The organism is Lysinibacillus sp. BS3 (assembly GCF_039614735.1).
GTDB classification, from domain to species: Bacteria; Bacillota; Bacilli; order Bacillales_A; family Planococcaceae; genus Lysinibacillus; species Lysinibacillus capsici.
Genome location: NZ_CP154860.1, coordinates 1,440,996 through 1,902,368, shown reverse-complemented (window position 1 = coordinate 1,902,368; position 461,373 = coordinate 1,440,996). Strand labels below are relative to the sequence as shown.

Sequence of the window (461,373 nt, the reverse complement as noted above, 5' to 3'; positions counted from 1 at the left end):
TTAAAAATGAAAAACAATAATTTTTATGTACAACGCAGTAAATCACGTTTTTATAGGCATTACAAGGCGTCAATTGTATGGGTACTAAAGCATCGAATGCTTATACTGCTTTTTACAGTGGTTTGCTTTAGTCTTTCTTTGTTTGGACTGACTAGAATAGGTACTGAATTTTTACCGCCTACAGATGAGGGGTTTACCTCTATAAGTGTCAATCTTGAAAAAGGTGTCGCTGTATCAGAAACAGAAAAGATTGTTAAGCAAATTGAGGAACGTTTAAAGCAGGAAAAGGATGTAGATGTGTATGTTAGTTTAATTGGCGGTACACAACAATCCCAAGCACGTGGACAAACTAGCGCCAACCAAGCTGAGATATATGTAAAGCTTGTTCCATTAGCAGAAAGGCAACGTTCCATTTTTAAATTTGTAGAAGAGCTAGAACAAGATATACAGGGAGAGCTTGAAGAGCAAGCTGAAATTACATTTAATGTATCGACAGCTACAGGATCGTCACCACACACCTTAACATTCCGTTTAACAGATTCCGATGAACAGAGGCTACAGCAAACTGTTAAGAAAGTGCAGCAGGAACTACTAGCGATTCAGCAAGTGACAAATGTCTCTACGGATTTAGATAATACTGTTCAAGAGATTCAAATTGAGGTTAATCGTGAAAAAGCAAAAGACTATGGTTTTGCTCCAGCACAAATCGCTCAAACTGTAAATCAAATGACAAAAGGTCAATTAACGTCCCAATTGATTACTGATGACGGCGCAGTATTACCCGTTTATACAGGTTTTGGGCAGTCATTTAATACGAGTATAGATGCTTTAAAAGTCATGCAGCTGCGTTCGCCAGCAGGATTATTCGTAAAGTTAGAGGAAGTGGCTACCGTTTCTATACAAGAGGGGCCGGTATCCATTCGTCGTTCTGATCAAGCAGCAGCAGTGGCCTTTTTTGTAGATTATGAAACAAAGGAATCTTTGGGAGGAATCTCTGCAAAAGTAGATAAAGCATTAGAACAAGTTAATTTACCATCTACTACTCAAGTTGTGTTCAGTGGGGACAGAGAGCTCTATGATAGTGCAATTGATGATATGTTACTAGCTGTGATGCTAGCCATCGTGCTTGTATATATTGTGATGGCAGCTCAATTTGAGTCATTTAAATATCCGTTTGTTATCATGTTTACTGTTCCATTAATGATCATTGGTGTGGCGATAGCTATGTTCCTAACAAATACTTTAATTGGTGTAACCTCAGTTATCGGTATCCTAGTACTAGTAGGAATAGTCGTAAATAACGGTATTGTGCTGGTAGATTATATTAATCAGCAAAAGGCAATGGGCATGCCAGCTTATGAGGCAATTTTACTTGCTACCCAAGATCGGCTTCGTCCAATTTTAATGACAGCCTTAACAACTATTTTAGGGCTTTTACCACTCGCACTGGGCATTGGAGAAGGGACCGAGATGAATCAGCCAATGGGGATTGCTGTTATCGGAGGGCTTGTGACCTCAACTTTACTGACGCTGTATATTGTACCGATCATTTACAGTTTAATGGATAAAGATACAAGAAAGATGCACTAGGTTCAAGGGGGAATGGGAGATGAAGGTTCATTTTTTTACAGGTTTTCCTGGTTTCATTTCGAGTCAACTAATTCGAGCATTATTTCAAAAGAAACAAGCACAACAAGTAATTACCATTGTATTGGCTGGTGAAACCATAAAGGCACATAAAGAAAAAAACAAAATATTAGAGGATTTTCCTGACTGTTCGATTCGAATTGTGGAAGGCGATATTACACTACCAAACCTTGGATTAGAAAATCAAATCATCAAAGAAATTGTACCGCAAATTGAAGTGCTTTGGCATTTAGCTGCTATCTATGATTTAGCTGTACCACGTGATATTGCCTGGAAGGTAAATGTTCATGGTACAACAATGGTTAATGATTTTGTTAGCACCTTACCAAATTTACAGCGCTATATGTATTTCAGCACTGCCTATGTGGCTGGTACACGTGAGGGCGTACTGCGTGAAAATGAATTAATTCGACCAACAGCATTTAAAAACCACTATGAGGAAACAAAATATGAGGCTGAGCACAGAGTAGAAGATTTAAAATCGGAAATACCATTGACAATAATTAGACCTGGAATTGTTCGTGGTCATTCCCAAACTGGTGAAACCATTAAATTTGATGGTCCTTATTTCTTCTTAAACTTAGTTGAACGTTTAAAAGGTTTACCTTTTATTCCGTACATTGGTCAAACTTCATCGACAATTAATGTAGTGCCAGTTGATTATATTATAAATGCTTCTACTTTTCTGGTTAGTGAACAGAGTGCAGAAGGGAAGACACTTCATTTAACTGATCCTAATCCTCACCCTGTACAGGAGGTATACCGTACAATGGTGAAACTAGTTACAAATTCTTATCCAAAAGGACGTTTACCATTTACATTGGCTAAGCTTTCATTGCAGATTCCATTTATTCGAAAAAAATTAGGTGTCGAACAAGAAACATTAGATTATTTAACATGGAATGCTTCATTTGATACGACTGAAGCATATCATATCTTACAAAAAGGTGGTATTACATGTCCTGATTTTATACAGACGATGCCAAAAATGATTGAGTTTTATTTAGCACATAAGGAAGAGAAGAGCTATCAAATTCAGATTAAGTAACGAAAAAAACATATAGATATTTTTGTCAGTTGTAAATGATAGTGCTATAATATTTGAAAGAAGATACCTTCGACAATTTGTCAAAGGGGAGTAGCTAACAGGTAATTAACTTTCCCTGGTTTCACATTCGTCAAGACATGGTACAACCATCGGGTGTGATAGTGAATGGCTCTATACGTATGACGTGTAGATTGAAGTACCATAAATAGAAAGGGTACGAATTTACTTAGCGAGACCTTTGCCTGAATTAGGGCAGGGGTTTTTTTCTTTTATACTTGAATGACAGGGTCATTGAGGGTATAGAGAGCTTAGAGGAGGCACTAGAATGGAAGCGATTTTACTACAATATGGCTGGGTGTTAATTGTCCTTGTTGTATTAGAGGGATTACTAGCAGCTGATAACGCGGTAGTAATGGCTGTTATGGTGAAGCATTTACCACAAGAGCAGCAAAAAAAGGCGTTATTTTATGGACTATTTGGAGCATTGATATTCCGATTCTCCGCATTATTTGTTATTACAGTTTTAGTAAATTATTGGCAAATACAAGCGGTCGGTGCAGCTTATCTATTATTTATGTCTGCGAAAAATATATATGATTTACGAAAACATAAAGATGAAGAAGAAGCAGCAACCGAAAATGGTGGAAAAAAGGGTTCTGGTTTCTGGTTAACAGTACTAAAAGTAGAGGCTGCCGATATAGCATTTGCTATTGATTCGATGCTAGCAGCCGTTGCAATTGCTGTAACTTTGCCACACTTAGGTGAATTTGATATTGGTGGCATCAATGGCGGTCAGTTCATTGTGATGCTCCTTGGCGGATTTATTGGTGTCATTATGATGCGGTTTGCTGCCCAATGGTTTGTAAAAATATTAAATGATTACCCTTCACTTGAAACAGCGGCATTTCTAATCGTTGGCTGGGTAGGTGTGAAGTTAGTTGTCTTAACATTGGCACATGAGAAGGTGGGAATATTGCCTAAAGAATTTCCACATTCCACGGCATGGGAGTTAACATTCTGGATTGTCCTAGTAGGTATTGCTTTTGTCGGCTATTTAGTCGGTGTAAGAAAGAAAAAATAAGTAGATGAACGTTGGAGGAATAGTTATCACTATTCCTCTTTCTTTTTTTATGTATTTTTTCTATACTATAATCTATCTAGTTGGGCATCATATGTGGGAGGAGTTGTTAAAGTGCCTTGGAAAAAATCATCAAATAAACTAGTCACACCATTTCAGGTACTTGTTTCTTATTATTTTATAGCAATAGCGATTTCCTTCCTGTTATTACGGCTTCCAGGCGTTCATCAAGAAGGTGTAAAAGTCTCTTTTTTAGATAGCTTGTTTACAGCAGTAAGTGCAGTAAGTGTTACTGGGTTAACAACCATTAATATTTCGGAAACCTATACTACCTTTGGGCTTGTAATGATTCTTGTTATTTTACAGTTAGGCGCCATTGGTATTATGTCACTTGGTACCTTTGTGTGGCTGCTTGTTGGGAAAAAAATAGGCATGCGTGAGCGTCAGTTAATAATGATTGATCATAACCAGTACAGTGTCTCTGGTGTTGTTAAATTAATCCGCGAAATTTTAAAAATTTTATTTGGCATTGAATTAACGGGTACCATTATTTTAACGCTACATTTTACCAATTATTTTGATACGTTAGAAGAAGCCTTTTTACATGGAATTTTTGCCTCTATTTCTGCTACGACAAATGGAGGATTCGATATAACGGGAATGAGCTTACTCCCATTCCATGATGATTATTTTGTACAGATGGTTACCATGGTACTGATTGTATTAGGTGCTATCGGATTTCCGGTATTAATTGAATTGAAGACTTTTTTGCTTAATCGACGCGAGAATTTCCGTTTTAGTTTATTTACTAAAATCACTACTTCAACATACGCTATTTTATTTATAGTTGGTGCACTTGTCATTTTACTCCTTGAATCATTCCATTCTTTTAAGGAAATGTCTTGGCATGAGGCATTATTTTCAGCAATGTTCCATTCTGTATCAACGAGATCAGCTGGACTGACTACTTACGATGTCACGACTTTTAGTGAAGCTACAGATATATTCATGAGCTTCCTGATGTTCATTGGCTCTTCCCCAAGCTCAGTTGGTGGAGGTATTCGCACCACAACTTTTGCCTTGGCCATTTTATTCTTAATTACCTTTGCTAGAGGAAGAGAGGATATCCAAGTATTTGGACGAGAAATTCATTTGATTGATGTCTTCCGATCATTTGTCGTAATTTTATTAGCCTTTTTCATGGTATTAGTTGCAACCCTTATCTTGCTTATAACAGAGCCACACGCATCTCTTATTCAAATTATTTTTGAAATTACTTCAGCGTTCGGTACATGTGGTATGTCGTTAGGCATAACATCTGATTTATCAGTGGTTGGTAAAATCATTATCATTATTTTAATGTTTATTGGTCGAGTTGGATTAATATCATTCCTTTATACTCTTGGGGGTGGCGGAAGAGGAAAGAAATCAGGCTTCCACTATCCGAAGGAACGAGTAATTATTGGTTAAATTTTTAAAGTATGTGAGGCATTAAGTAAGGAGTAATTCCATCGTAAACCTCATATAAAAGTAAAAAATATTATCTTGTCATAAAATATTCAAAAAATTTAAAATTTTATTTCCTGATTAGATAGATTGTTTTTTGGGCATTTTTTACAAAGTTTTATCAATCTTTATTTAAGGAATTTGACCTATATTGGTAAGGCTGGCTATGAGTACTTAACTAACCGAACAATGAAGCGCAGAAGGAATAAATTTAGCAGTCTTTATTGTTACTATGAGGATTTAAGAATCGTTTAAGTAATAAAAAAAGCTAGTCCTGATAGTTATGACAGGACTAGCGTTTCTTATTAGTTAGAGTAGATTGTTGCAAAGTAAGGTGCTTGACCATGTCGGAAATAGGTTAACAGATAGCCATTTTTTTGTACAATTTTGCCATTTGCAAACTCTTGGTAATCAAGAGCATGAGGGATAATCAAGGTATGCTTAAACAACTCTTTTTCAGTTAACTTAAAGTTAGCAAATTCCTCGCCTGCGATAGCTGGATCTTCTCGTAAAGCGTGATAAAGGGCTTTTTGTTGCTCTTCTGTAGGACGCTCATTCCACCATAGCTTCCGTGGTTGGAACTGCTGAGCCATTAAGTAATCAAGCTGCATTAAACTCTGGACAATGTTTAAATTCACATCATCAATCGTTTCTAAAAACATTAATAAACGACGGAATAAATCCTCTAGCTGATGACCAATACGAGACCAACCTTTTGTTTCCCAATATGTTCCGAAGTTTTGGAAGAAATCAAATGGTGTATCAAAGACCTCTGTAACCAAGTATTCAATCGTATGATCCATACGGTGATCATTCCAATACTTTTCAAGAACATCCTCTGCATGCTTAATACGGACGATATCATCAAATGTTAGAACATTATTTGAAAAGATTTCGTAAGGAGATAGATCCACATAGGTATAGCCAAACTTCTCGGCTTCTAATCGAAGTCCTGTGCCGCGTAAAAGTTTCAAAAATCCAAGCTGTAATTCCTCTGGCCGCATTGCAAAGACATCATTAAATGTTTGACGAAAACTAGCGTAATCTTCCTCTGGTAAACCTGCAATTAAATCTAAATGTTGATCTATTTTTCCGCCATCTTTCACCATAGTAACTGTTCGCTTTAGTTTTTCAAAGTTTTGACGACGTTTTACAAGAGTATTTGTTAAATCGTTCGTAGATTGAACACCTATTTCGAATCGGAACAAACCTTTTGGTGCATTATCATTTAAGAATTGAATGACTTCAGGGCGCATTATATCAGCCGTGATTTCAAACTGGAATACAACACCTGGTTTGTGTTCATCAATTAAAAATTGGAACATTTCCATTGCGTAGCTACGACTGATGTTGAAGGTGCGATCCACAAATTTAATTGTTCGAGCTCCGTTATCCATTAAGAAACGAATATCCTCTTTTATTTTTTCACGGTTAAAGTATCGGACGCCAACTTCAATAGAAGATAAACAAAATTGGCAGCTAAATGGGCAGCCTCGGCTTGTTTCGATATATTGAATTCGCTTACCTAGATAGGGCAGATCCTCCTCAAAACGAAAAGGACTTGGTAATTCGCGCAAATCAATTTTAGGTGGCATAGCGTGAATCTTGACTTTCTCGTCCTCTAAATAACAAATACCAGGAACATCTTCTAACAATATTTCACCGTGGAAATAGCGCAGTAATTGTTTAAATGAAGTTTCTCCTTCACCCATCACAATGAAGTCTACCTCAGGTATTCGACGTAACCAATGGTGACAATCATAAGAAACCTCAGGTCCCCCGAGCAGAATTTTAACATTTGGACAGACAGTTTTTAACATCTTGATAACGTGAATTGTTTCTTCGATGTTCCAGATATAGCAACTAAATCCAACGATATCAGGTTTTTTTTGGAATAAATCTGATACAATATTAAAAGCAGGGTCTTTAATAGTATACTCTGCTATAATTGGATTAAACTCCGGTAAAGCTGCGCCTTTTAAATAGCGCAATGCTAAATTTGTGTGAATATACTTTGCATTCAAAGTAGTTAAAATAGTATTCATGCAATAATCTTCCTTTCAACATCCTATTGTATCAGTCAAGTATCTGACATACAATATAATTCTTTTTACCTATTTATTTTGTGAACGGTTCGTGAAATAATTTAAAATACTTAAATTTACTAAATTTTGTAATAATAGAATCGTGCTGTCATAAAGTATAGTAAAGGCTCAAAATTCGATTTTAGAGGTTTTTTACTCTTTTGAAAGGTTCGGTGAGAAAGTTGAAGCAAAATGATATTAATCAATGTTTTGGAAATCTTATGAAAAGTACTTCGTCACCAACACTTATACTCAATAAAGCAGGGAAAATTTTAAACGTCAATGAGGCTGCTATCAATCTTTTCAATCTTAATTTAACCTATATTGGCTATTTAGCTATGGACGAGCCATCTAATTTTAAATGGACTAAGTTCGTCAAACAGTTACAAAATGATTTACGTTCAGAGGAAATTTTCAATATTCGCACAGTTGGAAATGACTACGAAATGTTATCTTTCAAATGCTTTTATGATCCTAATACAGAGGAAATTGTTGCGCAAATTTCAACATTAAATGATGATGTTGCCCATAAATTATATGTTAGCCAAGCACATGAGAGAGCGCAATCTTTTAATGCCTACGATTACTTACCTTATGCTGTTATTGTTAGTGACGCTAGTGGTATTATTCTTGGGCTAAATAAATATGCGGAAATGTTTCTGAAAGTTGAAAATTCGCAGCTTCTTCATAAAGCGCATCAGCATATATTTGATTCATTTACATTGAAAAAGGGGCAAATTACAACCTACCTTTCTAAGTTAATGGGTGAAAAACATGCAAGCATTCATGTAGTCGATGAAACACAAGTAAGCAGAACTTGCTATTATGAAATTTCAAGTATTTTTGATGAATACAATAATATTATTGTCACTGTGATTAATGATGAAACAGAGAAAAAGCAACTTCAACATAAAGTTGAGCATCAGCAAGCATTAAACGTTGTGGGACAGATGGCAGCGAGTATTGCACATGAAATTCGTAATCCATTAACTTCTTTAAAGGGTTTTACTGAATTACTAAAATTAAATGCTGATGATGAATCACGCATGTATCTCTCTGTTATTGACAGTGAGCTTCAACGGATGGAACAAATCTTATCCGAATTATTAGTATTGTCTAAGCCAACAACGATGAAAGTGGAATTATTAGAACTGGATCATATTGTAAAGCAAGTCATTGAGTTTATGCTACCAGATGCACTCATGAAAAATATTATGATTCAGTATATTTCAACCTCTAATCAAGTCTATATTGGCGGCAACGAGAATCGACTAAAGCAAGTGCTGATGAATTTAATTAAAAATGCAATGGAATCCATGAATAATGGTGGTACGATTACCGTCGAAATGGCAACAAATGACTGTGCGATTGTCGAACTTATGATAAAAGATGAAGGTGTTGGCATGGACAGCACGACACTTCAAAACCTATTCCAGCCTTTTTACACGACAAAATCAACAGGGACAGGACTGGGCCTTGCTTTCGTGAAAAAGGTGATTGAAGAACATGAAGGAGTAATTGGCGTTAGTAGTGAACTACAGAAGGGGACATGCTTCCATCTGCAGTTTCCAATTTACACATTCAATCAGATGGATACAATGGAAGTATCCACAAAAGATTCTGCTTATTTAGTAACATAAAGAAAGTAAAAATGGTTGCATAATGAACAACAAAACCTTCTAAATCATATATTGCTTTTGACAATGCTTTTCTAATGTCGCTATAATGTCATGTATAAAGAGCGAAGTGAGAGGAAAAGAATATGCCGTCAGAAGATCTAAAACAATCTTTAAAATTATATATTGTATTATCACGTGCACTAAAAGCAATTAATGAAACAACACATCAATTATTTCAGGATAATGGTTTAAACCCAACTGAATTTGCTGTTCTAGAACTTCTCTATCATAAAGGAAGACAGCCATTACAGCAAATTGGCAATAAAATTTTGTTAGCCAGTGGGTCTATTACGTATGTCATTGATAAGCTAGAGAAGAGAGGTTACTTATTACGAGTATCTTGTCCTGCTGATCGTCGTGTTACGTATGCAGAAATCACCCCTGAAGGTGAAGCTTTTATGGGAGAGCTGTTCCCAAAACACGAACAGCATTTGCATGAATTAATGAGTGTACTATCCCCAGAAGAAAAAGAGCAAGCTATTACGTTATTGAAGAAAATTGGCCTTTCTATCAAAGACCTATCTTATTAAAAAAGTTGTCTCATTGATTTGAGACAACTTTTTTGTGATCAAATAGAAGGACGATAGACTATGTCTATCGTCCTTAGCATTTTATTATTTTTTAGATATAGTTGCTGCCATATTAAGCATAGCATCTGTTAAATCTTGTTCATCATTATCATGAATAGTTAATTTTGTAATGAGACCATCTTTCTCAAGGACAACCCCAATTACTTTCTCAGTGTCGAAGTCCACAACATAACCCTCGATATTTTGAACATCTTTAAATGCTGCTAATTCCTCAGCAGTTAGAGCTACTGTTTCACCCACTGCGTTCATATAATCTTGCATAGTTGTTTTTACTTCTTCAAAGCTCGATTGTGAAGCTTCAATTGTTTCAATACGCATAAACACTTCGTCATCATCATTGGACACTAACATGTCTTTACCAGGCTCTTCTTGTGTCAGTGTAAAACCAGGAAGCTGTTGTAGTTTATAGCTTTGATCAACACTTGCTGATTCAGTTGCCTTTTCAGTTTTATCTACACCATTTTGGACGTATTTTACATCTTGTTTAGGCTGTTTAGAAGCATCCTCTGTATTTGTATCATTTGATGCAGGTGTATCTTCTTCTTCCTCATTTGATTCACCTGCTGTATCATCTCCAGATGGTTTTTGATCGGCAGCAGTATTTGATGGCTCATTTTGTTGAGCATCTGAATCCCCTGTTTTATCAGATGTATTACAACCTACAACTAATACGGCTGTTAGTAATAATGCAAGAATTGAAACTAATTTTTTTTGCATAAAAAACCCTCCTTTTCTAAATTAAACGTTAGTAAAGATAAAATGTTTCCAAATATTAATGTTATGATGTTAACGGCAACACTAAAAATAATAATAGTACAAAAACGACATGAGCTACAATAACAAGTGGCATACTTTTACGCCATTCATATAAGAAGCCCCAAATAATGCTTGTTACCAATGCAGCAATGACACCAAGCATAAATCCGCTAAGGGCAATTGATACAGCACATAATACTGCGGTAACTATGACAGCCAGCGGTGGGCGCATAAAACGTTTTAACTGTTGTTGGATATAACCACGCCAAAATAATTCTTCACCTATGGCAACGATAAATACAAGTAAAACATAGTGCCAAATATTTTGTGGTCCGTAGCTTGCTAAAAATTTTTGAACGGATTGTACTAAGTTATTATTAATATATGGAGCGAGCCAGTAACCAAAGCGAATAATACCATATGTGATGGTACCGTATCCAATACCAAAGAGTAAAAATTGCCAAGTAGGTAATTGATCTTCAATGGAGCCAGCTAAGATGGCAATGGCAATACATACTAGTAGAGTGAATGCATACATGTACCAAAATACAGCTTGATTAGCAAAGGTAAAAGCAAGCATACCATAAACGAATAATAAAGAAAGGAGAAATAGTATTGTTTGTTTCGAATTTGTTAGCATATTCGACCTCCATACCTTAATCTTATCAAAAAAATAGTCCCTTATCATCTATTAAGACAAATAGGGACTATTCAGACTATTAAGCTTCATTAGTATATAAAATTTTATATCGTTTATGATTGACGACCGTTTTTTCTTCAATTTCAAGGGAATCAAAATTCTCCATATATGTTAAGTTAACGATCACCGAATTTTCATTTACCTTTTCTACAATACCTTGGAGACCATTTTTAAACTCGATAATATTTCCAACTTCAGCTATTTTCACAGACAGTCAGCTCCTTCATCGACTAATAATATACAGTTTGCATGAAAAATTGGTAAACGTAAAGCTTTTTTTAAATAATTCATAATTTATTACACAAATGAGGCAAAGAGAGGAATAAAGTTCATGGAAAAATACGAAAATATGCTTAAACAATTACAAAATGGGGAAAGAGAAAGTATTGAAATTCAAAAGGAAGAATTTTACGAATTTCGTGAAATTCTTGTAAAACACCCATTATTTAAACATTATAGAGGTGAGGCCAAGCAAAATGGGCGAATTATCTATACTTATACTGAAACACCTAGAAGTTAATTTGTCGAACATTGTCGTAAGTTAATGCTGTAAGAAATGAAATATAAATGTATAATAATGGTATGATTATTTGTGTGTGGAGGGTTGTATGAATGGTCAATCTACTCTTGAAACAAATGGAACAAACTCGTGAGATGATGATTCGCTCAGGTGTAGAAAACGGGTTACAAAATGCAAAAACCATTCAACTGAGTCGCAGATTAGATCAGTTAATGAATACTTATTATAGACAGATGGCATTTGAAGAAGAAAAAGATCAAGAAGACTAAAAAAGATTGTTCCAGTATTCAGAGTAAAAAACATTTTAACATATATGTTTAAAATGCATTTCAATGGGGAATAACTTACTATGAACACAGCAACATTCTCATTTCCCCCTTTAGAGCAGTGATCCCCCAATCACTTGCTCTCTTTTTTTTGCTTATTCGGTATATATGCCCTACATATAAATTTTAGTACAAGTTATGGGAAGAGTTTGAATTATTTCATTCCTTCACCTAAACTGAAAAGATATAGAGTTGGACTCTCACGGAGAGTACAGAAATTCTAGAACAAAGGAGCATGTACATATGACAAAGAAACGTATTGCATTTATTGGAACTGGAGTAATGGGTGCTAGTATTATTAAGCATTTACTAAAAAATGGTCATGAAGTAACCGTCTATACTCGTACGCAAGAAAAAGCAGAGCCTCTTGTTGCCTTAGGGGCGTCATGGGCAAGCTCACCTGCTGAAGCATTTAAAAATCATGAAATTGCCTTTACAATGGTTGGCTATCCTTCAGATGTAGAGGAAGTATATTTTGGGGAAAATGGCCTCTTCCAAACAGCAGAACAAGGCAATATTGTCATTGATATGACGACTTCAGAGCCATCTTTAGCAAAGAAAATTTATATGTATGCTCAATCCATCGGTGTAGAGGCTTTAGACGCCCCTGTTTCAGGTGGGGATATTGGTGCTCAAAATGGCACTTTGTCTATCATGATTGGTGGCGATCAGGTCACATACGACAAGGTATTGCCAATTATGAAGCAATTTGGAGAAAATATAATTTATCAGGGTGAAGCAGGAGCTGGGCAGCATGCAAAGATGTGCAATCAAATTGTTATTGCCTCTGGTATGATTGGCGTGTGTGAATCACTAGCTTATGGACTAAAGGCAGGATTAGATTTACCTACCGTTTTACAATCGATCTCTTCAGGTGCAGCAGGTTCATGGTCTTTAAGCAATTTAGCCCCACGTATGATAAAAGAAGATTTTGCACCAGGCTTTTATATTAAACATTTTGTAAAGGATATGAAAATAGCTTTAGACGAGTCAAACAAAATGGGCATAACATTACCAGGACTTGCATTAGCCTATGAAATGTATGAGAAATTAATCGCAGCAGGCTATGGTGATAATGGTACACAAGCACTCTTAAAGTATTATAAATAATTCGCGATGGGATTCTGAATAGGAAACCTGAAGGCTCCTTAAATGGGAGACCTTCAGGTTTTTTTGTTTTACTCTTTACCGAAAAGTTGAGAATCCAGTGAGAAGCTGGATGCGCCTGCGAGAGTAAAGTAAAGAGCTATTGCACCTAAAGCTAAATCTAATTCATAACCAGCCAATCCATCTGCCCCGATAAAGCCGATGCTAAGTTTTGCTGTAAAGATCGCCACAATCATTGTAATGGTTAATAAAGCACCAAATATTCTTGTTGCTAAACCTAAAATAATTGCAATTCCACCAACTAATTCAATAATTGCCACGATATACGCCATAAATCCTGGTATACCTAGGCTATCAAAGAAGTCAGCTGTATAGCTAATGCCACCTTGAAATTTTTGAAAACCATGCACTGCAAAAATAACGCCTAGAACGATACGTAAAATTGTTGAACCAATATTTTGCATAATAAAGTAACTCCTTATCTTTTTTTGCTTACAATTCGTAACTTAGTTTATTTTTAAAAACAACTTTTGTCAAGTAACTTAATGTATTTTTAGAACAGGTTTTTTTAAAAAGTGATATACTGTTAAATAGGAACTAATATACAAAGGGGGGAAGTCATTTGGATCAAAAAAATATTTGTCCACGATTTGAAAAAGCACTCATGATATTAAATCATCGTTGGAATACACTACTTATTTATCAGCTATTAAATGGTCCGCAAAGGTATTCGACCATTAAAAATCAGTTGAATATTAGTAGTCGTGTATTAACAGAACGTTTAAAGGAGTTAGAGACTGAGCAAATAGTACTACGTACAGTAATTCCATCAACACCAGTTGTCATTGAGTATGAACTTACGGAAAAGGGTTATGCTATTGCACCTGTGCTAAAAGCGATTGAGCAATGGTCCTCTGAATGGGTAACCATAGATATAGAATGATAAAAAGGTATTCAAGCGAGGGGCTTGAATACCTTTTTTGGTTTTACACAGAAAATAAGCGTTCAATTATCGACCATTTGGCAGTTATTTTTCAGTGAATTTACTGTTATATTGTAAATAATATTAATTTTCTTTAAAAAAAGGTATTTTTTATTTCAGAGAGAAATTAATTGTTTATTATAGAGAATGGAGAGGAGGGTTTTATGAAGAAGAGTACAGCTATAGACGTACAACATCGAAGTCAATTAGCCATTTATTTATCATTACCGATACTTTCATGGGCATTTTATGATTTTGCGAATACAATTTTTTCTTCAAATATAAATACAATATTTTTTCCCTTTTACATGGATGAGGTTTTAGGAACAAATGAAGTCATGCAACAAGTTGCAAGCACCTTTATATCTTATGCAAATGCCATTGCAAGCTTGTTGCTCGTTATCTTTTCACCCCTTTTCGGTGTGTGGATTGATAACACAGGTTATAAAAAGAGATTTATTGTATGGTTTGCATCCATATCTATTCTATTTACATTTATGATGGGAATATTTGCTAATGTACAAACCACTGTCAATTACTCTGGTGTGCCTCTTAGTTTATTTTTGGTAGTTGCAAGTTTTGTCATAGCAAAATTTTTCTTTAATTCAAGTTTAGTATTTTACGATTCTATGATGGGTGATCTAGGGACAAAAGAAGAGATGCCACTCATTTCAGGGTATGGTGTTGCAATCGGGTATCTTGGTACACTTTTTGGATTACTTGTTTACTTGTATGTTGGTAACAGCGATTTTCATCGAGCGTTTATCCCAACAGCCATTCTGTATCTACTCTTTTCATTGCCATTATTCTTAATTAATAAAGATACACCGATCCCAAAGTCCCAACGAAAGTCCTTAAAGTTTTTAGATGGTTATAAAGAAATCATTCAAACATTTAAAGATATGAAGCAATATAAAGCAATCTTTACCTTTATGATTGCTTATTTCTTTCTAAATGATGCCATTGCTACAACGATTGCTATGATGGCTGTTTATGCGACAACGATTGTTGGCTTTAGTTCTGGACAATTTATCGTACTTTATTTGGTCTCTACTGTCTCAACAATCATTGGGTCACTTGCCTTTGGGTATATTACGAAATCTATAGGCGCTAAACGTGCCATTACAATTGTTGCACTTATTATGATTGTTGCTTTGGTATTCGCTGTTTTTGCTTCAGCACAATGGATGTTCTGGCTTGCTGGTAGTCTATTTGGTATATCACTTGGCTCAATGTGGGTGACATCTCGGACATATATTATTGAATTATCACCGAACGAAAAACGTGGACAATTTTTTGGGTTGTTTGCTTTTTCAGGTAAAGTATCCTCCATTATTGGTCCAGCTATATATGGAACTGTTACATTATGGATGAAGGATTATGGTACTATTGCTAGTCGTGTAGCATTATCAACGTTGATCGTTATGACTGTCGTTGGTCTATTGGTACATCTAAAAGTTAATGATAAAAATGGAAATAGCAAGTAGGAGAAATGTATTGCCTATGATACAATTGAATTATAAACAGATGTAGAGAAAGGAGCGGGGTTGCATTGGAACATAAAGGAATATTATTAGAAAGTGGCACAAATGAGCTAGAGATTGTTGAATTTGAAGTAGCAAACAATAAGTTTGGCATCAATGTTATTAAAGTAAAAGAAATTATTCAACCGATCCCAGTAACGTTTATCCCACACGCGCACCCGCATGTAGAAGGAATCATTCAATTACGAGGTGAGGTATTACCTGTTGTAGATATGCTACGAGTATTAGGAATTCAAGGTGCTGAGCGTAATCCACAACAAAAATATATTGTCGCAGAATTTAATAAACAACGTGTCGTTTTCCATGTAGATAATGTAACACAAATTCATCGTATTTCTTGGAATCAAATCGAAAAGCCTTCAGATATGTATCAAGGGGGTACATCACAAGTAATTGGTGTGATTAAACAGAATGAGCAAATGATTCTATTACTAGATTTCGAAAGAATTATGGTGGATATCAATCCTGCATCAGGAATTAGTGTGGAATCTGTTAAAAAGCTCGGTAAACGTGAGCGATCTGGAAAGCGAATTTTAATTGCAGAAGATTCACCGTTATTACGTAAATTACTGTTTGATACTATGAGTGAAGCTGGTTATGACAATGTTGAATTCTTTGAAAATGGCCGCGATGCTTATGAATACTTAGAGGGAATTGCAAAGAGTGGTAGTGACATAGCAGAGCATATTCAATTGGTGGTAACGGATATTGAAATGCCACAAATGGATGGCCATCATTTAACACGAAAAATCAAAGAGCATCCCGATCTTCAAAAGCTTCCTGTTATCATTTTTTCAAGTCTAATTACAGATGACCTTCGTCATAAAGGTGATCAAGTAGGGGCTGAGGATCAAATAAGTAAGCCAGAAATTGCAGAGCTCATTTTACGTGTTGACCAACTTATTCTGTAATCACCATGGCTTACATGATACTTCTCAATTTTAATAATGGGTATCCTGCAAGTATAAATAAATGAAAGTAAAGTCGGATGCCTTAATTAAGAGGGTCCGATTTTTTTGTATATGTCCAAATATTATGAACAAAATAAATGGTAGATGCTTGAAGGATGTGATTATTTGAATGAATTAAAAACAGCTATTATTGATATCGGCTCCAATACTATACGATTAGTATTATATCAATATGATAATGAAGAGGGACTTCGTGAGCTTGGAAATATTAAGACGGTAGCACGTTTGCGTACATATATACAGCCCTCAGGAGAGATGTCTGATGAAGGTATTCAAGTGTTATCAGAAACTTTATTAACATTTAAAGCCATGCTTGAGGATTTTGAAGTAACAGATGTAAAAGCTGCTGCGACTGCGGCTATTCGACAAGCCACTAATCGAGACAAAATTATAGAGGAAATGAAAGAACGGACTGGTATCCAAATAGAGCTTTTATCAGAAGAGGAAGAGGCCTATTTTGGCTACGTTGCTGTTGCTTACTCCATGGGTACAAAATCGGCCGTAACAATCGATATCGGTGGTGGTAGTACCGAAATTACGCTGTTTGAAAATAAAGAAATTCAGCAATCACATAGTTTCCCTTTTGGGACAGTTTCTTTAAAGCAACGTTTTGTAAAAGGTGACATTATCAATAGTAGTGAGAAAAAAGAGCTTCTTGCCTTTGTCAAAGAGCAGTTCCAAACACTCCCTTGGATAAAAAATGTTGCTCTACCTATTATCGCAATTGGTGGTAGTGCGCGTAATATTGCTCAAATACATCAACAAAAGCATGATTATCCTATTGCCAGCGTACATGGTTATGAAATGACAAAGGAAAATTTGGATGATTTAAGCTTATTTTTAGGGCAATTAAGCTTTCAGGAATTGAAACAATTGGATGGTCTCTCATCTGACCGTGCAGATATCATTGTTCCTGCATTAGAGGTATTTAGAGTGTTGATGGAGGTAGTTGGTAGTGAGACCTTCCAACTGACAAAGCGAGGTTTACGTGAGGGACTCATTATTCAACGGATTTTGCAAACAGATACAAAGGCGTTTGATAAATATAATGTATTTGAAGGAAATGCTAGAAGATTAGCACGTCAGTATGGTCGGAGTGAAGTGGAAGTAGATTATTTAATGCATTTAGCAGACCAACTGTATCGTGAATGTTGTCATTTAGGCTACTTGCAATATCATCCAGAAGATTTGCATTTATTAGCAAAAGCGGCGAAGGTTTTTAATATAGGAGAGTATATCGAATTAAGCTCTTCAAGCCAACATACTTTTTATTTAATTGCGAATCAATCCATTGATGGTTTAAATCATTTAGAACGAGTAAAACTAGCACTTCTTGCCTCCTATAAAAATAAAGATTATTTCGAACGATTTGCTGCTCCATTTGCTACATGGATGAGTCGGGAGGAACATCGTAAAATAAGAGATTTCGGAGCGTTATTAAAATTTGTCTATGCATTAAATGTTTCAAAACGCAATATAGTACATGCTATTGAAATGCACACCGAAGAAGATCATGTTCAACTTAATATTTATGTAAAAAAGAATGCTGCGGCTGAAAAGTATCAAGCCAATCGACATAGAAAGCATTTAGAACGTGCATTAAAAATCCCAATGAAGATCAATTTTATTGAAGAAGGGTGGAACAATGGATGACAACTGAAGTAACGAAAAACGAGCTACATGGGGAAGAGTTTTCCGAAAACTACAATCTATTGTTAGAGGAAATTGCAAAGCCTCAATATTATAATAATCGTGAATTAAGCTGGCTTGCCTTTAATGAACGCGTGCTAGAGGAAGCAGAGGATATTAATAATCCTCTGCTTGAGCGTTTAAAATTTTTAGCTATATTTAGTTCCAATCTAGATGAATTTTTTATGGTTCGTGTTGCAGGCTTACAGGACCAGGTACGTGCTGGTTTTCATAAGCCCGAAAACAAATCTGGCTTAACGCCAAAGGAACAGTTGGCCAAAATAGCAGAACGCACACAAGCATTAGTGCGTCGACAAACTGAGGTGTATAGACATTTAATCTATGATTTACTACCTCAACATAATGTACATATTGCGGACATGAAAGATTTAAATAGCAAGCAAAAATCATTTATCAATGAAATGTTTGCAGAAACTATCTTCCCTGTTTTAACCCCTGTTGCAGTGGATGCATATCGTCCTTTCCCAACCTTGCTTGGTAAAACTTTGAATTTATTAGTGCTGTTAGAGCAGGATGAGTCAGATCTTGAAAGTCGTGAAAAAGTGGCGATTGTCCAGGTTCCATCAGTGTTAGATCGCTATATAAAAGTACCGTCCGAAGAAGGTAAGACAGTTGTAGTTTTATTGGAGGATGTGATAGTAGCGCATATTGAAAAGCTGTTTTATGGCTATAGCGTAAAATCAGCACAAGCCTTCCGCTTAACAAGAAATGCAGATTTAACTATCCATGAAGAAGGGGCTCGAGATCTTCTCGTGGAGATCGAAAAAGAGCTGAAAAAGCGAAAATGGGGAGTAGGAAGCCGTTTAGAAGTTCGAGTTGGAGAAATGAACGAGGAAGTGCTGCAATACTTACTAGATGAATTCGAAATAGAAGAATCGGATGTTTTCCATATTGATGGTCCTTTGGATTTAACGTTTATGTTCTCTTTTGTGAAAGGTATTTCAGTAGGTCGTGAGCATTTAGAATATGAAAGCTTTATCCCACAGCCACCTTTAGATTTACAGTCTGACGAAAATATTTTTGAAAAAGCACTTCAACAGGATATATTTTTCCATCATCCATATGAATCTTTTGCCCCTATTGTTGATTTTATTTCTGAGGCCGCTATCAACCCAAATGTGTTGGCTATAAAACAGACATTATATCGAGTAAGCGGAAATTCACCGATTATTCAAGCGTTAAAACTTGCCGCTGAAAACGGTAAACAAGTAACGGTATTAGTGGAGCTAAAGGCTCGCTTCGATGAAGAAAACAATGTGCACTGGGCAAAACAATTAGAACAAGCAGGTTGTCTTGTGATCTATGGGATGAATAATTTAAAAACGCACTCAAAAATCACGCTAGTCGTTAGTCGTCGTAACGGCAAAATTGAACGTTTTGTCCATTTGGGTACAGGAAATTATAATGATGCAACTGCAAAAATTTATACGGATATGGGCATAATAACGACAGATAAAGAGTTTGGCATTGATGCGACAAATTTCTTTAACTACTTAAGTGGCTATACAGAAAAGCCTACCTTTAATCATTTAGTCGTTGCACCATTTGATATACGCGATGAGTTTATTCGGTTAATGGATGAGGAAATTGCCTGTCATAAAAAATATGGAAATGGTTTTATTCGTGCAAAAATGAATTCATTGACAGACAAAGATTTAATGATGAAGCTTTATGAGGCATCGATTGCGGGTGTAAAGGTCGAGCTTATTATTCGTGGTATATGCTGTATTAGACCAGGAATCCCAGGTATTAGTGAGAACATTACTGTAACAAGTATTGTTGGTCGTTTCCTTGAACATTCTCGTATTTATTGGTTCCATCATAATGGGGAAAATAAAGTATATTTATCCTCTGCAGATATGATGACACGCAATATGATTAAACGTGTAGAAATTTTATTCCCTGTATATGCAAGTGAAGCAAAAACTCGTATTATTGACATAATGAATGCACAATTAATGGATACTGCCAAAGCCCGTATTCAAGACTCTAATGGTAAGTATCATTATAAAGAGTTTGATCGTAGCGAAGATCCATTAAATAGCCAGGAAATTTTCTTGAAGGATGCATTAAAGCCTACGCTAGACGAAGAATAGAGCAAACACGCTACTTAGTGAGGGATAGAATGAAAAAATGTAGAGAAAATGTAGCGCCATTTGCAGAATATCAACAGCTCATGCAACTGAATCCATTTGATGCAATCATTTGTTTGAGACAAGTTGATAAGACAGTGTTTGAGGTCGTTGAATTTAATGAAAAGCTATCGTCAATGATTGAGCTGCAGGATATAACAGCCAAAAACGCTGAGAACTTTTTTACTAAGCAATGCTGGCTGCAATTGTCGGGATTTCTAATTGAAGAAATCAATAAACAGCATACTCTAAAATTAGGTAACGGTCTTCAAGAGAAAACATTTATGCTTCATGTTCAGCACTTTTCTGAATCAATAGTTGCCATTATTCTTCGAGCGACATCATTTGAAGAAAATCCCTATTTACAGTTCATTGAACAACATATAAGTCCAGTGTTAACGACAGATTTACAAGGTCGAATAATTCATCAAAATATTGCTGCTACTGCTACACTATCGAGAGAGCAGCACAGTCTAATTGGACTAGATATTTTTTCATTACTCGAAAGTAAATATCTCAATGAGTTTAAACTATTATTTACCAAAACAATCGAAGGTTCAGCGTTTGGCATGCCTAAATGCTTATTGAAAGGTGATTTACTAAGCAAAGAGCCCTTTTATTTAAGAACGCATCCAACCTATTATAATGGTGAGGTTGTGGGTGTCCACCTATTTGTTAAAGATGCTAATTCATTTATGAATGATCATGAAGCATTCTATTACCTAGCACTAATGGATGAATTAACAGGTATTTGGAATCGAAAAGCTTTTAAGGAGCATTGGCTACAGCATTTAAATGATAAAAAGCAAGAGCATAAGCAAGCCGCTCTTATTTTAGTTGACATTGACCGTTTTAAAAAGTTTAATGAATCCCTTGGCGAGAGCAAGGGAGATGATTTGATGCGTATGTTTAGTCATAGGTTACGGGAGCTTTGCTACTCAAAGTGTTCGCTATATCGATATAATAGTGATGAGTTTATTTTTGTGCTAAAAGATGCAACCATCCAAAAAATTGAACGAACTGCAAACTTGATTATGGACGTATTAAAACAGCCATTTATGATAGATGGACAGGAATATTTTATTAGCGTATCGATTGGGATTTCACTTAGCCCAGCAGATGGTAAAGATATCGAGACACTTGTACGGAAAGCAGATAAAGCTTTATTTTCTGTTAAAGAACATGGTCGTTCACATTATCGCTACTACCGTGAAGATATGACGGCCATTTTTCCAAACGAAGCATTAATGGAGGCACATTTACGTCGAGCAATTGAATTTAATGAGCTAAGTCTTCATCTACAACCGCAAATGGATTTAGCAAATAATAGCATCAATAGCTTTGAAGCATTATTACGATGGAATAACCGTAAATTTGGTTTTGTATCACCAGCACAATTTATTCCTATTGCGGAAGCCTCAGGGTTGATTATTGAAATCGGTGATTGGATTATTGATGAGGTATGTCGTTACCAAAAAGAATGGCAATCGAAAGGATATCGTCCTGTACGGATTGCAGTCAATATATCCCCAAAACAGTTTAGAAAAGAAAATTTTGCCCGAAAAATTAAAACAGCTTTAAAGAAATATGGTGTACCGCCTGAATTATTAGAAGTAGAAATTACCGAAAGTTCCATGACAAATGTACATGAAACATTTTCGATTCTTACAGAACTGAAGCAATTAGGTGTTTATGTGTCTGTGGATGACTTTGGGACAGGCTATTCCTCATTAAGTTATCTCAAGCGTTATCCGATTGATATTATTAAAATTGATCAGTCATTTATTGCAGATATAGCAAAGGATGACAAAAATGAAGCCATCATAAAAGCCATTATTTCGATGTCTCATAATTTAGGATTAGAGGTCATTGCTGAGGGAATTGAAGAACCAATACAAGTTGATTTTCTCAAACGCCATCGTTGTCAAAAAGGGCAAGGCTATTTGTATAATAAACCATTACCAGTTGAAACGATTGTACAACAATATTTTGTAAGCTAGAAAACGGGTAGCACTTTCATCACAAAATAGATGAAGTGCTACTTTTTTATTTGCCGTTTTTAAGACCGTTTAAGACAATTGCTGTGAATTGCGCCATTTCAGAGGCTAGGTCAAAGTCTTCACTATGTATCAACCAATCATAGACATTCGCACGCATACAGCGCTGAATAAGTGTTTGTATGGTAGCAGCAGAAACATCTTGTCTAAATTCCCCATGTTGAATTCCTTCCTCGATATATGTATTCATTATCTGAAAAATCTTACGTTGTGGATTGATTAAATAATGATCCTGTTCTACTTGGTTTGTCATAGCAGCCGTATATACTGTACGTAATAAATCCTTTCCCACAATATTGGTTAAATATCTCATTTGCTCTTGATACACTAAGAGTATTTTTTCACTTGCTGGTAATGTGGGATCAATATTTTTTTCAACTGTACGATAAAAATTATCAAGCTCCTTAAATTTTTCTAAAATAACATCATATTTAGATGGGAAATGTGTATAAAATGTACCCTTTGAAACATTACATGCCTTTGTAATTTGTTCAACAGAAACATGTTCATAACCATGCTTGTTAAATAAATCTAAAGAAGTTTTCAATAATTTTTCACGTGTTTCTAATGCCTTTTTCTGTCTGCTTGTGAGTGTTTCCATTGGTAGCTAATACCTCCTATATTAAATATTGTAAAATATCTTTTGTAAAAAATATTCTGAAAATATTAATTTTTTAATTGACGAGATGGATTTCGATTGATTATGATTTAAATGACCGAAGTCAATGACTGCGGTCAATGATATTATCTCGTTACTAATGTTACTTTAAAAAATGAAAGTTGGCTAGTATCTCATCAAGTTTTCTGTTGTATTTTCAAGGAATGGGGAGGTCACAATGAAGAAAAAATTGGGTTTTATTGGCTTAGGGAATATGGGTTTACCGATGGCTATTAACTTATTAAGAGCAGATTATCAGGTATATGGTTTCGATACGAATGCGGAAGCAATGGAACAATTCGCAGCAGCAGGGGGTTTCGGCCTTGAGACAGCTATGGATATTGCGAAACAATGTGATGTTATTATGACAAGTTTGCCTACCCCTCAGGTTGTAGAATTGGTTTATCGATCAGAGCAAGGAATTTTACAACATGCAAAGAAAGGGTGCCTACTGATTGATTTTAGTACTGTTAATCCCGAATTGAATGATACGTTACATACAGAAGCTATAGCTTTGGGATTACGTTATTTGGGAGCGCCTGTCAGTGGGGGTGTCATAGGGGCTATCAATGCGACATTAACTATTATGGTTGGTGGTGGCACAGATGATTATATAAGTGCTAGCGAAATATTCAGAATAGTCGGTAAAAATATTTATCATTTAGGCACATCTTCAAGTATAGGAACGCGAATTAAATTACTCAATAACTTAATGATTGGCTTTTACACAGAGGCAGTCGCTGAAACGATTGTACTTGGCGAAAAAATGGGTATTCAGGCAGACACGCTCTATGAAGTATTAAATAATAGTTATGGACAAAGCCGTATTTATGAACGTAATTATTTGGAATATATGAAAAATGATAATTATGAGCCGGGCTTTTCGACAAATCTACTATTAAAAGATTTGAAGTTAGCTAAGGAAATGGCGGATGAAGCAGGCGTATCGCTGCGAATCGGCGAAAAGTTAGTGGATCTTTATAGTAAAATTGCTCAGCAGGGCTATGGAGAAAAAGATATGTCTGCAGCTTATTTAAGTTTAAAAGAAAAATGTAAACTAGAACAATTTTAAGAGGAGGAAATGGATATGACAACGACACAAGAGGTTAAAACATTAACACATTTTATTGGTGGCAAATTGGTTGAAGGAAAAAGTGGCCGATTCGGTTCGGTATTTAACCCAACAACAGGTGAAGTCATTGCTAAGGTACCCCTTGCAACAGTAGAGGAAACACAAGATGCAATCGAGCAAGCTCAAGCAGCATTTCCGGCTTGGCGTGATACATCAGTGGCTAAGCGTGCAGAAATTGTATTAAAGTTCCGTAACCTTATCACTGAAAATATGGAAGAGCTATTACAAATCATTTGTACTGAAAGCGGTAAAACGATTGAAGATGCCAAAGGTGAGATTACACGAGGACTTGAATCTGTTGACTTAGCCATTGGTGCGCCACATTTAATGAAAGGAGAATACTCCGTAAATGTTGGAGGTCAAATAAATGCTTATTCTGCAAAATATCCATTAGGGGTTGTGGCAGCAATTTCTCCATTTAATTTCCCCATCATGGTGCCTCTAGCACAAACGAGTATGGCCATTGCTGTAGGAAATGCGGTTATTTTAAAGGCATCTGAGCGTGTGCCAATGACTTCATTATATATTAGTGAGCTTTGGAAGAAGGCGGGATTGCCTGATGGTATTTGGACAGTAATCAATGGTGATAAAGATGCGGTCAATGAACTTTTAGAAAACCCAGCTGTGCAAGCGATTTCATTTGTTGGATCAACACCAGTAGCTAAATATATTTATGAAACAGGATCAAAGTACGGTAAACGTGTCACGGCTCTTGGTGGTGGTAAAAACAATATGGTCGTGATGCCAGATGCGGATCTTGAACAGGTTGCTAATGCCTTTATTGGTGCAGCTTATGGAGCAGCATCCCAACGTTGCATGGCAATATCTACTATCATGCCTGTAGGAAAGGATACTGCTGATCGCCTAGTGGATATTCTTAAGGAAAAAATTTCTAATCTGAAAGTAGGCCCATATACAAACCCTGATTCAGATTTTGGCCCTGTTATTTCTCAGCAATCAAAAGAAGCAATTCTTACTGCAATTAATCGAGGGGAAGCCGAAGGAGCTTCAGTAATTTGTGACGGACGAGAACTTGATATTGTCAAAGAGTCTAAAGGGTTTTATGTAGGGCCTACATTATTAGATCATGTAAAGCCAGGCATGGAAGTTTACGAGCAAGAAATATTTGGTCCAGCTCGCAATGTTGTTCGTGTAGATTCCTTAGAGGAAGCTATTACACTTATCAATAAGCATGAGCTAGGTAATGGTGTCACAATCTTTACGAATGATGGATTAGCAGCTCGAAAATTTACAACAGAAATTGATGTTGGCATGGTTGGTGTCAATGTACCAATTCCAATTCCTGTTGGCTACCATAACTTTGCAGGCTTTAAAGGATCTCGTTTTGGTGAGGGGCATATGTTTGGCCCAGATCAAGCACGATTCTTTACAAAAACTAAGACAATTTCAGAGCGTTGGATGGCTAGCAATGCCTCCTCAGCATCCACGTTTGCATTCCCAAGCAATAACGACTAATAAAACCTAGAGCTGTAGAGTTATACAGCTCTTTTTCTAAAAAAGGGGATGGGTGGGGTGTAAATGTTAGAGTATATTGGTCTTTTTGGTAGTTTAGCATTATTAGTTTATTTAACAATGAAGGGTGTAAATCTACTTATTTCAGCACCGTTAACTGCGCTGTTAGCAGCCTTAACAAACGGTCTTGCATTTTTTCCTCAAACAGCTGATAAAGATCAAGCCAACTTTCTAACGAGCTATATGGATGGGTTCACCGGATTTGTTGGTTCATGGTATTTAATGTTCATGGCGGGCGCCATTTTCGGCAAAGTCATGGAGGACACAGGCGCTGCAGATAGTGTCTCTAAATGGATTGTAGAAAAAATAGGGGTGAAATATGCCACATATGCTGTAGTTTTAGCTGCAGCAGTACTCACATATGGTGGTGTTTCAGTTTTTATCGTAGCCTTTTCAGTTTATCCAATGGCTATTAGTTTATTTAAACAAGCAAACTTTCCACGACGTTTTATTCCTGCTGCACTGGGCCTAGGTTCTGTCACATTTACGATGACATCAGCAGGCTCACCTGAGATTCAAAATTGGATACCAATTCCATATCTTGGTACAACTCCATATGCAGGTTGGCAAGTTAGTATTGTCGTGGCTATTTTTATGGCTGTTGGTGGCTCGCTTTGGCTGAATTGGATGATTAAACGCGCTGTTAACAATGGGGAAATTTTCATTGAGCGCTCCACCGATCCAGTAGCTGATGAAACAAGAAAGCTTCCGAGTCCCCTTTTGAGTCTCATACCATTATTAGTTGTTTTAGTCATTTCTTATATTTTCCATGATTCACTTGGAACCTCTGCTTTAATTGTAGCCTTAACAAGTGGCTGTATCGTTGCTTATTTAGTGAGTTACAAATATGCAAAGTCAGTTGGCGCAACATTAGCAGCAGGTGCAATGGGTGCTATTATTGCCATTGCAAATACGGCGGCTGTTGTCGGCTTTGGCGGGGTAGTAAAAGCAACACCATCCTTTGTTGCAACTGTTGATGTAATGACCAATATCCCTGGCAGTCCACTGATTGGAGGAGCCTTAGCAATTGCGGTTATTGCTGGTTTAACAGGTTCAGCATCAGGGGGACAAACAATTGCTATGCCCTTACTAGCACCGCATTATATCGAGATGGGTGTAGATACAGAGGCGTTGCATCGGACAATCGCTATAGCATCTGGTTCCCTAGATTCATTGCCGCACGGAGGATATGTTGTGACAACCATCAATTCAGTATGTAATGAAAAGCATAAGGATGCATATATGCCATTTGGAGCTTTGACGGTTATTATCCCTATCATAGGTACAATACTTGCAATCATATTATTCTCATTAGGGATGTAGGAGGGATGAAGTATGCAAGGAAAAACGGTTTTTATTACAGGGGCAGCTCGTGGTATTGGTCTTGCTATGGCACAAGCATTTGCTGAGCAAGGGGCTAATGTTGTGATATCAGATAAAAATGAACAGCTTCTTGAGGAAGCCGTCGCACAATACCCCTCTTTAACTTCCTATATATGTGATGTGACAGAAGAACAAGCCATAAGAGAAGCCATTGATTTTACGATTAATAAATTCTCAACATTAGATATTTTAATCAATAATGCAGGATTTCAACATGTGTCACTTATTGAGGATTTTAAGACAGAAATTTTTGAGTCAATGCAAAAAGTGATGGTCGTTGCTCCCTTTGTGGCGATGAAGTATGCGTTACCACATATGAAGAAAAATCAATTTGGTCGTATTATCAATATGGCCTCCATCAATGGCGTCATTGGGTTTGCTGGGAAGGCAGGATATAATGCAGCAAAGCATGGTGTGATTGGGCTTACTAAGGTAACGGCACTAGAGGTGGCGACAGAGGGAATTACGGTAAATGCTATTTGTCCAGGGTATGTTGACACGGAATTAGTACGTAATCAGTTTATGGACTTAGCACAGACACGGGGTATTCAAGTGGAGGAAGTTCTTGAACAAGTGTTATATCCACTTGTACCGCAAAAACGTTTACTTGATGTCTCAGAAATTACAGGACTTGCATTATATTTAGCAAGTGATGTAGCAAAGGGGTTAACCGGCCAGGCCATTCTATTAGATGGTGGCTATACAGCTCAATAGCTTAGGAGGGAAAATATGATTCAAACAAAAACCATCTTTACTGTTCATTCTCCAGGAACGATTGTATATGGTCGAGATTCATTTGAAGAAGTAGGAGAGTATGCGAAAAAACTAGGTTCAAAGGCATTAATTATTAGTGATCCAATTATGGACAGTTTAGGCTTTATCAAGAAATGCCATACACTGTTAAAGACCCAAGGGATAGACGTCGTTTCATATATAGGGGTGACAACTGAGCCAGATGATACGTATGTAGCAGAGGGATTGCAGCTTTTGCAGAAAGAAAACTGTGATATCATTATTTCTGTTGGTGGTGGTAGCTGTATTGATACGGCGAAGGCGATTGCAGTAGTGGCTACAAATGGCGGCTACATAGGAGATTATATGAAAATGGCAAAGGTTGCAGCTGAAGCACCAATTCCACACATTGCGATACCAACAACAGCAGGTACAGGCTCTGAAGCAACAGATGCCACTGTTATTACCAATACAAAAAGTGATGTGAAAATGATGATTAAGCAACCAGCTTTTATGCCCACTATAGCGATTGTTGATCCTATTTTAACCATTACCTCACCTCCAGCAATTACCGCAGCAACTGGAATAGATGCATTGAGCCATGCCATTGAGAGCTATTTATCGCGTTTAGCTCATCCTTATTCGAATGTGCTCGCCTTATCTGCTATGGAATTAATTGTGAATAACATCATAAGGGTTTATGAACATGGAGATGATGTTGATGCTAGGGAAGCGATGTCATTGGGTTCGATGCAGGCAGGGCTGTCATTTTCTAATGCTTCTGTTGCCCTTGTACATGGAATGTCCCGTCCGATTGGGGCACTTTTCCACGTACCGCATGGCATCTCCAATGCGATGCTTTTACCAGCTGTACTAGATTATTCAAAAGACGCTTGTATAGAACGATTGGCAGATTTAGGACAATTTTTTAATAAAACAAAAGAACGTCTATCGCAAGAGGAGCTTGCTCAGCTTGCTATTACGTCCATTAAAGATATGTGTAAGTATATGAAAATTGGCAATTTAAAGCAGTGGGGAATCGAGGAGCATGCTTATTATCAGGCTATTCCTAAAATGGCTGAGGATGCACTTGCAAGTGGGAGCCCTGGTAACAATCCGAAGATACCAACTTTAGAAGAGTTAATGGAGCTATATAAAATTGCCTATACGTATGAGTTTTAATGATATTGGAGAGCTATTCATTGAATGAATGGCTCTTTTATATTTTTTCAGAAAATAAACTCGCATTCTATAGAATTAATATGACATATTCGAGAATATATAGTAAACTTTTAGTGAATCACCATTCATTTTTAACAAAGGGGGAAATGGAATGTTGCAAGGGAAGACGATTATTATTACGGGTGGATCAAGTGGTATGGGGCTGTATATGGCAAAGCAGTTCGTAACTGAGGGAGCTAATGTTGTCATAACAGGTCGTAACGAAGAACGATTAGCAGAGGCAAAGAAATTTATAGCGGAGGCGGGTCCCTCTATTGAGACATTCCAAATGGATGTACGTGTACCTGAGCATGCTGAGGCTATGCTCGAATTTGCTATTAAAAAATTTGGTCAAGTGGATGGGCTTGTGAATAATGCAGCGGGTAACTTTATTGTACGTGCAGAGGATTTATCACCGAATGGCTGGAAGGCTGTTGTAGATATCGTATTAAATGGTACATTCTATTGCTCTTCAGCAGTAGGCAAGTATTGGATTGAGAATAAGATCAAAGGATCTATATTAAATATGGTAGCGACGTATGCTTGGAATGCAGGAGCAGGTGTGATCCATTCAGCTGCAGCAAAAGCAGGGGTACTATCATTGACGAGAACGCTAGCTGTTGAGTGGGGGAAACAGTATGGGATTCGGGTTAATGCTATTGCACCAGGTCCGATCGAGCGTACTGGTGGAGCCGATAAGCTTTGGGAATCAGAAGCAGCGGCAGCTCGTACACTAGATTCTGTTCCACTAGGCCGTATAGGAACACCAGAAGAAATTGCTGATTTAGCTACATTTATGATGTCTAATAAAGCAAGTTATATGAATGGAGAATGTGTAACTTTGGATGGTGGGCAGTGGCTCAATCAATATCCATTCTAAAAATCTTTGCATAACGAATAGCTGGGTTGACGCATACTAAGGGTAAAGAAAGGAGTTTTGCCGATGGGTATGTGGTTAATACCAGCAATTATTGCCATTGTGATCATTTCTGCTATTTCGTTTGTTTATACGTTAAAAATAGCTAAAATGACTTCTGAACGGAAATCTGAAAATGATACCCCTATTTCAGAAACAGTTGAAGAATATGCAACGATGTTGAACCCAATTGTTTGGGTCTATGCAATTTTTTTACTTTTTTTAGGGATCATGATTTTTTACTACTGGAGTAAGGCTGGCTATTAGTTAAGAACCATCTTCATTCAGTCACGAAAAACTTGACTGGATGAAGATATTCTAAGTTTTTGCTGTAAAGGCTAAAATAATTCATTGTTCATGAAAACTCTTCTCGGCCTGGTCATGGTCATACATAGAAAAGTTGTGATATGATGAAAGGGAAGGACTGTTCTACATAGTGAGGACAGAAAAGGAGAAGAAGTTCATGATTTCAACTAACAGCAAAGACTTATTAGCAATGCCAATTAGTGATTTTATCATTTCCTCTGAAAAAGTTGCGCATGTACAAAGTGGAAATAGTGCGGAACATGCACTCCTTGTACTAACACGTACAGGGTACTCGTCCATACCTGTATTAGATTTGAAATATCGACTTCAAGGTTTACTTAGCATGAAAATGATTACCGAATCGATTCTTGGACTTGAGCATATTGAATATGAAAAGCTACCTGATATTAAGGTTGACTCTATTATGGAAAAAGAGATCGCTGTATTGAAGCTGACGGATACTTTCCAGCGTGCTTTGGATTTAGTTATTAACCACGCCTTTTTATGTGTAGTGGACGAAGATGGTACATTCGCAGGGATATTAACAAGACGTGTTATTTTAAAGCAATTGAAAAAATATATTTATCAAAAAGAGTAGTAGCTTAAGAGGGAACTCAGATGAAAATCATGAGGCCCTCTTTGCTTGTATTGGAGGTTTACAGATTGATGGCAACAGAGGCAGAAATTTTAAAAATCTTAGCTGAAGAACGCAATATGCGGAAAGCAGCAGAACGTCTATTTTTATCCCAACCAGCCCTTTCACAACGATTGCAAACGATTGAGAAAGACTGGGGTGCACAATTATTTATTCGTTCACAAAAAGGTTTAACAGCAACACCTGCTGGTGAACAAGTTATTGCTTATGCAAAGGAAATGCTAGCCAAAAAGGAAGAAATATTTGAAACGATTCAATCCTTAACGACAAAGGTAAACGGGACATTGAAAATTGCTTGTGCTTCCATTGTTGGTCAGAACTGGCTACCAAAAATCTTGAAGGAGTTTGTGTCAAAATATCCAGAGGCTAAAATATCACTGATGACGGGCTGGAGTTCTGAAATTGTGAAGGCTCTTTACGAGGGCGAGGCCCATGTAGGCATTGTACGAGGCCAAGTTGACTGGAAAGGAGAAAAGATCCACCTTTTCAGAGATACTCTTTATTTAGTGGACAAAGAGGTTAAAACAATTGAAGATGTGTTAAAGACAGACCGTCCATTTATTCAATATAAGAGTGATTCCAACTATTATCAAGAAATTCAGCAATGGTGGCAGCAGCATTTTGCCTCGAATCCAAGAAAACAAATTTTAGTGGATCAAATTGAAATTTGCAAGCAAATGGCATTAAATGGTATCGGTTATGCGATCTTGCCTTCTATTACGTTAAATGACCACGATGCCATTCACAAAATCCCTCTATCAAATGATGAAAAAGAGTTTGGTCTTACACGCGATACTTGGTTAATTGGTTATGAATCCTCTTTTGAATTAAGACAAGTAGAGGCGTTTGTGGAAGTAGTGCAGGATCATGCACGGTGTTTGTTTGATTATACTAAATAGAAAATCAGGCAGCTCCAGGTTGTTTTGGAGTTGCCTTTTTGCATTGTAGAATTCTTAAGAGTTTATGAATATTAATGAAGATAACATAAGAAATGGAACAAAATGCAATATAAATCGTATAATTATGTAACCATCTATTTACATAAAAAGGGGTTGAGCTTTTGAAAAAGACAAAATGGACGGCACTGACCTTACTAGTCATGCTGGTAATGAGCTTTATCTTGCCTACAACTCAGGCAAGTGCTGCTGCTACGCTAGAGGTGAAAGCAACAGCGGGTGTTTCTGGTAAAGCGAAATATCAATCAGTAGTACCACTCCAAGTTACAGTGAAAAATAATGGAGCTGACTTCTCAGGAGATATGGCGATTAATTCATCAAATTCTTATGAGGCAGCTTCAGCACTTGTCGTTCCAATTGATATAGCAGCAGGAGAGGAAAAGACATTTACTTTCTATCTTGATGGTTTAGCTGACTATAGTTATTCGGACACCGATTTATTTGCTTTTTATGAGGGAAGCATTGAAAAAGGAAAAAAGATTGCCTATAAGGGAACTAAACGTCTGCAATCAAATTTTTTAGACCCCTCATCAACATTCATTTATACATTAACAGATAAAAGTGATCGTCTTTCTGCACTATTACGTTTATCAACATTTGTAGCTCAAAGTAATGTGGAAGTATTTAATATCAATCAATTAAAAGATTATACACTTCCAGAAGATTCGCAGGGACTTGCGATGGCCAATGTCATTGTTGTAGATGAAGTGGCTATTGCTGATTTAACACCGAAACAACAAGAAGCATTACTAAAATGGGTACAGGATGGTGGTACCTTACTTCTAGGTGCTGCTGACCAAATTAATGCTACAGCAGGGGTTTTTAAAGAGTATTTACCTTTGTCATTATCACAAGAAATGACTGCGATTTCTGCAGAAGCTTTAACTAAATTGTCAGGAGGCGGCATTTTTACACAGCCGATTTCAGTATACTCAGCTACTAGTAGTGAAGGAAGTTTACCTGTATTAACAGAAAATAATGAAGTGTTAGCAGCAAAGAAAAAAGTGGGTAGCGGGGAAGTGATTCAAACAACCTTCTCTTTAGGTGATCAACCACTTGCTTCTATGGACGGCTACGGAGCACTTTTAGCCAAAGTGATAAATATTCAAAGTATTTCACAGCAAGGAATGATGAGACAGGGACAATCTCCTCTCGATCAAATATCTTATGAACTTCGTAACATTAATGAACTATTTCCATCATTCGAAGTATCAGTGAGCTATATGCTAATTGTCATTATTCTTTATATTTTAATAATCGGGCCAATTCTTTATTTTGTCTTGAAAAAAGCGGACAAGCGTGAGCATGCATGGTGGATAATACCGTCCATCTCTGTTGTTCTTTCCATTGTTCTCTTTATTGTCGGAGCGAAGGATCGTATTGTTCAGCCACAAGTTCAACAATCTGCATTCTATAAAGTAAATGAAGACAATAGTGTAAATGGCTATTATGTAGAGTCCATTCTAACGAATCGTAGTGGGGACTTTGTGGTCAATGCTGACCAAAATACAACTGCTGTTGCATTAAGAAATTATAATAACTTCACAGGCACGATGGGACCATTACATGAATCTTCTTATATAAAAGAAAATGCTAGCGGTTCAACACTAACATTACGTGATTTAAGCTACTGGTCTGTGCAATCCTTTGGTGGAAAAACATCAGCACAAAATATCGGGAAGATGGATATAGATATAACACTGAAAAATGAAAAACTAACAGGAACAGTTAAAAATAATTTCCCGTTTGCATTAAAAGATGTCACATTAATCTCTGGTGTGAAAGAAGTAAAACTAGGTGATATTGAAGCAAATGGAACATTACAGGTAAATAAGGAACTGAAAACAACGGTTCTTCAAAAACCATCTATTTTCAATAATTATAATTATAGTTACCCATCGAAAAAGGATGAGGTAAACCCAATGCGGATTGAACGAATGAAAACTTTAGCATTGCCGCTTGTCGAAAAGGATAACCAGCCAATACTTACAGCTTGGACAGATCAAGCTGTGGTAGGTGTTGAATTAGAAACAAGTGCCAATATGTCACCGATTACGATGCTTGTTCAACCATTTAAAGGAAAAGTTGAGCTAACAGGGCCATTTACAATGAAGCGTAATAACTTCTCGTATTCAGTAGAGCCACTATCAGCAAATGGCTATTATGAAAAGATCGAGGAAGAATTGAATAAATGGTACCTATCTGAAGGTTTGTACGAAGTAACGATGACCATGCCAGATCAATTCATGGATGCCGTTGAATCACTTAATGAGCTGACAATTTCTAATAAGGATGTTTCACGTATGCAGCTATCCATTTGGAATAATGAAACGAATATATATGAGCCTTTAGTCGATACAAAGCAAGTGTTTACAGACAAGGTTTCAACATACTTTAATCAAGATGGGGAGCTTCGAATTGAAATCAAATATGGTCCCGATCCATCAGGAGAACAAACGAAGTTACCAGACATAGAGCTGAAAGGAGTGGCAAAATAATGATTGAAATTCGTGATTTAACGAAACGATACGGCTCCTTTACAGCATTAGATCATTTAAACTTATCTTTAGAAGAAGGCGTTGTATTTGGATTTGTTGGCGCAAATGGAGCAGGGAAATCAACGACATTCTCTATTTTAGCTACGCTATTGTCACCGACTTCAGGAGATGCTCTGATAAATGGCAAAAGTGTTGTGAAGGAACCAAAAGAAGTTCGAAAGCAAATTGGTTATATGCCCGATTTCTTTGGTGTTTATGATCAGTTAAAAGTAGATGAATATTTAGATTTTTATGGAGCGAGCTACGGTATCCAATTAGCAGAGCGTCAAGTGTTAATTCCACAACTATTAGAACTAGTGAATTTAACAAGTAAACGCTATGAATATGTTGATTTATTATCACGTGGTATGAAGCAACGCTTATGTTTAGCTCGTGCACTCATCCATGATCCAAAGGTACTGATTCTAGATGAACCTGCATCAGGACTAGATCCGCGTGCTCGTGTGGAAATGCGAGATATTTTACGGAATTTAAAGTCTATGGGAAAAACAATTTTAATTTCGTCGCATATTTTACCTGAACTTGCTGAGATGTGTGATGAAATCGGTGTTATTGATAATGGTAAATTAATTGCACATGGAAATGTAGCCGCGATTCAGGCCCAGCTACAAGGAGAAAAGCGTATTGTGTTGAAAGTGACAGATCAATTGGATGCAGTACGAGCGTTTTTAGAGGAAGATCCTCATATTTCATCAATTGATGTCATTGAAAATCGTTTAGAAATAGCCTTTAACTATCGAGGAACAGATGCTGAGCAGGTGGCATTGCTAAAAAAAGCTATGCTTACAGATTTACCAATCTATGCATTAAGTGAAGAAGAGAAGGATTTAGAGGATGTCTTTATGGCGATTACGAAGGGAGCGGACAATCAATGATGGAAAGATTTTATAATCCAGTACTTGTTAAAGAATTGAAGTTACGCTTCCGTTCTTTTAAAAGCTTTTCAGGTTTAATGTTTTATTTAGCTGTACTGTGTATTTTCATTGCAGGGTTTTTATTGCTTACAACTGAATTTACTGGCAGAGGCTTCTTTAGACCAGAGACAAGCTTTATGATGTTTGCTGTGCTAACCATCTTGCAAATGGCATTAGTTCTTTTCATTACACCAAGTTTGACTGCTGGTGCTATCAGTAGTGAGCGCGAAAAGCAAACATTAAATATTTTATTAACAACGACACAAAGTTCTACACAAATTGTTATTGGAAAATTACTATCCTCCGTAGCATTTCTAGTATTGATGCTGGTAGCGGGATTACCACTATACAGTCTAGTGTTTCTATTCGGTGGAGTGTCGCCTTCACAGCTTATTTCTATATTTTTATTTTATTTAGTCACTGTAGTAGCAATAGGTAGTATAGGCGTGATGTTTTCTACGATTACTAAGAGGACTATTGTTGCCATGATTGCCACATACGGCTCAATCATTTTTTTAGGAGGTATTACAGCATTCTTCTTCTTTTTAACAATGGCCTTTCATCAAATGGGCAATGCCATTGGAACAGGTGCCTCCTTTATGACCTATTTCTGGGCATCTATTAATCCAGGTGCCTTGATGCTGACACTTATTTCTCCAGAGATGGGGGATGCATTAGCAGAGCTGTCGGGTGTAGAACTACCAGTATGGATTACTTATTTAATTGCTTATGTATTCATCATTGTGCTTTGTTTAACGATTGCGATTAAAAAATTGCGTGCCAACATGAAAAGTAACCGATGAGGAGGAATTGGTATGGAGCGTCGTAAGCAATTACGAAAATATATTCAGCGTGCAAAATCGAGATTAACTCTTGAAAGAAGCATTCCCATTGCACAATACGGTTTGTTTTTGGCATTGCTTTCGAGTGCTTCTCTCGTACTTATTTCCCGACTATTTGTCTGGCCATATTATCGCCAAATAGCATTAGGAGCCTTTATTACCGTTATTATTGCAACCATTGCTTATATTTGGTGGAAACGGGTCAAAGAGAAAGAGGCATTGCACAAACTGGATCATTATTTCTCACATAATGAATTAGTGACAGCTTTATCATTTAAAGATGATCAGGATCCTCTTGTTCAATCATTATTATCGAAAGCTATCCAAAATGCTGAAAAAGCTTTCGCAGACTTTAAGGCTCGAAGGAAAAATCTATTTCGTCCAAAGGCGTTTATCGGATTATTTATTACAACAGTTGTACTAGCCATTCTTTATATGTTCCCAGCAGCTACGCAAATTGAAGCAATAGAGGTTGAAAAGGAGCAAGCAGTTATCGAAGATATGAAGAAGGAAGTTGCTGAATTAGAGAAGAAGGCGGAAACAAAAGAAGTAAAGGAGCAATTGCAAGAACTTCAAAATACTTTAAAAGAGGCTGAAACAGCAGAAGAAGCTTTACGAGAAGTTGTCAAAAAGCAAAAGGAGCTAGCATTAAAGGAGCAGCAATTAAAGGATAAACAAACGGCTAGTCAAGATGGCACAACAGAAGGCCAAGGATTATCGAAGGAAGAGGTTGAGCAGCTAAAAGAGCTTGCCCAAATGCAGCAAGGGCTCACAGAAAATGCAAATGCCACACAAACTGCTATGAGTAAACTTGGTAAACCAGCAAGTAACTCCTTACAAAATGCAATTGCGAGTGCCAATAATGCCAGCAGCCACAATCAAAACAGTCAACAGTCATCTGGTAATTCCCAACCTAGTAATCAACAAAGCCAGGCTAGTCAAAATAATGCTCAAAGTGGTTCTCAACAGCAAAATGGTAGTAGCCAGAGCAATGGTCAAGGACAGGGCCAAGGACAGGGACAAGGCCAAGGACAGGGCCAAGGTCAGGGACAAGGCCAAGGACAGGGACAAGGCCAAGGACAGGGCCAAGGCCAAGGACAGGGCCAAGGTCAAGGTCAGGGACAAGGTGGTCAAGGAGCAGGAAGTGGCCAAGGCGGTCGGAATTTGCTAACGACACCGAATCGAATAGGTGGGGCAAGTGAGACATCAGTAGATGGTGGCGCATTAGGAGATGGTTCCCATGTATCTGAGCAACAAGGAAATGGTCCGATAACAAAAGGTTCTATTCGACCTTATGAAGAAGTAATTGGCTCTTATAAAGACAGCTATTTAGAGAGTTCAGAGCGCTTACAATTACCGAAGGATTTACAAAATGTCGTGCAATCTTATTTCACGTCAATTGAGTCGCAGTAGGAGGAAAAGAAATGGCCTTTACAGAGCAACAGTATGTAGATATGAGTACGAAATTACAACAAGTTAAAGAAGAAATCCATCGCTTCATTGTTGGACAGGAAGAAGCAATTGATTATACCCTGTATGCAGTATTAGCGGATGGTCATGCATTGTTAGAAGGTTTACCTGGTTTAGGAAAAACGATGTTAATTCGTACCATTTCAGAGGTACTGGATCTGTCGTTTTCACGTATTCAATTTACACCAGATCTTATGCCAGCAGATATAACAGGTACGAGCATGATTGAACGTACACCCGATGGGAAGCAGCAATTTACCTTTCAACCTGGGCCAATCTTTAGTCAAATGGTATTGGCTGATGAGATAAATCGCGCAACACCCAAAACCCAAAGTGCCTTGTTGGAAGCAATGGGAGAAAAAACGGTAACCATATTAGGGGATACAAAAAAAATGGCGAGACCATTTTTCGTGCTGGCAACTCAAAACCCTATTGAAATGGAAGGAACATACCCATTACCAGAAGCACAGATGGACCGTTTCCTTTGTAAAATTCTTGTACCCTATCCAGAAAAAAGCGAACTTATGGAAATTATGAAGCGAACGACAGGTGCCCAGGAAATTGGTTTACAGAAACAGATGGATACGGATGCTCTCATTCAAGCTCAGCAAATGGTAAAGGAAGTGATGGTTGCTGATGAAATGCTAGAGTATGCAACTGATCTAGTAGTGGCTACGCATCCTGAGAGAACAGATGCGCTTGATGAGGTTAAACAATATGCAATGTATGGCAGTGGTCCACGTGGTTTGCAGAGCTTAATCAAATTGGCAAAGGCAAGAGCTTTAATGAATGGTCGTTTTCATGTTTCTGTAGCGGATATTAAATCTGTTGCTAAGCCTGTTTTACGTCATCGCATGCTGTTGAATTATGAAGGGGAGGCTTCAGGAAAAACAGCAGACGATGTGATTGATGTTATTTTAGAAAAAGTTCAGCAAGGTATTAGCAAGTGACAGCAAAATACTTATTGCCCGAAGACTGGTTAGCGAAAATCAGTCGCTTTCAAGTAGCGACGGCCTCCAAACTACGCGGGCAACATAAGGGCTCGCACCGTTCTCAACGCTTCGGGGCATCCCTTGATTTCTCGGATTTTCGAGAATACCATTTAGGAGATGATGTACGCCAAGTGGATTGGAACGTCTTTGCTCGTACAGATAAATACTTTATTAAAAGGTTTTTAGATGAGCAAGAGATGCGTGTACATATTCTACTAGATGCTACCAAATCAATGGGGCAACATGCTAAGTGGTTATTTGCTCGTCAAATTGTGGCCTCCCTCGGTCTGATGGTATTAGGTCGAGATGATCGTCTATCCTTTTCTTTTGTCCAAGATGAAGTGAAGCCACCATTTCGACGGAAGGGTACCATGTATCGCCGAGCTTTTTTACAGCTAGTAACAGATATAGAGGAAGCTAATTACTCTAATCGTTTTGCCAAGGATGCACTTAAAGCTTTACCTAAAGATAGTACCGTATTATTCATTGTTACAGATGGATTAGAGCCAATTGAGGAATGGGAACAGCTATTAAAAAGGATACCACGCTATGCTGGAGATGTTCGCATTTTGCAAATTGTAACGCAAGAAGAACTGTCACCAAATTATTCGGGTGATGTACGTCTCCTTGATCGTGAAACAGGTAATGATGTGAATGTGACGATGTCCTCTAAAGTATTAGAGTCCTACCATGCAAGACGCATACTACATGAAGAAGAATTTGAAGCCATTTGCCGTCGCTTTGGTGTTCGAAAATTACAATTGAAAGTGGAAGATGGATTGCAACATGCGATTTTCCAGCAATTATTAAAAGCACATTGGATTAGGTGAGGTGAGCCGTATTGGGCTTTAGTCAAATTATATTTAGCTGGACGGCCATCATCCCGGTCATTGTCCTACTTTATTATTTCTTTCGAAAAAAATATACAGATCAAACAGTTTCTTCGACGCTTTTTTGGTCGGAGATTATGCAGGAAACGCGAGTATCGCCTTATTTAAAGCATTTACAAAAAAATGCCCTACTATATTTACAGCTTCTTGCTTTACTGCTACTTGTTTTGGCATTGATGAATCCTTATATAAAAAAATCAACCATTGTTGGTGCACAAACCATATTTATTGTAGATACTTCAGCCACAATGCTGGCAGGTAAAGAGCAATCAACCTTTGACGCTCATAAACAGGAAATGCTGAACTTGATGAATGAATTGAATGGTCGACCTGTCACATTAATTACAACTGGTGCTGCACCAAAAGCTGTTTTACAGCAAGAAACAAACACGAGTGAAATAAAAAAAGCTATTCAAGATTTACAAGTAACCTATGAAACTGCTGAAATGAATAAGGCGCTGGATGTAGCACAGGCATTTGTGGGCGACACACCGACTTCTATCTATGTTTTTACAGATACACTTGATAAAAAGCAATTACCGATGGACAAGGATTCTGTGAAATGGCTAGTAAGAGGTGCTACAAAAGACTTAACAAATATCGCTATCACCCGCTTTGCTGCTACGACAGATGGGCAAGCTACGCTGGCACTTGTACAACTCCATAATGATACAAATACCGAGCAAAAGGTAACGCTCGCATTGAATAATGCAGAGGGTGAGGAGCTGGTAGCAGAAAGTGTCGTTGTGCCTCCAAATGAAGCCATTACGAAAACATTTAAAGATTTGCCTTTAGCAAAATCCATGACAGCTATTATTGATGCAAAAGATGATTATGACATAGACAATCAACAAACAGTTTTACTACAAACGACTACGTCAAAAATTATTGTTGATCAAGGCTTGCATCAACTGATACAAAAAGGTTTTCAAACAGTTAGTAGTGGCGTAAAAATCGTCCCTTCCTTGCAAGTCGCTGACAATCAAGATGCTACCATAATCACAAACCAATCAGCGTTATTGGAAAAGATGGACAATCCCCTCGTATTATTTGGTCGTGATGATGCAGAAAAAGTAGATGCGAATGGGACGGTAAGCACTAGCAGTGATGCATTATTTGCCTTTAGTGAACTAAAGGATGTTTATGTTAGTGCTGTTTATCCTGGTTTTGCGGACTATGAAACGATTGCTTCTGTTGGAGAAGAGCCGTTCATCCAACGCTCCCCAAAAGGAGATATCGTTGTTTTAGCCGATATTGCTGATACAGATTGGCCTTTACATCCATCATTCCCACTATTTCTATGGAGTACAGAGCAGCAGCTAACAGAATCAGTTGGGTCACTTGGGATTTTTTCACCCAATGAACAACGTGCAGTTGCTTTAGCGCAAGGAGACTGGAATGTTTATTCGCAAGAAGACGAGTTTCTTTCGTCTGTTACGAAGGGGATGCTAACTGCGCCCAAACAGCCAGGCATTTATATGGTACGCTCAAATAATGAGGAAAAACAATTGATTGTACAATTGCAAGCACAAGAACGTGTCATTGAACAAGGAACAAGTTTTACATTAGGTGATATTTCAGACAATGGAAAGGAAGAAGTGTCGATGACCTCTTTCGTGCCTTGGCTAATTGTAATTATTTTACTATTGCTTGTTTCAGAGTGGGAGGTGCAACGACGTCGTGGATTTACGAATTGATATGCCGTTAGTATTGTTGTTACTCCTTCCATTATTCTTGTATTTTGGATGGACATACTTTCATGAGCGACAGCGACTTAAAAGAAGTCATATTGTTGTACTTACTATTCGCATAGTGGCAGCAGGCTGTTTAGTTTTTGCACTCGCAGGTCCATATCTATTATTACCAATCAAAGAAGAACAAATTATTTATTTAGTAGACCGTTCTGCTTCTATGAATGGTACGGAAGATGAGATGGTTCAGTTTATACAGGAGAGCCTCCAATCAAAAAAAGAACCGCAGCTTGCGGGCATTTATTCATTTTCCTCTACTTTACAAACAGAAGCCATTTTATCTAAAACATTAAAGGAAGTACCGAAACTAACTGAAATTAAAGCTACCGATCAAACAAATATAGAACAAAGTCTACAGCTTGCTTCAGGGATTATAGATCCTAAAAAAGCAACTCGTCTTGTGCTATTAACAGATGGTAATGAGACAAAGGGCGATGCTTTAGAATTTGCTACGAAGTTGAAAGGCTCTAATATTAGTGTGGATATTAAGCCTTTTAGTCAACCAGTTGTCAATGATGTATCACTAAAAAGCTTTGTATCCCCTCAAGTTGCTTACGTTGGAGAGCAACAACAATTAGTGACTGACATACTTGCAACATCAGCAGGCCAAGGCGAGCTATTACTATATGAAAATGATGAGCTTATTCATCGAGAGGCAGTTGAGCTGACTGAAGGCACGAATGTGTTTACCTATAAACATGCAGCAACAGCTGAAGGACTTGTAAAATATGAAGCCGTTGTTCAAGTTGGTCAGGATGCCATTTTTGAAAACAATAAGTTAACTAGTGTCACAATGGTTCAAAGTGAACCACATTTATTAATCGTTAATGGTTATGAAACAGCTTCACCCATCGCAGCAGCACTTGGTAGTCAATCCATTGCCTATGATGTTGTAGCACCTAAAAGTTTACCAAATGAACTATCCAGCTATTTGCAATATAATGCTATCATCTTCGACAATGTACCAGGTCATTTAGTGGGTGAAGCAAAAATGAGTGTTATTGAGCAAGCAGTCAAAAACTTTGGAGTTGGTTTTACAATGGTGGGTGGAGAAAATAGTTTTGGTCTAGGTGGCTATTTTAAAACACCGATTGAAACCTTATTGCCAGTGGAAATGGAAATTAAGGGCAAAGAGCAATTACCTTCCTTAGGATTAGTGATTGTACTTGACCGTTCTGGCAGTATGCAAGGCTCGAAGCTTGAGCTTGCTAAGGAAGCAGCGGCACGTTCTGTTGAGATGTTGCGAGACGAGGATACATTAGGATTCATCGCCTTTGATGATCGTCCTTGGGAGATTATAGAGACAGGGCCTCTTAACAGTAAAGAAGAGGCTGTGGATACTATTTTATCAGTAACACCTGGTGGGGGAACAGAAATCTATAGTTCATTAGCTAAAGCCTACGAGAACCTTGCTGATTTAAAGCTCCAACGTAAGCATATTATCCTCTTAACAGATGGGCAGTCACAGGCAGGGAACTATGAGGATTTAATTGGTGAAGGGAAAGAAGAGGGTATAACCTTATCGACAGTAGCGATTGGACAAGATGCCGATGCGAACTTATTAGAAGCGCTTAGTGACATGGGCAGTGGACGTTTCTATGATGTGATAGATGAGCAAACCATTCCTTCTATTTTATCTCGAGAAACAGCTATGATTTCCCGCACCTATATTGAGGACAATCCATTCTATCCGGCAATTTATAATGCAGCAGGATGGAACTCACTGTTTGCTAATGGTGTCCCACAAATGAATGCATATATTGGGACAACGGCAAAACAGGGGGCTACTGTTGTAGCAAAAAGCGAGAAAGAAGATCCTGTGTTAGCGCAGTGGCAATATGGTCTTGGTAAAACATTTGCCTTTACATCTGATTCAACGGGTAAATGGACAGGAGATTGGGCAAGATGGCAGAATTGGGGAGCATTTTGGCAAACACTTATTTCTCAAATGCTACCAAGCTACAATGATGTAGCCTATGATGTAAGATTGGAAGCAGATGGTTCCTTTATGATTACAGACCCTACAAATGAAGCCGCATTTTTAGATATTGTAGCGGTAAATGAAGCAGGGGAGGAGCTAGAAACACAACTTGAAACCATTTCCGCATCTCAAGTTCGAGCTGTAGTACAAGCTGAACCTGGATTAATTTTCTTCCGTATAGCAGATGAAAAGCAGGCCATTTATCAGGCAGGGCTAAGTGTTCCTTATAGTGCTGAATACGAACTACTCCCTGTAAATAACCAACTGATAGAAGAGTTAACTCAACGAACAGGAGGCACTGTTTTAAAGGAACCACAAGATGTCTTCCGTGACTTTACGACAAAAGGAGCAGATCGGCAAAATATTGCCACATGGCTACTCTTAGCAAGTATGCTTCTTTTCTTTATTGATATTACGATAAGACGTTTTGGTTGGAATTTCCTAACGAATGCGAAGAAAAAAGAGCCGCTGGTTGAGGAAAAAACTATACCAGAAGACACGAATGTAGCACAGTTGTTAAAAGGCATGAAAAAACGATCTTAAAATAGAGGAAGCAGTGCAAATTCGAATAGTTTTGCACTGCTTTTTATATTCCTTGAAATAGAGAGTTATCCCCTTTGTAAAGAGGGTAAATGAGAAGAAAAGCGATCCAAATTGGACTACCCCAGCTCAATGAATGCTCATAATTCAATCTCTCTCAATAAAGAGAAGAATTAAACCTCTTTACTAGCTCTGTTTTACGCAAGCTACTTGCAACCATTACACCTAAAATAGCACCGATCGTACTTGATGTTAAAAAGGCTGGTAGGAAGAAGAATGCTGCTACAGATGTTCCCATGAATAATTTTGCATAAGGGACGGCAATAAGTGAAGCCAGAATGCCCGTTCCGATAACTTCTCCGATACCAGCTAACCACATTTTATTGCTATATTTATAGGCAAGGGCAGCACAGAACGCACCGATGATACTACCAGGGATAGCTAGTAGAGAGCCTGTTCCAGTAAGGATACGAATGATGGCAGTGACAAAGGCAACTATAACTGTTGGTACGGGTCCAAGTATAATGGCTCCTATCACATTAATAGCATGCTGAACTGGGTAAGCACGTGCGATTCCTGTTGGGATGGATACGAAAGTAGAGCCTGCAACAGCAACGGCTACTAATAAAGCCATGACTGTTAATTTACGAATTGACATAAAGTTCACTCCTTTTGGTAAAGTTCGTGAGGAAAAATAAAAAGGCCACCCCCTTTAAACAATAGGAAGCGGCCTTGCGTGTATATAGTGACAACAGCAAGTAGCGCCACTTCCCTCCGCTAGTGTGAACTAGATCAGGTTCAAAGGGTCCGTATATTACCATATACGTCTCAGCCTTTAAAAGACTCCCCTAGTGGTTAAAATCATTCAATTTTGTGAATCAACAATAATGTAACATACTGCTAAAAATAGTCAATGATTTTTCAGACTATTTTGTATCGGGATGCATTAAATGAGGTGCTTTTTTCACTGTCCAGATGAGCGCAAGGAAGAAACAGGCTAATAATATGATAGAACCGAAAATATATGGGCTATTCATATTCCAGTCAAATAATAAACCTGCCAAAGCGGGTCCAATCATATTTCCGAGGCTCATATAGGCATTATTCAAGCCCGCAGCAAATCCCTGCTCTTTCTCTGCAAGCTTTGAGATGAGTGTATTAACAGCTGGACGAATTAATGTCGTTGCTGTAGAGAAAATTGTTGCTACAACTAAAATAAGGGCAAAGCCAGAAACAAATAATATTAAGAAAATAGCAACGGATGCAATAAATAAATTTACTAGTACTACTTTCATTTCACCATAACGATTGAACAGTGGTGTAATAATAAACATTTGTACTACTACTCCAAAAGCACCACCAACAACTAATATAATCGCTATATCTACAGGTGTGTAATTAAACTTTTCTGTCACAAATAATGACAATGTCGTTTGGAAATTTGCAATTCCAAACGAGAACACCAGCATAATTATGAGCATAACAAAATAAGGCATATGTATGGAACGAGCCATTTGCTTCGCCAGATTGTCTTGCTTTTGTTTCTGTTGAGCAGTGTTTGGTTTGGTAGAAGGTAATAAAAAGTAAGATAAAATAGATGCTACAATGGCTGCAGCTCCAGCTGTGAAAAATGGGAAATGTAAGCTTACCTTTGCTAAAAAGCCACCAATACCTGGTCCAATCATAAAGCCAAGAGACATAGCGGCACCCAACATCCCCATACCTTTCCCACGTTCTTCATAGGTTGTGACGTCAGCGACAAAAGCCATAATAGGAGGTGCAACAAATGCGGAACCTAGACCACCTAAAAATCGTGCTAAAAAGAGCATCCATACATCTGTAGCAAGGCCAAATCCGATTTGTGCAAGACCTGTTACGATAAGACCGAAAATAATTAAATTTTTTCGTCCGTACTGATCTGAAAGATTCCCAGCAATAGGAGAAAATACGAATTGAGCTAAGGCGAACGTTGCGATTAGCATACCTAGAACTTGTCCTGCTGCACCAAATATTTTTAAATACTCTGGCATGACAGGAATAATAATGCCAATACTCCCCATTGCGATAAACATATTAAACATTAAAATATACAAAGCCGCCTTATTGGACTTCTGCTGGGTCATCGAATGAACCCCCTTTTTGTAATCAAATATAGTACAGTCTATCATAAAGAATTATTGCTTGGCTAATAGTTAAGATTATAGTACTGGTTCTATATTTAGAATGGTTTTCCACAAAAGTTTTTATCCACGCACCTATGCATGATGAAATAATACATTTTAGTCATAAAAGTTGAGGGAAAAGAAGCTATGGGAGGATAAATTAGTAAAGCAACAACAATTGAGGGACTTCTCTTATAAAGGGAGAATTAAAAATTTGGAGAGTCTGTCTGTAATGGTATAAAGCATGGCTATAAATTGTAGCGATGTTGAGCGTTAGAAGTTATGGACTATCAAAAATACACTAATGTGAGAATCTATTAAAATTTAGATAAAATATTTTATAAATATAATAATGCAAATAGTGATTGAAAATGTTCTTAGTTTAATAAACAGTTAGATAAGCAAAGTAAAAAACTAGCGAATTGGTGTGAAAACCAATTCGCTAGTTTAATTATCTGATACTCATTTTAAATTCTAAAAATAATTCGTTGTATTTCCCTAAATAATCAGGTCCTAAATTTTTGTAGACCTCTAATGTATCGCGTTGTTCTTCAGAAGGATAGTAGCGTTCGTCAGAAACAACTTCTTCGTCCATTAAGTCCATAGCGGCAATATTAGGAGTAGAATAGCCTACAAAATCAGCATTTTGAGCACCTGATTCAGCACTTAGCATGAAGTTAATAAAGGCGTGGGCACCATCAATATTTTTTGATGTTTTTGGGATGACCATATTATCAAACCATAAGTTTGAGCCTTCCTCAGGTACAGCAAAGTCTAACTCTTCATTTTCATACATCATATCAGCTGCTTGGCCAGACCATGTAAGGGCAACAGTTGCCTCATTATTGATCATTAACGGTGTGATTTCATCTCCAATGATCGCTTTAACATTTGGTGCAAGTGTAATTAATTTGTCAGTAGCTTCACGAAGTTCCTGATCATCTAGTGAATTCAGAGAATAGCCAAGACTGTTTAAGCCCATCCCAATGACTTCACGCGCACCATCTACTAAAAAGACTTTTCGCTTTAAAGAAGGGTCCCATAAATCGTCCCAAGAGGAGAAGTCTAAGTCTCCAACAAGGCTCGGATTGTAGACAATACCTACTGTTCCCCAAAAATAAGGGACAGAATATTTATTGTTAGCATCGAATGGTAAATCTAAAAAGTAAGGATCAATATTTTTTAAATTAGGGATTTTCGTTTTATCTAAAGGAATTAATAATTTTTCTTCCTTCATCTTCTCAATCATATATTCAGAAGGGACAGCAATATCGTAAGCTGTTCCGCCTTGCTGAATCTTTGTCATCATAGCTTCATTGGAATCGAATGTTTCATAGATGACATGAATGCCTGTTTCTTTTTCAAATTCTTTTAACAAATCAGGATCAATATATTCTCCCCAGTTAAAGATGGTTAACGTGTCTTTTCCACTTTTACCGCCTCCCGCACTTAAGGCATCAGCCGCATAGAATAAAAGGGCTGAAACGACAAGGATGGCGATGGTAGCTTGAATTAGTGACTTCATCGATGCCCCTCCATTCTTTTACTCGTACGACTTGTCATGAAATAATAACCAACAACAACTAAAACCGTAACAAAGAATACTAATCCAGAAATTGCATTCACCGTTAGAGAAATTCCTGCGCGGGCCATTGAATAAATTTCTACGGATAAAGTACTAAAGCCATTACCTGTTACAAAGAATGTCACGGCAAAATCATCTAATGAATACGTAAGGGCAAGGAAGAAGCCTGCAAAAATACCTGGCTGAATATAAGGAAGAATGACACGCATCATAACGTCCTTTTTCGTTGCCCCTAAATCTAATGCTGCATCGATTAATGAGTTATTCATTTCTAGTAGCTTTGGTAAAACCATTAATACAACAATCGGTACACTAAATGCAACATGGGCTAGTAAAACAGATGCAAAGCCCAGTTTAATGCCTACCATTGTAAATAAAATTAAGAAGCTAGCCCCGATAATTACGTCTGGGCTGACGATTAAGACATTGTTTAAGGATAATAAAGTATTACGCATTTTAGAATCCTTAACCGTCACAATTCCAATTGCTCCTAGCGTACCAATAATAGTAGAAATGAGAGCAGAAAGTAATGCCACGATGACCGTATTTATTAATATAACAAGAAGACGTGAATCTTCAAAAACAGCTTGATAATGCTCCAAAGTAAAGGATTCAAAATTATTCATGGAGCCGCCACTATTAAACGAGTAAAAGATTAAATAGAAAATTGGAGCATAGAGAACGATAAAAACAATTGTTAAATAGACTTTGGCTGAAGCAGATAGTTTGTTCATCGTACGCGACCTCCTTTATCCTTTTGTCCCGTAATTAGCATGATAATCACCATGAATAAAATTAAGAATACAGCAATAGTGGAACCCATACCCCAGTTTTGCGTCACAAGGAATTGCTGTTCAATCGCTGTGCCTAGAGTAATGACACGGTTCCCTGCAATTAAGCGAGTAATCATGAACAGGGATAGGGCAGGGATAAAGACAACTTGAATACCAGATTTAACGCCATCCATTGTCAATGGTAAAACAACACGACGGAAGGTTGTAAAAGCCGAAGCACCCAAATCCCGTGCTGCATAAATGAGCGTTGGGTTTAAACGATCTAAAGAATTGAAGATCGGTAAAATCATAAATGGAATAAAAATATAGACCGACACAAAGACAAAGCTAATATCGGTAAAGAGCATTTGCTTTGGATCGAAGCCAAATACTTCGATAAATGCATTAATAGGCCCGTATAACCCAAAGATGCCGATAAAGGCATATGTTTTTAACAAAAGATTAATCCATGAAGGAATAATAATAAGTAGAAGCCAAAGTTGTTTATGCTTAGTCTTCGTTAAAAAATAAGCAGTTGGGTATGAAATTAATAGTGTAAAGAATGTAATTAAAAATGCATACCAAAACGAGCTCAAAGTCATCTTTAAGTAAACAGAAGAAAAGAACGCTTTATAGTTATCGAGCGTAAAGTTGCCATGTAAATCAAGCAGGGAATAATAGACAACGAGTGCAATTGGCGCGATAACGAAAAAGGCAATCCATAACACATATGGAAATAACGCTGATTTTGATGTTTTAGTTTGCATCTTCATCGTCTCCATACGATTCTAATCGTTTATCAAACTCTTCCTCTGTTTCGTTTAAGCGCATTACGTGAATCGCCTCAGGATCAAAGTCTAAGCCAATCTCAGTCCCTACTTCTGCTTTCTTCAATGAATGGACTAGCCACTCATTACCATCTTTATCGTATGTGGATAATTCATAATGTACCCCTCGGAATAATTGTGTATCCACTTTTACCACAAGTTTGCCTTTATCGATCGTTGTCATTTCTAAATCTTCTGGTCGAATGACAATGTCTATTTTTTCATTTGGCTTCATCCCTTGGTCGACACATTCAAAAACTTTGCCAGCAAATTCAACCTTGAAATCCTCAATCATCACGCCGGGTACAATATTGGATTCACCAATAAAGTCAGCAACAAAGCGGTTAATCGGTTCATCATAAATATCCACTGGTGTACCTGACTGCTGAATTTGTCCTTCACTTAAGACAAAAATTTCATCACTCATGGCAAGTGCTTCTTCTTGATCATGTGTAACAAAGACAAATGTTTTACCAAGACGTTGCTGTAATTCACGTAGCTCATATTGCATTTCTGTACGTAGCTTTAAGTCTAAAGCTGAAAGTGGCTCATCCAGTAAAATTACTTCAGGGTCATTGACAATGGCACGTGCAATCGCGACTCGTTGTCGTTGTCCACCAGACATTTCAGATATTTCGCGGTTACCATAGCCTGCCAAATTGACAAACTTTAAGGCTTCAGCTACACGCTCTTTTATGTCCTTTTCAGGAAGCTTTTTAATACGTAGGCCAAATGCGACATTTTCAAACACATTTAAATGAGGGAACAGCGCATAATCCTGAAAAACAGTATTAACTTGACGTTCATTGGCAGGAACTGCATTAATCTTTTTATCATGGAAAAATATATTTCCTGTTGTAGGTTCCGTAAATCCTGCAATAATTCGTAAAATGGTTGTTTTACCACAACCTGATGGACCAAGCAGTGTATAAAATTTCCCTTTTTCAAGCTCCAAATTGATATTTTTTAAAACGACGGTACCGTCGCTATATGACTTTGAAACATTTTCAAAGCGGATAATTGAATTGGTTGTCATGGATGCGCCTCCTTAAGCTATAAATAAGAATCTGTTGCGACAAGTAAAATTTTTGTTTCATCATCATGTGCATTAAAAATCTGATGATGGTCTGTCGCGTCATAATAAAGTGCGTTACCTTCACTTGCGATATACTGTTCATTCCCTAAAACGAGACGAATACGCCCTTTAACAACATAAATAAATGTTTCAGAAAGCGAAGGCTCAAACTGTTTAAACTCGCCATCTGCTGCAAAGGTTAAGAAAATGGGTTCCATCTCTTTTTCATTCGAAGTAGGAATCAGCCATTGAATTTCATATTTTTTTTCTTCATCTGTATAGGTAGATTGGTCTTCCTCTGTATAAACAACCTTCTGTTCAGGTGATTCATCATCAAAAAAGTCTTTGGGTCTTGACCCTAATACTTCTAAGATTGAAAATAATGTTTCAATTGAAGGTGAGTTTAGATCACGTTCTAATTGGGAAATATAACCTTTGCTTAAATCTGTACGTTCTCCAAGTTCCTCTTGGGTAAGACCTTTTTTTAAACGAAGCGCTTTAATTTTTGCTCCTATTTGCATCTTTTCCCTCCTAAGAGAAGTTTAGCAATGATAAACTTTCGAAATATGAAGTTTACTTTAACGAAACTTTTAGTTTACTAAAACCATTACAATTATACATAATAATAAAAAATTTGCAATCGTTTTTCGTGAAAAAAATAGCTGTAAAAAGTTAAAAAATAGGGTATAAATGAAAGTGAGAAAAATTTTGAATAGAGTAGAATATTATTGTCAAAAATAGCTTGTAGATAGACAATAGCAATAATTCCAGTTATGGATTTGACGAATTTTTGTCAATCCATTTTAATCATCCAAACGGGCGGAGTTTACTTGTTTGAAAAACTGCGGTTACTCTGCTATCGTAGAAGACGAGTTCGCTAGTGCGAATGGAATATATAAACTACATATTTATTCGGAGGGATTTATTATGGCAGAACGCATGGTAGGTAAACAAGCACCTGACTTTACAATGGAAGCAGTACTTTCAGACAAATCGTTTGGTAAAGTATCATTAGAAGATATTAAAGCACAAGATAAATGGACAGTTCTTTTCTTCTATCCAATGGACTTTACATTTGTATGTCCAACTGAAATCACTGCAATGAGCGATCGTTATGACGAGTTCGAAGACTTAGATGCAGAAGTAATCGGTGTTTCTACTGACACAATCCACACACACTTAGCATGGATTAACACAGACCGTACGCAAAATGGTCTTGGTGAATTAAAATACCCATTAGCTGCTGATACAAACCATCAAGTATCTAAAGAATATGGTGTATTAATTGAAGAAGAAGGTATCGCATTACGTGGTTTATTCATCATCAACCCAGAAGGCGAATTAAAATACCAAACAGTGTTTGATAACAACATCGGCCGTGATGTTGATGAAACACTACGTGTACTTCAAGCACTACAAACTGGTGGTCTTTGCCCAGCTAACTGGCGTCCAGGCCAAGCAACTCTATAATCTAAATAGAGTCGAATCATTATGCGAAAAATTAAAAGTCCCCACGACAAGCTTGTGGGGACTTTTAACTGAATTTTTGTTTTGGGAAAGAGTTTTTATACCGTTATCTAAATATTTGAAGACAAACGATCTTTTAGAGGAGGATTTTTATGAAACTTCGTGAACAAATGCCTGAATTAGTTGGCGCAACGACTTGGTTAAATGGTGAAGTAACTAAAGCAGAATTAGTAGGCAAAAAACCAACATTAATCCACTTCTGGTCAGTAAGCTGTCATTTATGTAAAGAAGCAATGCCAGATGTGAACAATTTCCGCGATCAATATAAAGATGAATTAAACGTTGTAGCAGTACATATGCCACGTTCTGAGGCAGATACTGATTTAGACACAATTAAAGCAGTAGCAGCAGAGCATGATATTGTGCAACCAATCTTTGTAGATAGTGAAATGAAGCTAACAGATGCTTTTGAAAACCAATATGTTCCAGCATATTTTGTGTTCGATAAAGATGGTCAGCTGCGTCATATGCAAGCTGGTGGTAGTGGTATGAAAATGCTAGAAAAGCGTGTAAACCGCGTGCTAGATGAGATGCGTAACGCAGAATAATAATGATATGTTGAAGACGGGGATTAAGGTCCTCGTCTTTTTTGTTGTCCACCATTGACGAATTGGCTCTTGTTTTGACAATACATATCGCAGAGAATAGGCTACAATGGTGGTATAGTAGTTTTCGGAGGGATTTTTATGATGAAAAAAGAGTTTGCAGTCATAGGGCTTGGACGTTTTGGAGGCAGTATTGTTCGTGAATTAATGAGTCAGGGCGCACAGGTAATGGCAATTGATCATTCTTCAGAGCGTGTAGATGAGTTTGCTTCCATTGCTACACAAGCTGTTATTGCAGATTCAACCGATGAATCGGTGTTGAATTCATTAGGTATTCGTAATTTTGAGCACGTGATTGTAGCAATTGGGGAAGATATTCAAGCAAGTATATTAACAACAATCATTTTAAAGGAAATTGGTGTTGAGCAAATTACAGTAAAAGCTCAAAACGATTACCATGAAAAGGTTTTACGTAAAATTGGCGCAGATTTTGTCGTCCATCCTGAGCGAGATATGGGTATTCGTATTGCTAATAATATGTTGTCGAATACTGTTCTAGATTATTTAGAGCTATCAGATGAACACTCCATTATGGAATTAAAGGCTAATGATGCGATTGCTGGCTATTCCATTATGGATTTAGATATTCGCGCTAAATATGGCATCAATATTGTAGGAATTAAGCGTGGGGCTGATATTATCGTATCTCCACAGGCGAGTGACAAGATTTTATTAGGAGATATTATGCTTGTTATAGGCGCTGATGTTGATATAAATCGCTTTGTTAAAAAGGCCTTGAATGGGTAAGAGCAAATGACGAAACGCAGATGGAGACTTGTTATATTCGCTGGTATTTTATTAGTCGGTGCTTTTATTATGCAAAACAGAGAAAAAAGTGAAGATGAAGCTATTTCTCTTGTTCTAGATCATGCCACAGAAATTGACGACATTGAATTATTCCAAGGAGATCAATCACTATTTCATGCTACAGGCGATGAAGCACAAGGCTTTATTGAGAAATATCCTTTAAGTCATGTAAGGAAGCTTTCCAAAAAGGAAAGAACTATTTTTGAAGAAAAGCCTGTATATCATATCGTTTATAAAATGAAGGATAAGCCTCTTTATGAGGTAGAAATATTAAAAGTGGCTATTAGTTCTGAACTTGATGAAGAGTTACAGCAAATGGTTTTTCGTGTGGATGATGCACAATATTTGGTTTATTGGGCAAAAGAGAAAAAGGTACTCGAACAATCGACCAACACGCAACGATTACTTGAACAATACGGGCAATAATGCAGGTAGTGATACAGCAATTCATGCTGGTCACTACTTTTTTATTCTATTTTTAAGAAAAAATTGGAAAAAATATTTGATTTCATCGAGAGAGTTAGATTAAACTTTGACATAAAGAAGGGGGCTAGATGTAATGAAAATCATGTCAACTAATTGTGTAATCGAACAATTACAACCAGAGCATTTTACAGATATACAAAAACTCTACTCTAATAAACAAGTTCGAACTTATCTCGGTGGTGTTCCATCAAACAGCTATATAGAAGCATCTTTTAAAGGCATGCTAGAAGCGCCATTCCCTAATACATATTTATATATTACTTTAAAGGAGACAGGTGAATTTATAGGTCTTGTCTCGATCGATGAATACCATGATAAGGAGTTATATGAGCTTTCCTATCAATTTTTACCTCAGTTTTGGGGGAAGGGGTTAGCTTTTGAAGTGCTAACGCAGGTAATTCAGGATGGTTTGAATTATCTGAATATAGAATCTATTGTGGCAGAAACACAAACAGCGAACAAGGCATCATGTCGCTTGCTCGAAAAATTAGGAATGAAAAATGTACAGATGTTAGAAAGATTTGGGCAGGAACAAGCTGTCTATGAATTAAGTAAAAATAATGATTCGATAAGACAAATCATCGCCCTATCAGGTGGTGGGTTTTCTCAGCAGAACCTTTCATTTATCGATGAGTACATTTTACGACAAACTCAGAAAAATGAACGAGTTAAAATTTGTTTTATTCCCACAGCAAGTAATGATGCGCAAGGGTATATCGAGAAGTTTTATGCAGCATTCTATCATTGTGATGCAACCCATATCTTGCAAAAAGATATGCATGATAGAAGCATTCGAGAAAAAGTACTAGCGCAGCATATTATCTATGTGGGTGGAGGGAATACAGGTTATCTTCTTGAAAAGTGGCGAGAATATGGTTTTGATAAATTGTTAAAGGAAGCTTATCAAAAAGGGATTATATTAGCTGGCATCAGTGCTGGGGCAATGTGTTGGTTTGAAAAATGCTATAGTGAAAATACATATGATGATTTTGAGGAATGGAATGGCTTAGGACTATTATCAGGTACCTATTGTCCCCATTATAATGATCAAGAGAGAAGGAGGGCATTTGATCGCTGGATAGAAAATCATCCCACATTACAAGCATACACACTCATAGATACTGAGACACTCCATTTTAGGGATGAAAAGCTAGTAGCTAAAATTCAAACCTACTAGAAGGGACGAAGAAAAGTATGAGAATTCCAGCAAAATTAACACTGGGTGATGAGATACTTTGGTGGCAAGGTCCATATAAATACAAAAGAATTGAGGATTCAGGTGACTATATTTTAGAAGGAGAGCGTGTTCAACATGATCATAAGAGAAGCAACCCGACATGACAGTGAACGAATTATAGCTGTTATGGCAAATGCAGAGGCATCAAATTATATGTTATTTGGACCAGGTGAGCGCAATTTAGCACCTAAGCCATTTGGGGAGTATATAGACAAGCTATATCATAGTCACCACTCAGCTTTGTTCATAGCTGAAATGGATGAGCAGGTTGTGGCGTACTTAATAGTACAAGGCAATGAGCCGTCAAGAATTGCTCACCGTGCTTATCTTGTCATAGGCATACATAGTGACTATAGAGGAAGAAAAATTGGAACAGCTTTATTTCAACACGTAGAAAATTGGGCAATAGTGAATGGTGTACATCGTCTAGAATTAACCGTCATGGAAAATAATGAGGCTGGTGTTGCTTTGTATAAGAAAATGGGCTTTGATATTGAAGGAACGAAGCGGGCTTCGCTGTATGTAGATGGACAATATATTAATGAATACTACATGTCAAAACTATTGATTGGGAAAGGAACTACCGTATGACTTCAAAAATAAACATCGGCATTTATTCCCCGTCCTCCCCAGCAACGGTGACGGCTTTGGAACGATATGAACGTGCTAAAGCATTTCTCGAGAATAAAAATTTTCAAATCGTGACAGGTTCTCTAACTGGTAAAACTGATTATTATCGTTCAGGTTCGCCAAAAGAAAGAGCAGAAGAATTGAATGAGTTATTACGTAATCCAAATGTGGATATGATTATGTCTACGATAGGGGGCACCAATGCCAATAGTATGCTACCTTATATTGATTATGAGGCTTTTCGTCAAAATCCCAAATTGGTCGTAGGTTATTCAGATGCAACGGCCGTTCTACTGGCACTTTATGCAAAGACGGGAATCTCAACTTTTTATGGTCCAGCCCTCGTACCTTCCTTTGGCGAGTTTGAACCATTGGTAAATGATACCTTCAAATTTTTTGAGCATTATTTCTTTAAGCCTCAAGCATTACCATACGAAATGCCAATGCCTTCTTATTGGTCGGATGAACCTGTTAATTGGCTAGAGAAGACAGTGGATAAAAAACTCAAGAAGAATGAATGGTTAGCGATTCAGGGTGGGGTTGCTGAAGGAAGGTTAATTGGCGGGAATGCCAATGCCATGTATGGATTTATTGGTACGCCGTATTTCCCTAAAATTGTGGAAGGTGATATTTTATTAGTGGAGGACTGCTTAAAAAATGCTGCTATAGTTGAAAAGAATTTTGCAATGCTAAAATTGCATGGTATCTTTAACAAAGTTAGTGGGATTATTTTGGGGAAACATGAATGCTACGATGACTTAGGAACGGGTCGACAGCCATATCATATTCTACTTGAACAGTTGGATGGAATAAAGATTCCTATATTAGCAGAGGTGGATATTTGCCATACACATCCTATGCATCCAATTGCGATAGGCAAACGAGTAAGGATAGATGCCACAGCTAAGAAGATATACTGTTTGGAAAGATGGTTGTAATGATAAAGCCTTGCAAATCGTAGCAAGGCTTTATTTTCTAGAGGTTCCTATAATCATCATCAGTGATAGCGTACATTTTTACATTTTGGTATTGTCCCTTAACAAGCATACTTTTCCGTAATAACCCTTCAAACTGCATACCTGACTTCTCCATAACCTTTTGTGAGCCAATGTTTTCTTCAAAGCATCGTGCTTGGATACGTACTAAATCTAATTCATTAAAACCGAAGTCAATGAGTTTTTTTGTTGCTTCTGTTGTGAACCCCTTATTCCAAAAATCCTCAGAAAGCACATAGCCAATTTCCGCGTATTTATGGGTGTCATTAATCGTCACAAAATCAATCGTTCCAATAATTGTGCCTGCATATTCAATACCCCATAACATCAAATTGCCTTGCTGATAGCCATTAAAAATTAATGCCATAAAAGCCTTTGTATCCTCTAAGCTCGTGTGTGCTTGCCATGTCACATAACGCGCCACATTTTTACTGGAAGAGTAGTCATACATTGCTTCTAAATCCCCATGTGTAATTGGTCTTAATAGTAACCTTTCCGTTTTCATAATTGGTATTTTACTCATGATTTACCCCCTTTAACAAATAGTATATAAAAAAGTCGACCTATAATTATGAATTAGGTCGACTTTTTATATTTATTCATTTTTGCAGCGATCACATTAAGGATAGCGCTTATCTGTTGCAGAGGAATCCTTAGTTTTGGTTTTATATTGTTCATCTTTCACTTTTTCATTCAATTCTTCGACAGGTATTGGATCTACTGTTTTCATGTCCTCGTGTTTATCAAAAATGCTTTCTTTATCTGTATCCAAAACATCAGGGTTATTCGTATTACGTGTTTTTGCCTGTTTTTTATCATTCATTCACTATCACCTCTTACTATTAACTTTCACTTTTTTACTAGAGTGTAAACATTTTATTTTGGGTGATAGTGTAAGCTAATTGTTTGTTGTCAGCGTCAATCCATAAGGACATAGCTTTTACTCGAATGATAATGAGTATAGTGAAACAGAGATGGCTATCATTCCTACCATTTTTGTTAGGAAGATATAGTGGTCTTTCCCTGAAGTGCACGTTCTTCCATAGCTGTGTCAAACTCTTTTTCAGATTTTGACACGACAACACAAGCTACGCCATTACCAATTAAATTTGTAACAGCTCGAGCCTCAGACATAAAGCGATCTACACCGATTAACAGCGCTATTCCTTCCACTGGTATCATTGGGAAGGCAGCCAAAGTTGCTGCTAATGTAATAAATCCTGAGCCTGTTACACCTGCTGCACCTTTAGAAGTAATCATTAAAATTCCGAGCAGTGTAATGATTTGAATCCAAGTTAGTTCCATTCCATATGCTTGTGCGATAAACAATGCAGCCATGGACAGGTAGATGGAAGTCCCATCTAGATTGAAGGAGTACCCTGTAGGAACGACTAAACCTACAACCTGCTTCGAGCAACCATAGTTCTCAAGCTTTCGCATCATAGATGGCAGAGCTGATTCAGAAGAGGAAGTCCCGATTACTAAGAAAATCTCATCTTTGATATAAGCGATAAATTTAAAGATGTTGAATCCAAAGAACTTTGCAATGGCACCTAAAATAAAGACAACAAATAAAAACATTGTTATATATACGGCAGCCATTAATAAACCTAGATTACCTAAAGATTTTAAACCAAAATTTCCAATTGTATAGGCCATTGCACCAAAAGCTCCGATTGGTGATATTTTCATAACCATACTTACAATCTTGAAGAATATCTCTGCTACTTGCTCAAAGAATGTGATGACTGGTTTTGCGGGTGCACCGATTGAGGCAGCTGCTAAGCCAAATAAAACAGCAGAGAATAGGACTGGTAATAATTGACCAGTTGCCAATGCACCAACTACATTTTCTGGAATAATACTAGAAATGAAGGCACCCAAGCCTTGCTCAGATTCAGCTGCAGCAGTTGTATATTTTGAAATATCAGCATCAGATGCACCTGATGTATCCAAGCCCGTACCAGGACTTACGATTAAAGCAACAGCAATTCCGATTGCTAATGCAATTGTGGAAACTATTTCGAAGTAAAGCAATGCCTTACCTCCGATTTTCCCGACCTTTTTCATATCTCCCATACTGCCGATTCCAATAACAACTGTTAGGAAAATAATAGGCGCAATTAACATTTTAATTAATTTGATGAATAGGTCTGCTAAGATTTTCAAGCTGGCACCGAACTCGGGGAAAATGGCTCCGACAATAATCCCAAGTATGATAGCCACTATAACCTGAATAGTCAAATTTTTCAGTAACTTCATTTTTTGCTACCTCTTTTCTAAATTTTCTCTTTGATATCGCTTTCACTAAAAGTATCATAGCGAATATTTCTTTAAAAAAGAGATTTAGAAAATAAGAATCATATCGTTCATTAAGTACATTTACTTACATTTACATATAAATATAGTAATATCAATAACTATCTCTGTTATGGTACGCTATAGTTAATTAATTATTGTTATAATACAAAAACATAGAGTGATAATTAAGTTCTTTTTAAATTATCAGTTTATAATATTGTTCATTAAATTCAATATTTTCTGCTACTTATATCGACTAAATATGTTGTCAAAAGATTTTTTTGCAGATAATCTTAAAACTAAATATGTGTGCCACTGATTATGAGAATGCAAATTTGAAAGGAAGGAATTTTTTAATGATGAAAATGCCTGTGAACGGCAAAATACTGTTAGTGACATTTTTAATCATTGCACTCTCCTTTTTACTAGGTGGTATTTTTTTACTCGGTAACCTATTATCTGAACAGGAAAAAGATTTTGGACAGCGAGCAATGCTTGTGGCAAGAACTGTATCAAATGTACCAGAGCTTAGTGTACATCTGGAAAATGCCAATATAAAAGAATCTGCAAAAAATATTAATAAAATTGTAGATGGCATTAGAGTGATTCATAAGGCCGAGTATATTGTTGTAATGAATATGGAGCGTATTAAACTATCACACCCAGTAAGTAAGGAAATAGGAAAACGCAGTGAGTCGCAGGATTTAAACGCCGCATTTAGTGAACATTATTATGTATCAAAGGCACGTGGAGAATCGGGTGTTATGATACGGGCTTTCGTGCCAATTATTAATGATAAAAGGGAACAAGTGGGCATTGTAGTCGTTGGCTATTCATTACCAGATTTTCTGGAAATGTTACAAAGTTATGAGCGAGAAATTATGATAACTATTGTTATATCACTGATTTTTAGTATTTTCGGTGCCTATACACTAGGACGACATATAAAAAAACAAATGTTTGGGCTTGAACCTCATGAAATTGCAAAAATGTATGTGGAAAGAACAGAAACCTTTAATGCCATGCATGAGGGAATAATAGCGGTAGATAAGGAAATGAATATCACCATTTTTAATGAAAAAGCGGCCGATATTTTAGGTGTTACTAGGAAAATAGAGGACTGTATTGGACAAAAGATTTATGACGTTTTGCCTGATACCCGTCTGCCTGAAATTGTTGAAACAGCAACACCTGTTTATGATCAAGAGCTTTACATTAATCATCATAGTATCTTAAGTAATCGTGTACCTATTATTGTGAATGGAGAGCTAGTTGGTGCAGTTGCTATGTTTAAAGATTTAACAGCTGTGAAAAAGCTTGCGGAGGAAGTAACAGGTGTAAAGGCCTTTGTTCAAGCATTACGTGTACAAACCCATGAGCATAAAAATAAGATTCATACGATTGCGGGACTACTGCAATTGGGACATACAAAGCAAGCACTTGAATATGTTACTGTTACTACTGAAAATGAAGCCTCATTAACGAAATTTTTAAATGAACGCTTTCATAATGAAAATATTTCAGGTTTGTTATTAAGTAAAGTAAGTTATGGAAAAGAACTGGGTATCGAGGTTGAAATTGATCGGAAAAGTCATTTTAAACGCTTTCCACCTCTATTAGATCATCATGATTTTGTTGTGTTGTTTGGCAATTTAATTGAAAATGCTTTTGAGGCATTAAATGTACTTTCTAAGGAAGATAAATATGTAGCCATCTCTGTAGACGAGCATGATGGCGTCTTAGCGATTGCAGTTACCGATAACGGGATTGGCATGACTAAAGAGGTGCAGGAGCGTATGTTTGAAAATGGATTTTCGTCAAAGGCTAGTGAAAATCGAGGCATTGGCTTGCATTTAGTCTATGAAATTGTAAGAAAAGGCAATGGAGATATTGAAGTAACAAGTGAATTTATGAAAGGAACAAGTTTCTTAATTTTATTTGAGTTAGGAGAAGTATAGATGGATGTAATAAATGTCTTATTGATTGAAGATGATCCAATGGTACGAGAAGTGAACAGACAATTTATTGAACAAATCAAAGGTTTTTCATTAGTTGGCTATGCTAGCAATGGAATTGAGGGAATTCAAAAAATTAAACAATTAACCCCAGAGCTTGTCTTTATGGACATTTTTATGCCAGAGCAGGATGGCATTATTACGTTAGGGAAAATACGAGAAGAGCATCTTCATGTTGATGTTATTGCTGTAACAGCTGCGAATGATATGCCCACTGTGCAGCGAATATTACACTTAGGTGTCTATGATTATATTATGAAGCCCTTTACGTTTGAGCGGATTGAGCAGACTTTAAAAAATTATCAAAGCTATAGAAGGAAAATAAGCGGGATGCAAGATTTAACTCAGCATGATGTCGATCATTTAATGCAACAGCGTCTTCCTGAGCAAATTGTAGTAGAAACAACAGGAATGGATGCCATTCTTATAGAAGAACTCCCAAAAGGGTTTAATCGAGCTACCTTAGATAAGGTACTTGCATATATAAAAAAAAGTGGCGAGGCAGTATCAGCGGAGGAGGTATCAGCTTATATAGGTACAGCACGTGTTACAGCTAGACGCTATCTAGACTTTTTAGAAAAGCAGAAACTATTAAAAGTAGATATACAATATGGAAACGTAGGACGTCCTATTCATCGTTATTATATTTAGTTCAATTAGATTAAAGTCCGTATTTTAATAAGTTATGGTGAAAAATGTACAGATAAATTCTAAGCGTCCTATTTCCTAATACATATCTTTAAATTCCTTTAAGGGCAACATCTAAAATTTTTGGATACCGAAGTTGTTGCGTATTGGAAGAGATCTTCATGACCATTTAAATTTTAAATAATTACAATTCAGATATTGTGGGAAGCAAGATGCTAAAGCACAAAAAATTATTCCCAAGACATAAATTAAGATGGAAAAAGCCCTGCATAAAGCAAGGCTTTTTTAGCGTCAACGTTGTTTGAGATTGTGTATAGGCTAAATTTAAATGTTATTTTTTTTATTAACAATTTTCTTGAAATAAAATCTTCACTTTTTTTCTAGCGAGTCAACATGCTCAGCAGTAGGTTTACCAGCTTTTAATAAGACTTTACTGCCCAGAAGGAAAAATCCTTGGATGAAGAGTAATAATCCTGTACCGATGAGTAGCCACTCAATAGCAATAATATCAGCTATTGGCCCGAAAATTAGCATTCCTAAAGGCATCATAGAGGTAGATATCATACTAAGAATGCCAAATACTCTTCCCATATAGTCACTTTCCACTTTTTCTTGTAATAACACCGTTGCAGGTGTATTAAAGATTGGCATGGCTATGCCAGTAATGGCCATGATTCCGAGATACAACCAAAAAATAGGAATGACGCCGAGAGCTATTGTACAAAGACCAAATAACAAAGCAGATAATGTCATTGTATGCACTTTATTTTTAAAGCCACCCCATGTTGCGATTGCGATACCACCGATTAACATCCCAATGGCAAAGGCCATTTCGATGGCAGTCAAACGCCATACATCATTGCCAAAAGTTCGTGTAACTTGTAAAGGCGTTAAAAAGGCAGCAGGTGCAGCAAGCAGCATGAAAAAGGCAAAGAACAAGAATAATTGTTTCAAGAAAGCATGCTCTTTAATATAGATGAAGCCTTGTTTCATATCACTAAAATAGCCTGTTGTTTGTGGCTGATTAGCTTTTGCATGTGCAGGGATATGCAGAAATAATAAGAAGATAGCGATGGCAATAGCCGCTGTTGTCACATCAATAAAGAAAATGGATTCAATAGAAGCCATCGTTAATAATGCACCACTTGCCATAGGTGCAAGAATCATGATGAAGGCTTGAATACTACTATTTGCACCATTAACCTTCATTAAATGCTCTTCAGGAACAAATTGTGGCAAAATTGCGCCCACTGCTGGTGTTTGAATACCTGCACCAACTGCGCGTACGGCTGATATAACAAATAGTAGCCAGAGCTCATCATAGCCGATTAAAAATAAAATAGCTAGAATTAGCGTAGATAAGGCAATCATTCCATCTGCTAAAATAATAAGCCATTTACGGTTATAGCGATCTGCCCAGACACCAGCAATAGGTGCTAAGAAGAAGGTTGGTAAAAAGCCGCAAATGATCGCGATGGTCATCATGCTGCCTGATTGTGTTGTAAGTGTGATATACCATGTAATGGCATATTGCACAAGAGCAGAGCCAAAAAGTGAAATCGTTTGACTACTTAAAAAAAGTATTGTGTTACGTTTCCAATGTTCCAATTTCGTCATCCCTTTCTAACAGTAGTGCCTGTGTGGAAAGTAAAAGACAACACAAAAAAAGAGGGGAGTAGAAGTCCCCTCTTTTCCAGTATTCCTAAAACAGACTAGACCTAATTCCATTTCCCTTGCACAGCAGGCAAAGTGTACACATATTTAATTAATAAGGTGAAATCGTAGTCTAATTGAAGCTGTCATTTGGAATACCCTCCGTTCTATATAAGTTGTGTTGATTGTAGCATAAAGTTCATCGATGCGTAAAGAATGAATTAAGCAAAAACTAGGTTGAATTTAAAAATTTGGAAATTGTAAAATGAATCTCATAAAATGAAACGCCATGCATCTATATTTATCGATTTCTTTAAAGGAAAAGTACTATACATTGTCTTTTCAGTAGTTTTTTTATACATATTTTGAAACTATCGAGAACGTTTGTTAGAGATGAAACTTATTATCTGCTTGCATTGTTTCCGATAAAGTTGCTTCGGAGACGTGCATATAGCGAGTACTTGTCATATACTAAAATAGAAAAATAGCAAATGGAGGAAATATGAGAAAGAAAAATAGTAAATGGAAGATCTTAACTTTAGTCGCGATGATTTTTGTGTTATGCCTATCGACAATCCCTACAAAGACTGCCATGGCAAGCACGACACAGCCAAAAAGGGAGATGAGGGCTGTCTGGATTTCAACCGTTCTTAATCTTGATATGAAAGCAGGTATGACGAAGGAGCAGTACACGGCTTGGACACGCCAAACTTTGGATCAACTAAAAGCCAATAAATTCAATACTGTTATTTATCAAGTAAGACCAACAAATGATGCAATGTATGCCTCTGATTTAGCGCCATGGTCATCTTACATAACAGGCAAAAAGCAAGGCACGAATCCAGGCTACGATCCTCTTGCGATCATGATAGAGGAAAGTCATAAACGGGGTATGGAGCTACATGCATGGATGAATCCTTATCGTGTAACAATGTCTGGACAAAAACTGACAGACCTTGCTGCTGATAATGTGGCTAGAACACATCCAAATTGGGTTATCAAATACGGTAAGCAATATTATTTAAATCCTGGTTTACCAGAAGTACAAGACTATTTAGTTGAAGTAGTAAGAGAGCTAGTAGCCAATTATGATATTGACGCAGTGCATATGGATGATTATTTTTATCCATATAAAGTTGCTAATGAAGTTTTTCCAGATCAAGCAGCTTTTAAAAACTATGGTGCTTCCTTCAAAAAGGTGGAGGATTGGCGACGAGATAATGTCAACCGTCTTGTAGAAAATCTTTACACGGCCATTAAAGACACAAAGCCATATGTTCAATTTGGTATTTCACCATTTGGTGTATGGCGCAATAAATCGCTAGATAAAACAGGAAGCGATACAAGGGCTGGTGTTAATAATTACGATGATTTATATGCAGACGTCAGAACATGGATTCAAAATGGCACAATTGATTACATTACACCACAAATTTATTGGTCAAGAACATTATCTGTTGCGAAATATGGAACGCTGCTAGATTGGTGGAGCCATGAAGTGCAAACCTACGCAACAACACACCCTGTACATCTATACATTGGGCTTGCTGATTACAAAGTTGGCAATGATAGTGATGCAGCATGGAAAAATAAAATGGAGCTACCTAGTCAAATACTAGCGAATCGTTCGGAAAAGGTAGCGGCTGAGGGGCAAATGCATTTCTCCTTGAGAAGCTTTCAAAACAATAAACTAGGCTATGCAACGATTGTTAGTCAACAATTATATAATTACACAGCACTGACACCAGAAACAACTTGGGATGATGACACAGTGCCGAACGTGCCGACTTTTGTGCAAGTGACAAAGGAAGCGGCAGGTCGTAAGATAGAGATTATAGACGAAAATGAAACACAACCACGCAAGTATGTCATTTATCGTTTTACAGGAAACAAAGAAGGCTCTTATGATGACCCTCGAAATATAGTGGATGTTGTTTATAATATGGATGGATTCACTAAATTTGTGGACAAGTCAGCTCTTGCTAAGCATAGCTATACATACGGCATTAAGGCTGTATCAAATACAGGTGTGGAAAGCAAGGAAGTTTTTGTAGTAATAGAAAATCAATAAAAAGCTTAGGATAAAAAATAACCACTCGCGCAAAGATTGCATGAGTGGTTGTTTTTTTTTATTAATTTTCTTCAATATCTTTACGGTTTTTCTTTAACATTTTAGATAGCATTTCATAAACAATTGGTACAACAACGAGTGTTAATAGGGTAGAAGATAATAAACCGCCAATTACAGTAATAGCTAAGTCTTTGGAAATTAACCCACTACCGCCAGTACCAAGTGCCATTGGAATCATAGCTCCAATTGTAGCGATGGCTGTCATCAGGATAGGACGTAAACGTGTTGCTCCTGCTTCAAGGATCGCTTCACGCATGGCAAGACCATCATGTTCCATATGAATGATACGGTCAACTAATACGATGGCATTTGTTACGACGATACCAATCAACATCAATAGACCCATCATGACAGATACAGAAATAGTCTGCCCTGTAACGAATAAACCAATAAATGCACCAATTACTGCGAATGGTAGTGAGAAAAGAATAGCGAATGGAGCTAAACCTTCTCCGAATGTTACCACTAGAATGAAGTAAACAATGGCAATGGCTGCTAACATCGCAATACCAAGCTTAGTGAATGTTTCTTGCATATCTGCAGCAACACCAGCAACACCAAGTGTTACACCTTTTTGTAAATCTAATTTATCAATTTTTTTATCAGCAGCAGTAGTGGCTTTTGAAATATCGTCACCGATAATCGTACCAGATACTGTTGCGAAATATTCACCTTTTGAACGAGATAATGAGTTAAGTGTTGTACCTTCCTCAACATCTACTAATTCTCCGATAGTCATTGTTGTACCTAATGCTGTTTTAATTTCAGTGGCTAAGACATCATCAAGTGAAGTCGCAGCTGCTTTAGCATCGCGTTGAACGATGACATCGATATCTTTACCATCGTTTTTCACGGTAGTTAATACTTCTTGCGATGTATTTGAATTTAATGCCATCACGATTTGAGCTGTCGTTAACCCGTATTGAAGGACATTTTTTTGTTCAACTTTTAGCACATGCTCTACGTATGGATCTTCATTATCAGATTTAATATCTTCTAAGCCATCCACTTCTTTTAGAGCACCCTCTACTTGTTTCACAGCATCTCGAAGTTTATCTAAATCATCACTATACAGTGTATAGCTGACTTCGTTTGATGACATCGACATAGAAGTGAAGTTTTGAGACTTCCATTCTCCTGATTGCCCGATGTTAAATACATAGTCTTCAACCTCATCACGAGCTTTAGGGAAGTCTTCCATATCCGGATCAAAGATAAGGTACATTAAGGCACCGCCAGCACCTCCACCCATCATCATTGCTGATGGATCGACATTCTTCGCATCTGTAATGGAAACTTGTAAAATATCAACATCTTTACGTTTCATTAATTCTTTTTCTACTTTTTCAACATTTGCTGCCGTTTCGTCAGCCAGCTCTCCCGTTGCAGGCGTATACGTTAAGTACATAACTTTTTCTTCTTGTGAGCCCATAAAACTAAAACCAATAAGTGGTGTTAATGCAAGAGAACCAACAAGTAAAAGAATCGCAAGGACAGATGTAATAATTTTGTGATTTAATACTTTTTCTAAGACACCTTTGTACCAGGTAGCAAGTTTACCAACTTCTTTATGTTGGCTTTCAGTCTTCTCACCGTATAACTTTTTACGGAATAAGAAGTGAGATAAAGCAGGTACGATTGTGATCGCAACTAATAACGATGCACCTAATGCAAATGTCATTGTAAGGGCAAATGGCATGAATAATTCGCCTACCATACCACCTACGAAAATAAGAGGAGCGAATACAGCGACCGTTACCAATGTTGAAGAAAGAATGGGTTTGAACATTTCAATTGTTGCTTCGCGAATTAGGGCACGACCTGTAAGTTTTTCTTGTTTTAAGTGAATTCGTCGGTAAATATTTTCTACAACTACGATTGAGTCATCGATAACACGACCGATTGCGACGGTAATCGCGCCGAGGGTCATGATGTTTAAAGTAATATCCATCCAGTTTAATAGGAGTAATGCCATAAAGATAGAAACTGGGATAGAAATAATTGAAATAATCGTTGATTTGAAATCACGTAAGAATAGTAAAATGATTAATACGGCAATTGCGCCACCAAAGACTGCTTTTTCGATCATTGTAAATACAGAATCTTCAATTGGGGCACCTTGGTCAAGAGAGATCTCTACGTTTAAGCCATCTAATCGTTTTTCCTCATCCTTCATAAGGTCTTTTACGGCATTAACAACTGTTACCGTATTCGCATCTTGGCCTTTTACGATTTGAATAGCAATGGCATCTTGACCATTTGTACGTGAAACAGATTGCACTTTACCTTCTACTTCAATTTTTGCAATATCACCTAGACGAACGAAAGGTGAAGGATTTGTAGCTGAAGGTGTAACTGGAATTAATAAGTCTTTCAGTTCATCCACTGATTTTACCTTACCATCTACTGAAACGGCTTGTTCCCCGACAGTAAATTGATATAAACCAAGTGACAGTGACATATCACTTGCCTGAATCATTTGTTTAACAGTTTCCTCTGTTAAACCAAGTGCTGCCATTTTTTTTTCATCGTATTTAAACGATACTTGTTCAATATGCTGACCTGTGATGGTAGCAGATGCAACACCATCAATCTTTTCGATTTTAGGCAGTAAAACTTCTTCTACTGTTGAAGTTAAATCAACAATATCTTCCTTAGAGCTACTTACAGATAAAGCGACTACGGGCATCATGTTCATGCTGATTGCCATAATAGTAGGCTCTTGAGCACCTTCAGGTAGTTTAAGATTATCTAAAGCTGCTTCTAATTGACGTTTTTTCTCATCCATATCAATTCCATAGTCGTATTCCACTTGAACTTGTGCTACGTTGGAAGAGGAAGTTGAGTAAACAGCCTTCACATCTTCTAAACTTTCTATGGATTTTTCGAACGGAATGGAAAGTTCATTCATGACTTGTTCAGGCGTTGCGCCAGGATATACGCCCATGACAATTAAATACGGGATCGAAATATCAGGTATCGATTCCATTTTCATCCTTGTACCCGAATAAATACCAGAGACAGTGATGATAATTGTTAATAACCACACTGCCAATTTGTTCTTTAATACGAAATTAACTAAACCTTTCACCTTCACACCTACCCTTTATTGACTATCTAAATTCAATTATTTATACTAATGACTAATCGGTCATTTGTCAACGAAATGCATTAGGAGAGAGTTAAAAATATGTTAAAAAAGCAATTAATTATGGAGAAAGCGTTAGAACTGTTTTCTGAACAGGGTTTTGAAGCTACGTCAGTACAACAAATTACAGAACGCTGCGGGATTTCTAAAGGTGCATTTTATTTATCCTTCAAAACCAAAGATGAGCTTGTTATATCTATGGTTGATTACTATTTACAGCAGTTTATTACAGATGTTGACCAAGTAGTCAGAGGAACGTATAGCAAAGAAACTGTTTTGGTTGAATTTTATAAAAGTATTTTTCAAGCATTCAAAGACCATTCTGCATCTGCACGTGTATTCTTTAATGAAAAGGTCTTTTTAACAAAAAAAGAGCTATTTCATAAAATAACAGCGTATGAAGCAGAAATGTCGAAATCAATTCTCTATATGCTTGAGCAGCTTTATCAGGATCAATTAAAAGAAATGAAATATGATGTAATGTACTGCATAAAAGGATTTATGAAGAGCTATGCTGAGCTTTTTATTTTTTCAGATATGCCACTTGATTTAGAGCAATTAGCTAAATCTTTAGCAGAAAAGACAGATATTATTGCCCATCATACAACCATTCCATTTATTACAGCAGATCTTGTGCCGTTTATTGCAAAGCCGTGTGAGGAAGACGTGTCAAAAGATGCTTTACTACAATTATTGGAGCAAAATATAAATCATACTGAGGATTCTATAGAAAAAGAATCCATTGAGTTGTTAAAGCAAGAAATAGAAAATCCTACTTATGGTAAAGCAATCATTAAGGGGCTAATTGAAAATCTACGTTTAGACCCAGCGTATCATTGGATTGCATATGTAACTGCAAAATACTTTAATATTTGAACTCTAGGATAGAATTGTTCACGTTTGGCGGTGAACAATTCTATTTTTAATGGTTTTTATCTATGAATGGGGGCATAGATTGCAAGGCCTCTAACGCACTTGCAAAGGGTTCTTGAATCCATAATAGGCGCTCAAGAAAATCTTGGACTTTGATTGGTAATTTTAATTCCTGCTGCCAAACTTTCTCTTTTTTCTTGCTTGGCTTGTAGTCTGAGTATAGTAAAAATAATAAAAAATGGCCGACAAAATAAAGATCACTAATATGATTTTCGGCGCGTTTTGGATTTTCAATCGTAGAGATATCGATTTGCTTTTGATAAGTGGTAGCTAGACCAAAGTCAATAATATGCAATTGCTGACCCACTAACAATATATTCGGAATCCGTAAATCGCGATGTACAATACCATAATTGTGTAACTGTACAATTTGCTCTAATAATTGCTTTGTAATAGCAAGGGATTGAGCAATTGTAAATTTGGTACCATTCTGAAAAATAAGCTCCTCAAAAGTTTGCCCATTGACATAGTCCATGATAAAAAATGGGCTGTCTGAAATTGTTCCTGCTGAATGGATGGTAGGAACATAGGGTAGTGAAAGTTGCTGGAGTATGTGAATTTCTTGTTGAAATTTATGAATGGTTTTCTGGTGGTGACGATGTTTGGGTCGCAAGCATTTTAAAACAAATAGACTTGCTGACGAGCAATCTTCAATTAAATACGTACGACCATATGAGCCATAGCCAAGGAATTTTTTAAAAGAAAAATCGGGATGTTCGGCTATGTAAAGTTCTACAGCCTGGTCAAAACTTTTTTCGGAAATTCGTTTCCACCACATTAGCTACTAAAGAAACTCATAGAGCTGAAAAAACTGCGTGAGCTTTTACGAGAGCCACGCTTATAATGCTTGTGACCATAATAATTATGTCGCTTTGAATATCTACTACGGCTACTTGATGAAGAATAATGGCGTTTGGATTTACTATTGAGTAAGGAATGAAGAATTTTATCTAGCATAAAAACGCTCCTTTTTGATGTTGTTATTACTATATACGCAAAAATAAAAAGGAGGTTTCAAAAATAAAAAAGAAACTATGTAAATTTTACATAGTTTCTTTTTACGAGGTTAAACCTCCATAATAATCGGTAAGATCATTGGACGACGTTTTGTTTTTTCGAATAGATAAGGTCCCAATACGTCTGTAATTTCATTTTTCAATTCTGTCCATTGAGGAGTTTTGCTTTGAATTGTTTCATTCAGATGACGGTTTAGCATTTTTTGTGCCTCGTTGATCATCGTACCTGATTCACGCATATAGACAAATCCACGTGAGATGATGTCAGGGCCAGAAACAATTTTTTGGTTTTCCATATCAACACTTACAACTACAATCACTAAACCTTCTTCAGAAAGAATACGGCGATCACGTAACACGATATTACCGATATCGCCAATACCATTGCCATCAATGTAAACATCTCCTGAAGGAATACGCCCAGCTACATGTGCTTCATTGGCACTTAGTGCTAGAACATCACCATTTTCCATAACAAATGTATTGTCTAGTGGAACATCGCAATCTTCAGCTAAATGTGTATGCATTTTTAACATACGGAATTCACCATGGATAGGCATAAAGAACTTAGGCTTCATTAAACGAAGCATCAGTTTTTGTTCTTCTTGAGATCCGTGACCAGATGTATGAATGTTGTTTAATGCACCATGAATGACTTCTGCACCTGCACGGAACAATAAATTAATGATTTTATTAACACTCACGGTATTACCTGGTACTGGTGAAGAAGAAAAGATAACTGTATCGCCAGGCTGTATTTGAATCTGACGATGTGTCCCGTTGGCAATACGTGACAAGGCAGCCATTGGTTCACCTTGAGAGCCTGTACATAAAATCATCACTTCGTTTGCAGGAAGTCGATTGATGCTTTGAGCATCAATAAATGTATCCTTTGGAGCAGTAATGTAACCTAGCTCACGACCAATCGTAATAGCATTGTCCATTGAGCGACCAAAGACAGCAATCTTTCTTCCGTATTTTACGGCTGCGTCTGTGGCTTGCTGTAAACGGTGAATATTTGATGCAAAGGTAGCAAAAATAATACGGCTATCCACCTTACGGAAAATCTCGTCGATACTTTTTCCAACTGTGCGCTCTGACATTGTGAAATTAGGCTTTTCAGCGTTAGTACTATCAGATAGTAAGCAAAGCACGCCATCACGTCCGATTTCAGCCATCTTTGTTAGGTTGGCTGGTTCACCCACTGGTGTAAAGTCAAATTTAAAGTCACCTGTGTGAACGATATTACCAGGTGGTGTTTTAACAACAATTCCATAAGCATCAGGAATACTATGTGTTGTTCTAAAGAAGCTAACAGATGTTTTTCTGAATTTAATAACATCCTCTTCTTTAATTTCAATGAGTTTTGTTGTACGTAGCAAGCCATGTTCTTCTAATTTATTACGTAATAAGCCAAGTGCAAGCTTACCGCCATAGACAGGGATATTTACTTGACGTAAAAGGTATGGAATACCACCAATATGATCCTCATGCCCATGGGTAATAAACAGTCCTTTGATTTTATCGACATTACGTACTAAGTACGTGTAATCAGGAATAACATAGTCAATGCCGAGTAAGTCGTCTTCTGGAAATTTTATACCGGCGTCAATTAAGATAATTTCATCTTGAAATTGAACGCCATAAGTGTTTTTGCCGATTTCGCCCAGTCCGCCGAGCGCGAAAACAGCTGCTTGGTCATTTTTAACAAACTTCATGTTTGTTAAATTTCCTCCAAGACGAAGTTCGGGCTTGCTTGTTCGTACTCTAAGTAGTTACCCTCAAGCAGTTGAATGAACTCGATGTTATAGTTTCGGTCTTTTAGCTTTTCACGTACTTCACGTTCTGAAGTAGCTTCTAGGTATAGACTTTTAGTATTTTCGCGAACTGGAATCTCATTTGCATTTTCTTGATAATAAACTTTGTAAATCATAGTTTGCTCTCCTTTAATTGCGTACAATTTTCTTGCACCTTTGACTACTACCACACACGTGCTACAAGAAAACAACGAATTTCTTTTATTGAAGAAATGTACGTTTGTAATACTTGTATCTCAATGCTTCAGATGTGCACTATGTTATAAAATTGTATAGGAAGTAGTGAGACAGTGGTTGCGTATAGCCAAATAAATGCATTTCCTTTATATTATCACGCACTTCCTCTAAAATAAAGAAAAGCCCTTCAAATAATGAAGGGCAAATGTTAGGCAATTGATTTTTTTCCGAGTACGCCGCGAAGTTGCTTCAATAATTTTCGTTTGAGTTTCTTCAGCATGGCACATCACTCCTTAGGATCATTATAATTAAAATTATTGTCTATGTAAAGTCATTTAGCTTGAAAGGATAATATTTATGGAAAGGGTTAATAGAATGAACAAAATTTTATTTTTTGATGTCGATGGTACTCTCTATAACAGTGAAAAAAAGTTACCTTCATCTGCAAAAGAGGCACTTTTGACAGCACGACGTAATGGTTATGAATTGGCAATTGCTACTGGTCGAGCACCATTTATGATTGAGTCATTGCTAGAAGAATTAGAGATCGATACGTATGTTACCTTCAATGGCCAATATGTTGTCTATAAAGGTGAGGTTGTCTATACAAATGGGATTGCGAAAGATGAACTAGCTAAAATTATTGCCTTTGGTGAGGCGCGTAACGAACCGGTAGTGTTTTTAGATGATAAACGGATGATTGCCTCAGTTGGCGATCATCGTATGGTAGCTGAAAGCTTAGATACTCTTAAATATCCGTATCCAGAATTAGACTCATCTTATTATATGCAGAACAATGTATATCAAACACTTATTTTTATGGAAGAAAAAGATGAACCTTTATATAATGAAACATTCCCAAATGTTCAATTTGTACGTTGGCATCGTTATTCTTGTGATATTTTGCCAAAGGGAGGTTCGAAGGCTGCTGGTATTGAAAAGGTGCTTGAAAAAATGGGCATCACTTTACAAGATACCTTTGCTTTTGGCGATGGCATAAATGATATTGAGATGCTACAGGCAGTTGGGACAAGTGTTGCTATGGGAAATGGCCATGAGCGAGTGAAGGCAGTTGCTCATCATATTGCAGACCATGTAGACGAGGATGGTCTCTCTAAAATAATGCGTAAGCTATCCATTATTTAAAAATGAAAAACAACTAGTTGTGAAATTTACAACTAGTTGTTTTTTATTGATTAATGGTCTATGCCATATTGACGGTTTTTATTTGAACACCTTTTTCCGAAAAATGTTGAATCGTCTTTTTGGATAGTGCGTCATCTGTGATAATGACATCTACGTCATCCACTGGACAAACTTGAATCGCTACATCTTTATTAAATTTTGAGGAATCTGTAGCTACGTAGACTTTTTGAGAGATGGAAATAATTTGCTTTCTAGTAATCGCTTCATCCAAGCTAAAATCAGATATGCCTTTTTCAATTGAAACGCCACTAGCGCAAATAAAAGCTTTATTGATATTAAGATGCTCGAAGCGAAATAAAAATTCATTTGATGTCACTGATTTTTCAGAATGGCGTACTTTACCCCCAAGCAGTATAACCTCAATGTTAGAGCCGATTAGATCAAATGCTACAGGTAGTGAATTTGTCACCACTGTTAGTTTTTCCTTGTCCAATAAAAATGGTGTCATTTGATAGGTGGTTGTTCCACTATCAATGAAAATACATTCCCCATCTTGAACGAGCGAAGCACATGCTTTGGCAATGGCGATTTTCTCTGTTAACTGTTCGTGAAGTCGGTGATCAATTAGTCCTTCTACTGGCTCAATATATTTAACGCCCCCATAAAATTTTTCAATTTTTTTGTCTTGCATCAACTGTTGGACATCACGACGGATCGTTTCCATTGAAACGTTAAACTCTTTTGTAAGTGTTACTAATTTTACTACCTTATGTTGACGTATAAACTGCAAAATTTGGTGTTGCCTTTCTATCATATACATTTCATCACCTCTACTAGATATTTACTCAAAATAACCATAACTTTGTCAACAGTTGGTCAGAATTTACTCAACATTTACACAAATAAGCATTTTCCTTTACAAATAGTCTCTATACTGAAGCTAAGAACTGAGTGAGGTGACCCAATTTGTTAGAGCTAAAAAATATCTCAAAAAGCTATAAAAATAAAAAAGTTTTAGTAGATATCAATGTAACCGTCGAATCAGGTGAGATTATTTCTTTGCTAGGGCCGAGTGGCTGCGGTAAAACTACTTTGCTTAATATCATTTTAGGACTTGTAGATCCAACTGCTGGTCAGCTTGTCTACAATGGACAAGATATTTCCAAGCAATCAATGCAAGAAAGAGGATTTAATATAGTGTTTCAGGATTTTGCGTTATTTCCTCATTTAAATGCATACGACAATATCATTTATGGATTAAAAAATAAAAATGTGAAAATGTCCAAAGAGGAGATACAAGAATACATTGATTTTTTAGAGCTAGCTCCTCATTTGCATAAGAAGATTCATGAATTGTCTGGTGGGCAAAAACAACGCGTTTCCATTGCAAGAACACTCGTGATGCAACCTAAAATTCTATTATTAGACGAACCACTAAGTGCACTAGATGGCGTTATAAAGGAATCTATAAAGGAACGTATTAAATCCATCGCCCGTGAATTTAATTTGACGACGATTATCGTGACACATGATCCGGAAGAAGCCCTTACCTTATCGGATAAAGTCATCATTATTAATGAAGGTACAGTTGCTCAATTTGGCACACCTCATGAAATTGTTACAGCGCCAAAAAATCAATTTGTAGAAGATTTTATCTTAAGGCAGCTTCATATTAAGCGACATAACATCTATCAATTGTTTGGAGAAACATATGCTTAAAACGAATAAAATAATGAAATTAATTTTTCTACCGATTCTACTATTTTTTCTATTCTTTTTAATTGTGCCATTGCTTTATATGTTTTGGCAGTCATTCAAAATAGGCAATGTCGTTACCACTCAAAATTATATAGAAGCTTTACGGAATATCGAAATTCGTGAAGCTTTTACGAATAGTTTTAAAGTTTCTTTTGTAGCATCAGTGATTACAACCATTTTAGCCTTTTGGTTGGCCTATGCTGTTCATTTTACTACGATGCATCGCCATACAAAAAAGCTAGTTCAAATTGGAATTACCTTGCCGATGCTACTGCCAACCATCACCTATGGCTTTGTATTGATTTATACATTTGGGAATCAAGGAATTCTAACAAAACTAGTGGGGCAGCCTCTTTTTACAATCTATGGGTATAACGGCTTGGTGATCGGTTACGTCTTATACACATTACCAGTTGCTTTTATATTAATGCAAAACTCCATGCAATATATCGATAAACGTTTTTTACTTGTTTCAATATTAATGCATGATCAGCCAATGCGTCGTTTTTATCATACCGTATACCGTCCTATGGTTGGGTCAATTGGCGGGGCATTTATTTTAACATTTGTTTTAAGCTTCACAGACTTTGGAATCCCTGCATCGGTTGGTGGCAATTACAGGGTAATAGCTACTGAACTCTACCAAGCTATGTTAGGTTCCATTGTGCATTTTGAACGTGGAGCAGTCATTTCTGTGTTAATGCTAGTACCTGCTGTATTAGGTGTTGTCATGCTAACGATTTTAGAGCGCTTTAATTTTCAATATAAACAGGTTGGGCAAAGTGAACTTGTAAAGCATCGTTTACGAGACGCGCTATTTACAATTTATTCAATTCTCTGTGTAACAGCTGTATGTATTATTTTTTCAACCATGTTTATCGTGCCTTTTACCAAAGGCTATCCGTACGATTTCAGCTTTACATTAGAGCATGTTCAAAATGTACTCGCAGAGAAAGATTTAACAAAGGTTTACATCAATTCTCTCATCGTAGCGGTTCTAACAGCAATATTAGGTGTGGGCATAACATTTATGTCGGCGCTTCTTAATACAAGGACACCATTAAAGGGAAGAAAAAGCTTAGATGTAACTTCTATGATGACAAATACAGTTCCAGGTATGGTACTTGGATTATCCTACTTATTTTTCTTTAATGGAAGTTCTTTAAAGGGTACTTTTCTTATCATTATCGCATGTAATATCGTGCATTTTTTTACGACACCTTATTTAATGGCGAAAAATTCATTGCAAAAAATGGATCCTACGTGGGAAGTGACAGCTGAGCTGTTAAAGGATTCGTGGTTAAAAACCGTGATACGAATTATTTTACCGAATATTAGGCCAACGATTTATCAAATGTTTAGCTACTATTTTTTAAATGCGATGGTTACAGTCAGCGGTGTTATTTTTCTTGTCAGCACAAAGACAATGCTTGTATCGACAAGGATAAAAGAGCTACAGCATTTCGCAAAGTACACCGATATTTTTGTTTTATCGATATTCATTTTATGTACAAACCTCATTGTGAAATTAGGTTGTGATTATATAGCAGCACATAAAGAAAAAACGGAGGAGATTACAAAATGAAGAAGTCAACAGGCATGATGTTAGGGACAGTAAGTGCAGCAGCAGTCGTTTTAGCTGCATGTGGAGGAGTAGCAGCAGATTCCAAAGAGCAAGTCATCATTTATTCAAATGCTGATGATGAAGCTATTGAAGTGATGGAAACTACATTAGATGATAAAGGCTATAAAGGTAAGTATTTAATCCAGTCGTTTGGTACTTCTGAGTTAGGTGGCAAAATGATGGCGGAAGGGACAGATATTGAAGCAGATGTTGTAACAATGGCTTCTTATTTTATAGAAAGTGCACAAACCTCAAAATCTATGTTTGTGGATATTTCTTCAGACTTAAAGCCTCTTGATGGGAGTGTTACGTATGCATTACCGATTTTAGGCAATATAGGCTCTATCTTTATTAATACAGAGGTATTACAACAAAAGGGGCTATCTATTCCGAAATCCATTAAAGATTTGACGGACCCTGCCTATAAGGATTTAGTGTCATTCCCAAACATTATGGACTCCTCAACTGGGTGGCTTCTAGTACAAGCTATTATAAAGGAATATGGTGAAGAGGAAGGGGAAAAAGTTCTAGCCGAGTTAATTAAAAATGCAGGACCACATATTGAAAGTTCAGGCTCTGGCCCTATTAAAAAGGTGAAAACAGGAGAAGTTGCTACAGGCTTTGGTTTACGTATCCAAGCTATTGATGCCAAAAACGAAGGGTTACCGATTGATTATATTGACCCGACAGAAGGAAATTTCACTTTAACGGAATCTGTAGCTGTTGTAGATAAAGAAGGTGAGGAAGCATTAGCAAAAGAAATTGCAAAGGTAATTGCAACAGAGGCTCGTGATGGTCTTCTAGAGCAATATCCTGTAGCTCTATATGAAGGAGAACAAGTAAAGGACGAGCACGTTCCTACCTATTTGAAAAAATGGGATACTACCTTAACCGTAGATTTATTAGAAAAACACCAAGCCTTCTTTAAAGAAGCACAGCGATAAGGAGTTATAGCAGATGAGTAACTATAAATTATTGACGCCAGGTCCATTGACAACAACTGAAGCAGTGAAACGAGAAATGTTAAAAGATCGTTGTACATGGGATGACGATTATAAAAATGTGACACAAGTGATTCGTAAGCAACTCTTAAAATTAGCAAAAGTTGATGAAGCTGATTACACTACGGTACTAATGCAAGGAAGTGGAAGCTTTGTAGTAGAGTCTGTACTAACAACAGCAATTGGTGAAAATGATAAGGTGCTGATACTAACAAATGGTGCTTATGGTGAAAGAATTGTTGAAATGGCCAAAGCCTTAAAGTTACAGCATGTTGTTTATAGTGCTCCTTATGATGAACAGCCCTCCTTGTTAGAAGTTCAATCCTTCCTTAAAAGAGATAGGAGTATTACTCATGTAGCTCTCGTACATTGTGAGACGACTACTGGTATTTTAAATCCTATTAAAGAAATTGGGGAAGTTGTTCATTCGTTCAACAAAACGTTTATTGTGGATGCCATGAGTAGCTTTGGAGGCGTACCAATGGATTTATCAAGCTTGCATATTGATTTTTGTATTAGTAGTGCCAATAAATGTATTCAGGGTGTCCCAGGCTTTGGTTTTGTTATCGCGAATACAAGAGCACTGGAAAAATGTAAGGGACAAGCTCGAAGTGTTGCATTAGATTTGCATAGTCAGTGGGAAGTAATGAAGCAAGATGGGAAATGGCGTTTCACATCGCCTACACATGTAGTGGCAGCTTTTGCGAAGGCGCTTGAAGAGTTGAATGAAGAAGGCGGAATTCATGCCCGCTACAAACGCTATGCGTATAATAATCAACTACTTCGCTCTCGCTTGTCGGTGCTGGGATTTAAAGCGTATATTTCGGAGGAGCTTCAATCACCAATTATCACAACATTTTTATTCCCGTATAAAGAGTTTTCTTTTGAGCATTTTTATCAGGAAATAAAAAATGCAGGTTTCGTTATCTATCCAGGTAAGCTGACGGATGTCGATACATTCCGTATTGGCAATATTGGTGATATTCATGAGGAAGATATTCTTGCATTATGTGAAATCATTGAAAATTATATGGTGGTGAAAAACAATGAAAATTGAGACGGTTATTTTGGACTGGGCAGGCACTGCAGTTGACTTTGGTTGTTTTGCTCCTGTTAATGTTTTTTTAACAATTTTTGAAGATGCTGGTGTAATAGTTACACTGGAAGAGGCTCGTAAACCAATGGGGATGCTGAAAATTGATCATATACGCACCATGCTAGAAATGCCAAGAATTAAAGCAGCATGGCATCGTGTACATGGACAATCCTTTACTGAAAAGGATGTACATGTATTGTATAATCATTTTGAAACAAAATTAATGGAGTCTTTGGCGACCTATACAGATCCTATCCAGCACGTGAAAACAACAGTACAGCAATTAAGAGATGCAGGTATTCGAATAGGCTCTACAACTGGCTATACAGATGCAATGATGGAAGTAGTGACAAAGCATGCTGCTGACAAGGGCTATCAACCTGATTTTCTTGTAACACCAACACAGGTTGGTGATAAAGGGCGACCATATCCATATATGATTTTTAAAAATATGGAGGTATTAGGTTCGCAAGCGACGAAGCAAGTTGTGAAGGTTGGCGATACAACATCAGATATAAAGGAAGCCTTGAATGCAGGTGTTTGGGCTGTTGGCGTTATTATTGGAAGCTCAGAAATGGGACTATCCGAAGAAGAATTCAATGCCCTGTCTTCAGAAGAACAGCAACAAATCATAGAGAAAACAAAATGTGTTTTTGAAGAATCTGGCGCTCATTATACAATTGAAACAATGGCGGAGTTGCCAGCATTAATTGAAACGATCAATGCTCGGTTAAATATGGATAGACAATTAGAATGTAAATAATAATTAACCTCGGCAGAAGTAAAAAACTGCCGAGGTTGTTTTTAGTCGCGCTCATATGGGATTGAATCTGGTATTTCCGCAAATGGATTCTTTTCATTAATACGGTCATAAAACATAATGCCATTTAGATGATCTAATTCATGCTGAAAGGCAATAGCTGGCAAGCCCTTAAGGCGCATTTTTTTCTCTTCACCATCAATTGTTTTAAATTTTACTGTGATGCGTGCATGGCGAGGTACATACCCAGGGATATTACGGTCAACAGAAAGACATCCTTCTCCTGCTGATAGGTATGTGTTTTCAACAGAATGGCTAACGATCTTTGGATTTATGGCTACAAAGCTTAATTGTTCACCAGCCTCATCTTTTAAATGAAGAGCAAACATACGCTGTAAGCTATTTACCTGATTGGCAGCCAAACCAATGCCACTACGCAAATTATATTTTTCTGCCATTTCAGGATCTTGGCTGTTGATTAAATATTGAAGCATATCCTCAGCAAGCTTTCTTGTTTCTTCAGTTAAAGGGAATTTAACTTCCTCTGCTTTTGTGCGTAAAGTCGGATGACCTTCGCGGATAATATCATCCATTAAAATCATAATAGTAATCTTCCTTTCAACTTTGTAGTGCTTACTAATAAGTATACATCACGTTTTCGTACAATCCCATGAAAAAAGTCCTTATTTGAATATACTCAAAAAATTTTTCTAATGCTATTAGATTTTCGAGAATGGGGTATTCTACTAGGGGAAAACCTGTTGGAAAACGTAAGAGTTGTATGGTGTGAGTAAGGTGTTGTAATACAGAATTTGAATATTAGTAATACAGTATAGGACAGTTGTGTTTGATTGTTATTCTAGAAAAAATCTTTGTATATAGCAGTAATAGATGATTGACCGACAGTATTTTATTCAGTATACTGAGTGTCAAGAATAAGTTGTACTAGTTAAAAAGGTGATTTATTTTAATACAGCTGAAAGGGAGATGTGACAAATGAGCAAGAAAAACAATAATATTTTTGATGCTAAACAAACGCTAACTGAAATCGAAGATAAGTTTGAAATGTTTCAAATTTTGAATGAAGAAGGCGAAATTATAAATAAAGAGGCAGATCCGAAATTATCAGATGAGGAACTAGTTGAGTTAATGACACGTATGGTTTACACACGTATTTTAGATCAACGTTCAATCTCATTAAATCGTCAAGGACGTTTAGGCTTCTATGCACCGACTGCTGGTCAAGAAGCTTCACAACTTGCTTCTCACTTTGCATTAGAACAAGAAGATTGGATTTTACCAGGTTACCGTGATGTACCTCAAATTGTATGGCATGGCTTACCTCTTGAAAAAGCATTTTTATTCTCACGTGGTCACTTCATGGGGAATCAGGTTCCTGAAGGTGTAAACGTTTTAGCTCCACAAATTATTATTGGAGCACAATATATTCAAGCTGCTGGGGTAGCACTTGGTATTAAAAAACGCGGGAAAAAAGCTGTTGCAGTAACTTATACTGGTGACGGTGGTTCTTCTCAGGGAGACTTCTATGAAGGCATTAACTTTGCAGGTGCATTTAAATCTCCAGCAATCTTCATCGTACAAAATAACCAATATGCAATCTCAACACCTCGTGAATTGCAAACAGCTGCTAAAACAATTGCACAAAAAGGTGTAGCAGCAGGATTACCAAGTATTTTAGTAGATGGAATGGATGCGCTTGCAGTTTATGTAGCAACTCGTGATGCTCGTGAGCGCGCGGTTAATGGTGAAGGCCCAACATTAATTGAAACAATGTGTTACCGTTATGGTCCTCATACAATGGCTGGGGATGACCCAACTCGTTACCGTACTTCTGATACAGATAATGAATGGGCTCAAAAAGATCCTCTAGTTCGCTTCCGTAAATACCTAGAAGCAAAAGGTATATGGGATGAGAAAAAAGAAGAAGCAGTTATTGAGCGAGCAAAAGAAGAAATTAAAGAAGCAATCAAAAAAGCAGATGCTGCTCCAAAACAAAAAGTAACAGAATTAATGGAAAATATGTATAAAGGCGAAATGCCATCTAATCTAAAAGAACAGTATGAAATCTATAAAGAGAAGGAGTCGAAATAACCTATGGCACAAATGACGATGATTCAAGCAATTACAGATGCACTTCGCACAGAATTAAAGAATGATGAAAACGTTCTTGTATTCGGGGAAGATGTAGGTGTCAACGGTGGGGTATTCCGCGCGACAGAAGGCCTACAAAAAGAATTTGGGGTTGACCGCGTATTTGATACACCATTAGCAGAATCAGGTATTGGTGGCTTAGCAGTTGGCCTTTCTCTTCAAGGATTCCGTCCAGTTCCTGAAATTCAATTCTTTGGTTTCGTTTATGAAGTAATGGATTCAATTAGTGGCCAGCTAGCACGTATGAGCTACCGTAGTGGTGGCGTCTACAATGCTCCAGTAACAATCCGTTCACCATTTGGTGGTGGTGTGCACACACCTGAAATGCACTCAGATAGCTTAGAAAGCTTAATGACAGCACAACCAGGATTAACAGTTGTTGTTCCATCAACACCATATGATGCAAAAGGTTTACTTATTTCTTCTATTCGTAATGACAACCCAGTTATTTTCTTAGAGCATTTAAAACTATACCGTTCATTCCGTGAAGAAGTGCCTGAGGAAGCATACGAAATTCCACTAGGAAAAGCGGATGTAAAACGTGAAGGTACTGATTTAACAATTGTTGCTTACGGTTTAATGGTTCATGAAAGCTTAAAGGCTGCAGAAGAACTTGAAAAAGAAGGACATTCTGTAGAAGTAATTGACTTACGTACAATTCAACCAATCGATGTGGAAACAATTATCGCATCTGTTGAAAAAACAGGTCGTGCAATCGTTGTCCAAGAAGCTCAAAAACAAGCAGGTATCGCTGCGAACGTAGTAGCAGAAATTACAGAGCGTGCAATTCTAAGCTTAGAGGCTCCTGTTCTTCGTGTGGCTGCACCAGATACTGTGTACCCATTCCCACAAGCTGAAGGTGTTTGGTTACCAAACTACAAAGATGTAATGGAAACAGCGAAAAAAGTTTTAACATTCTAATAAAGCTTCTAAACTTGAACAACAGTAAATAGAAAGGATGGGTACACATGGCATTTGAATTCAGATTACCGGATATTGGCGAGGGTATTCACGAAGGCGAGATTGTGAAATGGTTCGTTAAAGCTGGAGATACAGTAAAAGAAGACGATATTCTTTGTGAAGTACAAAATGATAAAGCAGTAGTAGAAATCCCTTCACCAGTTGAAGGAACAGTAGAGGAAGTTTTAGTAGGAGAAGGAACAGTTGCCGTAGTTGGCGATGTTTTAATCCGATTAGACGCACCTGGCTATGAAGACTTAAAGCTAAAAGGTGACGATCATGCCGAAGCAAAAACAGAGGCACAAGTTCAAGCAACTGCTGAATCTGGTCAGAACGTAGAAAAAGCTCCTGCTAAAGAGGAAAAGGCACCAGAAAAAGCTCCCGAAAAAGCTCCCGAAAAAGCTCCAGAAAAAGTGGAGACAGTAGTTGATGAAACAAAACGTGTGATCGCGATGCCTTCTGTACGTAAATTTGCCCGTGATAACGATGTAAATATTCGTGAAGTGAAGGGTACAGGCAAAAACGGTCGAATCCTTAAAGAAGATATTGAAAACTTCTTAAAAGGTGGAGGCACTGTAGAGGCTGAAACTACAAATATCGAAACATCAGAAGATACAGTTCAACAAGAAACGTCTACACCAGCAGCACCAGTAGTTCTTGAGGGGGATTTCCCAGAGACTCGTGAAAAAATGTCAGGTATTCGAAAAGCGATTGCAAAAGCAATGGTACACTCGAAACAAACGGCTCCTCATGTTACACTAATGGATGAAGTCGATGTAACAGCTCTTGTAGCACATCGTAAAAAATTCAAAGATATCGCTGCCGAAAAAGGTGTTAAATTAACATACTTACCATATGTAGTGAAAGCACTTATTTCAACTTTACGCGAGTTCCCAGAATTTAATCGCTCTTTAGATGATGCAACACAAGAAATTATCCAAAAGCATTACTATAACATTGGTATTGCAGCAGATACTGAAAGAGGCTTACTAGTACCAGTTATTAAGCATGCAGATCGTAAATCTGTATTTGCAGTGTCTAATGAAATTAATGAATTAGCGACAAAAGCCCGTGAAGGTAAGCTAGCACCACATGAAATGAAAGGTGCTTCCATGTCCATTACGAATATTGGCTCTGCAGGAGGACAATGGTTTACACCAGTTATTAACCATCCTGAAGTAGCAATTCTAGGTATTGGTCGAATTTCAGAAAAACCTGTAATAAAAAATGGTGAAATTGTAGCCGCACCTGTGTTAGCATTATCATTGAGCTTTGATCATCGTATGATCGATGGAGCCACTGCGCAAAATGCTTTAAATCATTTAAAGCGTTTGTTAAGTGAGCCAGAATTATTATTAATGGAGGCGTAACAAAAATGGTAGTAGGAGATTTCCCAATCGAAACAGATACTCTTGTCATTGGTTCAGGTCCTGGAGGATATGTAGCAGCAATTCGTGCAGCTCAAACTGGCCAAAAAGTAACAATCGTTGAAAAAAATGTACTTGGTGGAGTGTGCTTAAACGTAGGTTGTATCCCATCAAAAGCATTAATTTCAGTAGGTCACCGTTTTGAGCAAGCTAAACATTCAGATGACATGGGAATCATCGCTTCTGATGTGAAATTAGACTTCTCAAAAGCACAAGCATTTAAAGACAGCGTTGTTAAGAAATTAACTGGCGGTGTTGAAGGCTTACTTAAAGGTAACAAAGTTGAAATAGTACAAGGTGAAGCTTATTTCGTTGACGCTCATTCAGTGCGTATCATCAATGGTGAATCTGCTCAAACTTACACATTTAACAATGTCATTATTGCAACAGGTTCTCGTCCAGTTGAAATTCCAACATTCAAATTCACTGATCGTGTATTAAATTCTACTGGTGCACTTTCTCTACAAGAAGTACCTGGTAAATTAGTTGTTATCGGTGGCGGTTATATTGGTACTGAGCTTGGATCAGCTTATGCGAACCTTGGCTCTCAAGTAACAATTATTGAAGGCGGAAAAGATATTTTAGCTGGCTTCGAAAAACAAATGACGCAAATCGTGAAAAAAGGCCTTAAAAAGAAAGGCGTTGAAATTGAAGTTAACGCATCTGCAAAAGGCGTAGAAGAAACTGAAAACGGCGTAGTAGTAACTTATGAAGTAGGCGGAGAAGAGAAAAAAGTTGAAGCTGATTACGTATTAGTTACTGTAGGACGTCGTCCAAATACAGATGAAATGGGCCTTGCTGAAATCGGAGTTGAATTCGGTGAACGTGGTCTAATCAATGTTGACAAACAATGTCGTACAAATATTCCAAACATCTATGCAATCGGTGATATCGTAGCAGGTCCACAACTTGCACATAAAGCATCTTACGAAGGTAAAGTTGCTGCTGAAGCAATTGCGGGTGAAAAATCAGTAGTTGATTATCTTGCTGTGCCGGCTGTATGTTTCACAGATCCAGAAATGGCGACAGTTGGTTACAACGAAGAACAAGCAAAAGCTGAAGGCATTGAATACACTGCAGCGAAATTCCCATTCGCAGCAAATGGTCGTGCTCTTGCATTAAACCAATCAGAAGGTTTCGTGAAACTTGTTGCTCGTAAAGAAGACGGCTTATTAATTGGTGCTCAAATCGTAGGTGCTGGTGCATCTGATATGATCGCTGAAATGGGCTTAGCAATTGAAGGCGGCATGACTGCTGAGGATATCGCATTAACAATTCACGCTCACCCAACATTAGGTGAAATTACAATGGAAACTGCTGAAGTATTACTTGGCAACCCAATCCACATTGTAGCGAAAAAATAATTTGAATAAAGGAGTGTAGATAAAGCGAGACATTCGCTTATCTACACTCTTTTTTTAGCCAATGTTTTATATGAACAATTAATTTTTCTATTAGCTTTTTCCTGTAACAGGCTTGAATGATAATGATAAGTAATAAGTAGCTCCTCATGGAAAATATTCAATTATTATAGCTTTTAAATCGTATTTCTACCTTTTACAAGCTCCTTTGATTATTCTGAATAATCGATAAATGCTATAATGATAGCATTGTAGAAAGTAAGGAGGATTTAATAATGGAGCTTAATTTAACGGGGAAAGTAGCAATTATAACAGGATCGAGTAAAGGAATTGGCTATTATACAGCCATGCAGCTTGTTAAAGAGGGTGCACAGGTTGTACTTTGCGCTCGTGGTGAAAAACAACTGCAAGTGGCTGCAGGATGCATAAAAAATGAAACAGGCGTAGATGTATTAATTGTTCCAACTGACATTACAAAAGAAAAAGATTGTAAGTATCTCATTGAGCGTACTGTAGAGCATTTTGGACGTGTGGATATTCTTATTAATAATGCTGGTACAGCTTCAGCGAATTCCTTTGAAACGGTGAGTAGTGAGCTGTGGCAGGCAGATTTAGATTTAAAGGTATTTGGAGCTATTCATTGTTCAAAATATGCTGCTCCATATATGCGAAAGGCTGGGGGCGGTGCAATCGTTAATGTGACTGCCGTGATGGCTAAAACTCCACCTGCAAGTTCACTTCCAACTACTGTAAGCCGTGCTGCGGGGCTTGCCTTGACAAAAGCGATGAGCAAGGATTTAGGGAAGGATAATATTCGAGTAAATTCTGTATGTATAGGACTTATTCGTAGTGATCAAATCGAAAAGAAATGGAAAAAGGAAGAACCAAATTTATCATGGGAAGAATATTCTCGTAAAGTGGGGCAAGTAATTCCGCTGGGTCGTGTAGGTGATACGCAAGAAGCAGCAAACGTTATCACTTTTTTAGTATCTGATGCGGCGAGCTATGTTACAGGTACAGCTGTTAATATTGATGGTGGCTCTGGTCACGCATTATAGAATAGTAAAAATCCACTATACTAATAGAAGTATAGTGGATTTTTAAGAATATTTATCCTTCTTCATTAATAAGAACATTTTTACCACGTATTTTCATAATCAGTGGTATAAGTAACCAAGAAATGGCAACCACTAAAAATAGTAATGATAAAGGCTTTGTTATAAAAATAGAAAAGTCTCCATTCGAAATGGTTAATGCACGGCGCATATTATTTTCAATCATCGGCCCTAGTACTAATGCAAGTACTAATGGAGCTACTGGGTAATCATTTTTAGCAAATAGATAACCAAGTACACCACAAGCTACTAATAAAAATAAATCAAACGTGGCGAATTGTACGGCATAAACTCCAAAAATTGAAATTGCAATAATAATAGGCAATAAATATTTTTTAGGTGTTTCGATGATTTTGGCAAAAATGCGGACCAAAGGCATATTTAATGCTAATAACATTAAATTTCCAATAAACATACTGGCAATTAATCCCCAAGCAACTTGTGGATGTTCATCAAATAATAATGGACCTGGCTGAATATTATACATAATAAGTGCACCCATTAAAATAGCAGTAGTACCTGAGCCGGGAATTCCTAAAGTTAGTAATGGGATCATTGCACCGCCTGATGCAGCATTGTTCGCTGATTCAGGTCCAGCTACACCCGCAATATGACCTTTTCCAAATTGCTCGGGTGTTTTACTGAATTTTTTCTCGGTAATATAAGAAAAGAATGAGGCAAGTGTTGCGCCTGCGCCGGGTAATACGCCGATGAAAAAGCCTAATAAGGAGCCGCGAGCAATAGGAACAGCACTATCCTTTAAATCTTGCTTTGTTGGTAATACACGATTAATTTTGGCTAATTGACCATCCTCTTCTTCTTTTTCAAGAATGGTTTTAAATACTTCGCCTAATGCAAATAAACCAACAGCGATGGTTAAAAATTCAATGCCAGAGAACAGCATTGGCTGACCAAATGTAAAACGTTCTATACCTGATACGGCATCAATACCAACTGTTCCGAGCATAAGCCCTAAAACAGTCATAATTAAAGCTTTGGTAATAGAACGTCCTGCTAGGCCACTTACTGCTGCAAGTCCTAATAACATCAAAGAAAAGTATTCTGCGGGTCCAAATTTAAGTGCTAATTTTGACAATGGATTAGCTAATAATATCAGACCTAGTAGTGCTACAACGCCTGCACAAAATGAGCCAATGGCCGCGATAGAAAGAGCACTTCCAGCACGACCTTGTTTAGCCATTTGATAGCCATCCAATGTTGTCACAACTGATGAGGATTCACCAGGCGTGTTTAATAGAATGGAAGTTGTTGATCCACCATACATGGCCCCATAGTATACCCCTGCAAGTAAAATAATTGAGCTGGTAGCGGCAGCCTCAGTAGGTAGTCCAGCTGTAATGGTTGCTGTAACGGGGATTAATAATGCAACTCCACTCATTGGACCTATACCTGGAAGTACACCAACTGCTGTACCAATTATGACACCAACAAGAGCGAATAAAAGGTTTTGCCATTGAAGGGCAACTGCAAATCCATCAGCTAAAAATTGCAATGTCGACATATGTTCACTCCTGTACTAAAAAATTGGGAAACTAGGCAATGACCCTCCTAGTAAACTTGTAAATAAATAATAGACGCCCAGTGAAAATCCAGCTGCAATAATAATTGAATAAATAAGTTTAGTACGTTCCATTGTTTGGAAACTAATACACAAAAATAAAAATGTTGTTATCATATAGCCAATTTTTTCAAGGAAAAATACATACGCAAGAGCGCTACCTAAAATAATTAAGAACTTTTTGAGCTCTGTTGAAGATATTTTAGAAGAAGTAGTTGGTCCTCCTGTGACTCGCTCTCTCACAGCTTTTTTCCATGATTCATAAAATAATTGAAGACTTAATAAACCTAAAATAATACCTAAACCTAATGGGAAAATTTTGGGACCAACTGTAGACCCATAAGCACTATCAGAAATCTGTGTTGCTTGAAAAATAAACAAAATACTAAGTGCTAAGAGGGTAATGCTAAATGTTTTATCAAATGTATAGCTCAACCGTTTTACACCTCCATTGAAAATAGATAAAGTTACACAAGTAGTTCTATATTTAATGGAAATACTTGTGCCTTTTTTAAAAAAACGATTCGTTATTTTTGCATACCAAGAGCTGTTAGTAGTTCAATGATTATTTTATTTTGACTGTCTAGATAAGCTGTAAATTCTTCCGCATTACGGTATTCTGCTTGCCAGCCATTACGTGTCACCTCAGCTTGCCATTCTTTTGATTCAGACATTGCCTGTAATTTTTCAGACCAATAGGCAATCGCATCTTCACTCATATTTTTTGGACCAAAGATACCACGCCAAATTGTAAACTCCTCATCAATACCGGCTTCTTTAAAAGTAGGAACCTCTGCTAGCTCACCTTCTAAGCGTTCAGAGGAACTGACAGCTAATACACGAACATCTCCGGATTTAACATAAGTAGCAATTGTGGAGGCATCTGTTGCAATTACATCCGCATTGCCACCTAATAATGCTGTAACTGCCTCACCGCCACCGTCATAAGAAACATATTTAATTGTTTTTAAGTCAATCCCCGCTTTATAAGCCGGGATAATTCCTACTAGATGATCCATCGAACCTGGTGCAGACCCACCTGCTAATGTGACATCTTTTGGTGAAGTTTTCATGGCATTTAAAACATCTGCAAGCGTTTGGAAAGGAGAATCCTTTTTAACAACGATTGCGCCATAGTCACGTGTTAATTGTGCTAAAGGTGTAGTATCCTTATAGCCAAATTTACTATTTCCTTCAGCCTTTTCATGATTTATAAGGATCGGTGGTGATTTAACCATTAATATATAATCATTATTGGCTTCCTTTGTAGCAAATGTTGCCATGAAGGCAGCACCACCACCACCTGGCTTATTCTCAACTTGAATCGCCTTATCAATCAACCCAGTATCACTCATTGTTTTTGCTACTGCACGAGCTGTTAAATCCCAGCCACCACCAGCACCTGATGGAGCAACAATGGTAATATTACTTTTTGGATAATCACTGGCATTCTTTCCCTCTGTTTTTTCTCCATTTGATGCTGAACAGCCAACCAAACTAGTAAATAGTAAGCCAGCTACCATTATTTTAGAAATGTTCCTCCACATAAAAATCCCCCTTAAAAATAAAATGGTAGCGCTATCAATTTAGCGCTACCCATACTATAACTTACTTCTCAATTTTGGAAATATTGTGATAATAATGTGGATTAACATCATTTTGTTCATAAAGTTTATGTGGAAATAAAGTATCGTCGTTCAGGACGCCCAACTGTACCATAAGTCAGTTCGGTATAGACCTGCTTTTGTGTAACTAAAAATTCTAAATAACGACGAGCGGTGGAACGGCTGACACCTATATTCTTTCCCAACAGCTCAGCTGTACTACCATTCTCCATTATACTTAAATGGTTGATAACATGATTCATTGTTGTTGGATCTATCCCTTTTGGTAATAATAACGGTGTTTCTTGAAGGGGGGATGAACCTGCTTTTGGCCAAAGGTATTGAATTTTTTCATGTGTAAATTTCTCATTATTTTTCAGCAATAGATACTTGTAACGGAATTTTTCTATACTCTCTTTTAGCTGTTCGAATGTAAATGGCTTTAAAATGTAATCAGTAACATTTTTCTGATAAGCTTTCTGTACTATATGTGCCTCTGTAGCTGCGGTAATCAAAATAATACTACTTGTTGGGCTCACTTCTTGGATTTTATCAATTAAATCTACTCCCAGTATATCTGGCAAAAAGACATCGAGTAATATAAGGTGTGGTGAAAATGATTGAAGCCAATCTAAAGCTTCTTCTCCCGTACTTGCCCGTGCAATTACTGTAAAGCCTTCAATTTTTTCTAAAAAACGACAATGTACATCTGCTACACGTACATCATCTTCAATTACTAGCACTTCAATATTGTTCATGGATCATAGTCCCCCTTTTGCTAATAGATACGATAAATAGGGCACCTCCTAAATCTCCTTCTTCAAGAGCAAGAGTACCGTTTAAATCATGGATACTGGAAATGACTTTCCTTAATCCATAGCCTCGATGCTTACTATCTTTCGTAGAAATATTTTCTGAAAATAGCACGTCTAGTTTTTCTTGTGCAAAACCTTGTCCCGAGTCCTCGACCTCAAAGATGATTTCCTCTCCATTATCAAATATAAAAAGCCTAATAATTGGTTGTCGCTCTTTGTTTTTTTCAACCTCTTCAAAAGCATTGGTTAATAAATTTCCAATAATAGAAATAATTAGGCTTTTTTCGATGCTTTCAGGGAATGTTTCTAAATAACTATCCTCATCAAAAATCAACTTGATTTTTAATTCACGTGCACGATTAAAAAATCCGATAATTAAACCATTTAAAAATGGGTCCTTTACACGCTTTGTTATAAATTGGGTTAGAGAAGAATGTCCTTGTACCTCTTTATGAATAATAGATAGTGCTTCATCAGATGCATTTAATTGAATAAGGCCTGATATTGTGTAAAGGACATTATTAAACTCATGTGTTTGAGCACGTAAAGCTTCCGTATATTGCTTTACTTGTGATAATTCGATAGCCATTTGTTCTATTTCTGATTGTAATCGGAAACTTGCAACTGCGCCGACAACTTTATCATTCACCTTCATAGGTACACGGTTAACAATAATTTCATGACCATTAACAATCATCAATTTATCAAGTTGTTTTTCACCCTTCATTAATACGTTTAGCAGATGTGTGTTTGGTATATGCTCTTCTATATTATCGCCCATGATAGAAGCTGAATCCGTTAAATGTAAGATTTTCGCGGCAGCATTGTTTAGGGTCGTAATTTCACCTTTCTGATTTACCGTAATAATAGCTTCACGGACTGATTCAATTAAAGTATTTTTTTCTGTTAATAGACTGGCAATTTCACTTGGCTCCAGATTAAAAATTTGCTTTTTAATGTTTCGGGATAAAAAAATAGAGCCGATAATACCAATGCCTAGTGCAATAACCATCGTATAAAAAATATTATCAAGGTATAAAAAATATAAGCGATCTAATTCACTTGTTAAGTAACCAATTGAAACAACACCAATAATCGATCCATTTGAGTCTAAGATAGGTGCTTTCCCACGAATGGATTGTCCCATTGAACCATTTGCAATGGAAATATAAGACTCACCGTTGATTAATGCTCGGTCATTATCATCTCCGACCATCGATTTACCAATACGGTCAGCGATAGGATGGGTGTAGCGTATACCATTTTTATCTCCTATTACAACATAAGTAGTTTTTGCAGCAAGCATAATCTCTTTGCTAATTTTTTGCAGACTTTCGGAAGGGTTATTTGTATGAAACGCTTCAATTACATCACCCCTGCTAGCCGTTGTTTCCGCCAAATATAGTGCCCGGTTTCCAATTTGTGTTTGCAATGCATCAGATATGGTCATATAAAAGAGGATGCCTGCTAAAATAACAATAATAAAAATTAAAAAACTGCTGTAATAGGCAAAGCGGGCTTGGAGTGTTAATGTTTTAAAGATAATAGTGAATCCCACCTTTGTGTTTATTCTAGAAATTTTAGTCATTGATAATACTAGTAATCTTTTGTAATTTTCGATTATATAAAAAAATTTCGAAATTTGCTAGATGATCATTAAAAAAGTGATTTGAAGTGGATAGGCACAATATAAAAAAGTTGATAAGTCATAATGATAAAAAGTGAAGTTCTTATAGAATAGGACTTTTAATACTGTTTCATAGAATTGCTTGGATATTTCGGTATTTGATTATTATTTTTCTAAAATTACAATAGACAGAAAATTCCTACAGATGTAGAATGAACGATATAGGGGGTGAAAAGTGGCGAAATGTTGAACGAAAATTTTGCTACGTTGTTGTTACGAGCTGTTCGGATTATTGTGCAAATCGGTATACTTACTATTTTCTATTACATGGGGGTTGGTTTTGTTTCTTATCTGCACATACCTCTTCCAGGAAGCGTTATTGGCTTACTTTTATTAGCACTTTCACTCAATTTTAAAATTATTAAGGTCGAATATATACAAGATGGAGCAGGTTTTTTAATTGGCATCTTAACGTTGTTTTTCATTCCAGCAACTGTAGGTGTTATTGATTATCCAGAGCTCATGACATTCACTGGTCTGCTCATCATTTTAGCAGTTATTGCTAGTACATTAATCTCTATTTATGTAACAGGATTGCTGACACAACTCATTGAAAAAAGAGAACTGGCCAAAAAAGAAAGCTCAAAGCCTAATGTGGAAGAAGGAAAGGGGGAATTAACTGTTGATTGAAGTAACGGTTGTCCTTAGCACCATCATCATGTTTATTTTATTTACAAAGCTCTATCAACGATTTCCTCATCCTATCATGATTCCCTTGGTCACGACTACGATTGTCAGTGCAATGATTTTACTTGTATTTGATATTCCTTATTCAACTTATATGCAAGGTGGGGAATGGCTTCAGAAAATGCTTGGGCCTGCTGTTGTGGCACTTGCATATCCTCTCTATAATCAACGAGCTATTATTATGAAATATAAGTATTCTATTTTATCAGGACTTCTAATCGGCATGATAACAGGCTTAGTGACAATTTTTGTGTTACTAAAATGGATCGGTGTAGAACCTAGCTGGATGCTGACAGCCTTACCTAAATCGTTAACAACGCCTGTTGGAATGCAGGTGAGCGAAACGATTGGGGGCATTCCTCCTTTAACGGCTGTTTTCGTCATGATTGCAGGGTTTGTAGGGGCCATTATCGGACCATTAGTCATTAAGTATGGCAAAATTGACTCTGCCGTGAGTAGGGGAGTGGCAGTAGGAAGTGCCTCACATGGGGTAGGTCTTGTGAAATTAAGAGAATATGGGGAACAGGAATTATCAGTTGGTTCCTTATCAATGGGTTTAACGGCTATTATCGGAGCCTTCTTCTGCCCTTTATTTGTGTATTTATTTTTATAATAGAATGGTGCTTTATAGAAAAAGGAGCTGTCTCAAAAAAGATAGGAAACAACCCTTTTGTTTTAAATAAATGGTTATTTCTAGAAGCAATTATTCATTGTGAAAATGAAATGAAAAAAACTTCAGATAATATTCTATTATAACTATTTTGTAATGAAGAGAATGTTTTCTGGTTGTGTTCAAGAAGAAGAATATACTCACATCTGTATTTATAAATATAAAAGCTAGCCCTTCTTATTGAAGAGCTAGCTTATATTTTTTAGAAAATTGGCTTACGTTCTTTGATAACACGAATTGTTTTTAATGTTGTATCCTCTGGTCCTTGAACGGGTAAACCTGCTTCAATATTCATTTGAATATAATGAATATTTTCTTGAGTAATTATTTCCCCGGGAATAAAAATAGGAATTCCGGGAGGATACACCATAATAAATTCTGCACAAATACAGTTATCTGCTTCTGCAAGTGGAACGACTTCTGTATCTGCATAAAAAGCATCACGTGGAGACATAGCAAGAGCTGGAATTTCTGGCACGTTTACCAAAGCCTCTGTTATAGCCGCTTCAGAATCAAATGCTTTTGACATACGAGTTAACGCATTTATTAAAAGATTAATTTCCTTTTTTGTATCTCCTAAAGTCACTAAACATAAGATATTATAAAGGTCAGACAATTCGACTTCAATATTGGCATTATAACGCAACCATTCCTCAGCTCGATGACCAGAAATACCTAAATCTTTCACACTAATCAGAAGTTTTAATGGATCCATATCATAAGTTGCAGAAGAATGTAACTTTTCCTTACCTGCGCACTTTAAATGTGGTATTTGATTGATGCGTTTACGAGCATCCTTTGCTAAACGTAATGCATCGTCAATTAAATCGTATCCATGAATGGCTAACTGACGTCGAGCTGTGTCAAGTGAAGCAAGTAATGGATAGGATGTCGATGTAGTTGTTAACATAGAAAATACAGCTTGTACACGTTTTGCAGAAACAAGACCCTCACGTACATTTAAAATAGACGTTTGTGTCATGGAGCCACCAAGCTTATGAACGCTTGTTGCTGCCATGTCAGCACCTGCTTCCATAGCTGAATATGGAAGGTCATCATGGAATTTTATGTGTACACCATGCGCTTCATCTACTACTACCGGAATATTACGGTCATGAGCAATCTCCACAATACGCTTTAAATCAGCTGTAAAGCCAAAATATGTTGGATTAATAACAAGTACTGCCTTTGTATCTGGGTAAGCATTTAATGCTTTTTCAACAGCTTCAGGAGATATGCCATGAGAAATCCCATATTCGCTGTCAACTTCAGGATGAATAAAAATTGGAATGGCACCAGCGAATACAATCGCCGACATAATAGATTTATGAACATTCCGTGGCACTAGAATTTTATCACCTGGACCGACGACGGTCAGAATCATCGTCATGATGGCGCCACTAGTACCTTGAACGGAAAAGAATGTATGATCAGCACCAAAGGCTTCAGCTGCTAAGTTTTGCGCTTCTTTTATAGCACCCTTTGGTGAATGTAAATCGTCTAGTGGAGCAATATTAATTAAATCAATTGATAAAACGTTGTCGCCGACGAATTCTCGGAAAGCAGGATCCATTCCTTGCCCTTTCTTATGGCCTGGAATATGGAACTGAATGGGATGTCTGTTCCGATGTTTTAATAATACGTCGAACAATGGAGTCTCTAATTGTGACAACGCAGGTACCACCTCACTTTATAATATCTAAGAAAACAAATGAATTATAGCACCTAACGACACGAAAAAATAGGCTTTTCCTAAAAAATAAAAGGATTTTTTTCAGGATACCGAGAAAATAGTATTGAACGAAAGGGGAGGTACTATGAATTGGAATACACGTGTGACGGATCTTTTACAGGTTAAATATCCAATTATTCAAGGGGGATTAGCCTATTTAGCATATGCTGATTTAGCCGCAGCTGTGTCGAATGCTGGTGGTTTAGGGCAAATAACGGCTATGAGTTTACGAGATCCTGAATTATTACGAGCAGAGATCCATAAGGTACGAACATTAACAGATAAACCATTTGGCGTAAATTTTGCGATTGGCATGCATGGTACAGGCTATGAGGATATGGTGCGCGTTGCAATCGAAGAAGAAGTTCCAGTTGTTACAATGACAGGGGGAAATCCAGCGCCTATATTTAATTTACTGGCAGGCACAGCTATAAAAAAATTAGTCCTTGTAGCTGCTCGTAGACAAGCTCAAAAGGCTGAACAGCTTGGAGCAGATGCTGTAATGGTTGTGGGTCAAGAGGGTGGCGGTCATCTTGGGCGTGATGATGTCGGTACAATGGTTCTTGTTCCCCAGGTGGTTGATAGTGTTAGTATTCCTGTCATTGCTTCAGGTGGAATTGGTGATGGACGCGGCTGGATGGCTGCTCAAGCATTGGGAGCTGAAGGCATTGAAATGGGCACTCGTTTTATAGCAACACGAGAGTGTGTTGATGCTTCTGAGGCTTATAAAGAGGCACTAGTTGCAAGTACTGAGGCAGATACAACCATTATTAAGCGCTCAATTGGTGCGCCGGCTCGTGCATTACGCAATGACTTTACTACAAAGATTTTGGAAATTGAGGAAAAAACACCAACATATGAGGCGTTGAAAGAATATATAAGTGGTTCAGCAAATAAACGCTTTATTTATGATGGTGATAAGGAACAGGGTTTTGGCTGGGCTGGACAAGTGACCGGAATGATTCACGATATCCCAACCGTTGATGACCTTATTAAGCGAATGGTTGCAGAAGCTGAAAGTATACGGTTAAAATGGGGGCAATAACGTAAAGGTGGTTTTGTCGAATGGAATACTCTTATCCGTTTTCAACTGATTGGTCCACAGAGGAGATTGTGGATGTTGTTCAATTCTTTGAGGGAATTGAGAAAGCTTATGAAAAAGGCATCAAGCGTGAAGTTATGCTAGCTAAATATCGACGCTTTAAAGAGATTGTTCCTTCCCAAGCAGAGGAAAAATCAATTTTTCGCGAATTTGAAGAGGCGAGTGGCTACATTAGCTATCCAGTTGTAAAACAAACAAAGGAAGCCGAAGATGGGATGATTATAAAAGTTACCCCAAGAAATGGCCATTAAAAAAGTGGATGTGAGATCAACTCACATCCACTCTTTATTTTTTTGTGTTAAAAAACGACATATTGCATAAACTACATCAATAAAAAAACTTTATAAGGTTAGCTTATTTTCCAACAATAATGTTGTAAAGAGGAAGTAAGCTGTTAAATGTGTCTTCTGTTAATTGATGTAATTCGCTTGCTGTTAGTTTGGTTGCTTGTTCTTTTGGAATATGACGGCCAATTAAAAACTCACCCTTTTTGACATCTCGTAGGCGAATAAGCATTTCTTCAAGCTTGTCTTCTTTTGCCACTTCGAGAGAAACGGCCTCAGGGGACATATGATCTCCTGACACGATAAAATCATCTGGAAGCTGCTCAATTAAAGATTTATGAGCTAGTAAACGCTCAGCCATAACATTTTTTTGAGGGGCTTCATAAATAATAGCTAAGACGATGAATAAATGTGTGCGCCATAGACCAATCTGAAAGTGAGGCAATGATTTATAACCTCTTTTATAAGGGGCGAAGGCAACCCAACTATCTTTTGGAGGGTTAACAGTTCTTCGAGCATGTTTAGCCACATGCGGGAAGAATTCTTCACCTAATTGGCTAGAGAAAAATGCAGAAAAATCTTCACCTAGCTGATTGAATTTTGGACGTACATGTAAATTTAAAGCATCCATTCTTTGTTCTAAACCGTCTATTGTAAAAACCTTAAAGTCTTTGTTTGTCCACTTTATTTTTGGCAATTTTATTTTACTCCTTTCGTTTTATAAGGTTTATTTTACGCTGAATTTGGGAAAAAATCTTATAACAAGAACTTTATCAAATGAGTAAAGTTTTTGTGAAAAAATTAAAAAAAGGAAGTGTTTTTTATGAAACCATTCGTAAAAATTATACGTAAAGTTGACATTGAAAAGCAATATGAGCACATTTTACAATTAGAATTAGATTATGAATTAGCTTCACTTTTTGCAGCAATGAATGAAAAAAATGACATGGAAATTGAAAAAAGTAAAAAACGTCTGGCAGAAATTCAGATGGAACTTGAAAGTTTGCACGCCTATGCGTAATCAAAATCTAATACCCATTTAAAAAATCACTTGCTGAATATTCCGACAGCAGGTGATTTTTATTGTGACAAAGGGTAAAATAGAAATTATATCATAAGGTAGTACTAGGTTTTATATAGCAAAAGTTGTGAAGTAGTGGGAAAAGGCATCATAAACATACGAGAGCGATTAATATAAAAGGCCTTTTCTTATATTCGAAGGGTGGGTTATGAGTGGATTTACAACAAATTGATAAATTTGCAAAAGATATTATTTTTGAAGCTGGGCGACGTATTCGAGAGGCTTTTTCGTATAATCTAGTAATTGAGACAAAATCAGGTGCAAATGACCTCGTTACCAATATTGATCGAGAGACGGAGTTATTCTTTATTGAGCAAATTAAAGCTTTTGATCCAACCCACAAAATTCTAGGGGAAGAAGGAATGGGCGAACAGGTTAAATCACTGGATGGTGTAGTTTGGATTATTGATCCAATTGATGGAACGATGAATTTTGTTAAACAGCATCGCCATTTTATGATTTCAATCGGTATTTTTGTCAATGGCGTAGGAAAGTTAGGTTACATATTTGATGTCATGCGGGAGGATTTATTTAGTGCCATAGAGGGGCAAGGGGCATGGTATAATGATTCACCATTGCGTAAACTACAGTCTGTTACAATGGAGGAGTCTGTCATTGGCATAAATGCACATTGGGTCGCACCTAATCGACATATTCACCATGAAAAGGTGATAGATATGGTTCGTAAAGTTCGCGGTACACGGTCCTATGGCTCCGCAGCAATGGAAATTGCATTTGTTGTAAGTGGCAAATTAGATGCCTATGTCTCTATGCGTTTAGCACCATGGGATATTGCAGGAGGGACCATCATTGCTCAGGAAGTTGGAGCAGTTGCTACAAATCTACATGGTGAAGGCTTTGATTTCCTTCATCAGGATACATTTATTATTGCTAATCCCGCTATTCATAAAGAATTATTAGAAAAATATATAGTGCCATATGAATAAAAAGGAGCCGTCTATTTATTAGACAGCTCCTTTTTATGTTCTTTAAAGTAATCCTTGCGCACGTAGTTTACGCTTCATTTTAAAGGCTGTCATGAAAATGACACAAGTAGCCACAATACCAGCTATTACACCAAATACATTACTAGCTGCAACAGAGTAGCCGATAGAACACATTGCTAATACAGCTGCCAATGCATAGATGGCCATTACGATTTTTGCACGATTCATAGCCTAGCCTCCTATATAAAAAATTTGTCGATCAAATATATTTTTTAGAATGATGGAAATTCTAATAAGGACATTTCTATCCTTCTTGTGCTATAATATCACAGTTAAACATTCGAAAAAAGAATATGGAGTGGAATAATGACAAACTTACGTCAAGATCTTCGCAATATCGCAATTATCGCCCACGTTGACCATGGTAAAACTACTTTAGTCGACCAATTATTAAAACAATCAGGTACATTCCGTTCAAACGAACATGTTGAAGAACGTGCAATGGACTCTAATGATATTGAACGCGAACGTGGTATTACAATTTTAGCAAAAAATACTGCAGTAAACTATAACGGAACTCGTATTAACATCCTTGATACGCCTGGACACGCCGACTTCGGTGGTGAGGTAGAACGTATTTTAAAAATGGTAGATGGCGTTTTACTAGTTGTCGATGCGTATGAGGGTTGTATGCCGCAAACACGCTTTGTACTGAAAAAAGCGTTGGAACAAAAGTTAACACCGATTGTAGTTGTAAACAAAGTTGATAAAGATTCAGCTCGTCCTTTAGAAGTAGTAGATGAAGTATTAGAATTATTCATCGAGCTAGGCGCTGATGATGATCAATTAGATTTCCCTGTTGTGTATGCATCAGGTGTAAACGGTACAGCTTCTCTTGATGCTGATCCAGCAAAACAAGAAGAAAATATGCAATGTCTATTTGAAAAGGTAATTGAAGCAATTCCTGCACCAGTAGACAACTCAGCAGATCCATTACAATTCCAAGTGGCATTACTTGACTACAATGATTATGTTGGTCGTATTGGGATTGGACGCGTATTCCGCGGAACAATTGAAGTAGGGCAACAAGTTGCTTTAATGAAGTTAGATGGGACTGTGAAACAATTCCGTGTAACAAAACTATTTGGTTTCTTTGGTTTAAAACGTGAAGAAATCCAATCAGCAAAAGCTGGTGACTTAATTGCTGTTTCAGGTATGGAAGACATCAACGTTGGGGAAACAGTATGTCCGGTGGAACATCAAGAAGCTTTAACACCATTACGTATAGACGAGCCAACATTACAAATGACTTTCTTAGTGAATAATTCACCGTTTGCAGGTCGTGAAGGGAAATGGGTAACTGCTCGTAAAGTAGAAGAGCGTTTACGTTCACAACTTCAAACGGACGTATCTCTACGTGTAGAAGATACAGATTCACCAGATGCATGGACGGTTTCTGGACGTGGTGAGCTACATTTATCAATTCTTATTGAAAATATGCGCCGTGAAGGCTTTGAACTACAAGTATCAAAACCTCAAGTTATCATTCGTGAAATTGATGGTGTAAAATGTGAACCATTTGAACGTGTACAAATCGATGTTCCAGAGGAAAATGTAGGTTCGGTTATTGAATCGATTGGTACGCGTAAAGGTGAAATGTTGGATATGGTGAACAATGGCAATGGCCAAGTACGTTTAACATTCCTTGTTCCTGCCCGTGGTTTAATTGGATATACAACAGAATTCATGTCTATGACGAAAGGTTTTGGTATCATTAACCATACATTCGATTGTTACCAACCATATATTCCAGGCCGTATTGGTGGCCGTCACCAAGGTGTTCTTGTATCAATGGAAACTGGTAAATCGACAACTTATGGTATGATGCAAGTAGAGGACCGTGGTACACTATTTGTTGAGCCAGGTACTGAAATTTATGAAGGTATGATTGTTGGTGAAAATACACGTGATAATGATATCACTGTAAACATAACAAAAATGAAGCAAAAAACGAATGTTCGTTCTGCGACAAAAGATGCAACAAACGTTATTAAAAAGCCGCGTCTATTAACACTAGAAGAAGCATTAGAGTTCTTAAATGATGATGAGTATTTAGAAATCACTCCAGAATCTATTCGCCTTCGTAAACAAATTCTAGATAAAAATGAACGTGAAAGAATAGCGAAAAAACTAAAAAACGCTGAACAATAATTTTTTGCTTCCACGAAAGGAAGAGGAGTCTTGGATCTGAAGTCCGCTTTATTGGGTGAACTAAATGTTATTCAAGTTGCTGCACAGACAGGTACAGATGAAACAACACGAGTTTATGGGAGAATGGCTGGTATCACTAGATTTTTATATGAAAATTTACCAAGCTATGAAATAGCAGGTTATGTTGTATTTCTTCTTGTATTTGTACTTTCTGCCATTGTCTATAAACTAGGCTTTGCCAAGAAATTAAAGTTATCTCAAAATATTATTATTTATGCGTTCCTATTTTTAGGTTGTATCATGCTTACATTCTTCGCCCTATTCTTACCAATGATTGAAGGTCTTATTGTAGCGGCCTTAATTCTAATTGTCTATAAAACAAGACTATGGCGTGAAAAAAGAGAAGAGCAACAAGCTACCAATCAATAACAATTACGTACTTTATAATAAGAACTTTTTATCTGTTATAAACAGTCTTAGCGGTTTTAATGCTAAGGCTGTTTTTTTGTATGTTTCCCCCTGTAGTCAAGCTGAGGAAAACACCCACACTCTACACAAATTAAAAAATGATAGGCACCGAAATCTTCTTATGTGAATAAGTTAATGTCGATAGGCTTATTTTCAACACATCAAGGAGGAAAGGGAATGCGTTGGCTTACAAAAGGTTTATTATTAGGTGTCATTGCTTTGTTACTCCTTTCTTTGACGGCATGTAATAAAGCAGAGCTAGAAAAAGTCAAAGTAGGAGAAGTAACTCGTTCGATTTTCTATGCGCCTCAATATGTAGCACTTGAGAAAGGTTTCTTCGAGGAGGAGGGTCTTTCTGTTGAGCTACAAACGATTGCAGGTGGCGATAAAACGATGACGGCGTTACTGTCAGATGGAATTGATATAGCTTTAGTTGGGTCTGAGACGTCTATTTATGTCACTTTACAAGGTGCAAATGATCCCATTCAAAATTTTGCACAGTTAACACAAACGGATGGTACCTTTTTAGTGGCAAGAGATAAGATAGATAATTTTTCGTGGGATCAATTGAAGGGCTCAACGTTTTTGGGGCAACGTAAAGGTGGAATGCCACAAATGGCAGGTGAATTCGTGCTGAAAAAACATGGCATCGACCCTGTAAATGATTTAACGCTCATTCAAAATATTGATTTTGCCAACATTGCTACTGCTTTTGCATCAGGTACTGGTGACTATGTTCAATTATTTGAACCTACTGCGAGTGTCTTTGAGAAAGAAGGAAAGGGTTATATTGTAGCTTCGTTTGGAACGGAGTCTGGTAATCTTCCTTACACGTCCTTTATGGCCAAAAGTAGTTATTTAAAGGATGAAGCTTCAACTGTTCAAGCCTTTACAAATGCATTGAAACGAGCACAGGATTTTGTGCAAAATGAGAGTGCTGCTGAAGTAGCAAAAATTATTCAACCGTATTTTGAAAATGTGGATATAGAGATAATTGAAACGGTAATTGAGCGATATAAAGCACAAGGCTCTTATGCTACTGACCCAATCCTTGATGAAGGAGAGTGGGATAACTTGCAAACAATTATGGAGGAAGCAGGTGAACTTCCTCAACGAGTGGAGTATGAAAAACTTGTGAACACTACTTTTGCCAAAAAGGCTGCTGAGTAATATGGAATTTTTACAGCTGGAGAATATTCACCATAGTTATTTTTCAAGTACACAGGCAAAGGAAGTATTACGTGATATCAGTTTAGCCATTCATGAAGGAGAGTTTGTTTCGTTTATTGGGCCGAGTGGCTGCGGTAAAACCACATTATTATCAATTATTGCAGGATTATTCCCTGCCACTGAAGGCAATGTTTATATAGATGGTGAAAAGCTATCAGCAAGTAATCAATCAAGCATTGGCTATATGCTTCAGCAGGACTATTTATTTCCTTGGAAGACCATTGAAGAAAACGTCACAATAGGATTGAAAATAATGGAAAAAAGTCATAAAACACATAAAGTAACGGCCAATGCGTTATTACAGGAAGTAGGATTACCGCATGTGGGGAACAATTACCCTCGAGAATTATCAGGAGGTATGCGGCAACGTGTGGCCCTTGCTCGTACCTTAGCTGTAAATCCTAAAATTTTATTATTAGATGAACCATTTTCAGCGTTAGATTATCAGTCGAAATTAAAGCTTGAGGATTTAGTGGTGGAAACATTAAAAACTTATAAAAAGACTGCTATTCTTGTGACACATGATATTGGTGAAGCAATCGCAATGAGTGAGCGCGTAGTTCTATTTTCTGCAAACCCAGGGGCAGTTCACAAAGTGTTTGAAATACCTGAAGCCCTTAATGAACTATCACCTTTTGATGTAAGACAGCATCCAGCCTATGCAGATATTTTCCAAACTATTTGGAAGGAGCTGGAGAGCCTTGGATAATACATTATTTAAGCAATATCAGCAATTGTTAAAAAAAGAAAAACGCTATGTTCGAATATATCAGCTTATTATTTTACTGCTATTCTTTGGTGGATGGGAGCTGCTTTCAAGATTAGAATGGATTGATCGGTTAATTTTTAGCTCGCCAACTCATGTATGGCATACATTTATTGAGAAAGTCATTGACGGTTCTTTAACATTGCATGTGAGTGTTACATTAATGGAGACCGTAATTGGCTTTTTAGCGGGGACTTTATTAGGAACATTGATAGCTGTTGTCTTGTGGTGGTCCCCGTTACTATCAAAAGTACTCGATCCCTATCTAGTAATTTTAAACGCGATGCCAAAAGTTGCACTTGGTCCGATTTTGATTGTTGCACTCGGCCCAGGTTATTTTTCTATCATAGCTATGGGTGCATTAATATCCATCATTATAACAACGATTGTTGTATATACGGCATTTAAAGGTGTCGATCCGAATTATAGTAAGGTTTTACAAACCTTTGGAGCGACAAGATGGCAAATCTTTCGTGAGGTCATTTTGCCAGCCTCATTTCCTACAATCATTTCGACCTTGAAAGTGAATGTTGGCTTATCATGGGTAGGGGTTATTGTAGGGGAATTTTTAGTAGCTTCAAAAGGACTTGGTTATTTAATTATCTATGGCTTCCAAGTATTTAATTTTAACCTTGTCCTTATGTCACTTCTGATCATTGCCTTTTTTGCTACCATTATGTATCAAGTTGTAGAATTAGTTGAAAAAACGATTATTAAAAATAATGGATAGTATAAAAAAGAGGTGTCTCAAAATAGAGGCACCTCTTTTTAATCTGTTCTTTAGTTAAAATTCTTTATCCATCTGGGGTGAAGTACGATAAAAACGGAAATTGCCTGTTTCCATTCGTGCTACAGTATTTTCCGAAATGCGATCATGACAAATATCGCACATATAAGTATGAATTGGTCGATTACGCAATTTTTTTGCTAAAGGTAAATTATCATCTAAATTATGAATCGTATCGCAAATAACGCATTTAACGCGCATTGCATTCCCTCCTATTCAGCGCGAATGGCTGATACGTTTTTAATAGGATTGTCAATATTTGAACCGTCTCTTAGTAATACATGGATGGGACCGTCTTCTAAAAGAGGCTTACCGTCTTGGCTATATTTTAAAATAAGTGTATAAGCTTCTTCAATTGTAAAAGGATATTCTTCGCCATCTTTGCAAGTTAAGACGATTTTTGTCGCTTCTGGTTTAATTTCAGCATTCTTCAAGAAGTGACTTAATTCGATACCAAATGTACCTGTCTCCATTCCTTTACGGTCAAATTTCCTTTCTGATTTTAATGTAGGTGGGAATGTTGCTCCTTCCATAATTTCACGTGACCAGTGTGCTCCTACTTCACGCATATATTTGACGTCAGCATCTTCCTCAACATTTTGAGTAGTGAAGTAAGTGTTTAAATCTAATTTACGATCATCGAAAATCCACACAGTAGGATCTAATGTTAGTTGGTATGTGACTGCACCTGTGATAGGAATTATTGTTTCCATAATAGAAATCCTCCTCAAATCTTGTATATCCATGACATAGTATAACGCTAATGCCTAGAGATAATAAAGAAATATAATTCGAATTCTCTATTTTCCAATGAAGACACTTGCATTTTTATCGACTAAAAGATAAACTTTATTAAGATAGAATCGAAGAAATATCAGATAATGGGGGCGTCCTCATGGATACGAAATCACAAACTTCTTTTCAAGAGAAGGCTTTGGAGCTATTAGTTGCTGATGCAGATAAGATTGCTCGCCTTATTCGAGTACAAATGGATCATTTAACAATGCCACAATGCCCTTTATATGAGGAAGTATTAGATACACAAATGTTCGGTCTATCACGTGAAATTGACTTTGCTGTGAAGCTTGGATTGATTGAACGTGAAAAAGGCAAAGAAATTCTCGATTCACTCGAGAAGGAACTTTCTGTACTACACGACGCGTATACAGACAAATAAAAAGAAAAACTCAAACGCTTCTTTGCGCTTTGAGTTTTTTTACTAGAACGAGGTTTTCCAATGAGACAATACTTAAAACGCTATGCACAAAATTTTGATTATCCCTTATTTTTTACGGTCCTATTATTAAGTTTATTTGGGTTAATAATGATTTACAGTTCAAGTATGATGGTTGCTATTGTTCAAAAAGGTCAAGCACCTGATTATTTTTATCAAAAGCAAGTGACCAATTTAATGGTAGCATTTCTTGGCTTTATCATCACAGCATTTTTCCCATATAAACATTATGCGAATAAGAATATTATGTTATTGCTAACTGTTGTATTGGTTGTGTTATTTACATGGGTAAAAGTAGCAGGGAATGGGGCAGAAGAAGTAGGCTCTCAAAGTTGGATTGCTATCCCAGGTTTAGGGAATTTTCAACCTTCAGAGTATGCGAAACTATTTATAATTTTATATTTTGCAGCTGCTTTTTATCGAAAAGCGCAAAAATATACGTTTGAAAAGCTACAACCGACTGAAATTTTTTACCCAATTTTTCTATGGATTTTAGTGGTTGCTGGGGTAGCCTTTGAAACAGACTTAGGAGCAGTGATTATTCTATGTGGTATTGCCGTTTCAGTTGTAGCTTCAAGTGGTATTCCATTTAGAACATTTTGGAAATTTTTTGGTGTATTAGGTGCGTTTGGTACAGCAATTCTTGGTATTCTATGGATATTTAAGGGAGAGCTACTAACAGGAAATCGAAAAGGACGGATATTGTCTTACTTAAATCCATTTGAGTATGAGGATGGTAGTGGTCACCAAGTGGTGAATAGTTATTATGCCATTGGCGGAGGCGGCTTAGAAGGGCGGGGCCTTGGTCAATCCATTCAAAAATTAGGATATTTGCCTGAACCACAAACAGATTTTATTATGGCAATCATAATGGAAGAGTTAGGGATATGGGGCGTTTTGATTGTCTTATGTGGCTTGGGATTTATTGTATATAAAGGTTTTTCTATTGCATTGCGGACAAAAGATCCATTGGCACGCATGATTGCGGCTGGTATTGCGAGCTGGATAGGCTGGCAATCATTTATTAATCTTGGGGGTGTAACCGGGTTAATCCCGTTAACCGGTGTAACGTTACCTTTTATAAGCTATGGCGGTACATCTATAATCATTCTATCTTTAGCGATGGGAATATTGATCAATGTTTCTATGTTTGAAAAGGTAGAGAGGAAAAAAACACAATCATAAAGGGGGATACCTATGGAATCAATCAACAAAATTCTCGTAGCCAATCGAGGAGAAATTGCAATTCGTATTTTCCGTGCTTGTACGGAGCTGAATATCCAAACTGTTGCCATCTATTCAAGAGAAGATAGTGGTGCTTTTCATCGCTTTAAAGCAGATGAAGCTTATTTAGTGGGAGCTGGCAAGAAACCAATCGATGCTTATTTAGATATTGAAGGTATTATTGCCATCGCAAAAGATGCAGATGTTGATGCGATTCATCCAGGGTATGGTTTTTTATCAGAAAACGTGGAATTTGCACGTCGCTGTGAGGAAGAGGGCATTGTCTTTATCGGACCAACTTCTCAGCATTTAGATATGTTTGGAGATAAGGTCAAAGCACGTTCTCAAGCCATTGCGGCTGAGATTCCTGTTATTCCTGGTACAGATGGCCCAGTAGCCGATCTAGCAGAGGTAGAGACGTTTGCTAGCAATTATGGCTATCCAGTTATGATTAAGGCAGCACTTGGCGGTGGTGGTCGAGGGATGCGTCTAGTCCATACGCCAGAGGATCTTGCTTCCTCCTATGAAAGAGCAAAATCTGAGGCAAAGGCTGCTTTTGGTTCCGATGAAGTATATGTAGAAAAAGCAATCATAAAACCAAAACACATTGAAGTACAAATTATTGGCGATAAGCATGGCAATATTGTGCATTTATATGAGCGTGATTGCTCAATTCAGCGTCGACATCAAAAAGTGGTAGAAATTGCGCCATCTCATTCGATTTCACAAGAGTTAAGAAATCGTATTTGCGATGCTGCTGTGAAATTAATGAAGAATGTCTCGTACATAAATGCAGGGACAGTGGAATTTTTAGTCGCAGGAGACGATTTTTATTTCATCGAGGTAAACCCTCGCATTCAAGTAGAACATACAATTACAGAAATGATTACAGGTGTTGATATCGTCCATGCCCAAATTAAGGTAGCGGCAGGCTATGGACTTCACAGTGAAGAAATTCATATGCCAAAGCAAGAAGATATGCCAATGATTGGCTATGCCATTCAAGCACGTGTGACAACAGAAGACCCTGCAAATGACTTTATGCCAGATACAGGAAAGTTAATGGTTTACCGTTCAAGTGGTGGTTTTGGCGTGCGATTAGATGCTGGGAATGGCTTCCAGGGTGCTGTCGTTACACCATACTATGACTCTTTGTTGGTGAAAATTTCTACTTCGGGTATGAACTTTAAAGAAGCTGCTGCGAAAATGGATCGTAATTTAAAAGAATTCCGTATTCGTGGCGTTAAAACGAATATTCCGTTTTTAAATAATGTGGTGACTCATGAAAAGTTTTTATCAGGGGCCTTTGATACTAGCTTTATTGATACAACACCAGAGCTTTTCGAGTTCCCTGTGCGTAAAGACCGTGGAACAAAGCTGTTAAGCTATATTGGGAATGTGACCTTAAATGGCTTCCCTGGTGTAGAGAAGAAGTCAAAACCTATCTTTGTCCAGCCAAACCAACCTAAAATTGATCCTTTAATTGTACCACCAGCAGGTACAAAGCAGATTTTAGATACACAGGGAGCAGATGGCTTAGTGCAGTGGATTTTAGCACAGGAAGACGTACTACTAACAGATACTACATTCCGCGATGCTCACCAATCCCTGCTTGCAACACGTGTTCGTTCACAGGATATGTATCAAATTGCAGATGCAACAGCTCGCATGATGCATCAGTTATTCTCGCTGGAAATGTGGGGCGGTGCAACATTCGATGTAGCATATCGCTTCTTAAAAGAAGATCCATGGGAGCGGCTAGCGAAACTGCGTGAGCAAGTGCCGAATGTGTTATTCCAGATGTTACTGCGCGGAGCTAATGCTGTTGGTTATACAAACTATCCTGACAATCTAATCCGAGAATTTATCGCTGAATCGGCTTCATCAGGAATTGATGTATTCCGTATTTTCGATAGCTTAAATTGGATTAAAGGCATGGAAGTAGCGATAGATGCTGTGCGTCAATCAGGAAAAATTGCTGAAGCAGCCATCTGTTATACGGGGGATATCCTCGATGACAGTCGTGCGAAATATTCAGTGCAATACTATAAGGATATGGCGAAAGAGCTTGAAGCAGCTGGTGCCCATATTTTAGCGATTAAAGATATGGCTGGTTTATTGAAACCGGAAGCGGCGTACCGTTTAATTTCCGAGTTAAAAGAGACGACAAGTCTGCCAATCCACTTGCATACACATGATACTAGTGGCAATGGAATTTACTTATATGCTAAAGCGATAGAAGCAGGTGTTGATATTATTGATACAGCGCTTGGATCTATGGCAGGTCTAACATCTCAACCAAGTGCAAACTCCTTGTACTATGCAATGAAGGGCGGCAAACGTGAGGTACGAGCGGATATCGATGCATTAGAAAAATTATCGTACTACTGGGAAGATGTTCGTAAATACTATAAAGATTTTGAAAGTGGCATGATCAGCCCGCATTCTGAGATTTACGTACATGAGATGCCTGGTGGTCAGTATAGTAATTTACAGCAACAAGCAAAAGCTGTAGGGCTTGGTGATCGATGGGAAGAAGTGAAACGCATGTATTCCCGTGTAAATCTACTATTTGGTGATATTGTTAAAGTTACACCATCCTCCAAGGTAGTGGGTGATATGGCTTTATTTATGGTGCAAAATGATCTAGACGAAAATACAGTCTTAACAAGAGGGAAAACAATTGACTTCCCAGATTCTGTGATTGAATTCTTCCAAGGTTATCTTGGGCAGCCACATGGCGGTTTCCCAGAGGCATTACAACAAGTAGTGTTAAAAGATCGAGAAGCAATTACAGTTCGTCCAGGAGAATTATTAGAGCCTATTCAATTTGATCAATTAGAGGCTGTGCTAGAGGAAAAGTTAAATCGCCCAGTTACGAAAAAAGATGTACTGGCTTATGCACTTTATCCAAAAGTCTTTGAGGAATATGCGAAAACAGCAGAATCCTTTGGCAATATTTCAGTTCTTGACACACCGACATTCTTATATGGCTTAAAGCTTGGTGAAATTATTGAGGTCGAAATTGAAAAAGGTAAAACATTGATTATTAAACTCGTTTCAATCGGGGAACCACAACACAATGGAACACGTGTCCTTTACTTTGAGCTTAATGGTCAATCGCGTGAATTGGTGATTCAAGATATGACTGTTGAGGTTGATGGCAATTTAGCATTAAAAGCCGATCCAAGCAATCCAAACCAAATCGGTGCTACAATGCCAGGTACTGTGTTGAAAGTTGTTGTTTCTAAAGGTAGTCCTGTTAAACGTGGTGATCACCTGTTAATTACAGAAGCTATGAAAATGGAAACAACTGTCCAAGCACCTAAAGACGGCATTGTAAAAGAGGTATATGCAAGTGCAGGAGATGCCATTTCAACAGGGGATCTATTAATTGAAATTGAATAAATAGTCATGAAAAAAAGGTTATTAGATGCTTTTATTAGTATCTACATAACCTTTTTTATTGTGTTTAAGCGATAAATCATATAAAATCTGATTACTTAATCAGAAAAATGTTTGGTTAATCAATCAGGAGAATTCTATGGATAACAATAAAAATACCTTTATTCAGGAAGCAAGAAAGCAGCAAATTATTGAAGCTACGATAGCGACACTTGATGATATAGGCTATGTAAAGGCAAGTTTAGCACAAATCGCTAAACGTGCTTCTATTAGCACAGCATTAATTTCTTATCACTTTGTAGATCGACAAGATTTAATCAACCAAAGTCTGCAAGCACTAATTGAGCAATCCACAACTTTCATTTTGACAAAAACATATACTGCCAGTGACCCTACCACACAATTAGCAAACTTCATAGAGGCAAGCATTGCTTATCAAGCGACACACCCAAAAGAAAATGCAGCATTATTAGAAATTGTCTTCAACGCTCGGACTGCACATGACATCCCTTACTATAAACTGCCAGATGAAGAGGAAGACCCACTATTGACGGCATTACGTAATATTTTAGAAGATGGTAAAAAACAGGGGACTTTTAGTGTTCGCTCTGTCAATGTAATGGCAAAAGTAATTCAAGGAGCGATTGGTGAATACATGCTTATAGGGGGACCGCTTGCTATTGCGGCAGAGGATTACAGTCTCGAAGTAACAAATATTATATGGACAGCAATGAAAGTAGAGGGGCCAAAAAATGCTTAGAGCGCTATTTAACTGGATGTTAGTCATTGGTTTAATTTTATTAGGAGGCCGTCTCGTAACGTTAATTTGTCGATATTTCGACATTCCTTTTACAACATTTTTTAAAGATTATGCACTGGTATCCATGATTATTTTAATTGTTGGAATTATAGGGACTGAAGCTATGAAGAAACAAAAATAGTCATAGAAAAAAGATTCGACACATCTTTGGTGGCGAATCTTTTTTAATGGGCTATTTCTGGGCTATTTCTTTTTCTCATTATAATTACTTCGAGCAACTAGCATGATCATATAGCATAATAAACCGAATAAAAGGGAAATAAATAATGAATGCAGTAAAGCTACCGTTAAATTCAGTTTAGTAAGGACTACTAACATACCTGCAATAACTTGTAAAACTACTATAGTAAAGGCAATTATCCATCCATAGTATATAACACGTTGATGTTTATATTCCTTTACAGCGTGCCAAGTTATGTATGCAATCCAAATGAAAATAATAAGAACAGCTAATCGATGTCCCATTTGCACCCATTCATACATATTATTCGGGGGTGCCAAAGGTGTTTCATTATAGCAAAATGGCCAATCAGGACAAATTAAGCTCGAATCTGTATGACGAACTAGCGCCCCTGTATAAACGACTAAATAAGAATAAATTGTGACAGCAATTGTATGCCAACGTAACTTTTTACCGATAAATACGTTATCGGCATCAAATTTCCGATCGACTTCAAATACAATCATAGAGAGAAGAAGAACAGCGGCAAAGGAAATCAGAGATATCCCAAAATGTAGAGCTAAGATGAAATCACCTTGCCCCCATAATACTTGAGCTGCTCCAATAAGAGCTTGCGCGATTAAGAAAAACATTGCTAGGAAACCTAATAGTTTTACTTCGCGAATATGTCCGAGCTTACGCCATGTCCAAACGGTTAACACAAGAATTGAAATAGATACAACTCCTGTTACGAGACGATGTGAGAATTCAATAAGGACTTCTGGTGTAATCTCCTTTGGAATAAGAGATCCATTACAATCAGGCCAGTTACGACCACAGCCTAGGCCACTATCTGTTTTGGTAACGAGAGCCCCACCTAGTAATATAAGGAGCATCCCTACTGTAGCGGCAACAGCAAACCACTTCAAATACCTGTTGTGTTGCATAAAATGAGTCACCTACTTTATCTATCAACATTACAAGAACGTAATGTTTCTGCTACTAGATAATATCGAAAATACGTATAAAAAACAACTTGTAAAGAGAAGGGACTACTAGATGTCGATTCCATTTCACAAATTGTTCATAATTTCGTGCTTTAACCTTCACAATTCATTTTAGAAAATGTTTTACTATAGATATGTTGTTTTTAATTATATTTCTAGACAAAACTAATTTTTACAACTTCATCTAAATTTCACTTAATGTCTAGAAATCAATCGCAAATTTCGCTATAGTTATTGTTAGCGGAATATGCTTACAAAAATGAAAGGAGAGGTATTATGTCAAACGGTCGTACACTGGCGGCTACTAGAAATCCTGGTCCAGAAACAACATCTGTTGTAAAAGATTTCTTAGCACTAATAAAAATTGGAATCGTTAACTCGAATCTTGTCACAACGTTTACAGGGATGTGGCTGGCTTTTCAGTTTACTAGTAGACATTTCTTGCAAGAGCTTGATGTCATATTTTACACCATGCTGGGTGCGGCATTAATCATTGGTGGCTCAGGTGCAATGAATAACTTCATTGATCAGGATATAGATCCCATCATGAAAAGAACTAAGGCAAGACCGACAGTGACAGGCAGATTTAAGCCAAACTTTGTGTTGACCATTGCCCTCTCATTTTTAATTGTAGGTGAAATTTTGTTATTTGCGGCATCGTTTGCAGCCGGCATGTGGGGACTAGTAGGAATATTTGCTTATGTCGTTCTGTATTCAATGTGGTCAAAGAGGAAGCATGTTAGTAACACGGTTGTAGGTAGTATTTCGGGGGCTATTCCTCCTGTTATTGGATTCGCAGCGATTGAGCCTGCCTTAGGTCCAGGAGCACTAGCCTTATTCCTTATCATGTTTGCATGGCAACCACCACATTTCTATGCGCTTGCAATGAAACGGACTGAGGAATATCGTGCAGCTAAAATACCAATGCTACCTGTTGTAAAGGGATTTAAACGTACAAAGTACTCAATGTTATTCTGGATTCTTTTATTATTACCGTTACCTTTCCTTTTAACAGAGCTTGGAATTGGCTTTTTAACTCTTGCTACTGCATTGAACTTGGGTTGGTTAATACTAGCTCTGAAAGGCTTTACAACAAAAGATGATATGAAATGGGCAAATAAAATGTTTATTTATTCGTTGAATCATATGACCATACTATTTGTAGCCATCATAATATTTGCGGTGTTTAGCTAAAGTTAGGGATTCTTTCTTTTTATAAGAATTCATATAGACAGAACTGATGTCCTAGGTACACATGAAAATACAACAAAGAAAGAGGGGTTTAATTAAGCTATGATGAAAGGGCTTAAAAAATGGCGTCTTTTTTCACTTCTAGCAGTGATGATGGTTTTCCTTTCAGGTTGTGGTGAAGATTATCTTTCTACACTAAAACCATCTGGAGAAGTAGGTAAACAACAATTAAATTTATTACTGTTAACTACTGTAATTATGACGCTAGTAGTAGTAATAGTATCTGTTATCTATTTACTTGCATTCCTAAAATACCGTCGTGCACGCGTAGGTGAAAATGTTATCCCTAAGCAAGTAGAGGGTAGTCATACTTTAGAAGTGATTTGGACAGTTATTCCGATTATTTTATTATTAATTATCGCTGTACCAGTTGTTACAACTACTTATAAATTTGCAGATGTTGCTGCAATGGATGAGGTAGATGAAGAAGGGAACAAAACAGCCCTAACAATCAATGTAACGGCAAAATTATACTGGTGGGAATTCGAATATCCTAACCAAGGTATCGTAACGGCTCAAGAGTTAGTGGTACCAACAGGTGAAAAAGTTTACTTTAATTTAAAAGCTGCCGATGTTAAGCACTCATTCTGGATTCCTGCTGTAGGCGGTAAAATGGATACAAACGTGGAAAACTTAAACAAATTCTACTTAGTATTCGATAAAGAATCAAAAGATCTTAAAGATGGCGTATTTTATGGAAAATGTGCTGAATTATGTGGACCTTCACATGCATTAATGGACTTTAAAGTAAAAACATTAAGCCCAGACGCATTTGATGCATGGGTTGATGCAATGAAAGCAACTGAAGGACAAACTGCTGACAAAGCTTCAACAGATCTTGGTGAAGCAACTTTTGCAAATAGCTGCTTAGGCTGTCATGCTATCTCTGGTTCAGGAGCAGGCGGTACACCAGGTCCAAACTTAACTACGTTTGGTGACCGTAACCGTGTTGCTGGTTTCTTAGAGCATAATGAAGAAAGCTTAAAAGCTTGGATTAAAAACCCTGAGGAATTTAAACCAGGTAACTTAATGATGAATGCTGAAGGCACTGCGCCTATCTACGGTAATTTATCTGATGAAGAAATTGAAGCTCTTGCAACTTACATCATGGGCTTATCAGTAGAAAAATAATTTTCGTTCTATGTAACAAATTTTGAGGGAGGTAAAAGTTGTGAGCTCATACACACAGAAAAAGGGCTTTGGAGCAGCTGTCTGGGATTACATCACTACTGTTGACCATAAAAAGTTAGCAGTGATGTATTTATTAGCCGGTACATTGTTCTTCGCTATCGCTGGTTTTGAAGCATTATTAATGCGTATTCAATTAATGAAACCAAATAATGATTTCGTATCAGCTGGTTTTTTCAATGAATTATTAACAATGCACGGAACAACAATGTTATTCCTAGCTGCTACGCCACTACTATTCGCATTTATGAACATGCTTGTACCATTACAAATTGGTGCGCGTGACGTTGCATTCCCGTTCCTTAACTCATTAGGGTTCTGGTTATTCTTCCTAGGTGCAGTATTCCTTCACCTGTCATTCTTTATGGGTGGCGCTCCTGATGCGGGCTGGACTTCTTATGCATCATTATCTTTATACTCTCCAGGACATGGTATTGATTTCTATGTTCTTGGTTTACAAATTTCAGGGGCAGGTACATTAATTTCAGGTCTTAACTTTATCGTTACGATTATTACAATGCGTGCTCCAGGTATGACATTTATGCGTATGCCATTATTCACTTGGACTGCTCTTGTATCAAGTGCCTTAATCTTATTCGCATTCCCTCCATTAACAATTGGTTTATTAATGATGTTATTTGACCGTATGTTCGGTGGTAACTTCTTTGACCATACAATGGGTGGTAACACAGTAATTTGGGAACACTTATTCTGGATCTTCGGACACCCAGAGGTTTATATCTTAGTATTACCAGCATTCGGTTTATTCTCTGAGATTATTCCAGCGTTCTCTCGTAAACGTCTATTCGGATACTCTTCAATGGTATTCGCTACAATTTTAATTGGTTTCTTAGGGTTCATGGTTTGGGCTCACCATATGTTTACAGTTGGTCTTGGGCCAACAGCAAACGCAATCTTCGCTGTTGCAACAATGGCAATTGCGGTTCCAACAGGTATGAAAGTATTCAACTGGATCCTAACTATTTGGGGTGGATCTATTAAAGTTACAACACCAATGCTTTATGCACTTGGATTTATCCCGTCATTCGTTGCGGGTGGTGTTACAGGGGTCATGCAAGCATCTGCACCTCTTGACTATCAATTACATGATTCTTACTTTATCGTTGCTCACTTCCACTACGTAATCGTTGGTGGTATCGTTACAGCATTATTCGGTTCAGCGCACTTCTACTGGCCAATTTTCTTCAACCGTATGTTAAACGAAACGCTTGGTAAAATTACTTTCTGGGTATTCTTTATCGGATTCCATTTAACATTCTTCCTTCAACATTTCTTAGGTTTGATGGGTATGCCACGTCGTGTATTCACTTACATGGAAGGTCAAGGTTGGGATCAATTCAACTATATCTCTACAATCGGTGCATTAATGATGGGTGTAGGGGTTATCTTAATGGTAATCAACTGCTTAATGTCTATTAAGGGCAAACCAGCAGGACGCGACCCATGGGGCGATGGACGTACTTTAGAATGGTCAATTCCACAACCAATTCCATTCTATAATTTCCGTCAAACTCCACTTGTTCGTGGTTTAGATCCATGGTGGATTGAAAAACAAGAAGGTAATAAAGAAGTAACATTTGCTGAACCACTAGGTGATATCCATATGCCAAATAACTCAGCGATTCCATTCGTTATTTCATTAGGTATGTTTATTGCAGCATTTGGTGCACTTTACAATCCAGACGCAGATAAGCCATGGTCTATTTATGTATTAATCATTGGTTTAGCAATTACATTTGGTGCGATGATTGCTCGTTCTGTTAAAGACGATCATGGTTTCCATTTACACAAAGAAGAAATTCTTGAAATTGAAGAACATCTTTACGGCAAAGGAGGAAATAAATAATGGATTTCAATACTAAATTTACTCCTCATACTTGGCCAGATCATCCTGAACAAGCTACGATGGAAGGTAAAAATAAAGTCGTTGGTTTCTGGATTTTCCTTGCCTGTGAAGTTGTACTTTTCGCAAGTTTATTCGCTACTTATTTAGCGCTTAAGAACAAAGGGCCAGCTGGCATGGAGTTCACAACTCAAGGTTTATTTGAATTACCATTAGCATTTGCTATGACGATGTTATTATTAACATCATCACTAACATCTGTTTATGCAATTTACCATATGCGTAACTTTAACTTTAAAGGTATGCAAACTTGGTTAGCGATTACATTAGCTTTAGGTCTTGGATTCTTAGCACTTGAAATCTATGAGTTCAACCACTATGTGCACCTTGGTTTTACATTTAATCAATCTGCATTCGCAACAGCGTTTTATTCGTTAGTTGGTACACACGGTTTCCACGTAACTTTAGGTCTTGTATGGATTGGTACTTTAATGATCCGTAATGCTAAACGTGGATTAAACCTGTACAATGCACCTAAATTCTTCGTTGCTGCTTTATATTGGCACTTTATCGACGTAGTTTGGGTATTTATCTTTACAGTAGTATACTTGATGGGAGTGATCGGATAATGTCTTCACACGATACACCTATAGTTGCTAAGTCACAGGCACAGTATGAGTATGATCGTCATCATAATGCCGTTCATATGCGTAAACAAGTAATCAACTTTGCGATTATGATTTTCTTCACTTTTATCGCATTCGCAGTAGTTGCAGCTGATTTTTCTAAATACTTAATTATGCCATTCGTATTATTATTGGCTGGCGTTCAAGTTGTACTTCAACTTTATTCTTTCATGCACTTAGAAGATAAAAAAACTCACTTTGGTGGTGTTATTGGTTTCTTCATGTGGATGGGAATTTTAATCGCATTTACATTCTTCTTAGCATTTTTAACAATCATTTGGTGGTAATCACCAAAAAAGCACGTTCGTTATTTTGTACGAACGTGCTTTTCTTATGTTTTGAGGTTATTTAGGTATACAAAGAGGCAAACACTGTTGAAACTTAACATTTGTTCACCTTTCGTTCATTGCAGTATAGCTGTAAGCGTTTTATAATAGGAGTACTGAAGTTTAAAGGAGTGCGTTCCATATGCCACTTAGTATATTTGGTTTCCAAGCATTGTGGAGCCCGTATTTAATAGGGGTTCTTGTTTTTATAACAATCATCTATTTTTTAGTCACAACAAAGTGGCGTAAAGATTTTAAAGTAAGTGAACCTTTGAAAAAAAGTGAAGCTATTTACTTTGTTTTAGCTATGATTACCATCTATATTATCAAAGGATCTCCGATTGATTTAATGGCTCATATTATGTTTACCATGCACATGGTGCAAATGGCTATTCTGTTATTGCTGGTCCCTATTTTCTTAATTAAAGGGATTCCCTGGTGGGTTTGGAAGGTGGCTATTGAGGCACCTGTAGTTAGAACTTTGTTTAAAGTGCTAACATTACCAGTTGTTGCTGTCTTTGTATTTATCGGTCTATTTTCTTTCTATCATTTACCGTCCATATTGGATTACATTAAATTAAATGAAACATTACATGGTACCTATACATTTGTATTATTTCTATCTGCAGTGTTTATGTACTGGCCTTTAATTCAAAATATGCCAAATAGTAATCAAATGAAGCCTTTGCATAAATTGGCGTATATTATTGCTAATGCTGTTTTAATTACACCTGCTTGTGGATTAATCATCTTTGCGCCAAATGCAATGTATGAGACATACACAAACGGTGATGCATGGTTAAAGGCAATGGAGCTTTGTGTACCAGCCTCTACATTGTCAGGATTATCTTTATCTGGACCAGAGCTATTTACAGACATGAAACCAGTTGCAGATCAGCAATTAGGTGGCGTGTTAATGAAAATCCTACAAGAGCTTATTTTTGGTGTACTAATTGGTACGATCTTCACAAGATGGTATCGATCTGAGCAAAAAGATCCGGATAAAATCACTGCTGACGCTTTAGCTGCCCACCAAAAGAAGTGGGAAAGTCAACAGCAACATTAGTTGAAGAATAGAAATTTACTTTGTGTAAGGGGTTTTGACAATGGAATTGCAAATATTGCCTACTATTAGTACATCGTTTATCGTTATTAGTGCGGTACTTGTAGCGATAGGGTGGGGCTTAATTATAAAAAGAAATGTAGAGGGACATAAGAAAGTGATGCTTGCTGCAGGTGTTGCAGCACTTATTTTCTTTATCATCTATGCGTCCCGTACAATCTTTATTGGAAATACAGCTTTTGGCGGTGGAGAAGATTTAAAACCATACTATACGTTCTTCTTGATTTTCCATATTATTTTAGCGACATCTGGAGCTGTGTTTGGTATCGTTAGTATTATTTCAGGTTTGAAAATGAACATTAAATTACACAGACGAATTGGGCCAATTACAAGTATTATTTGGTTCTTTGTTGCCATAACTGGTGTATTAGTTTATTTATTATTGTATATTTTATTTGAGCCTGGTGAAACAACATCAGTAATTAAAGCCATTTTAGGATTTTAAAAAAATCTCCCTCCTTATTTCTGTGTAGGAGGGAGATTTTTTATAGTTGGTTGGAATAGTGAAAGCACTACGACAACCAGTAACGGACCAATTAATATTCCAATAAATCCAAAGATTTTAAAACCAATAAACATGGCAATAAAGGTATTCAAGGAAGAAAGTCCAATTTTATCGCCAATAATTTTTGGCTCAATCATTCGTCGGACTAGAAATTGTCCAATGGTTAGTAAAATTAAGACAGCTGCATATAAATAATCGCCAGCAAAGACCTGATAGATTGCCCATGGGACTAATAAAATAAATGAATCAAGAAAAGGGATAAAGTCTAAAACAACAAGTAAAAGTGCTAACAATATAGGGAATGGTGTTTTTAAAAAATAAAATGCAGCGAATGATATAGCAAAGATCCCTATCCCTACAAGTAATTGAGCTTTCAGAAATCCAAATAAGGCTAGCTTAACACGTTGGCCAATAAAGATAATTTTTTGATGGTAATGAAAAGGAACGGGCGATAATAATTTACGATTAATTGTTGGTAATTCTAAAAGCAACATATACAACACAATCCAATAAACAAATATATCAAAAAGACGTGTGGGAATATATGTTAATAACGTTGACCAAACATTGACGTTCGTTAAGGATAAAGAAAATTTTTCGATGGATGCTAAAGCTTTTGCAATCATAAATTGAATTTGTGAAACTAGCTCTACCGGTAAATGATAGGTGTAATTGCTGAGCTTAGATTGCATTTGAATCCATAGGGCAGACAATTGATTAAGATAATCAGGTATATCAATAATAAAGGAAGAAAATTGTTTCCAGCTTATATAAAGGATAAGTGTACATAATAATAAAGATATACTTAGAAAAAACAAAAAAAAGAAGAAGACAACGATTTTCCGTTTTTTTCTAAACCGTTTGCTCATTCGAACGATGATTGGTTCTAACAATAACGCGGTTAAGTAGGCAAGTAAAATTGGTAATGATATGGAGATGGACCAAAGGATCAGTATACCCATTGCAATAACAATAATGGGATGACGAAAAAAAGGACGATTAAAAAATGATAACATTTTTCTCACCTACATCATGTAATAGATATAGGTAGTATGAGAAAAAAATTTTTTTTTACTCAAAATAAAAAAAGACTGGACCACCAGTCTTTTTACAACCATGAAGCTATTTACGCTTACTTGCCGTCACTTCAATGTACGAAAGATTAGCGTGCGTTAACAGGTTCAAAGTTATTTTTATTTGTAGGCTCGATTGAGAATTGATCTAACTCTAATTTAACCTTTTTTAAGATTTCTTCACATTTTTTTACAAGGTGTGCTGGATAAACCTCGTCATCGCCATATTCAACACCATGCGGATAATAGTATTTACCAAGGACTGGTTTCATTAATGTAAGGATAGCATCGTGTGCACCTACGTCACCAGAAATAGCATATGCGAATACGCGTAGGTAATAACGACCTTCACGAGTATCGAATCGTTTATCGAATGTCATACGCTCGTAATCCCAGCCGCCATCACATTCTAAACCATGTTTTTTCATAATGCTGACAAGTAGCTCTTGATCAGCTGTTAAATTTTCAAGGTTAGTATTTTCAAAATACATGTATAGTCCTCCTTTAGGTTCTCGTACAAAGTATACGCTCATTTTTATAATAGAGCATATTCGACATTGTTGCAATGACAACATTGTGTCAACCCAATTACAATTGATATAATAACTTACAATAATGGTGATGAAAAGGAGTCCTGTATGAAAGCTTTATTCCGCATTTTAATGGTTTGTGGTGCAGTTGCATTAATTGGTTTTATGTTTTTTAATACCCCTAAGGAAAATGAGCCACTAGAAGGCCCAAATACCAATTCGAATATCATACCTCAAACACAGCTAAAGCAGGAACCTGCAATAGGAGCAATGACACGTCCACAAACGGGTATATCCACATTGATAGGAAAAGGCACACAAACTGTTTTAGAACAATATGGGGAGCCTGCAAGAAAAGAGCCGTCTTCATTTGGTTATCAATGGTGGGTCTACAATGAAGACGTATCAACTTTTTTTATGATTGGTATTGATAATAATATTGTGACACAAATTTACATAGCAGGACAAGAAATTGATGCATTTCCTTTTAAAGTAGGCCAAAAACGTGATGAAATATACAGAATGACGATCATTGATTATGAGGTAGCCGCCACTGTAGGCGAAAATATTTTCATTTTCTCAATGAGTGAAGAAGATATGCAAACAAGGCTGCTTATCAAATTTGATGGTCTTTATGCACAGCTTTACATAGATAGGGAGACAAGTGAGTTGCAAGGGATACGATATACAGACAGTGAAACACTTGTCCTTCATCAGCCATATGAAATGAGCTATCAAGGGGAGCTTGTTAGACGTGCTCCACCTTCCTCTTTCTTACAGCAAGAAATTGATGTGGCTAGCGCTAAACAATTAGACGATTTGCTAAATGTAACAAGAGTCCATCATGATTTACTTCCTTTAGAAATGGATGAATCATTGGAGGAAGCAGCAAGAATGCATAGTGAGGACATGAAGGTGCAAAATTTTTTAGCGCATGAATCTCCAACCTATGGTGATCTAAAAAAACGATTACAGACGCAAAAAATCGAGTATAGTGAAGCGAACGAAAACCTGGCAACTGCTTATTTTGATGCGATTGAAGCCATGCATGGCTGGACAAATTCTCCTGAACATAGAAAAGTTCTTTTGAATGATCGATATACACGCGTTGGTTCTGGCGCCTTTGTAGATTATTATACGCAAATATATCTTGAACCTACTACACAAGAAGTGGGTAGAGAAGAGCAAGATAATGAAGAGACGAAAAATGAAAAACAAGATAGCGAAGAATCTACAGATAAATCAAATCAAACCTTACCATAACAGAAGAATATTCAGATGAAGACAAGCTTTCAACAAACGGGCTTGTCTTCATTTTTTATGTGGAGTTTCTCCTTCTTTTAGGCTTCTACATTTTTCGTCACACCGTTACAAACGCCGTCATATGATAGAGAACTGAAAGGGGGAATGAGGTTTGCAATTAGCAGAGTTATTAAAAGACTGGCCATGTAGCGTGACGGGAGGATCTATACGAACAGAAATTACTGGTGTAGAGGACTATGCACAGGCGGTACAACCTGGTGATATATTTATTGTGCGAAAAGGTAAAAAAACATCGGGAAGTCGGTTTGTCAAAGAGGCATTGGCACGTGGAGCTGCTGCCATCGTTTCAGAAGAAAGTATCTCTTTGCCAATTATAGATAAAGAAATTCCTTTTGTATGGGTTCCAAATACAGCATTATTTTTATCGTATGCAAGTGCGAAGCTTGCTGCTTTTCCAGCAGAAGCTTTAACTGTTATCGCCATTACAGGTACAAATGGAAAGACGACAGTGAGCCATTTTGTTAGTCAGCTTCTAAATGCACTACATAAACATGCAGCAGTTATTGGAACGGTTGGCTTTTTCATCAATGGTGAGAAACAACAAACGGCTTATGAGCAATTAACAACATTGCAAGCTAAAGAATTACACCCCATTCTTAAGCAATGTGTGCGAAAAGGTGTGACCCATGTTGTATTAGAAGCTTCTTCAATGGGGTTGCAGCAGCATAGGCTCGATCATTGTGACATTGACTGTGGTGTATTTTTAAATTTATCAGAAGATCATTTAGAAGATCATGGAGGTTTAGAAGCTTATAAACGTGCCAAGAAACGTTTAGCGGATTTATCAAAAAAGCTAGTATTAAATGGAGATGATAATTTTTGCCGTTCTGTTGGTATTTATGATAAGAAAAAATCTTGCTCATTTGGTTTTGATAATCACAATGATTTACATATTCAAATCGTCAGTGAATCAGTTGGAAAAACCGTACTTTGTTTACAGACTTCCGCGAGTGAGCATATTGTAGAAATTCCTTTTGTCGGTAAATACCATGTGCAAAATGCTGTTGCATCCTTAATGGCTGTATGGCGCTTAGGTGTCCCTATGGAAGATATAGTTGGACATATGTGGTCGTTAAGGCTACCAGAGGGCAGGCTAGAGAAGATTGAAAATCCATTAGGAATTGATGTTTATGTAGATTATGCCCATACAGCAGAAGCATTGCAAGCAGTATTGCAAACCTTTGATCGCTCTAAAACAATTTACCTTGTCTTCAGTTGTGGAGGAAATCGAGACAAGGCGAAACGCTTTGCAATGGGGGCAGTAGCAAGTAAATATGCTGATGTTATTTATTTAACAACAGATAATCCTCGTGATGAAGATCCTATTGTGATTAATGAAAGTATTATTGCTGGTTTTACAGAGCAACAATATTATGAAATTTATTTAGATCGCAAACTTGCTATCCATCAAGCATTAGCAAAGGCAGAAAAGGGAGACATTGTCCTTGTTGCCGGAAAAGGGCATGAACAAACACAGCAAATTAAAAATCAAAAGTTCCCTTTTTCCGATCAACAATGTATTAAAGACTATTTTGCGAGTTTAATTACGGACGACGCTGAATAACGAAGAAAGATCCTGTAGCAATGGCAAGCCTGCGACCAGTCTCATCTTCAATATCACATTCCATGACAAGCGTTTGGCGTCCCTTATGAACAAAACGACCACGTGCAATCAATTCTTTATTTGTAGTGGTAGCAATATACGATATATTCATGTTCGTAGTAACTACATTATAGCCCTCAGGCACATAGCGCGAAGCAAGCCCTCCCATAGCGGCATCAGCAATCGTTGCAACAATACCTCCGTGTGGCACCTTTATCGTATTATGGATGACCGGTGTAATAGGGATACGGACCTCACTGACCTCAGGCTCAAATTTACCTACCATATGTAAAGTAGCATTAATATAACGACGGTGAATGCCTTGCTGTTTCTCCCGTAGGCCATTTAAAAGATGTAATAAAACTTCTTCATCTTCCTCGGTACTGTCTTGTAAAATCTCGGCCACTAACTGTTCAACCTGCTCCTTAGATGTTGTCATCATTTGGAAAACCTCTTTCATTAAAATTATCATTAATGTAAAATTACCATAAAATCTGTTATGATGGGAAAGAGATTGGGGGAATTAAAGATGATGATGACCTCTGACTGGGTAATCATTTTGGATGAGGCGGAAGCGCTTTGTGAGATGATTCTTTCCTCAGAACCTGCGATGGCGCTACAACAAGCGTATGAAGCTGTATATAGTGATGCACAAATTGTAGAGGCTATATATGCATTTAATCGCATGAAAGAGCAGTACGAAGATGTACAACGTTTCGGAAAATATCATCCGGACTACCATACAATTATGAAGTCGATTCGCCAACAGAAAAGGGCACTTGACTTAAATGAGAAAGTTTCAGCCTTGAAAATTGCTGAAAACGATTTTCAGGATTTACTGGATGAGATTAGCCTATTAATAGGAAAAACGGTCTCTGAAGCGGTAAAAGTTCCTGTTAGTAATCCATTCTTTGCATCTGGTTCATCTTGCGGAGGTGGATGTGGCTCGGGCGGTTCATGCTCTTGCTCAGCGTAATAGTATGTATATATAACATATCTCTTCTAGACTGTAGACAACTCGAAGGCAACTGAGTTAGTTTACAGTCTTTTTTATAATTAAATTCAAGGAGGAAGCATTAATGAAAACTTATCGAATTGCCGTAATACCTGGGGATGGAATAGGAAAAGAGGTTGTGCCAGCTGCAATAAAAGTTCTTGATCAGGCAGCTTTGTTAGATGGACGCTTTCAATTTGAATGGACAATTTTTCCATGGGGCTGTGAATACTATTTAGAGACAGGAAAAATGATGCCTGATAATGGCATAGAGCTGTTAAAACAGTATGACCAAATATTTTTAGGTGCAGTTGGTATGCCTAACTTGGTTCCGGATCATGTATCATTATGGGGCCTTCTCATTAAAATTCGACGTGAGCTACAGCAATTTATTAATGTACGACCTGCAAAGCTACTTCAAGGGTTACCATCACCTTTACGACAACCAAATGATTTTGATTTTATTGTTGTAAGGGAAAATTCTGAAGGGGAGTATGCTGAAAGCGGAGGAAGAATACATAGTGGACAAGATGAGGTGGCAATCCAAAATGCTGTTTTTACAAGAAAGGGTACAGAACGGGCGATGCGCTATGCATTTGAATTAGCCAAAACACGTAATGGACATGTGACAAGTGCTACAAAATCAAATGGGATTACATATAGCATGCCTTTTTGGGATGAAGTGTTTACTCAAGTAGGAAAAGAATATGAAGAGGTAGGTCAAGCATCTAATCATATTGATACACTAGCGGCATTTTTAGTGATGAAGCCAGAAAATTTTGATGTTATCGTAGCATCGAATTTATTTGGGGATATTTTGACAGATCTAGGCGGTGCCATTATGGGAAGCATTGGTATTGCACCTGCAGCAAATTTAAACATTGAAGGGCTATATCCATCAATGTTTGAACCTGTCCATGGTTCTGCACCAGATATAGCTGGTCAAGGAATTGCCAATCCTATTGGACAAATTTGGACAGGTAAGATGATGCTCGATTTTCTTGGTTATCAAGATGTGGGAACAAGGATATTGAATGCTATAGAGCAAACATTAGCGCGGGGTATAAAAACGCCTGATTTGGGTGGAGCTGCCACACTACAAGAAGTAACTGATGCAATCATAGATTATTTAACTTAAGTATTACTGTAATGGGAAGTAATAATGGATCTAACATTTACATGAAAGGGAAGCACATCAGTTCAGTGTGCTTCCCTTTCATTCCTAGTCTTATTTAGACTCTTGAACTTGTAATAACTCAACTGCAATATCCGGACGATCTGTAATAATGCCCTTTGCTCCATTATTGAGTAATTTTTTCATCGTATCTAGGTCATTGATTGTCCAATAGTGGACAGGAATATTGAGGTTGTTTAAAAACTGAATAAATTTAGGAGAATCTAATGCAATAACCCCTGACTTTGGAGGGATTTGAAAAACATCCACTTTAGGGTGATATAAATGTCCAAACTGACTTGAGAAAGAAGCAAATGCTTTTCTGACATCTGATTCACCTGCACCAAGTGCTACTTGATTTTGAGCATATAAATTAAAACGATCTATTTGCTCACCATAAAAGCTTGTCACAACAACACGATGTTCAGCTTGAAGTTCTTCAATTAAGCGCCAAAGTTTAGAAGGCATCAGACTCCCTTCGTACGTATCAGGAGCATCTTTGATATCAATGTTGATTAACATATTTGGATAGGCTTCAAGCAACTCTCGTAAAGTTACGACTTTTAATTTATCCTCTCGATATGGGAAATTTCCCTCTAAATCTTCAAATTGGTAGCCGTGGTTCAAGGCATTGATTTCTGCCAACGTCATATCTGCAATGAGACCATAGCCATCCGTTGTACGTTCAACTGTCTCGTCATGGAAAACAATAATTTCCTCATCTTTTGTTAGGCGAATGTCGATTTCAAAGCCATCGACACCTAGCTGTGCAGCTTTTTCAAATGCAACCATTGTATGTTCTGGTGCTAAAAGAGCTCCGCCACGATGTGCAAGAATTATGGGGCGTTCGAATTGTAATGCTTGTTTACCTTCGCGTTGCTGTGGTTTTGAAATAGCTTTACTGCCTGCCCAAGCTGCTGCACTTGCTGCTGCAATTGCAAGCGCAATTTTTGTTTTCTTACCCATATTCGTCCTCCTTAACAATTATCCTCATATAAAAAGTAGTAGTGAATTCATTGTTTAATCAATAGTAGTAAGTACAGGGCCTACTATTAAAATTAGTTATATAAGTGAATGATGATTTTTTTATGCCGATTTTTGCCATCCTATTTGAAAAACAATCATTATGGAGGTGCAAATGTCTTGTAAAGGGTTCATTTGAGGCATGATCATCTTTCAGCATTCTTCTGTTCCTGTAATGATGCTACAATTGAATTTAATTAAAACAACTGATTCATCTTCACGATGTTCAACGTCGTATGCTTTTCCATTATAACGGAAAATTGAGCGTTCTGTCAGCTAAACTCTGTTGCTATCATTTTCTGGTCTATGGTATTCTTTTATGTAAGAAATGAGGGAATCCACTATGAACGAACGACAAGGGCTAATCGTTTACGTCCATCAATTAAAACATGCGAAGTCACTTCGGAAATATGGTCATGTTCTTTATATTTCTAGAAGGCAAAAATACGTAGTGCTTTACTGCGATCGTGAGGATATTGACATGATGACAACAAAACTACAACGCCTTCCATTTGTGAAAGACGTTGTGGCGTCTTATCGTCCTTTTGTAAAAACTGAATATGAAAATGCAAAACCAGATAAAGCAAAGGAATATGACTACAAAGTAGGTCTATAAACTTATGTTAATGCAGGTATATAGTTATTTAGTCTTAATATACCTATTAAGTATTGATAAAATAGTTTTGATTCCGAAAATATAGATGAGTGCTTTATTTCTACAACTACTGCTTTTCGACCGAGTTGTTCTATTTGTGCTTCAAACATTTTTTGTCGCTGTGTTGGCTGTTCTTCATTGTATGGGATGCCTTCTCGACAAATATAAATAGGCATGAACTTACTTTCGCCGACTGGTTTAAGGGCGACAGCTAAAGAAATCACCTTCTTGTCTTCTTTTGTAGATGTTAGTAAAAAGGCTTGATGAAAACGTTCCTGGTTGGTTTTAATAATTTCGAGTAGCTCGTAAACATCACCATAGCCTTCACCTAATTCTATAAATTGTTGTGGCATAATAATTGCACATCCTTTCCAATATTCATAGTATCATGCTGCGGGAGGTCAAGCACATGAAATTTGCATTAAGCTTTTTTTCTATTTTAGCACTAATCATTACAGGAACGGTATTTTTCCAATACCATGCTTATTCATCTGATTTAGAAACAGGCATAGGGGATTTTCATTATTCTCAGGAAATAGAAATTGTCTATCGCGAAAATAGCTTAGATATTCGTCAACATTTTAAAAACCTACCAAATCAAAAGGTGAAAATTAAATGGCCTGAAAAAGCAACAAACGCTAGTTGCTTTATTGAAAATGAAAAAAGCTGTGATCGTTTATCAGATGAAGTTTCTTACTTTGCAAAAGGGGAGACAAAATCACAATCTGTGTCATACATAATTCCAATTGAGGGTGGCTTAAAAAATAAGATGCTCCTTCAAAATGTTTTTGCTACACTAATAAATGGTGAAGCATCGTATTCAATTGTTTCAATTTCTACAGACAGTAAGGTGAAAGGACAATGGGTTACGGGTTTGCCCCTAGTAGGTCAACAACAACTTGTACTTGTCAATTACACCATGTTTAGAGGAAACGGTACTGTTCAAGATTTATATTGGCAAGCCGGGGAGCTTAAAGCGCAAGAACAGACACCGGTGTTATCAATTTATGCCCAGCAAGAAGTCCCTAATGATTTTCTAAAGTCATTAAAAAATTTACAGCTTCTAAGTGATGAGCATATTGCAATTATTCAAGAAAAAAGTCCAGTAGCAGTTCATGACGAAAGATTGTTATTTTTACCAACACTTACTGCACAAGCTGTAGAGCAAGAAGTAATTTTATCACAAATCAAATCACAATATAATTTTGTAGATTCCCCAGAATGGTTGCCTGAGGTTGTGGCATCCTATTTAATAAGCGATCCAATTGGTGGAGAAAAAACAAAGAAAATCATCAAGACATTAAATGATTACATGACGGATGCTCAACAACAAGCTTGGCAGGAAACATTGAAAAAGCTTGGAGATGAATCGATTTCACCAGATACAATGGACAAGTACTTATCACAGGTATTAGATGCCAAGACATCTTATTTTACATTAAATGCAGCTCAGCAAAATGGAACCTATCCACTTTTATTTGAGGATGCACGTGATGTCTATGTGGATGATACATTGAAGGAAGATGTTCATGTTATTCTCTATGAGGGACAGGTATTGTATACGGCAGATACATTATTGCCTTACCTCGGCTACTCAGCTGCGGAAGGAAAGAATGGCTATTATGTAAATAGTGAGCATCGTACATTCCGTTTCCCTAAAGAGCCTGGATTTTATGTATTCAACCAGCGTAGGTATTCGACTATCTCTGAACCAATCATTAAGATTGCTGATCATTATTATGTAGAAGAAGCTTGGTTACAACGATTATTCCTAGTTGAACTACAAAAAAAGGATGAGCGTATTCAAGTATTAAAACAAGAGCAACAATAACTTTTGCAGCGGAGGGCCAACCTTTCGCTGCAAAATACTTTATATAGACGAAAGTACGGTGAGATGCTGATATGAGAGTTGTAGCAGGAGAGCGCAAAGGAATGCCGCTTAAAGCAATAGCAGGAAATACGACAAGGCCTACAACTGACAAAGTAAAGGAGTCCATTTTTAATATAATTGGGCCATTTTTTGATGGAGGTTTAGCGTTAGATCTGTTTGCTGGAAGCGGTGGCTTGGGGATTGAATCATTAAGTAGAGGAGCAGAACGTGCTATTTTTATTGAGAAAGATCCTAAAGCATTCCAGGTGCTACAAGAAAATATAAAAAAATGCCGTTATGAAGAATATACAGAGCTTTTTCGTATAGATGCAAAGCGCGCTGTGAAAGCGCTATTAAAGCGTGATATTACATTTAAACTCGTTTTTTTAGATCCACCTTACCATCAGCAGGAATATTATGACCTCGTACAGATTTTGGTCGATAACCGTAAAATACAACAAGATGGTATTATTTTATGTGAACATGCAAAAGAGATAGGATTACCTCAAAATTTTGGGGAGTTTGTTTTAACAAGACAAGAAACCTATGGCGGAACAATTATTTCTGTTTATCGCTGTACAGAGGAAGAGGGAGAATAAGTTGTCTGAAAAAATTGCTGTAGTTCCTGGAAGTTTTGACCCTGTAACATTCGGCCATTTAGATATAATTAAACGTGCGGCTGATGTGTTTGATATCGTATATGTAGCAGTATTAAACAATTCAGCAAAGAATCCTTTGTTTTCTGTAGAGGAACGTATGGCTTTGATGGCTGAAGTGACAAAAACCTTACCTAATGTTCGTATAGAGAGTTCTTCAGGCTTATTGATTGATTATGCTAAGGAAAAAAAGGCGAAGGCAATTGTTCGTGGCTTACGAGCAGTTTCAGATTTTGAATATGAGATGCAAATTACATCTATGAACCGTTTCCTTGATGAAACAATCGAAACATTTTTCATCATGACGAAAAATCAATATTCATTCCTAAGTTCTAGTATAGTAAAAGAGGTTGCGAAATACGGTAGTGATGTTAACGAGCTAGTCCCTACATGTGTCGTAAAGGCTTTAAAAGAAAAATATGGTTTTACACAATAAGGATGCAGAGGATGTCAAAAGAACGATGACATCCTCTTTTTTGATATTTAGAGCGATTGTTATTTTAGAAAAAATAGAGCATAAATAGTTGGTACAATGATTATGCTAAGGAGGCGGAATTTAATATAAGGTCGTACAGAAAGTTTTGCAGATTTGGCGATAACAAAAATTTGTAAGTGAATACTTATACTTTGCATCGTTAACAAAATCACAACAAGTAAATGGATATAAGGAAGATCTGGAAATGCTGTAACTGTCATTTTAAGACCGTTCGTTACCTCCAGAACAGCTGCTATGGAAAGCTCAATCGTATAGGGAAGCTTTGGTATCAGCTGATCTAAGCCTTGTTGTACAATGGTTTGAATCGTTGTGAAAAAGATGATGGTTGTACCAACTAGTAGAATGGTTGGGGCTGTTTCTTTAATACTTTCCGAAAATGGAGCACTATAGAGTGGTGTGTTGTGTACGGAGATATTAGGTGAATCAGTTTTGCGAAAGAAAAAGTAGCCAGTTACTAGGCAACAAATATTAAACGTATGTAGTAAACATAAAAACAACCATCCAAACGTATTACTGTGTAGTAAATCAAGGCTTACAAAACCTAATACAAAAAGTGGACTAGGTGCATGACAAACAGCTAGCAAGAAATTTGCCTCTTTAGGGTGTAATTGACCACTATTTTTCAAATAAACAATAGTGGTTGCACCAGTTGGATAGCCTCCAAGAGCACTAATAATATAGGCTTGTACGTATAAAGAAGCCCTTTTTGTTTTGGTACGCATAGGGGCTGTTAAACGCAGAAGCCATTGTGTTAACACAAGATACGGCAATAAGTACGGAAAAAGTGCTTCCATGAAAAGATTTAAGCCTAAATCAGTACCACTGTGAGCGGTTTGTGGGAATAACAAGAGTAAGAGAATTAGAATTACGCAGAGCACTATTTGAATTGTAGCAAACATGTTATCATCTCGTTTCAACTTTTTGTCATTCACATAGGCAAATGCTAAAATCAATATATGTGAGAAAGGCAAAAACATGAACGTATGGTTTTGCAAGCGTCCTAGGAGGTGTTTTCAAGTGAAGAAAAAAATTAGTATTTATGCAGTGTTGATAGTCGTGATTTGTTTTATGATGTTATACCGACTAGACGCGTATATTATGAAACCTGGCAGTGCCTATGATGTCAGTAAATTTGTTACTGTGGATAGTAAAGAGGCAGATAGTGAGGGGTCTTTAAGTTTAATGACAGTTGCTATGCAGCAAGCCACACCATTTTCGTATTTGTGGGCGAAAGTTCAAAAATATCAAAAGCTAATGGATATTGAACAAGTACGAAATCCTTTAGAGGATGATGAGGAATATAATATTCGACAGTTAAAGTTAATGTCTGATTCACAATTTAATGCCAAATATGTAGCCTTCCAAAGAGCAGGGCTAGAGACAAAGGTACTTTTTAATGGTGTATTCATATTAAACGTTTTAGACGGAGGAGCTTCGGACGGTATTTTAAAAGCGGGTGATGAAATTGTCGAGGTTGATGGACAAAGAATAACTAGCCAGCAAATGCTTGTGGATCTATTAAAACCTAAGCAGCTTGGCGATAAGGTAACCATTCAATTTATACGTAATGAAGAACAACACCAGGAGACTATTACACTACAGGAAATTCCTAACGCCCAAGAACATAGAGCGGGTTTAGGTATTTCTTATACTGAAAGCAAATCGATTGAAACTAATCCGAAAGTGACGATGAAAACAGAGGATATAGGGGGACCTTCTGCTGGACTGATGTTTACACTTGAAATATTAGACCAATTACTTGATGAAGATTTAACAAAAGGCTATGCAATTGCTGGAACAGGTGAAATGCTAATAGATGGATCTGTTGGAAGAATTGGTGGAATAGACTATAAGGTTATTGCCGCTGATCGTGACGGCATGGAAATCTTTTTTGCACCAGATGATGAAATCTCTCAAGAAATGAAAGCGAAGTACCCAGAGCTAGAATCGAATTATGCAACGGCTGTCAAAACGGCCAAAGAGATTAAAACAAAAATGAAAATCGTTCCAGTGAAGAGCGTTGACGATGCTATCAATTATTTAAAGCAACTTCAACCAAAATAATATAAAGGGATGCTAAAAGGACTTTAGCATCCCTTTTGATGTCTTTAGCAACGAATAGGTGGTGTTTGATAATCCTTCGGCAGCGTAAAATCCTTTGTTCCTTGCTCGATACTTAAATTATAAAGCTCTGCTGAATGTATATCGATAGCTAACATCGCATCATTTGTAGCTGCAACTCGACTGATTAAGGGTAATTCTATATTCTTTTTTTGCTGACCTAAATAAGCTTGTCCTGTCGAACTCATACCCAATAGCCGAATAAAAGAGGGCGCGTTAAAACTTTGAAGCTGCTTTTTGGTAAACCCTGTATAGATATGTGTTATCATCCGTTGAAGGCGGGTCCAAGTATAACGCTTAGATTTTATTTTTTCCATAAAGCTATAAAATGTAGAGCTGTTTTTGGCTGCTTTTACAATTGCGTTTTCTATGCCCTCTGTTACTTCTGCATAACGAGTAAGTTCTGAAGGGGTATGTCTTATAATGGTGAACTGTAATAACGGCCAAAATGTTTCCCAGCTTGCAAATTGGTTATACTTTGTATGCCAGTCTGTTAAATAATCAAAAGTAGCTGTAGGAACAACATTTTGTACACTTTGTAAAGAATTTGTAGAGGCAAGGGCTTTACGTATGCCAGTGGCACTGGCGATCGATGCATCTTCCTTTAATGCATCATGATATCCTGCTGCAACGCGAGGAATTGTTAATGGTTTAATGTTGCTGTTAAGTGCCCTCGCTGCTTCAAGATAATGAAAGCCCAATATATTATTTGGTTGTGCAAGATCGATGTATGGAGCAGGGTACATCTGAGAAAGCTGTTCATAGGCGTAATGTAGGCTTTTTGGGTAGCTGGCACCTGTTTTAAGGCTGTCTTTAATGAACAGGTCATATTCTGCACGGTGGCTGTCAATCAGCTCGAAAGTGTTTAGAAAGGGCTGTATAGAGCCGTCTTCACTTCCAAAGGCAAAAGAGTTGCAACCAACAGCACTTAATAAGGAAATGGCTCCTTTTGCGAAATCTGTAGCAGGTGCTGTACTATAGACATAAGGCAGTTCAATAACAATATCTACACCGCCAGAAAGTGCCATTTTAGTACGTGTCCATTTATCTACCATGGCAGGTTCTCCACGTTGTAAAAATGTGCCGCTCATAACAGCGATTACGAGATCTGCCTGTGCTGCTTTTTTAGCCTGTTCTAAATGATAAGCATGTCCGTTGTGAAAAGGATTATATTCAACAACAATTCCAACTGCTTGCATGCTTCTCCCCCTTATAATTTGTGTCTTTATTTTAAACTGTTAGGAGTAAATACACTTCTCATAGTATATAATTATAGGTGGGTTTTAAAGTGGTGACAAGAAATTATCTTGACATCTATTTTTACACATTATATAATCAACAGTGTTGTCTCGAGGTGATTAAACGAATGAAATGGTCAATTCATCAATTATCTAAATACCGCCAAAACGGGATGCCAATCGATGCCTTTGTCCAGCTGGATGAAGTGATGGAGCGAAACCAGGATATTCGAGCAATTTCGCCCGTTCATGTAAAAGGGCTATGTACTTTTGGTGCATCGCAAATGACATGTCAGTTAACTGTGACAGCAACGTTAACACTACCATGTGCTCGCACATGGGAGGATGTTGAGTTTCCAATTGAAGTTGAGACAGTTGAAATTTTTAGCTGGATTGACGAAGATAAACGAGGAGACGATGACGGAGACATTCACTATATTGACGGTGAAGTCATCGACATGAAACCGGTTCTTGAGGAATTAGTTTTGCTTGAGGTACCAATGCAAGTGTTCAAGGAAGATTCTGAAGGACAAGTGCATGGTGGTAAAAATTGGTCTTATGCAACAGATGAAGACGTAGAGCTACACAAAAAAGCTGACGAACAAAAAGTGGATCCAAGACTAGCTGCTTTAGCTAAGTATTTTGATCAAACAGACGAATAGACGATCTGTAAGGAGGTGCCATCAATGGCTGTACCATTTAGAAGAACTTCTAAAACTGCAAAAAGAAAGCGTCGTACGCATTTCAAATTATCTGTACCTGGTATGGTAACTTGCCCTAACTGTGGTGAGGCTAAATTATCACACCGTGTTTGCAAAGCTTGCGGACAATACAAAGGTAAAGAAGTAGTAAGCAAATAATACAGTGTTTGCTCACTTAAAAGGCTAGTAGAGAGACCATGGCTCTTTACTAGCCTTTTTGTTTGCTTAAAAAGACGGAATATTTCGTTGATTATGAAATTCTTTACAATAGTGAAATAATTGTGTGATACAATTTATTCATTGTGACAAAGGGGGTAGTAATATGTCTTATACGATTGGCAATCATGATGGCATTATGACGTTTACCATTAACCGTGAAGAGAAACGGAATGCTGTCAATGATGAGGTGATGAACGGTCTTCAAGAAGTCATTACATATATTCGTGGGCATGAAGATGTGCGTTTCTTAGTAGTGACTGGTGCTGGCGATAAATCGTTTTGCTCAGGAGGGGATTTATCTGAGTTTCATTCTTTGGAAACAGAGGATGAGGCATTTGGTATGTTAAGTAAGATGGGGAAAATATTATATGACCTTGCTACGCTTCCTGTACCAACTATAGCACTTATAAATGGTACTGCTGTTGGAGGGGGCTGTGAGATTGCAACAGCTTGTGATTTTCGTTTAGTGGCTAGCCATGCGAAATGTGGATTTATCCAAGGAACACTAGCCATTACAAGTGGCTGGGGTGGTGGTACATATTTATTTGAACGAGGTTTGCGTCATGATCGTGCGATGAAGATGCTCGTGGATGCGAAGCCTTACCCTGCGCAATTATTATATGAGATAGGATGGGCTATGCGTGTTTTTGAAGGCTCAAAAGAAGATGCCTTGAACGATTTTATTGAACATATGCGAAAAATTCATCCTTCTGTTCATAAAGCTTATAAGGAGATTGAGCTTAGAAAGTGGCGTGAACGAAATATGTATGAGCGTGTGATGGAAGAAGTTCGTACCTGTGCAAAGTTGTGGGAAAGTGAAGCGCACCATCAAGCGGTTAATAATTTCTTGACAAAGAAGAATAATAAGTAATGTATAAAGACAGTGTTGAGAGTAAAAACATCATCACTGTCTTTTTTCATGCAATGATTCTATTTTGCTTGCTTTTGCATATAGTAGTAAAAAATGCGAGGGTGATAGATTATGGAATTGAAAAAAAGAAAAGATCAATGGACAAAGGAAGATGATGAAAGACTAGCAGAAATCGTATTGCATAATGTGCAAAATGGCAAAACACAGCTAGAGGCCTTTGAAATGGCGGCCATAGAACTAGGTCGTACAAAACAAGCGTGTGGCTTCCGATGGAATAAAACATTGCGTGGTCAATATAGTCAGTCACTACTAGCTGTGCGAAATCAGCCCCAACAATCTATGCGAAGTCATTTGAAATTAGCGTTGACAAGTTTTGACGAATTAACGGAGGCTTATCAAACGCTTGAAATGAAGCATCGGGAATTGCAAAATGAGCATGAGAAGCTAGTGAAATGGCTTCAGCAAGGTTATTCATTAATGAAAGATTAAAATTATGATTACGTGGTTTTTGGAACATGAATTACATTGCTTTTCTTTTATGGACATAAAACCCTTTCTGTATATCGTCAATAATCAGTCTATCCTGTATAATAAAAGAACCTGCGTAAAAGGTGCCTTAGATGTATTCTAAGGCACCTTATTCTTATAGTTTTATGAAAGTATACTATTCAGAGGTGAAGCATCAGATGGGGGTTTTAAAGTCTGCTGTTATAGGAGGCACGCCAAAAAGTGCTCACCCTTTTTGATGGTGTGAATAGTATTGTGTTGCTTCAAAGTATCACAGAGTGTTTTGAGTATTTTGGAATAATATGGATGTGGTGACATCGAGGAACATTGATCAGTAAAGATGGAAAGGGTGTAGACAATGAAAGTAGCGATAATTGGAGCAGGGGCAGTTGGTCAATTAACAGCAAGTTTTTTAGCGGAGTCTGGTGTACCAGTAACGTTGGTTGCCAGAAGGCAGGAACAAGTAATTGAACTAAATGCCAAGAAGTTAACACGTATCAACGTTGATGGGACTAAAACTGTGCAAAGGATTGTTGCTACTACAGATTTGGCTAATCTACCAAAGCAAGATTTACTAGTGATTGCTGTTAAATACGGACATTTGCAAAAGCTCTACAATCAATTAGCCTTATTCTCAAGTGAAATGCCGTTGCTTTTTATGCAAAACGGCTTAGCGCATTTTGAGGAGGCACTACTCTTGCCACAAAAAAATATCGCCTTTGGTTCAGTGACCTTTGGAGCTCAATTGTTGGACCATTCAACGGTTCAACATAGAGGAGTAGGGCTATTTAAAATAGCAATAGAACGAGGAGAACACCAGGCTTTTCAACAGCTACTGCAATTACAACGTTCCTTATTTCCTATTGAATTGGCTAGTAATGCAGAGCAAATGCTTTTTGCAAAAGCGGTACTTAATAGCTTAATTAATCCATTGACAGCTGTATTGCAAGTAAAGAACGGAGAGTTAGTGACTAATCAACAAGCATTTTTACTGCTAGAAAATATTTATCGAGAGCTTACGGAAGCTTTTGAAGATATTGAACACACCATATCTTTTATTGATGTGATAGACTTATGTAGGAAAACAGCCAACAATACTTCATCTATGCTAGCGGATCGTCTGCAGGGGAGAAAAAGTGAAATCGAAACAATTGTTGGTGTCATTCTAAATAAAGCTTTAGCAAACGGTCATAATTTACCTACTTTGCGTACTTTATATCATCAAGTGCTTGCAATAGAGGAGAGCGGTGAAAGAAGTTGAAAGACCTTTTACATATAGTTATTAGTATCATTATTTTTTGTCCAATTGTTCTTTTCGTAATTGTTTATCTGGTTGGCAGGAAAGTTAAAATTCGAGGCACACATGCTTTTGGAGCAGCCTCTGATGTTACAACATTGTGCTTGTTTTTTTCTGTTCCGTTAGCTATCGGTGTGCTTTGGCGTGTGAATGTTGGGGCGCTTTTAGTGATCCTCGCGATAATGATGGCCATGATTTTTACATATATTGATTGGCGGACTAAAAAGGAAATAGAAGTAAAGCCGTTATTAAAGAAAATTTGGCGTTTTTTATTCTTAATACTTAGTACAGCTTATCTAGTGATATGTATCGTGGGTGTTATCCAATCCATTATGGAATATTTACAGGTTGTCTAAGCATTTTCTTTTCATGTTGAAGCTTTAAGCGTTAAAATAATAGCATTAAAATAGTTATAAAAATCATTCTATGGGGATGAGAATATGGATTGCATTCATAAACCTTCGTAACTAGAAGCGTAGTTCAGTGATATGAGGAAGTGAACCAGCGCATGTTTTTTTGTACCGAAAGCAAAGTTAGGTATAGAAAATCCTTCTCGAGGAAGAACGATGGCTTTAAATCGAAATGACTGCTGCAACATTGTTGCCTAAAAGCCGCTAATAGATGCCGCGGATTTTTTTGAGCAATTTGAATGTGAAGGCAACATTGAAAGCCTCATGTGCATAGTATGAATGAAATTCAATTTCTTGTTATGAGTAAGGAAATGATTTAGTGAGTAGAGGAGTTTATGTTAAATGAAACTGGAGTCAATCCAAGTACCTATAAAAAATCATGTACTAGCAGATTACTGGTCGCCAAATACTGCCATTCATCAATTTTTTGAGTATGAATACAATGATCAAGCTTTTGAGAAAAGAGCGGAGCATTTAGCGCGAAATTCCCGTGATCAAAAAGAGTTAACAACAATCATCCGTCAATTTATGGAGCCGCTGGGGTTATCCAAAAAAGCGAATGAACATTTAGAACAACTAGAGCAAGGAGCTATGGTAATAGTTGGTGGACAACAAGCAGGTATCTTAACAGGCCCTCTTTACTCCGTTCATAAAGCTATTTCAGTTATTGCATTAGCGAAAGAGCAAAGTACGAAGCTTCAACAGCCTGTTATTCCTGTTTTCTGGATAGCTGGAGAAGATCATGACTTAGAAGAAATCAATCACACCTATACGGTACATGGGGAATTGCTGAAAAAAAGAGCTTATGGGGAGCGCTCTAGACGTAAAACGATGGCTTCTGCAACAGCCCTCAACAAAGAGTCGATGACGCAATTAATTAATACTATTATTCGTGATATTGGAGAAACAGAGTATACAGAAACACTGATTAAGCAATTAATTGACGCATTGAACAATAGTGAAACATTTACAGATTTCTTTGCCTGTCTAATGAATCAATTATTCAAAGAGGAAGGCTTATTATTAATCGATGCCGCTAACTTTGAATTCCGTCAATTTGAACATAAATATTTTGCTCAAATCATTCAATCCAATGAAGAAATTGCTAGAGTAGTAACGGAAAAGGAGCAAGAGCTTGAACGTGCTGGCTATGGTAAGCCTATTTTAGCAACATATGAAGCAGCCAATTTATTTTACGTAGAAGATGGGGAGCGACATCTTTTAGAAAGAAAAAATGATCTGTTTGTTAATTTAGCGGCAAACCTTAAATTTACACAAGAAGAGCTATTAGAAGTGGCGCATAATCATCCTGAACGTTTAAGTAATAACGTAGTAACTCGCCCGTTGATGCAGGAGATGACATTGCCAGTATTAGCGTTTGTTGGAGGTCCAGGAGAGCTAGCTTATTGGGCGACACTGAAAAATGCATTTTCAGTGTTAGATTTACAAATGCCGATTTTTGCTCCGCGCCTACATATAACTATTGTCACTCGTCATGTAGAGCAATTATTACGCGAGCATCAACTAACTGTTACTGACGTATGGGAAGGGAAAGCATTACACCTGAAAGAACGTTTTATTGCAGATGTACAGGACAGTGAAGCCAAACGCCAAATTCAAGCTATGCAGCAGTTGTTAGTAGAAAAATATGAAGAGCTAGCCTCCTATTTAGAGAAACAGCATCTGCAATTAGATAAGATTCTTGAGAAAAATCAAGAAAATCATGCGAAGCAATTTGACTATCTACAGCAAAAAATTGAACAAACTGTATTAGGTAAGCATGAAACGACGATTCGTAAATTTATGACATTGCAAAATGAATTATATCCGAATGATGGTTTCCAAGAGAGATCCTTTAATCCGTATCAATATTTCAATGAGTTTGGACCTATGTTAATTACTGAAATGCTAAAGCAAAATTATAGCATCGGTAAACACCACTATTTACTTTATTTATAAAATTAATAAACAGATACTTTTTACCTAAGTAGTAATTTGATATCCTGTGAATTTGATGAATAATGTCGAGATAAATAGTATTTAAAGAGCTATCCTACCAGGGGTGGCTCTTTTTTTGTATCATTTAGCACATGTCAAAAAAATTCCTAAAGGTCTAATTGCATATTAAGTGATAAAATGTCAAGTTTTTTTTAAAAAAAGTGGAGGAAAGTGGGGGGATGTGGTACATTATTTAATAAAGTGGGGTGAGTAGTATGTTCATGGGAGAATATCAACACTCCGTTGATGCGAAAGGGCGATTAATCGTACCGGCAAAATTTCGTGAAGCTTTAGGCGAAACGTTTGTTGTCACAAGAGGTCTCGATAACTGTCTATTTGGCTATCCTATGAATGAATGGCGAAAACTCGAAGAGAAATTAAAAGGTTTACCAATGACCAAAAAAGATACACGAGCATTTGCGAGGTTTTTCTTTTCTGGAGCAACAGAGGTAGAGATAGACAAGCAGGGGCGTATCAACATCCCAGCTACCCTTATGCAGCATGCGCATCTAGTAAAAGAATGTGTGGTGTTGGGTGTTTCAAATCGAATCGAGATTTGGGCTAAGGATGCTTGGGAAGCTTACTTTAGTGAATCTGAACAATCTTTTAATGAAATTGCAGAAAATATGATTGGCTTTGATTTTTAACTTGTAATAGGCATTACAACGTGATAGTTGAATGAGGTTAAGGCCTGAGAGGAGCGAGTGGTATGTTCGATCATACAACCGTGTTATTAAAAGAAACTGTTGATGGGTTGAACATAGATCCTGATGGTGTATATGTGGACTGTACACTAGGTGGTGCGGGACACAGTGAATATCTAGTACAACAATTATCAGATAAAGGCCGCTTAATTTGTTTTGATCAAGATATGACGGCTATTGAAAATGCGAAAATTCGATTAGCACCTTATATAGAGCGTGTTACATTTATCCATTCGAATTTCCGTTACTTAAAAGAAGAACTATTAGCTCATGGCATTAAGCAGGTTGATGGTATTTTATATGACTTAGGCGTATCTTCTCCACAATTAGATACACCTGAGAGAGGCTTTAGTTATCACCACGATGCACCACTTGATATGCGTATGGATCAAACTGCAACACTGACAGCATCAGATGTTGTTAATCAATGGGCATACGAAGATCTTGTTCGTATATTTTTCCGTTATGGAGAAGAAAAGTTTTCTAAACAAGTTGCCCGTAAAATTGAAGAGGCTCGAAAAACAGCACCGATTGAAACAACTGGTCAACTTGTAGAATTAATTAAAGAGGGTATTCCAGCAGCGGCACGCCGAAAAGGTGGACATCCGGCAAAGCGCATTTTCCAAGCAATAAGAATTGCTGTTAATGATGAGCTAGGCGCAGCAGAGGATTCATTAGTCGATGCGATTGATATGATTAACGTAGGGGGGCGCATTAGTGTCATTACGTTCCATTCATTGGAGGACCGCCTATGCAAGACAATCTTTAAGGAAGCGTCATCATTACCGGAATTACCGCCAAATTTACCTGTAATTCCTGATGACATGAAGCCAACTTTAAAGCTTATTACACGAAAGCCTATTATTCCTTCTGATGAAGAATTGGCAGTTAATAATCGTGCGCGTTCAGCGAAGCTTAGAGTGGTGGAGAAAATTAACGACAAAGGGCGTGAGTAAATGGCAGCAGTTCGTGTAAGGCAACAGCACCAACATCAACAAGTGCAACAACCGATAACACCACCTAGTCCACAACCCACTATCATACGTCGTAAAAAAACGAACCAGAAGTTTGAAAAGACAATGCTAATTGTTTTAATTGGCATTATTGCTGTACTAGGAATTCTTGTATTAAATAAACAAGCAGCGATTCAAACAACAAGTATAGACATTCAAAAAATCGAATCAGAAGCAGAAGAGATTGCGAAACAGAATGTTGACTTAACGGTTCGTGTAAGTGAACTTTCTACATACGAAAACATATGGAAAAAAGCCAAAGAACTCGGTTTAACTCAAAATGAGAAAAATGTAAAGGTAGTGCCGGGAGAATGAAAAAAAAGAGATTTCGATTCCAATGGGGAGCCTTTCTATTATTAATTTTTTATGGAGGGCTCTTTTTTCTATTATTCACAAGAATGGTGACATTACAGGCTACAGGTGAAGTGGAAGGACAAGAGCTTGCAGCGAGAGCAGCAGCTAAGTATGGTAAGGAAAGTGTAATTACAGCTAATCGTGGGAAAATTTATGATCAAAATGGACAAGTAATTGCAGAGGATACATTGAGTTATCGCATGATTGCCATTGTAAGCGAAAAGGCTACAACAGATCCAAAGAATCCTCGACATGTAGTGGATTCGGAGAAAACGGCAAAAGTACTAGCGAAATATATTCCAGCGATGAAGGAAAAGGAAGACGAGATTGTTAAAAAATTGAACAATCGATATAGAAGTGATGGTGAACCTTTATATCAAGTTGAGTTTGGTAGCGCAGGCCGTGGCATTAGTCACGAGGTCATGAGTAAAATAAAGGAAGAAAAATTACCAGGAATTCTCTTTGTGAGTGACTTAAAACGGTATTATCCAAATGGTGTATTTGCCTCTCATTTAATTGGCTATGCTCTCAAAAAAGATAATGAAGATGGCACGGTTACAACCAAGGGAGAAATGGGTCTAGAATATACGTATGATAAAGAATTAACAGGCGTTAATGGCAAGGTGGAATATGAGACAGATGCTTTCCGCTATTTGCTTCCAAACAGTGAGAAAATGATTACACCTGCAAAAAATGGGGACGACATTTATTTAACACTTGATAAAACAATCCAAAGCTTCTTAGAGGAAGCAATGACAAAGGTTGAACAGGAATATAATCCTGAGTCCATGACCGCGGTAGTAGCAGATCCGAAGACTGGAAAGATTTTAGCAATGTCACAGCGTCCTACATTTAACCCAGAAACACGTGAAAGTCAAAATATGAAGTGGCTGAATGAGGTGATTGAGGAGACAATTGAGCCTGGCTCGACGATGAAAACTTTCACGCTTGCTTCAGCTATCGATACGGGAAAATGGACACCGAATGATTGGTTTATGTCAGGTTCATATACAGTATTTGACCGTACGATTCGAGATCACAATAGATATGGTTGGGGTCCAATCACTTATTTAGAAGGTTTTCAACGCTCTGCCAATACTGGTATGGCCCATTTATTAACTAAGATTGGCGATGACGTATTTATTGATTATCTGGATCGCTTTGGTTTTGGGCATAAAACGGGAATTGATTTACCGAATGAAGCAGCAGGTACTATTTTATCGAAGTACCCTATTCAACGAGTAACAACAACTTACGGCCAAGGTTCAACAGTAACACCTATTCAGTTAATCCAAGCGATGACTGCTATTGCGAATGATGGCAAGATGATGCAACCGTATGTTATCGACCGTATTGTTGATTCTTCTACAGGGAAAATTATTCAAAATCATGAGCCAGTTGAAAAAGGACAGCCGATTAAAGCTGATACAGCGAAACAAGTACGAGAAATCCTAGCTTCAACATTAACATCAAAACATGGGACAGCGAAGGATTTTATATTGGAGGATTATGAGGTTGCAGGGAAAACGGGGACTGCCCAAATTCCGAAAGCTAGTGGTGGATATCTTTCAAACCAATACCTTTATTCATTTTTAGGTTTGGCTCCTGTAGATGATCCACAGCTAATTGTATATGTCTCAGTGAAAAAACCTAAGCTGAACAATGAGCTTGGATCTGTACCAGTATCAAAAGTCTTTAATCCAGTTATGTTAAATAGCTTAAAGCACCTTAATATCAACCCAGACGATGTTCAACATGTCAATAAAGTCAGTATTCAGGACTTTACAGGTCAAAGTGCTGAAGCGGTTGAAGTAGAATTAGCCAATGATGGTTTACAACCAATTGTTGTTGGTAGTGGTGGTAAAATTATTGAACAATATCCAACGAACACTCAAAAGCTGGTAAAAGGTAGTTTTGTATTTTTAAAGACAGATGGCGAGGTAACATTGCCTGACTTTACGAATTGGTCATTACGTAATTTACTAGTCTTCAAATCTATGACTGGACTAGAGATGGAAATATTCGGCGAAGGTTTTGTAGCAAGTCAAAGCGTTTCAGCTGGAACCGTCATCACTGATAGTTCCCCGATTGTTGTTAAGCTCAAAACACCTGCTGAAAGCTTTGTACAAGACGTTGAAGCTGCCTCTGAGGGTGAAGTTGAAGAAGTAGAGGATGAATAATACTGAATAGAAGTCCACTTTATTTCATACGTTGTAAAAAACAAGGTGTGATGTCGAATGAAGTGGATTTCTATCCATTCTAAAAAGCGTTTACGTATTTTATATGTGTTGTTTATGTGTGTAGCAGTGGCAATTGTTGTTAGGTTGTTCTTTTTGCAAGTGTTAGATCAAAAAGAATTGACTACTAAGGCAGAGGAGAACTGGGACAGGGAAATTCCATTTGCTAATGAACGAGGGCATATAACAGATCGAGATGGAGAGAGTATTGTAACTAATAAGCTATCGCCTACTTTATATTTCATGCCTTCACAAAGTGATGATATTGAAGGAGCTGCTGAAAAAATTGCCCAGGTTCTAGAAGTGGATAAAGCGAAGCTATTAGAGAAAATGCAAAAAAAAGCGTACTTAGTGAAACTAGCACCTGAAGGCAAAAATATACCTTATGAAAAAGCAGTAGAATTACAAGGCATGCAAATTGAAGGATTGTATAGTGGTGTTGATTATTCTAGGGATTATCCTTATGGCACGCTATTATCTCGATTTTTAGGTTTTACGGGGTATGATGCCCAAGGATTAGCTGGGATTGAATATGAATATGATAAATTTCTGCAGGCTAATTCTTCTGCTATCCGTCTCTTTACAGATGCAAAAGGTAATAATTTGCCTAATGTTTCAAGTGCTTGGAAAGCAGGAGAAGATGGTGCTACGATTGAGCTAACAATTGACGTTGATGTACAGCAAGTCGTAGAGCGCGAAATATCGCAAGCAATGAAGCGCTATGAAGCTGACCAAGCACTAGCGATTGCGATGAATCCAAACACTGGCGAAATTTTGGCATTAGCCTCTTATCCTACTTTCCACCCAGCGGAATATCAATTAGTAGAGCCAGCCATCTACAATCGAAATTTACCTGTATGGATGACGTATGAGCCCGGTTCTACTTTTAAAATTATTACCCTTAGTGCTGCGTTGGAAGAAAACTTAGTGGATTTGGAGCATGAAACCTTTTATGATCCAGGTTATACGATGGTGGCGGGAGCAAAGCTTCGCTGTTGGAAACGTGAAGGACATGGGCATGAAACCTTTTTAGAGGTGGTTGAGAACTCCTGTAACCCAGGCTTTATAGAATTAGGTCAGCGTCTAGGCAATGAGCGATTACTACAATATATTAAAGACTTTGGTTTTGGAAAAAAGACAGGGTCTAATATAGCTGGTGAAGCATCGGGTATTTTATTTTCCAAGGATGCCTTTGGTCCTGTTGAGCAGGCCACCACTTCATTTGGGCAAGGGGTAGCCGTGACACCTATTCAACAAGTTCAAGCAGTAGCTGCTGCCATAAATGGAGGCAAGCTTTATACGCCATATGTTGTGAAAAAGGTATTTAATCCAAATACAGGTGAAGTCATACAAGAAACGCAACCAGTTGTTAAAAATCAGGTAATTCGTGAAGAAACCTCTGCTAAGGTTCGAGGTGCTTTGGAATCAGTAGTAGCGAATGGTTCAGGTCGACAAGCCTTTCGAGATGGACTGCGAATTGGTGGTAAAACTGGAACAGCGCAAAAAGTTGAAAATGGCCGTTATAAAAGTGGAGAATACATCGTATCCTTTATTGGCTTTGCACCAGCAGACAATCCGCAAATTGTTGTCTATGTAGCTGTTGACAATCCGAAAAAGACAACCCAGTTTGGTGGTGTTGTAGCAGCACCTATAGTGGGGCAAATTATTGAGGATGTTGCGCCTTTTGTAGGTATTGAAAAATCGAAGGAACAACTGGAAAAGGATTATCGTTATGGTGACCCAATTACTGTGAAGGTACCGAATTTTATTGGTCAAACAAAGGGTGATATTGCCAAGCAATTTTATCCATTCCGTATTGAATGGCATGGAGAAGGGACTAAAATTGGTAATCAATTACCTGAAGTGGATAGTGTTATCAAACAAGATGGTACCATTCATTTATATTTGGAGAACTAAAATAACTTTACCTTTAAAAAATGGGAAAGAACCACTATTATTATGAAGGGTAGTAATAATAAAATGAAAGTTAATGCTTTTTTCTTAAAGAAGAAAGTGAAACAAGATTTAAAGGAGATTTTTCAATGAAACTCGCAACAACACTTACCATTTTAGCTCTTGCTTTTATAGTAACAGTTATCCTGGCACCAATTAGTATTCCACTTCTTCGTCGTCTAAAGTTTGGGCAAAGTATTCGAGAAGAGGGACCAAAATCACATATGAAAAAAGCTGGTACACCAACAATGGGGGGAATCATTTTCTTAATATCCATCCTCGTAACAACTGTTGGTGTAGGTAGCTTTTTAGATTTATTAACGACACAGACCGTAGTACTTTTATTAGTATTAGCAGGATTCGGCTTAATAGGTTTATTAGATGATGGTTTAAAGGTTGTATTTAAAAGAAATTTAGGTTTAACCTCTCTTCAAAAATTGATTGGTCAAATTGTTATTGCTATTCTTGCGTATTTCCTTCTACATGTAGGATCGTTTGATACAACGTTAGCTATTCCATTTACGGAGTGGACTATTGATCTAGATGTATTCTATGTAGCCTTTTTAATTTTTTGGTTAGTAGGCTTCTCCAATGCAGTGAATTTGACAGATGGACTAGACGGGCTAGTGGCGGGTACTGCCTCCATTGCCTTTGCAGCATTTGGTGTTATTGCGCTATTCCAAAGTCAGGCAGATATTGCACTATTTTCGTTTGCTGTAACAGGTGCTTTATTAGGCTTTTTATTATTTAATGCAAATCCTGCAAAGGTATTTATGGGGGATACGGGGTCATTAGCATTAGGTGGAGCATTAGCTATGGTATCTGTCTTAGTAAAAGAAGAATTCTTGCTTTTACTAGTTGGCTTAGTGTTTGTGATCGAAACACTTTCCGTTATTTTGCAGGTAGGTAGCTTTAAGCTGCGAAAAAAGCGTATTTTTAAAATGAGCCCTATTCATCATCATTTTGAATTATCGGGTTGGTCAGAATGGAAAGTAGTGCTTGTCTTCTGGTCAACTGCCTTAGCAGTAGCATTAATTGCAGTCTTATCGGAGGCGTTCTAATGAAAAACTATACAGATTTACAACATAAAAAAGTACTTGTATTAGGTCTAGCAAAAAGTGGTGTGGCCGCTGCTGAAATTTTACATGAGCTTGGTGCATTTGTAACAGTAAATGATTCAAAACCATTTGATGAAAGTCCAGATGCACAAGGGCTCTTACAGAAGGGGATTACAGTTATCTGTGGTCGCCATCCCGAAGATTTACTTGATGAAGGCTTTGAATTAGTGGTAAAAAATCCAGGTATACCTTATAGCAATCGAATTGTGGCTGATGCCCTTAGTCGAGAGATTCCAGTCTGGACAGAGATTGAGCTAGCTTTTTTAATTAGTGATGCACCATTTATTGGTATAACAGGCTCAAATGGCAAAACAACGACGACAACTTTAATATTCGACATGTTAAGTAACGGAAGTAAAAATCCTTTAATTGCTGGAAATATTGGGACAGTTGCTTGTGGCGTCGCAAAAGAAGCTAATCAAGATGACATCATTGTAACAGAATTGTCTTCTTTCCAATTGATGGGGATTAAAACGTTTAAGCCTAAAATTGCTATTTTGACGAATCTTTATGATGCGCATCTAGACTATCATGGAACATTTAATAACTATGCTGAAGCGAAGTTTGGCGTAACTCGTAATCAAGATGACAGTGATTATTTTATTTATAATGCCGACCAACCGATAGTGGTTGGATATGCAGCACAATCTCATGCACAGAAGATTCCCTTCAGTTCGAAGGGGCGTACTGCAAATGGGATTAGTGCAGATGATACAACAATTTATTGGCAAGGTGAACCATACATGGATCGCGCGAACATTGCCTTGCCTGGTAAGCATAATTTAGAAAATATCCTAGCAGCCGTGGCAGCCTGTATTTTAGTTGGCTGTGACAAAGAGAAGATGGAAGAGGTTTTAGCGACATTTGGTGGAGTTAGACACCGTACACAATTCGTACGTGAATGGAACGGTCGTAAGATTTACAACGACTCTAAGGCAACCAATTGCTTAGCGACAAAGAGTGCTTTAGATGCTTTCCAAGCTCCTGTCATTTTACTCGCAGGTGGCTTAGATCGTGGACATTCTTTCGAAGAGCTTCGCCCTTGTATGAGTCATGTAAAGGGTGTTGTTGCGTTTGGAGAAACTGGCTTACGATTTGTAGAATTTGCAAAATCGTGTGGTGTCCAACATACCGTCATTGCTCAAAATGTAGAAGACGCTGTTCAATATGCAGCACCGATGTCTGCAGAAGGAGATGTTATTTTACTATCTCCAGCATGTGCAAGTTGGGATCAATATGACAGCTTTGAAATACGTGGAGATGTTTTTATTGATGCTGTAATGAAGCTGTAATGAGCCTGTAACTATTTTAGAATATACTTGACTTGGAAGGATGGCATTACTGAGAGGTAAAGAAAGCTACTTATTGCTCGTCACAACTTTGATGCTATCAATAATCGGCATTATTTTCGTCTATTCTGCAGGTACCTATTGGAGTGCCGTTCATTATAGTGGAAAAATGCCGTTTTATATGAAGCAAAGCGTATACTTTGTGGTAGCCATTGTCGTATTTTTAATCACGATTCGATTAAATATTTTGAGAGAGCAGTCCTTTTGGAAAATGGCCTATATATTTTCGTTAATTTTACTCGTTCTCGTCCTGATTCCTGGTATAGGATTAGTGCGAAATGGTTCGCAAAGCTGGATTGGTGTAGGTCCATTAACAATACAGCCGGCAGAGCTAACGAAAATTACCGTCATTGTGTACTTGAGCCATATATTAGCCCAACATAAAACGGGCACTCCTGTTGTTAACTGGCGACATGGTTTTATCCTGTTACTTCCTGTTGTTCTTATCATGTTGCAGCCGGATTTTGGCTCAGTATTTATTCTCGTTGTATCTGTGTTTTTATTGTTTTTTGTCGCTGGCTATCCTCTAAAATTATACGCCATGATTATGCTAGCTGGTGTCGCTGGATTAGTAGGTCTCATAGCGACAGCGCCATATCGTCTAAAGCGTATAGAAGCATTTCTTGATCCATGGGCTGATCCCTTGGTTAGTGGGTTCCAAGCGGTGCAATCTTTAATGGCTATCGGTCCAGCAGGGATTTTTGGGCATGGCTTTGGACAAAGCCGACAAAAGTTTCTGTATTTACCAGAGCCTCAAAATGATTTTATTTACGCCATTATTTTAGAAGAAGTCGGATTGATTGGTGGCCTCGTTATTTTAGTGCTTTTTGTACTAACGATCTATGCAGGCTATAGATTTGCTGTACAGGCTAAAAACCGAACGTCCTATTATGCGATTATCGGGCTAGTCACAATGCTTATGGTGCAGGCTTTTCTAAATATAGCCGTAGTAATAGGTTTAGTGCCAGTAACGGGTGTTACATTACCTTTTATTAGCTATGGTGGAACATCTTTAGTAACAATGTGGTTAATAATAGGTATTATTTATCAATTAGCGAAATAAATATAAAGGAGGAGTACTTTTATGGAGAAAGTAATTGATATAGAAGAACGCATACCTACGCTAAAAAAGCGACGAAAAAAGCGTACAAACCGGAAATTTATAGTGCTAATATTACTTTTCTTTATTGTGTTAGCAGTACTCCTTTATTTTCAATCTCCATACAGTAACATCAATAAAATCACTGTCAATGGTGCGAAGCTAGCGAATGACCAATATTATTTGGAGGCAAGTACTCTTGCGCCAGGAAAATCAATGTGGAGTTTCAAAGTGGAAGATATTGAACAGATTTTATTAAAGGATAAATGGGTAAAAGAAGTACAGGTTAACCGTAACTGGTTACAAGGCGTAACAATTGATATTAAAGAATGGAAAAAAGTTGCGTACTTAGCTGGGGATGGGACTTATTATCCTTTGCTAGAAAACGGCAAGCGCTTTGAACAAACGGGAAATGATACACCCATTGATGCACCTGTTTTTATCGGGATAACTGGTGAAAAGACAATTAATAAGCTTGTTGAACAGCTAGCACAATTAAAGCCCGAAGTATTAGCTTTAATTTCTCAGGTTAACACGAATAGTAATGAAGCAAATCCAAATGCAGTAAAGCTTTATATGAATGATGGCTACGAAGTACGTGCTGTTATTCAGACACTAGCGGAAAAGTTAAATTACTACCCCTCTATCGTCGCACAAATTGCTAACTTAGAAAAAGGTGTGATTGATTTAGAGGTCGGTTCATACTATCGTCCTTTTAACGAGGAATACAACAAGATTAGTATTGACATGGAAGTAAATGCAGATGGTGAAATGGTTAACCAGGAAGTGACAGAAGATGAACAACAAGAAGACGAATAGCAAAGGTAGTTTTTTTACTAGAAAACAATTCGAATTACTAATTGTTTGTGTAACAACAGGATTTATCATCGGCTATTCATACAACCAGGCGAAAGATAATCGAGAAGCAGGCACTATTAATTCTGAGCTTTTTGAGCAAGAAGATTCTTATCGTGAGGAGCTAATCACGCAACAAGAGCGCAATAAAGAACTTACGGAAGAACTAAATCATTTACAAGAACAAATTCGGAAGTATGAAAAATCCTTTGCTTCAAACGAAAAGGACTACAAGAAGCTTGTTGAGCAAGCAGAAGATTTACGGCTTTTACTCGGTGAACTAAAGAGTGAGGGGAAGGGCATACGCATAACCCTTCAAGATGGAGACTATGATCCAAAATCCTTAAATCCAAATGACTATATTGTCCATGAAAGTCATGTATTTAAATTGTTAAATGAACTAAAAATTTCAGGCGCGCAAGCTATTGCTATTAATGGACAACGTGTATTAGCGAGTTCTTATATTCGCTGTAATGGCCCAGTAATAACAATTGATGGTACACAACATCCAGCTCCGTTTGTAATCGAAGCGGTTGGTGATTCAGATACATTAATAGCTTCTTTAAACTTAAACGGGGGCGTGGTGGATCAATTATTAAATGACAATATTGTTGTGTCACTTGAAGAAAATCAGAAGCTTACCATGCCAAAAGTAAAAATAGAAAGTTAGGACAAGTTCTATACTTTAAACTTCATGTTTAATTTAGCCTTCAGTTATATAGTCGATTGTAGAAAATTATACAATTCAAAGTCGTATTCTGAGGGGCATACGATACGTCTAGGAGGGGCTATTTTGAAAAGAAATATGTACACCCGAATAACGATCGTGCTATTTATTATCGGTTTGATGATAGCGGTACAATACAATACCATACAAAAACCAGCTGAGCGAGATACACGAGATATTTGGGCAATAAGAGAGGAATTAGCACAAGAAAAACAAAGACATTCCGCACTACTGGCAGAAATTCGCTCACTTCATGAAGTAGTGGATCGCTATGAGCAATCTGAAAAAGTAAATCAGCAAGCAGCTTTAAATGAAACATTAAATCGTTTAAAGCTACAAGCAGGATTAACAGAAGTTATAGGGCCAGGTGTTGTACTTCGAGTTGAACCTGCACCTGAACTGATAGAAATGGGCTATGAAATTAAAGAGATTTCACCCGATTTGTTAACTCAATTATTGAATACCCTTTTTAAGAACAATGCTACTAATGTCTCAATTGATGGTAATCGGGTAGTACAAACAACGGCCATACGAGATATTAATGGTAAGACAACAGTAAACAGTATACCACTGTCTTCGCCTTCATTTGAGATATTTGTTGGGACAAGCGATTATAAAGCAGCACAAAAAATGTATAATTCCTTGCAGGCCTCAACATTTATAGACTCATTTTATTTAGACAATTTTAATTTAGTAATTGAAGAACCAATTGAACAGTTACAAATTCCAGCATTTGATCAGCCGTTGACAAATGATTATTTAGCAGAGGTAAAAAAAGGAGATTAATATATGTGGCTACCATTTTTAGGTTTGGTATTTGGACTTGCCCTTGGCTTGTTAACAAATATACAAATCCCCTCTATGTATGAAAATTATCTGTCAATAGCTGTTTTAGCAGCTTTAGATACATTATTTGGAGGTATTCGTGCTCAATTACAGCAAGTTTACGATGATAAAGTTTTTGTATCAGGATTCTTTTTTAATATAGTTCTAGCAGCAGGATTAGCTTTTATAGGAGTGAATTTGGGGATAGATTTGTATTTAGCAGCGATTTTCGCTTTTGGAGTACGTTTATTCCAAAATATAGCAATTATTAGGCGTATATTACTAACTCGGTTAGATGAGAAACGTCACAAGCGGAAAAAAACTTCCATAGAATGAGAGAAAAATTGACCAAAATACTCGATTTGCTTAGACATTATGCCAAATTTACAATAGAATGAAAACAAGAGCATTTTTCAAGGAGGTGCAGCGAATTGAATCAGCAAGATTTATACATTTCCCTTGATATTGGGTCCTCCTCTGTCAAGGTATTAATAGGTGAAATGAGTGACGGGCAATTACATGTAATTGGCGTCGGAAATGTAAAGTCGAATGGAGTTCGAAAAGGTGCAATTGTTGATATTGATGCAACAGTACAATCTATTCGAAAAGCAATAGAACAGGCCGAACGAATGACTGGTTATCAAATCCATGAAGTCGTTTTAGGCGTTCCAGCTAACCAGACGATGTTACAGCTAGTTAAAGGTGTTGTCGCTGTAAATAGTGAAAATAGAGAAATTACAGATGATGATTTAGACAGAGTGGTAGAATCTGCACAAGTCATGTCAATACCTCCTGAACGTGAATTAGTTAACATCATTCCAAGACAGTTTATTGTGGACAACCTTGATGAAATTAAAGATCCTCGTGGTATGATTGGCATCCGTCTTGAAATGGATGCAACAATGATAACGACATCCAAAACGCTTTTACACAATGTTCTTCGCTGTGTTGAGCGAGCGGGTTTAAGTATACGAGAAATATATTTGCAGCCATTAGCATCAGGCTACTTTGCATTAACAGAAGATGAAAAAAACCAAGGAACTGCCTTTATTGACTTAGGTGGCGGATCTACAACAATTGCAGTTTTTGAAGAGGGATTATTAACGCATACGGGTGTCATACCAGTTGGTGGTGATCATATAACGAAAGATATTTCAATCGTTTTAAAAACACCAACAGAACAAGCAGAACAAATTAAACACCAGTTTGGACACGCCTTTTATGATGACGCATCAGATGACGAACTCTTTGAAGTGCCTGTCGTGGGTACAGATTCTACTGATCAGTACAGCCAACGTTATATATCGGAGATTATCGGTGCTAGATTAGAAGAATTACTAGAGTTAGTTATAGATGAATTAGCACGTTTAGGTGTTAGAGATTTACCAGGCGGTGTAGTTTTAACTGGTGGTGTTGCAAAGCTTGAGGGGATTGCCCAATTAGCACGTCAAATTCTACAAACGCGTGTTAGAATCTATACACCCGATTATATCGGTGTTAGAGAGCCTTCATTTGCGACGGCAGTTGGACTTATTCGTTACGCCTATTTAGAAGATGATTTTTACGGTAAAAGTACGAATACGCAGCCTGTTGAATATGCAGTTGTAGGGGCTCAACCAGCTATAAGCAAAAAGCAAGAGTATTCTGCACCTTCAGAACCAAAAGAAAGCGTAATTGGGAGAGCAAAAAAATTATTTGATAAGTTTTTTGATTAACTAGAATGCGTAATGAATGATACAGAGTCGAGTTACCGTGGGAGGAAAAAGAGATGTTAGAATTTGATACAAGTGTTGATGAACTTGCAGTAATAAAGGTCATAGGTGTTGGTGGCGGCGGTAACAACGCTGTCAATCGAATGATAGAACATGGTGTACAAGGTGTTGACTTTATCGCAGTTAACACGGATGCTCAGGCATTAAATTTATCCAAAGCGGAAGTAAGGCTACAAATTGGGGCTAAATTAACGCGTGGATTAGGTGCAGGTGCAAATCCAGAAGTAGGAAAAAAAGCTGCTGAAGAGAGCAGAGAACAGCTAGAAGAGGTTTTACGAGGCGCCGATATGGTATTCGTGACTGCTGGTATGGGCGGCGGAACGGGTACTGGGGCAGCTCCAGTGATTGCACAAATTGCACGTGAATTGGGAGCCCTAACAGTAGGTGTTGTCACACGTCCATTTACTTTTGAAGGTCGTAAACGTCAAACACAAGCAATCGGTGGAATTGGCGGAATGAAAGAAGCAGTAGATACACTGATTGTGATACCAAACGACAAGCTACTACAAATAGTTGATAAATCAACACCAATGTTAGAAGCCTTTAGAGAAGCCGATAATGTATTACGTCAAGGTGTACAAGGTATTTCAGATTTAATTGCTACACCTGGTCTTATTAACTTAGACTTTGCTGACGTGAAAACGATTATGTCCAACAAAGGTTCAGCTTTAATGGGAATTGGTATTGCAACAGGTGAAAACAGAGCTTCTGAGGCTGCAAAGAAAGCTATTTCAAGTCCATTGCTTGAATCATCCATTGATGGTGCTAAAGGTGTCCTTATGAACATTACAGGTGGTTCAAATCTTAGCTTATTTGAAGTACAAGAAGCAGCAGATATCGTAGCTTCTGCATCAGATGAAGAGGTAAATATGATTTTCGGTTCTGTAATTAATGAAAATCTTAAAGATGAAATCATTGTTACAGTTATTGCGACAGGCTTCACAGAGGAAGCTTTACAGCAACAACGACCTACAGCAAAACCGACACTTAATATGAACAGACAATCTGCTCCACAGCAACAAGCACCTATTCGTGAACAACGACAAGAAATGCATGTTCAACATGAGCAGCCACGTCAAAATCAGCAAAATTATGCACAGGATGACATGCTTGAGGTTCCGGCATTTTTACGTAACCGCAAAAATCGTGGTTAATTAACTTCTAAAAAGCTCGTATTTTACATATGTAAAATACGAGCTTTTTATATTGTCTGCCATGATGTTCAAATGTGTAAGGAAACCATGTTTTTTGTCAAAACATTTTTAGGAAATGATGCGATTGTTTGACAATATTTGTGGGAGTAACGTGCTAACTTTGTAAGTAGGAGGCGGCTGTTATGTATGGAGAATGGCTGGTGCTCATTAATACGCTTTTTAATCTAGCGATACTCACGTTTACGGCAAGAGTAACAGGAGTCCTTGTAAAAAATTCAAGATTATTAATGAGTTCTATTTGTAGTAGTTTTGTAGCTGTCATTGGCGGTCAAATGCTGTGGACGACAATTCTTAGTTTTATATTGTTAATTGGTATAGCGTTTCACTTTAAGATTCGAAGCTTTCAGAAGCAAGGACCTATTGTGTTAACAGCAACGATCGTTATTGGCGGATTGTTAACAGCACTACAACCTTTTTTAAAAAATCTTTCTTCCACCCATTTCATTATGATTTGCTTTTTGCTTGCAGTTTTAAATCTTATTGCATTTTATAAGCAATGGGGTTTTGTAAAGTTAGAACGCTTAAGTGGTCAATTTGTATTTGATACAACTTTAACAATCTTTGGGGCAAAGATACCACTTTCTGCCTTTGTAGATACAGGAAATCAAGCCATTGAGCCATTATCAGGAAAGCCGGTTCATTTTGTTTCCTATACTGCTTTGAGACCACATTTACCTTCAGCGTTCCGGGAATCATTAATGGAATGGCAAGAAACAGATCCGTACAATGTATCTATGTTTTCAGAAGATTATCAGCGTTATATACGATTTATTCATGTCAATACAGTACAGCAGCAAACCGTTGTCCTTGGTTTTCGCTTTGATGAGTGGCATATAAAGGGGGAGCCTTCGCAAGTGAAAATGAATGAATATATCGTATTAACCAAAAAAGCTAAAAATTTTCCACATAGCACAGCAGCAATTTTACATTTTTCAGCGCTTTCAAATAACTCATAGAGGGGGAGAACTATTGCTTCTTAGGCTACTTGCTAGCTTGAAAAAATTATGGAGTAAGTTTCGGAGTCGTGAAACGTACTATATAGGGGGAAATGATTCATTGCCAGTGCCATTAAGTCGAGAAGAAGAAGTTACAGTCATTGCATCCTTTATGAATGGTGATTTACGAGCTAGAGACACACTAATTGAACGTAATTTACGTCTTGTTGTTTATATTGCTAGACGTTTTGATAATACGGGAACGCCAATCGAAGACTTAATCAGTATTGGCTCCATTGGTTTAATAAAAGCAATTGAGACGTTCAATACGGATAAAAATATTAAGCTTGCAACATACGCATCACGCTGTATTGAAAATGAAATTTTAATGCATTTACGAAAAACAAGTCGTATGAAGGGTGAAGTATCCTTAGATGAGCCACTAAATTCTGATGCAGATGGAAATGAATTATTACTGTCAGATATTTTAGGAACAGAAGAGCATATTATTTTAGATAATGTGGAGAAAAAAATTGAACGTCAGCATATGTTCCACGCTATTAATTTACTAGGTGCGCGTGAACGTTATATTATGGAATGTCGCTTTGGTCTCAATGGAAAAGTTGAAATGACACAAAAAGAAGTTGCAGATCATTTAGGCATATCGCAATCATATATTTCCCGTTTAGAAAAGAAAATTATTCAAGATTTACGTGAAAATTTAAATCAACCAATTTCTTAGAAAGGGAAATTTATCCTACCTAAAATTGGTCGCAGCTTTTGTGCATATTCTTGTTTCTCTCGGACAAACTGATGTCACGGTTTAGTCAGAGAATAACATCCGGAGGAATCGAATATGCGAACAAAAGTAGATCTTTGCGGCTTAGATACATCGACTTTGCCAATTCTAAAGCACGAGGAAATGAAGGAACTCTTTATCCGATTACAAGCTGGAGAAACAGAGATTAGAGAAGAGCTTGTGATGTGCAATTTAAGGTTAGTGCTTAGTATTGTCGGTAGATTTGCCTATAGAGGTGAACAGGCAGATGATTTATTTCAAGTAGGCTGTATTGGCCTCATGAAAGCCATTGATCATTTTGATTTAAAGCATAATGTACGATTTTCGACATATGCTGTACCAATGATTATTGGTGAAATTCGTCGCCATCTGCGTGATCATCATGCATTACGTGTATCTCGCTCTCTAAGAGATATAGCTTATAAGGCAATGCAGGCAAAAGAGCAATGGATAACCGATAATTTGCGAGAACCAACGATTGAAGAAATTGCCGAGATGATTGACATGAAAAAGGAAGACGTTTTATTTGCTTTAGATGCCATTCAAGATCCAGTTTCATTACAGGAACCCATTTATTCAGATGGCGGAGATGCTGTTTATATGATGGACCAATTACGTGATGATGATGTATCAGAAGATCAATGGGTTGCCTATGTGTCGGTAAAGGAAAGCTTGCAAAAGCTAGATGAACGTCAGCAAATGATCGTTGCCAAACGATTTTATTATGGAGAGACCCAAACTGAGATTGCCAAAGAACTTGGGATTTCTCAAGCACAAATTTCACGTCTTGAAAAAAATGCAATTGAAACAATGCAAAAAGATTACAAATAAAAAAATGCGCATCGTATAATTCGGTGCGCATTTTATCTTCATTCAATGAACAAATGATACATAAATATAAAGTAACAGCAAAGTTTGATGGTAGTAGAAATGTTTATACGAAAGTAAACAATAGAGGAGGTATGTCATTGCGTTTTTCGATGTTACAACAAAAAGAAGTCATTGAAGCAGGAAATGGACGATTTATAGGCTTTGTCATAGATGCTGAAGTATCAAAAGAAACAGGCTATGTGACAGCATTTTTGATTGCAGAGCCTCGCAAATATCTTGGTTTTTTTAAAGGTGAAGAGTCTGTGAGAAAAGTGTATATGAAGGATGTGCTTGTTGTTGGTAAGGATGTCATTTTAGTCAAAGCCCTTTCCTAAGACATAGGCACATTAAAATTGTGAGAATTGTATGCTGACATAGGTCAGGCTATTCATTGATAAATCAAGCATTGCTTGTTACAATAAAAGAAACTATTGTTGTAAAGTTGGGAAAAACAGTGACAAAAATCTTAACAAATTTAAACAAACTAAATGATTTAATAACAGCAGCAGAAAAAAAAGGGAATCGTGAGGGCGAAAAAGTCCAAATAATTGCCGTGACGAAGGAAGTTTCTGTTGAAAGAACACAAGAAGCAATTGAAGCAGGGCTCACTCATTTAGGAGAAAACAGACCAGAGGGCTTACATCGTAAAATTACTGAGATACATGCTGATGTTCATTGGCATTACATTGGGTCGCTTCAAACACGTAAAGTAAAACAAGTGATTAACAGCATTGATTATTTACACTCCTTAGATCGTTTGAGTTTGGCAGAAGAAATTGAAAAAAGAGCCGAACAACCTGTTAAATGTTTTGTACAAGTAAATATTTCTGGTGAAGAATCAAAACATGGTTTAACTATCGAAGAAGTTTTGCCTTTTGTAGAAGCATTAAAAGGTTTTACTAAGATTCAAGTTGTAGGTTTAATGACTATGGCACCAAACACCGAAAACGAAGCAATTATTCGCTCTGTTTTCAAGCAATTAAAACAATGTCAACAGCAAATAGCCGAGCAAGGATTCGCACACGCACCTTGTACCGAGTTATCAATGGGCATGTCTAATGACTTTGAAATTGCGGTAGAGGAAGGGGCTACTTTTGTTCGAGTCGGAACGGCTCTTGTTGGAAATGAAAGAGGGGAACAGGATGAGCATGAAAAATAAGATTAAAAACTTCTTTTACCTTGAAGAAGAATTAGAAGAAGAAATCACGCAAGCTCCTATTCAGCAACAACAACCCATACAACAACAGCAACCGATTCATTCAGTTAAGCCAAAAAAAATGATGAAAGAACGCAAAGCACCTATTCATGAAATCATGCCACAAAGCACAGCAACTCCTAATAACATTGTCAGTTTGCAGGCAGCTATGAGTTCTAAGGGAGCAAAAGTTGTTTTAATAGAACCGAGAGTTTATGCAGAAGCACAAGATATCGCAGAGCATTTAAAAAATAAACGTGCAACAATTGTCAATTTGCAACGTATCGAAAGAGAACAAGGTAAACGCATTATTGATTTTTTAAGTGGCACAGTCTATGCTCTTGCTGGAGATATTCAACGTATCGGTAAAGATATCTTCCTTTGTACGCCAGATAATGTAGAAGTGACTGGTGAAATTACAAACTTTATTTTAGACGATAATTAATAGCGAGGATTGTAGTTTATATGACTTTTTTTATTATACTTGGTTATGTATCATTAGCATTTAAGATTTACTCATTCATGCTAATTGCATATATCTTAATGTCTTGGGTGCCTGCCGCTCAAAATTCAGCAATTGGTCGCATGCTTGAAAAAGTTTGTGAGCCATATTTAGGGATTTTTAGGAAATTCATTCCGCCTCTTGGTATGATTGATATTTCGCCAATTGTGGCCATCTTTATGCTGAATTTTATAGAAAGAGGGCTTTATATAGTCATTCAGAAAATATATTTTATGTTCGCTTAGAAGTAAATCCTCACGTTTTGGTGGGGATTTTTTATTTATTTTAATTTTCTATGCTACTAAAGCGACTAATAAAAAATTTTAAAACAATGACGTCCAAACGTCATTAATTGGGAATACTAAGTTTCCAACTAACAAAGCAAAATGGAACTAGTGAAAGAGGAGACAACAAGATGGAACACTTAATCCAGCATTTTCGAAAAGATGAACAGCCCTTTATTGAACAGGTAATAAGCTGGCAGCGTGAGGTTGAAGATCGTTATGCGCCTAAGCTGACAGATTTTCTTGATCCAAGACAACGTTTTATTGTGACATCGATTATCGGGCAAAATGATACCCTAAAAACTGCATGCACAGGTTTATTTGAAGAGGCGGAGAGGCAGCGTATGCTTATTTTTCCTACTTACTATGAAGCAACAGAAGAAGACTTTCAGTTAGTGGCCTTTACGATTCAATATCCAGTGAAATTTGTCCAATTACGACATCCTGATGTTTTAGGTGCGTTGCTTTCATTAGGTTTAAATCGTGGCAAATTTGGTGATATTCGTGTAAATGATCAGCAGGTGCAATTCGTTGTAGCTCAAGAGGTAGCAGAATATGTTCGGTTACATTTAACAGGTATTGGTAAAGTTAAGGTGCATATTGAGTCTTTAAAAGAAGCGGATTCCCTTATTGTAAATGAGGAAGAATGGTTGGAGGAATCTCATACAGTATCTTCCATGCGCTTAGATGTAATTATAGCGACTGTATTAAATGTATCACGCCAAAAAGCTCAAGCTTTAATTACTGGGAAAAAAGTTCGTGTAAATTGGACAGAAAGAGATACAGTTGCTTTTGAATTACAAGAGGGAGATATTTTATCGATACGTGGAAGTGGTCGGGTGAAAATTATTATGACTGAAGGCCGAACAAAAAAAGATAAAATCCGTCTTCAAGTCGGTCGATTGGCCCAAAAAAGCTGAAAGTGAAGCAAATTTCATTAATTTTTACTGCTAAGTTGTCGGAACAATTGTATAATAGGAATTACGAATGTACATGTAAAGGAGAGAAGGATTGTATGCCATTATCACCTATTGATATACATAATAAGGAGTTTACAAAAGCCTTCAGAGGTTATGCTGAAGATGAAGTAAATGAATTTTTAGATCAGATTATTAAAGACTATGAAATTCTGCTTCGTGAAAAAAAAGAGGTTGATAAGCAATTAGAGATGGCTTTAGAACAAGCGAGACATTTCAACACCTTAGAAGAAACTTTGCAGAAGTCTATTGTCGTTGCACAAGAAGCGGCTGATGAAGTGAGAAGAAATTCTCAAAAAGAGGCAAAGCTCATTGTAAAAGAAGCTGAAAAAAATGCTGATCGAATTGTCAATGAAGCTTTGACGAAGGCTCGTAAGGTGACGATTGAAATTGATGAGCTTAAAAAGCAATCTAAGGTATTTCGTAATCGTTTCAAGATGCTTGTAGAAGCACAGCTGGATTTACTTAATGCAGATGACTGGGATCATTTGCTGCAATATGATATCGATTTAACAGAAATTCAAGCATCTGTTGAAGAAGCACAGGATTCTGAGGATATTTAACTTTTCTTTTTAATTGCTGTAATTGACAAATGAAACTTGACGCGATTGTTTGAATTTCATATACTTTGTAATAGTAATTATTTTGAACAGATATGCATAAAAGCAGAGACGAAGACAGTATTTGTTAGGCGTTGTTAAGCGATTTGGGGACAGTGAGAGCCCAAACATACAACTAGCATTGAACATCACTTCTGAGCTAAATAACTGAAAAAAGTAGGTTATTTCGTGATGCACGACGTTAAACGTGCTTTTAAGAGGTAGTGCAAATTTTTGTACTACAATTAGGGTGGTACCGCGAGTAGAAGCTTCTCGTCCCTTAGTGGGATTGAGGGCTTTTTTTGTTTGTTTCCGAATCGTTTTAGATAATTTTGCCAATAACTGTCTTATGAGAAAAATGTCTACCTGTTTGTGTAAAATAAAGGAGGAATTTTAATGGTTGAATACAAAGATACTTTATTAATGCCAAAAACAGATTTCCCAATGCGTGGAAATTTACCGGCAAATGAGCCAAAAATGCAAGAAAAATGGAATGGCATGGATATTAACAAATTACAGATGGAGCGTACGGAAGGTCGACCAGAATTTGTTCTACATGATGGTCCTCCCTATGCAAATGGTGATATCCATATAGGCCATGCTCTAAATAAAGTATTGAAGGATATGATTACACGTCATCGCTCCATGACTGGCTACCATGTCAATTATATTCCAGGTTGGGATACACATGGTTTACCAATTGAGCAAGCATTGACTAACAAAGGTGTAAAACGTAAAGAAATGTCAGTAGCAGCATTCCGCCAACTTTGTGAAGAGTATGCTTATGAGCAAATTGACAATCAACGTGCCCAATTCCGCCGTCTAGGCATTCGAGGTGATTGGGAAAATCCATATATTACATTAAAGCCTGAGTTTGAAGCTCGTCAAATTGAAGTATTCGGTAAAATGGCGGAAAAAGGTTATATCTATAAAGGGTTAAAGCCGGTTTATTGGTCTCCTTCTTCTGAATCTGCTTTGGCGGAAGCTGAAATTGAATATAAGGACATCAAATCTCCATCCATTTATGTAAGCTTTGCAATTAAGGATGCGAAGGGTGTTGTTCCAGCAGATGCTAAATTTATCATTTGGACAACAACACCATGGACATTACCAGCAAACTTAGGAATTTCTTTGAATCCTGAATTTATCTATGTAGTAGTTGCAGTGGCTAATAAAAAATTCATCATTGCCAAAGAGTTATTAGAGTCAGTGGCAACTACGCTTGGATGGGTAGACTATGAGGTTGTACAAGAGGTAAAAGGAGAGGCATTAGATCGTATTGTAGCACAACATCCATTCTACGATCGTGAATCGCTTATTATGGTAGGTGAACACGTAACTGCTGAAGCGGGTACAGGTTGTGTTCATACAGCCCCAGGGCATGGTGAAGACGATTATCATATTGGTAAACAGTACGGTTTAGGTATTCTTAGCCCTCTTGATAATAGTGGCTGTTATACAGATGAAGCACCTGGCTTTGAAGGCGTGTTTTATAATGATGCGAATAAACTCGTCACAGAAAAACTAAAAGAAGTAGGAGCGTTAGAAAAGCTTGATTTCTTTACGCACTCCTATCCACATGACTGGCGTACGAAAAAGCCTGTTATTTATCGTGCGACACCACAATGGTTTGCATCTGTTGAAGCATTCCGTGGGGAGTTATTAGAGGCTGTAAAAGCAACAGCATTTACACCAGCTTGGGGAGAAACTCGTCTTTATAATATGATTCGTGATCGTGGAGACTGGGTAATTTCACGTCAACGTGCGTGGGGTGTGCCGATTCCGATTTTCTATGCTGAAAATGGTGAACCTATTATTACACCTGAAACAATTAGTCATGTCTCAGCATTATTCCGTGAGAATGGATCAAATATTTGGTTCCAAAAAACAGCAAAAGAGTTATTACCAGAAGGCTTTACACATCCAGGTAGCCCGAACGGCGAATTTACAAAAGAAAATGATATTATGGATGTATGGTTTGATTCAGGTTCATCACACCAAGGTGTACTAGTAGAACGTGGTATGAAATATCCAGCTGATCTCTATTTAGAGGGTTCTGACCAACATCGTGGTTGGTTTAATTCCTCTCTTATTACATCTGTAGCTATTAACGGCTATGCACCATACAAAGGACTTTTAACACATGGTTTTGTACTTGATGGTGAAGGACGTAAAATGAGTAAATCTTTAGGGAATGTGATTATTCCGCAAAAAGTAATGGATCAGTATGGAGCAGACATACTTCGTTTATGGGTTGCTTCTGTTGATTATACAGCAGATGTGCGCATCTCTATGGATATGTTAAAGCAAGTATCTGAAGTGTATCGTAAAATTCGTAATACTTTCCGTTTCTTACACGGCAATATTGCTGATTTCGATCCTACGAAAGATCGTGTAAGTTATGCTGAGCTTCGTGAAATGGATCAATATGTGTATATGCGCTTACAGGATGTCTTAAAAACTGTGCGTGCTGCCTATGATCGCTATGATTTTGCTGCTGTCTATCATGTAGTCAATAATTTCGTTGCTGTAGAGTTATCTTCATTCTATCTTGATATTGCCAAAGACGTAGTCTATATCGAGGGTCATGACAATAAGGATCGTCGTGCGATGCAAACAGTTATTTATGATACATTGATGACATTAGTAAAAATCATGACACCAATTATCCCACATACAACAGATGAAATGTGGTCTTATCTACATGCTCAAGGTATTGTAGAAGAAGTTTCTGTTCAATTAACAGATTTCCCAGAGGTAGATGTTCAAGCGAATTTTGAGAGCATACGTACAAAATGGGAAAAAATTATTGATGTACGCGATGATATTTTAAAAGCATTAGAGGAAGCACGTAATGCGAAAACAATTGGTAAATCACTTGAAGCAAAAGTCACTGTCTACGCGAAAGAAGATGTTGTCGCATTATTGAACGATGCCAACATTGACTTTGCACAACTTTCCATCGTTTCAGCTTTTGAGGTAGCTGCTATCGAGGAGGCACCTGCTGAAGCTTTAACACTTGAGCATGTTTCCATTGTTGTTGAGAAGGCTACAGGTGAGAAATGTGAGCGTTGCTGGTCAATTTCTGAAACAGTTGGTTCAAATGAAGCACAACCTACAGTATGTGCTCGCTGTGCAGAAGTTGTAGAAAAGTATTACGTTTAATCTATAAATAACAAGAATCTGCATTTAAATGTAGAGGATGTGCAAGTCTCCTTGTTGGAGGCTTGCTTTTTTCATGGAAGTTTTGCAGATTCTTTTCCATTATTTAAATAAAATTTCTGTCGTATTGCGATAGTCTGTTGGAGATATACCTACATATTTTTTAAAAGTTAAACTATAGTAATTTGGTGTATTGAAGCCACAGGTGGAGGAGATTTTTTCTATGGTGTAGTCGTACTTGCGTAAAAAAGGTAAGGTTTTGATAATGCGTGTATAAGCAACATAGTCAACAAAATTGCGACCTGTTTCTTTTTTAAATAGTCTACTAAAATGAGTTGGGCTAAAGTTAATATATTTTGCAACATCACGAATGGTCAGTTGTTCGTCGTAATGTTCTTCAATATACTGAATAGCTTTTTGCAGCTGCTCATGCTTTGTTAAATCTTCGTAATATCGGATGTGTATATTATGGATAGGTGGTTTTCTACGTGCTTTTCTAGCCTGGCTATAGGATTCCTTCACTTGCATAGCATCCTGAAATACACCTCCAACCCCCATAAAAAGATGAATAGAACAATCCCTTTTTAGGGTCTCGATAACCTCTAATAAACAGGCTTCACCCTCAGTCCAATGTTTGAAAGAGTTGTAATCAGTAGGAATTCGCATGAGAAGTAATAAATAGCGTTCAAAATGTAAAAAGGATAATGAGGCCTTCTCAGCAAAGTGCTGACGAAAAACTGTTGTAATACTACTACTTGCATCATGTGGGACAGCTTTCTTATTAGCCCCATCAATATAGCCTTGAATTAAAAATACAATATTAGGTATACAGTTTGTCGATAAAAATGAAGCAGATTGTATTATTTCTTGTTCATTGTCAATTTCTCCACGGATCAGGCGTTTTAAAAATGCTTCCCTAAATGGAGAGGTATGTTGTTGGGATACTTGTTGTGATAGCTCAAGCATTGTAAGTGTACTCGCCTTTTTTTCCTGATAGGACGTATACAGCTTTTTTACAATTCGTAAAAATTTTGATTTTTGTAATGGTTTTATGAGAAGTGCAGGTAAAGCTAATTCAATTGCTATACCAGTCGAGTAGGTAAGGTGTTCTGTAACAAACGGGACAATAATACTATTAGGATAATTTCTTTTTAATCGATTAATCTTTACCCAATCAAATAACCGATTGACTTCATAGACAATAATGACCTCATCTTCTGGCTTTGGCACTTTACATTCCTCTAAAGCGTTTGGTAAAACCTCTTTTAACCATTCACTCATTTGCTGCTTGTCAAATGAGCTTTCCATATACCATACCACCTTTAAAATGCTACCAGCCCCCTACGAATAAAAAGATAAAAATATTTTAACTTAAAATAGCAATTTTTTGTACTAATACAGCAATATTTTATATCTATATTGAAGTTGAAATAGAATAGAATAATTGTAGTGAATAATAATTTGAAATTTCAGACAATTATTCACTTACCAAAAAAGGGGGAATTGGCTTATGGCGGAAGTAGGCAGTCATGATTATGACTATGTAGAAGCAGGAACAATTGATGTGAAAGATCTACCACCTTTAGATGCAACAACAAACAAAATTATGAAAGATGAATTTACAACAGGTTTAGGTTTATCGATATTTTACTTTATTTTGATTTTTAGTATCCCTGTTATGAATTGGTTTGGGCCAGCATTTGCGTTTAAGAAGATCTGGGGTGGTATGACAGTCACATGGTTTGTGACAACGATTGTAATGATGGCTATGGCATTTATTATTGCATATGTTCACACAGCCATGTACGAGAAACGTCTAAAGCAATATGATATAGCAAATAAGTAGTTGGAACAAAGGGGGAAATGTTGAATGATGGAAGCTCTATTAGAACCAAAGATGTTAATGACCATTGCTTTAATGGGAACAATTGTATACATTACGTATTTAACAAAAAGAAATGCAACAGCTTCGGATTTCTTTGTAGGTGGCCGAAGCTTCGGATGGTTTACAAATGGGTCTGCCATTGGTGGGGATTACTTAAGTGCAGCAACATTTCTGGGTATCGCAGGGTTAACATTTCAACTTGGATATGATGGTGCTTATTATGCTTTTTGCTTCTCCATTGGGTTAACATTATTAGCGATTTTTGTGGCAGGTCCTTTAAGACGTTTTGGTGCATTTACCGTTGCAGATTTTTTAGGCTATCGTTTTCATAGTAGACGAGCTCGGCTTGTAGCTGTGGCAGTGGTGTTAGCTATTTCAGGCTTTTATGCAGCTCCCCAATTATTAGGTGCTGCACAGATTTTAAGTATGTTTTTCGGTACTTCTTATGAATTCGGCATTATATTTACTTGTGTTGTTATGATTTTTTATGTAGGTATTGGTGGTATGAAAGGAACAACCATCAACCAAGCATTAGAGTTGTGGATTCGTCTTGGTGCGTTTATTGTGATGTTAATTGCAGCAGTTTATGGCGGTTTACATTATGATAAAATTTTAGCAGCCATCCATTCATTTAGCGGTCCAATTACAGGCACTTCACCGTATGCCTTAGATGGCAATGATATCAATTTTGATGGTGCTGCTTGGACAGGCACGGGCTTTTATTTCCCCACGTTCTGGCAAACAATTAGTATGACGATAGGATTAGCGCTAGGAACAATTGGTCTTCCTCATATTTTATTGCGCTTTTATACAAACCCAAGTGCTAAAGCAGCCCGTAAATCTGCACTCATGGCCATTGGAATTGCAAGCGCGTTCTTCTTGTTAGCTGTTTATTTAGGTGTTGTAGGTCGATCTATTTTCATTTCTGGGACAGCTAGTGAGGAAGTCATGCGTGATTTAGTGCTGGGTGGGAATAACATGGTCATTCCTACTACAGCCCTTGCACTAGGTGGCAAATGGCTACTTGGATTAGTTATAGCAGGAGCATTTGCAGCTATTTTCTCCAATCTTTCAGGATTGTTTATTACAAGCTCAGGTGCACTAGCTCATGATTTATATGCCAATATCATGAAAAAGGATATTACACAAAAACAACGAGTTATTGCTGGGAAAGTGGCTATTGTATTATTAGGTATTTTATATGGAGCATTGGGTTTACTTGTAAAGGATGCATCCATTGGCCATTTAGTGGCGCTCGCTTTTACTGTCGCTGCAAGTACATTTACCCCAATATTCATTTTAGGTATTTGGTGGAGAGGCATGACAGAAAAAGGAGCCATTGCAGGATTATTAATAGGACTTGGCGTGTCTATGTGGATGATCTTTTTACCAGGAACGTTACCAAGCTTCTTGCAGTTTAAAATTCCAGGTATTGTGACAGTACCTGTGGGCTTCTTATCTGTTATCATCGTGTCATTAATAGATCGCAAAGTTCCTGCTGATGTTAATGACTTCATGAAGCGAGTACATTCAAAAGAATCTGAAACTGTCTAACCAATAAGTTATGGCTATTTCTATTGCTTAAACGTAATAGGGGTAGCCTTTTTATATTTCTTGAAGAGATTTAGAATCAGCCATATTTAGATATGATATTAGTTATTGTGAATGGTACTGTTATGGTAGAATAGGTAAGATGTTGAGTGAACGGAGGAATGTCTGTGTATAAATATTATGGATTAGCTGCTTTTGTCGTTTTACTGGATCAATGGACAAAATGGCTGATTGTGAAAAATATGGAATATGCTGAACGCATTGCTGTATGGGACCCATGGTTCGGTATTTTGTCTCATCGAAATAGAGGGGCAGCATGGGGGATGCTAGAGGGGCAAATGTGGTTGTTTAGTATTGTCACAGTTGCTGTTATCTGTGCGATTGTCTATTTTTATCATAAAGAAGCAAAGGGAAAGCCTGTTTTTCAAGTCGGCTTAATGCTCTTGCTTGGTGGTGCAGTAGGAAACTTTATAGACCGTCTATTTAGAGGAGAAGTGGTCGATTTTGTAGATGTTTTAATTCCAATTATTAATTATGATTTTCCTATTTTTAATGTGGCAGATGCTGCATTAACAATAGCGGTTGTCGTGCTGATGATTGGCTTAATTATGGAAGATAAAAAAGAGAAGAAACAGGTGAAACAATGACGCAAGTAACATATACAATCGAAGAACAGCAGCAAGGAGAGCGCATTGATAAAGCACTTTCTAGCTTACAATCTGAGTGGTCACGCACGCAAATTGGGAACTGGATTAGTGAGGGAGTCATTAAAGTAAACGGTGATGCTGTAAAGGCAAAATATAAGGTTAAAGCTGGTGACATCATCGCTATTGATGTACCAGAAGTGGAAGAATTGGATGTTGTCGCAGAAAATTTAGAGTTAGATATTGTTTATGAGGATGCAGATGTTCTTGTTGTGAATAAACCAAAGGGTATGGTGGTACATCCAGCACCGGGCCATATGGGAGGTACACTGGTAAATGGCTTAATGTATCATTGTAAAGACTTATCAGGGATTAATGGTGTACTACGACCAGGGATTGTCCATCGTATCGACAAAGATACATCGGGCTTATTGATGGTTGCTAAAAACGATACGGCTCATGAATCATTAGTCAATCAATTAGTGAATAAAACAGTTACTCGTAAATATATTGCTCTTGTCCACGGGCATATTGCACATGATAAGGGTACAATTGATGCACCAATTGGACGTGACCAAAAAGATCGCCAAAAACAGGCAGTTGTCGATAATGGTAAACATGCTGTCACACACTTCCAAGTTGTTGAACGTTTTGGTGACTATACGCTTGTGGAATGTCGTTTAGAAACGGGACGTACACACCAAATTCGTGTGCATATGAATTATATTGGCTTCCCACTTGTTGGAGATCCAAAATATGGTCCGAAAAAGACAATCGACTTTGGGGGACAAGTTTTACATGCAGCGACTTTAGGATTCGATCATCCTTCATCTGGAGAATACTTGGAGTTTGAAACACCACTTCCAGCTGATTATGAACAATTATTAAATGATTTACGAAATAGGCATTGACGTATACGAAAAGAAAGTCTATACTAACGACAGTGAATGAACAACATAACTAAATATTCACCTTTAATGGCAGTCCAGAGAGGCTGAGAAGGGACATGTGATAGTGTTGTGGAAATTTGTGCTGCAAATTTTTCCAACATGCTTTTTCAACACGTATACAACCCTCTCAGGCTATTCGCCTCGAGAGGTTTTTTTGTATATTTTGAAAACCCCTTGCTATGCGAGGGGTTCCAAAGAGCTTCTAGCTATGGACAAGAAAAAAACCCCAGCCGTACAATGAAATCAGGTCTGGTCAACCGACTTCGTACGAAAGGGGCTCCAAATGGATAATAAAAGTTTAGCACACACGACATGGAATTGTAAGTATCACATCGTCTTTGCGCCAAAATATAGAAGGCAGATTATTTATGGACAAATCAAAGCAGATATAGGTAGAATTCTTCGCCAGTTATGTGAAAGAAAAGGAGTAGAAATCATTGAAGCCACAGCCTGTCCTGATCACATTCATATGTTGGTGAGTATTCCACCAAAAATAAGTGTTTCATCGTTTGTGGGTTATTTGAAAGGGAAGAGTAGTTTAATGATATTCGATCGGCATGCGAACCTGAAATACAAATATGGAAATAGGAAGTTTTGGTGTCGCGGATATTATGTAGATACAGTAGGACGAAACAGAAAAATCATACAGGAATATATAAAAAATCAATTGCAAGAGGATATTCTTGAGGATCAAATGACCATGAAAGAATTCATTGATCCATTTACAGGAGAAGAAATACAAGCAAAAAAGCGAAAATAATAAAACCACTTTAGTGGTAGCGTGAAAACGGAGTGCGGTTGGCGGACCTTTCAGTGTGTCTTTAGACATGGGCCAGTACCCCAGCGTTTCACGCGTAGAGCAAACCACCAGTTAGACTGGTGGTTCTGATTATGGACACATGGCCGATAATAGATTGAAGAGAGGAGGATACGAATATGGCACAAAATGAATTATTAGATGGCCCATCAATGACACGAGCATTAACACGTATTGCCCATGAAATAATTGAACGTAATAAAGGAATCGATGAATGTATTTTAGTTGGCATTAAAACACGAGGTGCCTTTCTAGCCAGACGTTTGGCGCAGCGAATTGAAAAAATTGAAGGTAAACCGATTCGTACAGGGGAACTTGATATTACACTTTACCGAGATGATTTAACAACGAAACATGAAAACGAACAAGCACATGTAGAACAAGTTGATATCGAGTATCAAGTGAAAAATCAAAAAATCATCTTAGTAGATGATGTACTTTATACAGGTCGAACAGTACGTGCAGCTCTAGATGCTGTAATGGATTTAGGAAGACCTGCACAAATTCAACTAGCTGTTCTAGTAGATAGAGGACATCGAGAGCTACCAATTAGAGCAGACTATGTGGGAAAAAACGTTCCAACTTCTGGCTCTGAGCGCATTGTTGTCAATTTACAAGAAGTAGACGGAGAAGATTGCGTCATTATTTACAAAGAAGACGAACAATAAAGTGAGGAAACAGTATGTCAAATGCAGTTTTAGATATTAAGGATAAACCGACCCCGCTCCAGCTAGTGACATTAAGTTTCCAGCATATGTTTGCGATGTTTGGTTCAACGATTTTAGTACCGCAGTTAGTAGGTCTTAGTCCAGCGATTGCCCTTTTAACAAGCGGAATTGCTACATTATTCTTCCTATTAATTACGAAATTCCAGGTACCAGCTTATTTAGGCTCATCCTTCGCCTTTATTGCACCAATCCTACTTGCTGCAGGTGGTTTAAATGAAGACGGTTCGAGTGTAAACCCAGGCAATGCCATGATCGGTGCTATGGCTGTCGGCATTACGTACGGAATTGTATCCTTAATCATTTGGAAAAGTGGTTATAAGTGGATTATGAAAATCTTGCCACCGATTGTGGTAGGTCCAGTAATTATGGTAATTGGGCTTGGACTTTCTGGTACAGCTGTGAATATGGCAATGAACGTTAATGGAGAGTATAGCTTTTTACACTTCTCAGCTGCTTTAGTTACGGTCTTTACAGCTATCATCTTTACGATTTTCTTTAAAGGAATTTTAAGCACTATGCCAATTTTGATGGGCCTAATTGTAGGTTACATTTACTCCATGATAATTGACATAGTAGACTATACACCGATTGCCAAAGCAAAATTCTTCGCTATGCCTGATTTCTTAATACCGGGTGTGCATTATGAGTTTGAAATAACAACAAAAATTCTACTTATCATGGTACCAATCGTTATTGTAACAATTTCAGAACATATTGGTCATCAACTGGTATTAGGAAAAGTAGTAGATCGGGATTATATTAAAGAGCCAGGACTACACCGTTCGCTACTAGGTGACGGACTTGGCACATTTGTGAGTGCTTTAATCGGAGGCCCTCCGAAAACAACGTATGGTGAGAATATTGGTGTACTAGCCATTACTCGAGTATACAGTATCTACGTTATTGCAGGTGCAGCAGTGGTTGCTATCTTACTATCATTCTTCGGGAAAGCAATGGCCGTAATTGCAACGATTCCAACCGCAGTACTTGGTGGGGTTTCCATCTTACTCTTCGGAATTATCGCAGCAAGTGGCTTACGTATGCTAGTAGATAATCATATTGATTTTGGTAACAGTCGTAACCTAGTAATTGCTTCAGTGATTTTAGTCATTGGTATCGGCGGTGCCAAGTTTGTTATCTCAGAATCATTGAGTGTTGAAGGAATGGCCCTAGCAGCGATTATTGGTGTGCTATTGAATGCGATTCTACCAGGTAAAAAAGAAGCTGATATACCCGTACAATACAATCAAAATAAAGATTCATAGTAGTACCTTTTAATGAATTGTCCAGAGAGGCAAAAAAAGGGAAGTTGTGGACAGGCTGAAGTAGGATGTATGTCTTGCTGTAGTTTGTCACGCCTCCTCATGCCTCGTTGATGACATCAACGGGGCTTTTACTTTATATACAGAGAACGTCAGACAAAGACGTTCACGATTCACAACCTAATGGAGGTCACATGATGAAGAACTTATTATCGATGGAACATTTAACAACAGAAGAGATTAACCAAATCCTAGATCTTGCGCAAGCATTTGAAAATGGTGAAACATCATCGTTATCTCGCACACACAAAGTGGCCAACCTATTCTTTGAACCAAGTACTCGTACAAAAACAAGCTTTGAAATGGCAGAATACAAAATTGGCTGTCATGTTATCCCTTTTGATGCAGGGTTTTCGAGTGTTACAAAAGGGGAAACGATGTACGATACTGTCAAAACATTGGAAATGATTGGTTTAGATGCTGTCATCATTCGAGCGTCAGAAGATGAGTATTACAATGAGTTGCTGAATGGTATCAACGTAGCGATTATTAATGCAGGAGATGGTGCTGGGCAACACCCTTCACAATCCTTATTGGATCTTTATACCATCAAAAAAGAGTTTGGCTATTTCGAAGGGTTGAATGTCACAATTGCAGGAGATATCTCTCATAGTCGAGTAGCGAAATCAAATGCAACAGCATTACAAAATTTAGGGGCAAATGTTCATTTCCTTTGCCCAGAAGAATGGTCTGGCGGTTTTGAAGCGCACCATTCATGGGATAATCTGATCGAAATAAGTGATGTCATTATGTTACTACGTGTGCAACATGAACGTCATAAAGTAAATAAAAGCTTCTCAAAGGAAGGTTACCATCAAGAGTTTGGTTTAACAATTGAACGAGAAAAGCAAATGAAAGAATCGGCCATTATTATGCATCCAGCACCCGTCAATCGTGATGTCGAAATTGCTTCTGAGTTAGTCGAGTGTGATCGCTCTCGAATTTTTGAACAGGTGCGGAACGGTGTTTACACACGGATGGCTATTATGGAAACCATTTTAAAGGGGAGAGAATAACATGACAAAGGTACTTCAAAATGTACAAATGCTAGATGAACAAGGTGAATTGAAGACAGTCAATATTGCAATGGCAGACGGAAAGATTACGGCTATTGGTCAAGATGTGACTGTAGCAGGTGCAGAACTGATTGAAGGACATGGCTTAATCGTAGCACCAGGCTTTATCGATGTTCATACACATTTACGAGAGCCAGGATTTGAGCATAAGGAAACCATTGCAACAGGTTCGGCATCAGCAGCAAAAGGCGGCTTTACGACAATTTGCGCAATGCCTAATACAAAGCCAGTACCTGATTCGGTTGAAAACATGCAACTCATCAATGGGCTCATTAAGGACAGTGCGGTTATTCGAGTACTCCCATATGGTTCCCTAACAAAGGATATATCAGGTGAGGTTAGAACAAATATTGAAGAATTAAAAGCACATGGAGCAGTGGCATTCTCAGATGATGGTGTTGGTATCCAGCTAGCCTCAACGATGTATGAGCAAATGAAAGATGCGGCCCAGCACGATATGGTCGTTGTAGCACATTGTGAGGACAACTCATTAATCTATGATGGTGTGATGCATGAAGGAAAGCGTAATAAAGAGCTAGGCCTTCCAGGAATACCTTCCATTTGTGAATCCGTACAAATTGCACGAGATGTACTACTTGCAGAAACAGCAGGCGCTCGTTACCATGTTTGTCACGTATCGACGAAGGAATCAGTGCGTGCGGTAAGAGATGCAAAGGCTGCAGGAATCCGTGTCACAGCAGAAGTTTGTCCACATCATTTATTACTAGAAGAGATGGATATTCCATCTGATGATGCTAATTGGAAAATGAATCCACCATTACGCGCAGCGGATGATAAAGATTCTCTACATGCAGCACTACTTGATGGCACAATCGACTGCATTGCAACAGATCATGCGCCACACACAGTAGAAGAAAAATGCTGCGGTATGGTTGGCGCACCATTTGGTATTGTAGGTTTCGAAACAGCTTTCCCACTACTTTATACACAGTTTGTAGAAACAGGAAAGTGGACGTTAAAACAATTAGTTGATTGGATGACAGTGAAAGCAGCTGAGATTTTTGATCTGCCATATGGCACATTAGAAGTGGGTGCTTCAGCGGATATGATTTTAATTGATACTCAAAAAGAACAAACGATTGATGCAGAAGGCTTTGTATCAAAAGGTCGTAATACACCATTCAACGGCTGGGTGGCAAAGGGTTGGCCAGTACTAACGATTTTTGAAGGCAATATCGTATATCAGGAGGCAGAGTAATGAAAAAACGTTTACTAGTTTTAGAAGATGGCACAGTATTTACAGGTACAGCATTTGGTAGCGAGCGCGCTTCACAAGGTGAGGTTGTTTTCACAACAGGGATGACGGGTTATCAGGAAACGATTTCAGATCCTTCATTCTATGGACAAATTGTCACTTTAACTTATCCTTTAGTTGGTAATTACGGCATTAACCGTGATGACTTTGAATCGATTACGCCAGCTATTCGTGGATTTGTTGTGCGTGAATTAGCTAAAAATCCTTCAAATTTCCGCTGTGATTTAACTTTAGATGATTATTTGACATCAAAGGATATCCCAGGAATTGAAGGAATTGATACACGAAAATTAACACGTATTATTCGTAGTAAAGGTTCCGTAAAAGCGATTTTGACAGCTGCTGATGAAGAAGTAAATGTGGATGAAATAGTAGCACAATTACAAGCAACGCCAGCCATTACGCACCATGTTCGTGAAGTATCACCAAAAGCGGCCTATCCATCTCCAGGGCGTGGTAAACGAGTTGTCCTAATTGATTATGGAATGAAGCATGGGATTTTACGTGAATTAAACAAACGTGATTGTGATGTGCTAGTAGTACCTTATAATACGTCAGCTGAGGAAATTTTAGCTTGGCATCCAGATGGCATCATGCTGTCAAATGGACCAGGAAATCCTGAAGATGTTCAAGAAGGCATTGAAACAGTACGTAACTTAATTGGAAAAGTGCCAATGTTCGGTATTTGTTTAGGCCATCAAATCTTTTCTTTAGCAAGTGGTGCAAAAGCCTTTAAATTACCGTTTGGACACCGTGGTGGTAACCATCCAGTAAAAGATTTACGCACAGGTCGTACAGATTTAACATCTCAGAACCATGGCTATGCCATCGATATCGAATCATTAAAAGATACAGAGTTAGAATTAACACATATCGCGTTAAATGATGGAACATGTGAAGGTGTGCGTCATAAAAAATATCCAATTTTCACAGTGCAATATCACCCAGAAGCATCACCAGGTCCAGAAGATTCAAACCACTTATTTGATGAATTCATCGAAATGATGGAAGTAGAAGCAGGGAAGGGGAAACAACATGCCTAAACGTACAGATATTGAAACTATTTTAGTAATCGGCTCAGGCCCAATTGTTATCGGACAAGCAGCAGAATTTGACTATGCAGGAACACAAGCATGTCTTTCATTAAAAGAAGAGGGCTACCGCGTTATTTTAATCAATTCAAACCCTGCTACAATCATGACAGATACAGAAATTGCAGACAAAGTCTATATTGAGCCAATTTCTCTTGATTTTGTATCGCGTATATTACGTAAAGAACGTCCAGACGCGATTTTACCAACACTTGGTGGTCAAACGGGCCTAAATATGGCGATCGAATTAGACAAATCAGGTATTCTAGATGAGCTTGGGATTGAAATTCTTGGTACTAAATTAGATGCCATCCATAAAGCAGAGGACCGTGATTTATTCCGTAATTTAATGTATGAGCTAGGAGCTCCAGTTCCTGAATCTGATATTATTCATAACTTAGATGAAGCGAAAAGATTTGTTGCGAAAATTGGCTATCCTGTCATTGTTCGACCTGCCTTTACACTTGGCGGTACAGGGGGCGGTATTTGCTACAACGATCAAGACTTAGAAGAAATTGTGACATCGGGTTTAAAATATTCACCTGTAACGCAATGTCTATTAGAGAAATCAATCGCAGGCTATAAAGAAATTGAATACGAAGTAATGCGTGATGCAGCTGACAATGCCATCGTTGTATGTAACATGGAAAACGTTGACCCAGTAGGGATTCATACAGGTGACTCAATCGTTGTTGCACCAACGCAAACATTATCTGATCGCGAAAACCAAATGCTACGTAATATTTCACTCGATATTATTCGCGCATTAAAAATTGAAGGTGGCTGTAACGTACAGCTTGCACTTGATCCATATAGCTTTAATTACTATGTGATTGAAGTAAATCCACGTGTCTCTCGATCATCTGCATTAGCATCAAAAGCAACAGGTTATCCAATTGCTAAGCTAGCCGCTAAAATTGCAGTAGGCTTAACGTTAGATGAAATTAAAAATCCTGTAACAGGCTCAACATATGCTTGTTTTGAGCCTGCACTGGACTATATCGTAGCAAAAATTCCTCGCTGGCCATTCGATAAATTCGAATCTGCTAAACGTAATCTTGGTACGCAAATGAAAGCTACTGGTGAAGTAATGGCGTTAGGTCGTACTTTTGAGGAAGCTATGCTAAAAGCGGTTCGTTCTCTTGAGACAGGTCAAGTACACTTAGAGTTAAAACATGCTGAAGAAAATTCAGATTCTTGGATTGAAAAACGCATTCGCAAGGCTGGGGATGAGCGTCTATTCTTCATCGGTGAAGCTTTACGTCGAGGTGTAACAATTGAACAAATTCATGAATGGTCAGCAATCGATCTATTCTTCTTAAATAAATTTAAAAATATTGTGGATATGGAACAAACGCTTGCTGACAATAAGAATGATAAAGACGTACTACGAACAGCTAAACGTTTAGGCTTTGCAGATAAGAAAATTGCTGAGCTTTGGGAAACAACACCAGAAGAACTGTATGCTTATCGTAAAGAGCATGGTATTATGCCAGTCTATAAAATGGTGGATACATGTGCAGCAGAATTTGAATCAGAAACACCATATTTCTATGGCACTTATGAAGACGAAAATGAATCGATTAAGTCAGAAAAACCTTCTGTGGTGGTACTCGGTTCAGGTCCAATCCGCATTGGCCAAGGGGTAGAATTTGACTACGCCACAGTACACTCAGTATGGGCGATTCAAGAAGCAGGTTATGAAGCGATCATCATTAACTCAAATCCAGAAACAGTGTCAACAGATTTCTCAATTTCCGATAAATTATATTTTGAACCATTAACAATTGAGGATGTTATGCATATTATCGACTTAGAACAACCAATTGGTGTTGTTGTTCAATTCGGTGGTCAAACGGCTATTAACCTTGCTGATAAATTAGCTGCTAATGGTGTGAAAATCTTAGGTACGTCTCTTGAGGATATTGACCGTGCAGAAAACCGCGATAAATTTGAGCAGGCGCTACGTGAATTAGATATTCCACAACCTCAAGGAGAAACAGCGGTTTCTACAGAGGAAGCTCTTGCCATTGGTGAGCGTCTAGGCTTCCCAGTGCTTGTCCGCCCTTCTTATGTACTTGGTGGACGTGCAATGGAAATTGTTTATAACCAAGAAGAATTACAGCACTATATGGAAAACGCGGTAGAGGCATCTCCAGATCATCCAGTATTAGTAGACCGTTACTTAACAGGACAGGAAATTGAAGTAGATGCTATCTGTGACGGTGAGAATGTGTTAATACCAGGAATTATGGAGCATATCGAGCGTGCAGGAGTTCACTCTGGTGACTCAATCTCTGTTTATCCACCGCAAAAATTAACACAGGCACAAAAAGATACATTAGTTGACTATACAACTCGTCTTGCGAAGGGGCTAGGCATCATCGGCTTAATGAACATCCAATATGTCATTTCACAAAACGAAGTATTTGTTATCGAGGTGAACCCACGTTCATCACGTACAGTACCGTTCCTAAGTAAGATTACAAATATCCCAATGGCTAATATTGCAACAAAAGCAATCCTTGGCAAATCCATTGTAGAGCAAGGCTATCCAACAGGCCTAGCAGCTGAGCAAAAAGGCGTATTTGTAAAAGTACCAGTGTTCTCATTCGCTAAATTACGACGTGTAGACATTACATTAGGACCTGAAATGAAATCTACTGGTGAAGTAATGGGGAAAGATGCAACATTAGAAAAAGCTCTTTATAAAGGCTTAGTTGCAGCAGGTATGGAAATACGAACAGAAGGTACAGTATTATTCACTGTGTCTGATAAAGATAAGGAAGAAGCGATTGCATTAGCAAAACGCTTCTCAACAGTAGGCTATCGCATTGTAGCAACTGAAGGTACAGCAAAAGCATTTGAAGCAGCAGGCGTACGAACTGATGTAGTAGGCAAGATTGGGGCGAAAGGACAAACATTGATTGACCTTATCCAAAATGGGGAAGCTCAGCTTGTTGTCAACACTTTAACAAAAGGCAAGCAACCAGCTCGTGACGGCTTCCGAATTCGTCGTGAGTCTGTAGAAAATGGTGTTCCTTGTCTAACATCTTTAGATACAGCAGAAGCCATGGTACGTGTTATCGAATCTATGACATTTACAGCAGAACAAATGCCAAAAGCGGAGGTAGTACACTAATATGATACGTCAAGAGAAAATGACGGTCGTCTCTCAAAAGCAAATTGCGACAAACATTTTCGAACTGACACTTCATGGTGAACTGGTTCAGGAGATGACTCCTGGCCAGTTTGTCCATGTAAAGGTGTCGGATTCATTGGAGCCGCTTTTACGTCGACCAATTAGTATTGCAAATATTGATAAAGACAACAATGAGTTTACAATGATCTATCGTGCTGAGGGGCGTGGTACGAAAGTTCTGGCAACAAATCGAGAAGGTCAGCTGGTCAACGTACTTGGACCAATTGGGAATGGTTTCCCAGTAGAAGCGGTGCAAGAGGGAGGTACTGCACTACTAGTTGGTGGTGGCATTGGTGTCCCTCCATTACATGAGCTAGCCAAGCAATTGAATGCTCGTGGTGTGAAAACAATCCACGTCTTAGGCTTCCAAACAAAAGATGTCTGCTTTTATGAGGATGAATTTAGTGCACTTGGTGAAACGCATTATGTTACGGTGGATGGCTCGAAAGGTACAAAAGGCTTTGTAACAACGGTTTTAGAGTCGCATGCTCCTGAATTTGATGTTTTTTATTCCTGTGGACCCTTACCAATGTTAAGAGCATTAGAAGGCTTTTATCCTGAAAAAGAAGGCTATTTATCATTTGAAGAACGTATGGGCTGTGGTATTGGAGCTTGCTTTGCATGTGTATGCAAAACAACTGATCAGGTTGAAAAAGACTATGTTAAAGTTTGCTCTGATGGTCCAGTTTTCCCGAAAGGAACGGTGGCACTATGAGTCGTTTAACAATTCAAATACCAGGCTTAGATTTAAAAAACCCTATTATGCCAGCCTCAGGTTGCTTTGGCTTTGGTCGTGAATATGCACAGCTTTATGATTTATCTAAACTAGGGGCTATCATGATTAAGGCAACAACGGTCGAAACGCGTGCAGGTAACCCTACGCCACGTGTTGCCGAAACAGCAGCGGGGATGTTAAATGCCATTGGTCTACAAAATCCGGGCATTGAAAAAGTGATGAATGAGGAATTAAAATTTTTAGAGGATTATAATGTGCCCATCATCGCCAATGTTGCTGGAACAGAGACATCAGACTATGTAGAAGTAGCACGCCGTATTTCAACAGCCTCAAATGTTAAAGCATTGGAGCTGAATATTTCGTGCCCTAATGTGAAATGTGGTGGTATTCAATTTGGAACAGATCCTGCTACTGCACGTGAGCTGGTCAAGGCTGTCAAGGCTGTGTCAGAAGTGCCAGTCTATGTGAAGTTATCACCAAACGTGACGAACATCGTTGATATTGCCCTAGCTGTTGAAGCAGGTGGAGCAGATGGTATTACCATGATTAATACATTGGTTGGTATGCGTTTAGATGAGCGTACAGGTAAGCCAGTCATAGCTAATGGCACAGGTGGACTATCTGGTCCTGCTGTAAAACCTGTAGCAATACGAATGGTTTATGAGGTGTACAAGGCTGTCAATATTCCGATAATTGGTATGGGCGGTGTAACGGAAGCACAGGATGTCATTGATTTTATGTCCGCAGGTGCTTCAGCTGTAGCAGTAGGAACAGCTAACTTTGTTGACCATTTCGTTTGCCCGAACATTATTGAAGAATTACCAGCAAAGCTGGATGCATTAGGTGTAGAACATATAACAGAGATTATTGGAAGGAGCCATCGTTGATGAATACGAAACCTATACTAGCTCTAGATTTTCCAGGAGAAAAAGAAGTATTCGATTTTCTTAAAAAATTCGATGAGCCTCTTTTCGTGAAAATTGGAATGGAATTATATATGCAAGAAGGACCTGATATCGTACGCAAAGTAAAGGATTTAGGTCATGATATTTTCCTTGATTTAAAATTACATGATATCCCAAATACAGTAGGCTCTGCGATGAAGGGGCTAGCAAAATTAGGGGTAGATTTAGTCAATGTCCATGCTGCAGGCGGACGTGCTATGATGGAAGCAGCTCTAGAAGGACTTGAAGCAGGAACACCAACAGGCAAAGAACGTCCTGCACTAATAGCTGTTACTCAATTAACATCCACAACAGAAGAACAAATGCAAGCAGAACAAAAGATTGCTCTTTCATTGCAAGAGTCTGTCCTACACTACGCAGGGCTGACAAAGGAAGCAGGCTTACAAGGTGTTGTTTGCTCTGTCCATGAGGCTAAGGCGATTGCTGAGGTGTGTGGAGATGAATTTCTACGTGTCACACCTGGGATTCGTTTAGCTGGAGGTGCTGCACACGATCAAAAACGTATAGCAACACCTGATGGGGCAAAGCGTGATGGTTCATCACTCATCGTTGTTGGCCGTGCTGTAACAGGTGCACAGGATCCAGTAGCAGCATATAAAATCGTAAGTGAATTATGGGAGGCATAAATTATGACATTACAAAATGAAATTGCACACGCTATGTTAAAAGTTGGAGCAGTAGAATTAAATCCTACAGAGCTATTTACATGGGCATCTGGTATTAAATCACCTATTTACTGTGATACACGTTTAACAATTTCCGATCCAGTTATTCGTAAACAATTAGCAAATGGTTTAGCCTCTGTCATCAAAGAAAATTTCGGAGCGACAGAAATTGTAGCAGGAACAGCTACAGCAGGTATCCCACATGCGGCATGGGTAAGTGATATTTTAGAATTACCAATGGTTTATGTACGCTCTAAAGCGAAGGAGCATGGCCGTGGTAATCAAATTGAAGGAAAATACGTAGCAGGACAAAAAGTAGTGGTTGTGGAGGATATCGTTTCTACAGGTGGTTCTTCCATTACAGCAGTAGAAGCATTGCGTGCAGCAGGCTGTGAGGTGCTTGGAGTTGTTTGTGTTTACACATATAATCTTCCACGCGCTGAACAAGCATTTGATGAGGCTGGCATTCAATACGTATCATTAACAAATTTTGATTATCTGATTGAAGCAGCAAATGAATCCGGCGCTATTAAAGAAGAAGATATTCCATTCTTAAAAGAGTGGCATGGAAAATTAAAAGCTGGAGAGCTATAATTAGAAATCTTGTAAAAGTAGTAGTGAAACATAGAGTTACTGGAATATAAAAGAGAGCAAATGCATAGAAACAACTATCGATACTTTTGTTGATAGTTGTTTTTTTGTGTTTTTTCGATGTAGTCAAAGGAAAATAAACTTTATTAACTTTTAAGAGAAGTATGGCCTATAGATTAAAGAAATTATAAAAATAATTTATTTTTTTAATGTAATATAAAACACTTCATTTGTTTAGTGCTTTAGTAAATAAAATTATTCGTTAATAATAATTAGGAAAATTTAGTATCATTCTCTGAATTAAATAAACAATAAAAATCCTTTTATAATCATGTTTTCCAAATAAAAGTAAATTTTGACGTAGTATGTGTGGATCAATTGAGTAGGTTATTATTATTTTAATAAAATAAAAAAATGATACTTTAGGCAAATAAAGTTGAAAATGAACTAATATTCAGTATGCTTAAACCTAAAGTGTCCAATTTGAAATGGTATAGTTGTATGGATTATTTTGTATGTAATATTATGAGAATTGTAAAAATTCACTTGATTAAATGTATTATTTCCAGATAAAATAGCATTACGCCTAATTGTCAGAATATTATATACTGATCCAGTTACTATTACATTTGGAAAATAGGATCAATTTATGTAATGAAGATGTTCTTTTTAAAATTTGATGTTTTTTTTAGCTAATATAATTTTGAAATAGGTTTAACATCTTAGGATCTAATTTTTCGGAATATTGAATCTTATGAAGGAAGTCAAAAGCTAATTTCTTTTTACATCTTTTACTTAAAGAATACATTTTAGACATATGTTTCTGTTGCTTACATAAAGGATGTAGTGATTTTTAGTAAAAAAATTAAAGGTGTGATATTAAATGAGCTTAATGTTAGAAGTGAAAAACCTTAAAACTGGTTTCGATATAGATGGGGATATCTATCATGCTGTTGATGATGTTTCTTTTTCAGTCAAATCAGGTCAAATTATTGGGGTAGTTGGAGAATCTGGATGTGGAAAAAGTGTCATGTCACTTTCAGTTATGCAGCTTCTTCCAAAAGGGATTGGCAAAATTACAGGCGGAGAAATTAAGTTTGAAGGAAAAAACATCGAAAATTATTCTAGCGATGACATGAATAAGATTAGAGGAAAAGATATCAGTATGATTTTCCAAGAACCCATGACATCATTAAATCCCGTTTTTACAATTGGTTCACAAATACAAGAGATTATCTTAAATCACTCTAAAATCTCAAAGGCTGAGGCTAAAAGTAAAGCAATAGACTTATTAAAGCAAGTCGGCATACCCAGAGCGGATCAAATTGTAGATGAGTATCCTCACCAATTATCTGGTGGTATGAGACAAAGGGTTATGATTGCCATTGCCATTGCATGTCAACCTAAACTATTAATTGCAGATGAGCCTACTACGGCACTTGATGTGACGGTGCAAGCTCAAATCTTAGAGCTATTAAAGACAATTCAAGCAAAAAATGATATGTCCATCGTACTTATTACACATGATTTAGGCGTCGTAGCCGAAATGTGTGATGAAGTAATTATCATGTACGCGGGGAAAATTGTAGAAAAAACAAATGTAGATAATTTGTTCCACAATCCGCAGCATCCTTATACAAAGCTATTAATGGCTTCTATACCAAGAATCGATGAGGAAGTTGAAAAGTTAACGACCATTCAAGGGATTGTACCTTCGTTGAAAAATATGCCCCAAATAGGTTGCCGTTTTGTGGATAGATGTCCTTCAGCTATGCCTGATTGTAGCAAGGTTACGCCGCAACTTTCCTTTATAGATGATGGACATGAGGTATCTTGTTTACTTTATGAAAGTTGCGATACTAGAAAGGGTGTGAGCTGACAACATGAATGAAACAATCGTAAAACAAAAAAAGGATAACTTATTAGAAATAATTGATTTGAAAACATATTACCCAATCAAAGGTGGCTTCTTAAGGCATACTGTTGGTCATGTAAAAGCAGTGGATAACATTTCTTTTTCTATTAAAAATGGCGAGACATTAGGGTTAGTTGGAGAATCGGGTTGCGGAAAATCGACAACTGGACGGACAATTTTAAGATTATTAGACTCGACGGATGGAAAAATTATCTTTGATGGTAAAGATATTACAAACTTGAGAGGGAAATCTTTAAGAGATATACGAAAAGATATTCAAATGGTATTTCAGGATCCATACGCATCTTTAAATCCTATGCAAATGGTAGGAAGCATTGTTGCAGAGCCAATTATGAATTTCAGTAACAAATCATTGAAATCATTAAAAGGCGAGGTAATGGAGCTATTAAGAAAAGTCGGCTTACCTGAAGATGCCTATTATAAATATGCTCATGAGTTCTCAGGTGGTCAGCGCCAGCGTATTGGTATTGCTCGGGCACTAGCACTTAGACCAAAGCTTATTATTGCAGACGAGCCTGTTTCAGCCTTAGATGTATCAGTACAATCACAAGTTCTTAATCTATTAAAAGAACTTCAGGATGAGTTTGATTTAACATTCCTGTTTATCGCACATGATTTAAGTGTGGTCAAGCATATGAGCGATCGAATTGGCGTGATGTATCTAGGAAATATTGTAGAAATAGCTGATAAGGAACATATTTACGATGAGCCATTACATCCTTATACACAAGCATTGATCTCTGCAATACCTGTGCCAGATCCGAGAAAGAAAAATAGTCGTATTGTTTTAGAGGGAGATATACCGAGTCCTGCTAATCCACCATCAGGCTGTCCATTCCATCCAAGGTGTCCAAAGGCAATGGCAGAATGTTCATTATCTAAGCCAGCTTTAAAGGAGGTGAAGTCGGGGCATAGTGTTGCTTGTCATTTATATTAAAAACTAAAAACGGAAAATAGTTATTGACAAAAATAAAATTACGGGGGGAAAAAAATGAAAAAATCAGCATTATGGTCATTTATGCTATTGCTAGTTATGGCATTATTTTTAGCTGCATGTAATAATGACTCATCAAAAACAGAGAAGGAAAATGAAAAGGATACAAGCGGGGATACAACGACAACAACAGATGAACCTTCTACAGAGGGTGGCATCGTAACATATGGTACGGATGTTGCACCTGAAGGCGTATATGATCCTGCTTATTCAGGTAGTATTGTAGACAGCTATATTCAAAATTTCACAATGGAAGGTATTTATGATGTAAATGATGACTTAGAATATGTTCCAAACTTAGCTTCATGGGAAATTAGTGAGGATAAATTAACGTATACGTTTACATTCCAGAAGGGTGTAAAATGGCATAATGGTGAGGAATTAACAGCTGATGACTGGGTTTTTGCTTTAGAAACTCTTGCGCATCCTGATTATGCTGGACCTCGCTACAATTATGTTGAGGGAATTAAAGGTGCCAAAGCTAAAAAAGAAGGTAAGGCTGACAAAATCGAAGGTATTGAAGTAGTAGATCCATACACTGTAAAAATCACTTTTGAACAAGTGAAAATTAATAATTTAGAAAATCTATGGTCAAATCCAATGCCGAAGAAACATTATGAAGGTATTGCTGTTAAGGATTTAGAGGAGTCAAAGCAAGTTCGTGAAAATCCTGTTGGCTTAGGGCCATTTAAGGTGAAAAAAGTTGTAGATGGAGAATATTCTGAATTAGAGCGTTTTGATGATTACTGGAAGGGCAAACCACAGCTTGATGGTGTTATTGTAAAAGTAATTGACCCATCATTAGCAACTGGTGCATTCCAAAATGGAGAAATTGACATTATGGATATTAGACCACAATCCGTAAAAGAATTAGAAGCATTAGGCAATGTACGTATTGAAGAAACTAATGGTGTGGGCTATTCATACATCGGACTTCGTTTTGGTCATCGTGATAAAGCTACATTAAAAAATGTGGCAGATTTTGATAAATTTAATGCAAAAGAATTACGTCAAGCATTATTATATGCAATTAACCGTCCAGCAATGATCGATGCTTTCTTAGAAGGAAAAGCAACAGTTGCCAACACTGTGATTCCAACTACTTTCTGGACTGCTGCACCAGAGTCAGAACTAAACCAATATGAATTCAACCCAGAAAAAGCAAAAGAGCTATTAGCATCTGCAGGTTATGTAGATAAAGATGGTGATGGTTTCGTAGAAGATCCAAAGGGACAACCATTTAAAATTTCATTTGGTCACTATGCAGGTTCAGCAGCATTTGAAGGACGTGCACAAGCAATTGTTCAATCTTGGAATGATATTGGTGTAAAAACAGAATTAGCGACAGGTAGTTTAATTGAGTTTAACTTATATAATGATATGAAAGATAATGATGATGCAGCTTTAGAAGCATTCTTCGGTGCGTGGAGTACAGGTGCTGATCCAGATCCATCAGGATTATGGGGTAATGACGCTGAGTGGAACTATGGTCGTTGGGTAGATCCTAAAAACCAAGAATTATTGGATAAAGGCTTAAGTGAAGAAGCATTTGACAAAGAAAAACGTATGGCAACATATGTTGAATGGCAAAAATACTTCAACGAAGAATTACCTGCACTTCCTTTATGGGAAAACTTAGATTTATATGGTATTAATAACCGTTTACAAGGTGTTCATGTCAACGCTGTTGGCTTCCAAACGGATGTTTATAAATGGCATATTAAAGAATAAGCTATTGTGTACTTTAATTCTTGCTAACTAAGTCCTTGAACAGAGGACTTAGTTAGTAAATTTATAGATAAGGAGACGTTACATGCTTCAATATACACTTCGACGACTACTTGGCATGATCCCATTGTTACTCCTTATTTCGTTGGTGGTATTCTTTTTAGCGAAAATGATGCCAGGAGATGCATTTGCTGGTGAAATTGATCCTTCTAATACGAATCCACAATATATCGAAGAAATGAGAGAAAAATTAGGCTATAACGATCCTATTATCCAGCAATACGGTAGATGGATTGTTAATTTTATGCAAGGGGATTTTGGTAAATCAACTGTTTATAAGAAACCAGCAGTAGAAATTATTGCGCAGCGTATACCTAATACCATATTTTTAGCTCTAACATCGTTAATTTTTACCTACATATTTGCATTTATCATGGGCATGTATGCTGGTAGAAAACCCTATACACTTGGGGATAATTTGATTGCAACGTATAATTATCTAGCTTTAGCCATTCCGTCATTTGTTGCGGGAATTGTAGCCATTTACTTTTTCTCGTTCAAATTAGGTTGGTTCCCATTTAACGGATCTGTTGGTGTCGGGCTAGAGCCTGGAAATTTGGACTACTATATAAGTAGATTCCACCATGTTTTACTACCTGCGCTTATATTAGGATTGATGGGAACAGCATCCTATACACAATTTTTGCGGAATGACATTATTGAAAATAGTAGAAAAGATTTTGTAAGAACTGCGAGAGCAAAGGGAACAAAAGAATCGAAAATTTATAACAAACATATTTTACGAAATTCTATTATTCCTCTTATTACGTTCCTTGGGTTTGATATCGCAACATTAATTAGCGGTGCAGTAATAACAGAAACAATCTTTACGTATCCTGGAATAGGTGCTCTCTTCCTTGAATCTGTTGGAAGAAGGGATTATGCAGTCATGATGTCGATCACAATGTTACTTTCGTTTTTAACACTTTTTGGAAATTTAATAGCGGATTTATTATATGGTGTAGTAGATCCACGTATTAGATTGGATTAAGGAGGGGGAAATATGACATTGGTAACGGATCAAGAAGTTTTAACGCCAAAATCGCCAAAGAAAAGCCCCTCGCCATGGGTAATTGCGAGACGAAAGTTCTTTAAAAATAAACTAGCCTTGATTAGCCTTATATTTCTACTGATCGTTATTATCTTATCGTTTCTAGCACCATATATTACAACTAAAGATATTGTCCGGGTTGATTTTACCCAAATAAGTAAACCACCCTCTAGTGAAAATTGGTTAGGAACAGATACAAATGGACGAGATGTGTTTACAAGAATGCTCTATGCTGGTAGATCCTCCTTAACAGTAGGATTAAGCTGTATGTTCTTTATTGTTTTAATTGGAACTACTGTCGGCGCCATTTCAGGGTACTTTGGTGGAAAAATAGATCAAATACTCATGAGATTTACAGATTTTATCTTAATGTTTCCATTTATGATTTTTGTAATTGTTTTAAATCAAATTCTAATTGGAAAAGTATCTGGTCTATGGACTTTGATTTTTGTTATCTCACTGTTAATGTGGGGATCAGTTGCAAGGATTGTACGAAGTAGGGTGCTTGCTGAAAAGGAAAATGAGTATATATTAGCAGCTCAATCAATAGGATGTAAATCATCAAAGATTATTATGAAGCATTTACTACCTAATGTTGCTTCGACGATTATTGTACAAGCAACATTGCTGATGGCTGTAACAATCGTCGCTGAATCTGGTTTAAGCTTTTTAGGGTTGGGCGTACCAGCAGATACACCAAGTTGGGGGAATATGCTGTCCGAAGCTAGAAACTCAGAGGTATTAAAGGAGAAGCTTTGGATGTGGGTGCCTCCTGCAACAGCTATTACGCTAGTAATTTTGTCCATTAATTTTATCGGAGAAGGGTTAAAGGATGCATTAAATCCAAAATCTAGAAGGTAATTAAAAAATGGATATTAAATAAGTGACAAGAAAATAGGGCACCTTTAAATGTAAAAGTAATCACATTTAAAGGTGCCGAATTTTATAAAGGATAATAGTTTAATACATAGTAATATTGATTGTCCTTACAGAGACCATAGAGACCTGGAAATAATGTTTTGAGAGCAACTATTATGGTCTAATCACACAAGGCTTTGGACTGTGGCATGGACCAGGGTAGGCAGATGCTGTGGTAGAACCAACACTAATTAATACGATTGTAAAACAACATGTAGCAAGAAGAAGTTTCATACTTCTTTTCATTGAATACACCCCTTTATTCGTGTTAACTCTATCATAATATATTCCTTAAAATATTTAAACTAATTTTACATAAATGGTATTTATTTACTAATTATTTTATGTAAAATAAAAGAATGAAGGGAATTATAGTCTACTAAAAGGTAGTAAGTTTATTTAGGTTTAGTCTGATGGGGATATTGGGTAATAAAAGAAGAAAATTAAAAAAACTCCCATCACAGTTTTTATACTGTCGATAGGAGTTATAGCTTTTAGCGATTACCAACCCAAGTTTTTACTAGATCAGCAGTACCATAAACATAATGCTGGTCACCTACTTCATGGTAGGTTGCACTTTCGTCAACCTCTGTATGCTTGTACTGAATACGTTGACGGCGCTTCTCTGACATTGGATCAGGAAGTGGGATAGCTGATAATAAAGATTTTGTATACGGATGAACAGGGTGATTGTAAATATCATCTGCTTTACCGATTTCCATGATTTTACCACGGTACATTACAGCAATACGGTCACTGATGTATTTTACCATAGATAAGTCATGGGCAATGAAAAGATATGTTAAGCCACGTTCTTTTTGTAGTTGTTTTAGTAAGTTAACAACTTGCGCTTGGATAGATACGTCTAGCGCAGAGATTGGCTCATCTGCAATGATAAACTTAGGATCTAAACTTAGTGCACGGGCAATCCCAATACGTTGACGTTGACCACCAGAGAATTCGTGTGCGTAACGATTCGCGTGTTCTTTGTTTAAACCAACAGCTTCAAGTAACTCTTGAATTTTTGCACGACGTTCTTTTTTATCCTTGTAAAGGCCATGAATATCAAAGGCTTCACCAATGATCTCACCAGCCGTCATACGAGGGTTTAAAGAAGCATAAGGATCTTGGAAAATCATTTGCATTTGACGGTTAAATTTCTTTAACTCATTTTTAGATTTTTTTCCATGGACATTTTCACCATCGAAAACAATCTCGCCACCTGTAATATCATATAAACGAATTATTGAACGACCAGTTGTTGACTTACCACAACCTGATTCACCCACAAGACCAAGTGTTTCACCTTCGTAAACATCGAAGCTGATACCATCTACAGCTTTGATAGGATTACTTGGCGAACCAAAATGCTGCTGTAAATTTTTGATTTCAAGAATTTTTTTCGCACCAGTTTTAGTCATTTTCTTGTGCCTCCTTTGCTAAATACCCTTCAATACGTTTAGCAACCGCATCTGGAAGAGGAATCTTTGGTGCATCAGGATGCAACAACCAAGTCTTTGCAAAATGTGTTTCACTTACTTGGAACATTGGTGGCTCTTGTTCATAATCAATGGCCATAGCATACTCGTTACGAGCTGCAAATGCATCACCCTTAGGTGGATTCGTCAGATCTGGTGGTGAGCCTGGAATCGTACGTAATAGCTCATCAGTATCATTATCTAAATCTGGCATTGAACCAAGTAGACCCCATGTGTAAGGATGCTTTGGATTATAGAAAATATCATTTACAGTACCATATTCAACGATTTGTCCAGCGTACATTACTGCTACACGGTCAGCGATATTCGCCACTACACCTAAATCGTGTGTAATGAAAATGATAGATGTTTGCGAGTTTTTCTGAATTTCTTTCATTAATTCTAAAATTTGCGCTTGAATTGTTACGTCTAGAGCTGTTGTCGGCTCATCTGCAATTAATAGCTTAGGATCAGCTGCAAGGGCAATGGCAATAACAACACGTTGACGCATACCACCTGAAAATTCATGTGGGTATTGGTTATAGCGTTTTTCAGGGAAGGGGATACCTACCTGTGTTAAAAGCTCAATTGCACGTTTTTTCGCTTCGTCTTTAGAAACTTTTTTGTGTTGCAAAATTACTTCAGTTATTTGACGTCCGACCTTCATTGTTGGGTTCAAACTTGTCATAGGATCTTGGAAAATCATTGCAATTTCATTTCCGCGTACTTTAGACATTTCTTTATCAGTTAATGGAACTAAATCACGGCCATTGAATAAAATTTGTCCTGACTCATAAATACCAGGTGGCTGGGGAATTAGTTTCATTAATGCATTACTTGTAACACTTTTACCAGAGCCTGATTCACCTACTATAGCGAGTGTTTCACCCTCCTTTAAATCAAAGTTAACACCACGTACAGCACGGACAAGCCCTGCATAAGTTTTAAAGTTAATTCTTAAATCTTTTACTTCTAGAATTGTTTTACTCATTTCGGCCACCTCCTTATTTACGTAGTTTTGGATCTAAAGCGTCACGTAAGCCGTCACCAACTGCGTTAAACGCAAAGATTGTTAGTGAGATAAATACTGCTGGGAAAATCAAGCGCCATGGAGCATTGGCAATAGCTTTATTACCATCAGAGGCCATTGTACCCCAAGAAGCTGTTGGAGCAGGCACCCCAAGACCAAGGTAGCTTAGGAATGATTCAGTGAAAATAGCAGATGGAATTGTTAACGTCATCGTTACTAAGATTGCACCAAGAGCATTCGGAACTAAGTGTTTAATAATTAAATGACCTGTACTAGCACCTAATGTACGAGCAGCAAGAACATATTCTTGATTTTTAATAGATAATACTTCACCACGAACGATACGAGCCATGTTAATCCATCCAGTGATGGACAGGGCAATAATCATAGGAATTAAACCAGGTTGCATAACAACTAAAAGTACGATTACTACTAAAAGGTAAGGTACAGCTGTTAAAACGTCAGCAATACGCATCATGATGTTATCAACACGACCGCCTGCTAAGCCTGAAATACTTCCCCAAATTACACCGATGATTAAATCAATAACCGCTGCAGCAATACCGATAAATAGGGAAATACGAGCGCCTTCCCAAATACGAACGAAGATATCACGACCAAGGTCATCCGTTCCAAACCAAAATTGTGCAGATGGTGGTGCATTGTAAACACCTAGTTGATCACTTGATTTATACTGAGAAAACATTGGTACGAAAATAGCCATTAAAATAACAATGATTAAAATGATTATCCCAATGATGGCCATTTTGTTATGAGAGAAACGGAGAAATACTTCTTTCCAAAAGGAGACTGATTTATCAGCTAATTTTTCCGTTGCTTCATGATTTCCACCAACAATTTTAAACTTATCTTTTTCAATTTGTTGCTGTGTCATTATTTTTTCGCTCCTTTCAGTTTAATACGCGGATCAATCACACTATATAGTATATCAACGATTAATACCGCAAATAAAAGGATGATGGAATAGAACACCGTCGTACCCATAATGACTGTATAGTCACGGTTTGTAATACTTTGAACGAAGTGCTTACCAAGTCCAGGAATAGCGAAAATTTGCTCAACAATGAAACTACCTGTTACAACACCAGCTGTTAATGGGCCTAGGTATGTTACGACGGGTAAAAGAGCATTTCGTAATGTATGGCGGAAAACAACTGTCCATTTTCCAATCCCTTTGGCACGAGCCATTTTTACATAATCACTATTGTTTTGCTCAAGCATACTTGAACGTGTTAATTTTGCGATAAACCCCATATGTGAAAACGCAATCGCAAGGGCAGGTAATATGCTGTAAGTAAATCCTTTCCATCCACTAACTGGGAACAACCCTAATTTAAAGGATAAGAAATACTGCATTAAACCAGCTAAAATAAATGAAGGTACTGATATACCGAGCACCGCAAAGGACGTTGCCAAATAATCCGGGAACCTATTATGATATAGCGCGGAAACTACGCCAATTAAAACTCCAAATCCAACTGCTAATAGCATAGCTTCAATCCCTAATGTTAAAGACACAGGGAAACTTTCAGAAATCATATCATTTGTAGAACGCGCTTTATATTTCATTGACTCACCGAAATTGAAAGAGGCCGTATCGATTAAATAATCTTTATATTGAATATACCAAGGGTTATTTAATCCATACGTTTCGTTTAACTTCTCCTCGATTTGAGGTGGGAAATTACGTTCACTCGCAAATGGACTACCAGGAGCGAGACGCATTAAGAAAAACGTAACCGTTACGATGACGAAAAGCGCGAGAAGTATATACATCAGCCTTTTCAAAATATATTTAATCACATAAAACTCCTCCTTCTATTTGTCAATTGTCAGACAAATATATGCCTTCGTATTTTAAAAAGAGCTGACTCGAGCCTAAGAGACTACGAGGCAGCTCTTTTTTAAAGAGCTTAATTAAACAATAGAATTATTCAGCAATTTTAACATCTTTAAGTTGAATGATACCGATTCTATCTGGAGACATATTTTGTACTTTATCATCTTTAACATATAAGTTAGTGTAGTAATAAATTGGTCCAACTGGGAATTCAGTCATAGCAATTGCTTCAGCTTGTTTTAAGATTTCAGTACGCTTTGCAGTGTCTATTTCTGAAATAGATTGTTTTAGTAAATCTTTATATTGAGAGTTTTCCCAACCAGTATCGTTATTACCATTGGCAGCAGTATCGTACATTTCTAAGAATGTATAAGCATCGTTGTAGTCAGCAATCCATCCCATACGACCAACTTGATAGTCTAATTGGTTAAGTTTTTCTAAATATACTTGCCATTCAGAGTTATCAAGGTTTACTGAAATTCCAAGGTTTTTGCTCCAACCTTCTTGAATAAATTGAGCGATAGCAGCATGTCCTTCACTTGTATTAAATGAAAGGTTGATGCTGATTTCTTTTGGATCAGAAATACCAAGCTCTTTCATTCCAGCTTCAAGTGCAGCTTTTGCTCCTTCAATATCATTGTCTTTATAATAACCACGGTCTTCTTCAAAACCAGAAATTGCAGATGGAACCATACCTAGAGCAGGCTTTTGTTCTCCTTTAGTAACGTTATCGATTAAGCTTTGGCGATCAATTGCTAATGTTAAAGCTTTTCGAATGTTAGCGTTTCCAGTAATTTTATCTTTTGTATTAAATTTGTACCAATAAATAGCTGCATAGTCCTCAATTTGTAATGAGCCATCAGCTTTAAAACCATCAATTGCATCAAGTGCTACTGTTTGGTATGGAGAACCTAAGTAGTCAATTTCTCCATTTTTAAACATTGTTACTGCCGTAGCTTCATTCTCAACCATTCCGATATTAACTGTTTCAAGGTCTACATTTGCAGCATCCCAGTAATCAGCATTTTTCTTAAGAACTATTGAGTCACTGTGTTTCCAAGTATCTAAAACGAAAGGTCCGTTTGTTACATAGTTTTCACCAGCATCTGTATACCATTCATCATTACCTTCAACTACTTTTTGGTTAACAGGTGCGTACGTTTTGAAAGCAGTTAATTCTAAGAAGTAAGCAGTTGGATTTGCTAATGTAACTACTAAAGTTTTATCATCTTCAGCTTTAATTGCTACATCATCAACAGCCCCTTCACCAAGATTGTAAGCTTCAGCACCTTTAATTGGGTAGAATACAGAAGCATATTCTGATAGATTTTCAGGATTTAAAGCCCATTTCCAAGCATATTCGAAGTCACCAGCAACTACTGGATCTCCGTTTGTCCATTTTGCATCACGTAAATGGAAAGTGTAAGTAAGCCCATCTTCACTTACATCCCATTTTTCAGCCATTGCTGGAGTTGGTTTACCTTCTTTGTCTGTACGTGTTAGACCTTCAAAAATGTTAATTAATACTGCGCTAGATGTAGAATCCGTCGCAAGTTGTGGATGTAAAGATGGTGGTTCAGAAGTTACTACTAAGTTTAATTCACCACCTGATGAAGCAGTTTCAGATGAACCTGAATCTTTTCCATCGTCTTTTGATTTTTCAGACGAATCTCCGCCGAAGCCACATGCAGCAAGTACTAAAGAAAATACTGCAAGGACTGTTAGTAATAAAAACTTTTTGTTTTTATTCATGTGAATCCCCCTTATACAATTTTTAAGCCTTTTGTGAAGCTCCTATTTAATATACCAAAAAAATCATTGTGTACAAAATAAAAAAGATTCGAATTTATATAGTATTATCTGACATTTAGGAGAATAATAAATTTTTCCGATTTATCACACTAAAGAGGCGAAGTGTATATATATTAAAAATTTGATATTTACTTATTCTGAATATCAAAAATAAAGTAAAAATAAAAAAATGATTTACTATACGGAAAATTCCTATTTTTTTGATAATATTATCGATATTTGAAAAATGAATCAAAAGTCATAGATGTAATACCTTGAGGAATTTGTATAGATTTGTAGAAAATCTATGTAAAACTCAGTGAATTAGATTCTATTACAGGTAATTTCTTGTAATTTATTATCGCAAAACATGAATATTTTTATCTATTAATGATATATAAGAAACTTGTTTTGTGTTTTTCTAGGATTATCCATTTGTGGGGAGGAAAAAGAAAAAAATGAGCATTTGTATGAAAAAAGGTACCCATACTAAGAAAAATTTGGATTTAGTGACAAGCTAGTTTACGAGATTAAGTTTTTTTGAAATAATTTTTGAGCTAGTTGTATATACATGCATATATGCAGTTGGTTACTGTTTTATTCATCAGTTAAAAAATAAAAGGAATGCTTCATTTCGCCTTGTATTCTTCCAAAGAGAACTGTTTAAATCGTATTGTTTTTTTGAGGATGTCATTTGTCTTACTGAAGAGGATTGATAATGCAAATAATTACTAAAAACCTGTTTATTCATCGAATGAAAACGTTAACAATAGCTATTCAGAAGGATATTCTTCCACTTTTTAAGTGGTATACCATGAAAAAATATAAAAAACAGTGCATCCCATTTATAAAATGCACTGTTTTTTATTTAAAGTTTAAATTGATTGATCTGATTCTGTAAATCTAAGGACTTTTCGCTTAGATCTGAGGCAACTTGGTTTACTTGTTGTACTGTTATAGATTGTTCTCTAGTTGCTGAAGCTACAATTTTTGTATTATCCGCGCTAGTTGAAGCACCATGGGCGATTTCTGCAACGGACGCTGCAACCTGTTCAGCGCTAGCTGAAATTTCTTCAGAGGTAGCTGATATATCTTCTATTTGATCTGTCATCGTATTAATTGCTTTCACAATTCCTTCAAAGGCTTGTCCTGCATGTCCGATGATTTTAACGCCCTCTGTGACAGAATGAAGTCCATCAAAGACTGCTTTTTCTACATTATGTGTATCCTGTTGAATATCTAGCGTTAAGGCAACGATTTGGTTGGCTGATTGTTTTGATTCCTCAGCTAACTTACGAACCTCATCTGCTACTACCGCAAATCCTTTACCATGCTCTCCAGCTCTAGCAGCTTCAATTGCTGCATTGAGTGCCAATAAATTTGTTTGATCTGTAATAGCTGTAATAACAGCTGTGATCTGACTAATCTCATCTGATTGCTTACTCAATTTTTGAACAAGATTATTAATCGTTTGTGTTGATTCATGGATGACATTCATTTGTTGCTGAGCTTCTTCTACCGTATCGTTTCCATTTGTTGCTAATTCTGAAGTTGTTATAGCATTCTGATGTAGTTGTTGAGTTGCCTCAGCTATTCGTTGAACACCTACAGCCGTTTCATCCATTGCGTGTGCGCTTTCGTTAGCTGCAACTGTAGCTGTCACTGCAGCCTCAGCTGTTTCGTTAATCCGTATTGTAATTTCATCAGCAGTGGCAGTAATTTCTTCAGTTGAGGCAGAAAGTTCCTCTACTGAAGCTGTTAAATGCTCTGCATTGTCCTGTATATGCGTTAATAAATTTTTCAAATTACCCTTCATGGCATTAAAAGCTGCTGAAAGCTGACCAATTTCATCTTTTGATTGATGGGTAATATCTGGATGAATTAATTCTCCATTAGCTACATGGTTTGCAGCCAGAACGACAGATTTTAAAGGGCGTGAGATTGTCCGTTGTATATAGAAAATAAGGAAAATACCTAGAGCGATACCAATAATGATTGCGATAATGGAAATAATTTGTGAATTAAACACGGCCTGTTTAGATTCTTTTGTCACAATATCTAGTTGTTCCTTTTGATAGTTTCCAATTTGATCAGATACATCTTGTATACCTTTATTAGCTTGTTGGACTTCACCATTTACCTTCTGCAAAGCACCTTCTAGATTACCAGCTTCAAATAAAGCTATTGCTTCAGTTGCTGCCTTGTTAAAAGAATCATTATGAACTTTTAATTCCTGTGCATATGTTTCCATTTCAGCTGAATTCGATTTTTCAGTGATTTCATCTACATGTGTGTCGAGCATACTTGCATATTTTGAGAAACTCTCTTTGTTAGCAGGTTTGTCTTCGATGATGATGGCACGAATGAAAAGACCTTGCATAGCCATTTCGTATTGAATATCATCTGCTAATTCTACAAGGGCAACATGTCCTTCTAATGCATTTTCAATCTTTTTTTCAATGTTTGAAAATAACAGGAACATAATGAACAAAGAAATGATTAATGTGAGAATAATTGCAAAGAAACCAAAGCTTAATTTTTTACCTACAGACATATAGATACGCCCTTTCCTGAATGCTCTATAAAAATTTTTATACTTTAATTTAGCGTTTCTCAGTAGTAGAAGTCAATATACGTTGAAGGAAACAGTGCAGATTATTCATGTGTTTTTATATTGTTATTATAATAAGGAAGATTGTCTGTAAAAATCAATCAAGATAAGGTTGTTTTCATCGTTTTATAGTACGGATTACGTGTACTCGTTATAAAAAGGAAGAAACAGATACAATTTGTATCGGTTTCTTCCTTTATGACTGTTTCTTTAACTGTAAAATGACTGCCTCATCCGGGTCAATATACAGTGTCTTTTGTTCAAAATAGATGACGAAACCAGGTTTGGCACCATTTGGTTTTTTGACCTGTCGTATTTCGGTATAATCTACAGGCACAGAAGAGGATTCTCTGGCCTTAGAAAAATAGGCGGCTAGTGTGGCAGCTTCTCGCAATGTCGTTTCATCGGGTTCACTTGAATGAATGACAACATGAGATCCAGGAATATCTTTTGTGTGTAACCAAATATCAGTCCGCTTTGCTAGTTTGAATGTCAGCATGTCATTTTGTTTATTGTTTTTTCCAACAGAGATTGTTACACCTGTAGAAGAAACATAGCGTTCTGGTTCAGGTTTCGCTTGTTTTTTCTTTTTCTTCGCATGACGTAGTTTTAAGTAACCTTGCTCTGCTAGCTCTTCACGAATTTCCTCAATATCTCCAGGAGAAGCCTGCTGAACTTGCTGTGCAAGCATTTCGAAGTAAGAAATTTCATCAGTAGTTTTTTCTAGCTGCTCTTGAACCATGACCAAGGCATTTTTTGCCTTTGTATATTTTGTATAATAACTTTGGGCATTTTCAATAGGTGTTTTACGTTCGCTTACTGGAATGGTTATTTCTTCGCCAGTTTCACTATAGTAATTTGTGACAGTAACTTCCTTAACTCCTTTTTCAAAGGCATAGATATTAGCCATTAATAGCTCACCATATAGTTGGAATTGATCGAGCTTGGAGGCACGTTCATAATCCTTTGTTAACTTTTTTGTTTTTAAAGCTAATTTGTCAATCTCATTTTGTAGCCAGCGCTCTAAATCGCCTGCTTGTTGTTTTACACGATCTCGCTCTGCACGGGCAAAGAATACACGATCAAGAAGCTCATGGACATTAGGATAGATTGTTATATCCCCATCATGCAAATGCGTTAATTCGATAGGGGAAAAGTATACTTTCTGATTGAAGAGTACGTACATAGGCTTCATTCCACCGTTCGCAAAGGAGGCCATAAAATCCTTGAAACATACTAGCGTATTTGAAGTCGTCTTCATTCGATACAATAATTCTTCCGCGTGAAGAGGTGAAAAACCAGCTAATTGTTGCACTAGCTCTTTAGAGGTTTTCCCTTCAGCAAAAAATGCTGTTAGCTCTTCATCTGTCACCGTTAAAGGATTCCATTTGTTTTGTGCGGGTGGTGCAATATACGGTTGCCCTGGTAGTACAGTACGGAAGCTATTGACTGAAGGCGGTAGATGTTTTAGGCTGTCAATAATTTTTCCCTGCTCTTGATCAATCAACAGTAGATTACTATGTCTACCCATAATTTCAGCATGTATTTCTCTTACAATTGGATCTCCAATTTCATTTTTACTTTCAATTTCTACTATTATAATGCGATCAAAATCACGCTGTTTTATAGAAGCAATAAAACCACCCTCTATATGCTTACGCAAAAGCATACAAAACATTGGCGGCTCTGCTGGATTTTCAATCACCTGTTCAGTAAGGTGTACACGTGCATAAGAAGAGTGGATGGAAAACAGTAATTTATGATTCTTTCCGTTCGCTCGCACATGTAAAATAACTTCTTGTGCATTGGGTTGATGTATTTTGGTAATCCGACCAGTGACTAGCTGTTGTAGGTCGGCAGTTATTGAATAAGTAAATAAGCCATCAAATGCCATATGAATTCCTCTTTCCAACGATATCAAGCATCTTGGTACTTTCGTATTTTTTTCTTAATGTATCTGCATGCACTATTTTTAAGCTCGCAAATACTCTTTTGGTATGTTTATCATAGCATTTTTTAGGTGAATATTAAAATATAGCTTCAATTGTGGTAGAATTAGCTTTTACTTTAACCAAATTTTTTTGGAGAGTCGTCATAATCGACAAAGCTTATGTTATAATAATCCCAGTATGCAAAGAAAGGTGTGACGAACCTTGGTGCGTAGTATGACTGGTTTTGGCAGAGGTGTCACAACAACTAGAGACTTTCAATTAACCGTGGAAATGCGCTCGGTCAACCATCGTTTTTTAGAAATTAACGCAAAATTTCCGAAAGAATGGCTTGAAGCTGAAATTTTTGCAAAGAAACTAATTTCTCAAGCTTTGTCACGCGGCAAAATTGATGTGATGGTATATGTGAAGGACTTAGAGAACGTAGAGCAATCTATTGAGATTAATTGGTCATTAATTGAAGCGTATCGTAAGGCAAAAGAGCAATTAGCAAGTAAAGTACCACTTGAAGAAAAATGGACGATGCAAGAGCTTTTATCGTTAGAGCAGGCACTTGTACAGCAAAAACCCCAGCTTACACCAGAGGATTTGCTCAGTGCTGTAGAACAAGCGATTTCACAAGCGATTTCACAGCTCGTTCAAATGCGTGAGCGTGAAGGGCAAGAATTACAAGAGGTTGTTGTACAATATAAAGAACAGTTAATGGAGCAAGTCAATCAGATTCGTTTGTGTTCTTCACTTGCTGTTGAAAAATATCGTACACGATTAATAGAGCGAATTAATGAAGTTGCAGATGGCACATTGCTAGAAGATCGTTTACTAGCGGAAGTAGCCATTTTTGCAGAACGAGTAGACATCTCCGAAGAATTAGACAGATTAGATAGTCACTTCAATCAGCTGGAGGAAACATTACTTGAAAAGATTTCGGTTGGGCGTAAATTGGACTTTTTAATGCAGGAAATACATCGCGAGATTAATACGATTGGTTCAAAAAATCAATCTACAGAAGCAGCGATTGCTGTTGTTCAGGCGAAAACAATTTTAGAAAAGATGCGTGAGCAAGTGCAAAACATCGAATAACTTGCACGTGTCTGTTATAAATTAAGGGAGATATAGAGAATAAATGATAAAAGAACGTGGATTATTAATTGTTCTGTCTGGCCCCTCTGGTGTAGGTAAAGGGACAGTGCGAAAAGAATTATTTTCTCAGCCGAATACGAATTATGAGTATTCCATCTCGATGACAACACGAAATCCTCGCGAAGGTGAAGTAGATGGTGTAGACTATTTTTTCAAGACACGTCATGAATTTGAAGTGTTAATCGAACAAGGTGGCTTATTAGAGCACGCTGAATTTGTCGGTAACTATTATGGAACACCATTAGCTTATGTAAATGAAACACTTGATGCAGGTCGTGATGTATTTTTAGAAATCGAAGTGCAGGGTGCAGCACAAATTCGTAAAAAAGCACCAGATGCCTTATTTATTTTCTTAGCCCCTCCAAGTTTAACGGAATTAAAAGATCGTTTAGTTGGACGTGGGACAGAAACGGAGGATATCATTGCCAAACGAATCGCTACTGCAAGTGAAGAGCTTGAAATGATGAGCTTGTATGATTATGTTGTGGAAAATGATGAAGTGACGAATGCCTGTGATCGTATAAATGCGATTATTAAAGCCGAGCATTGTCGTAGAGAACGTGTTGAAAAAAGATATTTGTCAATGTTGAGAGGAGAATAAAACAATGCTATACCCATCAGTAGACGCTTTAAAAAAAGAAATCGATTCAAAATATTCATTAGTGAGCCTTGCTTCTAAACGTGCTCGCCAAATGCAAGAAGAGCAAGACACAGAACGCTTACACAAGTATGTTTCCCATAAATATGTTGGGAAAGCGCTTGAAGAAGTAGCGGCAGGTGTACTTACGAAAGTATCACAGGATGAGTCAACTGTGTATGAGGACGAAATCTAACATCATGTAAAGAGCTTTACTATGTTTACATGCATGCTAGTCTAGTTAGCAGTAGATTTTAATTATACAGAATGCCGAAAGCTCCCAGGGAATCCTTCTTTGGGAGCTTATCATTTGAAAGGACGACACCTAGCATGAATAAAAATATTTTACTTTGTGTTTCAGGCGGGATTGCCGTATATAAAGCTGTGGCACTTGTAAGCAAGCTATCACAAGCAGGAGCCAATGTAAAAGTCATCATGACAGCCTCTGCTAGACAGTTTGTAAATCCATTAAGTTTTCAAGTGATGTCCAAAAATGATGTTTATTTTGACACGTTTGATGAAAAAGATTCAAGTGTGATTGCTCATATAGACTTAGCAGACTGGGCTGATTTAATTTTAGTAGCGCCCGCTACAGCAAATATAATAGGGAAAATGGCCAATGGTATAGCAGATGATATGATCACAACAACCCTGCTTGCTACGACAGCACCTGTATGGATTGCACCAGCCATGAATGTACACATGTACGACCATCCAGCGGTAAAACGTAATTTGGATAGGCTATCAGCTGATGGCTACAAATTTATTGAGCCTTCCGAAGGCTTTTTAGCATGTGGCTATGTCGGGAAGGGCCGTCTAGAGGAGCCAGAAAAAATCACTGCACTTGTACAAGATTTTTTTTCTGGAAAAACTACACCACTAACAGATAAAACAGTCATAGTGACTGCGGGTGCCCTACATGTACCATTGGATGAACAGCATGTAATTAGTCCACAGGCAAATGGAGCCATAGGCCGAGCTTTAGCACATGAAGCAAGAATGCTAGGCGCACATGTAATTGAAATAGAAAATTCTAATTTGTTTGATGCTATACAGCAACTGGAGGCTTATAAAATCCAATATCCTCAGGCAATATTGATCCATGCAGCAAATGTGCCGACTATAAAGGAAACGCCGATCATTTCGGTAGAAGGCATAAAAGCGATCACTTTCGGACAAAAAGTGCAAGGAACTCCAATGCTTAATATACTTTCTGAGAGATGGATTGATTTTAGTGAAAAAGCGCAGCTTAACGGACAGTTTTTGGCTACAATTAACCCACAACTTTTTGCTCAGACATTATGGTCATATATTATAAAGGGTGAGGAACAATGAGCTTCTTGATAGCAGAGGTCATTGTAGATGTCTCTACTTACCATGTAGACCGTCCATTTGATTATCAAGTACCTGTAGAATGGGTTAGTGTTATCGAATTAGGAAGTCGTGTTAAAGTGCCATTTGGTCCAAGGAATGTCCTGGGTTTTGTTGTTGGATTGAAGAAAGAAACAGATGTACCGTTAAATAAACTAAAGGCAATCAATCAAATTTTAGATATGGAGCCAGTCCTAACAGAAGAGATGTTGCGAATGGCGAAGTGGTTGAAGAACGATACGATTTGCTATGAAATAGATGCCTTGCAAGTGATGTTACCATCTGCACTTCGAGCCAAGTATGAAAAAATGATTAAGCTACAACAAGGTCAACAATTGCCACTAGAGGTACAGGCTATATTCGGGAAGCGTCAACGAGCAAATTTTAAAGAATTTGAGCGAGCAGGTTTACTACCCCTTTTGAAGCAATTGGTTGCAGAAAACATTGTTTCAATCGAAAATGTTGTGAAGCAACAGGGAAATGTGAAAGAAATTCGAATGGTTCAAATAACAGCAGACCAACAACTTATTGAACGTGCTTTAGAGCAATCATCCAGAGCAGCTAAACAACGGCTATTACTGCAATGGATGTGCCAACACTTAGGAGAGATTTTTACTCCCCAACAAATTTGTGACGAAGCAAGGGTCTCTATTTCAGTTTTAGAGGCAGTAATTGATAAAGGAGCTGCTCAATTTATTCAAGAGGAAGTATTTCGTGATCCATTTACGAAGGAAGTTTCACGTACACATGCCTTACAATTAACGAGTGAGCAGCAGGTTGCTCTCCAAGCTATTACTACAGCTATGGACCAGCAAATAGCGCAAACCTTTTTATTACATGGTGTAACAGGAAGTGGCAAAACAGAGGTTTATTTGCAGGCTATTCAAAAGGTATTAGAAGAAGGAAAAGAAGCCATTATGTTGGTACCTGAAATCTCTTTAACTCCACAAATGACCGAACGATTCCGCAGTCGCTTTGGTGAGATGGTTGCTGTGATGCATAGTGGATTATCTGTAGGGGAGAAATATGATGAATGGCGTAAAATCCAACAAGGCAAAGTGAAGGTCGTAGTTGGAGCTCGTTCAGCTATTTTTGCTCCTTTTACGAATATAGGGCTTATTATATTGGATGAGGAACATGAATCAACTTATAAGCAAGAAGATTCACCGCGTTATCATGCAAGAGATGTAGCCATCTGGCGTAGCGAATTTTATAACTGTCCTATTATTTTAGGGAGTGCAACACCAGCATTAGAATCATTTGCAAGAGCTAAAAAGGGAGTATATAAGCTACTCTCCTTAAAACACCGTGCTTTACATCAGGCTTTGCCGACTGTTTTTATTGCAGATATGCGTGAAGAGCTGAGACAAGGTAATCGTTCGATGTTTTCCCAATCACTGATAGAAGCAATCCGTTTAAGACTTGAGAAAAAAGAACAAATGGTGCTGTTTTTAAACCGTCGCGGCTATTCATCATTTGTACTCTGCCGAGATTGTGGAACAGTTGTCCAATGTCCAAATTGCGATATTTCATTAACCTATCATCGAACAACTGAAAAATTGAAATGTCATTATTGTGGTTACGAGGAACATGTTCCACAAATATGTCCGCAATGTCAAAGTGATCATATTCGTTATTTTGGTACAGGTACACAAAAGGTGGAAGAGGAGCTGTATAAGTTGTTTCCTGAGGCAAGAGTATTACGTATGGATGTAGATACTACGAAGCATAAAGGGGCACATGAAGAAATATTAGAGACATTTGGGGCAGGGCATGCAGATATTTTGCTGGGTACTCAAATGATCGCAAAGGGTCTGGATTTTCCAAATATTACGCTAGTCGGTGTACTTAGTGCTGATACATCCTTACATTTACCTGATTACCGCGCAGCAGAGCGAACATTTCAGCTATTAACACAGGTAAGTGGCCGAGCTGGGAGACATGACAAGCTAGGGGAAGTCATCATTCAAACGTATACACCTGAGCATTACGCAATTGATTTAGCTAAAACACAAGAGTATGAACCATTTTATGAACGTGAGATGTTTTTACGTCGCAGATCAAACTATCCACCTTATTATTTTGTAGCTCTTATTCAATTATCCCATGAAGATGTCATGATGGCTGCTGAATATGCTGGTCGAGTGGCTGATTGGTTACGAGGGAACTTATCGAATCAAGTAGCAATAATAGGACCAACAACTGCGAGTATTGCTCGTCTCCAAAATAGATATCGTTATCAATGTTTGATAAAATATAAAATTGAACCAAATCTAATTCCCGTGTTACAACGTTTACTTGCTATGTATAGAGCAGAGTGGATTAAACAAGGAATATTAATGACGGTAGATTTAGATCCGTCTACTATATAGTTAGCGTGTAATAATAGCACGATTTTTAATAAAAGTATCAATTAGCTAGTGCACTAGCTTTAAAGCAGAAATGAGGAAATAATAATGGCTATAAAAAAAGTAATTGAAAATCCTGCAAAAGTACTATCCACACCGTGTCCTGAAGTGACAGAAATTAATGATGAAATTATTACATTACTTGATGATTTATATGACACTATGGTGGAATATGATGGCGTTGGAATTGCGGCACCACAAATAGACGTAGGGTTACGGGTAGCAATTGTTGAACTAGGTGAAGAACGTGATATTTTAGAAATGATTAATCCAACTGTCGTTGAAACGGACGGAGCAGAAGTAGATATTGAAGGATGCTTGAGCTTTCCAGGGTTATATGGAGAAGTGGAACGTCCTAGTTATGTCAAAATTGAAGCATGTGATCGTGAAGGACGTGTTTATGAATTAGAGGCAGGTGGCTTTGATGCCCGTGCGATTTTACATGAAATTGATCATTTAGATGGTGTGCTTTTCGATTCAAAAATCAAGCGTATTGTCACAGCAGAAGAACTAGAAGAAATGTACGCTGAAGAGGAGGAATAAAATGACATCTATCGTTTTTATGGGGACACCTGACTTCTCCGCACCTATTTTGCGTATGCTACATGATGAAGGATATACTATTAAAGCAGTTGTAACACAACCAGATCGTCCAGTTGGGCGTAAGCGAGTATTAACACCGCCGCCAGTAAAGGCAACGGCTTTGGAACTTGGCTTGCCAATTATTCAACCTGAAAAATTGCGTGGCTCCGAGGAGTTACAGCAGATTCTTGCTTTACAGCCTGACCTAGTAATAACAGCAGCATTTGGACAGATACTACCAAAAGAATTATTAGATGCACCGGCTCTAGGCTGCATTAATGTCCATGCCTCCCTATTACCAAAATATCGTGGAGGGGCTCCGATTCACCAAGCCGTCATGGATGGTGAAAAAGAAACAGGAGTAACAATCATGTATATGGCAGAAAAGCTTGATGCGGGAGATATTATCTCTCAAAAAGCGATCCCTATTGAAGAAGATGATCATACTGGTGGACTTTTTGATAAGCTAAGTATGGTTGGCTGTGAATTACTTAAGGAAACACTTCCTTCTATTATAAATGGTACAAATAACCGTACAGTTCAAGATGAAGCACAAGTTACCTTTGCAAGTAATATTTCAAGGGAACAAGAACGGATTGATTGGACCAACGATGCTATTACTTTATACAATCAAGTGCGCGGTCTTCATCCATGGCCTGTTGCTTATACTACTTTTGAGGATGGTAATTTTAAAATTTGGTGGGCAACGATTGGCAAAAGTAAGCATGAGGCTAATCCAGGTACAGTGGTTGCCATTGATAAAGATCACTTTGAGGTAGCAGCTGGCAACGGGACAACTTTAGCATTATATGATGTGCAACCAGCTGGTAAAAAGCGCATGACCGCAGAGGAATATTTACGTGGGACAGGTTCTAAATTACAGATTGGGGACCAATTTAAATGAGTAAAAAAAGTGTAGTGATTTGGGATGGCAATGTACGAGATGCCGCATTGTCAATTCTATTAGCAGTTGATAAAAATCAGGCTTATAGCAACTTATTGCTAAATGAAACAATTAAACGGCATAAAATTGAAGCAAAAGATCGTGCTTTATTGACTGAAATAACGTATGGAACTTTACAGCATAAAATGACACTTGATTATTACTTAGAGCCATTTATTCGTGGTTCAATTGATCATTGGGTTCGCTGGTTATTAAGAATTTCGTTGTATCAAATCCATTATTTAACACGTATCCCTCCACACGCTGCAGTAAACGAAGCAGTAGAAATTGCCAAGCGTCGAGGGCATCGTGGAATCGCTTCTATGGTCAATGGCATATTAAGATCCGTGTTACGCAGTGGAGTCCCTTCAACAGATGACATAGCAGATCCAATTGAGCGCCTTTCAATAGAAACAAGTCATCCAATGTGGTTAGTTCAAAGATTTGTTGATAACTACGGTCTTGAAGTAGCGACTGAAATGTTGCATGAAAATAATAGACCGCCTGTGCAGACTGTGCGTGTTAATACGACAAAAGCAACTGTTCAGCAAGCAATTGCCAAGTTAGAGGCAGAAGGATTAACGGCTAATCAAAGCGACGTTATACCAGAGTGCTTATACATTACAAACGGTCAACCAGCTCGTACAAAAGCCTTCAAAGAAGGTATGATTACTATTCAGGATGAAAGTTCAATGATACCTGCTAATGTGCTAAATCCATCTCCAGGTATGCGTGTCTTGGATATGTGTGCGGCACCTGGTGGAAAAACAACACATATTGCCGAAATAATGAAAAATGAAGGGTCTATTTTAGCAACAGACCTTCATCCACATAAATTAGATTTAATCGACCATAATACAGAGCGTCTAGGGCTTGATATTGTTGAAACAGCCCCAATAGACGGACGGAAAGCACCAGAATTTTTACAAGCAGCGTCTTTTGATGCTATCTTAGTCGATGCACCATGTAGTGGACTAGGAGTTATGCGACGTAAACCAGATATTAAATATACAAAGCGAGAAGAAGATTTAGAAAGTCTTCAAAAAATCCAATTAGCTTTACTTGATGCAGCAACGAAAGTTTTGAAAACAAATGGTAAGCTTGTATACAGTACGTGTACAGTAGACATACAAGAAAACGAAGGCACTGTGAAAGCCTTTTTAACAGCACATCCAGAAATGGAAGCTATACAACTAGAATCTTTACCAACAAAATTAGCGGAAAAGCAAGCTAATGGCATGCTTCAAGTCTTTCCACAAGACTTTGGTAGTGACGGTTTCTTTGTCGCCGCCTTTCGTAAAAAAGGAGAATCCAACTAATGGTGGATCAAGAGAAATTTAATGAACGTATTAACGATTTAGTCGAAGAAGCAGAAGAAAAGCCCGTTCGACGTGTAAAAAAAGAAAAGCCAAATTTAAAAGAATCCATTTATTCGTTACAACCTCATCAATTAGAAGAATGGCTAAAGGAAAATGGCGAAAAGCCTTTCCGTGCTGCTCAAATTTTTGACTGGCTGTATAATAAACGTGTAAAGACATTTGAAGAAATGTCAAACCTTTCAAAGGGATTACGCGAAAAACTAACTGCAAATTTTGCATTATCCACACTATCAACCATTATTAAACAAGAATCTAAAGATGGTACCATTAAATTTTTATTCCAATTACAAGATGGCTATTCAATAGAAACTGTTTTAATGCGCCATGAATATGGAAATTCTGTCTGTGTAACAACACAAGTAGGCTGCCGAATTGGCTGTACGTTTTGTGCATCCACTTTAGGTGGTTTGAAGCGACATTTATTAGCAGGGGAAATTGTGGAGCAAGTTGTCAAAGTGCAGCAAACATTAGATGAATTGGGCGAGCGAGTATCTCATATTGTCATTATGGGTATTGGTGAACCTTTCGATAACTATGATGCAATGATGAACTTCTTAAAAGTGATCAATCATGAAAAAGGTTTAAATATCGGAGCACGTCATATCACAGTTTCAACATCGGGTATTGTCCCTAAAATTTACCAGTTTGCGGATGAACAATTACAAATTAACTTTGCCGTTTCTCTGCATGCGCCAAACCAAGAAGCACGTCAAAAGCTAATGCCAATTGCCCGTGCTTATAAATTGGAAGAATTAATGGAAGCTGTGCGATACTATACAAAAAAAACAGGTCGACGAGTGAGTTTCGAGTATGGGCTGATGTCTGGTGAAAATGATTCAGTAGAAATAGCAGAGGAACTATCTGCTTTAATTAAAGGAATTAAATGTCATGTCAACTTAATTCCTGTAAACTATGTACCAGAACGTGATTATGTTCGTACATCTCGTAGTCAAATTTTTGCTTTTGAAAAAACATTAAAGAAAAATGGTATTAACGTAACGATCCGCCGAGAGCAAGGTTCAGATATCGCTGCTGCGTGTGGTCAATTACGTGCACAAGAGAGATCTGAAGAAACGAGGTGACCAGTATTGGAATACACAGTCGAAAGTGATATTGGTTTAAAACGATCCATTAATGAGGACCGTGCTGCATTCTTTAAACGTCCAGATGGGCTTGCACTAGCACTTGTAGCGGATGGCATGGGTGGTCATAATGCTGGTGATGTAGCAAGTGATATGGCAATTAAACAAATGGAATCCTTTTTTTTACAGGCAGACACACATCATTTTGTATCCACAACATCAAAAAAAGAATGGTTATTACAAACAGTTAAGCAATTGAATAAAACAATATATGACTATTCTTTATCACATGAAGACTGTAAAGGAATGGGCACGACATTTATTGCAGTGTTAATCGAAGAACAACATTGCTTCATTGCACATGTGGGAGACAGTCGTGTGTATTATTTCTTTGAAGATGGTGCACAACAAATAACAAGAGATCATTCATATGTGAACGTCTTGGTCGAAAATGGTGAGATAAGCGAAGAAGAGGCTTTGACACATCCAAAGAAAAATTTCATCTTAAAAGCGGTTGGGACAGAGGACACAATCGAACCAGACTTTTATGAAGTAGATTTAGCATCAGAATCGTATTTACTCATTTGTTCAGATGGATTAAGCAATAAACTAACTGTTTATGAAATGGCATCGATAATTACGTATCCAGACTCCATTAAGGAAAAGGGACGTAAACTTGTAGAATTAGCAAATGCCAGCGGGGGAGAAGACAATATCTCCCTCGTGCTATTAACAAAAAAGGATGAGGAGGTGTAAGAATGCTTGTAGGTAAAAGAATTAGTGACCGTTATAAAATTTTAGAACTCATTGGTGGCGGAGGTATGTCCAATGTTTATTTAGCACACGATATGATTTTAAATCGTGATGTAGCCATTAAAATATTACGCTATGATTTTTCCAATGAGGATGAATTACATCGACGTTTCCAACGTGAGGCACTGTCTGCTACAAGTCTTACACATCCAAATATTGTTAGTGTTTATGATGTAGGTGACGATGGAGATCTACACTATATTGTGATGGAATATGTTCAAGGAAAAACATTAAAGCAGTACATACAAGAATTTGCACCAATTTCTCCTGCTAGAAGTGTGCATATTATGAAGCAATTAACGTCTGCCATTGCTAATGCCCACGAAAACCATATTATCCACCGTGATATTAAACCGCAAAATATATTAATGGATGCGGAAGGTAATGTGAAAATTACGGATTTTGGTATTGCCATGACGTTAAGTGCTACATCATTTACTCAAACAAATTCTGTGCTTGGTACAGTCCATTATTTATCACCAGAGCAAGCTCGCGGCGGTACAGCTACAAACAAATCAGATATTTACGCACTCGGTATTGTGTTATATGAATTATTAACAGGTGAACTTCCATTTTCTGGTGAATCTGCTGTTTCAATAGCACTTAAGCATTTACAAGCCGAAACGCCTTCTGTCCGTGCTTTTGATGCAACGATTCCCCAAAGCTTGGAAAATGTAGTATTAAAGGCTACTGCCAAAGATTCATCCCATCGTTATACTACAGTGGAAGAAATGTATGAAGATTTGGAAACCGTACTAACACCATCTAGAATCAACGATCCCAAATTTGTCATACCTGTGGATAATGATGTAACGAAAGCTATTCCCATCATTAAAGAGCAGATGCATAAAAAAGACGAAGATCTAACTAAAACAAGAGTTATTGAACCGATTATGGAAGCTAAAGCACCTTCTCAACCACAACCTAAAAAGCCTGTAGAAAAGCCAGTTCCTGTAAAGGGAAAGAAGAAAAATTGGCCCAAATATGTTGCAGGACTATTCATTGCAGCGGTTGTCATTTTCTTATTCTTTATTTTTGCAAAAGATTTATTTAGCCCGAAAAAAGTGGCTATACCAGATGTAGCAAATTTAACAATAGAGGAAGCGACAAAAAAATTAGAAGCAGATGGATTTGTTGTTGGTGAAGAGCATCAGGAGCGAAATCATGAGGAAATAGAGAAGGGGAAAGTTATAGAAACGGACCCATCAAAAAATTCATTACGTGAAAAAGGTTCAGAGGTAGACTTAATCGTTAGTTTAGGTGTAGAGATGACGACTGTTGATAATTATGTTGGACAAAATTATAGTCAAGTTGAAGCTTTAATAAAAGGAAAGTATAAAGACGTAATAAAAGAGGATGTCCCTTCTAATGAGCCAGAAGGAAGAATTATTGAACAAAGCATACCACCAAATTCTGAGGTAGTAGCGAAAGAAGAAACAATCACGTTTAAAGTTAGCCAAGGAGTTAGAATGGTAAGGGTTGAAAATGTTGTAAATTATACGAAAGCTGATATGGATGACTATGTGAAAAGAGCAGGTCTCAATTGGCGTATATCTCGTGAAGAACATCATGAAATCATCCCAGCTGGCAGTGTAATTTCGCAATTGACAAAAGCGGGTACTATGGTAGAAGAAGGTTCTATGATATCGGTTGTAATAAGTAAAGGGCCAGCAAAACAGCCCGATAAACTACGTGTCATACCTGTAGTCATTGAGTATAAACCTACAGAAGAGGGAATAGCTCAAAATATTCGAATTGAAATTCAAGATAAAAATCATACATTGTCTGAACCTGTTGAAGTATTTGAAATTTTAAGTGATACGCCATACAACATTCAGCTTACAATTGAAGATGGCAAAGATGCGAGTTATAGAATAATTCGTGACTCAGAAATAATTTTAGAAGGCAAAGTTAATTATAATGATGTCGATTAAGGAGGAATTGGATGGCGCAAGGCCAAATAAGAAAAGCATTAAGTGGTTATTATTATGTATTTGATGGACATCAACTGATTCAATGTCGAGGACGTGGGGTATTTCGTAATCGTGGCGAATCCCCACTCGTAGGTGATATTGTAGAGTATACAATGGAAACTGAAGGCTCTGATGGGACAATACAAAAGATTTTTGAGCGTCAAAATGAATTAGTACGACCGCCAATTGCGAATATTGATCAAGGTATTTTGGTGTTTTCTGTAAAGGAACCGAATTTCAATACCATTTTACTGGATCGATTTTTAGTTGTGTTAGAATCCTTCCATGTACATCCTATTATTTGTTTAACAAAAATGGATTTGCTAGAAAATGATGAACGTGATGAATTACAAAATTATATAGCAGATTATGAAAGCATGGGCTATACAGTTTTGCAAACATATAAAGATGAAGAAGAATTAGTAGAACGGTTACGTCCTATTTTAAAGGGAAAAACCACCGTTTTAGCTGGCCAATCGGGCGTTGGGAAATCAACTTTGCTTAATACGCTCATTCCAGAGTTGAACTTAAAAACGGGTATTATATCCCAAAGCTTAGGACGGGGTAAACATACTACTCGTCATGTTGAACTGATAGAGGTCTGTGATGGTTTATTAGCAGATACGCCTGGATTTAGTTCCTTTGATTTTGACGAAATTGAGAAAGAAGAATTAGGTGTATGTTTTCCTGAAATGGCTAGAGTAGCGGATGATTGTAAATTTAGAGGTTGCTTACACTTGAAAGAGCCAAAATGTGCAGTAAAGGCAGCAGTAGAAGCAGGGGAAATTCGAGACTACCGCTACAAGCATTATGAACAATTTATGCAAGAAATTATGGATCGAAAGCCGAGGTATTAATGATGATACAAATAGCACCATCAATTTTAGCAGCAAATTTTGCAAAGTTAGGTGAAGAAGTAAAGGAAGTAGAGCAAGCAGGTGCACAACTTATTCATATTGATGTAATGGATGGTCACTTTGTACCGAATATCTCATTTGGTTCCATTGTATTGGATGCTATCCGTCCATTAACGAAGTTACCATTAGATGTGCATTTAATGATAGAAAATCCAGATCAGTATATTGAACAGTTCGCAACAGCTGGAGCAGATTATATTACAGTACATGTAGAAGCATGCCGTCATTTACATCGAACAATTCAATTAATCCGTTCTTTTGGTGTAAAAGCGGGTGTCGTATTAAATCCACATACACCGATAGAATCAATTCAACACATTTTAGAAGATATTGATATGGTATTATTAATGACTGTTAATCCTGGATTCGGTGGACAAAAATTTATTCATTCTGTTGTACCTAAAATTGAAGCATTATCAACAATAATTAAGGAGCGAGGCTTAGATATTGCTATTGAAATTGATGGTGGTATTACTGCTGAAACAATTGTGCCATGTGCACAGGCTGGAGCGACAATTTTTGTAGCTGGGTCAGCTATCTATAGTAAAGAAGATCGAACAGCTGCTCTTCAAGAGATTTTACTAGCTGGTGAGGCAGCGATTAAAGGATGACGACAGTCGTTGTTTGTGCAGGTGGTCCAAAAAATGAGCTTTGTTCATTTTCATCGTTTCAGCAACAACAGGATGTTGTGTTTATCGGGGCTGATCGTGGCGCTTTATATTTAATTGAGCAAGGAATTACGCCCCATGCTATTGTTGGTGATTTTGATTCTTTAACGGATGAAGAATATCGACAAGTAATGGCACAAACCAATGATCAACAACGTTTTCAAGAAGAGAAAAATGAAACAGACACGGATTTAGCTTTGCTTAAAGCCTATACGTTTGCACCACAAGAAATTATTTTGACAGGTGTGACGGGTGGGCGTTTAGATCATTACGAGGCAGCTGTTCGTTCTATTTATCGGTTACAAAAAGAGCATCCTCAAATTGAGTTAAAGATAATCAATCATACTAATATGTTGCAATTTTTACTACCAGGTACACATACAATTTATGCAGATGATCGATACCGATACTTGTCTTTTTTTGCTCACGAGGAGCCTATTCAAGGTGTAACATTACGACAAGTAAAATATGAAACAACGAATGAGGAAATTTCCTTAGGAACATCTCGATTTACAAGTAATGAAATAATAGGAACTTCAGGGTCTATATCTTTCTCGCAAGGCATATGTTTAATGATAAGAAGCATAGATTAGCGTAAGGGGGAGAGAGTCCTGAAAGTATATACGTTCCAATTGCCGAAATTCGTGAGTAGTATCACGCGTACGTGTATTAACCTATTTAAAAAAGATAAGAAAGTAAAAAAATCCGACTAGTGTTAGTCGGATTTTTTACTTTCTTCTAGAATACTAATCAAGAAAAAAATCGATTGCGCTCAATGCGAAATCGATTTTTTAGAAGCAGCGATTAAACGCGCTCGATTTTACCTGATTTTAATGCACGAGCAGAAACCCATACACGTTTTGGTTTACCGTCAACTAAGATACGAACTTTTTGAAGGTTAGCACCCCAAGTACGTTTGTTAGCGTTCATAGCGTGGGAACGGTTGTTACCAGTACGAGCTTTACGTCCAGTGATTACACATTGTTTTGGCATGTTGTATTCCCTCCTTACTGTTGATGCTGAAAGATTATTATTTCAGTTCGGTATTTCACATACCATAATAATTTAACATACGATGGCGTTCAGTGCAACAGTTTTCACATAACCTTTCAAGAAAAAAACCTTTACAGACATAAAACATTTATGAAAAGTAGAGAAGTTTAATGGGGAATAGTTCTCCTATCCTTTTCCTCGATAACCAAGTTTCAGCGATACACGTCTACCAGTATCAACTAATCGCTCAATCAATGTATTAATATGATCTTGAGAGACATTAAAGTTTACAAAACCAATACTGACTGCTCCTATCACTTCACCAAAACCATCTAAAACAGAGACAGCAATGGAGGAAGTACCTGCAGTTCGTTCTCCATGACTTATTGCATAGCCTTGTTGTCGAATTTGGTGAAGCTGCTCCTCTAATTCGGCCATTTCATCTTTAGTTACTAGTTGCTCTAGAATTTCTTTGGATTGTAGCGCTGACATTGAGGCAAGTATGGCCTTATTGGCCGCTCCGATATGCATAGGTATGCGAATACCCAACTGATCATAAATACGAATCGGATTAGCTGCACTGTCTATCCGTTCTATAATAATCGTATCTAATCCAGCTGGTTTACTTAAATAAACACTTTCTTCAACCTCCCTGGCTAATCGTTCTAACTCAGGTCTGATTTTGCTAATATAATCCATCGTATCATACACCTGTAAGCCAAGTTCCATCCATATGGTTCCAAGCCGATAATATTTAGTCTGTTCATCTTGCTCAATCATCCCTTGTTTAATCATGGCTTTTAAAATTCTATGTAAAGTACTTAGCGGTAAATCGCATTTTGTAGAAAGCTCTGAAATGGACAAGCTACTGTCGTTTGCATCAGCAGCTAAAACCTTGGCAATTGTCATCGCCCGCTCTAATAATTGCATTTGTCCCACCTCCCTTCATCCTATTTTATTTTTATTCTCCATCTACGTCTAGTTCCAATATTCCCGTACAAATCAGAAGTCTAAACAAATGCTTATTTTAATACACGAAAGCTACAAAAGGATCCTTTAAGGCTTCTTTAATAAACGACAGCATTTTTTCCAAGGGTGAACGCAATCTAGATTAAAAGAAAAATAAAAGTTTTCTAAATATATTGACAGTATAGCATAAAACGAATATATTCTTCATATAAACTTTCCTCTTAACGGAAACGTTTTCCACTACACGGAAATGAGGTGAAAGGAATGCATTATTGTTCATCAATGTATGCGCCTTTGAAACATGTTATTGTAAAAGATCCAAAAGATGCTTTCCGAAGCCAGACACATCTTAGTGAGGAATGGAAAACATTTAACTACTTATCTGAGCCTAATTATGAAGAAGCTCTAAGCGAATACGCTGAATTTATTGGGATTCTTGGAAAGTATGTTGAGACTATTGAATATCTGCCTATAGCAGATGAAGTAGGATTAGATTCTCTTTATGCACATGATCCAGTTAAATTCACTCCAAATGGTGCCATAATACTGAAATCAGGCAAAAAATTAAGACAACCAGAAGCAGCAGTATACAAGGACTTTTTACGGCAAAAAGGTATACCAATAATTGGTGAACTTACTGGAGAGGCAGTTTCAGACGGTGGAGATATTGTTTGGCTAGATGATCGAACGCTCGTTGTGGGTAGAGGTTATCGAACAAACGATGAAGCCATTCGTCAGTTAAAGGAAATGACAGCCGATATGGTAGATGAATTTATAGTTGTACAACTACCACATGATCTTGGTGAAGCTGAATGTTTACATTTAATGTCTTTCATAAGTATGGTAGACCGAGATTTAGCTGTTGTGCATTCGCGTTTAATGCCAGTATTTTTCAGACAACTGCTAATTGAGCGTGGCATCCAGCTAGTAGAAGTACCTAAAGATGAATACGATTCGTTAGGCTGTAATGTTTTAGCGCTTGCACCAAGGGTATGTGTGATTCCTCAAGGCAACAAAGAAACAAAGCAACAGCTACTTGATGCTGGAGCAACTGTGTACGAATATAAAGGCGATGAAATTACTGTTAAAGGAACAGGTGGGCCGACTTGCCTAACTTGCCCAGTAGTAAGAGGATAAAGGAGAAGATGAATATGTTTAAAAATGTTATTGTTAAAAATCCAGGAAATAGTTTTGTAAACGGTTTAACAACTAGTGATTTAGGAAAGCCGATTTTAGAAAAATTATTTGAACAACATGAACATTATGTAGAAGCTTTAAAAAAATGCGGTGTAGAAGTTACACAATTACCAGCAAATGAAGCATTTCCAGATTCAACATTTGTAGAGGATACAGCTGTATTAACGCCTGAATTTGCTATTATATCGAATCCTGGAGCAGCAGCTCGTAACCGCGAAATTGAAGAAATCGAACCAGCTGTAAAGCAATTCTATGAAAAAATTTACTATATTAAAGGTTCTGGAACACTTGATGGTGGAGATGTACTACAAGCAGAGAAAAAGTTTTACGTAGGGATCTCAGAGCGCACAAATGAAGAAGGCGCTCAGCAATTTAAAGAGATTGTTGAGCTAGAAGGTTATGAAGCAACTATTATTCCATTAAAAGAATTCTTCCACTTAAAAACTGGAATTGCCTATGTTGGGGAAAATCGTATGGTGCTAGCTGGTGAATTTGTCGATCATCCTGCATTTGAATCTTACGAAAAAATCGTGATTCCTAAAGAGGATGAATATTCAGCTAACTGTATTCAAGTAAATGATTATATTATTATTCCAGCTGGCTATCCAGAAACAAATCGTAAATTACTGGACCTTGGCTATCAAACAATTGAACTTGATATGTCTGAATTTAGAAAACACGATGGTGGTTTAAGCTGTTTATCATTACGTTTTTAAGTAAATCTAACAATACCCAATCAATTTAAAAGAGAAAATTGATTGGGTACTTTCATTCTTAAAATATCAGAATATTTAATATTTTTACATTATATGGGAAGTAGGGATGGATGTTGAATAAAGGGGATCAGCTTCACAATAATCAATTAAAGCGTTCGATGAAAAGTCGTCACTTGTTAATGCTTTCACTTGGGGGTGTTATTGGAACAGGCTTATTTTTAAATGTAGGCTATACCATTAACCAGGCAGGACCCGGCGGTGCACTGATTGGTTACTTATTTGGTGGCTTAATTTTGTTTATGGTCATGAATTGTCTTGGGGAATTGGCTGTTTACATGCCTGTTACAGGTTCTTTCCAAACATATGCAACACGTTTCATTAGTCCTTCAGCCGGTTTTTCATTAGGTTGGATGTATTTTGTTGGATCTGCTGCCACAGCAGGCGTTGAATTTACGGCTGCAGGTATTTTAATGCAGCATTGGTTTCCAAGTGTACCAATTTGGATATGGTGTGCTGTGTTTATGGTTCTTTTATTTGTCTTAAATGCTTTAACAACGAAGGGCTTTGCTGAAGCAGAGTTCTGGTTTGCTAGTATAAAAGTTGTTGCAGTGATTGCATTTATCATTATTGGTGGAGCAGCAATCTTTGGTTTAATTCCATTAGCAGATCGTCCTACTCCACATCTCACAAATTTAGCACCTTCTGGTTTATTCCCAGCAGGTATTACGATTATTTTTGTCACAATGATGAATGTAATTTTTTCTTATCAGGGATCAGAGCTGGTGGGTATTGCAGCAGGGGAGACCGAGAACCCTGAAAAAAATATTCCTAGAGCGATTCGTACAATTCTATTTAGAATCATCGTTTTCTATATTGCTTCCATTATTGTATTATCGGCAATATTCCCAGCATCAGAGCTTGGGCTTATGGAAAGTCCATTTGTCACGTTAATGAATTTAGCTGGTGTACCATATGCAGCTGGTATCATGAACTTTGTTATTTTGACAGCTATTTTATCAGTCGGTAATTCATGTTTATATGCATCAACACGTTTATTATTTTCCATGTCACAAGAGAGGATGGCGCCCAAGTTATTTGGTCGATTAACGAAAAATAAAGTACCTTTAAATGCGCTTATTTTTACGATGGTATTCTCACTCTTATCTTTATTAACTAGTGTAATGGAAGCTGATGCTGTATTTGTATTACTAATGTCGGTAGCAGGTATATCTGTCACAATTTCATGGATGGGGATATGTGCTTCTCAGTTAATGTTCCGTTATCGCTATGTGAAGTCGGGAGGAAATGTGGCTGATCTAAAATTTAAAACACCACTATTCCCGTTGATTCCAGTATTTTGTATAATCTTTTGTGTTTTAATTTTAGTATTTTTAGCGTTTGATCCAACGCAAAGGATTGGTTTACTATACGGGATTGGCTTCTTTATTGCCTGTATGATTTTTTATCAATTTAAATTAAAGAAAGCGGCGACTGCTGCTACAGATAGCAAAAGTGAAGAAACACTAGAAGTTCGTTAATCGTACCTCTAACGAATGGGAGTAAAAGGAGAAAAAATCATGAATACTTTTATGTGGGATACACCCGAAAAACTACGTGCCCTATTATGTGAACTTGTGAGCTGGGAAAGCCGAACATTAACGGAGGGTGAAAATAAATTTGCCTTTCGACTAAAAGATAAATTGTTAACGCTTCCATATTTTGAGAAGCACCCAGACTTGATTGAATTACATGATGCAGGACTTGGCAGAAATGCAGTGACAGCCTTCTATAAGCATCCAACCGCAACTGAAACCGTTGTGTTAATCAGTCACTTCGATACCGTGCATACAGAGGAATATGGTGAACTAGAGCCGTTAGCCTTTTCTCCAGAAGAACTAACGAAAAAGCTAATGGAACCTAAATACCTAAAAGATTTACCAGAGGCAGCTCGCATTGATTTGGCGTCTGGGAATTATTTATTTGGACGCGGCACAATGGATATGAAAATGGGTCTTGCTTTACACATGCAGTTGATCGAAAAGGCAAGCTTTGAGCAATGGCCGATTAATTTAATTTTAACAACGGTTCCTGATGAGGAAGTCAACTCTGCTGGTATGAGAGCGGCTGTTGTGGAACTGGTGAGACTGCGGGAACAGCATGGCTTAACCTATAAATTATTTTTAAATAGTGAGCCATCGTTTTCACAAGGGCCTTCGGATACGAATGAATATATTTATTCAGGTACAATTGGTAAAATCATGCCTGCTGCTTTGTTCTACGGAAAAGAGACACATGTTGGTGAGCCATTAAAAGGGATGACGGCTCCCTTTATCGCTTCCTATATGACACAGCATATGGAGTGGAATCCCCTTTTCCGTGAAACAGATTTAGGCGAAAGCACACCACTACCGGTCTCTCTACAATTAAAAGATTTAAAAATGGAGTATTCTACACAAACACCATACCGTGCGGCGGCACTTTACAATGTCTTTTTGTTAAAACGTACAGCGGCTGAGGTGATGGCTATTTTTGAGGAAGTTGCGTTACAGGCAATGGCTGCTTGCAATGCGCACTATCAGGACATTTGTACACGCGAAAATGTGCAGGGTGTGGGCAAGGTAAAGGTCTTACGCTACGAGGCATTATTGGAGCATGCGATCCATAAGTTAGGAGCTGAGGAAGTACAAGCGATTAAGCACCAGGTTCAGCAGCATCCTGCATGGGATGATCGTGAAAAATCCATTCGTATTGTGGATCAGCTCATGATTCGCTGTCAGGAATTAGCACCTGCCACAGTTCTGTTATATGCACCACCTTACTATCCAGCCATTAATTCATCCAACCATCCATTAGTGAAACAGTCGATTGAATTAATGAAGCAAACAGCTCAAACATTTGATATTGAGGTGGAGCAGATCCACTACTTTAACGGAATCTGTGATTTAAGCTATGTCAATTATTCAGATGCATCCAATGAGTGGCTAGCATTTGAACGGAACACACCTGTATGGGGCGATACGTATCATATTCCATTCAAAGAGATGGCGGCATTACAAGGTCCTGTCTTAAATGTCGGTCCATTTGGTAAGGATGCCCATCAAAAAACAGAACGATTGCATGTGGATAGTGCGTTTAAAGAGATGCCTGTTATGATTGACACGCTTATTAAAAGTCTATTTTAGCCAAATAAATTTTTTTTTTCGATATTTAATTGAATACAATGTAAAAAGTTGATGCTATAAAGGTATCAACTTTTTTATTTATCAGAAAAATTTAGATTGACTTGTATTTTTCGTTATCATGACGATACATATAGGACATTATAATTATTTGAAAGTGGGCATGAGGAGAGAGCATGATGGAAAATCAAGAAAAATTAGCTTTTTCTATTCGCGAAGAAATGGTTCAGTCGAATTTAAAAGGGATGAGAATAGTTGCTTGGACACTCATGTATGTATCAGTCATTATTTCGTTAATACATTATGGAGAGGTATTTTTTGTGAAGGCGGAAAGAGCCATGGTTCCCGTCTATATTGCCATTCATATCGCTATGTTTTATATAGATGTTGCAGTATTATTGTTTATCCGAGAAAAGCGAATTCATATTACTCCTGTTAATATACAGAAGTATGAACGGTTGGTTGTTGTTTATATTTACACAATAATGCTTTTGATTACTGCGATATCGGTATTGGATGTTTACTTTTTCCGTCATGCAGCACTCTATGAGGTTATTTTAATCATTATTTGTACAGTATTCGCGTTACCTTTACGAAAAATTGTCTGGATTATTTTGCTTTCTGCATCAGCCATTATTGTGAGTGCATATATGAGTGCTGGAATATCGAGTGAAAATATAAAAATTATATTACCCATGTCATTATTAATACCTATTGGTGTAATGATTCAATATCAGACCTATAAGGTTCGTAAACAAATCCATACCCAGCATATTTTATTGAATGAGGAAATGACTAAAACGAAGCGACTATCAGAATTGTTGGCTATTAAAAATAATGAATTAGCAGAGCAAGCATTAAAAGATTCTTTAACGAATCTACCTAATCGACGTGCATTTAACCAAAAATTGAATAAGATCGGACAGCAACTTTATCAAACACAACCTTTAACAGTCATAATGATTGATATTGATTGCTTTAAAAAATTTAATGATTATTATGGTCATTTGCAGGGAGATGCAGCAATTGTCAAAGTCGCATCTCTATTGGAGGAAATTGCAGGGAAGTATAATGCATTTGTTGCCCGTTGGGGTGGCGAGGAGTTTGTTATGATAAGCCAGCATACTCATAAGGTTGCTGAACCTGTATGTGAAGAAATCTTAGAAGAAATTCGACAACTTAATATACCGCATTTACAATCTACTATTGCCCAACAAGTTACTGTTAGTATTGGAATGTGTCAAGCTAAAATCGCAAAATATGAGCATTTACAAACATGTTGTGAATTAGCTGACCAAGCGCTATATTTGGCAAAGCAAAACGGACGAAATAACTATTTCTGCAAAATGGCAATTTTTGATGAAGAAGCAAATGCGTCTATTTGAAGTCAGAAAACGTTGCTACGAAGCCCTTCAATACCCCCTTAGGTTGCTTAAATTATAACGAAAGTGTTACAATATAGTTTAGTCAAAAAGAGCCAAGGGGGCATTTCTATGTCAATTGAATTAAACAATGAATTCGGCCAAATTGATATTTCAACAGATGTACTTGCACAAATTGCTGGTGGAGCTGCTGTAGAATGCTACGGTATTGTTGGCATGGCATCTAAACATCAAATTCGTGATGGTCTAACTGATATTTTACGTAAAGAAAACTTCGCAAAAGGTGTTGTAATTCGACAACAGGACGACGATTTACATATAGATATGTACATTATTGTTAGTTACGGGACAAAAATTTCGGAAGTGGCTTATCAAGTACAATCGAAAGTGAAATATACAGTAGATAAAACATTAGGTATGAGCGTAAAATCTGTCAATATCTTTGTACAGGGCGTTCGTGTAGCGAATTAAGAGGAGGAACTAAATCGAATGCAGTCTTTAGACGGTATAAAGTTTGCTGAAATGGTACAAATGGGGGCGCATCACCTATACCAAAATGCAAATTATGTAGATTCATTAAATGTTTTCCCCGTTCCAGATGGTGATACAGGTACAAATATGAACTTATCGATGACATCTGGTGCAAAGGAAACAGAGCATGCTGCTTCAGAGCATATTGGTAAAACAGCACAGGCATTATCAAAAGGCTTGTTAATGGGAGCGCGTGGGAATTCAGGCGTTATTCTATCTCAGTTATTCCGTGGTTTTGGGAAGTTTATTGAGAAGGAGTCAACAATTGATGCAAAGGGCTTTGCTGGAGCATTCCAAGCGGGTGTTGATACGGCATATAAAGCTGTTATGAAGCCAGTAGAAGGAACAATTTTAACGGTAGCACGTGAAGCTGCGAAAAAAGGTGTAGAAGTAGCAGAAACTGAAAACGATATCATTGCCGTAATGGAAGCTTTTACAGCAGAGGCAAAGGCATCGTTGGATCGTACACCTGACCTACTGCCTGTTTTAAAAGAAGTTGGTGTGGTAGATAGTGGTGGTCAAGGCTTACTATTTGTGTATGAAGGATTTTTAGCTTCCTTAAAGGGGGAGGCTCTTCCGGAGAAAAATGATGCGACGCTAGATGATTTAATCAATGCAGAACATCATAGAGCCCAAGATTTCATGAACACTGCTGATATTGAATTTGGTTACTGTACAGAAATAATGGTACGCTTAGAAGAAGGAAAAGAACCTTTTAATGAAGAACAATTCCGTAATGAATTAAACCCTTTAGGTGATTCTTTACTTGTTATTTCAGATGAGGAAATTGCGAAGGTTCATATCCATTCCGAGCAACCAGGTTCTGTTCTATCAATTGGCCAAAAATACGGTAGTCTTATAAAAATTAAAGTTGATAATATGCGTGAGCAGCATTCAGCAATCGTTGGCGAGGAACATAAAGCCCCTACGCCTGCTAAAAAAGTAGAAAAACATCCATATGCTATTGTAACGATTGCTATGGGTGAAGGTGTGGCAGAATTATTGCGCTCTATCGGTGCTTCCTATGTCATTGAAGGCGGTCAAACAATGAATCCTTCAACTGAAGATATCGTGAAGGCTGTACAAGAAATCGGTGCAGAGAAAGTATTAATCTTACCGAATAATAAAAATATAGTGATGGCAGCGGAGCAAGCGGTTGAACTATTAGAAATTGATGCAGCAGTAGTTCCTACGAAGACGATTCCTCAAGGAATGGCAGCGATTTTAGCGTTTAACCCAGAGGCAGCTGTTGATGTAAATAAAAAAACAATGTCAGAAGCATTTACAAATGTGAAGACAGGTCAAGTTACCTATGCAGTGCGTGATACATCTATTGATGGTGTTGAAATTCACAAAGATGATTTTATGGCATTGGCAGAAGGAAAAATTGTCCTTTCTACACCAGCACTAAAGGATGCAGCTGAAAAAGTAATTAAGGATTTAGTCAATGAAGATGCTGAGATTGTTACAGTCATTTATGGTGAAGATACAACTGAACAAGCTGCCTCTGAGTTGGTAGCTTTCATAGAAGAGAACTATCCGGATGTAGAAGTTGAATTATTTGATGGTAAACAAGGGTTATATCCATATATTATTTCAGTAGAATAATTACATGCTACTTTGCTATTCCGTAAAGAAAGCAGTGCACAAAACGTGTACTGCTTTTGTTTATGCTACAAAGAGAATGTTGGATTAAATTTATTAAAAACGTACTAAATATGAATCATTCAATGTACGTACCCACAGGATATAAAATTTGGAAATATTGGAATGTCGCCGCTTTCGTAGTTGTGTATATATGGTACGGACAATAAATAAGCATAAATATTTACTATAAATTATAGTAGTGGTAATTTTCTGAAAGTTGATAAATTAAATGCTTTACTTTTATAGTAACTATCAAGCATGATATAAATAAAAATAAATATTATTATACGGATAGAATAGAGGGGTGTTTGTATGAAGTTTACTTCAGTATTTGATATTATTGGACCAGTCATGATTGGGCCTTCCTCCTCTCATACGGCAGGAGCAGCTCGCATCGGGCGTGTTGCAAGGGATTTATTTGGTAGACAACCTAAATGGGCAAAAATTCATTTATATGGATCATTTGCAGAAACGTATAGAGGGCATGGTACAGATGTTGCGATTGTAGGAGGCTTATTAAATTACGATACATTTGATGATCGTATTAAAACGGCATTTGAAGATGCCAAAAAAGCAGGATTAGAATACGAATTCATTCCTGAAACAGCTAATACCGAGCATCCAAATACGGCTCGACTTGTCATTGGAGACGATGAAGGGGAAATGTCAGTAGTCGGTATTTCAATTGGTGGCGGAAAAATTGAAGTCAGTGAAGTCAATGGCTTTAAGTTACGTTTAACTGGTGGTATGCCAGCAATTCTTGTTGTTCATGACGATCGTGCTGGCTGTATTGCCAATGTAGCCAATTGCTTGGCGATGCATGAAGTCAACATTGGGCATATGGAGGTATCACGTATCGAACGTGGTTTAACTGCTTTGATGGTGATTGAAGTTGATCAAAACATTGAGGATAAGGTGCTACAGCAAATATCTTTAATTCCATATATTACAAAGGTCTCAAAAATTAATAACTAAGGAGGTGTCCCGTGATGGACGTTTTATTTCATAATGTTCGTGAACTTGTTGAACGAGCAGAGAAAGAAGATAAATTAATATCAGAAATTATGATTGAACAAGAAATATTGATAACTGGTAGAACGCGTGAAGAAATCATCCAGCAAATGGATCGAAATTTAACAGTGATGGAAGAAGCAATTGAACGTGGATTACAAGGTGTGCAATCAGTAACAGGTTTAACTGGTGGGGATGCCGTATTACTTCAAAATTATATTGCACAAGGAAAGTCACTTTCAGGTGATTTATTATTAGATGCAGTAAGTAAAGCGGTTGCAACTAATGAAGTAAATGCTGCAATGGGAACAATCTGTGCAACACCAACAGCAGGTTCAGCAGGTGTAGTGCCAGGAACACTGTTTGCAGTAAAAAACAAACTAAATCCAACTCGTGAGCAAATGATTCGTTATTTATTTACGTCAGGAGCATTTGGATTTGTGGTAGCCAATAACGCTTCCATTTCTGGGGCTGCTGGTGGTTGTCAGGCAGAGGTTGGTTCAGCTGCAGGTATGGCTGCAGCTGCTATTGTCGAAATGGCTGGAGGTACACCACAGCAATGTTCAGAAGCGTTTGCCATTACATTAAAAAACATGCTAGGTCTTGTTTGTGATCCAGTGGCAGGCTTGGTTGAAGTGCCTTGTGTCAAACGTAATGCAATGGGTGCATCTAACTCCCTAGTAGCGGCGGATATGGCACTTGCTGGTGTAACAAGTCGTATTCCGTGTGATGAAGTAATTGGTGCTATGTATCGCATTGGACAATCTATGAGTCCTAATCTTAAAGAGACGGCACGAGGCGGTCTAGCAGCAACACCAACAGGGAAGGCGATCAGTAAAGCCATCCTTGAAAATGGTGGCTTACAAAGCATTAAAGCACTTCAATAAATATAAGAAACATGCTATCTAAATAGGTAGCATGTTTTTATGTTGGTTGATAACTTACTGGAAAGAAAAAACCTCTTACGTACATTGTCGATTTAAGTATAATTAAATTTTAATAAGGAAATATATTTATCTTAATTATATAGCAGGGACGTGAATAGAGATGGATTTGCGTAATTTGAAAACATTTCATGTTGTTTCAACTTACCTCAACTTTACAAAAGCGGCTGAAATTCTTAATTATAGCCAGCCTACAATTAGCCAACAGATTAAAGCGTTAGAGGAAGAGTTAGGGCATATCTTAATTAATCGAATGGGTAAGAAAATGTTTCTTTCTCAAGTAGGAAAAATAGTAAAGGAACATACAGATCAATTATTTGGGATTATTGAGGAAATGGAACAGGATTTGAAGAATTTCGAAAAGCCATTTGGTCATTTGACAATCGCTGCACCAGAGTTTTATTGCGGCTATTATTTATCACATATTATCGGTTCGTTTTTAAAACAGTACCCTCAGGTAAACCTAAAACTTCTTTGTGCCAATAGTAAAGAAACAGCCAAACTTGTGAGTTCAAACCAAGCAGATATAGGTTTTGTAGCTGGATCCCCTAGTTACGCTGGTGTAGAGGGGATTTTATTGGAGGAAGAGGATTTAGTATTGGTTGGAAATCCGCTTATTATAAAGGATCGCACTGTGCAGGAAATATTTGATGATTATCCCTTTATAACCTATGGAATGGATGACTGTATTGTCAGTTGCCTGCAAGAAATTAAGTGTAAGCCACAAACAATAGTGGAATTTGGAAGCGAGGAAGCAATTAAGAGAGCAGTAATGGAACAAGTGGGTCTAGCCTTGTTGAGTGATATTATTATTCAAAAAGAGGTAACAAAAGGGAGTCTTCAAGTTCTGTACCGATTCCCTAAAAAGTTACCTACTTATTTAATTTTTCCTCAAAATGCTAAAACATTTAGTAATGTAAGTACATTTATTGATTTAGTTAAAGACACATGGAAAACAATTTAATTGGTTTGTATATCGAAAAGAATGAAAAGAATGTTGCTGCCTGGTGAAATCGCAGGGATGTAACGTTCTTTTTATTTGTAATTTTTTTGATGTATCCCGATGAATTTATATGTAAATTTATCAATAGTAACTATTCAAAATAGTAATTTTTTATTTATTTTTTTATCAATTACAATGAATAAGACGGAAATTTCAAAAAAAGGGGATGGCTTTTTATGTTGGAGAGATATGTTACGTATTGATAGTGGACATAAAAATTTGTTTTTATTCAATGATTCAATTAAGGAGGATGGCGGATGAGTAAATTTATAGCTAATAAAGAAATAGAGCAACAAAAAGGAATTAATGTTTATGTGTTAATCTTTTGCCTTATTGTTATATCATCTATTTTAACGTATTTTATTCCAGCTGGTTCATTTCAACGGGAAGAAGTTAATGGACGTCAAGTGATTCAACCTGGGACATTTAGTTTTACAGATATGAACCCCATTGGATTTTTGGATATTTTTAGCAGTGTACATTCAGGCATGATGCAAGGAGCAAGTATTATTTTCTTCGTATTGATTGTAGGAGGTACCTTTGGAATACTATCAGCCACAGGGGCATTAGAATCCTTTATCGCCATGCTATCTGTAAAAATGGCAAAACGCGAAATGTTAATAATACCAGTATTAATGTTGTTTTTCGCCTGTGCTGGGTCATTAATGGGGATGTCTGATGAAACGATTGTATATGTAGGGATTCTTGCACCGCTTGCTGTTGCCCTAGGGTTTGATGCAATTACAGGTTTTGCAATTGTTATTCTTGGTGCATCTGTCGGATTTTCGGCAGCTGTTATGAATCCGTTTACAGTAGGAATAGCGCAAGAGATTGCGGGCTTGCCATTATTTTCAGGAATTGCTTTTCGAATTGTCATTTTTATTGTCTTATACACAGTAGCAACAATATATGTTTATCGCTATGCAAGAAAAGTGAAAAATAATCCTAAACTCGGCTTTTATGGAAATTTTCGCAATGATGAGGGTGATTTCGTACAGGGGAATTCGAAAATGGAAATAAGACATAAGCTTGTTATGGCTACATTTCTTTTGAATTTTATCGTATTGATGTACGGGGTTGTAAAACTAGGTTGGTACATTACTGAAATAGCTGGTTTATTTTTATTGTTTGGTATTTTAATGGGGCTTATTGGCAAATTATCACCTTCGCATATTGCTAATTCATTTATGAAGGGCGCAGGTGATTTAGTTGGTGGCGCTCTTATCATTGGGTTAGCTCAGTCTATTTTAGTGATTTTCAATAACTCAGGATTAATTGATACAATTCTCTTTTACACATCTGCATTGCTTGATTCAGTTCCACCTGCACTAAATGCTGTAGGGATGTTTATCTTCCAGTTATTTTTAAATTTTTTAGTACCATCAGGAAGTGGACAGGCTGCCTTAACGATGCCAATTATGGCACCTTTATCAGATATGATCGGTGTTACAAGACAAACAGCCGTACTTGCCTATCAATTTGGCGATGGTATGTCGAATATTATATTCCCAACAGTAGGTTTTTTAATGGCGGGATTATCAATTGCGGGTATTCCTTGGGGTAAATGGATAAAGTGGATTTTTCCGTTTATGCTTATTCAAGTAACAGTTGCGGTAATATCGCTCATTATTGCACAAGTCATACAATACGGACCTTTCTAAAGGAGTTTAACAATGGAAATAATGAATATAAAAAAATTAGCAGAAAAGGCAATAGAGGATCGCCGTCATCTGCACCAATACCCAGAGCTTTCTGGTGAAGAATACGAAACAAGTGAGTTTATTCGCAAAAGACTAGAGGAGTTAGATATAGAAATTCTAGATTATGAACCTCCAGGTGTAGTGGCGTTTATAAAAGGGACAAAGGGAACAAAAACTATTGCATTACGTGCCGATATAGATGCCTTACCTATAAAAGAAGAGGGAGACAAACCGTACATTTCAGACAGGCAAGGTGTTGCTCATATGTGTGGCCATGATGGTCATACAGCGATTTTATTAGCAGTTGCAACATGGATAAGCTTAAATAGAGAGAAAATCGAGCCGAATATCAAGCTTATATTTCAATCAGCAGAGGAAATCACGCCAAGTGGCGCTGATTTATTAATTCAAAAAGGTGTGTTGGAAGATATAGATGCTATTTTTGGCATTCACTTATGGCAAGGTTTAGAGAAAGGGAAGATAGGTTTAACACATGGACCGATGATGGCTTCTATTGATGATTTTGAAATTATAATTCAAGGGTATGGTGGTCATGGTTCGATGCCACATGAAACAATTGATCCTATTTATATAGCTAGCCATTTAATGCAAGCTTTTCAAAGTATCATAAGTAGAAATGTCAATCCTATCGATGCGGGTGTCATTACAGTTGGTAATATACAAGCGGGAACCACTTATAATATTATTCCTGATACGGCAAAATTAACTGGAACGATCAGAGCATTGACACCGAACACTGTAAAAATCATTAAAACGAAAATGGTAAGTTTAACAGAAGGGATTTGCCGAGCATTTGGAGCAGAAGGAAAAATCGATTTTATTTTAGGAACACCTCCGCTCGTCAATGATCCAACACAATCACGATTTATTGAATCGATTGTACGGGAACAATTCGGAGATACCGCATTTAAGGTAGTCGAACCAGTCATGGGTGGAGAAGATTTTTCTTATTATTTACAACATAAGCCTGGAGCATTTGTTTTTGTAGGTATGGGTGGTGAAAAAAGCCAATATCCACATCATCATCCACGATTTGATCTAGATGAAGATGTTTTCCCTGATGCGATTCAACTATTTATAAATATTATCTTGCAACATAAATAATCAGACTATTTATACGAAAAGGAGTTTTACATCGTGATAAAAAAGATTGAAGTGTTTGCAGCACGTTTACAATTAAAGGAACCCTTCGTTATTTCTTATGTTCATTTAGATGATATGCCAACTATTCTTACCAGAATCGAGACGGATGAGGGTGTAGTTGGCTGGGGCGAAGCTGTGCCTGATCAAAATGTGACGGGTGAAACTTGGGAGAGCACGTATCACGTTATTAAACATGAACTAGCGCCATTACTGATTGATGAAGATCCATTTGCAGTAGACCGTATCCATAAAAAGTTTAATGAAAAAATTGATGGAGTCCCTTCAGCAAAAGCCGCATTGGACATTGCACTCTACGATTTGATGGGGAAAATGACTGGTCAACCAGTTTATCAATTAATTGGTGGAAAAGCACATGAGGAATTACAGGTGCCAAGAGTGATTAGCATTAAGAGTCCTGAGGAAATGGCTAAAGATGCAAGTGAATTTGTAAAATCGGGTTTCCGTAATATTAAAATTAAGGTTGGTACAAATGCTGATTTAGATATTGCTCGTATTCGTGCTGTAAGAGAAGCAATAGGTGAGGAGGTGCAACTGCGAGTAGATGCCAATCAAGGTTGGAATAGAATGGAGACACTAAAAGTAATAAGAGAAACTACAGCTTGTCATGTAGACTGGTACGAGCAACCTGTAAAAGCACATGATTTAAGAGCGTTAAAAGAAATCAGAGCCCTTTCACCTTGTAGTATTATGGTAGACGAAGGTGTTCATAATATTTATGATTTAGTCGATGTCATAGAAATGCGTGCTGCCGATATGCTAAATATAAAATTAATGAAATCAGGTGGAATCTATCCAGCTTTAGCGCTTGCAAGTCTTGCGGAGGCTGCAGAGATGCCTTGCCAAGTTGGCTCTATGGTTGAATCAGCAATCGGAACAATGGCTGGGGCACACCTAGCCATCAGTAAGTCGATTATCCATACAAACGAGATGGTCGGACCATTAATGTTTGTAAAAGATGTGGCAAATGTTACATACTATAAAGACATCCTGCAGTTAAGTGATAAAGCTGGATTAGGAATAGAAGTTGATGAGCAATATGTGAAAGAAATTACATGTTTCTCCTGTGAAATTAAATAATCAAAAGTTTAACCCTATCAATCATTGGTAGGGTTTTTGCTTATGTGTAGGGTTAGGGAAATAATTTATGGTACATTAGATAGAGAGAGTATAACACTACATAAACAATCAATGAAGGGAGTTGTGGGATAAGATGACTGAATTATATGGACCCGTCAATGAATTAAAAGGCGTCGGGAAAGAAACAGCAGCCCATCTTGAATCACTAGGAATCAATACAATAGCTGATTTATTATGGACGTTCCCACATCGACATGAAGATTTTCGTTTAAAAGATTTAGCGCAAACACCACATAACGAACGGGTTACAGTTGAGTGTAAGGTGGAGCGGGAGCCTACGATTTTATTTTTAGGTCGTAATAAGTCAAGACTCCAAGTAACTGTTTTAGCAGGAAGACATTTAGTGAAAGTCGTATTTTTCAATCAGGGCTATTTAAAGCAAAAGCTTGTACCTGGTTCCATTATTACGGTGACTGGTAAATGGGATCGAGGTAGACAAGTAATCAATGGCACTTCAGTTACATTTGGTCCTAAAACAGATCAAGTTGACTTTGAGCCTGTCTATAGTCTGAAAGGCTTGATCCCCCAAAAAAGATTTCGAAAATATATGCGACAAGTGTTAGACGATTGTGGAGAAGTACTGCCAGAGACCATTCCATATTATTTACAAGAGTCGTATAAGCTTGTTTCAATAAGAGAGGGCTTGGAGGGTATTCATTTTCCACTGGATGCTGGGCATGCTAAACAAGCAAGGAGACGCTTTGCCTATGAGGAGCTATTAAACTTCCAATTGCGTATTCAAGCTTTACGGAAAATAAGGAAGGATAGTGAACACGGTACAGTTATTCAATTTAATGTGCATAAGTTACGAGATTTTATCGCTTCCTTACCCTATGAATTAACGAATGCTCAAAAACGCGTGGTGAATGAAATTTGTAAGGATTTGAAGGAGCCGCATCGAATGAATCGCTTGCTACAAGGGGATGTAGGTTCGGGTAAAACCGTTGTAGCAGCAATAGGGCTATATGCAGCCGTAACAGCAGGTTTTCAAGGAGCCTTAATGGCACCAACTGAAATATTAGCAGAACAGCACTTAGAGAATTTGAAAGAATGGTTCCAACCATTTGGTGTTCGTGTTGCACTCTTATCCGGGTCCACTAAAACAAAAGAGCGACGTGTGATATTAGCTGATTTGGCAAATGGAGATCTTGATATTGTTATTGGTACACATGCTCTAATCCAGCCAGATGTTATTTTTCATAAACTTGGCTTTGTCATCACGGATGAACAGCACCGCTTTGGTGTGGAGCAACGACGTATTTTGCGTGATAAAGGGGAGAATCCCGATGTGCTTTTTATGACAGCTACCCCGATACCACGAACACTAGCTATTACAGCATTTGGGGAAATGGACGTATCGATGATTGATGAAATGCCAGCAGGGCGTAAGCAGATTGAAACGCATTGGATGAAGAAAGAACAATTCGGCTCTGTTTTATCTAAGCTAGAATTAGAGTTAGCTGCTGGAAGACAAGCCTATGCGATTTGTCCGCTTATCGAGGAATCCGATAAGCTTGATGTTCAGAATGCTGTGGAAATTTATGAGCAGCTAGCGACTTATTTTAAAGATCGTTATCATGTCGGTTTAATGCATGGGCGTTTATCAGCTGATGAAAAAGATGCGGTTATGCGTGCTTTTAGTGAAGGGACTATTCAAGTTTTAGTTTCTACAACCGTTGTAGAGGTAGGTGTAAATGTACCAAATGCTACCTTTATGCTTGTCTATGATGCTGAACGCTTTGGCCTAGCGCAGTTGCATCAGCTTCGAGGTCGTGTTGGTCGTGGTGAGCACCAATCATACTGTATTTTACTTGCAGATCCTAAGTCTGATGAGGGGAAAGAACGTATGCAATCGATGACAGAAACAAATGATGGTTTCCGTTTAGCTGAAAAAGATCTTGAATTAAGGGGACCAGGAGACTTTTTTGGTAGAAAGCAAAGTGGTTTACCTGATTTTAAAGTAGCTGATTTAGTACATGATTATCGTATATTGGAGACCGCTAGAAAAGATGCCTCAGAGATGCTTGAAACAAAAGAGTTTTGGCAGGATGACGACTATCAATACTTGCGTAAAATGCTAGAAGATACTGGTGTTTTACAAGGAGAGCGCTTCGATTAATCTGAGAAGCTTGTTAGCACAGAAAGAATGTAAGTACTTGATTTCAAAACAAGTCTTGCATTCTTTTTTTATACTCTATATACTGATATTAGTACCAAGTGCTAATAACAACTCAAAAGGTGGCGAATGAAGTTGAGACGAACGAAAAAAGAGCGACAGCGACTACTATCTGAAACGATAGCTGAAAATCCATTCGTCACAGATGAACAGCTAGCAACACAGTTTCAGGTAAGTGTCCAAACAATTCGTTTAGACCGTATGGAATTATCAATACCAGAATTACGCGAGCGAATTAAAGATGTTGCTTCAAAAAACTATGAAAATGAAGTAAAATCTCTCCCGATTGATGAGGTCATTGGGGAGATAGTAGATATTGAATTAGATCATCGAGCACTCTCGATTTTTGATGTACAAGAAGAGCATGTTTTTCAGCGTAATGGCATCGCACGTGGGCATCATTTGTTTGCGCAAGCAAATTCATTAGCGGTTGCAGTAATTGATGACGAACTAGCATTAACCGTACATTCCAATATTACGTTTGTGAAACCTGTACGAGCTGGAAATCGTGTTATTACAAAAGCGATTGTTATCGGACGAGATGAACAAACACACCGAACAAAAGTTGAGGTAACATCTACCGTTAATGGTGAAACCGTTTTTGTTGGTGAGTTTGATATGTACCGCACGAAAGGTAAAGGTGAGTAACAATGAAATTAGCGCTTGATGGAATGGGTGGAGACAATGCACCAAAGTCAGTTGTTGAAGGTGCACTTTTAGCATTAGAGCAAATTCCAAACTTAGAAATTCAACTATATGGTCATCAAGATAAGCTGGAACCATTTTTAAAACAACATGATCGATTAAAGGTTATACATTGTGAGGAAGCAGTAGAAGGAACTGATGATCCTGCCCGTGCTGTTCGTAGAAAAAAGGATTCTTCCATGGCACGTATGATGGATGCAGTAGAGGAGGGTAAAGCAGATGCTTGCCTTTCTGCAGGGAACACAGGGGCCCTGATGGCGGGTGGCCTATTTAAAGTAGGTCGCATTGAGGGAATAGCTAGACCAGCATTAGCTACAACGCTACCAACATTAGACGGTAAAGGGTTTTTAATGCTTGATTTAGGGGCAAATGCAGATGCTCGCCCAGAGCATTTAGTGCAATATGCCATTATGGGTGATATTTATGCTAAAAAGGTTGGAGGTTTGCAAAAACCACGAATTGGCTTATTAAATATCGGTACCGAGGATAAAAAAGGGAATGAATTAACAAAAGCTGCCTTCGAATTATTGAAGGAAGCAGATTTGAATTTTATTGGAAATGTAGAAGCACGTGATTTACTTGAAGGAGTAGCTGATGTTGTTGTAACAGATGGCTTTACAGGAAATATGGTGTTGAAGTCTATTGAAGGGACAGCAGGTGCTTTATTTTCTATGTTAAAAGAGGCCTTTATGTCTTCAACGAAAACGAAAATTTCAGCAGCGCTCATGAAAAATAATTTACGTGACTTGAAAAATAAAATGGACTATACAGAGTATGGTGGCGCAGGATTGTTTGGCTTACAAGCACCTGTTATTAAGGCACATGGATCATCAAATGCGAAAGCGATTTTCAGTGCCATTCGACAAGCCAATACGATGGTGGAGCATACGGTTATTTCGACGATTACGGAGACAGTACGCCACATAGAAATTGATTAAGCAAAGGGGATTATTCAAATGACAAAAATAGCATTTATTTTTCCAGGACAGGGTTCACAAGTAGTTGGAATGGGTCAAGAGTTTGTTGAAAATGCTGCAGAAAGTAAAGCATTTTATGATCGCGCAGATCAAGCTCTTCAATTTGAATTATCTAAATTAATGTTAGAAGGTCCAGCAGAAGAGTTAACACTGACATATCATGCACAGCCAGCGCTACTTACTACTGGTGTAATGGTGGCTGAAAAGTTACGCGCAGCAGGTATTCAACCACACTACGCAGCGGGTCATTCACTTGGAGAATATGGTGCATTGGTGTTAGCAGGTGTTATGTCATTTGATGATGCTGTGTCAATCGTGCATAAACGAGGTCTTTATATGAATGAAGCTGTGCCAGCAGGTCAAGGCGCAATGGCAGCAATTTTAGGAATGGAACTAGAGGCATTGAACGAGGTAACAGAGCAGGTATCAGCATCAGGTGACTCTGTTCAGGTGGCTAATGTGAATTGTCCAGGACAAATTGTTATTTCGGGCACTAAAGAAGGTGTGGATAAAGCAAGTGTTGCTGCCAAAGAAGCTGGTGCAAAACGAGCAATACCTTTAGTTGTAAGTGGTCCCTTCCACTCTGATTTAATGCGTCCATCTTCAGAGAAACTGCAAGCAGCATTGGCAGAGATTTCTTTATCTGCACCTGAAATTCCTGTAATTGGCAATGTGATGGCGAAGGAATTAAAAGATGTAGCAGCAATACAACAAGAGCTAGTTGAACAGGTATACAGTGCTGTTCAATGGGAAGCTTCTATGCGTGAAATGCTTGCGCAAGGTGTTGACGTCTTTATCGAATGTGGACCTGGTAAAGTATTAAGCGGTCTCTTGAAAAAAATTGATCGCTCTGTTGCAACTTATTGTGTTTATGATGAAGCTTCGTTAGAAGCAGTTTTAGAAGCGTCGAAGGAGTGGTCAATTAATGCGTAAATTAGAAGGAAAAGTAGCTGTTGTAACAGGAGCTTCAAGAGGGATTGGACGTGCTATTGCTTTAAAGCTTGCAGAAGAAGGTGCTAAGGTTGTTGTGAACTATAGTGGCTCTCAGGCAAAAGCAGAAGAAGTAGTAGCGATGATTCAAGAAAACGGTGGCGAAGCAATTGCTGTACAAGCTAGCGTCTCTCAGACAGAAGAAGTGACAGCATTAATGGATGCTGCTGTGAAAACATACGGCTCCCTTGATATTTTAGTGAATAATGCTGGTATTACAAGAGATAACTTGATTATGCGTATGAAAGAAGACGAATGGGACGATGTATTAAATACGAACCTTAAAGGTGTTTTCCTTTGTACAAAAGCGGTCACACGTCAAATGATGAAGCAACGTGCAGGTCGCATTATTAACATTTCTTCCATCGTTGGTGTAGCGGGTAATGCTGGTCAAGCCAACTATGTTGCGGCTAAAGCAGGTGTTATTGGACTAACGAAAACGACGGCAAAGGAATTAGCTTCTCGTAATATTTTAGTTAATGCTATTGCACCAGGTTTTATCGAAACAGAAATGACAGAACAATTGCCAGAGGATATCAAACAAGGTATGCTAACACAGATTCCTCTTGCGAAACTTGGTCAGCCAGAGGATATCGCAAAAGCAGTAGCTTTCCTAGCATCGGAGGACGCAAATTATATGACTGGACAAACGCTTCATATTGATGGCGGTATGGTTATGTAATTTCAATTAGGCATATAAGCTGATTTTTTGTATAATCATTTGAGGGGAGGTGAATCATTTGTCTACAGTATTAGAACGCGTAACAAAAGTAATCGTGGACCGTTTAGGTGTGGAAGAAAGCGAAGTAACGCTAGAAGCTTCTTTCCGTGATGATTTAGGTGCTGACTCATTAGACGTAGTTGAGCTTGTAATGGAGCTTGAAGACGAATTCGATATGGAAATTTCTGATGAAGATGCTGAAAAAATCTCAACAGTAGGTACTGCAATCTCATACATCGAAAGTAAATTAAACTAATTTCGTTAAAACTTTATTTAGTGAAAATAGATCACCTCTAATGGTGTAATGGTCATCGTAATCATACAATGGTTTTATGGTAGCTTGAATAAAGTAGAAATTACTTTTTCTGCATTCCTTGTTTGAAGGAGCAGATTCAATGAATGAAGATGTATTTAAAGGGGACGAAATGGATCGGTTTTCGATCTATTAACGTCCCTTTTTTATGTTAAAAATCTAATGACCAGTCAGCTTCAAAATTCTCTCTAATGGGAGATGCATGCTGTATTAAGAGGAATTTTCGGAAAAATTTCCAAAACATTGTGTTTAAGCCGAAATACTTTTGCATAAACGCCCTGAAAAAGGTACACTAAAACGGTAGAAACTATTAGGAAGGCAGATTTGTTCAATGGCTATGAAAAGAAAAGGAACTATGCAGAAATCTGGCGTACTTCCTGAAAAAGTACGCAACCAATTTGAGCTGTTACAGCATGAATTAAATATCACATTTATTAATAAAAATTTATTGTATCAAGCATTCACGCATTCATCTTATGTGAATGAGCATCGCCGTAAATTATTTACGGATAATGAGCGTCTTGAATTTTTAGGAGACGCAGTACTTGAACTGTCTGTTTCTAAATATCTTTTTGAGAAATATCCAAATATGAGCGAGGGTGAGTTAACAAAGCTAAGAGCTTCCATTGTATGTGAGCCATCACTAGTGATATTTGCTAACGAGCTAGGCTTTGGACGCTTTGTATTACTTGGAAAAGGTGAGGAATTAACAGGTGGTCGGGAACGTCCAGCGCTGCTTGCAGATGTCTTTGAATCATTTGTAGGTGCACTCTATTTAGATCAAGATTTACAAACGGTCGTGTCATTTTTAGAACGAATCGTGTTCCCAAAAGTAGAAGTCGGTGCTTTTTCGCATGTGATGGATTTTAAAAGTCAATTGCAAGAAATGGTACAGCAAACGAATAATGGACTTCTTCATTATGAGATTATCGATGAAAAAGGCCCAGCACATAATCGTACCTTTGTATCAAGCGTATTATTAAATGGACAAGAGCTTGGTATTGGTCGTGGAAAATCAAAAAAAGAAGCCGAGCAGCAAGCTGCACAATGTGCAATGCGGATGATGCGTGAAGAAGCTGCAAAAGAGGAGGCTTAATAGATGTTCCTAAAACGACTAGAAGTGATTGGCTTTAAATCTTTTGCGGAACGCATTGGAATTGATTTTGTACCTGGTGTTACAGCCGTTGTTGGACCAAATGGCAGTGGAAAAAGTAATGTCACAGATGCGATTCGTTGGGTACTTGGGGAGCAATCGGCAAAGTCGTTACGTGGAGCAAAGATGGAAGATGTTATTTTCGCTGGGAGTGACTCTCGTAAGCCACTCAACTTTGCAGAAGTAACACTTATTTTAGATAATACTGATGAGCAACTTGCTTTTTCTTATACAGAAGTCAGTGTAACAAGACGCGTATACCGTTCAGGTGATAGTGAATATTTATTAAATAACCAACAGTGTCGCCTGAAGGATATTACGGACTTGTTTATGGATTCAGGACTTGGGAAAGAGGCATTTTCAATTATCTCTCAAGGTCGTGTTGATGAAATTTTAAATAGTCGACCTGATGACCGTCGTTCTATTTTTGAAGAGGCAGCTGGCGTTTTAAAGTATAAAATAAGAAAGAAAAAAGCTGAGCATAAGCTTGTTGAGACAGATGAAAATTTGTATCGTGTATTAGACATTCTCCATGAATTAGACAACCGATTAGAGCCGCTTGAAATGCAGGCATCTAGTGCAAGAGATTATGTACAAATGTCTTCTGAGCTAAAGGATTTTGATATTGCAATTCTTGTGCATGATTTTAAAAATTGTGCACAATCTTTGCATGCGCTTAAAGAGGAATTTACGGAGCTTTCTGCAACAGAGCTAGAACAAGCTCAAAATATTTCAATGATTGATAAACAGACCGCCAATATACGTAAGCTATTAAAAGATCTAGATGATTATTTGGATGTTTCGCAGGCTGAGCTTGTCAATGCCACTATGGAGGTAGAGCGTTGGGATGGTCGTAAGGCATTAATGGCTGAAAAACGCCAAAATGCATCGAATCAACTATTACAACTGAATACAACATTACAAGAGGCTAAGGCGGAAGTAGAATTACTCCTGGTTCAAGAACAGGAGAAAAAAGAAGTGTTCTCCGAGAAGCAACAAGCCGTATCAGTATTAAAGCAGAGCATCAAGCAGTTAGAACAATCATTAAATCGGTCTGTGACAGAAATCGAGGAAGAAATAGAAGACTATAAAAATCGATATATTGATTCATTAAATGAAGAAGCAACAGTCAAGAATGAATTAAAAAATATCGATCAGCAATTAGCTCAACAAAAGGCAATGGCGGCAAAAATGTCCGATCAAACAGATGAAATTGGACAAGAGCTTATGCAAATCATTGCTGAAAAAGAAAAGCTAGTGGTTGAACATGCTTTGACAACCAATGATTTACAGAAAAAATTAGAGCAATATGAAACCTTACAAATACAGTTGAAAAATGTCAATATTTCTTTTAGCGAAAAACAGGATATGTTGTACAAAGCGTATCAACACCAACAACAACTAAAGGCTAGAAAAGATACATTAGCTGAACTCGAAGCTGATTTTTCTGGGTTCTTCCAAGGTGTTAAAGAAGTCTTGCTTGCTCGAGATAAAGGTGATTTACAAGGTATTGAGGGTGCTGTAGCAGAGTTAATCCAAGTTGAAGGAAAGTATTCACAAGCGATTGAAACAGCTTTAGGTGCTGCCTCTCAACATATTGTCACAACCAATGAGCGCCATGCGCAACAGGCTATTCACTGGTTAAAACAAAAACGGGCTGGACGTGCTACTTTTTTACCGAAAACAGTCATGAAATCACGCAAAATTAATCCAGGAACTATTCAGCTAGCAACTGAACATCCTGCCTTTGTTCAAATGGCAGATGCACTTGTCACTTTTAATGAAGATAATCGAACAATTGTTGAAAATCTATTAGGGAATGTCATCGTGGCATCAAATTTAGAAGGCGCAAGTCAAATTGCCCGATTATGTGGTTTCCGATACCGAGTTGTCACACTTGAAGGAGATATTGTTAATGCAGGGGGTTCCTTAACAGGTGGTGCACTGAAACAGCAATCCTCACTCTTTACAAGAAAAGCAGAGTTAGATGATTTAATCATTAAGCTAGAATCGTTACAGGCTTCCATTTATAGTGCTGAACAGGCTGTTGCAGCCGAAAAAGAGAAGCTTGCAGTACTGCGAGATCAAGTAGAGCAATTAAAGCTTGAAGGAGAGCAATTACGAAAAGATGAGATGCAACAGTCAAGTCGTATTCGTGAGCTAGAAGTCGTAGAAAAAAGCTTATCGGCTAGAGTAACCTTTGCTTCAACTGAAACAAAAGATGTAAAAACACGTGAGGAAGCATTGTTAACACAAAAGCAAGCAGCAGAGGAGCGCTTAAATACCCTTGCTGTAGAGCTTGTCGAAATCAATGAAACTGTCGAACAATTAAGTAAGGTAAAGTTACAGGGGGAGACAGAGAAAGATGTCTTACGAGAACAGCTTGCCGAAAAACGTTCACAGCTAGCGGTTATGCAAGAACAAATGTCACAAGTTCAAATTACGACTGCTGAACTGGCACTACAATTAAACAAAGCACAACAAAAAGTTAAAAATATTTCTCAGGAAATAATGTGGCTTCAATCTGATGAATCGACAAATCATTTAAGTGATGAAGAGGTCGAGGAACAGGTTGTGACATGGAAAGCAAGAAGAGATGCCTTACAAGAGACTATTTCTGAAAAGAAAGAGCAGAAAATAGGACAACAACAAGAACTCTCTACATTAGAAGAACAACTCAAGGAACTACAGCGTATTCATAAAGGATATCTTGAAGCAATTCGTGCCAATGAGTTAAAACGTAATCGTGTAGAATTTGAAATGGATAATTTTATCGAACAACTCGAAGAAAATTATCAGTTAACTTTCGAAGAGGCTGAGAAAGAAGCTCTGGCAATAGAAGATGAAGAGTTTGTGCGAAGACGTGTTAAATTGTTAAAAAGATCTATTGAAGAGCTAGGACCTGTTAATTTAAGTGCGATTGAGGAATATGATAGAGTACTAGAACGTCATACTTTCTTAACTGAACAACGAGAGGACTTGCTTGCTGCACAGGAAACATTACATGAAGCAATCAAAGAAATGGATGAAGAAATGACGATGCGCTTTAGTGAAACGTTTTATGCTATTAGAGAGCAATTTAAACGTGTTTTCCGTGAATTGTTTGGCGGGGGGCAAGCTGATTTGGTTTTAATTGACCCACAAAATTTATTGGAAACAGGTATTGAAATTGTTGCACAGCCTCCAGGAAAAAAATTACAGAATTTAAGTTTGCTTTCTGGTGGTGAGCGTGCACTTACGGCCATTGCTTTACTATTCTCCATCTTAAATATTCGACCTGTACCATTTTGTATTCTGGATGAAGTAGAGGCGGCTTTAGATGAAGCGAATGTTGTGCGTTATAGCCAATATTTGAAAAAGTTTAGTCTCGACACACAATTCATTGTGATTACTCATCGTAAAGGAACAATGGAGGGAGCTGATGTCTTGTATGGTATAACAATGCAAGAATCAGGTGTGTCGAAACTTGTATCAGTAAAACTAGAAGATGAACCCGTACTTGCGGAGCAAAGGAGCGAACAAGCATGAGTTTTTTTAAACGTTTAAAAGATAAATTAATGGGTAATCCAGCAGAGGAAGAGAAGCTAGACGCAACCGACAACGAACAGGAATCTGACCATTCGGAGCCGGAGTTTAAAGAATTAAACGAACCTGCTGCCATTGAGACCGTTGATCTAAAAGTGTCTGAACAAGATGAAGAATCACCAGAAATGGCGATTGTGAAAGAAGTCGACGTGGAAGCCGAGCCCTCACCTGAAATAGAAGAAGCACAGCTAGATGTTCAGGAGCTAGCAGTAGTAGAGGATGAACTACTGGAAGAGAAAAAGCCTTCTGCTTGGTCAATAACACAAAAATTCAAGGCTGGTCTTGAAAAAACACGTAATTCTTTTACATCAAAAGTGAATGACCTTGTTGCACGCTATCGTAAAGTGGATGAGGATTTCTTTGAAGAATTAGAGGACTTACTATTACAGGCTGATGTTGGATTTGAAACAGTCATGGAACTCATGGATAAACTGCGTTATGAAGTGCAACGTAAAAATATTAAAGATACAAATGGCATTCAAGCTGTGATTTCTGAGAAGCTTGTAGAGATTTACGAGCAAGGTGAAGAAGATTTAATTGAACTAACTATGCAGCCAGATGGTGAACTAACGGTTATTCTATTTGTTGGCGTAAATGGTGTTGGGAAAACAACAACGATAGGTAAGCTAGCACACCGTTTAAAGTCTCAAGGGAAAACGGTTGTATTAGCTGCGGGTGATACGTTCCGTGCAGGTGCTATTGATCAATTACAAGTATGGGGAGATCGTGTTGGTTGTGAGGTTATTAAACAATCAGAAGGCTCTGACCCAGCAGCAGTTATGTATGATGCGATTCGTGCAGCAAAAAACAGAAAAGCGGATGTGTTGATTTGTGATACAGCGGGACGCTTGCAGAACAAAGTGAACCTAATGAATGAGCTTGAAAAAGTTCATCGTGTTATTTCACGTGAAATTCCAAATGCTCCACATGAAGTATTATTAGCATTAGATGCAACAACTGGCCAAAATGCGCTTGTTCAAGCACAAACATTTAAAGAGGCAACGAATGTGACAGGGATTGTTTTAACAAAGTTAGACGGTACTGCTAAAGGGGGGATTGTTCTTGCTATTCGTAACAAGCTGCACATTCCTGTAAAATTTGTGGGTCTTGGTGAGAAAATGGATGATTTACAGCCATTTGATGCAGAACGATATGTCTATGGACTATTTGCTGATGGTTTGGATAAGGAACTACAAAATAATGATGAAAACAGCTAACAGTGGCTGAATAGTTTTATATTGAATGCCATATATCTCTTTTCTATTCAGAAAGCAGGATGCTTAGTTTGCTTCAGCTTTTGAACAAAATTGGATAAAGTGACACTGACACATAATAGATAAAAACGCTCGATTGTGTATAGGTGAATTGACTTGTTTAAAAGAGTAATACTAGCCAATGGCAAAAAATGCCTGAAAGCTGTAATTTAGGCTTTTAGACAAGGAGATTACCTTGACACAGACGGGCGCTTTTCGTTATGATACAAATGACTAATAGCGGGAGGAGAAACATTCGATGCTACTTGAAAAAACAACACGCATGAACTTTCTCTTCGACTTTTATCAAGCATTATTAACAGATAAGCAAAGAAGTTATATGGAGCTATACTATTTGGATGATAACTCTCTAGGAGAAATCGCTGAATCGTATGGTGTTTCACGCCAAGCTGTTTACGATAATATTCGTCGAACTGAAGCGATGCTTGAGGAATATGAAGAAAAATTATGTTTACTTGAAAAATTTCAACAACGTACCCAAATGCTGTCACAGCTAACACAGGGGATTACAGAAAAAAGTATGACAGCTGAAGAGCAGCTAGCACTTATTGAGCAGCTGAAAGAATGGGATTAGGAGGCGAAAGCAATGGCTTTTGAAGGATTAGCGGAACGACTCCAAGGAACGATCCAAAAGATTAAAGGCAAAGGAAAAGTGTCAGAGCAAGACGTTAAAGAAATGATGCGAGAAGTCCGATTTGCTTTAATCGAGGCGGATGTTAACTTAAAAGTAGTCAAAGAATTCGTGAAAAAGGTAAGTGAACGTGCTGTCGGTGTTGATGTTATGCAAAGTTTAACACCAGGTCAGCAAGTTATTAAAATTGTACAGGATGAACTAACAGAATTAATGGGGGGCGAACAAAGTCCCATTAAGTTCAATACGAAGCCACCCACTGTCATTATGATGGTTGGTCTACAAGGTGCGGGTAAAACGACCACTACAGGTAAATTGGCAAATGTTCTACGAAAAAAATATAATCGTAAACCATTATTAGTTGCCGCTGACGTTTATCGTCCAGCAGCTGTCCAACAATTACAAACATTAGGAAAACAGTTATCACTACCTGTTTTTGCGCTAGGTACTGAGGTATCTCCTGTAGAAATTGCACGTCAGGCAATTGAATTGGCAAAGGAAGAGCATCATGATGTAGTGATTATTGATACAGCTGGTCGACTTCATATCGATGAAGACCTAATGCAAGAGTTAAAGGATATTCGTGCATTAAAAGAGCCAGATGAGGTTTTCCTAGTTGTTGATGCCATGACGGGTCAAGATGCAGTCAATGTAGCAGAAAGCTTTAATGAAGCAATCGGTATTACTGGGGTTGTTTTAACAAAACTTGACGGTGATACGCGTGGTGGTGCTGCATTATCTATCCGTTCTGTGACGCAAAAACCAATTAAATTTGTCGGGATGGGCGAAAAAATGGATGCGCTTGAACCATTCCATCCAGAGCGTATGGCGTCTCGTATATTAGGTATGGGCGATGTTCTGTCCCTTATCGAGAAAGCTCAGGCAAATGTAGATGAAGCCAAGGCAAAAGAATTAGAAGAAAAGTTTAAATCTCAAACATTTACTTTTGATGATTTTGTCGAGCAATTACAGCAAGTCAAGAAAATGGGCCCTCTTGATGAAATTTTAAAAATGCTACCAGGTGCTAACAAAATCAAAGGCTTAGATAATGTAAAAGTTGATGATAAGCAAATGGGGCGTGTAGAGGCCATTATTTACTCGATGACGCCTGCTGAAAAGACCAACCCAGAAATCATTAATGGTAGCCGTAAAAAGCGTATTGCGAAAGGCTCTGGGACATCTATTCAAGAGGTGAATCGTCTCATTAAACAATTCGATGAAATGAAAAAAATGATGAAACAAATGACTGGAATGGCAAGTGGTAAAGGGAAGAAAAAAATGAAATTACCAGGCTTTGATTCATTGTTTAAATAATAATTTTTAGGTGTTAAGAAAAAACACTTTACAAACAACCTAAACATTGATAATATACTATCTTGTGTGAAACTTATTCGGAGGTGCTATTAAAATGGCAGTTAAAATTCGCTTAAAACGTATGGGAGCTAAAAAATCTCCTTTCTATCGTATCGTAGTTGCAGACGCTCGTTCACCACGTGATGGTCGTCAAATCGAAACAGTTGGTACTTACAACCCACTAACTCAACCAGCTACTGTAAACATTGATGAAGAGAAAGCTCTTAAATGGTTAGCTGACGGTGCAAAACCATCAGATACAGTACGTAACCTGTTCTCAGAACAAGGTATCATGGAAAAATTCCATAACCAAAAATTCAGTAAATAATCGGGGGCGACGTCTTTGAAGCAGCTGATTGAAGCAATCGTTTTACCGTTAGTCGATTATCCAGAAGAAGTTCGTATTGAGACGGATGAAAATGCAAATCGAATTGTTTATAAACTTTTTGTTCATCCAGAGGATAGAGGGAAAGTCATAGGCAAGCAAGGGCGAGTAGCAAAAGCGATTCGTACAATTGTTTATTCAGCGGCAGGTAGTCACCATCAAAAGAAGACCTACGTCGATATATTGGATTAATAGAAAAGATTTTCACGCTCTTGCAACAAGTACTAGTGAGTCCTGATAGGTGTGTTTACATGTCGCTTAGGAGTTCAAAGTGGCCTTTTAGTATAAAGCGTAAAATCTGGACGAAAAAGGAGGGAGCTTGTAGGTTCCTTCCTTTTTTTATCTTTTTTTAACATCAGCATATCGCTATAACTTCTGTTTAAGTGGAAATTAAAGCTTAAATAAGGAGTATAGATAAAGGATATTGCTTATATTATTGTTGACAAGACAAATGAGTCTTAGCTAAAACTACATTCTTCCAAAGCACATCTGCAAGAACGGAACCTTTTTTGGATGAGCCAGATGCATTGTGAAGATAAGCATGTTTTTTACGAGGTGAAATAGAATGGAATGGTTTAATGTAGGTCGAATTGTCAATACGCACGGTATTCGTGGTGAGGTACGTGTATTATCGACAACAGACTTTGAAGAAGAGCGTTTTGCAGTAGGAAATAAGCTTGCTGCCTTTAAAAAAGACGATAAGAAGCCAACCTGGGTAACGATTGACTCTATGCGTCGTCATAAAAACTTTATTTTATTAACTTTTGAAGGCATGAACAATATCAACTTGGTTGAGCCATTTAAAGAAGGCATGCTGAAAGTGACAAAAGATCAAATGACTGATGATCTTCTTGAAGAAAATGAGTTCTTTTTCCATGAAATAATAGGCTGCACAGTTATTTCTGAAGAGGGCGAGACAATCGGTATAGTAGCAGATATCCTGCAAACAGGGGCAAACGATGTATGGGTAGTGAAAGGGACTAAGAAAGAACACTATATCCCTTATATAGAAGATATCGTGAAAGATATTGATGTTAGGGACAAAAAAATAGTCATTCATGTTATGGAAGGCTTATTATGATGAATATTCATGTATTGAGCCTGTTCCCTGATATGTTTTCAGGTGTTTTTGGTGCATCTATTTTAAAGAAGGCACAAGAAAAGGGAGCTGTAAATTTAGAGGTAACGGATATTCGTACATTTTCAGGGAACAAGCATAATCAGGTTGACGACTATCCATATGGTGGTGGTGCAGGTATGGTATTAAAGCCTGAACCAATGTTTAGTGCAGTAGAGGCTATAACTGCAGGGAAACAGCCGCGTATCATATTAATGTGTCCTCAGGGAGAACGATTTACGCAGAAAAAAGCAGAGGAGCTAGCGCAGGAGACAGAGTTAGTGTTCTTATGTGGTCATTATGAAGGCTATGATGAGCGTATACGTCAGCATCTCGTGACAGACGAGATTTCCATTGGCGATTTTGTCTTAACAGGTGGAGAATTAGGCGCTATGACTGTTATTGATAGCGTAGTTAGATTGTTACCAGGTGTCTTAGGACAAGAGGATTCTCATATTCAGGATTCTTTTTCAACAGGTCTCCTTGAGCATCCACATTATACACGTCCTGCGGAGTTCCGTGGTATGAAGGTACCTGATGTTTTATTATCGGGGAATCATGCTAAAATCGAGCAATGGCGAGAGGAACAGTCGCTGAAAAGAACTTTTGAGCGTCGTCCTGACTTACTGGAGCAATACCCATTAACAGACAAGCAAAAATTGTATCTAGAAAAACTAAAAAACAATCGTCTAGATGCTTGATTGCCGAATCTATTTATGATAACATCTAATCTGTACTTCTATGTGGAGTACTGAATTACGGTGTTCCGCTGTGGCATAGATTGCGTGCAAGAGCATCTGTCTAAGGAGAGAAAACAATGTCAAACATTATTGCAGAAATTACAAAATCTCAGCTTCGCTCTGATCTACCAACTTTCCGTCCTGGTGATACTGTTAAGGTACACGTGAAAGTAGTAGAGGGTACTCGTGAACGTATCCAAATTTTCGAAGGTGTAGTAATTAAACGTCGTGGTGGCGGAATTAGCGAAACTTTCACAGTTCGTAAAATTTCTTACGGTGTAGGTGTTGAGCGTACATTCCCTGTACACACACCAAAAATCGCTAACTTAGAAGTTGTACGTCGTGGTAAAGTACGTCGTGCTAAACTTTACTACCTACGTAACCTACGTGGTAAAGCTGCTCGTATTAAAGAAATTCGATAATTATGACTTAAAAGTGAGGGGCTTGTGTTCAAGCCTCTTTTCTTTTTGCTTGTCATCTTTATTCACTATCATCTAAAATGGTGTTAGACAAGGGGGCAATTCTCAATGGAAAAACAAGTGAAAGAAAAAAATGAATTATGGGAATGGACAAAAGCACTATTAATTGCATTTGCGATAGCTGCAGTTATTCGATATTTTTTATTTACACCCATTGCAGTTGATGGAGAGTCCATGATGCCAACCCTTGAAGATGGCGACCGAATGATTGTGAATAAAATTGGTTATAAAATAGGTGAGCCTAAACGTTTTGATATCGTTGTATTTCATGCACCCGAACAAAAAAATTACATAAAGCGTGTAATTGGATTGCCAGGAGATACATTAGAGTATAAGGATGATCAATTGTATATAAATGGTGAGCCAATTGAAGAACCCTATTTAGATGCCTATAAAGCGCAAATCACAGAGGGAACTTTAACAGAAGATTTCACCTTAAATGACATTGATGTTTCCTTGGATAGCAATACCATTCCTGAGGGGTATATCTTTGTTATGGGAGATAATCGTCGATATAGTAAAGACAGTCGACATATTGGTCTTGTTAACCAAAAAGAAATTATCGGTAATACCAGTCTGATTTTCTGGCCATTTAGTGATATAAAAATTGTAAAGTAATGTAAGAAAGGGAGAGCATAATCACTCCCTTTTTCTTTTAGTTTAGGAGGTATAGCTGTGACGATACAATGGTTTCCAGGGCATATGGCTAAAGCCCGACGTGAAGTAACTGAAAAATTAAAGCTTGTCGATATTATCTTTGAATTAATAGATGCACGTTTACCGCTATCCTCACGTAATCCGATGATTGACGAAGTCATTAACCAAAAACCTCGTCTTTTGATCTTAAATAAAGCGGATATGGCAGATGAACAAGAAACACGGAAATGGGTAGAGTATTTTGCAAAGCGTGGCCATAAAGCAGTAGCCATTAACTCACTTGAGGGCAAGGGCTTACAGCAAGTCACAAAAGCGGCACAAGATATTTTAAAAGAAAAATTTGATCGCATGAAAGCAAGAGGAATGAAGCCTAGAGCTATTCGTGCCATGATTGTGGGTATTCCAAACGTGGGAAAATCAACATTGATAAATCGATTAGCGAAAAAAAATATCGCTAAAACAGGCAATACACCAGGTGTGACAAAGGCACAGCAATGGATCAAAGTTGGTAAAGAGCTTGAACTATTGGATACACCAGGTATTTTATGGCCAAAGTTTGAGGATCAAGAAGTAGGCTTTAAATTAGCTTTAACCGGTGCTATTAAGGATACTATTACAAATATGGAAGACCTAGCTGTCTATGGATTACGCTTCTTATCTAATCATTATCCAAAGCGTATGGAAGAGCGTTACGGTCTTGAGTTTATCCATGAGGAGTTAGTGGATACTTTTGACCATATTGGTAAGCTGCGTCGTGTGTTTGGTCCTGGTGGAGAAATAGATTATGATCAAGTAGCTCAACTAATTGTTCGAGATATCCGTGGATTACAATTAGGTAAACTTACCTTTGATTTTGTGGATGAACAGTTAGAAAAGGAAACTGAACAATTATAAGTATTTAAAACTGTCACACGTTCTTTTGTGACAGTTTTTCTTTTAGGAATACATTTTTTAACCGATAATGACTATAGAGAGGAAAATAGTTTTCAAGTTAAAGAGACTACATAATAACTGAACATGATATAGTTTGAATGAATAGAAGCAAGAAGGAGTACACAATGAAAACGATTAAGGAAATTACAACTGCATTGAAAGCTGCTGAGGAATGGCAAGATTGGATGAAAGAAGTTGCAGCCGATGAAAGAGCAGGTGTACAAAAGGCATGGCTAACTTGGCAAAAGAGACAAGATAAAAAACATCAATTACTGCAAGAGCATCAAAAAAAAGTTACATTCGATTTAAGCTATGGGGGAACAGATACATTTATTGCGGGTGTAGATGAAGCAGGAAGAGGACCACTAGCAGGGCCAGTCGTAACGGCAGCAGTAATTTTACCAACAAATTGTGAGGCACTTGTTGGTCTGAATGACTCAAAGCAATTATCGAAGGATAAACGAAACGGCTTTGCTAAATTAGTTAAAGAGCATGCCATAAGCTATTTTATTCATTTTCAATCTGCCCAACAAATTGATGAACTGAATATATATGAGGCAACAAAACAATCTATGAAGGTAAGTGTTGAATCATTGTCAACGAAGCCGGATGTTGTTTTAGTAGATGCTATGACATTACCTATTACAATTCCTCAAGATTCGATTATAAAAGGAGATGCTAAGAGCTTAGCGATAGCAGCTGCATCCATTTTAGCTAAAACGGCACGGGATGAGTATATGGAGCAATTAGACGAGGAATTTCCAATGTATGGCTTTGCGCAACATGCAGGGTATGGGACTAAGCAACATTTAAAAGCGTTAGAAGAATTTGGACCGACTATGCACCATCGTAAATCATTTGAACCAATAAAATCTATGTTTTCATAAAGCTAAAAAACGGTAGACAATTACACGAAGGAGTAATTGATGAAAGGAGTATGTATATGACAGCCACATCATTTAATCCAATTCAGATGCAGCAAAATGCAATGACTTCGACAAATCAACCACTTGCTTTAAAACAAGGACAAGTATTTCATGGAACAATTAAGCAATTATATCCAGATCAAATGGCAGAAATACAAGTAGGTAATCAAAAATTTATAGCTAAATTAGAAGTGCCGTTAAAAGCTGGGGATGCCCATTTCTTTCAGGTAACAGGGACAAATCCACAAACGGAATTGAAAATAGTGACTGGACCGATGGCGCAGGCATCTACACCAAGTCAGCAAATTAATCAGTTATTAGAATCCATGAATTTGCCCAAATCTGCAGAGATGCAGCAATTATTAGGGCATTTTATGAAAGCGCAGCTACCCATTTCTAAAGAACAAATGCTGCAAGCTGAAATGTGGTTAAAGGCATTGCCAGAGGGTATATCAAAAGTAGATGCTCTACAAACCATTCAAAAAATGATAGAGCTTAAAATGCCTATGATGAACGATGTGTTTCAAGCATTGATGAGTGGTCAAAAGACATCTGGTATGACCGCTATCATGGATAACTTTGCTCAGCTTTTAGCGAAGGATACAACCCTATCTGAGTCATTGAGGCAAAATTTAATGCAACAAGTACAAGCGATTGCCAAGCCCTTTGAAGTAGAAACAGGTAGTGCAGTGCTTGCAAGGCTTTTACAAAGTTTAACGAATAGTTCTGCGACAATGAATGAAAAAATGCAAGCTTTATCAATGCTAAAAGAGTCGGGGATTCTCCCCCAGCAGGCTACATTGCAAAACTGGTCAAAAATGAATGAAGCAAAAGCCTTTCAGCCAATACAGCAAGCGGGTCAAGTTATTCAAACCATTCTTGCTACAAAGCCAGAAAATGTTAGACAACTGGTGGAACAGCTTAAATCATGGACCGAAAGTCAAAATTTATTAACGAATGAGCAAAAACAGCAAATCAATCAGCTGGTGGATCGTTTCAATCAGCTACCAGTATCAAAACAAACGCTAGATGTTTTTGCTAAACAAATGCAGGATCAGTTATTAAAAGCTTTTACTCAAAATACAGCTGATCGTTTATTTACACAGGATGCCCACACACTTTCGATGAAAGATCATTTGTTATCCTTATTTAAACAAGAGGCCAATTCTCCTTCACAGACTGAGGCACTCATGCGCAATCTGGTGAAAAATAGTATTGATTCTTCGCAACCATTTATACAGCAAGTTGTGACACAAGCAGAAGCACTAGTACAAAATTCAATGGATAGTAAAGCGATGGAACATGCACTTAAAACGGTGTTGAAAAATTTAGGAATTAGCTACGAGGCTACACTCGGAAGCAAGTCTGCTGATTTACACATGATTGCGCATCAGCTAAAGCCACAGCTCCATACATTATTGCAGGAAACTAATATACCACCTCAAATGAAGGAAGCGGCAGAGATGCTTATGACGCGTATGAATGGAATGCAGTTATCTTCAGGAGAAAATGGTCATCAACATCAGCTCATCATGCAAGTTCCACTTGAATTTTTTGGTAAGAAGATGGATGCAACCTTACAATGGAATGGTCGCATGAAAGATAATGGCAAAATTGATGCTAACTATGCACGCGTATTATTTTATTTACAAATGGCATCTATGCAAGAAACAGTGATTGATATGCAGGTTCAAAATAGAGTTGTCACAGTAACGGTCTTTAATGAAAATTCGGAAATTCAATCACTTGCTGAACCGTTGAAGGCTGCTTTAAAAATTGGACTGGCTGAAAAAAATTATCAACTTTCAGGTGTGTTTATTAAACAATTTGATAAAGGGCAAACGGAAAAAGTAGGTCCTGTAGTAGAACAGCGAGAGGAGCAGAGTGGGGTGGATATCCGCGTATGAGCGAAGAAAAACTTACTCGAAAAGAGGCAATTGCGCTTACGTATAAGCTTGGTCAATTTGATAGTCCCACTGTTGTAGCAAAGGGAAAAGGGAAAATTGCCGAGAACATTTTGGCAAGAGCAAATGAGCATAATGTGCCGATTTATGAGGATCCTAACCTTGTGCAGTTACTTGGTCAATTAGATTTAAATGAGTCTATTCCTGAAGAATTATATCAGGCAGTAGCAGAAGTTTTCGCATTTATTTATCGTTTGGATCAGCAACATGCGCAAAAATATAGAAAAAATGAATTATTCTGATTATTTTTACAAGCTGTTTTAGTACACAAAATAGAAAAAAGCGTCATAATAAGAGAGAAAATTCGAACTAAAGACAAAGTGTAGACTTTATCAGAATCTTTCGTTAGAATAGTCTATGTTAGTAAAACAATTCTATGCAAATGTTTGATGGGAGGATGTATTATGAATATCCATGAATATCAAGGGAAAGAGATTCTGAGAAAATATGGTGTAGCTGTACCAAACGGAAAAGTTGCTTTTTCCCCTGATGAAGCAGTAAAAGTAGCGAAGGAACTTGGCTCAAACGTAACAGTAGTCAAGGCGCAAATCCATGCAGGTGGACGCGGTAAAGCAGGCGGTGTCAAAATCGCTAAAAACCTTGACGAGGTGCGCACATACGCAAAAGAGTTATTAGGAAAAATTTTAGTGACTCATCAAACAGGTCCAGAAGGAAAAGAAGTAAAACGTTTGTATATTGAAGAGGGTTCTGATATCCAAAAAGAATACTATTTAAGTCTAGTATTAGACCGTGCCACATCTCGTGTAACAGTGATGGGATCTGAAGAAGGCGGTATGGATATTGAAGAAGTAGCAGAAACAAATCCAGAAAAAATCTTCAAAGAAGTTGTGGATCCTGTAGTTGGATTAACAAGCTTCCAAGCACGTCGTATGGCGTTTAATATGAATATTCCAGCAAACCTTGTAGGGAAAGCTGTTAAATTAATGTTAGGCTTATATCAAGCATTTATCGACAAAGATGCATCAATTGTAGAAATTAATCCACTTGTTGTAACTGGACAAGGCGAAGTAGTAGCATTAGATGCTAAATTCAATTTTGATGCCAATGCATTATATCGACATAAGGATATTGTCGAATTACGCGATTTTGACGAAGAAGATGCAAAAGAAATCGAAGCTTCGAAATATGACCTAAGCTATATTTCATTAGATGGAAATATTGGCTGTATGGTTAACGGTGCTGGTCTTGCAATGGCAACGATGGATACAATTAGTTATTATGGCGGAAGCCCTGCTAACTTCCTAGATGTAGGGGGCGGTGCAACAGCTGAAAAAGTAACAGAGGCTTTCAAAATTATCCTTTCTGATCCAAACGTAAAAGGCATTTTCGTAAACATCTTTGGTGGAATTATGAAGTGTAACATTATTGCTGAGGGTGTTGTAACGGCTGCTAAAGAGATTGGTTTAGCTGTGCCATTAGTTGTACGCTTAGAAGGTACAAATGTTGAACTTGGAAAAGAAATTTTAAATGCATCTGGTTTAAACATCGTTGCAGCGGATTCAATGGCTGACGGTGCACAAAAAATTGTGGGACTAGTAGGCTAAGGAAGGCAGGGAGAACAATGGCTGTATTTATTAACAAAGATACGAAGGTAATTGTACAAGGGATTACGGGCGAAACAGCTCTTTTCCATACGAAGCAAATGCTTGAGTATGGTACTAAAATCGTAGCAGGTGTAACACCAGGTAAAGGTGGACTTGAAATCGAGGGAGTTCCTGTTTTCAATACAGTAGCAGAAGCTGTAGCTGCAACAGGTGCTACAACTTCAGTTATCTATGTACCTGCACCATTTGCGGCAGATGCAATTTTAGAAGCTGTTGATGCTGAATTAGAATTAACAATCTGTATCACAGAGCATATTCCTGTCCTTGATATGGTTAAGGTTAAACGTTATATGGAAGGTAAAAACACTCGACTAGTAGGTCCAAACTGTCCAGGTGTTATTACAGCTGATGAATGTAAAATTGGTATCATGCCTGGTTATATTCATACAAAAGGCCATGTAGGAGTTGTTTCTCGTTCTGGTACATTAACATATGAAGCAGTACACCAATTAACACAAGCTGGAATTGGTCAAACAACTGCAGTAGGTATTGGTGGAGACCCTGTCAACGGTACAAACTTCATTGATGTACTTGAAGCCTTTAATAATGATCCAGAAACATACGCAGTTGTTATGATTGGTGAAATCGGTGGTACAGCTGAGGAAGAAGCAGCGGCATGGATTAAGGCAAATATGACAAAACCTGTTGTAGGCTTTATTGGTGGACAAACTGCACCTCCTGGCAAACGTATGGGTCACGCTGGTGCTATCATTTCTGGTGGTAAAGGAACAGCAGCTGAGAAAATTAAAGCAATGAACGAAGCTGGTATTGAAGTTGCAGAAACACCTTCTGTAATTGGTGAAACATTGATTAAAGTAATTAAAGAAAAAGGGCTATACGAAAAGTGTAAAACCCATTAAAATGGAAGATGTAGCCATTACGGCTACATCTTTTTCATTATTTATACACTGTTTATCATACTTCATTCAACAATTACCTACTTACTTATGAAGAAATCAACAATTTTGTGGCAGATGTTATAAATAATAATGCAATGTTGTGTTGAAAATTATCATGCGGTTATTTAATTTCTTCTATTATAAAAGGAGGTTTATTGAATGATTCTCGCAGTAGATACGCAGAGATTACTAGCCTTACATTATGTGTACCCATTACCACTACAGAAACTTCAGCAATTGTTGTCCCCTGTGAATATTTTAAGCTCTTTTGAAGACATTCATTATGACGACCTCGCAAAAGTTTTACAAATATCGGCACAAAAAGCACATCAACTTTCTCAGCGCTTTCGACAAATTATGACAACACCACTTGAAGAGGCCTATGCACGGGCTAATATATTCCCCATCCCATTTTATCATCCCTATTTCCCGGCGCAATTATTTGAAATATCAAGTCCACCTACTGTATTGTATGTGAAAGGTCAATATTCCCTGTTAACAAACAAAAAACAGATAGCTATTATAGGCTCTAGGAAGGCGACAGCGTATTCAAAAAGAGCGATAGACTTAATTGTCCCGCCGCTTATTCAACGTGATTATACGGTTGTTAGTGGGCTTGCAAGAGGTGCAGATACAATGGCACATAGGGCGACTATCGATATGGGCGGTCATACAATAGCTGTGCTTGGACATGGTTTTAATTATCTCTATCCATCAGAAAACCGCATTCTTGCTACGCAAATGGCAGAGCACCAGTTATTAATGACAGAATATCCTCCTTATATGAAGCCTGAAAAATGGCATTTCCCAATGCGTAACCGAATCATTAGTGGTTTATCTCAAGCATTAGTTGTGACAGAAGCGGCATTAAAAAGTGGCACGCTTATTACAACAGAGCTTGCATTAGAGCAAGGAAAAGATGTGTTTGTGGTGCCAGGACCTATAGACGCAACGCAATCAAAAGGGACAAATCAATTGCTTTTTGAAGGAGCAATTCCCATAGTGAATGGTCATCAAATCATTGAAACATTAGACCTCTTTTCTAACAAAAATTGAAAAAAAGTTGCATTATCTTAAAATCTGTTATACATTTTGCAACAGGTAACTTAAAAAATTAGTAATAGACCTCGCTAAGGGGGAGACATAGATGGCGGATTATTTAGTGATTGTAGAATCACCAGCAAAAGCAAAAACAATTGAACGGTATTTAGGAAAGAAATATAAAGTGAAAGCGTCGGTTGGACACGTACGGGATCTTCCACGTAGTCAGATGGGCGTTAGCGCGGAAAATAATTTCGAGCCTAAATATATTACGATACGTGGTAAAGGACCTGTGTTACAGGAATTAAAGTCTGCTGCTAAAAAAGTAAAGAAAGTTTATCTAGCGGCCGATCCAGACCGCGAGGGAGAAGCAATTGCTTGGCACCTTGCGACTGCATTAAATATTGATATTCACTCAGATTGTCGTGTTGTATTTAATGAAATTACTAAAGATGCAATTATAGAGTCTTTTAAAAACCCACGTCCAATTAACATGGATTTAGTAGATGCGCAGCAAACAAGACGTATATTGGATCGACTTGTTGGCTATAACATTAGCCCAATTCTATGGAAAAAGGTAAAAAAAGGTTTATCAGCGGGTCGGGTACAATCTGTAGCACTACGCATGATCATTGATCGTGAAAATGAAATTAAAAACTTCCAACCTGAAGAATATTGGACAATTGAAGGAACGTTTGAAAAGGGAAAAAAATCATTTGATGCCCTTTACTATGGAAATGGTAAAGACAAAATAAAATTAACAAATGAAGCACAAGTAAAGGCAATCTTAAAAGATGTTAAAGGAACAAACTTTGATGTTGTCAATGTAACGAAAAAGGAACGTAAGCGTAATGCTGCACCAGCCTTTACAACATCATCTTTACAGCAAGAAGCTGCACGAAAATTAAATTTCCGTGCTAAGAAGACCATGATGCTAGCTCAGCAATTATACGAAGGTATAGATATTGGAAAAAAAGAGGGGACAGTCGGGTTAATTACTTATATGCGTACCGATTCCACACGTATTTCTGATACGGCAAAAGCAGAAGCGGTTACGTACATTGAGGATAAATATGGAAAAGAATACATTGCAACAGAAATAAAACAAACAAAGAAAGCTTCAAATGCACAGGATGCGCACGAAGCAATACGTCCAACAAGTACAATGCGGACACCAGATGAATTAAAGGCGGTACTTAGCCGTGATCAGTTACGCTTATATCGCTTAATTTGGGAGCGCTTTATTGCGAGTCAAATGGCACCGGCAGTACTTGATACTGTAGCTGTAGATCTTCAAAATGGTGATGTTTTATTCCGTGCAAATGGCTCACAAGTTAAATTCGCAGGCTTTATGAAACTATATATTGAAGGTACTGATGATCAAACTGAAGAGACGACAAAACTTTTACCTGAGATGGAAATTGGTGATCAAGTAAAATCGCTTGAAATCGAGCCTAAACAACATTTTACACAGCCACCACCACGTTATTCTGAGGCGCGACTTGTTAAAACAATGGAAGAACTAGGAATTGGGCGCCCGTCCACATATGCACCGACCCTCGATACAATTCAGCGCCGTGGCTATGTTGTATTAGATGCTAAACGCTTTATGCCAACAGAGCTAGGAGAGATCGTACACCAACTCGTACTAGAATTTTTCCCAGATATCATAAACATCGAATTCACAGCACAAATGGAACAAGATTTAGATGATATTGAAGAAGGCAATCGACAATGGAAAAAAGTTGTGGAGGAATTTTACAAAGACTTTGAAGTCCATGTAAAACATGCGGATGAAGCTATGGAAAAGGTTGTCATTAAAGATGAGCCTGCAGGAGAAGACTGTGAGCTTTGTGGATCTCCAATGGTCTTTAAGCTTGGACGATATGGCAAATTTATGGCTTGTTCTAATTTCCCGGATTGTAGAAATACAAAAGCGATTATGAAGCCTATTGGTGTGAAATGTCCTTCCTGTGAAACGGGCGAAATTGTGGAGCGAAAAAGTAAAACAAAGCGTCTATTCTATGGTTGCAATCAGTATCCTGAATGTGAATTTGTCTCATGGGACAAGCCGATTAATAGACCATGTCCAAAATGTAGTGCATTATTAGTAGAGAAAAAGATAAAAAAAGGTGTGCAAATTCAATGTACGAAGTGTGACTATGAAGAAGCACCAACTCAATGATAGGAAGATGGTAAGAAACATGACTGAACAAGTAGTAAATGTAATTGGAGCAGGGCTGGCAGGTAGTGAGGCAGCTTGGCAAATTGCTAAGCGGGGTATAAAAGTTAAACTTTATGAAATGCGTCCAGTAAAGCAGACACCAGCGCACCATACTGATAAATTTGCTGAGCTTGTTTGTTCTAACTCATTGCGGGCAAACGGGTTAACAAATGCTGTAGGCGTTATAAAAGAAGAAATGCGTATGTTAGATTCTGTTATCTTAAAGGCAGCAGACCAATGTTCAGTACCTGCTGGAGGTGCCTTAGCAGTAGATCGTCACGAATTTGCAGGGTATGTAACTGAAACTGTGAAAAACCATCCACTAGTGGAGGTTATTCATGAAGAAGTCACAGAAATTCCAGAAGGTATTACAGTTATTGCAACAGGACCATTAACTTCAAAAGCTTTAGCTGAAAAAATTCAAGGTTTAACGGGTTTAGATTATTTATACTTTTACGATGCAGCAGCACCTATTATCGAAAAAGATAGTATTGATATGAATAAAGTTTATTTAAAATCTCGTTATGATAAAGGGGAAGCGGCTTATTTAAACTGTCCTATGACAAAGGAAGAATTCGATCGTTTCCGCCAAGCATTAATCGAAGCTGAAGTTGTACCATTGAAGGAATTTGAAAAAGAAATTTACTTTGAAGGTTGTATGCCAATTGAAGTCATGGCAGCTCGTGGAGAGAAAACTATGTTATTTGGTCCGATGAAGCCAGTAGGTCTTGAGGATCCAAAAACAGGAAAACGTCCATATGCAGTTGTTCAACTTCGTCAAGACGATGCAGCAGGCACGCTTTACAACATTGTAGGCTTCCAAACGCATTTAAAATGGGGGCCACAAAAGGAAGTGCTACAGCTCATTCCTGGGTTAGAGAATGTAGAAATTGTTCGCTATGGCGTCATGCACAGAAACACCTTCATTAATTCACCGAAAGTTTTAGAAAAAACATATCAACTTCGTGAGCAAAAGAATATTTTCTTTGCAGGTCAGATGACTGGTGTAGAAGGCTATGTTGAATCAGCAGGTAGTGGATTAATTGCAGGAATAAATGCAGCTCGTTTAGCATTAGGACAAGAACCAATTATTTTCCCATTCGAAACGGCATTAGGAAGCATGGCGCGTTATATAACAGAAGCACAGTCGAAAAACTTCCAGCCTATGAATGTAAACTTCGGCATCTTCCCTGACTTACCACCTGGGCGTCGTTCTAAGCCAGAGCGTGCGGAAATGCATGCAACACGCGCAATAAGCACAATTCGAAATTTTGTGAATTCACAAACAATTTAATTGCCAAAAGCCTCTAAAAGTTGTTATACTCTTAGAGGCTTTTTCTTTTTGTAGACAAAATGCTTAATTAGACGTATTTTATTATTTTGTATGGAGTTTTTCTCAAAATATAACTATTTACACTTGCTATATTATGAAGATAGGTTTAGTGTCAATATGTATGTTTATTAATGATCAGGAAAACGATACAAACTTGTAAGAGATGACAAAGGATTGTATATCCGTTATATTACAAGTGTCAGTCATTTAAGAAAATTATTAATAAATTATTGGTGGTGAATCTTTCTGTGTTAGTTTCGTCCCAAGATGCACTCGAACAGTTCATGCTTTACATCCAAGTTGAAAAGAACTTCTCTGTTCATACAGTGCGAGAATATGAATCAGACCTGCTAGATTTTTTAACCTTTTTACAAACGGAGGGAATCGATGATTTAGCAAGTGTTGAATATATACATGCACGTCTTTATGTAACAAAGTTGTACGATGAGAAAAGGGCAAGGGCTTCTATTTCAAGGAAAATTTCCTCAATACGCTCCTTTTTTCGCTTTCTAAATAGACAGTACGGATTAGATGACGGAGCCTTTCGTTCGCTTTATCATCCAAAAAAAGAATCACGTTTACCTAATTTTTTCTACGAAGAGGAATTGAAACAGTTATTTGATGCGAATACTGGTGATGATTTGAAATCATTAAGAAATATAGCTATATTAGAGCTGTTATATGCAACAGGTATTCGTGTGAGTGAACTGACTTCAATTCAAGTAGAGGATGTAGATTTTCATTATTCGATTATACGAGTAATGGGAAAAGGTCGAAAAGAACGAATCATTCCATTTGGTCAATTTGCGAGTTTAGCAATGCAGGACTACATAGAGCAAGCTCGTCCACGATTGATGAAAAAAACGAATCATCTGCAGTTGTTTGTCAATATGCGTGGTGGGGAACTTACTCCTAGAGGGGTACGTCATATTTTAAACGAAATGATTGATAAGGCCTCACTCCATACGAAAATTTACCCACACATGCTTCGCCATACTTTTGCTACTCATTTATTGAATAATGGCGCAGATTTACGGACGGTGCAGGAGTTATTAGGTCACTCACATTTATCTTCTACACAAGTTTACACACATGTAACAAAAGAGCATCTTCGTCAAACATATATGAATGCTCATCCAAGGGCATAATAGAGCTAAGGAGGAAGGCAGATGGGACAAATTCATGCAACAACGATATTTGCGGTTCATCATAACGGAGGCTGTGCTATGGCTGGTGATGGTCAAGTAACATTGGGAAATGCAGTTGTGATGAAGGGTACAGCAAGGAAGGTCAGACGTCTGTTTAATGGGCAGGTCCTCGCTGGTTTTGCAGGTTCAGTTGCTGATGCCTTTACACTTTTTGAAATGTTTGAAGGCAAATTAAATGAGTATAACGGTAATTTGCAACGGGCAGCCGTTGAGGTAGCGAAGCAATGGCGTGGTGATAAAATGCTGCGCCAGCTAGAAGCAATGCTACTAGTAATGGATAAAACGACTTTATTACTCGTTTCGGGTACAGGAGAAGTGATTGAACCTGATGATGGCATTTTGGCCATTGGCTCTGGAGGCAATTATGCATTGTCTGCAGGTAGAGCATTAAAAAAATATGCAGGTGAAACAATGACTGCTCGTGAAATAGCTGAAGCGGCATTAGAAACAGCTGCTGAAATCTGTGTATTTACAAATCATAATATTATCGTGGAGGCGCTGAACTAATGACACAAAAAAATTTAACGCCAAGACAAATTACTGAGCATTTAGATCGTTACATTGTTGGGCAGAATGAAGCTAAGCGAGCAGTAGCAATTGCGTTACGAAACCGCTATCGTCGTTCGTTGTTAAATGAAGATATGAAGGCTGAAGTTATTCCAAAAAATATTTTGATGATTGGGCCAACTGGTGTCGGCAAAACAGAAATAGCCAGAAGGATTGCAAAGCTTACCAATGCACCTTTTGTAAAAGTTGAAGCGACAAAGTTTACCGAAGTAGGCTATGTGGGTAGAGATGTTGAATCAATGGTCCGTGACTTGGTAGAAGCTTCTCACCGTCTAGTTAAAGAAGAAATGATGGAGTCTGTCAAGGAACAAGCAGAAGAATTAGCAAATGAAGCAATCGTGAAACTTTTGGTGCCTTCTTTACGTAAAAAACAGGCGATGCAAAATCCGTTTGAAATGCTATTTGGTGGGAAAGAACAACCAACAAATGATGATTCATCAGCAGATGATGGAGAAGTTCGCTCGAAGCGTGCTCAAATTGCCATTGATTTACGCAATGGTAAGTTAGAAAATGAGTGGGTTACTGTAGAGGTAACAGAACAAAATCCATCCATTTTTGATGCGTTACAAGGAACTGGGATGGATATGTCTGCGAATGGTGGTATGCAGGATATGCTCTCTAGTTTAATGCCTAAAAAACAGAAAAAACGCCGTGTGCAAGTAAAAGACGCGCGTCGTATTTTAACAATAGAAGAAGCAAATAAGCTGATAGATGCTGATGAAGTAGCACAGGAAGCCATTAATAGAGCTGAGCAAACGGGTATCATTTTTATTGACGAAATCGATAAAATTGCTAGTAAAGAAGGAAATACTTCGGCGAATGTCTCCCGTGAAGGAGTTCAACGTGACATTTTACCAATTGTAGAAGGTTCTACGGTTACAACAAAGTATGGTGCAGTGAAAACGGATTATATGCTGTTTGTTGCTGCTGGGGCATTTCATATGTCAAAACCATCAGACCTAATTCCCGAGTTACAAGGCCGTTTCCCAATTCGAGTAGAGCTAGAAAAATTAACAAAACAGGATTTTGTTCGTATTTTACAAGAACCAGATCAATCATTAATTTTGCAATATAAAGCACTTTTAGAGACAGAAGGCGTAGAAATTCATTTCACGACAGATGCTATTGAACGAATTGCTGAGATAGCAACTGAAGTGAATCAGGAAACAGACAATATCGGAGCTCGTCGTTTACACACGATATTAGAACGTTTACTGGAAGAACTATCGTTTGAGGCATCTGAAATTGCGCCTGCCAGTATCCCAATCAATGCGGCGTATGTGGATCAAAAACTTGCGGGAATAGTAAAAAACAAAGATTTGTCACAGTTTATACTGTAAGATAAAGCTGATTAGTATCATTCAATAATAAAAACCTTTAGAATATTTAGTAAATACTCTTCGGATTATTTATAGGAGGAACATATAATGAATTTATTAGAAAAAACACGTAAAATTAACTCGATGCTTCAAGCTTCTGCTGGTAAGCCAGTAAACTTTAAGGAAATGGCCGATACATTAGGCGATATTATCGATAGTAATGTCTATATTTTAAGTCGTAAAGGTAAATTATTAGGTATTTCAATTCACCAACAAATTGAAAATGAACGTATGAAAAAAATGTTCGAAGAGAGACAGTTCCCAGAAGAATATACACATAGCTTATTTACGATCTCTGAAACATCATCAAATTTAGATATTAATAATGAACATACTGCTTTCCCGGTAGAAAATAAAGATTTATTCCAAAATGCTTTAACAACAATTGTACCAATCGTTGGTGGTGGTGAGCGTTTAGGAACATTAATCCTTGCTCGTTTATCTTCACAATTTGAAGATGATGATCTAATTTTAGCTGAGTATGGTGCAACAGTGGTTGGTATGGAAATTTTACGTGAAAAGTCGGAAGAAATTGAAGAAGAAGCTCGTAGCAAAGCTGTCGTGCAAATGGCTATTAATTCACTTTCGTACAGTGAGTTAGAGGCAATTGAACACATTTTCGAAGAACTTGATGGTAATGAAGGCTTACTAGTTGCTTCTAAAATTGCTGATCGAGTGGGTATTACACGCTCGGTGATCGTAAATGCATTACGTAAACTTGAATCAGCAGGTGTCATTGAATCTCGTTCTTTAGGTATGAAAGGTACTTATATTAAAGTACTAAACGATAAATTCTTAAATGCTTTAGCAGAAATTAAAATGAAATAAATACTTCTTTTAATAAGCTAATGAAAGCGTCTATGGTAAACATAGACGCTCAGACTGTAGACAAACTCAATGAATTTTGAGTTTGCCTACAGTCTTTTTTCTTTTACAATAAAATAAAGTAAAGCCGTTGATTTCCACTACGGGCGGACGCTTTCCGCGGGCGGGGTCGAGCTGCTTCCCTCGCTTCGCTCAGTCCAGGATCTCGACTTTCCCGCTTTTCCCGCAGGAGTCGCCACCCTTCGTTCCAATCAACTTCTACATAAATAATTCCTTATTCATCTATTGATAAAAAGTACACTTTCGAGGTGATCAACCATGATGACGAAAAATCAAATCAATGAACGTGAACAATTAGAAATGCTAACGATTGATCAATTAGTTCCCCAAGATCATTTAGTACGAAAACTAGAGGCGGCTATTGATTTTTCATTTATCTATCCTTTAGTAGAAAACCTCTACTCTGCCAAAGGACGCCCTAGTATTGATCCTGTTGTTCTCTTTAAAATGACGTTTATTCAGTACGTTTTTGGTATACGGTCCATGCGTCAAACCATCAAAGAAATTGAAACGAATATGGCGTATCGTTGGTTTTTAGGATTTGGCTTCCAGACAGAAGTCCCGCATTTCTCTACCTTCGGTAAAAATTATGTCCGTCGCTTTCAAGACACTGATATATTTGAGCAGATATTCTATCGTATATTAAAAGAGATTATGCATCAAGGACTCCTCCATGCAGACCATTTATTTATCGATTCTACGCATGTGAAAGCGAGTGCGAATAAACGAAAGTATGATAAAAAAGTTGTGCGAAAAGAAACACGGGCTTATGAAGAGAAACTTCAATTAGAGTTAAATATTGATCGTGAGGAACACGGAAAAAAGCCCTTTTCCCCGGAGAAATTTGAAAAAGAAGAATGGAAAGAAATAAAGGAAAGCACGACAGATCCTGAAAGTGGATATTACGTGAAGGATGAACGTACGAAACAGTTTGCGTATTCTTTTCATGCAGCGACAGATGAAAAGGGCTTTGTCTTAGGTGCCATTGTGACTCCGGGAAATGTGCACGATAGCCATGTATTGCAGCCACTTGTTGAAAGAGTCATTCAAAACGTTCAAAAACCAATCGCTGTTGCGGCAGATGCAGCCTATAAAACACCAGCGATTACGAACTTTTTATTAGAGAATCAAATGTTGCCTGTTCTTCCGTATACACGACCTAAAACAAAAGATGGATTCTTCCGAAAGCATGAGTATATATATGACGAGCATTATAATTGTTATCTTTGCCCACAAGGGCAGATATTGAAGTATGCAACTACGACGAAAGAAGGATATCGGCAATATAAATCGAATCCTTTGATTTGTGCGAAGTGTCCAAGCCTTTCCCAATGTACAGAAAGTAAGCATCATCAAAAACTCATTCAACGCCATATCTGGGAGTCGTATGTGGAGGAAGCTGAACATTTACGCCATTCCTATGACATCAAACAAATTTATGCAAAGCGCAAAGAAACGATTGAGCGTGTCTTTGCCGATGCAAAAGAAAAGCATGGTATGCGATGGACAACCTTAAGAGGTCTGAAAAAATTGTCCATGCAGGCGATGCTTACTTTTGCTGCCATGAATTTAAAGAAACTGGCTACTTGGACGTGGCAGGCAGCTTAAGAAGGTATCTATGCTCGAAGAGTATGTTGAATTTGGTAGTATATTACCAAATGTTAAAGATAAAATAGGAAGAAAAATGACAAAAGCCCATCGAAAGTGAACTTCTCGATGGGCTTTTGTCTACAGTCTGAGCGTCTATGGTAAACATAGACGCTTTTTATGTTGTTGAAAAAGATAATATTGAAAAAGACCTTTTAGAAAGGTGAGGGGTGCTTTAGGTTTCGTCATCGTCCAATCAAGAGGAGCGTACAATGAATCCGTTAGTCGAACATGAGGAAAAGTGACTTTTAAGACTAGTGATTGTAATTTTTGCTTTTAATGTAGAACGGTGGAGTAGAAGGCTAATTGATTCCCCTGTGAGAAAGGGGAGACCTTAAACAGAGCGGTAGTTTTGTACTTTAAACTGAGTGAGAGAGAAGTATAGTGGCAAGCAGGTAGTGTGGAATGAAAGCCGTTTTCATCTTTCATAAAATGTATTGTTTTTCAAAACAATGATGGTGTCTATGGTAAATATAGACGCTTTTTTGTGTATTTTCGAAATTTTAGGGCATTTGTTTTTTAGAGAATTAATATAAAAACATGGATTTCGTTGCTTTTATCCTAAAAATGTTCGATAATTTGTCACTACAATTAGCATATAAAAAATGCTGATATGTTACTTTTGAATAATGGTGAATAAACTTATAGTCACTGTATAAAAAATACTCCCATAGTGATTAAACTAGTAAAAAGGGACCTTTATTTAAAAGGATTAAAAAAGGCGATAAACCTCATAAAAAGGCATTTTTCACAATAAAATCGTAAACACTGTCGAAATGGTGTAAAATAACTAGATGATTATTAATCTTTACTGAAGCCTAGAGACGCAAAGGATGGGGAAGTTTTGTCATGGTTGAGAGGGAGAAAAAATAGGGCGTATAGACTATTAAAAAGTGACAAAAGACAATAGACACTAGGTATCATCTTAATTACAATTGTATTATTGGATAAATTAACAAGTACATAGATTTTAAATAAAATGAGGTGAACAGTTTTGAATTTATTTGGAGGAACTATTAGTAGCCTGGAAAATGGACTTTCCTATGCCACTTTAAATCATAAAACAATCGCAAATAATATCGCGAATGTCGATACACCTAATTATAAGGCGAAAAATGTTAGTTTTAAGGATATGTTGGAAGAGCAGAAGAGCATAGCTATTTCTGCATACCGCACTGATAATAGACATTATGATTTCACGTTTCGACAATCTACACCAGGTGTCAATATTGTTGAGAACTTGCGATATAGAAACAATGGCAATGCTGTAGATATGGATGCTGAGCAAGCGAAATTAGCAGAGAATCAAATTTATTATAATGCTCTAATCGATCGTGTTAATGGGAAATTAAACACATTGAATACTGTTATTAAAGGAGGTAAGTAATAGATGTCTATTTTTCATGGGATGAATACCACTGCCTCCGCATTAACAGCGCAGCGTTTACGTATGGACGTTATTTCTTCTAATATGGCTAACATGGATACAACTCGCGCTCGTCAAGTGAATGGGGAATGGGAACCATATCGACGTAAGTCCGTGACGCTGTCAGCTCAAGAAGGACAATTTTCTAATTTTTTGAATATAGCACTAGGTAAAAATGCAAAAAGTGGTGTTGGTAATGGTGTGAAAATTACTCGAATCTCAGAAGATCAAGAAACACCTTTCAAACTTGTATATGACCCAACTCATCCAGATGCGAATGCAGATGGTTATGTAAACATGCCTAACGTCGATCCATTAAAAGAAATGGTTGATTTAATGTCGGCTACTCGTTCTTATGAGGCGAATATAACTGTATTTAATGCGAATAAATCCATGCTTACAAAGGCTTTAGAGATTGGTAAATAAATTTAAGTAGAAAGGAAGATACATACATGGCCATTTCGTCCATTTCGCTAATGACACCTACTCAGGTTGTAAATAACACGAATAAACTGAATGCTACACCTTATGAAGCGCAACAAAGCTTCGCGAACTCGTTAAAAGAAGCAATTGCAAAAGTAAATGATCAACAAATAACTTCTGATAAATTTACTCAGAAGCTAATTAAAGGTGAAGATGTGGAGTTGCATGAAGTGATGATTGCTTCGCAAAAGGCAAGCATTACCCTAAACGCAACAATTGAAGTTCGCAATAAGGTGATTGAAGCTTACCAAGAAATAATGCGCATGAGTGTTTAATTTTATTGTAAAGATAAGAAACCTCTTTTCAATATAAATTAACAACCACAAATCAGAGTGGCTCATTATGTTCGCAAATTATTGATGGCTAGGTTATTCACTATAACCGGAGGATTCATAATGAATGAACGATTGACAAAAATAAAAAACGACACCAGTCAATTTTGGACAAGTCGAAGTAAAAAGCAAAAAATAGTTATGATTGGCTCCGTGGTAGTTGTAATCGCACTAGCAGCAATTGTGACATTTTTTGCTTCCAAAACTACATATGTTCCACTTTATAAAGATTTATCAACACGGGAAATTGGACAGGTAAAGGAAGCGCTAGATTCCCAAGGTGTGACCTATCAAATTGCTCCAGGTGGAACATCTATTTTAGTGCCAGAAGAGCAAGTTGACTCCTTATTAGTGCAATTAGCTTCAGAGGGATATCCACAAACAGGATCAATCGATTACTCATTTGCTAATAGTTCAGGATTTGGTATGACTGATAATGAATTTAACCTATTAAAAAAAGCAGCTACTGAAACTGAAATTGCTAAACTTTTCAAAAATCTGGAAGGTGTAAAAGATGCAAAAGTGATGATTACTGTTCCTGAGGAAGGTGTATTCGTAACGGATGTTCAAGGAGAGGCAACAGCATCTATCGTTTTAAATACTGATCCTGGCTATAAATTTACGGAACAGCAAATAACTACAATGTACAATTTAGTGTCAAAAAGTATTCCGAATTTAAAAACTGAAAATATCGTGATCTCTAACCAATTTTCAGAGTACTTTGATCTGAATGCAGCAACAGCTGATGGTACTTCCACAACAACAGCTGAAGGCCAATTACAAATGAAGAAATTGGTAGAACGAGATCTACAACGTCAAGTACAAAATATGCTTGGAACGTTGATGGGACAAGATAAAGTAATGGTTTCTGTCACAACGGATATTGATTTCAAGAAAGAAAATCGAGAAGAAAATCTTGTGACACCTGTTGATGAAGAAAATATGGAAGGTATTGCCATAAGTGCTCAGCGAATTACAGAGCAATATTCTGGTACAGGAGCAGCTGCCGCTGCTGGAACACCTGAAGCTGAAACAACTACTGATAACTTCACAACTTATAATGAAGGTACAGCAGGAAATGGTGATTACGAACGTACGGAAGAAACGATTAATAATGATGTGAACCGTATACGTAAGGATATTCAAGAAGCTCCTTATAAAATTCAGGATATTGGGATACAAGTAATTGTTGAACCACCGACAGCAACTGACGCAGCGTCATTACCAGACGGTGTTCGAGAAGATATTGAGAAAATTTTAAGTACAATTGTACGTACAACAATTTCCAAAGACGTAGCAGCAGAACTTACTCAAGAGCAGATCGATGAAAAAGTGGCGGTATCTGTACAACCATTATACGGTAAGGCAACAGAGGTAGCTGATGAAAAACCAATCATTCCATGGTGGGTTTGGGTTATCGGAGGTATTTTGTTAGCTGTTATCTTATTACTAGCATTCTTCATTATCCGTTCACGTAAACGTGCGAAGGAAGAGGAAGAGTTAAGTATCCTAGAAGAACAAGAAGAATTAATGGTTGAAGATATTAATGAAGAAATTGAAACGGAAGCTACAATGCGTCGTAAGCAGCTAGAAAAAATGGCCAAAGAAAAGCCAGACGATTTTGCAAAGTTACTGCGTAGTTGGATTGCTGAAGACTAACTAGGAGGTTCGGCTGTGTCCAAGAAAGATAAAGAATTAACCGGAAAACAAAAGGCCGCTCTCTTGTTAATTTCATTAGGGCCTGAAGTTTCAGCTTCTGTCTATAAGCACTTAACAGAGGAAGAAATTGAACGTTTAACATTAGAAATTTCAAGTGTTAAAAAAGTAGAATCAAATGTAAAAGAAGAGATTATTGAAGAATTTCACAATATTGCACTCGCGCAGGACTATATCACACAAGGTGGTATTGGCTATGCAAAAACAGTATTAGAAAAAGCACTTGGCGTAGAACAAGCACAAACAATCATTAATCGACTAACATCTTCATTACAAGTACGCCCGTTTGATTTTGCTAGAAGAGCTGATCCAGCGCAAATTTTTAACTTTATCCAAAATGAACATCCTCAAACAATTGCCCTAATCCTCTCTTATTTAGAGGCAGGGCAAGCGGGGGTTATTTTATCTTCTTTACCACAGGAAGTACAAGCTGACATTGCTAAACGTATAGCGGTCATGGAATCGACTTCACCAGAAGTGATTAGCGAAATTGAATCTGTGTTAGAACGTAAATTATCATCAACCGTTACGCAGGATTATACAGAAACTGGTGGTATTGATGCAGTTGTTGAAGTTTTAAATGGAGTAGATCGACAAACAGAAAAAACAATACTCGATGCACTGGAAATACAAGACCCAGAACTTGCAGAGGAAATCAAAAAACGTATGTTTGTGTTCGAGGATATTGTTACACTCGACAATCGTTCCATTCAGCGTGTTATTCGTGATTGTGAAAACGAAGACTTACTGCTTTCAATGAAGGTATCAAGTGAAGAGGTAAAAGATATTATATTCCGCAATATGTCACAACGTATGGCTGAAACATTTAAAGAAGAAATGGAAATTATGGGACCTGTACGTTTACGTGACGTAGAGGAGGCACAATCTCGAATTGTTGCTGTTATTCGTCGTCTAGAGGATGCTGGAGAGATTATTATTGCTCGTGGTGGAGGAGATGACGTCATTGTCTAGAATCATCCGTTCTATTTACACTAAGTCTGATAGCGATAATGTCAAAGAAATACAAATCCGTGATATGTTTGAAGCGATGGAAGAATACCAAGAAGAAGGACCTCCTCAGCATCAATTAACGTTGGATGAAGTCGTGGCAGAGCGAGATCGTTTACTTACTGAAGCTAGAACTGCTTTGCAAGCTGAACGAGAGATGTTTGAACAGGAAAAGCATAGGCACTTTCAAGAAATTGAACATTTAAAGCTAAATTGGGAGGAAGAGAGACCCAATCGTGTTCAAGAAGCTTATGATGAGGGATTTGGACAAGGCTATGAAGATGGTATGAATAAGGCCACTGAAGCAATGGCTCAGTCACTTCAAACAGCGAACGAAATAATGATGTTAGCGAAAGAAAATGCTCAAAAATATATTGAAGATCAAGAAGCGGTAATTTTAGAGTTAGGTTTAACTGCTGCAGAAAGAATTATTGGTACTTCGTTAGAACAGGATAACGAACTATTTGTATCGATTGTGCGTAGAGGGCTAAAAGAAGCAAGAGAAATGAAGGAAATTAAAATTTATGTTTCGCCAGCTTATTATGCTTTAATTACGACCAACCGAGATGAATTAGCAGAAATGTTCCCAATAGACGTACCATTAATGATTTTTGTTAATGAAGATTTGGATAATGAGACAGATTGCTATATTGAAACAAATCATGGAAGAATTATGGTTAGCATCGATGAGCAATTAAATGCTCTCAGATTAAAGTTACATGAAATATTAGAGAGTAAGGAATGATCTTGATGAAAGCGGCTCAATTAATTGAACAAATTCCGCATATCCCAACTTTTAAAAAGTTCGGTAGGGTTACTAGAGTTGTTGGCTTAATGATTGAGTCGCAAGGTCCAGATAGTTCTATAGGTGATGTCTGTAAAATTCATGTGGAAACTGTAAATCATGGTCACCAGATTATTTTAGCAGAGGTCGTTGGTTTTAAAGATGAAATAGTCGTCTTGATGCCTTTTACCTCCTTACGTGAAATATCTATTGGCTGCCTTGTTGAAGGAACGGGAGCTCCACTGGAAGTAAAAGTGGGTCCTGAGTTAATCGGCAAAGTATTGGATTCTATGGGGAATCCAATTGATGGCACTCTATTACCTAAAGGTCTCATGACAGTCCCTACAGAACAAGATCCACCAAACCCACTAACTCGTCCACCAATTAATGAAAGGCTTGAAGTGGGAGTCAAGGCTATTGACGGTATGCTAACAGTTGGAAATGGACAACGTGTTGGTATTTTCGCTGGTTCTGGGGTAGGTAAAAGTACTTTACTTGGTATGATCGCAAGAAATACACAAGCAGATTTGAATGTTATTGCGCTAATAGGTGAGCGTGGTCGTGAGGTTCGGGAATTCATCGAACGTGATTTGGGTGCTGAGGGCTTAAGTCGATCGATTGTTGTTGCAGCCACATCTGATCAACCAGCATTAATGCGGATTAAAGGGGCATTTACAGCTACAGCAATCGCCGAATATTTTAGAAATCGAGGCTTAAATGTCATGCTGATGATGGATTCCGTGACACGTGTGGCTATGGCACAACGTGAAATTGGACTTGCCACAGGAGAACCACCAGCACAAAAAGGTTATACGCCTTCTGTTTTTGCGATATTGCCTAAATTACTAGAACGTACAGGCACCAATGAAAAGGGTTCTATAACAGCATTCTATACTGTTTTAGTAGATGGTGACGATATGAATGAACCAATTGCGGATACTGTGCGAGGGATATTAGATGGTCATATTGTATTGGATCGAAATCTTGCCAACAAGGGGCAATATCCAGCCATAAACGTCTTGAAAAGTGTGAGTCGTTTGATGAATCATGTTGCAGAGCCAACTCATAAGAAAGCTGCTGAACGATTAAGAGAACTCTATTATACTTACGACAAATCAGAGGATTTGATCAATATTGGTGCTTATAAAAGAGGAACCTCTAAAGAAATTGATGAAGCAATTCATTATGAACCGCTCATTACTGCTTATCTTAAACAGGGTTACTTAGATAAAGTGACACTAGAAGAAAGTGTCAATGAGTTAATAACATTATCGAACGGTGGTGCGAAATAGATGGTCAGTTATGTGTATCGTTTTGAAAAAGTGTTAACTATTCGCGAACAAGAAAAAAACGAAACCGAAATGGCTTATAAGGAATCTGTCCGTTCTTTTGAAGAAATAGCAACAAAATTATATGACTTGCTAAAAAAGAAAGAAGATTTAATTGCATTTCAGCAGGAGCGTTTAATGGTTGGTTCATCCATAGATGAAATTCATCATTATAGTCGTTTCATTGATAGTCTCGAAAAAACAATTGCAGATGTACAACAGAAAGTGATACAAGCTCGTGCAAAGATGAATTGGCACGAAGAAAAACTATTAGAAAAAAACTTGGAAGTACGTAAATTTGAAAAAATGAGAGAAAAGGATTTTAAGCATTTCCAACAAGAGCAAGATCGTATAGAAAGCCTTTTTTTAGATGAAATTTCATTACAAACGTATAACAAGAAAGAAATCAGGTGATTTCATGGCAAAGAAAGACAATCGATTAGCAACAGAGTTAGTAGAAGAGCAACCAAAGAAAAAATCTGGGGGCTTTCTTAAGTTTTTTACTTGGATTGTACTGCCGATTATGTTTGTAGTAGCGGTTTTGCTTGTTGTGGCAACATTAATGAATACAAATGTCTTTGATTTAGGAAAAAAGGCAATTGGTAGTTTACCTTTTATTCCCTCAGAAGAGCAACAAGCAAAGGATGCTGTCGTTAATAACGACTCTAAAATAGTGAGTTTACAGGCAGAGGTACAAGAAAAAGAAGCAGAGATTACCCAGCTTCAAAAAAAATTAGATTCAACAATAACTGAAAAAGAGAAGCTGCTGACAGAAAAGGAACAGCTTCAATTTGAAATTGAAAAACTAAATCGTGAACAAGATGATGTGAAGCGTGACTTTAACGATATTTTATCAACATTTGATAAGATGTCGCCGAAAGCTGCGGCACCTGTGTTAATCAATATGAGTGATACAGAAGCACTGCGGATTTTAACGAATTTAAAGCCAGATAAATTAGCAGCTATTTTAGAAAAAATGGATGCAAAAGATGCAGCAAAATATACGGAGCTTATGGCTAAACAGTAGGATAATTGAAAGGAGGTGAAAAATAGTGGATGTAGCAATGATGCAAATGATTAATAAAACAGTACCTACTAAAACTGCAGCAACAAAATCAACAACAGTTGGAAACGCTGAAGGAAAAATAGGCAGCACACCGAATAAAGAAAATTTATCAAATTTTGGTTCTGTTTTTGGGCAAGTATTAACTTCTTCAACTCAAACAACCCAGTCATCACAGACGACTTCAACAAATGAACTCGGGGATTTACAAGCGTTATTAAATGCTGAATCAATGGAGGAAGTACTAGATTTACTGGGGATTTCTCACGATGATGGTTTATTATTGCTTCAATTTGGAGAAGACGGTAAGGCAGTGGCACTGGATGAAATGCTTCATTTAGAAAATATATTAAATGCATTAGGGATTGATGAAGAGCAGCTTCAAAAAATCGTCCAACAGCTACTAGGAGAAGAAAAGGAAGCAAGGGATGTTTGGGAGCTCTTAACTTTAGTAGATGCCCAAGCGCCGGTACTACAGGCGAATATAAGCACTGCTTTACAAGGCGAAGGTCAAGTGACACCAAAAGAGGCATCACAACTTCTTCAAGTGTTGAAATTAGCGCAATTGGTAGGACAAAAGACAGACTTAACAGCACCTCAAGAAGACCTGTTAACAACGGTGAGAAGCCTATTAACGACTTTACAAACGCAGGTAGAAACTTTGCAGGTAACAACAACTAAAACAACTGTTACATTGCCATTACAAGGCTTCCAGCAAGTTGTTCAGCAAGTCCAAATGACGAAACAAAGTGAAACAAATACAAATGACATGGTTACACCACAAACTGTACAAACGAAACCAGACACATTCCATGTAACGTTACCAACGGCTAAGCCTGCTCAATCCGAAGCTTTACTAAAAGAAATGCAAGCCATTATCAATCGAGCGCAGATTTCGAATGCTCAAGGCATTACACGCTTAACCATAAAATTGTATCCAGAAAATCTAGGGACAGTTCGTATTGAACTTGTACAAAATGATGGAGTTCTTACAGCCCGTATACTGGCTTCTACAGCCCATGGACGTGAATTGCTTGATAACCAAGCACACCAGCTAAAACAGGCTTTTGCTCAGCAAAATATACAAGTAGATCGTCTTGATATTGCACAATCTCTGCAAGATGCCGATCGTCAACAACGTGATCAAAGCTTCTTCAATAATTTCTTTAAACAACAGCAGGACGAAGAACAGGATCAAAAAAGTGATGATGAAGATGAAGGAATGTCCTTTAGTGACTATTTAATAAGTGAGGAGGTGTAACAATGGCAGATACTACTACGAAGGTGACAAATCCGGCTATAACTGATGATTTTTATTACTCAAATTATCAGAAGCCAGTGAAGCAAACAGGCAATAGTGAGCTTGGTAAGGATGCCTTTCTACAATTGTTAATTACACAATTACAGCATCAGGACCCAACAAATCCAATGGATGATCGAGAATTTATTTCTCAAATGGCGCAGTTCTCTTCTTTAGAGCAAATGCAAAATATGACAAAGGCAATGGAATCTTTACTAGCATCTCAGCAACAAACACAGATGATGAGTTATACAACTTTTATTGGCAAAGAAGTCAAATGGCATGAGATTACAGAGGAGAAAGATGAAAAAGGTAATCCTGTGGTTAATGAAGGAACAGGCGTCATTGAATCCCTTAAATTTGTAGATGGAAATGTTGTGTTCAAATTAGCTGATGGGAAAGAGATTGCTCCTGGTAATATATCTGGTATTTTAGGTGGAGCTAGCGATTCTAGTTCCAATGGCAATAATAATGTACCTGAATCTCCATTAGTGAAAGCTAGCCAATTGATTGGTAAAAATGTAACGTATAAAGACGGTGACCAAGAACTAAAAGGACGAATCGTCTCTGTTTCCAATAAAGATGGGGTCATTAATTATGTATTAGATAATGATAAAAGACTAACAGATAAAGATTTTACAGTGATTAGCGAATAAAGGTGGAGAAAAGTGATGGATAAATTTTCAATTCATCGTGTACCCTTGCATCCATCTATTCGCTCAACACAGCCTAAGCCAATTAATACACAACAATCGTTTAAGGCTCATTTACAGGAAGCTTCTAAACAAGAGCTAAAGGTGAGTAAGCATGCGAATGAACGTATTATTGAGCGTAAAATTAATATCACTGAACATGAATGGCAGGTTGTATCGGATAAGGTATTTGAAGCACACTCAAAAGGTGTCAAACAACCATTAGTCTTGATGGATCAAGCAGCTTTAATTGTCAGTGCTAAAAATGCTACTGTCATTACAGCAATGGATCGCACGGAAGCAAAACAGCAGTTATTTACAAATATTGATGGCACGATTGTGCTTTAAAGGCTGGACCTTCTTACGTAAGGAAGCCTTGGTGATGCTGAGTGATAGAAGCTCACCTATATAAAACGAAGGGAGAACGAAAACATATGTTACGTTCTATGTATTCAGGTATTTCAGGTCTTAAAAACTTCCAAACAAAGCTAGATGTGATTGGTAATAATATTGCCAACGTGAACACTTATGGCTTTAAAAAAGGGCGAGTAATTTTCAAAGATTTAATGTCGCAAACATCAGCGGGTGCTTCAGCTCCTTCAGGTACTATAGGAGGTATTAACCCAAAACAAGTTGGGTTAGGGGCAGAACTTGCATCTATCGATACTATTCATAATCCAGGATCACGACAATATACTGGACGCGGATTAGATTTAGCTATAGAGGGAGAAGGTTTCTTCATAGTAGGTGATTTAGTGTCAGGAACTGGTGAAGGAACTGGTGAAACGCCATTTACAAATACTCTCTATACACGTGCAGGGAATTTTTATATGGATGAACAAGGTTTTCTAGTTAATGCAGATGGTAAATATCTAATGGGGTCTGCGGCTGCTAACTCTGAAAATTTAGATTCAATGTCTACTGACTTCGATGCACCAGCGGAGTTGGATGAAGTAACAAGTGAGGATTTAAATGTTGATGGCACTTGGGGTTTACCAACAGCGGCCACAGAAAACAGTGGAGAATGGGGACGTATCCGTATTCCAACTGATGCAAAATCGATGAGTATTGCACCAGACGGTCAAGTTACTTTTGTTGATGCAAATGGAGACTTGAAATGGGGTGGTCAATTGGTAATGGCTAAATTCTCCAACGCAGGTGGTCTTGAGAAAGTTGGCGGTAATTACTATACAGTTTCAGCAAACTCTGGAGAACCCTATTTACAAGCAGGTGGTCAAGCAGGTTTAGGCAAACCGATAGCAGGTTCACTTGAAATGTCGAACGTAGACCTTTCAGAGGAATTTACTGAGATGATTGTGGCACAACGTGGTTTCCAAGCAAATACGCGTATCATCACAACATCTGATGAAATATTACAAGAACTAGTAAACTTAAAACGATAATAAAATAGTCCTTTCAAAACGGACGTTTTAACAAACATATTTTCATATGAGGGAGGGTCGGGCCGGCTCTCATGCTAGACCCGGCCCTAATTCATGATTGAACTAACACGTCTAAATGGCAAAGCATTTACATTAAATGCTTTATACATAGAAACAGTCGAATCATTTCCAGATACGACTATTACATTAACAACTGGAACAAAATTAATTGTTTTAGAGAGTGAAGATGAGGTGCGACAAAAGGTTACTGCCTTTTATAACAATATACAAATACTATCCAACCCGCATCTACGAGGTGAAGAAGATGAAGAATAATAAAATGCTAACAATGATTATTATTTTACTAGTAGCAGTCATTCTGATTGGGGTTATTTTGTTTGTATTGCTTACGCAATTTAATAAGCCCACAGGAGCTGTTGAGCCGTCCATTGATGAGATTGTAGAGGCAACAGTGGAGATACCAGAGATCACGACAAATCTTGCAGATAAAAGAGTTGTTCGCTTGTCATTGAAAATTCAAACGACAAGCAAAGATGCTGCTGCAGAATTAACAAAGCGCGTTTTCCAAGTGCAAAACATCGCCATTCAAGAGCTTTCTGAAATGGAGCAAAAGGACTTAGAAGGTAAGCAAGGGAAACAAATTTTCCAAAAATCATTAAAAACAAGATTAAATGAGTTGATGCAAGAGGGAGAAGTCCAGGAAGTATATTTTACCTCCTTCATTACTCAATAAAACAGAAACTGCTTGAATTGGAGGTGGGCAAATGGCAGGAGATGTGTTATCTCAATCCGAGATAGATGCGCTGCTTTCCGCTATATCGACAGGGGAAATGTCAGCGGATGACATAAAAAAAGAGGACGAGGGACGTAAGGTTAAAGTTTATGATTTTAAACGAGCACTTCGATTCTCAAAAGATCAAATCCGAAGTTTGACCCGAATACATGAAAATTTCGCACGACTATTGACAACCTTTTTCTCTGCACAGCTTAGAAGCTATGTACAAATTACGGTTGCATCAGTAGACCAAATACCATTTGAAGAGTTTGTTCGTTCCATTCCAAATATGACACTCATTAATGTATTTGAAGTGCCACCATTAGATGGTAATATATTAATGGAAATTAATCCGAATATTGCCTATTCGATGTTAGATCGCCTAATGGGCGGTAGTGGGGCAAGTCATAGTAATGTAGATAACCTAACGGAAATAGAAACAAAAATTATGACAAACCTTTTTGAACGCTCATTCGACAATTTACGCGAAGCATGGGAAAATGTTGCGGAAATTGATCCTATATTAGTGGAACTTGAAGTAAATCCACAATTTTTACAAATGATTTCACCTAATGAAACGGTTGTCGTAATTTCATTAAATACGATAATTGGTGAGACAAGCGGTATGATTAATATTTGTATTCCGCATGTTGTATTGGAGCCAATTGTTCCAAATCTTTCGGTTCGCTATTGGATGCAAACCAATACGAAAGAGATGTCACCAGAGCAAACAAAAATGCTTGAAACACGTGTGAAACAAGCCCAATTACCACTCTCAGTTGAATTAGGATTAACGGACATCACTATTGAAGATTTCCTAACAATGCAAGTTGGGGATGTCATACAGTTAGATCAAAAAATTGAAGCGCCATTACTACTAAAAGTAGGTACATTGCCGAAGTTCACTGTTCAACCAGGTAAAAAGGGCAAAAAATTAGCAATCCAGATTATCGACCCTTTGAAAGGAGGAGACGAAGATGAGTGATGAAATGCTCTCCCAAGAAGAAATTGAAGCGCTATTAAGGGGCGAGACGTTGGGAGATAAAAACAACGACACTGATGCTTCAACAAATGAAGAAATAAATGAGATACGAGTGGAGGATTACCTTGATTCGTTTGCACAAGATGCATTAGGAGAGGTAGGCAATATATCCTTTGGTAGCTCTGCCACAGCTCTTTCAGCGTTATTGGGTCAAAAAGTAGATATTACAACTCCAAGTATTTCGATGATTAATCGTAATAAATTAGAAGAGGAATTTCCTCATCCATATGTAGCTGTACAAGTTGAATATACAATTGGTTTGACAGGTATGAATTTACTTGTTATTAAACAATCTGATGCAGCAATTATCGCAGATTTAATGTTAGGTGGCGATGGATTAAATCCGAAGCCAGACTTAGGTGAAATTCAGCTAAGTGCTGTTCAAGAGGCTATGAATCAAATGATGGGCTCAGCTGCTACATCTATGTCGACGGTCTTCAACAAAAAAGTAGATATTTCTCCACCGACAATTGATTTAATGAACATCTCGCAAGATGAAGGTCGAGAAAATATCCCAGAAGACGATTTGCTGGTGAAAGTTTCATTTAGATTAAGAATTGGGAATTTAATTGATTCGAATTTAATGCAATTATTACCGCTTAAATTTAGTCAAAATATTGTAAAATCATTATTAGGTGAAACAGGAGTGTTTGAGGAACCTGTGGCAGCAACTATTGCACCTGAGGCTCCACCAGTTACACCACCGCCTGTTCAACAGCAAATACCTGTAGCACCACCATCTGAACAACCAGTTTATCAACAGCAGTCAGCACCGATGCAGCAACCGATTTATCAGGAGCCACAACAATTTGCACAACCAGCAAGACCAGCACAACCTGTAAATGTGCAACAAGCGCAGTTTGCTAGCTTCGATACAAATGTAATCTCTCAATCTGAAGCTAGAAATTTAAATATGCTACTTGATATTCCATTGCAAGTTACTGTAGAGTTAGGACGTACGAAACGTTCTGTTAAAGAGATTTTAGAACTATCAAGTGGGTCAATTATTGAACTGGATAAATTAGCGGGAGAACCGGTTGATATTTTAGTCAATAGTCGTTTAATTGCTAAAGGGGAAGTCGTTGTTATTGACGAAAACTTTGGTGTCCGTATTACAGATGTTTTAAGTCAAGCAGAGCGTTTAAATAATTTAAGATAGTTTCAATTGGAGGAGTTAACCATGTCTAAAAGAATTTTGATTGTAGACGACGCTGCATTTATGCGCATGATGATCAAGGATATTTTATCAAAAAATGGATTTGAAGTTGTTGGAGAGGCAGCAGATGGTTTACAAGCTGTCGAAAAGTACAATGAACTAAAACCAGATTTAGTAACAATGGATATCACAATGCCAGAGATGGACGGTATTGCAGCTCTTAAAGCAATTAAGGGAACAGATCCAAGTGCAACTGTAATCATGTGTTCAGCAATGGGGCAACAAGCAATGGTAATCGATGCGATTCAAGCTGGTGCGAAAGACTTTATCGTAAAACCTTTCCAAGCAGATCGTGTAATTGAAGCGATTCAAAAAGCGCTAGGATGATTGCATGAAAATGTTAAAATCATTTCGTTTAACGATGATTTTCGCATTTCTTGTATCCTTCCTGTTTTTGTACCCGACACCGACTTCTGTCTATGCAGACGCTGATACAAATAGTGTCACGGATTGCATTAAAGACCCAGAAGCTTGTAATGGAGATACGACTGATCCAGCTGCTAAACAAGAAACAACTGTAACAGCAGCTGGAGATATATCTGCATGGGAATACATAAAAATGGTTTTGGCGCTTATTTTTGTTGTAGCTTTATTTTATGGATTGATGAAGTTTTTAAATAAACGAAATTTAAACTTCCAACGTAATCAAATGGTACAAAATTTAGGCGGTTTATCGTTAGGTGCACAAAAGTCAGTTCAGCTTTTACAGGTAGGTAAAACATTGTATTTAGTTGGGGTCGGAGAAGACGTTCAACTTTTACGAGAAATTACAGATCCTGAAGAAGTTGAAGCTCTTTTAGCCCTATATAACGAAAGACAAGAATTTGCAGCAACATCACCGTATATTGCAGAAGTATTTTCTAAGTTTAAGAGAAAAGATAGCGCGAAGGTGCAAAATGAGCAGCAAAAGCAGGATTCATTTGGCAATCTATTCGAAAAAAAGCTATCAGAAATAAAACAGGAGCGTAGTGATGAGATAGAGAGATGGAAGCAGAAGGAGAAGGATGGTAAATGAATGATTTAATCAATATTTTTTCCAACAGCGATCCAACGAATGTCTCTACATCTGTAAAGCTCTTACTATTACTAACAGTTTTATCACTTGCACCAAGTATTTTAATTTTAATGACATCCTTTGCTCGTATAGTCATAGTCTTATCATTTGTGCGTACAGCATTGGCAACACAGCAAATGCCACCAAATCAGGTGATCATTGGGCTGGCACTATTTTTAACATTTTTTATCATGGCACCAACCTTTCAAGAGGTCAATAAAGAGGCATTACAACCATTGTTTGCTGAAGAAATTGGTATAGAAGAAGCCTATGACCGTGCTAGTGTGCCATTTAAAGAGTTTATGAGTAAGCATACTAGGCAAAAAGATCTTGATTTATTTTTAACATATAATCAAGCAGAAAAACCAGCATCAGTGGAGGAAATCCCACTGACTATGCTTGTACCTGCCTTTGCTTTAAGCGAAATTAAAACAGCATTTCAAATTGGTTTTATGATTTTTATTCCATTCCTAGTGATCGATATGATTGTTGCAAGTACATTAATGTCGATGGGGATGATGATGTTACCGCCAGTAATGATTTCATTGCCATTTAAAATATTATTATTTGTACTGGTTGATGGCTGGTATCTCGTTATGAAATCGTTACTACAAAGTTTTTAGGGGATGATACAGTATGACAGGTGAGTTGGTTATTTCCATTGCAGAGCGTGCTATAATGATTATCCTTCTAACAAGCGGTCCGCTACTATTAGTTGCTTTAATCTCGGGTTTAGCGGTAAGTATCTTTCAAGCCACAACTTCGATACAAGAGCAAACGTTAGCATTTGTACCAAAAATTATTGCTGTCTTAGTGGCCATCGTATTCTTTGGCCCTTGGATGCTATCTCAAGTTACAAGCTATGCGAGAGACATATTCGAGAATTTAACGCGTTATATAGGGTGAGTACATGAATGAATTAATTCCGCATTTAACGGTTTTCTTATTAGTACTTGTACGTGTCTCAGCCTTTTTTGCTACGGTTCCTTTTTTTTCCTATAGAACCATTCCACCTCAAGTCAAAATTACTCTCGCACTGGTTTTAGCTTGGATGATGTACTATACAATTGATGTTGAGCCATTTGCATTCAATGATGATTACATATTATTAGTGGTGAAAGAAGCACTAGTTGGACTATTACTCGGTCTAATGGGCTATATCATCATGTCCGCAATTCAAATTGCAGGAAGCTTTATCGATTTTCAAATGGGTTTTGCCATTGCTAATATAATTGACCCGCAAACAGGTGCTCAAAGTCCATTAATCGGTCAGTTTTTTAATATGCTAGCACTGCTTTTATTGTTAGCGATTGATGGCCATCATATGATTCTTAATGGAATCTACTACAGCTATCAATTTTTCCCGATGGATCAGTTCCCTAGTTTTATGAACGAAAACTTTCCTCAATTTATTATCACCACTTTCACAGCAGTTTTTGCCATAGCATTCCAGATGGCTGCTCCTGTTGTAGCGACCTTATTCTTGGTCGATTTAGCTTTAGGGATCACTGCAAAAACAGTACCGCAATTAAACATATTTGTTGTCGGTTTTCCTATTAAAATTGGTGTTAGTTTTTTAGTGTTATTTACAATGATGGCCGTTATGATTCAAGTTATTCAAAAGCTTATTACGATTATGATTTATGGGATGCGTGATTTAATGGCCATTTTAGGTGGTGGATAATATGAGACTACTACTGAATTTAGAGCTACAATTTTTTGCGGGTGAAAAAACAGAAAAGGCAACCCCTAAGAAACGACAGGATGCTCGGAAAAAAGGGCAAGTTGTCAAGAGTCAAGATATTTCTAGTGCCATTGTAATGTTAATGGTATTTATCTTTTTGTTTTTCTTTGCAGGCTCTTTGCGTGACGAGCTATTAGCTTTTTTCAGGCAAACCTTTATTCATAACATACGCATCGAATCACTGACTATTGATAGTGTGATGCACCTATTTACAGAAACTTTGATTCAAATGGCTTTTATCATTGTGCCCATTATGGCAATTGCATTTGTCGGAGCACTTGCAGGTAACTTTTTGCAATTTGGTTTTCTTTTTACGTTAGAGCCAATGAAGTTTGATTTGAAAAAGATGGACCCTATTAAAGGGTTAAAAAAGATATTTTCTGTCAAAGCCATTGTGGAGTTAATAAAGTCTGTTTTAAAGATTGGTTTTATCGGAAGTGTTACAACAATTATTATTTGGTCAAACTTACCAGAAGTTTTGGCGTTATCGTTTAAAAGTCCATGGATGACTCTCATTACGGTCGGGAAGCTTGTTGGTATTATGGGTATAGCAGCTTCTTTAGTATTACTTTGTGTATCCGTTTTAGACTGGATGTATCAAAAACATGAGTATGAAAAAAATCTTAAAATGTCTAAGCAAGATATTAAAGATGAATATAAAAATAGTGAGGGTGACCCCCTAATCAAATCAAAAATCAAACAACGCCAACGTGAGATGGCGATGAGACGTATGATGTCAGAGGTTCCTAGTGCGGATGTAGTTATTACCAATCCTACTCACTATGCAATTGCCCTCAAATATAATGAGGACAGTATGGATGCTCCTCGTGTTATTGCAAAGGGGACAGACTTTATTGCTCAAAAAATTAAACTGATCGCCAAAGAACATGATGTAATAATGGTTGAAAATCGACCTTTAGCACGAGCTATGTATGACCAGGTAGAAATAGGCGATCAGGTACCAGAAGAATTTTTCAAAGCAGTAGCAGAGATACTCGCTTATGTTTACCGTATTAAGCGAAAAATTTAAGGCTTTTTGTAGGAGGGACACAAATGAAAGTTCGCGATATTGGGGTTTTAGGTGCGGTTATTTTAATCGTTGCGATGCTCATCATCCCTCTTCCTCCGTGGATGTTAAGTTTTTTAATTGTCATTAATATTACATTAGGATTAATTGTACTGCTCACAGCAATGAGTATGAAAGAAGCATTGGATTTTTCCATTTTTCCTTCGGTAATTTTACTATTAACTTTGTTCCGATTAGGACTAAGTGTTTCCACTACTCGTGCCATCTTAGCAAATGGAGATGCAGGTTCGGTCGTTGAAACTTTTGGTGATTTCGTAGTTGGAGGAAATATACTTGTTGGTTTAGTCGTCTTCTTAATTTTAGTGTTAATTCAGTTTATTGTAATTACAAAAGGTGCAGAACGAGTAGCAGAAGTAGCGGCACGTTTCACACTTGATGCGATGCCAGGTAAACAAATGAGTATTGATGCTGACTTAAATGCGGGGATTATTTCCGAAAAAGAAGCGCGCGAGCGACGTGAAAAAGTTGCAGGGGAAGCGGACTTTTACGGTGCAATGGATGGTGCCACGAAATTTGTAAAAGGGGATGCCATCGCTTCAATGGTAATGGTTATTATCAATCTATTATTTGGTATCATCATTGGCGTTGTACAAATGGGGCTTCCATTTGCAGAAGCAGCAACACATTTTTCGAAACTAACAGTTGGGGACGGTATTGTATCCCAAATTCCTGCCTTGCTTATTTCGACTGCTACAGGGATTGTCGTAACACGAGCCTCTTCTAAAGGTAGTCTTGGTCAAGACATTACAGGCCAATTATTTGCTCAAGCTAAGCTGCTTTATGTAGCAGGAGGTACCATTGTATTACTAGGGCTATTTACGCCAATACCAAACTGGGTAACGCTGCCAATAGGTCTTTCATTAATTGCGGGAGCTTATATGATGGAACGTAAGAAGCCAGAGGATGAAGAAGAATTACAGGAGATTGAAGAAGAAGTGGCTACTGACGGCATGAAGAGCCCTGAGAATGTTGTGAATTTATTAAATGTGGACCCAATTGAATTCGAATTTGGTTATGGATTAATTCCCTTAGTAGATGCCGCTCAAGGTGGAGATTTATTAGACCGTGTGATCATGATTCGTCGACAGCTTGCTTTGGAGTTAGGTATCGTGATCCCAGTAGTCCGTATTCGAGACAATATTCAGCTTCAACCAAATGAATATCGAATTAAAATAAAGGGGAACGAAATGGCACGAGGCGAACTTTTACTAGATCATTATTTAGCGATGAGCCCTGGAGACGATGATTCTATTGAGGGTATTGATACTGTCGAGCCATCTTTTGGATTACCAGCTAAATGGATTACAGAGCAAGTAAAAGAGGATGCAGAAATGTATGGTTACACAGTTGTGGACCCACCAAGTGTGGTGTCAACACATTTAACTGAAATAATTCGAGCAAATGCTCATGAGTTATTAGGCCGTCAAGAGACAAAGCAGTTAATCGATCACTTACGCGAATCCCATCCAATTTTAGTAGAAGAATTAACACCTGCACCTTTATCTACTGGAGAAATTCAAAAGGTACTGGGTAAGCTTCTTCGGGAGAATGTATCAGTGCGTAACTTACCTATTATTTTTGAGACACTTGCAGACTATGCAAAATTAACGAGTGATACAGATATCTTAGCTGAATATGTGCGTCAAGCATTAGCTCGTCAAATTACAGCGCAATATGTTGGGGATAGTTCAGTATTAAAGGTGATTACGGTTTCAGGTAAAGTAGAAAAAATGATTGCTGATAGTATCCAACAAACGGATCACGGTAATTATTTAGCTATGGACCCACAAGACTCTCAAACAGTATTAGAAACTATTGCAGCGGAAGTAGAGCGTGTTTCGTTTATGGAGCAATCAGCTATTATATTATGCTCGCCAGCCGTTCGGATGTATTTACGACAACTAACGGAGCGTTATTTCCCACAAATTCCGGTTCTATCTTATAATGAATTGGATGCTTCGGTTGAAATTCAAAGTGTTGGGGTGGTGAATGTTCAATGAAAATGAAAAAGTATTATGCATCATCCATACCAGAGGCGATGAAGCAAGTGCGAGCAGAATTAGGTGAGGACGCAGTCATTTTAAATTCAAAAGTCGTCATCACAAAGAAATTTTTTGGCATGATAAAAAAGAAAAGTTTTGAAGTGGTTGCGGGTATTGATGCAATGGAGCCCCAGCAAGTGGCTTCAGTTCCAACACCAGCTGTACTGCCTGTAGTAAAAAAAGAGAATGCAAGGTTACAAGAGATTACAAATGCTATTCAAGCAAAAATGCATCAGGAACCACCCCTTGATGTAGCAGCAGTACATGAGGACGCTAGCATGTCAGAAGAATTGAGAAAAGAAATTGCTGATTTAAAATCATTAATGCAATCGATGCATAAAAAGACTACCCAAGCTCAATATCCCGATGAACTCTTACCCTTCATTGAATACTTAAGACAGCAAGAGCTAAGTGAAGAGCTCATCACAACGATAGGTGATGAGCTTTTTATGCATTTTAGAGAAGCATCCGAAATAAATTTTTCACAATGTAAATTGATAGCAAAAAATTTATTACGTAAGAAGCTAGAAGTACTTCCAGTCGGAGGATTATCCTACGAAAGAAAATATATAAACATTTTAGGGCCAACAGGGGTTGGTAAGACTACAACTATTGCTAAAATGGCTGCTAGAGCTGTGTTAGAAAAAAAGAAAAAGATTGGCTTTATTACGACAGATACTTATCGGATTGCGGCAATAGAGCAGCTTAAAACATATGCTGGTCTTTTACAAGCTCCTGTAGAAATTGCTTACAATGCAACAGATTTTGAACAAGCAATCCAGAGATTATCACATTTAGATTTGGTTTTTATTGATACAGCTGGTCGAAATTATAAAGAAGTCAAGTATGTTGATGATCTCCAACGCCTTATAAAATTCGATGATCATGCAGAATCTTATTTAGTGCTTGCAATGACAACGAAAGAAAGGGATATGGAGAATATTGTAGATCAATTTAAGCAATTACCAATTCAAAAATTTATTTTTACAAAAATTGATGAAACAAATTCTATTGGCACAATGATCAATTTAATGATTAAATATAATAAAGGACTTGCTTACTATACGAATGGTCAAGAAGTACCAGAAGATATTGAAGAAGCTGATTTAGAAGCAGTACTTAATTTGTTTTTTCAAGGTGAAGAAAAATGAGAGACCAAGCTGAAGCATTACGCTTAAAAATGATGAAACAGCAAGGCGAACTAGGTAGAGCGATTGCAGTTGTAAGTGGCAAAGGTGGAGTAGGTAAAAGTAACTTCACAATGAACTTTGCCATGACTTTAGCCCAAAAGGGAAAAAGAGTTGTCATTGTAGACATGGATATTGGGATGGGGAATATCCATATCTTAATTGGGAAAAATGCTTCTTATAGTTTAAAAGATTACTTAGAAGGAAATAAGCTACTAGATGAGGTAATATTTGAAGGGCCTTACGATTTAAGGTATATTTCAGGTGGGTCAGGTATGACGAGTGTGCTTGATTGGTCTCATAGTATGTTTGAACGACTTATTCAAGCATTTGAAGAACTTCAAAAAAACTATGATTATATTTTATTTGATATGGGCGCTGGTGCTACTAATTGGTCGTTAGATTTACTCACATCTATTGATGAAATTATCGTCATTTCAACAGCGGAACCTACTTCTATTACAGATGCGTACTCCATGATGAAATATATTCATGTTCGAGATCCAGATAAGCAGTTTTATATTCTCTGTAACCGCGCTTTCAGTAAAGAAGAAGGAATAGAAACGAATGAACGTTTACAGTTAACAATGAAACGTTTTTTAGACAAAGAAACGATCATTCTTGGTTCATTACCTGAAGACCCTGTTGTGCGTAAGGCAGTGCGCGAGCAAGTGCCATTCTCACTTGCTTATCCAGACGCATTAATATCAAAGACATTGCAACTTATAGTCGTTCGTTTTATGGAGCAACGTGCGGGGGAAATACATGCACATGATCAAACAACGAAAAAATTTTTAACGAAACTTAGAAGTATTTTCTCGAAAGGGCGTGATTAATTGGACTTTTTGCATAAAAGCAAGCTTTTAGTTGTGGATGATTCTGCTTTTATGAGAAAGCTAATTAGTGACTTTTTTGTTGGCAACTCGAAGGTGGAAGTAGTTGGAACAGCTCGAAATGGAAAAGATGCGATCAAAAAGATACAATCGTTGAAGCCAAACGTTGTGACAATGGATATTGAGATGCCTGAAATGAATGGGCTCGATGCTTTAAAAGAAATTATGATACAATGTCCAGTTCCTGTAGTAATGCTCTCAAGTACCACTCAACGTGGGACAGAAAATGCAATTGCTGCAATTGAGGGCGGGGCAGTAGATTTTGTTGCCAAGCCGAGTGGGACCATCTCCCTTGATTTACATAAAATTCAAAATGAACTTGTGCACAAAGTGGAACAAGCTGCAACGGTGCCAATTTCCAAATTGAAAAAACCTTCTGGTAGTAAACGACAACAAGAACAAGTGACAAGGGTGAGTACCGTAATAAAGGAACCACAACAGCATGGACGAACAAATACGTCTATTAATGTTGTTTCTACTAAGGTAGCCGTAACTAAACCAATGGTAGAATGGAGTAAAATAGGAAAGAAGATTGTGTTAATTGGCACATCAACAGGAGGACCTCGCGCACTTCAGGAGGTTGTTACTAAAATTCCTAAGTCTATTCAAGCTCCCATATTAATTGTACAGCATATGCCTGCTGGATTTACTAAATCGCTTGCTAACCGACTTGATCAGCTAAGTGAAATTTCTGTTAAAGAAGCTGAACAGGGCGATATTTTGCAAAATGGAGTAGCTTATATTGCACCAGGTGGATATCATTTAAAACTTAGAAAAGTAGGGACAACTTTTGGCATTGTTCTTGATAATCAAGAAGCACCAAGATCTGGCCACCGACCTTCTGTAGATGTAATGTTCGAAGATGTTAGTCAATATAAAGATTTTGATAAAGTAGCAGTGATTATGACAGGTATGGGTCATGATGGCTCTAATGGTCTAAAAGCATTAAAAAATACTGGCAATGTCATTGCTATTGCAGAATCAGCAGAAACTTGCATTGTATATGGTATGCCAAAAGCAGCAGTAGAAACGCAACTTGTTGATGAAGTTGCAGATGTAGATGATATTGCACAAACAATAATGAAATATTTGCCTTAAAAGGGGTGTCCTCTTATGGAAGTCAATCAATATTTAGAGATGTTTATTGAAGAAAGTAAAGAGCATTTACAAGCGTGTAGTGAACATTTATTAGAATTAGAAAAAAATCCAGATGATTTGGCAATTGTTGGGGAAATATTCCGCTCTGCACATACATTAAAAGGTATGTCTGCCACAATGGGCTTCGAAGATTTAGCAGATTTAACCCATAAAATGGAGAATGTTTTAGATGCCATCCGTAACGAGAAGATTCATGTTACACCTGAAATTTTAGATGTCGTATTTGAATCTGTTGATCATTTAGAAGAAATGGTAATGGATATTGCTAACGGTGGAGATGGTAAGCGTGATGTTTCCTCAACTGTCGCACAACTAAAGCGTATAGAACTAGGTGAGGAAGTAATACCAGAGGTGGTAGCAACGGTTGCTGCACCGGTTGTTGAAAGTGTATTAGAATATGATTCGTTTGAACAAACAGTCATTACACAATCGGCTGAACAAGGCTTTAATGCTTTTGAAATTTCAGTAACATTACGTGAGGATTGCCTTCTTAAGGCAGCACGTGTATTTATGGTGTTTGAGATTTTAGAAAAAGATGGGGATGTCATTAAATCAAGTCCATCTGTTGAAAAGCTAGAAGATGAGCAGTTTGATCAACAATTTTATGTAGCTTTTGTCACAAAAACAACAGCTGAGGATATGCAGAAAAAGCTAATGAAAGTTTCTGAAGTTGATGAGGTTATTGTGACTACAATTGACCAAAGGAAATTTAGTGAAAAAGTATTTGAAGCGCACCAAGAAGTAGCAGCTACTGCAACAGCAGTGGCTGAGGTAGCCGCAATACCAACAAATACGCCTGCTGCTAAAGCCGAGCCTGTTGCAAAACCTGCTAAAGAAGCTACACCTTCCAAGGCTGACAAAAATCATGCACCTGTAGGTAATAAAACAATTCGTGTAAATATTGAACGTCTAGATATTTTAATGAACTTGTTTGAAGAGCTTGTCATTGATCGTGGTCGATTGCAATCTATCTCTACTGAAGTAAATCATGGCGAACTAAATGAAACAGTAGAGCGTATGAGTCGTGTGATGGGTGATTTGCAAACTATTATTTTAACAATGCGAATGGTACCTGTAGAAACAGTTTTCAATCGTTTCCCGAAAATGATTCGTCAGCTATCACGTGATTTAAATAAGAAAATCAACCTTGAAATTATTGGTGCTGAAACCGAACTAGATCGTACAGTAATTGATGAAATTGGAGATCCGCTTGTTCACTTGATTCGTAATTCTGTGGATCATGGCATTGAGAATCCAACTGCTCGTCGTGCAAAAGGCAAGCCTGAAGAAGGAACGGTCGTATTGCGTGCCTATCATAGCGGAAATTACGTCTTTATTGAAATTGAAGACGATGGCGCGGGCATAAATCGAGAAAAAGTATTAGCGAAAGCTATTTCAAAAGGTATTGTTACACAAGAACAATCCTATTCAATGTCTGATAAACAAATTAATGAGCTTATTCTAGCTTCAGGCTTCTCCACTGCAGATGTTATTTCAGATGTATCTGGTCGTGGAGTAGGTTTAGATGTTGTAAAAACAACCATTGAATCACTAGGTGGCAATATTTCAATTGAATCAACACAGGATGTTGGATCCATCTTCTCGATTCAATTACCACTGACATTATCAATTATTTCAGTTATGCTTGTGGAGATTGAAAAGGAAATTTATGCAATTCCACTATCTTCTATTATTGAAACATCTATTATCCGTTCATCAGAGATTATGAATGCGCATAATCAAAAAGTAATCGACTTCCGTGGCAAAGTTGTTCCGTTGGTATTCTTAGAGGAAATCTTTGAGGTACCTCGTCAAGAGCATCAAGATGAAGAATTCCACTCAGTAGTGATCGTCCGTAAAGGTGAAAAACTTGCTGGTTTAGTGGTGGATTCATTCATTGGCCAACAAGAAATTGTCTTGAAGTCTTTAGGAAATTACTTAACAAATATCTTTGCCATTTCAGGAGCAACAATCTTAGGCAATGGTAAAGTAGCCTTAATTGTAGATTGCAACGCACTAATTAAATAAGGTGAATGAATAAGAGAGGTGTAAAGTATGACAAATGCAGTGGAGCAAGAAAGTATTAAAGTAATAGTTTTTCAGTTAGCAGATAAAGAATATGCAATTCCAGTGTCCCATGTTCAAGGAATTGAGAAATTAATGCATATTACTCGTGTACCGAAAACAGCGAAATACGTAAAAGGTGTAATCAATCTACGAGGTGTTGTCACACCAATTGTGGATTTACGTGAACGTTTTGAATTACCTATTTCTGAACATGAAGAAACAACACGCATTATTATTATTTCATTAGAAGATATGGAAGTAGGCTTTGTAGTGGATTCCGCTAACGACGTTATCGATATTCCTGCAAGTGCTATTGAACCGCAACCAGAAGTCGTTGGCTCACTTGAAGAAGAATTTATTTCAGGCGTTGCTAAAGTAGAGAAGCGATTATTAATCTTATTACATTTAGAAAAAGTATTAAATCCACTAAAGTAGGGATCGATAATGACATTTAATCAAAAAATTACATCACTACATTTAGATGTATTAAAGGAGATTGGAAACATCGGTGCTGCGCATGCCGCGACAGCACTTTCCAATTTACTTGGGAAAAAAATTGATATGCGTGTTCCAAAGGTAGAGATGGTGTCCTTTAACGATATGATGGAGTTGGCTGGCGGATCAGAAAACGTAGTTGTTGGCATTTACCTTCGTATTGAAGGTGATGCAGAGGGAAGTATGTTCTTTATTTTACCTATCGAACAAGCAAACCGCTTTATACGTCGGCTTATTTTCGATGACTCTTTTGACTTTAAAAAACGACCTGTTTCAGAGTTAGGTTTATCAGCTATGCAAGAAATGGGTAATATTTTATCGGGCTCCTATTTATCTGCCTTATCGGATTTTACTAATTTAAAAATTTATCCAACTGTGCCAGGTCTAAGTGTTGATATGTTTGGAGCTATAATAAGCATTGGTTTAATAGAATTATCTCATGTCAGTGATAATGTTATTGTGATAAATACATCCATTTTTGAAGAAGGTGTGGAAGACCATGAAACGGTGAGGGGCCATTTCTTCCTACTACCAGATCCTGACTCGTTTGATGCCATTTTTAAAGCATTAGGGGTTTCGTGATATGTTAACCAATAGTAGTGGACAAGTGATTAAAGTGGGAATTGCACAAATGGATGTAGTAAAGCTACCTAACACGATTCGAACTTCTGGTCTTGGTTCATGTGTTGGTGTTATTTTGTATGATGAGTCAAAAAAAATTGCTGGTTTAATCCATGTGATGTTACCAGATTCAAGTTTAGGAAGAGCTGAGTCAATCAATGTCGCGAAATTTGCAGATTCAGGGATTGCTGCAATGATTGATTTACTAAAGTTAGAAGGCGTTCAAAAATTTAAACTCAAGGCAAAAATTGCAGGGGGTGCGCAGATGTTCCAATTTACTTCCGACAAAGATACAATGCGTATTGGTCCCCGCAATGTAGAAGCTGTCAAAAATGAATTAAAGAGGCAGGGCATCCCTTTAGTGGCCGAGGATACTGGTGGAAATAGTGGTAGAACGATTGAATTTAATCCTGCAACGTCGATATTACATATCCGAACAGTTAACCAGGGAGTGAGTGAAATCTAATGTTTGGTTCTATATTTTACAATCTATGGGGAGCATTAATTGCCTTTTCTATTTATTTTTTTAGTACATTTCAAAAACCATTTACGCCTCTGCGAATCCTGATTGGCTCTTTTATTGTAGCAATCATCGCATTTTTTGTAATGTTTATTGTACGTTTTTTAATTGCTTACATCTTGTTTACACCAGAGGAAGATGAGGAAGCAGTTGAAGTCGATATAGAAGAAAAGGAACTTGAATCAATAGAAGGCGTAAAACAAGAAGTGCCAATAGCTAATTCCACGGTTGAATTTCAAGATGAAAATTCCGAGGAAATTGCACAAGTAGTAAGAACGATGATGAATCGAGAAGAAGATCAACAAGTAAATGCGTAAAAGTAAGAGTCGTGACTAACGACTCTTTTTTATTTTGGCTTTGGAGTTTGTAGTATACGAAAAACTTAAGTGAAATTAATTATTTTTATATTATTCATATATATAGTCCTCATGTTAGCATATTTATACAAAGGAAATAGCTTTAAATCTAAAAACTCCAAAATATAAAAATGTAGCTTGTCCGGGGAATTTATCAACTGAAAAGATAGTGATTATGGCACCATTTACTGGTCTTGTAAGAGAAACACCTCAGACGGCAGTGCTTAGTTTTTCACAGGAGCATGCATTGGCAGTAGCATATTTCCAATAAATGGTCCATTTCAATATATAAAAAGAAAAGAGAATTTCGCTTTTTCTAGGAGGGGAACGACATGAAATCTCATGACTTTATGAAACAAGCACTTGAGTTAGCTAAAGAAAATGAAAGAACAAAACATGGTGCTCCTTTTGGTGCAATTGTAGTTAAAAATGGACAGATTATTGGCTCTGGTGTAAATGAGGTTGCAATCACTAATGATTTGACGAATCATGCAGAGATTCAAGCAATCCGTCAAGCTTGTCACGCACTGAAAACGACCAATTTAGAAGGTTGTGAAATGTATGCAAGTACAGAACCTTGTCCTATGTGTTTGAGTGCCATTTACTATTCTAAAATTTCTACAGTTTATTATTTTAATGCTAGTAATCCTAGTCAAGATTATATCTATCATGAACTTTCTTTACCCCATCAGGAGAGGGCCATTCAAATGGTTCATCTAGCTATCAATCTTTAATAAATTTCGGGAGGTTCAATCAATGATACCAACAGCGTATTGGCTAACAAATGTACGATTAGAAATAGGATATCATTACGATAATGGGGTCGTTATAGGAACAAAAACTGCTCTTTTTAATGTACAAGTAGAAAGTGGTGAAATAAACCAAATTCTTAGCGTAGATCAGCCTTTAAAAACTGATTTGCCTAAGCGAGATGCACATGGTTACTTAATGCTCCCTTCTTTTAGAGATATGCATATTCATATAGATAAAACCTATTTTGGTGGACCATGGAAGGCTCCTTCGATTCCCACAGAAGGTCTTATTACAAGATTAAAAGAAGAAGAGATTCTACTGCCAGGGTTATTGCCTGTTGCAGAGGAACGAGCAAAAAAGTTACTAGATTTGCTCATACATGCAGGATCAACACATATTCGTACGCATTGTAATATTGATCCATTTATTGGGTTGAAAAATTTAGAAGCAGTCTTAAGAGCTAAAGAGGCTTACAAAGATAAAGTTGATTTAGAGGTTGTCGCTTTCCCACAACATGGCCTCTTACGTAGTAAATCCATTTCTTTAGTAAGGGAAGCTTTGCGAAGTGGAGCGTCTCTAGTAGGCGGTGTAGACCCTGCATCGATTGATGAAAATATAGAAAAATCCTTACAAACGGTGATGGAATTAGCGGTAGAAGCTGATGCAAATGTTGATTTGCATATCCATGATCCTGGTCATCTTGGTATTTTTACCTTTAAACGATTAGCTGCATTAACGGAGGAAGCGGGTTGGCATGGCCGAGTGACAATTAGTCATGCCATGGCCTTAGCCGATGTTTCAACTAATGAAGCAAGTGAAGTGGCAGCGTTACTAGCTCATCACGGTATTGACATTACTTCGTCTGTTCCATTGGATCATACCATTCCTATTCCGTTATTAGATCAAAAAGGTGTTCAAATCTCTTTGGGTGAAGATAGTATTACAGATCACTGGTCCCCGTTTGGTATAGGTGACAGCCTAGAAAAACTAGGCACGCTAGCTGAACGCTTTGGCTTAAGTGATGAACATTCACTTAGTCAAAGTCTAAAGTATATTGCAGGCGGCATAACACCTTTAAACAAGGATGGACAGCCCCAATGGCCGAAAATTGGAGATATGGCGAATGTCGTGTTTGTAGATGCAACTTGCTCAGCAGAAGCAGTTGCAAGAAGAGCAAGAAGAGTGGCGGTGCTCTTTACAGGGAAAATAGTTGCGGGTGAGCTTTAATTTTTGAAGAAGAAAGGATAAATCTGAAATGAATTCTACTTTTTGGTTAACAAATGTACGTCTTGAAACAGATTATCACTTTGAAAACGACACGATTACTAAAACGAACTCGGCTTGTTCTCATCTATTCATTAAAGATGGGAAAATTGCAGAAATAGTATCTGCTGATAGCCTATTAGATGATGATTATCCAAAAAAAGATATGAAACAGCTATTAGCACTACCTTCATTTATAGAAAAACATTGTCATTTGGATAAAACTCTGTTGAGCGACAAATGGCGGGCAGTTACACCAGTGAATAATATTTTTGAACGTTGTGAAATTGAAAAAGAGGTACTTCCAACCTTACATACAACTACGCAACAACGCGCTGAAAAACTACTTAGTCGTTATGTCCAGTTTGGAGTTACACATGTACGTACGCATGTGGATTTATATCCTGAGGTAGGGTTGAAAAATTTAGAAGAGGTTCAAAAAGCTTTACAAAATTTTGAAGGAAAGTTGTCTTATGAAATCGTTGCCTTTCCTCAACATGGTCTATTACGAACAAAGGCAACCAATTTAATAAGGGAGGCTCTACGTTTTGGGGCAGGATTTGTAGGAGGTGTCGATCCAGCTACTGTGGATGGAGATATTGAGGCTTCCTTACAACAAATGGTGGAACTCGCTGTTGAAGGAAACGCAGGGATTGACTTGCATTTGCATGACCCAGATCAATTGGGTACTTTTACAATGAAGAGATTAGCCAAATTAACAAAGGAAGCTGGTTTACAAGGCAAAGTAGCCATTAGCCATGCCTTTGGGCTAGGAGATGTTTCACACTCTGAGGCAGAAGAAATGGCGGACATCTTACGTGATGCAGGTATTACGATTGTAACGAGTGTCCCTCTGCGTAGAAAGTTTCCACCTGTTGGTTTATTACACAGTAAAGGAGTACCCGTTGCAATTGGGTGTGACAATATCTTTGATGTTTGGTCCCCATTTGGTAACGGAGATTTATTAGAACGAGCTGGTCGTTTGGCAAAAAGCTCAGGTTGGGAAGATGAACGCTCATTAGCCCAAACCCTTCAATTTATTACAGGGGGAAAAACCCCACTCAATCAAGCGGGTGAGCAAACATGGCCAAAAGTGGGAGATAGTGCAAATATGGTGTTTGTGGATGCTTCTTGCTCTGCTGAAGCAATTGCTCGAAGATCTCTACGTAAGGCAACTATATTCAATGGAAACTTTGTCTTTAGTTCGATTTAAAGCATAATTTATCGATAAAGAGTGGTTTTTTATATTGGGTATTATTGCTCTTTTGTTTAATTTGTTCTTTGCTCTACAGTAGTGCTAAAACTAAATCAAAAGAATTCAGTAGCTTCTTAGTAAAAGCTTAATCATATCCAACTGTATCCAAGTGTCATTACACAATTAGGATACAGTTTTTCTATGTCTTTCAAAAACAAAGGAATATATTAGAGACTAAGAGAAACAAATGAAATTATAGTCGATTCTTGTTATAATATAGGAAAGATGGCAACTGCTTATCGGGCTTTAACGATTCAGGCTCACGTCTAGATTAGCTTAAATGTGGATTTTTATAAAAAACAACTAAGAAATCCTGTTGAATGATAAATTTTAAGAGCGCAAGTAGTCGTTAGTAAACAGGCGTGAAAAAGCGTTTTTTAGAGAGGTGGATTTCATGACACAACCAATTCTGAACGATGAGCAAAAACTGTGGAATCGCTGGATACATGAGCGTGATCCCGATGCTGGTGATTTACTTATAAAAAAATACATTTCTTTAGTATCTTATCATGTCCAACGTATTGGTGCAGGTCTGCCCAAAAGCGTATCACGAGACGATTTAACGAGCTTAGGGATGGTAGGACTTTTTGATGCATTAAATAAATTTGACATTAACAGAGATTTAAAATTTGATACATATGCTTCGTTTAGAGTAAGAGGAGCCATCATCGATGGTTTACGAAAAGAAGACTGGTTACCACGGTCAGCGCGTGAAAAAGCCAAAAAATTAGATGCACAAATTGAACAACTAGAACAAAAATATATGCGTCATGTAACACCTGAGGAACTTGCGGAGCATATGGAAGTATCTGTTGAAGATGTTTATCAAACTGTACAAGAGCATTTTTTTTCAAATGTTCTTTCTATTAATGAACAACAGGACCAAGAAGAAACAGATGGCAAGTCATTTGTCATACGAGACGATACAACAAAAACACCTGAGCAAGCTATCATTAAATCAGAATTGTTAGATGATCTTGCGGAAAATATTCAGAAACTCAATGAAAAAGAACAGCTTGTCCTTAGTTTATTTTACACGGAGGAGTTAACCTTGACAGAAATTGGTGAAATGCTTGAACTATCAACCTCTCGTATTTCACAAATTCATTCAAAAGCGCTATTAAAGCTACGAAAGCTATTATCTAGTGAAATGATTAATGCGTAAATATCCTTGAGGGAGAGATTCCAATGAGTTTAAAAGGTGTTGAGTTACAGATTGCTATTCCAAAAACATTTGAAGCAGGAAAAATGGTTGATCAGGCACAGCAGCAAGTATTGGCTCAGCAAGCACATGCAAATGAAGCATTAAAAAAAGAAGTAGAGCGCAAGCAAAAAATTGTCAACACATCAGAAGGTATGGATGAAATTAGTGAGGATGAAGATGCAGGTGGTGAGTATTTAACAGGGATTCATAAAAAGAAAAAAAAGGATCAACAAGAAAAACAGGCACAACATCCGTTTAAAGGGAATTTCGTGGATTTTAGTGGATAGGAGTTTACAATGACAACCATTCTAATAGCGGTGCTATTCTTTTTACAGCTAATTTCATTTTACTTTCTTATCATTTTAAATACAAAGTTAGCAAAGTTTAAAGATTTGGAAAAGAAGCAAGAACGTTTAATGAGAGAAATGGACGACACCATTAGTGTGTATTTAGCTGAAATGAAAGATGAAAATGACCGTCTTATTAAAGAGCTACAAAGTGTCTCACAGTCGGAAATAGCTGCTAGTAGCTTGCATCAAACGGAACAATATATGACACCTCAGGAGCAGCCAACTTTGCCTGTAGTACACGAGGTGAAAAGTGATAGTTCTCTATCTTTAGAGAAAGATGCACGTATCTATGTACCTAAAAATATTGTCGCAAATGCTTATTCACGTCAGCAACATACAAGCTCGAAAATGGTGAAAACAGCTCCACCTCTAAAAGTGGAGGAGCAAAAAGAAGCTGAAAAATTGCTGACAGTGGAACAACAGGCTCTAGAATTAGCAAAACAGGGAAAATCACCAGAGGAAATAGCTAAACAACTGCAAAAGGGTAAAACAGAAATCGAGCTTTTACTGAAATTCCATCACTAAATTGTTGCGAATCGTTCAAAGCTATGATATAGTTGCAAATGGTGTTATTACTACACACGCATTTTGATGCAGTAAGTGGTGCTCTAAGATTAGGGTAGCTTGTTGTAGATGATAAATGCGGAGGATAAAAACCAAACATATTAGGAGGAAATTCACATGTCAGTAATTTCTATGAAACAATTACTTGAAGCTGGTGTACATTTCGGTCACCAAACTCGTCGTTGGAACCCAAAAATGAAGAAATATATCTTCGTTGAACGTAACGGGATCTACATCATCGACTTACAAAAAACTGTAAAAAAATTAGAGGAAGCTTATGACTTCATGCGTCAAGTTGGTCAAGACGGTGGTAAAGTTCTTTTCGTTGGTACGAAAAAACAAGCACAAGAAGCGATCAAAGATGAAGCTGAACGTTCAGGCAACTACTACATCAACCAACGTTGGTTAGGTGGTACTCTTACAAACTTCGGTACAATTCAAAAACGTGTTGCACGTATGAAACAAATCGAAAAAATGGAAGAAGAAGGAACTTTCGAAGTTCTTCCTAAAAAAGAAGTAATCCAACTTAAAAAAGAACACGAACGTCTAATCAAATTCTTAGGCGGTATCCGTGATATGCACGATCTTCCAGACGTAATGTTCGTGGTTGACCCACGTAAAGAACGTATTGCGGTTGCAGAAGCTCGTAAATTAAACATCCCTCTAGTAGGTATTGTTGATACTAACTGTGATCCAGATGAAATCGACTACGTAATCCCTGCTAATGATGATGCTATTCGCGCTGTTAAACTTTTAACTGCTAAAATGGCTGACGCTTTAATCGAGTCAAAACAAGGTGAAGAAGAAGCTCCAGCTGTAGAAGCTGCTGCTGAGTAATTCACGTTTACAAAAAGGTGATAAGTGGCTCAAAACCCTTATCACCTTTTTTAGAACCTATCATTAAATTATGTTCAACCAATTTGAGGAGGAAACACTAAATGGCAAACATTACTGCACAATTAGTAAAAGAATTACGCGAAAAAACTGGCGCTGGAATGATGGATTGTAAAAAAGCGTTAGTACAAACTGATGGCGACTTAGAAGCAGCTATCGACTTCCTACGTGAAAAAGGTCTTTCTTCAGCTGCTAAAAAAGCTGACCGCATCGCTGCAGAAGGTACAACTTATATTTTAGAACAAGGTAACGAAGCAATCATCCTTGAAGTAAATGCTGAAACTGACTTTGTTGCGAAAAACGACAAATTCCAAGTATTAGTTGCATCTTTAGCTGAGCAATTACTTGCTGCTAAACCTGCATCAGTTGAAGCTGCTTTAGAGCTTGCAAATACTGAAGGCGTAAAAATTGTAGATCAAATCTCAACTGCTATTGCAACAATTGGAGAAAAAATTACACTTCGTCGTTTCGAAATTAAAACAAAATCTGATGCAGATGCATTCGGTTCATACTTACACATGGGTGGCCGTATCGGTGTATTAGTAACTTTAGAAGGCTCTACTGATGCAGCAGCTGCTAAAGATGTTGCTATGCACATTGCAGCAATCAACCCAACTTATGTTTCTCGTGATGAAGTTTCTGCTGAAGAAGTTGAACGTGAGCGTAAAGTATTAACTGAACAAGCTCTTAACGAAGGTAAACCAGAAAACATCGTTGCAAAAATGGTTGAAGGCCGTCTTGGTAAATACTTCGAAGATGTTTGCTTACTTGACCAAACTTTCGTTAAAAACTCAGATCAAAAAGTACGTGATTTTGTAGCTTCAACTGGTGGTTCTGTAAACGGCTTTGTACGTTACGCTGTTGGTGAAGGTATCGAAAAACGTGAAGATAACTTTGCAGAAGAAGTAATGAGCCAAGTTAAAGGTAACTAATTTAGCTTGCATTTGATTCTAATCAAATAATATCTAGATTATCTAGACAAAAAAATGGGGAACACAACATAGCGTGTTCCCTATTTTTCCGAAGTGAATGAAAAAATGAAGATAATTTTCTATTCTGCCTTATTCACAACTAGCAATTATTGTTAGATATACTATAATGGAAAAGGGAATAGGGATGTTTTAAATAAAGTCTTACGGAGGTTTACAATGAGTGTACCGCAATATAAACGAGTAGTTATTAAACTAAGTGGTGAAGCGTTAGCTGGAGAAGCGGGCTTCGGTTTATCACCAAAAATAATCAAGTCTGTTGCAGAAGAAGTAAAAGAAGTAGTAGATCTTGATGTAGAAGTTGCTGTTGTTGTAGGTGGCGGTAATATATGGCGTGGGAAAATAGGTAGTGAAATGGGAATGGATCGTGCTGCTGCGGACTACATGGGCATGCTGGCAACCGTAATGAACTCCCTAGCTTTACAAGATGCACTTGAAAAATTAGGCATTGAAACACGTGTTCAATCTTCTATTGTGATGACTCAAGTAGCGGAGCCATACATTCGTCGTAAAGCAGTTAGACATCTTGAGAAAAAGCGTGTCGTTATCTTTGCAGCAGGGACAGGTAATCCATTCTTCTCTACTGATACGACTGCCGCATTACGAGCAGCAGAAATTGATGCTGATGCAATTTTAATGGCTAAAAACAATGTCGATGGCGTTTATTCAGCGGATCCTAAAGTGGATGAGACAGCCATTAAATATGATACACTCACATACTTAGACGTTATCCAACAAGGCTTACAAGTAATGGATTCAACGGCTTCAACTTTATGTATGGATAACGATATCCCGCTAATTGTTTTCTCAATTACGGAGCCGGGTAACATTAAACGTGCTGTACAAGGCGAAAAAATCGGAACAGTTGTTAGGAGGAATGTATAATGGCTAAACAAGTTTTAGAACAAGCTAAAGAAAAAATGAACAAAACAATCGCAGCTTTCTCACGCGAACTAGCATCTATTCGTGCAGGTCGTGCGAACGCATCTCTATTAGATCGTATTTCGGTTGATTACTATGGAGCAGCAACACCAATTAACCAACTTGCGGGTGTTTCTATACCTGAAGCTCGTTTATTAGTAATTACACCTTACGATAAATCTATTTTAGGTGATATTGAAAAAGCAATTATGAAATCAGATATTGGTATCACACCAACAAATGATGGTTCTGTCATTCGTCTTATGATTCCTGCTTTAACAGAAGAGCGTCGTAAGGATCTAGTAAAACAAGTGAAAAAAGAAGCGGAAGATGCAAAAATTGCTGTACGTAATGTTCGTCGTGATGCAAATGATGATTTGAAAAAACTTGAAAAAGCTGGCGAAATCACAGAAGACGATCTACGTGGCTATGGAGAAGATATTCAAAAGTTAACAGATGAATTCATTGTGAAAGTAGATCAAGTAGCGAAAGATAAAGAAAAAGAAATTTTAGAGGTGTAAATAAACCTTTTACACGTCTATGATGGAACTTTTTGATGAGATGAAGGCGTCCTATACTTAACAGGACGTCTTTTCTCTTTATTATTCATAGCCAAATTGCTTACTCAAATAGAGAGCATGTATGAATGTGAAAAGGTCATTAATGATACAATCATTATTATTTAACAAACTCATTCTTTAATATGTGTATAGTTCTAAAATAAGCTAGTACATACATAGTCAATTTAGAGGGAAAAAAAAGACAAAAGGCGCTTTTGTTTGTTATGATAGGTTAGTATACGTCCGATTAGTTGTAGTGGGGGAGTTAGCATGTTTAAAAAGCTATTAGGTAAACAAATAAATATGGATACACTATCATTGGAGGAGCGTGTGGCCCTAGCTAAAAGCGAGCCGATTCCTGCCCATGTAGCGATTATTATGGACGGAAATGGACGTTGGGCGAAGAAAAGAGCTATGCCACGTGTGGCTGGTCATCATGAAGGAATGAAGACGGTGCGTAAGGTGACGAGATTTGCATCAGACTTGGGTATTAAAGTCTTAACTGTCTATGCATTTTCCACTGAAAATTGGAAGAGACCAAAACCTGAGGTAGATTTTCTTATGCGGCTACCTGTTGAGTTTTTAGGTTCCTTTTTACCAGAAATGATGGAGCGTAATGTACGTGTCGAAATGATTGGAGACCCATCTTTATTACCTGCCCATACACAAAAAGCGTTGTATGAGGCAATGGAAGAAACGAAGCATAATACAGGGCTTATTTTAAATTTTGCACTGAATTATGGTAGTCGTTCTGAAATGGTCAATGCCATGAAAATGATGCTTCAAAAAGTGCAGGACGGTCAATTAACGATGCAAGACATAACAGAAGATTGCTTAACATCTCATTTAATGACGGCCCATTTACCTGAACCAGATCTTTTAATTCGTACAAGTGGTGAAGTGCGATTAAGTAACTTTATGCTATGGCAGCTCGCCTATACAGAATTTTGGTTTACAGATACATTGTGGCCAGATTTTAGTGAGGAAAACTTACTCGAAGCGGTGGAAAACTATCAGAAACGTAATCGCCGTTACGGTGGGTTGAAGGGAGAAGAAACAACTTGAAACAAAGAATTATTACCGCAATAATTGCAGCAGCACTTTTTATCCCATTCGTTATTTATGGAAAAGTACCATTTGCCTTACTTGTGCTAGCAATGGCTATTGTCGGTTTTTATGAAATACTTAAGATGAAAGGGATTTCCATCTTATCTGTGCCTGGCTTCTTAGGACTGATCACTTTAATTTTACTGGTTATCCCGAAAGACTGGAGTGAAAGGGTTGTAGAATTAATAGGCTATTCGTCTAATCTAATGGTAGTCTATGGTCTAATGATGCTACTTCTTATTTACGTGGTTTTAGTAAAAAATAAAATTACTTTTGACGAAGTTGGCTTTATTTTATTAGGCGCATTTTATGTGGGATTAGGATTCCATTATCTAATTGAAACTAGAAATGTTGGATTAGAGTATGTTGTCTATTGCTTATTAGTTGTTTGGACAACGGATTCAGGTGCATATTTTGTAGGTAGAAAATTAGGGAAAAATAAGTTATGGCCAGAAATTTCACCTAAGAAAACGATCGAAGGCTTTATAGGTGGAATAGTCATTGCTGTTATTTTTGCAGTAGGTATGCAACTCATTTACCCATTCGCAAATGGTTATATATCACTTGTTTTTGTAACGATTTTTGCCTCAATTATTGGTCAAATGGGCGATTTGGTAGAATCTGCTATTAAACGTCACTTTGATGTAAAAGATTCAGGCAATATTTTACCAGGGCATGGAGGAATTTTAGATCGCTTTGATAGTCTATTATTTGTCGTGCCTCTACTTCATTTTTTACATTTATTTGGTAATTAATTGTATAGGAAAAGACATTTTGCTAAATCATTTGCTTAGATAGAAAAAGGGGACAATTTGTTGTGAAAAAAATTAGTTTATTAGGTGCAACTGGTTCAATTGGTTGGCAAACCTACGATATCTTAAAAGAACAACGTGATGCTTTTCAATTAGTAGCTTTTTCATCAGGAAAGAACCTAGAGAAAACGCGAGAAATGATTGAAACATTAAAGCCCGAATTAGTTTCTGTGCAATTAGAAGAAGACGCACTAACACTAGCTAAAGAGTTTCCAAATATCCAATTTACGTTTGGAGCAAAAGGACTTGTAGAGGTCGCAACACATCCAGATTCGACTGTACTTGTCAATGCTGTGCTTGGAAGTGTAGGCCTTGAATCAACATTAGCAGCCATTCGTATGGGCAAAACGATTGCTATTGCTAATAAAGAAACGCTTGTAACTGCTGGTCATTTAGTGATGGCAGAGGCCAAAAAATACAAAGTAGCCATCTTGCCTGTAGATAGTGAGCACTCTGCCATCTTCCAATCGATGAATGGTGAGAATCCGAAAAATATCGAACGTTTGATTATTACCGCTTCTGGTGGTAGCTTCCGTGATAAAACACGAGAACAATTAAAACACGTGACGGTCGCAGATGCACTGAATCATCCAAACTGGTCTATGGGTGCAAAGATTACGATAGATTCCGCTACAATGATGAATAAGGGATTAGAAGTCATCGAAGCACATGTTTTATTTGATATGCCTTATGATAAAATAGATGTACTTTTGCATAGAGAAAGTATTATTCACTCTCTAGTTGAGTATCATGATACTAGTGTTATTGCTCAGCTAGGTACACCCGATATGCGTGTGCCAATCCAATATGCTTTAAGCTACCCAGACCGTATACCATTACAAAATGGTCAGCGACTAAATTTAGCGCAAATTGGTCAACTACATTTTCAAGAGATGGACTTTGAGCGATACCCTGCTTTGCGTTTAGCGTATGAGGCTGGTCGTATGGGTGGTACGATTCTGACAGCAATGAATGCAGCAAACGAAGCGGCAGTTGCAGCCTTTTTACAAGGGAAAATCACATTCCTTGAAATTGATGAGACGATTGAACGTGTGATGCAGGCACACCAAAACATTGCAGTACCAGATTTACAAACCATATTACATGTGGATAGTGAGACAAGAAAAATAGTGTTAGACATGGTAAAATAACGAAAGCACTGTATCGTTAACTAATCGCTATTAAAGGTGGGGTATTATGCAAACAGCCATTGCATTTATATTAATATTTGGTATGCTCGTCTTCTTCCATGAACTTGGACATTTCTTATTCGCCAAACGTGCAGGTATCTTAGTACGTGAATTTGCGATCGGAATGGGTCCCAAAATTTATGGAAAAACGCATGGTGAAACAATGTATACTATTCGATTATTACCAATCGGGGGATACGTACGTATGGCCGGCGAGGATATGGATGGCACGGAATTACAGCCAGGCTACCGAATAGGGCTTATTGTGAATGAAGATAATGTTGTTAAAAAAATTATTTTCAATCAAAATAATAAGCAGTTACCAGATTTATTATTTTTAGAAGTTGAACGCGCCGATTTAGAGAAGGAGTTATTTGTAGAGGGTTATGATGAAGAAGAACGTCTAGTTCGTTATCAAGTAGCTAGAGACTGTGTGCTTGTGGAAAATGGTCGTGAACTTGTCATTGCGCCACACGATCGTCAATTTAATGCAAAGACAGTTGGTCAACGAGCAATGACTATCTTTGCAGGCCCTTTGTTTAACTTTATTCTCGCATTTGTGATTTATTTAGTGATTGGATTGATCCATGGTGTACCAACATACGAGCCAATTATCACAGAAGTAGTAGAGAATGATCCAGCTGCACAGGCAGGGATGCTGGCAGGAGATAGAGTAACAGCTATTAACGGACAAGCAGTTGAAAAATGGCAAGATTTAGCTGCAATCGTTCAAGATCATCCAAACGAAGATATTGCTGTGACAGTTGAACGAAATGGACAATCAGTGAACTTAAATATGACCGTTAAGGAAATCCAGCAGGATGGCGAGAAATATGGTCAAATAGGTGTACGCTATGAAAGTCCCAGAGAATTTAACCCATTAAAGGCAGTTGTTTATGGAGCTCAAGAAACCTATAATATGACAGTGAAAATATTTGAACTATTAGGTATGCTAATTACTGGTAAGTTCACAATAGACGCACTTTCAGGTCCTGTAGGTATTTATAAAGCAACAGAGCAAGTTGCCCAGTATGGTATTATGAACCTAATGAATTGGGCAGCAATGCTAAGTATTAACTTAGGAATTATGAACCTACTTCCATTACCAGCACTTGACGGAGGCCGTTTATTATTCTTTGGCTTTGAAGCTTTACGTGGTAAACCAATTGACCGTCAAAAAGAAGGTATTGTACATTTTGTAGGAATCGTCCTACTCATGATTCTAATGGTGGTTGTTACATGGAACGATATACAAAGATTTTTCTTTTAATTCATTTACAGTTAAATGAAATTTGATTTCCTAGCTTTGAGCGCAATTTCGATGAAACATTGCGCTCAAAGCTAAATTTGTTTATGCTATTGAGAGTATAAACTTATCTATTGAAAAAGGTGGAACACTGAATGAAGCAAAGTAAAACATTTATCCCAACGTTACGTGAAGTACCTGCTGATGCTGAGGTAAAGTCACATAAGCAATTACTACGTGCAGGGTTTATTCGTCAAAATACAAGTGGGGTATACTCGTATTTACCGCTTGCAAAACGTGTGCTAACAAAAATTGAAACAATTATCCGAGAAGAAATGGAAGCTATCAACTCCATTGAGCTACTAATGCCATCTCTACAATCTGCTGAGCTATGGCAGGAATCAGGTCGCTGGGAAAAATACGGACCTGAATTAATGCGCTTAAAAGACCGACATGACCGTGATTTTGCATTAGGGCCAACACATGAAGAAGTCATTACAACTTTAGTCCGTGATGAAATTAAATCATATAAAAAATTACCGCTAACATTGTATCAAATTCAAACCAAATTCCGTGATGAAAAACGTCCTCGCTTTGGCTTACTACGAGGAAGGGAATTTATCATGAAAGATGCTTATTCTTTCCATGCGTCACGTGAAAGTTTAGATGAAACATATGAAGATATGTATCGTGCTTATTCTAATATTTTCTCCCGTCTCGGCTTAAACTACCGTGCTGTTATTGCAGATGCAGGTTCGATTGGCGGTAAAGGAACACATGAATTTATGGTCCTTTCTGAAATTGGGGAAGATACAATTGCGTACTCAGATACTTCTGATTATGCAGCAAATATCGAAATGGCTGAAGTAATTGTTGACTATCAACCATCTGATGAAGCTTTAAAAGATGTAGAAAAAGTAGCAACTCCAGAGCAAAAAACAATTGAAGATGTTTCAGCATTCTTAAAAGTAGAACCTGCTAATGTCATCAAATCTCTAGTTTTTGATGTAGATGGAGAGCTTGTAGTAGTGCTTTCACGTGGGGATCATGAAATTAATGATATCAAATTGAAAAATGCACTTGATGCAGGGTCTGTGGAACTTGCAAGTGAAGAAGCGATTCAAGAATTATTAGGTTGTGGCGTTGGCTCAATTGGTCCAGTGAATTTACCGGTAGACGTAAAAGTAGTAGCAGACCATGCTATTAAATCTATCCGTAATGGTATTGCAGGTGCCAACGAAGATGGATTCCATTTAGTCAATGTTAACCCTGAGCGTGATTTTGCAGTTAATGACTATTTAGATATTCGTTTTATTCAAGAGGGAGATCCTTCTCCTGATGGACAAGGTAACATTAAGTTTGCAGAAGGTATCGAGGTTGGTCATATTTTCAAATTAGGTACTACATACTCTGCTAAAATGAATGGTACTTTCTTAGATGAGCAAGGTAAGGCTCAACCATTTATTATGGGGTGCTATGGTATTGGTGTTTCTCGTATTCTAGCTGCTGTAGCGGAGCACTTCCAAGATGACAATGGCTTTACATGGCCAACACAATTAGCGCCATATGATATTCATGTTGTGCCAGTAAACACAAAAGATGAGGCACAAGTGACATTAGCGGAGGAGCTTTATGGCTTATTAAAATCATACCGTTATGATGTGTTACTAGATGATCGTCCTGAACGAGCGGGTGTAAAATTCGCTGATGCTGATTTAATTGGCTTACCTGTTCGAGTAACTGTTGGTAAAAAAGCAACAGAAGGTATTGTAGAAGTGAAATTCCGTCAAACGGGTGAAACATTTGAATGGAAAAAAGAAGAAGTAATTGATCGTCTGAATGAATTTTTTCGTAAAAATTAATGACGAGCTAAAAATTGGTGATAATTAGAATTTGATGCTTTTAATAGAGGCTTTCGTATAATTTTGATAAGATAGATATAAATAATTCGCGACACTTCTGCGGGACAGTGAGCCAAGCAAGCAACAACAGATGGTAAAATATCTGTTAAACTTGAAGAGCGCCCGCAGTGTGGGAGCGAATTTTTTTCTTGAATTCATCATGCGTTTGAGACGAATTAGAACATGAGGCTAAAGAAATTGCCTCTTTCTGAAAGTAGGTGTCATTAGATTGGAACAGCAACAAGAGGCAAGAATGAGACTTCGAATGCTCTTGCAACAACTAGAGTTAACAGATGATGTATATATGTCATTTTTTGAGGAAGGTGAACTATCACGCCTGACAGTTCATAAAAAGGATAGACTTTGGCATTTCACAATTAAGTTAAAGGATATATTACCGTTTCCGTTATATCAGCTTTTCCGTACGCATTTGACAGAGAAATTTTCAACGATAGCACAAGTTAATACGACATTTGAAACATTAGAAAAAAATGTCACAGAGGAACTGGTGCAAGCGTACTGGCTAAATGTTGTGGAACAAATTGATGAGATGGCTCCAACGCTTAAAAATTGTCTCATTACCCAAATACCAACGTGGAACGGCCAAAAAATGACTTTATCCTGTATGCAGGAAATGGAATTTATGATGCTCAAATCGAAGTATGCGGACAAACTAGCAGAAAGCTATGGTCAATTTGGTTTCCCTCGTATGGCAATCGACTTTGTGCTACAAGAAGAAACGGAAGAAATGATAGCGGCACAGGAAGCATTTATGGAGCAGAAACGTCTGGAAGAAGTGGCTCTGGCACAGCAAGCGATGCAAGATTTCCAAAAGCGTGAGCAAGAGAAGAAAGACAATCCGGCACTGGCCAACCTTGGCGACCGTCCATTCCAACTTGGGATGCATATTAAAGATGATGAAATCATGGAAATTAAACGGATTGTTGAAGAAGAACGCCGTGTTATTATTGAAGGATTTGTCTTTGATACGGAAATAAAAGAATTAAAAAGTGGACGCTCCTTATTACAAATCAAAATTACCGACTATACAGATTCCATCATTGTTAAAATGTTTTCTCGTGACAATGATGATGCTGAATTAATGCAACATCTGAAAAAGGGCATGTGGGTTAAAGTTCGAGGCTCTGTTCAAACCGATACGTTTATTCGTGATTTAATCGTCATGGCGAATGATATTAATGAAATCAAAAAAGAAACACGACAAGATTTAGCACCAGAGGGTGAAAAGCGTGTTGAGTTACATTTGCATACACCAATGAGCCAAATGGACGCTGTTACACCTGTGGATCGGCTTGTTGCTCAAGCTGCAAAGTGGGGGCATCCAGCAATAGCTATTACAGATCATGCGGTGGTACAATCATTCCCTGAAGCATATGCAGCGGGCAAGAAACATGGCATTAAGATTATTTATGGTCTGGAAGCAAATTTAGTTGATGATGGTGTACCAATTGCCTATGCTCCAGAGCATCGTTTATTGGCAGACACAACGTATGTTGTTTTTGACGTAGAAACGACAGGGCTATCAACTGCATATGATACCATTATTGAATTGGCTGCAGTTAAAATTAAAGATGGACAAGTTATTGATAAATATGAAAGTTTTGCAAATCCACATCATCCACTTTCGGCTACTACCATTGAATTAACAGGTATTACGGATGATATGGTTCGAAATGCACCAGAGGTAGAGCAGGTCATTAAAGAATTTCATGCCTTTATTGGAGATGCAATCGTTGTCGCTCATAACGCATCATTTGATATTGGTTTCCTATATACAGGCTATAAAAAATTTGGTCTTGAAGACACAGTCCATCCTGTCATTGATACATTAGAGCTAGCAAGATTGCTTTACCCTACAATGAAAAACCATCGCTTGAATACACTGTGTAAAAAATTCAATATTGAATTAACACAGCATCACCGAGCAATTTATGATACAGAGGCGACAGGATATCTACTGCTGCAGCTATTAAAGGATGCTGATGAGCTAGCTATTAAATACCATGATGACTTCAATAAGCATATTGGTGGTGGGGATGCCTATAAAAAAGGTAGACCTATGCATTGTACAATTTTAGCAGTTGATAATGCAGGCTTAAAAAACTTATTTAAAATCGTCTCACACTCTCATACAAAAACATTCTATCGTGTTCCTCGGGTGACACGTGCCGTGCTTGAACAATATCGTGAGGGTTTATTAGTTGGATCAGGTTGCAGTAATGGTGAAGTATTCGAAACAATGATGAATAAGTCTCCAGAGGAAGCAGAGAAAGTTGCTCGTTTTTATGATTATATTGAGGTGCAACCGAAGGCTGTATATGCACCATTAATCGAACGCAATGTTGTACGTGATGAATGGACATTAGAAGATATTATCCGTAAACTTGTTAAACTCGGGAAGAAGCTAGATAAACCTGTTGTTGCAACTGGAAATGTTCATTATTTAGATCCGACAGATGGGATGTTTAGGCAGATACTTATTGGTTCACAAGGTGGAGCAAATATTTTAAATCGTTCTAAGCTGCCAGAGGTCCATTTTAGAACAACTGATGAAATGCTGAAAGAATTTGATTTTTTAGGACCGGACCTTGCAAAAGAAGTGGTTGTGACGAATGCTCAAAAAGTAGCAGCAAGTATTGGGGACGTTAAACCGATTAAGGATGACCTATATACACCAAAAATTGAGGGCTCCGATGATGAAGTAACCAATTTAACTTATGAAATGGCCCATCGTATTTATGGTGAGGAGTTACCGGAAATTGTGAAAGCTCGAATTGAAAAAGAGTTAAAATCGATTTTGGGACACGGTTTTGGTGTAATTTATTTAATTTCTGCCAAGCTAGTGAAAAAATCATTAGCTGATGGCTATTTAGTTGGATCACGTGGTTCGGTGGGTTCCTCATTAGTAGCCACTTTTATGGAAATCACAGAGGTTAACCCATTACCGCCTCACTATATTTGTCCTAGTTGTAAACATTCCGAGTTTTTCGATGATGGATCTGTCAGCTCAGGCTTTGATTTACCAAATAAAGACTGTACGGAATGTGGAACACCTTATAAAAAAGATGGACAAGACATACCATTTGAAACCTTCCTTGGATTCAAAGGTGATAAGGTACCAGATATCGATTTAAATTTTTCTGGTGAATATCAGCCTCAAGCGCACAACTATACAAAGGTGCTATTTGGTGAGGATTATGTATTCCGTGCTGGAACAATCGGTACAGTTGCGGAGAAAACAGCATATGGCTATGTGAAAGGCTATGCAAATGATCATAATTTACATTTTCGTGGAGCAGAAGTTGATCGTTTAGTTCAAGGCTGTACAGGAGTAAAACGTACAACTGGGCAACACCCTGGAGGAATTATTGTTGTTCCAGATTATATGGACATTTATGATTTTTCTCCAGTGCAATTCCCTGCAGATGCGCAGGATGCAGAATGGCGTACAACCCATTTTGATTTCCACTCTATTCATGACAATATTTTAAAGCTAGATATACTTGGACACGATGATCCAACGGTGATCAGAATGTTACAGGATTTATCGGGAATTGATCCTAAAACAATTCCGACCGATGATCCTGTCGTCATGAAAATTTTTAGTTCTCCTGAATCTTTAGGTGTTACAGAAAAGCAAATTGGCTGTAAGACAGGGACACTAGGTATACCAGAATTCGGTACGCGTTTTGTACGTCAAATGCTAGAAGATACGAAGCCTTCGACATTCTCGGAGCTTGTACAAATTTCTGGACTTTCCCATGGAACAGACGTATGGCTAGGGAATGCACAAGAATTAATTCAAAACGGTACATGTGTGCTAAAAGAAGTAATTGGTTGTCGTGATGACATTATGGTGTATTTAATTTATCAAGGTCTAGAGCCGTCACTAGCCTTCAAAATTATGGAATCGGTTCGTAAAGGGAAGGGATTATCAGAAGAATTTGAAGCCGAGATGCTCGCCAATAAAGTACCAGGTTGGTATATTGAATCTTGTAAAAAGATAAAATACATGTTCCCGAAAGCCCATGCCGCAGCATACGTGCTAATGGCAGTACGAATTGCCTGGTTCAAGGTCCATTTTCCAATCCTTTATTATGCAGCGTATTTCACAGTTCGAGCAGATGATTTTGATTTAATTGCAATGGTGCAAGGATCGCAAATGATTCGAGCACGGATTGATGAAATCAATATGAAAGGCTTAGATGCATCCACTAAAGAGAAAAACTTATTAACGGTGCTGGAGCTTGCATTGGAAATGTGTGAGCGAGGTATGAGTTTCCAAAAGGTTGACCTATATCGTTCCCAAGCTAGTGAGTTTGTCATTGATGGCAATTCACTAATCCCTCCGTTCGATGCAATTCCGGGTCTTGGAACCAACGTGGCGAAAACGATCGTAGCTGCTCGTGAAGAGGGAGAGTTTTTATCCAAGGAAGATTTACAGCAACGTGGTCGTGTTTCCAAAACGCTTATCGAATACATGGACCAGCTTGGTTGTTTAGAAGGCATGCCTGATGCTAATCAGTTATCGCTATTCTAGTATTACAATTGTTTTGCATAGAAAGGTCACAATGTAAATTCAAATTCCTGACACAATATGGTTATCTATAATGAAGGAAATTTGCATTGTGTCGAGAACTGTGCTATTCTAATGGTAATAATTTGTTGATATTTTTCCAGCAAAAGAGTGGGGCATACCCGCTCTTTTCTGTTGTTTAACCGTAGCAAAACAAATTTTGACTAACAGCAGGTAAGACCGTAAAATTTCACCAAAGCAACTGGTGGAATTTCTGTTTTATTATGGTTCATTACTGCGTTAACCTGATAGTGATGAACAATTCATACGCTAGAATTTGATAAATACAGGAGGAAATAATGAGCAAAGTACCATCTTTAATTGAAGAGCTCGCTAAACCAATTGTGGATGAGTTAAATCTTGAGCTAGTGGATATTGAGTTCGTAAAAGAAGGACGAAACTGGTTTTTACGTGTCTATGTTGATACACCTGAGGGTGGAATTGACATAGATCAATGTGCTCAAGTGAGTGAACGACTAAGCTTGTTATTGGATGAAAAAGATCCAATTACACAAAACTATTATTTAGAAGTTTCTTCGCCTGGAGCGGAACGTCCATTAAAAAAAGATACGGATTTTGTCAAAGCAGTTGGCAAGTTTATTTATGTAAAAACCTATGAGCCCATCAAGGACATGAAGGAATTCCAAGGCTACTTAACGTCATACGATGAACATACATTAGTGATGGAAGTGCGTATTAAAACACGTAAAATAACAGTAACAATTGAACAAGAAAAAATCGCATTGGCACGACTTGCCATCGATTTTTCTGCATAAAGCATATTTAGGAGTGAAAACAAAATGAGTAGTGATTTGTTAGATGCGCTGAATGCGCTAGAAGAACAAAAAGGAATTTCAAGAGATGTGTTAATCGAAGCCATTGAAGCGGCATTAGTTACAGCTTACAAACGCAACTTTAACCAAGCACAAAATGTTCGAGTAGACTTAAATTTAGATAAGGGCTCAATTCGTGTATTTTCACGTAAAGATGTTGTGGAAGAGGTAGAAGATGATCGTTTGCAAATTTCTTTAGAAGATGCAAAAGTCATTAATCCAGCCTATCAGCTAGAGGATATCGTGGAGCAGGAAGTAACACCACGTAACTTTGGACGCATTGCTGCACAAACAGCAAAGCAAGTAGTTACACAACGCGTACGTGAAGCGGAACGAGGTTTAATTTATGAGCAGTACGTAGACCGTGAAGATGATATCGTAACTGGCGTTGTTGAACGTTTAGATGCTCGTAATATCTATGTAGGTTTAGGGAAAGTAGAAGCGGCATTGCCTGTTAATGAACAAATCCAAGGTGAATCTTATCATCCACATGATCGTATTAAAGTGTATATTACAAAAGTAGAACGTACAACTCGTGGACCTCAAGTGATTGTGTCTCGTACACATCCTGGTTTATTACGTCGATTATTTGAGATGGAAGTACCTGAAATTTATGAGGGTATTGTAGAGATTAAATCAATTGCACGTGAAGCCGGAGATCGCTCTAAAATTTCTGTTTTCGCTCATAATGAGGAAGTGGATCCAGTTGGTTCATGTGTTGGGGCAAAGGGAGCTCGTGTACAAACAATTGTCAATGAACTAAATGGTGAAAAAATTGATATCGTAGAATGGTCTGAAGACCCAGTTGTATTTGTAGCTAATGCATTAAGCCCATCAAAAGTATTAGATGTACAAGTGAATGAAGAAGAAAAGTCGACAACAGTCGTTGTACCAGACTATCAATTATCTCTAGCTATCGGTAAACGTGGGCAAAATGCTCGTCTAGCAGCGAAGCTTACTGGCTGGAAAATTGATATTAAGAGTGAGACTGATGCTCGTGAATTAGGTATTTATCCTTCGGCTACAAGCACTTTCATCCCTGCTCATGATGAAGAAAGTGATTTTGATGATGTAGCAGTTGACTTATATCAAGACGACGAAGAATAAGTAAGAAAGCCCGTGTGACAAGTTAGCTGACAGTATTCAGTGGGCCCCCTACGCCGACTGAATACTGTCAGAGCGTCAAGTAGAGCATGACTTGTCCACCTCTTACGACAAGCTTCAGAGAGGAATGGTGATTCTTATGGCTGTAAACAAAAAAGTACCTCTTCGTAAATGTGTAGCAACTGGAGAAATGCTACCAAAGAAAGAGATGATACGTGTTGTTCGTTCGAAAGAGGGCGAAGTAAGTGTAGATGTCTCCGGGAAAAAGCCTGGGCGTGGTGCCTATGTCTCTAAATCAGAGCAGGCAGTTGACCTCGCGCGTAAGAAAAATGTATTAGGGCACCAACTTGATGTAAAAATTCCTGAAGAAATATACGAGGAACTTATTTTGCTGATTCGTAGGGAGTCAATTTTATGATAAATCAAGCAATATTTAATTTGCTTGGAATCGCAGCAAGAGCACGTAAGGTGATTTCAGGAGAAGAGTTAGTAGTAAAGGAAGTCCGCAATGGCAATGCTAAACTAGTACTGCTTGCAAACGATGCTTCTAAAAACTCTAGTAAAAAAATTCAAGATAAGTGCACGTACTACAACGTTGAGTATCATGTAATTGGAGATCGATATGATCTAGGACATGCTACAGGTAAGGAGGCCCGTGTGGCTTTAGCTATTACCGATAAAGGTTTTGCAAGTAAATTGTCTAGTCTACTCAACGAAAACTAATCGGGGGTGAGCAGATGACCAAAATCAGAGTTCATGAATATGCGAAGCAAGTGAATAAAACGAGTAAAGAGGTTATTGAAGCACTAAGTAAATTAAATGTGAGTGTAACAAACCATATGTCTATGTTGGAAAAAGACGCTGTGGCAAAGTTAAATCAAACATTTAAAGCAACACCTGAGAAAAATGTAGCAAAACAATCAACTCAAAACATGGCACAAAAACCTCAATCAAATGGCCAGCAAAAACCACAGCATTCGGTGAAAAAGCAAGAAGGACAAAGGCAGCAATCTGCTACTTCTAAGCCAAAAGTAAACAATCAGCAACATGCACAGCAAAACTCAAATTCGTCTAACGAAAAATCTAAGAATACAAAAGGTAATCAAAATAGAAATATGACACAAAATAATAATAATAACAATAATAATCGTAGAGGTGGCGGTGGTTACAACCAACGTCCAAAACCAGGGATTCATGGAGGCAAACGTCGCCATCCAAAAACGCATCAACCATCAATTCCAGTGAAACAAAAGGAACTTCCAGAAAAAATTACTTTTGTTGAATCATTATCAGTTGCAGAATTAGCAAAAAAATTACACCGTGAGCCATCTGAAATCATTAAAAAATTATTCATGCTTGGCGTAATGGCAACAATTAACCAAGAATTAGATAAGGATGCAATTGAATTAATTTGCGCAGACTACGGTGTAGAAGTGGAAGAAGAAATTCGTGTAGATATTACGGATTTAGAAACACACTTCGAGCAAACAGAAGAAGTAAACGAGGCAGATTTATCAGAACGTCCGCCAGTTGTAACAATTATGGGTCACGTTGACCATGGTAAAACAACTTTATTAGACTCTATTCGCCATACAAAAGTAACAGCAGGAGAAGCTGGTGGTATTACACAACATATTGGTGCATACCAAGTTACAGAAGGCGACAAGAAAATTACATTCCTTGATACACCAGGACATGCGGCTTTCACAACAATGCGTGCGCGTGGTGCAAAAGTAACGGATTTAACAATTTTAGTTGTAGCTGCTGATGATGGTGTTATGCCACAAACAGTAGAAGCGATCAATCATGCCAAGGCTGCTGAAGTACCAATAATTGTGGCTGTGAATAAAATGGATAAACCATCGGCAAATCCAGATCGTGTGATGCAAGAATTAACAGAACATGGCTTAGTTCCTGAAGCATGGGGTGGAGATACAATTTTCGTTCCAATTTCAGCTTTAAAAGGTGAAGGCATTGATACATTGTTAGAGATGATTTTACTTGTAGCTGAAGTAGGCGAGCTTAAAGCAAATCCAGAACGTTTAGCACTTGGAACAGTAATCGAAGCTCAGCTTGATAAAGGTCGTGGCTCTGTTGCTACGCTTTTAGTACAAGATGGAACATTAAAAGTAGGTGACCCAATCGTTGTAGGTCATACGTATGGTCGTGTACGTGCGATGGTAAATGACAAAGGTCGTCGAGTAAAAGAAGCTGGCCCATCAACTCCAGTTGAAATTACAGGTTTAAATGATGTACCTCAAGCAGGTGACCGTTTCGTTGTCTTTGAAGACGAGAAAACAGCACGTCAAGTTGGAGAAACAAGAGCAATGTCAGCGATTCAAGCACAACGTTCAGAAAAACAACGTGTAACGCTTGATAACTTATTTGAACAAATGAGCCAAGGCGAAATGAAAGAGCTCAACTTAATTGTGAAAGCTGACGTTCAAGGTACTGTTGAAGCTATGGCAGCCTCCCTAATGAAAATTGATGTGGAAGGCGTAAATGTGAAAATTATTCATACAGGTGCTGGAGCTATTACCGAATCTGATATTTCTCTTGCAGCAGCTTCTAATGCCATCGTTATTGGATTTAATGTACGTCCGGATGTTAACGCAAAACGTGCAGCAGAAGAAGAGGGTGTAGATATTCGCTTACACCGCATTATCTATAAAGTAATTGAAGAAATTGAACAAGCAATGAAAGGTATGCTTGATCCTGAATTTGAAGAAAAAATTATTGGTCAAGCAGAAGTTCGTCAAACAATTAAAGTATCAAAAGTTGGTACAATTGCTGGTTCATATGTAACAGAAGGAAAGGTAACACGTGATTCAGGTGTACGTGTGATCCGTGATAACGTCGTTATTTTTGAAGGTGAGCTAGATACGCTTAAACGCTTCAAAGATGAAGTAAAAGAAGTGGCAAAAGGATACGAATGTGGTATTACGATTACAAACTTCAATGATATTAAAGAAGGCGACATTATTGAAGCCTATATTATGGAAGAGGTTAAACGCGCCTAATGATCGTGTATGCAGAGGTTGAATTTATCATTCAAACTGCCCATTCGTTAAAGGAAAAGCGTGCTGTCTTACAGCGTATGATTACCCGCACAAAGCAGAAATTTAACGTTTCTATTGCGGAAATTGACCATCAAAATGTATGGCAGCGTACGAAATTAGCACTTGTTGCTGTTTCTTCGTCCAAAGAAGCAGCTGAACGAGAAATTAATCACGCGCTCCACTATTTAGAGTCAAATCCGTCATGGGAACAGCTTAATGTGTGGCGAGATTATTTATAAGTAGTAGTAGATAGTTGTCTAGCTTACGAAGGCATGGAACACACAACTATCTGTACATCGAAATAGAGGTGACAAATTATGTCTCTACGTTCAAACCGTGTTGCCGAGCAAATGAAAAAGGAGCTTGGTGATATTCTTGGCCGTAAAATAAAAGATCCGCGTGTTGGTTTTGTGACTGTTACAGGTGTTGAAGTAACGGGTGATTTACAGCAAGCGACAATCTATATTACATCTTTAGGCAACGAACGTGAACGAGAGGAAACGCTTAAAGCTTTAGTAAAAGCTTCGGGCTTTATTCGCTCTGAAATCGGATCACGCATTCGTTTACGACGTACACCAGAATTAATCTTTGAATTTGATTCATCGATTGAATATGGGAACCGTATTGATTCATTGTTAAGAGATTTACACAAAGAATAAGCTAAAAAAGTCTGCCACATGCATGTTTATGCAGGCAGACTTTTTAGCTTCATGGAAAAAGTTATATTGCCAATGAATAAATAAATGATAGAGTAAGCAGTTTGGGAGGAGCTATATGAACGGTATTTTACCGCTTTGGAAAGAAAGAGGCATGACAAGCCATGATTGTGTCTTTAAATTACGCAAAATTTTGCGGACAAAAAAAGTTGGGCATACAGGTACACTGGATCCAGGTGTTGAGGGCGTACTACCAATTTGTATTGGCCAAGCAACTCGAATAGCAGAATATTTAACTGACGCAGGGAAAACCTATGAAGCAATCATTTCAATCGGTCGTACCACGACAACCGAGGATGCAGAAGGTGAAACCGTTGAAGAAGATCTTACGATAAAAAAATTTTCTCGTGAACAGTTGTTAGAGGTTTTAGCTTCATTGACTGGAGTTATTGAACAAACACCACCCATGTTTTCAGCAGTAAAAGTTAATGGGAAGCGCCTCTATGAATATGCGCGAAAAGGTGAAAGTGTTGAAAGACCAACTCGCCAAGTAACAATTTATAATTTAGAGCTACTTGATGAGCTAGCACATTATGAGGGACAAGAAATCACATTTCCAGTACGTATCGCCTGTAGTAAAGGGACATATATTCGAACACTAGCTGTGCAAATTGGTGAGGCGCTTGGCTATCCAGCACATATGAAGGAGCTTGTACGTACTGCTTCTGGTACTTTTACACAGGATAACTGTTTTACGTTAGCACAGGTTGCTGAGCTAATGGAGACTGAGCAAGTAGCTTCCTGCATTTTACCTGTCGAATATGCATTAGCAGACTATCCATATATTGAGATTACGAATGCCAATGAAAAAGAAATTTTCAATGGACAAGTGCTTCCAGCAGATGCATTATTAAATAGTCATGATAAAATTGTGTATGGAATCAATGGAAAGGCAGTTGCGGTTTATCAAGCTCACCCAACAAAGGATGGTTTGATGAAGCCACATAAGATGTTTCCGACGATAGAGTAGGAGGATTTTTCAATGGAGGTCATTCATTTAAAATACCCACATCAATTACAGCAACGAGAAAGCATGCAGCCGTATTCATTAGCTCTTGGCTTTTTCGATGGTGTACATAGAGGGCATCAAGCAGTTATCAAGGCAGCTAAGGAAGAGGGCAACAAGCGACAAATTCCAACTGCAGTGATGACATTCGATCCACATCCTTCATTAGTCCTTGGTGGACGTAACGAAAAGGTTTTTTATATTACACTCTTACAACAGAAATTACAGCTGTTTGAAGAACAGGGTGTGGATACGGTATTCGTTGTCCACTTCACTTCAGATTTTGCCAAACTTTCACCAGCGGCATTTATTGATACATTTATCCGTGGGTTAAATATTCAGCATGTGACAGCTGGCTTCGATTATTCGTTTGGAGCATTTGGTAAGGGAACAATGGAAGATATGCGTTTATTAAGTAATGGTGATTATGGCGTTACAATTGTTGAGAAGAAAACAGATGATGTTGAGAAAATCAGCTCTACCCGTATACGCAAGCTATTACAAGAAGGCGATATGGAAGAAGCAACAGTTTTATTAGGGAGACCGTTTGAAATCAATGGGATTGTTGTCCATGGTGATAAACGTGGTCGTACTATTGGTTTCCCTACTGCAAATGTCCAAGCATTAGAAGGAACGTTTATTCCAGCTAGTGGTGTTTATGCTGTTCGTCTGCTTGTACAAAATAACTGGTATGATGGTGTTTGCAACGTGGGCTATAAGCCAACTTTCAAAGATCCAAATGATAAGCAATTATCGATTGAAGTCCATATTTTAAACTTTGATAAAAATATCTACGGTGAAGAAGTACATGTGGCATGGTATAAACGTATACGAAGTGAACGGAAATTCGATGGTATTGAGGCCTTGAAAACACAAATTGAAAAGGATAAACAAGAAGCAATCCGTTACTTTAACCAGCTATAAGAAGTACTTCATTACTGTAGTCACATTAGCCAAGTCGACGTTTTACTTGCTTGACTATGTGATTTATGGTAATATTCATAAGTGCATAAAATGCTTAACCTTAGCTCGGTATATCGATGACTCCAACGTTTACTGTGCTAATGGGGATTAATTATAATTTAGGAGGTCCATACAAATGGCTATTACAAAAGAACGTAAAAACGAAATTATCGCTGAGTACCGTACTCACGAAAGTGACACTGGTTCACCAGAAGTACAAGTTGCAGTATTAACAGAGGAAATCAATGCTCTAAATACTCACTTACGTACTCACAAAAAAGATTTCCACTCTGAGCGTGGTCTTCTTAAAATGGTAGGTCGTCGTCGTCACTTATTAAAATACCTTCGTGAAACAGACGTACAACGTTACCGTGAATTAATCAACCGTTTAGGCTTACGTCGCTAATTAATAGCAAAAGTAATCCTATATTAGACTGTAGACAAACTGATGTTTGTCTACAGTCTTTTTTTGAGATAATCTTGTTAATTTTGTTCAACAATAAGCCATAACTTTTTTACACTACGATGAACGATAGATAAAAATGATTTGATACTTGATAAAAGGGTGATATATTCTAATCACATTTCACAGCCCATTTATAGTCATTGCGTTCATCATTTGCAAGTGTAATTGAAGTAGATAAATTGAAGGCTAGATTGCTATTATATTTCATGAAATACAATCCAGCAAATTATAGGATAGAGGCTCAAAATTGGTACATAAGCGTCAATCATACAATCTAAATGCTATCATTGAATACTAGTAAACGATGGCTATGGGTTAGAAAACTTTCTATGTTAATAGTTGGTGAAATGTAAACTAAATCATTTAGAAGGGTGAGTAGGATGTTTAACCAATTATTAAGAGAGAATAATATTGTTGCAAGTATTTTAACAGTTATTCGTGTTTATTTAGGCTGGCATTGGCTTACAGCAGGTTGGGGAAAATTGTTTAATGGCTTTGATGCATCTGGCTTTTTAGCCAATGCTATTGCAAATCCAGTGACAAGTGGAGAAGAGCTCGCATACCCACTGTATGTAAAGTTTATTGAATCATTTGCTTTGCCAAATGCTGAGCTAATTAATATTCTTGTGCCTTGGGGAGAATTCTTAGTAGGGCTAGGATTAATTCTGGGATGCTTAACGACATATGCTGCATTTTTCGGTATGGTCATGAATTTTGCCTTCCTAATGGCAGGTACTATATCTAGCAATCCTTGGGATATTTTACTTGCAATCTTTATAGCCGTTGCTGGTTACAATGCTGGGAAATTCGGGCTTGACCGCTTCATTATGCCAATCATAGGTAAAAAGATGGCGAGAAATAAGAAAAAAGAAGTTGTTCAACCTGTTAAAATTACATAATAAACTTTTTACATATCTTATATTAGGAGACTACTCATTAGTCTGAATATACCCCGTCCATTATATTGAAGTGACCCCTATAAGTTAGACACGGTTATTTCGTTTAGGCAGCTTGGGTAAACTGAGTTCGGTATTCTACCGGACTCAGTTTTAATTTTGCCTTTAAACGTCTCGTGTTGTAATACGTTATATACTTTTCAAGTTCCTTTTTAAAATGCTCGACACTATCAAATTCCTTTAAGTAGAGGAATTCTGACTTCATGATGCCGAAGAAATTCTCCATGACAGAGTTGTCATAACAGTTTCCCTTACGTGACATACTTTGCACAATGCCTCTTGATTCAAGGGCGTGGCGATATTGTTTCATTTGGTAATGCCAACCTTGATCTGAATGCATCAATAATTGATGTTCCTCTGGCAACCTCTCTAGTGCCTTCTCCAACATTTCTGATACAAGCGAATATGTTGGTCTATGACCAATTGTGTACGTAATAATTTCGCCGTTAAATAAGTCTAAAATAGGTGATAAATAGAGCTTTTCACCAAACAGCTTAAACTCCGTAATATCTGTAACCCATTTTTCATTCGGTGCTTCTGCTATGAAGTTACGATCCAATCTATTAGGCGCAATCTTACCGATTGTCCCTTTATAAGATTTGTATTTCTTCATACGCACTAAGCACTTTAAACCTAATTCTTTCATGATACGTTGAACCTTTTTATGATTCACTTTTTTCCCACGATTTGCTAGCTCATCACGAATACGACGATAACCATAACGACCTTCGTGTTCGTTATAAATTGCTCGAATTTCGGCCTTTAACTCGGCATCTGGATCTGGACGATCCATCTTCTTCACTAAATCATAGTACGTGCTACGTGGAATGCCTGCGAATTTCGCAAGCGCCTTCACCGAGTATTTATGCCTTAATTCATAGATGACCTTTACTTTGTCTTCTTTGGTGATTTTTCCTTGGCTTGAACTAAGGCGTTCAACTTTTTTAAGTACTCATTTTCCATACGTAGACGATTGATTTCTGCTTGAAGTGCTTCAGGTGTCCCTTCTACTGGTGCTTGTTTTGGTTGTTTGTTCGTTTCTTTTTTCATGGATGGATGCCCCTTTTTCCTTGATTGAAGGGCATCGAATCCTTTTGTTTTAAATTGCTTTTTCCAACTACGAAGTGTAGAAGGCGTAGCTATCTTAAAGATAGCTGCTGTTTCAAGTAAGGACGTACCATTTTCAATCATAAAGTTTAGTACGTCTAGTTTAAACTGTGCCGAATAATTTGTATATCGCTTTATAAACGCTTCTACGCCATTATACTCATATTGTTTCGCCCAATTAAGAATTGCTTTGTGATCTGTTCCGATAGATTTAGCAATTTCATGTGAACTTTCATTGCCTTTTATGTAACGTAAGGCTGCTTGTAGTTTTTCTTCCGATGTAAATTTAGCCATATAAAAACTGCTCCTCCAAATGTTAGATGTGTCTAACATTTGGGGAGCAGTTCATTCATATGGGTGGGGTATTTAAGTTGTTGAAAAAAGAAATGTCACTAGCAGAAAAGCCCTTTTTGCAAGGTGAGGGGGTGATTTCCGTTCCACTGGGCGTCCGATGATCCAGTTTTACTCACTTACGCAACTTTCACAAAAATTCTATTGATGGTTTTACTTTTCAACACTATGTAAATCCCGACTATTATTTGCCTGACTTACTAACTTTCCTAGATGATCCAACTTTCTTTTACCTTATAGGATGTTGTATGATAAGCTCCATGTTATAATAAGTCTATTGTTTAAACTTGTATTTGAAAAACTAATGTTAGCGAAGCAGTTATTTCCATTTACATACATTACTTTTCGTCAAGAAGGAATCAATATAGAAAAAACCATATACCAAAAATGCTTTTTCAATTAAATAATGAAATAAATCTTAAATAAATTGGCAATAACTGAATTTAAATGTATGATTATTTCATGAAATATTATTTAGCATAGAACAAGCATTTTTGGTACACTTACTATTAGTACATACAGACGAAGTAAGTGTTTTTATAATAGAGAGGGGTTCATTGAATGAACGAAAAGAAAGTCTATTCCTATGAATGGGCTGGCCGTCCACTTGTAATTGAAGTAGGACAGTTAGCAAAACAAGCAAACGGAGCCGCATTAGTACGCTATGGCGATACTTCTGTACTTGCTACAGCAACAATGTCAAAATCACCTAAACCACTTGATTTCTTCCCATTAACAGTAAACTATGAAGAGCGTCTATATGCTGCAGGTAAAATTCCTGGCGGCTTTATTAAGCGTGAAGGACGTCCATCTGAAAAGGCGATTTTAGCAAGTCGTTTAATCGACCGTCCGATTCGTCCGATGTTCCCGGATGGTTTCCGTAATGAAGTACAAGTTATTTCTATGGTTATGTCAAATGATCCTGACTGTACATCTGAAATGGCAGCAATGGTTGGTTCATCATTAGCATTAGCGATCTCTGATATTCCATTTGATGGGCCAATAGCAGGTGTACAAGTTGGTTATATTGATGGAGAATTCATTGTAAACCCGACAGTAGAGCAATCGAATCGCTCAACAATTCATTTGTCTGTAGCAGGGAACAAAGATGCTATCAATATGGTTGAAGCGGGTGCACTTGAGGTACCAGAGGAAATCATGTTAGAAGCAATTATGTTCGGTCATGAAGAAATCAAAAAAATCATTGCTTTCCAAGAGCAAATTGTGGCAGAGGTTGGTAAAGAAAAGTTACCAGTGACACTATTTGAAATTGATGAAGCAATTCAAGCCGATATAAAAGCAGCTTGTGAGACTGATATGCATGATGCAATTCAAACGGCAGAGAAACATGCTCGTGATGAGGCAATTCAAGCTGTGAAAGAGCGAGTTATCGCTTCCTATGAAGAGCAAGAAGCAGACGACGAAACAATGAAACAAGTGTACACAATTCTTGACAAGATGGTAAAAGAAGAAGTACGCCGTCAAATCACGGAAGATAAGATTCGTCCAGATGGTCGTAAGCTCGACGAAATCCGACCACTTTCTTCTGAAACAGGCTTATTACAACGTACACATGGTTCAGGTCTGTTTACACGTGGACAAACACAAGCACTTTCTATTTGTACATTAGGTGCGCTTGGTGATGTACAAATTATTGACGGTTTGGGTGTGGAAGAGTCAAAACGCTTTATGCACCATTATAACTTCCCACAATTTTCTGTAGGGGAAACGGGTCCAATCCGTGGGCCAGGTCGTCGTGAAATTGGTCATGGTGCGTTAGGTGAGCGTGCACTTGAAGCAGTCATTCCTGATGAGTCGGTCTTCCCTTATACAATTCGTTGTGTATCAGAAGTACTTGAATCAAACGGATCAACTTCCCAAGCTTCTATTTGTGCGTCTACATTAGCCATGATGGATGCAGGTGTTCCATTAAAAGCACCAGTTGCAGGTATTGCAATGGGCCTTATTAAAAAAGGTGAACATTATTCTATTTTAACGGATATTCAAGGAATGGAAGACCATTTAGGCGATATGGACTTTAAAGTGGCTGGTACAGCTAAAGGTGTAACAGCTCTACAAATGGACATTAAAATTGATGGTTTATCTCGCAATATTTTAGAAGAAGCACTGACACAAGCAAAAGTTGGACGTATGCATATTCTAGAATCAATGCTTGCTACACTGCCAGAGCCACGTAAACAATTATCTGCGTTTGCACCAAAAATTGTTATTGTAAAAATTAATCCTGATAAAATTCGCGATGTAATTGGACCAGGTGGTAAACAAATTAATAAAATTATTGAAGAAACGGGCGTTAAGATTGATACAGAGCAAGATGGTACAATCTATATTTCTTCTGCCGATGAAGCAATGAATGCACGTGCAAAACAAATTATTGAAGATATCGTACGTGAAGCAAAAGTAGGTGAATACTACTTATCAACAGTGAAACGTATTGAAAAATTCGGCGCCTTTTGCGAAATCTTCCCAGGGAAAGATGGCTTGCTTCACATTTCTGAAATTCAAGAGGAACGTACAAAGCAAGTGGAGGATGTCTTAAAACTTGGTGATCAATTACTTGTGAAAGTGATTGAAATCGACAAGCAAGGTCGTGTGAATTTATCTCGCAAAGTAGTAATTCAAGAGGAAAAAGAGCGCGCTGAACAAGAAAAATAATATTGGTTAAAAGGCTGCGTAAATTGCGCAGCCTTTTTCGATAGTAGCAAGAAGAAAAGTAGAGGATTTTTATAATTGGGGGAGATAGTTTGGTTCAAGTACATACATGTCAGAATGGTGTTCGTATTGTATCAGAGCAAATTGATCATGTAAGATCAGTGGCATTAGGTATCTTTGTGAATGCTGGCTCTCGCTATGAGCTACCTGAAGAGAATGGTATCACACATTTTATTGAGCATATGTTGTTTAAAGGCACAACAACTCGTTCAGCTCGTCAAATTGCTGAAGAATTTGATCGAATCGGAGGAGAACTAAATGCCTTCACATCGAAAGAAAATACATGTTACTATGCTAAAGTTTTAGATCATCATGCGGAGCTTGCGGTCACAATACTAGCAGATATGTTTTTCAATTCTACCTTTGCGGAAGAAGAATTAGAAAAAGAGCGACAAGTAGTATTAGAAGAAATTTTAATGAGCGAAGATGCTCCTGATGATGACGTTCATGAGAAGCTATGGGGTGTCATGTATCCGAATGATGCACTCGGTCGTCCAATACTAGGTACGGCTGCTACATTAAAGACATTTACAGCAGATGCTATACGAAAATATATGGATAAACATTATGGGCCAGAGTCCGTTGTTATTTCTATTGCAGGTAATATTTCATCTCAGCTTATGCAAACGATTGAAGATTTATTTGGTCACTATCAACCTTCACCGCATGCTATGGCACCTGTCCTGACAAATCCTTCATTTTATCCAGGGGAAATTACAAAAATACGCGATACAGAGCAGGCACATGTCGCGATTTCCTATCCAGCAATTGGTGTAAAAGATCCAGATATGTATAGCTTTATTGCGCTTAACAATATAATTGGAGGCAATATGAGTTCTCGATTGTTTCAGGAAGTACGAGAAGAACGTGGACTAGCCTATTCTATTTTCTCCTATCAATCGTGTTATGCCGATGTAGGTGCTTTTACGATTTATGGTAGTACTAGTCGACAGCAATTAGCACAGCTTCAGCACACGATTGATGCCACTTTATTAGATATTGTAGCGGGTGGTGTGACAGAGGAGGAGCTTGATAATGCGAAAGAGCAGCTTAAAGGAAGCTTTGTCCTTGGATTAGAAGGGACGGGAGCTCGTATGAATCGAAATGGAACAAGTGAACTTGTTCATCGCAAGCATCGAACAGTAGACGAGGTTCTTAAATCGATAGATGCCGTATCGATGGAGTCAGTGGATCGGCTGATTGCTAAAATTTTAAAAGCAGAGCCAGCTATCTCAATCATAGGTCCTAGCGAATAAAGATATTTTAATAAGATAGCATTTGTTCAAGCTATTATTAGATAGGAGATTGGCATTTATTTTCAATGTGGATAAGTGACAACAGCCCTCCATAAAATGAGTAGTGAAAACCTTTACCCAAAAGGTAACACTTTTTTAAACTGGCGAGGAAGGTACTTGATTCCCGGGGATAGCGAGACATGTCACCCTCTCTAAATGGAGAGGTAGCGAAGGAAGCCGCTCTGCACATGCTCATAGGAAAGCAAGTAGCCTGCAATGAAATCCATTTCCTTTTAATTGACTGTTTTGCTATTCAACACGATTAAAAATAGGCTGCCAAATAAGGCAGCCTATTTTTGATGAATATTTAGCTTTAGCAAATTTCCTTTGCCAAATATAAATAAAGACATTTGTGAAACACAAGAAAAGTGATGAGGATACTAACCAGTGTTGGTATGAATAAGATAATTAAATTTGCAGCTACTAGTGATAAATAATAATGAATAACAAAATTTAGCAGAATGATAAGCACAATAGCTGTAAGCATTCTAACCGTTCGCATTCTCTCTGTTTCATCAAGATGCTGAATATAAAATTGACTACAGATGAGGAAAGAGGCGCTACTTATATAAGCAAAGTACATAGCAAGATGCTCGATAAAATTTTCAGATGCATCAGGTTGTGAGAAATACATAGGCGCAAGGATAATAAAGAGCAATGCAATAAGGCCATAGCAAAATAAAAAATCGGATTGCAATTGTGTTTTCTTTGATAGAGGTAGCGTATTGACATACATTGTCCACTTTACTTGACGGTCGCCTTTATATAAATTATCTACGATGTTGGCAGAAATAACGACAACAAATAATCCGATAGAAGGACTATCTACAAAAGGTAAATGTACAAAATGAAGAAGTAAACATATCGTCATTGTAAAAAGAATAGTCCATTTTTGTACGACAATTCTTTGTAACAACAGTGCTCGCATGAGATCCCTCCTAAAACTCTTTTCTTTTATAAATAGCAGTAGAAACTAGAGAGGAGAGGCAGAGCAGTATTAGCCCGCCCAAAGGTGCTAAATAGACGTATTGCTTTAAATATAGAAACGTTTGAGTCATATCAGGGATATATTCTTTAAACATCCCCGTTAAGAAACCAGGGATAAAACAAAACGCAATGAGGACTATTCTTCCTTTAATAGAGCCAAATTTAATATAGATAGGTAGTAATACGGCTAATAAACAGAGCGCCGATGTTATGATCAAATTAAACGTTAGGAAAAATTCTGAAGTGATGTCGTTTTTGGTAAAAAAATTGATAAAAAATAGGATAGGTAATGCCATAACAAGTCCGAAAATCATTAACATCACACTAAGTATATATTTACTAAAAACGATATCTGCTTTAGAAATTGGTAAAGTATTAGCGTATTTATCCCACTTACTTTGTTCATCGTAGCTAAGCGCAGTTATCGCTTGTATCGTAACAATAAAAACAATAACAGCTAGAAGCATTGCGCTTTGCTGCATAAAAATCGCCATCATAAGAAGAAATATAAGAACAAATGCTTGTGCTTTCATTTGTCGTTGAATGGTCATTAAATCTTTTAGGATAAGTCCTACCATATTTAAACACTACCTTTCACGAAAAATAGCATGATATCTTCTATAGAAGGCCTTTCAAGTCTGAAAGCCTCATTTACTTCATTTTTCAGAACTAATGCTTCTATTCCAAACGCACCAGGACGGGTTCTTAGAATAGCATGCTCTGGCAAGTCGTTTACTTCCTCACTGTTACCTTTGAAAATACCATATTCATATAATAGAGCATCTTTACTCTCGCTCAATAAAATCTCACCATTATGAATTAACGTAATATAGTCAGCAATTTTTTCTAAATCGCTTGTAATATGCGATGAAAATAAAATGCTGTGCGTTTCATCCTGCATAAATGCTAAAAATAAATCCAGAATTTCATCCCGAATAATAGGGTCTAATCCACTTGTTGGCTCATCTAAAATCAATAATTTTGGATGATGTGCCAATGCTAAGGCAATTGATAGCTTCATCCTCATTCCTCGTGATAGTTCCTTTATCTTCTTCCTCTTTGGCACCTTAAATTGAGCTAATCTTTCAAAATAATAGTCTGAATCCCATGTTTGAAATACTTTTCTCATGATTTTGTCGAGTTGCGTCGCATTTAGCGTTTCTGGTACATGTAAATCGTCAAATACAACGCCGATGTCGTTTTTTATCGATAGTTCGTGTTCGACATGATCTTTGCCAAACAGCAAAATTTCGCCATATTCTTTTTTTATTAAATTCAGCATGCATTTTATCGTTGTTGATTTGCCAGCCCCGTTTTCTCCAACAAAACCCATTACCGTGCCTTGAGGGACGGAAAAACTTATATCTTTAAGAAAAAAGCCTTCAAAGCCCTTATGTAGATCCCGAATTTCAATGGCATTCATATTACTTATCCTCCTCTAACATTAAAGATAGTAGTTCTTGTAATTCTTTACTAGAAAGTCCAGCGGTTTTCGCTATTTTTGCTGCCTTTTGCAAATGCCCCTCTACCTGCCGTAATAGCTCCTCACGTAGAAAGTCTTGATTTCGTTCTGTGACAAAGCTCCCTTTACCAGCGACAGTTTCAATGAAACCATCTCGCTCTAAATCAGCATAGGCACGTTTAGTGGTCATCACACTTATTTTTAAATCCTTTGCTAAAGCGCGGATAGACGGTAGTGCATCACCAGCCTGTAATTTATTAGCTAAAATAGCCTCTTTGAGCTGTATGGTGATTTGCTCATAAATAGGTTTTTCACTCGCATTACTTAATTGGATATGCACAAATCATCACCTCTTATAACTGTATATATACACTATATACAGAAGGTGATGGAAATGCAACATATTCGTACTTTAGGTAGGGGTCACGATTTGCAAAAAGTCCGCATATATTGAGGTAACGGCTCAAGGAGGGAGATGAGGCATGCTACTATCTGAGATGGTGGATAAGGAGTTAATTCAAATTGAGGGTGGCGTACATTTTGGCATCCTGGCACATACAGAATGCCTATTAGATGTGCAAACAGGGAAAATACATGGTTTTGAAATTGTGAAAGATAAACTACCATTCCAAAAAAAGAAAATGAAAGTTAGTGAAATGATACCTTGGCACGAAATTATTTTAATTGGTGAAGATCGTATTTTATTTAATAAGACATCTACAGTACAGTCAGAATATTTACAGTGAGGTGAGCTTTTGGAAAACGAAAAATGGCTTGTTATCGGTGAGGACTCCCGATTAAAGGAACTAGCTACAATGCTAAGAAGTCCATCGAGAACAGTATTTTATAAAAGAACAACCGTATGGAACGAAGAGTTAAATAAACTTGTTTTAGAATTCCAGCCTAATAAAATCGTATTACCTATTCTTCCATTAAAAATAGAAGTTGAGCAGCTCTATGGTATATCACAAGTGAAATTTTATACAGGTCGATTAACAATGCATTGGAAGCAATTACTAGAGAAAAATGAATCTATTTGCTATTTACAACAAGAATCATTTATTTGGCAAAATGCTCGATTAACAGCGGAGGGATTTATCGCCACGTTTTACGGACTCGAGCAAAAATGTATTTACGGACAAAATTTCACAATCGCAGGTTTTGGTCGCATCGCAAAAATGCTCGCCTCTTTACTAGTTAAGATGGGTGCAAATGTTCATATTGTTGCACGTTCAGTTGTACAAGTGAGTGAAGCAAAAGCTTATGGTTATAAAGCCACGAATTTAGATGATCGCCAATGGTCTATTACAGATGGCATTTTTATTAATACAATTCCTGCTAAATGGATTACAGAGTCTTTTATAGAGCATGTTCCAACTGTTTTATATGACTTGGCTTCAGAGCCAGGATGTTTAGATATAGATTCTGATCAATTACAAACGTATGTACTATTGCCATCATTGCCTGGGAAATACTTTGCACATGATGCTGCTACAATATTGTGCAAGGCAATAGAGGAGGAAGAAAATTGTTAACGGGGAAACGAATTGGCTTAGGTATTACTGCTTCTCATTGTACGTATGAAGATGTAGTACCTAAAATCCAAAATTTTATTGATGTCGGAGCAACAGTTATTCCAATCATTACCCATTCCGTTTTACATGCAGCTACACGCTTTGGTACAGGTGAAGAGTGGATTGCCAAAATAGAAGCTTTGACAGGAGAAAAAGTTATTTCTTCTATAAAAGAGGCGGAGCCATTTGGCCCATCCAATCCATTAGATGCAATGGTCATAGCCCCCATGACAGGCAATAGCATAAGTAAATTTGCTAATGCGGCAACAGATAGTCCTGTGTTAATGGCAGCAAAGGCTACTTTGCGTAATGGTTCGCCTGTAGTTTTAGGTATTTCCACAAACGATGCACTAGGCTTAAATGGCATAAATATTATGAAGCTGTTAAATGCCAAAAATATATATTTTATTCCCTTTGGTCAGGATGCCCCTCACTCCAAACCAAATTCTTTAATTGCTGATTTTGAGCAAATGGTGGATACTGTTCATGCAGCAATTACGCAGAAAAAGCAATTACAACCGCTGTTGATACAATATTTCAAATAAATAAGAGATTACACACAATTTTCAGTATTTTTGTGATACAATAGCACACATTATGGAACATGTATTCAAGGAGAGATGACAGATGACAAAGCAGTTAACAGTTGCGGTTGTTGGGGCAACAGGTGCAGTAGGATCGAAAATGATGGAGCAGTTGATTAAACGTAAATTTCCGATTGGACATATTAAATTTCTAGCTTCTGCTCGTTCAGCAGGAAAATCAATCGAATTTAATGGGGAAACATATACAATTGAAGAAGCGACACCTGAGGCTTTTGAAGGCGTCAATGTCGCTTTATTCTCAGCTGGTGGTTCAGTATCAGCTGTGCTTGCACCAGAAGCAGCTAAGCGTGGTGCAGTAGTTATTGATAATACGAGCCATTTTCGTATGGATCCAGAGGTACCGCTTGTCGTGCCTGAAGTGAATCGAGGCGACTTAGCGAAGCATAAGGGAATTATTGCGAATCCAAACTGCTCGACAATTCAAATGGTAGCTGCGCTTGAACCAATTCGTCATGCATTTGGTTTAACAAAAGTAATTGTTTCAACTTATCAGGCAGTATCAGGTGCAGGGATTTCTGCGATCCAAGAATTAAAGGCACAAAGCGAAAACTGGGATGCAGGTAAAGATGTAGAAGCAAATATTTTACCGTCTGGTAGTGATAAACGTCATTACCCAATTGCTCGTAATGTCATTCCACAAATCGATAAATTCACAGATAATGGATTTACATACGAAGAAATGAAAATGATTAATGAGACGAAAAAAATCATGCATGCACCAGAGCTAAAAGTAGCTGCTACTTGTGTTCGTGTGCCAGTCGTTTCAGGTCACTCTGAATCTGTTTATATTGAGGTAGAGAAAGACGCGTCAATCCAAGAGATTTTCGAAGTATTACGCAACGCACCAGGTGTGGTATTACAAGATGATATTGCAACACAAACTTACCCAATGCCTATTTATGCAGAAGGGGAAGACGCTACTTTTGTAGGACGTATCCGTCAAGATTTAGACAACAGCAAAGGGTTCCATCTATGGATCGTTTCTGACAATTTATTAAAAGGCGCCGCATTAAACTCTATCCAAATTGCAGAAGCAATGCTTGAGGATAACTTACTATAAGAGGGGTGTAAGGATGAATTTAGGTCGAATTGGAACGGCAATGATTACGCCGTTCAAAAATGATGGCACGATTAATTATCCAGAACTAGAACGTATTATTAATCATTTAATAGACAATGGTACTGATTGTATTGTTGCTTGTGGTACGACTTCTGAAAACCCAACTATGTCTACAGAAGAGAAAATTGAAGTTGTACGCTTTACCGTAGAGAAAGTAGCAGGTCGCGTACCAGTTATTGCAGGTACTGGGGATAATGAAACAGCTTACTCTATCGCGATGACACATAAGGCAGAAGAAAATGGAGCAGACGGCATTATGCTTGTAGCTCCTTACTATAATAAGCCAAATCAACGTGGGATTTATGCTCACTTTGAAACCATTGCTAAACAAACGAGTCTCCCTGTTATGCTTTATAATGTTCCAGGGCGTACTGGGGTCAATGTTGCCTATGAAACTTCTGTTGCATTAAGCAAGATTCCTAATATTGCTTGGATTAAGGAAGCGAGCGGTAACTTAGATCAGATGGGTGATGTTATTGAGAATGTTGATCCAGCTGATGATTTCTTAGTGTATAGTGGGGACGATGGTTTAACACTCCCACTAATGGCCATTGGTGGAGCAGGTGTTATTTCTGTAGCTGCCCATGTGGTAGGCAATGATATGCAATTAATGATTAAAGCGTTTGAAGAAGGAAATCATAAGCTAGCAGCCCAAATTCACCGAGCCTTATTACCTTTAGTACGTGCGCTGTTCGCTCAGCCCAACCCTTCACCGATTAAATATGCGATGACAAAATTAGGATTTGATACACTCAATGTTCGTTTGCCGATGATGGAAATGACAGATGAAGAGAAAGCTAATTTTGACCGAATTTGGGATACGTATCAAGAAAAAGCGAAAAGTTTTAGATAAATAGGAGCGAGGCTGATAGCATTTCAGTCTCGTTTTTTATATTTTTTAAATAAAAAGTATGTACAAAATTTGTAACTCCTCGTCCTTACAAATACTTATTTAGCTCTATTTATACAGGATAGCCAATATTTGTTTTCCATCTGCTAGTAATAAGCAAATAGCAGGAAAATCTATTTCCTACGTGAAACATGTATTTTTAATTTGTGCAAAAGCTTTGCAAACCGTATAATAAATGTTAAGTGGTTGCTGTTCGGGATATTTTTTAGGAGGAAATAAATTGACAAAAAAGAAAAATGAATTAATCCGCATCATCCCTCTTGGTGGTGTAGGCGAAATTGGGAAAGCCATGTACGTAGTAGAAATTGATGAAGAGCTATTTGTGGTGGATAGCGGCTTAATGTTCCCAGAAGATGAAATGCTAGGTATAGATATCGTGATTCCTGACATTACTTACTTAGAAGAAAATAAAGAACGTGTGAAAGGTATTTTCTTAACACATGGTCATGAAGATGCAATTGGCTCTATTGCCTATGTATTACAAAAAATAAAGGCACCTGTGTACGGATCGAAATTAACTATTGCATTAGCAAAGGAACATTTAAAAGAATTACCTGCACCACATCAAGTGAAGTTTTTTGAAGTAACAAACCGTAGTCGTATGAATTTTAACTCAACGTATGTAACATTCTTCCACACAACACATAGTATTCCCGATTCGTTAGGGGTAGTGTTCCATACATCTGAAGGCGCGATTGTTCATACAGGAGAGTTTAAATTCGATCAGTCAGCGACAGGTAAATTTAAACCTGATTTAGCAAAAATGGCACAGCTAGGAGAAGACGGCGTTTTCATTTTACTATCTGAGTCTTGCGAAGCTGAGCGACCAGGATATACGACATCAGAGATTGTCATTGAAGAACAATTATCAAAAACATTCCACTCAGCACCAGGTCGTATTTTAGTAGCTGTTTACGCATCGAATTTTATTCGAATTCAACAAGTATTTGCTCAAGCACAGAAATCATTCCGTAAGGTTGTAATTGTGGGCAAACCTTTGGAAAAGGCAGTTGATTTAGGCGTACAGCTTGGTTATTTAACAGTCGAAGAAGATACAATTATTCCGATCTCGGAAATGCAAAAATATCAAGATGATGAAATTATCATTATTGCAACAGGCAACAGAGGAGAACCTCTCGATGCTTTAGAAAAAATTGTCCGTAAGCACCATCGTGACATTAAAATTAAACAAGGTGACACGGTACTAATCACCTTTACACCTTCTCCTGGCATGGAAGTTCAAATGGCGAATACAATGAACTCTATGTCAAAAGCAGGCGCTGAAATTTTGACTTCTAGCAAAAATGTCCATGTTTCAGGACATGGTAGCCAAGAAGATTTAAAGCTGATGCTAAACTTGATGCAACCAAAGTACTTTATTCCTGTACAAGGAGAATACCGTATGCTAATTGCGCATTCTAAATTAGCACAACAGCTAGGTATGCAAAAATCCCAAATTTTTATCGCTGATAAAGGGGATATCGTAGAATATAAAAATAATAAAATGCGCATGAGTGGTCGTGTACAAGCTGGTAATGTCTTAATTGACGGTATTGGTGTAGGAGATGTAGGTAATATTGTCCTTCGTGACCGTAAATTATTATCGCAGGATGGTATTTTCATTGTGGTGGTAACATTAAATCGAGCACAAAAGAAAATTGCCTCTGGGCCAGAAATTTTATCACGAGGCTTTGTCTATGTACGAGAATCAGAGGAATTAATGATTGAGGCTTCTGACATTGCAAGAAATGTGATTGAAAAGTACGTTGGGAAAGAAACCTTTGAATGGACGAATATAAAACAAGAAATTAGAGATACACTGAATACGTATTTATTCCAAAAAACAAAACGTCGTCCAATGATTATTCCTATTATTATGGAATATTAATTGAACAAGCTCATCGTATATGCTTTGAGGAAAAAATAAATGATAAAGGATTTTCTCCCAATTGCGGTGGAAAATCCTTTTTTTGAAATATTCAAGTTCTACATGTGATGATTCGCTACATATATAGAATGGATTGCAGAAGAAGGTGAATTTGATGGCAGTTAGTAAGAGAAAAAAAGTTACTAAAAGTAAAGCGACAACAGAAAAAAAAGAAATGCATCCGCTTATGTACGAAATATTAGGGTTGCTCTTAATTGCATTAGCAGTCATTATGATTTTTGAATATGGCATGATCGGGCGGATTCTACAAACAATCGCCATGTTCCTTTTTGGTAATTTACATTTTGCTGTTCCATTTATGCTTATATTTGTTGCATTGTTAATGATGATTGGTCGTAAAAAAGTTGGGATAAAGGATCGATTAATACTTGGCATGTTCCTCATTGTTATGAGCTTTACGATTTTTAGTCATGGCATATTATTTGAACAACTATCCAAATCAGGTGGTCTACTATCTGATTCTGTGCTACGTGAATCATGGCGAATTTTGATTAATACAGATGGTATCATTCATCGTAGTAATGCTTTAGGGGGTGGCATGATTGGTGCCCTACTATTTAGTGGGCTTCATGTGCTGTTTGAAGCCTCGGGGGCAAAAGTTGTTGCTTGGGTTATTTTCTTTATTGGTTTAATTCTTGTCACTGGTAAAGCATTAGTGCCTTATTTAGCAGAAAAAACGCCAGATATATTTGGTAAATGGAAAAAAAAGCATCGTGATAAGAAAAAAAATACACCGAAAAAACCAAATAATCGTCGTTCAAGAGTAGAGAGTGGGGATGAAGTAGCAGCTGTTAATCAGTCTATAGATATGCCTGAACAAGAAGAAGAAATACCACATGAACCGATTATTTCTGCTTTTACACAGAATGTTTCACAAGAAAGAGAAGTGATTGATACAACTCACATGGTGGAAAATGAACTTGAAGAAGCATCGGATGATGTCCAGATTCAGGGCACAGATGCAGTAGAAAATGCAGATTATCAGCTCCCATCATATAATTTATTACAATTACCTCCACAACATGATCAAAGTGGTGAATATTCAGTGATTCAGGCAAATGCCAAAAAGCTTGAGCAGACATTACAAAGTTTTGGCGTAAAGGCAAAGGTGACACAGGTGCATTTAGGTCCTGCTGTTACGAAATACGAGATTTTACCAGATATCGGTGTGAAAGTAAGCAAAATTGTCAATTTACAAGATGATCTTGCATTAGCATTGGCAGCTAAAGATATTCGTATGGAAGCGCCAATTCCTGGGAAATCTGCGATTGGTATAGAAGTACCTAATAGTGAGGTAGCCATTGTAACACTTCGTGAGGTATTAGAATCGAAAGATGGTGCTAAGCCTGAAGCATTATTACAAGTAGCATTTGGTCGAGATATTACAGGACAAGCTGTATTAGCAGAGCTCAATAAAATGCCACATTTACTTGTAGCTGGTTCTACAGGTAGTGGGAAAAGTGTTTGCATAAATGGCATTGTTGTATCCATACTAATGCGTACAAAACCGCATGAAGTGAAGCTCATGATGATAGACCCAAAAATGGTTGAATTAAACGTTTATAATGGGATTCCACATTTATTAGCGCCTGTCGTAACGGATGCACGTAAAGCTTCGCAGGCACTGAAAAAAGTGGTATCTGAAATGGAACGTCGCTATGATTTGTTTTCTCATACAGGTACAAGAAATATTGAGGGCTATAATGCACATGTCCAAAAGGTTAATGATCAAACAGAGGAAAAGCATCCAAAGCTACCTTATATTGTGGTTATTGTAGATGAGTTAGCGGATTTGATGATGGTCGCATCAAGTGATGTAGAGGATTCGATTACACGTTTAGCGCAAATGGCAAGGGCAGCTGGCATTCATTTGATTATTGCCACACAACGACCAAGTGTAGATGTTTTAACAGGTGTCATTAAAGCAAATATTCCATCAAGAATTGCTTTTGCAGTTTCTTCCGCGATTGACTCAAGAACAATTTTAGACATGGGTGGAGCTGAACGATTATTAGGACGAGGCGATATGTTATTTTTACCTGCTGGAGCTTCTAAACCAAAAAGGGTGCAGGGTGCCTTTTTATCAGATCAAGAAGTGGAGGCAGTCGTTCATTTTGTTATAGAACAGCAAAAAGCTCAGTATCAGGAGGAGATGATTCCTACTGAAGAAGAGACCATTTTAGAGGAAACAGATGATTTGTATGATGAAGCAGTCCAATTAGTTGTCAATATGCAAACAGCATCTGTCTCTATGCTTCAACGTCGCTTCCGTATCGGTTATTCAAGAGCTGCACGTATTGTTGATCAGATGGAGCAACGCGGTATTGTTGGGCCTCCAGAGGGTAGTAAACCTCGTCAAGTACTTGTTCACCAATACGATAACTAAGCAAAAAATGAAGATGAAAATGGTGAGAGCATTTGTATTTTTGTCCAAAAATTTGCAGATAAAATAAAGAAAGAATGAATTCTATAACAGATTTTACTCAAAACTGTTTATTTCATTCTGCAAAAATGTTATATTTATGAACGATTAGTAGGAATGTTGTACATCAGATGTCTGATCTCTGATTTTGGTGGTGATATATGTGACTATTAAAGCAGATCATCGTCATCTCTATCTTCAAGTAATCGATCGTTTAAAATCTGACATCGAGGCTGGCATTTTTAAAGAAAATGAAAAGCTGCCTTCAGAATTTGAATTATCGAAATCACTAGGAGTCAGTCGAGCAACACTTAGAGAAGCACTTCGACTGTTGGAAGAGGAAAATGTGATTGTGCGCCGACATGGGGTTGGGACTTTTGTCAACCCGAAGCCGTTGTTTACATCAGGCATCGAGCATTTATCTAGTATTTCTTCTATGATCGAGGCAGCAGGTATGGAGCCAGGTTCGCGATTTTTAAAAGCGACTGAGCATGTGCCTTCTGAGGAAGATTTAAAACGCTTCCAAAGTGATGGCGACGATAAAATACTCACGATTGAACGTGTCAGAACAGCGGATGGAGAGCCAGTAGTATACTGCATAGACAGGCTACCTGCAAGCTTCCTGCCTACTGACTTTGTCGAAAAAAAAGAAGTTTCACTGTTCTCTGCACTTGAGCAATCTGGCAAAATTCATGTAGCTTATGCTGTAACCTATATTGATCCAGTTGGGTATCATGAACAAGCCTCACCGATTTTAAATTGTGGACGTGAGACAGCTCTTTTAGTGTTAAAGCAATTGCATTATGATGATCATGATCAAGTAGTGCTCTATTCAAAAAATTATTTCCGAGCTGATAAATTCAGCTTCCATGTAGTTCGTAAACGGGTGTAGAACATTTCTAAATTTTTTCCTGCTAATTACAATACCTTTGGGGGGTTAATTAAATGAAAAAACGTAAATTTGGTTTAGTATTAACATCAGTATTAGCGGCAAGTGCTATTTTAGGTGCTTGTGGTACGAAAGACGACGAAAAGCCAGCGAAAGAAAATGACAATGCTTCAGGTGGCGAAAGCACAGAAGAAGCTTTCTCAGTAGCGATGGTTACTGACGTAGGTGGCGTTGATGACAAATCATTCAACCAATCTGCATGGGAAGGTGTACAAGCTTACGGTAAAGAGCATGATTTATCAAAAGGTGATGGTGGTTTTGACTACCTACAATCAGCTTCAGATGCTGACTATGAAACAAACTTAAACAACTTAGTTCGTCGTGACTTTAACTTAGTATTTGGTATCGGATTCATGATGGCTGATGCAATTGATGCAGTTGCTTCTGAAAATCCAGATAACCACTTTGCATTAATCGATGCTGAAGTAGAAGCAGACAACGTAGTAAACGTACTGTTCAAAGAGCAAGAAGGTGCTTTCTTAGCAGGTGTTGCTGCAGCGAAAACATCTAAAACAGGTAAAATCGGCTTCGTAGGTGGCGTTGATATTCCAGTTATTAACCGCTTCCACGCTGGTTTCGTTGAAGGGGCTAAAGCAGTAAACCCAGATATCGATATTCAAGTAAAATATACTGGTGCGTTTGATAAAGCAGATCTTGGTAAAATTACAGCGAACAGCATGTATTCTTCAGGTGTAGATGTAATCTTCCACGCTGCTGGTGCAACTGGTAACGGTGTATTCTCTGAAGCAAAAGAGCGTAAAGCGAAAGATCCAAATGCTGATGTATGGGTTATCGGTGTAGATGCTGACCAATACGAAGAAGGTAAAGTAGACGATAAAACAAACGTTACATTAACTTCTATGTTAAAAGGTGTTAATACAGCAGTAGTAGATATTTCAAATAGAGCGAAAAATGGTGATTTCCCAGGTGGAGAAACACTTGTTTACGGTTTAGCTGAAGACGGCGTTAAACTTGCGGATTCTCGCGGTGCGATTCCAGAAGATGTACAAAAAGTAATCGACGAATATAAAGAAAAAATTGCTAAGGGTGAAATCAAAGTTCCAGAAAAAGTGGAAAAATAATTCATCTTTTGATCATCATAAGGGACTCTTAGAAGGACCTTATGATGATTTTTCAATCTATCGTTATATTTAGATTATTCGCAATACTCTATTTAACTAGATTTATAGAAACCTTATAGAGGTAGTAATTATGATTTGAATAATGATGGTAACAAGTTAATAGAAGAAAGGTTTCTAACGATGACCTTTCCTGTATTAATTTAGCAAAACATCTACCTCTATAGGTGGGATATTAAATCGGTAATAAAATATAGCCTCTAGTAGAAAATTTATTACTGGACGTATGGCTTATCTGTACCATCCATCATGTAGCAGCAGATACTATACGCTAAGATGAAAATACTTAATAATAGTGCCTATTAAGGGAGTGACAAATTTGGATTATGTGATTGAAATGCTAGGAATCCGTAAAGAATTCGGTAATTTCGTGGCGAATAATAATATCACCCTCCAACTGAAACAAGGCGAGATTCATGCATTGCTAGGTGAAAATGGTGCAGGTAAATCGACTTTGATGAACGTCCTTTTTGGTTTGTATCAACCAGAGGGTGGCGAAATTCGTGTACGTGGGAAGGCTGTAAAAATTACAAACCCGAATATTGCCAATGATTTAGGGATTGGCATGGTGCATCAACATTTTATGTTGGTAGAAAACTTTACGGTAACAGAAAATATCATTTTAGGCACTGAGCCTACTAAAATGGGAATTGTGAATATAAAAGATGCGGCTAAGAAAGTACAAGCACTTTCTGAAAAGTATGGATTAGATGTTGATCCGAACGCCAAAATCGAGGATATCACGGTTGGTATGCAACAGCGTGTAGAAATATTAAAAACATTGTATCGTGGTGCCGAAATTTTAATTTTTGATGAACCAACTGCATCATTAACACCGCAAGAAATTACCGAATTAATTCAAATAATGCGCCGTCTTATCGCAGAGGGTAAATCCATTATTTTAATTACGCATAAGCTAAAAGAAATTATGGAAGTTTCAGACCGTGTGACGATTATCCGTAAGGGAGAAGGGATTGGCACAGTTGTAACCGCTGCCACAAATCCTGATCAGCTTGCTGAAATGATGGTTGGCCGTCAGGTTGAATTCAAAACGGAAAAAACGGATGCGACACCGACTGACGAAGTGCTTGCGATTGAGAACTTGGTTGTTACAGACTATCGAAATATTGATAAAGTGAAAGGTCTTAATTTAAATGTTCGTAAAGGTGAAATCGTAGGTATTGCTGGTATTGATGGTAATGGTCAATCCGAGTTAATAGAAGCCATTACAGGTCTACGCAAAATTAAAAGTGGTAAAGTCAAGCTGAATGGTAAAGATATTACTAACATGAAGCCTCGTAAAATTACAGAGGAAGGCGTAGGACATATTCCACAAGACCGTCATAAGCATGGATTAGTTTTAGATTTCCCAATTGGTCATAATATTGCATTGCAAACATATTACCAATCTCCAATAGCGAAGGGCTTTGTGATGGACTATAAAAAGGTGTCAGAGAAAGCTCGCCAAATCATTAAAGAGTATGATGTGCGTACTGGTAATGGAGAGATGACACCAGCTCGTGCATTATCTGGTGGTAACCAACAAAAAGCAATTATTGGTCGTGAAATTGACCGTAACCCCGATCTACTAATTGCTGCTCTACCAACGCGTGGACTTGACGTAGGAGCTATTGAATTCATTCATTCTCGTCTAATTGAGCAACGTGATAAAGGGAAAGCCGTTTTGTTAATCTCATTTGAATTAGATGAGGTGATGAATGTTTCGGATCGAATTGCTGTTATCTATGATGGACAAATTGTTGATGAGTTAAATCCGAAAGAAACGACTGAACAAGAGCTAGGCTTACTAATGGCAGGACAAAGTAAAAAAAATATAAAGCGTGATGCGAAGGAGGGGAACGACTAATGTCAAATCGTGTCATTAATATCCTCGTTCCTATCATCTCTATCATTATCGGTTTAATTGTAGGGGCTATCGTTATGGTAGTCAGTGGCTATGACCCAGTGCAAGGTTATATCGCTCTTTGGACAGGTATTTTTGGAGATTCATATTCAATCGGGAACACAATTCGTCAAATTACACCATATATTTTAGCAGGTCTTGCGGTAGCATTTGCATTCCGTACAGGGCTCTTCAATATCGGTGTTGAAGGTCAGCTAATTTTAGGTTGGCTAGCCGCTGCTTGGGTAGGTTATGCGTTTGAACTTCCTAAAATCATTCACTTACCATTAGCATTGCTTGCAGCAGCAGCTGCAGGAGCATTTTGGGCCTTTATTGCAGGTTTCTTAAAAGCGAAATTTAAAGTTCACGAAGTTATTGCGACAATTATGCTGAACTACACTGCACTTTATATTGCAAATGCAGTGATTAAAAAATTGTCCGATGGCAGCTTTAAAACAGAACGTATCCATGAGTCAGCTTCTTTACGTTCTCCGTTTTTAAGAGAGCTTACAGACAATTCAAGTCTTCACTATGGGATCATTGTTGCACTTTTAATGGTAGTTGTGATGTGGTTCATTTTAGAAAAAACAACACGTGGCTACGAGCTAAAAGCAGTAGGTTTTAACAAAAATGCTGCTGACTATGCAGGTATGAGTGTCAATAAAAATATCATTTTAGCTATGACAATTTCTGGTATGTTTGCAGGTCTTGGTGGTGCGATGGAAGCTTTAGGGACATTCCAAAACGCATCCATTAAACCTGGCTTTACGGGAATTGGGTTTGACGGTATCGCCGTTGCGCTTCTTGGAGCCAATACACCACTTGGAGTAGTGTTTGGGGCATCCCTTTTTGGTTCTTTAAAATATGGTGCATTAAATATGCCAAATGCTGCGGGTATTCCAGAAGAAATCGTATCCATTATTATTGCATTGATTATCTTCTTCGTTGCATCAGGCTATATTATTCGAGTAGGCTTACAAAAGCTGAGCAAGAAAAAGGAGGGACAATAACATGAGCTTTTTAGAAATGTTATATTTCATCATCCCTTCAGCGATTCTTTATGCAACACCTTTGATTTTTACGGCCATCGGTGGGGTATTCTCTGAACGCTCTGGTGTTGTCAACATCGGGCTAGAAGGCTTAATGATTGTCGGTGCGTTTGTTGGTATTTTTGTCAATTTAGAATTCGCTTCATCATTAGGGGCAGCAACAGTTTGGGTGGCAATGCTAGCAGCTGTTGTGATTGGTGCTGTGTTCTCACTTTTCCATGCTGTAGCTTCTATTTCTTTCCGTGCCGATCAAACGGTATCAGGGGTAGCTATTAACTTACTAGGTTTAGCTGCAACCGTATTCTTAGTAAAAATGATTTATGATAAAGGTCAAACAGATATGATTGACCAACCGATTCGTCGTTTCGGTGTCCCTTACTTAGAGGATATTCCGTTCTTCGGTCGTTTACTGTTCCATGATGTTTACAGCACATCTATTTTAGCGTTCGCTGTAGCATTCGGGGCATGGTTTATCATTTATAAAACGCCATTCGGCTTGCGTTTGCGTGCCGTGGGTGAACATCCAATGGCAGCAGATACAATGGGTATAAATGTAAATAAAATGCGCTATATTGCCGTGATGATTTCAGGGGCATTAGGTGGTCTTGGTGGTGCAGTGTATGCACAAACAATTACACACGACTTCTCACATGCAACAATTGCTGGTCAAGGTTTCATGGCTATTGCCGCAATGATTTTCGGGAAGTGGCATCCAATTGGAGCACTAGGTGCAGCCTTATTCTTCGGTTTAGCACAAACATTAAGTATTGCAGGGAATCAAATTCCGCTAATCGAGAATGTTCCAGCAGTATATCTACAAATTTTACCGTATGTGTTAACAATTCTTGCTTTAGCAGGATTTATTGGTAAAGCAAACGCTCCAAAAGCGAGTGGACAACCTTATATTAAAGGTAAACGCTAAGAAAAGCATTTTAAGGACTGGGCACTATGCTCGGTCCTTTTTTTATTATAATTGGCGTAATTTTTAATTTTTCCCATACATACTTTGGATTCCTTTTGCAATTATAGACAATAGACATGTATAGTATGTGTAGTACATCGTTATATTAAGAAGGATAGGAGGGTTTCATATGTTTAAAACAATACCTTTTGCAAAAGGTGTCAATTTGCATATCCGACAAACGACCCAATTTAAAACCGTAAATTTTTCAATTAAATGGAGAAGAGCATTAACGGCTAAAAGTGCATCAGAGCGTACAGTATTAACAAATGTACTGCAGCACAGTAATGCTAAATATAAGACAACTGCTGCTTTTCGAAGCTTTTTAGATGACTTGTATGGTACAGTTTTGTATTTTGATACATCGAAGCGCGGAAATGAGCATACGGTTCTTATGAATGTAGAGACTGTTAATGATCATTATCTAGCAAATACAAGTGTCTTAAACGAAGTCCTTGGTTTATTGCATACAGCTATTTTTGAGCCTAATCTAGAAAATGGTGTCTTTAAGGAATCCGTTGTTGAGCGTGAGAAAAAGACAGTTATTCAACGTATTGAATCTATTTTTGATGATAAATCTCGCTTTGCTCAATTCCGTCTACAACAAATCCTGAGACCAAATGAGCCAGCATCAATTTCAGCGAATGGTAGTGTCGAAGAAATTCAAAAGATTACCCCTGCCTCATTATTTGAGGCTTATCAATCGATGCTAGCTAACGACAAAATCGATATTTATGTAGCTGGAGACATTAATGAAGAGGAAATTGTTGCGAAATTAAAAAAAGCGCTACCATTTAAGGATCGTACTCCTGAGGAAGTTCCAGCAGTACTCCCCCAACAACATCCAGACAATGATTATGTAAGAGAACAGCATGAAATGAAACAAGGTAAACTTCATATTGGCTTTAGCACACCTGTTAGATTTGGTGATGCAGATTTCTCTAAGATGCAAATTTTTAATGGGATTTTTGGTGGATATCCACATGCTAAGTTGTTTATGAATGTTCGTGAAAAAGAGAGTCTTGCTTATTATGCTTCTAGTTCCTATGCTTCGCATTATGGACTTGTATTTGTTGTATCTGGGATTGAAGCTAAAAATGAAGAAAAAGCGCTATCTTTAATTAAAGAACAACTTGCCGTCATGCAGGCTGGCGACATTACAGATTTAGAGCTGGAGCAAACAAAGGCTATGCTGACGAATCAGCTAAAAGAATCCTTAGATTCGGCACGAGGTCAAATTGAAATTTTTGATCAATATAAGGATTTACCTGAGGAATTCTCAGTTCAAGCCTGGGCAAATAAGTGGAAAGCTGTGACAAAAGAAGATGTTGTTGCAATGGCAAAGCAAGTGCAGCTTGAAGCGGTCTATTTCTTATGTGGAAAGGAGCAAGCCGCACAATGAAAACAATAGAATTTAAACAATTAGATGAAATACTTTATTATGAAAAACTAGACAATGGCTTAGATGTTTATATATTGCCGAAAAAAGGCTTTTCTAAAACATTTGTTACATTTACAACAAAGTACGGCTCTGTCGATCGTACGTTCGTGCCAATTGGTGAAACAGAAAGTATTACTGTACCAGATGGTATTGCACACTTTTTAGAGCATAAAATGTTCGAAAAAGAGGATGGAGACGTTTTCCAAAAATTTAGCGAATATGGTGCTTCTGCGAATGCCTTTACATCGTTTACGCGTACAGCTTATTTATTTTCATCTACTGACAATATTTATAAAAGTACAGAAACTTTATTGAATTTTGTCCAAGAACCATACTTTACAGAAGCTACTGTCAATAAAGAAAAAGGAATTATCGGGCAAGAAATTACAATGTATGATGATCAACCAGACTGGCGTCTATACTTTGGCACAATCGAAAATATGTATCATCATCATCCTGTAAAGATTGATATCGCTGGTACAATTGAATCGATTGATGGCATTACAGCCGAGCACTTATATACGTGCTACAATACGTTTTATCATCCTTCGAATATGTTGTTATTTGTGATTGGTGCTGTTGAACCAGAAGAAATGATGACGTTTATTCGTGAGAATCAAGGTAAAAAAGAGTTCCCAGAACCAACGCCTATTCAACGCTTCTTTGATATAGAACCAACAGAAGTAGCTATTAAAGAACGTACATTAAATATGGATGTTCAAAAACCAAAAATTTATGTAGGTTTAAAAGCGAAAGACACTAATTTATCAGGTCAGGACATGTTAAAGCATGAGTTGTCGGTTCAAATTGCACTTGAGCTTATTTTTGGACGTACCTCTGATTTTTATGAACGTGTTTACGAGGAAGGTTTAATTGATGAGACATATGCTTTTGATTTTACCTTAGAAAATGGTTTCGGGTTTGCCATGATCGGATCAGATTCAGCAGAGCCTGATAAATTGGCAAAAACGATTATGGACGAATTAGCAAAATATGAAGGAAATAGCCAGTTTGATCGTGCTGGTTTGGATCGTATAAAACGCAAAAAAATTGGGTTCTTCCTACGTGCACTAAATTCGATCGAGTTTATCGCAAACCAATTCACACGATATTCCTTTAATGACATGAATTTATTTGATGTAGTACCAGTACTTGAGACATTAACTGTGGATGATTTACAAAAAGCATTTGCTTCTATCCAAGGTGAAACACAGCAAACGGTCTTTAAAATTCTGCCAAGTAAGCAGGATGCACAGTGAAAAAATTTGCCCTTGTTTTAGGTGCATCAGGTGATATCGGTCATGCCATTTGTCAAAGCTTAGCTGAGGACGGCTGGTCTATCTATGTACATTATTCAAACAATCAAAATGCGGCACAGAGATTATGTGAAATGCTTTCCGAAAATTTCCCTGCACAAGAATTTATGCTTGTACAGGGGGATTTTTCAATTGTTAATGGAGCAGAATTAGTAGCCGCGCAAATTTTCAATGTGCAGGCTATTGTTTTTGCCAATGGACAAGCCCACTATTCATTGCTCGAAGATACGACAGTCGAGGATATGGATGCTTTATGGCGTGTTCATGTTCAAAATCCTATGAGACTAACAGCTTTACTTTCTGGAAAACTTCGCAAGCATGAAGTGAGCTATGTACTATTTATAGGTTCCATCTGGGGAGAAGCTGGCTCAGCGGGGGAGGCACTTTATGCAACTGTTAAGGGTGCGCAACATGCTTTTGTTAAATCCTATGCAAAAGAAGCGGCATTATCTCGGATTAGAGTGAATGCTATTGCTCCTGGCTTTATAAATACCTCAATGAACAGCCATCTAAATCAAGAAGAGCTTCAATACATTTTGGACGATATCCCACTAGGCTCCATTGGACAAACAAAAGATGTGGCTGAAATGGTACGTTTTTATTTGTCTGGTAAAGCTGATTATGTGACAGGACAAATCGTACGATTAAATGGAGGCTGGTACATATAATAATCTCTTTTGCACATACTACTTGTGTAAAGGAGGAGGAAGAATATGACCATTTTAGAAAACTGGCAAAAATGGACATCGTTTTTAGGACAAAACGTTATGCAAGCTGAATCAAGCGGTATGCCGAAGAAAATGATTCAAACGGCTGCTGTCCAAATTGGGGAATATTTGGCGACTAATGTCGATCCTAAAAACGAACAAGAGCGAGTGCTGTCGGATTTATGGGGCGTTGCCTCTGAAGATGAAAAACATGCATTAGCGAATTGTGTCATTAAGCTTGTACAAAATAAGCATGTGCAGTAAATAAAAGAGGAGAGCCAATCTCCTCTTTTTGCTATACAGTAAACTTTTTATCTGTGAAAACGGGAACGTATGTAAGCCTATTTAACAGTCATCAAAAAAAATTAGTAAATAACACTGTAATTCCATGTATTCTAACTTTCCATTACATAAAAAATCAGCTATGATGGAACTTATAAAGGATTTTTTACGTTAACTAATAGGAAGGGAACGAGTGTGTTGAGCGATTGGTACTTTGAATATGAAATTCAGGTGAATCGCCCTGGATTATTAGGAGATATTGCTTCACTTTTAGGGATGCTTCGTGTCAATATTATATCAATAAATGGTGTAGATGAGGATCGACGTGGTATGTTAGTGCATACAGACAATGATGAGGCAATTGAGCGTTTTCGTACAATTGTTTCGACAATGGAACATATTAACGTAACCAAATTTCGACAACCAAAACTTCGTGACCGTTTAGCCATTAGGCATGGTCGTTATATTCCTCGAGATGCAGATGAAAAAAACACATTCCATTTCGTAAGAGATGAATTAGGTATTTTAGTCGACTTTATGGCAGAACTCTTTAAAAAAGAGGGACATAAGCTGATTGGTATTCGTGGCATGCCACGTGTTGGAAAAACTGAATCCATAGTAGCCGCCAGTGTCTGTGCCAATAAAAAATGGATCTTTTTATCATCTACAATGATTAAGCAAACAGTTCGTAATAAGCTTGTGGGAGATGAATTTAGTCGTAACAATATTTTTATTTTAGATGGTATTGTGACTCGACGTTCATCTGATGAGAAACATTTGCAATTAGTGCGTGAAATGATGAATATGCCTTGTATCAAAGTTGTAGAGCATCCAGATATGTTTGTTCAGCATTCAGAATATAAAATAGAGGATTTTGATTATATTATTGAACTACGTCATCACACTGATGAAGAAATTACTTATGAAATAATGGAAAAAAATCATATGTCCGAATCGGATTCTTTTGGAGGATTTAATTTTTAATTTGATGTTAAAGTAGGTGTTATTAGTGGCAGAATTAGGGACTCGACTGAAAGAGGCGAGACTGTCTAAAGGCTACAGCTTAGACGATTTACAAGAAATAACGAAAATCCAAAAACGTTATTTAGTAGGAATTGAAGAGGGCAATTATTCCATTATGCCTGGTTCGTTTTATGTACGAGCTTTTATCAAACAATATGCAGAAGCTGTTGGGTTGGATGCGGAAGAAATCTTAGAGACATATAAAAATGAACTACCGAGCACTCCAAACGATCAAGTAAGTCAATCGATGACGAATAGCCCCAGCAGAAGAAAAGTAACGAAAGGCCCTTCGAATAAAATGATGGAGGCTATGCCAAAAATCATTGTTGCTTTATTTATTGTAGTCATTATTGTGGCTATATGGGTGCTATGGCAATCAAAAAACAGTCCAGGGACAAGCGAAGAAGTAAATCCAACTCCTGAGATTGAATATGACACAAATGTCAAGCCAATTGATAGTGAGAAGGATAAAAAAGAACAAGAAAATAAAGATGCACAGAAAAATGATAAAGAAGATACAAAAGCTACAGAAGAAACACCAACTGATGAAGATGACACTGATCAAACTGAAGAGATGAAGCAAACAATTTCCGCGGGTACTGTTGAAGCAGATGGAGCGACAACTTCTTATACGTTAACAGGGACAGATACAATGAAACTGAAAATTGAAATATCAGGCCCTACATTTGTTGGTATTCGCAATCAACAGCAACAAGAAATCTTAACAGATACGCGTGTCTATAATGCCGGGGAAGTAGTTGAATTTGACGCCTCAACACAAAACTATGTTCGTATTCGTCTCGGTAATTCAACGCAAGCTAAAATCTATATTAATGACGAACTTCTAACGTATGCACAACAAATTGTAACGCAAAATATCGTCATCAATTTCAATAAAGAACAGTAGTCATCACATGATGACTACTTTCTTTCATCATGAAAGGTGTTAGAAAAATGAACATTCCAAATAAAATTACCATCTCTCGAATCTTACTTATTCCATTCTTTGTCATTGTTATGATGTTTGATTTTGGCTGGGGAACATTATCACTTTTTGGTGCAGAGATGCCAATTCATCATTTTATAGGCGCACTTATTTTTATCTTTGCTTCAACAACCGATTGGGTGGATGGTTATTACGCACGTAAGTATAATCTTGTAACGACATTTGGGAAATTTTTAGATCCCTTAGCTGACAAGTTACTTGTCTCAGCAGCCTTTATTTTAATGGTCGAGCTTAAGATGGCACCTGCTTGGGTAATTATCATTATTATTAGTCGTGAATTTGCTGTAACGGGTTTACGTTTGATTTTGGCAGGTGGAGGAGAAGTCGTAGCTGCCAATCAGCTTGGTAAAATTAAAACTTGGGCACAAATTGTAGCGATTGCTGCTGCTCTTTTACACAATACAATCTTTACATTGGTTGGTATTCCATTTCATACAATCATGCTCTATGTTGCATTGTTCTTTACACTTTGGTCAGGATGGGATTATTTCTATCTAAATCGACGTGTATTACTTGAGTCTAAATAAGAAAGGTCTTGGGATCATGAATGCTGAAATTCTTGCAGTTGGCTCAGAACTATTATTAGGTCAAATTACGAATACAAATGCGAGATTTATCTCAAGCCAGCTATCCGAGCTTGGCATCAACGTTTTTTATCATACCGTAGTAGGCGATAATGCAAAGCGTTTAGAACAAGCTATCGAAGTGGCAGAGTCTCGTGCAGATCTCATTATTTTTTCGGGAGGACTTGGTCCAACAAAAGATGATTTAACGAAGGAAACGATTGCACGTCATCTTGGTGTTTCTCTTGAGTTTGATGAAGTAGCATTGACGTATATTGAGCAATTTTTTGCTAAACGAGGACGTCCAATGACGGAAAATAATCGTAAACAGGCATTAATTTTAGCTGGGAGTGAAGTATTAGCTAATCACCATGGAATGGCTCCAGGTATGATCTTCACAAAAAATGATCGCACTTATATTTTATTACCAGGACCTCCAAAAGAGTTAGAACCAATGTTTCAATTTGAGGCTAAACCTAAACTTGCTGCGATGCTTAATGATGGAGGGATCATTGCATCACATGTTATGCGATTTTATGGAATTGGTGAGGCCGAGCTTGAAGTACAAGTTCAAAATATTTTAGATGCACAAACCAATCCAACAGTTGCTCCACTTGCTTCTGATGGTGAGGTAACGTTACGCGTAACAGCTAAAGCCGCAACAGAGCAACAAGCTGGCCAGCTTATTAAGGCAAAGGTTGCAGAAATACAAGCACTTGTTGGTGATTATCAATATGGTGTAGATGATGATTCCCTTGCCTCAAAAACGGTAGAAATGCTACTGGATAATGAGCTAACAATTGCGGCTGCAGAAAGTTTAACTGCTGGTTTATTTCAATCTGAACTTGCGGAAATTCCAGGGGTAGGCAATGCACTTATAGGAGGCGTTGTTACCTATGCAGCAGATGCGAAAGTAAAACAGCTAGACATTTCACAAGAATTAATTGATACACATGGTGTTGTGAGTGCTGAGTGTGCAGCGGCAATGGCAAGTGCTGTTCGTGAGAAATTTGCTACAAATATTGGGATTGGTCTTACAGGAGAAGCAGGTCCCACTGCACATGATCATCAGCCAGTAGGTACGGTTTGGATTGGTATTGCCATAAATGACGAGGAGCCGCTTACATATTTACTTCATTTATCAGGCATGCGGAATACGAATCGACTCCGTGCGGTGAAATTTACATGCCATTATTTAATGCAACTTTTAGAAGAACGTGGCTACACAAAACGATATTAAAATAGAGTAGGACATAGGAATTTGGGTAGAGGAAAACTATCCAAATTTTTATTTTGAAGAAAAATCGAATAAATGTTCGCTTTTTTCTTGCGTGTTTTCTCAAAAACAAGTATAGTAGAGATAGATAAAAACAGTGAACAGTTTTCGAAGGAGGAAAATGAATGAGTGATCGTAAAGCAGCCTTAGAACAGGCTCTAAAACAAATTGAAAAGAATTTTGGTAAAGGTTCCATCATGAAACTCGGTGAAAAAACCGATTTAGAAATTGCGACATCTTCAAGTGGTTCACTTGCACTTGATGCTGCATTAGGAGTGGGTGGATATCCACGTGGACGTATTATTGAAGTATACGGTCCAGAATCATCTGGTAAAACAACTGTTGCTCTACATGCCATTGCTGAAGTACAAGCAACAGGTGGACAAGCAGCATTTATCGACGCTGAGCATGCATTAGACCCGATCTATGCACAAAAATTAGGTGTCAATATTGATGAGCTATTGTTATCACAACCCGACACAGGTGAGCAAGCACTTGAAATCGCAGAAGCATTAGTGCGTAGTGGTGCTATTGATATTATCGTCATTGACTCTGTTGCTGCCTTAGTGCCAAAAGCTGAAATTGAAGGGGATATGGGTGACTCTCATGTCGGCTTACAAGCACGTCTAATGTCTCAAGCTTTACGTAAACTTTCAGGCGCGATTAATAAATCAAAAACGATTGCTATTTTCATTAACCAAGTTCGTGAAAAAATTGGTGTCATGTTCGGTAATCCAGAAACAACACCAGGTGGACGTGCGCTTAAGTTCTACAGCTCTGTCCGTTTAGAAGTGCGTCGTGCAGAAGCTATTAAACAGGGTAATGATATTGTTGGTAACCGTACTAAAATTAAGATTGTTAAAAATAAAGTAGCACCACCTTTCCGTACAGCTGAAGTAGATATTATGTATGGAGAAGGAATTTCTAAAGAAGGCGAAACAGTCGATTTAGGCGTAGAATTAGACATTGTACAAAAAAGTGGTTCTTGGTATGCATATGGCGATGAGCGCTTAGGTCAAGGACGAGAAAATGCTAAACAGTATTTAAAAGAAAATACTGCTGTCCTAGAAGACATAGCAAATAAAATCCGAGCTTCTTATGGTATTGCGGCTTCTTCTTATACAATTGCTGCCCATGATGATGAAGAAGAGATGGATGAAGAATTAATGTTACTTCTGGAAGAAGAATAATTAATGATTGCATTGTTCCCACTTTATTGAGGGGGCAATGCATTTTTTTGTCTATATTCTTAAATTTTTACACATAATAAGAGAGAGGCTATGTGTTTATTTCTTATGTACTGTTTTTTTATTAATTGTATTTAACATGAAAAATTTTCTAGTGAAATAGTAGTAGGGGAAAAATTCACCGAATGGATAGGACTTACTTTTTTTGGCTAAGGTGGCGAACAGATGCCTGACTATCCTTGACAGAGCCTGAGGCTAGCTATACAATTAAATATGTATAATTTCTGAATTATGACTTTAAATAGGCAGTACATTTTATCCTCATTTAGCAAATGTTTTATAGTGAAATATCCTTTAAAATGGATGTCTAAACGCCTACTGGATGAAGATAATGCCTTTGGCCAATGAAACGGGTTTTGCATAAATTCTAACAAAATCTGGTGCATTTTAGCTAAGGCGACATAGATGTATGCGCCGACTGAAACTGTAATACCCAAATAGCAAGAGGAGGTGTTCATATGGATGGAATTACTATCATCTCCGCTTTGCTTGGACTCATCGTTGGTGCCGCTGTTAGCTATATCTACATGAAAAAAGTGAATGACTCAAAAATCACTGGTGCTAAACATGTCGCTGAAACAATCGTTGAAGAAGGAAAACGAGAAGCGGAGGCAATGAAGAAAGAAGCACTACTTGAAGCCAAAGATGAAACTCACAAATTTCGTACTGAAGCTGAAAATGACATTCGTGAACGTCGTTTAGAACTTCAAAAACAAGAGAACCGTTTATTGCAAAGAGAAGAGAATCTTGATCGCAAAGATGATGCTCTAAATAAGAGAGAAGCTGGCTTAGAGCGCAAAGAACAAGCTCTAGCTGAAAGACAACAGCATATTGAACAGATGGAGAGCAAAGTGGACGAGCTCATGGCATCACAAAAAACAGAGTTAGAACGTATTTCTGCTTTAACTAGGGATGAAGCTAAATCAATTATCCTCAATGAAGTAGAAAAAGAGTTATCAACTGATATTGCTGTGATGACAAAAGAAGCTGAAACACGTGCGAAAGAAGACTCAGATAAAAAAGCACGTGAAATTTTATCATTAGCACTACAACGCTTTGCTGCAGATCACGTAGCAGAAACAACTGTATCTGTTGTGAACTTGCCAAATGATGAAATGAAGGGACGTATTATTGGTCGCGAAGGCCGTAATATCCGTACATTGGAAACGTTAACAGGAATTGATTTAATTATTGATGATACGCCAGAAGCGGTTATATTATCAGGCTTTGATCCAATTCGCCGTGAAACAGCTCGACTTGCACTTGAAAAACTTGTACAGGATGGTCGTATTCACCCAGCTCGTATTGAGGAAATGGTGGAAAAAGCTCGACGTGAAGTGGATGAACAAATCCGCGAAACAGGTGAGCAAACTACATTTGAAATTGGTATTCATAACTTACATCCAGATTTAATGAAAATTTTAGGCCGCATGAAATATCGTACAAGCTATGGACAAAATGTTCTAAAACATTCAATTGAAGTCGCACATTTAGCAGGATTACTTGCTGCTGAACTTGGTGAAGATGTAGCATTGGCTCGTCGTGCAGGCTTATTACATGATATTGGAAAAGCAATTGATCATGAAGTTGAAGGAAGCCACGTCGAAATCGGTGTGGAATTAGCAACAAAGTATAAGGAACACCCAGTTGTCATTAATAGTATTGCTTCGCATCATGGTGATACTGAAGCAACATCTGTTATTGCGGTATTAGTCGCTGCAGCTGATGCATTATCAGCAGCTCGTCCAGGTGCACGTAGTGAAACACTTGAAAACTATATCCGCAGACTTGAAAAGTTAGAGGAAATTTCAGAAAGCTATGATGGCGTAGAAAAATCTTATGCGATTCAAGCTGGACGTGAAATTCGTATTATTGTACAACCTGAAAAAATTGATGATTTAGCGTCTCATCGTCTTGCGCGTGATATTCGCAAACGTATTGAGGAAGAACTCGATTATCCAGGTCATATTAAAGTAACAGTTATTCGCGAAACACGTGCTGTGGAATACGCGAAATAAATATTAAAATAATAGGCATCCCTTGACCAAGGTCAGGGGGTGCCTTTTTGTATGTGAATAAATTCGATGTGATCTACCCAGTAAGAATAAATGGATGATTCCAACAATATAGTATGGAATAAAGCATAGTGAACTAGCCTCAACATGAATACCTTTTAAAAATTAACCAGCCTAGTTATACTCCATTTTTACAACTGGTTTATGTTTTGACAAGGAGTGAAGAGCATTGAAAGAAACAATCACATTACAAGATATATTGAAAATAGTCCGAGAAAACTTTCTTTTTATCATAAGTTTTACACTTTTTGCAGCGTTGGTTACAGCCTTTATTAGCATCTTTGTGTTAAAACCTACCTATGAGGCAGAAACGCAAATTTTAGTTAATCAAAAAAATATAGAGCAACCACATTTAGGTGTACAACAGGTTGAAACAGATCTCCGACTTATTAATACGTATAACATTATCATAACAAGTTCTGCTATTTTATCTAAAGTTATAAATAAGCTAGATTTGGATGTCACACCTGAAGTTTTAATGGATCAAATTACTGTATCTAGTGCCAATAACTCACAAGTTGTCAATATTAATGTTGTAGACAAGCAAGCAGGGTTGGCTGTCGAAATTGCCAATACAATAGCAGATGTGTTTCAAGAGGAGATCCAAGTTTTAATGACGGTTGATAATGTTAATATTTTGTCAGTTGCACAATTAGATAAGGAACCTGTACCGATTGCGCCAAATAAAACCCTTTATATAGTAGCAGCCTCGTTTATTGGTTTTGTTTTAAGTGCTGCTCTCATAATCATAATAGAGAGCTTAGATACTACAATCAAGACGGAGCAAGATATTGAAGAGCTAATAGGACTACCGATTATTGGCTTGATTAGTCAAATTAGTGATGCTCACAATAAAAGCACTAGGATAAAATCTCGTAAAACGAGGAGAGGATCATAATGTTTTGGAAAAAAAAGAAAAAGAAGAAGTTAGTGAAAATGGGACGAAAACTTGTGACGATTGCAAATGACCATTCTTTTATTTCTGAACAATTTCGAACAATCCGAACAAATATTACTTTTTCAATGCCAGATAGAGAGATTAAAACAATATTAGTGACATCTGCAACACCAGGTGAAGGAAAGTCAACCAATGCAGCCAATATAGGTGTTGTTTTCGCACAAGAAGGAAAACGGGTCGTCATCGTAGATGCAGATTTACGAAAACCAACAATGCATTATACGTTTCTATTGCAAAATGCTAGAGGACTATCAAATTTACTAACAAGACATTTTACAATTTCGGAAGTCGTCAATAATACAGATATTGCTAATCTATATGTCTTGACAAGTGGGCCTATTCCCCCCAATCCAGCAGAGTTACTAGCTTCTACCTTAATGGGGAATGTAATTGAGGAACTAAAGAAAGAGTTTGACATCATTATTTTTGATGCGCCACCCCTATTATCTGTAACAGATGCTCAAATTTTGTCCAATAAATGTGATGGTACATTATTAATTGTGAACAGTGGAGTTGCAGAAAATGAAAGTGTGTTAAAAGCAAAGTCAAGCCTTGAAGCCTCAAAAGCAAATATTTTAGGCGTAGTATTAAATAACTATAAAATGCCACTCCATCAATATTATGAGCAATATTATCGTTAATTCAAGTATCTAGACAGGGAAGTGAAGTACAGTGATTGATATGCACAGTCATATATTATTTGATGTCGATGATGGTCCGAAAACGATTGAAGAGACACTTTGTTTATTTGAGCAGGCAGTTTTGGAGGGCATTTCAACGATTGTTTCCACTTCGCATGCTTTACATCCATTGTATAATGTCCCCTTTGATGTCGTGAATGAGCAAATTGTACAGTTACAAATGGCAATTGACCAACGTAATATGCCTTTAAAACTTTACACGGGACAAGAGGTACGCTTGGCAGGTAACATTCTAGAATTGTATGAAAAAAAACAATTACATACATTAGCAAATTCCAATTATTTGCTGTTGGAACTTCCCTCTAATCATATTCCCAAATATACAAAGGATATCATTTACTCGTTATTAACAGCAGGCATAACACCAATTATTGCACACCCAGAGCGAAATAGAGTCATTTCAGAAAATCCAAGTCATTTGGAACAAATTATACGCGAGGGGGCAGTTGCACAAATTACATCAGGGAGTTTAGCAGGATTGTTCGGAAAAACCGTCCAAAAACTTTCGCTAAATTTAGTGCGCTCGAATCTTGTCCATACATACGGTTCAGATGTGCATAACTTAAATACACGTCCTTTCTTATTTGAAAAGGGACTTAGATTTTTAGAAAAACAAAAAGATTTGGATATGGTAGAATTTTTGCTTGAAAATAACGAACGAATCATTAATAATCTTCCATTAATTGTATATGAACCAGATGATACTTTCACAAAAAAATGGTGGAAGTTTTTTTAAAATGGGAAAGCACCTTTAAGTTGTAAGGACATAAAAGGAAGCGAAAAGTAGCTGAAGCACTAGAGACATTCAGTGTTTAAGGGGGGCATATGAGATGCGAGTTGTTTTTATGAGGAGTAACCCTGTTTCTCCAGATCCAAGGGTTGAAAAGGAAGCACATTGCCTTGCGAAAAATAATTGGAAGGTTCACATTTTAGCTTGGGATAGAGATAAAAAATATAAAATAAAGAACCAGCTGTTAGAAGGTGAACAGACAATTCGTATTACAAGGTTTGGTATTCCGGCAACATTTGGAGGAGGTTTGAAAAAGAACTTAGTCCCATTTATAAATTTTCAACTTAAACTTTTTCAATGGTTACTTCGCCATAAAAATACGTATGATATGATTCACGCTTGTGATTTTGATACAGCGTTAATAGGTACAATATGTGGGAAATTACTTCGTAAAAAAGTAATCTACGACGTATTTGATTCGTATACTTCACCATTTTATGGACCGGAGATTATTGGAAAGGTCATTGCTAGTCTAGATATACGCCTTATGAATAGTGTGGATGCAGTCATTATATGTACAGAAAAGCGCAAAGAACAGATTGCTAAAGCTTCACCTAAAAAAATAGAGGTCATATATAATACTCCACGTTATATAGATTCCAATGATTGCTTAGATTTGAATCCGAAAAAAGTAAAAATAGTCTATGTAGGTATACTTACTGAAAATCGATTGATTAGTGAACTGGTTGAAGTAGTAAAGAATACGCCAAGTTATGAGCTGCATATTGGTGGATTTGGTAAGTTAGCTGATACATTGCTGCAAGCTTCGAAAATGCATGACAATATAAACTTTTATGGTAAGTTACCCTATGAAAAAACAATAGAGTTAGAAAATAGTTGTGACATTATGACGGCTATTTATGATCCTACCATCTCTAACCATTATTATGCTGCACCTAATAAATTCTATGAAGCATTAATGCTTGGTAAGCCTTTGATTATGGTGAAAAATACGGGAATGTCAGAAGTAGTTGCAACAAATAATTTTGGAGAACTTATTGATTACAATAGAGAGAGTTTACAAAATGGAATTGAGAATTTGGTAAAGCGTAGAAAAGAATGGCCAGAAATTTCTCGTGAAATGAAGGCACTGTACGAAGAAGGTTACAGCTGGGCGAAAATGGAGAAACGGATAACAGATTTATACAGTAATTTATAAAAGCTATGCGGAGTGTGAGCAGCAAAGGAAGTGGCACGTAGCGGCTATCGATCCGTTTTTTATTTACGTAAGAGCAATATGAAAATTTACAGTAGTATTTTTAGGGGGGCTAATATGAAAATATTATTTGTTGCACAAAATTTTCAAATGGGTGGCATCCAAAAGGCGTTAATTAATATGCTAAAAGAAATCAGCCTCTACGAGAAATATGAGATAGATGTTTTCACATTTAGTGGAGGGGAATTAATGAACGATATTCCCTCCAATGTGAAGGTAACTACAGGGAACTTACTGTTACAACTAATTGCTACACCTTTTGCTGAAGTGAAAAAAAGAAATAACGTATGGCATATTATTTTACGCATTGTGTGTATGATAGTTGTTCGATTAATAGGTTCCCATAACTTCTATTCGATGCTTTTAAAAAAACATCGCAATAATTGTCATTATGATATCGCCATATCTTATTTTAATGATGTACCCAATCAATACTTCAATAAGGGGACCAATTTATTTGTAGATCAGTTTGTGATAGCAGATCGTAAGTTAGCATGGATTCATACAGATCCCATTAAAGCGAATTTTAATTATGAGGCTTGTGTCAAAACCTATAAAAATTTTGATCGATTGTTATGTGTTTCGGTAGCATGTAAGGAAAATTTAATAAATTTTCTTCCACAATATCAACATAAAATTCAAGTGGTTTATAATTTTTTTCCAATCGAAGAGATTAAAGAACTGGCATGTCAATATACACCGTTTCATAAAAGCGAGTTGGATTTAATATCTGTCGGGCGAATTGAAAATAGTACAAAAAGGTTCGACCTTATTCCACATCTGTGTAAGTTGTTAAAGGAAGCTTCTATAAATAATTTTCGCTGGCGCATTTTAGGGGATGGACCAGACCTACTTTCAAATCAGCAATTAGCTTTGCAACTAGGTGTAGAGGATGTAGTTGAATTTGTAGGAGAAATGAAAAATCCCTATCCATTTATAAAATGTAGTGATGTATTCGTTTTAACATCTGCCTACGAAGGCTATCCAATGGTCATTGGGGAGGCATTAATTGTACAAACGCCTGTTATTACAACGGACTTTGCCGCAGCAGGTGAACAAATTTGTAATGGTCATAACGGATTGATAACAGGCTTTAACATTCAAGACATCTTTCAAGTCATTTCTAGTGTTATGAAAAATACAGAATTACTACACAATATGAAAAATTACATAGAGGAAAATCACTACACAAACAAAAAAGCTCAAGAGCAACTTGTATTGGAGTTTGATGTACATGATAGAATCTAAGAATTTTAGTGTGCTCATTTGTATAATTTCAAGTATCTTTGTCGTATTCAAAATATATACAGGTAGTAATCTATTTCTCTGGCTCTTCTTCCTTTTAACTAGTTTGGCGATGCTGCTAGATAAGCAGCAGCATCGAATTGACTATTTATTGTTTTTTATTTCGTGGGTGTATGTCATTAAATTCGATATATCAGGATACTCACTGCTTGTTGTACTTAGTTCTTTCTATATTTTGTTAAGTATTTTGACGCTCTTTTTACAAAAGCAAGGTATTTCAAAACGACTCCTATTAACCTATTTTTTATTTGCATTTTATACGGTGGCCGTAACGATAGTTAGTGGTGGTAATCTTATTGCAGTTTTAGGCTTTGTGTTGAATTATAGTGTGCTCTTTTGTGCAATATTGACCCTCGATGATAAGGCATATTTCAGAAGGTATACGTATATCTATGCATCGGGTTTACTAGCTGCTTCAATCGTTCGATTGATTAGTTATTCTATCCCAGAAATTGATCATTTCATAGAGTCAATGACCATTGTGAATACAGTGAAGACAATGAACTCGATTAGTACAAGATTTACGGGTTTAGATTTAGATCCAAATTACTTTAGTTTGCAAGTATTAATAGCTATGGCTTGTTTATTAGTGCTTTTTAATCTGGATGGAAAAAAGGAGAAAAAGTCAATTGTATTACTCGTGATATTAGCATTTTTTGGCATACTGACATATTCCAAAATGTTTATTATTACATTAATCGTTTTCATTATGATGACATTTGTTGTATTCATTAGAAATAATGTGAAGACTGCTATTAAATTTTCGTCTTTTATCGTGATTATTTGTGGGGGTGCCCTCTATTTTTTTTACGAGAAGTTATTCGAAATTTATTGGATTCGGTTTTTTGGGTCAGGAATATCGACAGATGCCATTACCACTGGTCGAGTGAGTAGTTGGAGCCTATTTGTAAATGAAATCCTTCAAAACACGAAAGTATTTGTTTTGGGTGCAGGCTTTGGCACAAGCTTTGCGAAGGTAAAGATGGCACATACAATGTACTTATCAACTCCCTATTATATAGGTTTAATCGGAATAGTCTTGTCAGTACTATACATTTCAAGCCTCTATAAAGTACTTAGAGAGAATGTCGGAATTATGAATAGACCAGGCTTTCAAATCCTTTCAATCAACGCTATTCCTCTCTATATCATGTTAATAGCGAATATAGGACTTGATTCATTTGTCATGGATTATTTTCCATATCATATTTTATTAATTATGTTTGCACTGACTATGAGTAAAAGTAAGGGAACTACTATGAATGAGAGGTGAGGTGAGTGCCATATTTAAGCATTATTGTCCCCGTCTATAATACGGAACCTTACTTAAAAATGTGTCTTGATAGTATTCTGAGACAGGAATTCGTAGATTTTGAGTTGATATTAGTAAATGATGGCTCGACTGATAGCTGCTCGGTAATCTGCGATGAATATGCCGAATCTGATACAAGAATTACCGTCATTCATCAAGCAAATAGTGGTGCTGTCAGTGCCCGTAAAGCAGGGCTAAGGGTCGCCAAAGGACAGTATATTGGTTATGTAGATAGTGATGATTGGATTGAAGTTGATATGTATAAATCATTATGTAATACTGCCCGTGTTTTTGATGTAGATATTGTTATTTGTGACATTGTAGAAAATTATCCACTCCAAGAAGTGAAGAGACCACAGCTTGTCTCGCCTGGTTTGTACAGGAAGGATAGAATGGAAAAAGAAGTATATCCAATTATGCTATATTCGGGCGAGTATTACCGTTTTGGCTTATATCCATCTTTATCTAACAAAATATTTAAAAGAGACCTATTAGAGAAAAATCTCTTTGATGTGGATGATCAAATTTGCATGGGGGACGATGTTGCTTGTACATATCCTAGCTTACTTGATGCAGAAAGTATTTATATATTAGAAAATCAGTATCTCTACCATTACCGTCAGCATTCTTCTTCCATGACGGCTAGATATGATCAGATGTTTTTTAAAAAAATACTTGTGTTGTATGAACAATTGAAAGTTTTAAAGTACAGGAAAGCAGACCAGGTTCCTAATTTTGCTGAACAACTTCAGTATTATTTTACTTATTTAGTGATGGCAGCGGTGAATAATGAATTGAATAGATTCAACCATAAGCGTTTACATGAAAAGCGTACCTTTATTAAGAAAATGTTGATTCATGAAGCGTTTCATGGATCGTTGCATGCGATTCGGATGACAAATATGCCGCTCAAATCAAAGATCTATACTTGGTTATTAAAGAAAAAACAAATTCTTTTACTTTTCATGTTGAATAGGTTTAAACGGCGGATCAGTGATTGCAAAGGTTTAATTCCTACTTTTACTAAAAGAAAAGGTGCTTACCAGCATGAGAACTAAGAGACTAGTTTTAAATTTAATGTCTAATGTATTACTACAAGTTGTTGCAGCGGTTATTAATTTCATTTTACCTCGACTATTTATGACAACATACGGCTCTGCTACAAACGGGCTTGTTTCGTCGATTAAGCAATTTTTAAGTTATTTAAAAATAGTAGAGGCTGGGGTTGGTAATGCATCTATAGTGGCACTTTATAAGCCACTAGCCAAGGGTGATAAAGACCAAATAAATGGAATTCTTTCAGCGACTAATCGTTTTTATAGACGTTCGGGTTATGTCTTTGTTGGATTAGTCGCCATTTTGGCTATTTGTTATCCGTTATTAGTAGGAGATGAAGTGAATCCGCGAACGGCTCTTTACATGGTACTTATTTTGGGGATTAGTGGCATGTGGGAGTATTTTTTTATAGGGAAATATTTAGTTCTACTGTCGGCAGATCAAAAAAGCTATGTTATTTTTCGCATTCAAACAATGTTGCTTTTTGCGAGTGCACTATTGTCAGTTACTTTGATAGCATTTGGTTTTTCCATCGTCATTGTTGTTGCTAGTTCAAGTGCCATATTGCTACTGGATGTTCTTTTTTTAAGATTGTATGTTAAAAAGAAATATCCATATTTCAATAGTAAAAAACAAGCGAATACGTTAGCAATTAAAGATAAATGGGATGCTTTAATTCATCAAATTGCCTCGTTAGTGGTGTTTAACACGCCGTTTATTTTAATAACGATTTTTCTGGGCTTAACAGAAGTCAGTGTGTTTACAGTTTATAGTATGGTGTTTAATGCAGTCACTTTGTTTATATCCACTTTTTCAGGGGCGATATTAGCAGCTTTTGGAGACATTCTTGTCAAAGAGGATAAGGACGTTCTTCGGAAATATTTTAATCACTTTGAATATATTTTTTATGGCATCATTGCTTTTAGCTACACATGTACAGCTATTTTAATATTGCCATTTATAAAGATTTATACAGCAGGGATTGAAGATGCCAATTACATAAGGCCCTGGTTAGCAATATTGTTTGTCATTGTAGGAGTAGCGAATACAATTCGGATTCCTGCCAATACGTTAGTGAATGCTGCAGGCCATTTTAGAGAGACGAAAAATCGTGCCATTATGGAAGCATTAATCAACCTTGTAGTTTCTCTTGTTTTTGTACAGTTTTTTGGCGCAGAAGGAATATTACTGGGAGGAATTTGTTCATACGGCTATCGTACTTATGATTTAATCATTTATTCTTCTAAAAAGATTTTACAAAATTCACCTAAAGATACTGTCAAAAAAATTGTGCAAAATAGTATTTTTGCACTTACTGCAGCAATACCATTTATATTTTTTATCGAGCTCCATATTACATCTGCAGGTTCATGGCTTGTAGCCGCTATATGTATTTCCTTGTGGACGATGTTTATTTTATTAGTAGGTAATTTTATTATTGAGCCTCAAACAATGCGAGATATTTTGGTGCAATTAAAGAGAACAACTACCAATAGTAAATAATTTTATCCCTGCATTGAGTAAGGTAAGTAGCATAATTGAAAGGCAAATTGATTCCTTTGAAATGGCAGGTGAGGGTGATGAAGCGAGAAGTCAAAGAAATATATTTACTACGATACGTTGCTTGCTTAGGGATTGTGTTAATGCATAGTGTTACGTTGGCATTGAACATGTATGACATAGAAGAAGGTCCACTATTCGTAATCCTGACATCTATTCAGCTGATCTTTATGTTCGGGACACCTCTTTTTATATTTATCTCAGAGTTTGTCATTGCCTATTCCTATTCAGATCGTTTGCCGAAAAAGTTTTATGTAAAACGTTATAAATATATGTTAACGCCATTTCTTTTTATTGGACTACTTGATGCCGTTCTTAAATCAATTGAATTGCCTTCTATTGAATTTGCCAAAAAACTACTACTAAATTATTTGGAAGGTGATTTCCATGGTTATTTTATCGTGATCATTTTTCAGTTTTATATCATTCATCCATTTTTTGTGAAATTTATTGCCTCAAGATACCCTGCCTATAAAGTAATAATGACTGCTTTTATCATTAATTTTGGTTACTTAGCCTTTTTTAATTTTTTGGATCCATTTAAGTATTTTCCTGATTTAGCGTATACTAGTTTACAATGGGATTTTTTTAATAAGATGCCATTTCCTGCGTGGATTGCTTATTTTGCAGTAGCTTATTACTGTGGAAAAAATTATGATAAATTTCTATCGTGGTTACAGCGTTTTCGTTATTTGTTACTAGCAGTATTACTAATCACAGTAAGTCTTTTGCTAATCACTCAATTATCAGGTATTATTACGGAAGTTCATTCAAAGAGAATAGACGTTATCCTTTATACATTCAGTGTAGCTTTTCTGTTATTTTTCATCGCGAGTAACAGAAGAAAAATGCCGAAATTTATCATTTTTATTAGTCGTTATTCCTTCGGTATATATTTATTACATCCCCTAGTTAATAGCCTACTTAAAATTTTTTTAACGAATTTTATCGAAACATTAAGTGTATTTTCTGTCATTGCCATTTCATTTATTGTCAGTCTCAGTTGCTCCATTTGTATAACATATATAATGAGTAAATGGAAATTAGGTGCTTTTTTTATAGGGCAACTCAATACCAATGGGGACTCCTCTAATAAAAAAGATGCACAATTTCCCATCCAGAAATCCTAAATAAACGGGTATTTAAACGTGTAAATGTGGTAAGGCTTGCGTTTTACTTTGCGATTGCCAAAGCAAAGATGGTAAACTAAAAGATGTTATTTAGAGAAAGTGTGGTCTTGCATAATGAAAGTTCTATTTATTGGTGATATTGTTGGTTCAATTGGTCGAGATGCGGTGGAAAAATATTTACCTCGCTTAAAAAAGAAGTATAATCCAGATGTTGTGATTGCAAATGGGGAAAATGCTGCGGCAGGACGAGGGATTACTCGTAATATTTATAATAGCTTGCTACAAATGGGTGTAGATGTTATTACGATGGGGAATCATACATGGGACAATAAAGATATTTTTGATTTTATTGATGACGCGGATTACTTAATCCGTCCGGCAAACTTTTCAAGTGAAGCACCTGGTAAAGGTATGGTTCAGATTTCTAAAAATGGCGTGACATTATCTGTCATTAATTTACATGGTCGTGTATTTTTACCGCCACATGAGGATCCGTTTGCAATGGCAGATCAATTGATTGCAGAGGCTCGACAAATATCTCCACTTGTCTTCGTGGATTTTCATGCTGAAGCGACTAGTGAAAAAATCGCTCTTGGTTGGCATTTAGATGGAAAGGCTTCAGCGGTTGTTGGGACACATACACATGTGCAAACAGCAGATGCAAGAATCTACCCACAAGGTACGGCTTATATCACGGATGTTGGTATGACAGGGCCGTACGATGAAATTTTAGGTATGACGAAGGAAAGTGTCATCTATAAATTCCAAACAAACATGCCATCTCGTTTTGAAGTTCCGAAAAAAGGGCGAGAGGTTTTGAGTGGTTTCTTTGTCGAGATGGATGATCGAACAGGAAAAGCTATTGCCTGTGAACGCATTTATATAAATGAAGACTATCCATTTCAAGGGTAGATAAGTCGAAGAATGTTTTTTTACGTTTCTTTTACGGGGATATAGGTTTCTTTGTCAAACTAGTCTATTTCCGTTTTGCGGAGCATAAAATGTGCTACGGACAATAACTTGAGGTCCAAAAAGGGGGACATGAGTTGTTGAGCGTAAACACTATTCGCGAAACGGGGAGGAATAATTGTGGATTCATTAAAAGTATCATCACGCTCTAATCCAAATTCAGTTGCAGGTGCATTAGTCGCGGTAATCAGAGAAAAAGGGCAGGCAGAAATGCAAGCAGTTGGGGCAGGTGCACTTAACCAAGCCGTGAAAGCAGTGGCCATTGCACGCGGATTTGTAGCGCCAAGTGGCACAGATTTAATTTGCGCGCCGGCGTTTGCCGATATTTTGATTGCTGGAGAAGAACGAACAGCATTAAAGCTGCTAGTGGAAAAACGTATTCGATAAAAAAGTAATGAAGTAAAATGCTCTGTCACATAATATGGTGGCGGAGCATTTTTTCGTTTTCCTGTTTTACATATGATAGATGTCACTTGAAATAGGGGCGTGATTTTGCTTAGATTTGAAAATTACAACTTTATGAACAGGATTTTCAGTCAAAGGTCTGATTTTCGCCTAAATCGTGGAGAAACAATAGTCCAGACGGTTTCTTCGTGTTAAACTTATGAAGGAAAAATAATAGTACACATTGGATTTAAGGAGTTGTTGACATGTTACATCAGCTTTCATGGAAAGTCGGTGGGCAACAGGGTGAAGGGATTGAGAGTACAGGTGAGATTTTCTCAATGGCAATGAATCGTCTAGGTTATTTCCTATACGGTTATCGTCACTTCTCTTCTCGAATTAAAGGTGGCCATACGAATAATAAAATTACAGTTCGTCCAACAGAAGTACGTTCAATTGCGGATGATTTAGATATTTTAGTGGCATTCGATCAAGAAACAATTGATGTCAATTATAAAGAGCTTACAGAAAAGGGTATTATTTTAGCCGATGCAAAATTTGATCCTGTTAAACCAGAGGATTCAAAAGCACCATTATTTGCAGTACCGTTTACAGAAGTAGCAGCAGAGCTTGGTACTTCGTTAATGAAAAACATGGTGGCTATCGGCGCAACTGCATCATTGCTAAACCTAGAAGACGCAGTATTCCAAAATGTTGTCGATGATATTTTTGGTAAAAAGGGCGAAGAAGTCGTACAAAAAAATATGGAAGCCATTACACGTGGTCGTCAAATTATGAATGAGCTGTTAGTTGATCGTATAGGCGAATGGGAGCTTGCACCTGCAGATGGTAAACGTCGTATGTTTATGATTGGGAACGATGCGATAGCACTTGGTGCATTAGCTGCTGGGACACGCTTTATGGCAGCATACCCAATTACACCAGCGTCTGAAATTATGGAATACTTGATTAAAAAATTGCCGAAATTCGGTGGAACGGTCATCCAAACGGAAGATGAGATTGCAGCAGCAACAATGGCTATTGGCGCTAATTTTGGCGGTGTACGTTCCTTTACCGCTTCTGCTGGTCCTGGTCTTTCATTAATGATGGAAGCAATTGGTCTTTCAGGTATGACAGAGCAACCTTTAGTAGTAGTTGATACACAACGTGGAGGCCCTTCAACTGGGTTACCAACTAAGCAAGAACAATCTGACTTGATGGCTATGCTTTACGGTACTCATGGAGAAATTCCTAAAGTAGTCATTGCACCTTCTACAATGGAGGAAGCTTTCTTTGATACGATCCAAGCATTTAACATTGCAGAGGAATTACAATTACCAGTAATCTTAATGACAGATCTACAATTATCTCTAGGTAAACAATCTGTTGAGCCATTTGATTATAATAAAATTGAAATTCGTCGCGGTAAAATTGTGATGGATGATCTTGAGGAAGCGGCAGATAAAGCCTACTTCAAGCGTTACGAAGATACAGAAGATGGCATTTCACCTCGTGTCTTACCAGGTACATTGCATGGTATTCATCACGTTACAGGTGTTGAACATGATGAAACAGGGAAGCCATCTGAGGCAACAGGTAATCGCCAAACTCAAATGGATAAACGCTTCCGTAAATTAGAGAGTTTGAAATTTGATAACCCAGTCTTTGTCAATGCACCACATGAGGAAGCCGATATTTTATTAGTAGGCTTTAACTCAACAAGAGGTGCTATTGAAGAAGTGCAAGAGCGACTGAATGCGCAAGGAATGAAAGTGAATCATGCACATATTCGATTAATTCACCCATTCCCATCTGCAGAAATAGCACCTCTTGTTGCACAAGCGAAAAAGGTGATCGTTGTAGAAAATAACTATACAGGTCAATTAGCTAATATTATGAAAATGAATGTTGGTGGTCACGATAAAATCGTGACAATCACTAAATATAACGGTACACCATTCTTGCCAGGTGAATTAGAAAATCGTGTGAAGGAGTTGACTCGCTAATGGCAACATTTAAGGATTTTCGTAATACAGTGAAACCAAACTGGTGCCCAGGCTGTGGAGACTTCTCAGTACAAGCAGCTATCCAACGTGCTGCTGCAAATGTCGGCATTGAACCAAATGAACTTGCTGTCATTTCAGGAATTGGTTGTTCAGGTCGAATTTCAGGATATATCAATTCTTATGGATTCCATGGTATTCATGGCCGTGCACTTCCGATTGCACAGGGATTAAAAATGGCTAATCGTGATTTACATGTTATCGCTTCTGGTGGTGATGGTGATGGATTTGCTATTGGTATGGGGCATACAATTCATGCCATCCGCCGTAATATTGATATAACTTATATTGTAATGGATAACCAAATTTATGGTTTAACAAAAGGTCAAACATCTCCACGTTCAGCTGCTGGATTTATTACAAAATCTACACCAGGTGGAGCGATTGAGCCATCATTGAAACCATTAGAGGTAGCGTTAACAAGTGGTGCAACATTTGTGGCGCAGGGCTTCTCTACAGATATTAAAGAATTAACAGCACTAATTGAAGCTGGTATTAACCATAAAGGTTTCTCATTTATCAATGTCTTTTCACCTTGTGTAACGTATAACAAAGTGAACACATATGATTGGTTTAAAGAAAATTTAACAAAATTAGCAGATGTTGAAGGTTATGATCACTCAGATCGTGGTATGGCAATGCGTACAGTGATGGAACACGAGGGCTTAGTAACAGGCATTATTTATCATGATACTGAAACAACGTCGTATCAAGAAAAAGTACCTGGCTACTCTGAGTTACCATTAACAGATATCGATATCAAAATGAGCGAAAATGATTTTAATGATTTAGTAAAAGAATTTATGTAAAATTGATAGGATCGAAGCATTTGGAATGAAGTCATTCCAAATGCTTTTTTTATGCTTTAGTAATCGATCGCAAGTAAGTAATTGTTATGGAATCCTTATAAAATCCTTATATTTATTTTTTACACTAAGGTCATCGAAAGGATGATGCCTAATTATGAAAGATTTGATATTGAAAACAAACAATCTGAATAAAGCGTTTAAAGGACAAAACATTGTAGATAATTTATCGTTAGAAATTAAACGTAATTCAGTTTATGGCTTACTTGGACCTAACGGAGCGGGAAAATCTACAACCTTAAAGATGATAACGGGCATGCTACGACCTAATGCTGGAGATATCATTTTTAATGGACATCTATGGTCAAGAAAAGATTTGCAGGATATCGGGGTCTTAATTGAAACACCACCCTTGTATGATAATTTAACAGCTAAAGAGAATCTAAAAGTTCGAACGATAGCGTTAGGCATACCACAAAGTCGGATTGACGAAGTATTGGAGATTGTAGATTTAACGAATACGGGGAAAAAACGAGCAGGTCAGTTTTCTTTAGGGATGAAGCAACGATTAGGTATAGCAATTGCGCTGTTAAACAAACCGAAACTGTTAATTTTAGATGAGCCGACAAATGGTTTGGATCCAATCGGTATACAAGAGCTTCGTAAGCTCATTCGCTCCTTGCCAGAACAAGGTATCACTGTTATATTGTCTAGTCATATTTTGCATGAGGTAGAACAAGTTGTGGATGATATTGGCATTATTGCTGGTGGCAAGCTTGGCTATCAGGGACCAGCTCCACAAGGTCATGAATTAGAGTCACTCTTCATGCAGGTTGTTACTGCCAACAGAAAGGTAGGTCATTAGTATGTTAGCCATCATGAAAGCAGAACAATTAAAATGGAAGCGAACTTTTATTCCCAAACTACTGTGGCTTACGCCACTTATAACCTTACTTATAGGCGCTGTACTGATGGGAGGTGAATATTTTCAAACAGGAGCTTATAACTGGTGGTATACGATGCTTCTGCCAGGTGCACTGACGATTTGCTGTGCCTTAGTGATCGAAAAAGATAAGAAGTTGAAATACCATAGTATACTTGCACTACCACTTGGCCTCAAAAAGGTTTGGTTGGGAAAAATACTTTCATCAGGTGTATGGCTTTTCATTATCACTATTATGTTCTTTGGAGGAATTACAGTAGGGGGATGGCTATTTGATCATAGCTTACCAATAACAAGCAGCTTATTAAGTTCTCTAATTATTTTCGTAACGTTTTTGTGGCAAATTCCCTTATGTCTTTTTCTGGCAGCTAAATTAGGAACCTATTTGGCTATTTTGCTCAATGTAGTTGCCAATATCGTAGGGATTGTAGTATTTGCTGATGGAGAGCTATGGTATTGCTATCCTTTTGCAATAGGTGCACGTCTATTATGCTCAACTCTCGGTATATTACCAAATGGTCTACCAGTACCTGAGGGTAGTTCTTTACTCAATAACGATGTTATATTTCCTGGATTATTGATAACGATCACTTGGTTTATCATAATCACTTCACTCACGACAAAGTGGTTTCAAAAAAGGGAGGCCAAATAGCAAATGGACATGTTACGATTATTGAGAGCAGAAAGTCTTAAAACAAGACGAACTCCATTACTACTTACACATCTACTTGTCCCCATTGCTATTTCTGGATTGTTTTTAGCTTACTATTCCTATTCACCATGGGATTTTCACGGAAAAGTAACTGCCTATTTTCAAGGCCTAGCGTGTGGACTACCTATGATTATAGGATTAGTATGTGCAATGGCATCCGATCAGGAGGCGAAGGCAGGTCATTATCAAAGCATGCTAGTCTCAACAAAAATAAAAATAAAGGCATACTTGAGTAAGCTTATATTATTATTGATGTATAGCTTTGGAGCCATCTTTATGTCTGTAGCTATTTTTAGTATGGGCTTTAGAGAATTATTACATGAAGTAGATTTTGACTATTTATTTTATAGTGTTGCTGCCTGTATTTTATTCAGCAGTCATATTATTTTTTATATTTTACATTTATTTGTAAGCTTCCAATTTGGAAAAGGTGCTTCGATTGGTTTAGGCATTGTAGAAGCCCTGCTGGTCGCTTTGTTGCTTACTGGTTTAGGTGATGCTATTTGGCCCTTTTTACCGTATGGATGGAGCGGTCACTTTGTTTCTTTATGGATTTTAACTTCGGCGGGCACAAATTTAACATTGCTCGAAGGAAGTATCCAAACTAGTATAATATGGTGCTTAGCTGGAAGCATACTGGCTTTTGCATTATCTTGCCTATGGTTTTGGAGATGGGAAGGTAGAGCAGCTGAATAGTAGGAATGGATGGTTGAGGATAAATTATGGCAAATATATTAGTAGTTGATGATGAAATTGATATTTTAATGCTGGTTAAAAATGCACTACATAAAGATAATCATTTAGTAAATATTGTGTTTAATTCGACAGAGGTAGAGAAGATGGATCTAGGCTTCTTTGATCTAATCTTACTTGATGTGATGATGCCTGCTATTGATGGCTTTACGCTATGTAGGCAAATTCGCCATGCGGTAGATTGTCCGATTCTTTTTCTTACCGCTAAAACCTTAGAGGAAGATATTATGTTTGGTCTTGGCTTAGGTGCAGATGACTATTTAATCAAACCTTTTAGTATTGGCGAACTACGGGCAAGGGTAAATGCTCATATTCGACGTGAAAATAGAGAGAAACGGAATGTTCTTTATCATGGTAAAGTTCATTTTAATCTTTCTGGTAAAGAACTATTTGTTCAAAATGAGAGGATTCCGTTAACCAAAAGTGAGTATGAAATATGTGAATTTTTAGCGCGTCATCGCGGGCAAGTTTTTTCTAAAGAACAAATATACGAAACGATTTTTGGATTTGATGGCAAAAGTGACAGTACAGCGATAACAGAGCATATTAAAAATATTCGTTCAAAGCTGCATGCATTTGATATAGAAGTCATTGATACGGTTTGGGGGATTGGCTATAAGTGGAAACCGTAAAACCGAGGAAAGGAACACGTCTGCATACATTTTTTCTGAGATATTTATTTTTTCTGTGCATTGGCATCATTCTTTTAGTGGCACTATTAATAGGTCTATTTATGTTTGCCTTTTCAGCTAATATTATTTTACCTGCAAATTATGCAGAGGCACAAATCACGTTAGCAAAAGATCGAATTGCTACAAGCAGCTCGGTAACGGATGCGATGATCCCTGACCTTGTAGAATATGCAGTGGTTTCAAACCAGGGAGAGTTTATTTCAGGCAATTTAACTAAAGAAGAGGCTTCCTATGCATGGCAGTTAAAACAAAAAGGAGAAAAGCAGGGAAGTTCTCGATTTTATGCATTTATTGAGCGCGAACAGGAAGTATGTATTTTACGCTATAGTTTAGTACCTGAGTATCGCTCTGCTATCATAAGAAATTATTTACCTAATCCGCAATTAACAGTTTTATTAGTTTTTATTATTGGAGTTGTTGTACAAGCAGCGGTACTTGCTGTTCATTTTGGCAGAAGACTAAAACAAAAAATGATGGGCTTACAAGAAGCTATTGAAAAAATACAACATCAAAATTTGGCATTTCATTTACAACCGTCTGGAATCCAAGAAATTGATGATATTGCTCTTTCTTTTGAACAAATGAAGGAAGCATTAAATACTTCTTTGACACAGCAATGGCGGGCAGAAAGATTGCGCAGAGAACAAATATCAGCACTGGCACATGACCTGAAAACACCATTGACGATTATTCGGGGAAATGCCGAACTTTTATTGGACACCGCCCAAGATGAAATGCAAAAAGAATTTAACCATTATATATTAAAAAATACGGTTGAAATTGAAAAGTTCACAAAGCAATTAATGGATCTTTCGAATGTGGAGCAAGGTATTGTCACCTCAAAATCAAATGTCGCCATGCATTCTTTTATTCAACAGGTCGAACAACAAATGAAAGCTCTTGCTTTAGAAAAAAATCTTGAAGTTAGTGTAGAAATGGTCAGGCTACCTACTTCCATTATGATAGAGGAAGAGCTTTTTTATCGGGCTCTATTAAATGTGATTGTCAATGCAGTTGAGCACACACCAAATAACGGCAAAGTCACTTTATCTGTTGAAGGAAAGGGGGATGTTATTCATTTTACTGTGAAAGATAGTGGTACTGGTTTTTCAGCAAAAGATTTAAAAGAGGCTACCAAACAATTTTATCGTGGAGACCCAAGTAGAAATACAACAGATCATCATGGTATGGGCCTTTATATTGCAGAGTCAGTTATTAAAAAGCATGATGGGGTAATAACACTCGCTAATGATTCGATAACGGGTGGAGGAAAAGTGACAGTCACTATTCCTGTTATGAGGATGGAGTAACAGTTTATTTTTTCCAATTTACTGCGGGTAGAAATCAAAGTCATTGCTCTAATGAAGTCCTTCATGTTACCCTAGTAATAAATTTAGTCCTTTTTATTGGAAGTAAGGTTTTACAACTAACTATCCTTATAAAGGGCTTTTTTTATAGAAAAAAGTTTTAAGGGTACTTAAATGGAGGAGTTTTTTTTATGGCAGAAAGAGGTAGACCAAAAGGCGCAAGTGGAGAAGAAAGTCGCGCATTATTACTTGAAATTGCAGCGAAAGAGTTTGCGCAGCATGGATATCATGAAACGAAGGTGAGTACGATAGTAAAAAGTGCATCATTAAGTCAGCCTACTTTTTACCTGTATTTTAAAAATAAAGAGTCCATTTTTGAAGAATTAGAGAATCTTTTTCGTTTACGAATGATGGATTTAGCCAAAAAAAGCCGCTTACAGCCTGCATTAGAGCAAGCAACAGTAAAATCACGTATTATCCATAATGTTAAGGAATTATTAGCGTTTTTTGCTAAAAACCCAAATTTAACAAGAATTGGATTATATTTATCGACAAAGGCTGATGAAATAAAGGCACAAATCGTCAAGCAAATTAAAGAGAATCTGGATTATGAAGTAGATGCTGGCTATTTTCGGAAAGATTTAGATACACATATAGTTGCAGAGAGCTTAATAGGTATTATTGAGCGATTAACATTTGTTCAATTACTGCCAAAGCAAAAAAAGCCAGAAGAGATAGCCACTGATATTGTGAATTTATTAATAGATGGTATGTTGGATAGGGGAAGTCATGACTAATAATCAACCACTTCATAATTTTAAAAAAAGAAAATACTGATTTTTTCTTTTTTTAAAGTTGAATATTACTTTTGAGTAATATAATATTAGGAATATGTAGTGATTACCATTAGTATTTCAAATGGTTCACTCAATTAAAGAAGAAAAGAGGAGGTGAATGGAATGATGTATCCACCAATGCCATATGTAGGAGATAAAGGTGGCCGTATTACTGTTAAGTAATTATTACTTAAGGGTCTGGCTTATTTAGTCAGACCTTTATCTTTTAAATGAAGAGACTGTTTAATATGCTTGAACAGAGTAAGTTAGAAAATGTAACTTTCTACTACAGAAAAGAAGGTATAAAGCAATTGATTGGTCAATTAGCAACTGTAGATGGATTAGTGAAATTTCAGGGGACAAGGGGTGTTTTTGGAAAGATTTAGTTACACATATGGGTTTCAGAGTGTTTTAGTGAATTGATTGAATGATTAGCATTCATTCAATTGTTGCCAAAGTAAAAAGCCAAGAGATAGATAATTGTAACTTTAGTAATAGAAAGGATATTTACTAGAGAAAATAGAGGAAATAACTATATAAAAGAAAATGATTTTTCTTTTATATAGTTGAATATTACTTTTGAGTAATATAAAATTGCTTATTGTTATTTTATATCAAGATGTAGAAAGAAGGATCTATGAGTACCAAAATAACATCTCTGTTAACGTTCATCCAGATTTTTTAGGATCAAATCAAACCTTCTAAACTACTGTAAAAATCGATGGGGCTTTAAATAGACTTAGTGAATGAGTGACACCATTAAGAAGAAGGAAGATTGTACATGGGAGTGATGTTTAATGTTTAATATGTAAAATTAATCCAAAATAGAGTCGCATTTTGCTTTTATAGCAATTTAAAATTTTTAAATAATATAATTATCGTATATGTTTGTTATTCGTATATGCATTAGAACATGATTGATGTAAGAGAGTGCTCCTATTCTTTTTCAATCACATATTGGTAGAAGTAAAATGTATAGAAAGAGGAGAATGCTATGAGAAAATGGCAGCAGGCAGTATCGGTATTTGTCATCTATTTGTTAATGGCACAGATTGTAGTTGGTAGTTTCCCAGTGTATGCTGAAACGAATGATCATGAACAGCCCATACTAACTGTCACACTCACAACAGATGGAGAGCCTTATATAGATGGTGACATTGCTTCAAGTCCTGTTACTATTCAAGCGACAACAACTACAGTTGATAGTGCTAGTCTACAGATAGAGACTTCTAACGACAAAGGAAATACATGGACAGTATTCAATACTTTAACGCCACTTGTTTTAACAGATGCAGGGGACTATCATATTTGGTTTAGAATCATTGGGCAATCCGCCATTAGTAAGCATGTAATTCGCATCGCAGAACAAAAGCCATCGTTATTGTCAGCAGGTAACTCTATTATTTATGTGGACGCAACTGCTACTGTTGGGAATAATGATGGTACAAGTTGGGACAATGCATTTCAAGATTTACAATCCGCTTTACATAGCGCACTAAGTGGACAGCAAATCTGGATTGCCCAAGGAACATACACACCAACTAGAAAAATGGATGTAAATGATTCACGCAGCGTAGCATTCCGAATGAGAAATGGTGTGGAAATTTATGGCGGTTTTAAAGGTGATGAAGAGACATTAGCGCAGCGAGATTTTAACACATACAAAACTATACTAAGTGGAGCACTTCCTAGTGGAGAAAATGCCTATCATGTATTTTATCATCGATATGACCCTGATGTAAGTGTATTAAATGAAACAGCCATTCTCGATGGTGTCACCATTACGGGAGGTTTTGCTAATAAGGGGACGCATATGTATGGTGGTGGGATGTACAATAGCGATGGCAATAACCCACTCTTAAGAAATGTCCTATTTACCGGGAATAAGGCACAGGGAGATGGTGGAGGCTATGGAGGTGCTATGTATAATACTAGAGGAAGTAACCCGATTTTAACAAATGTTCTATTTAATGGAAATGAAGCGTACCTAGGTGGCGCTATCTACAATGCTAGTAGTAGTCCAAGATTAAGTGGTGTCAAATTTGATGGAAATAAAGCGACTGGCTATGGAGGCGCTATCTATAATGGTGGTAGCAGTAGTCCGACTTTAACAAATATAACATTTACTAGCAATGAAGCAGTATACGGAGGTGGTATATACAACGGTAACGTGAGTAATCCCATCTTAACGGAAGTTGAATTTAATAGAAATAAGGCAACTCAACATGGTGGTGGCATGTACAATTATGCCAATAATCCAACTTTAACAAACGTAACCTTTAATGAAAATGAAGCTACTTTTTATGGAGGTGCTCTATACAATGATGCTAGCAGTCCCAACTTAATGGAGGTAACATTTAGCGAGAATAAGGCGGAGTATGGAGGAGGGATGTTTAATACTGGTAGCAATAGTAGTCCACTATTGAAAAATGTGCTATTCAATAAAAATCAGGCAAGTCAGTTAGGAGGAGGGATGTTTAATACGAACTATAGTATCCCAAGCTTAACTGATGTAACGTTTGATCAAAACAATGCAATCAATGGGGGCGGCATGCACAATACCAATAGTAGCCCGATGATGACAACTGTAACATTTCGTGAAAATAAGGCCGGTTATGGTGGAGGGGCTATGTCTAATGATGGTGTCAGTAATCCAATTTTAACGAATATGCTATTCATTGGAAATGAAGCGTATATTGGGGGCGGTATGTTCAATGATGGCAGTAGCAGCCCCAATTTAAGAAATACGTTATTTACTGGCAACAAGGCAGATTTTGATGGTGCTACTATAAGTACTGACTCTCCAACTAGTAATATCATCTTAACGAATGTGACCATCAGTGGCGATGTTCCGAAATATGGAGTGGGTGCTATTTCTGGAGGTGGCTCAGCTAGTAAAATTCAAAATAGTATTATTATCGGAAATAACAAGAAAATTGCCTTTTATAATTATAAAGGTAAAGTTGAAAATAGCTTGCTCGATGTGGAAGTAGGAAAGAACATAAGAGGGAAACTATTTGATACGACTGGGACGGCTGTTGATACGCCCACTTATCTGCCAACAGATGTGTTTATGGATTCAAGCAAGAAAGATTATCGCTTAAAAGCAGATTCTCCAGTAATAGATCAAGGGAATGCTAGTTATCCTGAATTAGCAGATATAACAACAGACCTTGCTGGGAAAAAACGTGTGCAAGGAGCGGCGATTGATTTAGGCGCGTATGAAGTGCCAAATTATTATAACATTATCTACGATGCAAATGGAGCAACGGGAGGCAGTGTGCCACAAGATGATCAGAAATATGAAGAAAATGCCCTTGTGACAGTGAAGGTTAATAGCGATAATCTTGTGAAAACAGGCTATACCTTTAAAGGCTGGAATACACAAGCAGATGGTAAAGGCACAGCATATGCAGTGGATGATACCTTCCCAATGGGTACAGATAATATTATATTGTATGCGGAGTGGGTAGCTAACCAAACATATACAGTCAAATATGATGCAAATGGCGCAACAAGTGGTATAGTGCCACAGGATAGTCCATTATATGAGGAAAATGAAAAAGTGATGGTACAAGGAAATAGTGGAAATCTAGTAAGAACAGGCTACACATTCAAAGGCTGGAATACACAAGCAGATGGTAAGGGAATATCCTATGCCGAAAATGCAACCTTTCAAATGGGAAAAGCCGATGTCATCTTGTATGCCCAGTGGACAGCGAACCCAACTTATACAGTCATATATAATGCAAATGGTGCAACAAGTGGGACAGTGCCAAAGGATAGTACATTATATGAAGAAAATGAAACAGTAATGGTACAAGGAAATAGTGGAAATCTAGTAAGAACAGGCTATACTTTTGCGGGCTGGAATACAGCACAGGATGGTAAGGGTATAGCCTATATAGCAAATACGCCTTTAATAATAGGTGAGGCAGATATAATTTTGTATGCTCAATGGATAGCGAATTCTTCAACACCTGGTGGAGGTAATGCCAATGGTCCTTCAATGCCGCATGGAGGTAGTGCTTCTCATCCATCAACGTCTATTCAAATATCCTTCGAGACAAATGGTGGCCTATCTTTAGAGGACATGGAGATTACCTATAATACAAGAGTCAGTGATTTACCTGTACCAACAAAGGAAGGTTTTCGTTTTGACGGTTGGTATATAGATAAAGCGCTAACGATACAATGGGCTGAAGATACGCTTATGAGGGAGAATTTAACGCTCTATGCAAAATGGATAATATTGCCAACAAAAGAACCGAAAGAACCACAGCAATCCCCACAGTCAAAGCCTTCCGTGGTGACTTTCGAAGATATCGAAAACCATTGGGCACAGGATATGATTGAGGCATTAGCAACGCAGGGCATTATTAAAGGATATGAAGATGGTACTTTCCGACCGAATGAATCAATTAGCCGCCAGCATGTTGCCTCATTATTCACACGTGCTTTTGAATTCGAGGTGATTCGCCCAACAGCAGCCTTTTCGGATGTAGCACCAAACCATATGTACTATGATGCGATTATGACCTTACAGCAGGCAGGCATTATTGATGGAGCGGATGGAGCATTTCGTCCAACAGACAATATTACACGGGCACAATTAGCTAAAATTTTAGCAAATACACTACAACTGAAATCAGAAGGTAAGAGTTCTTTTAAGGATGTAGATAGCAATCATTGGAGTGTTGGCTATATTGCGGCATTAGAGCGAGCAGAGATTACATTAGGGGATAATGGCAAGTTCCACCCTGAAGCTTCTGTGACAAGAGCCCAATTGGCGGTTTTTATATACCGAGCAATGCAGCAATAAAAATGATTTTTTAGGCGTGAGGCTATCTAACAGCTTCGCGCCATTATACTATGAAAGAGTAATATTTTTGTTGAATATTACTTTTGAGTAATATAAAGTAGTGAATAGATAGTGAGGGTAATTCTGATGAATCACTAAATAAAGAAGAAGGAGGGATTCGATGCAACAACCGTTAAAAAAGTGGAAGCTATTGTTAGTCACTAGTGTTGTTATTATTTTATGTAGTTTGGGCTTGTTACCAAATGCAACAAAGGCAGCAGAAATTACAGTTAATGGAGAGGTTCTATCCTATATCCAATACCTAGAAGGAGATTCTGCAGGGATTCTCCATATATATAGTGGAGATTATTTAACAAAAAATTTTACCGATAGAGATAGTTTACCGACAGATGCGAAATGGATAACATTTTTTCCAATTACTCTGCCATTAGATAATGGTATAGAATACATGTTTAGTCGTGATGGAAAATCTGTAGAAAAGCAGTATGTTCACAATTGGACTGATATTCCTTCTGATGTTAAGTGGATAACAGTAAGTAATTTTGATGGTGATATTGGGAGTGGGAAAAACCCAATAACGAATCAAAAATACCGCTATAGTGTAGATGGTGTAAATATTGTGGAAAGTGCTACCGTTCCTGCTAATGCTTTATGGGCTAATTTAAGCTACTATGAAACCATTTCTAATGGAACACATAAACGTTTAAGGTATGAAAAAGTGAATTACACATTAAAATTAAATCCAACACCACCAGTGATCAATTTAACAAAGTCCCCTACAGGATGGACAAATGGTGATGTTACAGTTACGGCAAATATTAGTAGTGAAAGTGATTTGAAGATTCAAAAGTGGGATTATGGCATTCAAAATGAATCATATTTTAATACAGCTGGAAACTCATTAGTAGATTCTTTTGTTAGTATAGATCAAAATCGAACGATTACGTGGTATGCAAGGGATATTTTATTAAATTCAACTGTTCAAACGATTACTATTGATAATATCGATAAAGATGCACCAATCATTACAAGTGGCAATATGACCATAATTACCAATCAGAAATTAGAAGTTCCAATTACCATTACTGATAGTAAAAGTGGAGTGAAAACGAAGAAATGGGCATTTGGAAATCAAAATGAATCTTATTTTTTGACGGGAGGAAATCCGTTCACTGAGAATAAAATTGTTGTGGATAATTTTGGGACATATACATTGTTTGCGGAAGATCATGCAGGAAATAAGTCAATCTCCACCGTGCATTTATATTCAGCGGATTTAGAGGGCTTACATTTAAATGAAGGAACGCTTTCTCCACAATTTTCTAAAAAAATACTTTCTTATGATGTCAATGTAATGAACACAGTTTCAACCGTTACAGTGATACCAAATGCTATAGATTCAACTGCAACAGTTAAGGTTAATGGGAATCTAGTCAGTAGTGGTGCAACATCAGCTACAATTCCCCTTAATGTTGGAAGTAATACAATATTAATAGAAGTAACAGCTTTAAATAGCACAAAAAAGACATACCAAGTGAAAGTAACGCGGGCGCTATCAAGTAATGCTAATCTAATTAGTCTTACTTTAAGCTCAGGAATACTATCTCCTGAAATTAGCTCAGGAGATAGCAATTATACAGCAAGCGTAGAGAATGCCATTACTAGTTTAACAATAACACCAACAACAGCAGATGCTACAGCTAAAATAAAGGTGGACGGGCATGCGGTGAGTAGTGGCATAGCATCAAATCCGATTCCGCTGAATGTAGGACAGAATACGGTAACAATCGAAGTAACAGCAGAAGATAACACAACGCAGAGGACCTATACAATTACGATAACGAGATTCCCATCGAATAATGCTAACCTGAGTGATCTCACTCTAAGCACGGGGTCATTCCTTCCTGTATTTAATGGGGGAGATTTCACCTATACAGCAAGCGTAGAGAATGCTATTACTAGTTTAACAGTAACACCAACAGCAGCAGATGCCACAGCTAAAATAAAGGTGGACGGGCATGCGGTGAGTAGTGGCACAGCATCAGATCCGATTCCGCTGAATGTAGGACAGAATACGGTAACAATCGAAGTAACAGCAGAAGATAACACAACGCAGACCTATACAGTAACGGTAACGAGATTCCCATCGAGTAACGCAAATTTAAAAAGTCTAACGTTGAATTATGGAAATTTGAAGCCGTCATTTGATTCTCAAATTGAAAAATATTCAGTTAATGTTGATGTAAATGTGAATAGTATAGATTTAACACCAATACTGGATGACCATGATGCAACGCTGATGATTAATGGAATACCAAGCAGCAGTGGAAAGAAAATGACAGTGTCACTAAACTTCGGGGCAAATACTATTTTACTAGAAATAACAGCACCAGACGGGGTTACGAAAAAGAAATACAAAGTTGAAATATATCGTGAACAGCTACCAGCACCCGTAGATTCACCACAAATTCCAGGAAACTCAGCGCCTGTAGAGCCAGCAGCACCAGCACCAATAGAGCTTCCTCAGCTGGTACCGACTGATCCTAAGCAACCGCAAGAGCCCATTACAGATATTATCTTTTCAGACGTGCCCGTGCATCATTGGACTTACACAATGATTGGTGATTTTGCTAAACGTGGATATATTACAGGGTATGTGGATGGTACTTTTAAACCAAATGATCCGATTTCTCGTCAGCATGTTGCGTTAATATTTTCCCGTATTTTTAAACTAAATCCCATACAGGAAGCACAAACATTTAAGGATATTCCACTAAATCATCGGTATTATGAAACCATCAAGTTGGTGCAACAAGCTGGTCTGTATCAAGGTATTAACGGATACTTTAAGCCAAATGAAAATATGACACGTGCTCAAATAGCGAAAGTATTAGCTATAGCATTAAACTTATCACCAACGAGCACACATACATTTAAAGATATTCCATCAACACATTGGGCACATGACTATATTATCGCTCTGGCGGCAAATGATATTGCGTTAGGGGATAACGGTTACTTTAAACCAGAATCTTCAGTAACACGTGCCCAATTTGTAGCATTTTTATACAGAGCCTTACAACAATAATAAAATCCAACATGGTTCATATTTGTATAATTTTGTTAATCAACATGTGTGATTATGGGATAAAGGGGATGTTATGAGAAGAACATGGCAACAAGTGGTTTCGTTATTTGTCATCAGGTTGTTACTTATACAACCTGTGTGTGGTAATGTGACCGTATTTGCAAATATAAATGAGACACTTCATTTTACAATTACAACAGAATCCATCATCAGGTGACAATAAATACAAATGGTGGTACAATACTTCCGCCATTAGAGGTTGCTTATAATACAAAAATAAGTGATTTACCTTTGCCTACCAAAGATGGTTTTCGCTTTGGAGGCTGGTATGAGGATGCAGCATTTAAAATTAAGTGGGATGAAGATACAGTTATTCGAGAGAATTTAGTAATATATGCAAAGTGGATACCTTTGCCAGTGTACGAATCAGACACACCGCAGCACTGGTAAGGTTCGATGATATGGATAGCCATTGGGCAAAAGAGATAGTCGAGGAACTAGCGACACTAGAGATTATCCAAGGTTATGAACATGGGACTTTCCGTCCGAATGAACCAATTAGTCGAATGCATGTAGCAGTATTATTTGCTTGCACCTTCGAGTTTGAATCAATTCGCTCAGCAAAAGTCTTTTCTGATATAGCACCAAAACCTATCTACTATGAAGAGATCAACACGCTACAGCAAGGGGGAATTATTGATGGGTGGGGTGACACATTCCGACCATTAGAAGCTATTACATGTGCACAAGTAGCAAAAATTTTAGCAAAAACATTACAACTAACTTCTGAGGGTACAAGTTCATTTAGTGATGTTTCTAGTAATCATTGGAGCATGGATTATATTGCAGCACTAGAACAGGTTGAGATTGCATTGGGGAGTAATGGTGAATTTTATCCCAAAACGCCAGTAACACGTGCCGAGCTAGCGACCTTTTTATTCAGGGCACTCCAATTTTAACTATCTTTTGTGTAATCTAACAGCTTCACATCGTTATGAACACTGTAAAGTCGAATATTACTTTAAGTAATATAGATTAGCGATGAATAGATATTTTTATAATCACATTTGAAAGCTCATTAATTTAAAGAAGAAAAGTAATGGATATTACGTATAGCAACAAAGGGTAAAAATATTTTCTATTTGTAAATAGTCCAATAGATAGAAGAAATTATAAGTTAAATTAGTCTATTATTAGAAGTAGAAAAAACTGATTTTTCTATTTTTCTAGTTGTATATTACTTTAAAGTAATATAGAATCAAAAATAAGCAGTGATTATCATTAGCTTATCTGATGGTTGTTCACTCAATAGAGAAAAGAAAGTGAGGTGAAAAGTAATGATGTTTCCTCCAATGGGTTTCCCAAAAGGCGATACAAAGCCATTCGGTAAATAATTATTACCTCAAGGTCTGACTTTTTAGTCAGACCTCATCTTTTGAAATTTAATCAGGGAAGGCTGTTTACCATGCTTGAACCAATATATGAATTAGAAAATGTAACTTTCTACTATAAAAAAGGTAAATTTAAAGCAAATAATGGCATTTCATTGACTATATATAAAGGTGAAATAATTGGATTATTAGGCCCGAATGGTGCAGGAAAAACGACATTGATAAAGCAAATGATAGGACAGCTAGCACCAACAGAGGGATCCGTGAAATTTCATCAACAAGAAGTATCTAAGAATCCGAAGTATGTATTGAAACAGACTGCTTATTATTCACAGGAGACTTTTGCTTTATCATTTTTAAAAACATGGGAAGCCATTTATTTTACGGGTAGATTAAAGGGGCTTTCCAAAAAAGAGTCGAAGCAACAGACAGATAATATTTTGCTGAGGTTAGACATGGAAGCTTATCGAGATAAGCTACTGTCAAAGCTTTCGGGTGGTCAAAGAAGACTCATTAGTTTAGGAGCAACTTTGATTGGTCAGGCATCTGTTATGATTTTGGATGAGCCTACAAATGAGCTGGATCCATTAAAACGGAAATTAGTATGGGACATCATTCGTGAGCTTAACCAAAAGGGTACAACAATTATTTTAGTCACTCACAATATTTTGGAAGCTGAAAAAGTTGTTCATCGTGTAGCTGTTATAGATAACGGAAAGCTTTTAGCCATTGACCATGTCGAAAAGCTAAAGAGAAGAGTAGACCAAAGAATGCGTTTAGAAATTTATGCACAGGAGGCCTCTATTCACAATATCAAAGACAGACTGAAAGATTTTGGACAAGCAGAATTAGTAGAGGATACAAAACTCACGATGTTAATCGAGAAAAATATGGTTCGTACTATTGTTGAAATAATACAGGATGAGACATTGAACATTAACCAATACTCTCTGTTTCCACCAAGTCTAGAAGATGTCTATTCACTACTTCAAGAACAGCAAAGGAGTGAATAGTTAATGAATGCCTTTAGTCAATTCTTTGTTGAATTACTTATTTTATTTCGTATACAAATAGCTATTGTAAGGCACCAATTATTATGGATTATTGCAATGTCTTCCATTTTCCCAATAGTTACTTTAGTTTTTCTAGAATTTTTACTGGGTGAATCTAGCTCTGAACAATTGGCACGATTAATTATCGGTAATATGATTTTTAGTATTCTATTAATGGGGATGAATATTCTAGGGCAGGATATCTCGTATCAAAAATTTGGGGGCTATTTTACATATTACTCATCCCTTCCCATTCGAAAGGTTAATTTTATTTTATCTTTGTTGTTTTATGGTATTTTAACTTCCTTACCTTCGTTTATTATTGTATTTACGTTTGGTCAGCAAATTTATGGGGTGAATCTTCATTTTGAGTGGCTTTTACTACCAGTTGCTTTATTGGCGATTTTTAGTGTAGTAGGCATTGGTGTATTAATGGGTTTTTTATCTCCAAATCCTCAATTTACAAATATTGTAGCGCAATTTTTGTTGATGTTTGTTACTTTCTTAACACCAGTTATGATTGAACTGAAAGACCTTCCCATCGTTCTGCAGTGGATTTCCTACGTGTTACCTACAACATATGTAGCGAATGTATTACACGGTATGTTAACTGTTGGATGGACCAATTCTACATTCATAGATGTTCTTATCTTACTTATTTTTTCCTGTTTTTCTTATCTATTGATCAGTAAAAAAATACATTGGCGTGTTCAATAAATTATTTGAATAGGGAGTTAAATTTATAATGAAAACTTTTGAAACTAAGATAGATCAGTATGCTGAATTGGTCATAAAAATAGGTATTAATATTCAACAAGGACAGACTTTAGTGATTTCTGCCTCGATAGCTGCTGCTGATTTTGTTCGGAGGGTTTGCCGACATGCCTATCTCAATGGTGCACATTATGTTTATATAAAGTGGATTGATGAAGAGCTTGCTCGAATTGAATTTGAATATATGACAGAGCAAGGCTTAGCCTATACACCAGATTGGCTTGTGAAGGGGTATGAAGAAATGGCGAGTAGTGGTGCCGCTTTTCTTTATATTATTTCACCCCACCTGCAAAATATGGAGGGAATAGACCCTGTTAAGGTAGAAAAAGCAGAGTATGCTTCTGCACTTGCTTTTCGTTCTTTTACCGAAAAATTGATTAAAATGCAAGTTAGTTGGACTGTTATTGTTTATCCGACGGAGCAATGGGCAGCATCTATTTTCCCTGACTTAGAGCCCAAAAATGCTCTTGAGGAATTATGGGAAAAGTTTTTTGAAATACTAAGATTAAATGAAGAGAGCCCACTACAAGCTTGGGAAAAGCATGTTGAAACATTAAATAAAAGGGCCACGTTATTGAATGAAAAGCATTTCCGTTATTTACATTTCATTAGCGAAGACACAAATCTAAAAATAGAGCTACCACAAAATCATCGTTGGGTTAATGGCTTGGAAACGAATGACAAGGGAAGCTCATTTATTTGTAATATGCCGACTGAAGAAATTTATACGACACCACTCAAAAAAGGAGTAAATGGAATAGTCAAAAATACAAAGCCATTAGTTTATGAAGGGCAGATCATTGATCAATTTACACTTACATTTAAAGATGGTGAAATTATTGATTTCTTTGCAGAAAAAGGGATGGATGCATTCCAAAGTATTCTTCAAAAAGACGAGGGTGCTAGATATATAGGTGAGGTTGCATTGGTTCCTCATGATTCTGCAATCTTTGCGAGCAATCTACTATTTTATCATAATTTATTTGATGAAAATGCATCCAGTCATTTAGCCATTGGGCAAGCCTATACTTCAGGCTTGAAAGAAGATGGTGCAAACCTAGAAAACATAAATAATAGTATGATCCATATTGATTTTATGATAGGCTCACAAAACTTACAGGTGAATGGAATACGAGAGGACGGTACTGCCGAAGAGATTTTAGTGAATGGTGAGTGGGTAATTAAATAAGGGGGAAGATGAATGGAAATAGTGCAGTGTAAGACTGATAATGATTATGAAAAATTCGCTGTTTTCTTTTTGCAAAATAGAAATATATTTGACGATATGTATCCGATTTTAGATACACTTGGTAGTTTATATGTCATGATAGAGGAAACAAATCTGCTTCTCTTTCAAAATACACAGCAGGAAGTATTTGCTGCAGCAAGCTATACATTGGGTGTAAGAGAAGATCAATTTAAAAATAAACATATCGTTTTTATTGATTGCGCACTTTTAAAGAAAGAATATCAAAATAGTCGATCCTTTGTTAAGGGTTTTCTACAAATGCTAAAACATATTTTAGAAGAACACCCAGAAGTGAAGGAAGTCCAATTTTATGCTTATCGCCATCATGGCTATATTCACCGTCTTTATAAAAAGTTTGCCACTATTATAGATGAAAAAGAAGGATATTTTGGAATGCAAGATGTCTTCTCTGTGGAATTTCACAAATTGACTACTTTTTTAGAGGAATTTAATAAAAAACAAACCATTTAAACGGAATGGATAAAGGGCTATTTCAGGCAATGTTTCTATAAAAAATGCTACAATAAAAGAAAAAAAGAGGCGATGTACGTGAATAACGTCATTGATTTTATTGCAAAAAAAAAGGAACGTGAAGACCGAAAGCGTGCTCAAGATTTAGAACGTTATGTAGCTACACAATGTAATTTTCAACACCCTGAAAATATTGATGCTCTTGTAGAGGACAAATTGATTGAGGTTAAAGATCATACGTTATTTCTTGGCTTTCTATCCATTTTAAAGGATGAGCAAATAGAACCGTTAGATATTTTTCAAGATGTCTTTTCATTAGAGCCCTCTCGTTTTGAAATGTCCTACAATATGAGATGGTGGTCAGTTGTGCAATTGGCATTTACATTTTTAACAATTCTCAAGGAAAATGAGCCGCATACATATGCTGATTTTTTAGGTCTCTCCAAATAATCTAAGTATGTGTACGTCTGTAAAGCAAACGTATACATACTTAGATTTTTCTTATCTTCCCCCGCTAGCTTTACAAGCCTACTTCATTTATTCATTAAATTCATAGATATTTATAATTCCTCAATAATTTTTACTAAATATTCTTAACACCTCCATACTTGCTTAATGTTTGTTTTATAACATAACGTTTGTAAGCAAATAAAAATAAAGCAAAACAAATGGAGGGTCCAACACATGGCAATTCAAAAACTGTGGAAAAAAGGTCTAATTGGTGCATTAGCTATTTCCATGTTGGCAGCTTGTTCTGACAGTTCATCTAGTGCAAATGAGGTAAACAAGGATTTATCGCTTGAGGACATTACAGAAAAAGCAAAGGAAGAGGGCACTGTTAATTCTGTCGGTATGCCAGATACATGGGCGAACTGGGTAGAAACCTGGGAGGAACTCGGGACCGAATATAGCATCAAACACAAGGATACGGACATGTCGAGTGCAGAGGAGTTAGCGAAGTTTGAAGCAGAGAAGGATGATGCTACGGCAGATATTGGAGATGTCGGGATTGCTTTTGGACCAATCGCTAAGGACAAGGGCTTAACATTACCATACAAAACGTCTTATTGGGATGAAATACCTGATTGGGCTAAAGATGATGAAGGACACTGGATTGTTGGCTATACAGGAACCATTTCTTTTTTGACAGATAAAAATAATGTGAAGAATGCTCCAACATCATGGGAAGACCTAAAAAATGGAGATTACACAGTAAGTATTGGGGATGCATTAACAGCTAACCAAGCACAGTTTGCCATCTTAGCAGCGGCTATGGCATTTGGTGGAGATGAGTCCAACATCCAGCCAGGTATAGATTTCTTTGCTGAATTAGCGAAGCAAGGACGTCTACAGGGAGATCCATCAGTAGCAAACCTAGAAAAAGGTGAAATAGATGTTGCGATCTTATGGGACTTTAATGCATTAGGTTATCGTCATCAAATTGATGAGGACCGCTTTGATGTAGTGATACCTAAGGAGGGATCTGTCACTTCTGGTTATGCAACGGTAATTAATAAATATGCCAAAAACCCACATGCTGCCATGCTAGCACGTGAATATATTTTATCTGATGCAGGTCAAGAAAATTTAGCAAAAGGCTATGCGCGTCCAATTCGGGACGGAGTGAAATTACCACAGGATGTAAAAGATTTACTATTACCTGCTGATATGTATACGAATGCACAACCTGTTAAAGACCAAAAGAAATGGGAAGATACAACAAAGCAAATCCCACAACTCTATCAAGAACAGGTGTTAATCCATGCAAAATAACAAAGTGGTTCTCATTGTTATCGATGCCTTGCGCTTTGACACAGCCTGCACACATATGGGGTTCTTGCACCATTTAGTCGAGCGTCAGGTAGCTGCTCGCTATAAGGTTTGCTCAGAGGTGCCTTCTTTATCAAGACCATTGTATGAGACGATTTTAACAGGTACACCCCCTATTGTACATGGCGTTACCAGCAATATGACAGTGCGTTTATCGAAAGGGCAAAGTATCTTTCATATCGCAAAGGAGCATGGTTTAACTACAGCAGCCTCCGCCTATTATTGGGTGAGTGAGCTTTATAATAGAGCGCCATTTAATCATATGGAGGACAGGCTACAACTCGATACACATTTACCAATTGACAATGGTATGTTCTATTTTGAAGATCATTATCCAGATAGTCATGTATTTGCCGATGCAGCATGGTTAATGGCTCAAAAGCAGCCTGATTTCCTGTATATTCATCCAATGAATGTTGATGATGATGGTCACAAATTTACGGCAGATTCTGCTCAATATCGCAATCGAGTTTTAGCGATGGATGCTTTACTATCCTTGTTTATTCCAAAGTGTATGGCGCTGGGCTATGAGGTTATCGTTACGGCTGATCATGGCATGACAAGAGATGGTGATCATGGCGGTACCACACATGAGGATCGTCATGTCCCGCTATTTGTCATTTCAGATGCTGTAAAGGCTGGCATAAAAGAAGGCATTATTTCTCAATTACAAGTTGCACCACTGTGCTGTCATTTATTAAATATCAAGCCTGCTGAAGATATGGTACCACTCCTGTTAGAAGGTGTGTTTACAGCAAAAGAGGTTTAAATAATAGTAGTCGCTCTTATTATAAGGAGCGGCTATTATCCCCATGAGCCGCAAGTCATTTATAGAAAGAAGTGAGTGTGTTGATATCGAAGCGGCAATCCATTGCTTGGCTTTCGCCTTTTCTTGTATTACTATTACTGTTTTTCTTAGTACCGCTCCTATATATGCTCATTACAAGCTTTCAAAATAGTGAGGGCTTTACTCTGAAGCAGTATGAATCAATTTTTACGAACGACTACATTCTTCAAGGTTTTAAAAATAGTATTACTTTATCTGTTATCTCAGCTATGATTGCGTTACTTATCACCTTGTTTGCAGTTTATGCTATGATGAAGTTTTCAGAGCCAATACGGGAGAAGATTTTAATACTTACGAACTTAACCTCCAATTTTTCAGGTATTCCGCTAGCATTTGCTTTTATCGTTTTACTTGGCAATAGTGGTTTATTTACATTGTTATTTGACAAATGGGATATTGAGGCGTTGACATCCTTTTCATTATACAGTTGGAGCGGTTTGTTACTTATTTACATTTACTTTCAGCTGCCATTATCACTAATGCTGCTATATCCCATTTATGATGGAATTCAGCAACAGTGGAAGGAGGCGGCAGCCCTTCTTGGTGCATCTAGCTGGCAGTTTTGGATGAAAATTGGTCTCCCTGTTATGCTCCCAGGAATTGTGGGAACCTTTAGTGTATTGTTCGCCAATGCAATGGGCGCGTATGCCTCTGCTTATGCATTAACAAGTAGTAATTATAATTTAGTGGCGATTCGTATCGGCTCCTTAATAAAAGGTGATATTTTTGCTCAGCCAGAGCTAGCCAGTGCCATTGCAGTTATATTAGCAGTGACAATGGTGACGGCCATGCTGATCAGTGAGTGGAGCATCTCTAAAACAAGGAGGAAAGTAAAATGAAAAGGCGTGGTTTGGCTGATTTCTTTTTCCTTCTGCTCGTGGGATATTTACTATTACCAGTGTTAGCAACAATGCTCTATGCGTTTGCAACAAAATGGAATAAAACGATATTGCCAGAAGGACTCACACTAAAATGGCTTTCCACATTGTTTCAGGATACCGATTTTATTCAGGCATTTGGTCGTTCAGTATTTTTAGCAGGGGGGGCAGTTAGCATTGCACTCCTTGTCATTGTGCCAGCCATTTTCGTCATCGTCCTATACTTTCCAAGATATGAAAAATGGATACAGATGGCAGTGGTGATGGTGTATTCTTTTCCAGGAATCATTTTAGCTGTAGGGCTTATACGCGTTTATAGCCAAATAGGTATACCGATGATATTTGTTGTTTTAGGTGCCTATGTTGTGGGAATTCTTCCTTATATCTATCAAGGTACACGAAATAGTTTAAGAAATATAGATGCGAGGCAGCTACTTGATGCCGCTCAATTACTAGGCGCATCCAAAAGGCAGGCATTCACAAAAATTTTACTGCCTACCGTTTATCCAGGCTTTTTTGCAGGGGCATTGTTATCCTTCTCTGTCTTATTTGGTGAGTTTGTCTTAATTAATCTTGTTGTAGGTTCTCGCTTTGAAACCGTTCAAATTTATTTAATGAAAAAGCTTAGCACAAGTGGACATATTGCTAGTGCTGTTGTTTTCATCTATCTCGTGCTAATGGGTCTTTTAACATTCGTCATTGCTATCGTAACGAAACGATCGAAAGGTGCTACAAATCTATGAGTTATCTTGTTATTGAAGGGCTGCATAAAAAATATGGACAAGTATCTGTCTTAACCAATATTCATATGGAAATTCAAAAAGGAGAATTTATCACACTATTAGGTCCTAGTGGCTGTGGAAAGAGTACGATTTTGCGTATTGTTGCAGGCTTAACAGATGCATCGGCAGGTAAGATTTTGATTGAAGGAAAAAATATGAGTGGGGTACAACCGAAGGATCGTCAAGTGGGTATGGTCTTTCAATCCTATGCACTTTTTCCTAATATGACTGTGCTCGAAAATGTTGCTTTTGGTTTGCGTATGCAAAAAGTTAATAAGGCAGATATAGAGCAGCGTGTTCATGAAATGCTAGCGCTTGTTCATCTAAGTGAGAAAGCTAATGCGTATCCGAAAGAATTATCTGGAGGTCAACAGCAGCGTGTTGCTCTAGCCCGTGCATTAATTGTCCGACCTAAAGTACTGTTATTAGATGAGCCGCTTAGTGCGCTTGATGCTCAAATTCGCAAAAAACTTCAAGCAGATTTACGAGCAATTCAGCGAAAATTAAATATGACAATGATTCTAGTTACTCATGATCAGGAAGAGGCAATGGCTGTTTCGGATAGAATATTTGTCATGAATAATGGCAGCATTGCCCAAAATGGTACGCCAACGGAAATCTATACGAAACCAAATAATGAATTTATTGCTAATTTTATCGGTCATTATAATGTTTTTCCTCGCCAAACTTTAGAAAAAATGCTTGGAGCATCTTTAATAGAGCAAGCCACGAAATTTGCTATACGACCTGAGGCGTTACATCTCGATCAACGAGATGGGGACTTATGTCTCTTTGGGGTTGCCAAACAATCATTAATGAGCGGCAATATTATTCGTACTACGTTTGAAGGAGAAATGGCGTTTACAATGGAACAACTGCATCAACAAGGGTATTCGATTGAAATGGGAAAATCCTATAAGTGTTATGTCGCACAAGAAGATGTGATTGCGCTATCATGACTTACGCTAAACTGGAAAGATTTGAATTTATTTTAAAACAATTAGATTCTGAAGGGAAAATTATTGTTGCCAATATTGCCGATGCCCTTCAGGTAGCACCAGAAACAATTCGCCGAGACTTTGATGAATTAGAACAACAGCATTTATTATCAAGAGTTCATGGCGGGGCTATTAAATATACGAATGTACGTAATGAACCGGTATTTTTACGCAAGCTACAAATGCACAAGGACGCAAAGAGACAAATTGCTCGTATTGCTGCAAAACGCATTTGCGACGGCGATACTATTGCAGTAGATACAGGTACTACAACAGTACATATAGCCGATTTTTTACTAGCTGTGGAAGATATAACGGTTGTAACGAATTCAATTGCAGCAGCTATTCAATTTAATTTAGCCATAGAAGAACGACGCATGACAGGCAAGGTCATATTACTAGGAGGTACGGCGAATCCAAAACAATCTTCTGTTGCAGGTGCTATGACGTTAGAAATGCTAGATAATATGAATTTTGATAAGGCCTTTTTATCGTGTGGTGGCATTAGTGAGGGCATTGTTTATGATTACGATTTGGATGAATCTCTTATTTCAAAGAAAATGCTCAAGCATAGCAAAGTGAGTTATTTATTAGCCGATGCATCTAAAATTAATGGCAAATCATTTTTTCAAATCTGTCATCTTGATGAATGTACAGAAATTCTTTGCGAAAGCACTTGTCCATTAGAATGGCAGGCTTATGAGGAAAAATGGACGATATGTAATGGAGGGAAGAGTGGATGACAATTGATTATCATGTACATTTAGAAGAGGGACCTTATTCATTTCGCTGGCTAGAGCGTACATCGCAGGCACTGGAGTTTTTTCATTCGAATGATGAAACGGAAAAAGGCTCCAAACAACAAATAACTTGTCATTTACAGCGGCTAGCAAGGCGTGTGAAAAATGGCTGTTATAGTGAGGAATGGTTGGATTTATATCTCGAACAGGCAAAGCAGCTTGGCTTACGTGAGGTGGGGATTGTCGATCACTTATATCGTTTTCAAGAAACGCGTGCCTATTTTGAGCGATTTATGAGGCTGGATGAAAGTAAAATTGGACAAATTCAGCGCTATTGGCTGGATCGTGTGATGACAGAAAATATGGATGCTTTTGTGACGACCATTCAGCAGGCAAAGGAAAAATGGCGTCAACATGGCATTACACTGAGACTTGGTATAGAGGCAGATTATTTTGTTGGTGGTGAGGAGGAATTAACTGCTTTGCTAGCAGGTTATCCTTGGGATTATGTAATTGGTTCTGTTCATTTTGTTGATGGGTGGGGCTTTGATAATCCACAAACAAAGTATCTTTTTGAGCAAATGGATCAACACTCTTTACAACAAAATTATGAGCGTTTTTTTAAAGTAGTAGAGAAAATGATTCTTTCCAATATGTTTGATTTTGTTGCCCATTTAGATAATTTTAAAGTATTTAATTATCAGGTGGAGGATCGTGCGTTTCTTGAAGTTTGGTATAAACGTATTGCAAAGGCACTAACGTCTACTGAAACCGCCACTGAAATCAATGCCGGGCTGTATTATCGTTACCCTGTACAGGAAATGTGCCCGGGTCCTCGTTTTTTACAAACCTTACTTGAGCATGGAGTTGCTTTTACTGTATCCTCTGATGCACATTTCCCAGATGATTTAGGTAAATATACATTTGCCAATACAGAGCTGCTAAAGGGTTATGGCGTTCAAGCTATTGCCTCCTTTGAACAGAGAGTGAAAAAAATGATGACGTTATAGGTTGAGTAAAGGGCACTAAAGCTTCAATGTAGTGCCTTTTATTCGTATTACATAAGTACAATTTTACTCGCATACAAATGATTAAATTCATTTTTATAATGTGAGGCGATTCAGATTGACATCTATTAAAGAACAACCCTTTTTACCTATTATTATACAATCGGGTCAGCATGCATACGGGGTAGCACGCTCATTTTATGCAGCCTACCGCATGAAAAGTCTTGTCATTGAGCCAGCAAAAAAAGGGAGGACGATGCGCTCACTCCTTTTGAAAGGCTCACAGGGAATTGCCACGCAGAATAGCGGTATTCTGGATTTTCAATACGTTGAACATTTAGATGATCCTACCCGTTTTGTACAAGCGCTAGTGGGATTGGCCATGCAGTGCCAACAAAAGAAATTGATTTTATTAGTTTGTGACTGCTACTATGCAGAGCTTATCATTGAAAATAAAGAGCAGCTTGAAAAGTACTTTATTTTACCTTACATTGATCAGGCTTTACTAAATAGGGTGCAAACAAAGGAGAAGTTCTACAGGCTTTGTGATAAATATCAGTTAAAATACCCCAAAACCATCATTATAACAAAGGAACATCATTCAAATAGAGAAATTCCAATCCAGTATCCCATTATTATTAAACCCTCCAATACCGTGGCCTATACGAACTGTTCCTTTCCTGAAAAGAAAAAAATATATCTAGTGCACGATGCAGATGAGATGCAGGACATCATTGGCTGTATTTATCGTTCTAGCTATCAAGACACCTTAATCGTTCAAGAATTTATTCCAGGCGACGATTCCTATATCCGTGTTCTAGATGTATATGTAGGAAGAGATCGAAAAGTAAAATTAATGTGTCTTAGCAACAAGCTACTCGAAGATCCATCTCCACAAAACAAAGGTATTTCTTTAGCTGTTATGACCGATTATGATGAACAGCTAATGGAATCCATTCGGCATTTTTTAGAGGACATCGGCTATACGGGCTTTGCTAATTTTGATATGAAATATGATGCAAGGGACGGGAAATACAAGCTATTTGAAATGAATTTGCGAGCAGGGGCTTCAAGCTACTATGTGACCGCAAGCGGGTATAATTTAATGCAATATGTGGTGGATGATTATTTATACCAGGTTAATCATGAACGAACATATGTCCAGACGAAGCATGTATGGTCACTACTTCCTTCAAAAACACTATTTAAATACATGAAGAATGAAAAATTAAAAATAGAAGCAAAGCAATTAATGAAAGAAGGGCAATACACGGATGCATTACTATATAAAGAAGATATGAATATCAAGCGTTGGATAAAGCTGAAATTGTATCATTCATATTTACAGATAAAATACAGCAAGTATTTTAACAAAAGCAATGGTTAGCATATGTGAAATGAAGGATAGGGCTTTAAGATTCGTATTTATTATTTCATTTTGTTAAGTGATTTAGATATTGAAAAGCGTTATGAGACATTAAATTTAGGTATAGAAAATGCTTTAATAAGAATGAATCAAAGAAAGGATTATCTTTTAGATGAAATTGTTTTAGAAAGCTTCGAATAGCTGATAAATAAAAATTGGTACCTTCAAATATAGTAAAAAAATATTGTAGTACTTTATTGGAAATAACGGATGAATTGCGCAAAAATAAAATTGAAAATGATGGGTATTTCAATTTGTTAAAAATAATTAGTGAATATAATATTGATTATGCTTATAAAATCTTTTAATAGCGAGTTCACATGTGTATGACAATAGGGTTAGGAAAGACTCTTTTGAGAGCGCTGTGGATAATATCGAACAATTAAAAGCTATAGAGTATTTTCATAAATTGTATAAATCAGAAATCAAATTATTTAAAGTTTATCTAATGAATTTAAAGATATAAAGATTGATTTGTTGACTTTAGAAGAAAAACTAAACCAACAGTAGGAAAAGATTTAACCAATAATCTTATTAATATTGAAATGATATCAACGAAAACATCTCAAAGATTTTTTCGATGGAGACTTAATTCGCTTAATTGATTATCTAAGAGAAAGTAGCTATTCAGATTACAGATATAACAATTATGTATCTGATACAATACATTATATAGTTGCTGCGGCTTTTAAAAAAAGTCACTTAGATATCAAATAAAAATAGTGGAGCACTAAGGTTATTTTGAATTACTTCAAATATATTCGCTTTTAGAAGGAAGTGGAGATAGAGAGAAATGTAGAGAATTATTTAGTTTCCTATAAAATTAGTAGAATTATTGGTCTTTTAAAGAAATAATTTTTAAAAATGAAATGATAGAATCTTATCTTTACAGACTGTGCTTTTTCTTTTGGTTATTTATAGCAATAACAGTTTCGGAATATTCAAACATATTTTGATGAGAATATTTAAATTTTACCGATTTATATTTGCCGAATCGACAAATCATACTTATAGCTCAATCTCTTATCACCTCTTAAAAAGGTATATTTGTTATTTTAAGTTATTCTTTAATCCCCACTATTATCATATCAATTTATGTTTAAATGACAAAATATATAAGTGAAAATGAGTGTGTATTTTATGGTAATTTTATGACATTGTAAATATAGTGTAGTATAAGAAAAGGCGTGTGCGCACGTGACCTAGAATAGCATAAAAAAGAACACTCATTTGTTTTTAACTCTAAAACAAATGAGTGTTTTTTCAGCTTTCATCGTTCTGAATAGTAGTCTGATTCAGAGGTTCTGCTCATTCCCACTTCAAAAAAATAACAATGTTATTTAATGAAATAGTGCAGAATACAATAGCACTAAAAAACTAAGTAGAGTGAAACTAAATAGAATTATTAGAGGTAATTTCTCTTTACGTTCTTTGATTCGATTCATTCTAAGAAATAGTACAATACAAAGGGTGAGTGAAATACCAAAAAGAATAATAGGAACTATAGATAACACAACTATCCCCCTTTTTTAATAATTAACATTGAGAACCTATCCAGAAAGGATCTGGATTTACTGTACCTGTCCATTTAATCCATAATCCACAGTCCTTAACGCTTGATAAGTTTAAGGCAGTTGCCCCAATATCAATTAATCCTATTGCAATAATAGTAGCTAATCCAAGAGGAGGAGCAATAAAGGCAGCGATAGCAGCTCCAAGTGTAGCTATTCCTGCTCCAATTTGAATATAAGTTATTATCTTGGAAGCTTGACAACTATCAAAGTAAGTATAGAATCCAACTGAAGTCTTTTCATACTTACTTTTACCGTTACATGCAGCTAACGGCTGGACAGAATTCATTAATTCAAAGTCTTTTGTAGTAGACTCAATTAAGTCTTCAGATACATTTTCTTTTCTAGCTGACTCTTCATCAAAATAAAAACCATTTTCATCATATGTTACAAATGGCTGTATAGCCAATGTATCGTTTATTATTTGATTATGTTCATTTACTTTTGATATTGCAAGCTTGATATCAGAATCTGTTGCACCTTGTTTTTTTGCTAAATTAGTATCTATAGCAATATAGTCTCCATCGAAACCTATTGTTTTATCAAATTCTTTATCTAATTCTAATACACTTGTAAGAATAGTCGATAAATTATCTATTGTTTCATTTTCTATTTGTGCTGCGGTTGCGGGAAACTGCGTTGTTATTGAAAACATAAAAATTATTGCAACGATTCCTGTAATAATTTTTTTCATTTTTTATCCCATCCTTTTAATAATATGATTCTCAACACTGTGTGACAACCAATATCTAGTAAACTATATTATTTCCATTTAGTAACCTCTTCTAGTAGATTATTTATACAATAACATAATAATTTACAAAAATAAACAAATATTAACAATTTTGATAATGATTATCCAATTGTGGAATTATTAATAGGGTTTTAACCAAAGATAAAATTATATAGCTTTTCATAATCTTTATTTAACGTAGTGCTTTATTTAAATATTCGATTTATGAAATATTAAATCTGTACATTTTAAATTTAAATAATTTATTAAATCTGTGCAAATATTGCATAAGTAAATAGTTCTATATAAGGAAGAAAGAAAACGTTTGAGGAACATATTCAAATTGTCAACTACTGTTTAAAGAGCCAGAAAAATTATCAATTAGCAGCACAAGCCTATGATGTTTCGTATCAACAGGTATACCATTGGGTGAAGAAATTTGAAGCGACTGATGAAGAGGGATTACGTGATCATCGCGGTCGAACAAAAAATGAAGTTGAATTAACAGCCGAAGAAAAACTTAAGGTTAGAAATCAAACGAATCGAGCGTGAAAATGAGTGCTTACGTGCTGAAAATCTATTTTTAAAAAAGTTAGAGGAAATCGAAAGGAGGCGTCGCTAAGCCAAATTCGCTTACAACAACGCTATTTAGCAATTCAAGAATTACACCAAGAGGAGAAACTTTCGATTCTTTTATTATGTGAAATCGTGGGTGTTTCGCGCGCCGCTTACTATAAGTGGCTAAGTCGTAAGCCATCTAACAGAGAAGTTGAAAATGAAGCCATTTCAAAGGATATTGATCTCCTTTACCACCAAGTAGATGGCATTTACGGCTATTGTCGTATGACATTGACAATCAATCGTCAGCGAATAAAGAATAATCAAGCGACGGTTAACGAGAAGCGTATTTATCGTTTAATGCAGGTGAGTGGATTGAAGTCCGTTATTAGGCGAAAGAGAAAGCCTTATCGTAAATCTCCAGCGCATCAGTGGCGGAGAACGTATTAATCGGGCATTTACCTCGGAAAAGCCAAATGAAAAATGGTGTACAGATGTCACAGAGTTTAAGTATAGAAACGGGAAAAAACCTTATTTAAGTGCAATTATCGATTTATATGATGGTTCAATTATGAGTTATGTGTTAGGTCATTCGAATAATAATTCCCTTGTTTTCAAAACAATAAAATCAGCTATTCAATCATTACAATCAGGCGAGCAGCCATTAATACATAGTGATCGAGGTTTTCAATATACATCGAAGGGATTTAAACGAATTGTGGAAACAGCCAATATGACACAAAGTATGTCCCGTGTTGGTCGATGTATTGATAACGGACCAATTGAATCATTTTGGGGCACATTGAAGTGTGAGAAGTATTATTTGCATAAGTTCGATTCATATGAAGGGTTAAAACTAGCGATTGATGATTATATTCATTTTTATAATTACTATCGTTATCAGAAACGATTAAACGGCTTGAGTCCTTTAGAATTCAGGGCTCAAGCCGCTTAATACATTTTTTATTATTTCCACTGTCTACTTGACAGGGAGCAGTTCATTACTCTGGTGTCTTTTGTTATTTATTATTGATCAATAATATCTCAATCTTTCAATGTTCGTACATTTTCGTATTCATTAGCTTTAGTTTTATAACTTTGAGGGTGTTGCTTCCAAAATAATATTAGTATAGCCTGTTTTGATTGTAGAACAAATAATCTGAAAACAAATTGTTCGACACAGTTTTACCATCAACAATAACAGTTTGAGCTAAAGCCATTATATATTTTGAACCGCCACCTTCTTTAGCTAAAAGAGGTTTAAATTCTTCACTTGTAACCTTTGATAATAATGCAATCTGTCCAAAGCTGTGCCTCCATTTACAACTAACAATTCATCTTTTGCAGTTGAATGTAAGTCATAAATTGAAGTAATATCATTATCTACTCAAAAATACCCTGGTTTGTACTCAAAATTACTTATGTCGGGTTTTCCTTCAAGATCGTTTGTAATTCCACTGATTTGTCAGCTACAACAGTAAAGCCTATAACGCCTAAACTCCTTTGTTTTATATAAATCAATAATAACAAAGGTTTGGAATTATTTATAAACTATTCTAATTATTGTTATAACTATTGAGAAAGGTGAAGTTTCATCTATTATAAAGGATTAGTAAAAATTATTTGTATGGACAGGAAATGTGACGTTTTAGTTTTGTAACAATTACTTTTTGCTTATTAATGATAAAACATAAAAATAATTGTATAATTCATTTGTGAGGAAGGAGCGTCCGTTTAGTGAGTGAAGAAATGAGAACAGGTAAGAGTGTTTTTGAATTAGAGCAAGAACAACTAAAAACATTACCGAAAAATAAAAATAAAGAATCAGAAAAAGATTATTCAACATATTTTCAAGGGCCATCAATGATTGATGGAAAAAAACGTAAAACAGTAGCTGAACATATTCAATATGCTTTAGAAAACGGTTTCCGTGGAATAGGCGAGGGAAAAAGTTATCATATCATGACTTATGGCTGCCAAATGAATGAGCATGACACAGAAGTAATGGCCGGGATTTTTATGCAGCTAGGCTACACACCAACAGAGGTGATTGAAGAGGCTGACGTTGTCTTGCTAAATACATGTGCTATTCGTGAAAATGCAGAAAACAAAGTATTTGGAGAACTTGGTTTCCTGCTGAAATATAAACGAAAAAACCCTGAGATGCTAATAGGGGTTTGTGGCTGTATGTCGCAAGAGGAATCTGTGGTAAATAAAATTTTAAGAAGCTACCCACATGTTGATATGGTGTTTGGTACACACAATATTCACCGTCTGCCAAACATTTTAAAAGAAGCCTACATGTCAAAAGAAATGGTCATAGAGGTTTGGTCTAAAGAAGGCGATGTCATTGAAAATCTGCCGAAGAAACGTCTTGGCTCCATTAAGGCTTGGGTTAATATTATGTATGGTTGCGATAAATTCTGTACGTATTGTATCGTTCCATATACACGTGGTAAAGAGCGCAGTCGCCGACCAGAGGAAATCATTGCTGAAGTTCGTGAGCTAGCGGCAGCGGGCTACAAAGAAATTATGTTATTGGGACAAAATGTCAACGCTTACGGTAAAGATTTTGAGGATATTGATTATCGTCTTGGCGATTTAATGGATGAATTAAGAAAGATCGATATTCCGCGGATTCGATTTACAACGAGTCATCCACGTGACTTTGATGATCATTTAATCGAAGTTCTTGCAAAGCGTGGCAACTTAGTGGAGCATATCCATTTACCAGTACAATCGGGCTCGAATGACGTGCTAAAAATTATGGCGCGTAAATACACACGCGAGCATTTCCTTGGTTTAGTGGATAGAATTAAAGCGGCAATACCTGAAGTAACATTAACAACAGATATTATCGTTGGCTATCCGAATGAAACAGAGGAACAGTTTGAGGAAACATTGTCCTTATACCGTGAAGTTGGCTTTGACGCAGCCTTTACGTATATTTATTCGCCGCGTGAAGGTACACCAGCTGCAAAAATGATTGACAATGTACCTGAAGAGGTGAAAAAAGAGCGTCTTCAACGTTTAAATGAAGTGGTGGGTGAATACTCTCGCAAAGCATTAGAGCGTTTAAATGGTCAGGTTGTCGAAGTATTAGTTGAAGGCACAAGTAAACGACGCGACGATGTGTTAGCGGGCTATACGAGGAAAAATCGTTTAGTTAACTTCAAAGCACCAGCAGAAGTAATTGGTCAATTAGTGAAAGTAAAAATAACAGAGACTACATCCTATTCACTTACTGGTGAATTTGTGGAAGTCGTAAAAAATGAAAAGGTGGAAGCATAAATGACACAAGTCTTATATACAAAAGAAGATTTAATTAAAAAATCACATGAAATTGCACATATGATTGCAAATACGCCAGAGGTTGAATTTTTCAAAAAGGCAGAAGCGCAAATTAACGAAAATCAACAAGTACGTGAACGTATTGCAAGCTTAAAAAGCTTACAAAAACAAGCGGTTAATTTCCAACACCTAGGGAAAGAAAAAGCATTAAAAATGATTGAAGATAAAATTGCTAAAATCGAGGAAGAAATTAATGCCATCCCAGTTGTGCAACAATTTAAAGAATCACAAGGCGATGTGAATGATTTATTGCAACTTGTTTCAAATACGATCGCAAATAATGTTACAAATGAAATTATTCGCTCAACTGGTGGCGATGTTCTTCGTGGTGAAACGGGTTCATACGTAGAAAATAGTCAACCAGGTAGCTGCTCTTAACAGATTATAGAAATCAAAGCTCGAATGCTGTCATTCGAGCTTTTTTTACGTCTTCTTCTATTGAAGCATTCAGCTGCTATAATAGACCTCTCATCGAAAAGTTTTAAATGATCCATTTCATTCTCTAAAAATATATGTTCACCCAATGGGCGCTACCTGCATATGATGGAGTGAAAAGAGTCGAAGGAGGAATTGCGCTGAAACGTTTACGACAAATCGTGACGAAAGCAGTAGTTGCCAAAGGGAAGAAGAGAACGGAAGAACGTGTAACATTATCACCAACAAATAAACCGACAAGTATTTTAGGGTGCTGGGTAATCAATCACACTTGCTCTGCAAAAAGAGTCGGGAAATTTGTAGAAGTAACAGGGAAATTTGATGTCAATGTTTGGTATGCCTATAGTAATCATTCGAAAACAGCTGTGTTTTCTGAAACGATTCACTATAAAGACAAAGTGAAGCTTCACTATCGAGACGGTGAAATTAGCGTTGGTGATGATGTTCGTGTACGTGTGATACAAGAACCAAATTGTATTGAAGCGATTATCTCTCCATGTGGTACAAAGTTTGAAATTGTAGTGGAACGTGAAGTAGTTGTTGAGGTAATGGGTGAAACAACAATTTGTATTAGTGTCCATCCACTAGACTATGAAGAAGATTGGAGCCTTAATGATGAAAGTTCATCTTCATCCTCATCAAGCTCTAGTTCTAGCTCCTCTTCAAGTCCTGAAGGAGAAGGCAGGTATGTGTTAGAGTCTTCATCGTTTCCTGATGAACGACCAAGATAAGTCTAAAAAACATCATTTTTTGATACATGCGAAATGCTAGCATCTTAAAAAAGGTGAATAAAGCGTTTCGCATGTATCTTTTGTTATAATAAATATATCTATAAGGCAAGAGCGAGGTAAATAGTGATATGACAACATATACACCAATGATGCAACAGTATCTACAGGTAAAGGAAGATTACAAAGATGCCTTTTTATTTTTTAGATTAGGTGACTTTTATGAAATGTTTTTTGAGGACGCAATCAATGCCTCACAAATTTTAGAAATTACATTAACAAGCCGAGATGCAGGCGCAAAAGAGCGAATACCAATGTGCGGTGTGCCGCATCATTCGGCTAAAAATTATATTGAAACACTTGTGCAAAAAGGCTATAAAGTGGCTATTTGTGAACAAACAGAAGATCCAAAGCAAGCAAAAGGTGTGGTCAAACGTGAAGTTGTTCAGCTTATCACACCAGGAACAATTATGGAAGGAAAGGCTCTTGATGGTAAATCTAATCATTTTATTGGAGCGGCAGAGCAATTAGATGACACAACATTTGGCTATGCTTATTTAGATTTATCCACAGGTGAAGCCGTAGCGTCTTCTATTGAAGGCGATGGAAAAGCCTTATTAATGCAAATGCAGGCTTACGGAATTCGAGAACTGATTGTCACGGATAGTTTGCAGCTATTATTAGCAGAGCATGCCGTCAATGCTGGGATCGTACTTTCAATTGAAGTGAATGAAATGCCTATGGACAAAGCAGCAAGTTATCTAGAAGCTGTACCAAAACCGTTACAAATTGCGTGTCTTCGATTGTTAGCTTATATTGACCAAACACAAATGAGATCTTTATCACATATTCAGGCATTCACGTTTAATGAAATTAAAAATTATTTACGCATTGATTCTAGCTCAAAGCGCAATTTAGAGCTGATTCAATCGATTCGTGGTGGCGATCAAAAAGGTACACTCTTATGGCTATTAGATGACACCGTGACAGCGATGGGTGGACGGAAATTAAAGCAATGGCTACACCAACCGCTTGCCACACGTTCAGCAATAGAGGCTAGACTAGCGATTGTTACGGATTTATTGGAAGAATATTTTGTACGAACAGAGCTACAAGCATCCTTAAAACAAGTATATGATTTAGAGCGTTTGGCTGGTCGTGTTGCTTTTGGCAATGTGGGTGGACGAGATTTAGCCCAATTGCGTGATTCTTTACGCCAAGTGCCAACTATTCAACAGCAGTTGGTGGGTTCAAATAAAGAAACATTACAGCAATTAGGTGCGGAACTTGATACATGCTCAGATGTCGAGGCATTATTAGCAAAAGCGATTACAGATAATCCCCCTATTACCATTAAAGAAGGGGATGTTATCCGTGACGGCTATAATGAACGCTTAGACGAACTTCGCTATGCCGCTCGTAATGGTAAGGATTGGATTGCCCAACTTGAACAAGAAGAGCGTGTGAAAACGGGTATTAAAAATTTAAAAATAGGCTATAATCGCATTTTTGGTTACTATATAGAAATTACAAAATCAAATATTCATTTAGCAGATTTAACACGCTATGAGCGAAAACAAACACTGGCGAATGCGGAACGCTATATTACACAGGAACTAAAAGAAAAAGAAGCATTGATTTTAAATGCTGAAGAAGAAAGCTTAACATTAGAGTACAACCTGTTTGTAAAAATTCGTGATGTATTAAAAACTTATATTCCGCGTGTCCAAGCACTAGCAGCAAACATTAGTGAATTGGATGTCTTATTAAGCTTTGCAAGCGTCTCAGAAAAATATCGATTTACGAAACCAGAATTTCACGGTGGACGTGCCCTTAAAATTATAGAAGGACGCCATCCTGTCGTTGAAAAAATGCTGAACAAGCAAATGTATGTACCAAACGATTGTGTGCTAGAAGAGCAGAACAATATGATGCTTATTACAGGGCCGAATATGTCTGGTAAAAGTACTTATATGCGTCAAGTAGCATTAATTGTTGTTATGGCTCAAATGGGCTGCTATGTACCTGCTGAAAAAGCGAAGCTACCAATTACCGATCAAATTTTTACTCGGATTGGGGCGGCTGATGATTTAGCGGCAGGACAATCTACATTTATGGTGGAGATGCTTGAATCGCAACATGCTATTATGCATGCAACAAAAAATAGCTTAATGCTATTTGATGAAATTGGACGTGGAACATCGACCTATGATGGTATGAGCTTGGCACAATCGATGATGGAATATATTCATGACAAAATAGGAGCCAATACGTTATTTTCTACGCACTATCATGAATTGACAGCACTTGAAAAGGATTTGCCACGCTTACAAAATGTGCATGTTTCAGCCACTGAAAAAAATGGTACGGTCGTTTTCCTGCATAAGGTGAAAAAAGGAGCGGCTGATAAATCCTATGGTATACATGTGGCACAGCTTGCTCAATTACCTGAGGAAATTTTAGCTAGAGCACGTGTATTACTTGAGAACTTTGAGGCAGGGAAAGAAGTAGTTGCCGAAACACAGGTGATAGCTGAACAACCAATACAGATGTCTTTATTTACAGAAGACGAACCGATTTCCCCAGCCGAGACAAAGGTGCTAAAGAAATTAGAAAAGGTAAATATTCTAGGTACTTCACCGATGCAGGCAATGAATATTTTATATGAGCTACAGCAAGAGCTAGTGAACGCTAAAAAATAAAGGAGTGATACGTTAGTGGGAAACATACAAATTATGGACGAATGGCTATCCAATAAAATCGCAGCAGGAGAGGTAGTAGAAAGGCCAGCTTCTGTTGTCAAAGAGCTAGTGGAAAATGCTATTGATGCTGGGAGTTCGTCCATTGATGTTTTTTTACTAGAAGCAGGTCTCACTTCTATTCAAGTAATAGATAATGGTAGCGGTATGGATGAAGAGGATGCACTAATGTCATTCTCTCGTCATGCTACTAGTAAAATTCATCAGGAACATGATTTATTTCGTATTCGAACACTTGGCTTCCGTGGTGAGGCGTTAGCATCCATAGCCTCTGTTTCTAAAATGACATTGATTACATCAAATGGTGAATCTGGAACACATTTAGAACTTGAAGGTGGACATATCCTCACTCATAAACCTGGTCCGTTACGTAAAGGGACTGATTTAACAGTCTCCCAGCTATTCTTTAATACACCTGCCCGTTTAAAATATATGAAAACCATTCAAACCGAACTTGGGCATACAATAGACCTGATGAATCGTCTCGCACTTGGTAACCCACAAATAGCATTCAGATTATTGCATAATGGTCAACAATTGCTGCAAACAAATGGCCGAGGAGATGTACAACAAGTGCTTGCAGCTATTTATGGTATACATAATGCCAAGAAAATGGTGTCATTCCAAGGCGAGTCACATGATTATCGAATTTCTGGCTTTGTATCCTTACCAGAGGTAACACGTGCTTCTAAAAATTATATGTCTCTATTTGTTAATGGTCGTTGGGTCAAGCATTATTTAGTACAAAAGGCTATTGTGGATGCTTACCATACGTATTTACCTATCGAGCGCTTTCCAATAGTTGTTCTTTATATAGAGGGTGATCCTTACTTAACAGACGTGAATGTGCATCCTGCAAAACATCAAATTCGTTTAAGTAAAGAGGCTGAGCTTTTGAAGTTAATAGAGGAAACCATTCGTGAAACAATACGCAACATTATTCGAGTCCCACAAATGGAAAAGAAAGAAAAAATAGTTAAACCAGCTACTGAGCAATTAAACATTTGGAAGCCTGCTCCGAAGATTGATGTGGAGAAAATGAATGCCATCGTAGAAAAATTATATGATGTCCAAACCATTCAAGAAAACAATCTTGAACAGATAGATGAGCCAAAGCCTATTTCTACGGTTCGAGAGGAAAGTTGGCAGCCTACACCACAAATAGAGGCTGAAACACTTGATGAAGTAACAATAGCTGCACAGTCGGAAATATTGGAAGAGACGCCTACGAAGGAACCTTTTCCTGAGCTCGAAGTAGTGGGTCAAATCCATGGCACATACATTGTCGCGCAAATGGAGGATGGTTTTTATTTAATTGATCAGCATGCTGCTCAGGAACGCATTAAATACGAATTCTTCCGTGAAAAAGTCGGTCAAGTTAATCCTCATGAACGTCAGGCATTATTGTTACCACTAACATTCCATTATGCAGCCGATGAAGCACTGATCTTACGAGAACACAGGCATGAATTAGAAGCGGTAGGCGTATTTTTAGAGGAATTTGGACAGTCATCTTTTGTTGTGCGTGAGCATCCGAGTTGGTTCCCACAAGGGGAGGAACAGGAAATCATTGAGGATTTAATTGAACAGGTGCTGACAACTAAAAAGGCTGATATCAAAAAACTACGTGAGGCAGCCTCGATTATGATGAGCTGTAAAAAGTCAATCAAAGCGAATCATTATTTAACAAAAGAGCAAATGGAAACATTGCTACGAGATTTACGCAATGCAGATAATCCATTTACATGCCCACACGGACGTCCAGTGCTTATTCACTTTACATCATATGAAGTGGAAAAAATGTTCAAACGGGTTATGTAAGGGAGAGGGGGAAAATGGATGGGTGAATTTATTTTAGCGATTGATCAAGGAACGACAAGTTCAAGAGCCATTTTATTTGATAAAAAAGGTCAAATTGTTCATGTAGCACAAAAAGAATTTCAACAAATTTTTCCAAAGGCTGGCTGGGTAGAGCATAATGCCAATGAAATATGGGGTTCTATCTTGTCCGTTATTGCGGCAGTATTAACCGAAAGTGGCCATGAAGCAAGTGAGGTTCATGCGATCGGCATTACCAATCAGCGCGAAACAACAGTGGTGTGGGATAAACACACAGGTCAGCCGATTTACAATGCGATTGTCTGGCAATCACGCCAAACACAGGACATTGTGAATGCCTTAAAAGAACAAGGACATGAAGAACATTTTCAGCAAAAGACAGGGCTTCGCTTAGATGCTTATTTTTCAGCGACAAAAATTAAATGGATCTTAGATAATGTTGAAGGCGCTCGTGAAAAGGCAGACAATGGCGATTTATTATTTGGGACGATTGATTCATGGATTGTTTGGCGATTATCAAAGGGAGCGGCTCATGTGACCGATTACTCAAATGCAGCTCGAACAATGCTCTATAATATTCATGAATTGAAGTGGGATGAGGAACTTTGCGAGCTTTTAGCTATCCCAATGTCCATGCTTCCAGAAGTGAGAAATTCATCAGAAATATATACAGAAACGGCTTCAAGTATATTTTTTGGAGAAAAAATTCCGATAGCTGGGATTGCGGGTGATCAGCAAGCCGCACTTTTTGGACAAACTTGTTTTACCAAAGGAATGGCTAAAAACACGTATGGCACTGGCTGCTTTATGCTATTAAATACAGGAGAGCAGGCAGTGACATCGGAAAATGGTTTATTGACAACCATTGCGTGGGGAATAGATGGGACAGTGACCTATGCATTGGAAGGTAGTGTATTTGTAGCAGGATCAGCTATTCAATGGCTACGAGATGGACTAAGGATGATTCGTACTGCAGAGGATTCTGAAACCTATGCTAGAAAAGTAGATCATACCGATGGGGTCTATGTTGTCCCTGCCTTTGTTGGACTCGGTACACCTTACTGGGATACAGATGCACGTGGCGCCATTTTTGGGTTAACACGTGGAACATCAAAAGAACATTTTATTCGAGCAACACTAGAATCATTAGCCTATCAAACGAAAGATGTACTAGACGCAATGGAAGAAGCAGCAGGTACTCCGATTGAAGTACTCCGTGTAGATGGTGGAGCTGTCAAAAATCAATTTTTAATGCAGTTCCAAAGTGATGTTTTACAGCTACAAGTAGAGCTAGCAAAACTCAATGAGTCAACAGCACTCGGTGCAGCCTATTTAGCGGGGCTGGCGACAAGCTTTTGGCCAAACCAAGAGGCTTTATCTGCATTATGGGTGAGTGGGGAAACCTATCAACCTTACATGGATGAAGAACAAGCCACAGCTCTGTACACAGGATGGCAGAAGGCTGTAGAGGCAACACGAATTTTTAAATCATAGCTATTGGGGGAGAAAGGTATGTTTTCATTTGAGCAGCGACCAAAAATTTTATATTATCTAGAGCACTATAGCTTTGACGTATTAGTCATTGGGGGTGGTATTACAGGTGCAGGAATTGCATTAGATGCCGCATCAAGAGGCCTTTCTGTCGCATTAATTGATATGCAGGATTTTTCAGCTGGTACGTCGAGCCGTTCAACCAAATTGATTCACGGTGGTCTGCGTTATTTAAAGCAATTTGATGTAGGAGTTGTAGCCGAGGTAGGGCGAGAGCGTGAAATTGTCTTTGATAATGCTGTACATGTCACAACGCCTGAAAAAATGCTATTACCTTTATATAAAAAGGGTTCACTCGGTCCCTTCACAACATCTATGGCATTAAAGGTCTATGACCGCTTGGCAGGTGTCAAAAAACATGAACGTAGAACGATGTTAAATGCTCAGGAAACCTTGGCATTAGAGCCTTTACTCAATCAAGATGGCTTAGTCGGCGGTGGCTATTATGTGGAATACCGTACAGATGATGCCCGTCTAACAATTGAAGTATTGAAAAAGGCTGTTGAATATGGAGCGCTTTGCCTCAACTATGCTGAAATGACGGAATTTATTTATGAAAAGAAAAAGCTTGTTGGCATTAAAGTGAGGGATCATGTGACGGGGAAAATGCTCAATGTCCATGCCGCCCAAATTGTGAATGCAACGGGTCCATGGGTTGATGACGTACGACAAAAAGATAAAGTAGCAGATAACAAGCAATTACGTCTAACAAAGGGCGTTCATATTGTCATCAAACAAAAGGATTTTCCACTAAAGCAAGCTGTTTATTTTGATATTGCTGATGGTCGCATGGCCTTTGCCATTCCACGAGATGGCAAAACCTATGTAGGGACGACGGATACTGTCTATGAAGGTAATCCTGTACATCCAGTGGCAACACAGCAAGATGTGGATTATCTAATCGAGGCTGCAAAAAAGGTCTTTCCAACAGCTACTATTACAAGAGACACAATAGAATCCTCTTGGGCAGGCGTACGGCCACTGATTTATGAAAAAGGCAAGGATCCATCAGAAATTTCAAGGAAAGATGAAATTTGGACAGCGCCAAGTGGTTTAATGACAATCGCTGGTGGCAAGCTTACGGGCTATCGCCAAATGGCTGAAACGATTGTCGATAAAATTGTGAAGACCCGTCGTTACAAGCATGCAAGTGCCTGTTTAACACGTGAGCTAGCACTTTCCGGTGCAAAGGGAATTAACGCTATAAATTTCCCTGACTATATTGCCTATAAAGCACGAGAAGGCGTACAGTATGGCTTAAATTATGATGAAGCCAAGCAGCTTGTACAAAAGTATGGCACGAATGTAGATGCTTTATTTGATCGCGTGAAATTTTTACATGAACATGGTAGTACAATGCCTCTTGCCTTACATGCTATGCTACTGTATGGCATTGAAGCTGAAATGGTCTATACACCAAGCGACTTCTTTATTCGTCGTACTGGTTTATTATACTTCGATATTGAAGCAGTAAAGCTTTATAAACAGCAAGTAATTCAGGTGATGCAACAACGCTTGAATTATACGGAGGAGCAAAAAAATAGGTATATTGCTGAATTAGAGCAAGCCATTAACGATGCAACAAATTTTGTGAAAGAAGGGGAGTAAGGGATGGAGCGTTATATTCAAATGTCGGATGAACAATTTGTCTTCACTCGAACATTGGAGCCTTCAACGCCATGTATTGGACATATTCACATTTTGCATGGCATGGCAGAGCACAGCGGTCGCTATTTAACATTTGCGAAAACACTCAACACAGCAGGCTATGTTGTGACGATGCACGATCACCGTGGGCATGGTGAAACGGCAGCATATAATGGGACATTGGGCTTTTTTGCTGAAGAAAACGGCTTTGAGCGTGTTGTAAAAGATGCTCATGAAGTGATTACACAACTTCACGCACCATACGCTAATGTACCATTTATTCTCTTTGGCCATAGTATGGGTTCTTTCATTACTAGACGCTATATTCAATTATATGGAGAGCAAGTAGACAATGTTATTCTCTGTGGCACTGGAAATGTGACAGCCTTGCATGCTGTAGGAAATCTAGTAGCCAAGGCTTTAGCTAAGGGGCTAGGAAAAGAAACTGAAAGTAAGCTGTTAAATCGATTGAGCTTTGGTAGCTTTAATAAGCGATTTCCCAATCCGAAGACTGCCTATGATTGGTTATGTTCAGTACAACAAGAGGTGCAAAAGTATATCGATGATCCCTATTGTGGCTTTATTCCAACGAATCAATTTTTCGTGGATTTGACAACTGGCTTTGCCACACTAAATCGTAAAAAAGAATTAGCAAAAGTAAGAAAAGACCTTCCTATTCTCTTGATTAGTGGCAGTAAGGATCCAGTTGGTGAACAGGGGCTAGGCGTTTACAAAGTTGCTGAACAATTAGCAGCGGTGGGGGTAGAGGATGTAACGGTTTATTTATTCGAGGATAAACGACATGAAATTTTAAATGAAGACAATCAAGAAGCGGTCTTTCAAGTTTTATTACGGTGGTTAGAAAAATATGATAGAAACTAAATTGCAGCAGGCAGAGGTCGTAGCAATAGTGGGGCCGACTGCCTCAGGTAAAACGGCATTAAGCATTGAACTGGCAAAAAAATATCACGGTGAAGTCATTAATGGTGATTCCATGCAAGTTTATAAAGGGCTCGATATTGGGACAGCTAAAATTACCGAAGAAGAGATGGAGGGCGTTCCTCATCATTTACTAAGCTTTTTAGAGCCTACAGAACCCTTTTCGGTAGCAGATTATCAAAAATTAGTACGTGCGAAGATCGCGGAAATACAAGCTCGTCAAAAATTACCTATAATAGTAGGAGGCTCTGGCTTATATGTACAAGCTGTCCTCTATGATTTCCAATTTACTGATGAAAAAGTAGATGAAGAAGCACGAAAAGCCTACTATGAGGAATTAGCAAGGCTTGGCCCTGAGGCAATGCATGACAAACTAAAACAACTAGACCCTCAAACAGCGGAGACAATCCATCCAAACAATACACGTCGTGTTATTCGTGCATTAGAAATGCTGGAATTAAGCGGTGTATCAAAAGCAGCTGAAGCACAAAATCGAGGGGAAGTACCCCTTTACAATCATGTTATTTTAGGGTTAGGTCAAAACATGTCCCGTGACGTGCTATATGACCGTATTAATCGTCGTGTTGATTTAATGATGGAAAATGGTCTTCTGCAAGAGGTGAAGGGACTATGGCAGCAAAATATCCGTGGTGTGCAGTCTATACAAGCCATCGGATATAAAGAATTATATGATTATTTAGATGGCAAATGTACCCTAGAGGAAGCCATTGATAGCTTAACACAAAATTCCCGTCGCTATGCAAAAAGACAGCTTACTTATTTCCGTAATAAAATGGATGTCCATTTTATTACGCCGGATGATCGATTATAAGAATAAAGAAGAATTTCTAAAAATTACTAATTGATAAATTGGTAGAACATGCTACTATAGGAATGAAGAGGTAGAAAGTTAGTAGGGAGGCTATTTGATGAAATCAATCAATTTGCAAGATACGTTCTTGAACCAACTACGTAAAAACAGTGTTTTTGTAACTGTATTTCTGTTAAACGGATTTCAGTTAAAAGGGACTGTGAAATCATATGATAATTTTACAGTATTACTACTTGATGCTGAAAATAAGCAGCACCTAATCTACAAGCACGCCATTTCTACATTCGTACCAGCAAAACAAATAGAGTTTTTAGAGACAGAAGTATAATAAGTATGTTAAACAGTTAGTGTTCTCACACTGGCTGTTTTTTTTGCTACAAGCTATAATGATAGTGGAATTTGATATTTTGGAGGACAAAGTTTATGAAAACAATGGAAACAACACAATTATTAGATCTGTTAGATGCAAATGAGGACCTATATATTATCGATGTTCGTGAAGAGGATGAAGTAGCACATGGCATGATCCCAGGTGCTAAACATATTGCACTCGGAACTATCCCTGAACGTTTAGAGGAATTAGATGTAGAAAAGCCATATATTATTGTATGTAAGGCTGGAGCTCGTTCTGCCAATGCGTGTGCTTACTTAGAGGCACAAGGATTTGATGTAACAAACCTTGAAGGCGGCATGCTGGCTTATGATGGAGAATTAGAATTTAAATAAATCATGAAAAAAAGAAAGAGCATATACTCTTTCTTTTTTCATGATTATTTTTTCACGGCGTCCATGATAAAATTAAAATTCTCTTCAAAGTTTTTGTAGATATTAACATTTTTTTGTCCCTGCACTTTTGAAGCATAACTAGCAAAGTTTAGACCAGCTCCATAAATTTGTAGTGCTCCATTCGCCAAATCCCCTTTTTGGAGAAGCTCAATGCCATCTTTCAAGAAATTTTGACTCTCCTCGAAATGACACTCCGTAATGTATTTATCACCACTATGAAATAATTTTAAATTTTCTAGTATTTTATTTGCTGTCTCTTCGCTGATCGAAGCGTCGATATTGATTAATAACTGATTGATCGGTTTTACGAGTTTGGCATAGAGGCTATCGTGCGTTTCACAGGTTTCAGCAATAGCGTTTCTTAATTCTTTTGCATTCATCGTATCTACTCCTAACTTTTCATCGTTTTACTATTTGATACTTACCCTAATTTTAATCAACTGAATACTGAATTTTTAGAAATAATTTATGTTTACATTGAACAGATTATTAAGGTTTTCAACTTTTATGTTCAACATTACTCAGTGAATTGGCAAAACATATGCTACGGAAGGTAGAGATGATGGAAAAGTCTGTAGTTTATTTGTTAAGACAATTGATTTAGTAATTAGTTCTTGTACAAGCTGAGTGTTAGGCATAGAGAAATCTTTAAAAGCAATAATTAAGGAAGACTAGGAATCAAGTGAAAGATTCACAGGCTATTGATAAGCTTATATTGGGAATTGGAGTATGTACTAAGTTAACACTCAAAAAATTTTTTCCTCTTGACACTAAAAAAGTTGTAAAGTAGATTTAACATAATTACATAAAAGCAATAGGTGCCCACTAGGGAGAATAGGGAATAAAGTGAAAAGCTTTAGCGGACCCGCCACTGTATAAGGGAGTTTCATAGTGTATGCCACTAGCGAAAAGCTGGGAAGGTACTATGAGGTGTTGAACTTGAGCCAGGAGACCTGCCTACATGCTTTAGAAGATATAGATGATGGAAAAGTCTGTAGTTTATTTGTCATGACAATAAACTACAGACTTTTTATTTTGTCTTAATGAGAACGAGAGGAGAAATAATCATGCAATTATTACAAGACACGATTCAAAACATTCAAGGGGTTGATATGAAAAGTATGGAGCAAGCTAGAATGCGGATTGATGCGCTTTGTAAGCCCCCGGGTAGCTTGGGTAAACTAGAATCAATTGCCGTACAGCTCTCTGGTATAACAGGACAATTATATCCGACGGTCGACAAAAAGGTGATGATTGTCTGTGCTGCAGATCATGGTGTTTGCGAGGAAGGTGTAACCACGAATCCACAAGATGTTACGGTCTTTCAAACATTAAATTTTCCTAAGGGGGGTACAGGCGTTTGTGCGATTGCGGGGATTACCAATGCAAAGGTGGTCACAGTAGATGTGGGAGTAAAAGAAGATATTTCACTTGATGCAGGTGTCATTATTCATAAAATTAAATACGGTACCGATAACATGGCACACGGTCCAGCTATGGCCAAACAAGAAGCCATTCAATCGATAGAAGTAGGAATCCGTGTGGCCACTGAGGAAATCATAAAAGGTGCTGATGTACTTGGGACTGGAGAAATGGGCATCGGCAATACAACACCAAGTGCTGCGATATTAGCTGTTTTGACGGGATGCAACCCTATCGAAGTAACGGGGTTTGGTGCAGGAGTAGGCCAAGGAGGCATTGCCTATAAAGCGGCAGTTATTGAAAAAGCAATTACCTTAAATAAGCCTAATCCAAGTGATGTTATTGATGTTCTGGCTAAGGTTGGAGGGTTAGAGATAGGGGCGATGACAGGTATTATTCTTGGCGCTGCTGCCCATCGTAAACCCGTTGTCATTGATGGATTTATTTCGACTATAGCCGCCCTCATTGCTTATAAGCTCGAACCAAAAGTAATCGATTATATCATTCCTTCCCATGCTTCAGAGGAACCAGGGGCAAAAATTGCCGCTGCCTTACTGGGCATTGAACCGATGTTGCATATGAATATGCGTTTAGGCGAAGGTTCTGGAGCAGCCTTAGCCTTTCCTCTTTTAGATGCAGCTTGCTCGATGATGAAAAACATGGTGACTTTAGAAGAATCAATGCAGTTGTTAAAAAGGTAAGTTAAATGTCTCTTTTTTAATCAAATAAGGAATGAAACATTAGCTTAAACAATAAAACAGCCAATGACTTAATTTTTGGTCATTGGCTGAATGGTTATGCACGATTTAACTTTCGTAATGGCAAGCGCCACTTCATCATATAGGAAAGAATACGTAAAGCTGTAATCACTGCGAATAAAATATAAAGGAATATGTCCCCTGTAAAAACCTCGAATCCGATTAGCAGTCCAGCAAGAGCTGCCCAAACACCATAAACTTCATCACGGAGAACTAATGGTTTTCTTCTAGCTAATAAATCTCGTACAATACCACCACCTGAACCTGTCAAAACAGCAGCTACAATGACTGCGCTCACTGGCATATCAAGCTTGACAGCATAGAGTGCGCCTTGAATAGCGAATGCTGATAAGCCAATCGCATCTGTGAAGTTACCCCAACGATGCCAATGTTGAATCAGATGATGCGGAAAAATAAAGAATATCGTAATCGCAGCAAGCGCTATTTGAAACATCATATCCTGTCCCCAAAGCGTTGTGACAGGTAGTCCAATGAGTAAATTTCGAATAGCTCCTCCACCAAAAGCAGTCACAATACCAAGTATATATACACCGAATAAATCGTATTCTTCTTCCATGGCAATAATTGCCCCAGAAATAGCAAAGGCAATTGTTCCTATAATACTAAAAACCTCCCAAGCCATCCCTTTCACCCCTTCTATCAATAAATAAACTTTATTAAAAGTTAAAAGACTTTTTACGTAACAGAATCTATGAATTTAATAGCCAAAATCGGTCATTAAATACGCTTCTTGAAATAAGTCCGCACATTAGCTTAGCGTAAAATCCCCTTAGAAACAATAGGCAAGTTTTACAGGTGCACATACAAATTGATAAAATGTGATTAAAATAAAGAAAAACATTCGTCAAAAGCGTTCATATACCAGTAGTTGGTTAGGGAATTCTAGAGTGATTGAAGTCAATTTAGATAGTCAATAAATCTTCCTGATTGAAATGCGAGACATTGTGAAATGGAGAAGAAAGAATGACGTTTACATCAAATTTATCAACAGAAACGCTGTCATTAGCGGCAAAAGTAGAGGAGCAAGTTCGGCCTTATCATGCCAAGGTAGAAGAAATGGCGTTCTACAATCAGCAGAAGGTGCTAGCAGCTTTCAGAAAGCATCAAGTAAGTGATTATCATTTACATCCATCAAACGGCTATGGCTATGATGATGAGGGACGGGATAATCTAGAGCGTGTTTATGCGGAAGTATTTGGTGCAGAGGCAGCCATAGTCCGACCACAAATTATTTCAGGGACACATGCAATCACGCTTAGTCTATTCGGTGTTTTGCGTCCTGGTGATGAGCTGCTTTATATTTCTGGTCAGCCATATGATACATTGCAATCCATTGTCGATGGTGGTGATAAAGATACAGGTTCACTGAAAGATTATAAAATCGGTTATCGACATGTGGATTTACTAGATAATCAGGTCATTGATTGGGCAGGTGTAGAAGCGGCCATTACAGCACAAACCAAAATGATTGCGATTCAGCGTTCAAAAGGCTATGCAACACGTCCATCCTTTACAATTGAAGAAATTGTAGAAATGTGTGTAAAGGTACGTAAAATAGCTCCGAAAGCTATTATATTTGTAGATAACTGCTATGGCGAGTTTGTAGAGGCGCAGGAACCTACAGAGGTCGGTGCTGACTTAATGGCAGGATCGCTCATTAAAAATCCAGGTGGAGGCTTGGCTAAAATTGGTGGCTATATTGCTGGCCGAGCAGATTTAGTGGAGAAATGTGCCTATCGTATGACATCTCCAGGTATTGGAGCCGAAGCGGGGGCCACATTAAATACACTAGGTGATTTTTATCAAGGATTTTTCCTGGCACCACATGTTGTATCGCAAGCACTAAAAGGGGCGATATTTACAGCTGCAATGCTTGAGGAAATCGGCATGAGCACTTCTCCGAGCTATCACGCGAAGCGTACAGATTTAATTCAATCAGTATCGTTCCAAACAGCTCAGCAAATGATTGACTTTTGTCGCGAAATACAAGCGAACTCACCGATAAATGCCCATTATGCTCCTGAGCCAGCCTATATGCCAGGCTATGAAGATGATGTCATTATGGCGGCTGGAACATTTATTCAGGGGTCCAGCATTGAGCTAACAGCGGATGGCCCGATACGACCGCCATATACAGCATTTATCCAGGGCGGACTAACATATGAACACGTTAAATTTGCTATTTGCAGTGCAGTTCAAGCCATTCAAAAAGCATAACAAGACAATAGATAAAGCCTAAATATGAATAGTTTTTTACAATTTTTAATCAGATTGAAAAAAATAGTGCCAACCATGTTAGATAACCTTACATGGTTGGTTGACAGTAAAAAAATTTCGTTATATGATAAGCGGGTATTGGAGGAGGACTTAAATGAGTCGTGAAATTAGACGAACTATGCCGTTATTATCGATGAGTATCGTGATGCAATTAACAGAGCTTTCGGCAAGACAAATTCGTTATTATGAAGAACACCATTTAATTGAGCCGCACCGAACAGAAGGCAATCGACGTATGTTTTCACTGAATGACGTCGATACATTGCTTGAGGTTAAAGACTACTTAGAACAGGGTATGAATATGGCGAAGATTAAAAAAATATTTGCTAAAAAGAAAAATCCTGTTGCAACAACTGATGAGCAAGATTTAAGTGATTCAGAATTACGTCAAATTATGCGCGAAGAAATGCGTCAAGCACAGCGCATGCAAAAATCGTCCATCCGAAGAGGGGATTTATCTCGATTCTATTAATAAATAGGGTAGGGTAAACATAAAAGCTAGACAAATTATAGGAGTGTGGAAAACTGTGGGTAAATACACAAAAGAGGACATTAAACGTCTCATCGAAGAAAAAAACGTAAGCTTTATTCGTTTACAATTTACAGATATTCTTGGCACTATCAAAAATGTTGAGATTCCTGTAAGTCAATTAGACAAAGCACTTGAAAATAAAATGATGTTTGATGGCTCATCTATTGAAGGTTTCGTTCGAATCGAAGAATCTGATATGTATTTATATCCTGATCTTGATACTTTCGTAGTATTCCCTTGGACTTCTGAAAAAGGGAAAGTAGCACGTTTTATCTGTGATGTTTACACTGCGAAAGGCGAACCGTTTGCTGGTGACCCACGTAACAACCTAAAACGTATTCTTAAAAAAATGGAAGAAATGGGCTTCTCAAGCTTCAATTTAGGGCCTGAGCCAGAATTCTTCTTATTCAAATTAGATGCAAAAGGCGAACCAACATTAGAAGTAAATGACCATGGTGGTTATTTCGATTTAGCGCCAACAGATCTTGGTGAAAATTGCCGTCGTGATATCGTGTTAGAGCTAGAAGAAATGGGCTTTGAAATTGAAGCATCACACCATGAGGTAGCTCCAGGACAACACGAAATCGACTTTAAATATGCGGATGCTGTTACTGCGTGTGATAACATCCAAACATTCAAATTAGTTGTTAAAACAATCGCTCGTAAACATGGCTTACATGCTACATTTATGCCAAAACCATTATTTGGTGAAGCAGGCTCTGGTATGCACTTTAACGTGTCACTATTTAAAGGCAAAGAAAATGCGTTCTATGATGAATCTACAGAATTAGGTCTTTCTGAAACAGCTATGCAATTCATGGCGGGTGTTCTTGCACACGTACAAGGTTTCACAGCTGTAACAAACCCAACAGTTAACTCTTATAAACGTCTAGTACCAGGTTATGAAGCACCATGTTATGTAGCATGGTCTGCACAAAACCGTTCACCATTAATTCGTATTCCATCTGCACGTGGCCTTTCAACTCGTGTTGAAGTACGCTCTGTAGACCCTTCTGCAAACCCATATTTAGCGATGGCTGTTATTTTAGAAGCAGGTCTTGAAGGTATTCGTCAAAGCCTAACACCACCTGCTGCAATTAACCGCAACATCTATGTGATGTCGGAAGAAGAGCGTCAAGCAAATGGTATTGAAAACCTACCTGCAGCACTTGATGATGCACTAACATTACTTGCTAAAGATCAAGTAGCACAGGAAGCATTAGGTGAGCATATTTATGCAAACTTTAAAGAAGCAAAAGAAATCGAGTTCGATATGTACCGTACAACTGTTCATCAGTGGGAACGCGATCAATATTTAAAAATGTATTAATCATAAAGATACCGAGTGCCTGATAAAGGGTACTCGGTTTTTTTCTGAGCATATTAGGAACGATGGGGTCATCTGACAACCCCATCGTTATTTTATCATTAGCGCATATGTTTATGATGGTGTGGCATATGGCAAGGGTTAGGTGGCATACCACACATAGTATGTGTTTCACAGCATTCATTCACGACAGATTCTGTGCATGGGAAATAGTACTGATGATCAATCATATGTTTGTTCACTGTTGTAACATGTGCAGGTTGTACGTGTGGAACAACCGTATGGATATAATTTGTGCGTACATATTGCTCTGGTGGTAAAAATTGTGGTGGATCATATTGCATTGGCATCATTTGTGGCGGACAGCAGTGTGGACCTTTTGCCGGATGGCGTCTTCGTTGAAACATGTTATTACCTCCTGTTTTGATAAGTTGTAGTTCATTATTAAGATATGAGATATACGTCGATAGGGTCTATTTATTTGCCTATTAATGCATAGGTAAATCTAACAAGTAACTAAAATAGTAGAAAATCTATAATCAATTTGCCTACGTCTTTGAGTGAAATGAAAGCATGACATATTGTTGAAAAAGATGATGGAACGGAAAACGCCTCGATCATGCTGCAAAACTTCTTTCACTCTAACAGTAGTGAACAAAATAGCACATATTTTCGAAGTGAAGATAATGAGTCTAACAACCATCCACTTGCTTGTTTTTCAACACGATGAATAGGTTTTTCAAATAACGTTCTTCCTAGCGTCATAATGTAAAATAAATTTTTATTAAAAAAGTATGTTTTTTGAAAAAATAGTTATTGTCAATAAAAGAATCGTACAGTATACTCTTTAATTGATAATGATTATCGTTGTCGATTATTTCTTAGGAGGAAATGTATGCCAAAATTATCACTGCAAAAAAAGAACTTTTTTGTACTTTTCACACTACTATTAACCTTCGCGTTATTATTAGTTGGGTGTGGGGAGAAGACATCGAACTCCAGTAGTTCACAAGAGAACGACAAAGCAGAAGAAAGTAACACTGAATCAGAATCTTCTAGTCGTGAGATTACACATGCAATGGGTACTACAACGATTGAAGGCACACCTACAAAAATCGTTACTCTATATCAAGGCGCAACAGATGTTGCAGTAGCTATGGGCATTAAGCCAGTTGGGGTAGTAGAATCTTGGGCTGAAGCGCCTGTTTATAATTATATGAAGAATGAGCTTGATGGCGTTGCAATTGTGGGACAAGAAACACAACCAAACCTTGAAGAAATTGCAAAGCTTAAACCAGATTTAATTATTGCTTCTAAAGTACGTCATGAAGAAATTTATGATCAGTTATCGCAGATTGCACCAACAGTTGCTCATGAAACGGTTTTCGATTTCAAAGGAACAGCTGAAATGATGGGTCAAGCAATGAATCAAGAAGATACGGTGAATGAATTACTTGGCGATTGGGATACACGAGTAGCTGATTTCCAAACAAAAATCAAAGAGAAGCTTGGCGATAAATGGCCATTCCATGTTTCTGTTGTCAACTTCAGAGCAGACCATGCTCGTATTTATGTGACAGGTTATGCGGGTTCTATTTTATCTGAGCTTGGATTCCAAGGTCCTAAAAATTTAACAGATGATTCTTTAGAAATTGTGAAGCTAACTGACAAGGAAAGTATTACACAAATGAATGCTGATGTTATTTATATGTTTATGGAAAATGATGAGACCGTGAAAAAAACTTATGAAGATTGGACAAACCATCCACTTTGGAAAGAGCTTGACGCAGTGAAAGCGAATCAAGTTTATCAGGTAGATGAAATCAATTGGAATCTAGCAGGTGGTATTACTAGTGCTAATTTAATGCTAGATGATATTTATGACAAGTTTGAATTAGAAAAATAGTGAATGAAGGATGGGCTGTTAAAAGTGTTAGAGAATACTTGAATAACAGCCCTCTCATTGTAGTGTTTGAGCAAAATTGAAACCTACATAAGATAAATTGTGGATCAAGAAAGTTGGCATAACATGAGAATTATTCTTTCCAGTACACCGATGAAACAAATAGGTTTATTCATCAGCTGTTTGATTCTTTTGCTGGCATTTATAATCAGCATAGCTATTGGTCAAACGTCCATACCTTTTTCGTCAATCTATGATGCTATTTTTCATTTTGATGCTGCTAATAAGGAGCATGTCATTATTCGAACATCTAGATTTACAAGAGCTGTGATCGCTACAGTAGTTGGCGCAAGCCTTGCCATTGCGGGCGCATTAATGCGAGCATTAACAAGAAATCCTTTAGCAGCTCCTGATATTTTAGGTATTAATGCAGGGGCTATATTTTTTATTGTCAGTGCCATTACTCTTTTTTCCGTTCAATCTTTAATGAGCTATATGTGGATTGCCTTTTTAGGGGCAGGTGCAGCGGGGGCGATGGTTTTTTTCCTAGGCTCATTAGGAAGGGATGGGTTAACACCGATAAAAATAGTATTAGCTGGTGCAGCGATTACAGCTCTATTTGTCTCGTTTACGCAGGGGCTTTTAGTCATCGATGAACAAGGTTTACAAAGTGTCCTGTTTTGGTTAGCAGGTTCTGTATCGGGGCGTAGTATTGAAATGCTCGTGCCTGTCCTACCGTTTATTTTAGGAGTGACAGTGGTGGCAATATTTATGGGGCGTTCAATCAATATTTTACAATCAGGAGATGATATTGCCAAAGGATTAGGACAACGAACAATGTTCACGAAAATCACGCTAGGCATAATTATTATCATACTTGCAGGCAGTTCAGTAGCTGTTGCAGGTTCAATAGGTTTTATTGGCTTGATTGTCCCTCATATAGCGATCCATCTTGTTGGCACGGATTATCGTTGGATTATTCCCTACAGTGCCGTGTTGGGAGCAATATTGCTATTGTTGGCTGATATTGCGGCAAGATATGTGATTATGCCATTGGAAATGCCGATTGGTGTTATGACTGCCTTAATCGGAGCTCCTTTCTTCATTTATATTGCTCGAAAGGGGTTAGCAAAAAATGCCTAATTATGTGACAGTTCGAACGAAATCTAATCGTATATCTTTTCAAATTGCTAAAAGAACGGGTTGGATACTATTACTATTAAGCTTATTATTAGTCATCATAACGATTCTTGGTTTATCAGCGGGTAGCGAGTTTATCCATCCAGTAACAGTGGTGAAAGAATTGTTGGGCTATGGGAATGGAGAGTATGATTTTGTCTTACATACATTAAGGCTCCCGCGTGTCTTAATGGCCTTATTAGTTGGTGCTGCGCTGGGAGTTGCCGGTTTAATTTTACAAGGAATTATCCGTAATCCTCTTGCTGCCCCAGATATTATTGGTGTAACGAGCGGAGCATCGATGGGTGCAATTATTTTTATCGTGTACTTTATGGGGTCAGTCAGCATTCAATTTTTACCGTTAGCTGCTATAGTAGGTGCTGGTATTGTCTCCTTCATCATTTATCTACTGTCATGGAGAAAAGGAGTCACACCAATTCGAATGGTGCTAATTGGAATTGGTATCTCAGCCTTAGCAAAGGCGGTTGTGACGATGCTGCTGGTGATCAGTAATGTAGCCGCTACAACGAAGGCCTATTTATGGCTGACGGGTAGTTTGTATGGGGCTAATATGCAGGATGTCTATTTGCTATTACCATGGCTAGTCATTTTAGTGCCACTAACATTTATTTTAGCAAGAACGGTGAATGTGAAGGAATTAGGCGATGAAATAGCGATAGGGCTAGGCGTAAAAGTACAAGTGTATCGTGTACTTTTTCTACTCATTAGTGTAATGCTAGCTGGTTCTGCAGTAGCTTTTGCTGGTGGCATTGCCTTTGTTGGATTAGTGGCTCCTCATATGAGCAGAATGCTTGTTGGGCGTTCCTTTGCAGGATTAATTCCTGTGACAGCTATTATAGGTGGAATCATTGTCATTCTGGCTGATATGGTGGCACGCACAGCCTTTTTACCAAAGGACTTACCTACAGGCGTATTTACTGCTGCAATTGGCGCACCATTCTTTATTTATTTATTATTTAGAACGCGCAATCAATAAAGCTTCATGATAAAAAAGTTAAAAGCTGTAGAAGAAGGTGACAGGATTTTGAATAATGTTTTAGAAGCACAAAATTTACATGTAAGCTATGGAGAAAATCTTATTTTAGAGGATTTGAATCTTCAAATACCAAAAGGAAAAATTACAGTACTAGTTGGGGCCAACGGTTGTGGAAAATCTACACTACTTCGGACATTTGCACGATTACAAAAAGCGAAGTCGGGTGAAATTTTTTTAGATGAGAATAAACTAGATGCCATTTCAACGAAAGAGGTAGCGAAACGTTTAGCTATTCTGCCGCAGGGCCCTGTTGCACCAGAAGGATTAACTGTTCAGCAATTGATTAAGCAAGGTCGTTATCCACACCAAAGTTGGTTAAAGCAATGGTCTACGGAGGATGAAAAAATTGTAAACAATGCGCTTGCAGTAACGCAGATGACTGAATTTGCCGATCGTCCAGTAGATGCATTATCAGGTGGTCAGCGGCAACGTGTATGGATTGCTATGACATTAGCGCAAAAAACAGATCTTATTTTACTAGATGAACCTACAACTTATTTAGATATGGCACACCAAGTAGAAATTTTAGATTTACTATTTGATTTAAATGACAAGGAAGGGCGTACCGTCGTTATGGTATTACACGATTTAAACTTAGCCTGTCGCTATGCCCATCATATTGTGGCGGTACGTAATAAACAGGTTTATGCCCAAGGCAAGCCAGAGGAAGTGGTGACAGCAGAGATGGTCCAGGCTGTTTTTCGTATGGATTGTACCATTATTAAAGATCCGCTCTTTGGTACACCTTTATGTGTGCCACATGGCAAGGGGCGAACAGTTCAAACAGTGGAATTAGAGGAGGTAGGGATCTGTTGAGCCTATCACTGTCAGCTGAAGAAACATCCGTGTTACTAAGAGAGTATCGATTGTCGATAGAGCCTGCAGTAGATGCTACATACTCTTTATATGCCAAAAATTTATTGGACAATGAACAAGCTCTAGATTATTTGCAAAAAATTGCCCATTTCTTTCAATCGCCTTCTATCCTAGTTACGGCATCGTTGTTTGCGAAGCGCTATAGCGTCTTAACGATAGCTTCAGCCTTCTATGCTATGTCCAGATACGATAAAGGACTACATTGCAGAATTGAAAATATGTGGGTAGAAGCGGAATATTCAAAACCTTGGCTTCCTACTATTCGGCTAATCGATCGCACAGTGTCAATACCTACTGAAGACCGTGAAAAATGGCGTGATGAGGTTCTTAGAGAAATCTTTGCGAATAATTTAGCGAAGGTTTGGCAGTCATTAGCGAAAATAAGTAAAATTCCAAAAACAATCTTATGGGAAAACACAGCTATTTATGTGAATTGGCTCTATGAAACGAAAATAGGGGAAGGAGCCAGTGAGCAAGAAAAGGCTCGTATACAAGAGGATTATCACTATATTGTAAACCTAGCACCAGGCTCCATTTTTGGAGAGAGAAAAAATCCTTTGACGGACTATTGTGGTCCTAAAGTGACAATTATGGAATCGGAGCAACCTGTACGCTTGAGAAAAACATGTTGTTTCTATTATCATACCTCTGATGAAGCAAATGATTATTGTATCTCCTGTCCAAAAATAAAAAGATAATCATAACAACAAAATCTCTAAACCACCAAAAGTGAGTAAACACTTATAGCATTTCATAGGTGTTTATTCACTTTTATTTTTGCCATCAATACCTGCCATTAAATAAGGAATTGCAGGTTTGATAAATTCTTCGGGCTGTATCTCCTGATTGCTAGTTCTCCATTCTATAGAAGCGCCATAGATTCCCCAGCTTAATATTACAGCAGTCATTTTTAACGCTTCGTTCTCTGTCGCTGCATTTTGTTTCAATAACATTTTGTAAAAGATAATTTCAAGCTGCTCTCTAATAATGCGAGCAATTGTCTCTTCATAGCCTCTATGACAACGATTAGACAATGACTTTTGAAAATTAGTTATCGCTTTAAAGAGAATAATGAAAGCTCCTTCATTAAGTTCGTTATGTTGTAGAAAGTCATCATTCAAATTAATTAATAATACTTCTGATAGGACCTTCTCTAACAAATCATATATATCTTCAAAGTGATAATAAAAAGTCGCACGATTAATCATAGCCTCTGTCGTAATATCCTTAACCGTTATATCCTTGAACTCTTTTTTACTAGAAAGTGTAATGAAAGAATCCATGATTAATTTACGAGTCCGTATAACACGAAGATCTGTCTTAGATGAGGTCATTACTTACACTCCTTTTTAAACAATTTCTTCAAAGTGTTGTATAAACAACAATTCAAATAGATTATTGGTTTATTGATGATTTTATTATGAATAAAATACAACTGTAAGGCAAATAAGAGAGTTATATATTTATATTTAATGAAAGTAAGAAAAGGGGATAGTCAATTGAAGAATCATCCAATGGTTTGTGATTTAGAGACAGGTGTATGTGGAGTAGCTGGCGAGGAGGAATTAGGGATAATTGATTTTAATCAACCAAAGAAATCCATTGAAGTATACTATGTAACTGATCCAATATGTTCTCATTGTTGGGCACTCGAACCCGTTCTTCGACGTTTTATCGAGCAGTACGGACACTATTTTAACTTTCATACGATTATGGGAGGATTACTAGAAAAATGGGGTGATGGTCCAGTAGACCCTGCTAATGGAATATCTGGACCTGCCGACGTTGTAGGACACTGGAGAGAAGTTGGAGAATATTATCGCATGCCAATAGATGGAACAGTGATGATGAACAATCCAGTGCAATCATCCTATCCACCATCTCGTGTTTTTAAAGTGATTCAAAAAAATCAGCATGATGCTATAGCATTTGAATATTTGCGCAGAGCAAGAGAAGCGCTATTCGTATTTAATCAAAATATTGCAGATACATCCGTTATGATTGAAATTGTAAATAGACTGGGGCTTGATGGAGCGGCTATTGTAAACGAATCAGAACAAACAAGCGGGCAACAGTTATTAAATGAAGATTTTGACCTTGCAAGAAATCTGGGCGTAAGAGGATTTCCAACTATTATTATAATGAATGAAGATAATAAAGGGTTGAAAATTGTTGGTGGGTGTCCATTTGTAAACTATGTGGAAGGACTCAAACAGGTTCTCAATTTTGAAGAGCTGCAACCAAAACAACTGCCATCTCTTTTAAGCTTGCTTGGAAAAGAAAAGCTTCTATTTTCGAAAGAAATTGAAGTTATGTATGATTTGGAAAAGTCAGAGGTTATATCTTATGTGAAAAAAGAGCTTTCATCAGATCAATATGAAATGAAGGAAATACTTGGTGAATGTTATATTACTACTAAATAATGAGGAGAATGGCAATGACATACGTATTACAGGTAGATTTTAAATTGGATGGACCATTTGGTGATGTGATGGCAGAAGCGTTTTCTGACTTAGCAAAAAGTATTTATGAAGAGGAAGGACTTTTGTGGAAAATTTGGACAGAGAGCCCTGAAACAAACGAAGCGGGCGGCATCTATCTATTTGAATCAAAACGCACAGCTGAACAATATATAGCAATGCATTCAAAAAGGCTAGCTGAATTTGGAATCACTACTATTAACGCAAAAATCTTTGCTATCAATTCAAAACTGACTGAAGTTACGAAAGGTCCAATAAAACAATTAAAAAATCATTGATGCATCATAGAATTACTAGCTAATTCAAAGGAGTCTAATTTCTAATTAAGAAGTTAGGCTTTTATTTTATGAATGTATAAATATTCTGAATATTGTGAGGTTGAACCAATTGCGTTGTAGCGTTTACAATAGTTTTATATCACGTTTATGTTATAAAAACATGAATAATTTGAGTGTTTTTCTGTTTAATGCTCAATACTTCAAAGCTTTTAAAATCGTTCTATAGCAGAAGGAGGGATGAGATATTGAATGAAAACAACATATTTTTGCTTATATAGTAGTTCAACAATTGATAAATAAATGTTTCTTATAAACACTATTTTAATTGTTGTTATGCAAAATACATAAATTATTGAGATTAAAAGAGATGAGGTTTTATAAAAAAATGAAAAAGTATTCTGTTGCTACATATTTTTACTTCATTATTCCGTCTTTAATTGGTGTCTTTCTATTTATGACCCCCATTTTAACGGAAGAGGGCTGGAAAGTACCCATTGCCATATTAGCCAATGTTTTAGCGGGGATTGTGGCCCCGATCATTAGCTATTTTACAATTGGAATGTTTGCCATCTCTGCAATTGGTGCACTTATAGCGAAATTTATCCCTCGTAAAAATGCTAAAGAACCTAGTATGTTGGATACATTGTTTTATGTTAATTGGTTTTGGACAATTACTCGTATTATCGGTTTAGCCTTTGCTTCAATGGTGGTCTTCAATTTTGGACCTTCTGCCATCAATAATGAAAATACGGGTGGACTTCTCATGGATCCAAATGAGGGACTTGTGACGTTTTTATTTACCATTTTTTTGTTTGCGGGTTTCCTTTTACCATTTTTAACAAACTTCGGTTTACTTGAATTTTTCGGGACAATGATGGTGAAAATTATGCGGCCACTGTTTAAAAGTCCAGGGCGTTCTTCAATCGATGCTCTTACGTCATGGGTAGGTGATGGCACAATAGGTGTGTTAATGACCAGTAAACAATATGAGATGGGGAACTACACAAAAAAAGAAGCTGCGATTATTGCCACAAGTTTCTCAGTAGTGTCCATCACATTCTGTATCGTTGTATTGGATACTGTACATTTGGCACGCTATTTTATTCCTTATTATTTGACAGTAGTACTTTGTGGAATTGTATTAGCCATTATTATGCCTCGAATCTATCCACTTGCGAAAAAGGAGGATACATATATAGATGGGACACCAGTGGATTATTCACGTGAGAAATTACCAGAGGGCTATAATTCTGTTTCACATGGTTTAGAAAATGCACTTGCTGTTGCACATGCAAATCGTGATCCTCGACAATTTTTCAAAGATGGCTCTAGAAATGTAATTGATTTATGGGTAGGTGTGGCCCCTATCGTTATGGCTTTTGGGACAATTGCCTTAATGCTTGCTGAATTTACAAGTATTTTTGCGATTTTAGGAAAACCGTTTGAACCAATTTTAACCGTCCTTGGCTTGCCTGAAGCGGCTGAAGCAGCGCAAACAATGGTCGTAGGCTTTGCCGATATGTTTCTACCCTCTATTTTAGGTGCAGGGATTGAATCGGAAGTTACTAGATTTGTTATTGCTGTTGTTTCTGTGTCACAGCTGATCTATATGTCTGAGGTAGGTGGACTTATTTTAGGTACAAAAATTCCATTGAAGTTTTTGGATTTAGTCGTCTTATTTATACTACGTACGCTTATTTCTCTTCCAATTGCAGCATTGGTTGGTCATCTACTCTTCTAACTAAAATGCCAAGTCTTAAATGGACTTGGCATTTTTCATAAATAGATTGTGATCGATTTTCTTTAGACGTCTCCATAACGTAAGCATGTAGATAAAGAGTACAAAAATGATAAGATAGGCACTTAACATGGAGCCTTCCGTATTTCCCATAATGTTGAAGAAATTATTCAGTCCATGGAAAATAATTGTTACGATAATTGATTGACCTTCCAATACAAGTAAAGCTAGAACAAGGCCAACTAAAAGAGCATAGATGATTTGAAGAATCGTATCTTCTACAGATTGGCCACCTAGTAATTGTAACGCATGTGTGACGCCAAACAATATACTAGAAATCCAGACAGCAGAAAAAGCCCCTTTTGCTAATAGCATGCGTAGCATAATGCCTCTAAATACAGACTCCTCAATAAACGCTACTATGAAAGTTTGCATGATAAACATGACAATTAAATCACTAATAGATGTCATATTCAATCCTTTTGTGCTTACTAAGATGATGCCTAAAATAAGAAGAAGTGGTAAGGTGATGAAGAAATGATTCTTTTTAATAGGATAAAAGAAATATACTCTCCATTTCTTTTTCGCCGCTATATACATGAAGAGCCCTAATGCAAATGGGATTAACAGCGCAAACTGTAGAAAAGGGCTTAAAGGTTGTTTGATAGAAACAAAGGCACCATTTAAAACATAGAAAAATATGAGTAGAGACTCTAAACCAATTATTTTTATCAACATTTTTGGGTTCATGTTATTATCTTCCTCCTATTCTATTTATACAGGATTTACAGAAACCTTTCGCATACTAGCTGAAATAACTAGATAGAGGAAAATACTAAAAACAAACATGCTCCCTAAAATCGCTAATATAGATGAATTGGCTAACAGTTTATACAACGGAGAATACCATTCAAAGATCACCATTAATATAGGTATTAATGCAAGGAAACCAATTAAGCTATAGCCTCCTAGTATGCCTAAACGATAAAAAACAACGTTAAGGAGAAGGCCAGAACTTAGACAAAATAAAAGCAAGACCGTATCCAATACTACTGTTTGGAAAAATGAATGGGTAATATCAAAAAATAAGATAGGGTGGATGATAATAATATCTTTGATATTGAATAGGGTAGAAACATAAGAAATGATTTGATGAGCACACGCAATAATCAAGGCACCGACCAGACTCCAGCTGATAAAAAATAGCCCGACATACAACATATATTGCTGACGACTTAATCCTAGCTTTAAAAAATAGGGTAAGGTTTTATTGAGAAGTTTTGTTGCCATCATACTGTAAAAAATATAAACAGGAATTGAAATAGTCATAGCAAATGATACATATTGACCAAAAAATGCATCTAAGAAAAATGACAAAAGCACGATAGAAAATAAAATGCTCCAAAAAATAATATTTTGCTTCTTATAGCTTTGAAATAAGATATAAAAACTGCCTTTCATCGTGTTCATCGCCCCAGCCTCACTTTCTGTTTACTTAAATAGACGAGCATATCTTGAAGAGAGACAGATTCAAGCGTAATGTTCTGATCTTCAATGGATTGACCATTTGCGAAGACAATAGCTGTCATCTCTTGCATAAATGTATGTTGATAGATTACTTGTAAATCCCCAATTGCTCTCTCAACATCTGAGGCATTGCCTTTTACAGCCACAATATGCTCTCGCCATTCATCAGTGGTCTTTTGGAGCAAAAGTTCGCCCTCATGTAGAATGAAAATTTCCTCAAATAGCTCGCTTGCCTCATCGATTAAATGTGTAGATAGAATAAATAATCGCGGATTTTCTGTTTGCTGCTCAATTAACAAATCATAAAACATATTACGCGCTGCTACATCTAAACCGATATAAGGTTCATCAAATATAGTTATAGCTGTACAACTCGCAAAGCCTGTAATAATTCCAAGTGCAGAGACCATCCCTTTTGAAAGATTACGCACTTTATCTTTTGGATTCAGGGCAAATACTTGTAGCAGTTCTTGAGCTAGCTCTTCATCCCATTTTGGATAAAAGAAGTGATTGGCCTTTAATGTTTGGGCAATGGTCATTTCTTCTTGAAAGTTGCCACTTTCAGCGACAAAGCAAATATCACGTAATGTGGAAGGGGCATTGAAGACATTTTCTCCGTTAACTAAAATTTCTCCGCTTGTTGTAGAGATGAGGCCTGATAATAAATTTAAAAAAGTTGTTTTACCAGCTCCGTTGTGACCTAAAAGGCCAATAATCTTTGGTCCCTCCATGGTGAAGGAGATATTTTTCAAAGCTGCTTTATGTTTATAGGATTTCGTGACATTGCTCACATTAATTTTCATTCATGATCCCCCTAGTATCAATTTTTGTAACTCTTCATCTGAAATGCCTAGACGACTTGCTTCCTTTTTCAATGGTTCAATATGTTGCTGGAAAAAGCTTTCTTTACGCTCAGTAATTAAAATATTTTTGGCGTCTGCATGTACAAACATACCGACACCTCTCTTTTTATAAATGACGCCCTTATCCACTAATTCATTCACGCCTTTCCCAGCAGTTGCAGGATTAATCTGGTATTCTTTTGCAAACTCATTTGTAGATGGAATGCGATCTTCAGGCTGTAGCTGTCCATCTAGAATGGCATCTTCTATTCTTTCACGTATTTGTTGGAAAATGGGCTTTTCGTTATTTAAAGAATGAATCACAATCCACCTCACTTGTTAGTTGGTTAATTACTTGTGTAACTAACCATATAGCTTATGGTATCCATTGTCAATGATTTGGTAAAAAAATGTACAAAAATTTTTACATGAAAAAAACCTTCTCATTCTTGAGAGGGCTCTAAGTAAACTAAATATATGAACATGTTATTCATGAAAAAAATTCCTTCACTTTCTATATTTGAAAATAGCTTGCATCACAAAATATTATCAAAAAATCCTAGTAACTTGGCAAGAGTTCCATTTTTGCATATGTGTCACATAACCACTATGCATATACTGTGGCAAGAGGGGGGGAGGTGAGCTTTTATGAGAATTAATTGGAAGGTTCGTCTTCAACATATTCCATTTTTACTAGGGCTATTTTCATTGTTGCTCTTACTCGCACAACAAGTGGCTGCAATTTTTGGCTATGATTTTACGGGTGTGATGAGTGAGCAAATATCATCTATTTTAAATACAGTCTTATCCATTTTTGTGTTAATGGGGGTCATTGTCGATCCAACCACACGTGGCACTAGTGATAGTGAACGTGCCTTAATGTATCGGAGACCGAGATAAAATGAACAAAAAGTGTAATTTTACAATAAGGATAAATATGTTATAATGTTAGAAAATTGATAAAGTGGGGAGGATGATTGAATGTCCCTTGAATTGGAGCGCAGAATTGCGAAGCTCGAGGAGGAAATGGCAGATTTACGTCAGGAGTTGTCAATATTAAAAGGTTCGCAAAGCACTGAAAAAAATAATACTCTTGATGCCAGACAGTCGATGATCAAGCAATCAGAACCAATTAAACCAAAACCAGTACTGGAGTCGAAGCCTATCCCGACTAAAGTAGCGGAAAAAGAAGTGCAACCACAGCCATCGATGGAGGAACGTGTTATGTGGGCACTTCCAAAAGTATTCATGGTTATTTTAGTAATGGGCGTACTTTGGGGTCTAAAACTTGTCAGTGACTATGGCTATTTATCGGATGGCGTGAAAATCATCCTTGCCTATGTACTATCGTTGGGATTGGCGGTTATTGCCTATGTACTAGAGCGTAGGAAAGTAGGCTCATCGGCTATAACGATTTCTTTATATGGTGGGGCATTTATTGTCGGTATTTTAACAACTGCAGCAAGTGCCATATTATATGAAATCATTGGTCTTATTCCAGCACTAGGCATTACGCTGCTTTATATTGGCTATGGTATTGCCATTAGCTATTTGAAGAAAAATGAAGCACTAACTGTTTTTGTTGCCTTTACATCATTATTACTACCTTACTTACTAGAATATATGGATTTTAGTGCTGTCATTATCTTATTATTTGTGGTCGTATTGTTTGCTGCATTGCAATTAGTTATTTACCAGCACAAGCAAAAACTAGCCCTTTATATTGCCACATTCTTTTCAGTGCTAGCAGTGAGTGTTGTAGCATTTATGAATAGTGATCAACAAGTAGTTTTTGCACTTGGCTTACTTGTAATTCTAGCAATCTTTTATGCAATATGGTGTTTACTGTATAACGCACAATCCAAATGGAAGCCACTTCACATTGGACTCCAATTTTCTTTAGGCTCATTTAGTTTATTACTGCTGAATTTAATCATTCGTTCTCTTGAAAATGGAGAAATGCTACTCCTCATTTTAATGGCTTTATTTGGCGCTGTAGCGTTTTATAGCTATCGTCAAAAATGGCAGGAGGTACTGGATAGTGCTGTGACACTTGTGTTTATCACCTTCTGTAATATGATACTTCTATTGAATATTCCGAATAAAGTGGATGATTTATTGTATCCTTTGATTGCATTTGCAGGCGTGATGATGAGCTTACGAATACGTGCAAGTATGATGAAGGTCGTTACTTCACTTTCCCTTGTGATGACATTTACACTAAACTTTGTTTTCCATGAACCAAATCCATTTTTCAGCATCGATCATCTAAGCTTATTTATGCCAATCATCTATTTCATCATTATTTATTTATATGCAAGACGTCCAAAAGAGACACTCTCACCTTTTGAAAAGGTCATGAAGGATTTGTATGTAATCGATATTTTAGCAGTGGTCACAGCTGGCTATTTCTTAGCCTATATTAGCAAGCTAGATGCCGTATACTTTACAGCCACAAATGGCATTCCATATATGGTGTGTATCGTACTAGCTGTCTTATTTACTGGTTCTTTATTTGTAGAGGAAACTTACAAAGGACGTGCATTAACACCAGTACTTGGTGCATTTTTCCTACTAGTCTCCTTGATGATCAGCACTAGAGTGTCAATGTTGGAAAGCTTAAACACTATCACTAGATTAATTTATTTAGCAGTGATTGTAGCGATTGTCGCTGATGTGCTTGTAAAAGGAATTATTTATCGATTGTACGAGGACCGTCTGGGGAAATATGTGGACGCCATTGTAAGTACGGGGATTGTGCTCACGATGATTTCGATATGGGGACTGATCCATCAGTTTACATTTAACAACGCACTTGATTGGAAGCTAAGTATCGCTCTTACAACTATTACATTATTCTTAACTGCTAGTGTATCACTATGGATTAGTTCCACACATCATTTAAAAACATTGCGCACAACAGGCTTTATTATTTTAGTTATCGCATTTATTAAGCTAATTTTCTTTGACTTATCTGCCCTTGATTTACTGATTAGAGCTGTTCTATTTATTACCATTGGTGGTATTGGAATGCTATTGTCGGGTAGGTTGTTGAGGAAAAAGGAGTAAATCTGAAAGCACATAGGCAATAAATTTTTATTGCCCGTGTGCTAATTTATATTTCTAGTATAATATCTTCAGTGATATCTACCTTAGGAGGGGATGGAGGAATGTTTGGTTGATTGTTGTTGTCGCTACCGTCATTTCCATTTGAAGCATTACTTTCACTGAAGGTGATGGAAGCACCACCATCTACAAGAATTGTATCAGCAACAATTGCTCCTTTAATATGTGCACCTGCTACTACTTTCACATCAGCATTTGGTGCGATAATATGTTGTCCTGCTGAATTAAAGCCGCCATTAAATGTAATATTATTTCCTCCTGAATAAATATTCCCCTTTACACCTACGCCACCTGAAAATGTTAAATCTGCTTCCTTTGCATAAAGAGAGCCGTGGAGCTGAGTTTCATTTGAAAGTGTTAACGGTTTAGAGCCACTATATAAAAAGTTAATTTGACTAACATCACCGCCGTTGTTAAAGGAGCCTTTAATGTAGAGCGAGTCTTTTACATAAATATTTAGCTTTCCTGTACCAATGATTTTAATATGTCCCTGTAAAATATTTAGATCTTCAATATAAAGATCTTTATCCGTATCACCAACATTGATGGTAATGGTATTATTTTGACCGACTTTAAATTCTTTAAAATGCGTATCGCCACTTAAATTAAGTGTGTAATCCGATGCCATCCAGTTATCTGCTTGGAAATTTCCGTTATAAATAATATTGGTTTTATTTGATGAACTTTTTATAAGTTCCTCATTTGGAGGATAATTTAGTTGAGCTAAATCATTCATTCGATCTTCTGGAAAAGATGCAAGTGCATTGCCAGCTGGAAATTCTTGAGCCTGAGTTACTTGATCTTTGAATTTATTAAGGTATTCGGGAACATCAAGGTTGTCAGGAGAAACACCTATGTTACCTGTAATCTCTGTGCCACCTGTTAATTTAACCTTTCCACCAGCACTTGCTACATTACCAATAATTTTACCACCGCCATTTAGTATAATATCGCCTTTTGTTTGAACGGTATATTCATGTGGAACAAAATGACCACCACCTGATCCTTCAGTGGGAGCATCATCGTCATCTGAAGGATTGTTACTACTGTCTGGGTAGTCTAATTTCATTGTTACAATTTGCTGTAAGGTTCTTTTTATGGATGTATCCTCAAATTCACCTGTTGACTCAATTCTATAACGAAGGTCATCTGCATCTTCTAGAGTGATAGATACACTTACTTTGGGTTTAAGCCCAAATTGATCATCAAATGTAGGTATTAGAAATGGTATATAGTTTACTTTTGCTTCGTCTCTAACTCTACTTTCTATATCTTGGATTGCTGGGTCCTCTGACTTTATTAATATGGTTTCTTCTACATTATTAACATTTACAGGATAGCCCAAGTTTTCTAATTCGATTTTTAAAAGACCTTTAAAATCTTGAGGATTAGGAACTTGCTTTTTCTTATAAGCAATTTTTTGTTTTTGATACTCTGTAGTCGCTAAACTTTCAGCAATTTCAAAATTTTTACGTGTATGCTCACGCCCATAATTTAATCCAGCCTCTGCAATATAGTAAACTGATTGATCGTCTCGTTCATGAGCAGAGGTTTTTAAAGTATTACTGGAAACTTTTAGAATACTTAAACCTAATACCGATATTAAAATAATGGTAAAAAAAACAAGTAGAAAAGTATAGCCATTTTCATTTTTCAATACGAATATTTTAATTTTCCTCATAAAACTTCCCACCTTGTTTAACTAGTTTTCTTCCTTATCAGGCATTTTGATACCACGTGAAGTTAATTCTGCATTTATTTCTTTATCAGATGTATTTACAATTTTTATGGTTAGAACAACAGGAGTATCTTTTTTAGCCTCTAGTTTAAATTCTTTAATATTATTTGCAATAATCTCCCCATTTCGGGTAATTGTATTATTCAAAAGGGTGTATGTTTGTTGTCCATCTCTAGTAGTGAATGTATCAGTAGCATCATCAAATTGCGTTGCTTTCCTAAAATCCTTGGTAACTAATTTTAGGGCGTAAGAGGTATCCTGTAAATTTTTATTTTTTTTAGCTTGTTTTTGGTGTGTTGATGTACTGGAACTTAATATACTAAATAGAAGAACGGAGATAATGCTGACAATAACTACGACGGCTAATACTTCAGCTAAAGTAAAGCCCTGTTGCTGTTTTATTTGCATTTTTATTAGCCCCCTAATTTATATCTATTTTCTATTTTACTTTTTTCTTTTCCACTTTCTAATACTTTTATAATAATAGGAGTTAATCCTAAATCGTCAGGTTTTTTCAGTGTTAAATAGATGAGTATAGTGTTGTCTTGCTTTAACCAAGTATCCTCATTAGTAGCTACATAAGGAATTGTACTTTGCTTATTTAACTCGTCAATTAAAGCTTCACGTGTAAGTGCAGTTCGATATTTATAAATACTTTCCATCTCTTTTTGCGCAATATATGTAGCATTTACAATATCATCTGAGGTTGCTGTGGTTTTGCTAGTTTGTAAAAACATCCCCATAAAACTTAAAAGGATAACAGAGATTAATACGATTGAGGCAATAACTTCAATTAATGTTAGGCCACAATCTTGATTTATAAGACTAGTCTTTTTCATGATTTCCTCCTAAATTAGCCATAATTTATAATTTTTTAACTTAGATTTATTCAGCAAGCTCAATCAAATTTTTTTATTTAAATGTTTCTTTTCATTCTCTTGCTCTTGATTTATTAAAGTAAACTTATTATTTAAAACTAGATAAAAATGACTATCAAGGATATTATAACAAATTCCAAACTTGCATCTAATAATATTTAGATTTATCGGTAGTTCTTTTTAACTAAGTATTGAAGAATTTTTGAATTTCTGTGTAATCGTTAAAAGAAATGACGGAACAAAGTTGCATTTTGGTAGTGTCAGAATACCATAGTTGTAGTATCATTTGTATATAAATAGAAAAACCACTAAGTAAAATAAAGGATGATGTGGATGAAAACATACATAAAAATAATTAGCTTGTTTTTGGTAATTGTTCTAATTGTGGGATTTTTTATTCCATCATTTGTGCTAAATGACACAGTTTTTGCTAAAGAAGGTCCCGAATCTTCCACCATTGGAGGTATTGAGATCAATGATGTAAAAACATCAGATTTAGCCACAACTTTACAAAATGCAATCTCAGAATGGCAAGGTGGGGAAATGGAAGTTGTTAGTGAGGGCATTTCCAAAACCATTGACCCAAAACAATTTGTTTTTGATACATCTTCAGCTATTGCTCAGTACGGAACGCTGACAAAAAAGCCTTGGTATGCATTTTGGCAAAAAGAGAAAATTGTTCATATTCCCATTCCTGTTACCGTTAATGAAGTAATTACACAGCAAATAGATGAAGCAGGTATTTGGGATACAGATAAAACACTTCAGAAATTAATCTTACAGGCCAGCTATTTGAAGGAGCATAAGGTTGAAGCCGTTATCAATGAAGATTCCATGCAAACCGAGGAAAGGATTGCCTTTCAGATTGCCGAGCTACCAGCAAATAGTCAAGGGGTAGCGAAAATCATTCCGTTATTAAATGATGTTAATCTTGTTCCAAATCAATCAATCTCGTTGCTTACACTTTTAGGTGAACAGGCTGGGGTTGTCAATGATGCAGGTTTAGATTTTGTCGCGTCTATCCTATATAGTGTCATTCTTCAAACAGATTACGAAATTCTTGAAAGACATTCTCAGGAAATCAATCCAAGCTATTTACAGCAGGGAATTGAAGCGGATATCAATGCAGCATTAGTAAAAGACTTACAATTTATTAATCGTTCCGAACAGCTTGGTAAAATGAAAGCATCTATGGAAGGTAATCAATTAAAGATAGAAGTTTTTGCAGCAGCGAAAGACAAGGACATTACAGTTCGCGTCAGCAAGGATAAAATCGTGAAGCCACGAATTATTTATCGCTATTCGGAGGATTTAAAAGCTGGACAAGAACGAGTGGAGCAAGAGGGTAAGGAGGGTTCAAGAGTGGAAGTGTATCGTTCCATTGTAGAGAACGGAGCAACAGAAGAACAATTCATTAGTAGAGATTATTATGCACCTCAAAATCGAATTGTTACGCGTTCATCGCAGGAGCCTGTTACGATCACAACACCTACTCAAAACGTTGGGGCAGGAACATCAGATCCTGATTTAGAAGTGGATTTAGATGGCAATGGCTTGCCTGACGTGAAACCTTCAACACCAGAGGAAACAAAGCAAGAAGATGGACCAGAAATTGTCTATGGCTACTATGACAAGGGTGGTAATTTTGTACAAACAAGTCCATAACGATTGGAGGTATGTTTATGGCAATGAAGCCAGGGCGTAAACGTTTAGGGGATTTACTGGTTGAATCAGGTGTTATCACAGCTGACCAGCTAGAGTACGCATTAACTACTAAGATGAAAAATGAGAAGCTTGGAGATTTCCTTATTAAAGAAAACTTCCTAACAGAGCAGCAGCTTATTGAGGTCTTAGAATTCCAGCTGGGTATTCCTCATATCAGCTTGAATCAATTTTCAATTAGTCCCGAATTATTACAGCTAATTCCTGCGGAGCTTGCGAAGCGTACAAATATTATGCCGATTCGCAAAGAAAAAAATAAACTGTTTATTGCAATGGAAGACCCGATGGATTATTTCGCCATTGAGGAAGTTCGTATGACGACGGGCTGTCAAATCGAGACAAGTATTGCAGCAAAAGATGATTTATATCGGACGATAACAAAATACTATGATTTGCAGGAATCAATGGATGCGGCCATGTTGGATTTGGCTGCGACTAGTACAGAAACACAAGAAGAAATCGAGAATGAGGATTCGCCTATTGTTCGTTTAGTGAATCAAATAATTGCCAATGGTGTCGCACAGCGCGCAAGTGATATCCATTTTGATCCACAAGAGACAGAGCTACGTGTCCGCTATCGAGTAGATGGTGTGCTTCGTACTGAACGATCTTTGCCCAAGCATATGCAAAATGTCATATTGGCTCGTATTAAAATTATGGGTAATTTAAATATTACAGAAAATCGTATCCCACAGGATGGACGTATTAAAACCAATGTTAATTTTAGACCTGTCGATATACGTTTAGCCACATTACCAACAGTCTATGGTGAAAAGGTTGTTATGCGTATTTTAGATTTAACCAATTCAGCCAATGATATTGATAAATTAGGCTTTAGTGCAAGTAACGAAGCACTTTTCAGGAAAATGATAGCCCATCCAAACGGTATCATGTTAATTACTGGTCCAACAGGCTCAGGGAAGTCCTCTACGTTATATGCGGCACTTTCTCATTTAAATGAAGAAGGCGTCAATATTATTACGGTTGAGGACCCAGTGGAATATCAATTAGATGGTATCAACCAAATCCAAGTAAAAGAGGAAGTCGGTTTAACATTTGCGGTAGGTTTACGATCAATTTTACGACAGGACCCTGACATTGTGATGGTAGGGGAAATTCGTGACCTTGAAACAGCGCAAATTGCTATTCGTGCTTCACTTACAGGTCATCTAGTGTTAAGTACGCTGCACACTAATAGTGCCGTAGAATCTATTTCAAGACTGCATGATATGGGTATCGAGCCATTTCTACTATCCTCTTCCCTCGTAGGAATCATGGCGCAACGTCTTGTGCGTAAAGTTTGTCGTGATTGTGCTGAACCATATGTATTTACTTCTCGTGAACTTGAAATACTTGAGGAAAATGGGGTGGAGGGCGTAACACATGGTAAAAAAGGGCGTGGGTGTCCTGCCTGCAACCATACAGGCTATCGGGGACGTATGGCGATTCATGAAATCCTCCCTGTTGATCGTCAAATGAAGGATATGATTTTAAATCGTGTTGGTGATAGCGTACTACGTGATTATATGAAAGAGAAAGGTTTCCATACCCTATTAGTGGATGGATTATTAAAGGTTGCAGCTGGTCAGACAACCACATCAGAAATATTACGTGTTGCAAGTGCAGACTAGGGGTGAAAGAAATGACAGCATATTCAATCGTTGAATTATTAACACGTGCATTTGAAGAGAAAGCATCGGATCTACATTTAACAAAAGGTATTCCACCAGTATATCGTATTCATGGGCAACTGGAGCATTATGGCACAGTGCCGTTAGAAACAGAAGATTTAAAGGATATGGTAAAGGTCATTCTCCCTGTCCATAAACAACAGGAGTTTGAGGACAAAGGAGAAACGGACTTTAACTTTTCATTGCCTGGGAAATGTCGATTCCGTGTCAACGCCTATCATCAGCGAAATGAAGTAACGATTGCGGCTCGTTTAATTGAGGCTGAAATTCCTTCTATTGAAGCGCTCAATATGCCACAGGTGTTATATAAGCTTGCGGAAAAACCACAAGGCTTAATTTTAGTGACTGGCCCAACAGGCTCAGGAAAATCAACTACCTTGGCAGCAATGATTGATCATATTAATGAAACGAGATCAAAACATATTATTACGTTAGAGGATCCAATCGAATACTTGCATACACATAAGAAATCTGTCATCAATCAGCGTGAGATTGGTGTCGATACGATGAGCTTTGCAAATGGTTTACGTGCATCACTACGTCAGGACCCAGATATTATTTTAGTCGGGGAGATGCGAGATTACGAAACCATTTCAACGGCTATTACGGCTGCTGAAACAGGGCATTTAGTCATGGCTACACTTCATACAAGTAGTGCACCAACAACTATCGACCGTATTATAGACGTATTTCCACCACATCAGCAAAGTCAAATTCGTGTGCAGCTTGCAAATGTACTGCAAGGTATTGTTTCTCAGCGTTTATTTGTACGTAAGGATGTAAAAGGGCGTATTGCGGCAACAGAAATTTTAGTACAGGCACCTGCCATCTCGAATTTAATTCGTAATGAAAAAATCCATCAAATTCCAAGTGTGATGCAGACAAGTAAAGCATTAGGTATGCACACGTTGGAATATTCGATGCAACACTTAATTACGACAGGTAAGATTTCACTTGAGGATGCACGACCATATATGAACGCTGGTGATTATAGTTGACGATATTTCGTTATAGTGGTCGTACCAAAACAGGAGCACCTAAAAAGGGCATTATCGAGGCACCGAATAAAAAGGTAGCCATGGAAAAGCTTCGAGCACAAGGAATTAATGCACGAGAACTTCAGGAATCAAATAGCATTTTACATAAAGATATTGCTTTTGGTACAAAAGTGAAGCACCAGGAATTTGTTATTTATTGTCGACAATATGCGACTTTAATTCGTGCTGGCGTTCCTGTCGTTGAAGCAACCCATATTTTGGGTGAGCAAACGCGGAGTAAACCACTGAAGCGAGCATTAATGCAGGTTGAAGAGGATATTCGAAATGGGATGGCATTTTCAGATGCAGCAGGTAAACATCCAAAAGTGTTTCCATTGCTATTTGTCAATATGATGCGTGCTGGTGAGGCTACAGGAAACGTCGACGATACATTAGATCGCCTTGCAAGCACACTAGAGAAGCAATATAACATTAAGAAAAAAATTCAATCTGCTATGACCTATCCAGCGATATTATCGCTTTTAACACTGGTGGTTGGTATGTTTTTAATGGTGTTCATTGTGCCAACCTTTATGGATGCATTTAAAGAAATGAATTTGGAAATGCCATTAATAACGGTCATTGTAGTAGGTATTAGTGATTGGCTCATTCAATTTTGGTACCTTGTGATTTTGGGACTATTGGTGTTAGTAGTGGGCTTACACTATTTCTATAAAAATAATAAAGAGTTTCATTATGCCGTCAATGTATTTTTACTGCGTATGCCAATCTTTGGACAGTTGTTGCAAAAGGATATTATCGCGAGAATGACAAGAACCTTGTCAACACTCTTTAGCAGCTCCGTGCCAATTCTACAAGCCTTAACAATTGTCGAAAAGGTTGGCGGTAATCCAGTAATGGGTAAAGTAGTACTGGAAGCCCGCGATAATTTAGAAAAGGGTGGCACATTATCAGAGCCACTTGAAAAAAGCTGGCTATTTCCACCGCTTGTTACACAAATGACATCAATTGGTGAGAAAACAGGGTCCTTGGATTACATGCTTGAAAAGATAGCTGACTTTTATGAAGAAGAAGTAAATCGTGCCGTCGATACAATGAAGTCACTTATCGAGCCTTTAATGATTGTGGTATTGGCCTTAGTTGTAGGAGTCATTGTAGCGGCTATATTCTTACCAATGTTCCAACTATATGAAAATATGTAATATTTACAATGTTTATATGGATGCCCGTTTGTTCCGCTTAATGGAAAATATCTACTTAGATTTGCTAACAAAAGGAAGCGGAAAGTAGGTATCTTCACGTTTAAGTATTAAAGGAGAGACTGGACATGGGAAATAGGCTAAAGAACGAAAGGGGCTTGACCTTAGTCGAGCTTTTGGCAGTCATTGTTATTCTAGCTATCGTTGCTGCCATTGCAGTTCCTGCTATAGGTAATGTCATTGATAATTCACGTTATAAGGCATTAAAGGCAGATGCTATCAATGTCATTCATGCCGCACAGTTTTATTTTATGGAGCATCCAACCGCTGATAAATGGCAAATCGTCAACGTGAGTGACCTAGTATCAGGAGGTTATTTAGACAGTGCGGGTAAAATATTAGAGGCAGATAAAGAAGGTCAGAATGCCAATATTCAATTTATCGAGGGCACCTACTATTTTAATGCGCATGCGATTTATTACAGCAATGGAAAATATATTAATTTTGATAATGCCACCTTACAGCATATTGCAGACGATATTCGCAAGGGCAGTACAGGAAGCGGTGGCAAATGTATTGGGCGAGATTGTGCAGCTTCGCCATAATGTTCAGAAGCTCGTGTACACACACTTCATATAAAACTATTAAGGAGGATTTCATTATGTTTAAAAAATGGAAAAATAAAAAACTATTGAAAAATGAGAAAGGTTTAACATTAGTTGAACTATTAGCTGTAATTGTTATCCTAGCAATTATCGCAGCGATCGCTGTACCTGCAATTGGTAATATTATTAATAAGTCCAAGGACCGTGCAATTTTAGCAGAAGCATCAAATATTCTAGCTGGGGCAAAGATTGCTTATATTGATGGTGCATGTGGAAAGACTACTCCAGATAATAAGTGTGACAAAGGAGAATTAGAAGAGTTTGTAGATGGCATTGAGTTAGGTGATAATGATGAAGTAGAGTATAATGAAACTGATAAAAAATGGATAATATCATATGCTAGATTTTCTGAAATTAAAACAGCGGGTCTAAAAGTTGCCGAAAGCAGTAGTAATACTTCGATAGATGAAGCGGAACTTAATAAAAAATTAAAAAGTGCAGGAATAGACAAAGAAGAGACTGATTAATCAGTCCTCCCCACTCACTCAGAAACGCAAATTTTCTTGCGTTTCTGGCTGGGAAATGGATGACTAATTGAAAAAATCATTTATACTGAATAGGATAAGGAGGTCTTTTCACATGTTTAAGAGAAAAAGAAAGTCGCATGTTTCGATTGAACTGAAGGATTATGTGCTACGTGCGATTGTGGCGAAAGGACCAGAGCCTAATCAGTGGCAGGGCTATGAATACCCTTTAGCAGCTGGAATCGTTGAAAATGGAACTATAATCGATGAGGTAGCTCTTTTTGAGGTGATTAAAGAGCAAGTAATGAAATGGACAGGGAAAAAACAGGCTGTTCGTATGTTTGTCCCTGATACGACGGTTCTATTAAAAAACTTTGAGCACCCTAAAGATGTAAAGCCTCAGGAATTAAGAGGATATGCTGAAATGGAATTGGGACATTCTATTCATTTACCATTTCAAGATCCTTTAATTGATGTGTATGATGCAGATGCCGAGGATGGCAAGGCTATCTTATTTGCTGCGCCTTCTGAAGAGATTACGAAACTGGTAGGGATGCTGTTAGATGTTTCATTAGAACCCGAAGCTGCCGATATTCGTGCGCTTTGTAATATACGCTTATTAGAGCACATGTCCTTATTAATGCCTAATAAAACATATTTAATTGCAGAATGGTCGATTAATGAACTCTCTATCAGTATTTTTTCCAATGGCCAAGTGGAGTTTTTGCGCTATCAAACCATTGAAGTAGATATGACGCAATGGCTGGGGAAGAAAGAGAATGAGTTTAGCTATCAATTTATTTATAATGGCGAATCAGAGAATTATCAAATGGTCGTAATGGATCAGGTTCTAGAGATTGATCGGATGATGAATTTCTTTAAGTTTTCTTTACATAAAGGTGAAAAAACAGTGGATGAAATTATCATGCTTGGAGATAACCCACTATTGAAATCAATTGGGAACTTACTCGCTTCTAATTTAGAACCACCACTAAGGGTTGTCGATGGGAAAAAAATTGAGAAATCGTTTCCGCGCTTTAAGCGAGAATTTTCAACGTTGCTTGGCTTAGCTTTGAAGGAGGTTCGTTAATGGTTCCAGATATAAACCTCTTACCACAACTTGAAAAAAGAACAACCTCTCCCAAGCTTTTTTATAGCTTGGTGATTGTCATTGTGGGACTTATTGTAGCGTATTTACTTTTTTTATTTTTTACATCCAAAAGTGAATTGTCACGATTGACTGCAGAGGAACAGGCATTAACAACACAGCTTGATCAATTGCAGCAAGAGCTAGACGCACGACAAAATGTCGATCAGGGTTCGTTGGAAGAGTCAGTAACTTTTATACAAAGCGTTTCTTATCCTGTAACACCGTTAATTGATGAAACAAAAACTTTATTACCAACTCAATCCTATTTACGTAGCTATGTTTTCGGAGAGAACTCGGTGAATATTGAAGTGGATTTTGAAACGATGACAGATATATCGAAATATGTTGAGCGACTTTTAATGAGTAGCTATTTTACAGATGCTCAAATTAACACTGTCTCAAACTTTGAAATAGAGCTAGGTGAACAAAGGGTGTTAACACCCCAACAAAAATTTAAAGAAGTACCGCGATATTCAGTGTCCATTACAGCGACAATCGATTTTATGTATTTAGCTGGAGGACGACGCTCATGAATAAATTAACGAGTAGTAAAAATTCGTCTATGATCTTGTTACTGGCGCTGATAGCTGCTATTTTATTTGCGCTGTATTATTATTTGCTTTCACCAAAATTGGATGAAGTGAATGAAAAAGAGAGTAATGTATTGCAGGTGCAGCAAGAATTAGCTAGTGTCAAAGAACAACTAGCACAATTAGACAAAGAGCAGGGACAGCCTACTATCAATATATTAGCCTTAAGACAAAAGCTACCTGTAACAAGAGCCGTTGAAAAGATTATTCTTGATTTAGCTGAGATTGAAGAGGTGACAGGAACTCGTGTACTGTCTTTAACTGTTCAAGGTGAGGACGGCACTGTGACACCTTCAGATGAATCGAATGATCTTAATATGTTGGAGCAGGCTGAAGCAGAGGTCAATGGTGATCAGGAGAACAAGGAGACTACTACACCGATTGCATCTCTTTCGAAGGACTCTTTACCAACTAATTTAAAGCTTGTTACTTTTATATTAGAGGTGGGTGCGCTTGATTTTAATTCTCTTGAAAGCTTTTTACAGGAGGTTGAACAATTAGAGCGTATCATGAAAACCGATAAGATTGAATTTAAATTGCCTGGAGAGCAGGCACAGCTTGAGAAAGATGCAGATCTTACGTTAAAGGCAACAGTGCAAGTGACGACGTTCTATTACGAAGAACAACAATAACTTTATTGATAGGCGCACCATACTTCATTTGTATGGGCGCCTATTGGTTTAGGAGGACATAAAATTGGAAATGGCTTATACGATCTTTATTTTTTTATTTGGACTTGTCTTTGGCTCTTTTTATAATGTAGTTGGCTTACGTGTACCACAGAAGGAGTCGATTGTACATCCTCCTTCACATTGTCCAAAATGTCAGAGACGACTGACGGCGCTTGATTTAGTACCAGTTTTGTCTTATGTATTGTTAGGAGGAAAATGTCGGGGTTGTGGCAATAAAATTTCTTGGGTTTACCCAGTCATAGAATTAATGACAGGTGTATTATTTGCCTTTGCTTATTGGCAGCTAGGCTGGGGCATAGAATTGATAGTAGCACTCTTTTTTATCTCTTTATTAATTATTATCGTTGTATCAGATTTAGCCTATATGCTAATTCCAGATAAGGTGTTAGTATTCTTTTTACCTTTGCTAGCTATTGGACGAGTGCTGTCACCATTAACACCGTGGTGGGACTCTCTTGTGGGTGCTGTGGTTGGTTTTGGCATATTATATATCATTGCTGTGCTATCAAACGGTGGCATGGGTGGAGGCGATATTAAATTATTCTTTTTAATTGGTCTCGTTCTGGGTACGATTGATACACTGTTAACGCTATTTTTAGCTGCAGTTATTGGTATGATTGTCGGGATTACCATGTTATCGAAAAACAAACAGGGGAGAAAAACACCCATTCCGTTTGGGCCATCTATTGCATTGGCCGCAGTTATTGTTTATTTCTATGGCGATGTATTAATTAATTGGTATCTAGGCTTTTGGTAATTGTGCAATTTTCAAGAATGTGGAGGGAAGCAAGTGAAACCGATTATTGGTATTACAGCCTTTGTAGAGGATGATTTATCCTCTCGATTAAATGTTGCTTACAGCAAAAGTATCATTGAAGCAGGTGGAATTCCACTGATTATTCCAATTGGAGTAGAAGAAGAGGCAGCCCAGATTTTAGCCCTCACAGACGGTTTATTATTATCTGGTGGTCATGATGTGCATCCATTTCTATTCGGGGCTGAGCCTTCATTAAAGCTTGGAAAAATTCATCCAGCGCGAGATACGATTGAGTTAGCATTGATTGAAGCCGCATTCCAACGTAAGATGCCTATTTTCGGGATCTGTCGAGGAATTCAAATACTAAATGTTGCATTAGGTGGTACCTTATATCAGGATATTGATAGTGATCACTTTAGTACCAAGTTACTCCAACATATGCAGCAATCAGGTCGAGCTGTAGCTACCCATACTGTACAGGTTATTGCTGACAATCTATTAGCGACTATCGTTGAACAAGAGAAAATAGCAGTGAATTCATTTCATCATCAAGCGGTGAATGTTTTAGCAGAAAAATTAAAAGTAGCGGCAAAATCTAACGACGGTATTATCGAAGCGGTAGTTCATGAGGAGATGCCATTTTGCTTAGCTGTTCAGTGGCATCCTGAGGAACTAGCCATAGCAGGAGATGAGAGTGCTCAAAAGCTATTTTCAGCCTTTATTGAAGCGAGCATAAAATTTAAGAAGGAAGCTTAGAAGAGGCATTGTACAAAGAATCCAATCGTATGTGGATTCTTTTTTTGCGTAAAAAAGAGGATACATGCTCTTAGAAGGAACATAATCCTCAAAATCTGCTTTAATCGTTAATGTACACGTCTATAAAGACCTACAACTTGTCCTAAAATAGAAACTTGATCGACAATAATTGGTTCCATAGAAGAATTTTCAGGCTGTAAACGGAAATGGTTTTTCTCTTTAAAGAAACGTTTTACAGTTGCTTCATCCTCAGCTGTCATAGCTACAACAATATCCCCATTATTAGCTGTTGCCTTTTGTTTTACAATGACTAAATCTCCATCTAAAATCCCAGCTTCAATCATTGATTCCCCCATGATTTCTAGCATGAACAATTGATCTTCACTTGTGCCATACGTATCGGGTAATGGGAAGTATTCTTCAATATTTTCAATTGCTGTAATTGGAGAACCAGCTGTAACTTTCCCGACAAGTGGGACATGGATCACCTGTTGTTTTTGAATGGATTCTTCAGGCTCTAAAATTTCAATTGCGCGTGGCTTTGTTGGATCTCGACGAATAAAGCCTTTTTGTTCTAATCGAGCTAAATGTCCATGAACAGTTGAACTGGAAGCAAGTCCAACTGCTTCACCAATTTCACGTACTGATGGTGGATATCCTTTAGCTCGTACCTCTTCCTTAATGAAAGCTAAAATGTCCTCTTGTCTTTTCGAAACTTTTTTCATGAGTGCTCACCTCTTTTTTCTAAAATCATTCTTCTTATTTGATAGTATAACAGAATGCGAACATGTATGCAAACATAGGTTCGAAAAGTGTTTGACAAAAACGTTTGTTCGCTTTATTATAGGAACATACATTCCGAACAAACATTCTTAAAAAGGGGTAATGATTATGACATGGTTTATGAAAAACACACATATCTCAATTTTAATAGGAGCTTGTTTATTATTTGCAGCATACCTTTACATTACTGATCCAGGAAAAGTTAGTTACGCAGAAATTCAAATCGAACATGGGGATAGCTTGTGGTCGTTAGCCGAGCAATATCGTGGTAAAATGAGTACTGATGATTGGATAAAGCTTGTAAAAACTGAAAATGAACTAGCAGATATTAAAATTGTAGCGGGAAAATCTCTAGTTATTCCTGTAGTGAGTGATCAAGCCAGTCCCATCAATACTATCGAAATTGCGAGAAATGAACAATGATAAATAATCAACTATCGGCTGTTGTCTATTGTCGCGTAAGTACTGAAAAAGAAACACAAAGCTCCTCATTAGAGCGCCAGCAGGAAGAGTTGCTGCGCTATGCTAAAGAGCAAGGCTATGCGGTGAAGGGCGTGTTTAAAGATCAACATAGTGGTTATGATGTAGAACGTGAAGGCTTGCTAGAAATGCTTGATTTTATAAAAGATAAGAACATTAATGCTCTTTTTGTCCAAGATGAAACTCGTTTAGGACGAGGCAATGCAAGGATGGCTGTATTACATTTATTACAAAAGTCAGCAACTGATGTTTTTTCTATGCGTGATGCAGGCCCAGTCCAATTAAATGAAATGGATACGATGCTGCTTGAGATTTTAGCGATTGTAGAGGAATATCAACGTAGAATCCATAATGCTAAAATTCGACGAGGTATGCGACGTGCTGTAGAAAACGGTTATCGTCCAGAAAATAATTTATCGAATCGAGGTAATCCGCAGGGGCAGGAGCGAAAAGATCTACCTGTAGACGAAATTGTGAAGCTACGCAAACGTGGATTTACCTTTGAAGAAATTTCTATAACGCTTAGAGGGTTAGGCTTTGAGGTAAGTAAGGCGACAGTACATCGTCGTTTCCAAGAGCACCAAGAAAGATTAGCAGGAAAATAATATTCCTGCTAATTTTTTTTGTAAAAAACTACTGAAGGGAAGAAAAGCTTTCGATGATAACATGATTTGGCAGTTGGAAAGGGTGCTCTTTATTTATTCGGTCATAAAACATGATGCCATTCAAATGATCGATTTCATGCTGTACAACGATGGCCCCGTAGCCCTGTAACTGTACAATGATTTCAAGTCCATCGATGTCGTAAGCTTTGACTTTAATTCTCTCATATCTCGGTACAAAACCAGGGACAGGTCGATTTACAGATAGACAGCCTTCTCCTTCCGGTAGATAAATCATATTAAGGGAATGACTTATTATTTTAGGGTTAATCAGCATCATTTCTTGGTCATCAAAGAGTACAGCAAACATTCGTTTATCTACGCCAATTTGATTAGCAGAAAGTCCACTTCCAGGCCGAAGCTTATATTTTTTTGCTAGCGTTTGATTTTGGCTATTTTTCAGATATTGCAGCATGGCTAGGAGGGTATTTCGGTCTTCATTGGTCACTGGTATCGACACTTCTTGAGTTTGTTTTCTTAAAATCGCCGAGTGTTCTTTCACAAAATCCTTCATTGTAATCATATAATCTGGGTGAAATTTAGTCATAGATAAACACCTCATCAATACGGCTATTAAGAACCTTAGCAATCTTAAAAGCTAATTCAAGGGTCGGATCATATTTATCATTTTCAATATTATTAATCGTCTGTCTCACAACTCCACATTCTTTTGCAAGTGCCGCTTGTGTTATGCCTAATTTTCTTCTTAAAATTTTGATGATGTTCTTCAGAATTATCCCTCCATTTTGTCCAAAGTATTAGACATATACCGTAAGATAAGAATTAAAAAATGTCCAATTAATTGGACATTTTCAGTGTGAAAAACAAAACAGTCAATTGAAGGGTAGAATGGATTTCCGTTGCAGGCTACTTGCTTTCCGGTGACACGCTGGCGGAACGGAAATCACCCCACAGCCTTGTTAAAAGGTCTCATTCTACTAATAACATAATCTTCAACATGAAATATCCGATTAATTGATTTGGGTTTTAAATCACCACTTAATACCAATTTTCATCAAAATTTAGCTTTAATGCACGCCCAAAACAAATACCAAAAGGAATAAAACCTCTTCCTCTTGCTGTAATGATATTGCCATCTTGTACCACTAGTTCATCTGAATAGTTATGAAGCTCAAAGCACCCTAACTGCTTCATGCCATCTAAAGGTAGTCCTACTGTATATTTTTTGTTCTTTAAGACACCTGCTTTTGCCAATAGGTAAGGGGAGCTAGAAATACTTGCAATCATTCCTCCTTTTGCAGATAGATGACGTATGAAGTCTAGTAAGCTCTCTTCAAGTTGTAAAGTAGAAATATCCATACAGCCTGGTAATAGTAGACTATCAATATCGTCAAACTCTACTTCATTCACATATAAATCAGCTATACAATTTAAACCAGATTCTCCTCTAATAGGTTCGGTATTCGATCCTAGTGTGATAATGGGTTTACCTCCTTGCATTAATATGGACAAAGCAACACTCAATTCATATTCACTAAATTGTGGGTATAATAACACCGCAGTTTTCTTCATTTCATACACCTCTTACCTTTAGATCGTTCCATTCTTCCTCTAAAATAGCGTAATAGTATTCATCCCACCAAGTCTCTCCATGTGGTATGCATTTTTTAAAAAATCCTTCTTGGCGCATTCCGATTTTTTCCATGACTCGGTAAGATGCGATATTTTCTGGCTGGCATGTGGCAATAATTCGATGAAGTTTCATTTTATTAAAGCCGTGATCTAATAGGGCCTGAGCAGCTTCAGAAGCATAGCCATGATTATGATAGGCAGGATTCATAACCCATCCAATTTCATACGTATGGTCGCCAAAGTATTTGTGGAAAACAAGATGACCAATGACTCGCTGTTGTTCACGTAAAACAATGGCGAAATGTTTTGCTTGCTCGTTGCTATTCTCTGTTACGAAATGTTGAACCTGATTTTCATTCAACACACCTTCTGGCATATAGTGCATGACCGTTTTGTCGGACATATAGCTATAAACAGCCTGCCAATCTTGGGCTTCAAATGTTCGAATAAGTAGTCTAGGTGTTGTGATGTTCATGGTAGCTCCTCCTATTATCTATCAAATTTTTCCTTTTATTATTAGTTATACACCTCTAACATCTGGAAGTCATGTAAATAATGGCTAAGAAGTGTTTTTAAGGGTTGGTATAACTGCATTTTAAGGGAAACCATGCTATACTTTGCATACTGAGGTCATTAAGCTAGGTACTGAAAGGTGTGTAACCATGTTATCAAAGGAAAAAATTAACCGAATTAATGAATTATCTGCTAAAGCAAAAAGCGGACAATTAACAGAGGAAGAAGCAAAGGAGCGAACAGCGCTTCGCAAGGAGTATTTAGATACGTTTAGAGCAACTATGCGAGATACGATTGAAAACGTTAAAGTGGTAGATGCAGAAGGAAATGATGTAACTCCTGAGAAGGTAAAACAAGCACAAAAAAATAAATTTCTAAATTAATGTGACACAATTCAATAAAGTATGTATGAAAACGTAAATAGTATAACAAAAGCATTGTTTTCTAAAGCAATGTTGACTAAACTGTAAAAGAATAATATATAGGACGAGAAAGGATGTCACAATATAATGACTCAACACGCGGATCTTTTAGCAATTAATGCTATCCGAACTTTGTCAATCGATGCTATTGAAAAAGCAAATTCTGGTCACCCAGGTTTACCGATGGGAGCAGCGCCAATGGCTTATACGCTTTGGACAAAACAATTACGCCATAATCCAGCAAATCCAAAATGGTTTAACCGTGATCGTTTTGTACTATCAGCAGGTCATGGCTCAATGCTTTTATACAGCTTACTTCACCTTGGAGGCTATGGTTTACCAATGGAAGAAATTCAAAACTTCCGCCAATGGGATTCATTAACACCAGGACATCCTGAATATGGTCATACAGTAGGGGTAGAGGCAACAACTGGTCCTCTTGGACAAGGAATCGCTATGACTGTTGGTATGGCAATGGCTGAGCGCCATTTAGCGGCTACTTACAATAAACCAGGTCATGACATTGTTGACCACTACACATTTGCGTTATGTGGCGATGGTGACTTAATGGAAGGTGTAGCAGCAGAGGCGATTTCATTAGCTGGTCACTTAAAACTTGAAAAATTAATCGTGCTTTACGATTCTAATGATATTTCTTTAGATGGTGACTTAGAAAAGTCATTTTCAGAAAACGTTCAAAAACGCTTTGAATCTTATGGTTGGAATTATTTAAAAGTGGCAGATGGTACAGATGTAGATGCTATTAATGCAGCCATTGAAGAAGCCAAAAAATCTACTGGCAAGCCAACATTAATTGAAGTGAAAACAGTGATTGGTTTTGGTTCTCCAAATAAATCTGGTAAAGCAGATTCTCACGGTGCACCACTTGGTACAGATGAAGTTGTCTTAACAAAGGCTGCCTATGAGTGGGCACATGAACCATTCCAAATTCCTGCAGAAGTTTACGATACATTTAATGCGGCTGCTGAAGTGCAAGGCGCACAACCAGAGGAAGCTTGGAATGCAAAATTTGCTGCATACAAAGAAGAATTCCCAGAGTTAGCAGCTCAATTCGAGAAAGCGATGAATGGTGAATTACCAGAAGACTTTGCTTCTGAGTTACCAGTATATGAAGCAGGTAAATCTGTAGCAACTCGTTCTTCTTCAGGCGATGCAATTAATGCTATTGCGAAGAAAACACCTTCATTCTTTGGTGGTTCAGCTGACCTTGCTGGCTCCAATAAAACAACGATGAAGGGTGCAGGAGATTTCTCAGCAGACGACTATGCTGGACGTAACATCTGGTTCGGTGTTCGTGAATTTGCAATGGGTGCTGCTATGAACGGAATGGCTCTTCACGGTGGTTTAAATGTATTCGGTGGTACATTCTTTGTATTCTCTGATTACGTTCGTCCAGCAATTCGTCTATCTGCTTTAATGGGTCTTCCTGTAACATATGTATTCACACATGATTCGATTGCAGTAGGGGAAGATGGTCCAACACATGAACCAATCGAACACCTTGCATCATTACGTGCAATGCCAAACCTATCTGTTATTCGCCCTGCGGATGCAAATGAATCAGCAGTTGCATGGGAGCTTGCAGTAGCAGCAGAAAAAACACCAACTGTTCTTGTACTATCTCGTCAAAACTTACCTGTTCTTGACGCATCTATTGAAACAGTACGTGAGGGCGTAGCAAAGGGTGCTTACACAGTGTCTCCAGCTACAAAAGAAGTAGCAGATGCTATTTTAATTGCAACAGGCTCTGAGGTTTCGCTTGCTGTCGAAGCACAAAAAGCATTAAAAGCAGACGGAATAGATGTAGCAGTTGTTTCTATGCCATCTATGGATCGCTTCGAAAAACAAGACGCAGCTTACAAAGAATCTGTTCTACCAAAAGCTGTTACAAAACGTCTTGCAATTGAAATGGGGGCATCATTCGGCTGGCATAAATATACTGGCTTTGAAGGCGATGTTCTAGCAATTGATAAGTTCGGTGCATCTGCTCCAGGCGAATTAGTAATGGAAAAATACGGCTTCACTGTTGAAAACGTAGTAGCAAAAGTGAAAGCACTATAATTTACAACAAATACCACAATACTCAGCGATTTAAACATCAACTGAGTGTTGTGGTACTTTTTTTAGCAGCAAACATAGTCATGTAAAAACTCCATAAAAAGGGTGAGCGAATGAAGAACTATAGCGTTGTGTTATTTGACCTAGATGGAACGTTATCTGATCCCAAAATAGGAATCACTAAATCAGTCCAACATGCTTTACAGAAGGCGGGCGTCATGGTGAATGATTTGGATGAACTCGAACCATTCATTGGACCACCATTACAAGTATCTTTTCAAGAAATCTATGGATTCAATGATACACAAATAACGCGAGCAATTAGAGATTACCGAGAACGATTTACGGAAAGGGGAATGTTTGAAAATAAACTATATGAAGATATTCCAGCATTGTTAGCTCATTTAAAGCAACAAGGATATATACTAACTATTGCCACCTCAAAACCAACTGTCTTTGCGGAACAAATCATAAAGTATTTTCAGCTAGAGTCCTATTTCGATCTTGTCGTAGGAAGTCACTTAGATGGTTCACGTTCTGCCAAAGGTGAGATTATTGCAGAGGTACTTCAACAGCTGGATTCCTATCCAAAAGACCAATTTATTATGATTGGGGATCGAAAATATGATTTGATCGGCGCTCGTGAAAATCAAATCGATGCCATCGGTGTGACATATGGTTTTGGGTCGCTAGAAGAATTAAAAAATGAAGAGCCTACATATATTGTGGACCATGTAAATGATCTCCTAAAATACCTCTAAAAACACGAAAAACTGCATGTCAGCATGCAGTTTTTTTATGTAGGATTATTTAGCAAGTCCGTTTTGGAAGGCGTAGACGACGGCTTGAGTACGATCTTGAACTTCTAGCTTTGCTAAAATATTACTAACATGTGTTTTTACCGTTTTCAAGGCAATATATAGCTCATCAGCGATTTCCTGATTAGCTTTACCCTGGGCCATTAGCAATAATACTTCCATTTCACGTTCAGTCAATTGTTCGTATAGTGGTGTACTATTGCCGTGGCGCATGCGGTGCATCATTTTGGAAGTGACCTCTGGCTCTAATACCGTTTCGCCACCCATCGTTTTTCGAATAGCATCTGCAATTTGTTTGGCATTAGATGTTTTTAAAATATAGCTTACCGCGCCAGCCTCTAAGGCAGGATATACTTTATCATCATCTAAAAAACTAGTCACCATCATGATTTTTGCCTCAGGCCATGCTGCTAATATTTCCACTGTTGCCTCTGCTCCTGTCATAACAGGCATCACATTATCCATTAAAATAATATCAGGCCTTAGCGCTAGGGCACGTTCCACAGCTTCTTTACCGTTCTCAGCCTCACCTACAACCGTAATATCTGGCTGTGCTGAAAGATAGGCTGACACACCAATCCGTACCATTTCATGATCATCCACTATGAGCACTTGTATCATCGACATTGACCTCCTCTTTTTGTAAAGGAATTTTAACCTCTACAATTGTTCCTTCACCAGGCACTGATACAATTTTATAGGTGCAGCCAATTTCAACTGCTCGTTCAGCTATGTTTTGTAAACCGTATGATGTGGATTTATCTTCCTCCACATCAAAGCCTAAACCATTATCTTGAATTCGTAAAATAGCTAAGTCGTCTCGTGCCACAAGAAGTAATTCCACCTCACTTGCTTTGGCATGACGCAGCGTATTGGAGAGTGCCTCTTGTGCAATACGAAATAAATGATCTTCCTCTGCTTTAGTTAAGGCCATTTCTTCTAATTCATATTCTATATGGAAATAAACTTTTTGCTGAAGTTCAATAATCAATTCCTCTAAGCCTTGTGCCAATGTTTTATTGTGTAAAGCAACAGGCCGTAAGTGTAGCAGTAATGCACGCATTTCTAGCTGTGCCTGCTGAACGATTTTCTCCACCTGTTTTAAGCTAGTAGCATGTTCGTCATTTTCAGTTAATGCAGATAGTAACATAGAGGCAGCAAATAGTTGTTGTGACACAGAATCATGGAGTTCTCTAGCTAGTCGTTGGCGTTCAGCAATAATACGCTCCTGAATAATTTTATCATTGGCCTCAGCCCGTTCATTGGACAAACGCTGTAAACTTTTACGTTGCGTATCAATTAATTCACTCGTTTGGACAAGTGCTTTTTTTAACGATTTCGGAAGAGCTTGTTTTTTAGGAAAAACAAAATCAGGCTCGATCAGTTGTTTCACTATTCGTGTTGCCTGCGCTTCTCGTGCCCTTGCAGTCATACTGATCCAGCTAGCAAACAGGAAGCTAAGTATAAACAGGCTAACTATGATGATGCCACCTAGAGGGATATTATCGTAATTCTGCTGCCATAAGGGCTCCCATGTTTTTTCATCAGGATTGCCCCATAGTGCAACAAGAAGACCGAAAACAGCACTCATTAAAATAAAAAATAATGTAAATAATCTTGAGATAAATGCTATCATTTTCGTAGCACCTCCAAATCTCCAAGCCAGGTTGCGACATGAATAATCAGTACACGTTTAGCATCCTCAGGGTTGCCGTCTGAGAAAGTAATACTTTCATTTACTATACGTTGCGGCCCTACGTGTAAGCAGGAGAGCTCACCAAATAACGTCGTATACTGTAAACGGAATGGAATTTCATAAGGAACATAGATTTGAACTTTACCGATACCTTGTCGAATTGTAATAAGACTAGTGCCAGCTGGTAAAATCGTTTGCGTTGTATCAATGGTAATATCTCCAGCGAGGCGCTGAATTTGTACATCTTGCCATTTATAAGCTTCTATAGGCGCTGGCATTGTGCCAATTAGGTCATTTTTAATTGCAGGAAGCTTTTCAAAAAGCTCTGCACCAACTACTTTTGGCTCGTTTTCTCTTTGCAAGTATTGATAGAGCATATATAAGAGCATGATGACGATAAATAAACGTAAGCTCCACATCGTGAACAAAGCAATAGCAATAAAGAAAATTCCTGTCCATTTAAAAAATCGAACTTTTTTGGAAAAACTTAAATAAAGAAGTACAGCCCCAATCAATAAACAGAAGGCACCACCATTATTAAATATAGTTAGCTCCACAAAGACGAGTAAAAAGAAGCAAAGAACCCAAAATGTGAGCTTATTTGTTGTGAAATTTTGCATGAGGGTCACCCTTCCTTCTACTAATAGTATAAGAGAGGGAATGGGACCCTCTATTCTTAAACGTGAAAGAATGCGCCTTTTAATGTTGGCGCATTGCTTTCATTATACCATGTTATTTACTTTCAATTAGCAGTGGTGAGCTTTCTTCTACTGCTTTTTTTTCTAATTCTGCCAGTCTTGCCTCAAAAGTTGTAAGCTCATGGTCTTTATCGATTTGATAAGCTAATTTATCGATATATGCTTCTAAATCTTCAAAGTTTGTTTTATTATTTTTGGCAATCATTCCATCCATTTGATGATGGGCACGAGTTACATTTTCTTTCCCCATCAGCTGTAATTGACGCACTTTCATATCTTTAATTTTATGCTTCATTGTTTCAAATTTACGCTCGAGCTCGAAGTATTCACGAGTACTTGCTTCAATGCTAGCTTGTAATGTAAGGTTACGAGCTGAATAAGCTGTTACTTCATCCGTAGCGAAATCAATTAAGTCCTGCTCTCCGCTAGATTTTGCTAATGCTAATTGAGATTCACGTTTCGCTAGTAAATCAGCGTTTTCTTTATATTCTTGTTCTAGCTTTTCTTTTAATTGCCCTTGTCGCTCTAATAATTTGCCTGTTTGTTCTGTTTGTTTTTCTGCTTCACGAATGTATTGATTTAACATCGCAATCGGATTTTTTTGTTCCTTCTTATCAAATAATTGGTGTAAGTCTGCCTCTACTGTATATCTAAAACGTTGAAATAAGTTCATTTAAAATCGCTCCTTTTATTTTGTTAAATTTGACCATTCTTTTTCAAAGTTTGTAAACGGATCTTCTTCTTTTTTTCCTTCAATTGTAGGGATTTTTACATCTTCGCCATTCCATTTTTTATAGATAACATAGATAATGGCGATTGCAGCAAGGCCAACCATTGCTGGAATGTTAGACACTGCTGATAGGACACCGATTAAACCAACTGTAAACCAGAAAATTTTACCGAAAGATGACTTACTAGCAATGTAGAAGTGCATGCCCAGTGCTACAAATAATCCAGAGAATAATAACCCCGCCAGTGGTCCAATTAACGCTAGTGCAACACATGCTGCAATGACGCCTCCAGTTAATAAAAGAAATTTTTTCATTTGTTTTAGCTCCTTTCGTTTGTACCTTTATGTTACCTATTTACAAGATTGTCTAAAACGGACTCGAAATTGATTTTGAACTAGGTCTTGAGGCTGAGATCCATCTAAGCAGCCAAAATAGAAGGTTTTTAGCCGTGTTTAATAAGACTTTTTCTTGTTTTTGGAAAAATATTAATTATTTTTGGTTGAAAATACCATTTGTCATAAAGTCATTTATAGACCCGAAACTAGAATTTTTTCGACAAAAATAGAAGAGAGATCCCTCCTTCGTTTGACAAATAAACAAGATTGAATGAGCTATACTTATGAAAAAGAAACTGAGCGAAGGAGGATTTCTGGTGAGAACCTATTCTATATATAAGATAAAAGAAGAGCATTTAACGTTTATTTTTGGCAGAGAGCGAAAGTTATTAGAGATGATGCAAGGTTGTGAAGATGCCAATGAGAAATCCTTAAAAGAGCTTGCATATATATGTGAATCCGTTCGTTTTGAGGAGATTGCAGCCATGTTAGAGCATCAACTTGATTCCAAATATGCACACCTAGAAAGAGCTCGTAATGCTTTGTTTTTAGAACATCCAATCAAAGGTAAAATGGCTATTTATTTAGTAGATCGTAAAATTTGTGTTTACTGTGAAGGTTCGCGAATGCTAGATTTAGATTTATTTCAAATGCTTGCTAAAATGAGTGAACGTTTTATTGCTTTTAATAAACAGGATAATGAGTGTGGGTGGTTAAAGCCGATGAAGTATACAATGCACTAGGAAAATTCACTACAATATATAGTAACACGCTATTATTTGGTGTATAATGGAGCGTGGAGAGTTTTTCTCGGTATATTGTAGTGGAGGAGGTTGGTTGTATGCCTACATGGGGCTGGATTATTATCGTAATTATCGCATTAGCAGCGGGCGCAGCACTTGGTTTCTATTTCGCTCGTCAAGCTATGATGAAATATTTGAAAGAAAACCCACCTATTAATGAGCAAATGATTCGTATGATGATGGCGCAAATGGGTCGTACGCCGTCTGAAAAGCAAGTACGTCAAATGATGGCGCAAATGAATAAATTCCAGAAGTAATTTGGAATGTTCCGAGCAACTAGTTCAAGCTTAACTAGTTGTTTTTTTATTTTTAATAGTATTTAAATAATTCTTAAAAATCATACAACTCTATCGGGAAACTATGTATAATGGAGTTACTATACGGAAGGGAGTTGTGTATATTGCAAAAAGAAAAAACAAATGTAGAAAGTTTTGATTTAGATCATACAAAAGTGAAGGCACCTTATGTTCGTTTAGCAGGTGTGAAAACTGGCAAAAATGGCGATGAGGTATATAAATACGATATTCGCTTTAAACAGCCAAATAAGGAGCATATGGAAATGCCTGCATTACATTCTTTAGAGCATTTATCTGCTGACATTATCCGTAATTACTCTGATCATATTGTTGATTTCAGTCCAATGGGTTGTCAAACAGGCTTCTATGTGTCCTTGATCAATCATAATGATTATGAGGATTTATTAGCTATTTTAGAGAACACATTTACAGATGTGACAAAGGCAACCGCAGTGCCTGCCTGCAATGAAGTGCAATGTGGCTGGGCTGCTAGCCATAGTTTAGAAGGGGCCCAAGCATTAGCGAAAGAGTTTTTAGCGAAACGTGATGAATGGCATATTATTTTTGAAGATTAAATAAAATAAAAACCTTGCGAGTAAAATGACGCAAGGTTTTTCATTGCCCTAAAAATGGAATGGAATGACATTGGAAGAAGAAGAATCCCGATTGATTTTTTGATAAATAAAATTGTCTAAAAAATCATGAATTAAATCCTCATATTCATCCATATTTTCATTAAAGGACTGTGCATGTGCCCCCGTATCAAAAAGTTTTAATTTTTTTGGACCGTTTTTTTTATTGTAGAGATCGAGTGACATGGAAGCTGGAATAAATGTATCGGGAATACTATGGATAAAGAGCACAGGTTTTTCAATATGTGTGACGGCTTCGGCAGGTGTTACACTTTTAAATGAGTAACCATCTCTAAGACGAACAAAAAAGTCAGCAAAACGAATAGGAATAATAGAGCCATATTTAAATTCAGTTTTCGCAATTTGTTTGAGTAACATAGAAAAGTCGGAGAACGTGCAATCGGAGATATAAAAATCAGCGCCATCCTCGACTGTTCCTGCATAGAGGAGCATGGTTGCAGCACCCATCGATTCACCGTGAATGCCAAGTATAGCATCCTCTCCAATCATGGCTTTTACTGTTTTCACCACGGCATCAAGATCGTTTTTCTCATAGTAGCCATAGCTTGTTGTCTTGCCTCCAGATTCACCATGGCGGCGGTGGTCAAATATAACGGAATTATAACCAAGTCTTTCAAAAAGGCGAGCATATTTCACGGAATTTATTTTATTTTCGGTAACACCGTGGCAAATGATGATCGTGTTATTTGTTTGCAATGGCTGAAACATAATGCCTCGAATTGTATAGCCATTTGGAGAATCAATATTCAGTTCACATTT

At 37.4% G+C, this 461,373-nt stretch carries 440 protein-coding genes, 1 pseudogene, 2 riboswitches and 1 other annotated feature (2 of these 444 running past the window's edge); of the genes and pseudogenes, 362 read left to right on the top strand and 79 right to left on the bottom strand.

Annotated features, from left to right (window positions below; translation table 11 throughout):
• The 4 genes from AAJG31_RS09695 to AAJG31_RS09680 all read left to right on the top strand — a co-directional run.
• Nucleotides 1-1,590, top strand: the 3' portion of a protein-coding gene (locus tag AAJG31_RS09695; RefSeq protein ID WP_103117507.1) for an efflux RND transporter permease subunit. 1,464 nt of this gene lie to the left of the window's left edge; 1,590 of the gene's 3,054 nt are visible here — the last part of the coding sequence; its start codon lies beyond the left edge, outside the window; its stop codon occupies nucleotides 1,588-1,590.
• A gap of 19 nt (nucleotides 1,591-1,609) precedes the next feature.
• Entirely contained in the window at nucleotides 1,610-2,695 is a 1,086-nt protein-coding gene (locus AAJG31_RS09690; protein ID WP_103117508.1) for an SDR family oxidoreductase, read from the top strand.
• A 325-nt stretch (nucleotides 2,696-3,020) separates the two neighbouring features.
• Complete coding sequence (locus tag AAJG31_RS09685; RefSeq protein WP_054549805.1) at nucleotides 3,021-3,776, top strand: TerC family protein; 756 nt, start codon at nucleotides 3,021-3,023, stop codon at nucleotides 3,774-3,776.
• A 111-nt stretch (nucleotides 3,777-3,887) separates the two neighbouring features.
• Nucleotides 3,888-5,243, top strand: coding sequence for a potassium transporter TrkG (locus tag AAJG31_RS09680; RefSeq protein ID WP_054549806.1), 1,356 nt, complete (start codon nucleotides 3,888-3,890; stop codon nucleotides 5,241-5,243).
• Between the two features lie 341 nt (nucleotides 5,244-5,584).
• Here the strand turns inward: AAJG31_RS09680 and AAJG31_RS09675 are convergent, their stop codons facing one another.
• Nucleotides 5,585-7,324: a radical SAM protein gene (locus AAJG31_RS09675; RefSeq protein WP_048391998.1), complete on the bottom strand. Its 1,740-nt coding sequence runs from the start codon at nucleotides 7,322-7,324 to the stop codon at nucleotides 5,585-5,587.
• A 260-nt stretch (nucleotides 7,325-7,584) separates the two neighbouring features.
• Here AAJG31_RS09675 and AAJG31_RS09670 point away from each other — a divergent pair, with 260 nt between their 5' ends.
• Nucleotides 7,585-9,003, top strand: coding sequence for an ATP-binding protein (locus AAJG31_RS09670; protein WP_231595608.1), 1,419 nt, complete (start codon nucleotides 7,585-7,587; stop codon nucleotides 9,001-9,003).
• A 122-nt stretch (nucleotides 9,004-9,125) separates the two neighbouring features.
• Nucleotides 9,126-9,572 (top strand): MarR family transcriptional regulator, encoded by a 447-nt coding sequence (locus AAJG31_RS09665; RefSeq protein ID WP_004224579.1) that lies wholly within the window; start codon nucleotides 9,126-9,128, stop codon nucleotides 9,570-9,572.
• Between the two features lie 84 nt (nucleotides 9,573-9,656).
• On the opposite strand, the gene AAJG31_RS09660 is transcribed toward AAJG31_RS09665, so the two are convergent.
• The 3 genes from AAJG31_RS09660 to AAJG31_RS09650 form a co-directional block, all read right to left on the bottom strand.
• Nucleotides 9,657-10,349 (bottom strand): hypothetical protein, encoded by a 693-nt coding sequence (locus AAJG31_RS09660; RefSeq protein WP_279494027.1) that lies wholly within the window; start codon nucleotides 10,347-10,349, stop codon nucleotides 9,657-9,659.
• A 61-nt stretch (nucleotides 10,350-10,410) separates the two neighbouring features.
• A complete protein-coding gene (locus AAJG31_RS09655) occupies nucleotides 10,411-11,028 on the bottom strand; it encodes a type II CAAX endopeptidase family protein (protein ID WP_004224581.1) in 618 nt (205 codons plus the stop codon).
• Nucleotides 11,029-11,107: 79 nt separating this feature from the next.
• The gene (locus AAJG31_RS09650; RefSeq protein ID WP_004224583.1) at nucleotides 11,108-11,296 is read right to left on the bottom strand and encodes a DUF2187 family protein; all 189 of its coding nucleotides are present in this window, start codon (nucleotides 11,294-11,296) and stop codon (nucleotides 11,108-11,110) included.
• A 123-nt stretch (nucleotides 11,297-11,419) separates the two neighbouring features.
• Here AAJG31_RS09650 and AAJG31_RS09645 point away from each other — a divergent pair, with 123 nt between their 5' ends.
• The 3 genes from AAJG31_RS09645 (at nucleotide 11,420) to AAJG31_RS09635 (ending at nucleotide 13,044) form a co-directional block, all read left to right on the top strand.
• Nucleotides 11,420-11,608: a hypothetical protein gene (locus AAJG31_RS09645; RefSeq protein WP_048391995.1), complete on the top strand. Its 189-nt coding sequence runs from the start codon at nucleotides 11,420-11,422 to the stop codon at nucleotides 11,606-11,608.
• A gap of 92 nt (nucleotides 11,609-11,700) precedes the next feature.
• Nucleotides 11,701-11,877 (top strand): aspartyl-phosphate phosphatase Spo0E family protein, encoded by a 177-nt coding sequence (locus tag AAJG31_RS09640; RefSeq protein ID WP_004224595.1) that lies wholly within the window; start codon nucleotides 11,701-11,703, stop codon nucleotides 11,875-11,877.
• Between the two features lie 300 nt (nucleotides 11,878-12,177).
• Entirely contained in the window at nucleotides 12,178-13,044 is an 867-nt protein-coding gene (locus AAJG31_RS09635; RefSeq protein WP_048391994.1) for an NAD(P)-dependent oxidoreductase, read from the top strand.
• Nucleotides 13,045-13,112: 68 nt separating this feature from the next.
• On the opposite strand, the gene AAJG31_RS09630 is transcribed toward AAJG31_RS09635, so the two are convergent.
• The gene (locus AAJG31_RS09630; protein WP_048391993.1) at nucleotides 13,113-13,505 is read right to left on the bottom strand and encodes a DoxX family protein; all 393 of its coding nucleotides are present in this window, start codon (nucleotides 13,503-13,505) and stop codon (nucleotides 13,113-13,115) included.
• 158 nt (nucleotides 13,506-13,663) lie between these two features.
• Between AAJG31_RS09630 and AAJG31_RS09625 the strand changes: the two genes are divergently transcribed.
• The 6 genes from AAJG31_RS09625 (at nucleotide 13,664) to AAJG31_RS09600 (ending at nucleotide 22,380) form a co-directional block, all read left to right on the top strand.
• Complete coding sequence (locus tag AAJG31_RS09625) at nucleotides 13,664-13,984, top strand: helix-turn-helix domain-containing protein (RefSeq protein WP_048391992.1); 321 nt, start codon at nucleotides 13,664-13,666, stop codon at nucleotides 13,982-13,984.
• A 203-nt stretch (nucleotides 13,985-14,187) separates the two neighbouring features.
• On the top strand, nucleotides 14,188-15,510 hold the full coding sequence (locus AAJG31_RS09620; RefSeq protein WP_054549808.1) for an MFS transporter: 1,323 nt from the start codon (nucleotides 14,188-14,190) through the stop codon (nucleotides 15,508-15,510).
• Nucleotides 15,511-15,575: 65 nt separating this feature from the next.
• Complete coding sequence (locus AAJG31_RS09615) at nucleotides 15,576-16,478, top strand: chemotaxis protein (protein ID WP_048391990.1); 903 nt, start codon at nucleotides 15,576-15,578, stop codon at nucleotides 16,476-16,478.
• A gap of 165 nt (nucleotides 16,479-16,643) precedes the next feature.
• Nucleotides 16,644-18,191, top strand: coding sequence for a Ppx/GppA family phosphatase (locus AAJG31_RS09610; RefSeq protein ID WP_066037231.1), 1,548 nt, complete (start codon nucleotides 16,644-16,646; stop codon nucleotides 18,189-18,191).
• Nucleotides 18,188-20,344 (top strand): RNA degradosome polyphosphate kinase, encoded by a 2,157-nt coding sequence (locus AAJG31_RS09605; RefSeq protein ID WP_115673826.1) that lies wholly within the window; start codon nucleotides 18,188-18,190, stop codon nucleotides 20,342-20,344. The genes AAJG31_RS09610 and AAJG31_RS09605 overlap by 4 nt, the downstream gene beginning before the upstream one ends.
• 29 nt (nucleotides 20,345-20,373) lie before the next feature.
• Complete coding sequence (locus AAJG31_RS09600; protein ID WP_066037230.1) at nucleotides 20,374-22,380, top strand: GGDEF and EAL domain-containing protein; 2,007 nt, start codon at nucleotides 20,374-20,376, stop codon at nucleotides 22,378-22,380.
• 46 nt (nucleotides 22,381-22,426) lie between these two features.
• Here the strand turns inward: AAJG31_RS09600 and AAJG31_RS09595 are convergent, their stop codons facing one another.
• The gene (locus tag AAJG31_RS09595) at nucleotides 22,427-23,038 is read right to left on the bottom strand and encodes a TetR/AcrR family transcriptional regulator (protein WP_048391986.1); all 612 of its coding nucleotides are present in this window, start codon (nucleotides 23,036-23,038) and stop codon (nucleotides 22,427-22,429) included.
• Between the two features lie 235 nt (nucleotides 23,039-23,273).
• Here AAJG31_RS09595 and AAJG31_RS09590 point away from each other — a divergent pair, with 235 nt between their 5' ends.
• The 17 genes from AAJG31_RS09590 (at nucleotide 23,274) to AAJG31_RS09510 (ending at nucleotide 43,870) form a co-directional block, all read left to right on the top strand.
• Nucleotides 23,274-24,167, top strand: coding sequence for an NAD(P)-dependent oxidoreductase (locus tag AAJG31_RS09590; RefSeq protein WP_279494029.1), 894 nt, complete (start codon nucleotides 23,274-23,276; stop codon nucleotides 24,165-24,167).
• Nucleotides 24,168-24,182: 15 nt separating this feature from the next.
• Nucleotides 24,183-25,703, top strand: a complete 1,521-nt coding sequence (locus AAJG31_RS09585; protein WP_279494030.1) for a CoA-acylating methylmalonate-semialdehyde dehydrogenase — start codon at nucleotides 24,183-24,185, stop codon at nucleotides 25,701-25,703.
• A 63-nt stretch (nucleotides 25,704-25,766) separates the two neighbouring features.
• A complete protein-coding gene (locus tag AAJG31_RS09580; RefSeq protein WP_054549811.1) occupies nucleotides 25,767-27,083 on the top strand; it encodes a Na+/H+ antiporter NhaC family protein in 1,317 nt (438 codons plus the stop codon).
• A gap of 12 nt (nucleotides 27,084-27,095) precedes the next feature.
• A complete protein-coding gene (locus AAJG31_RS09575; RefSeq protein ID WP_066037227.1) occupies nucleotides 27,096-27,857 on the top strand; it encodes a 3-hydroxybutyrate dehydrogenase in 762 nt (253 codons plus the stop codon).
• Nucleotides 27,858-27,872: 15 nt separating this feature from the next.
• Nucleotides 27,873-29,057: an iron-containing alcohol dehydrogenase gene (locus tag AAJG31_RS09570; RefSeq protein ID WP_279494032.1), complete on the top strand. Its 1,185-nt coding sequence runs from the start codon at nucleotides 27,873-27,875 to the stop codon at nucleotides 29,055-29,057.
• 151 nt (nucleotides 29,058-29,208) lie between these two features.
• Complete coding sequence (gene fadH, locus AAJG31_RS09565; RefSeq protein WP_279494033.1) at nucleotides 29,209-29,976, top strand: 2,4-dienoyl-CoA reductase; 768 nt, start codon at nucleotides 29,209-29,211, stop codon at nucleotides 29,974-29,976.
• A gap of 63 nt (nucleotides 29,977-30,039) precedes the next feature.
• The gene (locus AAJG31_RS09560; protein WP_048391979.1) at nucleotides 30,040-30,279 is read left to right on the top strand and encodes a hypothetical protein; all 240 of its coding nucleotides are present in this window, start codon (nucleotides 30,040-30,042) and stop codon (nucleotides 30,277-30,279) included.
• A gap of 196 nt (nucleotides 30,280-30,475) precedes the next feature.
• On the top strand, nucleotides 30,476-30,916 hold the full coding sequence (cbpB, locus tag AAJG31_RS09555) for a cyclic-di-AMP-binding protein CbpB (protein ID WP_004224640.1): 441 nt from the start codon (nucleotides 30,476-30,478) through the stop codon (nucleotides 30,914-30,916).
• Nucleotides 30,917-30,984: 68 nt separating this feature from the next.
• Entirely contained in the window at nucleotides 30,985-31,872 is an 888-nt protein-coding gene (locus AAJG31_RS09550) for a LysR family transcriptional regulator (RefSeq protein ID WP_048391978.1), read from the top strand.
• Between the two features lie 161 nt (nucleotides 31,873-32,033).
• Complete coding sequence (locus tag AAJG31_RS09545; protein WP_112117432.1) at nucleotides 32,034-34,427, top strand: hypothetical protein; 2,394 nt, start codon at nucleotides 32,034-32,036, stop codon at nucleotides 34,425-34,427.
• Nucleotides 34,427-35,362 carry an ABC transporter ATP-binding protein gene (locus AAJG31_RS09540; protein ID WP_004224654.1) on the top strand — a complete coding sequence of 312 codons (936 nt, stop codon included), beginning with the start codon at nucleotides 34,427-34,429 and terminating at the stop codon, nucleotides 35,360-35,362. The genes AAJG31_RS09545 and AAJG31_RS09540 overlap by 1 nt, the downstream gene beginning before the upstream one ends.
• On the top strand, nucleotides 35,359-36,204 hold the full coding sequence (locus AAJG31_RS09535; protein ID WP_103117519.1) for an ABC transporter permease subunit: 846 nt from the start codon (nucleotides 35,359-35,361) through the stop codon (nucleotides 36,202-36,204). Before AAJG31_RS09540 ends, AAJG31_RS09535 begins: the two co-directional genes overlap by 4 nt.
• A 12-nt stretch (nucleotides 36,205-36,216) precedes the next feature.
• Nucleotides 36,217-37,656 carry a hypothetical protein gene (locus AAJG31_RS09530; RefSeq protein WP_279494036.1) on the top strand — a complete coding sequence of 480 codons (1,440 nt, stop codon included), beginning with the start codon at nucleotides 36,217-36,219 and terminating at the stop codon, nucleotides 37,654-37,656.
• Between the two features lie 11 nt (nucleotides 37,657-37,667).
• Nucleotides 37,668-38,663 (top strand): MoxR family ATPase, encoded by a 996-nt coding sequence (locus tag AAJG31_RS09525; RefSeq protein ID WP_048391973.1) that lies wholly within the window; start codon nucleotides 37,668-37,670, stop codon nucleotides 38,661-38,663.
• A complete protein-coding gene (locus AAJG31_RS09520) occupies nucleotides 38,660-39,535 on the top strand; it encodes a DUF58 domain-containing protein (RefSeq protein WP_048391972.1) in 876 nt (291 codons plus the stop codon). Before AAJG31_RS09525 ends, AAJG31_RS09520 begins: the two co-directional genes overlap by 4 nt.
• 11 nt (nucleotides 39,536-39,546) lie before the next feature.
• Complete coding sequence (locus tag AAJG31_RS09515) at nucleotides 39,547-41,292, top strand: BatA and WFA domain-containing protein (RefSeq protein ID WP_048391971.1); 1,746 nt, start codon at nucleotides 39,547-39,549, stop codon at nucleotides 41,290-41,292.
• Entirely contained in the window at nucleotides 41,276-43,870 is a 2,595-nt protein-coding gene (locus AAJG31_RS09510) for a VWA domain-containing protein (RefSeq protein ID WP_279494037.1), read from the top strand. Before AAJG31_RS09515 ends, AAJG31_RS09510 begins: the two co-directional genes overlap by 17 nt.
• A 154-nt stretch (nucleotides 43,871-44,024) precedes the next feature.
• Here the strand turns inward: AAJG31_RS09510 and thiW are convergent, their stop codons facing one another.
• The 7 genes from thiW to AAJG31_RS09475 all read right to left on the bottom strand — a co-directional run bounded on the left by thiW (nucleotide 44,025) and on the right by AAJG31_RS09475 (nucleotide 50,810).
• On the bottom strand, nucleotides 44,025-44,525 hold the full coding sequence (gene thiW, locus AAJG31_RS09505) for an energy coupling factor transporter S component ThiW (RefSeq protein WP_054549817.1): 501 nt from the start codon (nucleotides 44,523-44,525) through the stop codon (nucleotides 44,025-44,027).
• A gap of 94 nt (nucleotides 44,526-44,619) precedes the next feature.
• A riboswitch (TPP riboswitch) is annotated at nucleotides 44,620-44,727 on the bottom strand.
• Between the two features lie 66 nt (nucleotides 44,728-44,793).
• The gene (locus AAJG31_RS09500) at nucleotides 44,794-45,990 is read right to left on the bottom strand and encodes an MFS transporter (protein WP_048391968.1); all 1,197 of its coding nucleotides are present in this window, start codon (nucleotides 45,988-45,990) and stop codon (nucleotides 44,794-44,796) included.
• A 490-nt stretch (nucleotides 45,991-46,480) separates the two neighbouring features.
• The gene (locus AAJG31_RS09495; RefSeq protein ID WP_054549818.1) at nucleotides 46,481-47,554 is read right to left on the bottom strand and encodes an ABC transporter substrate-binding protein; all 1,074 of its coding nucleotides are present in this window, start codon (nucleotides 47,552-47,554) and stop codon (nucleotides 46,481-46,483) included.
• A complete protein-coding gene (locus AAJG31_RS09490; RefSeq protein WP_048391966.1) occupies nucleotides 47,551-48,348 on the bottom strand; it encodes an ABC transporter permease in 798 nt (265 codons plus the stop codon). The genes AAJG31_RS09495 and AAJG31_RS09490 overlap by 4 nt, the downstream gene beginning before the upstream one ends.
• Nucleotides 48,345-49,154, bottom strand: coding sequence for an ABC transporter permease (locus tag AAJG31_RS09485; RefSeq protein ID WP_048391965.1), 810 nt, complete (start codon nucleotides 49,152-49,154; stop codon nucleotides 48,345-48,347). Before AAJG31_RS09485 ends, AAJG31_RS09490 begins: the two co-directional genes overlap by 4 nt.
• The gene (locus tag AAJG31_RS09480; RefSeq protein ID WP_048391964.1) at nucleotides 49,144-50,250 is read right to left on the bottom strand and encodes an ABC transporter ATP-binding protein; all 1,107 of its coding nucleotides are present in this window, start codon (nucleotides 50,248-50,250) and stop codon (nucleotides 49,144-49,146) included. Before AAJG31_RS09480 ends, AAJG31_RS09485 begins: the two co-directional genes overlap by 11 nt.
• Nucleotides 50,251-50,267: 17 nt before the next feature.
• Nucleotides 50,268-50,810: an XRE family transcriptional regulator gene (locus tag AAJG31_RS09475; protein ID WP_004224674.1), complete on the bottom strand. Its 543-nt coding sequence runs from the start codon at nucleotides 50,808-50,810 to the stop codon at nucleotides 50,268-50,270.
• A 406-nt stretch (nucleotides 50,811-51,216) separates the two neighbouring features.
• Here AAJG31_RS09475 and AAJG31_RS09470 point away from each other — a divergent pair, with 406 nt between their 5' ends.
• From AAJG31_RS09470 to AAJG31_RS09435, 8 genes are all read left to right on the top strand, one after another.
• The gene (locus AAJG31_RS09470; protein WP_004224676.1) at nucleotides 51,217-51,759 is read left to right on the top strand and encodes a peroxiredoxin; all 543 of its coding nucleotides are present in this window, start codon (nucleotides 51,217-51,219) and stop codon (nucleotides 51,757-51,759) included.
• 149 nt (nucleotides 51,760-51,908) lie between these two features.
• Nucleotides 51,909-52,364 (top strand): redoxin domain-containing protein, encoded by a 456-nt coding sequence (locus tag AAJG31_RS09465; protein ID WP_004224678.1) that lies wholly within the window; start codon nucleotides 51,909-51,911, stop codon nucleotides 52,362-52,364.
• 141 nt (nucleotides 52,365-52,505) lie between these two features.
• Nucleotides 52,506-53,168 carry a TrkA family potassium uptake protein gene (locus tag AAJG31_RS09460; RefSeq protein WP_004224679.1) on the top strand — a complete coding sequence of 221 codons (663 nt, stop codon included), beginning with the start codon at nucleotides 52,506-52,508 and terminating at the stop codon, nucleotides 53,166-53,168.
• A gap of 6 nt (nucleotides 53,169-53,174) precedes the next feature.
• Nucleotides 53,175-53,654 carry a hypothetical protein gene (locus AAJG31_RS09455; RefSeq protein WP_279494043.1) on the top strand — a complete coding sequence of 160 codons (480 nt, stop codon included), beginning with the start codon at nucleotides 53,175-53,177 and terminating at the stop codon, nucleotides 53,652-53,654.
• A 133-nt stretch (nucleotides 53,655-53,787) separates the two neighbouring features.
• Nucleotides 53,788-54,891, top strand: a complete 1,104-nt coding sequence (locus AAJG31_RS09450; protein ID WP_279494045.1) for a GNAT family N-acetyltransferase — start codon at nucleotides 53,788-53,790, stop codon at nucleotides 54,889-54,891.
• 17 nt (nucleotides 54,892-54,908) lie between these two features.
• Nucleotides 54,909-55,055, top strand: coding sequence for a hypothetical protein (locus tag AAJG31_RS09445; protein WP_155483381.1), 147 nt, complete (start codon nucleotides 54,909-54,911; stop codon nucleotides 55,053-55,055).
• Complete coding sequence (locus AAJG31_RS09440; RefSeq protein WP_115673816.1) at nucleotides 55,027-55,542, top strand: GNAT family N-acetyltransferase; 516 nt, start codon at nucleotides 55,027-55,029, stop codon at nucleotides 55,540-55,542. The genes AAJG31_RS09445 and AAJG31_RS09440 overlap by 29 nt, the downstream gene beginning before the upstream one ends.
• The gene (locus tag AAJG31_RS09435) at nucleotides 55,539-56,519 is read left to right on the top strand and encodes a S66 peptidase family protein (protein WP_279494049.1); all 981 of its coding nucleotides are present in this window, start codon (nucleotides 55,539-55,541) and stop codon (nucleotides 56,517-56,519) included. The genes AAJG31_RS09440 and AAJG31_RS09435 overlap by 4 nt, the downstream gene beginning before the upstream one ends.
• Before the next feature lie 37 nt (nucleotides 56,520-56,556).
• Here AAJG31_RS09435 and AAJG31_RS09430 read toward each other — a convergent pair whose 3' ends face one another.
• The 3 genes from AAJG31_RS09430 to AAJG31_RS09420 form a co-directional block, all read right to left on the bottom strand.
• Nucleotides 56,557-57,099 carry a GNAT family protein gene (locus tag AAJG31_RS09430; RefSeq protein ID WP_279494051.1) on the bottom strand — a complete coding sequence of 181 codons (543 nt, stop codon included), beginning with the start codon at nucleotides 57,097-57,099 and terminating at the stop codon, nucleotides 56,557-56,559.
• 96 nt (nucleotides 57,100-57,195) lie between these two features.
• Nucleotides 57,196-57,399, bottom strand: a complete 204-nt coding sequence (locus AAJG31_RS09425; protein ID WP_279494052.1) for a hypothetical protein — start codon at nucleotides 57,397-57,399, stop codon at nucleotides 57,196-57,198.
• Between the two features lie 176 nt (nucleotides 57,400-57,575).
• On the bottom strand, nucleotides 57,576-58,838 hold the full coding sequence (locus AAJG31_RS09420; protein WP_054549825.1) for a dicarboxylate/amino acid:cation symporter: 1,263 nt from the start codon (nucleotides 58,836-58,838) through the stop codon (nucleotides 57,576-57,578).
• Nucleotides 58,839-59,233: 395 nt separating this feature from the next.
• Here AAJG31_RS09420 and AAJG31_RS09415 point away from each other — a divergent pair, with 395 nt between their 5' ends.
• Complete coding sequence (locus tag AAJG31_RS09415; protein ID WP_054549826.1) at nucleotides 59,234-60,835, top strand: sensor histidine kinase; 1,602 nt, start codon at nucleotides 59,234-59,236, stop codon at nucleotides 60,833-60,835.
• The gene (locus tag AAJG31_RS09410; RefSeq protein WP_048391959.1) at nucleotides 60,836-61,543 is read left to right on the top strand and encodes a response regulator; all 708 of its coding nucleotides are present in this window, start codon (nucleotides 60,836-60,838) and stop codon (nucleotides 61,541-61,543) included. It abuts the gene before it with no gap.
• 366 nt (nucleotides 61,544-61,909) lie between these two features.
• Here AAJG31_RS09410 and AAJG31_RS09405 read toward each other — a convergent pair whose 3' ends face one another.
• Nucleotides 61,910-63,157 (bottom strand): MFS transporter, encoded by a 1,248-nt coding sequence (locus AAJG31_RS09405; RefSeq protein ID WP_054549827.1) that lies wholly within the window; start codon nucleotides 63,155-63,157, stop codon nucleotides 61,910-61,912.
• Nucleotides 63,158-63,695: 538 nt separating this feature from the next.
• Between AAJG31_RS09405 and AAJG31_RS09400 the strand changes: the two genes are divergently transcribed.
• Nucleotides 63,696-65,264 (top strand): family 10 glycosylhydrolase, encoded by a 1,569-nt coding sequence (locus AAJG31_RS09400; RefSeq protein WP_054549828.1) that lies wholly within the window; start codon nucleotides 63,696-63,698, stop codon nucleotides 65,262-65,264.
• Between the two features lie 61 nt (nucleotides 65,265-65,325).
• Here the strand turns inward: AAJG31_RS09400 and AAJG31_RS09395 are convergent, their stop codons facing one another.
• Entirely contained in the window at nucleotides 65,326-68,415 is a 3,090-nt protein-coding gene (locus AAJG31_RS09395) for an efflux RND transporter permease subunit (RefSeq protein WP_279494056.1), read from the bottom strand.
• 99 nt (nucleotides 68,416-68,514) lie between these two features.
• Here AAJG31_RS09395 and AAJG31_RS09390 point away from each other — a divergent pair, with 99 nt between their 5' ends.
• The gene (locus AAJG31_RS09390) at nucleotides 68,515-69,348 is read left to right on the top strand and encodes a TetR/AcrR family transcriptional regulator (protein ID WP_269898969.1); all 834 of its coding nucleotides are present in this window, start codon (nucleotides 68,515-68,517) and stop codon (nucleotides 69,346-69,348) included.
• 46 nt (nucleotides 69,349-69,394) lie between these two features.
• Here AAJG31_RS09390 and AAJG31_RS09385 read toward each other — a convergent pair whose 3' ends face one another.
• The 3 genes from AAJG31_RS09385 to AAJG31_RS09375 form a co-directional block, all read right to left on the bottom strand.
• Nucleotides 69,395-70,183, bottom strand: coding sequence for a protein kinase (locus AAJG31_RS09385; RefSeq protein WP_279494058.1), 789 nt, complete (start codon nucleotides 70,181-70,183; stop codon nucleotides 69,395-69,397).
• A gap of 288 nt (nucleotides 70,184-70,471) precedes the next feature.
• Nucleotides 70,472-72,139, bottom strand: coding sequence for a ribonuclease J1 (rnjA, locus tag AAJG31_RS09380; protein WP_004224711.1), 1,668 nt, complete (start codon nucleotides 72,137-72,139; stop codon nucleotides 70,472-70,474).
• Between the two features lie 5 nt (nucleotides 72,140-72,144).
• Nucleotides 72,145-72,354 carry a DNA-directed RNA polymerase subunit epsilon gene (locus tag AAJG31_RS09375; RefSeq protein WP_004224712.1) on the bottom strand — a complete coding sequence of 70 codons (210 nt, stop codon included), beginning with the start codon at nucleotides 72,352-72,354 and terminating at the stop codon, nucleotides 72,145-72,147.
• 436 nt (nucleotides 72,355-72,790) lie between these two features.
• Here AAJG31_RS09375 and AAJG31_RS09370 point away from each other — a divergent pair, with 436 nt between their 5' ends.
• Nucleotides 72,791-73,561: a Cof-type HAD-IIB family hydrolase gene (locus tag AAJG31_RS09370; protein WP_279494061.1), complete on the top strand. Its 771-nt coding sequence runs from the start codon at nucleotides 72,791-72,793 to the stop codon at nucleotides 73,559-73,561.
• Nucleotides 73,562-73,619: 58 nt separating this feature from the next.
• Here the strand turns inward: AAJG31_RS09370 and AAJG31_RS09365 are convergent, their stop codons facing one another.
• On the bottom strand, nucleotides 73,620-74,381 hold the full coding sequence (locus AAJG31_RS09365) for a DeoR/GlpR family DNA-binding transcription regulator (protein WP_048391953.1): 762 nt from the start codon (nucleotides 74,379-74,381) through the stop codon (nucleotides 73,620-73,622).
• Between the two features lie 146 nt (nucleotides 74,382-74,527).
• Between AAJG31_RS09365 and AAJG31_RS09360 the strand changes: the two genes are divergently transcribed.
• The 5 genes from AAJG31_RS09360 to phnX are packed head-to-tail and all read left to right on the top strand — an operon-like array spanning nucleotide 74,528 to nucleotide 79,803.
• The gene (locus AAJG31_RS09360; protein WP_048391952.1) at nucleotides 74,528-75,280 is read left to right on the top strand and encodes an ABC transporter ATP-binding protein; all 753 of its coding nucleotides are present in this window, start codon (nucleotides 74,528-74,530) and stop codon (nucleotides 75,278-75,280) included.
• Nucleotides 75,273-76,904, top strand: a complete 1,632-nt coding sequence (locus AAJG31_RS09355; protein WP_279494063.1) for an ABC transporter permease subunit — start codon at nucleotides 75,273-75,275, stop codon at nucleotides 76,902-76,904. Before AAJG31_RS09360 ends, AAJG31_RS09355 begins: the two co-directional genes overlap by 8 nt.
• On the top strand, nucleotides 76,901-77,887 hold the full coding sequence (locus tag AAJG31_RS09350) for an extracellular solute-binding protein (RefSeq protein WP_279494064.1): 987 nt from the start codon (nucleotides 76,901-76,903) through the stop codon (nucleotides 77,885-77,887). Before AAJG31_RS09355 ends, AAJG31_RS09350 begins: the two co-directional genes overlap by 4 nt.
• A 13-nt stretch (nucleotides 77,888-77,900) precedes the next feature.
• Entirely contained in the window at nucleotides 77,901-79,001 is a 1,101-nt protein-coding gene (gene phnW / locus AAJG31_RS09345; protein ID WP_279494065.1) for a 2-aminoethylphosphonate--pyruvate transaminase, read from the top strand.
• Nucleotides 78,991-79,803 carry a phosphonoacetaldehyde hydrolase gene (phnX, locus tag AAJG31_RS09340; RefSeq protein ID WP_279494067.1) on the top strand — a complete coding sequence of 271 codons (813 nt, stop codon included), beginning with the start codon at nucleotides 78,991-78,993 and terminating at the stop codon, nucleotides 79,801-79,803. Before phnW ends, phnX begins: the two co-directional genes overlap by 11 nt.
• Nucleotides 79,804-79,844: 41 nt before the next feature.
• On the opposite strand, the gene def (AAJG31_RS09335) is transcribed toward phnX, so the two are convergent.
• A complete protein-coding gene (def, locus tag AAJG31_RS09335; protein ID WP_048391947.1) occupies nucleotides 79,845-80,402 on the bottom strand; it encodes a peptide deformylase in 558 nt (185 codons plus the stop codon).
• A gap of 394 nt (nucleotides 80,403-80,796) precedes the next feature.
• Here def (AAJG31_RS09335) and pdhA point away from each other — a divergent pair, with 394 nt between their 5' ends.
• From pdhA to AAJG31_RS09310, 5 genes are all read left to right on the top strand, one after another.
• On the top strand, nucleotides 80,797-81,912 hold the full coding sequence (gene pdhA / locus AAJG31_RS09330) for a pyruvate dehydrogenase (acetyl-transferring) E1 component subunit alpha (protein ID WP_004224731.1): 1,116 nt from the start codon (nucleotides 80,797-80,799) through the stop codon (nucleotides 81,910-81,912).
• Between the two features lie 3 nt (nucleotides 81,913-81,915).
• On the top strand, nucleotides 81,916-82,893 hold the full coding sequence (locus AAJG31_RS09325) for an alpha-ketoacid dehydrogenase subunit beta (RefSeq protein WP_004224734.1): 978 nt from the start codon (nucleotides 81,916-81,918) through the stop codon (nucleotides 82,891-82,893).
• Nucleotides 82,894-82,940: 47 nt separating this feature from the next.
• Entirely contained in the window at nucleotides 82,941-84,302 is a 1,362-nt protein-coding gene (locus tag AAJG31_RS09320) for a dihydrolipoamide acetyltransferase family protein (protein ID WP_279494069.1), read from the top strand.
• A gap of 5 nt (nucleotides 84,303-84,307) precedes the next feature.
• Nucleotides 84,308-85,723, top strand: a complete 1,416-nt coding sequence (lpdA, locus tag AAJG31_RS09315) for a dihydrolipoyl dehydrogenase (protein ID WP_004224738.1) — start codon at nucleotides 84,308-84,310, stop codon at nucleotides 85,721-85,723.
• A gap of 272 nt (nucleotides 85,724-85,995) precedes the next feature.
• On the top strand, nucleotides 85,996-86,778 hold the full coding sequence (locus AAJG31_RS09310; RefSeq protein WP_279494071.1) for an SDR family oxidoreductase: 783 nt from the start codon (nucleotides 85,996-85,998) through the stop codon (nucleotides 86,776-86,778).
• Between the two features lie 52 nt (nucleotides 86,779-86,830).
• Here the strand turns inward: AAJG31_RS09310 and AAJG31_RS09305 are convergent, their stop codons facing one another.
• The 5 genes from AAJG31_RS09305 to AAJG31_RS09285 all read right to left on the bottom strand — a co-directional run bounded on the left by AAJG31_RS09305 (nucleotide 86,831) and on the right by AAJG31_RS09285 (nucleotide 92,421).
• Nucleotides 86,831-88,357 carry a tripartite tricarboxylate transporter permease gene (locus tag AAJG31_RS09305; RefSeq protein WP_048391942.1) on the bottom strand — a complete coding sequence of 509 codons (1,527 nt, stop codon included), beginning with the start codon at nucleotides 88,355-88,357 and terminating at the stop codon, nucleotides 86,831-86,833.
• A gap of 15 nt (nucleotides 88,358-88,372) precedes the next feature.
• The gene (locus tag AAJG31_RS09300) at nucleotides 88,373-88,849 is read right to left on the bottom strand and encodes a tripartite tricarboxylate transporter TctB family protein (protein ID WP_054549838.1); all 477 of its coding nucleotides are present in this window, start codon (nucleotides 88,847-88,849) and stop codon (nucleotides 88,373-88,375) included.
• Nucleotides 88,850-88,941: 92 nt separating this feature from the next.
• Nucleotides 88,942-89,961: a tripartite tricarboxylate transporter substrate binding protein gene (locus AAJG31_RS09295; protein WP_279494073.1), complete on the bottom strand. Its 1,020-nt coding sequence runs from the start codon at nucleotides 89,959-89,961 to the stop codon at nucleotides 88,942-88,944.
• Nucleotides 89,962-90,086: 125 nt separating this feature from the next.
• Nucleotides 90,087-90,776, bottom strand: a complete 690-nt coding sequence (locus AAJG31_RS09290) for a response regulator (RefSeq protein ID WP_048391939.1) — start codon at nucleotides 90,774-90,776, stop codon at nucleotides 90,087-90,089.
• The gene (locus AAJG31_RS09285; RefSeq protein WP_279494074.1) at nucleotides 90,763-92,421 is read right to left on the bottom strand and encodes a sensor histidine kinase; all 1,659 of its coding nucleotides are present in this window, start codon (nucleotides 92,419-92,421) and stop codon (nucleotides 90,763-90,765) included. Before AAJG31_RS09285 ends, AAJG31_RS09290 begins: the two co-directional genes overlap by 14 nt.
• A gap of 282 nt (nucleotides 92,422-92,703) precedes the next feature.
• On the opposite strand from AAJG31_RS09285, the gene AAJG31_RS09280 reads away from it, so the two are divergent.
• Nucleotides 92,704-93,150: a CidA/LrgA family protein gene (locus tag AAJG31_RS09280; RefSeq protein ID WP_279494075.1), complete on the top strand. Its 447-nt coding sequence runs from the start codon at nucleotides 92,704-92,706 to the stop codon at nucleotides 93,148-93,150.
• Nucleotides 93,143-93,820, top strand: coding sequence for an LrgB family protein (locus AAJG31_RS09275; protein WP_115673804.1), 678 nt, complete (start codon nucleotides 93,143-93,145; stop codon nucleotides 93,818-93,820). Before AAJG31_RS09280 ends, AAJG31_RS09275 begins: the two co-directional genes overlap by 8 nt.
• Nucleotides 93,821-94,079: 259 nt before the next feature.
• On the opposite strand, the gene AAJG31_RS09270 is transcribed toward AAJG31_RS09275, so the two are convergent.
• Entirely contained in the window at nucleotides 94,080-95,549 is a 1,470-nt protein-coding gene (locus AAJG31_RS09270) for an aminotransferase class I/II-fold pyridoxal phosphate-dependent enzyme (RefSeq protein WP_004224764.1), read from the bottom strand.
• A gap of 145 nt (nucleotides 95,550-95,694) precedes the next feature.
• Here AAJG31_RS09270 and AAJG31_RS09265 point away from each other — a divergent pair, with 145 nt between their 5' ends.
• Together AAJG31_RS09265 and AAJG31_RS09260 are read left to right on the top strand one after the other, a co-directional pair.
• On the top strand, nucleotides 95,695-96,654 hold the full coding sequence (locus AAJG31_RS09265; RefSeq protein ID WP_048394725.1) for a nitronate monooxygenase family protein: 960 nt from the start codon (nucleotides 95,695-95,697) through the stop codon (nucleotides 96,652-96,654).
• 20 nt (nucleotides 96,655-96,674) lie between these two features.
• On the top strand, nucleotides 96,675-96,962 hold the full coding sequence (locus AAJG31_RS09260) for a UPF0223 family protein (RefSeq protein ID WP_054549842.1): 288 nt from the start codon (nucleotides 96,675-96,677) through the stop codon (nucleotides 96,960-96,962).
• A gap of 103 nt (nucleotides 96,963-97,065) precedes the next feature.
• On the opposite strand, the gene AAJG31_RS09255 is transcribed toward AAJG31_RS09260, so the two are convergent.
• Nucleotides 97,066-97,692, bottom strand: coding sequence for a DUF1054 domain-containing protein (locus AAJG31_RS09255; protein ID WP_279494076.1), 627 nt, complete (start codon nucleotides 97,690-97,692; stop codon nucleotides 97,066-97,068).
• Nucleotides 97,693-97,818: 126 nt separating this feature from the next.
• Between AAJG31_RS09255 and AAJG31_RS09250 the strand changes: the two genes are divergently transcribed.
• Both AAJG31_RS09250 and AAJG31_RS09245 read left to right on the top strand, forming a co-directional pair.
• Nucleotides 97,819-98,016, top strand: a complete 198-nt coding sequence (locus tag AAJG31_RS09250) for a hypothetical protein (RefSeq protein ID WP_004224768.1) — start codon at nucleotides 97,819-97,821, stop codon at nucleotides 98,014-98,016.
• A gap of 212 nt (nucleotides 98,017-98,228) precedes the next feature.
• Complete coding sequence (locus tag AAJG31_RS09245) at nucleotides 98,229-99,023, top strand: inositol monophosphatase family protein (protein WP_004224769.1); 795 nt, start codon at nucleotides 98,229-98,231, stop codon at nucleotides 99,021-99,023.
• 42 nt (nucleotides 99,024-99,065) lie between these two features.
• Here the strand turns inward: AAJG31_RS09245 and AAJG31_RS09240 are convergent, their stop codons facing one another.
• Nucleotides 99,066-99,251, bottom strand: coding sequence for a DUF5325 family protein (locus tag AAJG31_RS09240; protein WP_004224770.1), 186 nt, complete (start codon nucleotides 99,249-99,251; stop codon nucleotides 99,066-99,068).
• Nucleotides 99,252-99,389: 138 nt separating this feature from the next.
• Here AAJG31_RS09240 and typA point away from each other — a divergent pair, with 138 nt between their 5' ends.
• The 5 genes from typA (at nucleotide 99,390) to AAJG31_RS09215 (ending at nucleotide 104,428) form a co-directional block, all read left to right on the top strand.
• Nucleotides 99,390-101,234: a translational GTPase TypA gene (gene typA / locus AAJG31_RS09235; protein ID WP_054549845.1), complete on the top strand. Its 1,845-nt coding sequence runs from the start codon at nucleotides 99,390-99,392 to the stop codon at nucleotides 101,232-101,234.
• A 30-nt stretch (nucleotides 101,235-101,264) separates the two neighbouring features.
• Entirely contained in the window at nucleotides 101,265-101,663 is a 399-nt protein-coding gene (locus AAJG31_RS09230) for a YlaH-like family protein (protein WP_004224772.1), read from the top strand.
• Between the two features lie 216 nt (nucleotides 101,664-101,879).
• Nucleotides 101,880-102,872 carry an ABC transporter substrate-binding protein gene (locus tag AAJG31_RS09225; RefSeq protein ID WP_004224773.1) on the top strand — a complete coding sequence of 331 codons (993 nt, stop codon included), beginning with the start codon at nucleotides 101,880-101,882 and terminating at the stop codon, nucleotides 102,870-102,872.
• Nucleotide 102,873: 1 nt separating this feature from the next.
• Nucleotides 102,874-103,641: an ABC transporter ATP-binding protein gene (locus tag AAJG31_RS09220; protein ID WP_279494079.1), complete on the top strand. Its 768-nt coding sequence runs from the start codon at nucleotides 102,874-102,876 to the stop codon at nucleotides 103,639-103,641.
• Complete coding sequence (locus tag AAJG31_RS09215; protein ID WP_081010995.1) at nucleotides 103,634-104,428, top strand: ABC transporter permease; 795 nt, start codon at nucleotides 103,634-103,636, stop codon at nucleotides 104,426-104,428. Before AAJG31_RS09220 ends, AAJG31_RS09215 begins: the two co-directional genes overlap by 8 nt.
• A gap of 54 nt (nucleotides 104,429-104,482) precedes the next feature.
• Here the strand turns inward: AAJG31_RS09215 and AAJG31_RS09210 are convergent, their stop codons facing one another.
• Together AAJG31_RS09210 and AAJG31_RS09205 are read right to left on the bottom strand one after the other, a co-directional pair.
• Nucleotides 104,483-104,686 (bottom strand): YlaI family protein, encoded by a 204-nt coding sequence (locus AAJG31_RS09210; protein ID WP_048394712.1) that lies wholly within the window; start codon nucleotides 104,684-104,686, stop codon nucleotides 104,483-104,485.
• 11 nt (nucleotides 104,687-104,697) lie between these two features.
• Nucleotides 104,698-105,198 carry a hypothetical protein gene (locus tag AAJG31_RS09205; protein ID WP_048394710.1) on the bottom strand — a complete coding sequence of 167 codons (501 nt, stop codon included), beginning with the start codon at nucleotides 105,196-105,198 and terminating at the stop codon, nucleotides 104,698-104,700.
• Nucleotides 105,199-105,380: 182 nt separating this feature from the next.
• Here AAJG31_RS09205 and AAJG31_RS09200 point away from each other — a divergent pair, with 182 nt between their 5' ends.
• The 5 genes from AAJG31_RS09200 to AAJG31_RS09180 all read left to right on the top strand — a co-directional run bounded on the left by AAJG31_RS09200 (nucleotide 105,381) and on the right by AAJG31_RS09180 (nucleotide 111,289).
• Complete coding sequence (locus tag AAJG31_RS09200; RefSeq protein ID WP_004224778.1) at nucleotides 105,381-105,662, top strand: YlaN family protein; 282 nt, start codon at nucleotides 105,381-105,383, stop codon at nucleotides 105,660-105,662.
• Between the two features lie 60 nt (nucleotides 105,663-105,722).
• Nucleotides 105,723-106,904, top strand: a complete 1,182-nt coding sequence (locus AAJG31_RS09195; RefSeq protein WP_048394707.1) for an FtsW/RodA/SpoVE family cell cycle protein — start codon at nucleotides 105,723-105,725, stop codon at nucleotides 106,902-106,904.
• A 12-nt stretch (nucleotides 106,905-106,916) separates the two neighbouring features.
• Entirely contained in the window at nucleotides 106,917-110,351 is a 3,435-nt protein-coding gene (gene pyc, locus AAJG31_RS09190) for a pyruvate carboxylase (protein ID WP_048394705.1), read from the top strand.
• Between the two features lie 136 nt (nucleotides 110,352-110,487).
• Nucleotides 110,488-111,108, top strand: a complete 621-nt coding sequence (locus tag AAJG31_RS09185; RefSeq protein WP_048394702.1) for a TetR/AcrR family transcriptional regulator — start codon at nucleotides 110,488-110,490, stop codon at nucleotides 111,106-111,108.
• Entirely contained in the window at nucleotides 111,101-111,289 is a 189-nt protein-coding gene (locus AAJG31_RS09180; RefSeq protein WP_004224783.1) for a hypothetical protein, read from the top strand. The genes AAJG31_RS09185 and AAJG31_RS09180 overlap by 8 nt, the downstream gene beginning before the upstream one ends.
• A 62-nt stretch (nucleotides 111,290-111,351) precedes the next feature.
• On the opposite strand, the gene AAJG31_RS09175 is transcribed toward AAJG31_RS09180, so the two are convergent.
• Nucleotides 111,352-112,275 (bottom strand): heme A synthase, encoded by a 924-nt coding sequence (locus tag AAJG31_RS09175; protein ID WP_048394700.1) that lies wholly within the window; start codon nucleotides 112,273-112,275, stop codon nucleotides 111,352-111,354.
• Nucleotides 112,276-112,611: 336 nt separating this feature from the next.
• On the opposite strand from AAJG31_RS09175, the gene cyoE reads away from it, so the two are divergent.
• The 7 genes from cyoE (at nucleotide 112,612) to AAJG31_RS09140 (ending at nucleotide 119,218) form a co-directional block, all read left to right on the top strand.
• Nucleotides 112,612-113,529, top strand: a complete 918-nt coding sequence (gene cyoE / locus AAJG31_RS09170; protein WP_048394698.1) for a heme o synthase — start codon at nucleotides 112,612-112,614, stop codon at nucleotides 113,527-113,529.
• A gap of 99 nt (nucleotides 113,530-113,628) precedes the next feature.
• Nucleotides 113,629-114,717: a cytochrome c oxidase subunit II gene (gene coxB, locus AAJG31_RS09165; protein WP_016992772.1), complete on the top strand. Its 1,089-nt coding sequence runs from the start codon at nucleotides 113,629-113,631 to the stop codon at nucleotides 114,715-114,717.
• 40 nt (nucleotides 114,718-114,757) lie between these two features.
• The gene (gene ctaD, locus AAJG31_RS09160; protein WP_004224787.1) at nucleotides 114,758-116,641 is read left to right on the top strand and encodes a cytochrome c oxidase subunit I; all 1,884 of its coding nucleotides are present in this window, start codon (nucleotides 114,758-114,760) and stop codon (nucleotides 116,639-116,641) included.
• Complete coding sequence (locus AAJG31_RS09155) at nucleotides 116,641-117,267, top strand: cytochrome c oxidase subunit 3 (RefSeq protein ID WP_004224788.1); 627 nt, start codon at nucleotides 116,641-116,643, stop codon at nucleotides 117,265-117,267. The genes ctaD and AAJG31_RS09155 overlap by 1 nt, the downstream gene beginning before the upstream one ends.
• Nucleotides 117,267-117,611 carry a cytochrome C oxidase subunit IV family protein gene (locus AAJG31_RS09150; protein WP_004224789.1) on the top strand — a complete coding sequence of 115 codons (345 nt, stop codon included), beginning with the start codon at nucleotides 117,267-117,269 and terminating at the stop codon, nucleotides 117,609-117,611. The genes AAJG31_RS09155 and AAJG31_RS09150 overlap by 1 nt, the downstream gene beginning before the upstream one ends.
• 181 nt (nucleotides 117,612-117,792) lie before the next feature.
• The gene (gene ctaG / locus AAJG31_RS09145) at nucleotides 117,793-118,716 is read left to right on the top strand and encodes a cytochrome c oxidase assembly factor CtaG (protein ID WP_004224790.1); all 924 of its coding nucleotides are present in this window, start codon (nucleotides 117,793-117,795) and stop codon (nucleotides 118,714-118,716) included.
• A 40-nt stretch (nucleotides 118,717-118,756) separates the two neighbouring features.
• Complete coding sequence (locus tag AAJG31_RS09140; RefSeq protein WP_016992774.1) at nucleotides 118,757-119,218, top strand: DUF420 domain-containing protein; 462 nt, start codon at nucleotides 118,757-118,759, stop codon at nucleotides 119,216-119,218.
• A gap of 14 nt (nucleotides 119,219-119,232) precedes the next feature.
• Here AAJG31_RS09140 and ytvI read toward each other — a convergent pair whose 3' ends face one another.
• Nucleotides 119,233-120,294 (bottom strand): sporulation integral membrane protein YtvI, encoded by a 1,062-nt coding sequence (gene ytvI, locus AAJG31_RS09135; protein ID WP_082148174.1) that lies wholly within the window; start codon nucleotides 120,292-120,294, stop codon nucleotides 119,233-119,235.
• Between the two features lie 146 nt (nucleotides 120,295-120,440).
• A complete protein-coding gene (locus tag AAJG31_RS09130) occupies nucleotides 120,441-120,842 on the bottom strand; it encodes a YugN family protein (RefSeq protein WP_004224795.1) in 402 nt (133 codons plus the stop codon).
• A 147-nt stretch (nucleotides 120,843-120,989) separates the two neighbouring features.
• Between AAJG31_RS09130 and AAJG31_RS09125 the strand changes: the two genes are divergently transcribed.
• Nucleotides 120,990-122,144, top strand: a complete 1,155-nt coding sequence (locus AAJG31_RS09125; protein WP_048394693.1) for a CAP domain-containing protein — start codon at nucleotides 120,990-120,992, stop codon at nucleotides 122,142-122,144.
• Between the two features lie 151 nt (nucleotides 122,145-122,295).
• The gene (locus AAJG31_RS09120) at nucleotides 122,296-123,768 is read left to right on the top strand and encodes a UDP-N-acetylmuramoyl-L-alanyl-D-glutamate--2,6-diaminopimelate ligase (RefSeq protein WP_048394690.1); all 1,473 of its coding nucleotides are present in this window, start codon (nucleotides 122,296-122,298) and stop codon (nucleotides 123,766-123,768) included.
• On the opposite strand, the gene AAJG31_RS09115 is transcribed toward AAJG31_RS09120, so the two are convergent.
• Nucleotides 123,749-124,249 (bottom strand): PaaI family thioesterase, encoded by a 501-nt coding sequence (locus AAJG31_RS09115; RefSeq protein WP_259950996.1) that lies wholly within the window; start codon nucleotides 124,247-124,249, stop codon nucleotides 123,749-123,751. The genes AAJG31_RS09120 and AAJG31_RS09115 overlap by 20 nt on opposite strands.
• Nucleotides 124,250-124,336: 87 nt before the next feature.
• Here AAJG31_RS09115 and AAJG31_RS09110 point away from each other — a divergent pair, with 87 nt between their 5' ends.
• Both AAJG31_RS09110 and AAJG31_RS09105 read left to right on the top strand, forming a co-directional pair.
• Entirely contained in the window at nucleotides 124,337-124,783 is a 447-nt protein-coding gene (locus AAJG31_RS09110; protein ID WP_004224800.1) for a YlbF family regulator, read from the top strand.
• A 103-nt stretch (nucleotides 124,784-124,886) separates the two neighbouring features.
• Nucleotides 124,887-125,939: a tartrate dehydrogenase gene (locus tag AAJG31_RS09105; protein ID WP_259950995.1), complete on the top strand. Its 1,053-nt coding sequence runs from the start codon at nucleotides 124,887-124,889 to the stop codon at nucleotides 125,937-125,939.
• A 90-nt stretch (nucleotides 125,940-126,029) separates the two neighbouring features.
• Here AAJG31_RS09105 and AAJG31_RS09100 read toward each other — a convergent pair whose 3' ends face one another.
• A complete protein-coding gene (locus AAJG31_RS09100; RefSeq protein ID WP_048394685.1) occupies nucleotides 126,030-126,941 on the bottom strand; it encodes a glycerophosphodiester phosphodiesterase in 912 nt (303 codons plus the stop codon).
• 400 nt (nucleotides 126,942-127,341) lie between these two features.
• Between AAJG31_RS09100 and AAJG31_RS09095 the strand changes: the two genes are divergently transcribed.
• A complete protein-coding gene (locus AAJG31_RS09095; protein WP_004224806.1) occupies nucleotides 127,342-127,614 on the top strand; it encodes a YlbG family protein in 273 nt (90 codons plus the stop codon).
• A 2-nt stretch (nucleotides 127,615-127,616) separates the two neighbouring features.
• Here the strand turns inward: AAJG31_RS09095 and AAJG31_RS09090 are convergent, their stop codons facing one another.
• Complete coding sequence (locus tag AAJG31_RS09090) at nucleotides 127,617-128,006, bottom strand: hypothetical protein (protein ID WP_036077099.1); 390 nt, start codon at nucleotides 128,004-128,006, stop codon at nucleotides 127,617-127,619.
• Between the two features lie 56 nt (nucleotides 128,007-128,062).
• Between AAJG31_RS09090 and AAJG31_RS09085 the strand changes: the two genes are divergently transcribed.
• From AAJG31_RS09085 to coaD, 3 genes are all read left to right on the top strand, one after another.
• Nucleotides 128,063-129,484 (top strand): hypothetical protein, encoded by a 1,422-nt coding sequence (locus AAJG31_RS09085; protein ID WP_048394682.1) that lies wholly within the window; start codon nucleotides 128,063-128,065, stop codon nucleotides 129,482-129,484.
• Nucleotides 129,485-129,555: 71 nt separating this feature from the next.
• On the top strand, nucleotides 129,556-130,122 hold the full coding sequence (gene rsmD, locus AAJG31_RS09080) for a 16S rRNA (guanine(966)-N(2))-methyltransferase RsmD (RefSeq protein ID WP_048394681.1): 567 nt from the start codon (nucleotides 129,556-129,558) through the stop codon (nucleotides 130,120-130,122).
• A gap of 1 nt (nucleotide 130,123) precedes the next feature.
• On the top strand, nucleotides 130,124-130,615 hold the full coding sequence (coaD, locus tag AAJG31_RS09075; RefSeq protein WP_004224812.1) for a pantetheine-phosphate adenylyltransferase: 492 nt from the start codon (nucleotides 130,124-130,126) through the stop codon (nucleotides 130,613-130,615).
• 59 nt (nucleotides 130,616-130,674) lie between these two features.
• On the opposite strand, the gene AAJG31_RS09070 is transcribed toward coaD, so the two are convergent.
• Nucleotides 130,675-131,574: a hypothetical protein gene (locus AAJG31_RS09070; protein WP_231595723.1), complete on the bottom strand. Its 900-nt coding sequence runs from the start codon at nucleotides 131,572-131,574 to the stop codon at nucleotides 130,675-130,677.
• 118 nt (nucleotides 131,575-131,692) lie between these two features.
• Here AAJG31_RS09070 and AAJG31_RS09065 point away from each other — a divergent pair, with 118 nt between their 5' ends.
• A complete protein-coding gene (locus AAJG31_RS09065; protein WP_048394679.1) occupies nucleotides 131,693-132,739 on the top strand; it encodes a SepM family pheromone-processing serine protease in 1,047 nt (348 codons plus the stop codon).
• 44 nt (nucleotides 132,740-132,783) lie between these two features.
• Here AAJG31_RS09065 and AAJG31_RS09060 read toward each other — a convergent pair whose 3' ends face one another.
• A complete protein-coding gene (locus tag AAJG31_RS09060; RefSeq protein ID WP_259950993.1) occupies nucleotides 132,784-133,995 on the bottom strand; it encodes a nucleotidyltransferase in 1,212 nt (403 codons plus the stop codon).
• Nucleotides 133,996-134,162: 167 nt separating this feature from the next.
• Here AAJG31_RS09060 and AAJG31_RS09055 point away from each other — a divergent pair, with 167 nt between their 5' ends.
• From AAJG31_RS09055 to ileS, 31 genes are all read left to right on the top strand, one after another.
• Nucleotides 134,163-134,696 (top strand): YceD family protein, encoded by a 534-nt coding sequence (locus AAJG31_RS09055; protein WP_004224818.1) that lies wholly within the window; start codon nucleotides 134,163-134,165, stop codon nucleotides 134,694-134,696.
• A gap of 24 nt (nucleotides 134,697-134,720) precedes the next feature.
• Complete coding sequence (gene rpmF, locus AAJG31_RS09050; RefSeq protein WP_004224819.1) at nucleotides 134,721-134,894, top strand: 50S ribosomal protein L32; 174 nt, start codon at nucleotides 134,721-134,723, stop codon at nucleotides 134,892-134,894.
• A gap of 163 nt (nucleotides 134,895-135,057) precedes the next feature.
• Nucleotides 135,058-135,825: an enoyl-CoA hydratase/isomerase family protein gene (locus tag AAJG31_RS09045; protein WP_221679716.1), complete on the top strand. Its 768-nt coding sequence runs from the start codon at nucleotides 135,058-135,060 to the stop codon at nucleotides 135,823-135,825.
• A 111-nt stretch (nucleotides 135,826-135,936) separates the two neighbouring features.
• The gene (locus AAJG31_RS09040) at nucleotides 135,937-136,314 is read left to right on the top strand and encodes a transcriptional regulator (RefSeq protein WP_004224822.1); all 378 of its coding nucleotides are present in this window, start codon (nucleotides 135,937-135,939) and stop codon (nucleotides 136,312-136,314) included.
• Nucleotides 136,315-136,690: 376 nt separating this feature from the next.
• Nucleotides 136,691-137,593 carry a 2-dehydropantoate 2-reductase gene (locus tag AAJG31_RS09035; RefSeq protein ID WP_279494091.1) on the top strand — a complete coding sequence of 301 codons (903 nt, stop codon included), beginning with the start codon at nucleotides 136,691-136,693 and terminating at the stop codon, nucleotides 137,591-137,593.
• A complete protein-coding gene (locus tag AAJG31_RS09030; RefSeq protein WP_048394673.1) occupies nucleotides 137,590-137,985 on the top strand; it encodes a DUF3397 domain-containing protein in 396 nt (131 codons plus the stop codon). The genes AAJG31_RS09035 and AAJG31_RS09030 overlap by 4 nt, the downstream gene beginning before the upstream one ends.
• Nucleotides 137,986-138,381: 396 nt before the next feature.
• The gene (gene bshC / locus AAJG31_RS09025) at nucleotides 138,382-139,998 is read left to right on the top strand and encodes a bacillithiol biosynthesis cysteine-adding enzyme BshC (protein WP_054549857.1); all 1,617 of its coding nucleotides are present in this window, start codon (nucleotides 138,382-138,384) and stop codon (nucleotides 139,996-139,998) included.
• 254 nt (nucleotides 139,999-140,252) lie between these two features.
• A complete protein-coding gene (gene mraZ / locus AAJG31_RS09020) occupies nucleotides 140,253-140,684 on the top strand; it encodes a division/cell wall cluster transcriptional repressor MraZ (protein ID WP_004224832.1) in 432 nt (143 codons plus the stop codon).
• Nucleotides 140,685-140,746: 62 nt separating this feature from the next.
• Nucleotides 140,747-141,697, top strand: coding sequence for a 16S rRNA (cytosine(1402)-N(4))-methyltransferase RsmH (gene rsmH, locus AAJG31_RS09015; RefSeq protein WP_048394669.1), 951 nt, complete (start codon nucleotides 140,747-140,749; stop codon nucleotides 141,695-141,697).
• Entirely contained in the window at nucleotides 141,698-142,069 is a 372-nt protein-coding gene (gene ftsL, locus AAJG31_RS09010; protein WP_004224836.1) for a cell division protein FtsL, read from the top strand.
• Nucleotides 142,066-144,288: a penicillin-binding protein gene (locus AAJG31_RS09005; RefSeq protein ID WP_048394667.1), complete on the top strand. Its 2,223-nt coding sequence runs from the start codon at nucleotides 142,066-142,068 to the stop codon at nucleotides 144,286-144,288. Before ftsL ends, AAJG31_RS09005 begins: the two co-directional genes overlap by 4 nt.
• Nucleotides 144,289-144,345: 57 nt before the next feature.
• On the top strand, nucleotides 144,346-146,262 hold the full coding sequence (locus AAJG31_RS09000; protein WP_279494092.1) for a stage V sporulation protein D: 1,917 nt from the start codon (nucleotides 144,346-144,348) through the stop codon (nucleotides 146,260-146,262).
• A gap of 125 nt (nucleotides 146,263-146,387) precedes the next feature.
• On the top strand, nucleotides 146,388-147,359 hold the full coding sequence (gene mraY / locus AAJG31_RS08995; RefSeq protein WP_048394663.1) for a phospho-N-acetylmuramoyl-pentapeptide-transferase: 972 nt from the start codon (nucleotides 146,388-146,390) through the stop codon (nucleotides 147,357-147,359).
• The gene (gene murD / locus AAJG31_RS08990; RefSeq protein WP_048394660.1) at nucleotides 147,359-148,708 is read left to right on the top strand and encodes a UDP-N-acetylmuramoyl-L-alanine--D-glutamate ligase; all 1,350 of its coding nucleotides are present in this window, start codon (nucleotides 147,359-147,361) and stop codon (nucleotides 148,706-148,708) included. The genes mraY and murD overlap by 1 nt, the downstream gene beginning before the upstream one ends.
• A 40-nt stretch (nucleotides 148,709-148,748) precedes the next feature.
• On the top strand, nucleotides 148,749-149,828 hold the full coding sequence (gene ftsW, locus AAJG31_RS08985) for a putative lipid II flippase FtsW (protein ID WP_048394659.1): 1,080 nt from the start codon (nucleotides 148,749-148,751) through the stop codon (nucleotides 149,826-149,828).
• A gap of 21 nt (nucleotides 149,829-149,849) precedes the next feature.
• The gene (locus tag AAJG31_RS08980) at nucleotides 149,850-150,683 is read left to right on the top strand and encodes a cell division protein FtsQ/DivIB (RefSeq protein ID WP_048394656.1); all 834 of its coding nucleotides are present in this window, start codon (nucleotides 149,850-149,852) and stop codon (nucleotides 150,681-150,683) included.
• On the top strand, nucleotides 150,661-151,389 hold the full coding sequence (locus AAJG31_RS08975; protein ID WP_048394654.1) for a DUF881 domain-containing protein: 729 nt from the start codon (nucleotides 150,661-150,663) through the stop codon (nucleotides 151,387-151,389). The genes AAJG31_RS08980 and AAJG31_RS08975 overlap by 23 nt, the downstream gene beginning before the upstream one ends.
• A gap of 123 nt (nucleotides 151,390-151,512) precedes the next feature.
• A complete protein-coding gene (locus AAJG31_RS08970) occupies nucleotides 151,513-152,232 on the top strand; it encodes a DUF881 domain-containing protein (RefSeq protein ID WP_036077135.1) in 720 nt (239 codons plus the stop codon).
• Nucleotides 152,233-152,235: 3 nt separating this feature from the next.
• On the top strand, nucleotides 152,236-152,607 hold the full coding sequence (locus tag AAJG31_RS08965; protein WP_048394651.1) for a small basic family protein: 372 nt from the start codon (nucleotides 152,236-152,238) through the stop codon (nucleotides 152,605-152,607).
• Between the two features lie 95 nt (nucleotides 152,608-152,702).
• Complete coding sequence (gene ftsA, locus AAJG31_RS08960; RefSeq protein ID WP_004224856.1) at nucleotides 152,703-153,986, top strand: cell division protein FtsA; 1,284 nt, start codon at nucleotides 152,703-152,705, stop codon at nucleotides 153,984-153,986.
• A 53-nt stretch (nucleotides 153,987-154,039) separates the two neighbouring features.
• Nucleotides 154,040-155,197 carry a cell division protein FtsZ gene (gene ftsZ, locus AAJG31_RS08955; RefSeq protein WP_004224858.1) on the top strand — a complete coding sequence of 386 codons (1,158 nt, stop codon included), beginning with the start codon at nucleotides 154,040-154,042 and terminating at the stop codon, nucleotides 155,195-155,197.
• Nucleotides 155,198-155,379: 182 nt separating this feature from the next.
• Nucleotides 155,380-156,213, top strand: a complete 834-nt coding sequence (locus tag AAJG31_RS08950; protein ID WP_054549862.1) for a sigma-E processing peptidase SpoIIGA — start codon at nucleotides 155,380-155,382, stop codon at nucleotides 156,211-156,213.
• A 13-nt stretch (nucleotides 156,214-156,226) separates the two neighbouring features.
• On the top strand, nucleotides 156,227-156,934 hold the full coding sequence (gene sigE, locus AAJG31_RS08945) for an RNA polymerase sporulation sigma factor SigE (protein ID WP_009373518.1): 708 nt from the start codon (nucleotides 156,227-156,229) through the stop codon (nucleotides 156,932-156,934).
• Between the two features lie 114 nt (nucleotides 156,935-157,048).
• On the top strand, nucleotides 157,049-157,822 hold the full coding sequence (gene sigG, locus AAJG31_RS08940) for an RNA polymerase sporulation sigma factor SigG (RefSeq protein WP_004227313.1): 774 nt from the start codon (nucleotides 157,049-157,051) through the stop codon (nucleotides 157,820-157,822).
• Between the two features lie 131 nt (nucleotides 157,823-157,953).
• Entirely contained in the window at nucleotides 157,954-158,196 is a 243-nt protein-coding gene (locus tag AAJG31_RS08935; RefSeq protein WP_225340754.1) for a YlmC/YmxH family sporulation protein, read from the top strand.
• A 119-nt stretch (nucleotides 158,197-158,315) separates the two neighbouring features.
• Complete coding sequence (locus AAJG31_RS08930; protein ID WP_054549893.1) at nucleotides 158,316-159,020, top strand: YggS family pyridoxal phosphate-dependent enzyme; 705 nt, start codon at nucleotides 158,316-158,318, stop codon at nucleotides 159,018-159,020.
• Nucleotides 159,004-159,501, top strand: coding sequence for a cell division protein SepF (locus AAJG31_RS08925; RefSeq protein ID WP_004227319.1), 498 nt, complete (start codon nucleotides 159,004-159,006; stop codon nucleotides 159,499-159,501). The genes AAJG31_RS08930 and AAJG31_RS08925 overlap by 17 nt, the downstream gene beginning before the upstream one ends.
• A 20-nt stretch (nucleotides 159,502-159,521) precedes the next feature.
• Entirely contained in the window at nucleotides 159,522-159,803 is a 282-nt protein-coding gene (locus AAJG31_RS08920) for a YggT family protein (protein ID WP_004227322.1), read from the top strand.
• 170 nt (nucleotides 159,804-159,973) lie between these two features.
• Nucleotides 159,974-160,762 carry an RNA-binding protein gene (locus AAJG31_RS08915; protein ID WP_066037187.1) on the top strand — a complete coding sequence of 263 codons (789 nt, stop codon included), beginning with the start codon at nucleotides 159,974-159,976 and terminating at the stop codon, nucleotides 160,760-160,762.
• A 95-nt stretch (nucleotides 160,763-160,857) separates the two neighbouring features.
• On the top strand, nucleotides 160,858-161,382 hold the full coding sequence (locus AAJG31_RS08910; RefSeq protein ID WP_004227329.1) for a DivIVA domain-containing protein: 525 nt from the start codon (nucleotides 160,858-160,860) through the stop codon (nucleotides 161,380-161,382).
• Nucleotides 161,383-161,478: 96 nt separating this feature from the next.
• Nucleotides 161,479-161,702 (top strand) — a binding site (T-box leader).
• A 112-nt stretch (nucleotides 161,703-161,814) separates the two neighbouring features.
• A complete protein-coding gene (gene ileS, locus AAJG31_RS08905; protein WP_259950988.1) occupies nucleotides 161,815-164,583 on the top strand; it encodes an isoleucine--tRNA ligase in 2,769 nt (922 codons plus the stop codon).
• A gap of 99 nt (nucleotides 164,584-164,682) precedes the next feature.
• Here the strand turns inward: ileS and AAJG31_RS08900 are convergent, their stop codons facing one another.
• Nucleotides 164,683-165,888: an AraC family transcriptional regulator gene (locus AAJG31_RS08900; protein ID WP_048394644.1), complete on the bottom strand. Its 1,206-nt coding sequence runs from the start codon at nucleotides 165,886-165,888 to the stop codon at nucleotides 164,683-164,685.
• 202 nt (nucleotides 165,889-166,090) lie between these two features.
• Here AAJG31_RS08900 and AAJG31_RS08895 point away from each other — a divergent pair, with 202 nt between their 5' ends.
• The 20 genes from AAJG31_RS08895 (at nucleotide 166,091) to opp4C (ending at nucleotide 188,709) form a co-directional block, all read left to right on the top strand.
• Nucleotides 166,091-166,426 (top strand): hypothetical protein, encoded by a 336-nt coding sequence (locus tag AAJG31_RS08895; RefSeq protein WP_054549864.1) that lies wholly within the window; start codon nucleotides 166,091-166,093, stop codon nucleotides 166,424-166,426.
• Between the two features lie 24 nt (nucleotides 166,427-166,450).
• On the top strand, nucleotides 166,451-168,019 hold the full coding sequence (locus tag AAJG31_RS08890; protein ID WP_004227344.1) for a cation acetate symporter: 1,569 nt from the start codon (nucleotides 166,451-166,453) through the stop codon (nucleotides 168,017-168,019).
• Between the two features lie 164 nt (nucleotides 168,020-168,183).
• Nucleotides 168,184-168,663 (top strand): signal peptidase II, encoded by a 480-nt coding sequence (gene lspA / locus AAJG31_RS08885; RefSeq protein ID WP_004227346.1) that lies wholly within the window; start codon nucleotides 168,184-168,186, stop codon nucleotides 168,661-168,663.
• A complete protein-coding gene (locus AAJG31_RS08880) occupies nucleotides 168,660-169,571 on the top strand; it encodes an RluA family pseudouridine synthase (RefSeq protein ID WP_279494103.1) in 912 nt (303 codons plus the stop codon). The genes lspA and AAJG31_RS08880 overlap by 4 nt, the downstream gene beginning before the upstream one ends.
• Nucleotides 169,572-169,893: 322 nt before the next feature.
• Nucleotides 169,894-170,370, top strand: a complete 477-nt coding sequence (gene tnpA / locus AAJG31_RS08875; RefSeq protein ID WP_115673398.1) for an IS200/IS605 family transposase — start codon at nucleotides 169,894-169,896, stop codon at nucleotides 170,368-170,370.
• A 176-nt stretch (nucleotides 170,371-170,546) separates the two neighbouring features.
• A complete protein-coding gene (pyrR, locus tag AAJG31_RS08870; RefSeq protein WP_004227349.1) occupies nucleotides 170,547-171,095 on the top strand; it encodes a bifunctional pyr operon transcriptional regulator/uracil phosphoribosyltransferase PyrR in 549 nt (182 codons plus the stop codon).
• A gap of 14 nt (nucleotides 171,096-171,109) precedes the next feature.
• Nucleotides 171,110-172,420, top strand: a complete 1,311-nt coding sequence (locus tag AAJG31_RS08865) for a solute carrier family 23 protein (protein ID WP_054549867.1) — start codon at nucleotides 171,110-171,112, stop codon at nucleotides 172,418-172,420.
• Between the two features lie 194 nt (nucleotides 172,421-172,614).
• A complete protein-coding gene (locus tag AAJG31_RS08860) occupies nucleotides 172,615-173,493 on the top strand; it encodes an aspartate carbamoyltransferase catalytic subunit (RefSeq protein WP_048394636.1) in 879 nt (292 codons plus the stop codon).
• A gap of 1 nt (nucleotide 173,494) precedes the next feature.
• Complete coding sequence (locus tag AAJG31_RS08855) at nucleotides 173,495-174,772, top strand: dihydroorotase (protein ID WP_279494105.1); 1,278 nt, start codon at nucleotides 173,495-173,497, stop codon at nucleotides 174,770-174,772.
• Nucleotides 174,772-175,872 (top strand): glutamine-hydrolyzing carbamoyl-phosphate synthase small subunit, encoded by a 1,101-nt coding sequence (gene carA, locus AAJG31_RS08850; RefSeq protein WP_115673785.1) that lies wholly within the window; start codon nucleotides 174,772-174,774, stop codon nucleotides 175,870-175,872. Before AAJG31_RS08855 ends, carA begins: the two co-directional genes overlap by 1 nt.
• Nucleotides 175,865-179,062 (top strand): carbamoyl-phosphate synthase large subunit, encoded by a 3,198-nt coding sequence (gene carB / locus AAJG31_RS08845; RefSeq protein WP_112117463.1) that lies wholly within the window; start codon nucleotides 175,865-175,867, stop codon nucleotides 179,060-179,062. Before carA ends, carB begins: the two co-directional genes overlap by 8 nt.
• A gap of 1 nt (nucleotide 179,063) precedes the next feature.
• Nucleotides 179,064-179,837 carry a dihydroorotate dehydrogenase electron transfer subunit gene (locus tag AAJG31_RS08840; RefSeq protein ID WP_004227355.1) on the top strand — a complete coding sequence of 258 codons (774 nt, stop codon included), beginning with the start codon at nucleotides 179,064-179,066 and terminating at the stop codon, nucleotides 179,835-179,837.
• The gene (locus tag AAJG31_RS08835; RefSeq protein ID WP_048394627.1) at nucleotides 179,834-180,745 is read left to right on the top strand and encodes a dihydroorotate dehydrogenase; all 912 of its coding nucleotides are present in this window, start codon (nucleotides 179,834-179,836) and stop codon (nucleotides 180,743-180,745) included. Before AAJG31_RS08840 ends, AAJG31_RS08835 begins: the two co-directional genes overlap by 4 nt.
• Nucleotides 180,745-181,449 carry an orotidine-5'-phosphate decarboxylase gene (gene pyrF / locus AAJG31_RS08830; protein WP_054549870.1) on the top strand — a complete coding sequence of 235 codons (705 nt, stop codon included), beginning with the start codon at nucleotides 180,745-180,747 and terminating at the stop codon, nucleotides 181,447-181,449. Before AAJG31_RS08835 ends, pyrF begins: the two co-directional genes overlap by 1 nt.
• A gap of 3 nt (nucleotides 181,450-181,452) precedes the next feature.
• Nucleotides 181,453-182,082 (top strand): orotate phosphoribosyltransferase, encoded by a 630-nt coding sequence (pyrE, locus tag AAJG31_RS08825; RefSeq protein WP_048394623.1) that lies wholly within the window; start codon nucleotides 181,453-181,455, stop codon nucleotides 182,080-182,082.
• 880 nt (nucleotides 182,083-182,962) lie between these two features.
• A complete protein-coding gene (locus AAJG31_RS08820; protein ID WP_048395394.1) occupies nucleotides 182,963-183,958 on the top strand; it encodes an ABC transporter ATP-binding protein in 996 nt (331 codons plus the stop codon).
• A gap of 4 nt (nucleotides 183,959-183,962) precedes the next feature.
• The gene (locus tag AAJG31_RS08815; RefSeq protein ID WP_048395393.1) at nucleotides 183,963-184,952 is read left to right on the top strand and encodes an ABC transporter ATP-binding protein; all 990 of its coding nucleotides are present in this window, start codon (nucleotides 183,963-183,965) and stop codon (nucleotides 184,950-184,952) included.
• A 54-nt stretch (nucleotides 184,953-185,006) separates the two neighbouring features.
• Nucleotides 185,007-186,740, top strand: coding sequence for an oligopeptide ABC transporter substrate-binding protein (gene opp4A / locus AAJG31_RS08810; protein ID WP_048395392.1), 1,734 nt, complete (start codon nucleotides 185,007-185,009; stop codon nucleotides 186,738-186,740).
• Nucleotides 186,741-186,822: 82 nt separating this feature from the next.
• Nucleotides 186,823-187,788 carry an oligopeptide ABC transporter permease gene (gene opp4B / locus AAJG31_RS08805; protein WP_016994271.1) on the top strand — a complete coding sequence of 322 codons (966 nt, stop codon included), beginning with the start codon at nucleotides 186,823-186,825 and terminating at the stop codon, nucleotides 187,786-187,788.
• Between the two features lie 12 nt (nucleotides 187,789-187,800).
• The gene (gene opp4C, locus AAJG31_RS08800) at nucleotides 187,801-188,709 is read left to right on the top strand and encodes an oligopeptide ABC transporter permease (RefSeq protein WP_048395389.1); all 909 of its coding nucleotides are present in this window, start codon (nucleotides 187,801-187,803) and stop codon (nucleotides 188,707-188,709) included.
• Between the two features lie 551 nt (nucleotides 188,710-189,260).
• Here the strand turns inward: opp4C and AAJG31_RS08795 are convergent.
• The 7 genes from AAJG31_RS08795 to AAJG31_RS08765 all read right to left on the bottom strand — a co-directional run bounded on the left by AAJG31_RS08795 (nucleotide 189,261) and on the right by AAJG31_RS08765 (nucleotide 199,431).
• Nucleotides 189,261-190,187: an ATP-binding cassette domain-containing protein gene (locus tag AAJG31_RS08795; protein ID WP_048395387.1), complete on the bottom strand. Its 927-nt coding sequence runs from the start codon at nucleotides 190,185-190,187 to the stop codon at nucleotides 189,261-189,263.
• Nucleotides 190,180-191,235: an ABC transporter ATP-binding protein gene (locus AAJG31_RS08790; protein ID WP_257961583.1), complete on the bottom strand. Its 1,056-nt coding sequence runs from the start codon at nucleotides 191,233-191,235 to the stop codon at nucleotides 190,180-190,182. Before AAJG31_RS08790 ends, AAJG31_RS08795 begins: the two co-directional genes overlap by 8 nt.
• Nucleotides 191,236-191,248: 13 nt before the next feature.
• Nucleotides 191,249-192,169, bottom strand: coding sequence for an ABC transporter permease (locus AAJG31_RS08785; RefSeq protein ID WP_279494109.1), 921 nt, complete (start codon nucleotides 192,167-192,169; stop codon nucleotides 191,249-191,251).
• The gene (locus tag AAJG31_RS08780) at nucleotides 192,169-193,098 is read right to left on the bottom strand and encodes an ABC transporter permease (RefSeq protein ID WP_279494110.1); all 930 of its coding nucleotides are present in this window, start codon (nucleotides 193,096-193,098) and stop codon (nucleotides 192,169-192,171) included. The genes AAJG31_RS08785 and AAJG31_RS08780 overlap by 1 nt, the downstream gene beginning before the upstream one ends.
• Before the next feature lie 127 nt (nucleotides 193,099-193,225).
• Complete coding sequence (locus tag AAJG31_RS08775) at nucleotides 193,226-194,887, bottom strand: peptide ABC transporter substrate-binding protein (protein ID WP_279494111.1); 1,662 nt, start codon at nucleotides 194,885-194,887, stop codon at nucleotides 193,226-193,228.
• Between the two features lie 907 nt (nucleotides 194,888-195,794).
• A complete protein-coding gene (locus tag AAJG31_RS08770) occupies nucleotides 195,795-197,480 on the bottom strand; it encodes a HAMP domain-containing methyl-accepting chemotaxis protein (protein ID WP_279494112.1) in 1,686 nt (561 codons plus the stop codon).
• A gap of 253 nt (nucleotides 197,481-197,733) precedes the next feature.
• Nucleotides 197,734-199,431 (bottom strand): NFACT RNA binding domain-containing protein, encoded by a 1,698-nt coding sequence (locus tag AAJG31_RS08765; RefSeq protein ID WP_279494113.1) that lies wholly within the window; start codon nucleotides 199,429-199,431, stop codon nucleotides 197,734-197,736.
• Nucleotides 199,432-199,690: 259 nt separating this feature from the next.
• Between AAJG31_RS08765 and AAJG31_RS08760 the strand changes: the two genes are divergently transcribed.
• The 14 genes from AAJG31_RS08760 (at nucleotide 199,691) to AAJG31_RS08695 (ending at nucleotide 213,992) form a co-directional block, all read left to right on the top strand.
• A complete protein-coding gene (locus AAJG31_RS08760; RefSeq protein ID WP_066037833.1) occupies nucleotides 199,691-200,566 on the top strand; it encodes a YicC/YloC family endoribonuclease in 876 nt (291 codons plus the stop codon).
• 43 nt (nucleotides 200,567-200,609) lie between these two features.
• Entirely contained in the window at nucleotides 200,610-201,227 is a 618-nt protein-coding gene (gene gmk / locus AAJG31_RS08755) for a guanylate kinase (protein WP_004227379.1), read from the top strand.
• Nucleotides 201,228-201,231: 4 nt separating this feature from the next.
• Nucleotides 201,232-201,459 carry a DNA-directed RNA polymerase subunit omega gene (rpoZ, locus tag AAJG31_RS08750; protein ID WP_004227380.1) on the top strand — a complete coding sequence of 76 codons (228 nt, stop codon included), beginning with the start codon at nucleotides 201,232-201,234 and terminating at the stop codon, nucleotides 201,457-201,459.
• A gap of 134 nt (nucleotides 201,460-201,593) precedes the next feature.
• Nucleotides 201,594-202,598: a bifunctional phosphopantothenoylcysteine decarboxylase/phosphopantothenate--cysteine ligase CoaBC gene (coaBC, locus tag AAJG31_RS08745; protein WP_279494114.1), complete on the top strand. Its 1,005-nt coding sequence runs from the start codon at nucleotides 201,594-201,596 to the stop codon at nucleotides 202,596-202,598.
• On the top strand, nucleotides 202,595-205,006 hold the full coding sequence (gene priA, locus AAJG31_RS08740) for a primosomal protein N' (protein ID WP_279494115.1): 2,412 nt from the start codon (nucleotides 202,595-202,597) through the stop codon (nucleotides 205,004-205,006). The genes coaBC and priA overlap by 4 nt, the downstream gene beginning before the upstream one ends.
• 84 nt (nucleotides 205,007-205,090) lie before the next feature.
• Nucleotides 205,091-205,585, top strand: coding sequence for a peptide deformylase (gene def / locus AAJG31_RS08735; protein ID WP_279494116.1), 495 nt, complete (start codon nucleotides 205,091-205,093; stop codon nucleotides 205,583-205,585).
• A gap of 1 nt (nucleotide 205,586) precedes the next feature.
• Nucleotides 205,587-206,528 carry a methionyl-tRNA formyltransferase gene (gene fmt / locus AAJG31_RS08730; RefSeq protein ID WP_103117565.1) on the top strand — a complete coding sequence of 314 codons (942 nt, stop codon included), beginning with the start codon at nucleotides 205,587-205,589 and terminating at the stop codon, nucleotides 206,526-206,528.
• The gene (rsmB, locus tag AAJG31_RS08725; protein WP_279494117.1) at nucleotides 206,525-207,886 is read left to right on the top strand and encodes a 16S rRNA (cytosine(967)-C(5))-methyltransferase RsmB; all 1,362 of its coding nucleotides are present in this window, start codon (nucleotides 206,525-206,527) and stop codon (nucleotides 207,884-207,886) included. The genes fmt and rsmB overlap by 4 nt, the downstream gene beginning before the upstream one ends.
• The gene (rlmN, locus tag AAJG31_RS08720; RefSeq protein ID WP_048395368.1) at nucleotides 207,886-209,028 is read left to right on the top strand and encodes a 23S rRNA (adenine(2503)-C(2))-methyltransferase RlmN; all 1,143 of its coding nucleotides are present in this window, start codon (nucleotides 207,886-207,888) and stop codon (nucleotides 209,026-209,028) included. Before rsmB ends, rlmN begins: the two co-directional genes overlap by 1 nt.
• 6 nt (nucleotides 209,029-209,034) lie before the next feature.
• Nucleotides 209,035-209,784, top strand: coding sequence for a Stp1/IreP family PP2C-type Ser/Thr phosphatase (locus AAJG31_RS08715; protein WP_054549883.1), 750 nt, complete (start codon nucleotides 209,035-209,037; stop codon nucleotides 209,782-209,784).
• Between the two features lie 2 nt (nucleotides 209,785-209,786).
• Complete coding sequence (pknB, locus tag AAJG31_RS08710; protein WP_279494118.1) at nucleotides 209,787-211,775, top strand: Stk1 family PASTA domain-containing Ser/Thr kinase; 1,989 nt, start codon at nucleotides 209,787-209,789, stop codon at nucleotides 211,773-211,775.
• Between the two features lie 11 nt (nucleotides 211,776-211,786).
• Complete coding sequence (gene rsgA, locus AAJG31_RS08705; protein ID WP_048395362.1) at nucleotides 211,787-212,671, top strand: ribosome small subunit-dependent GTPase A; 885 nt, start codon at nucleotides 211,787-211,789, stop codon at nucleotides 212,669-212,671.
• Between the two features lie 2 nt (nucleotides 212,672-212,673).
• Nucleotides 212,674-213,342, top strand: coding sequence for a ribulose-phosphate 3-epimerase (gene rpe / locus AAJG31_RS08700; protein ID WP_103117568.1), 669 nt, complete (start codon nucleotides 212,674-212,676; stop codon nucleotides 213,340-213,342).
• On the top strand, nucleotides 213,339-213,992 hold the full coding sequence (locus tag AAJG31_RS08695; RefSeq protein ID WP_048395359.1) for a thiamine diphosphokinase: 654 nt from the start codon (nucleotides 213,339-213,341) through the stop codon (nucleotides 213,990-213,992). Before rpe ends, AAJG31_RS08695 begins: the two co-directional genes overlap by 4 nt.
• Nucleotides 213,993-214,203: 211 nt before the next feature.
• On the opposite strand, the gene rpmB is transcribed toward AAJG31_RS08695, so the two are convergent.
• Nucleotides 214,204-214,392: a 50S ribosomal protein L28 gene (rpmB, locus tag AAJG31_RS08690; RefSeq protein ID WP_004227417.1), complete on the bottom strand. Its 189-nt coding sequence runs from the start codon at nucleotides 214,390-214,392 to the stop codon at nucleotides 214,204-214,206.
• 186 nt (nucleotides 214,393-214,578) lie between these two features.
• Nucleotides 214,579-215,322 carry an IclR family transcriptional regulator gene (locus AAJG31_RS08685; RefSeq protein ID WP_048395357.1) on the bottom strand — a complete coding sequence of 248 codons (744 nt, stop codon included), beginning with the start codon at nucleotides 215,320-215,322 and terminating at the stop codon, nucleotides 214,579-214,581.
• Between the two features lie 303 nt (nucleotides 215,323-215,625).
• On the opposite strand from AAJG31_RS08685, the gene AAJG31_RS08680 reads away from it, so the two are divergent.
• From AAJG31_RS08680 to AAJG31_RS08170, 103 genes are all read left to right on the top strand, one after another.
• Nucleotides 215,626-216,498 carry an arginine deiminase family protein gene (locus tag AAJG31_RS08680; RefSeq protein WP_054549885.1) on the top strand — a complete coding sequence of 291 codons (873 nt, stop codon included), beginning with the start codon at nucleotides 215,626-215,628 and terminating at the stop codon, nucleotides 216,496-216,498.
• A gap of 14 nt (nucleotides 216,499-216,512) precedes the next feature.
• Complete coding sequence (locus AAJG31_RS08675) at nucleotides 216,513-217,274, top strand: arginine deiminase family protein (protein ID WP_081010999.1); 762 nt, start codon at nucleotides 216,513-216,515, stop codon at nucleotides 217,272-217,274.
• A 110-nt stretch (nucleotides 217,275-217,384) separates the two neighbouring features.
• A complete protein-coding gene (locus AAJG31_RS08670) occupies nucleotides 217,385-218,812 on the top strand; it encodes an amino acid permease (protein ID WP_279494139.1) in 1,428 nt (475 codons plus the stop codon).
• 39 nt (nucleotides 218,813-218,851) lie between these two features.
• Nucleotides 218,852-220,456 carry a M20/M25/M40 family metallo-hydrolase gene (locus tag AAJG31_RS08665; RefSeq protein WP_103117570.1) on the top strand — a complete coding sequence of 535 codons (1,605 nt, stop codon included), beginning with the start codon at nucleotides 218,852-218,854 and terminating at the stop codon, nucleotides 220,454-220,456.
• Between the two features lie 176 nt (nucleotides 220,457-220,632).
• Complete coding sequence (locus AAJG31_RS08660) at nucleotides 220,633-221,838, top strand: diguanylate cyclase (protein WP_066037826.1); 1,206 nt, start codon at nucleotides 220,633-220,635, stop codon at nucleotides 221,836-221,838.
• A 108-nt stretch (nucleotides 221,839-221,946) separates the two neighbouring features.
• Nucleotides 221,947-222,306 carry an Asp23/Gls24 family envelope stress response protein gene (locus tag AAJG31_RS08655; protein ID WP_004269431.1) on the top strand — a complete coding sequence of 120 codons (360 nt, stop codon included), beginning with the start codon at nucleotides 221,947-221,949 and terminating at the stop codon, nucleotides 222,304-222,306.
• Between the two features lie 18 nt (nucleotides 222,307-222,324).
• Nucleotides 222,325-223,974: a DAK2 domain-containing protein gene (locus tag AAJG31_RS08650; protein ID WP_048391660.1), complete on the top strand. Its 1,650-nt coding sequence runs from the start codon at nucleotides 222,325-222,327 to the stop codon at nucleotides 223,972-223,974.
• A gap of 351 nt (nucleotides 223,975-224,325) precedes the next feature.
• Entirely contained in the window at nucleotides 224,326-224,988 is a 663-nt protein-coding gene (gene sdaAB, locus AAJG31_RS08645) for an L-serine ammonia-lyase, iron-sulfur-dependent subunit beta (protein ID WP_004269429.1), read from the top strand.
• A 14-nt stretch (nucleotides 224,989-225,002) separates the two neighbouring features.
• A complete protein-coding gene (sdaAA, locus tag AAJG31_RS08640) occupies nucleotides 225,003-225,911 on the top strand; it encodes an L-serine ammonia-lyase, iron-sulfur-dependent, subunit alpha (RefSeq protein WP_004269428.1) in 909 nt (302 codons plus the stop codon).
• A 160-nt stretch (nucleotides 225,912-226,071) separates the two neighbouring features.
• Nucleotides 226,072-226,932 (top strand): LysR family transcriptional regulator, encoded by an 861-nt coding sequence (locus AAJG31_RS08635; RefSeq protein ID WP_066037825.1) that lies wholly within the window; start codon nucleotides 226,072-226,074, stop codon nucleotides 226,930-226,932.
• A gap of 296 nt (nucleotides 226,933-227,228) precedes the next feature.
• Nucleotides 227,229-228,632 carry an AbgT family transporter gene (locus AAJG31_RS08630; protein WP_066037824.1) on the top strand — a complete coding sequence of 468 codons (1,404 nt, stop codon included), beginning with the start codon at nucleotides 227,229-227,231 and terminating at the stop codon, nucleotides 228,630-228,632.
• A 12-nt stretch (nucleotides 228,633-228,644) separates the two neighbouring features.
• Nucleotides 228,645-229,796, top strand: a complete 1,152-nt coding sequence (locus tag AAJG31_RS08625) for an amidohydrolase (RefSeq protein ID WP_054550501.1) — start codon at nucleotides 228,645-228,647, stop codon at nucleotides 229,794-229,796.
• 33 nt (nucleotides 229,797-229,829) lie between these two features.
• Complete coding sequence (locus tag AAJG31_RS08620; protein WP_083225383.1) at nucleotides 229,830-230,933, top strand: dipeptide epimerase; 1,104 nt, start codon at nucleotides 229,830-229,832, stop codon at nucleotides 230,931-230,933.
• Nucleotides 230,934-231,066: 133 nt separating this feature from the next.
• Nucleotides 231,067-233,112 (top strand): ATP-dependent DNA helicase RecG, encoded by a 2,046-nt coding sequence (recG, locus tag AAJG31_RS08615; protein ID WP_054550503.1) that lies wholly within the window; start codon nucleotides 231,067-231,069, stop codon nucleotides 233,110-233,112.
• 132 nt (nucleotides 233,113-233,244) lie between these two features.
• Nucleotides 233,245-233,817: a transcription factor FapR gene (gene fapR, locus AAJG31_RS08610; protein WP_004269421.1), complete on the top strand. Its 573-nt coding sequence runs from the start codon at nucleotides 233,245-233,247 to the stop codon at nucleotides 233,815-233,817.
• Between the two features lie 2 nt (nucleotides 233,818-233,819).
• Nucleotides 233,820-234,812 (top strand): phosphate acyltransferase PlsX, encoded by a 993-nt coding sequence (plsX, locus tag AAJG31_RS08605; protein ID WP_048391651.1) that lies wholly within the window; start codon nucleotides 233,820-233,822, stop codon nucleotides 234,810-234,812.
• An 18-nt stretch (nucleotides 234,813-234,830) separates the two neighbouring features.
• Nucleotides 234,831-235,784 carry an ACP S-malonyltransferase gene (gene fabD, locus AAJG31_RS08600; protein ID WP_004269419.1) on the top strand — a complete coding sequence of 318 codons (954 nt, stop codon included), beginning with the start codon at nucleotides 234,831-234,833 and terminating at the stop codon, nucleotides 235,782-235,784.
• Nucleotides 235,777-236,523 (top strand): 3-oxoacyl-[acyl-carrier-protein] reductase, encoded by a 747-nt coding sequence (gene fabG / locus AAJG31_RS08595; RefSeq protein WP_004269418.1) that lies wholly within the window; start codon nucleotides 235,777-235,779, stop codon nucleotides 236,521-236,523. Before fabD ends, fabG begins: the two co-directional genes overlap by 8 nt.
• 58 nt (nucleotides 236,524-236,581) lie before the next feature.
• Complete coding sequence (gene acpP, locus AAJG31_RS08590; RefSeq protein WP_009371143.1) at nucleotides 236,582-236,818, top strand: acyl carrier protein; 237 nt, start codon at nucleotides 236,582-236,584, stop codon at nucleotides 236,816-236,818.
• A gap of 388 nt (nucleotides 236,819-237,206) precedes the next feature.
• Nucleotides 237,207-237,971 (top strand): ribonuclease III, encoded by a 765-nt coding sequence (rnc, locus tag AAJG31_RS08585; RefSeq protein ID WP_012293239.1) that lies wholly within the window; start codon nucleotides 237,207-237,209, stop codon nucleotides 237,969-237,971.
• A 3-nt stretch (nucleotides 237,972-237,974) separates the two neighbouring features.
• Entirely contained in the window at nucleotides 237,975-241,556 is a 3,582-nt protein-coding gene (gene smc, locus AAJG31_RS08580; protein WP_279494161.1) for a chromosome segregation protein SMC, read from the top strand.
• The gene (gene ftsY / locus AAJG31_RS08575; protein ID WP_279494162.1) at nucleotides 241,553-242,830 is read left to right on the top strand and encodes a signal recognition particle-docking protein FtsY; all 1,278 of its coding nucleotides are present in this window, start codon (nucleotides 241,553-241,555) and stop codon (nucleotides 242,828-242,830) included. Before smc ends, ftsY begins: the two co-directional genes overlap by 4 nt.
• 295 nt (nucleotides 242,831-243,125) lie before the next feature.
• Nucleotides 243,126-243,461, top strand: coding sequence for a putative DNA-binding protein (locus AAJG31_RS08570; protein ID WP_048391643.1), 336 nt, complete (start codon nucleotides 243,126-243,128; stop codon nucleotides 243,459-243,461).
• A 12-nt stretch (nucleotides 243,462-243,473) separates the two neighbouring features.
• A complete protein-coding gene (gene ffh / locus AAJG31_RS08565; protein WP_048391641.1) occupies nucleotides 243,474-244,832 on the top strand; it encodes a signal recognition particle protein in 1,359 nt (452 codons plus the stop codon).
• Nucleotides 244,833-244,926: 94 nt separating this feature from the next.
• Nucleotides 244,927-245,199: a 30S ribosomal protein S16 gene (rpsP, locus tag AAJG31_RS08560; protein WP_004269411.1), complete on the top strand. Its 273-nt coding sequence runs from the start codon at nucleotides 244,927-244,929 to the stop codon at nucleotides 245,197-245,199.
• A 15-nt stretch (nucleotides 245,200-245,214) separates the two neighbouring features.
• Nucleotides 245,215-245,448, top strand: coding sequence for a KH domain-containing protein (locus AAJG31_RS08555; protein ID WP_004269410.1), 234 nt, complete (start codon nucleotides 245,215-245,217; stop codon nucleotides 245,446-245,448).
• 373 nt (nucleotides 245,449-245,821) lie between these two features.
• The gene (gene rimM, locus AAJG31_RS08550) at nucleotides 245,822-246,337 is read left to right on the top strand and encodes a ribosome maturation factor RimM (protein WP_054550508.1); all 516 of its coding nucleotides are present in this window, start codon (nucleotides 245,822-245,824) and stop codon (nucleotides 246,335-246,337) included.
• Complete coding sequence (gene trmD, locus AAJG31_RS08545) at nucleotides 246,337-247,074, top strand: tRNA (guanosine(37)-N1)-methyltransferase TrmD (protein ID WP_066037837.1); 738 nt, start codon at nucleotides 246,337-246,339, stop codon at nucleotides 247,072-247,074. Before rimM ends, trmD begins: the two co-directional genes overlap by 1 nt.
• A gap of 116 nt (nucleotides 247,075-247,190) precedes the next feature.
• Nucleotides 247,191-247,535: a 50S ribosomal protein L19 gene (rplS, locus tag AAJG31_RS08540; RefSeq protein WP_004269407.1), complete on the top strand. Its 345-nt coding sequence runs from the start codon at nucleotides 247,191-247,193 to the stop codon at nucleotides 247,533-247,535.
• A gap of 105 nt (nucleotides 247,536-247,640) precedes the next feature.
• Nucleotides 247,641-248,210, top strand: a complete 570-nt coding sequence (lepB, locus tag AAJG31_RS08535; RefSeq protein ID WP_048391637.1) for a signal peptidase I — start codon at nucleotides 247,641-247,643, stop codon at nucleotides 248,208-248,210.
• Nucleotides 248,211-248,267: 57 nt separating this feature from the next.
• Nucleotides 248,268-249,143, top strand: a complete 876-nt coding sequence (gene ylqF / locus AAJG31_RS08530) for a ribosome biogenesis GTPase YlqF (protein WP_048391635.1) — start codon at nucleotides 248,268-248,270, stop codon at nucleotides 249,141-249,143.
• Between the two features lie 164 nt (nucleotides 249,144-249,307).
• Nucleotides 249,308-250,069, top strand: coding sequence for a ribonuclease HII (locus AAJG31_RS08525; RefSeq protein WP_279494176.1), 762 nt, complete (start codon nucleotides 249,308-249,310; stop codon nucleotides 250,067-250,069).
• Nucleotides 250,070-250,125: 56 nt separating this feature from the next.
• Nucleotides 250,126-252,015 carry a hypothetical protein gene (locus AAJG31_RS08520; RefSeq protein WP_279494177.1) on the top strand — a complete coding sequence of 630 codons (1,890 nt, stop codon included), beginning with the start codon at nucleotides 250,126-250,128 and terminating at the stop codon, nucleotides 252,013-252,015.
• Entirely contained in the window at nucleotides 252,012-252,314 is a 303-nt protein-coding gene (locus AAJG31_RS08515; protein ID WP_048391628.1) for an EscU/YscU/HrcU family type III secretion system export apparatus switch protein, read from the top strand. Before AAJG31_RS08520 ends, AAJG31_RS08515 begins: the two co-directional genes overlap by 4 nt.
• A gap of 162 nt (nucleotides 252,315-252,476) precedes the next feature.
• Entirely contained in the window at nucleotides 252,477-253,637 is a 1,161-nt protein-coding gene (gene sucC, locus AAJG31_RS08510; protein ID WP_036080495.1) for an ADP-forming succinate--CoA ligase subunit beta, read from the top strand.
• 17 nt (nucleotides 253,638-253,654) lie between these two features.
• Nucleotides 253,655-254,557, top strand: a complete 903-nt coding sequence (gene sucD, locus AAJG31_RS08505; protein ID WP_004229280.1) for a succinate--CoA ligase subunit alpha — start codon at nucleotides 253,655-253,657, stop codon at nucleotides 254,555-254,557.
• Nucleotides 254,558-254,755: 198 nt separating this feature from the next.
• Nucleotides 254,756-255,652 carry a DNA-processing protein DprA gene (gene dprA / locus AAJG31_RS08500; protein WP_279494180.1) on the top strand — a complete coding sequence of 299 codons (897 nt, stop codon included), beginning with the start codon at nucleotides 254,756-254,758 and terminating at the stop codon, nucleotides 255,650-255,652.
• 91 nt (nucleotides 255,653-255,743) lie between these two features.
• Entirely contained in the window at nucleotides 255,744-257,822 is a 2,079-nt protein-coding gene (gene topA, locus AAJG31_RS08495) for a type I DNA topoisomerase (protein WP_279494181.1), read from the top strand.
• A gap of 19 nt (nucleotides 257,823-257,841) precedes the next feature.
• On the top strand, nucleotides 257,842-259,155 hold the full coding sequence (gene trmFO, locus AAJG31_RS08490; RefSeq protein WP_016994086.1) for an FADH(2)-oxidizing methylenetetrahydrofolate--tRNA-(uracil(54)-C(5))-methyltransferase TrmFO: 1,314 nt from the start codon (nucleotides 257,842-257,844) through the stop codon (nucleotides 259,153-259,155).
• Between the two features lie 287 nt (nucleotides 259,156-259,442).
• Nucleotides 259,443-260,342: a tyrosine recombinase XerC gene (gene xerC, locus AAJG31_RS08485; protein WP_004229272.1), complete on the top strand. Its 900-nt coding sequence runs from the start codon at nucleotides 259,443-259,445 to the stop codon at nucleotides 260,340-260,342.
• A gap of 21 nt (nucleotides 260,343-260,363) precedes the next feature.
• On the top strand, nucleotides 260,364-260,909 hold the full coding sequence (hslV, locus tag AAJG31_RS08480; protein WP_004229270.1) for an ATP-dependent protease subunit HslV: 546 nt from the start codon (nucleotides 260,364-260,366) through the stop codon (nucleotides 260,907-260,909).
• The gene (hslU, locus tag AAJG31_RS08475; RefSeq protein WP_279494185.1) at nucleotides 260,909-262,309 is read left to right on the top strand and encodes an ATP-dependent protease ATPase subunit HslU; all 1,401 of its coding nucleotides are present in this window, start codon (nucleotides 260,909-260,911) and stop codon (nucleotides 262,307-262,309) included. Before hslV ends, hslU begins: the two co-directional genes overlap by 1 nt.
• An 87-nt stretch (nucleotides 262,310-262,396) precedes the next feature.
• Nucleotides 262,397-263,176 (top strand): GTP-sensing pleiotropic transcriptional regulator CodY, encoded by a 780-nt coding sequence (codY, locus tag AAJG31_RS08470; protein ID WP_004229266.1) that lies wholly within the window; start codon nucleotides 262,397-262,399, stop codon nucleotides 263,174-263,176.
• Nucleotides 263,177-263,491: 315 nt separating this feature from the next.
• Complete coding sequence (locus tag AAJG31_RS08465) at nucleotides 263,492-264,841, top strand: IS1182 family transposase (RefSeq protein WP_279494186.1); 1,350 nt, start codon at nucleotides 263,492-263,494, stop codon at nucleotides 264,839-264,841.
• Between the two features lie 1,033 nt (nucleotides 264,842-265,874).
• A complete protein-coding gene (gene flgB / locus AAJG31_RS08460; RefSeq protein WP_048391621.1) occupies nucleotides 265,875-266,267 on the top strand; it encodes a flagellar basal body rod protein FlgB in 393 nt (130 codons plus the stop codon).
• 3 nt (nucleotides 266,268-266,270) lie between these two features.
• Nucleotides 266,271-266,732 carry a flagellar basal body rod protein FlgC gene (gene flgC, locus AAJG31_RS08455; protein WP_054550512.1) on the top strand — a complete coding sequence of 154 codons (462 nt, stop codon included), beginning with the start codon at nucleotides 266,271-266,273 and terminating at the stop codon, nucleotides 266,730-266,732.
• Between the two features lie 26 nt (nucleotides 266,733-266,758).
• Nucleotides 266,759-267,064 (top strand): flagellar hook-basal body complex protein FliE, encoded by a 306-nt coding sequence (gene fliE / locus AAJG31_RS08450; RefSeq protein WP_004269303.1) that lies wholly within the window; start codon nucleotides 266,759-266,761, stop codon nucleotides 267,062-267,064.
• Between the two features lie 120 nt (nucleotides 267,065-267,184).
• Nucleotides 267,185-268,780, top strand: coding sequence for a flagellar basal-body MS-ring/collar protein FliF (gene fliF / locus AAJG31_RS08445; protein ID WP_279494188.1), 1,596 nt, complete (start codon nucleotides 267,185-267,187; stop codon nucleotides 268,778-268,780).
• 15 nt (nucleotides 268,781-268,795) lie between these two features.
• Nucleotides 268,796-269,809 (top strand): flagellar motor switch protein FliG, encoded by a 1,014-nt coding sequence (gene fliG, locus AAJG31_RS08440; protein ID WP_008180783.1) that lies wholly within the window; start codon nucleotides 268,796-268,798, stop codon nucleotides 269,807-269,809.
• Complete coding sequence (fliH, locus tag AAJG31_RS08435) at nucleotides 269,802-270,590, top strand: flagellar assembly protein FliH (protein WP_066037815.1); 789 nt, start codon at nucleotides 269,802-269,804, stop codon at nucleotides 270,588-270,590. The genes fliG and fliH overlap by 8 nt, the downstream gene beginning before the upstream one ends.
• 5 nt (nucleotides 270,591-270,595) lie before the next feature.
• Nucleotides 270,596-271,921, top strand: a complete 1,326-nt coding sequence (gene fliI, locus AAJG31_RS08430) for a flagellar protein export ATPase FliI (RefSeq protein ID WP_066037836.1) — start codon at nucleotides 270,596-270,598, stop codon at nucleotides 271,919-271,921.
• Entirely contained in the window at nucleotides 271,922-272,371 is a 450-nt protein-coding gene (gene fliJ / locus AAJG31_RS08425) for a flagellar export protein FliJ (protein WP_048391613.1), read from the top strand.
• Nucleotides 272,372-272,375: 4 nt separating this feature from the next.
• Nucleotides 272,376-272,984 carry a hypothetical protein gene (locus tag AAJG31_RS08420; protein WP_009371153.1) on the top strand — a complete coding sequence of 203 codons (609 nt, stop codon included), beginning with the start codon at nucleotides 272,376-272,378 and terminating at the stop codon, nucleotides 272,982-272,984.
• A gap of 25 nt (nucleotides 272,985-273,009) precedes the next feature.
• Entirely contained in the window at nucleotides 273,010-274,281 is a 1,272-nt protein-coding gene (locus tag AAJG31_RS08415) for a flagellar hook-length control protein FliK (protein ID WP_279494192.1), read from the top strand.
• A gap of 2 nt (nucleotides 274,282-274,283) precedes the next feature.
• A complete protein-coding gene (flgD, locus tag AAJG31_RS08410) occupies nucleotides 274,284-274,976 on the top strand; it encodes a flagellar hook assembly protein FlgD (RefSeq protein WP_257961813.1) in 693 nt (230 codons plus the stop codon).
• 15 nt (nucleotides 274,977-274,991) lie between these two features.
• Nucleotides 274,992-275,360 carry a TIGR02530 family flagellar biosynthesis protein gene (locus tag AAJG31_RS08405; protein WP_279494193.1) on the top strand — a complete coding sequence of 123 codons (369 nt, stop codon included), beginning with the start codon at nucleotides 274,992-274,994 and terminating at the stop codon, nucleotides 275,358-275,360.
• An 86-nt stretch (nucleotides 275,361-275,446) separates the two neighbouring features.
• Complete coding sequence (gene flgG, locus AAJG31_RS08400; RefSeq protein WP_279494194.1) at nucleotides 275,447-276,415, top strand: flagellar basal body rod protein FlgG; 969 nt, start codon at nucleotides 275,447-275,449, stop codon at nucleotides 276,413-276,415.
• A 93-nt stretch (nucleotides 276,416-276,508) separates the two neighbouring features.
• The gene (locus tag AAJG31_RS08395) at nucleotides 276,509-276,730 is read left to right on the top strand and encodes a flagellar FlbD family protein (RefSeq protein ID WP_048391601.1); all 222 of its coding nucleotides are present in this window, start codon (nucleotides 276,509-276,511) and stop codon (nucleotides 276,728-276,730) included.
• Complete coding sequence (gene fliL, locus AAJG31_RS08390) at nucleotides 276,720-277,148, top strand: flagellar basal body-associated protein FliL (RefSeq protein WP_004269291.1); 429 nt, start codon at nucleotides 276,720-276,722, stop codon at nucleotides 277,146-277,148. The genes AAJG31_RS08395 and fliL overlap by 11 nt, the downstream gene beginning before the upstream one ends.
• A gap of 31 nt (nucleotides 277,149-277,179) precedes the next feature.
• Nucleotides 277,180-278,175 (top strand): flagellar motor switch protein FliM, encoded by a 996-nt coding sequence (fliM, locus tag AAJG31_RS08385; RefSeq protein WP_004269290.1) that lies wholly within the window; start codon nucleotides 277,180-277,182, stop codon nucleotides 278,173-278,175.
• Nucleotides 278,168-279,391 carry a flagellar motor switch phosphatase FliY gene (gene fliY, locus AAJG31_RS08380; RefSeq protein ID WP_048391599.1) on the top strand — a complete coding sequence of 408 codons (1,224 nt, stop codon included), beginning with the start codon at nucleotides 278,168-278,170 and terminating at the stop codon, nucleotides 279,389-279,391. Before fliM ends, fliY begins: the two co-directional genes overlap by 8 nt.
• Before the next feature lie 21 nt (nucleotides 279,392-279,412).
• Complete coding sequence (locus tag AAJG31_RS08375) at nucleotides 279,413-279,775, top strand: response regulator (RefSeq protein ID WP_004269288.1); 363 nt, start codon at nucleotides 279,413-279,415, stop codon at nucleotides 279,773-279,775.
• Between the two features lie 10 nt (nucleotides 279,776-279,785).
• Nucleotides 279,786-280,463: a flagellar biosynthetic protein FliO gene (locus AAJG31_RS08370; protein ID WP_004269287.1), complete on the top strand. Its 678-nt coding sequence runs from the start codon at nucleotides 279,786-279,788 to the stop codon at nucleotides 280,461-280,463.
• Nucleotides 280,460-281,125, top strand: coding sequence for a flagellar type III secretion system pore protein FliP (gene fliP, locus AAJG31_RS08365; RefSeq protein ID WP_048391597.1), 666 nt, complete (start codon nucleotides 280,460-280,462; stop codon nucleotides 281,123-281,125). The genes AAJG31_RS08370 and fliP overlap by 4 nt, the downstream gene beginning before the upstream one ends.
• A 13-nt stretch (nucleotides 281,126-281,138) precedes the next feature.
• Nucleotides 281,139-281,408 carry a flagellar biosynthesis protein FliQ gene (gene fliQ / locus AAJG31_RS08360; protein WP_004269285.1) on the top strand — a complete coding sequence of 90 codons (270 nt, stop codon included), beginning with the start codon at nucleotides 281,139-281,141 and terminating at the stop codon, nucleotides 281,406-281,408.
• Between the two features lie 4 nt (nucleotides 281,409-281,412).
• On the top strand, nucleotides 281,413-282,186 hold the full coding sequence (gene fliR / locus AAJG31_RS08355; protein WP_048391595.1) for a flagellar biosynthetic protein FliR: 774 nt from the start codon (nucleotides 281,413-281,415) through the stop codon (nucleotides 282,184-282,186).
• A 1-nt stretch (nucleotide 282,187) separates the two neighbouring features.
• Nucleotides 282,188-283,276, top strand: coding sequence for a flagellar biosynthesis protein FlhB (gene flhB, locus AAJG31_RS08350; RefSeq protein ID WP_048391594.1), 1,089 nt, complete (start codon nucleotides 282,188-282,190; stop codon nucleotides 283,274-283,276).
• Between the two features lie 23 nt (nucleotides 283,277-283,299).
• A complete protein-coding gene (gene flhA / locus AAJG31_RS08345; RefSeq protein ID WP_036080453.1) occupies nucleotides 283,300-285,333 on the top strand; it encodes a flagellar biosynthesis protein FlhA in 2,034 nt (677 codons plus the stop codon).
• A complete protein-coding gene (gene flhF / locus AAJG31_RS08340; RefSeq protein ID WP_048391590.1) occupies nucleotides 285,330-286,526 on the top strand; it encodes a flagellar biosynthesis protein FlhF in 1,197 nt (398 codons plus the stop codon). Before flhA ends, flhF begins: the two co-directional genes overlap by 4 nt.
• Entirely contained in the window at nucleotides 286,523-287,398 is an 876-nt protein-coding gene (locus AAJG31_RS08335) for a MinD/ParA family protein (protein WP_066037807.1), read from the top strand. The genes flhF and AAJG31_RS08335 overlap by 4 nt, the downstream gene beginning before the upstream one ends.
• Nucleotides 287,399-288,553 (top strand): chemotaxis response regulator protein-glutamate methylesterase, encoded by a 1,155-nt coding sequence (locus AAJG31_RS08330; RefSeq protein WP_103117586.1) that lies wholly within the window; start codon nucleotides 287,399-287,401, stop codon nucleotides 288,551-288,553.
• Between the two features lie 15 nt (nucleotides 288,554-288,568).
• Nucleotides 288,569-290,641, top strand: a complete 2,073-nt coding sequence (locus AAJG31_RS08325) for a chemotaxis protein CheA (RefSeq protein ID WP_048391586.1) — start codon at nucleotides 288,569-288,571, stop codon at nucleotides 290,639-290,641.
• A 27-nt stretch (nucleotides 290,642-290,668) separates the two neighbouring features.
• The gene (locus AAJG31_RS08320) at nucleotides 290,669-291,115 is read left to right on the top strand and encodes a chemotaxis protein CheW (RefSeq protein WP_004269272.1); all 447 of its coding nucleotides are present in this window, start codon (nucleotides 290,669-290,671) and stop codon (nucleotides 291,113-291,115) included.
• Nucleotides 291,116-291,124: 9 nt separating this feature from the next.
• A complete protein-coding gene (locus tag AAJG31_RS08315) occupies nucleotides 291,125-291,757 on the top strand; it encodes a chemotaxis protein CheC (RefSeq protein ID WP_004269270.1) in 633 nt (210 codons plus the stop codon).
• Nucleotide 291,758: 1 nt separating this feature from the next.
• The gene (locus AAJG31_RS08310; RefSeq protein ID WP_004269269.1) at nucleotides 291,759-292,262 is read left to right on the top strand and encodes a chemotaxis protein CheD; all 504 of its coding nucleotides are present in this window, start codon (nucleotides 291,759-291,761) and stop codon (nucleotides 292,260-292,262) included.
• Nucleotides 292,262-292,633 carry a hypothetical protein gene (locus tag AAJG31_RS08305; RefSeq protein ID WP_054550522.1) on the top strand — a complete coding sequence of 124 codons (372 nt, stop codon included), beginning with the start codon at nucleotides 292,262-292,264 and terminating at the stop codon, nucleotides 292,631-292,633. The genes AAJG31_RS08310 and AAJG31_RS08305 overlap by 1 nt, the downstream gene beginning before the upstream one ends.
• A 371-nt stretch (nucleotides 292,634-293,004) precedes the next feature.
• Entirely contained in the window at nucleotides 293,005-293,406 is a 402-nt protein-coding gene (locus tag AAJG31_RS08300) for a nucleoside deaminase (protein ID WP_048391582.1), read from the top strand.
• A gap of 22 nt (nucleotides 293,407-293,428) precedes the next feature.
• On the top strand, nucleotides 293,429-294,652 hold the full coding sequence (locus AAJG31_RS08295; RefSeq protein ID WP_279494197.1) for an amidohydrolase: 1,224 nt from the start codon (nucleotides 293,429-293,431) through the stop codon (nucleotides 294,650-294,652).
• Between the two features lie 28 nt (nucleotides 294,653-294,680).
• Nucleotides 294,681-295,901, top strand: coding sequence for an amidohydrolase (locus AAJG31_RS08290; RefSeq protein WP_279494198.1), 1,221 nt, complete (start codon nucleotides 294,681-294,683; stop codon nucleotides 295,899-295,901).
• 436 nt (nucleotides 295,902-296,337) lie between these two features.
• Complete coding sequence (locus tag AAJG31_RS08285; protein ID WP_036080567.1) at nucleotides 296,338-297,108, top strand: FliA/WhiG family RNA polymerase sigma factor; 771 nt, start codon at nucleotides 296,338-296,340, stop codon at nucleotides 297,106-297,108.
• A gap of 23 nt (nucleotides 297,109-297,131) precedes the next feature.
• Nucleotides 297,132-297,434, top strand: a complete 303-nt coding sequence (locus AAJG31_RS08280; protein ID WP_048391575.1) for a hypothetical protein — start codon at nucleotides 297,132-297,134, stop codon at nucleotides 297,432-297,434.
• Nucleotides 297,435-297,443: 9 nt separating this feature from the next.
• A complete protein-coding gene (locus AAJG31_RS08275) occupies nucleotides 297,444-298,022 on the top strand; it encodes a hypothetical protein (protein ID WP_048391573.1) in 579 nt (192 codons plus the stop codon).
• Between the two features lie 156 nt (nucleotides 298,023-298,178).
• Nucleotides 298,179-298,898: a 30S ribosomal protein S2 gene (rpsB, locus tag AAJG31_RS08270; RefSeq protein WP_004269262.1), complete on the top strand. Its 720-nt coding sequence runs from the start codon at nucleotides 298,179-298,181 to the stop codon at nucleotides 298,896-298,898.
• A 101-nt stretch (nucleotides 298,899-298,999) separates the two neighbouring features.
• Nucleotides 299,000-299,887: a translation elongation factor Ts gene (tsf, locus tag AAJG31_RS08265; RefSeq protein ID WP_257961805.1), complete on the top strand. Its 888-nt coding sequence runs from the start codon at nucleotides 299,000-299,002 to the stop codon at nucleotides 299,885-299,887.
• 216 nt (nucleotides 299,888-300,103) lie between these two features.
• Nucleotides 300,104-300,829, top strand: a complete 726-nt coding sequence (gene pyrH / locus AAJG31_RS08260; protein ID WP_004269260.1) for a UMP kinase — start codon at nucleotides 300,104-300,106, stop codon at nucleotides 300,827-300,829.
• Complete coding sequence (frr, locus tag AAJG31_RS08255; RefSeq protein WP_004269259.1) at nucleotides 300,829-301,386, top strand: ribosome recycling factor; 558 nt, start codon at nucleotides 300,829-300,831, stop codon at nucleotides 301,384-301,386. The genes pyrH and frr overlap by 1 nt, the downstream gene beginning before the upstream one ends.
• A gap of 309 nt (nucleotides 301,387-301,695) precedes the next feature.
• Entirely contained in the window at nucleotides 301,696-302,490 is a 795-nt protein-coding gene (locus AAJG31_RS08250; RefSeq protein WP_004269258.1) for an isoprenyl transferase, read from the top strand.
• A complete protein-coding gene (locus AAJG31_RS08245; RefSeq protein WP_048391571.1) occupies nucleotides 302,487-303,287 on the top strand; it encodes a phosphatidate cytidylyltransferase in 801 nt (266 codons plus the stop codon). Before AAJG31_RS08250 ends, AAJG31_RS08245 begins: the two co-directional genes overlap by 4 nt.
• A 62-nt stretch (nucleotides 303,288-303,349) precedes the next feature.
• Nucleotides 303,350-304,495, top strand: a complete 1,146-nt coding sequence (dxr, locus tag AAJG31_RS08240) for a 1-deoxy-D-xylulose-5-phosphate reductoisomerase (protein ID WP_004269256.1) — start codon at nucleotides 303,350-303,352, stop codon at nucleotides 304,493-304,495.
• Nucleotides 304,496-304,541: 46 nt separating this feature from the next.
• Nucleotides 304,542-305,804, top strand: a complete 1,263-nt coding sequence (gene rseP, locus AAJG31_RS08235; protein WP_054550529.1) for an RIP metalloprotease RseP — start codon at nucleotides 304,542-304,544, stop codon at nucleotides 305,802-305,804.
• A gap of 131 nt (nucleotides 305,805-305,935) precedes the next feature.
• Nucleotides 305,936-307,642: a proline--tRNA ligase gene (locus tag AAJG31_RS08230; protein WP_279494201.1), complete on the top strand. Its 1,707-nt coding sequence runs from the start codon at nucleotides 305,936-305,938 to the stop codon at nucleotides 307,640-307,642.
• Between the two features lie 268 nt (nucleotides 307,643-307,910).
• Nucleotides 307,911-312,242 (top strand): PolC-type DNA polymerase III, encoded by a 4,332-nt coding sequence (locus AAJG31_RS08225; RefSeq protein WP_279494202.1) that lies wholly within the window; start codon nucleotides 307,911-307,913, stop codon nucleotides 312,240-312,242.
• 335 nt (nucleotides 312,243-312,577) lie between these two features.
• A complete protein-coding gene (rimP, locus tag AAJG31_RS08220) occupies nucleotides 312,578-313,054 on the top strand; it encodes a ribosome maturation factor RimP (RefSeq protein WP_004269252.1) in 477 nt (158 codons plus the stop codon).
• 24 nt (nucleotides 313,055-313,078) lie between these two features.
• Nucleotides 313,079-314,218, top strand: coding sequence for a transcription termination factor NusA (nusA, locus tag AAJG31_RS08215; RefSeq protein WP_048391564.1), 1,140 nt, complete (start codon nucleotides 313,079-313,081; stop codon nucleotides 314,216-314,218).
• Nucleotides 314,219-314,354: 136 nt separating this feature from the next.
• A complete protein-coding gene (locus AAJG31_RS08210; protein ID WP_004269250.1) occupies nucleotides 314,355-314,633 on the top strand; it encodes a YlxR family protein in 279 nt (92 codons plus the stop codon).
• Nucleotides 314,630-314,938 carry a YlxQ family RNA-binding protein gene (locus AAJG31_RS08205; protein WP_004225011.1) on the top strand — a complete coding sequence of 103 codons (309 nt, stop codon included), beginning with the start codon at nucleotides 314,630-314,632 and terminating at the stop codon, nucleotides 314,936-314,938. Before AAJG31_RS08210 ends, AAJG31_RS08205 begins: the two co-directional genes overlap by 4 nt.
• 14 nt (nucleotides 314,939-314,952) lie before the next feature.
• Complete coding sequence (gene infB / locus AAJG31_RS08200; protein WP_048391561.1) at nucleotides 314,953-317,235, top strand: translation initiation factor IF-2; 2,283 nt, start codon at nucleotides 314,953-314,955, stop codon at nucleotides 317,233-317,235.
• Nucleotides 317,235-317,513 (top strand): DUF503 domain-containing protein, encoded by a 279-nt coding sequence (locus AAJG31_RS08195; protein WP_008178987.1) that lies wholly within the window; start codon nucleotides 317,235-317,237, stop codon nucleotides 317,511-317,513. The genes infB and AAJG31_RS08195 overlap by 1 nt, the downstream gene beginning before the upstream one ends.
• Before the next feature lie 78 nt (nucleotides 317,514-317,591).
• Nucleotides 317,592-317,933 carry a 30S ribosome-binding factor RbfA gene (gene rbfA / locus AAJG31_RS08190; protein WP_004225003.1) on the top strand — a complete coding sequence of 114 codons (342 nt, stop codon included), beginning with the start codon at nucleotides 317,592-317,594 and terminating at the stop codon, nucleotides 317,931-317,933.
• A gap of 115 nt (nucleotides 317,934-318,048) precedes the next feature.
• A complete protein-coding gene (truB, locus tag AAJG31_RS08185) occupies nucleotides 318,049-318,960 on the top strand; it encodes a tRNA pseudouridine(55) synthase TruB (protein ID WP_004225000.1) in 912 nt (303 codons plus the stop codon).
• 12 nt (nucleotides 318,961-318,972) lie between these two features.
• Complete coding sequence (gene ribF, locus AAJG31_RS08180; RefSeq protein ID WP_004224996.1) at nucleotides 318,973-319,920, top strand: riboflavin biosynthesis protein RibF; 948 nt, start codon at nucleotides 318,973-318,975, stop codon at nucleotides 319,918-319,920.
• Between the two features lie 175 nt (nucleotides 319,921-320,095).
• Complete coding sequence (gene rpsO, locus AAJG31_RS08175) at nucleotides 320,096-320,365, top strand: 30S ribosomal protein S15 (protein ID WP_004224992.1); 270 nt, start codon at nucleotides 320,096-320,098, stop codon at nucleotides 320,363-320,365.
• 440 nt (nucleotides 320,366-320,805) lie between these two features.
• Complete coding sequence (locus tag AAJG31_RS08170) at nucleotides 320,806-321,324, top strand: DoxX family protein (RefSeq protein ID WP_279494209.1); 519 nt, start codon at nucleotides 320,806-320,808, stop codon at nucleotides 321,322-321,324.
• 103 nt (nucleotides 321,325-321,427) lie between these two features.
• Here AAJG31_RS08170 and AAJG31_RS08165 read toward each other — a convergent pair.
• A protein-coding gene (locus AAJG31_RS08165) for an IS3 family transposase (protein WP_139111235.1) occupies nucleotides 321,428-322,782 on the bottom strand; the annotation gives its coding sequence in 2 pieces (ribosomal slippage) (nucleotides 321,428-322,329 and nucleotides 322,329-322,782; 1,356 coding nt in all).
• Between the two features lie 618 nt (nucleotides 322,783-323,400).
• On the opposite strand from AAJG31_RS08165, the gene pnp reads away from it, so the two are divergent.
• Together pnp and AAJG31_RS08155 are read left to right on the top strand one after the other, a co-directional pair.
• Nucleotides 323,401-325,515: a polyribonucleotide nucleotidyltransferase gene (gene pnp / locus AAJG31_RS08160; RefSeq protein ID WP_048391556.1), complete on the top strand. Its 2,115-nt coding sequence runs from the start codon at nucleotides 323,401-323,403 to the stop codon at nucleotides 325,513-325,515.
• A gap of 89 nt (nucleotides 325,516-325,604) precedes the next feature.
• Nucleotides 325,605-326,828: a pitrilysin family protein gene (locus AAJG31_RS08155; RefSeq protein WP_279494211.1), complete on the top strand. Its 1,224-nt coding sequence runs from the start codon at nucleotides 325,605-325,607 to the stop codon at nucleotides 326,826-326,828.
• A 352-nt stretch (nucleotides 326,829-327,180) separates the two neighbouring features.
• On the opposite strand, the gene AAJG31_RS08150 is transcribed toward AAJG31_RS08155, so the two are convergent.
• The 4 genes from AAJG31_RS08150 to AAJG31_RS08135 are packed head-to-tail and all read right to left on the bottom strand — an operon-like array spanning nucleotide 327,181 to nucleotide 329,656.
• Nucleotides 327,181-327,795 (bottom strand): ABC-2 transporter permease, encoded by a 615-nt coding sequence (locus tag AAJG31_RS08150; RefSeq protein ID WP_259950892.1) that lies wholly within the window; start codon nucleotides 327,793-327,795, stop codon nucleotides 327,181-327,183.
• A 10-nt stretch (nucleotides 327,796-327,805) separates the two neighbouring features.
• Nucleotides 327,806-328,432: an ABC-2 transporter permease gene (locus AAJG31_RS08145; protein WP_103117595.1), complete on the bottom strand. Its 627-nt coding sequence runs from the start codon at nucleotides 328,430-328,432 to the stop codon at nucleotides 327,806-327,808.
• A gap of 2 nt (nucleotides 328,433-328,434) precedes the next feature.
• On the bottom strand, nucleotides 328,435-329,277 hold the full coding sequence (locus AAJG31_RS08140) for an ABC transporter ATP-binding protein (protein ID WP_259950893.1): 843 nt from the start codon (nucleotides 329,275-329,277) through the stop codon (nucleotides 328,435-328,437).
• 1 nt (nucleotide 329,278) lies between these two features.
• Nucleotides 329,279-329,656, bottom strand: a complete 378-nt coding sequence (locus tag AAJG31_RS08135; protein WP_279494214.1) for a GntR family transcriptional regulator — start codon at nucleotides 329,654-329,656, stop codon at nucleotides 329,279-329,281.
• A 142-nt stretch (nucleotides 329,657-329,798) separates the two neighbouring features.
• Here AAJG31_RS08135 and AAJG31_RS08130 point away from each other — a divergent pair, with 142 nt between their 5' ends.
• The 60 genes from AAJG31_RS08130 (at nucleotide 329,799) to AAJG31_RS07835 (ending at nucleotide 395,641) form a co-directional block, all read left to right on the top strand.
• Nucleotides 329,799-330,062, top strand: a complete 264-nt coding sequence (locus AAJG31_RS08130; protein WP_004224966.1) for a hypothetical protein — start codon at nucleotides 329,799-329,801, stop codon at nucleotides 330,060-330,062.
• 9 nt (nucleotides 330,063-330,071) lie between these two features.
• Nucleotides 330,072-330,851 (top strand): NAD(P)-dependent oxidoreductase, encoded by a 780-nt coding sequence (locus tag AAJG31_RS08125; RefSeq protein WP_004224963.1) that lies wholly within the window; start codon nucleotides 330,072-330,074, stop codon nucleotides 330,849-330,851.
• Complete coding sequence (locus tag AAJG31_RS08120) at nucleotides 330,845-331,435, top strand: dipicolinate synthase subunit B (RefSeq protein ID WP_004224962.1); 591 nt, start codon at nucleotides 330,845-330,847, stop codon at nucleotides 331,433-331,435. The genes AAJG31_RS08125 and AAJG31_RS08120 overlap by 7 nt, the downstream gene beginning before the upstream one ends.
• Before the next feature lie 82 nt (nucleotides 331,436-331,517).
• Entirely contained in the window at nucleotides 331,518-332,555 is a 1,038-nt protein-coding gene (locus AAJG31_RS08115) for an aspartate-semialdehyde dehydrogenase (protein ID WP_048391546.1), read from the top strand.
• A gap of 13 nt (nucleotides 332,556-332,568) precedes the next feature.
• The gene (gene dapA, locus AAJG31_RS08110; protein ID WP_048391545.1) at nucleotides 332,569-333,468 is read left to right on the top strand and encodes a 4-hydroxy-tetrahydrodipicolinate synthase; all 900 of its coding nucleotides are present in this window, start codon (nucleotides 332,569-332,571) and stop codon (nucleotides 333,466-333,468) included.
• A gap of 277 nt (nucleotides 333,469-333,745) precedes the next feature.
• Nucleotides 333,746-335,413: a ribonuclease J gene (locus AAJG31_RS08105; RefSeq protein WP_048391543.1), complete on the top strand. Its 1,668-nt coding sequence runs from the start codon at nucleotides 333,746-333,748 to the stop codon at nucleotides 335,411-335,413.
• A gap of 154 nt (nucleotides 335,414-335,567) precedes the next feature.
• The gene (locus AAJG31_RS08100) at nucleotides 335,568-337,859 is read left to right on the top strand and encodes a DNA translocase FtsK (RefSeq protein WP_279494224.1); all 2,292 of its coding nucleotides are present in this window, start codon (nucleotides 335,568-335,570) and stop codon (nucleotides 337,857-337,859) included.
• 199 nt (nucleotides 337,860-338,058) lie between these two features.
• Nucleotides 338,059-338,787, top strand: a complete 729-nt coding sequence (locus AAJG31_RS08095) for a GntR family transcriptional regulator (RefSeq protein ID WP_036080379.1) — start codon at nucleotides 338,059-338,061, stop codon at nucleotides 338,785-338,787.
• 53 nt (nucleotides 338,788-338,840) lie between these two features.
• Nucleotides 338,841-339,926, top strand: a complete 1,086-nt coding sequence (locus AAJG31_RS08090) for a BMP family protein (protein ID WP_048391537.1) — start codon at nucleotides 338,841-338,843, stop codon at nucleotides 339,924-339,926.
• Between the two features lie 376 nt (nucleotides 339,927-340,302).
• Nucleotides 340,303-341,850 (top strand): ABC transporter ATP-binding protein, encoded by a 1,548-nt coding sequence (locus tag AAJG31_RS08085; RefSeq protein WP_054550535.1) that lies wholly within the window; start codon nucleotides 340,303-340,305, stop codon nucleotides 341,848-341,850.
• Nucleotides 341,850-342,896, top strand: coding sequence for an ABC transporter permease (locus AAJG31_RS08080; RefSeq protein ID WP_004224945.1), 1,047 nt, complete (start codon nucleotides 341,850-341,852; stop codon nucleotides 342,894-342,896). Before AAJG31_RS08085 ends, AAJG31_RS08080 begins: the two co-directional genes overlap by 1 nt.
• Nucleotide 342,897: 1 nt before the next feature.
• Nucleotides 342,898-343,857 carry an ABC transporter permease gene (locus tag AAJG31_RS08075; RefSeq protein ID WP_048391533.1) on the top strand — a complete coding sequence of 320 codons (960 nt, stop codon included), beginning with the start codon at nucleotides 342,898-342,900 and terminating at the stop codon, nucleotides 343,855-343,857.
• A 169-nt stretch (nucleotides 343,858-344,026) separates the two neighbouring features.
• Nucleotides 344,027-345,298 carry a pitrilysin family protein gene (locus AAJG31_RS08070; RefSeq protein WP_054550536.1) on the top strand — a complete coding sequence of 424 codons (1,272 nt, stop codon included), beginning with the start codon at nucleotides 344,027-344,029 and terminating at the stop codon, nucleotides 345,296-345,298.
• The gene (locus AAJG31_RS08065; protein WP_259950896.1) at nucleotides 345,295-346,596 is read left to right on the top strand and encodes a pitrilysin family protein; all 1,302 of its coding nucleotides are present in this window, start codon (nucleotides 345,295-345,297) and stop codon (nucleotides 346,594-346,596) included. The genes AAJG31_RS08070 and AAJG31_RS08065 overlap by 4 nt, the downstream gene beginning before the upstream one ends.
• Nucleotides 346,593-347,321: an SDR family oxidoreductase gene (locus AAJG31_RS08060; protein ID WP_274771975.1), complete on the top strand. Its 729-nt coding sequence runs from the start codon at nucleotides 346,593-346,595 to the stop codon at nucleotides 347,319-347,321. Before AAJG31_RS08065 ends, AAJG31_RS08060 begins: the two co-directional genes overlap by 4 nt.
• Nucleotides 347,322-347,366: 45 nt before the next feature.
• Nucleotides 347,367-347,624: a DUF3243 domain-containing protein gene (locus AAJG31_RS08055; protein WP_004224939.1), complete on the top strand. Its 258-nt coding sequence runs from the start codon at nucleotides 347,367-347,369 to the stop codon at nucleotides 347,622-347,624.
• 216 nt (nucleotides 347,625-347,840) lie between these two features.
• The gene (locus AAJG31_RS08050; RefSeq protein ID WP_026023397.1) at nucleotides 347,841-348,626 is read left to right on the top strand and encodes a DUF3388 domain-containing protein; all 786 of its coding nucleotides are present in this window, start codon (nucleotides 347,841-347,843) and stop codon (nucleotides 348,624-348,626) included.
• Between the two features lie 16 nt (nucleotides 348,627-348,642).
• Nucleotides 348,643-349,572 (top strand): helix-turn-helix domain-containing protein, encoded by a 930-nt coding sequence (locus AAJG31_RS08045; protein ID WP_175400707.1) that lies wholly within the window; start codon nucleotides 348,643-348,645, stop codon nucleotides 349,570-349,572.
• A 47-nt stretch (nucleotides 349,573-349,619) separates the two neighbouring features.
• Nucleotides 349,620-350,198, top strand: coding sequence for a CDP-diacylglycerol--glycerol-3-phosphate 3-phosphatidyltransferase (gene pgsA, locus AAJG31_RS08040; RefSeq protein WP_279494232.1), 579 nt, complete (start codon nucleotides 349,620-349,622; stop codon nucleotides 350,196-350,198).
• Between the two features lie 16 nt (nucleotides 350,199-350,214).
• Nucleotides 350,215-351,474 carry a competence/damage-inducible protein A gene (locus AAJG31_RS08035; protein WP_279494233.1) on the top strand — a complete coding sequence of 420 codons (1,260 nt, stop codon included), beginning with the start codon at nucleotides 350,215-350,217 and terminating at the stop codon, nucleotides 351,472-351,474.
• Nucleotides 351,475-351,635: 161 nt separating this feature from the next.
• The gene (gene recA / locus AAJG31_RS08030; RefSeq protein WP_016992835.1) at nucleotides 351,636-352,700 is read left to right on the top strand and encodes a recombinase RecA; all 1,065 of its coding nucleotides are present in this window, start codon (nucleotides 351,636-351,638) and stop codon (nucleotides 352,698-352,700) included.
• Nucleotides 352,701-353,215: 515 nt separating this feature from the next.
• Nucleotides 353,216-354,775 (top strand): ribonuclease Y, encoded by a 1,560-nt coding sequence (rny, locus tag AAJG31_RS08025; protein WP_004224930.1) that lies wholly within the window; start codon nucleotides 353,216-353,218, stop codon nucleotides 354,773-354,775.
• 226 nt (nucleotides 354,776-355,001) lie between these two features.
• Nucleotides 355,002-355,730, top strand: coding sequence for a Wzz/FepE/Etk N-terminal domain-containing protein (locus tag AAJG31_RS08020; RefSeq protein ID WP_115673176.1), 729 nt, complete (start codon nucleotides 355,002-355,004; stop codon nucleotides 355,728-355,730).
• Nucleotides 355,730-356,431: a CpsD/CapB family tyrosine-protein kinase gene (locus tag AAJG31_RS08015; protein ID WP_279494237.1), complete on the top strand. Its 702-nt coding sequence runs from the start codon at nucleotides 355,730-355,732 to the stop codon at nucleotides 356,429-356,431. The genes AAJG31_RS08020 and AAJG31_RS08015 overlap by 1 nt, the downstream gene beginning before the upstream one ends.
• 40 nt (nucleotides 356,432-356,471) lie before the next feature.
• The gene (locus AAJG31_RS08010) at nucleotides 356,472-357,227 is read left to right on the top strand and encodes a CpsB/CapC family capsule biosynthesis tyrosine phosphatase (RefSeq protein ID WP_233732463.1); all 756 of its coding nucleotides are present in this window, start codon (nucleotides 356,472-356,474) and stop codon (nucleotides 357,225-357,227) included.
• Nucleotides 357,228-357,321: 94 nt separating this feature from the next.
• Complete coding sequence (locus AAJG31_RS08005) at nucleotides 357,322-358,440, top strand: glycosyltransferase family 4 protein (protein ID WP_279494238.1); 1,119 nt, start codon at nucleotides 357,322-357,324, stop codon at nucleotides 358,438-358,440.
• A gap of 114 nt (nucleotides 358,441-358,554) precedes the next feature.
• On the top strand, nucleotides 358,555-359,745 hold the full coding sequence (locus AAJG31_RS08000) for a glycosyltransferase (protein WP_279494240.1): 1,191 nt from the start codon (nucleotides 358,555-358,557) through the stop codon (nucleotides 359,743-359,745).
• A complete protein-coding gene (locus AAJG31_RS07995) occupies nucleotides 359,732-361,075 on the top strand; it encodes a hypothetical protein (protein ID WP_054550541.1) in 1,344 nt (447 codons plus the stop codon). Before AAJG31_RS08000 ends, AAJG31_RS07995 begins: the two co-directional genes overlap by 14 nt.
• 5 nt (nucleotides 361,076-361,080) lie before the next feature.
• Nucleotides 361,081-362,172: a glycosyltransferase gene (locus tag AAJG31_RS07990; protein ID WP_054550542.1), complete on the top strand. Its 1,092-nt coding sequence runs from the start codon at nucleotides 361,081-361,083 to the stop codon at nucleotides 362,170-362,172.
• Nucleotides 362,162-363,673 carry a polysaccharide transport protein gene (locus tag AAJG31_RS07985; RefSeq protein WP_269898911.1) on the top strand — a complete coding sequence of 504 codons (1,512 nt, stop codon included), beginning with the start codon at nucleotides 362,162-362,164 and terminating at the stop codon, nucleotides 363,671-363,673. Before AAJG31_RS07990 ends, AAJG31_RS07985 begins: the two co-directional genes overlap by 11 nt.
• 77 nt (nucleotides 363,674-363,750) lie before the next feature.
• The gene (locus tag AAJG31_RS07980) at nucleotides 363,751-364,860 is read left to right on the top strand and encodes an acyltransferase family protein (RefSeq protein WP_279494244.1); all 1,110 of its coding nucleotides are present in this window, start codon (nucleotides 363,751-363,753) and stop codon (nucleotides 364,858-364,860) included.
• A 114-nt stretch (nucleotides 364,861-364,974) separates the two neighbouring features.
• A complete protein-coding gene (locus AAJG31_RS07975; protein ID WP_048391507.1) occupies nucleotides 364,975-365,772 on the top strand; it encodes a TIGR00282 family metallophosphoesterase in 798 nt (265 codons plus the stop codon).
• Between the two features lie 177 nt (nucleotides 365,773-365,949).
• The gene (locus AAJG31_RS07970) at nucleotides 365,950-366,216 is read left to right on the top strand and encodes a stage V sporulation protein S (protein ID WP_004224903.1); all 267 of its coding nucleotides are present in this window, start codon (nucleotides 365,950-365,952) and stop codon (nucleotides 366,214-366,216) included.
• A 263-nt stretch (nucleotides 366,217-366,479) separates the two neighbouring features.
• Complete coding sequence (locus AAJG31_RS07965) at nucleotides 366,480-368,219, top strand: 2-oxoacid:acceptor oxidoreductase subunit alpha (RefSeq protein WP_269898909.1); 1,740 nt, start codon at nucleotides 366,480-366,482, stop codon at nucleotides 368,217-368,219.
• A complete protein-coding gene (locus AAJG31_RS07960; protein WP_004224896.1) occupies nucleotides 368,219-369,085 on the top strand; it encodes a 2-oxoacid:ferredoxin oxidoreductase subunit beta in 867 nt (288 codons plus the stop codon). Before AAJG31_RS07965 ends, AAJG31_RS07960 begins: the two co-directional genes overlap by 1 nt.
• A gap of 154 nt (nucleotides 369,086-369,239) precedes the next feature.
• Complete coding sequence (locus AAJG31_RS07955) at nucleotides 369,240-369,947, top strand: lantibiotic protection ABC transporter ATP-binding protein (protein ID WP_279494250.1); 708 nt, start codon at nucleotides 369,240-369,242, stop codon at nucleotides 369,945-369,947.
• A 1-nt stretch (nucleotide 369,948) separates the two neighbouring features.
• Nucleotides 369,949-370,677, top strand: coding sequence for a lantibiotic immunity ABC transporter MutE/EpiE family permease subunit (locus AAJG31_RS07950; RefSeq protein WP_288583984.1), 729 nt, complete (start codon nucleotides 369,949-369,951; stop codon nucleotides 370,675-370,677).
• A gap of 3 nt (nucleotides 370,678-370,680) precedes the next feature.
• The gene (locus AAJG31_RS07945) at nucleotides 370,681-371,433 is read left to right on the top strand and encodes a lantibiotic immunity ABC transporter MutG family permease subunit (RefSeq protein WP_202341638.1); all 753 of its coding nucleotides are present in this window, start codon (nucleotides 370,681-370,683) and stop codon (nucleotides 371,431-371,433) included.
• A 26-nt stretch (nucleotides 371,434-371,459) separates the two neighbouring features.
• Complete coding sequence (locus tag AAJG31_RS07940) at nucleotides 371,460-372,122, top strand: response regulator transcription factor (RefSeq protein ID WP_004224888.1); 663 nt, start codon at nucleotides 371,460-371,462, stop codon at nucleotides 372,120-372,122.
• The gene (locus AAJG31_RS07935; protein ID WP_279494252.1) at nucleotides 372,110-373,492 is read left to right on the top strand and encodes a HAMP domain-containing sensor histidine kinase; all 1,383 of its coding nucleotides are present in this window, start codon (nucleotides 372,110-372,112) and stop codon (nucleotides 373,490-373,492) included. The genes AAJG31_RS07940 and AAJG31_RS07935 overlap by 13 nt, the downstream gene beginning before the upstream one ends.
• A gap of 188 nt (nucleotides 373,493-373,680) precedes the next feature.
• Nucleotides 373,681-374,286 (top strand): TetR/AcrR family transcriptional regulator, encoded by a 606-nt coding sequence (locus AAJG31_RS07930; RefSeq protein WP_004224884.1) that lies wholly within the window; start codon nucleotides 373,681-373,683, stop codon nucleotides 374,284-374,286.
• A gap of 287 nt (nucleotides 374,287-374,573) precedes the next feature.
• Nucleotides 374,574-374,711 (top strand): hypothetical protein, encoded by a 138-nt coding sequence (locus AAJG31_RS07925; protein WP_004224881.1) that lies wholly within the window; start codon nucleotides 374,574-374,576, stop codon nucleotides 374,709-374,711.
• A gap of 608 nt (nucleotides 374,712-375,319) precedes the next feature.
• Complete coding sequence (locus AAJG31_RS07920) at nucleotides 375,320-379,147, top strand: InlB B-repeat-containing protein (RefSeq protein WP_279494254.1); 3,828 nt, start codon at nucleotides 375,320-375,322, stop codon at nucleotides 379,145-379,147.
• Nucleotides 379,148-379,307: 160 nt separating this feature from the next.
• Nucleotides 379,308-382,235 carry a cadherin-like beta sandwich domain-containing protein gene (locus AAJG31_RS07915; RefSeq protein WP_279494255.1) on the top strand — a complete coding sequence of 976 codons (2,928 nt, stop codon included), beginning with the start codon at nucleotides 379,308-379,310 and terminating at the stop codon, nucleotides 382,233-382,235.
• 73 nt (nucleotides 382,236-382,308) lie between these two features.
• Nucleotides 382,309-382,452 carry a hypothetical protein gene (locus AAJG31_RS07910; protein WP_279494256.1) on the top strand — a complete coding sequence of 48 codons (144 nt, stop codon included), beginning with the start codon at nucleotides 382,309-382,311 and terminating at the stop codon, nucleotides 382,450-382,452.
• Nucleotides 382,449-382,685: an InlB B-repeat-containing protein gene (locus AAJG31_RS07905; RefSeq protein ID WP_004225880.1), complete on the top strand. Its 237-nt coding sequence runs from the start codon at nucleotides 382,449-382,451 to the stop codon at nucleotides 382,683-382,685. The genes AAJG31_RS07910 and AAJG31_RS07905 overlap by 4 nt, the downstream gene beginning before the upstream one ends.
• 11 nt (nucleotides 382,686-382,696) lie before the next feature.
• Nucleotides 382,697-383,194, top strand: a complete 498-nt coding sequence (locus tag AAJG31_RS07900; protein WP_279494258.1) for an S-layer homology domain-containing protein — start codon at nucleotides 382,697-382,699, stop codon at nucleotides 383,192-383,194.
• A 506-nt stretch (nucleotides 383,195-383,700) separates the two neighbouring features.
• Nucleotides 383,701-384,639 (top strand): ABC transporter ATP-binding protein, encoded by a 939-nt coding sequence (locus tag AAJG31_RS07895; RefSeq protein ID WP_004225877.1) that lies wholly within the window; start codon nucleotides 383,701-383,703, stop codon nucleotides 384,637-384,639.
• A 3-nt stretch (nucleotides 384,640-384,642) separates the two neighbouring features.
• Nucleotides 384,643-385,395, top strand: coding sequence for an ABC transporter permease (locus AAJG31_RS07890; RefSeq protein ID WP_004225875.1), 753 nt, complete (start codon nucleotides 384,643-384,645; stop codon nucleotides 385,393-385,395).
• Between the two features lie 28 nt (nucleotides 385,396-385,423).
• The gene (locus tag AAJG31_RS07885; protein WP_054550552.1) at nucleotides 385,424-386,641 is read left to right on the top strand and encodes an aminopeptidase; all 1,218 of its coding nucleotides are present in this window, start codon (nucleotides 385,424-385,426) and stop codon (nucleotides 386,639-386,641) included.
• A gap of 12 nt (nucleotides 386,642-386,653) precedes the next feature.
• Entirely contained in the window at nucleotides 386,654-387,172 is a 519-nt protein-coding gene (locus AAJG31_RS07880) for a hypothetical protein (RefSeq protein WP_054550553.1), read from the top strand.
• A gap of 72 nt (nucleotides 387,173-387,244) precedes the next feature.
• Complete coding sequence (locus tag AAJG31_RS07875) at nucleotides 387,245-387,622, top strand: ELKS/Rab6-interacting/CAST family protein (RefSeq protein ID WP_227744978.1); 378 nt, start codon at nucleotides 387,245-387,247, stop codon at nucleotides 387,620-387,622.
• Nucleotides 387,623-387,856: 234 nt separating this feature from the next.
• Entirely contained in the window at nucleotides 387,857-388,945 is a 1,089-nt protein-coding gene (locus tag AAJG31_RS07870) for an extracellular solute-binding protein (RefSeq protein ID WP_066036561.1), read from the top strand.
• Nucleotides 388,935-389,771, top strand: a complete 837-nt coding sequence (locus tag AAJG31_RS07865) for an alkaline phosphatase family protein (protein WP_279494261.1) — start codon at nucleotides 388,935-388,937, stop codon at nucleotides 389,769-389,771. The genes AAJG31_RS07870 and AAJG31_RS07865 overlap by 11 nt, the downstream gene beginning before the upstream one ends.
• 71 nt (nucleotides 389,772-389,842) lie before the next feature.
• Nucleotides 389,843-390,688: an ABC transporter permease subunit gene (locus AAJG31_RS07860; protein ID WP_175400708.1), complete on the top strand. Its 846-nt coding sequence runs from the start codon at nucleotides 389,843-389,845 to the stop codon at nucleotides 390,686-390,688.
• The gene (locus AAJG31_RS07855) at nucleotides 390,685-391,470 is read left to right on the top strand and encodes an ABC transporter permease subunit (RefSeq protein WP_066036563.1); all 786 of its coding nucleotides are present in this window, start codon (nucleotides 390,685-390,687) and stop codon (nucleotides 391,468-391,470) included. The genes AAJG31_RS07860 and AAJG31_RS07855 overlap by 4 nt, the downstream gene beginning before the upstream one ends.
• Nucleotides 391,467-392,468 carry an ABC transporter ATP-binding protein gene (locus AAJG31_RS07850; RefSeq protein ID WP_066036564.1) on the top strand — a complete coding sequence of 334 codons (1,002 nt, stop codon included), beginning with the start codon at nucleotides 391,467-391,469 and terminating at the stop codon, nucleotides 392,466-392,468. Before AAJG31_RS07855 ends, AAJG31_RS07850 begins: the two co-directional genes overlap by 4 nt.
• A complete protein-coding gene (locus AAJG31_RS07845) occupies nucleotides 392,465-393,250 on the top strand; it encodes a DeoR/GlpR family DNA-binding transcription regulator (RefSeq protein WP_279494262.1) in 786 nt (261 codons plus the stop codon). Before AAJG31_RS07850 ends, AAJG31_RS07845 begins: the two co-directional genes overlap by 4 nt.
• The gene (locus AAJG31_RS07840) at nucleotides 393,247-394,257 is read left to right on the top strand and encodes a histidinol phosphate phosphatase domain-containing protein (RefSeq protein WP_279494263.1); all 1,011 of its coding nucleotides are present in this window, start codon (nucleotides 393,247-393,249) and stop codon (nucleotides 394,255-394,257) included. The genes AAJG31_RS07845 and AAJG31_RS07840 overlap by 4 nt, the downstream gene beginning before the upstream one ends.
• Nucleotides 394,258-394,372: 115 nt before the next feature.
• The gene (locus AAJG31_RS07835; protein ID WP_279494264.1) at nucleotides 394,373-395,641 is read left to right on the top strand and encodes an ATP-grasp domain-containing protein; all 1,269 of its coding nucleotides are present in this window, start codon (nucleotides 394,373-394,375) and stop codon (nucleotides 395,639-395,641) included.
• Between the two features lie 1,575 nt (nucleotides 395,642-397,216).
• Here the strand turns inward: AAJG31_RS07835 and AAJG31_RS07830 are convergent.
• Nucleotides 397,217-397,945, bottom strand: a complete 729-nt coding sequence (locus AAJG31_RS07830) for a hypothetical protein (RefSeq protein ID WP_233732487.1) — start codon at nucleotides 397,943-397,945, stop codon at nucleotides 397,217-397,219.
• 348 nt (nucleotides 397,946-398,293) lie between these two features.
• On the opposite strand from AAJG31_RS07830, the pseudogene AAJG31_RS07825 reads away from it, so the two are divergent.
• The 12 genes and pseudogenes from AAJG31_RS07825 to AAJG31_RS07770 form a co-directional block, all read left to right on the top strand.
• Nucleotides 398,294-399,497: pseudogene (locus tag AAJG31_RS07825) on the top strand (IS3 family transposase); the annotation flags it as partial.
• Nucleotides 399,498-400,291: 794 nt separating this feature from the next.
• Nucleotides 400,292-401,833 (top strand): tRNA (N6-isopentenyl adenosine(37)-C2)-methylthiotransferase MiaB, encoded by a 1,542-nt coding sequence (gene miaB, locus AAJG31_RS07820; RefSeq protein ID WP_036219113.1) that lies wholly within the window; start codon nucleotides 400,292-400,294, stop codon nucleotides 401,831-401,833.
• Nucleotides 401,834-402,271 (top strand): RicAFT regulatory complex protein RicA family protein, encoded by a 438-nt coding sequence (locus tag AAJG31_RS07815; protein ID WP_048391473.1) that lies wholly within the window; start codon nucleotides 401,834-401,836, stop codon nucleotides 402,269-402,271.
• 134 nt (nucleotides 402,272-402,405) lie between these two features.
• On the top strand, nucleotides 402,406-403,059 hold the full coding sequence (gene cotE, locus AAJG31_RS07810) for an outer spore coat protein CotE (protein ID WP_175400709.1): 654 nt from the start codon (nucleotides 402,406-402,408) through the stop codon (nucleotides 403,057-403,059).
• 128 nt (nucleotides 403,060-403,187) lie between these two features.
• Nucleotides 403,188-405,758 carry a DNA mismatch repair protein MutS gene (gene mutS / locus AAJG31_RS07805; protein WP_066036566.1) on the top strand — a complete coding sequence of 857 codons (2,571 nt, stop codon included), beginning with the start codon at nucleotides 403,188-403,190 and terminating at the stop codon, nucleotides 405,756-405,758.
• 15 nt (nucleotides 405,759-405,773) lie between these two features.
• Complete coding sequence (gene mutL / locus AAJG31_RS07800; RefSeq protein ID WP_279494266.1) at nucleotides 405,774-407,636, top strand: DNA mismatch repair endonuclease MutL; 1,863 nt, start codon at nucleotides 405,774-405,776, stop codon at nucleotides 407,634-407,636.
• An 18-nt stretch (nucleotides 407,637-407,654) separates the two neighbouring features.
• Nucleotides 407,655-409,148: a glycerol kinase GlpK gene (gene glpK / locus AAJG31_RS07795; RefSeq protein ID WP_279494267.1), complete on the top strand. Its 1,494-nt coding sequence runs from the start codon at nucleotides 407,655-407,657 to the stop codon at nucleotides 409,146-409,148.
• Nucleotides 409,149-409,166: 18 nt separating this feature from the next.
• Nucleotides 409,167-410,813 (top strand): glycerol-3-phosphate dehydrogenase/oxidase, encoded by a 1,647-nt coding sequence (locus AAJG31_RS07790; protein ID WP_279494268.1) that lies wholly within the window; start codon nucleotides 409,167-409,169, stop codon nucleotides 410,811-410,813.
• 3 nt (nucleotides 410,814-410,816) lie between these two features.
• The gene (locus AAJG31_RS07785) at nucleotides 410,817-411,734 is read left to right on the top strand and encodes an alpha/beta fold hydrolase (RefSeq protein WP_279494269.1); all 918 of its coding nucleotides are present in this window, start codon (nucleotides 410,817-410,819) and stop codon (nucleotides 411,732-411,734) included.
• The gene (miaA, locus tag AAJG31_RS07780; protein WP_279494270.1) at nucleotides 411,721-412,623 is read left to right on the top strand and encodes a tRNA (adenosine(37)-N6)-dimethylallyltransferase MiaA; all 903 of its coding nucleotides are present in this window, start codon (nucleotides 411,721-411,723) and stop codon (nucleotides 412,621-412,623) included. The genes AAJG31_RS07785 and miaA overlap by 14 nt, the downstream gene beginning before the upstream one ends.
• 97 nt (nucleotides 412,624-412,720) lie before the next feature.
• Nucleotides 412,721-412,951, top strand: coding sequence for an RNA chaperone Hfq (gene hfq / locus AAJG31_RS07775; protein WP_004225825.1), 231 nt, complete (start codon nucleotides 412,721-412,723; stop codon nucleotides 412,949-412,951).
• A gap of 95 nt (nucleotides 412,952-413,046) precedes the next feature.
• A complete protein-coding gene (locus AAJG31_RS07770; RefSeq protein ID WP_279494272.1) occupies nucleotides 413,047-413,349 on the top strand; it encodes a rhodanese-like domain-containing protein in 303 nt (100 codons plus the stop codon).
• Between the two features lie 44 nt (nucleotides 413,350-413,393).
• Here the strand turns inward: AAJG31_RS07770 and AAJG31_RS07765 are convergent, their stop codons facing one another.
• Entirely contained in the window at nucleotides 413,394-413,789 is a 396-nt protein-coding gene (locus AAJG31_RS07765) for a hypothetical protein (RefSeq protein WP_279494274.1), read from the bottom strand.
• 419 nt (nucleotides 413,790-414,208) lie between these two features.
• A riboswitch (cobalamin riboswitch) is annotated at nucleotides 414,209-414,385 on the top strand.
• A gap of 91 nt (nucleotides 414,386-414,476) precedes the next feature.
• On the opposite strand from AAJG31_RS07765, the gene cobT reads away from it, so the two are divergent.
• Nucleotides 414,477-415,532 (top strand): nicotinate-nucleotide--dimethylbenzimidazole phosphoribosyltransferase, encoded by a 1,056-nt coding sequence (cobT, locus tag AAJG31_RS07760; protein WP_279494275.1) that lies wholly within the window; start codon nucleotides 414,477-414,479, stop codon nucleotides 415,530-415,532.
• Nucleotides 415,533-415,626: 94 nt separating this feature from the next.
• Here cobT and AAJG31_RS07755 read toward each other — a convergent pair whose 3' ends face one another.
• Entirely contained in the window at nucleotides 415,627-416,232 is a 606-nt protein-coding gene (locus AAJG31_RS07755; protein ID WP_004225816.1) for a trimeric intracellular cation channel family protein, read from the bottom strand.
• A 341-nt stretch (nucleotides 416,233-416,573) separates the two neighbouring features.
• Here AAJG31_RS07755 and AAJG31_RS07750 point away from each other — a divergent pair, with 341 nt between their 5' ends.
• The 3 genes from AAJG31_RS07750 to glnA all read left to right on the top strand — a co-directional run bounded on the left by AAJG31_RS07750 (nucleotide 416,574) and on the right by glnA (nucleotide 419,749).
• Nucleotides 416,574-417,827: a methionine gamma-lyase family protein gene (locus tag AAJG31_RS07750; RefSeq protein WP_279494277.1), complete on the top strand. Its 1,254-nt coding sequence runs from the start codon at nucleotides 416,574-416,576 to the stop codon at nucleotides 417,825-417,827.
• Between the two features lie 154 nt (nucleotides 417,828-417,981).
• On the top strand, nucleotides 417,982-418,359 hold the full coding sequence (locus AAJG31_RS07745) for a MerR family transcriptional regulator (RefSeq protein WP_004225812.1): 378 nt from the start codon (nucleotides 417,982-417,984) through the stop codon (nucleotides 418,357-418,359).
• Nucleotides 418,360-418,414: 55 nt separating this feature from the next.
• The gene (gene glnA / locus AAJG31_RS07740) at nucleotides 418,415-419,749 is read left to right on the top strand and encodes a type I glutamate--ammonia ligase (protein ID WP_004225810.1); all 1,335 of its coding nucleotides are present in this window, start codon (nucleotides 418,415-418,417) and stop codon (nucleotides 419,747-419,749) included.
• A 98-nt stretch (nucleotides 419,750-419,847) separates the two neighbouring features.
• Here glnA and AAJG31_RS07735 read toward each other — a convergent pair whose 3' ends face one another.
• Complete coding sequence (locus AAJG31_RS07735; RefSeq protein ID WP_016991980.1) at nucleotides 419,848-420,153, bottom strand: CotD family spore coat protein; 306 nt, start codon at nucleotides 420,151-420,153, stop codon at nucleotides 419,848-419,850.
• A 488-nt stretch (nucleotides 420,154-420,641) separates the two neighbouring features.
• Between AAJG31_RS07735 and AAJG31_RS07730 the strand changes: the two genes are divergently transcribed.
• From AAJG31_RS07730 to AAJG31_RS07710, 5 genes are all read left to right on the top strand, one after another.
• Complete coding sequence (locus tag AAJG31_RS07730; RefSeq protein ID WP_279494281.1) at nucleotides 420,642-421,652, top strand: iron-siderophore ABC transporter substrate-binding protein; 1,011 nt, start codon at nucleotides 420,642-420,644, stop codon at nucleotides 421,650-421,652.
• A 123-nt stretch (nucleotides 421,653-421,775) separates the two neighbouring features.
• Nucleotides 421,776-422,792 carry an iron ABC transporter permease gene (locus AAJG31_RS07725; protein WP_279494282.1) on the top strand — a complete coding sequence of 339 codons (1,017 nt, stop codon included), beginning with the start codon at nucleotides 421,776-421,778 and terminating at the stop codon, nucleotides 422,790-422,792.
• The gene (locus AAJG31_RS07720) at nucleotides 422,785-423,825 is read left to right on the top strand and encodes an iron ABC transporter permease (protein ID WP_279494283.1); all 1,041 of its coding nucleotides are present in this window, start codon (nucleotides 422,785-422,787) and stop codon (nucleotides 423,823-423,825) included. The genes AAJG31_RS07725 and AAJG31_RS07720 overlap by 8 nt, the downstream gene beginning before the upstream one ends.
• 6 nt (nucleotides 423,826-423,831) lie before the next feature.
• Nucleotides 423,832-424,701 carry an ABC transporter ATP-binding protein gene (locus tag AAJG31_RS07715; RefSeq protein ID WP_279494285.1) on the top strand — a complete coding sequence of 290 codons (870 nt, stop codon included), beginning with the start codon at nucleotides 423,832-423,834 and terminating at the stop codon, nucleotides 424,699-424,701.
• The gene (locus tag AAJG31_RS07710) at nucleotides 424,698-425,459 is read left to right on the top strand and encodes an IucA/IucC family C-terminal-domain containing protein (protein ID WP_048391377.1); all 762 of its coding nucleotides are present in this window, start codon (nucleotides 424,698-424,700) and stop codon (nucleotides 425,457-425,459) included. Before AAJG31_RS07715 ends, AAJG31_RS07710 begins: the two co-directional genes overlap by 4 nt.
• A gap of 63 nt (nucleotides 425,460-425,522) precedes the next feature.
• Here the strand turns inward: AAJG31_RS07710 and AAJG31_RS07705 are convergent, their stop codons facing one another.
• Nucleotides 425,523-426,095 (bottom strand): TetR/AcrR family transcriptional regulator, encoded by a 573-nt coding sequence (locus AAJG31_RS07705; protein ID WP_048391376.1) that lies wholly within the window; start codon nucleotides 426,093-426,095, stop codon nucleotides 425,523-425,525.
• Nucleotides 426,096-426,260: 165 nt separating this feature from the next.
• Here AAJG31_RS07705 and AAJG31_RS07700 point away from each other — a divergent pair, with 165 nt between their 5' ends.
• From AAJG31_RS07700 to AAJG31_RS07690, 3 genes are all read left to right on the top strand, one after another.
• The gene (locus AAJG31_RS07700; protein WP_279496426.1) at nucleotides 426,261-427,184 is read left to right on the top strand and encodes a DsbA family protein; all 924 of its coding nucleotides are present in this window, start codon (nucleotides 426,261-426,263) and stop codon (nucleotides 427,182-427,184) included.
• A gap of 14 nt (nucleotides 427,185-427,198) precedes the next feature.
• Nucleotides 427,199-427,519: a monooxygenase gene (locus AAJG31_RS07695; protein WP_054550573.1), complete on the top strand. Its 321-nt coding sequence runs from the start codon at nucleotides 427,199-427,201 to the stop codon at nucleotides 427,517-427,519.
• A 385-nt stretch (nucleotides 427,520-427,904) separates the two neighbouring features.
• A complete protein-coding gene (locus AAJG31_RS07690; RefSeq protein ID WP_115673529.1) occupies nucleotides 427,905-429,260 on the top strand; it encodes a YjiH family protein in 1,356 nt (451 codons plus the stop codon).
• Between the two features lie 15 nt (nucleotides 429,261-429,275).
• Here the strand turns inward: AAJG31_RS07690 and AAJG31_RS07685 are convergent, their stop codons facing one another.
• The 4 genes from AAJG31_RS07685 to AAJG31_RS07670 are packed head-to-tail and all read right to left on the bottom strand — an operon-like array spanning nucleotide 429,276 to nucleotide 431,950.
• Nucleotides 429,276-430,007 (bottom strand): CPBP family intramembrane glutamic endopeptidase, encoded by a 732-nt coding sequence (locus tag AAJG31_RS07685; protein ID WP_054550575.1) that lies wholly within the window; start codon nucleotides 430,005-430,007, stop codon nucleotides 429,276-429,278.
• A gap of 24 nt (nucleotides 430,008-430,031) precedes the next feature.
• Nucleotides 430,032-430,727 carry a hypothetical protein gene (locus tag AAJG31_RS07680; RefSeq protein WP_054550576.1) on the bottom strand — a complete coding sequence of 232 codons (696 nt, stop codon included), beginning with the start codon at nucleotides 430,725-430,727 and terminating at the stop codon, nucleotides 430,032-430,034.
• On the bottom strand, nucleotides 430,724-431,587 hold the full coding sequence (locus AAJG31_RS07675) for an ABC transporter ATP-binding protein (protein WP_054550577.1): 864 nt from the start codon (nucleotides 431,585-431,587) through the stop codon (nucleotides 430,724-430,726). The genes AAJG31_RS07680 and AAJG31_RS07675 overlap by 4 nt, the downstream gene beginning before the upstream one ends.
• Nucleotides 431,588-431,950, bottom strand: a complete 363-nt coding sequence (locus tag AAJG31_RS07670; RefSeq protein WP_054550578.1) for a GntR family transcriptional regulator — start codon at nucleotides 431,948-431,950, stop codon at nucleotides 431,588-431,590. It lies immediately after the preceding gene.
• Between the two features lie 324 nt (nucleotides 431,951-432,274).
• Between AAJG31_RS07670 and AAJG31_RS07665 the strand changes: the two genes are divergently transcribed.
• Both AAJG31_RS07665 and AAJG31_RS07660 read left to right on the top strand, forming a co-directional pair.
• On the top strand, nucleotides 432,275-432,526 hold the full coding sequence (locus AAJG31_RS07665; RefSeq protein ID WP_048391360.1) for a phage holin: 252 nt from the start codon (nucleotides 432,275-432,277) through the stop codon (nucleotides 432,524-432,526).
• An 81-nt stretch (nucleotides 432,527-432,607) separates the two neighbouring features.
• A complete protein-coding gene (locus AAJG31_RS07660) occupies nucleotides 432,608-434,695 on the top strand; it encodes a DUF2339 domain-containing protein (RefSeq protein ID WP_279494290.1) in 2,088 nt (695 codons plus the stop codon).
• A gap of 46 nt (nucleotides 434,696-434,741) precedes the next feature.
• On the opposite strand, the gene AAJG31_RS07655 is transcribed toward AAJG31_RS07660, so the two are convergent.
• Genes AAJG31_RS07655 through AAJG31_RS07645 form a run of 3 tightly spaced genes read right to left on the bottom strand, consistent with a single transcriptional unit; the run spans nucleotide 434,742 to nucleotide 437,329 of the window.
• The gene (locus AAJG31_RS07655) at nucleotides 434,742-436,433 is read right to left on the bottom strand and encodes a pilus assembly PilX N-terminal domain-containing protein (protein ID WP_279494291.1); all 1,692 of its coding nucleotides are present in this window, start codon (nucleotides 436,431-436,433) and stop codon (nucleotides 434,742-434,744) included.
• A gap of 21 nt (nucleotides 436,434-436,454) precedes the next feature.
• A complete protein-coding gene (locus AAJG31_RS07650; protein ID WP_279494292.1) occupies nucleotides 436,455-436,898 on the bottom strand; it encodes a prepilin-type N-terminal cleavage/methylation domain-containing protein in 444 nt (147 codons plus the stop codon).
• Nucleotides 436,899-436,903: 5 nt separating this feature from the next.
• Nucleotides 436,904-437,329 carry a prepilin-type N-terminal cleavage/methylation domain-containing protein gene (locus tag AAJG31_RS07645; RefSeq protein ID WP_279494293.1) on the bottom strand — a complete coding sequence of 142 codons (426 nt, stop codon included), beginning with the start codon at nucleotides 437,327-437,329 and terminating at the stop codon, nucleotides 436,904-436,906.
• A gap of 372 nt (nucleotides 437,330-437,701) precedes the next feature.
• On the opposite strand from AAJG31_RS07645, the gene AAJG31_RS07640 reads away from it, so the two are divergent.
• The 11 genes from AAJG31_RS07640 (at nucleotide 437,702) to AAJG31_RS07590 (ending at nucleotide 448,052) form a co-directional block, all read left to right on the top strand.
• Nucleotides 437,702-439,033, top strand: coding sequence for a G5 domain-containing protein (locus tag AAJG31_RS07640; RefSeq protein WP_279494295.1), 1,332 nt, complete (start codon nucleotides 437,702-437,704; stop codon nucleotides 439,031-439,033).
• A gap of 23 nt (nucleotides 439,034-439,056) precedes the next feature.
• Entirely contained in the window at nucleotides 439,057-440,721 is a 1,665-nt protein-coding gene (locus tag AAJG31_RS07635) for a GspE/PulE family protein (protein WP_279496428.1), read from the top strand.
• 11 nt (nucleotides 440,722-440,732) lie between these two features.
• Nucleotides 440,733-441,779, top strand: a complete 1,047-nt coding sequence (locus AAJG31_RS07630) for a type IV pilus twitching motility protein PilT (protein WP_279494297.1) — start codon at nucleotides 440,733-440,735, stop codon at nucleotides 441,777-441,779.
• On the top strand, nucleotides 441,776-442,981 hold the full coding sequence (locus AAJG31_RS07625; RefSeq protein WP_036080216.1) for a type II secretion system F family protein: 1,206 nt from the start codon (nucleotides 441,776-441,778) through the stop codon (nucleotides 442,979-442,981). The genes AAJG31_RS07630 and AAJG31_RS07625 overlap by 4 nt, the downstream gene beginning before the upstream one ends.
• 125 nt (nucleotides 442,982-443,106) lie before the next feature.
• On the top strand, nucleotides 443,107-443,583 hold the full coding sequence (locus tag AAJG31_RS07620) for a prepilin-type N-terminal cleavage/methylation domain-containing protein (RefSeq protein ID WP_279494300.1): 477 nt from the start codon (nucleotides 443,107-443,109) through the stop codon (nucleotides 443,581-443,583).
• 56 nt (nucleotides 443,584-443,639) lie between these two features.
• Nucleotides 443,640-444,110 carry a prepilin-type N-terminal cleavage/methylation domain-containing protein gene (locus AAJG31_RS07615; protein ID WP_279494301.1) on the top strand — a complete coding sequence of 157 codons (471 nt, stop codon included), beginning with the start codon at nucleotides 443,640-443,642 and terminating at the stop codon, nucleotides 444,108-444,110.
• Between the two features lie 112 nt (nucleotides 444,111-444,222).
• Nucleotides 444,223-445,197, top strand: a complete 975-nt coding sequence (gene pilM, locus AAJG31_RS07610; protein ID WP_066036585.1) for a pilus assembly protein PilM — start codon at nucleotides 444,223-444,225, stop codon at nucleotides 445,195-445,197.
• The gene (locus tag AAJG31_RS07605) at nucleotides 445,197-445,790 is read left to right on the top strand and encodes a hypothetical protein (protein ID WP_066036586.1); all 594 of its coding nucleotides are present in this window, start codon (nucleotides 445,197-445,199) and stop codon (nucleotides 445,788-445,790) included. The genes pilM and AAJG31_RS07605 overlap by 1 nt, the downstream gene beginning before the upstream one ends.
• Nucleotides 445,787-446,479, top strand: a complete 693-nt coding sequence (locus tag AAJG31_RS07600) for a hypothetical protein (RefSeq protein WP_054550589.1) — start codon at nucleotides 445,787-445,789, stop codon at nucleotides 446,477-446,479. The genes AAJG31_RS07605 and AAJG31_RS07600 overlap by 4 nt, the downstream gene beginning before the upstream one ends.
• Nucleotides 446,480-446,543: 64 nt before the next feature.
• Complete coding sequence (locus AAJG31_RS07595) at nucleotides 446,544-447,296, top strand: prepilin peptidase (protein WP_279494303.1); 753 nt, start codon at nucleotides 446,544-446,546, stop codon at nucleotides 447,294-447,296.
• Between the two features lie 33 nt (nucleotides 447,297-447,329).
• Nucleotides 447,330-448,052 (top strand): gamma-glutamyl-gamma-aminobutyrate hydrolase family protein, encoded by a 723-nt coding sequence (locus AAJG31_RS07590; RefSeq protein WP_066036588.1) that lies wholly within the window; start codon nucleotides 447,330-447,332, stop codon nucleotides 448,050-448,052.
• 107 nt (nucleotides 448,053-448,159) lie between these two features.
• Here the strand turns inward: AAJG31_RS07590 and lexA are convergent, their stop codons facing one another.
• Nucleotides 448,160-448,777: a transcriptional repressor LexA gene (gene lexA / locus AAJG31_RS07585; protein WP_004232118.1), complete on the bottom strand. Its 618-nt coding sequence runs from the start codon at nucleotides 448,775-448,777 to the stop codon at nucleotides 448,160-448,162.
• Nucleotides 448,778-448,943: 166 nt separating this feature from the next.
• Here lexA and AAJG31_RS07580 point away from each other — a divergent pair, with 166 nt between their 5' ends.
• Nucleotides 448,944-449,258, top strand: a complete 315-nt coding sequence (locus AAJG31_RS07580) for a LysM peptidoglycan-binding domain-containing protein (RefSeq protein ID WP_279494305.1) — start codon at nucleotides 448,944-448,946, stop codon at nucleotides 449,256-449,258.
• Complete coding sequence (locus AAJG31_RS07575) at nucleotides 449,255-449,920, top strand: recombinase family protein (protein ID WP_066036590.1); 666 nt, start codon at nucleotides 449,255-449,257, stop codon at nucleotides 449,918-449,920. Before AAJG31_RS07580 ends, AAJG31_RS07575 begins: the two co-directional genes overlap by 4 nt.
• A gap of 28 nt (nucleotides 449,921-449,948) precedes the next feature.
• Here AAJG31_RS07575 and def (AAJG31_RS07570) read toward each other — a convergent pair whose 3' ends face one another.
• From def (AAJG31_RS07570) to AAJG31_RS07555, 4 genes are all read right to left on the bottom strand, one after another.
• Nucleotides 449,949-450,524: a peptide deformylase gene (gene def / locus AAJG31_RS07570; protein ID WP_279494307.1), complete on the bottom strand. Its 576-nt coding sequence runs from the start codon at nucleotides 450,522-450,524 to the stop codon at nucleotides 449,949-449,951.
• Nucleotides 450,517-450,708: a helix-turn-helix transcriptional regulator gene (locus AAJG31_RS07565; RefSeq protein ID WP_279496431.1), complete on the bottom strand. Its 192-nt coding sequence runs from the start codon at nucleotides 450,706-450,708 to the stop codon at nucleotides 450,517-450,519. Before AAJG31_RS07565 ends, def (AAJG31_RS07570) begins: the two co-directional genes overlap by 8 nt.
• Before the next feature lie 268 nt (nucleotides 450,709-450,976).
• Nucleotides 450,977-451,510: a DJ-1/PfpI family protein gene (locus tag AAJG31_RS07560; protein ID WP_279494308.1), complete on the bottom strand. Its 534-nt coding sequence runs from the start codon at nucleotides 451,508-451,510 to the stop codon at nucleotides 450,977-450,979.
• A 1-nt stretch (nucleotide 451,511) separates the two neighbouring features.
• Nucleotides 451,512-452,045, bottom strand: a complete 534-nt coding sequence (locus AAJG31_RS07555) for a GNAT family protein (RefSeq protein WP_279494311.1) — start codon at nucleotides 452,043-452,045, stop codon at nucleotides 451,512-451,514.
• A gap of 187 nt (nucleotides 452,046-452,232) precedes the next feature.
• Between AAJG31_RS07555 and AAJG31_RS07550 the strand changes: the two genes are divergently transcribed.
• The 3 genes from AAJG31_RS07550 to AAJG31_RS07540 all read left to right on the top strand — a co-directional run bounded on the left by AAJG31_RS07550 (nucleotide 452,233) and on the right by AAJG31_RS07540 (nucleotide 455,345).
• The gene (locus AAJG31_RS07550; protein WP_004232132.1) at nucleotides 452,233-452,466 is read left to right on the top strand and encodes a DUF896 domain-containing protein; all 234 of its coding nucleotides are present in this window, start codon (nucleotides 452,233-452,235) and stop codon (nucleotides 452,464-452,466) included.
• A gap of 126 nt (nucleotides 452,467-452,592) precedes the next feature.
• Nucleotides 452,593-454,587, top strand: a complete 1,995-nt coding sequence (tkt, locus tag AAJG31_RS07545) for a transketolase (protein WP_036080190.1) — start codon at nucleotides 452,593-452,595, stop codon at nucleotides 454,585-454,587.
• A gap of 110 nt (nucleotides 454,588-454,697) precedes the next feature.
• Nucleotides 454,698-455,345, top strand: coding sequence for an HAD family hydrolase (locus AAJG31_RS07540; protein WP_112117563.1), 648 nt, complete (start codon nucleotides 454,698-454,700; stop codon nucleotides 455,343-455,345).
• Between the two features lie 45 nt (nucleotides 455,346-455,390).
• Here AAJG31_RS07540 and AAJG31_RS07535 read toward each other — a convergent pair whose 3' ends face one another.
• The 5 genes from AAJG31_RS07535 to AAJG31_RS07515 all read right to left on the bottom strand — a co-directional run bounded on the left by AAJG31_RS07535 (nucleotide 455,391) and on the right by AAJG31_RS07515 (nucleotide 458,841).
• Complete coding sequence (locus AAJG31_RS07535; protein WP_009370700.1) at nucleotides 455,391-456,023, bottom strand: response regulator transcription factor; 633 nt, start codon at nucleotides 456,021-456,023, stop codon at nucleotides 455,391-455,393.
• Complete coding sequence (locus AAJG31_RS07530; protein ID WP_016992954.1) at nucleotides 455,998-457,038, bottom strand: sensor histidine kinase; 1,041 nt, start codon at nucleotides 457,036-457,038, stop codon at nucleotides 455,998-456,000. Before AAJG31_RS07530 ends, AAJG31_RS07535 begins: the two co-directional genes overlap by 26 nt.
• On the bottom strand, nucleotides 457,035-457,718 hold the full coding sequence (gene liaF, locus AAJG31_RS07525) for a cell wall-active antibiotics response protein LiaF (RefSeq protein WP_004232142.1): 684 nt from the start codon (nucleotides 457,716-457,718) through the stop codon (nucleotides 457,035-457,037). The genes AAJG31_RS07530 and liaF overlap by 4 nt, the downstream gene beginning before the upstream one ends.
• Nucleotides 457,719-457,830: 112 nt before the next feature.
• Nucleotides 457,831-458,469 carry a PspA/IM30 family protein gene (locus AAJG31_RS07520; RefSeq protein ID WP_054550598.1) on the bottom strand — a complete coding sequence of 213 codons (639 nt, stop codon included), beginning with the start codon at nucleotides 458,467-458,469 and terminating at the stop codon, nucleotides 457,831-457,833.
• Between the two features lie 15 nt (nucleotides 458,470-458,484).
• Entirely contained in the window at nucleotides 458,485-458,841 is a 357-nt protein-coding gene (locus tag AAJG31_RS07515; RefSeq protein WP_048391315.1) for a hypothetical protein, read from the bottom strand.
• Between the two features lie 338 nt (nucleotides 458,842-459,179).
• Between AAJG31_RS07515 and sirA the strand changes: the two genes are divergently transcribed.
• The 3 genes from sirA to AAJG31_RS07500 all read left to right on the top strand — a co-directional run bounded on the left by sirA (nucleotide 459,180) and on the right by AAJG31_RS07500 (nucleotide 460,536).
• Nucleotides 459,180-459,605, top strand: a complete 426-nt coding sequence (gene sirA / locus AAJG31_RS07510) for a sporulation inhibitor of replication protein SirA (RefSeq protein WP_004232148.1) — start codon at nucleotides 459,180-459,182, stop codon at nucleotides 459,603-459,605.
• Between the two features lie 98 nt (nucleotides 459,606-459,703).
• Nucleotides 459,704-459,922 carry a YneF family protein gene (locus tag AAJG31_RS07505; RefSeq protein ID WP_004232154.1) on the top strand — a complete coding sequence of 73 codons (219 nt, stop codon included), beginning with the start codon at nucleotides 459,704-459,706 and terminating at the stop codon, nucleotides 459,920-459,922.
• 110 nt (nucleotides 459,923-460,032) lie between these two features.
• Entirely contained in the window at nucleotides 460,033-460,536 is a 504-nt protein-coding gene (locus tag AAJG31_RS07500; RefSeq protein ID WP_048391314.1) for an S-ribosylhomocysteine lyase, read from the top strand.
• Nucleotides 460,537-460,584: 48 nt separating this feature from the next.
• Here AAJG31_RS07500 and AAJG31_RS07495 read toward each other — a convergent pair whose 3' ends face one another.
• Nucleotides 460,585-461,373, bottom strand: the 3' portion of a protein-coding gene (locus AAJG31_RS07495) for an alpha/beta hydrolase (RefSeq protein ID WP_279496433.1). The gene runs 183 nt beyond the window's last position; the window shows 789 of its 972 coding nt (coding positions 184-972); its start codon lies off the right edge, out of view; it ends in the stop codon at nucleotides 460,585-460,587.

Bases quoted from the DNA above. Each gene is read 5' to 3' on its own strand.
- AAJG31_RS09485 (WP_048391965.1), bottom strand. From the start codon at position 49,154: ATGCAAACTAAAACATCAAAATCAGCGTTATTTCCATATGTGTTATGG.
- AAJG31_RS09045 (WP_221679716.1), top strand. From the start codon at position 135,058: ATGTCTTATACGATTGGCAATCATGATGGCATTATGACGTTTACCATT.
- mutS (WP_066036566.1), top strand. From the start codon at position 403,188: ATGACAACATATACACCAATGATGCAACAGTATCTACAGGTAAAGGAA.
- AAJG31_RS08170 (WP_279494209.1), top strand. From the start codon at position 320,806: ATGTTTAACCAATTATTAAGAGAGAATAATATTGTTGCAAGTATTTTA.
- AAJG31_RS09540 (WP_004224654.1), top strand. From the start codon at position 34,427: ATGATTGAAATTCGTGATTTAACGAAACGATACGGCTCCTTTACAGCA.
- AAJG31_RS09310 (WP_279494071.1), top strand. From the start codon at position 85,996: ATGGAGCTTAATTTAACGGGGAAAGTAGCAATTATAACAGGATCGAGT.
- AAJG31_RS09070 (WP_231595723.1), bottom strand. From the start codon at position 131,574: ATGTTTGCTACAATTCAAATAGTGCTCTGCGTAATTCTAATTCTCTTA.
- AAJG31_RS07500 (WP_048391314.1), top strand. From the start codon at position 460,033: ATGGAGTTACTATACGGAAGGGAGTTGTGTATATTGCAAAAAGAAAAA.
- AAJG31_RS09295 (WP_279494073.1), bottom strand. From the start codon at position 89,961: ATGTGGAGGAACATTTCTAAAATAATGGTAGCTGGCTTACTATTTACT.
- AAJG31_RS09585 (WP_279494030.1), top strand. From the start codon at position 24,183: ATGACAACGACACAAGAGGTTAAAACATTAACACATTTTATTGGTGGC.
- AAJG31_RS08675 (WP_081010999.1), top strand. From the start codon at position 216,513: ATGTTTAAAAATGTTATTGTTAAAAATCCAGGAAATAGTTTTGTAAAC.
- sdaAB (WP_004269429.1), top strand. From the start codon at position 224,326: ATGAAGTTTACTTCAGTATTTGATATTATTGGACCAGTCATGATTGGG.
- AAJG31_RS08975 (WP_048394654.1), top strand. From the start codon at position 150,661: ATGAACAACAAGAAGACGAATAGCAAAGGTAGTTTTTTTACTAGAAAA.
- flgC (WP_054550512.1), top strand. From the start codon at position 266,271: ATGTCTATTTTTCATGGGATGAATACCACTGCCTCCGCATTAACAGCG.
- AAJG31_RS07650 (WP_279494292.1), bottom strand. From the start codon at position 436,898: ATGCAAATAAAACAGCAACAGGGCTTTACTTTAGCTGAAGTATTAGCC.
- AAJG31_RS08950 (WP_054549862.1), top strand. From the start codon at position 155,380: ATGTATGGAGAATGGCTGGTGCTCATTAATACGCTTTTTAATCTAGCG.
- plsX (WP_048391651.1), top strand. From the start codon at position 233,820: ATGAAATTAGCGCTTGATGGAATGGGTGGAGACAATGCACCAAAGTCA.
- AAJG31_RS07645 (WP_279494293.1), bottom strand. From the start codon at position 437,329: ATGAAAAAGACTAGTCTTATAAATCAAGATTGTGGCCTAACATTAATT.
- cbpB (WP_004224640.1), top strand. From the start codon at position 30,476: ATGATTTCAACTAACAGCAAAGACTTATTAGCAATGCCAATTAGTGAT.
- AAJG31_RS08790 (WP_257961583.1), bottom strand. From the start codon at position 191,235: ATGAGTAAAACAATTCTAGAAGTAAAAGATTTAAGAATTAACTTTAAA.
- AAJG31_RS09290 (WP_048391939.1), bottom strand. From the start codon at position 90,776: ATGAACAATATTGAAGTGCTAGTAATTGAAGATGATGTACGTGTAGCA.
- AAJG31_RS07870 (WP_066036561.1), top strand. From the start codon at position 387,857: ATGGCAATTCAAAAACTGTGGAAAAAAGGTCTAATTGGTGCATTAGCT.
- AAJG31_RS08865 (WP_054549867.1), top strand. From the start codon at position 171,110: ATGTCAAATGCAGTTTTAGATATTAAGGATAAACCGACCCCGCTCCAG.
- rplS (WP_004269407.1), top strand. From the start codon at position 247,191: ATGTCAAACATTATTGCAGAAATTACAAAATCTCAGCTTCGCTCTGAT.
- rimM (WP_054550508.1), top strand. From the start codon at position 245,822: ATGGAATGGTTTAATGTAGGTCGAATTGTCAATACGCACGGTATTCGT.
- glpK (WP_279494267.1), top strand. From the start codon at position 407,655: ATGGGTGAATTTATTTTAGCGATTGATCAAGGAACGACAAGTTCAAGA.
- ffh (WP_048391641.1), top strand. From the start codon at position 243,474: ATGGCTTTTGAAGGATTAGCGGAACGACTCCAAGGAACGATCCAAAAG.
- frr (WP_004269259.1), top strand. From the start codon at position 300,829: ATGGCTAAACAAGTTTTAGAACAAGCTAAAGAAAAAATGAACAAAACA.
- pyrE (WP_048394623.1), top strand. From the start codon at position 181,453: ATGACATTACAAAATGAAATTGCACACGCTATGTTAAAAGTTGGAGCA.
- smc (WP_279494161.1), top strand. From the start codon at position 237,975: ATGTTCCTAAAACGACTAGAAGTGATTGGCTTTAAATCTTTTGCGGAA.
- AAJG31_RS07830 (WP_233732487.1), bottom strand. From the start codon at position 397,945: ATGAAAAAAATTATTACAGGAATCGTTGCAATAATTTTTATGTTTTCA.
- coxB (WP_016992772.1), top strand. From the start codon at position 113,629: ATGATGAAAGGGCTTAAAAAATGGCGTCTTTTTTCACTTCTAGCAGTG.
- truB (WP_004225000.1), top strand. From the start codon at position 318,049: ATGAACGGTATTTTACCGCTTTGGAAAGAAAGAGGCATGACAAGCCAT.
- AAJG31_RS09115 (WP_259950996.1), bottom strand. From the start codon at position 124,249: ATGATGACAACATCTAAGGAGCAGGTTGAACAGTTAGTGGCCGAGATT.
- tsf (WP_257961805.1), top strand. From the start codon at position 299,000: ATGGCAAACATTACTGCACAATTAGTAAAAGAATTACGCGAAAAAACT.
- AAJG31_RS09635 (WP_048391994.1), top strand. From the start codon at position 12,178: ATGACAAAGAAACGTATTGCATTTATTGGAACTGGAGTAATGGGTGCT.
- AAJG31_RS07925 (WP_004224881.1), top strand. From the start codon at position 374,574: ATGCTTGAACAGAGTAAGTTAGAAAATGTAACTTTCTACTACAGAAAA.
- AAJG31_RS09185 (WP_048394702.1), top strand. From the start codon at position 110,488: ATGGATAACAATAAAAATACCTTTATTCAGGAAGCAAGAAAGCAGCAA.
- AAJG31_RS09385 (WP_279494058.1), bottom strand. From the start codon at position 70,183: ATGTGGTGGAAACGAATTTCCGAAAAAAGTTTTGACCAGGCTGTAGAA.
- pyrH (WP_004269260.1), top strand. From the start codon at position 300,104: ATGAGTGTACCGCAATATAAACGAGTAGTTATTAAACTAAGTGGTGAA.
- AAJG31_RS07945 (WP_202341638.1), top strand. From the start codon at position 370,681: ATGGACATGTTACGATTATTGAGAGCAGAAAGTCTTAAAACAAGACGA.
- AAJG31_RS09110 (WP_004224800.1), top strand. From the start codon at position 124,337: ATGATGATGACCTCTGACTGGGTAATCATTTTGGATGAGGCGGAAGCG.
- AAJG31_RS09630 (WP_048391993.1), bottom strand. From the start codon at position 13,505: ATGCAAAATATTGGTTCAACAATTTTACGTATCGTTCTAGGCGTTATT.
- ftsZ (WP_004224858.1), top strand. From the start codon at position 154,040: ATGTTAGAATTTGATACAAGTGTTGATGAACTTGCAGTAATAAAGGTC.
- AAJG31_RS09180 (WP_004224783.1), top strand. From the start codon at position 111,101: ATGCTTAGAGCGCTATTTAACTGGATGTTAGTCATTGGTTTAATTTTA.
- AAJG31_RS09490 (WP_048391966.1), bottom strand. From the start codon at position 48,348: ATGAACAAACTATCTGCTTCAGCCAAAGTCTATTTAACAATTGTTTTT.
- recG (WP_054550503.1), top strand. From the start codon at position 231,067: ATGACTGAATTATATGGACCCGTCAATGAATTAAAAGGCGTCGGGAAA.
- AAJG31_RS07540 (WP_112117563.1), top strand. From the start codon at position 454,698: ATGAAGAACTATAGCGTTGTGTTATTTGACCTAGATGGAACGTTATCT.
- AAJG31_RS07815 (WP_048391473.1), top strand. From the start codon at position 401,834: ATGACACAAGTCTTATATACAAAAGAAGATTTAATTAAAAAATCACAT.
- cotE (WP_175400709.1), top strand. From the start codon at position 402,406: ATGTTCACCCAATGGGCGCTACCTGCATATGATGGAGTGAAAAGAGTC.
- AAJG31_RS09570 (WP_279494032.1), top strand. From the start codon at position 27,873: ATGATTCAAACAAAAACCATCTTTACTGTTCATTCTCCAGGAACGATT.
- AAJG31_RS09400 (WP_054549828.1), top strand. From the start codon at position 63,696: ATGAGAAAGAAAAATAGTAAATGGAAGATCTTAACTTTAGTCGCGATG.
- AAJG31_RS08090 (WP_048391537.1), top strand. From the start codon at position 338,841: ATGAAAAAACGTAAATTTGGTTTAGTATTAACATCAGTATTAGCGGCA.
- AAJG31_RS09220 (WP_279494079.1), top strand. From the start codon at position 102,874: ATGGAATTTTTACAGCTGGAGAATATTCACCATAGTTATTTTTCAAGT.
- AAJG31_RS08935 (WP_225340754.1), top strand. From the start codon at position 157,954: ATGTCATTGCGTTTTTCGATGTTACAACAAAAAGAAGTCATTGAAGCA.
- AAJG31_RS08315 (WP_004269270.1), top strand. From the start codon at position 291,125: ATGACATTTAATCAAAAAATTACATCACTACATTTAGATGTATTAAAG.
- fadH (WP_279494033.1), top strand. From the start codon at position 29,209: ATGTTGCAAGGGAAGACGATTATTATTACGGGTGGATCAAGTGGTATG.
- AAJG31_RS07950 (WP_288583984.1), top strand. From the start codon at position 369,949: ATGTTAGCCATCATGAAAGCAGAACAATTAAAATGGAAGCGAACTTTT.
- rnc (WP_012293239.1), top strand. From the start codon at position 237,207: ATGGCTATGAAAAGAAAAGGAACTATGCAGAAATCTGGCGTACTTCCT.
- opp4B (WP_016994271.1), top strand. From the start codon at position 186,823: ATGCTTCAATATACACTTCGACGACTACTTGGCATGATCCCATTGTTA.
- coaBC (WP_279494114.1), top strand. From the start codon at position 201,594: ATGAATAAAAATATTTTACTTTGTGTTTCAGGCGGGATTGCCGTATAT.
- AAJG31_RS08775 (WP_279494111.1), bottom strand. From the start codon at position 194,887: ATGAATAAAAACAAAAAGTTTTTATTACTAACAGTCCTTGCAGTATTT.
- carA (WP_115673785.1), top strand. From the start codon at position 174,772: ATGAAAAAACGTTTACTAGTTTTAGAAGATGGCACAGTATTTACAGGT.
- AAJG31_RS08910 (WP_004227329.1), top strand. From the start codon at position 160,858: ATGCCATTATCACCTATTGATATACATAATAAGGAGTTTACAAAAGCC.
- AAJG31_RS09590 (WP_279494029.1), top strand. From the start codon at position 23,274: ATGAAGAAAAAATTGGGTTTTATTGGCTTAGGGAATATGGGTTTACCG.
- AAJG31_RS08420 (WP_009371153.1), top strand. From the start codon at position 272,376: ATGGCAAAGAAAGACAATCGATTAGCAACAGAGTTAGTAGAAGAGCAA.
- def (WP_279494116.1), top strand. From the start codon at position 205,091: ATGGCTATAAAAAAAGTAATTGAAAATCCTGCAAAAGTACTATCCACA.
- AAJG31_RS08305 (WP_054550522.1), top strand. From the start codon at position 292,262: ATGTTTGGTTCTATATTTTACAATCTATGGGGAGCATTAATTGCCTTT.
- AAJG31_RS09645 (WP_048391995.1), top strand. From the start codon at position 11,420: ATGGAAAAATACGAAAATATGCTTAAACAATTACAAAATGGGGAAAGA.
- AAJG31_RS09665 (WP_004224579.1), top strand. From the start codon at position 9,126: ATGCCGTCAGAAGATCTAAAACAATCTTTAAAATTATATATTGTATTA.
- AAJG31_RS09480 (WP_048391964.1), bottom strand. From the start codon at position 50,250: ATGACAACCAATTCAATTATCCGCTTTGAAAATGTTTCAAAGTCATAT.
- AAJG31_RS09355 (WP_279494063.1), top strand. From the start codon at position 75,273: ATGCTTAAAACGAATAAAATAATGAAATTAATTTTTCTACCGATTCTA.
- AAJG31_RS08405 (WP_279494193.1), top strand. From the start codon at position 274,992: ATGGATAAATTTTCAATTCATCGTGTACCCTTGCATCCATCTATTCGC.
- AAJG31_RS08035 (WP_279494233.1), top strand. From the start codon at position 350,215: ATGAATGCTGAAATTCTTGCAGTTGGCTCAGAACTATTATTAGGTCAA.
- trmFO (WP_016994086.1), top strand. From the start codon at position 257,842: ATGACTGAACAAGTAGTAAATGTAATTGGAGCAGGGCTGGCAGGTAGT.
- AAJG31_RS09320 (WP_279494069.1), top strand. From the start codon at position 82,941: ATGGCATTTGAATTCAGATTACCGGATATTGGCGAGGGTATTCACGAA.
- AAJG31_RS08145 (WP_103117595.1), bottom strand. From the start codon at position 328,432: ATGGTAGGACTTATCCTAAAAGATTTAATGACCATTCAACGACAAATG.
- tnpA (WP_115673398.1), top strand. From the start codon at position 169,894: ATGGATAATAAAAGTTTAGCACACACGACATGGAATTGTAAGTATCAC.
- AAJG31_RS09175 (WP_048394700.1), bottom strand. From the start codon at position 112,275: ATGCAACACAACAGGTATTTGAAGTGGTTTGCTGTTGCCGCTACAGTA.
- ftsW (WP_048394659.1), top strand. From the start codon at position 148,749: ATGGCATTACTGAGAGGTAAAGAAAGCTACTTATTGCTCGTCACAACT.
- AAJG31_RS07980 (WP_279494244.1), top strand. From the start codon at position 363,751: ATGAAGCGAGAAGTCAAAGAAATATATTTACTACGATACGTTGCTTGC.
- AAJG31_RS09140 (WP_016992774.1), top strand. From the start codon at position 118,757: ATGGAATTGCAAATATTGCCTACTATTAGTACATCGTTTATCGTTATT.
- flhF (WP_048391590.1), top strand. From the start codon at position 285,330: ATGAAAATGAAAAAGTATTATGCATCATCCATACCAGAGGCGATGAAG.
- AAJG31_RS08880 (WP_279494103.1), top strand. From the start codon at position 168,660: ATGACGCAAGTAACATATACAATCGAAGAACAGCAGCAAGGAGAGCGC.
- AAJG31_RS07690 (WP_115673529.1), top strand. From the start codon at position 427,905: ATGAAAAAGTATTCTGTTGCTACATATTTTTACTTCATTATTCCGTCT.
- AAJG31_RS08665 (WP_103117570.1), top strand. From the start codon at position 218,852: ATGAATACTTTTATGTGGGATACACCCGAAAAACTACGTGCCCTATTA.
- def (WP_279494307.1), bottom strand. From the start codon at position 450,524: ATGACTAAATTTCACCCAGATTATATGATTACAATGAAGGATTTTGTG.
- AAJG31_RS07750 (WP_279494277.1), top strand. From the start codon at position 416,574: ATGACGTTTACATCAAATTTATCAACAGAAACGCTGTCATTAGCGGCA.
- AAJG31_RS08000 (WP_279494240.1), top strand. From the start codon at position 358,555: ATGAAAATATTATTTGTTGCACAAAATTTTCAAATGGGTGGCATCCAA.
- opp4A (WP_048395392.1), top strand. From the start codon at position 185,007: ATGAAAAAATCAGCATTATGGTCATTTATGCTATTGCTAGTTATGGCA.
- AAJG31_RS09595 (WP_048391986.1), bottom strand. From the start codon at position 23,038: ATGGAAACACTCACAAGCAGACAGAAAAAGGCATTAGAAACACGTGAA.
- AAJG31_RS08015 (WP_279494237.1), top strand. From the start codon at position 355,730: ATGTTTTGGAAAAAAAAGAAAAAGAAGAAGTTAGTGAAAATGGGACGA.
- AAJG31_RS08765 (WP_279494113.1), bottom strand. From the start codon at position 199,431: ATGGCATTTGATGGCTTATTTACTTATTCAATAACTGCCGACCTACAA.
- AAJG31_RS08115 (WP_048391546.1), top strand. From the start codon at position 331,518: ATGACAAAGCAGTTAACAGTTGCGGTTGTTGGGGCAACAGGTGCAGTA.
- hslV (WP_004229270.1), top strand. From the start codon at position 260,364: ATGGGACAAATTCATGCAACAACGATATTTGCGGTTCATCATAACGGA.
- rlmN (WP_048395368.1), top strand. From the start codon at position 207,886: ATGGTGGATCAAGAGAAATTTAATGAACGTATTAACGATTTAGTCGAA.
- AAJG31_RS09150 (WP_004224789.1), top strand. From the start codon at position 117,267: ATGTCTTCACACGATACACCTATAGTTGCTAAGTCACAGGCACAGTAT.
- rpoZ (WP_004227380.1), top strand. From the start codon at position 201,232: ATGCTATACCCATCAGTAGACGCTTTAAAAAAAGAAATCGATTCAAAA.
- AAJG31_RS08335 (WP_066037807.1), top strand. From the start codon at position 286,523: ATGAGAGACCAAGCTGAAGCATTACGCTTAAAAATGATGAAACAGCAA.
- flgD (WP_257961813.1), top strand. From the start codon at position 274,284: ATGGCAGATACTACTACGAAGGTGACAAATCCGGCTATAACTGATGAT.
- AAJG31_RS07555 (WP_279494311.1), bottom strand. From the start codon at position 452,045: ATGAACATCACAACACCTAGACTACTTATTCGAACATTTGAAGCCCAA.
- AAJG31_RS08370 (WP_004269287.1), top strand. From the start codon at position 279,786: ATGTTAAAATCATTTCGTTTAACGATGATTTTCGCATTTCTTGTATCC.
- AAJG31_RS09195 (WP_048394707.1), top strand. From the start codon at position 105,723: ATGAGACAATACTTAAAACGCTATGCACAAAATTTTGATTATCCCTTA.
- AAJG31_RS09525 (WP_048391973.1), top strand. From the start codon at position 37,668: ATGGCCTTTACAGAGCAACAGTATGTAGATATGAGTACGAAATTACAA.
- AAJG31_RS07955 (WP_279494250.1), top strand. From the start codon at position 369,240: ATGAAAGATTTGATATTGAAAACAAACAATCTGAATAAAGCGTTTAAA.
- AAJG31_RS08625 (WP_054550501.1), top strand. From the start codon at position 228,645: ATGGAAATAATGAATATAAAAAAATTAGCAGAAAAGGCAATAGAGGAT.
- fabG (WP_004269418.1), top strand. From the start codon at position 235,777: ATGCGTAAATTAGAAGGAAAAGTAGCTGTTGTAACAGGAGCTTCAAGA.
- AAJG31_RS08205 (WP_004225011.1), top strand. From the start codon at position 314,630: ATGATAAATCAAGCAATATTTAATTTGCTTGGAATCGCAGCAAGAGCA.
- AAJG31_RS07635 (WP_279496428.1), top strand. From the start codon at position 439,057: ATGAAGCCAGGGCGTAAACGTTTAGGGGATTTACTGGTTGAATCAGGT.
- fliM (WP_004269290.1), top strand. From the start codon at position 277,180: ATGGCAGGAGATGTGTTATCTCAATCCGAGATAGATGCGCTGCTTTCC.
- AAJG31_RS07705 (WP_048391376.1), bottom strand. From the start codon at position 426,095: ATGACCTCATCTAAGACAGATCTTCGTGTTATACGGACTCGTAAATTA.
- AAJG31_RS07640 (WP_279494295.1), top strand. From the start codon at position 437,702: ATGAAAACATACATAAAAATAATTAGCTTGTTTTTGGTAATTGTTCTA.
- AAJG31_RS08820 (WP_048395394.1), top strand. From the start codon at position 182,963: ATGAGCTTAATGTTAGAAGTGAAAAACCTTAAAACTGGTTTCGATATA.
- AAJG31_RS07665 (WP_048391360.1), top strand. From the start codon at position 432,275: ATGAGAATTAATTGGAAGGTTCGTCTTCAACATATTCCATTTTTACTA.
- AAJG31_RS09205 (WP_048394710.1), bottom strand. From the start codon at position 105,198: ATGGAAACAATAATTCCTATCACAGGTGCAGTCACATACCAACTAACA.
- AAJG31_RS09620 (WP_054549808.1), top strand. From the start codon at position 14,188: ATGAAGAAGAGTACAGCTATAGACGTACAACATCGAAGTCAATTAGCC.
- AAJG31_RS09670 (WP_231595608.1), top strand. From the start codon at position 7,585: ATGAAAAGTACTTCGTCACCAACACTTATACTCAATAAAGCAGGGAAA.
- fliE (WP_004269303.1), top strand. From the start codon at position 266,759: ATGGCCATTTCGTCCATTTCGCTAATGACACCTACTCAGGTTGTAAAT.
- AAJG31_RS09350 (WP_279494064.1), top strand. From the start codon at position 76,901: ATGAAGAAGTCAACAGGCATGATGTTAGGGACAGTAAGTGCAGCAGCA.
- AAJG31_RS08670 (WP_279494139.1), top strand. From the start codon at position 217,385: ATGTTGAATAAAGGGGATCAGCTTCACAATAATCAATTAAAGCGTTCG.
- AAJG31_RS07875 (WP_227744978.1), top strand. From the start codon at position 387,245: ATGTACGTGAATAACGTCATTGATTTTATTGCAAAAAAAAAGGAACGT.
- AAJG31_RS08770 (WP_279494112.1), bottom strand. From the start codon at position 197,480: ATGTCTGTAGGTAAAAAATTAAGCTTTGGTTTCTTTGCAATTATTCTC.
- AAJG31_RS07605 (WP_066036586.1), top strand. From the start codon at position 445,197: ATGGTTCCAGATATAAACCTCTTACCACAACTTGAAAAAAGAACAACC.
- AAJG31_RS09210 (WP_048394712.1), bottom strand. From the start codon at position 104,686: ATGCGCGTTAAATGCGTTATTTGCGATACGATTCATAATTTAGATGAT.
- AAJG31_RS08055 (WP_004224939.1), top strand. From the start codon at position 347,367: ATGACCATTTTAGAAAACTGGCAAAAATGGACATCGTTTTTAGGACAA.
- rbfA (WP_004225003.1), top strand. From the start codon at position 317,592: ATGTCTCTACGTTCAAACCGTGTTGCCGAGCAAATGAAAAAGGAGCTT.
- AAJG31_RS09470 (WP_004224676.1), top strand. From the start codon at position 51,217: ATGGCAGAACGCATGGTAGGTAAACAAGCACCTGACTTTACAATGGAA.
- AAJG31_RS07620 (WP_279494300.1), top strand. From the start codon at position 443,107: ATGGGAAATAGGCTAAAGAACGAAAGGGGCTTGACCTTAGTCGAGCTT.
- AAJG31_RS09370 (WP_279494061.1), top strand. From the start codon at position 72,791: ATGAACAAAATTTTATTTTTTGATGTCGATGGTACTCTCTATAACAGT.
- AAJG31_RS09005 (WP_048394667.1), top strand. From the start codon at position 142,066: ATGAAAAAAAAGAGATTTCGATTCCAATGGGGAGCCTTTCTATTATTA.
- AAJG31_RS08080 (WP_004224945.1), top strand. From the start codon at position 341,850: ATGTCAAATCGTGTCATTAATATCCTCGTTCCTATCATCTCTATCATT.
- AAJG31_RS09575 (WP_066037227.1), top strand. From the start codon at position 27,096: ATGCAAGGAAAAACGGTTTTTATTACAGGGGCAGCTCGTGGTATTGGT.
- AAJG31_RS07755 (WP_004225816.1), bottom strand. From the start codon at position 416,232: ATGGCTTGGGAGGTTTTTAGTATTATAGGAACAATTGCCTTTGCTATT.
- AAJG31_RS07770 (WP_279494272.1), top strand. From the start codon at position 413,047: ATGAAAACAATGGAAACAACACAATTATTAGATCTGTTAGATGCAAAT.
- sucD (WP_004229280.1), top strand. From the start codon at position 253,655: ATGGCTGTATTTATTAACAAAGATACGAAGGTAATTGTACAAGGGATT.
- fliP (WP_048391597.1), top strand. From the start codon at position 280,460: ATGAATGATTTAATCAATATTTTTTCCAACAGCGATCCAACGAATGTC.
- lepB (WP_048391637.1), top strand. From the start codon at position 247,641: ATGGAAAAACAAGTGAAAGAAAAAAATGAATTATGGGAATGGACAAAA.
- AAJG31_RS08320 (WP_004269272.1), top strand. From the start codon at position 290,669: ATGACAAATGCAGTGGAGCAAGAAAGTATTAAAGTAATAGTTTTTCAG.
- rimP (WP_004269252.1), top strand. From the start codon at position 312,578: ATGAGCAAAGTACCATCTTTAATTGAAGAGCTCGCTAAACCAATTGTG.
- lpdA (WP_004224738.1), top strand. From the start codon at position 84,308: ATGGTAGTAGGAGATTTCCCAATCGAAACAGATACTCTTGTCATTGGT.
- AAJG31_RS09105 (WP_259950995.1), top strand. From the start codon at position 124,887: ATGAAAACTTATCGAATTGCCGTAATACCTGGGGATGGAATAGGAAAA.
- AAJG31_RS08890 (WP_004227344.1), top strand. From the start codon at position 166,451: ATGATGGAAGCTCTATTAGAACCAAAGATGTTAATGACCATTGCTTTA.
- AAJG31_RS07885 (WP_054550552.1), top strand. From the start codon at position 385,424: ATGAAAACTTTTGAAACTAAGATAGATCAGTATGCTGAATTGGTCATA.
- AAJG31_RS09465 (WP_004224678.1), top strand. From the start codon at position 51,909: ATGAAACTTCGTGAACAAATGCCTGAATTAGTTGGCGCAACGACTTGG.
- AAJG31_RS09125 (WP_048394693.1), top strand. From the start codon at position 120,990: ATGAAAGCTTTATTCCGCATTTTAATGGTTTGTGGTGCAGTTGCATTA.
- rpmF (WP_004224819.1), top strand. From the start codon at position 134,721: ATGGCTGTACCATTTAGAAGAACTTCTAAAACTGCAAAAAGAAAGCGT.
- AAJG31_RS08375 (WP_004269288.1), top strand. From the start codon at position 279,413: ATGTCTAAAAGAATTTTGATTGTAGACGACGCTGCATTTATGCGCATG.
- AAJG31_RS09685 (WP_054549805.1), top strand. From the start codon at position 3,021: ATGGAAGCGATTTTACTACAATATGGCTGGGTGTTAATTGTCCTTGTT.
- AAJG31_RS09040 (WP_004224822.1), top strand. From the start codon at position 135,937: ATGGAATTGAAAAAAAGAAAAGATCAATGGACAAAGGAAGATGATGAA.
- AAJG31_RS08395 (WP_048391601.1), top strand. From the start codon at position 276,509: ATGATTGAACTAACACGTCTAAATGGCAAAGCATTTACATTAAATGCT.
- AAJG31_RS08295 (WP_279494197.1), top strand. From the start codon at position 293,429: ATGATACCAACAGCGTATTGGCTAACAAATGTACGATTAGAAATAGGA.
- liaF (WP_004232142.1), bottom strand. From the start codon at position 457,718: ATGCAAAATTTCACAACAAATAAGCTCACATTTTGGGTTCTTTGCTTC.
- rsmH (WP_048394669.1), top strand. From the start codon at position 140,747: ATGTTCGATCATACAACCGTGTTATTAAAAGAAACTGTTGATGGGTTG.
- AAJG31_RS09200 (WP_004224778.1), top strand. From the start codon at position 105,381: ATGGATACGAAATCACAAACTTCTTTTCAAGAGAAGGCTTTGGAGCTA.
- AAJG31_RS07930 (WP_004224884.1), top strand. From the start codon at position 373,681: ATGGCAGAAAGAGGTAGACCAAAAGGCGCAAGTGGAGAAGAAAGTCGC.
- bshC (WP_054549857.1), top strand. From the start codon at position 138,382: ATGAAACTGGAGTCAATCCAAGTACCTATAAAAAATCATGTACTAGCA.
- AAJG31_RS09225 (WP_004224773.1), top strand. From the start codon at position 101,880: ATGCGTTGGCTTACAAAAGGTTTATTATTAGGTGTCATTGCTTTGTTA.
- rpmB (WP_004227417.1), bottom strand. From the start codon at position 214,392: ATGCCAAAACAATGTGTAATCACTGGACGTAAAGCTCGTACTGGTAAC.
- pgsA (WP_279494232.1), top strand. From the start codon at position 349,620: ATGAACATTCCAAATAAAATTACCATCTCTCGAATCTTACTTATTCCA.
- opp4C (WP_048395389.1), top strand. From the start codon at position 187,801: ATGACATTGGTAACGGATCAAGAAGTTTTAACGCCAAAATCGCCAAAG.
- trmD (WP_066037837.1), top strand. From the start codon at position 246,337: ATGAATATTCATGTATTGAGCCTGTTCCCTGATATGTTTTCAGGTGTT.
- AAJG31_RS08195 (WP_008178987.1), top strand. From the start codon at position 317,235: ATGATCGTGTATGCAGAGGTTGAATTTATCATTCAAACTGCCCATTCG.
- AAJG31_RS07730 (WP_279494281.1), top strand. From the start codon at position 420,642: ATGCCAAAATTATCACTGCAAAAAAAGAACTTTTTTGTACTTTTCACA.
- mraZ (WP_004224832.1), top strand. From the start codon at position 140,253: ATGTTCATGGGAGAATATCAACACTCCGTTGATGCGAAAGGGCGATTA.
- ftsL (WP_004224836.1), top strand. From the start codon at position 141,698: ATGGCAGCAGTTCGTGTAAGGCAACAGCACCAACATCAACAAGTGCAA.
- AAJG31_RS08685 (WP_048395357.1), bottom strand. From the start codon at position 215,322: ATGCAATTATTAGAGCGGGCGATGACAATTGCCAAGGTTTTAGCTGCT.
- AAJG31_RS07745 (WP_004225812.1), top strand. From the start codon at position 417,982: ATGAGTCGTGAAATTAGACGAACTATGCCGTTATTATCGATGAGTATC.
- rpsB (WP_004269262.1), top strand. From the start codon at position 298,179: ATGTCAGTAATTTCTATGAAACAATTACTTGAAGCTGGTGTACATTTC.
- AAJG31_RS09535 (WP_103117519.1), top strand. From the start codon at position 35,359: ATGATGGAAAGATTTTATAATCCAGTACTTGTTAAAGAATTGAAGTTA.
- AAJG31_RS07785 (WP_279494269.1), top strand. From the start codon at position 410,817: ATGGAGCGTTATATTCAAATGTCGGATGAACAATTTGTCTTCACTCGA.
- AAJG31_RS08855 (WP_279494105.1), top strand. From the start codon at position 173,495: ATGACAAAGGTACTTCAAAATGTACAAATGCTAGATGAACAAGGTGAA.
- AAJG31_RS09440 (WP_115673816.1), top strand. From the start codon at position 55,027: ATGATCATAAGAGAAGCAACCCGACATGACAGTGAACGAATTATAGCT.
- AAJG31_RS07575 (WP_066036590.1), top strand. From the start codon at position 449,255: ATGATAAATAATCAACTATCGGCTGTTGTCTATTGTCGCGTAAGTACT.
- infB (WP_048391561.1), top strand. From the start codon at position 314,953: ATGACCAAAATCAGAGTTCATGAATATGCGAAGCAAGTGAATAAAACG.
- pyrF (WP_054549870.1), top strand. From the start codon at position 180,745: ATGAATACGAAACCTATACTAGCTCTAGATTTTCCAGGAGAAAAAGAA.
- AAJG31_RS07660 (WP_279494290.1), top strand. From the start codon at position 432,608: ATGTCCCTTGAATTGGAGCGCAGAATTGCGAAGCTCGAGGAGGAAATG.
- AAJG31_RS07910 (WP_279494256.1), top strand. From the start codon at position 382,309: ATGAGAAGAACATGGCAACAAGTGGTTTCGTTATTTGTCATCAGGTTG.
- fmt (WP_103117565.1), top strand. From the start codon at position 205,587: ATGACATCTATCGTTTTTATGGGGACACCTGACTTCTCCGCACCTATT.
- AAJG31_RS08895 (WP_054549864.1), top strand. From the start codon at position 166,091: ATGGCGGAAGTAGGCAGTCATGATTATGACTATGTAGAAGCAGGAACA.
- ctaG (WP_004224790.1), top strand. From the start codon at position 117,793: ATGCCACTTAGTATATTTGGTTTCCAAGCATTGTGGAGCCCGTATTTA.
- AAJG31_RS09060 (WP_259950993.1), bottom strand. From the start codon at position 133,995: ATGCAAGCAGTTGGAATTGTTGTTGAATATAATCCTTTTCACAACGGA.
- AAJG31_RS08660 (WP_066037826.1), top strand. From the start codon at position 220,633: ATGGAAAATCAAGAAAAATTAGCTTTTTCTATTCGCGAAGAAATGGTT.
- AAJG31_RS08290 (WP_279494198.1), top strand. From the start codon at position 294,681: ATGAATTCTACTTTTTGGTTAACAAATGTACGTCTTGAAACAGATTAT.
- rsmB (WP_279494117.1), top strand. From the start codon at position 206,525: ATGAGTAAAAAAAGTGTAGTGATTTGGGATGGCAATGTACGAGATGCC.
- AAJG31_RS07850 (WP_066036564.1), top strand. From the start codon at position 391,467: ATGAGTTATCTTGTTATTGAAGGGCTGCATAAAAAATATGGACAAGTA.
- AAJG31_RS09155 (WP_004224788.1), top strand. From the start codon at position 116,641: ATGGATTTCAATACTAAATTTACTCCTCATACTTGGCCAGATCATCCT.
- AAJG31_RS09410 (WP_048391959.1), top strand. From the start codon at position 60,836: ATGGATGTAATAAATGTCTTATTGATTGAAGATGATCCAATGGTACGA.
- AAJG31_RS09560 (WP_048391979.1), top strand. From the start codon at position 30,040: ATGGGTATGTGGTTAATACCAGCAATTATTGCCATTGTGATCATTTCT.
- AAJG31_RS07790 (WP_279494268.1), top strand. From the start codon at position 409,167: ATGTTTTCATTTGAGCAGCGACCAAAAATTTTATATTATCTAGAGCAC.
- AAJG31_RS08130 (WP_004224966.1), top strand. From the start codon at position 329,799: ATGCTACTATCTGAGATGGTGGATAAGGAGTTAATTCAAATTGAGGGT.
- phnW (WP_279494065.1), top strand. From the start codon at position 77,901: ATGAGTAACTATAAATTATTGACGCCAGGTCCATTGACAACAACTGAA.
- pdhA (WP_004224731.1), top strand. From the start codon at position 80,797: ATGAGCAAGAAAAACAATAATATTTTTGATGCTAAACAAACGCTAACT.
- AAJG31_RS07965 (WP_269898909.1), top strand. From the start codon at position 366,480: ATGTTACATCAGCTTTCATGGAAAGTCGGTGGGCAACAGGGTGAAGGG.
- AAJG31_RS09655 (WP_004224581.1), bottom strand. From the start codon at position 11,028: ATGCTAACAAATTCGAAACAAACAATACTATTTCTCCTTTCTTTATTA.
- AAJG31_RS09675 (WP_048391998.1), bottom strand. From the start codon at position 7,324: ATGAATACTATTTTAACTACTTTGAATGCAAAGTATATTCACACAAAT.
- AAJG31_RS08075 (WP_048391533.1), top strand. From the start codon at position 342,898: ATGAGCTTTTTAGAAATGTTATATTTCATCATCCCTTCAGCGATTCTT.
- AAJG31_RS09475 (WP_004224674.1), bottom strand. From the start codon at position 50,810: ATGCAAATAGGAGCAAAAATTAAAGCGCTTCGTTTAAAAAAAGGTCTT.
- AAJG31_RS09365 (WP_048391953.1), bottom strand. From the start codon at position 74,381: ATGTATATGATAGAAAGGCAACACCAAATTTTGCAGTTTATACGTCAA.
- AAJG31_RS09690 (WP_103117508.1), top strand. From the start codon at position 1,610: ATGAAGGTTCATTTTTTTACAGGTTTTCCTGGTTTCATTTCGAGTCAA.
- AAJG31_RS08680 (WP_054549885.1), top strand. From the start codon at position 215,626: ATGCATTATTGTTCATCAATGTATGCGCCTTTGAAACATGTTATTGTA.
- AAJG31_RS08695 (WP_048395359.1), top strand. From the start codon at position 213,339: ATGACGACAGTCGTTGTTTGTGCAGGTGGTCCAAAAAATGAGCTTTGT.
- AAJG31_RS09100 (WP_048394685.1), bottom strand. From the start codon at position 126,941: ATGGGTAAGAAAACAAAAATTGCGCTTGCAATTGCAGCAGCAAGTGCA.
- AAJG31_RS09605 (WP_115673826.1), top strand. From the start codon at position 18,188: ATGACAACTGAAGTAACGAAAAACGAGCTACATGGGGAAGAGTTTTCC.
- AAJG31_RS07890 (WP_004225875.1), top strand. From the start codon at position 384,643: ATGAATGCCTTTAGTCAATTCTTTGTTGAATTACTTATTTTATTTCGT.
- AAJG31_RS08900 (WP_048394644.1), bottom strand. From the start codon at position 165,888: ATGGAAAGCTCATTTGACAAGCAGCAAATGAGTGAATGGTTAAAAGAG.
- rpsO (WP_004224992.1), top strand. From the start codon at position 320,096: ATGGCTATTACAAAAGAACGTAAAAACGAAATTATCGCTGAGTACCGT.
- sucC (WP_036080495.1), top strand. From the start codon at position 252,477: ATGAATATCCATGAATATCAAGGGAAAGAGATTCTGAGAAAATATGGT.
- fliI (WP_066037836.1), top strand. From the start codon at position 270,596: ATGAAAGCGGCTCAATTAATTGAACAAATTCCGCATATCCCAACTTTT.
- AAJG31_RS09500 (WP_048391968.1), bottom strand. From the start codon at position 45,990: ATGACCCAGCAGAAGTCCAATAAGGCGGCTTTGTATATTTTAATGTTT.
- murD (WP_048394660.1), top strand. From the start codon at position 147,359: ATGAAAAACTATACAGATTTACAACATAAAAAAGTACTTGTATTAGGT.
- sdaAA (WP_004269428.1), top strand. From the start codon at position 225,003: ATGGACGTTTTATTTCATAATGTTCGTGAACTTGTTGAACGAGCAGAG.
- AAJG31_RS09250 (WP_004224768.1), top strand. From the start codon at position 97,819: ATGAAACCATTCGTAAAAATTATACGTAAAGTTGACATTGAAAAGCAA.
- ftsY (WP_279494162.1), top strand. From the start codon at position 241,553: ATGAGTTTTTTTAAACGTTTAAAAGATAAATTAATGGGTAATCCAGCA.
- AAJG31_RS07985 (WP_269898911.1), top strand. From the start codon at position 362,162: ATGAGAACTAAGAGACTAGTTTTAAATTTAATGTCTAATGTATTACTA.
- ileS (WP_259950988.1), top strand. From the start codon at position 161,815: ATGGTTGAATACAAAGATACTTTATTAATGCCAAAAACAGATTTCCCA.
- AAJG31_RS07900 (WP_279494258.1), top strand. From the start codon at position 382,697: ATGGATAGCCATTGGGCAAAAGAGATAGTCGAGGAACTAGCGACACTA.
- AAJG31_RS08525 (WP_279494176.1), top strand. From the start codon at position 249,308: ATGAAAACGATTAAGGAAATTACAACTGCATTGAAAGCTGCTGAGGAA.
- AAJG31_RS09095 (WP_004224806.1), top strand. From the start codon at position 127,342: ATGAACGAACGACAAGGGCTAATCGTTTACGTCCATCAATTAAAACAT.
- AAJG31_RS08010 (WP_233732463.1), top strand. From the start codon at position 356,472: ATGCACAGTCATATATTATTTGATGTCGATGATGGTCCGAAAACGATT.
- AAJG31_RS07655 (WP_279494291.1), bottom strand. From the start codon at position 436,433: ATGAGGAAAATTAAAATATTCGTATTGAAAAATGAAAATGGCTATACT.
- rpe (WP_103117568.1), top strand. From the start codon at position 212,674: ATGATACAAATAGCACCATCAATTTTAGCAGCAAATTTTGCAAAGTTA.
- AAJG31_RS07600 (WP_054550589.1), top strand. From the start codon at position 445,787: ATGAATAAATTAACGAGTAGTAAAAATTCGTCTATGATCTTGTTACTG.
- AAJG31_RS07715 (WP_279494285.1), top strand. From the start codon at position 423,832: ATGATAAAAAAGTTAAAAGCTGTAGAAGAAGGTGACAGGATTTTGAAT.
- gmk (WP_004227379.1), top strand. From the start codon at position 200,610: ATGATAAAAGAACGTGGATTATTAATTGTTCTGTCTGGCCCCTCTGGT.
- typA (WP_054549845.1), top strand. From the start codon at position 99,390: ATGACAAACTTACGTCAAGATCTTCGCAATATCGCAATTATCGCCCAC.
- ribF (WP_004224996.1), top strand. From the start codon at position 318,973: ATGGAGGTCATTCATTTAAAATACCCACATCAATTACAGCAACGAGAA.
- AAJG31_RS07550 (WP_004232132.1), top strand. From the start codon at position 452,233: ATGTTATCAAAGGAAAAAATTAACCGAATTAATGAATTATCTGCTAAA.
- pyrR (WP_004227349.1), top strand. From the start codon at position 170,547: ATGGCACAAAATGAATTATTAGATGGCCCATCAATGACACGAGCATTA.
- AAJG31_RS08835 (WP_048394627.1), top strand. From the start codon at position 179,834: ATGAGTCGTTTAACAATTCAAATACCAGGCTTAGATTTAAAAAACCCT.
- AAJG31_RS07720 (WP_279494283.1), top strand. From the start codon at position 422,785: ATGCCTAATTATGTGACAGTTCGAACGAAATCTAATCGTATATCTTTT.
- AAJG31_RS07880 (WP_054550553.1), top strand. From the start codon at position 386,654: ATGGAAATAGTGCAGTGTAAGACTGATAATGATTATGAAAAATTCGCT.
- AAJG31_RS09445 (WP_155483381.1), top strand. From the start codon at position 54,909: ATGAGAATTCCAGCAAAATTAACACTGGGTGATGAGATACTTTGGTGG.
- dapA (WP_048391545.1), top strand. From the start codon at position 332,569: ATGAATTTAGGTCGAATTGGAACGGCAATGATTACGCCGTTCAAAAAT.
- AAJG31_RS08920 (WP_004227322.1), top strand. From the start codon at position 159,522: ATGACTTTTTTTATTATACTTGGTTATGTATCATTAGCATTTAAGATT.
- AAJG31_RS07735 (WP_016991980.1), bottom strand. From the start codon at position 420,153: ATGTTTCAACGAAGACGCCATCCGGCAAAAGGTCCACACTGCTGTCCG.
- hfq (WP_004225825.1), top strand. From the start codon at position 412,721: ATGAAATCAATCAATTTGCAAGATACGTTCTTGAACCAACTACGTAAA.
- AAJG31_RS09130 (WP_004224795.1), bottom strand. From the start codon at position 120,842: ATGTATTTTGAAAATACTAACCTTGAAAATTTAACAGCTGATCAAGAG.
- AAJG31_RS08070 (WP_054550536.1), top strand. From the start codon at position 344,027: ATGTTTAAAACAATACCTTTTGCAAAAGGTGTCAATTTGCATATCCGA.
- AAJG31_RS09390 (WP_269898969.1), top strand. From the start codon at position 68,515: ATGTTAAAAAAGCAATTAATTATGGAGAAAGCGTTAGAACTGTTTTCT.
- AAJG31_RS08980 (WP_048394656.1), top strand. From the start codon at position 149,850: ATGGAGAAAGTAATTGATATAGAAGAACGCATACCTACGCTAAAAAAG.
- ytvI (WP_082148174.1), bottom strand. From the start codon at position 120,294: ATGTTATCATTTTTTAATCGTCCTTTTTTTCGTCATCCCATTATTGTT.
- nusA (WP_048391564.1), top strand. From the start codon at position 313,079: ATGAGTAGTGATTTGTTAGATGCGCTGAATGCGCTAGAAGAACAAAAA.
- AAJG31_RS09550 (WP_048391978.1), top strand. From the start codon at position 30,985: ATGGCAACAGAGGCAGAAATTTTAAAAATCTTAGCTGAAGAACGCAAT.
- AAJG31_RS09530 (WP_279494036.1), top strand. From the start codon at position 36,217: ATGGAGCGTCGTAAGCAATTACGAAAATATATTCAGCGTGCAAAATCG.
- thiW (WP_054549817.1), bottom strand. From the start codon at position 44,525: ATGTCAATTCGTAAATTAACAGTCATGGCTTTATTAGTAGCCGTTGCT.
- AAJG31_RS07865 (WP_279494261.1), top strand. From the start codon at position 388,935: ATGCAAAATAACAAAGTGGTTCTCATTGTTATCGATGCCTTGCGCTTT.
- def (WP_048391947.1), bottom strand. From the start codon at position 80,402: ATGATTTTAATGGATGATATTATCCGCGAAGGTCATCCGACTTTACGC.
- AAJG31_RS09495 (WP_054549818.1), bottom strand. From the start codon at position 47,554: ATGAAGTCACTAATTCAAGCTACCATCGCCATCCTTGTCGTTTCAGCC.
- AAJG31_RS07845 (WP_279494262.1), top strand. From the start codon at position 392,465: ATGACTTACGCTAAACTGGAAAGATTTGAATTTATTTTAAAACAATTA.
- AAJG31_RS07855 (WP_066036563.1), top strand. From the start codon at position 390,685: ATGAAAAGGCGTGGTTTGGCTGATTTCTTTTTCCTTCTGCTCGTGGGA.
- AAJG31_RS07920 (WP_279494254.1), top strand. From the start codon at position 375,320: ATGAGAAAATGGCAGCAGGCAGTATCGGTATTTGTCATCTATTTGTTA.
- AAJG31_RS07520 (WP_054550598.1), bottom strand. From the start codon at position 458,469: ATGAACTTATTTCAACGTTTTAGATATACAGTAGAGGCAGACTTACAC.
- fliR (WP_048391595.1), top strand. From the start codon at position 281,413: ATGAATGAATTAATTCCGCATTTAACGGTTTTCTTATTAGTACTTGTA.
- AAJG31_RS09425 (WP_279494052.1), bottom strand. From the start codon at position 57,399: ATGAATGATAAAAAACAGGCAAAAACACGTAATACGAATAACCCTGAT.
- AAJG31_RS09305 (WP_048391942.1), bottom strand. From the start codon at position 88,357: ATGTCGACATTGCAATTTTTAGCTGATGGATTTGCAGTTGCCCTTCAA.
- mraY (WP_048394663.1), top strand. From the start codon at position 146,388: ATGAAACTCGCAACAACACTTACCATTTTAGCTCTTGCTTTTATAGTA.
- AAJG31_RS09285 (WP_279494074.1), bottom strand. From the start codon at position 92,421: ATGACTAAAATTTCTAGAATAAACACAAAGGTGGGATTCACTATTATC.
- fliQ (WP_004269285.1), top strand. From the start codon at position 281,139: ATGACAGGTGAGTTGGTTATTTCCATTGCAGAGCGTGCTATAATGATT.
- AAJG31_RS08570 (WP_048391643.1), top strand. From the start codon at position 243,126: ATGCTACTTGAAAAAACAACACGCATGAACTTTCTCTTCGACTTTTAT.
- AAJG31_RS07505 (WP_004232154.1), top strand. From the start codon at position 459,704: ATGCCTACATGGGGCTGGATTATTATCGTAATTATCGCATTAGCAGCG.
- rsgA (WP_048395362.1), top strand. From the start codon at position 211,787: ATGGCGCAAGGCCAAATAAGAAAAGCATTAAGTGGTTATTATTATGTA.
- AAJG31_RS08840 (WP_004227355.1), top strand. From the start codon at position 179,064: ATGATACGTCAAGAGAAAATGACGGTCGTCTCTCAAAAGCAAATTGCG.
- rsmD (WP_048394681.1), top strand. From the start codon at position 129,556: ATGAGAGTTGTAGCAGGAGAGCGCAAAGGAATGCCGCTTAAAGCAATA.
- AAJG31_RS09085 (WP_048394682.1), top strand. From the start codon at position 128,063: ATGAAATTTGCATTAAGCTTTTTTTCTATTTTAGCACTAATCATTACA.
- cyoE (WP_048394698.1), top strand. From the start codon at position 112,612: ATGTCAAACGGTCGTACACTGGCGGCTACTAGAAATCCTGGTCCAGAA.
- AAJG31_RS09415 (WP_054549826.1), top strand. From the start codon at position 59,234: ATGATGAAAATGCCTGTGAACGGCAAAATACTGTTAGTGACATTTTTA.
- AAJG31_RS07515 (WP_048391315.1), bottom strand. From the start codon at position 458,841: ATGAAAAAATTTCTTTTATTAACTGGAGGCGTCATTGCAGCATGTGTT.
- AAJG31_RS09640 (WP_004224595.1), top strand. From the start codon at position 11,701: ATGGTCAATCTACTCTTGAAACAAATGGAACAAACTCGTGAGATGATG.
- AAJG31_RS09580 (WP_054549811.1), top strand. From the start codon at position 25,767: ATGTTAGAGTATATTGGTCTTTTTGGTAGTTTAGCATTATTAGTTTAT.
- AAJG31_RS08815 (WP_048395393.1), top strand. From the start codon at position 183,963: ATGAATGAAACAATCGTAAAACAAAAAAAGGATAACTTATTAGAAATA.
- AAJG31_RS08140 (WP_259950893.1), bottom strand. From the start codon at position 329,277: ATGAATGCCATTGAAATTCGGGATCTACATAAGGGCTTTGAAGGCTTT.
- AAJG31_RS07685 (WP_054550575.1), bottom strand. From the start codon at position 430,007: ATGAACCCAAAAATGTTGATAAAAATAATTGGTTTAGAGTCTCTACTC.
- topA (WP_279494181.1), top strand. From the start codon at position 255,744: ATGGCGGATTATTTAGTGATTGTAGAATCACCAGCAAAAGCAAAAACA.
- AAJG31_RS09265 (WP_048394725.1), top strand. From the start codon at position 95,695: ATGAATTGGAATACACGTGTGACGGATCTTTTACAGGTTAAATATCCA.
- AAJG31_RS07615 (WP_279494301.1), top strand. From the start codon at position 443,640: ATGTTTAAAAAATGGAAAAATAAAAAACTATTGAAAAATGAGAAAGGT.
- AAJG31_RS08860 (WP_048394636.1), top strand. From the start codon at position 172,615: ATGAAGAACTTATTATCGATGGAACATTTAACAACAGAAGAGATTAAC.
- AAJG31_RS08230 (WP_279494201.1), top strand. From the start codon at position 305,936: ATGAAGCAAAGTAAAACATTTATCCCAACGTTACGTGAAGTACCTGCT.
- sigG (WP_004227313.1), top strand. From the start codon at position 157,049: ATGCGAACAAAAGTAGATCTTTGCGGCTTAGATACATCGACTTTGCCA.
- AAJG31_RS07765 (WP_279494274.1), bottom strand. From the start codon at position 413,789: ATGAATGCAAAAGAATTAAGAAACGCTATTGCTGAAACCTGTGAAACG.
- AAJG31_RS09090 (WP_036077099.1), bottom strand. From the start codon at position 128,006: ATGCCACAACAATTTATAGAATTAGGTGAAGGCTATGGTGATGTTTAC.
- AAJG31_RS09035 (WP_279494091.1), top strand. From the start codon at position 136,691: ATGAAAGTAGCGATAATTGGAGCAGGGGCAGTTGGTCAATTAACAGCA.
- cobT (WP_279494275.1), top strand. From the start codon at position 414,477: ATGCAATTATTACAAGACACGATTCAAAACATTCAAGGGGTTGATATG.
- pknB (WP_279494118.1), top strand. From the start codon at position 209,787: ATGCTTGTAGGTAAAAGAATTAGTGACCGTTATAAAATTTTAGAACTC.
- AAJG31_RS07915 (WP_279494255.1), top strand. From the start codon at position 379,308: ATGCAACAACCGTTAAAAAAGTGGAAGCTATTGTTAGTCACTAGTGTT.
- AAJG31_RS08250 (WP_004269258.1), top strand. From the start codon at position 301,696: ATGTTTAAAAAGCTATTAGGTAAACAAATAAATATGGATACACTATCA.
- AAJG31_RS09600 (WP_066037230.1), top strand. From the start codon at position 20,374: ATGAAAAAATGTAGAGAAAATGTAGCGCCATTTGCAGAATATCAACAG.
- AAJG31_RS09435 (WP_279494049.1), top strand. From the start codon at position 55,539: ATGACTTCAAAAATAAACATCGGCATTTATTCCCCGTCCTCCCCAGCA.
- AAJG31_RS08275 (WP_048391573.1), top strand. From the start codon at position 297,444: ATGACAACCATTCTAATAGCGGTGCTATTCTTTTTACAGCTAATTTCA.
- AAJG31_RS08285 (WP_036080567.1), top strand. From the start codon at position 296,338: ATGACACAACCAATTCTGAACGATGAGCAAAAACTGTGGAATCGCTGG.
- AAJG31_RS07895 (WP_004225877.1), top strand. From the start codon at position 383,701: ATGCTTGAACCAATATATGAATTAGAAAATGTAACTTTCTACTATAAA.
- AAJG31_RS08300 (WP_048391582.1), top strand. From the start codon at position 293,005: ATGAAATCTCATGACTTTATGAAACAAGCACTTGAGTTAGCTAAAGAA.
- AAJG31_RS08655 (WP_004269431.1), top strand. From the start codon at position 221,947: ATGTCAATTGAATTAAACAATGAATTCGGCCAAATTGATATTTCAACA.
- miaA (WP_279494270.1), top strand. From the start codon at position 411,721: ATGATAGAAACTAAATTGCAGCAGGCAGAGGTCGTAGCAATAGTGGGG.
- AAJG31_RS07940 (WP_004224888.1), top strand. From the start codon at position 371,460: ATGGCAAATATATTAGTAGTTGATGATGAAATTGATATTTTAATGCTG.
- AAJG31_RS09430 (WP_279494051.1), bottom strand. From the start codon at position 57,099: ATGAGTAAAATACCAATTATGAAAACGGAAAGGTTACTATTAAGACCA.
- AAJG31_RS09260 (WP_054549842.1), top strand. From the start codon at position 96,675: ATGGAATACTCTTATCCGTTTTCAACTGATTGGTCCACAGAGGAGATT.
- AAJG31_RS08465 (WP_279494186.1), top strand. From the start codon at position 263,492: ATGATGACGAAAAATCAAATCAATGAACGTGAACAATTAGAAATGCTA.
- pilM (WP_066036585.1), top strand. From the start codon at position 444,223: ATGTTTAAGAGAAAAAGAAAGTCGCATGTTTCGATTGAACTGAAGGAT.
- codY (WP_004229266.1), top strand. From the start codon at position 262,397: ATGAATTTATTAGAAAAAACACGTAAAATTAACTCGATGCTTCAAGCT.
- AAJG31_RS08785 (WP_279494109.1), bottom strand. From the start codon at position 192,169: ATGACACAGCAACAAATTGAAAAAGATAAGTTTAAAATTGTTGGTGGA.
- AAJG31_RS08210 (WP_004269250.1), top strand. From the start codon at position 314,355: ATGGCTGTAAACAAAAAAGTACCTCTTCGTAAATGTGTAGCAACTGGA.
- AAJG31_RS08630 (WP_066037824.1), top strand. From the start codon at position 227,229: ATGAGTAAATTTATAGCTAATAAAGAAATAGAGCAACAAAAAGGAATT.
- AAJG31_RS07530 (WP_016992954.1), bottom strand. From the start codon at position 457,038: ATGATAGCATTTATCTCAAGATTATTTACATTATTTTTTATTTTAATG.
- flhA (WP_036080453.1), top strand. From the start codon at position 283,300: ATGAAAGTTCGCGATATTGGGGTTTTAGGTGCGGTTATTTTAATCGTT.
- AAJG31_RS07675 (WP_054550577.1), bottom strand. From the start codon at position 431,587: ATGAAAATTAATGTGAGCAATGTCACGAAATCCTATAAACATAAAGCA.
- fliL (WP_004269291.1), top strand. From the start codon at position 276,720: ATGAAGAATAATAAAATGCTAACAATGATTATTATTTTACTAGTAGCA.
- AAJG31_RS07580 (WP_279494305.1), top strand. From the start codon at position 448,944: ATGACATGGTTTATGAAAAACACACATATCTCAATTTTAATAGGAGCT.
- AAJG31_RS09660 (WP_279494027.1), bottom strand. From the start codon at position 10,349: ATGCAAAAAAAATTAGTTTCAATTCTTGCATTATTACTAACAGCCGTA.
- carB (WP_112117463.1), top strand. From the start codon at position 175,865: ATGCCTAAACGTACAGATATTGAAACTATTTTAGTAATCGGCTCAGGC.
- AAJG31_RS08635 (WP_066037825.1), top strand. From the start codon at position 226,072: ATGGATTTGCGTAATTTGAAAACATTTCATGTTGTTTCAACTTACCTC.
- miaB (WP_036219113.1), top strand. From the start codon at position 400,292: ATGAGAACAGGTAAGAGTGTTTTTGAATTAGAGCAAGAACAACTAAAA.
- AAJG31_RS08150 (WP_259950892.1), bottom strand. From the start codon at position 327,795: ATGCGAGCACTGTTGTTACAAAGAATTGTCGTACAAAAATGGACTATT.
- AAJG31_RS08325 (WP_048391586.1), top strand. From the start codon at position 288,569: ATGGAAGTCAATCAATATTTAGAGATGTTTATTGAAGAAAGTAAAGAG.
- AAJG31_RS09420 (WP_054549825.1), bottom strand. From the start codon at position 58,838: ATGAAGTTACTGAAAAATTTGACTATTCAGGTTATAGTGGCTATCATA.
- AAJG31_RS08280 (WP_048391575.1), top strand. From the start codon at position 297,132: ATGAGTTTAAAAGGTGTTGAGTTACAGATTGCTATTCCAAAAACATTT.
- AAJG31_RS07975 (WP_048391507.1), top strand. From the start codon at position 364,975: ATGAAAGTTCTATTTATTGGTGATATTGTTGGTTCAATTGGTCGAGAT.
- AAJG31_RS07995 (WP_054550541.1), top strand. From the start codon at position 359,732: ATGATAGAATCTAAGAATTTTAGTGTGCTCATTTGTATAATTTCAAGT.
- fliJ (WP_048391613.1), top strand. From the start codon at position 271,922: ATGGTCAGTTATGTGTATCGTTTTGAAAAAGTGTTAACTATTCGCGAA.
- AAJG31_RS09375 (WP_004224712.1), bottom strand. From the start codon at position 72,354: ATGATTTACAAAGTTTATTATCAAGAAAATGCAAATGAGATTCCAGTT.
- AAJG31_RS08965 (WP_048394651.1), top strand. From the start codon at position 152,236: ATGTGGCTACCATTTTTAGGTTTGGTATTTGGACTTGCCCTTGGCTTG.
- tkt (WP_036080190.1), top strand. From the start codon at position 452,593: ATGACTCAACACGCGGATCTTTTAGCAATTAATGCTATCCGAACTTTG.
- AAJG31_RS09450 (WP_279494045.1), top strand. From the start codon at position 53,788: ATGAAAATCATGTCAACTAATTGTGTAATCGAACAATTACAACCAGAG.
- AAJG31_RS09460 (WP_004224679.1), top strand. From the start codon at position 52,506: ATGAAAAAAGAGTTTGCAGTCATAGGGCTTGGACGTTTTGGAGGCAGT.
- AAJG31_RS07680 (WP_054550576.1), bottom strand. From the start codon at position 430,727: ATGAACACGATGAAAGGCAGTTTTTATATCTTATTTCAAAGCTATAAG.
- rpsP (WP_004269411.1), top strand. From the start codon at position 244,927: ATGGCAGTTAAAATTCGCTTAAAACGTATGGGAGCTAAAAAATCTCCT.
- phnX (WP_279494067.1), top strand. From the start codon at position 78,991: ATGAAAATTGAGACGGTTATTTTGGACTGGGCAGGCACTGCAGTTGAC.
- pnp (WP_048391556.1), top strand. From the start codon at position 323,401: ATGAACGAAAAGAAAGTCTATTCCTATGAATGGGCTGGCCGTCCACTT.
- priA (WP_279494115.1), top strand. From the start codon at position 202,595: ATGAGCTTCTTGATAGCAGAGGTCATTGTAGATGTCTCTACTTACCAT.
- AAJG31_RS09055 (WP_004224818.1), top strand. From the start codon at position 134,163: ATGAAATGGTCAATTCATCAATTATCTAAATACCGCCAAAACGGGATG.
- recA (WP_016992835.1), top strand. From the start codon at position 351,636: ATGAGTGATCGTAAAGCAGCCTTAGAACAGGCTCTAAAACAAATTGAA.
- lexA (WP_004232118.1), bottom strand. From the start codon at position 448,777: ATGAAAAAAGTTTCGAAAAGACAAGAGGACATTTTAGCTTTCATTAAG.
- AAJG31_RS07960 (WP_004224896.1), top strand. From the start codon at position 368,219: ATGGCAACATTTAAGGATTTTCGTAATACAGTGAAACCAAACTGGTGC.
- AAJG31_RS07560 (WP_279494308.1), bottom strand. From the start codon at position 451,510: ATGAAGAAAACTGCGGTGTTATTATACCCACAATTTAGTGAATATGAA.
- AAJG31_RS07840 (WP_279494263.1), top strand. From the start codon at position 393,247: ATGACAATTGATTATCATGTACATTTAGAAGAGGGACCTTATTCATTT.
- AAJG31_RS09280 (WP_279494075.1), top strand. From the start codon at position 92,704: ATGTTGAACGAAAATTTTGCTACGTTGTTGTTACGAGCTGTTCGGATT.
- hslU (WP_279494185.1), top strand. From the start codon at position 260,909: ATGACACAAAAAAATTTAACGCCAAGACAAATTACTGAGCATTTAGAT.
- rnjA (WP_004224711.1), bottom strand. From the start codon at position 72,139: ATGAAGTTTGTTAAAAATGACCAAGCAGCTGTTTTCGCGCTCGGCGGA.
- AAJG31_RS07695 (WP_054550573.1), top strand. From the start codon at position 427,199: ATGACATACGTATTACAGGTAGATTTTAAATTGGATGGACCATTTGGT.
- AAJG31_RS09325 (WP_004224734.1), top strand. From the start codon at position 81,916: ATGGCACAAATGACGATGATTCAAGCAATTACAGATGCACTTCGCACA.
- rny (WP_004224930.1), top strand. From the start codon at position 353,216: ATGGATGGAATTACTATCATCTCCGCTTTGCTTGGACTCATCGTTGGT.
- AAJG31_RS08915 (WP_066037187.1), top strand. From the start codon at position 159,974: ATGGAACACTTAATCCAGCATTTTCGAAAAGATGAACAGCCCTTTATT.
- AAJG31_RS09240 (WP_004224770.1), bottom strand. From the start codon at position 99,251: ATGAATCGTGCAAAAATCGTAATGGCCATCTATGCATTGGCAGCTGTA.
- AAJG31_RS07725 (WP_279494282.1), top strand. From the start codon at position 421,776: ATGAGAATTATTCTTTCCAGTACACCGATGAAACAAATAGGTTTATTC.
- AAJG31_RS09000 (WP_279494092.1), top strand. From the start codon at position 144,346: ATGAAGTGGATTTCTATCCATTCTAAAAAGCGTTTACGTATTTTATAT.
- AAJG31_RS09405 (WP_054549827.1), bottom strand. From the start codon at position 63,157: ATGACGAAATTGGAACATTGGAAACGTAACACAATACTTTTTTTAAGT.
- AAJG31_RS09455 (WP_279494043.1), top strand. From the start codon at position 53,175: ATGACGAAACGCAGATGGAGACTTGTTATATTCGCTGGTATTTTATTA.
- AAJG31_RS08310 (WP_004269269.1), top strand. From the start codon at position 291,759: ATGTTAACCAATAGTAGTGGACAAGTGATTAAAGTGGGAATTGCACAA.
- AAJG31_RS08650 (WP_048391660.1), top strand. From the start codon at position 222,325: ATGCAGTCTTTAGACGGTATAAAGTTTGCTGAAATGGTACAAATGGGG.
- fabD (WP_004269419.1), top strand. From the start codon at position 234,831: ATGACAAAAATAGCATTTATTTTTCCAGGACAGGGTTCACAAGTAGTT.
- fliY (WP_048391599.1), top strand. From the start codon at position 278,168: ATGAGTGATGAAATGCTCTCCCAAGAAGAAATTGAAGCGCTATTAAGG.
- AAJG31_RS08795 (WP_048395387.1), bottom strand. From the start codon at position 190,187: ATGACTAAAACTGGTGCGAAAAAAATTCTTGAAATCAAAAATTTACAG.
- flgG (WP_279494194.1), top strand. From the start codon at position 275,447: ATGTTACGTTCTATGTATTCAGGTATTTCAGGTCTTAAAAACTTCCAA.
- fliF (WP_279494188.1), top strand. From the start codon at position 267,185: ATGAATGAACGATTGACAAAAATAAAAAACGACACCAGTCAATTTTGG.
- AAJG31_RS08925 (WP_004227319.1), top strand. From the start codon at position 159,004: ATGAGCATGAAAAATAAGATTAAAAACTTCTTTTACCTTGAAGAAGAA.
- AAJG31_RS08065 (WP_259950896.1), top strand. From the start codon at position 345,295: ATGAAAACAATAGAATTTAAACAATTAGATGAAATACTTTATTATGAA.
- AAJG31_RS08515 (WP_048391628.1), top strand. From the start codon at position 252,012: ATGAGCGAAGAAAAACTTACTCGAAAAGAGGCAATTGCGCTTACGTAT.
- pyc (WP_048394705.1), top strand. From the start codon at position 106,917: ATGGAATCAATCAACAAAATTCTCGTAGCCAATCGAGGAGAAATTGCA.
- flhB (WP_048391594.1), top strand. From the start codon at position 282,188: ATGAGACTACTACTGAATTTAGAGCTACAATTTTTTGCGGGTGAAAAA.
- rseP (WP_054550529.1), top strand. From the start codon at position 304,542: ATGCAAACAGCCATTGCATTTATATTAATATTTGGTATGCTCGTCTTC.
- AAJG31_RS07535 (WP_009370700.1), bottom strand. From the start codon at position 456,023: ATGATACAAGTGCTCATAGTGGATGATCATGAAATGGTACGGATTGGT.
- AAJG31_RS07630 (WP_279494297.1), top strand. From the start codon at position 440,733: ATGACAGCATATTCAATCGTTGAATTATTAACACGTGCATTTGAAGAG.
- AAJG31_RS08005 (WP_279494238.1), top strand. From the start codon at position 357,322: ATGCGAGTTGTTTTTATGAGGAGTAACCCTGTTTCTCCAGATCCAAGG.
- AAJG31_RS08100 (WP_279494224.1), top strand. From the start codon at position 335,568: ATGGCAGTTAGTAAGAGAAAAAAAGTTACTAAAAGTAAAGCGACAACA.
- dprA (WP_279494180.1), top strand. From the start codon at position 254,756: ATGATTCTCGCAGTAGATACGCAGAGATTACTAGCCTTACATTATGTG.
- AAJG31_RS08520 (WP_279494177.1), top strand. From the start codon at position 250,126: ATGACAGCCACATCATTTAATCCAATTCAGATGCAGCAAAATGCAATG.